The 456,856-nt window shown below is 57.7% G+C and carries 449 protein-coding genes, 5 tRNA genes, 19 pseudogenes and 3 riboswitches (2 of these 476 cut by a window edge); of the genes and pseudogenes, 197 read left to right on the forward strand and 276 right to left on the reverse strand.

All coding sequences use genetic code 11. From position 1 onward, the window contains the following. The 4 genes from DA792_RS13330 to DA792_RS13345 all read right to left on the reverse strand — a co-directional run. Positions 1-601, reverse strand: the 5' portion of a protein-coding gene (locus tag DA792_RS13330) for a prephenate/arogenate dehydrogenase family protein (protein ID WP_107720363.1). 323 nt of this gene lie to the left of the window's left edge; the window shows 601 of its 924 coding nt (coding positions 1-601); it begins with the start codon at positions 599-601; its stop codon lies beyond the left edge, outside the window. After that, the gene (gene hisC, locus DA792_RS13335; protein WP_107720364.1) at positions 598-1,686 is read right to left on the reverse strand and encodes a histidinol-phosphate transaminase; all 1,089 of its coding nucleotides are present in this window, start codon (positions 1,684-1,686) and stop codon (positions 598-600) included. The genes DA792_RS13330 and hisC overlap by 4 nt, the downstream gene beginning before the upstream one ends. Positions 1,687-1,916: 230 nt before the next feature. Further along, complete coding sequence (gene rpsD / locus DA792_RS13340) at positions 1,917-2,537, reverse strand: 30S ribosomal protein S4 (protein ID WP_009572959.1); 621 nt, start codon at positions 2,535-2,537, stop codon at positions 1,917-1,919. A gap of 224 nt (positions 2,538-2,761) precedes the next feature. Beyond that, complete coding sequence (locus tag DA792_RS13345; RefSeq protein ID WP_107720365.1) at positions 2,762-3,823, reverse strand: Hint domain-containing protein; 1,062 nt, start codon at positions 3,821-3,823, stop codon at positions 2,762-2,764. Positions 3,824-4,051: 228 nt separating this feature from the next. Between DA792_RS13345 and DA792_RS13350 the strand changes: the two genes are divergently transcribed. The 5 genes from DA792_RS13350 to DA792_RS13370 all read left to right on the forward strand — a co-directional run bounded on the left by DA792_RS13350 (position 4,052) and on the right by DA792_RS13370 (position 10,519). Continuing rightward, positions 4,052-5,773, forward strand: a complete 1,722-nt coding sequence (locus tag DA792_RS13350; RefSeq protein WP_107720366.1) for a sigma-54-dependent Fis family transcriptional regulator — start codon at positions 4,052-4,054, stop codon at positions 5,771-5,773. A 141-nt stretch (positions 5,774-5,914) separates the two neighbouring features. After that, positions 5,915-7,714 carry an NAD(P)/FAD-dependent oxidoreductase gene (locus DA792_RS13355; RefSeq protein WP_107720367.1) on the forward strand — a complete coding sequence of 600 codons (1,800 nt, stop codon included), beginning with the start codon at positions 5,915-5,917 and terminating at the stop codon, positions 7,712-7,714. A 105-nt stretch (positions 7,715-7,819) separates the two neighbouring features. After that, entirely contained in the window at positions 7,820-8,599 is a 780-nt protein-coding gene (locus DA792_RS13360; RefSeq protein WP_107720368.1) for an acetoin reductase, read from the forward strand. 30 nt (positions 8,600-8,629) lie between these two features. Then, positions 8,630-9,682 (forward strand): 2,3-butanediol dehydrogenase, encoded by a 1,053-nt coding sequence (locus tag DA792_RS13365; RefSeq protein ID WP_107720369.1) that lies wholly within the window; start codon positions 8,630-8,632, stop codon positions 9,680-9,682. A gap of 366 nt (positions 9,683-10,048) precedes the next feature. Next, positions 10,049-10,519: a hypothetical protein gene (locus tag DA792_RS13370; protein ID WP_107720370.1), complete on the forward strand. Its 471-nt coding sequence runs from the start codon at positions 10,049-10,051 to the stop codon at positions 10,517-10,519. A 34-nt stretch (positions 10,520-10,553) separates the two neighbouring features. On the opposite strand, the pseudogene DA792_RS13375 reads toward DA792_RS13370, so the two are convergent. The 5 genes and pseudogenes from DA792_RS13375 to trxC form a co-directional block, all read right to left on the reverse strand. Further along, positions 10,554-11,640: pseudogene (locus DA792_RS13375) on the reverse strand (IS3 family transposase). Positions 11,641-12,306: 666 nt separating this feature from the next. Next, a complete protein-coding gene (locus DA792_RS22265; protein WP_159075269.1) occupies positions 12,307-12,540 on the reverse strand; it encodes a hypothetical protein in 234 nt (77 codons plus the stop codon). 181 nt (positions 12,541-12,721) lie between these two features. After that, complete coding sequence (locus tag DA792_RS13385) at positions 12,722-13,285, reverse strand: recombinase family protein (RefSeq protein WP_107720372.1); 564 nt, start codon at positions 13,283-13,285, stop codon at positions 12,722-12,724. A gap of 155 nt (positions 13,286-13,440) precedes the next feature. Continuing rightward, positions 13,441-13,516, reverse strand: a tRNA-Ala gene (locus tag DA792_RS13390). A gap of 95 nt (positions 13,517-13,611) precedes the next feature. Beyond that, positions 13,612-14,073 (reverse strand): thioredoxin TrxC, encoded by a 462-nt coding sequence (gene trxC, locus DA792_RS13395; protein WP_107720373.1) that lies wholly within the window; start codon positions 14,071-14,073, stop codon positions 13,612-13,614. A gap of 85 nt (positions 14,074-14,158) precedes the next feature. Here trxC and DA792_RS13400 point away from each other — a divergent pair, with 85 nt between their 5' ends. Continuing rightward, the gene (locus tag DA792_RS13400) at positions 14,159-14,338 is read left to right on the forward strand and encodes a hypothetical protein (protein ID WP_107720374.1); all 180 of its coding nucleotides are present in this window, start codon (positions 14,159-14,161) and stop codon (positions 14,336-14,338) included. Here the strand turns inward: DA792_RS13400 and gcvP are convergent, their stop codons facing one another. From gcvP to gltX, 4 genes are all read right to left on the reverse strand, one after another. After that, positions 14,339-17,185, reverse strand: coding sequence for an aminomethyl-transferring glycine dehydrogenase (gene gcvP / locus DA792_RS13405; protein ID WP_107720375.1), 2,847 nt, complete (start codon positions 17,183-17,185; stop codon positions 14,339-14,341). 12 nt (positions 17,186-17,197) lie between these two features. Continuing rightward, positions 17,198-17,569: a glycine cleavage system protein GcvH gene (gene gcvH, locus DA792_RS13410; RefSeq protein WP_107720376.1), complete on the reverse strand. Its 372-nt coding sequence runs from the start codon at positions 17,567-17,569 to the stop codon at positions 17,198-17,200. 23 nt (positions 17,570-17,592) lie between these two features. Next, on the reverse strand, positions 17,593-18,720 hold the full coding sequence (gcvT, locus tag DA792_RS13415; protein ID WP_439099396.1) for a glycine cleavage system aminomethyltransferase GcvT: 1,128 nt from the start codon (positions 18,718-18,720) through the stop codon (positions 17,593-17,595). 109 nt (positions 18,721-18,829) lie between these two features. Then, positions 18,830-18,919, reverse strand: a riboswitch (glycine riboswitch). 7 nt (positions 18,920-18,926) lie between these two features. After that, positions 18,927-19,007, reverse strand: a riboswitch (glycine riboswitch). A 131-nt stretch (positions 19,008-19,138) separates the two neighbouring features. Beyond that, entirely contained in the window at positions 19,139-20,461 is a 1,323-nt protein-coding gene (gene gltX, locus DA792_RS13420; protein WP_107720378.1) for a glutamate--tRNA ligase, read from the reverse strand. 97 nt (positions 20,462-20,558) lie between these two features. On the opposite strand from gltX, the gene DA792_RS13425 reads away from it, so the two are divergent. Together DA792_RS13425 and DA792_RS13430 are read left to right on the forward strand one after the other, a co-directional pair. After that, positions 20,559-20,987 carry a metallopeptidase family protein gene (locus DA792_RS13425; RefSeq protein WP_107720379.1) on the forward strand — a complete coding sequence of 143 codons (429 nt, stop codon included), beginning with the start codon at positions 20,559-20,561 and terminating at the stop codon, positions 20,985-20,987. 109 nt (positions 20,988-21,096) lie between these two features. Next, the gene (locus tag DA792_RS13430; RefSeq protein WP_107720380.1) at positions 21,097-22,026 is read left to right on the forward strand and encodes an MBL fold metallo-hydrolase; all 930 of its coding nucleotides are present in this window, start codon (positions 21,097-21,099) and stop codon (positions 22,024-22,026) included. A gap of 67 nt (positions 22,027-22,093) precedes the next feature. On the opposite strand, the gene DA792_RS13435 is transcribed toward DA792_RS13430, so the two are convergent. Both DA792_RS13435 and DA792_RS13440 read right to left on the reverse strand, forming a co-directional pair. Continuing rightward, positions 22,094-23,092, reverse strand: a complete 999-nt coding sequence (locus tag DA792_RS13435) for a DUF6976 family protein (RefSeq protein WP_107720381.1) — start codon at positions 23,090-23,092, stop codon at positions 22,094-22,096. A gap of 12 nt (positions 23,093-23,104) precedes the next feature. Beyond that, positions 23,105-23,314: a hypothetical protein gene (locus DA792_RS13440; protein ID WP_107720382.1), complete on the reverse strand. Its 210-nt coding sequence runs from the start codon at positions 23,312-23,314 to the stop codon at positions 23,105-23,107. Positions 23,315-23,522: 208 nt separating this feature from the next. Between DA792_RS13440 and DA792_RS13445 the strand changes: the two are divergent. Beyond that, positions 23,523-24,475, forward strand: a pseudogene (locus DA792_RS13445) (1-phosphofructokinase family hexose kinase). Here the strand turns inward: DA792_RS13445 and DA792_RS13450 are convergent. Further along, positions 24,472-25,719: an Hsp70 family protein gene (locus DA792_RS13450; RefSeq protein WP_107720383.1), complete on the reverse strand. Its 1,248-nt coding sequence runs from the start codon at positions 25,717-25,719 to the stop codon at positions 24,472-24,474. The pseudogene DA792_RS13445 and the gene DA792_RS13450 overlap by 4 nt on opposite strands. A 160-nt stretch (positions 25,720-25,879) precedes the next feature. Further along, positions 25,880-27,538, reverse strand: a complete 1,659-nt coding sequence (locus DA792_RS13455) for an NAD+ synthase (protein ID WP_107720384.1) — start codon at positions 27,536-27,538, stop codon at positions 25,880-25,882. 296 nt (positions 27,539-27,834) lie between these two features. On the opposite strand from DA792_RS13455, the gene DA792_RS13460 reads away from it, so the two are divergent. Beyond that, complete coding sequence (locus DA792_RS13460) at positions 27,835-29,283, forward strand: 2-isopropylmalate synthase (RefSeq protein ID WP_199908191.1); 1,449 nt, start codon at positions 27,835-27,837, stop codon at positions 29,281-29,283. 1 nt (position 29,284) lies between these two features. On the opposite strand, the gene DA792_RS13465 is transcribed toward DA792_RS13460, so the two are convergent. Together DA792_RS13465 and DA792_RS13470 are read right to left on the reverse strand one after the other, a co-directional pair. After that, positions 29,285-29,947: an SDR family NAD(P)-dependent oxidoreductase gene (locus tag DA792_RS13465; RefSeq protein ID WP_107720385.1), complete on the reverse strand. Its 663-nt coding sequence runs from the start codon at positions 29,945-29,947 to the stop codon at positions 29,285-29,287. Positions 29,948-30,030: 83 nt separating this feature from the next. After that, positions 30,031-31,302, reverse strand: a complete 1,272-nt coding sequence (locus DA792_RS13470; RefSeq protein WP_107720386.1) for an NAD(P)/FAD-dependent oxidoreductase — start codon at positions 31,300-31,302, stop codon at positions 30,031-30,033. A 561-nt stretch (positions 31,303-31,863) separates the two neighbouring features. On the opposite strand from DA792_RS13470, the gene DA792_RS13475 reads away from it, so the two are divergent. From DA792_RS13475 to DA792_RS13510, 8 genes and pseudogenes are all read left to right on the forward strand, one after another. Beyond that, a complete protein-coding gene (locus tag DA792_RS13475; RefSeq protein ID WP_107722704.1) occupies positions 31,864-33,441 on the forward strand; it encodes a 2-isopropylmalate synthase in 1,578 nt (525 codons plus the stop codon). A gap of 24 nt (positions 33,442-33,465) precedes the next feature. Continuing rightward, a complete protein-coding gene (locus tag DA792_RS13480) occupies positions 33,466-33,891 on the forward strand; it encodes a hypothetical protein (RefSeq protein ID WP_107720387.1) in 426 nt (141 codons plus the stop codon). A gap of 277 nt (positions 33,892-34,168) precedes the next feature. Next, a complete protein-coding gene (locus tag DA792_RS13485) occupies positions 34,169-35,206 on the forward strand; it encodes a rod shape-determining protein (RefSeq protein ID WP_009573877.1) in 1,038 nt (345 codons plus the stop codon). A gap of 62 nt (positions 35,207-35,268) precedes the next feature. Beyond that, positions 35,269-36,177: a rod shape-determining protein MreC gene (mreC, locus tag DA792_RS13490; protein ID WP_107720388.1), complete on the forward strand. Its 909-nt coding sequence runs from the start codon at positions 35,269-35,271 to the stop codon at positions 36,175-36,177. A 52-nt stretch (positions 36,178-36,229) separates the two neighbouring features. Continuing rightward, positions 36,230-36,709, forward strand: a complete 480-nt coding sequence (locus tag DA792_RS13495; RefSeq protein ID WP_254679249.1) for a rod shape-determining protein MreD — start codon at positions 36,230-36,232, stop codon at positions 36,707-36,709. Next, positions 36,706-38,624 (forward strand): annotated as a pseudogene (mrdA, locus tag DA792_RS13500) (penicillin-binding protein 2). The gene DA792_RS13495 and the pseudogene mrdA overlap by 4 nt, the downstream one beginning before the upstream one ends. After that, positions 38,621-39,769, forward strand: a complete 1,149-nt coding sequence (gene rodA / locus DA792_RS13505) for a rod shape-determining protein RodA (protein WP_107720390.1) — start codon at positions 38,621-38,623, stop codon at positions 39,767-39,769. The pseudogene mrdA and the gene rodA overlap by 4 nt, the downstream one beginning before the upstream one ends. Beyond that, the gene (locus DA792_RS13510) at positions 39,766-40,698 is read left to right on the forward strand and encodes a 2-hydroxyacid dehydrogenase (RefSeq protein ID WP_107720391.1); all 933 of its coding nucleotides are present in this window, start codon (positions 39,766-39,768) and stop codon (positions 40,696-40,698) included. The genes rodA and DA792_RS13510 overlap by 4 nt, the downstream gene beginning before the upstream one ends. 39 nt (positions 40,699-40,737) lie before the next feature. Here the strand turns inward: DA792_RS13510 and DA792_RS13515 are convergent, their stop codons facing one another. Beyond that, entirely contained in the window at positions 40,738-41,526 is a 789-nt protein-coding gene (locus DA792_RS13515) for a hypothetical protein (protein WP_107720392.1), read from the reverse strand. Next, entirely contained in the window at positions 41,523-42,122 is a 600-nt protein-coding gene (locus tag DA792_RS13520) for a uracil-DNA glycosylase family protein (RefSeq protein WP_107720393.1), read from the reverse strand. The genes DA792_RS13515 and DA792_RS13520 overlap by 4 nt, the downstream gene beginning before the upstream one ends. 98 nt (positions 42,123-42,220) lie before the next feature. Between DA792_RS13520 and DA792_RS13525 the strand changes: the two genes are divergently transcribed. The 7 genes from DA792_RS13525 (at position 42,221) to DA792_RS13555 (ending at position 48,621) form a co-directional block, all read left to right on the forward strand. After that, complete coding sequence (locus DA792_RS13525) at positions 42,221-42,604, forward strand: ArsR/SmtB family transcription factor (protein ID WP_107720394.1); 384 nt, start codon at positions 42,221-42,223, stop codon at positions 42,602-42,604. Further along, a complete protein-coding gene (locus tag DA792_RS13530; RefSeq protein WP_107720395.1) occupies positions 42,597-43,634 on the forward strand; it encodes a permease in 1,038 nt (345 codons plus the stop codon). Before DA792_RS13525 ends, DA792_RS13530 begins: the two co-directional genes overlap by 8 nt. Before the next feature lie 128 nt (positions 43,635-43,762). Beyond that, positions 43,763-45,043, forward strand: a complete 1,281-nt coding sequence (locus DA792_RS13535; protein ID WP_107720396.1) for a Na+/H+ antiporter NhaA — start codon at positions 43,763-43,765, stop codon at positions 45,041-45,043. 210 nt (positions 45,044-45,253) lie between these two features. Further along, on the forward strand, positions 45,254-45,907 hold the full coding sequence (locus DA792_RS13540) for an ABC transporter ATP-binding protein (RefSeq protein WP_009573890.1): 654 nt from the start codon (positions 45,254-45,256) through the stop codon (positions 45,905-45,907). Next, a complete protein-coding gene (locus tag DA792_RS13545; RefSeq protein WP_107720397.1) occupies positions 45,891-47,705 on the forward strand; it encodes a capsule biosynthesis protein in 1,815 nt (604 codons plus the stop codon). Before DA792_RS13540 ends, DA792_RS13545 begins: the two co-directional genes overlap by 17 nt. 148 nt (positions 47,706-47,853) lie before the next feature. Next, complete coding sequence (locus DA792_RS13550; RefSeq protein WP_254679250.1) at positions 47,854-48,357, forward strand: EF-hand domain-containing protein; 504 nt, start codon at positions 47,854-47,856, stop codon at positions 48,355-48,357. Between the two features lie 189 nt (positions 48,358-48,546). Next, a tRNA-Gln gene (locus tag DA792_RS13555) sits at positions 48,547-48,621 on the forward strand. Between the two features lie 272 nt (positions 48,622-48,893). On the opposite strand, the gene rsgA is transcribed toward DA792_RS13555, so the two are convergent. The 5 genes from rsgA to DA792_RS13580 all read right to left on the reverse strand — a co-directional run bounded on the left by rsgA (position 48,894) and on the right by DA792_RS13580 (position 52,005). Then, positions 48,894-49,199, reverse strand: coding sequence for a GTPase RsgA (gene rsgA / locus DA792_RS23280; RefSeq protein ID WP_368074474.1), 306 nt, complete (start codon positions 49,197-49,199; stop codon positions 48,894-48,896). Between the two features lie 14 nt (positions 49,200-49,213). Then, positions 49,214-49,432 carry a hypothetical protein gene (locus tag DA792_RS23285; RefSeq protein WP_368074475.1) on the reverse strand — a complete coding sequence of 73 codons (219 nt, stop codon included), beginning with the start codon at positions 49,430-49,432 and terminating at the stop codon, positions 49,214-49,216. A 144-nt stretch (positions 49,433-49,576) separates the two neighbouring features. Next, the gene (locus DA792_RS13570) at positions 49,577-50,104 is read right to left on the reverse strand and encodes a GNAT family N-acetyltransferase (protein ID WP_199908192.1); all 528 of its coding nucleotides are present in this window, start codon (positions 50,102-50,104) and stop codon (positions 49,577-49,579) included. Then, on the reverse strand, positions 50,038-50,775 hold the full coding sequence (locus tag DA792_RS13575) for a class I SAM-dependent methyltransferase (RefSeq protein ID WP_107720399.1): 738 nt from the start codon (positions 50,773-50,775) through the stop codon (positions 50,038-50,040). Before DA792_RS13575 ends, DA792_RS13570 begins: the two co-directional genes overlap by 67 nt. Positions 50,776-51,141: 366 nt before the next feature. Then, positions 51,142-52,005 carry an NmrA family NAD(P)-binding protein gene (locus DA792_RS13580; RefSeq protein WP_107720400.1) on the reverse strand — a complete coding sequence of 288 codons (864 nt, stop codon included), beginning with the start codon at positions 52,003-52,005 and terminating at the stop codon, positions 51,142-51,144. A 116-nt stretch (positions 52,006-52,121) separates the two neighbouring features. On the opposite strand from DA792_RS13580, the gene DA792_RS13585 reads away from it, so the two are divergent. Continuing rightward, positions 52,122-53,030: a LysR family transcriptional regulator gene (locus DA792_RS13585; protein ID WP_107720401.1), complete on the forward strand. Its 909-nt coding sequence runs from the start codon at positions 52,122-52,124 to the stop codon at positions 53,028-53,030. A gap of 67 nt (positions 53,031-53,097) precedes the next feature. Here the strand turns inward: DA792_RS13585 and DA792_RS13590 are convergent, their stop codons facing one another. Next, on the reverse strand, positions 53,098-53,520 hold the full coding sequence (locus DA792_RS13590; RefSeq protein WP_159075270.1) for a LysR substrate-binding domain-containing protein: 423 nt from the start codon (positions 53,518-53,520) through the stop codon (positions 53,098-53,100). 133 nt (positions 53,521-53,653) lie between these two features. On the opposite strand from DA792_RS13590, the pseudogene DA792_RS23290 reads away from it, so the two are divergent. Both DA792_RS23290 and DA792_RS22835 read left to right on the forward strand, forming a co-directional pair. Next, positions 53,654-54,039: pseudogene (locus tag DA792_RS23290) on the forward strand (IS5 family transposase). Beyond that, positions 53,973-54,401, forward strand: a pseudogene (locus DA792_RS22835) (IS5 family transposase); the annotation flags it as partial. The pseudogenes DA792_RS23290 and DA792_RS22835, both read left to right, overlap by 67 nt. Positions 54,402-54,439: 38 nt before the next feature. Here DA792_RS22835 and DA792_RS23295 read toward each other — a convergent pair. From DA792_RS23295 to DA792_RS13625, 4 genes and pseudogenes are all read right to left on the reverse strand, one after another. Beyond that, positions 54,440-54,844 (reverse strand): annotated as a pseudogene (locus DA792_RS23295) (TniQ family protein); the annotation flags it as partial. 282 nt (positions 54,845-55,126) lie between these two features. Continuing rightward, the gene (locus DA792_RS13615) at positions 55,127-55,732 is read right to left on the reverse strand and encodes an NAD(P)/FAD-dependent oxidoreductase (RefSeq protein ID WP_107720406.1); all 606 of its coding nucleotides are present in this window, start codon (positions 55,730-55,732) and stop codon (positions 55,127-55,129) included. A 28-nt stretch (positions 55,733-55,760) separates the two neighbouring features. Further along, complete coding sequence (locus DA792_RS13620; RefSeq protein WP_107720407.1) at positions 55,761-56,684, reverse strand: dihydrodipicolinate synthase family protein; 924 nt, start codon at positions 56,682-56,684, stop codon at positions 55,761-55,763. A gap of 112 nt (positions 56,685-56,796) precedes the next feature. Continuing rightward, positions 56,797-57,654, reverse strand: a complete 858-nt coding sequence (locus DA792_RS13625) for a LysR family transcriptional regulator (protein WP_107720408.1) — start codon at positions 57,652-57,654, stop codon at positions 56,797-56,799. 42 nt (positions 57,655-57,696) lie between these two features. On the opposite strand from DA792_RS13625, the gene DA792_RS13630 reads away from it, so the two are divergent. Genes DA792_RS13630 through DA792_RS13640 form a run of 3 tightly spaced genes read left to right on the forward strand, consistent with a single transcriptional unit; the run spans position 57,697 to position 59,284 of the window. Further along, a complete protein-coding gene (locus tag DA792_RS13630; RefSeq protein ID WP_159075271.1) occupies positions 57,697-58,218 on the forward strand; it encodes a TRAP transporter small permease in 522 nt (173 codons plus the stop codon). A 22-nt stretch (positions 58,219-58,240) separates the two neighbouring features. Continuing rightward, positions 58,241-58,978, forward strand: a complete 738-nt coding sequence (dctP, locus tag DA792_RS13635; protein ID WP_107720410.1) for a TRAP transporter substrate-binding protein DctP — start codon at positions 58,241-58,243, stop codon at positions 58,976-58,978. 54 nt (positions 58,979-59,032) lie between these two features. Then, positions 59,033-59,284 (forward strand): hypothetical protein, encoded by a 252-nt coding sequence (locus tag DA792_RS13640; RefSeq protein ID WP_107720411.1) that lies wholly within the window; start codon positions 59,033-59,035, stop codon positions 59,282-59,284. Positions 59,285-59,334: 50 nt separating this feature from the next. Here DA792_RS13640 and DA792_RS23300 read toward each other — a convergent pair. Then, positions 59,335-60,056: pseudogene (locus DA792_RS23300) on the reverse strand (IS5 family transposase); the annotation flags it as partial. Between the two features lie 126 nt (positions 60,057-60,182). Between DA792_RS23300 and DA792_RS13655 the strand changes: the two are divergent. Together DA792_RS13655 and DA792_RS13660 are read left to right on the forward strand one after the other, a co-directional pair. Beyond that, positions 60,183-60,578, forward strand: a complete 396-nt coding sequence (locus DA792_RS13655) for a RidA family protein (RefSeq protein WP_107720412.1) — start codon at positions 60,183-60,185, stop codon at positions 60,576-60,578. Between the two features lie 4 nt (positions 60,579-60,582). Beyond that, positions 60,583-61,047: a VOC family protein gene (locus tag DA792_RS13660; protein WP_107720413.1), complete on the forward strand. Its 465-nt coding sequence runs from the start codon at positions 60,583-60,585 to the stop codon at positions 61,045-61,047. Positions 61,048-61,302: 255 nt separating this feature from the next. On the opposite strand, the gene DA792_RS13665 is transcribed toward DA792_RS13660, so the two are convergent. After that, the gene (locus DA792_RS13665) at positions 61,303-64,686 is read right to left on the reverse strand and encodes a molybdopterin-dependent oxidoreductase (RefSeq protein WP_159075272.1); all 3,384 of its coding nucleotides are present in this window, start codon (positions 64,684-64,686) and stop codon (positions 61,303-61,305) included. A 22-nt stretch (positions 64,687-64,708) separates the two neighbouring features. Continuing rightward, positions 64,709-65,047: a hypothetical protein gene (locus DA792_RS22270; RefSeq protein WP_159075273.1), complete on the reverse strand. Its 339-nt coding sequence runs from the start codon at positions 65,045-65,047 to the stop codon at positions 64,709-64,711. 537 nt (positions 65,048-65,584) lie between these two features. Here DA792_RS22270 and DA792_RS13670 point away from each other — a divergent pair. Then, on the forward strand, positions 65,585-66,769 hold the full coding sequence (locus DA792_RS13670) for an IS91 family transposase (RefSeq protein WP_107720415.1): 1,185 nt from the start codon (positions 65,585-65,587) through the stop codon (positions 66,767-66,769). A 483-nt stretch (positions 66,770-67,252) separates the two neighbouring features. Here the strand turns inward: DA792_RS13670 and DA792_RS13680 are convergent, their stop codons facing one another. The 7 genes from DA792_RS13680 to DA792_RS13710 form a co-directional block, all read right to left on the reverse strand. After that, positions 67,253-68,677, reverse strand: a complete 1,425-nt coding sequence (locus tag DA792_RS13680; RefSeq protein WP_107720417.1) for an NAD(P)/FAD-dependent oxidoreductase — start codon at positions 68,675-68,677, stop codon at positions 67,253-67,255. After that, positions 68,677-68,961: a (2Fe-2S)-binding protein gene (locus tag DA792_RS13685; protein ID WP_107719782.1), complete on the reverse strand. Its 285-nt coding sequence runs from the start codon at positions 68,959-68,961 to the stop codon at positions 68,677-68,679. Before DA792_RS13685 ends, DA792_RS13680 begins: the two co-directional genes overlap by 1 nt. Before the next feature lie 3 nt (positions 68,962-68,964). Beyond that, positions 68,965-70,143: an NAD(P)/FAD-dependent oxidoreductase gene (locus DA792_RS13690; RefSeq protein WP_107722706.1), complete on the reverse strand. Its 1,179-nt coding sequence runs from the start codon at positions 70,141-70,143 to the stop codon at positions 68,965-68,967. A gap of 7 nt (positions 70,144-70,150) precedes the next feature. Then, positions 70,151-71,083: a dihydrodipicolinate synthase family protein gene (locus DA792_RS13695; protein WP_107720418.1), complete on the reverse strand. Its 933-nt coding sequence runs from the start codon at positions 71,081-71,083 to the stop codon at positions 70,151-70,153. A 138-nt stretch (positions 71,084-71,221) separates the two neighbouring features. Then, positions 71,222-72,541, reverse strand: coding sequence for a Na+/H+ antiporter NhaC family protein (locus DA792_RS13700; RefSeq protein WP_199908063.1), 1,320 nt, complete (start codon positions 72,539-72,541; stop codon positions 71,222-71,224). An 84-nt stretch (positions 72,542-72,625) separates the two neighbouring features. Next, positions 72,626-73,102, reverse strand: a complete 477-nt coding sequence (locus DA792_RS13705) for a VOC family protein (RefSeq protein WP_107720419.1) — start codon at positions 73,100-73,102, stop codon at positions 72,626-72,628. A gap of 12 nt (positions 73,103-73,114) precedes the next feature. Then, positions 73,115-73,510 (reverse strand): RidA family protein, encoded by a 396-nt coding sequence (locus tag DA792_RS13710; RefSeq protein WP_107720420.1) that lies wholly within the window; start codon positions 73,508-73,510, stop codon positions 73,115-73,117. A 229-nt stretch (positions 73,511-73,739) separates the two neighbouring features. Between DA792_RS13710 and DA792_RS13715 the strand changes: the two genes are divergently transcribed. Both DA792_RS13715 and DA792_RS23305 read left to right on the forward strand, forming a co-directional pair. Next, entirely contained in the window at positions 73,740-74,660 is a 921-nt protein-coding gene (locus tag DA792_RS13715; RefSeq protein ID WP_107720421.1) for a LysR family transcriptional regulator, read from the forward strand. Positions 74,661-74,859: 199 nt separating this feature from the next. Beyond that, on the forward strand, positions 74,860-75,225 hold the full coding sequence (locus tag DA792_RS23305) for a toll/interleukin-1 receptor domain-containing protein (protein WP_107722707.1): 366 nt from the start codon (positions 74,860-74,862) through the stop codon (positions 75,223-75,225). Positions 75,226-75,342: 117 nt separating this feature from the next. Here DA792_RS23305 and DA792_RS23310 read toward each other — a convergent pair. Both DA792_RS23310 and DA792_RS13730 read right to left on the reverse strand, forming a co-directional pair. Then, a pseudogene (locus DA792_RS23310) lies at positions 75,343-75,945 on the reverse strand (AAA family ATPase); the annotation flags it as partial. Between the two features lie 322 nt (positions 75,946-76,267). Beyond that, a complete protein-coding gene (locus DA792_RS13730; protein ID WP_107720422.1) occupies positions 76,268-78,535 on the reverse strand; it encodes an adenosylcobalamin-dependent ribonucleoside-diphosphate reductase in 2,268 nt (755 codons plus the stop codon). 148 nt (positions 78,536-78,683) lie between these two features. Between DA792_RS13730 and DA792_RS13735 the strand changes: the two genes are divergently transcribed. Together DA792_RS13735 and lepB (DA792_RS13740) are read left to right on the forward strand one after the other, a co-directional pair. Beyond that, entirely contained in the window at positions 78,684-79,103 is a 420-nt protein-coding gene (locus tag DA792_RS13735) for a DUF1489 family protein (protein ID WP_107720423.1), read from the forward strand. Between the two features lie 108 nt (positions 79,104-79,211). Then, complete coding sequence (gene lepB / locus DA792_RS13740) at positions 79,212-79,745, forward strand: signal peptidase I (protein ID WP_159075274.1); 534 nt, start codon at positions 79,212-79,214, stop codon at positions 79,743-79,745. A 3-nt stretch (positions 79,746-79,748) separates the two neighbouring features. On the opposite strand, the gene hisG is transcribed toward lepB (DA792_RS13740), so the two are convergent. Genes hisG through hisS form a run of 3 tightly spaced genes read right to left on the reverse strand, consistent with a single transcriptional unit; the run spans position 79,749 to position 83,043 of the window. Next, positions 79,749-80,447, reverse strand: coding sequence for an ATP phosphoribosyltransferase (hisG, locus tag DA792_RS13745; RefSeq protein WP_107720425.1), 699 nt, complete (start codon positions 80,445-80,447; stop codon positions 79,749-79,751). After that, on the reverse strand, positions 80,447-81,544 hold the full coding sequence (locus DA792_RS13750; RefSeq protein ID WP_107720426.1) for an ATP phosphoribosyltransferase regulatory subunit: 1,098 nt from the start codon (positions 81,542-81,544) through the stop codon (positions 80,447-80,449). Before DA792_RS13750 ends, hisG begins: the two co-directional genes overlap by 1 nt. Further along, positions 81,544-83,043 (reverse strand): histidine--tRNA ligase, encoded by a 1,500-nt coding sequence (gene hisS, locus DA792_RS13755; RefSeq protein WP_107720427.1) that lies wholly within the window; start codon positions 83,041-83,043, stop codon positions 81,544-81,546. Before hisS ends, DA792_RS13750 begins: the two co-directional genes overlap by 1 nt. A gap of 159 nt (positions 83,044-83,202) precedes the next feature. Here hisS and DA792_RS13760 point away from each other — a divergent pair, with 159 nt between their 5' ends. Next, positions 83,203-83,415 (forward strand): SlyX family protein, encoded by a 213-nt coding sequence (locus DA792_RS13760; RefSeq protein WP_107720428.1) that lies wholly within the window; start codon positions 83,203-83,205, stop codon positions 83,413-83,415. A 44-nt stretch (positions 83,416-83,459) separates the two neighbouring features. On the opposite strand, the gene DA792_RS13765 is transcribed toward DA792_RS13760, so the two are convergent. Genes DA792_RS13765 through dnaE form a run of 3 tightly spaced genes read right to left on the reverse strand, consistent with a single transcriptional unit; the run spans position 83,460 to position 88,092 of the window. After that, entirely contained in the window at positions 83,460-84,074 is a 615-nt protein-coding gene (locus tag DA792_RS13765; RefSeq protein ID WP_159075275.1) for a hypothetical protein, read from the reverse strand. After that, entirely contained in the window at positions 83,972-84,577 is a 606-nt protein-coding gene (locus DA792_RS13770) for a hypothetical protein (protein WP_159075276.1), read from the reverse strand. The genes DA792_RS13765 and DA792_RS13770 overlap by 103 nt, the downstream gene beginning before the upstream one ends. Next, the gene (dnaE, locus tag DA792_RS13775; protein ID WP_107720431.1) at positions 84,577-88,092 is read right to left on the reverse strand and encodes a DNA polymerase III subunit alpha; all 3,516 of its coding nucleotides are present in this window, start codon (positions 88,090-88,092) and stop codon (positions 84,577-84,579) included. The genes DA792_RS13770 and dnaE overlap by 1 nt, the downstream gene beginning before the upstream one ends. 240 nt (positions 88,093-88,332) lie before the next feature. Here dnaE and xdhA point away from each other — a divergent pair, with 240 nt between their 5' ends. The 8 genes from xdhA to DA792_RS13815 all read left to right on the forward strand — a co-directional run bounded on the left by xdhA (position 88,333) and on the right by DA792_RS13815 (position 98,196). Beyond that, entirely contained in the window at positions 88,333-89,694 is a 1,362-nt protein-coding gene (xdhA, locus tag DA792_RS13780) for a xanthine dehydrogenase small subunit (RefSeq protein WP_107720432.1), read from the forward strand. Then, the gene (gene xdhB, locus DA792_RS13785) at positions 89,694-92,096 is read left to right on the forward strand and encodes a xanthine dehydrogenase molybdopterin binding subunit (RefSeq protein ID WP_107720433.1); all 2,403 of its coding nucleotides are present in this window, start codon (positions 89,694-89,696) and stop codon (positions 92,094-92,096) included. The genes xdhA and xdhB overlap by 1 nt, the downstream gene beginning before the upstream one ends. Beyond that, on the forward strand, positions 92,093-93,016 hold the full coding sequence (xdhC, locus tag DA792_RS13790; RefSeq protein WP_107720434.1) for a xanthine dehydrogenase accessory protein XdhC: 924 nt from the start codon (positions 92,093-92,095) through the stop codon (positions 93,014-93,016). Before xdhB ends, xdhC begins: the two co-directional genes overlap by 4 nt. Further along, complete coding sequence (locus tag DA792_RS13795; RefSeq protein ID WP_107720435.1) at positions 93,013-94,524, forward strand: ABC transporter ATP-binding protein; 1,512 nt, start codon at positions 93,013-93,015, stop codon at positions 94,522-94,524. Before xdhC ends, DA792_RS13795 begins: the two co-directional genes overlap by 4 nt. Beyond that, positions 94,521-95,606 carry an ABC transporter permease gene (locus DA792_RS13800; RefSeq protein WP_107720436.1) on the forward strand — a complete coding sequence of 362 codons (1,086 nt, stop codon included), beginning with the start codon at positions 94,521-94,523 and terminating at the stop codon, positions 95,604-95,606. Before DA792_RS13795 ends, DA792_RS13800 begins: the two co-directional genes overlap by 4 nt. Beyond that, positions 95,606-96,535 (forward strand): ABC transporter permease, encoded by a 930-nt coding sequence (locus tag DA792_RS13805; protein ID WP_107720437.1) that lies wholly within the window; start codon positions 95,606-95,608, stop codon positions 96,533-96,535. The genes DA792_RS13800 and DA792_RS13805 overlap by 1 nt, the downstream gene beginning before the upstream one ends. 55 nt (positions 96,536-96,590) lie before the next feature. Further along, on the forward strand, positions 96,591-97,673 hold the full coding sequence (locus DA792_RS13810) for a BMP family ABC transporter substrate-binding protein (RefSeq protein WP_107720438.1): 1,083 nt from the start codon (positions 96,591-96,593) through the stop codon (positions 97,671-97,673). 184 nt (positions 97,674-97,857) lie between these two features. Then, complete coding sequence (locus tag DA792_RS13815) at positions 97,858-98,196, forward strand: carboxymuconolactone decarboxylase family protein (RefSeq protein WP_107720439.1); 339 nt, start codon at positions 97,858-97,860, stop codon at positions 98,194-98,196. Positions 98,197-98,277: 81 nt separating this feature from the next. Here DA792_RS13815 and DA792_RS13820 read toward each other — a convergent pair whose 3' ends face one another. Next, positions 98,278-98,766 (reverse strand): hypothetical protein, encoded by a 489-nt coding sequence (locus DA792_RS13820; protein ID WP_107720440.1) that lies wholly within the window; start codon positions 98,764-98,766, stop codon positions 98,278-98,280. A gap of 196 nt (positions 98,767-98,962) precedes the next feature. Between DA792_RS13820 and panC the strand changes: the two genes are divergently transcribed. The 3 genes from panC to DA792_RS13835 all read left to right on the forward strand — a co-directional run bounded on the left by panC (position 98,963) and on the right by DA792_RS13835 (position 101,952). Next, positions 98,963-99,811 carry a pantoate--beta-alanine ligase gene (panC, locus tag DA792_RS13825; protein WP_107720441.1) on the forward strand — a complete coding sequence of 283 codons (849 nt, stop codon included), beginning with the start codon at positions 98,963-98,965 and terminating at the stop codon, positions 99,809-99,811. 34 nt (positions 99,812-99,845) lie between these two features. Further along, positions 99,846-100,670: a 3-methyl-2-oxobutanoate hydroxymethyltransferase gene (gene panB, locus DA792_RS13830; protein ID WP_107720442.1), complete on the forward strand. Its 825-nt coding sequence runs from the start codon at positions 99,846-99,848 to the stop codon at positions 100,668-100,670. 370 nt (positions 100,671-101,040) lie between these two features. Continuing rightward, complete coding sequence (locus tag DA792_RS13835; RefSeq protein ID WP_107720443.1) at positions 101,041-101,952, forward strand: pirin family protein; 912 nt, start codon at positions 101,041-101,043, stop codon at positions 101,950-101,952. A 102-nt stretch (positions 101,953-102,054) separates the two neighbouring features. Here DA792_RS13835 and DA792_RS13840 read toward each other — a convergent pair whose 3' ends face one another. The 3 genes from DA792_RS13840 to DA792_RS13850 all read right to left on the reverse strand — a co-directional run bounded on the left by DA792_RS13840 (position 102,055) and on the right by DA792_RS13850 (position 103,857). Further along, positions 102,055-102,567: a pyridoxamine 5'-phosphate oxidase family protein gene (locus tag DA792_RS13840; RefSeq protein WP_107720444.1), complete on the reverse strand. Its 513-nt coding sequence runs from the start codon at positions 102,565-102,567 to the stop codon at positions 102,055-102,057. 2 nt (positions 102,568-102,569) lie between these two features. Further along, complete coding sequence (locus DA792_RS13845) at positions 102,570-102,767, reverse strand: CsbD family protein (RefSeq protein ID WP_107720445.1); 198 nt, start codon at positions 102,765-102,767, stop codon at positions 102,570-102,572. A gap of 103 nt (positions 102,768-102,870) precedes the next feature. After that, positions 102,871-103,857: a 2-hydroxyacid dehydrogenase gene (locus DA792_RS13850; RefSeq protein ID WP_107720446.1), complete on the reverse strand. Its 987-nt coding sequence runs from the start codon at positions 103,855-103,857 to the stop codon at positions 102,871-102,873. A 136-nt stretch (positions 103,858-103,993) separates the two neighbouring features. On the opposite strand from DA792_RS13850, the gene DA792_RS13855 reads away from it, so the two are divergent. Genes DA792_RS13855 through DA792_RS13865 form a run of 3 tightly spaced genes read left to right on the forward strand, consistent with a single transcriptional unit; the run spans position 103,994 to position 106,493 of the window. Then, positions 103,994-104,593, forward strand: coding sequence for an SH3 domain-containing protein (locus DA792_RS13855; protein ID WP_107720447.1), 600 nt, complete (start codon positions 103,994-103,996; stop codon positions 104,591-104,593). A gap of 6 nt (positions 104,594-104,599) precedes the next feature. After that, the gene (locus DA792_RS13860) at positions 104,600-105,589 is read left to right on the forward strand and encodes a capsular polysaccharide export protein, LipB/KpsS family (protein WP_107720448.1); all 990 of its coding nucleotides are present in this window, start codon (positions 104,600-104,602) and stop codon (positions 105,587-105,589) included. Positions 105,590-105,614: 25 nt separating this feature from the next. Next, on the forward strand, positions 105,615-106,493 hold the full coding sequence (locus tag DA792_RS13865; protein ID WP_107720449.1) for a cation diffusion facilitator family transporter: 879 nt from the start codon (positions 105,615-105,617) through the stop codon (positions 106,491-106,493). A 5-nt stretch (positions 106,494-106,498) separates the two neighbouring features. Here the strand turns inward: DA792_RS13865 and DA792_RS13870 are convergent, their stop codons facing one another. From DA792_RS13870 to DA792_RS13890, 5 genes and pseudogenes are all read right to left on the reverse strand, one after another. Next, positions 106,499-108,520, reverse strand: coding sequence for a M3 family metallopeptidase (locus DA792_RS13870; protein WP_107720450.1), 2,022 nt, complete (start codon positions 108,518-108,520; stop codon positions 106,499-106,501). A 52-nt stretch (positions 108,521-108,572) separates the two neighbouring features. After that, positions 108,573-109,613: a HesA/MoeB/ThiF family protein gene (locus DA792_RS13875; RefSeq protein WP_107720451.1), complete on the reverse strand. Its 1,041-nt coding sequence runs from the start codon at positions 109,611-109,613 to the stop codon at positions 108,573-108,575. Next, positions 109,613-110,080 carry a dUTP diphosphatase gene (dut, locus tag DA792_RS13880; protein ID WP_107722708.1) on the reverse strand — a complete coding sequence of 156 codons (468 nt, stop codon included), beginning with the start codon at positions 110,078-110,080 and terminating at the stop codon, positions 109,613-109,615. The genes DA792_RS13875 and dut overlap by 1 nt, the downstream gene beginning before the upstream one ends. A 22-nt stretch (positions 110,081-110,102) precedes the next feature. Continuing rightward, positions 110,103-111,313, reverse strand: a pseudogene (gene coaBC / locus DA792_RS13885) (bifunctional phosphopantothenoylcysteine decarboxylase/phosphopantothenate--cysteine ligase CoaBC). A gap of 121 nt (positions 111,314-111,434) precedes the next feature. Then, the gene (locus DA792_RS13890) at positions 111,435-112,316 is read right to left on the reverse strand and encodes an RNA polymerase factor sigma-32 (RefSeq protein WP_107720452.1); all 882 of its coding nucleotides are present in this window, start codon (positions 112,314-112,316) and stop codon (positions 111,435-111,437) included. 103 nt (positions 112,317-112,419) lie between these two features. On the opposite strand from DA792_RS13890, the gene cobU reads away from it, so the two are divergent. From cobU to DA792_RS13910, 4 genes and pseudogenes are all read left to right on the forward strand, one after another. Further along, positions 112,420-112,974: a bifunctional adenosylcobinamide kinase/adenosylcobinamide-phosphate guanylyltransferase gene (gene cobU, locus DA792_RS13895; protein WP_439099365.1), complete on the forward strand. Its 555-nt coding sequence runs from the start codon at positions 112,420-112,422 to the stop codon at positions 112,972-112,974. Then, on the forward strand, positions 112,971-113,540 hold the full coding sequence (locus DA792_RS13900) for a histidine phosphatase family protein (protein WP_107720454.1): 570 nt from the start codon (positions 112,971-112,973) through the stop codon (positions 113,538-113,540). Before cobU ends, DA792_RS13900 begins: the two co-directional genes overlap by 4 nt. 79 nt (positions 113,541-113,619) lie before the next feature. Continuing rightward, on the forward strand, positions 113,620-114,306 hold the full coding sequence (locus DA792_RS13905; protein ID WP_107720455.1) for a glutathione S-transferase: 687 nt from the start codon (positions 113,620-113,622) through the stop codon (positions 114,304-114,306). A gap of 97 nt (positions 114,307-114,403) precedes the next feature. After that, positions 114,404-115,914, forward strand: a pseudogene (locus DA792_RS13910) (YifB family Mg chelatase-like AAA ATPase). Here the strand turns inward: DA792_RS13910 and DA792_RS13915 are convergent. The 4 genes and pseudogenes from DA792_RS13915 to rsmI all read right to left on the reverse strand — a co-directional run bounded on the left by DA792_RS13915 (position 115,907) and on the right by rsmI (position 119,125). After that, a pseudogene (locus DA792_RS13915) lies at positions 115,907-116,808 on the reverse strand (alpha/beta hydrolase). The pseudogenes DA792_RS13910 and DA792_RS13915 sit on opposite strands and share 8 nt — an antisense overlap. Continuing rightward, complete coding sequence (gene gshB / locus DA792_RS13925; protein WP_302665533.1) at positions 116,805-117,758, reverse strand: glutathione synthase; 954 nt, start codon at positions 117,756-117,758, stop codon at positions 116,805-116,807. The pseudogene DA792_RS13915 and the gene gshB overlap by 4 nt, the downstream one beginning before the upstream one ends. Before the next feature lie 92 nt (positions 117,759-117,850). Further along, positions 117,851-118,246 carry a YraN family protein gene (locus DA792_RS13930; protein WP_199908065.1) on the reverse strand — a complete coding sequence of 132 codons (396 nt, stop codon included), beginning with the start codon at positions 118,244-118,246 and terminating at the stop codon, positions 117,851-117,853. A gap of 9 nt (positions 118,247-118,255) precedes the next feature. Then, a complete protein-coding gene (gene rsmI, locus DA792_RS13935; RefSeq protein WP_107720459.1) occupies positions 118,256-119,125 on the reverse strand; it encodes a 16S rRNA (cytidine(1402)-2'-O)-methyltransferase in 870 nt (289 codons plus the stop codon). Between the two features lie 112 nt (positions 119,126-119,237). Between rsmI and DA792_RS13940 the strand changes: the two genes are divergently transcribed. The 3 genes from DA792_RS13940 to murJ are packed head-to-tail and all read left to right on the forward strand — an operon-like array spanning position 119,238 to position 124,748. Next, a complete protein-coding gene (locus DA792_RS13940) occupies positions 119,238-120,416 on the forward strand; it encodes a penicillin-binding protein activator (RefSeq protein WP_107720460.1) in 1,179 nt (392 codons plus the stop codon). Continuing rightward, entirely contained in the window at positions 120,376-123,198 is a 2,823-nt protein-coding gene (locus tag DA792_RS13945; protein ID WP_199908066.1) for a [protein-PII] uridylyltransferase, read from the forward strand. Before DA792_RS13940 ends, DA792_RS13945 begins: the two co-directional genes overlap by 41 nt. Beyond that, positions 123,195-124,748, forward strand: a complete 1,554-nt coding sequence (murJ, locus tag DA792_RS13950) for a murein biosynthesis integral membrane protein MurJ (protein WP_107720461.1) — start codon at positions 123,195-123,197, stop codon at positions 124,746-124,748. The genes DA792_RS13945 and murJ overlap by 4 nt, the downstream gene beginning before the upstream one ends. Before the next feature lie 14 nt (positions 124,749-124,762). On the opposite strand, the gene DA792_RS13955 is transcribed toward murJ, so the two are convergent. Then, positions 124,763-125,461, reverse strand: coding sequence for a rhomboid family intramembrane serine protease (locus DA792_RS13955; protein ID WP_107720462.1), 699 nt, complete (start codon positions 125,459-125,461; stop codon positions 124,763-124,765). A 78-nt stretch (positions 125,462-125,539) separates the two neighbouring features. On the opposite strand from DA792_RS13955, the gene trpS reads away from it, so the two are divergent. After that, entirely contained in the window at positions 125,540-126,556 is a 1,017-nt protein-coding gene (trpS, locus tag DA792_RS13960) for a tryptophan--tRNA ligase (protein ID WP_107720463.1), read from the forward strand. Positions 126,557-126,628: 72 nt separating this feature from the next. Here the strand turns inward: trpS and DA792_RS13965 are convergent, their stop codons facing one another. Next, positions 126,629-127,213 (reverse strand): L,D-transpeptidase, encoded by a 585-nt coding sequence (locus DA792_RS13965; protein WP_107720464.1) that lies wholly within the window; start codon positions 127,211-127,213, stop codon positions 126,629-126,631. Between the two features lie 386 nt (positions 127,214-127,599). Here DA792_RS13965 and DA792_RS13970 point away from each other — a divergent pair, with 386 nt between their 5' ends. The 10 genes from DA792_RS13970 to DA792_RS14015 all read left to right on the forward strand — a co-directional run bounded on the left by DA792_RS13970 (position 127,600) and on the right by DA792_RS14015 (position 136,268). Continuing rightward, positions 127,600-128,055 (forward strand): universal stress protein, encoded by a 456-nt coding sequence (locus tag DA792_RS13970; protein WP_107720465.1) that lies wholly within the window; start codon positions 127,600-127,602, stop codon positions 128,053-128,055. A gap of 1 nt (position 128,056) precedes the next feature. Beyond that, on the forward strand, positions 128,057-128,521 hold the full coding sequence (locus DA792_RS13975) for a DUF2267 domain-containing protein (protein WP_107720466.1): 465 nt from the start codon (positions 128,057-128,059) through the stop codon (positions 128,519-128,521). A gap of 95 nt (positions 128,522-128,616) precedes the next feature. Next, positions 128,617-129,180, forward strand: a complete 564-nt coding sequence (locus DA792_RS13980; protein ID WP_107720467.1) for a NifU family protein — start codon at positions 128,617-128,619, stop codon at positions 129,178-129,180. 9 nt (positions 129,181-129,189) lie between these two features. Continuing rightward, entirely contained in the window at positions 129,190-129,612 is a 423-nt protein-coding gene (locus tag DA792_RS13985; protein WP_107720468.1) for a GNAT family N-acetyltransferase, read from the forward strand. 204 nt (positions 129,613-129,816) lie between these two features. Then, positions 129,817-130,806, forward strand: coding sequence for a BMP family lipoprotein (locus DA792_RS13990; RefSeq protein WP_107720469.1), 990 nt, complete (start codon positions 129,817-129,819; stop codon positions 130,804-130,806). Between the two features lie 13 nt (positions 130,807-130,819). Continuing rightward, positions 130,820-132,430: an ABC transporter ATP-binding protein gene (locus tag DA792_RS13995; RefSeq protein ID WP_199908067.1), complete on the forward strand. Its 1,611-nt coding sequence runs from the start codon at positions 130,820-130,822 to the stop codon at positions 132,428-132,430. After that, on the forward strand, positions 132,427-133,524 hold the full coding sequence (locus DA792_RS14000) for an ABC transporter permease (RefSeq protein ID WP_107720470.1): 1,098 nt from the start codon (positions 132,427-132,429) through the stop codon (positions 133,522-133,524). The genes DA792_RS13995 and DA792_RS14000 overlap by 4 nt, the downstream gene beginning before the upstream one ends. 2 nt (positions 133,525-133,526) lie before the next feature. After that, entirely contained in the window at positions 133,527-134,489 is a 963-nt protein-coding gene (locus DA792_RS14005; protein ID WP_107720471.1) for an ABC transporter permease, read from the forward strand. 124 nt (positions 134,490-134,613) lie between these two features. Beyond that, a complete protein-coding gene (locus DA792_RS14010) occupies positions 134,614-135,522 on the forward strand; it encodes a sulfite exporter TauE/SafE family protein (protein WP_107720472.1) in 909 nt (302 codons plus the stop codon). Beyond that, a complete protein-coding gene (locus tag DA792_RS14015) occupies positions 135,519-136,268 on the forward strand; it encodes a TIGR02186 family protein (RefSeq protein WP_107720473.1) in 750 nt (249 codons plus the stop codon). Before DA792_RS14010 ends, DA792_RS14015 begins: the two co-directional genes overlap by 4 nt. Here the strand turns inward: DA792_RS14015 and DA792_RS14020 are convergent, their stop codons facing one another. The 4 genes from DA792_RS14020 to ccrA form a co-directional block, all read right to left on the reverse strand. Beyond that, complete coding sequence (locus DA792_RS14020; protein ID WP_107720474.1) at positions 136,269-137,822, reverse strand: ATP-dependent DNA helicase; 1,554 nt, start codon at positions 137,820-137,822, stop codon at positions 136,269-136,271. Positions 137,823-137,981: 159 nt separating this feature from the next. Further along, positions 137,982-138,620, reverse strand: coding sequence for an acyl-homoserine-lactone synthase (locus DA792_RS14025; protein ID WP_107720475.1), 639 nt, complete (start codon positions 138,618-138,620; stop codon positions 137,982-137,984). Positions 138,621-138,781: 161 nt separating this feature from the next. Beyond that, positions 138,782-139,495 carry a helix-turn-helix transcriptional regulator gene (locus tag DA792_RS14030; protein ID WP_107720476.1) on the reverse strand — a complete coding sequence of 238 codons (714 nt, stop codon included), beginning with the start codon at positions 139,493-139,495 and terminating at the stop codon, positions 138,782-138,784. 670 nt (positions 139,496-140,165) lie between these two features. Beyond that, positions 140,166-141,446: a crotonyl-CoA carboxylase/reductase gene (gene ccrA, locus DA792_RS14045; RefSeq protein ID WP_107720479.1), complete on the reverse strand. Its 1,281-nt coding sequence runs from the start codon at positions 141,444-141,446 to the stop codon at positions 140,166-140,168. Positions 141,447-141,865: 419 nt separating this feature from the next. On the opposite strand from ccrA, the gene DA792_RS14050 reads away from it, so the two are divergent. The 3 genes from DA792_RS14050 to DA792_RS14060 all read left to right on the forward strand — a co-directional run bounded on the left by DA792_RS14050 (position 141,866) and on the right by DA792_RS14060 (position 145,698). Then, positions 141,866-143,833, forward strand: coding sequence for a methylmalonyl-CoA mutase family protein (locus DA792_RS14050; RefSeq protein WP_107720480.1), 1,968 nt, complete (start codon positions 141,866-141,868; stop codon positions 143,831-143,833). A 60-nt stretch (positions 143,834-143,893) separates the two neighbouring features. Continuing rightward, on the forward strand, positions 143,894-144,601 hold the full coding sequence (gene deoD, locus DA792_RS14055; protein WP_107720481.1) for a purine-nucleoside phosphorylase: 708 nt from the start codon (positions 143,894-143,896) through the stop codon (positions 144,599-144,601). Between the two features lie 107 nt (positions 144,602-144,708). Beyond that, a complete protein-coding gene (locus tag DA792_RS14060; protein ID WP_199908068.1) occupies positions 144,709-145,698 on the forward strand; it encodes an aldo/keto reductase in 990 nt (329 codons plus the stop codon). A 140-nt stretch (positions 145,699-145,838) separates the two neighbouring features. Here the strand turns inward: DA792_RS14060 and DA792_RS22275 are convergent, their stop codons facing one another. The 12 genes from DA792_RS22275 to DA792_RS14120 all read right to left on the reverse strand — a co-directional run bounded on the left by DA792_RS22275 (position 145,839) and on the right by DA792_RS14120 (position 155,951). Further along, positions 145,839-146,012 (reverse strand): hypothetical protein, encoded by a 174-nt coding sequence (locus DA792_RS22275; protein WP_159075278.1) that lies wholly within the window; start codon positions 146,010-146,012, stop codon positions 145,839-145,841. 430 nt (positions 146,013-146,442) lie between these two features. Next, positions 146,443-147,885, reverse strand: a complete 1,443-nt coding sequence (gene creD, locus DA792_RS14070) for a cell envelope integrity protein CreD (RefSeq protein WP_107720483.1) — start codon at positions 147,883-147,885, stop codon at positions 146,443-146,445. Between the two features lie 62 nt (positions 147,886-147,947). Beyond that, positions 147,948-148,712: an FkbM family methyltransferase gene (locus DA792_RS14075; RefSeq protein ID WP_159075279.1), complete on the reverse strand. Its 765-nt coding sequence runs from the start codon at positions 148,710-148,712 to the stop codon at positions 147,948-147,950. Positions 148,713-148,898: 186 nt separating this feature from the next. After that, positions 148,899-149,678 carry a succinate dehydrogenase iron-sulfur subunit gene (locus DA792_RS14080; RefSeq protein ID WP_009573375.1) on the reverse strand — a complete coding sequence of 260 codons (780 nt, stop codon included), beginning with the start codon at positions 149,676-149,678 and terminating at the stop codon, positions 148,899-148,901. Positions 149,679-149,766: 88 nt separating this feature from the next. Continuing rightward, on the reverse strand, positions 149,767-150,390 hold the full coding sequence (locus DA792_RS14085) for a sulfotransferase (RefSeq protein WP_107720485.1): 624 nt from the start codon (positions 150,388-150,390) through the stop codon (positions 149,767-149,769). A 17-nt stretch (positions 150,391-150,407) separates the two neighbouring features. Further along, the gene (gene sdhA, locus DA792_RS14090) at positions 150,408-152,216 is read right to left on the reverse strand and encodes a succinate dehydrogenase flavoprotein subunit (protein ID WP_107720486.1); all 1,809 of its coding nucleotides are present in this window, start codon (positions 152,214-152,216) and stop codon (positions 150,408-150,410) included. 11 nt (positions 152,217-152,227) lie between these two features. After that, positions 152,228-152,599: a succinate dehydrogenase, hydrophobic membrane anchor protein gene (locus tag DA792_RS14095; protein ID WP_009573377.1), complete on the reverse strand. Its 372-nt coding sequence runs from the start codon at positions 152,597-152,599 to the stop codon at positions 152,228-152,230. A 10-nt stretch (positions 152,600-152,609) separates the two neighbouring features. After that, a complete protein-coding gene (gene sdhC, locus DA792_RS14100; protein WP_009573378.1) occupies positions 152,610-152,999 on the reverse strand; it encodes a succinate dehydrogenase, cytochrome b556 subunit in 390 nt (129 codons plus the stop codon). A gap of 304 nt (positions 153,000-153,303) precedes the next feature. Further along, the gene (locus DA792_RS14105) at positions 153,304-154,335 is read right to left on the reverse strand and encodes a MaoC family dehydratase (RefSeq protein ID WP_107720487.1); all 1,032 of its coding nucleotides are present in this window, start codon (positions 154,333-154,335) and stop codon (positions 153,304-153,306) included. 1 nt (position 154,336) lies between these two features. Then, positions 154,337-154,540, reverse strand: a complete 204-nt coding sequence (locus DA792_RS14110) for a DUF1737 domain-containing protein (protein ID WP_009573380.1) — start codon at positions 154,538-154,540, stop codon at positions 154,337-154,339. Further along, positions 154,537-155,094 (reverse strand): NnrU family protein, encoded by a 558-nt coding sequence (locus DA792_RS14115; protein WP_107720488.1) that lies wholly within the window; start codon positions 155,092-155,094, stop codon positions 154,537-154,539. The genes DA792_RS14110 and DA792_RS14115 overlap by 4 nt, the downstream gene beginning before the upstream one ends. A gap of 2 nt (positions 155,095-155,096) precedes the next feature. Then, positions 155,097-155,951, reverse strand: a complete 855-nt coding sequence (locus tag DA792_RS14120) for an HpcH/HpaI aldolase/citrate lyase family protein (protein WP_107720489.1) — start codon at positions 155,949-155,951, stop codon at positions 155,097-155,099. Positions 155,952-156,183: 232 nt separating this feature from the next. On the opposite strand from DA792_RS14120, the gene DA792_RS14125 reads away from it, so the two are divergent. Continuing rightward, positions 156,184-156,495, forward strand: coding sequence for a hypothetical protein (locus tag DA792_RS14125; protein ID WP_107720490.1), 312 nt, complete (start codon positions 156,184-156,186; stop codon positions 156,493-156,495). A 5-nt stretch (positions 156,496-156,500) separates the two neighbouring features. Here DA792_RS14125 and DA792_RS14130 read toward each other — a convergent pair whose 3' ends face one another. Continuing rightward, positions 156,501-157,253 (reverse strand): sulfite exporter TauE/SafE family protein, encoded by a 753-nt coding sequence (locus DA792_RS14130; protein ID WP_107720491.1) that lies wholly within the window; start codon positions 157,251-157,253, stop codon positions 156,501-156,503. 163 nt (positions 157,254-157,416) lie between these two features. On the opposite strand from DA792_RS14130, the gene mdh reads away from it, so the two are divergent. Both mdh and DA792_RS14140 read left to right on the forward strand, forming a co-directional pair. Next, entirely contained in the window at positions 157,417-158,379 is a 963-nt protein-coding gene (mdh, locus tag DA792_RS14135) for a malate dehydrogenase (protein ID WP_009573385.1), read from the forward strand. Between the two features lie 73 nt (positions 158,380-158,452). After that, positions 158,453-159,442, forward strand: a complete 990-nt coding sequence (locus DA792_RS14140) for a glycosyltransferase family 2 protein (RefSeq protein WP_107720492.1) — start codon at positions 158,453-158,455, stop codon at positions 159,440-159,442. Positions 159,443-159,500: 58 nt separating this feature from the next. On the opposite strand, the gene DA792_RS14145 is transcribed toward DA792_RS14140, so the two are convergent. Further along, positions 159,501-160,166: an outer membrane protein gene (locus DA792_RS14145; protein WP_107720493.1), complete on the reverse strand. Its 666-nt coding sequence runs from the start codon at positions 160,164-160,166 to the stop codon at positions 159,501-159,503. 132 nt (positions 160,167-160,298) lie between these two features. Then, complete coding sequence (locus tag DA792_RS14150; protein WP_107720494.1) at positions 160,299-161,330, reverse strand: glycosyltransferase family 2 protein; 1,032 nt, start codon at positions 161,328-161,330, stop codon at positions 160,299-160,301. Between the two features lie 278 nt (positions 161,331-161,608). On the opposite strand from DA792_RS14150, the gene sucC reads away from it, so the two are divergent. The 7 genes from sucC to lpdA all read left to right on the forward strand — a co-directional run bounded on the left by sucC (position 161,609) and on the right by lpdA (position 170,491). Further along, complete coding sequence (gene sucC / locus DA792_RS14155; protein ID WP_107720495.1) at positions 161,609-162,802, forward strand: ADP-forming succinate--CoA ligase subunit beta; 1,194 nt, start codon at positions 161,609-161,611, stop codon at positions 162,800-162,802. A gap of 5 nt (positions 162,803-162,807) precedes the next feature. After that, on the forward strand, positions 162,808-163,695 hold the full coding sequence (sucD, locus tag DA792_RS14160; RefSeq protein WP_107720496.1) for a succinate--CoA ligase subunit alpha: 888 nt from the start codon (positions 162,808-162,810) through the stop codon (positions 163,693-163,695). A 110-nt stretch (positions 163,696-163,805) separates the two neighbouring features. Further along, positions 163,806-166,766, forward strand: coding sequence for a 2-oxoglutarate dehydrogenase E1 component (locus tag DA792_RS14165; protein WP_107720497.1), 2,961 nt, complete (start codon positions 163,806-163,808; stop codon positions 166,764-166,766). 4 nt (positions 166,767-166,770) lie between these two features. After that, positions 166,771-168,261, forward strand: coding sequence for a 2-oxoglutarate dehydrogenase complex dihydrolipoyllysine-residue succinyltransferase (odhB, locus tag DA792_RS14170; RefSeq protein WP_107720498.1), 1,491 nt, complete (start codon positions 166,771-166,773; stop codon positions 168,259-168,261). A 58-nt stretch (positions 168,262-168,319) separates the two neighbouring features. Continuing rightward, entirely contained in the window at positions 168,320-168,667 is a 348-nt protein-coding gene (locus DA792_RS14175; protein ID WP_107720499.1) for a hypothetical protein, read from the forward strand. Beyond that, positions 168,664-169,059, forward strand: coding sequence for an MAPEG family protein (locus DA792_RS14180; RefSeq protein WP_107720500.1), 396 nt, complete (start codon positions 168,664-168,666; stop codon positions 169,057-169,059). The genes DA792_RS14175 and DA792_RS14180 overlap by 4 nt, the downstream gene beginning before the upstream one ends. 37 nt (positions 169,060-169,096) lie before the next feature. Then, complete coding sequence (gene lpdA / locus DA792_RS14185) at positions 169,097-170,491, forward strand: dihydrolipoyl dehydrogenase (protein ID WP_107720501.1); 1,395 nt, start codon at positions 169,097-169,099, stop codon at positions 170,489-170,491. A 93-nt stretch (positions 170,492-170,584) separates the two neighbouring features. Here the strand turns inward: lpdA and DA792_RS14190 are convergent, their stop codons facing one another. From DA792_RS14190 to DA792_RS14200, 3 genes are all read right to left on the reverse strand, one after another. Continuing rightward, entirely contained in the window at positions 170,585-171,070 is a 486-nt protein-coding gene (locus tag DA792_RS14190; RefSeq protein ID WP_107722713.1) for an acyl-CoA thioesterase, read from the reverse strand. A 290-nt stretch (positions 171,071-171,360) separates the two neighbouring features. Then, a complete protein-coding gene (locus DA792_RS14195; RefSeq protein WP_040402851.1) occupies positions 171,361-172,014 on the reverse strand; it encodes a GntR family transcriptional regulator in 654 nt (217 codons plus the stop codon). 31 nt (positions 172,015-172,045) lie between these two features. Further along, the gene (locus DA792_RS14200; RefSeq protein ID WP_107720502.1) at positions 172,046-172,741 is read right to left on the reverse strand and encodes a M48 family metallopeptidase; all 696 of its coding nucleotides are present in this window, start codon (positions 172,739-172,741) and stop codon (positions 172,046-172,048) included. 163 nt (positions 172,742-172,904) lie between these two features. Between DA792_RS14200 and DA792_RS14205 the strand changes: the two genes are divergently transcribed. The 6 genes from DA792_RS14205 to DA792_RS14230 all read left to right on the forward strand — a co-directional run bounded on the left by DA792_RS14205 (position 172,905) and on the right by DA792_RS14230 (position 177,129). Further along, a complete protein-coding gene (locus tag DA792_RS14205; protein ID WP_107720503.1) occupies positions 172,905-173,210 on the forward strand; it encodes a TIGR02300 family protein in 306 nt (101 codons plus the stop codon). A 141-nt stretch (positions 173,211-173,351) separates the two neighbouring features. Further along, positions 173,352-173,427: transfer RNA gene (locus DA792_RS14210), tRNA-Ala, on the forward strand. Positions 173,428-173,596: 169 nt separating this feature from the next. Beyond that, positions 173,597-174,136, forward strand: coding sequence for an AAA family ATPase (locus DA792_RS14215; RefSeq protein ID WP_107720504.1), 540 nt, complete (start codon positions 173,597-173,599; stop codon positions 174,134-174,136). An 81-nt stretch (positions 174,137-174,217) separates the two neighbouring features. Continuing rightward, positions 174,218-174,919 (forward strand): helix-turn-helix domain-containing protein, encoded by a 702-nt coding sequence (locus DA792_RS14220; protein WP_107720505.1) that lies wholly within the window; start codon positions 174,218-174,220, stop codon positions 174,917-174,919. Further along, on the forward strand, positions 174,919-176,190 hold the full coding sequence (locus DA792_RS14225; protein ID WP_107720506.1) for an FAD-dependent oxidoreductase: 1,272 nt from the start codon (positions 174,919-174,921) through the stop codon (positions 176,188-176,190). The genes DA792_RS14220 and DA792_RS14225 overlap by 1 nt, the downstream gene beginning before the upstream one ends. A 9-nt stretch (positions 176,191-176,199) precedes the next feature. Further along, positions 176,200-177,129, forward strand: a complete 930-nt coding sequence (locus tag DA792_RS14230) for an ornithine cyclodeaminase family protein (protein WP_107720507.1) — start codon at positions 176,200-176,202, stop codon at positions 177,127-177,129. Between the two features lie 45 nt (positions 177,130-177,174). On the opposite strand, the gene DA792_RS14235 is transcribed toward DA792_RS14230, so the two are convergent. Both DA792_RS14235 and DA792_RS14240 read right to left on the reverse strand, forming a co-directional pair. Next, complete coding sequence (locus DA792_RS14235; RefSeq protein ID WP_107720508.1) at positions 177,175-178,536, reverse strand: ATP-binding protein; 1,362 nt, start codon at positions 178,534-178,536, stop codon at positions 177,175-177,177. Next, positions 178,533-179,192, reverse strand: a complete 660-nt coding sequence (locus DA792_RS14240) for a response regulator transcription factor (RefSeq protein ID WP_107720509.1) — start codon at positions 179,190-179,192, stop codon at positions 178,533-178,535. Before DA792_RS14240 ends, DA792_RS14235 begins: the two co-directional genes overlap by 4 nt. Positions 179,193-179,336: 144 nt before the next feature. Here DA792_RS14240 and DA792_RS14245 point away from each other — a divergent pair, with 144 nt between their 5' ends. The 15 genes from DA792_RS14245 (at position 179,337) to DA792_RS14315 (ending at position 194,418) form a co-directional block, all read left to right on the forward strand. Next, positions 179,337-179,660, forward strand: a complete 324-nt coding sequence (locus DA792_RS14245; RefSeq protein WP_107720510.1) for a PepSY domain-containing protein — start codon at positions 179,337-179,339, stop codon at positions 179,658-179,660. A gap of 229 nt (positions 179,661-179,889) precedes the next feature. After that, a complete protein-coding gene (locus DA792_RS14250) occupies positions 179,890-180,276 on the forward strand; it encodes a hypothetical protein (protein ID WP_107720511.1) in 387 nt (128 codons plus the stop codon). Positions 180,277-180,344: 68 nt separating this feature from the next. Next, a complete protein-coding gene (locus tag DA792_RS14255; protein ID WP_107720512.1) occupies positions 180,345-180,815 on the forward strand; it encodes a DUF2271 domain-containing protein in 471 nt (156 codons plus the stop codon). A gap of 13 nt (positions 180,816-180,828) precedes the next feature. Then, positions 180,829-183,036 carry a PepSY domain-containing protein gene (locus tag DA792_RS14260; RefSeq protein ID WP_107720513.1) on the forward strand — a complete coding sequence of 736 codons (2,208 nt, stop codon included), beginning with the start codon at positions 180,829-180,831 and terminating at the stop codon, positions 183,034-183,036. Beyond that, a complete protein-coding gene (locus DA792_RS14265; RefSeq protein WP_107720514.1) occupies positions 183,017-184,006 on the forward strand; it encodes an FAD:protein FMN transferase in 990 nt (329 codons plus the stop codon). The genes DA792_RS14260 and DA792_RS14265 overlap by 20 nt, the downstream gene beginning before the upstream one ends. Continuing rightward, on the forward strand, positions 184,006-185,859 hold the full coding sequence (locus DA792_RS14270) for a heavy metal translocating P-type ATPase (RefSeq protein WP_107720515.1): 1,854 nt from the start codon (positions 184,006-184,008) through the stop codon (positions 185,857-185,859). Before DA792_RS14265 ends, DA792_RS14270 begins: the two co-directional genes overlap by 1 nt. 21 nt (positions 185,860-185,880) lie before the next feature. Then, positions 185,881-186,582: a VIT1/CCC1 transporter family protein gene (locus DA792_RS14275; RefSeq protein WP_107720516.1), complete on the forward strand. Its 702-nt coding sequence runs from the start codon at positions 185,881-185,883 to the stop codon at positions 186,580-186,582. A 78-nt stretch (positions 186,583-186,660) separates the two neighbouring features. Beyond that, a complete protein-coding gene (locus DA792_RS14280) occupies positions 186,661-187,005 on the forward strand; it encodes a winged helix-turn-helix domain-containing protein (protein WP_254679255.1) in 345 nt (114 codons plus the stop codon). A gap of 68 nt (positions 187,006-187,073) precedes the next feature. Beyond that, positions 187,074-187,823 carry a molybdate ABC transporter substrate-binding protein gene (modA, locus tag DA792_RS14285; RefSeq protein ID WP_107722715.1) on the forward strand — a complete coding sequence of 250 codons (750 nt, stop codon included), beginning with the start codon at positions 187,074-187,076 and terminating at the stop codon, positions 187,821-187,823. Positions 187,824-187,971: 148 nt separating this feature from the next. Further along, positions 187,972-188,874: a LysR family transcriptional regulator gene (locus tag DA792_RS14290; protein WP_107720517.1), complete on the forward strand. Its 903-nt coding sequence runs from the start codon at positions 187,972-187,974 to the stop codon at positions 188,872-188,874. Positions 188,875-188,995: 121 nt separating this feature from the next. Continuing rightward, positions 188,996-190,159, forward strand: a complete 1,164-nt coding sequence (locus tag DA792_RS14295; RefSeq protein WP_107720518.1) for an ABC transporter substrate-binding protein — start codon at positions 188,996-188,998, stop codon at positions 190,157-190,159. A gap of 79 nt (positions 190,160-190,238) precedes the next feature. Then, a complete protein-coding gene (locus tag DA792_RS14300) occupies positions 190,239-191,222 on the forward strand; it encodes an ABC transporter ATP-binding protein (RefSeq protein WP_107720519.1) in 984 nt (327 codons plus the stop codon). Further along, positions 191,219-192,175: an ABC transporter permease gene (locus DA792_RS14305; protein WP_107720520.1), complete on the forward strand. Its 957-nt coding sequence runs from the start codon at positions 191,219-191,221 to the stop codon at positions 192,173-192,175. Before DA792_RS14300 ends, DA792_RS14305 begins: the two co-directional genes overlap by 4 nt. After that, positions 192,165-192,974 (forward strand): ABC transporter permease, encoded by an 810-nt coding sequence (locus DA792_RS14310; protein ID WP_107720521.1) that lies wholly within the window; start codon positions 192,165-192,167, stop codon positions 192,972-192,974. Before DA792_RS14305 ends, DA792_RS14310 begins: the two co-directional genes overlap by 11 nt. Before the next feature lie 19 nt (positions 192,975-192,993). After that, positions 192,994-194,418 carry a gamma-aminobutyraldehyde dehydrogenase gene (locus DA792_RS14315; RefSeq protein WP_107720522.1) on the forward strand — a complete coding sequence of 475 codons (1,425 nt, stop codon included), beginning with the start codon at positions 192,994-192,996 and terminating at the stop codon, positions 194,416-194,418. A gap of 72 nt (positions 194,419-194,490) precedes the next feature. Here DA792_RS14315 and DA792_RS14320 read toward each other — a convergent pair whose 3' ends face one another. The 9 genes from DA792_RS14320 to DA792_RS14360 all read right to left on the reverse strand — a co-directional run bounded on the left by DA792_RS14320 (position 194,491) and on the right by DA792_RS14360 (position 203,060). After that, complete coding sequence (locus DA792_RS14320) at positions 194,491-195,861, reverse strand: aspartate aminotransferase family protein (RefSeq protein ID WP_107720523.1); 1,371 nt, start codon at positions 195,859-195,861, stop codon at positions 194,491-194,493. 45 nt (positions 195,862-195,906) lie between these two features. Continuing rightward, positions 195,907-197,382, reverse strand: coding sequence for an NAD-dependent succinate-semialdehyde dehydrogenase (locus DA792_RS14325; RefSeq protein WP_107720524.1), 1,476 nt, complete (start codon positions 197,380-197,382; stop codon positions 195,907-195,909). A gap of 99 nt (positions 197,383-197,481) precedes the next feature. Continuing rightward, complete coding sequence (locus DA792_RS14330; protein ID WP_107722716.1) at positions 197,482-197,964, reverse strand: Lrp/AsnC family transcriptional regulator; 483 nt, start codon at positions 197,962-197,964, stop codon at positions 197,482-197,484. After that, complete coding sequence (locus tag DA792_RS14335) at positions 197,964-198,983, reverse strand: cyclodeaminase (RefSeq protein ID WP_107720525.1); 1,020 nt, start codon at positions 198,981-198,983, stop codon at positions 197,964-197,966. The genes DA792_RS14330 and DA792_RS14335 overlap by 1 nt, the downstream gene beginning before the upstream one ends. Then, positions 198,973-199,971 (reverse strand): hydroxyectoine utilization dehydratase EutB, encoded by a 999-nt coding sequence (gene eutB / locus DA792_RS14340; protein ID WP_107720526.1) that lies wholly within the window; start codon positions 199,969-199,971, stop codon positions 198,973-198,975. The genes DA792_RS14335 and eutB overlap by 11 nt, the downstream gene beginning before the upstream one ends. Further along, positions 199,971-200,786, reverse strand: coding sequence for an ectoine/hydroxyectoine ABC transporter ATP-binding protein EhuA (ehuA, locus tag DA792_RS14345; RefSeq protein WP_107720527.1), 816 nt, complete (start codon positions 200,784-200,786; stop codon positions 199,971-199,973). Before ehuA ends, eutB begins: the two co-directional genes overlap by 1 nt. Beyond that, positions 200,786-201,457: an ectoine/hydroxyectoine ABC transporter permease subunit EhuD gene (ehuD, locus tag DA792_RS14350; protein ID WP_009572021.1), complete on the reverse strand. Its 672-nt coding sequence runs from the start codon at positions 201,455-201,457 to the stop codon at positions 200,786-200,788. Before ehuD ends, ehuA begins: the two co-directional genes overlap by 1 nt. A gap of 3 nt (positions 201,458-201,460) precedes the next feature. Then, complete coding sequence (ehuC, locus tag DA792_RS14355; protein ID WP_107720528.1) at positions 201,461-202,132, reverse strand: ectoine/hydroxyectoine ABC transporter permease subunit EhuC; 672 nt, start codon at positions 202,130-202,132, stop codon at positions 201,461-201,463. 85 nt (positions 202,133-202,217) lie between these two features. After that, positions 202,218-203,060 (reverse strand): transporter substrate-binding domain-containing protein, encoded by an 843-nt coding sequence (locus DA792_RS14360; RefSeq protein ID WP_107720529.1) that lies wholly within the window; start codon positions 203,058-203,060, stop codon positions 202,218-202,220. A 181-nt stretch (positions 203,061-203,241) separates the two neighbouring features. Here DA792_RS14360 and DA792_RS14365 point away from each other — a divergent pair, with 181 nt between their 5' ends. From DA792_RS14365 to DA792_RS14375, 3 genes are read left to right on the forward strand one after another with little or no spacing between them, the layout of a single operon-like run. Then, entirely contained in the window at positions 203,242-204,426 is a 1,185-nt protein-coding gene (locus DA792_RS14365) for a M24 family metallopeptidase (protein WP_107720530.1), read from the forward strand. 2 nt (positions 204,427-204,428) lie between these two features. Further along, complete coding sequence (gene argE / locus DA792_RS14370; RefSeq protein ID WP_107720531.1) at positions 204,429-205,601, forward strand: acetylornithine deacetylase; 1,173 nt, start codon at positions 204,429-204,431, stop codon at positions 205,599-205,601. Further along, positions 205,579-206,271, forward strand: a complete 693-nt coding sequence (locus tag DA792_RS14375) for a GntR family transcriptional regulator (RefSeq protein WP_254679256.1) — start codon at positions 205,579-205,581, stop codon at positions 206,269-206,271. The genes argE and DA792_RS14375 overlap by 23 nt, the downstream gene beginning before the upstream one ends. A 34-nt stretch (positions 206,272-206,305) precedes the next feature. Here DA792_RS14375 and DA792_RS22840 read toward each other — a convergent pair whose 3' ends face one another. Beyond that, complete coding sequence (locus tag DA792_RS22840; RefSeq protein ID WP_254679257.1) at positions 206,306-207,160, reverse strand: PLP-dependent aminotransferase family protein; 855 nt, start codon at positions 207,158-207,160, stop codon at positions 206,306-206,308. Continuing rightward, complete coding sequence (locus DA792_RS22845) at positions 207,157-207,648, reverse strand: GntR family transcriptional regulator (RefSeq protein ID WP_254679258.1); 492 nt, start codon at positions 207,646-207,648, stop codon at positions 207,157-207,159. The genes DA792_RS22840 and DA792_RS22845 overlap by 4 nt, the downstream gene beginning before the upstream one ends. Positions 207,649-207,736: 88 nt before the next feature. Here DA792_RS22845 and DA792_RS14385 point away from each other — a divergent pair, with 88 nt between their 5' ends. Next, a complete protein-coding gene (locus DA792_RS14385) occupies positions 207,737-208,888 on the forward strand; it encodes an MFS transporter (protein WP_107720532.1) in 1,152 nt (383 codons plus the stop codon). A gap of 100 nt (positions 208,889-208,988) precedes the next feature. On the opposite strand, the gene DA792_RS14390 is transcribed toward DA792_RS14385, so the two are convergent. The 10 genes from DA792_RS14390 to DA792_RS14435 all read right to left on the reverse strand — a co-directional run bounded on the left by DA792_RS14390 (position 208,989) and on the right by DA792_RS14435 (position 222,358). Continuing rightward, positions 208,989-210,761 carry a thiamine pyrophosphate-binding protein gene (locus tag DA792_RS14390; protein ID WP_107720533.1) on the reverse strand — a complete coding sequence of 591 codons (1,773 nt, stop codon included), beginning with the start codon at positions 210,759-210,761 and terminating at the stop codon, positions 208,989-208,991. Between the two features lie 84 nt (positions 210,762-210,845). Continuing rightward, positions 210,846-212,408 carry an FGGY-family carbohydrate kinase gene (locus DA792_RS14395; RefSeq protein WP_159075281.1) on the reverse strand — a complete coding sequence of 521 codons (1,563 nt, stop codon included), beginning with the start codon at positions 212,406-212,408 and terminating at the stop codon, positions 210,846-210,848. 1 nt (position 212,409) lies between these two features. Next, positions 212,410-213,417, reverse strand: coding sequence for an ABC transporter permease (locus DA792_RS14400; RefSeq protein ID WP_107720535.1), 1,008 nt, complete (start codon positions 213,415-213,417; stop codon positions 212,410-212,412). Continuing rightward, positions 213,414-214,430, reverse strand: a complete 1,017-nt coding sequence (locus DA792_RS14405) for an ABC transporter permease (RefSeq protein WP_107720536.1) — start codon at positions 214,428-214,430, stop codon at positions 213,414-213,416. Before DA792_RS14405 ends, DA792_RS14400 begins: the two co-directional genes overlap by 4 nt. Beyond that, the gene (locus tag DA792_RS14410; RefSeq protein ID WP_107720537.1) at positions 214,427-215,944 is read right to left on the reverse strand and encodes a sugar ABC transporter ATP-binding protein; all 1,518 of its coding nucleotides are present in this window, start codon (positions 215,942-215,944) and stop codon (positions 214,427-214,429) included. Before DA792_RS14410 ends, DA792_RS14405 begins: the two co-directional genes overlap by 4 nt. Positions 215,945-216,020: 76 nt before the next feature. Next, positions 216,021-216,707 carry a sugar ABC transporter substrate-binding protein gene (locus tag DA792_RS22850; RefSeq protein WP_368074514.1) on the reverse strand — a complete coding sequence of 229 codons (687 nt, stop codon included), beginning with the start codon at positions 216,705-216,707 and terminating at the stop codon, positions 216,021-216,023. A 409-nt stretch (positions 216,708-217,116) separates the two neighbouring features. Further along, positions 217,117-218,562, reverse strand: a complete 1,446-nt coding sequence (gene xylB / locus DA792_RS14420) for a xylulokinase (RefSeq protein ID WP_107720538.1) — start codon at positions 218,560-218,562, stop codon at positions 217,117-217,119. 91 nt (positions 218,563-218,653) lie between these two features. After that, on the reverse strand, positions 218,654-220,201 hold the full coding sequence (glpD, locus tag DA792_RS14425; RefSeq protein ID WP_107720539.1) for a glycerol-3-phosphate dehydrogenase: 1,548 nt from the start codon (positions 220,199-220,201) through the stop codon (positions 218,654-218,656). Then, positions 220,194-221,018, reverse strand: a complete 825-nt coding sequence (locus DA792_RS14430; protein WP_107720540.1) for an HAD-IIB family hydrolase — start codon at positions 221,016-221,018, stop codon at positions 220,194-220,196. Before DA792_RS14430 ends, glpD begins: the two co-directional genes overlap by 8 nt. Continuing rightward, a complete protein-coding gene (locus tag DA792_RS14435; RefSeq protein WP_107720541.1) occupies positions 221,018-222,358 on the reverse strand; it encodes a sn-glycerol-1-phosphate dehydrogenase in 1,341 nt (446 codons plus the stop codon). Before DA792_RS14435 ends, DA792_RS14430 begins: the two co-directional genes overlap by 1 nt. A 247-nt stretch (positions 222,359-222,605) precedes the next feature. Between DA792_RS14435 and DA792_RS14440 the strand changes: the two are divergent. After that, a pseudogene (locus DA792_RS14440) lies at positions 222,606-223,534 on the forward strand (sugar-binding transcriptional regulator). Positions 223,535-223,809: 275 nt separating this feature from the next. On the opposite strand, the gene lsrF reads toward DA792_RS14440, so the two are convergent. The 12 genes from lsrF to DA792_RS14500 form a co-directional block, all read right to left on the reverse strand. Continuing rightward, a complete protein-coding gene (gene lsrF / locus DA792_RS14445) occupies positions 223,810-224,700 on the reverse strand; it encodes a 3-hydroxy-5-phosphonooxypentane-2,4-dione thiolase (RefSeq protein ID WP_107720543.1) in 891 nt (296 codons plus the stop codon). A 51-nt stretch (positions 224,701-224,751) separates the two neighbouring features. Beyond that, positions 224,752-226,239 (reverse strand): FGGY-family carbohydrate kinase, encoded by a 1,488-nt coding sequence (locus DA792_RS14450; protein ID WP_107720544.1) that lies wholly within the window; start codon positions 226,237-226,239, stop codon positions 224,752-224,754. Further along, entirely contained in the window at positions 226,236-227,987 is a 1,752-nt protein-coding gene (locus tag DA792_RS14455; protein ID WP_254679260.1) for a glycerol-3-phosphate dehydrogenase/oxidase, read from the reverse strand. The genes DA792_RS14450 and DA792_RS14455 overlap by 4 nt, the downstream gene beginning before the upstream one ends. Continuing rightward, positions 227,984-228,952 carry a sugar-binding transcriptional regulator gene (locus tag DA792_RS14460; protein ID WP_199908069.1) on the reverse strand — a complete coding sequence of 323 codons (969 nt, stop codon included), beginning with the start codon at positions 228,950-228,952 and terminating at the stop codon, positions 227,984-227,986. Before DA792_RS14460 ends, DA792_RS14455 begins: the two co-directional genes overlap by 4 nt. A 10-nt stretch (positions 228,953-228,962) precedes the next feature. Continuing rightward, positions 228,963-229,970, reverse strand: coding sequence for an ABC transporter permease (locus tag DA792_RS14465; protein ID WP_107720546.1), 1,008 nt, complete (start codon positions 229,968-229,970; stop codon positions 228,963-228,965). Then, a complete protein-coding gene (locus tag DA792_RS14470; RefSeq protein ID WP_107720547.1) occupies positions 229,967-231,496 on the reverse strand; it encodes a sugar ABC transporter ATP-binding protein in 1,530 nt (509 codons plus the stop codon). The genes DA792_RS14465 and DA792_RS14470 overlap by 4 nt, the downstream gene beginning before the upstream one ends. Before the next feature lie 120 nt (positions 231,497-231,616). Beyond that, on the reverse strand, positions 231,617-232,663 hold the full coding sequence (locus tag DA792_RS14475) for a substrate-binding domain-containing protein (RefSeq protein WP_107720548.1): 1,047 nt from the start codon (positions 232,661-232,663) through the stop codon (positions 231,617-231,619). 288 nt (positions 232,664-232,951) lie between these two features. Beyond that, positions 232,952-233,869 carry a LysR family transcriptional regulator gene (locus tag DA792_RS14480; protein WP_107720549.1) on the reverse strand — a complete coding sequence of 306 codons (918 nt, stop codon included), beginning with the start codon at positions 233,867-233,869 and terminating at the stop codon, positions 232,952-232,954. Positions 233,870-233,897: 28 nt separating this feature from the next. Continuing rightward, entirely contained in the window at positions 233,898-234,989 is a 1,092-nt protein-coding gene (locus DA792_RS14485; RefSeq protein ID WP_107720550.1) for a saccharopine dehydrogenase family protein, read from the reverse strand. An 11-nt stretch (positions 234,990-235,000) separates the two neighbouring features. After that, entirely contained in the window at positions 235,001-235,759 is a 759-nt protein-coding gene (locus DA792_RS14490; RefSeq protein WP_107720551.1) for an amino acid ABC transporter ATP-binding protein, read from the reverse strand. Between the two features lie 19 nt (positions 235,760-235,778). After that, on the reverse strand, positions 235,779-236,441 hold the full coding sequence (locus tag DA792_RS14495) for an amino acid ABC transporter permease (RefSeq protein ID WP_107720552.1): 663 nt from the start codon (positions 236,439-236,441) through the stop codon (positions 235,779-235,781). A gap of 69 nt (positions 236,442-236,510) precedes the next feature. Further along, positions 236,511-237,344, reverse strand: coding sequence for a transporter substrate-binding domain-containing protein (locus DA792_RS14500; RefSeq protein WP_107720553.1), 834 nt, complete (start codon positions 237,342-237,344; stop codon positions 236,511-236,513). 273 nt (positions 237,345-237,617) lie between these two features. Here DA792_RS14500 and DA792_RS14505 point away from each other — a divergent pair, with 273 nt between their 5' ends. From DA792_RS14505 to DA792_RS14535, 7 genes are all read left to right on the forward strand, one after another. After that, positions 237,618-238,778 carry an NAD(P)/FAD-dependent oxidoreductase gene (locus DA792_RS14505; RefSeq protein WP_159075282.1) on the forward strand — a complete coding sequence of 387 codons (1,161 nt, stop codon included), beginning with the start codon at positions 237,618-237,620 and terminating at the stop codon, positions 238,776-238,778. Next, the gene (locus DA792_RS14510; protein ID WP_107720555.1) at positions 238,775-239,035 is read left to right on the forward strand and encodes a 2Fe-2S iron-sulfur cluster-binding protein; all 261 of its coding nucleotides are present in this window, start codon (positions 238,775-238,777) and stop codon (positions 239,033-239,035) included. The genes DA792_RS14505 and DA792_RS14510 overlap by 4 nt, the downstream gene beginning before the upstream one ends. After that, a complete protein-coding gene (locus DA792_RS14515) occupies positions 239,028-240,317 on the forward strand; it encodes an FAD-dependent oxidoreductase (protein ID WP_107720556.1) in 1,290 nt (429 codons plus the stop codon). The genes DA792_RS14510 and DA792_RS14515 overlap by 8 nt, the downstream gene beginning before the upstream one ends. A gap of 18 nt (positions 240,318-240,335) precedes the next feature. Continuing rightward, on the forward strand, positions 240,336-241,733 hold the full coding sequence (locus DA792_RS14520; RefSeq protein WP_254679261.1) for an aldehyde dehydrogenase family protein: 1,398 nt from the start codon (positions 240,336-240,338) through the stop codon (positions 241,731-241,733). Between the two features lie 5 nt (positions 241,734-241,738). Beyond that, on the forward strand, positions 241,739-242,428 hold the full coding sequence (locus DA792_RS14525; protein ID WP_107720561.1) for a dihydrodipicolinate reductase C-terminal domain-containing protein: 690 nt from the start codon (positions 241,739-241,741) through the stop codon (positions 242,426-242,428). 12 nt (positions 242,429-242,440) lie between these two features. Further along, positions 242,441-243,352, forward strand: coding sequence for a 4-hydroxy-tetrahydrodipicolinate synthase (gene dapA / locus DA792_RS14530; RefSeq protein WP_107720562.1), 912 nt, complete (start codon positions 242,441-242,443; stop codon positions 243,350-243,352). A gap of 187 nt (positions 243,353-243,539) precedes the next feature. Continuing rightward, positions 243,540-243,863 carry a hypothetical protein gene (locus DA792_RS14535; protein ID WP_159075284.1) on the forward strand — a complete coding sequence of 108 codons (324 nt, stop codon included), beginning with the start codon at positions 243,540-243,542 and terminating at the stop codon, positions 243,861-243,863. 261 nt (positions 243,864-244,124) lie between these two features. On the opposite strand, the gene DA792_RS14540 is transcribed toward DA792_RS14535, so the two are convergent. The 8 genes from DA792_RS14540 to DA792_RS14575 all read right to left on the reverse strand — a co-directional run bounded on the left by DA792_RS14540 (position 244,125) and on the right by DA792_RS14575 (position 250,708). Continuing rightward, positions 244,125-244,865, reverse strand: a complete 741-nt coding sequence (locus DA792_RS14540) for an HpcH/HpaI aldolase family protein (protein WP_107720566.1) — start codon at positions 244,863-244,865, stop codon at positions 244,125-244,127. Next, the gene (locus DA792_RS14545) at positions 244,865-245,785 is read right to left on the reverse strand and encodes a 3-keto-5-aminohexanoate cleavage protein (protein WP_107720568.1); all 921 of its coding nucleotides are present in this window, start codon (positions 245,783-245,785) and stop codon (positions 244,865-244,867) included. The genes DA792_RS14540 and DA792_RS14545 overlap by 1 nt, the downstream gene beginning before the upstream one ends. A 54-nt stretch (positions 245,786-245,839) precedes the next feature. Further along, positions 245,840-246,706 (reverse strand): transporter, encoded by an 867-nt coding sequence (locus tag DA792_RS14550; RefSeq protein ID WP_107720570.1) that lies wholly within the window; start codon positions 246,704-246,706, stop codon positions 245,840-245,842. A gap of 50 nt (positions 246,707-246,756) precedes the next feature. Beyond that, positions 246,757-247,278 (reverse strand): flavin reductase family protein, encoded by a 522-nt coding sequence (locus DA792_RS14555; protein ID WP_107720572.1) that lies wholly within the window; start codon positions 247,276-247,278, stop codon positions 246,757-246,759. 89 nt (positions 247,279-247,367) lie between these two features. Beyond that, on the reverse strand, positions 247,368-248,540 hold the full coding sequence (locus DA792_RS14560) for a p-hydroxyphenylacetate 3-hydroxylase oxygenase component (RefSeq protein WP_107720574.1): 1,173 nt from the start codon (positions 248,538-248,540) through the stop codon (positions 247,368-247,370). Between the two features lie 38 nt (positions 248,541-248,578). Continuing rightward, the gene (locus tag DA792_RS14565; RefSeq protein ID WP_107720576.1) at positions 248,579-249,256 is read right to left on the reverse strand and encodes an alpha/beta fold hydrolase; all 678 of its coding nucleotides are present in this window, start codon (positions 249,254-249,256) and stop codon (positions 248,579-248,581) included. Continuing rightward, positions 249,253-249,738 (reverse strand): nuclear transport factor 2 family protein, encoded by a 486-nt coding sequence (locus DA792_RS14570; RefSeq protein ID WP_107720578.1) that lies wholly within the window; start codon positions 249,736-249,738, stop codon positions 249,253-249,255. Before DA792_RS14570 ends, DA792_RS14565 begins: the two co-directional genes overlap by 4 nt. Positions 249,739-249,793: 55 nt before the next feature. Next, positions 249,794-250,708 (reverse strand): VOC family protein, encoded by a 915-nt coding sequence (locus DA792_RS14575; protein ID WP_107722719.1) that lies wholly within the window; start codon positions 250,706-250,708, stop codon positions 249,794-249,796. A gap of 708 nt (positions 250,709-251,416) precedes the next feature. Between DA792_RS14575 and DA792_RS14585 the strand changes: the two genes are divergently transcribed. After that, positions 251,417-252,181: a TetR/AcrR family transcriptional regulator gene (locus DA792_RS14585; protein WP_107720581.1), complete on the forward strand. Its 765-nt coding sequence runs from the start codon at positions 251,417-251,419 to the stop codon at positions 252,179-252,181. 63 nt (positions 252,182-252,244) lie between these two features. Here DA792_RS14585 and DA792_RS14590 read toward each other — a convergent pair whose 3' ends face one another. After that, positions 252,245-253,123, reverse strand: a complete 879-nt coding sequence (locus tag DA792_RS14590; RefSeq protein ID WP_254679262.1) for a hypothetical protein — start codon at positions 253,121-253,123, stop codon at positions 252,245-252,247. Positions 253,124-253,287: 164 nt separating this feature from the next. Between DA792_RS14590 and DA792_RS14595 the strand changes: the two genes are divergently transcribed. Further along, positions 253,288-253,875: an NAD(P)H-dependent oxidoreductase gene (locus DA792_RS14595; protein WP_107720583.1), complete on the forward strand. Its 588-nt coding sequence runs from the start codon at positions 253,288-253,290 to the stop codon at positions 253,873-253,875. Here DA792_RS14595 and DA792_RS14600 read toward each other — a convergent pair. After that, positions 253,860-254,630 (reverse strand): DNA-binding transcriptional regulator, encoded by a 771-nt coding sequence (locus tag DA792_RS14600; RefSeq protein WP_199908070.1) that lies wholly within the window; start codon positions 254,628-254,630, stop codon positions 253,860-253,862. The two genes, DA792_RS14595 and DA792_RS14600, sit on opposite strands and share 16 nt — an antisense overlap. Positions 254,631-254,965: 335 nt before the next feature. Between DA792_RS14600 and DA792_RS22455 the strand changes: the two genes are divergently transcribed. The 7 genes from DA792_RS22455 to DA792_RS14630 all read left to right on the forward strand — a co-directional run bounded on the left by DA792_RS22455 (position 254,966) and on the right by DA792_RS14630 (position 261,498). Next, positions 254,966-255,202 (forward strand): hypothetical protein, encoded by a 237-nt coding sequence (locus DA792_RS22455; protein WP_199908071.1) that lies wholly within the window; start codon positions 254,966-254,968, stop codon positions 255,200-255,202. A gap of 14 nt (positions 255,203-255,216) precedes the next feature. Next, positions 255,217-256,989, forward strand: a complete 1,773-nt coding sequence (locus tag DA792_RS14605) for an oleate hydratase (RefSeq protein WP_199908072.1) — start codon at positions 255,217-255,219, stop codon at positions 256,987-256,989. Positions 256,990-257,030: 41 nt separating this feature from the next. Beyond that, positions 257,031-257,648 (forward strand): TetR/AcrR family transcriptional regulator, encoded by a 618-nt coding sequence (locus DA792_RS14610; RefSeq protein ID WP_107720587.1) that lies wholly within the window; start codon positions 257,031-257,033, stop codon positions 257,646-257,648. Positions 257,649-258,494: 846 nt separating this feature from the next. Beyond that, positions 258,495-259,103, forward strand: a complete 609-nt coding sequence (locus DA792_RS14615) for a hypothetical protein (protein WP_107720589.1) — start codon at positions 258,495-258,497, stop codon at positions 259,101-259,103. A 402-nt stretch (positions 259,104-259,505) separates the two neighbouring features. Next, entirely contained in the window at positions 259,506-260,297 is a 792-nt protein-coding gene (locus DA792_RS14620; RefSeq protein ID WP_159075285.1) for a hypothetical protein, read from the forward strand. 371 nt (positions 260,298-260,668) lie between these two features. After that, positions 260,669-261,277: a hypothetical protein gene (locus DA792_RS14625; protein ID WP_107720592.1), complete on the forward strand. Its 609-nt coding sequence runs from the start codon at positions 260,669-260,671 to the stop codon at positions 261,275-261,277. Next, positions 261,277-261,498, forward strand: a complete 222-nt coding sequence (locus DA792_RS14630) for a hypothetical protein (RefSeq protein WP_107720594.1) — start codon at positions 261,277-261,279, stop codon at positions 261,496-261,498. Before DA792_RS14625 ends, DA792_RS14630 begins: the two co-directional genes overlap by 1 nt. A gap of 927 nt (positions 261,499-262,425) precedes the next feature. Here DA792_RS14630 and DA792_RS14640 read toward each other — a convergent pair. From DA792_RS14640 to DA792_RS14660, 5 genes are all read right to left on the reverse strand, one after another. Further along, a complete protein-coding gene (locus DA792_RS14640) occupies positions 262,426-263,985 on the reverse strand; it encodes a TniQ family protein (protein ID WP_254679263.1) in 1,560 nt (519 codons plus the stop codon). 156 nt (positions 263,986-264,141) lie between these two features. Continuing rightward, positions 264,142-264,218: transfer RNA gene (locus tag DA792_RS14645), tRNA-Arg, on the reverse strand. A gap of 75 nt (positions 264,219-264,293) precedes the next feature. Then, positions 264,294-265,742, reverse strand: coding sequence for a sensor histidine kinase (locus DA792_RS14650; RefSeq protein ID WP_107720598.1), 1,449 nt, complete (start codon positions 265,740-265,742; stop codon positions 264,294-264,296). A gap of 20 nt (positions 265,743-265,762) precedes the next feature. Next, a complete protein-coding gene (locus DA792_RS14655; protein WP_107720600.1) occupies positions 265,763-267,136 on the reverse strand; it encodes a dihydrolipoyl dehydrogenase family protein in 1,374 nt (457 codons plus the stop codon). After that, on the reverse strand, positions 267,133-267,855 hold the full coding sequence (locus tag DA792_RS14660) for a TVP38/TMEM64 family protein (protein ID WP_107720602.1): 723 nt from the start codon (positions 267,853-267,855) through the stop codon (positions 267,133-267,135). The genes DA792_RS14655 and DA792_RS14660 overlap by 4 nt, the downstream gene beginning before the upstream one ends. 270 nt (positions 267,856-268,125) lie before the next feature. Here DA792_RS14660 and rpmH point away from each other — a divergent pair, with 270 nt between their 5' ends. The 9 genes from rpmH (at position 268,126) to DA792_RS14705 (ending at position 275,659) form a co-directional block, all read left to right on the forward strand. Then, positions 268,126-268,260, forward strand: a complete 135-nt coding sequence (gene rpmH / locus DA792_RS14665; protein ID WP_009574071.1) for a 50S ribosomal protein L34 — start codon at positions 268,126-268,128, stop codon at positions 268,258-268,260. A gap of 52 nt (positions 268,261-268,312) precedes the next feature. Continuing rightward, positions 268,313-268,756: a ribonuclease P protein component gene (rnpA, locus tag DA792_RS14670; RefSeq protein ID WP_107720604.1), complete on the forward strand. Its 444-nt coding sequence runs from the start codon at positions 268,313-268,315 to the stop codon at positions 268,754-268,756. Next, the gene (gene yidD / locus DA792_RS14675) at positions 268,753-269,073 is read left to right on the forward strand and encodes a membrane protein insertion efficiency factor YidD (RefSeq protein WP_107720606.1); all 321 of its coding nucleotides are present in this window, start codon (positions 268,753-268,755) and stop codon (positions 269,071-269,073) included. Before rnpA ends, yidD begins: the two co-directional genes overlap by 4 nt. Positions 269,074-269,079: 6 nt before the next feature. Beyond that, on the forward strand, positions 269,080-269,961 hold the full coding sequence (ttcA, locus tag DA792_RS14680; protein WP_107720608.1) for a tRNA 2-thiocytidine(32) synthetase TtcA: 882 nt from the start codon (positions 269,080-269,082) through the stop codon (positions 269,959-269,961). Between the two features lie 75 nt (positions 269,962-270,036). Next, positions 270,037-271,584: a putative bifunctional diguanylate cyclase/phosphodiesterase gene (locus tag DA792_RS14685; protein ID WP_368074476.1), complete on the forward strand. Its 1,548-nt coding sequence runs from the start codon at positions 270,037-270,039 to the stop codon at positions 271,582-271,584. A 105-nt stretch (positions 271,585-271,689) separates the two neighbouring features. Further along, complete coding sequence (gene yidC / locus DA792_RS14690) at positions 271,690-273,528, forward strand: membrane protein insertase YidC (RefSeq protein WP_107722722.1); 1,839 nt, start codon at positions 271,690-271,692, stop codon at positions 273,526-273,528. Between the two features lie 19 nt (positions 273,529-273,547). Further along, positions 273,548-274,195, forward strand: a complete 648-nt coding sequence (gene yihA / locus DA792_RS14695; RefSeq protein ID WP_107720610.1) for a ribosome biogenesis GTP-binding protein YihA/YsxC — start codon at positions 273,548-273,550, stop codon at positions 274,193-274,195. 67 nt (positions 274,196-274,262) lie between these two features. Further along, a complete protein-coding gene (argB, locus tag DA792_RS14700) occupies positions 274,263-275,153 on the forward strand; it encodes an acetylglutamate kinase (protein ID WP_107720612.1) in 891 nt (296 codons plus the stop codon). Beyond that, positions 275,153-275,659: a SixA phosphatase family protein gene (locus tag DA792_RS14705; RefSeq protein ID WP_107720614.1), complete on the forward strand. Its 507-nt coding sequence runs from the start codon at positions 275,153-275,155 to the stop codon at positions 275,657-275,659. Before argB ends, DA792_RS14705 begins: the two co-directional genes overlap by 1 nt. On the opposite strand, the gene DA792_RS14710 is transcribed toward DA792_RS14705, so the two are convergent. From DA792_RS14710 to DA792_RS14865, 34 genes are all read right to left on the reverse strand, one after another. Continuing rightward, positions 275,649-276,497: a hypothetical protein gene (locus DA792_RS14710; RefSeq protein ID WP_107720616.1), complete on the reverse strand. Its 849-nt coding sequence runs from the start codon at positions 276,495-276,497 to the stop codon at positions 275,649-275,651. The two genes, DA792_RS14705 and DA792_RS14710, sit on opposite strands and share 11 nt — an antisense overlap. A gap of 97 nt (positions 276,498-276,594) precedes the next feature. Further along, complete coding sequence (locus DA792_RS14715; RefSeq protein WP_107720618.1) at positions 276,595-277,383, reverse strand: amino acid ABC transporter ATP-binding protein; 789 nt, start codon at positions 277,381-277,383, stop codon at positions 276,595-276,597. Between the two features lie 15 nt (positions 277,384-277,398). Continuing rightward, positions 277,399-278,715 (reverse strand): amino acid ABC transporter permease, encoded by a 1,317-nt coding sequence (locus DA792_RS14720; RefSeq protein ID WP_107720620.1) that lies wholly within the window; start codon positions 278,713-278,715, stop codon positions 277,399-277,401. 1 nt (position 278,716) lies between these two features. Next, positions 278,717-279,937, reverse strand: a complete 1,221-nt coding sequence (locus DA792_RS14725; RefSeq protein WP_107720623.1) for an amino acid ABC transporter permease — start codon at positions 279,935-279,937, stop codon at positions 278,717-278,719. 144 nt (positions 279,938-280,081) lie between these two features. Continuing rightward, entirely contained in the window at positions 280,082-281,107 is a 1,026-nt protein-coding gene (locus DA792_RS14730; RefSeq protein ID WP_107720625.1) for an amino acid ABC transporter substrate-binding protein, read from the reverse strand. A 226-nt stretch (positions 281,108-281,333) separates the two neighbouring features. Next, positions 281,334-282,041 carry an ATP12 family chaperone protein gene (locus DA792_RS14735; protein WP_107720626.1) on the reverse strand — a complete coding sequence of 236 codons (708 nt, stop codon included), beginning with the start codon at positions 282,039-282,041 and terminating at the stop codon, positions 281,334-281,336. 4 nt (positions 282,042-282,045) lie between these two features. Next, entirely contained in the window at positions 282,046-282,717 is a 672-nt protein-coding gene (locus DA792_RS14740; protein WP_107720627.1) for an HAD-IA family hydrolase, read from the reverse strand. Next, on the reverse strand, positions 282,714-283,760 hold the full coding sequence (locus DA792_RS14745; RefSeq protein WP_107720628.1) for an RluA family pseudouridine synthase: 1,047 nt from the start codon (positions 283,758-283,760) through the stop codon (positions 282,714-282,716). The genes DA792_RS14740 and DA792_RS14745 overlap by 4 nt, the downstream gene beginning before the upstream one ends. Next, the gene (gene crcB / locus DA792_RS14750) at positions 283,757-284,131 is read right to left on the reverse strand and encodes a fluoride efflux transporter CrcB (RefSeq protein ID WP_107720629.1); all 375 of its coding nucleotides are present in this window, start codon (positions 284,129-284,131) and stop codon (positions 283,757-283,759) included. The genes DA792_RS14745 and crcB overlap by 4 nt, the downstream gene beginning before the upstream one ends. Positions 284,132-284,220: 89 nt before the next feature. Further along, positions 284,221-285,534 carry a replication-associated recombination protein A gene (locus DA792_RS14755; RefSeq protein WP_107720630.1) on the reverse strand — a complete coding sequence of 438 codons (1,314 nt, stop codon included), beginning with the start codon at positions 285,532-285,534 and terminating at the stop codon, positions 284,221-284,223. Between the two features lie 86 nt (positions 285,535-285,620). After that, positions 285,621-286,208 (reverse strand): acyl-homoserine-lactone synthase, encoded by a 588-nt coding sequence (locus tag DA792_RS14760; RefSeq protein ID WP_107720631.1) that lies wholly within the window; start codon positions 286,206-286,208, stop codon positions 285,621-285,623. 54 nt (positions 286,209-286,262) lie between these two features. Then, complete coding sequence (locus DA792_RS14765; RefSeq protein ID WP_107720633.1) at positions 286,263-286,874, reverse strand: autoinducer binding domain-containing protein; 612 nt, start codon at positions 286,872-286,874, stop codon at positions 286,263-286,265. A 337-nt stretch (positions 286,875-287,211) separates the two neighbouring features. Then, positions 287,212-287,640, reverse strand: coding sequence for a 50S ribosomal protein L17 (gene rplQ / locus DA792_RS14770; RefSeq protein ID WP_107720635.1), 429 nt, complete (start codon positions 287,638-287,640; stop codon positions 287,212-287,214). Positions 287,641-287,774: 134 nt separating this feature from the next. Then, positions 287,775-288,791, reverse strand: a complete 1,017-nt coding sequence (locus DA792_RS14775) for a DNA-directed RNA polymerase subunit alpha (RefSeq protein WP_009574034.1) — start codon at positions 288,789-288,791, stop codon at positions 287,775-287,777. A gap of 123 nt (positions 288,792-288,914) precedes the next feature. Next, positions 288,915-289,307, reverse strand: a complete 393-nt coding sequence (gene rpsK, locus DA792_RS14780; RefSeq protein WP_009574033.1) for a 30S ribosomal protein S11 — start codon at positions 289,305-289,307, stop codon at positions 288,915-288,917. Positions 289,308-289,322: 15 nt separating this feature from the next. After that, positions 289,323-289,691 (reverse strand): 30S ribosomal protein S13, encoded by a 369-nt coding sequence (rpsM, locus tag DA792_RS14785; protein WP_107720637.1) that lies wholly within the window; start codon positions 289,689-289,691, stop codon positions 289,323-289,325. A gap of 224 nt (positions 289,692-289,915) precedes the next feature. Further along, positions 289,916-290,557 (reverse strand): adenylate kinase, encoded by a 642-nt coding sequence (locus tag DA792_RS14790; RefSeq protein WP_107720639.1) that lies wholly within the window; start codon positions 290,555-290,557, stop codon positions 289,916-289,918. Further along, positions 290,554-291,912 carry a preprotein translocase subunit SecY gene (gene secY, locus DA792_RS14795; protein WP_107720641.1) on the reverse strand — a complete coding sequence of 453 codons (1,359 nt, stop codon included), beginning with the start codon at positions 291,910-291,912 and terminating at the stop codon, positions 290,554-290,556. Before secY ends, DA792_RS14790 begins: the two co-directional genes overlap by 4 nt. Positions 291,913-292,016: 104 nt before the next feature. Then, positions 292,017-292,493, reverse strand: a complete 477-nt coding sequence (gene rplO, locus DA792_RS14800) for a 50S ribosomal protein L15 (RefSeq protein WP_107720643.1) — start codon at positions 292,491-292,493, stop codon at positions 292,017-292,019. A gap of 296 nt (positions 292,494-292,789) precedes the next feature. Next, a complete protein-coding gene (locus tag DA792_RS23095) occupies positions 292,790-292,912 on the reverse strand; it encodes a hypothetical protein (RefSeq protein WP_302665631.1) in 123 nt (40 codons plus the stop codon). Positions 292,913-292,950: 38 nt separating this feature from the next. Further along, on the reverse strand, positions 292,951-293,169 hold the full coding sequence (locus DA792_RS14805; RefSeq protein WP_107720645.1) for a DUF1127 domain-containing protein: 219 nt from the start codon (positions 293,167-293,169) through the stop codon (positions 292,951-292,953). Positions 293,170-293,321: 152 nt separating this feature from the next. Continuing rightward, entirely contained in the window at positions 293,322-293,495 is a 174-nt protein-coding gene (locus tag DA792_RS22280) for a hypothetical protein (protein WP_159075286.1), read from the reverse strand. Positions 293,496-293,761: 266 nt separating this feature from the next. Beyond that, positions 293,762-293,953, reverse strand: a complete 192-nt coding sequence (gene rpmD, locus DA792_RS14810) for a 50S ribosomal protein L30 (RefSeq protein WP_009574024.1) — start codon at positions 293,951-293,953, stop codon at positions 293,762-293,764. Positions 293,954-293,964: 11 nt separating this feature from the next. Continuing rightward, entirely contained in the window at positions 293,965-294,540 is a 576-nt protein-coding gene (gene rpsE, locus DA792_RS14815) for a 30S ribosomal protein S5 (RefSeq protein ID WP_107720647.1), read from the reverse strand. 173 nt (positions 294,541-294,713) lie between these two features. After that, on the reverse strand, positions 294,714-295,073 hold the full coding sequence (rplR, locus tag DA792_RS14820) for a 50S ribosomal protein L18 (RefSeq protein WP_009574022.1): 360 nt from the start codon (positions 295,071-295,073) through the stop codon (positions 294,714-294,716). 11 nt (positions 295,074-295,084) lie between these two features. Next, on the reverse strand, positions 295,085-295,618 hold the full coding sequence (gene rplF, locus DA792_RS14825) for a 50S ribosomal protein L6 (RefSeq protein WP_009574021.1): 534 nt from the start codon (positions 295,616-295,618) through the stop codon (positions 295,085-295,087). 12 nt (positions 295,619-295,630) lie between these two features. Further along, entirely contained in the window at positions 295,631-296,023 is a 393-nt protein-coding gene (rpsH, locus tag DA792_RS14830) for a 30S ribosomal protein S8 (protein WP_009574020.1), read from the reverse strand. A 15-nt stretch (positions 296,024-296,038) separates the two neighbouring features. After that, positions 296,039-296,344 carry a 30S ribosomal protein S14 gene (gene rpsN, locus DA792_RS14835; protein ID WP_009574019.1) on the reverse strand — a complete coding sequence of 102 codons (306 nt, stop codon included), beginning with the start codon at positions 296,342-296,344 and terminating at the stop codon, positions 296,039-296,041. A 21-nt stretch (positions 296,345-296,365) separates the two neighbouring features. Continuing rightward, entirely contained in the window at positions 296,366-296,929 is a 564-nt protein-coding gene (rplE, locus tag DA792_RS14840) for a 50S ribosomal protein L5 (RefSeq protein ID WP_107720649.1), read from the reverse strand. Beyond that, on the reverse strand, positions 296,929-297,234 hold the full coding sequence (rplX, locus tag DA792_RS14845; RefSeq protein WP_107720651.1) for a 50S ribosomal protein L24: 306 nt from the start codon (positions 297,232-297,234) through the stop codon (positions 296,929-296,931). The genes rplE and rplX overlap by 1 nt, the downstream gene beginning before the upstream one ends. Then, positions 297,234-297,602, reverse strand: a complete 369-nt coding sequence (rplN, locus tag DA792_RS14850; protein ID WP_090269417.1) for a 50S ribosomal protein L14 — start codon at positions 297,600-297,602, stop codon at positions 297,234-297,236. The genes rplX and rplN overlap by 1 nt, the downstream gene beginning before the upstream one ends. A gap of 63 nt (positions 297,603-297,665) precedes the next feature. Next, a complete protein-coding gene (gene rpsQ / locus DA792_RS14855) occupies positions 297,666-297,911 on the reverse strand; it encodes a 30S ribosomal protein S17 (protein WP_107720653.1) in 246 nt (81 codons plus the stop codon). A 14-nt stretch (positions 297,912-297,925) separates the two neighbouring features. Next, positions 297,926-298,123, reverse strand: coding sequence for a 50S ribosomal protein L29 (rpmC, locus tag DA792_RS14860; RefSeq protein WP_009574014.1), 198 nt, complete (start codon positions 298,121-298,123; stop codon positions 297,926-297,928). 225 nt (positions 298,124-298,348) lie between these two features. Next, the gene (locus tag DA792_RS14865; protein WP_107720655.1) at positions 298,349-298,609 is read right to left on the reverse strand and encodes a hypothetical protein; all 261 of its coding nucleotides are present in this window, start codon (positions 298,607-298,609) and stop codon (positions 298,349-298,351) included. 289 nt (positions 298,610-298,898) lie between these two features. Between DA792_RS14865 and DA792_RS14870 the strand changes: the two genes are divergently transcribed. Further along, positions 298,899-299,519: a 2OG-Fe(II) oxygenase family protein gene (locus DA792_RS14870; RefSeq protein ID WP_107720657.1), complete on the forward strand. Its 621-nt coding sequence runs from the start codon at positions 298,899-298,901 to the stop codon at positions 299,517-299,519. Here DA792_RS14870 and DA792_RS14875 read toward each other — a convergent pair. The 17 genes from DA792_RS14875 to DA792_RS14960 form a co-directional block, all read right to left on the reverse strand. Further along, entirely contained in the window at positions 299,500-300,270 is a 771-nt protein-coding gene (locus DA792_RS14875; protein WP_107720659.1) for an ion transporter, read from the reverse strand. The genes DA792_RS14870 and DA792_RS14875 overlap by 20 nt on opposite strands. Before the next feature lie 161 nt (positions 300,271-300,431). Next, entirely contained in the window at positions 300,432-300,845 is a 414-nt protein-coding gene (gene rplP, locus DA792_RS14880; protein WP_107720661.1) for a 50S ribosomal protein L16, read from the reverse strand. Between the two features lie 13 nt (positions 300,846-300,858). Then, positions 300,859-301,566, reverse strand: coding sequence for a 30S ribosomal protein S3 (gene rpsC / locus DA792_RS14885; RefSeq protein ID WP_009574010.1), 708 nt, complete (start codon positions 301,564-301,566; stop codon positions 300,859-300,861). Further along, complete coding sequence (gene rplV, locus DA792_RS14890) at positions 301,566-301,946, reverse strand: 50S ribosomal protein L22 (protein WP_009574009.1); 381 nt, start codon at positions 301,944-301,946, stop codon at positions 301,566-301,568. Before rplV ends, rpsC begins: the two co-directional genes overlap by 1 nt. A 3-nt stretch (positions 301,947-301,949) precedes the next feature. After that, positions 301,950-302,228 carry a 30S ribosomal protein S19 gene (rpsS, locus tag DA792_RS14895; RefSeq protein WP_107720663.1) on the reverse strand — a complete coding sequence of 93 codons (279 nt, stop codon included), beginning with the start codon at positions 302,226-302,228 and terminating at the stop codon, positions 301,950-301,952. A 3-nt stretch (positions 302,229-302,231) separates the two neighbouring features. Next, on the reverse strand, positions 302,232-303,074 hold the full coding sequence (gene rplB, locus DA792_RS14900) for a 50S ribosomal protein L2 (protein WP_009574007.1): 843 nt from the start codon (positions 303,072-303,074) through the stop codon (positions 302,232-302,234). A 266-nt stretch (positions 303,075-303,340) separates the two neighbouring features. Then, positions 303,341-303,757 carry a hypothetical protein gene (locus DA792_RS14905; protein WP_107720665.1) on the reverse strand — a complete coding sequence of 139 codons (417 nt, stop codon included), beginning with the start codon at positions 303,755-303,757 and terminating at the stop codon, positions 303,341-303,343. Between the two features lie 268 nt (positions 303,758-304,025). Continuing rightward, on the reverse strand, positions 304,026-304,220 hold the full coding sequence (locus DA792_RS23315; protein ID WP_107720669.1) for a Panacea domain-containing protein: 195 nt from the start codon (positions 304,218-304,220) through the stop codon (positions 304,026-304,028). 145 nt (positions 304,221-304,365) lie between these two features. Next, on the reverse strand, positions 304,366-304,662 hold the full coding sequence (locus DA792_RS14920) for a 50S ribosomal protein L23 (RefSeq protein WP_009574006.1): 297 nt from the start codon (positions 304,660-304,662) through the stop codon (positions 304,366-304,368). Then, entirely contained in the window at positions 304,659-305,279 is a 621-nt protein-coding gene (gene rplD, locus DA792_RS14925) for a 50S ribosomal protein L4 (RefSeq protein ID WP_107720671.1), read from the reverse strand. The genes DA792_RS14920 and rplD overlap by 4 nt, the downstream gene beginning before the upstream one ends. Beyond that, the gene (gene rplC / locus DA792_RS14930) at positions 305,276-306,013 is read right to left on the reverse strand and encodes a 50S ribosomal protein L3 (RefSeq protein ID WP_107720674.1); all 738 of its coding nucleotides are present in this window, start codon (positions 306,011-306,013) and stop codon (positions 305,276-305,278) included. The genes rplD and rplC overlap by 4 nt, the downstream gene beginning before the upstream one ends. 15 nt (positions 306,014-306,028) lie before the next feature. Then, positions 306,029-306,337: a 30S ribosomal protein S10 gene (rpsJ, locus tag DA792_RS14935; RefSeq protein ID WP_009574003.1), complete on the reverse strand. Its 309-nt coding sequence runs from the start codon at positions 306,335-306,337 to the stop codon at positions 306,029-306,031. A gap of 367 nt (positions 306,338-306,704) precedes the next feature. Continuing rightward, entirely contained in the window at positions 306,705-307,880 is a 1,176-nt protein-coding gene (gene tuf, locus DA792_RS14940; RefSeq protein WP_107720676.1) for an elongation factor Tu, read from the reverse strand. A 68-nt stretch (positions 307,881-307,948) separates the two neighbouring features. After that, positions 307,949-310,075: an elongation factor G gene (fusA, locus tag DA792_RS14945; RefSeq protein ID WP_107720678.1), complete on the reverse strand. Its 2,127-nt coding sequence runs from the start codon at positions 310,073-310,075 to the stop codon at positions 307,949-307,951. A gap of 26 nt (positions 310,076-310,101) precedes the next feature. Next, positions 310,102-310,572 (reverse strand): 30S ribosomal protein S7, encoded by a 471-nt coding sequence (rpsG, locus tag DA792_RS14950; RefSeq protein WP_107720680.1) that lies wholly within the window; start codon positions 310,570-310,572, stop codon positions 310,102-310,104. A 12-nt stretch (positions 310,573-310,584) separates the two neighbouring features. Further along, complete coding sequence (gene rpsL, locus DA792_RS14955; RefSeq protein ID WP_005621086.1) at positions 310,585-310,956, reverse strand: 30S ribosomal protein S12; 372 nt, start codon at positions 310,954-310,956, stop codon at positions 310,585-310,587. A gap of 292 nt (positions 310,957-311,248) precedes the next feature. Continuing rightward, positions 311,249-312,211: a DMT family transporter gene (locus tag DA792_RS14960; RefSeq protein WP_254679264.1), complete on the reverse strand. Its 963-nt coding sequence runs from the start codon at positions 312,209-312,211 to the stop codon at positions 311,249-311,251. Positions 312,212-312,348: 137 nt separating this feature from the next. Between DA792_RS14960 and DA792_RS14965 the strand changes: the two genes are divergently transcribed. Next, positions 312,349-313,344 (forward strand): glycosyltransferase family 2 protein, encoded by a 996-nt coding sequence (locus tag DA792_RS14965; protein WP_107720681.1) that lies wholly within the window; start codon positions 312,349-312,351, stop codon positions 313,342-313,344. Between the two features lie 100 nt (positions 313,345-313,444). Here DA792_RS14965 and rpoC read toward each other — a convergent pair whose 3' ends face one another. The 14 genes and pseudogenes from rpoC to DA792_RS15035 form a co-directional block, all read right to left on the reverse strand. Continuing rightward, positions 313,445-317,683 carry a DNA-directed RNA polymerase subunit beta' gene (rpoC, locus tag DA792_RS14970; RefSeq protein WP_107720683.1) on the reverse strand — a complete coding sequence of 1,413 codons (4,239 nt, stop codon included), beginning with the start codon at positions 317,681-317,683 and terminating at the stop codon, positions 313,445-313,447. A 55-nt stretch (positions 317,684-317,738) separates the two neighbouring features. Beyond that, positions 317,739-321,874, reverse strand: a pseudogene (gene rpoB, locus DA792_RS14975) (DNA-directed RNA polymerase subunit beta). A gap of 255 nt (positions 321,875-322,129) precedes the next feature. Next, a complete protein-coding gene (gene rplL / locus DA792_RS14980) occupies positions 322,130-322,504 on the reverse strand; it encodes a 50S ribosomal protein L7/L12 (RefSeq protein WP_107720685.1) in 375 nt (124 codons plus the stop codon). Positions 322,505-322,573: 69 nt separating this feature from the next. Further along, complete coding sequence (rplJ, locus tag DA792_RS14985; RefSeq protein ID WP_074647489.1) at positions 322,574-323,089, reverse strand: 50S ribosomal protein L10; 516 nt, start codon at positions 323,087-323,089, stop codon at positions 322,574-322,576. A 419-nt stretch (positions 323,090-323,508) separates the two neighbouring features. Next, on the reverse strand, positions 323,509-324,207 hold the full coding sequence (rplA, locus tag DA792_RS14990; RefSeq protein ID WP_107720687.1) for a 50S ribosomal protein L1: 699 nt from the start codon (positions 324,205-324,207) through the stop codon (positions 323,509-323,511). Beyond that, the gene (gene rplK / locus DA792_RS14995) at positions 324,207-324,632 is read right to left on the reverse strand and encodes a 50S ribosomal protein L11 (protein WP_107720689.1); all 426 of its coding nucleotides are present in this window, start codon (positions 324,630-324,632) and stop codon (positions 324,207-324,209) included. Before rplK ends, rplA begins: the two co-directional genes overlap by 1 nt. Before the next feature lie 126 nt (positions 324,633-324,758). After that, complete coding sequence (nusG, locus tag DA792_RS15000) at positions 324,759-325,292, reverse strand: transcription termination/antitermination protein NusG (RefSeq protein WP_107720691.1); 534 nt, start codon at positions 325,290-325,292, stop codon at positions 324,759-324,761. A 238-nt stretch (positions 325,293-325,530) separates the two neighbouring features. Further along, complete coding sequence (secE, locus tag DA792_RS15005; protein ID WP_107720692.1) at positions 325,531-325,731, reverse strand: preprotein translocase subunit SecE; 201 nt, start codon at positions 325,729-325,731, stop codon at positions 325,531-325,533. A 156-nt stretch (positions 325,732-325,887) separates the two neighbouring features. After that, positions 325,888-325,963, reverse strand: a tRNA-Trp gene (locus DA792_RS15010). A 434-nt stretch (positions 325,964-326,397) separates the two neighbouring features. Continuing rightward, the gene (gene tuf, locus DA792_RS15015; RefSeq protein ID WP_107720676.1) at positions 326,398-327,573 is read right to left on the reverse strand and encodes an elongation factor Tu; all 1,176 of its coding nucleotides are present in this window, start codon (positions 327,571-327,573) and stop codon (positions 326,398-326,400) included. 89 nt (positions 327,574-327,662) lie between these two features. Then, positions 327,663-328,313, reverse strand: a complete 651-nt coding sequence (locus DA792_RS15020) for a hypothetical protein (RefSeq protein ID WP_107720694.1) — start codon at positions 328,311-328,313, stop codon at positions 327,663-327,665. A gap of 68 nt (positions 328,314-328,381) precedes the next feature. Continuing rightward, positions 328,382-329,548 carry a M48 family metallopeptidase gene (locus DA792_RS15025; protein ID WP_107720696.1) on the reverse strand — a complete coding sequence of 389 codons (1,167 nt, stop codon included), beginning with the start codon at positions 329,546-329,548 and terminating at the stop codon, positions 328,382-328,384. Continuing rightward, positions 329,545-330,792 (reverse strand): DUF898 family protein, encoded by a 1,248-nt coding sequence (locus DA792_RS15030; protein WP_107720698.1) that lies wholly within the window; start codon positions 330,790-330,792, stop codon positions 329,545-329,547. The genes DA792_RS15025 and DA792_RS15030 overlap by 4 nt, the downstream gene beginning before the upstream one ends. Before the next feature lie 34 nt (positions 330,793-330,826). Next, positions 330,827-333,184, reverse strand: coding sequence for a DNA topoisomerase IV subunit A (locus tag DA792_RS15035; protein WP_107722724.1), 2,358 nt, complete (start codon positions 333,182-333,184; stop codon positions 330,827-330,829). Positions 333,185-333,346: 162 nt separating this feature from the next. Between DA792_RS15035 and DA792_RS15040 the strand changes: the two genes are divergently transcribed. From DA792_RS15040 to DA792_RS15065, 6 genes are all read left to right on the forward strand, one after another. Next, positions 333,347-333,952: an SH3 domain-containing protein gene (locus DA792_RS15040; RefSeq protein ID WP_107720700.1), complete on the forward strand. Its 606-nt coding sequence runs from the start codon at positions 333,347-333,349 to the stop codon at positions 333,950-333,952. Positions 333,953-334,032: 80 nt separating this feature from the next. Next, positions 334,033-334,881, forward strand: coding sequence for an SDR family NAD(P)-dependent oxidoreductase (locus tag DA792_RS15045; RefSeq protein WP_107720702.1), 849 nt, complete (start codon positions 334,033-334,035; stop codon positions 334,879-334,881). Between the two features lie 82 nt (positions 334,882-334,963). Then, the gene (locus tag DA792_RS15050; RefSeq protein ID WP_107720703.1) at positions 334,964-335,170 is read left to right on the forward strand and encodes a twin transmembrane helix small protein; all 207 of its coding nucleotides are present in this window, start codon (positions 334,964-334,966) and stop codon (positions 335,168-335,170) included. A 1-nt stretch (position 335,171) separates the two neighbouring features. Next, positions 335,172-335,744 (forward strand): cob(I)yrinic acid a,c-diamide adenosyltransferase, encoded by a 573-nt coding sequence (locus DA792_RS15055; protein WP_107720705.1) that lies wholly within the window; start codon positions 335,172-335,174, stop codon positions 335,742-335,744. 171 nt (positions 335,745-335,915) lie between these two features. Beyond that, positions 335,916-336,668, forward strand: coding sequence for an electron transfer flavoprotein subunit beta/FixA family protein (locus DA792_RS15060; protein ID WP_107720707.1), 753 nt, complete (start codon positions 335,916-335,918; stop codon positions 336,666-336,668). Next, positions 336,668-337,588, forward strand: coding sequence for an electron transfer flavoprotein subunit alpha/FixB family protein (locus DA792_RS15065; RefSeq protein WP_107720709.1), 921 nt, complete (start codon positions 336,668-336,670; stop codon positions 337,586-337,588). The genes DA792_RS15060 and DA792_RS15065 overlap by 1 nt, the downstream gene beginning before the upstream one ends. A 75-nt stretch (positions 337,589-337,663) precedes the next feature. On the opposite strand, the gene DA792_RS15070 is transcribed toward DA792_RS15065, so the two are convergent. Further along, complete coding sequence (locus DA792_RS15070; protein ID WP_107720711.1) at positions 337,664-338,491, reverse strand: DUF6473 family protein; 828 nt, start codon at positions 338,489-338,491, stop codon at positions 337,664-337,666. Between the two features lie 188 nt (positions 338,492-338,679). Here DA792_RS15070 and DA792_RS15075 point away from each other — a divergent pair, with 188 nt between their 5' ends. Then, positions 338,680-339,555, forward strand: coding sequence for a 3-hydroxybutyryl-CoA dehydrogenase (locus DA792_RS15075; RefSeq protein ID WP_107720713.1), 876 nt, complete (start codon positions 338,680-338,682; stop codon positions 339,553-339,555). Between the two features lie 66 nt (positions 339,556-339,621). On the opposite strand, the gene DA792_RS15080 is transcribed toward DA792_RS15075, so the two are convergent. The 7 genes from DA792_RS15080 to DA792_RS15110 all read right to left on the reverse strand — a co-directional run bounded on the left by DA792_RS15080 (position 339,622) and on the right by DA792_RS15110 (position 345,064). After that, on the reverse strand, positions 339,622-340,527 hold the full coding sequence (locus DA792_RS15080; RefSeq protein ID WP_254679265.1) for a lysophospholipid acyltransferase family protein: 906 nt from the start codon (positions 340,525-340,527) through the stop codon (positions 339,622-339,624). Continuing rightward, positions 340,528-340,803 (reverse strand): HPr family phosphocarrier protein, encoded by a 276-nt coding sequence (locus DA792_RS15085; RefSeq protein ID WP_107720715.1) that lies wholly within the window; start codon positions 340,801-340,803, stop codon positions 340,528-340,530. A gap of 29 nt (positions 340,804-340,832) precedes the next feature. Then, positions 340,833-341,222 carry a PTS sugar transporter subunit IIA gene (locus DA792_RS15090; protein WP_009569902.1) on the reverse strand — a complete coding sequence of 130 codons (390 nt, stop codon included), beginning with the start codon at positions 341,220-341,222 and terminating at the stop codon, positions 340,833-340,835. Positions 341,223-341,236: 14 nt separating this feature from the next. Continuing rightward, positions 341,237-342,118 carry an RNase adapter RapZ gene (gene rapZ, locus DA792_RS15095; RefSeq protein WP_439099397.1) on the reverse strand — a complete coding sequence of 294 codons (882 nt, stop codon included), beginning with the start codon at positions 342,116-342,118 and terminating at the stop codon, positions 341,237-341,239. Between the two features lie 20 nt (positions 342,119-342,138). Next, a complete protein-coding gene (locus DA792_RS15100) occupies positions 342,139-342,552 on the reverse strand; it encodes an HPr kinase/phosphorylase (RefSeq protein ID WP_368074515.1) in 414 nt (137 codons plus the stop codon). Between the two features lie 80 nt (positions 342,553-342,632). Further along, on the reverse strand, positions 342,633-344,363 hold the full coding sequence (locus DA792_RS15105; protein ID WP_107720721.1) for a sensor histidine kinase: 1,731 nt from the start codon (positions 344,361-344,363) through the stop codon (positions 342,633-342,635). Continuing rightward, positions 344,363-345,064, reverse strand: a complete 702-nt coding sequence (locus DA792_RS15110) for a response regulator transcription factor (protein ID WP_107720723.1) — start codon at positions 345,062-345,064, stop codon at positions 344,363-344,365. The genes DA792_RS15105 and DA792_RS15110 overlap by 1 nt, the downstream gene beginning before the upstream one ends. Positions 345,065-345,442: 378 nt before the next feature. On the opposite strand from DA792_RS15110, the gene DA792_RS15115 reads away from it, so the two are divergent. Then, complete coding sequence (locus tag DA792_RS15115; protein WP_107720725.1) at positions 345,443-347,041, forward strand: phosphoenolpyruvate carboxykinase; 1,599 nt, start codon at positions 345,443-345,445, stop codon at positions 347,039-347,041. 107 nt (positions 347,042-347,148) lie between these two features. After that, positions 347,149-347,463, forward strand: coding sequence for a c-type cytochrome (locus DA792_RS15120; protein ID WP_107720727.1), 315 nt, complete (start codon positions 347,149-347,151; stop codon positions 347,461-347,463). A 9-nt stretch (positions 347,464-347,472) separates the two neighbouring features. Here DA792_RS15120 and DA792_RS15125 read toward each other — a convergent pair whose 3' ends face one another. Continuing rightward, complete coding sequence (locus DA792_RS15125) at positions 347,473-348,246, reverse strand: sulfite exporter TauE/SafE family protein (RefSeq protein ID WP_107720729.1); 774 nt, start codon at positions 348,244-348,246, stop codon at positions 347,473-347,475. A 205-nt stretch (positions 348,247-348,451) separates the two neighbouring features. Here DA792_RS15125 and DA792_RS15130 point away from each other — a divergent pair, with 205 nt between their 5' ends. After that, positions 348,452-350,125, forward strand: coding sequence for an acyl-CoA dehydrogenase family protein (locus tag DA792_RS15130; RefSeq protein WP_107720731.1), 1,674 nt, complete (start codon positions 348,452-348,454; stop codon positions 350,123-350,125). Positions 350,126-350,143: 18 nt separating this feature from the next. Here DA792_RS15130 and recO read toward each other — a convergent pair. From recO to folK, 13 genes and pseudogenes are all read right to left on the reverse strand, one after another. Next, a pseudogene (gene recO / locus DA792_RS15135) lies at positions 350,144-350,888 on the reverse strand (DNA repair protein RecO). A 92-nt stretch (positions 350,889-350,980) separates the two neighbouring features. Further along, on the reverse strand, positions 350,981-351,313 hold the full coding sequence (locus DA792_RS15140; protein ID WP_107720733.1) for a DUF1491 family protein: 333 nt from the start codon (positions 351,311-351,313) through the stop codon (positions 350,981-350,983). Further along, positions 351,313-352,236 (reverse strand): GTPase Era, encoded by a 924-nt coding sequence (era, locus tag DA792_RS15145; protein ID WP_009569913.1) that lies wholly within the window; start codon positions 352,234-352,236, stop codon positions 351,313-351,315. The genes DA792_RS15140 and era overlap by 1 nt, the downstream gene beginning before the upstream one ends. A gap of 1 nt (position 352,237) precedes the next feature. After that, positions 352,238-352,921, reverse strand: a complete 684-nt coding sequence (gene rnc / locus DA792_RS15150; protein ID WP_107720735.1) for a ribonuclease III — start codon at positions 352,919-352,921, stop codon at positions 352,238-352,240. Beyond that, positions 352,918-353,694, reverse strand: a complete 777-nt coding sequence (gene lepB, locus DA792_RS15155; RefSeq protein WP_107720738.1) for a signal peptidase I — start codon at positions 353,692-353,694, stop codon at positions 352,918-352,920. Before lepB (DA792_RS15155) ends, rnc begins: the two co-directional genes overlap by 4 nt. Positions 353,695-353,832: 138 nt before the next feature. Continuing rightward, positions 353,833-354,237 carry a holo-ACP synthase gene (acpS, locus tag DA792_RS15160; RefSeq protein WP_107720740.1) on the reverse strand — a complete coding sequence of 135 codons (405 nt, stop codon included), beginning with the start codon at positions 354,235-354,237 and terminating at the stop codon, positions 353,833-353,835. Beyond that, entirely contained in the window at positions 354,234-354,698 is a 465-nt protein-coding gene (locus tag DA792_RS15165; RefSeq protein WP_107720742.1) for a hypothetical protein, read from the reverse strand. The genes acpS and DA792_RS15165 overlap by 4 nt, the downstream gene beginning before the upstream one ends. Before the next feature lies 1 nt (position 354,699). Further along, entirely contained in the window at positions 354,700-355,323 is a 624-nt protein-coding gene (locus DA792_RS15170; protein ID WP_107720744.1) for a LysE family translocator, read from the reverse strand. After that, entirely contained in the window at positions 355,320-356,081 is a 762-nt protein-coding gene (locus tag DA792_RS15175) for a pyridoxine 5'-phosphate synthase (RefSeq protein WP_107720746.1), read from the reverse strand. Before DA792_RS15175 ends, DA792_RS15170 begins: the two co-directional genes overlap by 4 nt. Before the next feature lie 99 nt (positions 356,082-356,180). Further along, positions 356,181-356,837: a DUF2062 domain-containing protein gene (locus DA792_RS15180; protein WP_107720748.1), complete on the reverse strand. Its 657-nt coding sequence runs from the start codon at positions 356,835-356,837 to the stop codon at positions 356,181-356,183. A 23-nt stretch (positions 356,838-356,860) separates the two neighbouring features. Continuing rightward, entirely contained in the window at positions 356,861-358,978 is a 2,118-nt protein-coding gene (locus DA792_RS15185) for a RelA/SpoT family protein (RefSeq protein ID WP_107720750.1), read from the reverse strand. Between the two features lie 39 nt (positions 358,979-359,017). Further along, entirely contained in the window at positions 359,018-359,371 is a 354-nt protein-coding gene (gene rpoZ / locus DA792_RS15190; protein WP_009569925.1) for a DNA-directed RNA polymerase subunit omega, read from the reverse strand. 81 nt (positions 359,372-359,452) lie between these two features. Continuing rightward, positions 359,453-360,064 (reverse strand): 2-amino-4-hydroxy-6-hydroxymethyldihydropteridine diphosphokinase, encoded by a 612-nt coding sequence (gene folK, locus DA792_RS15195; protein WP_254679267.1) that lies wholly within the window; start codon positions 360,062-360,064, stop codon positions 359,453-359,455. A 135-nt stretch (positions 360,065-360,199) separates the two neighbouring features. Here folK and DA792_RS15200 point away from each other — a divergent pair, with 135 nt between their 5' ends. The 4 genes from DA792_RS15200 to DA792_RS15215 all read left to right on the forward strand — a co-directional run bounded on the left by DA792_RS15200 (position 360,200) and on the right by DA792_RS15215 (position 363,002). Continuing rightward, positions 360,200-360,760: a LabA-like NYN domain-containing protein gene (locus DA792_RS15200; RefSeq protein ID WP_107720755.1), complete on the forward strand. Its 561-nt coding sequence runs from the start codon at positions 360,200-360,202 to the stop codon at positions 360,758-360,760. Between the two features lie 142 nt (positions 360,761-360,902). Further along, complete coding sequence (ispH, locus tag DA792_RS15205) at positions 360,903-361,853, forward strand: 4-hydroxy-3-methylbut-2-enyl diphosphate reductase (protein ID WP_107720757.1); 951 nt, start codon at positions 360,903-360,905, stop codon at positions 361,851-361,853. A 67-nt stretch (positions 361,854-361,920) separates the two neighbouring features. Next, positions 361,921-362,382: a ribonuclease HI gene (rnhA, locus tag DA792_RS15210; RefSeq protein WP_107720760.1), complete on the forward strand. Its 462-nt coding sequence runs from the start codon at positions 361,921-361,923 to the stop codon at positions 362,380-362,382. Next, entirely contained in the window at positions 362,379-363,002 is a 624-nt protein-coding gene (locus DA792_RS15215) for a trimeric intracellular cation channel family protein (protein WP_107720762.1), read from the forward strand. The genes rnhA and DA792_RS15215 overlap by 4 nt, the downstream gene beginning before the upstream one ends. On the opposite strand, the gene DA792_RS22285 is transcribed toward DA792_RS15215, so the two are convergent. Genes DA792_RS22285 through def (DA792_RS15240) form a run of 6 tightly spaced genes read right to left on the reverse strand, consistent with a single transcriptional unit; the run spans position 362,999 to position 365,812 of the window. Further along, positions 362,999-363,136 (reverse strand): hypothetical protein, encoded by a 138-nt coding sequence (locus DA792_RS22285; RefSeq protein WP_159075287.1) that lies wholly within the window; start codon positions 363,134-363,136, stop codon positions 362,999-363,001. The two genes, DA792_RS15215 and DA792_RS22285, sit on opposite strands and share 4 nt — an antisense overlap. Before the next feature lie 12 nt (positions 363,137-363,148). Further along, the gene (locus tag DA792_RS15220; RefSeq protein WP_107720764.1) at positions 363,149-363,388 is read right to left on the reverse strand and encodes a hypothetical protein; all 240 of its coding nucleotides are present in this window, start codon (positions 363,386-363,388) and stop codon (positions 363,149-363,151) included. 9 nt (positions 363,389-363,397) lie between these two features. Then, a complete protein-coding gene (fmt, locus tag DA792_RS15225; RefSeq protein ID WP_107720766.1) occupies positions 363,398-364,303 on the reverse strand; it encodes a methionyl-tRNA formyltransferase in 906 nt (301 codons plus the stop codon). Beyond that, positions 364,300-364,803 carry a peptide deformylase gene (gene def, locus DA792_RS15230; protein ID WP_107720768.1) on the reverse strand — a complete coding sequence of 168 codons (504 nt, stop codon included), beginning with the start codon at positions 364,801-364,803 and terminating at the stop codon, positions 364,300-364,302. Before def (DA792_RS15230) ends, fmt begins: the two co-directional genes overlap by 4 nt. Continuing rightward, a complete protein-coding gene (gene def / locus DA792_RS15235; RefSeq protein ID WP_107720770.1) occupies positions 364,800-365,291 on the reverse strand; it encodes a peptide deformylase in 492 nt (163 codons plus the stop codon). The genes def (DA792_RS15230) and def (DA792_RS15235) overlap by 4 nt, the downstream gene beginning before the upstream one ends. Beyond that, positions 365,291-365,812, reverse strand: a complete 522-nt coding sequence (def, locus tag DA792_RS15240; RefSeq protein ID WP_107720772.1) for a peptide deformylase — start codon at positions 365,810-365,812, stop codon at positions 365,291-365,293. Before def (DA792_RS15240) ends, def (DA792_RS15235) begins: the two co-directional genes overlap by 1 nt. A gap of 135 nt (positions 365,813-365,947) precedes the next feature. Here def (DA792_RS15240) and DA792_RS15245 point away from each other — a divergent pair, with 135 nt between their 5' ends. Next, positions 365,948-367,132 (forward strand): MalY/PatB family protein, encoded by a 1,185-nt coding sequence (locus tag DA792_RS15245; protein ID WP_107720774.1) that lies wholly within the window; start codon positions 365,948-365,950, stop codon positions 367,130-367,132. Here DA792_RS15245 and DA792_RS15250 read toward each other — a convergent pair. The 8 genes from DA792_RS15250 to DA792_RS15285 all read right to left on the reverse strand — a co-directional run bounded on the left by DA792_RS15250 (position 367,126) and on the right by DA792_RS15285 (position 374,259). Beyond that, a complete protein-coding gene (locus tag DA792_RS15250) occupies positions 367,126-367,479 on the reverse strand; it encodes a hypothetical protein (protein WP_107722726.1) in 354 nt (117 codons plus the stop codon). The genes DA792_RS15245 and DA792_RS15250 overlap by 7 nt on opposite strands. 125 nt (positions 367,480-367,604) lie before the next feature. Next, a complete protein-coding gene (gene cobM / locus DA792_RS15255; RefSeq protein WP_107720776.1) occupies positions 367,605-368,372 on the reverse strand; it encodes a precorrin-4 C(11)-methyltransferase in 768 nt (255 codons plus the stop codon). Continuing rightward, positions 368,369-370,183: a precorrin-3B C(17)-methyltransferase gene (gene cobJ, locus DA792_RS15260; RefSeq protein ID WP_107720777.1), complete on the reverse strand. Its 1,815-nt coding sequence runs from the start codon at positions 370,181-370,183 to the stop codon at positions 368,369-368,371. The genes cobM and cobJ overlap by 4 nt, the downstream gene beginning before the upstream one ends. Continuing rightward, positions 370,174-370,890 carry a precorrin-2 C(20)-methyltransferase gene (gene cobI, locus DA792_RS15265; RefSeq protein ID WP_107720780.1) on the reverse strand — a complete coding sequence of 239 codons (717 nt, stop codon included), beginning with the start codon at positions 370,888-370,890 and terminating at the stop codon, positions 370,174-370,176. The genes cobJ and cobI overlap by 10 nt, the downstream gene beginning before the upstream one ends. Continuing rightward, entirely contained in the window at positions 370,887-372,101 is a 1,215-nt protein-coding gene (cbiE, locus tag DA792_RS15270) for a precorrin-6y C5,15-methyltransferase (decarboxylating) subunit CbiE (RefSeq protein WP_107720782.1), read from the reverse strand. Before cbiE ends, cobI begins: the two co-directional genes overlap by 4 nt. After that, positions 372,098-372,736 (reverse strand): precorrin-8X methylmutase, encoded by a 639-nt coding sequence (locus DA792_RS15275; protein ID WP_199908073.1) that lies wholly within the window; start codon positions 372,734-372,736, stop codon positions 372,098-372,100. The genes cbiE and DA792_RS15275 overlap by 4 nt, the downstream gene beginning before the upstream one ends. Before the next feature lie 5 nt (positions 372,737-372,741). Continuing rightward, positions 372,742-374,037, reverse strand: coding sequence for a sirohydrochlorin chelatase (locus tag DA792_RS15280; protein WP_107720786.1), 1,296 nt, complete (start codon positions 374,035-374,037; stop codon positions 372,742-372,744). A 6-nt stretch (positions 374,038-374,043) separates the two neighbouring features. After that, positions 374,044-374,259 (reverse strand): DUF6732 family protein, encoded by a 216-nt coding sequence (locus DA792_RS15285; RefSeq protein ID WP_107720788.1) that lies wholly within the window; start codon positions 374,257-374,259, stop codon positions 374,044-374,046. 297 nt (positions 374,260-374,556) lie between these two features. Here DA792_RS15285 and DA792_RS15290 point away from each other — a divergent pair. Next, positions 374,557-375,530: pseudogene (locus DA792_RS15290) on the forward strand (glutathione S-transferase family protein). 20 nt (positions 375,531-375,550) lie between these two features. On the opposite strand, the gene DA792_RS15295 reads toward DA792_RS15290, so the two are convergent. Then, the gene (locus tag DA792_RS15295; RefSeq protein WP_107720790.1) at positions 375,551-375,916 is read right to left on the reverse strand and encodes a response regulator transcription factor; all 366 of its coding nucleotides are present in this window, start codon (positions 375,914-375,916) and stop codon (positions 375,551-375,553) included. A 183-nt stretch (positions 375,917-376,099) separates the two neighbouring features. Here DA792_RS15295 and DA792_RS15300 point away from each other — a divergent pair, with 183 nt between their 5' ends. From DA792_RS15300 to DA792_RS15315, 4 genes and pseudogenes are all read left to right on the forward strand, one after another. Then, entirely contained in the window at positions 376,100-376,495 is a 396-nt protein-coding gene (locus DA792_RS15300) for a DUF1636 family protein (protein WP_107720791.1), read from the forward strand. Next, a complete protein-coding gene (locus tag DA792_RS15305) occupies positions 376,492-377,427 on the forward strand; it encodes a threonine-phosphate decarboxylase (RefSeq protein ID WP_107720793.1) in 936 nt (311 codons plus the stop codon). The genes DA792_RS15300 and DA792_RS15305 overlap by 4 nt, the downstream gene beginning before the upstream one ends. Then, positions 377,424-378,328, forward strand: a pseudogene (cbiB, locus tag DA792_RS15310) (adenosylcobinamide-phosphate synthase CbiB). The gene DA792_RS15305 and the pseudogene cbiB overlap by 4 nt, the downstream one beginning before the upstream one ends. Positions 378,329-378,379: 51 nt before the next feature. Continuing rightward, the gene (locus tag DA792_RS15315) at positions 378,380-379,552 is read left to right on the forward strand and encodes a lytic murein transglycosylase (protein ID WP_107720795.1); all 1,173 of its coding nucleotides are present in this window, start codon (positions 378,380-378,382) and stop codon (positions 379,550-379,552) included. A gap of 41 nt (positions 379,553-379,593) precedes the next feature. On the opposite strand, the gene smc is transcribed toward DA792_RS15315, so the two are convergent. After that, positions 379,594-383,049, reverse strand: a complete 3,456-nt coding sequence (smc, locus tag DA792_RS15320) for a chromosome segregation protein SMC (RefSeq protein ID WP_107720796.1) — start codon at positions 383,047-383,049, stop codon at positions 379,594-379,596. A 199-nt stretch (positions 383,050-383,248) separates the two neighbouring features. Then, positions 383,249-383,471, forward strand: a riboswitch (cobalamin riboswitch). Between the two features lie 35 nt (positions 383,472-383,506). On the opposite strand from smc, the gene DA792_RS15325 reads away from it, so the two are divergent. Beyond that, positions 383,507-384,181 (forward strand): energy-coupling factor ABC transporter permease, encoded by a 675-nt coding sequence (locus DA792_RS15325; RefSeq protein ID WP_107720798.1) that lies wholly within the window; start codon positions 383,507-383,509, stop codon positions 384,179-384,181. 78 nt (positions 384,182-384,259) lie between these two features. Next, the gene (gene cobW, locus DA792_RS15330; RefSeq protein ID WP_107720800.1) at positions 384,260-385,324 is read left to right on the forward strand and encodes a cobalamin biosynthesis protein CobW; all 1,065 of its coding nucleotides are present in this window, start codon (positions 384,260-384,262) and stop codon (positions 385,322-385,324) included. 19 nt (positions 385,325-385,343) lie between these two features. Here the strand turns inward: cobW and DA792_RS22460 are convergent, their stop codons facing one another. Next, entirely contained in the window at positions 385,344-385,511 is a 168-nt protein-coding gene (locus DA792_RS22460; protein WP_199908074.1) for a hypothetical protein, read from the reverse strand. A gap of 69 nt (positions 385,512-385,580) precedes the next feature. On the opposite strand from DA792_RS22460, the pseudogene cobN reads away from it, so the two are divergent. Continuing rightward, positions 385,581-389,257 (forward strand): annotated as a pseudogene (cobN, locus tag DA792_RS15335) (cobaltochelatase subunit CobN). Next, on the forward strand, positions 389,254-389,733 hold the full coding sequence (locus tag DA792_RS15340) for a GNAT family N-acetyltransferase (protein ID WP_107722727.1): 480 nt from the start codon (positions 389,254-389,256) through the stop codon (positions 389,731-389,733). The pseudogene cobN and the gene DA792_RS15340 overlap by 4 nt, the downstream one beginning before the upstream one ends. Here DA792_RS15340 and DA792_RS15345 read toward each other — a convergent pair. Further along, the gene (locus DA792_RS15345; RefSeq protein WP_107720802.1) at positions 389,711-390,106 is read right to left on the reverse strand and encodes a hypothetical protein; all 396 of its coding nucleotides are present in this window, start codon (positions 390,104-390,106) and stop codon (positions 389,711-389,713) included. The genes DA792_RS15340 and DA792_RS15345 overlap by 23 nt on opposite strands. 54 nt (positions 390,107-390,160) lie before the next feature. Beyond that, a complete protein-coding gene (locus DA792_RS15350; protein WP_107720804.1) occupies positions 390,161-391,009 on the reverse strand; it encodes an MOSC domain-containing protein in 849 nt (282 codons plus the stop codon). Between the two features lie 284 nt (positions 391,010-391,293). Here DA792_RS15350 and DA792_RS15355 point away from each other — a divergent pair, with 284 nt between their 5' ends. The 4 genes from DA792_RS15355 to DA792_RS15370 are packed head-to-tail and all read left to right on the forward strand — an operon-like array spanning position 391,294 to position 393,537. Continuing rightward, on the forward strand, positions 391,294-391,656 hold the full coding sequence (locus DA792_RS15355) for a CidA/LrgA family protein (RefSeq protein ID WP_107722728.1): 363 nt from the start codon (positions 391,294-391,296) through the stop codon (positions 391,654-391,656). Then, on the forward strand, positions 391,653-392,369 hold the full coding sequence (locus tag DA792_RS15360) for an LrgB family protein (protein ID WP_107720806.1): 717 nt from the start codon (positions 391,653-391,655) through the stop codon (positions 392,367-392,369). Before DA792_RS15355 ends, DA792_RS15360 begins: the two co-directional genes overlap by 4 nt. A 12-nt stretch (positions 392,370-392,381) precedes the next feature. Further along, complete coding sequence (gene cobO / locus DA792_RS15365; RefSeq protein ID WP_107720809.1) at positions 392,382-392,996, forward strand: cob(I)yrinic acid a,c-diamide adenosyltransferase; 615 nt, start codon at positions 392,382-392,384, stop codon at positions 392,994-392,996. Positions 392,997-393,000: 4 nt separating this feature from the next. Beyond that, the gene (locus DA792_RS15370; protein ID WP_107720812.1) at positions 393,001-393,537 is read left to right on the forward strand and encodes an NADPH-dependent FMN reductase; all 537 of its coding nucleotides are present in this window, start codon (positions 393,001-393,003) and stop codon (positions 393,535-393,537) included. Here the strand turns inward: DA792_RS15370 and DA792_RS15375 are convergent. Beyond that, on the reverse strand, positions 393,529-394,569 hold the full coding sequence (locus DA792_RS15375; protein WP_199908075.1) for an NAD(P)/FAD-dependent oxidoreductase: 1,041 nt from the start codon (positions 394,567-394,569) through the stop codon (positions 393,529-393,531). The two genes, DA792_RS15370 and DA792_RS15375, sit on opposite strands and share 9 nt — an antisense overlap. Before the next feature lie 76 nt (positions 394,570-394,645). Here DA792_RS15375 and mnmD point away from each other — a divergent pair, with 76 nt between their 5' ends. Continuing rightward, complete coding sequence (mnmD, locus tag DA792_RS15380) at positions 394,646-395,311, forward strand: tRNA (5-methylaminomethyl-2-thiouridine)(34)-methyltransferase MnmD (protein ID WP_107720816.1); 666 nt, start codon at positions 394,646-394,648, stop codon at positions 395,309-395,311. Beyond that, a complete protein-coding gene (locus tag DA792_RS15385; RefSeq protein WP_107720818.1) occupies positions 395,308-396,198 on the forward strand; it encodes a DMT family transporter in 891 nt (296 codons plus the stop codon). The genes mnmD and DA792_RS15385 overlap by 4 nt, the downstream gene beginning before the upstream one ends. 6 nt (positions 396,199-396,204) lie before the next feature. Here DA792_RS15385 and DA792_RS15390 read toward each other — a convergent pair whose 3' ends face one another. Next, a complete protein-coding gene (locus DA792_RS15390) occupies positions 396,205-398,145 on the reverse strand; it encodes a lytic transglycosylase domain-containing protein (protein WP_159075288.1) in 1,941 nt (646 codons plus the stop codon). A gap of 169 nt (positions 398,146-398,314) precedes the next feature. Here DA792_RS15390 and dapA (DA792_RS15395) point away from each other — a divergent pair, with 169 nt between their 5' ends. Next, positions 398,315-399,187 carry a 4-hydroxy-tetrahydrodipicolinate synthase gene (dapA, locus tag DA792_RS15395; protein ID WP_107720822.1) on the forward strand — a complete coding sequence of 291 codons (873 nt, stop codon included), beginning with the start codon at positions 398,315-398,317 and terminating at the stop codon, positions 399,185-399,187. Between the two features lie 70 nt (positions 399,188-399,257). Here the strand turns inward: dapA (DA792_RS15395) and DA792_RS15400 are convergent, their stop codons facing one another. Next, positions 399,258-399,698, reverse strand: coding sequence for an ion channel (locus DA792_RS15400; protein ID WP_107720824.1), 441 nt, complete (start codon positions 399,696-399,698; stop codon positions 399,258-399,260). A gap of 105 nt (positions 399,699-399,803) precedes the next feature. Here DA792_RS15400 and smpB point away from each other — a divergent pair, with 105 nt between their 5' ends. From smpB to DA792_RS15420, 4 genes are all read left to right on the forward strand, one after another. After that, positions 399,804-400,286: an SsrA-binding protein SmpB gene (gene smpB / locus DA792_RS15405; RefSeq protein WP_107720826.1), complete on the forward strand. Its 483-nt coding sequence runs from the start codon at positions 399,804-399,806 to the stop codon at positions 400,284-400,286. A 156-nt stretch (positions 400,287-400,442) separates the two neighbouring features. After that, positions 400,443-401,297, forward strand: coding sequence for a 3-mercaptopyruvate sulfurtransferase (sseA, locus tag DA792_RS15410; RefSeq protein ID WP_107720828.1), 855 nt, complete (start codon positions 400,443-400,445; stop codon positions 401,295-401,297). Continuing rightward, positions 401,297-402,481, forward strand: coding sequence for an amino acid aminotransferase (locus DA792_RS15415; protein ID WP_107720830.1), 1,185 nt, complete (start codon positions 401,297-401,299; stop codon positions 402,479-402,481). Before sseA ends, DA792_RS15415 begins: the two co-directional genes overlap by 1 nt. Before the next feature lie 176 nt (positions 402,482-402,657). Further along, the gene (locus tag DA792_RS15420; RefSeq protein WP_107720833.1) at positions 402,658-403,038 is read left to right on the forward strand and encodes a rhodanese-like domain-containing protein; all 381 of its coding nucleotides are present in this window, start codon (positions 402,658-402,660) and stop codon (positions 403,036-403,038) included. Between the two features lie 51 nt (positions 403,039-403,089). Here the strand turns inward: DA792_RS15420 and DA792_RS15425 are convergent, their stop codons facing one another. From DA792_RS15425 to DA792_RS15435, 3 genes are all read right to left on the reverse strand, one after another. Then, positions 403,090-403,806 (reverse strand): hypothetical protein, encoded by a 717-nt coding sequence (locus tag DA792_RS15425; protein WP_254679268.1) that lies wholly within the window; start codon positions 403,804-403,806, stop codon positions 403,090-403,092. Positions 403,807-404,007: 201 nt separating this feature from the next. Continuing rightward, the gene (gene amt, locus DA792_RS15430) at positions 404,008-405,336 is read right to left on the reverse strand and encodes an ammonium transporter (protein ID WP_107720837.1); all 1,329 of its coding nucleotides are present in this window, start codon (positions 405,334-405,336) and stop codon (positions 404,008-404,010) included. A 35-nt stretch (positions 405,337-405,371) separates the two neighbouring features. Further along, the gene (locus DA792_RS15435) at positions 405,372-405,710 is read right to left on the reverse strand and encodes a P-II family nitrogen regulator (RefSeq protein ID WP_009569977.1); all 339 of its coding nucleotides are present in this window, start codon (positions 405,708-405,710) and stop codon (positions 405,372-405,374) included. Positions 405,711-405,982: 272 nt separating this feature from the next. Between DA792_RS15435 and DA792_RS15440 the strand changes: the two genes are divergently transcribed. Then, the gene (locus tag DA792_RS15440) at positions 405,983-408,178 is read left to right on the forward strand and encodes a transglycosylase domain-containing protein (RefSeq protein WP_107720839.1); all 2,196 of its coding nucleotides are present in this window, start codon (positions 405,983-405,985) and stop codon (positions 408,176-408,178) included. Positions 408,179-408,208: 30 nt separating this feature from the next. Continuing rightward, positions 408,209-409,423, forward strand: a complete 1,215-nt coding sequence (locus DA792_RS15445) for an MFS transporter (protein WP_107720841.1) — start codon at positions 408,209-408,211, stop codon at positions 409,421-409,423. Between the two features lie 60 nt (positions 409,424-409,483). On the opposite strand, the gene DA792_RS15450 is transcribed toward DA792_RS15445, so the two are convergent. Next, positions 409,484-410,080: an MlaC/ttg2D family ABC transporter substrate-binding protein gene (locus DA792_RS15450; protein WP_107720843.1), complete on the reverse strand. Its 597-nt coding sequence runs from the start codon at positions 410,078-410,080 to the stop codon at positions 409,484-409,486. Then, positions 410,073-410,834 (reverse strand): MlaA family lipoprotein, encoded by a 762-nt coding sequence (locus DA792_RS15455; protein ID WP_107720845.1) that lies wholly within the window; start codon positions 410,832-410,834, stop codon positions 410,073-410,075. The genes DA792_RS15450 and DA792_RS15455 overlap by 8 nt, the downstream gene beginning before the upstream one ends. 189 nt (positions 410,835-411,023) lie before the next feature. Here DA792_RS15455 and DA792_RS15460 point away from each other — a divergent pair, with 189 nt between their 5' ends. From DA792_RS15460 to DA792_RS15490, 7 genes are all read left to right on the forward strand, one after another. Further along, a complete protein-coding gene (locus tag DA792_RS15460) occupies positions 411,024-412,763 on the forward strand; it encodes a type I secretion system permease/ATPase (protein ID WP_107720847.1) in 1,740 nt (579 codons plus the stop codon). Continuing rightward, entirely contained in the window at positions 412,760-414,067 is a 1,308-nt protein-coding gene (locus DA792_RS15465) for an HlyD family type I secretion periplasmic adaptor subunit (protein WP_107720848.1), read from the forward strand. Before DA792_RS15460 ends, DA792_RS15465 begins: the two co-directional genes overlap by 4 nt. 100 nt (positions 414,068-414,167) lie before the next feature. Beyond that, positions 414,168-414,632 (forward strand): RidA family protein, encoded by a 465-nt coding sequence (locus DA792_RS15470; RefSeq protein WP_107720850.1) that lies wholly within the window; start codon positions 414,168-414,170, stop codon positions 414,630-414,632. After that, positions 414,632-415,390 (forward strand): glycerophosphodiester phosphodiesterase family protein, encoded by a 759-nt coding sequence (locus DA792_RS15475; protein ID WP_107720852.1) that lies wholly within the window; start codon positions 414,632-414,634, stop codon positions 415,388-415,390. Before DA792_RS15470 ends, DA792_RS15475 begins: the two co-directional genes overlap by 1 nt. Before the next feature lie 48 nt (positions 415,391-415,438). Further along, the gene (locus DA792_RS15480; protein ID WP_107720854.1) at positions 415,439-416,617 is read left to right on the forward strand and encodes a GNAT family N-acetyltransferase; all 1,179 of its coding nucleotides are present in this window, start codon (positions 415,439-415,441) and stop codon (positions 416,615-416,617) included. Then, on the forward strand, positions 416,610-416,912 hold the full coding sequence (locus tag DA792_RS15485) for a 4a-hydroxytetrahydrobiopterin dehydratase (protein WP_107720856.1): 303 nt from the start codon (positions 416,610-416,612) through the stop codon (positions 416,910-416,912). The genes DA792_RS15480 and DA792_RS15485 overlap by 8 nt, the downstream gene beginning before the upstream one ends. Continuing rightward, a complete protein-coding gene (locus DA792_RS15490; protein WP_107720858.1) occupies positions 416,905-417,753 on the forward strand; it encodes a mechanosensitive ion channel family protein in 849 nt (282 codons plus the stop codon). Before DA792_RS15485 ends, DA792_RS15490 begins: the two co-directional genes overlap by 8 nt. 39 nt (positions 417,754-417,792) lie before the next feature. On the opposite strand, the pseudogene DA792_RS15495 reads toward DA792_RS15490, so the two are convergent. Beyond that, positions 417,793-418,280: pseudogene (locus DA792_RS15495) on the reverse strand (peroxiredoxin). An 89-nt stretch (positions 418,281-418,369) separates the two neighbouring features. Here DA792_RS15495 and DA792_RS15500 point away from each other — a divergent pair. From DA792_RS15500 to DA792_RS15510, 3 genes are read left to right on the forward strand one after another with little or no spacing between them, the layout of a single operon-like run. Next, a complete protein-coding gene (locus DA792_RS15500; RefSeq protein WP_107720860.1) occupies positions 418,370-419,575 on the forward strand; it encodes an NAD(P)/FAD-dependent oxidoreductase in 1,206 nt (401 codons plus the stop codon). Next, positions 419,575-420,135, forward strand: coding sequence for a 16S rRNA (guanine(966)-N(2))-methyltransferase RsmD (gene rsmD / locus DA792_RS15505; RefSeq protein WP_107720862.1), 561 nt, complete (start codon positions 419,575-419,577; stop codon positions 420,133-420,135). The genes DA792_RS15500 and rsmD overlap by 1 nt, the downstream gene beginning before the upstream one ends. Beyond that, positions 420,132-420,779 (forward strand): HAD family hydrolase, encoded by a 648-nt coding sequence (locus DA792_RS15510; protein ID WP_107720864.1) that lies wholly within the window; start codon positions 420,132-420,134, stop codon positions 420,777-420,779. The genes rsmD and DA792_RS15510 overlap by 4 nt, the downstream gene beginning before the upstream one ends. Positions 420,780-420,840: 61 nt before the next feature. Here the strand turns inward: DA792_RS15510 and DA792_RS15515 are convergent, their stop codons facing one another. The 3 genes from DA792_RS15515 to sfsA all read right to left on the reverse strand — a co-directional run bounded on the left by DA792_RS15515 (position 420,841) and on the right by sfsA (position 423,705). Beyond that, a complete protein-coding gene (locus tag DA792_RS15515) occupies positions 420,841-421,926 on the reverse strand; it encodes a TRAP transporter substrate-binding protein (RefSeq protein ID WP_107720866.1) in 1,086 nt (361 codons plus the stop codon). A gap of 178 nt (positions 421,927-422,104) precedes the next feature. Beyond that, a complete protein-coding gene (map, locus tag DA792_RS15520; RefSeq protein ID WP_107720869.1) occupies positions 422,105-422,944 on the reverse strand; it encodes a type I methionyl aminopeptidase in 840 nt (279 codons plus the stop codon). A 74-nt stretch (positions 422,945-423,018) separates the two neighbouring features. Further along, entirely contained in the window at positions 423,019-423,705 is a 687-nt protein-coding gene (sfsA, locus tag DA792_RS15525; RefSeq protein ID WP_107720871.1) for a DNA/RNA nuclease SfsA, read from the reverse strand. A 46-nt stretch (positions 423,706-423,751) separates the two neighbouring features. Between sfsA and DA792_RS15530 the strand changes: the two genes are divergently transcribed. The 3 genes from DA792_RS15530 to DA792_RS15540 are packed head-to-tail and all read left to right on the forward strand — an operon-like array spanning position 423,752 to position 426,166. Next, the gene (locus DA792_RS15530; protein WP_107720873.1) at positions 423,752-424,486 is read left to right on the forward strand and encodes a competence/damage-inducible protein A; all 735 of its coding nucleotides are present in this window, start codon (positions 423,752-423,754) and stop codon (positions 424,484-424,486) included. Continuing rightward, on the forward strand, positions 424,479-425,213 hold the full coding sequence (locus DA792_RS15535; protein WP_107720875.1) for a GNAT family N-acetyltransferase: 735 nt from the start codon (positions 424,479-424,481) through the stop codon (positions 425,211-425,213). The genes DA792_RS15530 and DA792_RS15535 overlap by 8 nt, the downstream gene beginning before the upstream one ends. Further along, entirely contained in the window at positions 425,213-426,166 is a 954-nt protein-coding gene (locus tag DA792_RS15540) for an OmpA family protein (RefSeq protein ID WP_107720877.1), read from the forward strand. The genes DA792_RS15535 and DA792_RS15540 overlap by 1 nt, the downstream gene beginning before the upstream one ends. Positions 426,167-426,209: 43 nt before the next feature. On the opposite strand, the gene DA792_RS15545 is transcribed toward DA792_RS15540, so the two are convergent. From DA792_RS15545 to DA792_RS15565, 5 genes are all read right to left on the reverse strand, one after another. Further along, positions 426,210-427,115: a LysR family transcriptional regulator gene (locus tag DA792_RS15545; RefSeq protein WP_107720880.1), complete on the reverse strand. Its 906-nt coding sequence runs from the start codon at positions 427,113-427,115 to the stop codon at positions 426,210-426,212. Positions 427,116-427,317: 202 nt separating this feature from the next. Continuing rightward, on the reverse strand, positions 427,318-429,342 hold the full coding sequence (locus DA792_RS15550; RefSeq protein ID WP_107720882.1) for an NADPH-dependent 2,4-dienoyl-CoA reductase: 2,025 nt from the start codon (positions 429,340-429,342) through the stop codon (positions 427,318-427,320). Positions 429,343-429,430: 88 nt separating this feature from the next. After that, positions 429,431-429,817: a hypothetical protein gene (locus DA792_RS15555; protein WP_107720884.1), complete on the reverse strand. Its 387-nt coding sequence runs from the start codon at positions 429,815-429,817 to the stop codon at positions 429,431-429,433. 11 nt (positions 429,818-429,828) lie between these two features. Next, positions 429,829-430,602, reverse strand: a complete 774-nt coding sequence (locus tag DA792_RS15560) for a DUF6478 family protein (protein ID WP_107720886.1) — start codon at positions 430,600-430,602, stop codon at positions 429,829-429,831. Between the two features lie 151 nt (positions 430,603-430,753). Then, positions 430,754-431,395 (reverse strand): hypothetical protein, encoded by a 642-nt coding sequence (locus tag DA792_RS15565; protein WP_107720888.1) that lies wholly within the window; start codon positions 431,393-431,395, stop codon positions 430,754-430,756. A 198-nt stretch (positions 431,396-431,593) separates the two neighbouring features. On the opposite strand from DA792_RS15565, the gene DA792_RS15570 reads away from it, so the two are divergent. The 4 genes from DA792_RS15570 to DA792_RS15585 all read left to right on the forward strand — a co-directional run bounded on the left by DA792_RS15570 (position 431,594) and on the right by DA792_RS15585 (position 435,892). Next, complete coding sequence (locus DA792_RS15570; protein WP_159075289.1) at positions 431,594-432,496, forward strand: CPBP family intramembrane glutamic endopeptidase; 903 nt, start codon at positions 431,594-431,596, stop codon at positions 432,494-432,496. A 63-nt stretch (positions 432,497-432,559) separates the two neighbouring features. Next, a complete protein-coding gene (gene accD, locus DA792_RS15575) occupies positions 432,560-433,507 on the forward strand; it encodes an acetyl-CoA carboxylase, carboxyltransferase subunit beta (RefSeq protein ID WP_107720893.1) in 948 nt (315 codons plus the stop codon). After that, on the forward strand, positions 433,504-434,778 hold the full coding sequence (locus tag DA792_RS15580; RefSeq protein ID WP_199908076.1) for a bifunctional folylpolyglutamate synthase/dihydrofolate synthase: 1,275 nt from the start codon (positions 433,504-433,506) through the stop codon (positions 434,776-434,778). Before accD ends, DA792_RS15580 begins: the two co-directional genes overlap by 4 nt. Positions 434,779-434,860: 82 nt before the next feature. Further along, entirely contained in the window at positions 434,861-435,892 is a 1,032-nt protein-coding gene (locus tag DA792_RS15585) for an LLM class flavin-dependent oxidoreductase (protein WP_107720896.1), read from the forward strand. Between the two features lies 1 nt (position 435,893). On the opposite strand, the gene zapE is transcribed toward DA792_RS15585, so the two are convergent. Further along, positions 435,894-436,985: a cell division protein ZapE gene (gene zapE / locus DA792_RS15590; RefSeq protein WP_199908077.1), complete on the reverse strand. Its 1,092-nt coding sequence runs from the start codon at positions 436,983-436,985 to the stop codon at positions 435,894-435,896. Positions 436,986-437,097: 112 nt separating this feature from the next. Here zapE and DA792_RS15595 point away from each other — a divergent pair. Then, positions 437,098-438,350 (forward strand): annotated as a pseudogene (locus DA792_RS15595) (MFS transporter). Here the strand turns inward: DA792_RS15595 and DA792_RS15600 are convergent. From DA792_RS15600 to mbfA, 3 genes are read right to left on the reverse strand one after another with little or no spacing between them, the layout of a single operon-like run. Then, positions 438,347-438,979, reverse strand: coding sequence for an HAD family hydrolase (locus DA792_RS15600; RefSeq protein WP_107720898.1), 633 nt, complete (start codon positions 438,977-438,979; stop codon positions 438,347-438,349). The pseudogene DA792_RS15595 and the gene DA792_RS15600 sit on opposite strands and share 4 nt — an antisense overlap. Then, on the reverse strand, positions 438,976-439,434 hold the full coding sequence (locus DA792_RS15605) for a YaiI/YqxD family protein (protein WP_107720900.1): 459 nt from the start codon (positions 439,432-439,434) through the stop codon (positions 438,976-438,978). The genes DA792_RS15600 and DA792_RS15605 overlap by 4 nt, the downstream gene beginning before the upstream one ends. A 39-nt stretch (positions 439,435-439,473) precedes the next feature. Further along, positions 439,474-440,451 carry an iron exporter MbfA gene (mbfA, locus tag DA792_RS15610; RefSeq protein ID WP_107720902.1) on the reverse strand — a complete coding sequence of 326 codons (978 nt, stop codon included), beginning with the start codon at positions 440,449-440,451 and terminating at the stop codon, positions 439,474-439,476. Positions 440,452-440,757: 306 nt separating this feature from the next. Between mbfA and DA792_RS15615 the strand changes: the two genes are divergently transcribed. From DA792_RS15615 to DA792_RS15625, 3 genes are all read left to right on the forward strand, one after another. Next, positions 440,758-441,381, forward strand: coding sequence for a TetR/AcrR family transcriptional regulator (locus DA792_RS15615; protein ID WP_107720904.1), 624 nt, complete (start codon positions 440,758-440,760; stop codon positions 441,379-441,381). After that, a complete protein-coding gene (locus DA792_RS15620) occupies positions 441,378-441,671 on the forward strand; it encodes an I78 family peptidase inhibitor (RefSeq protein ID WP_199908078.1) in 294 nt (97 codons plus the stop codon). The genes DA792_RS15615 and DA792_RS15620 overlap by 4 nt, the downstream gene beginning before the upstream one ends. Positions 441,672-441,980: 309 nt before the next feature. Continuing rightward, a complete protein-coding gene (locus DA792_RS15625; protein ID WP_107720906.1) occupies positions 441,981-442,322 on the forward strand; it encodes a DUF2794 domain-containing protein in 342 nt (113 codons plus the stop codon). A gap of 8 nt (positions 442,323-442,330) precedes the next feature. Here DA792_RS15625 and DA792_RS15630 read toward each other — a convergent pair whose 3' ends face one another. From DA792_RS15630 to DA792_RS15640, 3 genes are all read right to left on the reverse strand, one after another. Beyond that, positions 442,331-443,143 carry a C40 family peptidase gene (locus DA792_RS15630; RefSeq protein ID WP_107720908.1) on the reverse strand — a complete coding sequence of 271 codons (813 nt, stop codon included), beginning with the start codon at positions 443,141-443,143 and terminating at the stop codon, positions 442,331-442,333. Further along, entirely contained in the window at positions 443,140-444,522 is a 1,383-nt protein-coding gene (locus DA792_RS15635) for a leucyl aminopeptidase family protein (protein ID WP_107720910.1), read from the reverse strand. The genes DA792_RS15630 and DA792_RS15635 overlap by 4 nt, the downstream gene beginning before the upstream one ends. Before the next feature lie 249 nt (positions 444,523-444,771). Then, positions 444,772-445,164 (reverse strand): hypothetical protein, encoded by a 393-nt coding sequence (locus tag DA792_RS15640; RefSeq protein WP_107720912.1) that lies wholly within the window; start codon positions 445,162-445,164, stop codon positions 444,772-444,774. 152 nt (positions 445,165-445,316) lie between these two features. Here DA792_RS15640 and DA792_RS15645 point away from each other — a divergent pair, with 152 nt between their 5' ends. Then, complete coding sequence (locus DA792_RS15645; protein ID WP_107720914.1) at positions 445,317-445,964, forward strand: carbonic anhydrase; 648 nt, start codon at positions 445,317-445,319, stop codon at positions 445,962-445,964. 6 nt (positions 445,965-445,970) lie between these two features. Here DA792_RS15645 and DA792_RS15650 read toward each other — a convergent pair whose 3' ends face one another. The 7 genes from DA792_RS15650 to DA792_RS15680 form a co-directional block, all read right to left on the reverse strand. Further along, positions 445,971-446,273 carry a hypothetical protein gene (locus tag DA792_RS15650; protein ID WP_107720917.1) on the reverse strand — a complete coding sequence of 101 codons (303 nt, stop codon included), beginning with the start codon at positions 446,271-446,273 and terminating at the stop codon, positions 445,971-445,973. A 34-nt stretch (positions 446,274-446,307) separates the two neighbouring features. Next, positions 446,308-446,517: a hypothetical protein gene (locus DA792_RS15655; RefSeq protein ID WP_159075290.1), complete on the reverse strand. Its 210-nt coding sequence runs from the start codon at positions 446,515-446,517 to the stop codon at positions 446,308-446,310. 388 nt (positions 446,518-446,905) lie between these two features. Then, a complete protein-coding gene (locus DA792_RS15660) occupies positions 446,906-448,624 on the reverse strand; it encodes a DUF4139 domain-containing protein (RefSeq protein ID WP_159075291.1) in 1,719 nt (572 codons plus the stop codon). Positions 448,625-448,691: 67 nt separating this feature from the next. Then, on the reverse strand, positions 448,692-448,889 hold the full coding sequence (locus DA792_RS15665; RefSeq protein ID WP_107720923.1) for a hypothetical protein: 198 nt from the start codon (positions 448,887-448,889) through the stop codon (positions 448,692-448,694). A gap of 408 nt (positions 448,890-449,297) precedes the next feature. Next, positions 449,298-450,320: an aspartate-semialdehyde dehydrogenase gene (locus DA792_RS15670; protein ID WP_107720925.1), complete on the reverse strand. Its 1,023-nt coding sequence runs from the start codon at positions 450,318-450,320 to the stop codon at positions 449,298-449,300. Positions 450,321-450,457: 137 nt separating this feature from the next. Then, positions 450,458-451,594: a capsular polysaccharide export protein, LipB/KpsS family gene (locus DA792_RS15675; RefSeq protein ID WP_107720926.1), complete on the reverse strand. Its 1,137-nt coding sequence runs from the start codon at positions 451,592-451,594 to the stop codon at positions 450,458-450,460. Positions 451,595-451,675: 81 nt separating this feature from the next. Further along, positions 451,676-452,866 carry an MFS transporter gene (locus tag DA792_RS15680; RefSeq protein ID WP_107722732.1) on the reverse strand — a complete coding sequence of 397 codons (1,191 nt, stop codon included), beginning with the start codon at positions 452,864-452,866 and terminating at the stop codon, positions 451,676-451,678. Between the two features lie 250 nt (positions 452,867-453,116). Between DA792_RS15680 and DA792_RS15685 the strand changes: the two genes are divergently transcribed. After that, positions 453,117-453,314, forward strand: coding sequence for a hypothetical protein (locus DA792_RS15685; protein ID WP_107720928.1), 198 nt, complete (start codon positions 453,117-453,119; stop codon positions 453,312-453,314). A 110-nt stretch (positions 453,315-453,424) separates the two neighbouring features. On the opposite strand, the gene DA792_RS15690 is transcribed toward DA792_RS15685, so the two are convergent. From DA792_RS15690 to DA792_RS22865, 3 genes are all read right to left on the reverse strand, one after another. Beyond that, positions 453,425-454,132 (reverse strand): YjbF family lipoprotein, encoded by a 708-nt coding sequence (locus DA792_RS15690; RefSeq protein WP_107720930.1) that lies wholly within the window; start codon positions 454,130-454,132, stop codon positions 453,425-453,427. Further along, positions 454,129-456,279, reverse strand: coding sequence for a YjbH domain-containing protein (locus DA792_RS15695; protein WP_159075292.1), 2,151 nt, complete (start codon positions 456,277-456,279; stop codon positions 454,129-454,131). Before DA792_RS15695 ends, DA792_RS15690 begins: the two co-directional genes overlap by 4 nt. A 120-nt stretch (positions 456,280-456,399) precedes the next feature. Continuing rightward, on the reverse strand, positions 456,400-456,856 hold the 3' portion of the coding sequence (locus DA792_RS22865; RefSeq protein WP_254679269.1) for a polysaccharide biosynthesis protein. The gene runs 518 nt beyond the window's last position; the window shows 457 of its 975 coding nt (coding positions 519-975); its start codon lies off the right edge, out of view; it ends in the stop codon at positions 456,400-456,402.

A 456,856-nucleotide genomic window follows, 5' to 3' on the forward strand; every position in this document is an offset into this window, starting at 1 on the left:
CCATCGTGTAGGCGATCAGGTGCGGCACATGGCTGACCACGGCACAGACGATGTCGTGGTGTTCCGGGTCCATCCGCTCGACGTTGGAGCCAAGCGCGCGCCAAAAGCGTTCAAGCTTTTCGACCTCCGCCTCATCCGCGCCCTCAGGCGGCACGATCAGGCACCAACGATTGTCGAACAGTTCCGCAAAGCCAGAACGGGGCCCCGAATGTTCGGTCCCAGCCATCGGGTGCGTGCCGATGAAATGCACGCCTTCGGGTATGTGCGGCAACACGGCTTCAAGCACGGATTTTTTGACCGAGCCCACATCGGTGACAACCGCGCCAGGTTTCAGCACATGTTCGATCTCGGCCATCACCGCGCCCATCGCGCCCACCGGCACGGCCAGCACGATCAAATCGGCGTCTTTCACGGCCTCAAACGCACTGTCACAGACCCGATCAACAAGGTTGATCTCGGCGGCGATGTTGCGCGTGGCTTGCGAGCGGGCAAAGCCGGTGATCTCACCCGCCACACCGGCGCGGCGCATCGCCAAGGACATCGAGCCCGCAATCAGTCCCAACCCGATCAGGGCGACCCGGTTATAAAGCACCGTGCTCACTTTTTCTGTTCCCGAAACTGGCCGATCACATGCGCGACCCGGCGACAAGACGCCTCATCTCCCACGGTGATGCGCAAACAATTTGGCAAGCCATAGCCCGCCACCCGGCGCACGATGATGCCGTTTTGTTTGAGAAAATCATCACAGGCTTCGGCCTCGGCCTGATCCAAGAACCGCGCGAGGATGAAGTTGGCGCAGGACGTGTCAGAGGGCACCCCCAGTTCCATCAACGCCTCGGCCAACCACGCTCGCAAACGGGTGTTGTCCTCGCGGCATTTTTCGACCCAGTCGCGGTCTTTCACGGCGGCTTCGGCGGCGGCCAATTGCGGCTCTGACAGGTTAAACGGACCGCGCACCCGGTTCAGCACGTCGATGATGTCTTTCGGGCCATAGCCCCAACCAATGCGCACGCCACCAAGACCGTAAATCTTGGAGAATGTCCGCGTCATCACAACATTGTCGCGCGCCTCAACAAGGGCGGCACCGCCATCAAAGCCTTCGACAAATTCGGCATAGGCCCCATCCAGCACCAAAATTGCTTGGCTTGGAAGATTGGCGGCAAGACGAGAAATGTCACGTTGGCCGATCATCGTGCCGGTCGGGTTCGCCGGATTGGCGATGAACACCAATTTGGTGGTCTCATTGCAGGCCGCCAGAATGGCATCAACATCGACCACACGTTCGCGTTCGGCCACACAAACCGGGGTCGCCCCCGCTGCCAGCGCCGAGATTTTATACATCGAGAACCCGTGTTCGGTATAAATCACCTCGTCCCCCACGCCCGCATAGGCTTGGCATAAAAAGGTGATGATCTCATCCGAACCGACGCCGCAAATGATGCGCTCGGGATCAAGCCCGTGCACATCGCCAATCGCTTTGCGCAAGGGGAAGTGATCGGTATTGGGATAGCGATGCAACGTGTGCGCAGCCTTGGCAAAAGCTGCTTTTGCACTTTCTGGCGCGCCGAACGGGTTTTCGTTCGACGACAGCTTGATCACATTCTCTACGCCGGCCACATGGCTTGTCCCGCTCTGATAGAGCGTGATGTCAAGGATGCCGGGCTGCGGTTCGATCAAACGGGTCATAGGTCCACTCGCGTTGAATTACCTGCCTCTCTTAGCGCCGCTTTTCACCTAAGGCCAGACAGATGAACACCCAAGCCCGTGCTGTTGCTCACACGCGTCGGTTTTTCGCACCCAACGCACAGGCCCCCCGTCGCATGTCAGGTGGGCCTGGGTCTAATTTTTGACACCCGCATATGCAAAAGACCGCCCCAAAGGGCGGCCTTTCAAAATTTTCAAACTGTCGGCTCAGATTAGTTCTGAGCGTAGAATTCGATGACGAGGTTCGGTTCCATTTGAACAGCGAACGGCACATCGGACAGGCCCGGACGACGCACGAAGGTCGCGGACATTTTGTGGTGGTCTGCCTCGATGTAGTCAGGCACGTCACGCTCAGCCAATTGGGTGGCTTCGAGGACAACTGCGAGCTGTTTGGAGCGATCACGCACTTCGATCACGTCACCCTCTTTCACGCGGTAGGAGGGGATGTTCACGCGCTGGCCGTTCACGGTCACGTGGCCGTGGTTCACGAACTGACGGGCTGCGAACACGGTTGCGACGAATTTCGCACGGTACACAACAGCGTCAAGGCGGGATTCGAGCAAACCAATGAGGTTTTCGCCAGTATCGCCTTTCATCCGCTCAGCGTCAGCAAAGATGCGACGGAATTGTTTTTCGGTCAAATCACCGTAGTGGCCTTTGAGTTTTTGCTTGGCGCGCAACTGCAGACCGAAGTCGGACAATTTGCCCTTACGACGCTGACCGTGCTGGCCGGGGCCATACTCACGACGGTTGACCGGGGACTTCGGACGACCCCAGATGTTTTCGCCCATACGGCGATCGAGTTTGTACTTGGCAGACGTGCGTTTGGTCACGATCTGGATCCTTTCAGGTTATAATGAAAGGTGCTGTCCTTTGCGTCCACGAACTGTCCGCATTGGGCGGAGTTATCGTTTCGGCCGACAGGCATCCCCTTGCGAGGGCCGCCAACACCAAATAGAGCACCGGCGCACATCTCTGCACACCGGATGGCGGGCTTATACAGGCGGGACTTGCGGAGTCAAGCGCCGAGCGTGTGAAATCCCGTCGATCTTAGAGATCACGCCACATTATGCATCATGATCGCCGCTTCCGCCGCCGACAAGGTGCGCCGCGCCGCGGGTCCATAGGTTTCGGCTTGCTCGGCAAGATGCGGAAACCGCTCCAACAACCGCTCACGCTGATCTTCGGCAATCTCACGCAATCCGGCAAAGCCCGGGTGGAAACTCTCGGTCTCCAAACCATTGGCGATGATCACCTGATGGGCGTCAAACAGAAGGTGGATATACTGCACCTCGCGCAGCGCCCTTTCGATCACAATGGAGCGGTCATTGACCAAATCCTTGGCCGCGACCAAAACCTCATCAGCATTGAACAACTCCCGCGCTGCTGCCCCACGCACCACCATCCGGTGGTGCGGTGACACGATCAAATCCTCGTCCGGCTGCCCCATGCCCAAAGCATCGGCTTTCAACCGGATCGGACGCAAATGCGGCATCGCATAGAGCCGCGCGCCCGAAATCCGCCGCCCGCCGATCCAACGCAGGGCCTGCGCGCCATTGTCTTTGGTCTGTACAAAATCGCCTTCACGTAGAGTTTCAACCGCACGTGGGCCATCCGGCGTCAAAATATGGGTGCCCTGAGCAAAACAAATCACCGCGCCCGGCAGATGTTCCTCAGCCTCGCGCGCGGCGGCAACATGAGAGGACACCACCCAAAGATCGGTGTCCTTCTGCGGCATCTCCCCCAAGAACATCAAAAGCGGCGCACCCAGCTCGGCACTGTCGATCAGGGTGATCTCATAGCGCTTGATGCCATCAGTGACGTCAAACCCGCCATCGAAAAGCCGCTCTCGCACATCGGTGTCATGATAAATGGGAGCCCCCGCTAACGCGGACCCGATCAAACGGCGCACTGATTGCGCCGCACGTTGATGTAATTCGGCGCGCCCGATTGCGCCGTCTAGGACGTAGACATCGCGTGCGCCATCGACGCACACCGCCTCCCCCGACCAGCGCCATGAGGCCCCGACCCTGAGTGCGGAAAGAGGCGCATTGGTGAGGCCATCGACCTCCCCTTGCGCCCACGCGATGACAAACGTGCCGGAAAAGCCCGCTCTCATTGCCTGTATGCCTGCCAAGTTTTTTATTTTATTGGCCTCACGCTAACACAGGTGATTCGCGCTGTTAACCTTTTTTCTCCTTTACACGTCGCATTTTGAAAACATGTCGCACCCCGAAAACCGGCTCAAAACGAGAGAAACACCGCAAAGGCCACGGCTGAAGCCTACAAAAGTCCCATCCACAAATACGGGACACGCGTGCTACTCTTCCGCGCGGGAGGAGAGATCATGACAGAGCGGCGTCATATCGAAGAGATCGAAAGAGTGCTTGAGGGCACCCCAACCGGGCGCGACAGTTTCGTGTCTGCGTCATGGCGGCGCTGTGTCGAACTCTATGGCATGGACCCTTTGCGCACCGAACCGGCCCATATCGTCACCGAAACTGAATTGCGCGCCCACAGAAAACAAGCCGAATGGATGATTTCCGCCGCGCGGTCCGGCCTACAAAGCCTGTTTCGTCAAGTGGCCGGGCAAAACTATGTGCTGCTGCTCACCGATGCGCAGGGGGTCTGCGTCGATTTTTTTGGTGATGATCTTTTCGTTGATGATTTGCGCGGCGCTGGCCTGCTTTTGGGGTCGAACTGGGCAGAAGATCTTGCGGGCACCTGCGGCGTCGGGGCCTGCATCGTCACCCAAGAACCCGTGACCGTCCATCAAGACGACCATTTCGGCAATGCCCACACCACGCTGTCCTGCACTGCTGCGCCGATTTTTGACAGCCTCGGGCAATTGACCGCCGTCCTGGATATTTCGCTTTTGCGCTCGCCCAATGCCAAAAGCAGCCAGAACCTTGCGATGAGCCTTGTGACCAATGCGGCGCGGCGGGTGGAAATGGCCAACCTTATGGCCGAAAGCCGTCGTGATTGGGTGTTGCGCCTGTCCTCAAGCCCCGAGTTCCTCGATGTTGACCCAGAGGTGGCGGTGCGACTGGACGGGTCAGGCCGTGTGATCGGCTACACGCGCGCCGCACGACGCTTGTTTCCTGAGGGAGCGCCCATTCTGGGTCAGCGTATTGACGAAGTGCTTGGGCTGTCCGTGGATGATCTGCCGGGGCTGATGCGGGATCGGCCAACCGAGGAACGGGTGGTGGAAATGCGTGACGGCGGTGCCCTGTTCGGCCATGCCATCGCACCGCAAGCGCCCAGAAAGGCAGACAGTGGAGTGCGCCGGGGTGGTGTCCTACCGGGGTTGTCTGGCGGCGACCCGAGCATGGCACAGGTGTTGGCGCAGGCTGAGAAACTGGCCCGCACCACCGTACCATTGCTGATCACCGGGGAAACCGGCACAGGCAAATCTCGGCTGGCCCGCGCCATACATATGGTCGGAACGGCGAGCGGATTTTTGACCATAGACTGCGCAGGTCTGACACCGGAGACATTGCGCGACGCGTGCCAAGACACAACAGGCCCGACGACATTATTGTTGCGGCGGATCGAAGATTTACCTGCGGCCACCGCAGGCGCTCTCACGGCCCTGTTGGATCAAAAAACAGAATTGCGCCCCCTGTCGACGACCTGCGTTGCGCCAGCCGATCTGACTTTGCCCCGCACATTGTTTCATCGACTGACCGGCAAGACGCTAGACCTCCCGCCGCTGCGGCAACGGCAAGATCTTGGGTGGTTGATTGATCGCATGCTGAGACGGCGCGCCCCTGATGACATACGGCTATCGCCGTCGGCACGCGCGGCTTTGATGGGACGATCTTGGCCCGGAAACCTGCGCGAGCTTGAACAAGTGCTCGATGTGGCCGTCGCCCTCAGCGAAGGGCCCGTGATTGACCTACCCGATTTGCCCGCCCCGGTTGAAGAGACCGCAAAGGCCGAAGAGACTTTGGAGCATATTCTGGAGGCCTGCGGGTGGAATATGTCACGCGTGGCGCGTCGCCTTGGGGTCAACAGATCGACGGTTTTGCGCCGCATGCGCAAGGCCGGGTTGCACCTGCCTGAATGATCTGTTGCACAGCGTTGCGTCCGCAACATGCCGCAACGCAGCGCCTCTTTTCTGGTCTACTCTGAGACGATTGACGGTAGCTCATTTCTAAATCTCGCTGAGATACTCCTCCTACAAGAAACGCACTTAGGAGGAGATGTGATGCTTGATTCAACCGTGACGACCCGCACGCAGGACGTGCTGGACCGATTGAATGCCGCTTTGGAGGAAGGCGACATCAAAGGGGCCACGGCCCTTTTTACCACCGACAGCTATTGGCGCGATTTGGTCGCCGTGACCTGGAACCTTAAGACGGTCGAAGGTCAGGACGCTGTGGGGGAAATGTTGCTTCACCAATTGGATAAAACCCAGCCCAACACGTTCCGCCTACAAGACGGCGAACTCCCGGTCGAGGAGGACGGGGTGACGACAGCTTGGGTGACATTTGAAACCAAGGTCGGACGCGGCTGGGGCTTGATGCGGTTGAAAGACGACCGGATCTGGACCCTGCTGACCGCCTTGCAAGAACTCAAAGGCTTTGAGGAAAGCCGTGGCAAACGCCGCCCGATGGGCGCAGAACATGGCGCGCAGAAAAACCGCCTGAGTTGGAAAGAACGGCGCGAGGCGGAGGAGGCCTCGCTTGGCTATGACACCCAGCCCTACACGGTGATCATTGGCGGTGGACAGGGTGGCATTGCCTTGGGCGCGCGGTTGCGTCAGCTTGGTGTGCCGACCATCGTTTTGGACAAACACGACCGCCCCGGCGATCAATGGCGCTCGCGCTACAAATCGCTCTGCCTGCATGATCCGATCTGGTACGACCATCTGCCTTACATCAAATTCCCCGACAACTGGCCGGTGTTCACACCGAAAGACAAGGTCGGTGATTGGCTTGAGATGTACACGAAAGTCATGGAGATCAACTATTGGACCCGCTCCGAAGTGGTCAAAGCCGCCTATGATGAGAGCGCCAGAACATGGACGATTGAGGTCAATCGCGATGGCGAGACCGTCCTTCTGAAACCGACCCAGCTTGTTCTGGCGACGGGCATGTCGGGCAAGCCGAATGTGCCTCATTTTCCCGGCATGGAGAACTTTAAAGGCGAAATTCAGCATTCGTCCCAACACAAAGGCCCAGATGACTGGACCGGCAAAAAGGTCGTCGTGGTTGGGTCCAACAACTCCGCCCATGATATCTGTGCCGCGCTTTGGGAGGCCGAGGCCGATGTGACCATGGTGCAGCGTTCCTCGACCCATATCGTCAAATCCGACAGCCTGATGGAGATCGGCCTTGGCGGTCTTTATTCCGAGGAGGCTCTGGCCAACGGCGTCACCACCGAGAAGGCGGATATGATTTTCGCCTCCCTGCCCTACAAAATCATGCATGAATTCCAAATCCCGCTCTATGACCAGATGCGCGAGCGCGATGCCGAGTTTTACGCCGGGCTGGAGAAGGCAGGATTTCAACTGGATTGGGGCGATGACGGCTCTGGTCTGTTCCTGAAATATCTGCGGCGTGGGTCGGGCTATTATATTGACGTGGGTGCCAGCCAGCTCATCATCGACGGCGAGGTCAAGCTCGTCCAGGGACAGGTCGATCACTTCGAAGAAAACGCTGTGGTGCTGAGCGATGGCACCCGGCTTGAGGCCGATCTTGTGGTCATGGCCACAGGCTTTGGCTCGATGAATGGCTGGGCCGCCGATCTGATCAGCCAAGAGGTGGCCGATAAGGTGGGCAAGGTCTGGGGCCTTGGCTCCGACACCACCAAAGATCCCGGTCCGTGGGAAGGTGAACAGCGCAACATGTGGAAACCGACGCAACAGGACAACCTGTGGTTCCACGGCGGCAACCTGCACCAGTCGCGGCACTATTCACTTTATCTCGCGCTGCAACTGAAAGCGCGGATGGAGGGGATCGAGACCCCGGTCTATGGGCTTCAATCTGTGCATCACCTGTCCTGATGGCGGCCCTTTGATTTGCATCCCTCCCATGATGCAAACCGCGCGCACCCGCTCCCTCCCCCGTAACGGGTGCGCGCCCAAGCCTTCAAACACATGAGGTGCACTATGACTCTCAAAGGTAAAACCGCACTCATCACAGGCGGAGCGCGCGGCATCGGCTTTGGCATCGCGCAACGGCTCGCCGCCGATGGGGCTGCGATCGCATTGGTCGATCTGAACGCCGACGATCTCTCTGAGGCCGAAAGCCAGCTCTCCAAGAGCGGCGCAAAGGTCATCGCCATCACCGCCGATGTCACCAACCGCCAACAGGTCATTGACGCCATCGACAGCACCGTCGATCAACTCGGCGGCTTTGACATCATGATCAACAACGCCGGCATCGCACAGGTCCAACCCATCTCCGAGATCACCGAAGCCGAGATGGACAAGATCCATGCCGTTAACGTCAAGGGCGTGCTCTGGGGCATTCAGGCCGCCGCCGCCCGGTTCAAAAAAGACGGCACAAAAGGCAAGATCATCTCCGCCTCCTCCATCGCCGGGCACGACGGCTTTCCGATGCTCGGGGCCTATTGTTCGACCAAATTCGCGGTGCGGGCCCTGACGCAGGTCGCGGCGAAAGAATTCGCCTCCGACGGCATCACGGTCAACGCCTACTGCCCCGGTGTCGTGGGCACAGATATGTGGACCGAAATCGACGCGCGGTTCTCCGATCTTACCGGCGCGAAAAAGGGCGCGACGTTTGACAAATTTGTCGACTCCATCGCGCTTGGCCGCGCGCAAACCGCCGACGACGTGGCCAGCCTCGTCTCGTATCTCGCGGGTCCAGACAGCGACTATATGACTGGTCAGGCGATCCTCATCGACGGTGGCATGGTCTATCGCTGACCCCACCCTCTTCAAAGAAAAGGACATATTATGAAAGTAGCACGTTGGCATGGCGTGAAAGACATCCGGGTCGAAGAGGTGGCAGAGCCAACCCCCGGCCCCGGCGATGTTAAGGTCAAGGTCGCCTGGACCGGCATCTGCGGCAGTGATCTACATGAATATCTCGCCGGACCGATCTTTGTCCCCGTCGGCGAAGATCACCCGCTGAGCCACGATCAGGCCCCGATCACGATGGGGCATGAATACAGTGGTGTGGTGACCGAGGTCGGTGAAACCGTCACCAATGTGAGCGTTGGCGACCGCGTGGCCATCGAACCGATCTTTGCCTGTGGCAACTGCCCCGCCTGTTTGGAAGGCAAATACAATCTCTGCGACAGCTTGGGCTTTGTTGGCCTGTCGGGCGGTCACGGTGGGTTTGCCGCCTATTCCGTGGTGCCTGCGCGGATGATTCACAAAATGCCCGACACTCTGTCGATGGAACAAGGCGCGTTGGTTGAACCGGCTGCCGTGGCGCTGCATGCCGTGCGTATGTCTAAAATCAAAGCCGGGGATACGGCGGCGGTGTTTGGCGCGGGGCCCATCGGGCTTTTGGTGGTCGAAGCGCTGCGTGTCGCAGGGGCGTCCCAAATCCATGTGGTTGAACCCTCAGACGTGCGTCGCCAAAAGGCGCTGGAACTCGGCGCAACCTCAGCCATTGATCCGGCATCGACGGATGCCGTTGCGGCCATCCGCGCGGCAACGGGCGGGGTTCATGTTGCGTTTGAGGTCACCGGCGTGCCGCAGGTTTTACCGCAATGCATCGACGCCACGCGCCACGAAGGACAGACCCTGATCGTTTCGATTTGGGAAAAAGAGGCGGCGTTCCACCCCAACACCGTGGTGCTCAAAGAGCGGCAGCTGCTTGGCACCATTGCGTACCGCAATGTCTATCCGGCGGTGATGGAATTGATGACGCAAGGCTATTTCAACGCCGAGAAACTTGTCACCAAACGCATCGCGATTGAGGACATCGTGACCGAAGGATTTGAGAGCCTCGTGGCCGAAAAATCCCACGTCAAAATCCTTGTCGAAGCGCCCGAGTGAGCCTGAGGGGCCAAACAATCACGCGTGACAGCGCGAATATGTATTCCAGGGACAATCGCGGCTGACTGCTAAGGATCCAAATCGTTGCCAAACCCCAAACCACCGGCACCCTGCGTTGCCGGTGGTCATTTTATGTCAACTGGAGTGTGAAGCAGAACGAAACCTGGCGAGGGAATTGCGGCCCACGCATATTCTTCGACGACAGGTAACTGCCTGCTCTCTTTTCAGAACTGCCCTCCCCATCGGAGCCTTCTACCTGACGGAAATTCTTATTGGGCTGACTGATCTCACGGTTGTGTTGTAGGGGCACTTGGCACAACCGAACTCGCAGCACTTGGTCTGGGCAAGACGATCTTGCTCTTAATCATGGTGAGAGGTTTCGCAGTTCTGGCCATCGTCGGCGCACATGCATCCGGCTTGATGCTTAGCAATAGCGGGGATGAACCCGAGCTTGTCCTCGCCTTTAATGACTATGCAGGTATCCTTGCATGGGCCATTGCTGCGTTATTTTTGTTCGCAGTGTGCAAGGATGTACTGAATGCCGTAGAGAAACCTGGCGCAATCATCTGGCTTTCTACCGGGATCGTTCTTGGAAACCTCGCAGCGAGCTTCGCGCTGATCAATGGCGTCGGGCCTTGGCAGGGTCTGAGTGTGGCAGGCGCGGCTTGGGTGACGCTCGGGGTGAATGCGGTTGCGGCTGTTGCCTTGCAATCGGTCGTCCTGCAATCAGGCCATGTGAACCTCCGGGGTTTCGACGCCATGTTGCTCTTCGCTTCATCGCCGACATTATCCGGCCTTGGATGGGCATCCTGCGCACCACGTTCTATCGCCCGGTAATCCCCCCATTTTTAACGGGGTGCGGTCGTAGAACTTATGCGGCCATTTTCAGTTTCATGGCGGGTGTTATGCCGCCGATGCCCATGTTGGGGCGGTCGTTGTTGTAAGTCCATAACCATTGAGTGGCGTGATCTTGGGCCTCCTCGATGCTTTCGATGATGGATTGGTCGAGCCGCTCATGCCTGACGGTGCGGTTGTAGCGCTCGATGTAAGCGTTTTGCTGAGGCTGGCCGGGTTGGATATGCTGGATGGTGACCCCATGTTTCTCGGCCCATTTCATCAGCTTTTCACTGATGTATTCGGGGCCATTGTCGACCCGAATGGTCCCGGGTTTTCCGCGCCACTCGATGATCCGCTCAAGGCTTCGGATCACACGCTCGGCGGGCAAGGAAAAGTCGACCTCGATGCCGAGGCCCTCACGGTTAAAATCATCCAAGACGTTCAGCAGCCGAAAGGCACGACCATCGCCGAGCCGGTCGGCCATAAAATCCATCGACCAGGTGACATTCGGTGCTTCTGGCACCGCCAGCGCATCGGGCTTGTCCCTCTTCAGCCGTTTACGCGGCTTGATCCGAAGGTTCAGTTCAAGCTCGCAGTAGATCCGGTAAACCCGTTTGTGGTTCCATGGATGCCCCTTCACGTTGCGCAAATGCAGAAAACATAGCCCGAAACCCCAAGTCTTGCGGGCATCCGTCAGACCGGTCAGCAAATCAGCGATCTGCTCGTTCTCATCCCTCAGAAGTGGCTGTAGCGATAGCAGGTCTCGCTGACACCAAAAGCCCGGCAGGCCAGCGCAACGCTGACCCCGCGCCGCTCCACCGCTGTTGCGGCCATCTCTCGTCGCTGAGATGGCCCAACTACTTTTTTCCGAGGGCTTCCTTCAACAAATCGGCCTGCATGCTCAGGTCCGCATACATTCGCTTCAGCCTGCGGTTCTCTTCCTCAATGGCCTTCATCTGGCTGACCATAAACGCATCCATGCCGCCATACTTCGCCCGCCATTTGTAAAACGACGCGCTGCTCATGCCATGCTCACGGCACAACTCGGCCACCGCCACACCGCCTTCGGCCTGTCGCAGGATCGCAAGAATCTGCGCCTCAGTGTCTCTGCGGGTCTTCATTCGGAAACGCCTCGTTCATCTTGCCGAGAAAATTCTACTTCCGCAGCCCCTTACTTTCGGGGGGATTACCCAAGGAGAAGCATTCATTTGAGAGCGGTTATCTAAAGTTTATTTCCCCGCGAAATGAAGTGTATTAACGTTGATAGCATAATTAGTATCAAGCTTGGGATTAGAGTGGGCTGAAGCAGAACATCGCCAACGATGCCAAGCAACGCATCATTCTTGAACCCGAGCCAGCGTCCATAGGCAAAATAGGTTATAGTTCCAACGAGTGAAATTTGCACAGAAACCGCTGCCACACTCTGTTTGGGCTTTAGGGTAAGAGTACCGGCAATCATAATCCAAAGCACCGCGTATGTCGTCGACACCGTGCTTGCACCTGCGAAAGCCTTTGGGTCTGACATTCTCGGTCCACCAATTAACAAAAAAAAATACGAAATGTGAAACTACAACCAGAAACACAGCAAAGAGGTTTGGGAATTTAATCTTGTTCATCATCGCCTTTATCTTCTCTAGGCTTGTTTTTTTCATACAATTCATCCGCAAGGCGACCAATTGCTTCTGAAACAAGTGGCTCTCCTGCTTCTTGGGCAGACTTGGTAATAGTCAACCGCAAAGGTGGGATGACGGAACCAACCGCTGGAGCTACCTCCTTCGTGTTTCCACCTAAATTGACTCGAGCACCCGCTGCCCCGGCGACAACTCCCCCAGCGATGTCGGTAAACGTTTCAGAGATGTCAATCTTCCATCTGTAAGTAACTGATCTGTTACCGACGCTGCACCTCCTGCCGCGCCACCACCTAATGTACCGGCACCGGCACCGGCACCGACTTTTGCAAGTTTTTCTACTTGCTTTGTCTTTTTAATAGTTTCCTGAAGAACAATGGATTCATGTACCATTTCGCCAACCTTCGCACCGGTTGCGCCTCCATGGGAACCTCCTGTCATCAGATTGAGAAACCCCAATCGTCAAACAGGTCAGCCAGATCTCAAAATGCTCACCGACACGGTTATCTCAGAACACCAGCAACAAGCGCCATTGCCGCGCGAGCGACTTCGTCCTCCCGCCCTTCGTGTTTGATCAACTCCTCTCAGCCAACCATGCTTTCTGCCAGAGGTAATAGGCCGACTGGCTGATCGGCGGTTCTTCAAGAACCGCGAGGGTTTTCCATATTTTGGTCCCTTTGTACCCGGCCTCGATCATCTGGATGGCGATGGCTTTTCGCAGGTCTGTCATGCTCGGCTTGCGCCCCAGACGTTGGCCGCGGGCTTTGGCCTCTTGCAGCGCGATCTTGGTGCGGTCGGAGAAGCCTTTGCGGTCGAGGAGGTTGAGGCCTGTCAGCAGAGTGCCGATTTGGGATTGCCAATCGTTTCGGCTGTCGAATGCATCATCAAGGCAGCGGATATGAATGCCGAACTCTCGCGCTGCCTCGACCGTGGCGGCAATGCCTTGTGTTGAAAGATTTAGGTCGTTCAGAGACGGAGCGATCAGTTCCGCGTCTGCACTCAGAACGTTAAGCCAAACCGGCGTTGCATTTGGCTCTTCGGAGTCGGTCGTGAAAATCCGCTCTGCCGGAATGCCTTCAGCTTCAAGCCGTGCAACGGCAAGCTGCCGATCCTCTGCCCTTCGCAGTCCAAAGATCACGCCATAGCGATTTTCGGGCAGCGGAGACCTTTCGGGAGTTCTGGAGACGGAGCGAGTTGTCCTAAAAAAGGAAAACAGCTACTATATCTTGTGTCTCAGCATTTTCTTGACACTGAGATGCACTCTTATGGTCCAATGACACAACAATAGGATTTTGGTGGAGTTGATCGGGATCGAACCGACGACCTCGTCATTGCGAACGACGCGCTCTCCCAACTGAGCTACAACCCCATATGGCGCGATTTTTGTCCCTCTCCGACGCCAAAGTCAAGACGGGCATGGGAGAGGGGTCTGCGCCAGACTGTCACGCCCCATCGCGCCGGATATCACGCCGGAAGCTTGCCGTTTTCCACCACAAAGGCCACGATATCACGCGCCGGACGGGCACCAGCGATGCGCGCCACCTCTTTGCCGCCTTGGTACAGGATCAGCGCCGGAATGCCGCGAATGCCATTTTGCATCGACACTTTCGGGTGCTCTTCGGTGTTGATCTTGGCAAAGCGCGCCCGGCCTTTCAACTCCTGCGCCGCCTTGGCAAATTCAGGTGCCATCATCCGGCACGGGCCACACCACGGTGCCCAGAAATCCACCAAGACCGGCAGATCATCCTTTTTCGACAGCGCCGCCAGACCCTTTGGGTCCAACTCCGCCACTTTGCCGGACATCAACGGATCGCCACAAGTGCCGCATTTCGGCCCGGCGCTGAGTTTGTCCGTTGGCACACGGTTGACCTGACCACAGGTGGCACAGGCGAGTTTTACGGCATCTTTTTGCAAGGTCGCGGCCATGTTGGCATCCCTTTCATATTCGGGCCATTCATATTCCAGTTAAAGAATATATGTATCCTGCCCCTACCCTGTTCAAGAGGCCAAAATGACACCGTTCAAAACCCTGCCACCCGAAACTCAGACCAAGTTGCTCGAGGCCTACGCCAAAGACATGGAAACGCAGGTAAAGACCTGTTCATTGGACGACAAAATCACCCGCTTTAACGCTTGGCTTGCGCCGCAGGGGGTGTCCTTTGATCTGAACGACCTCCCGCGGCGCAAATAATCACTCTGCCGCTTCGATATAATGCTCCGGCGGCGGGCAGAGGCAAATCAGATTGCGGTCGCCATAGGCGTTATCAACCCGACCCACAGGCGGCCAATATTTGTCGACCCGGAACGATCCCGGCGGAAAACAGCCCTGTTCGCGCGAATAGGGGCGATCCCATTCCGCCACCAGATCATTGACCGTATGCGGCGCGTGTTTGAGCGGGTTGTTGTCCTGCGGCAGCGCGCCAGTCTCAATCTGGGCAATCTCGGATCGGATCGACAGCATCGCTTCGCAAAACCGATCCAGCTCGGCTTTGGTCTCTGACTCAGTTGGTTCAATCATCAGCGTGCCGGGCACCGGAAACGACATGGTCGGCGCGTGGAACCCGCTGTCGACCAAGCGTTTGGCAATGTCGTCGACTGTGACGCCCGTAGGCGCTTCGAACCCGCGCGGATCGACGATGCATTCATGCGCGACGCGCCCCTGTTTGCCCTTGTAGAGGACCGGAAAGGCGGCATCCAAACGCGCGGCGATGTAGTTGGCATTTAAAATCGCCACCTTGGTCGCCTGCGTCAGGCCCGCCCCGCCCATCAACATACAATAGGCCCAAGAAATCGGCAGGATCGAGGCCGAGCCATAAGGTGCGGCCGACACCGGACCCGTTTCGCCACCCGTTTCGGGATGCCCCGGCAAGAACCGTTCCAAATGCGCCTTCACGCCGATCGGCCCCATGCCCGGACCACCGCCGCCATGCGGGATACAGAAGGTTTTGTGCAGGTTGAGATGGCTCACATCCGAACCAATGTCGCCCGGTTTGGCCAAGCCCACCAGCGCATTGAGGTTCGCGCCATCAAGATAGACCTGTCCGCCGTGATCATGAGTGATCTGGCAGACCTCTTTCACCGTCTCCTCAAACACACCATGGGTCGAGGGATAGGTGATCATGCAGGCGGCCAATGTGTCGCCCGCAGCCTCCGCCTTGGCGCGGAAATCCTCAAGATCAATGTCGCCATTGGCCGCCGTTTTCACCACCACCACTTTGAGTCCCACCATCTGAGCTGAGGCCGGGTTGGTGCCATGTGCGGACATTGGAATGAGGCAAATATTACGCCCGCCTTGGCCGTTTGCACGGTGATAGGCCATGATGGTCAACAGCCCGGCATATTCGCCCTGAGCACCGGAATTCGGTTGCATCGACATCGCGTCATAGCCGGTGATGTCACAGAGTTTATCCGCCAAGTCTTTGATCATAAAGGCATAGCCTTCCGATTGATCTTCGGGCGCAAACGGGTGAATCGCGTTGAATTCCGGCCAAGTGATCGGCATCATTTCCACGGCGGCATTGAGTTTCATTGTACAAGAGCCCAGCGGGATCATCGCGCGATCCAGCGCCAAATCCCGGTCCGCCAAACGCCGCATATAGCGCATCATTTCGCCCTCGGCGCGGTTCATCCCGAAAATCGGATGGGTCAGATATCCGCTTTTGCGCAGCATCTTTTCCGGGAAGGACAGCCCGGGGAAGCCCTCCGGCACCTCCGCCTCATACCCGAAGGCGCGCCAGACTTGGGCGATGATTTCGGGCGTGGTCAGTTCATCAACCGAAATGCCGATTTTATCGGTGCCAACTTTGCGCAGGTTGATGCCTTCGGCCATGGCTGAGCGCAGGATCACGCCCTGCATCGCGCCGACCTCCACCGTAAACGTGTCGTAAAATGCCGCTGGCGCAATTTTGAAGCCCGCGAATTTGAGGCCGTCGGCCAGTCGCACCGCGTTGAAATGGATCATCTCGCCAATCGCGCGTAGACCGGCAGGGCCATGAAACACCGCATAAAATGACGCCATAACCGCCAACAAGGCTTGCGCGGTACAGACGTTGGAGGTCGCTTTTTCACGCCGAATATGTTGTTCGCGGGTTTGCAGCGACAGACGATAGGCGCGATTGCCGCTTGCATCCACCGAGACGCCAACAATCCGCCCCGGCATGGCGCGTTTCATCTCATCTTTGCAGGACATAAAGGCCGCATGTGGACCACCAAACCCCATCGGCACACCAAAGCGTTGCGCCGAGCCGACAGCAATATCGGCGTCCATCGCGCCGGGATCTTTGAGCAACGTCAGCGCCATCAAGTCGGTCGCCATGATCGCCACGGCTTTGACCTCATGCAGGGCTGCGATCTGTGCTGTAAAATCCGTGACCCCGCCATAAGTGCCCGGATATTGGAAAATCGCACCAAAGACTTTGGCCGGGTCCATATCGCGCGGGTCACCCAAAATAATCTCGATGCCCAGTGGCGCGGCGCGGGTCTGCATCACGGCGATGTTTTGCGGGTGGCAATTTTCATCAACAAAGAACCGCGGCATCTTCGATTTCGACACACGCTGCGCCATGGTCATCGCCTCGGCACAGGCGGTGGCTTCGTCCAACAAGGACGCGTTGGCCACCGGCAATCCGGTCATGTCGGACACCATGGTTTGGAAATTCAACAGCGCCTCAAGACGCCCCTGCGCGATTTCGGGCTGATAGGGCGTATAGGCCGTATACCACGCCGGATTTTCCAAAATATTACGCTGAATGGCGGGCGGCGTGACCGTCCCATAAAACCCCTGACCGATGAGCGAGGTCATCACCACGTTCTGTTTCGCCACTTTGCGCATATGGCCCAGAACCTCATGTTCGGTCATCGGAGCCCAGTTCAAAGGCTCCATCTGCCGAATGCCCATGGGCACGGTTTCGTCAATCAACGCATCCAAAGAGGGCGCGCCGATCACTGCCAACATCGCATCCATCTCTTCGGGAGACGGGCCGATGTGACGGCGGTTGGCAAAGTCATAGGGATTGTACGTCGATGGGGTATAGGCCACGCCTGATGCTCCTCAGCCGATATAGGTTTTGTATTCAGCTTCGGACATGTAGTCGTCGAGCTCGGACAGGTCTTCGATCTTCATCTTGAAAAACCATGCATCGCCCAACGGGTCTTCGTTGACCTTACCCGGATCATTGGCCAGTGCCTCGTTGACCTCGACGATCTCACCGTCCAAAGGCGCAAGAATGTCGGAGGCCGCTTTAACGGACTCGATCACCACCACTTCGTCGTCTTTCGAGACCACGGTGCCCTCATCCGGCAGTTCGATGAACACGACATCGCCCAATTGCGTGGCCGCATGTTCGGTGATGCCGACAACGACCAAATCGTCCTCGATGCGCATCCATTCGTGTTCTTCGGTGAATTTGGTTTCAAGTGCCATGTGGGAGTGTCCCTTTGATCAATTTAGCGTTTGTAAGTGGAAGGCCGGAACGGCATATCCGCGACCGTAACGGGCAGCCGTTTGCCGCGCAATTCCGCATAGATTTCGGTGCCGATTTTTGTGAGCTCTGCGGGCAGATATCCCATCGCGACAGGGCGTTCCACCGAGGGGCCAAAGCCACCGGAGGTGATCACGCCGATCTGATCCGCGCTCTCGCTGGTGGCAAACAACGGCGTGCCTTCGCGCATCGGCGCACGGCCTTGCGGCAAAAGGCCGACGCGCTTGCGCTCCGCGCCGTTGTGCAGCTCAGACAGGATACGATCCGCACCGGGAAAGCCACCTTCGCGCACACCACCAGAACGGCGCGCCTTTTGCATCGCCCACGCGATATTGCCCTCAACGGGTGAGGTGGTGACGTCAATGTCATGTCCATAGAGGCACAGCCCGGCCTCAAGCCGCAGGCTGTCGCGCGCGCCCAGACCGATGAGTGCGACCTCCTCCATTGCGACCAGTGTCTTTGCCAAAGCGACCGCCTCATCCGCAGGCACGGACATCTCAAACCCGTCTTCGCCGGTGTAGCCCGAACGTGAAATCCACCACTCGGAGCCGCCCACAGCAATGCGCAGCGAGTCCATAAACCGCATATCGACCACCTGTGGCACGATCTGTGCAAGAACAGCCTCTGCTTTTGGGCCTTGGAGCGCCAATAGCGCACGATCTGTGATTTCCGTCACGGTGACGTGGTCAGGCAAATGCGCAATCAGATGGGCGATGTCCTCCTGTTTACATGCGGCGTTGACCACCAAAAACAGCGCATCACCGGTATTGGAAATCATCAGATCATCCAGGATGCCGCCCGTGTCATTGGTAAATATGCCATAGCGTTGCCGCCCCGGCTTCACCGCCAAAACATCGACCGGCACAAGCGTCTCAAGTGCCAAACCCAGCGCCTCGATGCCCTCAGGCGAGGTCAGCATCACCTGCCCCATATGCGACACATCGAAAAGCCCCGCTTCAGCCCGCGTGTGCAAATGCTCTTTCATCACGCCCAGCGGATATTGCACCGGCATGTCATAGCCCGCGAAGGGCACCATTTTGCCGCCTTGCTCGACATGAAAATCATACAGCGGTGTGCGTTTGAGCCCCGTCATCTCACTCATCTGTTCCGTCTCCTTGCGCCATTGCGCCTAAGGGTCTGCGCCTAAGATAAAGCCGAGGGGGTCGATGACGCCCGGCACCTTGACGGGCCTACGCCCGCCCGATGCCCCCTCTGTCTTGTGCGCCTGAGATCGTTATCCCTTCGGCGGATGCCCTCTTAGCAAACAGGCACCTCTCTCCAGAGTTTTGCGCGCACGAAGGTCCGTTTACCTGAGAGTTTACCGGGGCGGTTGCTCCTTCGGTACGGGTTTGACCTGCGGGTCTCCCGTTCTCCCAACATACGATTGGACGCGACGATATGCGAGCCGTGGATTCGGCGCAAGAGGGGAAGTTTCCGATCGGAAACATGACATGAAAAAACCGCCGCGCGGTTCTCCCGGCGGCGGTTTTGTCTTTGGCCCAAAGCAGCATTTAAAGCGCTGGTTTTTTCTGCATCAACGGCATGACATGGGACATATCCGGGCCGCGCTCCATGCCCGTTACGGCCTTGCGCAGTGGCATGAACAGGCCCTTGCCCTTCCGTCCCGTTGCCTCTTTGACGGCGCTCGTCCACTCTTTCCACGTCTCGCTTGTATAGGGCGGTTCGGGCAAAAGCGCGTAAGCGGCAGGGATGAAGTCTGTGTCCTCGTCAGAGATCAGCGGCGTCGCGCCATCACGGAACAGATCCCACCACCCCTTCATGTCGGCTTTGACGGTGATATTTTCGCGCACCACGGTCCAGAACGGTTCGGCAATTTCGGCAGGCACGCCAAGAGCGGCCACCTCATCGGCCACTTCCGAGAACGGGCGGGCGTGGTTGACCTGGGCGGTCAGGGCGAACAGGTCCTGCACGTCGAATTTCGTCGGCGCAGAGCCAAAGGTCGACAGGTCAAACCCCTCAATCAGCTCGTCCATAGAGCTGCGCACCTCAACCGGCTGGCTCGACCCAATCCGCGCCATCAGCGACAAAAGCGCCATCGGTTCAACACCTTGTGCACGCAGATCACGCAGGCTCAGCGTGCCAAGACGTTTTGAGAGCGCCTCGCCTTGCGGACCCGTCAAAAGCGAATGGTGGGCAAAGCTCGGCACAGTGCCGCCCAAGGCCTCGATGATCTGAATTTGCGTTGCGGTGTTGGTGACGTGATCGGAGCCGCGCACAATATGGGTGACGCCAAAATCAACGTCATCACAGACGGAGGCCAACGTGTAGAGAAACTGCCCATCGCCGCGGATCAGCACCGGATCGGAGACCGAGCCCGCATCAATCGAAATATCGCCAAGGATGCCGTCGGCCCAGTTGATCCGCTCTTGGATCAACTTAAACCGCCAATGGCCATTGCCGCGCTCGGCGCGCAGCTTGGCTTTTTCCTCATCGGACAGGGTCAGCGCAGTGCGATCATAGACCGGCGGCTTGCCCATATTGAGCAATTTCTTGCGCTTCAGATCCAGTTCGGTCGGCGTTTCAAACGCCTCATAAAACCGCCCCTTGTCGCGCAATTCCTGCGCCGCCTCTTCATAGCGTTCAATGCGCTCAGATTGCTTTTCAAACCGATCCCATGTGAAGCCCAGCCATTCGAGATCCTCTTGAATCCCATCGGCATATTCCTGTTTCGACCGTTCCTGATCCGTGTCGTCGAGGCGCAGGATAAACTGCCCCCCGGCTTTGCGCGTGATGAGGTAGTTGAACAACGCTGTGCGCAGGTTGCCGACATGGATGAAACCCGTGGGAGACGGGGCGAAACGTGTGACGATCATTTTCGAACTCCTGTTGCGCTTCCTCTTTCATATCGCGGGCAAAGAGTCCATATCGCAACCAGTGTTCAGATGTGAGAAAGCCGCAAAGGAAAGCCCCATGACAGACGCGCCCTCCCTGCCCCCGCTTGCGGCCATTGCCCCCGACCTTGATCAGATCGAAGACATCGCCCGCGCCACCATGGCCGCCCTGCCGCCCGCATTCAAAGTGCTGGCAACACAACTGGGCCTTTCGGTGATGGATTTCGCGCCCGAGGATCTGCTGGCAGAAATTGGCATCGAGGACCCGTTCGAGTTGACCGGGCTTTATACCGGCATCCCGATGACGGAAAAATCGACCATGGATCAGGCAACCGCGCCGGACACGATTTGGCTGTTTCGACGGCCTATTTTGGACGAATGGGCCGCACGCGGCAATGTGACATTGCAGCAAATGGTGGCCCATGTGACCGTGCATGAATTGGCGCATCATTTTGGCTGGTCAGACGAGGACATCGCCACAATTGACACCTGGTGGGAGTGGGACTGACGCCCGCTCACGACCGCGTGATCTGATGTTTGGCTTTGACCAAACCGTGCTATCTTTGCCTTCACGAAACCCGTTTCCAACACGAGAAACCTGTTCCGGGAGGACGCACATGACGACCACACCTTACCTGTCTCGCCGCCATCTGCTTTTGGCCGCTGCGGCCACACCTTTGGCCTCTGCCCTGCCCTTTTCTGCCCGCGCCGACGCGCCGATGATGGGCGCAAGCCTTGCCCCTTATCGCCGCTTTAAACTGGGCGCATTTGAAGTCACCACCTTGTTGGCCGGCACCCGCACCGTGCCCGAACCTCATAAAATCTTTGGTCTCAACGCCAGCGACGAAGACTTCGCCGCCGCCTCGGAGGCCAATTTCATCCCGGCCGATGCCGCACAGTTCTTTTTCACGCCCACATTGATCAACACTGGCTCAGAGGTGATCTTGTTTGACACCGGCCTGTCACCCGCAGGCACCGTCGCCGCGATTGAGGCGGCGGGGTACACCGCCGATCAAATCGACCGCGTGGTGATCACCCACATGCATGGCGACCATATTGGCGGCATCTATGAGGACGCGCCGACCTTTGCCAATGCCACCTATGCCACAGGTGAGGTCGAAATGGATCATTGGGATATGTCCGGCAATGACGGGTTCGAGGCAAAAATCCGTCCGATCCAAGATCAATTCGACCTGATGAAAGAGGGGTCGACTGTCGCCTCTGGCATCACCGCGATGGAGGCCTTTGGCCATACGCTGGGTCATCTGGCCTTTCACGTCGAAAGTGACGGGGAACGCCTGATTTTGGGAGCCGATTTTGCCAACCACTATGTCTATTCTCTGGCCCATCCGGATTGGGAGGTGCTCTATGACGCGGATAAATCCATGGCCGCACAAACCCGACGCAAAATGTTGGACATGATGGCCACGGATCGCGTGCCCTTCATCGGCTACCACATGCCGTTCCCGGCGCTGGGCTATGTCGACACGCGTGACGGCGGGTTTACCTATGTGCCCGCGTCCTATCAGACCATGATCGAGGGCTGACCTTTTCTGGATTTCAGACGAAACAATGGCCGCAAAGACGATTCTGCGGCCATTGTTAGACTTAACTTCAGGCTACGGCGCTTTGTGCCACAGGCTGAACGCCCACGCGCACCATCGTTTGATTGAGCAGGATATAGGCGATCTCACCAAAGGTCGCAGGCCCGGTAAACGTGCCCGTGGTTTTGCCCTCAAGCTCGCCATATAGATAGTTTAGGATGCAGTTACAGGACAATTCATCGGCCCCATCGCCCTCAACCTGCGCAGCAAAGTTTGCGACATAGTCGCCCGTCGGCTTGGCAATGTGATATTCCGCCCCGGCGACAACCGGCGCGTAGAAGGCCACGCCTTTTTCGGCATCCACCGTTTGGAACGATACGTTCACCATAGCGCCCGCGTAATTGGCCACCAAAGGCAGTTTGGTGTTGATGCCGTTTTCAGTCAAATAGGCGGCAAAATCCACGACCTCTCCATTCACGGATGCGGTCTTTGCGCCGAAACCGTTCTCGGAGAAGGTGATCAGATCCGCCTCGGTGTCAGGCTGGAACAGGTTCAAAATGCCAATATCGGCGACGTAACCCGCAGGCATCTCAACATGAAGCACCGCAGCGCCTTCTTCAAAGGAGGCGCCGGTTGCTCCATCAAAAATTTTGGGGGTCTTGGAGCCAAGATCATCCAAATGCACACCGGTGATCCAGCCCAAAAGCGGCTGATCGAAAATCCCCGGAAACTCCGCGCCTTTGATGGCAAATTCGGAATGCGCCTGAGAAAAGGCCGGGATCAAAATCATCGACAAGCCATTGTCAAAGCGGTTCATCGACAGGTTGGCCAGATCGTCCCCGGCGTAGATCACGGCGCGCGCATCGGTGGCATGATCGAGTTCGGTCACGAAGACATTTTCGCGATCCACTTTGCCGCCCTCTTCGGTCACGAAATAGACCGAAGTGCCGCCAATCCATTTGCCTTTAGGCAACTGGGACAAAGCCTCTTCCGACCCTGCCAAAAGCAGCACCGCACCCTCATTGATTTTGCGCGTGGCTTCCGCCACAGACATCATGGTGTTCTTCATGTTGTTATCCTCTCAAAATGCCGCAAAATCGGCTTGGGCAAAGGCGTTTTTCTCAAAATAGGCACGCAGTTCGCCAATTTTTTCCTGAATGGCGGCGGGCGCATTGCGCACCTCGCGCCGCAGGCGGGTGATCAGAATTTTTGTGGCGAGGCTAGCGCTTGCAAGATCGCCCTCCGTGGTCAAAACGCGCTGCCAGCGCGGATCAGTTGCAGCAGGAACCATTTTGCGTCTCCCTAAAGATTAAAAAATACGACATGCATCGCACGCCTTGCCGCTTTCTGACGCCCACAGATTACTTTCCGCTTAATTGTTGCCCGCAGCTTGTAGAAAAATTGAAGAAAAATCGCTGTTCGTGACCTGCATCAAAGATGTTAACGCTACCACATGTAGAGTGGCGTAAAATGTGACTCGCTTGGTATTGGAGACGCAAATGGCACAGATCCTGACGATCACACTCAACCCAACTGTGGACCTGTCCTCCAGTGCGGCCTCTGTAACCCCCGGCCCGAAATTGCGCTGCACCCCCCCGAGGCGGACCCCGGCGGCGGCGGCATCAATGTGTCACGCGCGATCCGGTTTTTGGGCGGAGAAAGCACGGCCTTCACAGCCGTAGGTGGCGAAACAGGGGCGCTTTTGTTGCGACTTTTGGCCGAGGAAGGCGTCCGGTTTACCGCGTTTTCGGTCTCCGGCGGCGCGACTCGGCAATCTATGGCGATCACCGACCAAGCCTCCGGCGAACAGTACCGCTTTGTCATGCCCGGGCCCTCATGGAACCACGACATGGTGGACGAATCGCTCAATGCCATCGCCGCCGCGGCCACCGTGGGCGGGATCGTGGTGCTCTCCGGCTCGCAGCCCCCCGGTGTACCGGTTGATTACACCGCGCGCCTCTCCCGTCGCCTCTCGGCCCATGGAATTCAGCTTTTTGTCGATACTTCGGGCGCGCCTTTGCACGAATTGGTGCAACACCCGGCCAATCCCTATGTGTTGCGGATGGATGATGTTGAGGCCGAAGACCTCGCAGGCCGTGCGTTGCCGACCCGCACAGACACCGCAGATTTTGCGCAGACCTTGGTCGAACGCGGCGTGGCCGAGAATGTCATCGTGGCGCGGGGATCGGACGGATCAACCTTGGTCAATGCATCGGGGCGCTGGCACGCCTCGCGCGCGATTGATCCGGCGGATGTTGTCTCTGCCGTGGGTGCGGGCGACAGTTTTGTTGGCGCGTTTTCCATGGCATTGACGCGAGGCGATACGTTCCAACAGGCGCTGTGTTTTGGCACCTCTGCCGCCTCGGCAGCGGTGCTGACGGCGGGCACACAGCTCTGTTCGGCCCAAGATGTGATGCGGCTCTTGCCCGGCTGTGTCTTGGTCGAGGTTTAAGCGCTTTGGCGCACCTCTGCGGATGAGGCCAAGGCCAGCCCGTCGATGACGGCGGTAAAGGCCTCGCCGCGCAAGGCGCGCGCCTGTGGCAGGACCTCTTCGGTCGCGCGCGCCACCACATCCATCAGGCTCGATCCGCCAACGTAAACCACCGCCCCGATCGCCTCGGGCGCCAACCCTGCCAGCGCCAGCGTGTCACGGACCGCCTCCGATAACTCGGCCCGGTTGCCCGCCAAACAGGTCGCCAAATCGGCAGGCGTGAGCGGCGCAGACAGACCTTTTTCTACCAATGACAGATTCACGGCCGCGTCCGCCCCGCCATTGGCACCGATCTTGGCCGCTTCAACGGCAAAGGCGATGTCATGGCCCAGTTCTGCCTCAAGCACCTCGATCAGACGCGCCAATTTTTCCGGTTCAACCGCATGACGAGCCAGATCACGCGCCAAAGACAGGGTGTCGCGGGTGTAGAGAAACGGGATTTTTTGCCAAGTCGCCAGATCGTTAAAGAGGCTTGCAGGCACTGGCAAACGCCCCTCCGCCAAGGCGCGGCGGACTTCGGTCCCGGCACCGAGCAAGGGCATGGCATGGCGCAGGCTGAGCGCGCGGTCAAAATGCGTGCCGCCCAATCGAATCCCATGGGAGGCAAGGACCTCGGCGTGGCCATTTTCTTTGCGAAACAGCGTGAAGTCGGACGTACCGCCGCCGATATCGACCACCAAGCCGATCTCCCCGGCCGCCAAATCGCGGGCGGACAACGCCGCCGCTTCGGGTTCGGGCAAAAAGCGAATGTCGGAAAATCCGGCCATGGTATAAGCCTCGCGCAAATCGCGTTCGGCTTGGGCATCCATCGCGGCGTCGCGGGAATGAAAATGCACCGGGCGGCCCGACACAACACCTGTGACCGGGTTGCGAAGCTGATCTTCGGTGCGCAAACGCAAGTCACGCAGGAACAGCGCAATCACATCCAAAAGGCTTTGCCGTTTACCGCCAATGGGCCGGGTTTCGCGCAGCAAAGGCGTGCCCAGAACGGATTTGAGCGCCCGCATATAGCGCCCCTCGTCGCCGTCAATCAGGGCGCGATTGGCGGCAGAACCAAGACGCATCCCACCACGCGGATCAAAGAACACCGCCGTCGGAAGCGTCTTTTCACCGGGTTCAAGTTCGACCAGCCACGGCTGCCCGTTCACCGCCACGCCGACGGCGGAGTTGGACGTGCCGAAATCGAGACCAACGGTGAGATCCATGACGCGCTCCTTCATCAGAAAGTCGCGGTCATAGGCGTTGAGGCGGTGGGCGTAAAGCCTTAATCCTCTCTAAAGCGGCGGGGCGATCACACTGCGCGCACTATTGATATGTGGCACGACGTTTTCACTCAAACCAGTCTCCGATTTTCGGCGATACCGTTTAGCTTGGATCACGCCAGCCATTGGCAATCGGGTAGCGGCGATCAAGCCAAAATGCCTTGAGCGTCAGGCGCGGACCGGGGGCGGATTGAAAGCGTTTATACTCGGAAATATAGAGCAGGTGTTCGACCCGTTTCACCGTGGCGCGATCAAAGCCCTTTGCCACCAGATCGGCCACCGATTCCTCATGATCCACCAGACCTTCGAGGATCGCGTCCAAGACCTCATAGGGCGGCAGGCTGTCGTCATCGCGCTGATCGGGACGCAGCTCGGCTGAGGGCGGTTTATCAATAGTCGCCACCGGAATGACCTCGCCTTCAGGGCCTTTCATCCAAGGCCGGTGAGTGGCATTGCGCCAACGGCATTGCTCAAACACACGGGTTTTGTAGAGATCTTTGATCGGGTTATAGCCGCCGTTCATGTCGCCATAGATCGTGCAATAGCCCACCGCGACTTCGGATTTATTGCCTGTCGTCAACAACATAGAGCCGAATTTGTTGGACATCGCCATCAGCAACAGCCCCCGCAGACGCGATTGAATGTTCTCTTCGGTGGTGTCAAACGGCAGATCGCCAAAGATCGGCGCAAGCGTATCGGTGATCGCGTCCCGCCCCGCCTTGATCGGCACAAAATCATAGCGACAGCCCAAACGGGTGGCGATGTCTTTGGCATCATCCAGCGAGCCTTGCGAGGTGTATTCGGACGGCAGCATCACGCAATGGACGTTTTCGGCCCCAATGGCATCCGTGGCGATGGTGGCCACAATCGCGCTATCAATCCCGCCAGACAGCCCCAATACCACCTTGTTAAACCCGGTCTTGCCAAGATAGTCGCGCAAGCCCTCGACCATGACCCGGTAATCTTGTTCCCACGCGTCAGGATGATGGACAATCTCGCCCTCTTCGGCGGTCCATTGCCCCTCTGTGAGGGTGAAATCGACATGGCGGATGCATTCATCAAACACTGGCAGGATATGGGCCGGGCGACCGTGGCGATTGAGCACGAAAGAGCCGCCATCAAACACCTGATCATCCTGCCCGCCGACCATGTTGAGATAGACCAGAGGCACATCATTTTCGGTGACGCGGGACACCATATGGGTCAGGCGCACATCGAATTTGTTGCGAAAATAGGGCGACCCGTTGGGCACCAACAGGATTTGCGCCCCGCTTTCCACCTGCGCCTCGGCAACGTCTTCGTGCCAGGCGTCTTCGCAAATCGGCGAACCAATCCGCAAAAGGTTGATCGCGTAAGGCCCCTCAATCGGACCTTCGGCGAACAAGCGCTTTTCGTCAAACACGTTGAAATTCGGCAGGTGATGTTTGCGCAAAACCTGTTTGACACGCCCCTCCGCCAAAATCCAATAGCCGTTATACAGCGCATCCCCATAGGCATAAGGCGCGCCCAGGCCAATGGCCGGGCCATCCAGCGTCAGCGCGGCGAGTTCTTCCATCATCGCCATAGCGGTGTTCACAAGGATTGGCTTCATCACCAAATCCTGTGGCTGATAGCCGATCAGGAACAGTTCGGGAAAGGCGATCATATCCGCCTTGGCGGCTTTCGCCACGCCGTAGGCTGTGCGCACTTTCTCGGCATTGGCGGCGATCGCGCCCACGGTCGGGTTGAGTTGCGCCATGCTCAGGCGGAATGTCTCGGTCATACTCACGGGTCCTGTCTCTGCGTGCCGTTGGGCCATGCCTTTGGGCCGGACCCGTTGGCCTTGCCTTTGGGTTTAGCAGAAAGACCGGCAAGGGAAAGCCGATTGGGGCAAAAACATTTGAAGAGGCCTGCGCTTATCCTTAGGCTGCGCGTGACCGCGCGGCGTGAGTTGGGATAAATCAACTTGGCGCGCAGGGCTGTGCGGCGATCGGCCCATGGACCACCACCCATATGACGGACCAGCATGACTGGGATGAGGACAACACAGTGACACGCAAGCGTTTCGCGCCCCCCCTGATGGGCCTGACGAGTCTGATGGCTTTGGCGGCATGGATGCCGATGACAGCTCTGGCTCAGGACAATGGCAAAGTGGTCACCCACCAATTTGAAGAGGGCGGCATCTACGAAGGCACCTTTACCGATGGCCAACAAGACGGCGTTGGCACCTACCGTCTGCCCAATGGCTATGAATACACCGGCGAATGGGTGAAGGGCGAAATCAAAGGCCAAGGCCTCGCGCGGTTCACCGATGGATCGGTCTATGAGGGGGCGTTCGAGAAAGGCAAACCACATGGGTTTGGCAAAATCACCTATGCCGATGGCGGCACTTATGAAGGCGATTGGGTCAATGGTGAGGCCACAGGGTCCGGCGTCGCGGTCTATGCCAATGGCGTGAAATACGAGGGCGGCTTTTTGGCCGCCAAGCTGCATGGTCAGGGCCGGATGGAAAGCCCCTCCGGCTATGTCTATGAGGGCGGTTGGGTCAATGGCGCCAAAGAGGGCCGGGGCAAAATCACCTATCCCGAAGGCGCAACCTATGAGGGCGAAATGTCGCGCGACACCCGCCATGGCAAAGGTGTTTTGACCACTCAGGACGGGCTGATCCTCGATTGTGACTGGGTCGACAATCAATGCAACGGCACGGGCACGATCACCCAGCCAAATGGCGATATTTATGTGGGCGATCTGGTCGGCGGCAAACGTCAGGGCAAAGGCCGCGTGACCTATGCCAATGGCGATGTCTACGAGGGCGACTTTGATGATGACAAACGCCACGGCCAAGGTGTGTTCACCGGCTCGGACGGCTATCTATACACCGGCCAATGGATCGACGGGCGCATTGAAGGCAAGGGTCAGGTGACCTACCCGGATGGCTCCGTTTACGTGGGCGATTTCTTGGATGACCTGTCGCATGGCATCGGCAAGATCACCTATCCCAATGGCACCACCTATGAGGGTCAGTGGCAATATGGCGTGATCGACGGCGAAGGTGTGGTGCGCTATGCCAATGGGCTTGTCTATGAAGGGGCGTTCAAGAACTTGAAAAACCACGGCAAAGGCAAAATGACCTATGTCGATGGCTTTGTGTATGAGGGCGATTGGGTCGAAGGCCAACGCCAGGGCAAAGGCCGCGCCACCTATGCCGATGGTACGGTCTATGAGGGCGATTACGTTGCCGGCAAACGCGAAGGCATGGGCACGACCACCTTGCCCTCAGGGTTCACCTATACTGGCGAATGGGTAGGGGGCGAAATTCAGGGGCGTGGTGTGGCAACCTATGCCAATGGCGATGTCTATGAAGGGCTGTTTGTGGCTGGAAAATCCAACGGGCGCGGCACGATCACCTATGCCGATGGCCGCAAATCCTCGGGCGATTGGGTCGATGGCGTTTTGGTGTCTGAGGACACGCCCGCCACGACGCCTGACACCGCGGACACCCCGGCTGAAACACCTGCCTCCGAGTAACTCACCAAGGCACTTCGTCGCCCTTCCAGTCATAAAACCGACCCGTTTGAGCCGCGCTCAGGCGGGACATCAGGTCAAGGCACTGCGCCGCCGCACCCTCGGGCGATAGCTTGTCGCGGGCGTAGTCTTTGGTGAACTCAGAGGCCACCGTGCCAGGGTGATAGGCGATCAAACAGGCCTGTTTGTGACTGCGGGCCATTTCGATCGCCGCGGTGCGGATCACTTGGTTCGCCGCCGCTTTCGCCGCACGGTAGCTGTACCAACCACCCAGATGATTGTCAGAAATCGACCCGACCCGTGCGGTCAAGACGGCCACTGTCGAGGGCGCGTCCTTTGGCAAAAGCCGCGGCAGTTCGCGCAGCACCAATGCCGGACCGATGGCATTGGTGGCGAATTGATCCGCCATGGCCTCGGCACTGAGCACTTTCAGAGATTTCTCCGGCGGCAGCCCTGCCCCATCGAGTTTTCCTGTTGCTAGGATGATCAGATCAAACGGGCCTTTGAAAGCCCCAAGATGATGCGCGACCGAGGCCGGATCGGTGACATCAAACCCGTCGCGGCTGCGCGAGAGGGCGGTGACAGGGGTGTCCTGTGCGGTGAGCAGGGCGGCCAACGCGCCGCCAATCCCGCCAGAAGCCCCAAGGATGAGTGCATGTTTAAACATGCGTTAAAGATGGCGCGGTTTGGTCAAAAGAAAACCCCTTCCGACGCAGGTCGAAAGGGGCAGGTCAAAACAGGGCGCAGGTCTCAGTTCTTGAGCTTATTCACTTTCAGCATTTTCATCACCATCCGCTCATAGAACGGCTCGGAAACGCCCTTGCGGACTTTGCGCATGAAGTACCATTCAAAGCCCAGCTTGGCCCAATGCACCCACTTGCCAGATGCCGCCCAGTTGACGTTTCGCGGTGGGTTTTGCGGCATGGCCAAAAACGCCGCCCCGCCATCGCCAAAATCGGCCAGACACAGCGCATTCCATGTCGCGAGTTTCTGCGGCTCTTTGCCCGCCATCACCAGAGGGATATTATGCGCGGTGGCGGTGACCATGGATTCGATCATGAAGCCGGTTTTTGGCACGCCTGTTGGCACAACGGTTGGCTCTTTCGGTGCGATCGCGATGCACACGCCGATGCCGAAAATGTTCGGGAAGGTCGGGTTGCGTTGGAAATCGTCGACAATGACAAAGCCGCGCGGATTGACCAATCCCTCGACCCCCATCAGCGCCGGGATGCCGCGGAAAGCCGGCAAAAGCATCGAATAGCTAAACGGCAATTCATGCTCTTTCTTCGGTTTGCCGTCCTCGTCATGCTCTGTCACGAACACTTTGCCCTCCTCAAACCGGTTCACCTTGGCGTTGGTGATCCAGCGGATCGAACGTTCGCGCATGATGGATTCGAGCATCCCCTTAGTGTCGCCCACCCCGCCAAGGCCAAGGTGGCCGATATAGGGTTCAGGCGTGACAAAGGTCATCGGCACCTGATCACGCACTTTGCGGCGGCGCAGGTCGGTGTCTATCGTCATGGCATATTCATAGGCCGGGCCAAAACAGGACGCGCCCTGAACGGCACCCACGACAATCGGACCGGGATTGGCACAAAACGCATCCCAACCGTCGCCCGACACTTCGGCATGTTCGACGTGACAGACGGAATGGGTGAAGCCTTCGGGGCCGAAGCCTTCGATCTCGTCAAAGGCCAGATCGGGGCCCGTGGCCAAGACAAGATAGTCGTAAGTGACCTCTTTGCCGCTGTCCAAAATGATCTTATTTTCCTGCGGGATCAGCTTTTTAGCCCCATCGCAGATAAAATCAATCCCGCGTTTTTTCATCACCGGCTCAAGCTCGATGATCAGGTCTTTCTTTTTGCGCCAGCCCACACCCGCCCAGGGGTTTGACGGCGTAAATTGGAAATAGCTTTTGTTGGAAATCACCGTGATCTTATCGTCTTTTCCCACGGTTTCTTTCAATTCATAGGCCTGAATGGTCCCCCCAAGGCCTGCTCCGAGCACAACAATATGCGCCATAATCGTCTCCCCTTTATGTTCTCCCGCAGCGCTTTGATCCGGGCGCGGGTCCGGCCTTTGCTCCAGTGTACACCGGATTGACAAGATCCGACTTGATCTGAGTCTTTGCTTTATCGGGTGTTGTATGCACTGGTATTCAAAAAATTGAATACATCAAAAAGCCAAATCCGCCAAGAGGGGTCGTGCATGATCCTCGCCTGTTGCGGGCACCTTTGCCAAAATACCGATTTTTGGGGTTTTCAACGCCGCAGCGGCGCGTATAGTCAGCCCCATGACGAACCAGGCACATATCCTTTCAGCGATCGCTGCCCAGCCCCTGCGCCTTTGCGCGGGTTTTCGTCGCGGCCTCCTTCTTCTTAGCTGCCTCTGAGCGTGCCTTCGGCGCGAGGCTCAGAGGTGACCAAATGCGCCGGATCACGCAGCTAAAGCCTTTTGCCATTCATTTGAGACACGGATTATGTGTAAAAGGCCTGCAACATTGCAATGTTGAACGGCGTTTTCCAAAAATCTGTGAGCCAGGTTTTCGCAAAACGCGTTGAGGACTATGAGAAAGATTTCAAAATGACCCAGACTTCCAAACAGGATCACGTCCTGATTTTCGACACGACCCTGCGCGACGGCGAACAAAGCCCCGGAGCCACAATGAGCCACAATGAGAAGGTCGAGATTGCTGGCCTGCTTGATGAAATGGGCGTCGACATCATCGAAGCCGGGTTCCCGATTGCCTCTGAGGGCGACTTTGAAGCGGTGCGCGACATTGCGCTGAACGCGAAAAATTCGGTGATCTGTGGTTTGGCCCGCGCCAGCACGAATGACATTGATCGTTGCTGGGACGCGGTGAAACACGCGCCGCGTGGCCGCATTCACACCTTTATCGGCACCTCGCCGTTGCACCGCGACATCACTGGGCTGTCGATGGACGAGATGGCCAATAAAATCCACGACACAGTGACCCATGCCCGCAATCTGACCAACGATGTGCAATGGTCACCGATGGATGCGATCCGCACCGAGCATGATTATCTCTGCCGCGTCGTGGAAATCGCGATCAAGGCGGGGGCAACCACGATCAACATCCCCGACACTGTCGGCTACACCATTCCGCGCGAAAGCTCGGACATCATTCGCATGTTGCTTGAACGTGTGCCGGGCGCGGATGAAATCATCTTTGCCACCCATTGCCACAACGATCTGGGTATGGCGACCGCCAACGCCTTGGCCGCTGTTGAAGCGGGGGCGCGCCAGATCGAATGCACGATCAACGGTCTGGGCGAACGGGCCGGCAACACCGCACTTGAAGAGGTCGTCATGGCACTCAAGGTGCGCAACGATGTGATGCCCTATCAAACCCGCATCGACACCACCAAGATCATGAACATCTCGCGCCGCGTGTCGCAGGTGTCGGGTTTCCCGGTGCAATACAACAAGGCCATCGTCGGCAAAAACGCCTTTGCCCATGAGAGCGGCATCCACCAGGACGGGATGCTGAAAAACAAAGAAACCTTTGAGATCATGCGTCCACAGGACGTCGGTCTGGCGGGCACGTCGCTGCCTTTGGGCAAACATTCGGGCCGCGCGGCACTGCGCGCGAAACTCGACGAGATGGGGTTTGCGCTGGCGGACAACCAACTCAAAGACGTGTTTGTGCGGTTCAAAGATCTCGCCGATCGCAAGAAAGAAGTGTTTGACGACGACCTGATCGCGCTCTTGCGTGACTCTGGTGCGGCCGAACAAAACGAACGGATCAAGGTGAAATTCCTGCGCGTGATCTGTGGCACGCAAGCCCCGCAATCCGCCGATCTGATTTTGGAGATCGACGGCGTCGAGCATCAAAAAACCTGCGAAGGCGACGGGCCGGTCGATGCCACGTTCAAGGCGATCAAAGAGCTGTTTCCAACCACCGCGCGGCTGCAACTCTATCAAGTGCACGCCGTGACCGAGGGCACGGACGCGCAGGCGACCGTGTCTGTACGCTTGGAAGAGGCCGGTAAAATCGTCACCGGCCAATCGGCGGATACGGATACGGTGGTGGCCTCGGCCAAAGCCTATGTCAACGCGCTCAATCGCCTGTTGGTGCGCCGCGAAAAATCCGCACCCGATGCGGACGTCAAAACGGTGAAATACACCGACGCCGGATGACGCCTTTGCGCATCAGTTGAGATTTTGGGGTGCGCTTCGGCGCGCCCCTTTTTCGTCGCCACCAAGCGTTCGCGCACATGGTCTCTGATCACCTGCGCACGCGCGGCCATCGACTCCGTTGGCGGCGATCTGGCCGAAGACCTCACCGCCTTGCTCGGATGGGAGGGGCTTTTGGTCACCTTCGGCACCGCAACAGGCGCACCACTCAAACTGTCCTCTGGGACGCTGATCACCAAACACATCACGATCAAGGGATTTTGGGGCGCAAAAGTCACCGAAATGATGGACCCAGAAAAGCGCCGCAGCCTCATTGTTGAACTGGTGTCATTGGCCGTGCAGGGCAAATTGACCCTCGACACAGAGGCGGTTTTCCCGCTCAGCGAAATCCAAAATGCGCTCAAAGCCGCTTTGGTTCCCGGTCGCAAAGGCAAAGTGTTGCTGCGCCCGTAACGAAGATTGCTGTGCACGCCCAAAAATATCGCACGCCACCAACATGCACATATCGGGCACAGATACCCCGAATGATGCTTCAAAAGTAAATGGACGCAAACAAACCCAACATTTCGGCCTGCCACGTGTGAGACGTGGCGCCCCCCCTATGTCGGCTGTGGCGAGACTTTGCCACCGCCTGACAACCACGCCCTTTTACAAAGCCTATGACGGTTCTATAAGTCCTCCGACATGGGGATTCTCCCCTTTAGAACGACGACGGGGCATCAGGGACACTATGGCGGGATTTGGCGGAATTTTCTCCTCAGATATGGCAATCGATTTGGGGACAGCGAACACGCTGGTCTATGTGAAGGGCAAGGGGATCATTTTGAATGAACCCTCCGTGGTCGCCTATCACGTCAAAGATGGTCGCAAACAGGTTTTGGCCGTGGGCGAAGACGCCAAGCACATGCTCGGGAAAACCCCCGGCTCCATCGAAGCCATTCGTCCGATGCGGGACGGGGTGATCGCCGATTTTGACACCGCCGAAGAAATGATCAAACATTTCATCCGCAAAGTTCACAAACGCACCACCTTTTCCAAGCCGAAAATCATTGTCTGTGTGCCGCATGGCGCAACCCCGGTTGAAAAACGCGCGATCCGTCAATCCGTTTTATCCGCAGGTGCCCGCCGCGCCGGTCTGATTGCCGAACCGATTGCTGCCGCCATTGGCGCAGGCATGCCGATCACCGATCCGACCGGCAACATGGTTGTCGACATCGGCGGCGGCACCACCGAGGTGGCCGTGTTGTCCCTTGGTGACATCGTTTATGCACGCTCTGTGCGCGTCGGCGGCGACCGGATGGATGACGCCATCATCGCCTATCTGCGCCGTCAACAGAACCTTTTGATCGGCGAAGGCACCGCCGAGCGGATCAAAACATCCATCGGCACCGCGCGGATGCCTGACGATGGACGTGGTTCGGTTTTGGTCATCCGCGGGCGTGATTTGCTCAACGGTGTGCCGAAAGAGATCGAAATCAACCAAGCAATGGTGGCCGAAGCTTTGGCCGAGCCGGTGCAACAGATTTGCGAGGCCGTGATGGCCGCGCTTGAGACCACCCCACCCGATCTTGCCGCCGACATTGTCGACCGTGGCGTGATGCTGACAGGTGGCGGGGCGTTGCTCGGAGATTTGGATCTGGCGCTGCGCGAGCAGACCGGTTTGGCGATCTCGGTCGCGGACGAACCACTAAATTGTGTAGCGCTGGGGACTGGCAAAGCGCTGGAATTTGAGAAACAACTCCGGCACGTTATTGATTACGACAGCTAAGCCCTGCGAGCGCGCAGAGCCTTTTTACGGCTGAGCCGTGACGAAGACGTCGGGAGCGAACCGTGGCCAAAGACAGAGGCAATTCAGAGGACTATGTCCGCCCGATCCGGCGTTTGCTGGTCGGGATTCTTTTGCTGTGCCTTGTTGGGCTGTTCATCCTATGGCGGATCGACAGCCCACGCGTCGAACGTCTGCGCGCTCAACTCATTGATAAATTTGTGCCTTCTTTCGAATGGGCTTTGGTTCCCGTGACCAAAACCGTTGGCATGGTTGAGAATTTCCAAAGCTACCAACGCATCTATGACCAGAACCAAGAACTGCGGCGGGAGCTGCGTCAAATGCAGGCTTGGAAAGAAGCCGCGCTACAGTTGGAACAGAAAAACGCCAAGCTTTTGGACCTGAACAATGTTCGGATCGACCCGAAATACACCTATGTCACCGGCGTGGTGACGGCAGATTCGGGCTCGCCCTTTCGCCAATCCGTGCTGTTGAACGTCGGGTCTCGTGATGGCATTCGCGATGGCTGGGCGACGATGGACGGGATCGGGCTGGTGGGGCGGATTTCGGGCGTTGGCACCAACACCTCGCGCGTGATCCTGCTGACCGACAGCAACTCGCGCCTGCCCGCTACGATCCAACCTTCGGGCCAACGCGCCATTCTATCGGGCGACAACACCAGCCGCCCGCCTTTGGACTTTATCGAGAGCCCCGAACTCGTGCGCCCTGGCGACCGTGTGGTGTCTTCGGGCGATGGCGGCGTGTTCCCAACCGATTTGCTGATCGGTCAGGTCGCGATGGGCCCCGATCGGCGCTTGCGGGTGATTTTGGCGGCAGATTACGAGCGCCTGGATTACCTGCGGGTGCTACGCACCCATGAAAGCGAACAGATCAGCGATCCGGGCGGGTTGATCCTACCAGATACGCCGTTGACGGCCTTGCCACTGGACGCGGAGGCCAATCCCGATGGTTGATCCGCGCACCACACGACGTTGGAGTTACAGAGCCGTATTTCTGGCCCTCTGCATGATGACGTTTTTCTTTTATCTTCTGCCTCTTAAAGTCGGCTACGGCCATTGGCCGGGGCCGGATCTTTTGCTGGCGCTGTCCTTCGCTTGGGTGCTCAGACGCCCGGAATATGTGCCGGTCTTTTTGTTTGCCGCGCTCCTGCTGGTGGCGGATTTCCTGTTTATGCGCCCGCCCGGACTATGGACCGCGCTGGCGGTGATTGGCCTCGAATTCCTGCGCCGCCGCGAACCGACATCGCGCGATATGCCCTTTGTTGTCGAATGGGCGATGGTGGCGGGGGTGATGTTGGCCATGGCGCTTTTGTACCGCTTTGTCTTGGCGATTTTCATGGTTGATCAAGCGCCTCTCATGCTGACAATTTTAGGTCAGATTTCAACATTGATCGCCTATCCGATTGTGGTTTTGATATCCGTTACATTGATGAATGTGACCAAGATCACCCCGTCTGAGGCCGATGAAATGAGGTATGTGCGATGAGACGGTCCCCTGCGGATACCGCGCAATCTGCCCGCAAAATCTCGCGTCGGGCGTTGTTTTTGGGCGGCAGCCAATTGGCGTTTATGGGCATCCTTGGCCTGAGAATGCGCTACATGCAGGTCGATCAAGCCGATGAATTCCGGCTTTTGGCCGAGGAAAACCGCGTCAAATTCCGACTTTTGCCCCCGGCGCGCGGGTTGATCTATGACCGCAACGGCGCGGTGATTGCCGAAAACGAACAGACCTTTCGCATTGTGATCCGCAAAGAAGACGCCAGCGAATTGGATCAGGTTTTGGTCGAATTGGAGCGCTTGATCGGCCTGCCGATTGAGGAACAGGACCGCGTGCGGGCCGAGTTGAAAAAAGCCGGCCCTCCGCCCCCGTGACCATCGCCGACCGTTTGAGTTGGGAGGCGTTTTCGTCCGTCTCCGCCAACGGTCCGGCTTTGCCGGGTGTGACGCCAGAGGTGGGCCTATCGCGCCATTATCCGTTGCTCGAAGATTTCGCCCATGTCGTCGGCTATGTCGGCCCGGTGTCCGATTACGACCTGTCGAAAATGGACAATATCGACCCGCTCTACCGAATTCCGAAATTCCAGATCGGCAAATCGGGCGCGGAAAGCCGACTTGAGGATGTGTTGCGTGGTAAGGCCGGGTCGCTGCGCGTGGAACAAAACGCCTATGGCCGGATCATCCGCGAATTGGACCGCCACGAAGGCGAACCGGGGGTCAATCTTCAACTCACCCTTGACCACAACATGCAGAATTTCGTGCAGGCCCGACTGGCGGGCGAAAGCGCCTCTGCGGTAATCATGGATGTGGAAACGGGCGACATTTTGGCCGCCGGATCGACCCCGGCCTTTGATCCAAACCTGTTCGTGCGGGGGATTTCTTCGGCCGCTTATAATGCGCTGTTGGAAAACGATCACCGCCCATTACCGTCCAAATCGGTACAGGGTGCCTACCCGCCCGGATCGACCTTTAAAATGGTCACGGCCATGGCCGCCCTTGAGGCCGGCGTTGTCACCCCCGAAGACACGGTCCGCTGTTTGGGCCACACCGAAGTTGGCGGACGTCGGTTTCACTGTTGGAAACGCGCGGGGCATGGCAATGTCAATTTGGTCGGCTCCCTGCGCCATTCCTGTGACGTCTATTATTACGAGATGGCCCAACGCGCAGGCATTGAAAACATCGCTGAGATGGGTCGCAAACTTGGGTTGGGCTTGCGGTATGATCTGCCGCTTCCGGGGATCAATTCCGGTTTGATGCCTGACAAGAAATGGAAACTTGAAAACCGCGGCGCCGAATGGGTGGTGGGTGATAGTTTGAACGCCTCCATTGGCCAAGGGTTTGTTCTGGCCACCCCCATGCAGCTTGCGGTGATGACTTCGCGCTTGGCGACAAACCGCGAGATTTTGCCCCGGATGATCAAATCCATCGACGGGGTCGAGCAACACATCCTCGGCGGCGCGCCTTTGGGGCTCAATGAGAATATGTTGCGTTCGGTGCGTCAGGGTATGTTTGAAGTGCTCAATTCAAATCGCGGCACCGCGTTTTCGGCGCGCATCGAGGATGACACCACGAAAATGGCGGGAAAAACCGGTACGTCACAGGTGCGCTCCGCCGTGGTGAACAACCATAACGTGCCTTGGGTGGAACGCGACCATGCGCTGTTCGTGGCCTTCGCTCCCTATAATGCACCGCGTTATGCGGTCTCTGTTGTGGTCGAACATGGCGGCGGCGGCTCCTCTGTCGCGGCCCCGATTGCGCGTGATTTGATGCTCTACGCCCTACACGGCGCGGTGCCGCCTTTGGCCGCCTACCCAAGCTCGCAACGCAACACCATTCGCGAGCGGTTCAAAGCCATGCCCCTGCGTGATCAGGACGGCGACGAAACCACAAGGGGCCGCGCATGAGCTATCTTGAGAGCACCCTCAAAACCGTCCCGACCGGCCTATCCAAAGTGCTGTACGTCAACTGGGCGCTGGTGCTGTTGCTCTCCGCCGTCGCCTCGGTTGGGTTTTTGATGCTCTATTCCAATGCGGGCGGGTCGTTCCAACCCTGGGCCGAACCGCAAATGAAACGCTTTGGCCTTGGCATGGTGGCGATGTTGATGATCGGCATGGTGCCCATTTGGTTTTGGCGCAATATTGCCGGACTGGCCTATATCGCTTCCTTTATGCTGTTGATTTTCGTTGAGTTTTTCGGCCATGTCGGCATGGGCGCACAGCGTTGGATTGACCTCGGCCCGATCAAACTTCAGCCCTCTGAGTTGATGAAAATCTCATTGGTGATGTTACTGGCGGCCTATTACGACTGGCTCGACATCGACAAGGTCTCCAAACCTTTGTGGGTTTTGATCCCGGTCATTTTGATCCTCCTGCCCACGGCTTTGGTGCTCAAACAGCCCGATCTTGGCACCTCGATCCTGTTGATCGCGGGCGGGGCCATCGTGATGTTCGCCGCCGGGGTCAGTTGGTGGTATTTCGCGGCGGTCGCGGGCATGGCAATTGGTCTTGTCAGCGCCGTTTTCGCCTCGCGCGGCACCTCTTGGCAGCTTTTGAAAGACTATCAATTCGCCCGCATAGACACGTTTCTTGATCCCTCCATGGACCCTCTGGGCGCAGGCTATCACATCACCCAATCGAAAATTGCGTTGGGATCAGGAGGGTGGACCGGGCGCGGGTTTATGCAGGGCACGCAAAGCCGATTGAATTTCCTGCCCGAAAAACACACTGACTTTATCTTTACCACCCTGGCCGAAGAGTTCGGCTTTATCGGCGGCATCTCCCTTTTGGCGCTCTATGCGGGCGTGATCCTGTTTTGCCTCGTTTCCGCGATGAACAACAAAGACCGTTTTGGCTCGCTTGTCACCATCGGTATCGCCGCAACGTTTTTCCTGTTTTTTGCGGTCAATATGTCGATGGTGATGGGGCTTGCGCCCGTGGTCGGTGTGCCCTTGCCGCTCGTGTCCTATGGTGGCTCCGCGATGTTGGTGCTTTTGGCCGCGTTTGGCATCGTCCAATCGGCGCATATCCATCGCCCAAGGGGGAAAAATTGACCCTCACCCTGCTGTTTTCCGCCCCGGACCGGGCATGGCCCAGCTACGAAACGGCTCTGCCGCAAGCGCTCAAAGCGGCGGGGATTGAGGCCCATGTGACACGCGAGGCCGCCCCAGAAGCGGTCGATTATATCATCTACGCGCCGAACGACATGCTCACGGATTTCACTCCCTACACCCGCACCAAAGCGGTTCTAAGCCTCTGGGCAGGCGTCGAAAAAATCGCTCCCAATCCCACGCTCACCCAGCCGCTCTGCCGGATGGTCGATCCGGGTTTGGCCGAGGGGATGCGCGATTATGTGGTCGGCCATGTGATGCGCTATCACCTTGGGATGGATCGTCATATTCATGGCCTCAATGGCGCGTGGGATCACATCACCCCGCCTTTGGCGCGGGACCGCTCTGTCGCGGTGCTGGGTTTGGGCGAACTGGGTCAGACATGCGCGCGGACGCTGGCCGCGCTGGGCTTTCTGGTCACCGGCTGGTCGCGGCGGCCAAAAGAGATTGCGGGCCTGACCTGTGTCAGCGGGTCTGAGGGCCTCGAAACGGTCTTGCGCAGGGGCGAAATCGTGGTGCTGTTGTTGCCCAACACGCCCGAGACCGAGAACACGCTCAACGCCGAAACACTCGCACTTTTGCCCAAAGGCGCGCGGATCGTGAATCCGGGACGCGGCAGCCTGATCGACGATGATGCCCTGCTTGCCGCTTTGGAGACAGGCCAGATCGGTCACGCCACTTTGGACGTGTTCCGCACCGAACCCCTGCCGCAAGACCACCCCTATTGGGCGCATCCCAACGTCACCGTCACGCCACACATTGCCGCCGAAACCCGCGCGCAAACCGCCGCTGAGGTGATTGCTGAAAACATCCGTCGCGGTGAGGCGGGCGAAATCTTGTTGCATCTGGTGGATCGCGCGGCGGGGTACTGAGCCACACCCACGCGGATTACCGAGGCCTAAAGCCGTACATCAGCGCAGTTTCGGTGGGGCACTCGGGTCCATGCCGGGCGCAGACGGGCCAGTTTGCAACGGTTCGGGCTCTGGCAAATCGAACCGAAGTCCAAACCGCGCAAAGGCGGCACAGAGCGGATCGGACGATTTGAAAAACGCCACATCCAGCGCCCCGGCCTCGACGCCCGAAAAAATCAACGCCTCGGAGACAAGCCGCGCCAAGACCTCTTCGGAACCCGGGATTTGATCGACAAAGGCCAAGAGATGCGAGCGCACGCCGTCCTCGTATTTCACGCCTGACAGGTAGACCAGCCGCGCCAATCCGCCGGCAATCGCCAGTTTGGCGTCCAGCGCCGTGACCAAAATCTCGGGCAGGCCGTGCGGTGGAAAAATCTCTTGGGCCTTGCCGTGGGTCTCAGCCGGGGCATTGCCCAGCGTGGCGTGCAACCAATCGACCGCCGCCCCCGGCAGAAGCATTTCGGAAGGGGCCACCGAGAGGTTCAGCCCCAAGCCAAAGCCAGAGCCCGCCAGCATTTCGGCCAACACCCGCCCGGACATCGCCGCATAGGGGGCGCCACCGGCGAATTCGGCCAAACGCTGTTCGCGGTCAAAGGCCAGAACGAATTGATCTTCTTCGACCGGAAACACTTTGGGCGTGATCGGGCCTTCACCGTCATGTTCTTCGTCCAAAAGCAAAAACCATTCGCCATCTGCGACCCGTTCAAAAAACCGCAACCGGGCGTTGTCATCCTCCGGGGCGGCTTGCATCGCGGCATGGGCGAGATCAATAGGCGTATGTTCGGTCATGGCAGGTCCTCAAGGCTGGCCCGTAGGCGGACGCGCAGTTCGGGCAAAAGTTCGGCCTCAAACCACGGGTTTTTCTTTAGCCAACCCGTATTGCGCCAAGACGGATGAGGCAAGGGAAAGACGCGCGGCGCATGATCGCGCCAGTTGCGCCAATTGCGCACCGTCTCTGTCAGCGATGTTTTGACACCAAGGTGATAGCGGATTGCATGCACCCCCACGGGCAGGATCAAATCCACCTCGCCCAGCGCATTCATCACCTGATCATGCCATGTGTCGCGGCACAGTTTGGGCGGCGCAATATCCGCACCTTTGGCGTCATAGCCCGGAAAACAAAACCCCATCGGCACGATGGCGATACGGTCGCGGTCATAAAACGTTTCCTCATCCAGCCCAAGCCATGCGCGCAACCGGTCCCCCGAGGCATCGGTAAAGGGCCGCCCGCTGTCATGGACCCGCGCGCCGGGGGCCTGTCCCGCGATCAAAATACGCGCAGTGGGGCGAAACCACACCACAGGGCGCGGCCTGTGGGCTGTTGCCGTGGCGGCAAACCGATCGGCACAGAGGCGACAGGCGCGTATCTCTTGGGTCAGGCTCATAGATCTGTTTTAGCGCGGTGATTTGGATTTGGCCACTTGACTCATTTTTATATTTTTAGAATTATAGAAATGAATCGCATCATTCAAAGGAAACCGCCATGAGTGCCCCCCATGTCGACGACATCTCAATCGCGCAAGCCGCCAGCACCTTTGCAGCGCTTGGCTCGGAACAAAGGCTCACCGTGTTGCGATCTTTGGTACGAGCGGGGCCAAAGGGATTGACCATCGGGGCACTGGGCGAACGCACCGGGATCACCGGGGCCACACTCACGCACCACATGAAAATCCTCGCGGCCACAAAGCTTGTGAAACAAGAACGGCATGGACGGTCCATTGTGTGCATCGCCGCCGATTACGAGGAATTGGAGGGGCTTTTGTCGGCCCTTCTGTCCGAATGCTGCGCCGATTGCGACGCCGAGACCTGTACCCCAGAGGCGCATTGCCACGAGGGACCAAGCCACGAAGGACCGCGCCATGACTGATCTCACTCAAACCCCACCGAAACTCCCGATGCTCTGGAAACGAACCGACAAAGCGCTTTTGCTTGCCGCAGTGGTGCTTTTGGCCGTAGCCCTGTTCGACACGCCCGCCCTTTGGGACACGGTCGTCTTTACCGCAAAGGCGCTTTGGACGGCGGCACCATTTTTGCTGTTTGCCATTCTCGCCACCGCCTATGTCAAAGCCTCCGGGGCCGAGACATTGCTGTCCAAGGCCTTCGAAGGCCGCGAGCTGCGCATGATCGCGGTGGCCGCAATTGTTGGCGGCGTGTCGCCGTTTTGCTCCTGTCAGGTCATTCCCTTTATCGCTGGGGCCTTGGCGGTTGGGGTGCCACTCTCTGCGGTTATGGCCTTTTGGTTGGCCTCGCCTTTGATGGACCCGGCAATGTTCATCGTGACGGCCAATGGCTTGGGTCTGGACTTTGCCATCGCCAAAACCCTCGCGGCTGTCATTATCGGCCTCATGGGCGGCTTAGGGGTCAAACTCTTGGGGGGCAGCGCGCTTTTTGCCGATCCACTCAAGCCGCGTGCGGCGCCCTCTTGTGGAGCGACGGCGGCGCTCAAGGGCAAACCCAATTGGAAAGTCTGGACCGAGTCCAAACGCATCGAGAGTTTCCGCCGTAATTTTCGAGAAAACCTGTTGTTTCTCGGCAAATGGATGTTGGTTGCCTATGTGCTTGAGGCCGTGATGATCCGCTATGTGCCTGCCGATATGATCGCCTCTGTGATGGGCGGTACAGGTCTGCGCCCGATCCTGATCGGAGCCGCCATCGGTGCCCCCGCCTATCTCAATGGCTACGCCGCAGTGCCGCTGATGTCCGGGCTTTTATCCCAAGGCATGTCTGGTGGCGCGGCCATGGCCTTTATGGTGGCAGGGGGCATTTCCTGTATTCCGGCGGCGGTGGCGGTCTGGGCATTGGTCAAACCTCGCGTCTTTGCCACCTATATCGGCTTTGCCCTGATCGGGGCAGTGCTGGCCGGAATAATCTGGACCGTATTCACGCATATTTTCTGATCAACTCTTAGAAATCACCATGAAAACGACGCCAAGTTGGGCGGCAACAGGGGTTTGCACGCTTGCCCTGAACCTTTGCTTGGATTATTCCCCAAACACACTTGGGGCATAGGGATCGGAGGGCACATATGTATAAAGTCTGGAATTTTGTTACGAATTATTCGCTTTTGCTCATCATCGGCGCGGTTCTTGCGCTGGTCTGGGCAAATGTGGATGCACAGTCCTATCACGCCTTCGTCGAGTACCCTCTGGCGGAAAATTTCTTTATCGGCCATCCGCACATGGATGACGCCGGACATATACACCGCACTCTCACCCTGCACTATCTGTTCAACGACGTGCTCATGGCCTTCTTCTTTGCCATTGCCGCAAAAGAGGTCTGGGAGGCTGTGATCCTCAAAAACGGCTCGCTGCGCGGTAAAAAGGCGGCCACACCCCTGATTGCCACCTTGGGGGGGATGTTGGGGCCGATTGTGGTCTATCTTGGTCTGGCGATGGTCTTGGGGTCGGACACCTATGATGCGGTCAAAAACGGCTGGGCCGTGCCCACCGCCACGGACATCGCGTTTTCCTATCTTGTGGGCCGGATCGTCTTTGGTGCGGGCCACCCTGCCGTGCGTTTCCTGTTGCTGTTGGCCATCGCCGATGATGCGGCGGGCCTTGTGATTTTGGCAATCTTCTATCCGACCGGTGAATTGGCTGTTCAGTGGTTGTTGCTCTCTGTCGCCGCGGCTGTGCTGGTGTTTGTTCTGGCCAACTGGTTGCCGCGCAAATTGGATGCGGGCAAAGAAGTCCGCCCGACCTCGACTTGGGTGCGCCAATCCCTGTCCTATTGGCCCTATCTGATTGCCGCCTGTATCTCTTGGTACGGCTTCATGCGCGCCGGTATTCACCCGGCTTTGGGCCTGTTGCCGATTGTGCCGACCATCCCCCATGCCGACCGCGCCTTTGGCCTGTTTGCCGATGCCGAACAGCACCTGTCCGATCTGTTGAACGACATCGAACACAAACTGAAAACCCCGGTTGAAATCATCCTGTTTTTCTTCGGTCTGCTCAATGCGGGTGTGGAATTCAACGCCATTGGCGATCCGACATGGCTGGTCTTGGGCGGGCTGTTGATCGGCAAACCTGTGGGCATTTTGATCATGGGGGCGCTGGCCGCACATGTGTTGCGTCTGGGCCTTCCGGCTGGGATGCGCACGATTGATCTTTTGGTGATCGGCTGTGTCGCCGCCATTGGTTTTACCGTGTCGCTCTTTATCGCCTCGGTCGCCTTTGACGCCGATACAATGCTCGGCTCGACCCCGGTTCAGGCCGCCGCCAAAATGGGAGCACTGTTCTCCTTCGCTGCTGCGATCATCTCGATTGTCGTCGGTAAACTGTGCCGCGTTCAGAAACAATCGACGTAAAACACGCCGAAATCGCGAAATCGTTTCTAAAACAGGGCCAAACCACAGGGGCTATACCGTGGTTTGGCCTCATTTTTGCCACATTAGAGCAGTCTGAGATGGATTTATCGCGGGCGTCTCGGCATAATTTCAACAAAATGGCCAATTAAGACGCTCCATTAACAAAAACCCGTTAAGGGTGGTGTGCAGGCAGTATCAGGGCGCGTATCGATGCTCGAGTTCGACAATGTGAGTAAGTCCTTTTGGACTGGAACGCAGCGCAAGGTGATCCTTGATCGCGCGTCCTTTCGCGTGGAACTTGGCAACAGCCTTGGCATTCTTGCGCCGAACGGCACCGGCAAGACCACGATCATCAACATGATGAGCGGTTTGGAAAAGCCCGACGAAGGCGAAATACGGCGCGGCTGTCGCGTGTCCTTCCCACTTGGGTTCATGGGCGGGTTGATCGGCAAACATACAGCACGCGAAAACGTGCGTTTTATTGCCGAGCTTTATGATCTCGATCCCGATTATGTCGAGGCCTTCTGCCGTTGGCTCTGTGAGCTCAAAGAATATTTTGATATGCCGGTGGCAACCTATTCGGCGGGGATGAGATCCCGCCTGTCTTTTGCGCTTTTGCTGGCGCTTGATTTTGACATCTACCTGATCGACGAAGGCATGCCTTCGACGGCGGATGTGAATTTCAACCGCAAAGCAGGGAGCATTTTGCGCGAGCGGCTTGAACATGCCACCATCATCGTGGTGTCGCATCAGGCCGCAACGCTTGAGAAATTCTGTCGTTCGGCGGCTGTTTTGAGAAACGGCAAGCTCTACATGTTCGACACATTGGAAGAGGCCAAGGCACTCTATGACTACGAAGGTTAAAGCTCAAAAATTCCGGGTGCGCCGCGCGCCGCGTGCCGCAACGGCCACCACGCAAGGGGTGGACCCGACCGCCGATTCCGCAGGCCAGGTGCCTTCAAAAGAGGCGGCGATCAAAGCCTTTAACGACGACAAACTGTTCGACAATGACGCCAGTGCCGATGGCTTTGGGGATGCGCCTTTTGCCGGGTCCGCCGCCGCACAAAAGGCCAAAACAGATGATGCCGCCTCCCCGCGCCCCGAAACCGGGCGCACCGCTCGGGTCAAAGGAGGCGTCGCCCGCGCTCTCGGTCAAAGCGACGACAGCGGCGGCACCCCCAATCTCACGGGCGATGTCACCCCCGCTGATGAGGCCTCAATTGACGCCGAAATTGACACCATTCGCCGCGAAGGCCTGACCGGGCGCCAATTGCGGATGGCGCGGCGCGTGGCACAAAAACACGGCATTGCGGCCACTTCTGATTTTGACGCGGTGCGTCAGTTGCGCAAGCAGGGGATTGATCCGTTTCAACGCGCCGCGATGTTGGATCTGGTCACGACCGAGGGCAAACCACCCTCACGGGAGTTGACCACCACCGAGGGTCCAAAACTTCCGAAAACCGTCGACAACGCCCCGAAACTGCCGTCCAAAGACATATTGGAACGGCTGACCCGCGAAGATGAAATTTCCACCATTCAACGCGACATCGCCCGGCGGCGTCGGCGTAAAATGGTGCTTTTGATCGCGCGCTTGGCCGTGTTTGTTGGCATTCCAACGATCCTGGCCGGGATTTATTTCTATACAATCGCAACGCCCATGTATGCCACGCAATCGGCGTTTTTGATCCAACAGGCGGAATCAGCGGGCGGCGGCGGCGGTCTTGGCGGTCTAATGGGCGCGTCCGGCCTTGGTGGCGCTCAGGATTCAATCGCGGTTCAGGAGTTTCTTGAAAGCCGCGATGCGATGTTGCGATTGGATGCAGACGCCGGGTTTAAGGCGCATTTTTCCTCTGACGCCATCGACCCGATCCAACGTCTGCCGCAAAATCCGACCAATGAACAGGCCTACAAAGTTTATCAGGATCGCGTCAGCATCGGCTATGATCCGACCGAAGGGCTTTTGAAAATGGAGGTGATCGCGGCCACGCCTGAAACCTCGCAATTGTTCAGCGACAAATTGGTCGAATACGCTGAGGAAAGCGTCGATCATTTGACCCAGCGGATGCGCGAAGACCAAATGAAAGGCGCGCGCGAAAGTCTTGATGATGCTGAAAACAAAATGAAGGCGGCGCAGGAGAAAGTTGTCCTGCTGCAAGAACAACTTGGCATTATCTCGCCCGATGCCGAAACGGCAGCGATCATGGGTCAGGTCTCTGGCTTTGAAACCCAGCTTCAGGAAAAGAAGCTGCAACTGCAACAGCTTTTGGACAACCCGCGTCCGAACCAAGCCCGCGTCGATGGCACCCGTGGCGACATTGGCCGCCTTGAAACACTGATTGCCGAGCTGCGATCGCAATTGACGCAGGCCACCGGCGGATCGGGATCTTTGGCACGCGTATCGGCGGAATTGCGGATGGCGGAGGTCGATCTTGCCACCCGTCAGGCAATGGCCCAACAGGCCATTCAATCGCTTGAAATGGCCCGGATCGAAGCCAATCGTCAGGTGCGCTACCTGTCCTTGTCCTCGCGCCCGATTGCCCCGGACGAACCGACATATCCGCGTAAATTTGAAAGCACGCTTTTGTCCATGCTGTTGTTTTCGGGCATTTATCTGATGGCGTCCTTGACCGCGGCTGTGTTGCGCGAACAAGTCTCCGCCTAAACCCCAATCCGATGATGGGCCCGCACTCCTAAACGGCGTGCGGGCCCTTTTAGGCGATCTTTTCCACTGCGACAGTTTGGCACGACGGAGATGTATCGGCGCGGCGTATCAAAAGCATTCAGCACGCGGAATGTGAAAGGATCACACCATGAAACGCCTCCCTCTCTCGCTCGCCTTTCTGGCCGCCCTCCCCCTTGCCGCCCTACCCGGCCTCACATGGGCGCAGGGGTTTGGCGCAGAGTTCATGACCAACTGGGATTTGGATGAAGATGGTCAAGTGACACTGGCCGAGGTGCAAGAGCGCCGTGGCGATTTGTTTTACATGTTTGATGCCAACGAGGACGACATATTGAACGACGACGAATATGCCATGTTTGACGAAACCCGCGCCGCAGACCGCGACATGCATCTTGAGGCCTACGGGGGTGTTGCGGGGCAAGGCGGTCAACCAGACAAAGGCATGGGCCAAGGTGCCTTGGGCGCAGCGGCTGGTATTGATGCCGTCCAAAACGCCATGACCCGGCGCTATAATGATATAGATAGCGACGGTGTGGTCACGCGCGATGAATTCATCGGCAATGGTGCGCGCTGGTTTGCCCGTATGGACCGCTCAGGAGACGGCGTGGTGACGCTTGCGGACTTTGGCCAATAGAGGGGCGAAACAAACCACCCACCCCCTCTAGGGCCCCGCATATCCTCTGTGCGCACCGCCACGTTCCGGGGAGAGGTCTCATCACAAACCGCATTCATGGCCTGTAGAAAATTCTTTCATTCCAAGCGAAAGAATTTCACGAAAAGGGCTTGCACACTTCTCAGCAAGCGACTAATTAGCCCCCCACGTTGGGATGTAGCCAAGTGGTAAGGCAACTGTTTTTGGTACAGTGTACCGTAGGTTCGAATCCTACCATCCCAGCCAATTTATCCATGACCATAAGACTATAGCAGCCGAACGAAGGGCTCGGGTCGACTGCCTCCAGTTTCTGCCCCAGTTGTGGCGGGTGGTGCTGAAGTGATCCCGGAGAGGCCATGGAAACAGCCCCCCAGAGTAGGTCATGGTCCACCCATTCGCAGCAAACTCTCGCTCATCCATGAAGTTCTCACCCCGCGTCCCGATTTCAAGATGTGCAGGATTGATGCAGCGACGGTTATTGCAGCGGTGACGCACCACGTCATCGTAGCTCGCCGCAATCATAGATGATCCAGAAGGCCGAGGTGATCCGATATCGCCTGCGCCGCTTTGACGTAGGGCGCGGGATCCTCCTCGAGATCTGCCTTTGTCAAAATGATCACCGGGTCGATGTCCGCTTCAAAGGCGAGCGCGACGTAGCGCTCCAGCCGGGCGATGTTGAAATCAATGTTACAGGAGGTGACCACAATACCTGTGTCGATGTTGGCCGCGATCAACTGCACCTCGCGACCGGTGCCCGGTGCGCGGCGCTTGATCAGGCTTTTGCGTTCCAGCACCTGGCTCGACCGGGGGCGTGCGCGATCCATCAGTAGCCAGTCACTCACTGTGGCCTCCAGTCCCGGTGGAATCGTTTCCTCGATGCCGCCACCTGCAGGCCGCTGCGATGCACAGCGACCACACGGACTGGAGGCGTCGCGGTCAGCGCGTCGGCGTCGATCTGTCGGGCGAAGATCGGACTCCAGCCCAACCCCTCCAAGACGGTGGGCGTGCGCAGCGTCGGCTTCGCGCCAAGCAAGAAGGCCGAGTAGTCGCGGACCATGTATCTACCACAACGCCGGGTCGTTGAAGGCAGCGACACAGAGGACCGGACCGCTCACGAGCGTCAACGGCTCGGTTGTCAGTGATTGGGCAATCCAGCCTTCAGGTTGCTGGAGCGTGTGGGGTGCCGGAAGGTCGGCCTCGGCTACAGGTGCGAACCCGACGCCGCCGTAGAAGGCCGGACGCCATAGGTGACGGCGATGTCCACGCCCTCCTGCCGGAGCACGTCGAGGCCGTGCGCGATCAGCCGCTGCCCGATGCCCTTTCCCTGGTGCGCCGTCGCCACCGCCACGGGCGCCACCATGAAGACTGTGCGCTTGTCGCCCGCATAGGTGAGGCGGGTAAAGAAGATGCCGCCGATGAGCATGCCGTTATCCCAGGCAGTGAGGACGCACAGATCCTCGGCGGGTGTGTCTGACATCAGGCGGCGCGCAAGCTCGCCGATCAGCGCGCCTTCTTCTGCGCCCTCCGACGCGGTGAAGGTCGCCGTGAAGAGGTCCGCGATCCTCTCGACGTGGGTCTCATAATCCTTTGAAAATCCATTGTCTTGTCTCCGTTGGGAGGGATAGCCCCGCCGTTTTGTAAAAAGTCGAACCGCCCCGCCTGTCAGGACTTTTGCAACACAAACATCTCGAAGCTCACGAGGCCGTCGCAGGCGTGATAGGCGGCCAATTCGGCGCGCAGATCCTCAAGCACCCGGCTGCCCGAGAGACGCGCCAGCATAGCTGTGATCTGTGCCTCAAGAGGTTGATAGTAAGTGTCCATTGCCTTCCGCCCCATGTCGAAATGGCCGAGCACGCGGTAGCTGGCGCGCTTGGCTTGGGCGAGCCGCTGTGGGACATGCGTCATGGCAGGGTATTCCGACGCCCAGTAGGCGCGCAATTCGTCCGATGGCGTCTCCGTACGCCACATCATCTCGGAAAACACCAGCACGCCGCCGGGGCGCAGAAAGTGCCGCCAGTCCTGCATCGTCCGCTCAACACCGATGATGTAGGCGCTGCCCTCGGCCCAGATGACGTCCCAAGGTTGATCCAGCCGAGAGAGCTGCGCCATATCCAGATTGCGCGCCGTGACCCGGTCGCCCAGATCCCGCGCCGCGACCCGGTCCCGCAGCCGATCCAGCGCGCCGTCGTCCGTGTCGGTCGCCTTGATCCGAGCGCTCGTGGCTTCGGCCAATGTCATCGTCGCCATGCCGGGACCGCACCCGATCTCGAGGATCGTCTCTGGCGCGAAAGGCACCATGGCAAGCGCGCGGCGCGTGGCCTCAGGTGTCGCCGGTCCCCACCAATCGAGCTCTGAGAACACCTCCATGAAACCCGCCATGTAGTCGTCGTGTGCGTTCATGTCCTTCGATAGGTGTGTAATCGAAAGTGCCTGCCATATCCGAATGGCGACCTCCGGAAACACAACGCATCGGCGGAGCAGTTATTTACTTGGTGGCGGATAAAGCAAGCGAACAACTCATGACCTCAAACGATACGATTTCAGAGGCCGCCGAGCGCATCGGGTATCAGTCTGAGAGTGCTTCAATGCCGCCTTTAAACGTGTCGTGGCAAGCCCACCAAGACAGTTTGTCAACCAGTTTAAATGACCGTCTCCGGCAACCGTATCAGAGCGTTGCCCTGATACGGTTGCCGGGTTGAGATGATAATGCGATCACTGTGGCTGGGCCCCGGGTGATTGCCTTTCCAAGACATCCGCCGTTCATCATTATCCCAGATGTCGTTTCACAACATTCTGCATCGGGCGTGGTTTTTGACCCAGCAGGCGCTCAAGTGTCGGATCTACCATTGCGAATTCCCCTGCCTGCGCGGCGCGGTAGTAACCCAAAATAACGCTTTTGACCGCTTCCGGTAGGTTGGCTCGCTCCAAGTTTTCAATCATATCTTCTTCGCTGACGATCTGGCGCTTGATTGTCCTTCCTGTCGCCCCGCTTGCCATCTGCGCGAGGTCAGCAAGGTCAAGCCCCTCGCTGCCGGTGAGGGGTGGCGTCACGCCTTCGAATGTCTCTTTTCCAGCCAGCAAAAGCGCATCGGCTTGTGCCAAGTCTTCATGGGTCGTCCAAGCCACCTTGCCATCCGCCGGACCTACCAAATTGCCATTCGCAAATCCCTGCGCATTCATATGCATGGCGCTCTCCGCATAGAACCCGTGCCGCATGGACGTCCACGCCAGACCTGAACCAGCCAACATTGTTTCCGTTGCAGCATGATGGCGCCCAGGCGGGAAAAGCGACTGCTCATTGGCCGACACCTGGCTGGTGTAGAATAGCCGTTCGACACCCAGTTCCTTGGCCACAGAAATCGCCGTTTCGTGATGTAGCAGCGGGTCACCCCCACTGGCGGCTGCATTTGAGGACACCAGCAGTACTCGGCTCGCTCCTTCCCATGCGTGGCGCAGGCTGTCAGTGTCTTCATAGTCCCCACGCCTAACGCGCACACCACCAGCAGCGAGATCGGCCAGTTTTTCCGGGTCACGTACGCTGACTCCGATTTGGTCGGCTGTCACGAGGCGCTGCAGAGCCTCAACCACAAGTCCGCCTAGTTTTCCCGAGGCTCCTGTAATGATGAGCATTGTTCAATCTCCATTGTCTGAAACGCGCCAGTTGGCGCAATACGTGTTGATGATCGACAAGATGGCTGTTCTGAAATTATAGGATAAGGTATGAAAATTAGATTGGACTGTTCTCAATGAAGAACAATATTTCTGCTGACGATCTCGCCGTTCTTCTGGCGGTTGTCCGTGAAGGCGGCTTTCGCGCAGCTTCCCAGCGGCTCGGCATAGCAGCCTCAAAAGTTAGCACCACGATCTCGCGGATAGAAACGCAACTTGGCACCCCCGTGCTGCGCCGCACAACGCGCAGCCAGCACCTAACGGAAGCGGGGCAACTTTTGGTGGATCGTGTGGGTCCATTGTTATCCGCAGTGAATGCTGCCTGCCATGACGTTGCAACGTTTGGAGGGCAGATACAGGGGCAGTTGACCCTCAACGTGCCGGGGGCGGTCATGCCGGATATATTGCCGCCGCTGCTCGCAGCATATCGGACGCAGCATCCAGATGTGGAGGTTGAGATCACGGTAGACAGCGGTCTCGTCGACATTGTTGCGGCAGGCTGTGATGCGGGCATTCGCTACGGCAGTGTGCTCGAGCAGGATATGATCTCGATACCGATCGGGCCGCGCAGGCAACAAATGGCGATGGCCGCGTCGCCAGCTTATCTTGATGCGTACGGGGTGCCGCAAGTTCCCAAAGACCTCACCGCCCACGTCGCGATCCGATACCGGCTGGACGCGGGCCCTTTGCTTCCATGGACGCTGCAATGCAAAGGACAGTCCGTGAAAGTGGAACCCCAAAACGCGCTTATCCTTAGCGTAGGCGCACTCAACACTGGCCTCCGATATGCGCAGGAGGGAGTGGGAATCATCTATACCTTCCGCAACTGGCTGGACGATGATTTCGAAAGTGGAAAGCTGTTGCCCGTGCTGCCGGGTTGGTGGCCCTACATTGAGGGGCCACACCTCTACTATCCGAGCCGCTTTGCTCCAAAACCCCTGCGGGCCTTTATCGAGCTATGTCAGGCTACACCCGCTGAAGCGTAAGATTCCCTCGCCAGCACGTTATCCGCTTATAGAAACTGCCGAGTTTCGATATGCGGATCTCCCGTGGTCATTGATGCGAAAACGCTTTTACGGCCCAGTCAATGAACACGCGCACGCGCGGCGACAGGTATCGGTCGCGTGGGTAAAAGATCGATACAGGGGACGGGGCCGGTGGTGTGTCGCTGAGGAGTTCGATCAAGCGCCCTGCGGCAAGATCTTCGGCAGCAGAATAGCGTGGCTTTTGGATAATGCCAAGGCCGAGACGGGCGCAATGTGCCAATGTGTCTGCGCCGCTTACAGTGATTGGCGTCGGGAGTGAGACAGTGCGCAGGATACCATTCTGAACAAATTCGAGCGGCAAGATAGACCCTGTCGCGGTAGAGCGGAACCAGATCATCTGGTGGCCTTTGAGCGCGTCAATGTTTTGCGGTGTGCCGAACCGTTCAAGGCAGGTCGGGGCCGCACAGGTCACCTCTTCAAGGTCCGTCAATTGTAAGCGGTGTCTGGCCCCCACGTTCCTGACGTTGGCATGATTTGAGACTCTAGGCATTAGGGTGTGAACCCAATTCCTTGTCTTGCTGAAATGGGCTCTTCATGATTCATCTGCGGAAAACAGGTGCATGATGGCGAGATTTGATCTGAGCGACGAAGAATGGGCTGCAATCCGGCCTCATTTACCCAAACAAGGGCGCGGTCCGCAGCGCAAGGATGACAGAACAGTCTTGAATGGCATTTTCTATGTTCTGCGCACGGGGCGCCGTGGCGCGATCTGCCGGACCGGTATGGCCCGCGCACGACTGTTTACAACCGCTATGTCCGCTGGGGTGAGCGCGGGATTTGGCAAGGGATATTTGATGTGCTGGCGACGGAATGTGAGGACGCGCTGATCTTCATTGATAGTTCAATCGTCAAGGCACACCGGGCGGCAGCAGGCTCAAAAGGGGGGAGTTGGCGCAAGGTATTGGACGCTCACGCGGCGGTCGCGGCAGCAAGGTTCACGTCGCCGTAGACCATCGCGGCCTGCCTCTACGGTTCGCGATTACAGGCGCACAAAGGCATGATAGCAAGGTATTTGGTTCATTTGTCGGCTGGCAAAAACAGCCGACAGCTATCGTCGCAGACAAAGCCTATGGCTCAAAAGCCATCCGCCAAACCATCGCTGACGAAGGCGCATTGGCAGTGATCCCATCCAAGTCAAACGCCCGCATCCACATCCCACATGACCCCGACATCTACGCCCAGCGAAACCTTGTAGAGCGGTTCTTCTGCCGCATGAAAGACATGCGAAGGCTAACAACGAGATACGAAAAGTTGAAACGCAACTTCCTGTCGATGGTCCATATCTTTGCAATCAGATGTTGGCTGAATTGAGTCCACACCCTAATGGACCGCCTCTTCAGAACCAGATTGTGCCGATGACAAACTTGGGTTGCCTTGATTTGCCATACGATGCGCCCGACTGGCATTCCGTCGGAGGGGCCACCTGAAGCCAAATCCTCAAGAAGGCATCTCGGGCAAAACCGACGGGCACCCGTATCAACGAATTCGGCCTGAACAAGTTGGCCACCAATACTGCGCCTCCGCTGCCCGTTGTGCAGAAAGGTCATACGCTCCAGCCGCCAGAGTTGCGCCCCTGTCAGGCGGGACACTCGCTCAATGGTCTTGAGCCCCGGCGCAAGGATTTCGTGCCGGGGCAGCTCGATCATGTCGAGAAACTTGGTCAAGGGCACATTGCCGTGAAACCGCGCCACACGGTTCAGGTACGAGGTCATGCTTTCCCCGGGGAGAGCTTCGAGCTTGGGCAACAAAGGCATGATCAGGCCGCCTTCTTCCGGTTGACCTTCTTGTGGACTGTGGGGCTCTGACTGACTTCCTCGCCTTCATCCTCCAGTTCGATGGCCATCCAGTCAGCCGCGGCGAAGACGTTGGCCTCGATCGCGCATCCCTCACGAACGCCTCAGGCGTCCTCGAAATGATGCACCTCCAGAGTCGAGGCGCCGTCGTAGAGCGCGCACTCAATGGCTTCGATGATACAGACGACACTGCGCCCGAACCGATACCGGCTGCCATGGATAAGCCGGTTGATGGTATCGTCATCAATCGCAACATCCAGCCCGGCCTTCGCGGCGTACGCTCCGACCATCGGTCTGCCAGCGCCCGTCCCTGCGGCGCATCGCGGTCACGGCGGTGCCGCTGCGGATCTCCACCCCCTGCGCCAGCGCGCTACGCGCCAGGGCCGAGGTGATCAGCCGCGGATTGCCATGCCCTTCGACCGGACAGAAGGAGGCGGCGAGAACCGTATCTGCCAGGTAAGGCGCTATCGCCCGCACTTCCACCTGGTCCAGCATCCGCGTCGGCAGGCCCCATTTTTCCTCGTGCGCGCGTTTGCGTTCGAGCTTGGCAACCTGTTGTTCGGGCGTTTCGGCCAGCATCAGTCCGCCATGCATCACCACGTCAAGGTCGTCTTCGCCCAGATCGTCGGTAATTCCGCCCCAGCGGCCAATGGCGTCGAGGGAGAGCGGCAGCATCGAAGCCGCCAGGGCGGTCATCGCTTCGCCATGTTCGACGAGGCGGTGTTCCATCTGGAAATGCAGGCTGCTGGCGTTCTGGCCGGAAGCACCGCGCTTCAGGTCGCCCTTTTCGATCAGGCAGACCCGGGCGCCACCACGCGCAAGGAAATGGGCGAGGCGACCCCGACCAATCCCCCGCCTAGGATGACAACATCAAGGTTCACACCAGTTTCCTGCCCAGACGGGTCAGCGTATCACGCACGATGTCGGTCTGTTCCTCGTTCAGCGGCAGCAGCGGAGCGCGGACATGGCCGCCCGGCAGCCCCTGCAGGTTCAGGGCGGTCTTGAAGATCGCCTGCGCGGCGCCGAATTTGCCGCCGTAGTCCGCCGCGAACCATTCGCGCATCAGGATCATGTCCTTGTCTCCGAGTTCGCGGGCCTTTTCCATGTTCCCGTCCCAGATCGCGTTGAAGAAATCCGGCTGGTCCGACCCCAGCACGGCCCCCGCGCCCATCAGCCCGTCGCCGCCTTCGTTCTTCACCATCGAGGTGCCGATCAGGTCCATGCCGAAGCCGAAGATACGTAAACGGTCGCGCATTGCGAAGAAGGTTTTCAGGAAATTGCGCAGCGACGGGGTGGAGTTTTTCAGCGCCACCACCTTTTCCAGCTCGGCCAGCCGTTCAATCAGCGGCAGCGACAGGTCGACATTGGTGCCGCGCGTCCAGTTGTAGATGCAGATCGGCAGCGGGCTGTTGTCGCTGATTTCCTTGTAGAAGGCGAAGGTTTCGTCCTCGGTCGGCACGACATAGGGCGGCGGGCAGACCAGGATGCCGTCGAACCCTGCTTCGGCCGCGACCTCGGCATAGCTCAGAGATTCCCGCGCGGTATAGGCGTTGCAGCCGCACAGCAGGGTCATCTTGCCGCTGAGTTGCGCGCCGGTCAGGCGGATCTGCGCCTCGCGCTCGGCCCGGGTCATGGAAAACCATTCGCCGGTGGTCCCGGCCACGACAAGCCCGTGCAGGCGTTGGCCATGCAGCCATTCCAGCAATTCGGCCTGGGCTTCCAGATCATAGGCACCGGAGGCATCAAACGGTGTGGTAGTCGCGGGAATATACCCTTTCCAGTCGACGTCGTGGCGATCCATACTGTCCTCTAACGTTATTGGCTCCGGGGATCGGGGCGGTCCGGCCAGTATCGGGACAGAGCTAACTGCGCTCAATGAAGCCCATTCAAGAATTTCGTTGCGTTCAGCGCAATCAATCTTCCATCTGGGCCACGGCGCCAAGCCGTTTGCGCAGGCTGTTCATCAGAAGCTGCGTCGACTTGGAAAAGCTGCGCCCCGCGCGGGTGATCAGATGGACATAAAGCGATTGCAGCACGGTTTCGGACAGGGGCACCGCCACCATCGACCCCGTGCCGATATCGTTGCGCACCGAAAATTGCGGCAGGATGGTCAGCGCCCGGCCCGAGCGCACCCATTCGATCAACAGCGCGATGGAATTGGTTTCCAGCGCGCTGTTCATATGCGCCCCGCTTTCGATTGCGGCCAGATCGATCAACTGGCGCATCCGGAACCGGTCATCGAGCAGCGCCAAGGCCTCACCGTTGAGCTGCGCCAGCGTCAGCTGTTCATGCCGCGCCAAAGGGTGATCGGCGGTCATGATCACGCAAAGCGGCACCCGCGCGCTGAACCGCGACGCGATGCGCGGTTCGTTGGTCGGGTGGAACGCCATGCCGAAATGCAGATCGTCGTCGCCGATCATCCGCAGCATCTCGACCGTATCGGTGATCCGCACCGACATGGCGATGCCCGGGAAGGCCTCGCCCAGATCATCGAAGCTGCGAAACAGCGCCTCGCCCAGGAAACCCTCGCCAATGCCGATCCGCACATGGCCCGTGACGTTGCCCGCCAGATCGTTGAGGTCGTCGTGCAACCGTTCGCGGATCGATTCGATCTCGCGGTAATATTTAATGACACGCTCTCCGGCCTCGGTCAGGCGGATGTCGCGGCGGCCGTGTTCAATCAATTCCGCGCCCAATTCGCTTTCCAGCGCCGAAATCTGCCGGCTGACCGAGGACGGTGCCACGTCAAGTTCATCGGCCGCTGCCCGCATTGAGCCGCAACGTCATGAGATGTAAAGGAAACGGGTGCGGTTGTGGTTGATCTGCATCGGCTGACTTTCAGAAGAGACCCTGTGTTCGGGCGAAACGATTTTGGCCCAGCGTTGCGCAAAACGCAACGCATTTGCGTTTTCGTTATCATTGATGCCGACATGCCCGCGCTGAATAGTCCTTCAAACGCCAAAACACCGGTATCCAAAACTACGGGGAAACGCCACATGATACGTTCAGTCGCCATACGTTCAGCCGCCGCAAATCTGCGCACAGCTCTCTGGCTGCTGACCTCAGCTTTCATCCTTCTGATCATGTTCGTGTCCTTCGGCGACGTGACCATGCGGACTTTCGCCAAGCCGATCCCCGGCGCCTATGAGGTGACCGAGATCGCAGTGGGCGCCATGGTCTTCGCCGCGCTGCCGATCGTAACGCTGAAGAACGAACATGTGTCGGTGACGCTGCTATCGGCGCTGACCGCCCGGATCGCCTGGCTGCGCTGGTCGCCGGGCTGGTGCTCTGGCTTCCCGGGCTCATGTGATCCCGTTCCATCCAACAACCAATAAGACCAACCAACAGGAGAACCCTATGTCCCTTTCTTTGCGCATGAAAAGCCTTGTGGCGGGCGCGGCGCTGATTGCGTCCTGCGGCCAGGCATTCGCCGAAAACATCACCCTGCGCTTTTCCAACTGGGTGCCGCCGACCCACACGCTGACCGTCGACATGTTCCAGCCCTGGGCCAAGGATGTCGAATCCGCCACAGAAGGCCGTGTCAAGATTCAGTTCCTGCCCGCCCTCGGGGCGCCGACCGCACATTTCGACCTGGTTCGCAACGGTGTCGCCGACATCGCCTTCGCGGTGCATTCCTATTCCCCGGAGCGGTTCACTCTGACCGAATTCGCGGAACTTCCCTTCACCGCCGAAAACGCGGTAGTGAACTCGGTCGCCTACTGGCGCACCTATGAAAAGTTCATGGCCCAAGCAAACGAACACAAGGGCACGCATTTGCTGGGCCTGTGGGTGCCCGGGTCCTATCAACTGTTTACCAAGGCCGGGCCGGAAACCCTGAAAGACCTGGACGGGATGCGCATCCGCATTCCCGGCACACTGGTAGAAAAGATTTCCACCAAGCTCGGCATGGTGTCGATTTCCTCGCCGATCACCGAGGCCTATGACCAGATTTCGCGCGGCATCATCGACGGCATGTTCCAGGATTACAGCACGGTGATCGACTTCAACATGATCGACCACATGCCCAACTTCTTCTCCGCGCCGGGCGGGTTCTCGGCCTCGAGCCAATTCCTCGTCATCTCCGACCGCGCCTAGAACAAAATCAGCGACGCAGACAAGGCCGCCATCGACGCGCTGAGCGGCGAAGCCATGGTCAAGCGCTTTGCCCAGGTCTGGGCCGACCGCAACACCGCGAGCCTTGAGAAACTGCACGAGGCCGGGCTGACCCAGCACATGATCGAGGGCGAAAGTCTGGCGCAGCTACATGCGAAGCTGGAACCGCTGGCGCAGGAATGGGTCGCAAAGGCCGGTACCAAGGGCGTCGATGGCCAGGCTGCGCTGGACTTCTACCGCGCGGAACTGGACGCGGTGGCCGAAGAATTTGGCCTGTCGCGCAACTGACCCAGACAGAAAGGCGGCCCCGGTGGCCGCCTCTTTTCTAGGGTGTGGACTCAATTCAGCCAACATCTGATTGCAAAGATATGGACCATCGACAGGAAGTTGCGTTTCAACTTTTCGTATCTCGTTGTTAGCCTTCGCATGTCTTTCATGCGGCAGAAGAACCGCTCTACAAGGTTTCGCTGGGCGTAGATGTCGGGGTCATGTGGGATGTGGATGCGGGCGTTTGACTTGGATGGGATCACTGCCAATGCGCCTTCGTCAGCGATGGTTTGGCGGATGGCTTTTGAGCCATAGGCTTTGTCTGCGACGATAGCTGTCGGCTGTTTTTGCCAGCCGACAAATGAACCAAATACCTTGCTATCATGCCTTTGTGCGCCTGTAATCGCGAACCGTAGAGGCAGGCCGCGATGGTCTACGGCGACGTGAACCTTGCTGCCGCGACCGCCGCGTGAGCGTCCAATACCTTGCGCCAACTCCCCCCTTTTGAGCCTGCTGCCGCCCGGTGTGCCTTGACGATTGAACTATCAATGAAGATCAGCGCGTCCTCACATTCCGTCGCCAGCACATCAAATATCCCTTGCCAAATCCCGCGCTCACCCCAGCGGACATAGCGGTTGTAAACAGTCGTGCGCGGGCCATACCGGTCCGGCAGATCGCGCCACGGCGCCCCCGTGCGCAGAACATAGAAAATGCCATTCAAGACTGTTCTGTCATCCTTGCGCTGCGGACCGCGCCCTTGTTTGGGTAAATGAGGCCGGATTGCAGCCCATTCTTCGTCGCTCAGATCAAATCTCGCCATCATGCACCTGTTTTCCGCAGATGAATCATGAAGAGCCCATTTCAGCAAGACAAGGAATTGGGTTCACACCCTAGCCCCCTCTCACAGAAAGCAGACCAAATGACCACGAACGCAATCAATCCCTGGAACTGGCAATACGATTTCGGCTTTTCCCACGGTGTCGAAGTGACCGCCCCGAAACGCATCATCGAAGTGTCCGGCCAATGCGCCACCGGCCCCGATGGTGTGCCGCAGGCACCCGGCGACATGGGCGCCCAGATCACCCAGGCGATCGACAATATCGAAGCGGTGCTGAAAAAGGCCGGTATGGACCTGTCGAACATCGTGCGCATCCGCGTCTTTGCCACCGACGTGAACGCTGCGCTGGTCAATTGGGGTGAAGTGCTCGGCCGTATCAACGCCGCCGATTGCCGCCCTTCCTCCACCCTGGTAGGCACCACCGGGTTGTTCCACCCCGACCTGATGGTCGAAATCGAAGCCACCGCGGCGGAGTGACGGCATGATCAACGGTATCCATCACCCCTCTCTGGTGACCGGCGACATGGACCGGGCGCTTGGCTTCTACCGCGACCTGCTGGGCCTTGAAACGGTGTCGGAAATGGGCTGGGAAGCAGGGTCGGAAATGTCCGACTTCGCCTCGGGCATCACCGGCATCAAGGGATCGACCGCGCGCGCCATGACGCTGAAGGCGGGCAATGCTTTTCTGGAAATCTTCGAATATTCCAAGCCGGAACCGAAACGCGACGACACCCCCACCCTGGCCGACAAGGGCATCGCCCATATCTGTTTCGACGTCGCCGATGTGCAAGGCGCCTATGACACGCTGTCGGCCGCCGGTGTTCCATTCGTCGGCACCCCGCTCGACGCGGGCCCGACCCGCGTGGTGTTCTGCCAGGATCCCGACGGAAATTTCGTCGAACTGCAGCAGGTCACTAATCCGGCTTCAGGTCTGAAGCTGGGCTGACGCTCCCTGCCCCGAAGCGATTGCAGCCCGCGCGGTAATCTTCACCGCGCGGGCTGTTTCTTTTTGACATCCGGCGTTTATGCCGGACCGAAGGATCAATCGAACTAGGCGTCGTCGAGCTCCGACAGCGGGATCGCACCCAACAACGACTTGGTGATGTCGGAACTCGGTTCATGAGATCCGGATCGTATGGAAAGAACCTTCCCCGAGCAATCGCCCGTCCGGGGTGGAGACCACACCGGTATTTCAATGCGGTTAAAGGTCCAGCGTCAGATCCCCTAGGGGTACCGACTGGCAGGTGAGACACTGATCGGTGCCAAGCTCGGACTCTGTCGCGCAATGGAAACGCCCGCTCACCACGCGCACGGCGCAGCTTTCGCACTGACCAACTTGGCAACCACTAGGCAGTGATATCCCCGCTGCGGAGGCCGCGGCCAGGATTGAGCCATCACTTGCTTCCCATTGGAAACTCTGGCCACTGCGCTCCAGTGTCACCGTGGCCGGACCGATGTCATCGGGCAGCGCAACCTCGCTCTTGAAGGCTTCGCTCAGGATGTCGGCCGCCGGCACGCCACGGGCCACAAGCACCTTGCGCATCGCCTCCATCATGCCAGCTGGCCCGCAGAGGTAGAACAGCGGTCGGCGATCCAGAAGTTCCTGATCTATTGCGGTGGAAATCGGTTCAACGCCCGAACCATGGTGCGCCCAGGGGGCCTCGGGCAGCGCGCCATCCTTCAGCCAAAGATCGAAAGACATCCTCCCCTGCCCTGCGGCCAGCGCGGCCAGTTCCTCGTGGAAAACCGCCGCTTCGACGTTGCGTGCCAGGTAGTGAAGGTGGATCGGACCTCCGCCCTCGCCGCGCCCTGCGGCCCGGAAAGCCGACAGGAACGGCGTAATGCCGATGCCCCCGGCGACGCAGACCACCGGTCGGGTGCTACTGGCCGGCACGCAAAAGCTCCCCGCTGGCGCGGTCAGCATCAGTCGGTCACCCTGCCGCAGATGGTCATGCAGGTGGCAGGAAATTGACATGCCCGCATCGGCATTCCCGCGTCGGATCGCCAGCTCCCACCGAACGGCCACAGCGCCATCGGTATTGAGCGAATAGAACCGCCGCCCCTCGACCCCAGGCACCGCGATGCCGATATGCTGACCCGGGTGGAAACACGGCAGCGCACCTCCATCCTCGGGACGCAATCCCAGACGCAGGATGTCGCCACCGACAATCTCGTGCTGGACCACAACGAAGGCACGAGATCCCTGCCAATTGCCCAGAGAGGCCGCCTCGTCCCTTTCTATCGCGCAGAAAAACTGCCGCAATGGAGGGGCACCGCTGATTGGATCGCGCATGACGTCAGAGATCACAGCATTGATATTGGAACTGTTCACCCCTGTGACCGGCAATTGCTCCGAGGCCATCGCCTCGCAGCCCTGCCACCAGCCATATTCCGCGATCGCGACCCCATCTGCCAGCAACGGATCGATCCTCACTCGCAGCCGTACGCTGCCCAGTTGCGTGCTAAGGATCACCCAATCCCCCACCATCAGCCCGTGTCGTTCGGCCAACTCCGGCCCCAGATCCACCGACGGATCAGGTGCCCGGCGGCGCAGCGACACCAGATTGCGTAGCGAGCTATGGGTGAAATAGCCGGATTTCGCCGTGGTGACCTGCACCGGATTACGCGGATCGGGCGCAGCGGGTCGCTCTGCCCGCGCGATCGACGGATATCCATGAGCATGCATCTGGGTCGAATGAAACTCGACCCGCCCGGTGGGGGTCGCAAAGCCGTGCCGACGCCCTTCGGCGTCGGATTGGGCATAGCCGCGGGACACATGTTGCAGCGGCAGCGTGATCCCTTCCGGCGTCGCGCGAAGTTTCGCGACACTCAGGTTCGAAGGCGCGAGCACACGATCCAGCGCTTCGTCCAGCGGCAAGGACCACAGCTCGCCCTCAAGTTCCAACCGCCTGGCCAGCGCGCGGGCGATCTGGTGATCGGCACGGGCGCTCCCAGGTGGAGAAAGCAGCGCCGGGCGGAACTGCACATGGCCCGCGGCACGTTCGGTAATCTCGAACCCGAGGCGGATTGTGTCATGCTCCAACGGCGCGGCCACAGGCAAAACGATGTCGGCCATCTCGGCGGTCGGGGTCATGAACTGATCGCAATGCACCTGGAATTCCAGTTGGCTAAGGGCGCGGCGGGTACGCTGCGCATCGGGCTGGCTGGTCAGAAGGTTTGACCCGAAATTGAACAGCATCCGCACACGGTTAGGTGCCTCGCCCTCAATCGACTGGCAAACGTCGCGCAGCGTGGCAAAGCCGTGACGCGGCGGCCCCAGTGGCAGCCGGTCCAGCGCCAGCGCACGGGAGCGCTGATTGGCGCTTAGAAGGGCGGGCTCCGCGATACGCATCAAGTCGAGCGTCGGCAGCCAGCGGTTACCGCCCTCGGCATCCACATCGTCGCGCAGCGCGAAAAGCGAACTGACCGCCCGGGTCGTCAGAGTGGCGTTCCCGGCCTGGGCAAACCCGGTCCAGTGGTAATAGCTCAGCCGCCCCGGTCCAGCCAGCAGATCAAAGAATGCGGAGAGTGCCGCAGGCTCGATCCCCGTGGTTGCGGCCACTTGCGGCAGATTCCAGAATTCAGCCTCTTTGCGCAGCAGTGCAAGCGCGCTGGCCACCTGCCGAGACCGGCCTGCCTTGTCGACCACGGTGCCGTCGAAGAACAAATCCGTATCCCCAGGCATCTCCGCCTCCGCCCGCGGATCAACTGCCACGACACCGTCAACCTGGCTGTATATAACAAAGCCATCGCCCTCTGGACCGGCGATCTCTGCGGCGGTCAGACGGTCGCCGCTGTCGCGATCAATCAGGAAGGCCGCATCCGTCCACTCACGCACGAAGCCGGTGGCAAAACGATCGGTCATCAGCAGGTGCCGGATCGCCCCCATGGCCAGCGCCGCATCGGTGCCGGGACGAATGCGCAGCCACAGATCCGCCTGCTCGCCGCTGCCGGCACGCTTGGGGTCGATCACGACCAGCTTGGCACCACGCCGCCGCGCCTCGGCAATCCTCTGCGCCTGGGCAAGCCAGGTGCGCGTAGGGTTCTGCCCCCAGAGAACAATGATATCGGCCTGATCGTAATCGGGCATCCCCAAGGCCTTGCCGAAGGTCAGTTCCTGTCCGTAATCCTTCTGAAAATTACAGACTTCGACTGCAGCGATCAGATTGGGCGAACCGAATTGCCAGATCAGCCGAAGAATCCAGTCCAGACTGTCGGACAGTGCCGAGCCACTTGGCGTCGTGCAGGCAAAGGCCACCGCCTCGGCGCCGTGGGCATCTCGGATGGCCGCCATGCGGCTGGTGATCTCGTCCAGTGCCTCATCCCAGCCGATCTCGACCCAACCGGGGTCGGTGCTGCCCTTCGGAGTCGTCCGGCGCAGCGGTGTCCGAAGCCGGTCAGGGTGGTGCAGAAGTTCGGGTAAGGCACGTCCCTTGGCGCACATCGCTCCGCCCGTGGGATGGTCAGGATCGGGCGCGACACCAGTCAGACGGTCGCCCTGCACCGTGTAGATGGCACCACAGCGTGACTTGCAAAGGCTGCAATAACCGCGAAGCGTGACAGATTGCGAAAGATCGGATGTCATGACATTTCTCCGGCTGTCTGGATCAGTGGGAAAGAACAAAATCGATGGGCCGGGCGGCATACGCGCCCGCCAGCGTGATACCAGCTTGCGCCGACCGGGGCCTGCAGCGGAAGATCTGCGGCATCTTTCCTGGAAGCGACGTGCCTGTTGCACCCAACAACCGCAGGCAATCATTGAACGACGGTTTGTTCCATTTGTATGTGGTCTGGGCCCGTACCAAGCCATCGACACCTAGGGAACGCGACCATTCAGCTGGCCGCCCAAGACCTGAAAGACTGAACATAGGGTCAAGTATGAAAGGGTCGGCAATCGCCAGCAGATACTTCCGCCAATTGACCCAAGAACGCTGGCGCTGTTCCATTACGTCTCCTTTTTGGCGCTCGAGCGGTTTCTTGCCGCCCGGCTGCCCTGATGTTCTGACCAACTTCACACGTCGAAGGAGTTTCCTTCAAGGCCAGCGAGAGAAGGTACATGTTGCGCCCGACGCAACATTGTAAACTATGTCGAACCTTGGCAAACCTATCTTGTCATCGACAAACGATCAGGTGAGATCCACGTTTCAAAGGATATGGAACGCTTCACAAGGCTCGAGTCTGAGGAACGGGTCACCGGTGTTGTTGGGGTGTTACCTGAACCGACTTCGGTCTTGGTCACAGGAGAGGATCAACTCTATGCGGTTAAGCAAGACTGTGCCCCCTAATCGACTGTCTCACGGGTTTGCATCGAGAGCCGTTCGGCAAACTTAAAAGCAGTCATTGGCACAAATGCAGCGAAAGCCCGCTTCGTCCCGCTCAGCAGACCTTCATCCTCAGAAAATGCTGCGCCATAGACGAATGGCTGGTCTGGTGAAGCTGCGGTGTGGCATCGGCGTGGTGAGTGAGAGGCGCCTCGGCCAAAGCTGGAGATCGCTGACATCTTTCGTGCCTATGGTCCCGCGTGGCGGCGGGCCAATGCGGGGCATGTCAGCCTGAGCCAGCTCAAAGTAATGTCGGCGATTGAAGCCTGCCGGACCGAGGCGCTCGGCGGGCATGTGGTGGGTTGCGCCAAATGCGGCCACCATCACATTGCCTACAACAGCTGCAAGAACCGGCACTGTCCCAAGTGTCAGGGATCTGCGGCGCGCGACTGGATGGAGGCGCGCGCCGAGGATCTGCTGCCCGTGGAATATTTCCACGTGGTCTTCACCCTGCCAGCCGAGATCGCGCAGATCGCCTATTGGAACAAGAAGGCGGTCTACGGACTGCTGTTCAAGGCATCCGCCGAAACGGTGTCGACCATTGCGGCCGATCCGAAGCGCATGGGTGCCCGGGTGGGCATGACCAGCGTGCTCCACACTTGGGGATCAGCGCTGACGCATCATCCCCACATCCACATGATTGTCCCGGGCGGCGGCCTGTCACCCGATGGCGCAAGGTGGACCGCCTGCCGCCCTGGGTTCTTCCTGCATGTGAGGGTGCTGTCGCGACTGTTTCGACGCCTGTTTCTGGACGGGCTGAGGGATCTGCATCGCGACGGGAAACTGGTCTTCTTTGGTGCTCTCGAACGGCTGGCGCAGGCTGATGCCTTCGCGCAGTGGCTCGCCCCGTTCCACAAATCCGAATGGGTGGTCTACGCCAAGCCGCCCTTCGGGGGACCCGAGGCCGTGCTGGCCTATCTCAGCCGCTATACCCACCGGGTGGCGATCTCGAACACCCGCCTGGTCAGCGCCGATGCCGATACCGTGGCGTTCCGCTGGAAGGATTACCGTATCAAATCCGGCGATCACCAAAAGGTCATGCGGCTGGCAACGCCGGAGTTCATTCGTCGCTTCCTGATCCATGTCCTGCCTGACGGGTTCCACCGCATCAGGTACTACGGCCTGCTGGCCAGTTCGACCCGCAAGGCAAACATCACGAAGATCCGCGCATTGCTCTGCGTCCAGCGCCCCGAACAGACCCCCGCGTCAGAACCCGACGCCGAGATCGTCTCACTCACCCTGCGCGAACCATGCCCCTGTTGCGGCGGCCCCATGCGCATCATCGAGATCTTTCGCCGCGGGCAAAAGCCGATGTCGCGCGCGCCACCACGGGAGCAGGCCACATGACACACCACCTGTCAGATGCCACAGACCACCACCGGCTGCCCACCGCAGACCCGGTCACGACAGGCTGCGCCCATCCTCCTTCGCGCGAAACACAATAGCTCTCACGCCAAATCGCTCAGCGTTTCCGGGCTCGTCAAGCGCGTTTGCTCCCGTCTCAGGCACTATGCGCTCCTTCAGCAGCACCCCTGACGCAGTCGTCGCCCCGACCGTCCTCGCACTTTCCCCATAGCCTGATCCAAGACCCCCGCGGCTTCCTCCTTCCGAGGTTTGTCAACGTGGGACCCCAGCTCTTGGCCGCCAATGTCGTGCCGCGGCCCACATCGAAAAACCTTCAGGATTGCGGAAGTTCGCTGCGCCCACACTAACGGCAGCAATTGCGCAGGAAGCGCTCTTTGCATCGTGATGCTATCGGTCTGCTCAAAACGGACGTCTGAGGCGGTTAGTATAGGTCGCTCCGCGTCTTCCAGTCCTAAAACTTGAATCTTATTCTTCTCCAATATCGCGATAATCCTGAAGTGGAACGGGCTTCACCGGCAAATGCGCATTGAAATATCCCGAAGCCTCGATCGACGCCTTTCGCACCTCGGCAACACGCGCAGCAACCGTTGCCTCGCAATAGCGCCCCTGACAGGGCCCCATGCCGCTGCGGCATTCCAGTTTCACGGCGCTTGCCGATTGAATGAAAGGGTTGTTTTGCAGTGTTTTTTCGATTTTCCCGTTGCGGATGGTCTCGCACCGGCAGATCACAGTCTCCTCCTGTCGAGACAATTCGGCCAACGCAGCGCGGCGCGGCGCGAACATCGCTTGCATCACGCCCGCGAAGCGCGCGGAGCCGGTGAGACGTCGTCTGGCCTGTGCAAGCGCAACAGGGGGGATGGTCGCACCAAGCGACGCCGCAATCGCCAGCCCCGCCATATGGCCCTCAGCCCAGGCCCGCTCGGCTCCGGCCACGCCTGTCGGCTCCCCCGCTACGAAGACGTCAGGCGCGGAACTTTGGAAGCCCGTATCATGCGAAACAGTCCAGCCGCCCCCCACCGAATTCCAGATGAGATCACAGCCAACTTGTCGGGCAAGTTCTGTTGAAGGCGTGAAACCATAGCCGAGGACCAAGACATCGGCCTCGACCGTGTGATTTATACCCGTTTTCTTCCAATCTCTATCGACCTGAGAAAGGCGCACGTCCAACATGTTGTCCTTGCTCACCGCTTCGCTCACCACCGTGCGGCGCGAGATGGGAACGCGATGACGCGCGATTTTCGCGAGAGCTCGCAATCCCTCGGAGAAGATGGAGACATGGCCCGGAATCGCCGGCAGACTCCGAACCATCTCGACCAACCCGGGCATGTCGCGCGCCAATGCGATTTCCACGATCTCTGCCCCCGCATCAAGGAGCTGCCCGGCGAGAATGAGCTGGATCGGATGGGACCCGACGAGAACGATCCGCTTTCCCGCCAAAACCTTCTGGCTTTTCAACAGCGACTGTACCGCGCCTGCGGTCATCACACCGGGCAGTGTCCAGCCGGGAAACGCGACCGGCATGTCATAGGCCCCTGTGGCCAACAACAGACGCCGCGATGTGATCCTTTGCCCGCCGACAGGGGTACTGACGGCAACATCAAAAACTGCATGCTCCGATCTGTCTCGGTCGCGCAACACACCAAAGACGGTCGATCTGAAATGGGTCTTGATCCCCGGATGATCTTCGAAACGCTCAATCAGATCACGCGCCCAAGTGTACGGACGGTAGGTGCCGTGCCGCTCCCCCCACGCCTCAGGAGGGCGGCGGAATATCTGACCTCCGGCACGCGCTTGTTCATCCACCACCACGACAGAAAATCCGGCCTCCGCCACCGCGAGAGCCGCAGCCATGCCGGCTGGACCTGCGCCCACTATCGCCAAGTCGTGCATCACTTGCCCTCCTGCCGGTTTACCTGCATTCCCTCGCGCACATCGGTTAGGCAAGCGCGCACGAGGAACCGACCATCGACGCAAACGGCACAGTCGAAACAGGTGCCCATGTTGCAAAACGGCAGTCGCGGCTCGCCCGTCCTCGTCAGAGAGAACGCGGCAACACCGGCGGCCAACAGGGCCGTTGCCAGCGTCTCGCCCTCAAAGGCCGTCACGGTTTCACCTTCGAATGTAAACTTTAGTTCACGCCCGCGCTTTGTCTCAAGTCGCTGTGCTTTGGACATACCTTACTTCCTCCCGTAGCGCGCCGGATCGAAGGCCTTCAAATCGGTGTCAGGTTGCTGGCCCGAGATCAGAGCGGCAAGCACTTGCGCAAAGCTCGGCCCCAAGGTGAACGCCGAACCACCCGTTGCCACGAAGGCACCAGGCTGGCCTGGCACCGGCCCGACAAGCGGTAGTTGGTCCGGCGTCACCGTCGTGGTGCCGACCCAACTGCGGATCGCAGGGATCGCCGCCAGATCGGGAAGGACACGGATCGCCATTTCGGCGTTGCCGGACAAGGATCTCGCCAACAGCTCTGGCTTGGCCTCAAAATTCGGCTCTCCATCTTGATTTCTGATCAGGCGCGCAGGCCAGCCGCCACCAATCAGAATATTGCCGTCCAGCGCCTGTTTGAGGGACAGGCGACCACCGGCATGTTGCACCAGATGCGGGATCAGTTTCGGCACGCGCTGCGTCACGGTCATCATAAGTGCCAAAGGGATTGTCGGCAGATGCGCGCCCATCATCTGCCCTATGCGTGTCGTCCAGACGCCCGCAGCAATCACGACGCTTTCGGCGGAAACCGTCGTTGCGCCCGCAGCCGATGTCACGGCCACATGCCAGCGTCCAGCTTGACGGGAGAGCCCGGTCACTTCGGTTCGGGTCTCAATCTCGGCCCCAGCCTGCAACGCGGCGCGCGCCAAGGCCGGACCCGCGGTGCGCGCATCAGCCTTGCCTTCGGTCGGGCAATAGGCCGCCGCGGCCACACGATCCGACAGATAGGGGGCAAGCCGGTCGATCTCCGCGCGGTCGATCATCTGGTTATCGAGCCCCCAACTGCGCTCGATTTCGGTTTTCTTCTCCAGCAGTTCGACTTGATGTGCATCTTCTGCAATCATCAGACCGCCGGTCTGCTTGACCTCGATCTCCTGCCCACACAGGCCCGGCAAGTCGGACCAGAGTCTGGCAGCGTCCAGATGCAAAGGCATCGCTTCTGCCGCTGTACGAGCGGCTTCGATGCCGCGTTCGATCATACGATATTCAAGTTGGAAATGAAGGCTCCCGGCATTGCTGCCGGAAGCGTGTTGATTGATCTGGTCGCGTTCGACCAGCAGGACCTGTCCCCCGTCACGCGCAATCATCCAAGCGGTGGCGCAACCCAGTAGACCGCCGCCAATGACAATTGTATCGTAGCTACGGGTCATGGCCTGATCAGCCCAGAGGCTGGGTTTCAATTCCCAGCTTGTGAAGCGTTGCTTCGACCCGCGCGACCTCGTCAGCGGAAAGTTCCATGAGGGGATCGCGCACGAAGCCCGCCGGAACACCACGCAGACGCAGGGCCGTTTTCATGATCGCCTGTTGGTTTCCAAATTGGACGCCATAATCAGGCCGGAACCAGTCCGTCATAACAACCCTGTCCCTTTCGCCCAACTCGATCGCGCGCGCGCGATCTCCATCTGCAATGGCGCGCCAAAAATCCGGATGATCCGCACCCAACACACCGCCAGACCCCATCAGGCCGTCTCCGTGCCCGAGAAGCGCCAGATCAGCGCCAAGTTCGCTGGTGGGCAGGCCGAAATAGCGCACTCGGCCTTCCAAGCGATACAGACCAGATAGGAACTCAGCAAAGTTGCCCGTCGAATTCTTGATCGCAACAACATTGTCGATATCCGCCAGTTCGTCCAGCAGATCCGCATCCATGTCGACAATGCACCCCCTGGGCCAGTTGTACACGGTCATCGCAATATTGGACGCATCTGAAACGGTGCGGTAAAAATTCACGATCTCACGTCGGTTCGGCACAACGTAAGGTGGCGGCGTGAGCAGGATACCGTCAAGCCCGGCCTCTTCCGCCGCATGCGCGTGCGTGATCGCCTCAGCGGCGGTGTAGGCATTGCAGGCACCGATCACCCAAAGCCCCGCCTTGCGGTAGCGCACCCCGGCCTGAAAGAGCAGCGCGCGTTCCAAAGCGCTCATACTGAACCATTCGCCACTCGTGCCTGCAAGGATGACACCATGCATGCGCTCAGAGGTCAGCCATTCCATCTGCCCATCGAAGGCGTCAAGATCGAGACGTCCTTTGCGGTCAAACGGGGTGGTGATGGCCGGGATATAGCCGGTCCAATCGACGGAATTACGGTCCATGGGAAATCCTTTCGGTGCCTGCGTTTTCAGGTCATTATTGAGTCGTGTTGGCCGAACCGTCGGCCCCCTCAAAGCGGCGGCCCCAGCCGGTGAGAACGGCCATGATCATTACCACGGTCAAGACCAGTGGGTAAATCGTCATCGGGAAAAGCGCGAAGGTTGATTGCGCGGGGCATTGTCATAACCCGAGGTCAGAAGCGCGCCGATGAACAGGTATGCGCTCAGGACGGGGACGACCGACGCAAGCCCGAGGGCGAAGCAATCCATAACGTTGGCCCGCCGGTACGGATGCAGACCGACGCGCGCGCCCAGTTCGTCTGCGATCGGACCAAAGGTTAGCATTGAAGCGGAGTTTACCCCTCCGAACAACAGCGTGGTTGCGGAAACTCCGATGCCGATGGCAATTTCAACACCGCGTGGCGTCGATGCAAGACTGCCAGTGGTCAGTTTTGTTACGATCATTTCCATGATCCCGGCACCACGCAGCACGCCCATGATCCCAAAGACGGAGATCACCAGAGCAACTGTGCCCAGCATCCCGGACACACCGGAATACAGAAAACCGGAAGGCGCGCCGTCCGAAACACCAACAATATCGCTCACATGCAGGAGACCGGACGCAAGCCCCGTCAGAGAGCCGAGAACCAGACCGACCGTGACGGCGAGGAAAATATCGCGGGAGATCATCGCAACGATCAGCATGATCGCAACCGGGATCAGCATCAGCAGCGGCAGCGGCGAGGCGGCTGCGGAGAATTCGGCAATCCCAGTGTCTTGCGCCGTCGACATGCCCACCACCAGGAAGAAAACAGCGGAGATCACGGCTGCAAGCAGCGCATAACGTGCCCGGTGTTCGACGACACCACCCACGTCGGCCACCTCATCTCTCGAACGGAAACGCTGGCTCGAAGACGAGATGATGGTCGTGTCCGAAATCGGGGCAAGGTTGTCGCCGAGAATGGCTGCGGACAGGATCGCGCCAGCTAGCGGGCCCGGTGCCGCACCAATGTCGATGCCCGCCGCGTAGAAGATGGGGAAGGCAGTGAACATCGTGCCGATCGACGACCCGGTAGCCATCGAGATCAGACTCACCGCGATGAAAACGAACATGGTGTAGTAGCCGGTATCGAGACCGACTTCCTGCGCCAGCCAGACGAAGCCGGAGGCGACGCCCGTTGCCTTGATCAGGGCCGAAATCATGCCGACCATGAAGAGGATAACGACGATGGCAACCGCGCTTTCGCCGCTGATGCCTTTCATGGCCTGCGCCCAGTATTCCTTGTAGGTCTTCGCGAAAACTGCGCCGATCAACAGGGACACGAAGCCCCCCATTGCCAGTGCAGTCATATCGAAGGCCTTGAAGACGACGAAATAGAGGAAACAGGAAATGAGGAACAAAACGGGTGGCAGAAACGCCATGCCCAGTCCACCTCGGAACTGAAGAGTGGGTTGGTTCATAACGAACCTCCTTGTTGGTTATGTCTTTTTACGCCGGTCTTTGTTTTTGTGCAGTGCCTTCCGGCGAAAGGCGAAAGATGTTGTTCAGGCTTCGTATCCCGGGAGGCACAAGCCGCTTTGCGGATCTGTGATCTGTTGCAATTCGACAAAATTCCCATCGGGGTCCTGACAGTAGCAAACGCGCATTGGGCCGACGTCGAAAGGTTCCGAGTTGAAGGTGACCCCGGAGGCGCTGAGCCGAGCGTGATCGGCCTTCACGTCGTCACTGTCGAAACAGATATGGGCGATGCCTTTGTTCGACAGGGCGGGCGTGTCGCTGCGCGCCGATAGAGGCAGCGTGTATTCGAAGATTTCCAGATAGGCGTTGCCGGCTTTCAACAGCGCCGAGCGCGCGGTGGAGCCAGTCACGCCGGTGATGTTGCCTGCCAGTTCGGACAGGTCGCTTCCTGTTTCCCAGCCGAATGACGAGATAACCTCAAACCCCAGCAAGTCACTATAGAAGGGCAATAAAGCGTCGAGGTCGTCGGTGGTCAGGCTCGGGTGATGGATTCCACGGATCATATCAGGTCCTCCTCAAGCACAGGCGGTGGCTTCGATCTCGACCATAAGATCGGGCGAGAACAGACGAGTTGTACCGACCAGCGTGCTGGCCGGGCGATGTCCCACGGCCACGAACGGGCCGATCAGCGATCCCCAATTCTCCAGTGTGGCGTCCATGTCGGTTGTGAAAATGCGGATCCCCTGCACGTTGGCATAGGTCATTCCGGCTTGTTTCAGCACTTCGCCCAGATTGGCGACGGCAAGGGACAATTGCGCAGCCATATCGCCGGGATGCTGAGGAGCGCCGGAAGCATTCGTGGCGCATTGGCCGGACAACGTTAGAATACGGCTTGCCTCGGTCACTTCGCGGCCATGGGCAAATCCGAAGCCATCTTGCCAGTTCCAAGGGTTGATTTCGCGGGTTTCCATTAGGTGTCCTCTCTGTGGTTTTGTATGTGGTATGTCTGCCGGTCTGACGCCGGCTTGCCGCACTGTTCGCCCCGATTTTTCAGGAACGACGCGACGATAATAACCATTACATCCGAGAGAGATGTTGCAATCAATGACGGAACTTTGTGATAATAGTTGCGTTATTAGCAACGTATTTATAATTACTTCAGCATACTAATATAAGCCACCTCTCGACCGACCGGATGAAATGAAAGTCAACGATCACCGAATCCATTTCCTATACGAAGCCTGGCGCAGCGGTTCGATGCGTGCAGCAGCGGATTTGCTGGAGATTGCTCCCTCTTCGGTCAGTCGACAAATCGCCCAGCTCGAAACGGAAATCGGAACCCCTTTGATCGAACATGGCCGTCGCGAGATCAGCCTGACCGACGCGGGCCACGCAGTCATTGACTACTACCGTGCCCGTCAAACTGGCTTGGAACTGTTGGAGGGGCAGCTTCTCGAAATTTCGACGGCGCGAACAGGTCATGTCGAGATCGCCATTGGCGAAGGGTTCCTCGGGCCTGCGCTTTACGACACGCTGGATGACTTCATGGACGACTATTCCGGGATCAGTCTGACAGTCAGTGTCACAGACACCACAAAAATGATGCGCCTTCTACTTGAGGATGAGGTGCATTTCGGCGTCGGCTTTCATCCCGTCTCGCATCCGCAGATCGTCTCGCGCTATCGCGCAACTGTTCCGTTGATGGCAATCATGAACACGGAGCACAGCTTGTCGCAGCGCCGTAGCATGACAATGGAAGAGCTTTGCGCCGAACCGCTCGCGCTGATGGGGCCGAATTTCCGTATACGCCAGATGATTGACGAGGCAGCGATCAACAACGGCCTCATGATCTCACCGGTCGTCACGAGCAATTCGATCGCTCTGCTCGCACGCATGGCACTTGCAGATCGCGCGATCACTGTCTTGCCAGCTTTCAGCGTCAGCGCGGAACTTGCCAGCGGGCAACTCTCTGCAGTTTCTATTCAGACGCCTCAACTCCAATCCGTATACGTCCACCTCCTTGCTCGCCGTAACAGGCGCTTCCCAGCGCATCTCAGCGAACTGGCCGACCAAATTCGCAAACGTTTGCTTCCTTCAGCGCTGTCGTCTTCCAACGAATGACTTGCACGATCAATTCACGGGCACGGTCACAACGAAAGGCGTTGAGGTTAAGGTCAGTGCCACAATCTCTGGAAGATTGACCGGTATCGGGCTGCCTCAAGGCTTTCGCTGCGGCTGGTGCGAATGTCGCGTATCCGTTGCAGACACATGAGATGCAGCAAGTATGGTGGGGCGGTAGATGGTAAACCAATCGACAATCATGAATTACAGGGCGGAACCATCGTTCCAAGACCGAAGCCGTGTGATCAACGAAGCCCTGGAAAAGAACCGCCAAACCGCCTTTCTGTCACACAGCCACAAGGACTATGAACTCGTCAGGTGGGTTCAGGCATTTTTGCGAGATAATGGCTGGAATGTGTACGTCGACTGGCAGGATGAAAGCATGCCTACGAGCACCAACCGCGAGACTGCAAGGAAGATTAAGGATAAGATTCGGAGATTGGATTGGTTCCTTTTTCTGGCCACCCAGAACTCGATGGTAAGCAGATGGTGCCCTTGGGAGATCGGGTATGCAGACGGCGTAAAGCCAATATCCAGCATCATCGTGACCAGTGGCGCGCGGTAGACCTTTCGAGCAGCGGCAGCAGCCCCTCATCCAGAGAATAGCGTTGACCGCCAGTCGACTGGACACCCCAGCCTTCTCGATCTCGTCGATCACGATCACAGGATTGGCAATTTGAGACGCCATGATCCCTTCCAGAACCTTACCCGGGCTCGCCGATCCCCAGCCTCGTTGAGACCCCGTCACAGCAAATGGCGCAGGCTCCCCTGTGGCTTCGATGATTGTCGTTGGAACGGAGAGCAGATCCCCCAGCAGGCGGGCAAAGTGGCTTTTCCCGATCCCTGGCGGACCAACGAGGAGCATCGGCCTCAGACGGGGCGCAGGATCGCCATTGCGGACCGAAGCCCGCATATCCTGCCAGAGCCGGTCGGTGGCAGGTGCCATCCACGGCATGGCGGTATGAATGGCGCTGGCGATCTCGTCGGCGCGATGCTCGGTCTCGACCGGCATAAGCATTGCACCCTTCCGGAAGACCTCGAGCCGCGCACGGTCTTTTCTGTCGAGGTGCGCCAACCCGGAATGGTTCGCGACCGTGCGGAGATATTTTTGCGTCCGGCGCTCTATCTTTGCGCGGTCCTCTTCCGACAAGCCCAACTCATCGGGAGGATTCTCCATGTTCTCCCTGTACCGCCGCAGGAAACGTTTCAGGCGCGTGTTGAGCTCGAATTCAGTCGGCAGGTCTTCGGGAAGGAACCTGACATCGGCAAACGGTATTCGGGGCATTGGATGTCCTCTCTGAGCCGGCGCGCCATTCGATTGGCGACCAACATTTGGCAGCGCGGGGCTGCCAGGGGTTTCAGTCAGAGGATCCGGATCCTTGAGAACGTTATGAGAACATGGCGCCGGCCGGGTCAACCTGGGCGCCAAGGAGACCGCCCGGAACGCAAGAATGCCGGACCTCTCGGACCGGCATTCTTCAGATCAAGCATTATCAAAGACTTAGCTTCCAGTGGTCATTTTATACCCAGCAAGAGTCCGTTTTTTTAGCCGGAATGTCCCTCAATTGCCCGCCGAAACAGGTCTCACAAAAAGGCATCAATTCCCCTCAGCCGCATTTGGAATAGCCGCAGGAGCCGCAGGTCATGCAGCCTTCGACCATGCGCATGTCGTATTGGCCGCAGGACGAACAGGCTTTGCCACGCGGCTTTTGACCGATGACGGCGACTTCGGCTTGCGGGTCGGCCTTCAAGCCCATGCCTTCGCCTTCGATGAACCCGGTCTCCACCAGATGCGTTTCGATCACGCCGCCAATCGCCGCCAAGATTGAGGGGATGTATTTGCCCTTCATCCATGCACCACCGCGCGGATCAAACACGGCTTTGAGTTCTTCGACCACGAAAGACACATCGCCACCGCGCCGGAACACCGCCGAAATCATCCGCGTCAGCGCCACGGTCCAGGCGAAATGTTCCATGTTCTTGGAGTTGATGAAAATCTCAAACGGGCGGCGATGACCGCCATGGACGATGTCATTGATGGTGACATAAATCGCATGCTCAGAATCCGGCCATTTCAGTTTATATGTATTGCCTTCAAGCTGTTGCGGACGATCAAGCGGCTCGGACAGATAGACGACTTCGGCACCTTCATCCGACTCCGGCGTCGCTTCCGAGGTCTCGGACACGCTCAAAACCGAGCCTGTCACATCATTCGGGCGATAGGTGGTGCAGCCCTTACAGCCGCTGTCCCACGCCGCCATATAGACCTCTTTGAAATCGTCAAAAGAGATGTCTTCCGGGCAGTTGATGGTTTTGGAGATTGAGCTGTCGACCCATTTCTGGGCCGCAGCTTGCATCCGCACGTGATCGAGCGGCGCGAGCGTTTGAGCGTTGACGAAATATTCGGGCAACTCCGCATCCGCGCCGAATGTGTCGCGGTACATTTTGACGGCGTAATCGACCACTTCTTCTTCGGTGCGCGACCCATCTTTTTGCAAGACTTTGCGGGTGTAGGCATAGGCGAACACCGGCTCGATCCCCGACGAGACGTTGCCCGCATAGAGCGAAATCGTCCCGGTCGGCGCGATCGAGGTCAGCAACGCATTGCGAATGCCGTTCTCACGGATCGCGTCTTTGACGTCCTGATCCATATCCTTAAGCGACCCGGAGGCGAGGTACTTATCCGCATCAAACAGCGGGAACGCCCCTTTTTCCTTGGCCAAGCCAGCCGAAGCCAGATAGGCGGCGCGGGCAATCATCTTGAGCCATTTCTCACAGGTCGCGGCGGCCTCTTCGGAACCATAGCGTTGACCGATCATCAACAAAGCGTCGGCAAGCCCGGTGACACCAAGGCCGATCCGGCGTTTGGCGGCGGCTTCCTGGGCTTGTTGTTCAAGCGGGAAGCGCGAGGCATCGACCACGTTGTCCATCATCCGCACGGCGGTGGCGACCAGATCAGACAGCTTTGCCTCATCCATCTCCGCGCCCGGCGCAAACGGGTTTGCGACCAAAGTGGCCAAGTTGATCGAGCCCAAAAGGCAGGCGCCATAAGGCGGCAAAGGTTGCTCGCCACAGGGGTTGGTCGCGGCGATGGTCTCGACGTAATTCAGGTTGTTGAGCTTGTTGATCCGGTCGATGAAAATCACACCCGGCTCGGCATAGTCATAGGTGCCCTTCATGATCTTGTTCCAAAGATCCCGCGCCTCAACCGTGTGATAGACCTTGCCACCGAATTTCAGATCCCAGGAGCCATCGGCCTTAACCGCTTCCATGAAATCATCGGTGATCAAAACCGAAAGGTTGAACATGCGCAACCGCGCGGCATCTTGTTTGGCCTCGATGAAATTCTCGATATCGGGGTGATCGCAGCGCATCGTCGCCATCATCGCGCCACGACGCGAGCCGGCCGACATGATCGTGCGGCACATCGCATCCCACACATCCATAAAGGACAACGGACCAGACGCATCCGCCGCCACGCCCATCACATCCGCGCCTTTGGGGCGAATGGTGGAGAAATCATAGCCGATGCCGCCGCCTTGCTGCATGGTCAAAGCCGCCTCTTTGAGCATGTCGAAAATGCCGCCCATGCTGTCGGGAATCGTCCCCATGACGAAACAGTTGAACAGGGTCACGGTGCGGCCCGTGCCAGCCCCTGCCAAAATCCGGCCTGCGGGCAGGAATTTGAAATCCTCAAGCGCGCTGTAGAACTTTTCTTCCCACGCCGCGCTGTCTTTTTCGACAGAGGCCAGCGATCGTGCAACGCGACGCCAACTGTCTTCGACGGTCAGATCAACCGCTTTTCCGCCCGCCTCTTTCAGGCGATATTTCATATCCCAAATTTGTTCGGCGATGGGGGCGGCAAAACGTGTCATGTGCAAGGGTCCGATTTTGTTCGAGTCAGCGGTTTAGACGGCGGGATGTATCGTGCTATAGGTCCAAGATCAACGCGCAAGGCGCGAAAATGTCGCTTGAATATTTGCTGTGCAGATCTAGTTTGGACACCACACATAGGGGTAGATGATGTCCAACCACATAAATCTAGTAAAACTTTGCGTGGGTGTCGACAGTTTTGATCAGCTCCAGGCCTATATTGACGCCGCCCCCGGTGAGGCCCGCGGCCATGTCACGCGGATGTGGCCGAAACAAGAGGACGCCCTTTTGAATGGCGGGTCTCTGTATTGGGTCATTAAGGGCGTGATTCAGGCCCGTCAGCGCATCACAGCCCTTGAGGAAGTGATCGGCGCAGATGGCGTGCGGCGCTGTCGCATCGTCTTGGCCAAGCCTTTGATCCGAACCCAAAATGCCACCCGCCGCCCGTTCCAAGGCTGGCGCTACCTCAAACCCGAAGACGCCCCCGCAGACCTGCCCAAGGGCCGCGAAAGCGAACAGGAATTGCCGCCAGAACTGGCGCAAACCTTGGCCGAGATTGGATTGATTTGACACATGTCTTTACGGCGTCTGCTCATTTTAGCGTCCCTTTTTATCACCACATCCACCGCCGCTCAGGCCAGCTGTCTCTGTTTGAAATGTGCCTTTGGCGGTCACGAAATGTTTCGTATTTCCTCCTCTGCGATGCTCCCGACCTTGCCCATAGGCGCCTGTCCCATCGCAACCCATTATGGCACCACCCTGATGCCAGAGCGTGGGCAAATGATTGTTTTCAAGAACACGCGCAGCCAATCGGCATTTGTGTTTCGCCTCATCGGCCTTGCGGGCGACAGGATTGCGCTAGAGGACGGCGTGGTCATCCTGAATGGCGCGCCTCTGCCGCAGGAAGCGGATGAAATCTTCCTAATTTCAGAGGAAAATGCGGCACACTACGCCCGCAGTGTCTGTGGCGGCCAAGCCAGTTGTGAGGTGCCGCTGTTGCGCGAGACCCTCCCGGATGGCACCAGCTACCAGATTTTGGAGACGGGCGAGAGCCGTTTTGACACCATGGCTGAGGTCACGGTCCCGAAAGGACATGTGTTTGTATTGGGCGATTCGCGGAACAACGCAGCAGACAGCCGCCTGCCCCAAGACATAGGCGGTCGCGGATTTGTCCCGGTAGAGAATTTGATCGGCGTGTTTGAGGCCAATTGAACCTCAGTCGCCCATCCCCAACATTTCTTTGAGTGACACCATGGTTGCCCGCGTGTCATCAGACCACGCGGCTGTGCGGCTTTTGAACAGCGTCGCTTGGGATTTATGCACCGGCTCGCAATTGAGAATTTTAAGGTGGTTGGCGCGCAGGGTCTCGCCCGTTGACGTGATGTCTGCAATCGCCTCTGCGGTCAGGTTTTTCACCGTGCCTTCGGTCGCGCCTTGCGAATCAACCAGTTGATAATCAGCCACGCCATTGGTTTTCAAAAACTCGCGCACCAGATGGTGATATTTGGTAGCGATGCGCAGGCGAAACCCGTGGCGCACGCGAAAGGCGGCGGCGGCGGCATCGAGATCATCCAGCGTATCGACATCGACCCAGGCTTTCGGCACCGCGATGATCAGATCGGCATGGCCAAACCCCATCGGCGCGATTTCCATCACCTTGCTGTCCCAAGCGGCCAGTTTGTCACGCACCAGATCAGACCCTGTGACGCCCAAATGGATACGCCCAGCCGCCAATTCGCGGGGAATCTCAGAGGCCGACAACAGGACCAATTCAAGCCCGTCAATGCCTTCGACCACACCTGAATATTCGCGCTCAGCGCCCGCGCGCGATAGGGTGATGCCCGCTTGCGCGAACCATTCAAAGGTCTTTTCCATCAACCGGCCCTTGGAGGGCACGCCGAGTTTGACAACCATCACGCGTCTCCTTTCAGAGCCAACATCAAACCGGGCCGCATCACGCCGCCAACGGCTGGGATAGACCGCCCCTGCCCCAACACGGAGGTAAGCGCATCATAGCGCCCGCCGGTGGCCACGGGCGGCAAATCCGGGCGGCCTTCGGCGTAAAAGCCAAAGACAAACCCATCGTAATATTCCATCGAGGTCCGGCCATAGGAGGCCTCGAATTCGAGATGCTCGACATCAACCCCACGCGCCGCCATCGCATCAGCGCGGCGGCTCAACCGGGTGACCGCCTCAGAGATCGCAGGCATATCCACCGTGATGTCGCGCAGCGCGGAGAGCACATGCGGCACGGTTTCTTTCAGCGAAAGAATGTCATCAAGCAGCTCAATTTCGGCTTCTGCGATGGGCGGCTCATTGGCATCTTCTTTCAGCGCCAAAATGCGCGCGTCAATCTCGGATTGGGTGCGCAGGCCAATAAAGGGGGCCTCTGGCTCTGCCAAATTGGCGGTCACGCGTTCGAGGTTTTGCTGACGCAGGTCTGTCCCGCCCTCGGAAAACCGGGTCATCAGCGCGCGAAACCGACGGGGCCGCCAGATGTGACGCAACAAGGCGCTCCGGCGGCGTTCTGTGGTTTTCAGCCCGCGCACAGCGGCCACCAAAATGCCAATATCGCCTGTCGCAGCACGCAGATCATAGCCCGCAAGCGCATCAGAAAACGCGGCAAAGACTTCGGCATCGGCATCGGCGGGATTGGTCCCGTCAAACACCTCATAGCCGACCTGAATATACTCATTGGCGCGCTCGGGCATCACCTCTTGTTTGCGAAACACTTCGCCCGCATAGGTGTAACGCGCCGGTTCGGCACCGTCCGACATATGGGCCTGAACCACGGGCACGGTAAAATCCGGGCGCAGCATCATTTCGCCGCGATCCGGGTCCGTACTCATATAAGCGCGGGCGCGGATGTCTTCGCCGTAGAGGTCCAAAAGCACCTCGGCAGGCAGCAGAATATCCATCTCCACCGGATGCGCACCCTTGGCCTCGAAACTCGATTTCAGGCGTGCGGCCTCGGCGCGCACGGCGGCTTTTGGAATGTCAGTGCGGGGCATCAGGCATAGCTTTCAATGATCTCGCGCACCTTGGCGACCATGTCACCACGGGGCACTTCGAATTGGTTCGGGCGGTCTTTCCATTCCTCAAGCGAGGCGTTTTCCGCCAGTTTGGTGCCAAGGATCAGGTCCTTGATCTGCACCACGCCTTTGGCCTCTTCATCGCCGCCTTGAATGATCGCCACCGGGCTCATCCGCTTGTCAGCGTATTTGAGTTGATTGCCAAAATTCTTGGGATTGCCAAGGTAGACCTCGGCGCGAATGCCCGCTTGGCGCAACTCGGTGACCATCGCCATGTAATCATTCATTCGGTCGCGATCCATCACCGTGACCACAACCGGGCCTTGCGCGGTTGCGCCCATCCGGCCCTTGGCGGTCAGCGCGGCCAAAAGCCGATCGACACCGATGGACATGCCGGTGGCCGGGACCTCTTGGCCGGTGAAGCGTTTGACCAGATCGTCATAGCGACCGCCGCCCGCAACCGAGCCAAAATCGCGCACCCGGCCTTTTTCATCTTCGATCTGAAAGGTCAGCTCGGCCTCATAAACAGGCCCGGTATAATAGCCCAAGCCCCGCACAACCGCCGGGTCAATCACGATGCGATCCGGGCCGTAGCCCTGCCCGGCCAGAAGATCGGCGATCTGGCGCAGCTCATCAACGCCATCAATGCCGGTTTGTGCCCCTTCGACCAGCGTGCCAAGACGCGCAATTGTGGACGCATTGTCCTCTTGGCGGCCATTCACAAAGCCCAAAATCAAATCAACCTGCGTGGTCGCAAGACCCGCGCCTTTGGTGAAATCACCGCTTTCGTCTTTGCGGCCTTCGGTCAAAAGCGCCATAACGCCCTCGTCCCCAAATTTGTCGTGCTTATCAATCGTGCGCAAGACGATGCCACGCACATCGGCGAACTCTTCGGTGTCGGGCAGCCCCGCCGCCTCCAACACCCCGTCCAAAACCTTGCGGTTGTTGACGCGGATGATGTAATCGCCGCGCGGGATGCCAACGGCCTCAAGCGTATCGGACAGCATCGCGCAAATCTCGGCGTCTGCGGCCACGGACGGCGCGCCGACAGTGTCCGCATCGCATTGATAAAACTGGCGAAAGCGTCCGGGTCCGGGCTTTTCATTGCGCCACACTGGGCCCATCGCGTAACGGCGATAGGGGGCGGGCAACTCATTGCGATACTGTGCAGCAACACGGGCCAAAGGCGCGGTCATATCATAACGCAGCGCCAACCAATCACCGGGTTTTTCCGCCTCGGGTTCCTCTTGCCAGGCAAAGACCCCCACATTTGGACGATCCACATCGGGCAGAAATTTGCCAAGCGCCTCCACCGTCTCCACCGCCGAAGTTTCGAGCGCCTCAAAGCCGTAGAGATGATAGACCGCCGCAATCTGATCGAGCATGGCTTTGCGTTCGGTCACCTCGGTGCCAAAATAGTCGCGAAAGCCTTTGGGCGTGATCGCCTTGGGGCGTGGAGTTTTCTTGGGCTTGGCCATGGCCTGTCCTTTACGTCTGTCACCGGATGCGGCATAGCCCACGAGGGCCAAAGGGGCAAGCCGGGGACCGCATCCGACGGGTGAAAACCGGGACAAACTGCCGTATCCTTGGACCACAAGGTCAGTCACGTCACAGATTACGTTAACGGGAGAGCCAGAATGAGTACCGAAGATCGCACCCTTGCACTTGAGGAACAGGTCGCGCATTTGAGCAAAACGGTGGATGAGCTGTCCGATATTGTGGCCCGGCAAGAGCGCGAGATCGAAGTGATCGGTCGGCGTCTTGGCATGTTGATGCAGGCGGAAGCGGTACGTCAATCCGATGGCGAGGGCACTGTGGCCTTGGCCGATCAACGTCCGCCGCATTGGTAAACGTCATATGATCCGTTGGAAAATGTGGCCGAAACTCATACGCCTCAGCGGATTTCCTCGGACATGACATCGCCATTGTGGAGCAACAATTCCAACCACCCTTTCGGCGCGCCAAAGGTCGGATAGACTGACACAAAGGCCAGTTGTTTCTCCAAAAGCCCCACCTTATCCGCCGGACAGCGTTGTTTGCGCTTCACACCACAGGTTGAGGATTTGATCGCTTCATAGCTTTTGTCGGCTTGTGACCAATCGGCCTCATTGCTGTCAGAGTAGCGCAGCACCTCATGTAGGCCCGCCTCCCCAAACATCACCAAGGACGCCGTCACCTGACGCGCACAGCCATCGGCAAAGCCTGTGATAAACTGCGTGCGCGGGCCAGTGTTGGCCGGATCGGTATCAAAAAGCCGCCAAACCGTTGTGCCCTCGCGCGGGAACTGATCGACCTCACGCCCCATGCTGCGTTTGTTGGCTTCGCAGGCGATACCGACCTCACCAAAAGGCAGGACCTCGCCGGGTTGAACCGTGGACTTCGGGGCGCCATGGGTGGTCTTGGACTTCAAAAACCCAAACAGCGGCTTGTTCGGCGCAGCAGAGGCTTTGGGCGCTTGGGTCTCAGGCGGCTCGGCGGCATCTGGGGCCTCGTCTGGTGCCGGAAGCACAGCGGGGACACCAAGTGTTTCTGGCCGCGCAGCAAAAGGTTCGGTTTCCGCCGGCGCAGAGGGGGCTTCGGCTTCAAAAACGCAAAGAGCCCGCCCGTTTTCACCTCGTCAACCGGATCGCCCTGTGCCTCATCCACGGCCAAATCAGCCACCTCAGGCATCGCAATCAACGTCGCGCTCTGTTCAGGAGATGTGCCCGCCACCACCTCAATCTCGGTGCCGCTCAAAGGCGAGACCTCGGGCGGTACGGGCTTTAAAAAGGCGAAAAGCCCCTTTGATTGACCCGATGATTGACCCGATTTTTCCGCCACCTCTGTGGCGTCTTCGCTTTCCGCGGCCTCTGCGGCAGCGGCAAAGGCGCGGGACAATTGCGCCTGAGAATAGCCTGCGGCAGGGACGTCGGTGTTGGAAATTGGCGGGTCCACAGGGGTCTGAAGCTGACAGGCGGACAAGGCCACACTGGCCACAAGCATATGGGCCAAAAGCGGACGCCTCGTCCTCATCACAGATCCTCCACCGTCACAACCCCGTCGAGCGATTTGATCGCCCCTTTGATTTCAGGCGTTATAACAAAGGATTGCGGAATGTCGATGTCCACTTCGTTGGGATAGTCCGGCGCCATGATACAAAAGGCCACAGCCCCGCGCGCCGGTTGTTTGGCCTCGCGCGTGGTGCGGGTCAACAGATCACCGACCTGCGCAATCGCCACCACATCGTCGCAGAAAATCCGCAAACCCGCCCCGCCTGCGTCAGCCACGGCGGCCTCCATCGGGCCGACCGAACGAATGGTCGGATCAAATTGGCCATCGTTGAACCGCCCCTCAAGCGTGACCACGACCTTATCCGTGGTCTCAAACACCTGCCGCGAGATGTCGAAATCATCTTTGCGCGGGAACATGGCGATGCCGGACAATTGCCCGGTGCTGTCGGAAATATTCATGCGGAAATAGCGGGTGCCTTTGCCCGATTTCATCTCGCGAAAACCCGACACCATGACGCCAACTTTGACGATGGCGGAACCTTCAGCCTCGGCCTTGGCCTGAGCATCCGCAATGGTACCGATTTTCTTGCGTCTCAACGCACTGGCGTAGTCATCCAGCGGGTGACCCGACAGGAAAAAACCGATGGCTTTTTGCTCTTCCATCAACCGTTCGGAGGCGACCCAATCGTTCACCGGAGACAGCCGTGGTTCGGGCAAATCTTCGCCCGCATCGCCAAACAGCGACACTTGGTTTGACGCCTTTTGTTCGTGAATCGCGGCGGAATATTGCACCAAAGGATCGAGGCTTTCGAACACCCGGCGACGGTTGGGGTCCAAAAGATCAAACGCGCCCGCCCGTGCCAACATTTCCAAAGGCCGTTTGCCGACGCGTTTCAAATCGACCCGGCGGGCAAAATCAAACAGGGTGACGAAAGGTTTGCCCGCGTCCCGCGCGCGCACGATCAATTGCATCGCCTCGCCGCCGACGTTTTTGAGCGCGCCCAGCGCGTAGACCAGCTTTTGATCGACCACATCGAACGTCGCCAAAGAGCGGTTCACACAGGGCGGAATGATTTCGATCTCAAGACCGCGACGCACCTCTTCGGCATAGATCGCCAATTTATCGGTGAGGTGAATATCGCAATTCATGACCCCGGCCATGAATTCAACCGGATGGTTCGCCTTCAACCAGCCGGTTTGATAGGACACCACCGCATAGGCCGCCGCGTGGGATTTGTTGAAGCCGTAGTTGGCGAATTTCTCCAACAGATCAAAGACCTCAGAGGCCTTTTTCTTATCAACACCGTTTTCACCTGCGCCGCGCTCGAATTTCGGGCGTTCGGCGTCCATCGCCTCTTTGATCTTTTTCCCCATGGCGCGACGCAGCAAATCCGCACCGCCAAGCGAATAGCCCGCCATGACCTGAGCGATCTGCATCACCTGTTCCTGGTACACGATGATGCCTTGGGTCTCGGCCAGAATGTGATCAATCGTCGGGTGCACCGATTCCAATTTTTTGCGCCCGTGTTTCACGTCGCAATAGGTCGGAATGTTCTCCATCGGACCGGGACGATAAAGCGCCACAAGCGCCACAATATCCTCGATACAGGTCGGTTTCATCTGGCGCAGCGCGGTCATCATGCCCGAGCTCTCCACCTGAAACACCGCGACCGTTTTGGCGTCTGAATAGAGCTTATAGGTCTTGTCATCATCCAGCGGGATGAGGTTGATCTCGTTTTCCGCACCGTCGGGCGGCTCGTAAAGCGTGGTGCCATCCGCCGCGACATGCAAAGGCCGACCCGATTTGAAAATCAGGTTCATCGCCGATTGGATCACGGTCAGGGTTTTAAGACCCAAAAAGTCGAATTTGACCAAACCCGCAGGTTCGACCCATTTCATGTTGAATTGGGTCGCAGGCATGTCAGAGCGCGGATCTTGGTAGAGCGGCACCAATTCGTCAATCGGACGGTCCCCGATCACCACCCCGGCGGCGTGGGTGGAGGCGTTGCGCAACAGCCCCTCAACCTGTTGGCCGTAGGTCAAAAGCCGATCGACAACCTCTTCGTTTTTGGCCTCTTCGCGCAGACGCGGCTCGTCAATCAGGGCTTGGTGAATGGACACGGGTTTGACGCCCTCCACCGGGATCAATTTTGACAGACGATCAACCTGACCATAGGGCATTTGCAACACACGACCGATGTCACGCACGGCGGCTTTGGACAAAAGCGCGCCAAAGGTGATGATCTGACCGACCTTGTCGCGGCCATATTTTTGCTGAACGTATTTGATCACCTCTTCACGGCGATCCATGCAAAAGTCGATGTCGAAATCGGGCATCGACACACGTTCGGGGTTCAGGAACCGTTCGAACAGCAAAGAATAGCGCAGCGGATCAAGGTCGGTGACGGTCAACACATAGGCGACCAGAGAGCCCGCCCCGGACCCCCGGCCCGGCCCAACCGGAATGCCATTGTCTTTGGCCCATTTGATAAAATCGGCCACGATCAAAAAGTAGCCGGGAAACCCCATCTGTTCGATGATGCCAAGCTCGAATTTCAGTCGCGCATCGTATTCTTCACGCGGGGCGGCGGGTTCGATCACCGCCAAACGGGCCTCAAGCCCCTCCCACGCCTGTTTGCGCAGTTCCTCGACCTCGTCATCGGCGAATTTCGGCAAAATCGGGTCGCGCTTATACGCCTTGAACGCACAGCGCCTGGCGATTTCTACCGTATTTTCAATCGCTTCCGGCAGGTCTGCAAAGAGTGCGGCCATTTCCGCAGGAGATTTGAAATAATGCTGGTCGGTCAGACGCCGACGCGGCTCGGATTGGTCGACATAGGCCCCTTCCGCAATACAAATCAGCGCATCATGGGCCTCATACATCTCCGCTTTCGGGAAATAGACATCATTGGTCGCCACCAAGGGCAGACCCAAATCATAGGCCCATTCCACGAAAGGCCGCTCGCACAGCCGCTCCGCCTCGGTGTGTTGGCCGTCATCGCCCGGATGGCGTTGGAGTTCGACGTAAAGCCGGTTTGGATAGATCTCTTTGAGCCGCTGCAACAGCGCGCGCGCCTGTGGTTTGTGATGCTCGGTGATCATCCGCCCAATCGGGCCCAGCGCGCCGCCGGTGAGACAAATCAGACCCGCAGAATAGCGCTCCAACTCCTCTACCGTGACCTGCGGCAGGGCACCGTGCTTGTCGATGTAGAGGCAGGAATTGAGCTTCATCAGATGCTCATAGCCCTGCTCATTTTGCGCCAACAACACGATCGGTGCAGGCGGCTTGGCTTTTTCGCCCGGCTCGCCTCCTGCAAATGCCACATCCACCTGACAGCCAATGATCGGCTGAACCCCGGCGCCTTTGGCGTATTCGGAAAACTCCAGCGCGCAAAACAGATTGTTGGTGTCGGTGACGGCGACCGCGGGCATGCCCATATCGGAGACCATGCCGCTTAATTTCTTAAGCCGCATTGCGCCTTCGAGAAGCGAATATTCGGTATGGACCCGAAGATGGATAAAGGAGGGACTGCTCATTTGAGCCGTAAGCTAACGCATGGCGGCGACCGCCGCCAAGTGCAAAACGCCTCTTGTCCACAGCTCTTTAATCTGAGCCAAAGCGCTTAGTTTTTCACCAAACGTTCAAACTCTATGCAGGGGGGGCGTCGGAATCCCTTGCAAAATGCCGCCTATCCCGGTTTCCTTGCCCAGAAGGGCACGCGTTTTCCACCGCATCGGACGCGTCTGTCATAAAGAGAAAGCGGTAGGTCTGACACGATGGAGATCACTTTTCGGCTCAACGGCGAGATTGTTCGCACCCGCGAGCCCGCAACCCGCACCTTACTGGACTACCTGCGTGACGGGCGCGGCCTATGCGGCACCAAAGAGGGCTGCAACGAAGGCGATTGCGGGGCCTGCACCATCATGGTCGAGGATGAGAGCGGCAAAAAGCCCCTCAACGCCTGTATTTTGTTCCTGCCGCAGCTTCACGGAAAATCCGTCACCACGGTCGAAGGCCTGTCCAAAGGCGACACGCTGCACCCGGTGCAAAGCGCGATGATCGAGGAACACGGCAGCCAATGTGGCTTTTGCACCCCCGGATTTATCATGTCGATGGCCACGGCGCACGCGCGTGGCGAGATCAACCACGAAGACATCCTTGCGGGCAATCTGTGTCGCTGTACCGGCTATGCGCCGATCCTGCGCGCCGCCCAAAAAGCCGAAACCTCACCTGTGCCCGAGGGCTTTGAACATATCCCCTTTGCCGCCCCCGCCGTGGTGCAGCGCCCCGAAACGGTGGACGAATTGGCAGCACTTTACGGCCTTCGGCCCTCTGCGACCTTGATCGCCGGGGCCACCGATGTCGGGCTTTGGGTCACCAAACAGATGCGCGATTTGGACGAGGTGATTTTCCTAAACGGCGTCAGTGATCTCAAGGGCATCATAGAGACGGACGATGCGTTCGAGATCAAAGCCATGACCCCCATTGCCGATCTGATCCCCCTGTTCAAACCCTATGCGCCCTCGCTGTCTGAGATGTTCCGCCGCTTCGCCTCGACCCAAGTCCGCGCCGCCGCCACCTTGGGCGGCAATATCGCCAACGGCTCACCGATTGGCGACAGCCCGCCACCGTTGATTGCGGCAGGCGCATCCGTGACCCTGCGCAAAGGCGAGGATCAGCGCACCATCCCGCTCGAAGCCTTCTTTATCACCTATGGCAAACAGGACCGTCAGCCGTCTGAATTTGTCGAAAGCATCACCGTGCCAAAAGCCGGGCTGATCAATCTCGCCGTCTACAAACTCTCGAAACGCTTCGACCAAGACATTTCCGCCGTCTGCGGTGCATTCAATATCGCGGTTGAAGCCGGGGTCGTTCGCAGCGCGGTGATCGCCTTTGGCGGCATGGCCGGGACACCCGCGCGGGCCAAAACCGTTGAGGCGGCTTTGATCGGCCAGCCCTGGAATGAGGCGACAATTATGGCCGCCCTGCCCGCCTTTGCCAAAGATTACACCCCAATGAGCGACATGCGCGCCTCAGCCGACTACCGCCTGAGTGCAGCGCAAAACATGCTGCGCCGCCTTTATGCCGAACGGTCCGGCCTCGCCACCTCGGTCCTCTCGATCAAGGAGGGCGCGTGATGTCTGTTGGGTCTTCGCATCCCCATGACGCCGCCCGTCTGCATGTCACGGGTCAGGCCCGCTATATTGATGACATCCCGCTGCCCGTCGGCGCGCTGCATCTGGCCTTTGGCCTCTCAACGGTCGCGCATGGCGAGATCACCTCGATGGACCTCGCGCCCGTGCGCGCTGCGCCCGGCGTGGTTCGGGTGTACACGGCGGAGGATTTCGGCGATCACATCCCCGATTGTTCGCCCTCGCTGGGCGACGAGCCCCTGCTCACCTCAACGACAGTGAGTTTTGTCGGCCAGCCGGTGTTTTTGGTGGTCGCAACCTCGCATCACGCCGCGCGCAAAGCCGCCACGCTGGGCAAGATCGCCTATGACGAAAAACCCGCGCTGTTTGGGTATGACGAAGCAATGGCCGCAGAAAGCCGGTTTGAAGATGGGCCACGCATTTATGGCTGTGGCGATGCCGCCGAGGCGATCAAAGCCGCAACGCATGTGATCAAGGGCACGCTGCACATGGGCGGCCAAGAGCATTTCTACCTCGAAAGCCAAGCCGCCGCCGCCTTGCCACAAGAAGGTGGCGATATGGTGGTCTATTCCTCGACCCAACACCCCTCAGAGATTCAACACAAGGTCGCCCACGCCCTGCATGTCCAGATGCATGCGGTGCGGGTTGAAACCCGGCGGATGGGCGGCGGGTTTGGCGGCAAGGAATCACAGGGCAACTGGTTGGCCATCGCCTGCGCCATTGCTGCGCGCGACACGGGCAAGCCCTGTAAAATGCGCTATGACCGCGATGACGACATGATCATCACCGGCAAACGCCATGATTTTCGCATTTCCTATACATGTGGGTTTGACGAACATGGCCGGATTGAAGGCATCGAATTTGTTCAATTGACGCGGGCCGGATGGTCGATGGACCTGACCCTGCCCGTGGCCGATCGCGCCATGTTACATGCGGACAACGCCTATTTCCTGCCCAATGCGCGGATTGAAAGCCATCGGTTGAAAACCAATTCGCAATCCAACACCGCCTATCGCGGCTTTGGCGGGCCGCAAGGCGTGTTGGGAATTGAGCGCGTGGTGGATCACATTGCGCACACGCTGGGCCGCGATCCAGCCGAGGTGCGTCGGCTGAATTATTACGATGACATGGTGGTGCCGACGGCGGGCGAAGGCCTACCCGAAGACCATGTGCTCTCGCTGGATGGCGATCCTCTGAGCCGTGGTGGTGCGGAGACGGACACCGGGCACGGTGCCCATGCCGGCGGACAACTGACCCCGCGCGGCAAGCTGACGCCTTATGGTCAGGAGGTCGAGGATTTCATCCTTCACGCCATGACCGAAAAGCTGTTGCAAGATGCCGATTACGCCGCGCGCAAAAAGGCAGTGGCAAAATGGAACGCCGAGAACCCGATCATCAAAAAGGGTCTCGGAATTTCGCCGGTGAAATTCGGCATCTCTTTCACCCTCACCCACCTCAATCAGGCGGGCGCACTGGTCCATGTCTATAATGACGGTTCGATCCATATGAACCATGGCGGCACGGAAATGGGCCAGGGCTTGTTTCTAAAAGTCGCGCAAGTCGCGGCTCAGGTGTTTGGCGTGCCTATTGAAACCGTTAAAATCACCGCTACAGACACCGGAAAAGTCCCCAACACCTCCGCCACCGCCGCCTCTTCGGGTACGGATTTGAACGGCATGGCGGTCAAAAACGCCTGTGATGCGATCCGCACCCGGCTTGAGGTCTTTATCCTTGAACGCTTTGGCGAAAGCGAGGTCACCTGGGCCGAGGGACGTGTGCGCTTTGGCGTGCATGACATGGGGTTCGCTGAACTCGTCAGCCTCGCCTATATGAACCGTGTCAGCCTGTCCTCGACCGGATTTTACAAAACGCCAAAGATCGAATGGGACCGCATCAAAGGCAAGGGTCGGCCATTTTTCTACTTTGCCCATGGCATTGCGATCACCGAAGTGGCGCTCGACACGCTCACCGGCGAAAACCGCATTTTGCGCGCCGATATTTTGCATGATGCGGGAACCTCGCTCAATCCGGCGATTGACAAAGGCCAGATCGAAGGCGGCTATGTCCAGGGCGCGGGTTGGTTAACCACCGAGGAATTGTGGTGGGATGCCAAGGGTTTGCTGAAAACCCATGCGCCCTCAACCTATAAAATTCCGGCCTGCTCTGACGCACCGGATGTGTTCAACGTCGCGCTCTGGGACGGGCGCAACCGCGAGGATACGATTTATCGCTCCAAAGCGGTGGGGGAGCCGCCGTTTATGTTGGGGATTTCGGCATTTTTGGCGCTCTCGGATGCCTGCGCCGCCTGTGGGCCGACCTATCCGGCGCTCAACGCCCCCGCCACACCCGAAGAATTGCTCAACGCCATCACGCGAGCCCGCGGATGAGCCTTGATCGCGACGCTTTGGCCCAAGCCCTTGCCCAACACGGGCGGGTGGCGCGGGTGGTCGTGGCCGAGGTCCAAGGCTCCGCCCCGCGTGAAGTGGGTGCGGCAATGTTGGTCTGGGCCACGCCAGAGGGGTTTGGGCAATCGGGCACAATTGGCGGCGGGACATTGGAATTTGAGGCCGCAAAATCTGCGTTTTGCGCGCCGCGCTTGAACCGTCTGCCACTTGGTCCCGCGATGGGGCAATGCTGCGGCGGGGCGGTGACGCTTTTGACCGAAGTCTTTGACTCAGTTGAAGATATTCCGCAGGACATTTATGCGCGTGGCCTCGGAGACATGCCGTTTGCGGTCAAAAAAGCCCTCACTCTGGCACGGGCACAAGGGGTTTTGAAACCCGCGCTTTATGGGGATTGGATGATCGAACCGGTCCGGCGCGCCACCCGCCCGGTTTGGGTCTGGGGTGCCGGGCATGTCGGCCGCGCCATCGTAAATACCCTCGCCCCGCTGCCCGATTTTGCCATAACATGGATCGACACCGGGGCTGATCGGTTCCCCGAACACCTGCCCGATGGCGTCGATCCGCTGATCGCGTCCCATCCCGAAGACGTGGTGCACTACGCGCCTGTCAGGGCCGAACATCTGATTTTGACCTACTCCCACGCGCTCGATTTAGAGCTATGTCATCGGCTTTTGACCCATGGGTTTGGCTTTGCCGGGCTGATCGGATCGCGCACCAAATGGGCCCGGTTTCGCGGGCGTTTGCGCGACTTGGGGCATTTGGACGCCCAAATTGACCGCATTTGCTGTCCAATTGGGCAACCGTCGCTAGGGAAACATCCACAAGCCATTGCGATTGGGGTGGCCGCAAGCCTAATCTCATCCACAGAGATCGCAGACTCTTACGGGGAACAAACAGCGTGACAGAGCTATTAAACCTCTCGGGGCTAACGCGCCAATATCCCGGTGTGCGCGCCAATGACGACGTGTCCTTTTCCATCGGTGCCGGCAAGGTTCATGCCCTCTTGGGCGAAAACGGCGCGGGCAAATCCACACTGGTGAAAATGATTTACGGGCTGGAAAAACCCGATGCGGGTTCCATGCAACTGCACGGCGCGCCTTATGCGCCCGGCAATCCGCAGGCCGCGCGGGCCTCAGGCGTCGCGATGGTGTTTCAACATTTTTCGCTGTTTGAGGCGCTGAACGTCGCCGAAAACGTCGCGCTTGGGATGGAAAACCCGCCAAAAATGAACGCCTTGGCGCAGTCCATTCGCGAAGTGTCCGACGCTTACGGCCTGCCACTCGACCCGGACCGGATTGTTGGTGATTTGTCAGCAGGCGAACGGCAAAGGGTGGAAATCATCCGCTGTCTTTTACAGGACCCGAAACTGTTGATCATGGATGAACCCACCTCGGTTTTAACGCCGCAGGAGGTTGAAATCCTGTTTAAAACCCTGCGCAAATTGCAATCTGAAGGCACCTCGATCCTCTATATCTCGCACAAGCTCGAAGAAATTCGCGCGCTCTGTGATGGGGCGACGATCCTAAGGCTGGGCAAGGTGGTCGGCGAATGCGACCCCAAGGTCACAACCGCACGCGACATGGCGGAGATGATGGTGGGGCAAACTTTGCATGTGCCGTCGCGCGAAGGCGGCGAAACGGGCGAGGTTCTGCTGGATGTGCAGGGGCTTGATTTTGCTCCGGCCAACCCGTTTGGCACCCGGTTGAAAAACGTGTCTCTGCGACTGCGCGCGGGTGAGGTGCTTGGCATCGGCGGCGTGGCGGGCAATGGCCAAGATGAACTTTTGTCGGTGCTTTCGGGCGAGGCGAAAACCGGCAAAGGCGCGATCACCTATTGCGGCCAAGACATCAGTGGCCTTGGACCAAACGCGCGGCGTAAAATTGGCCTTTTGGCGGCGCCTGAAGAACGGCTGGGCCATGCTGCCGCGCCCAATATGAGCCTGACGGAAAACGCGGTTTTGACCGCGAACATCCGAAAAAAATTAAGCAAAAACAATTTCGTCAACTGGAAGAAGACCGAAGCGTTTGCCCGCGAGATCATCGCGAAATTCGACGTGCGCACCCCTGGCCCCGGCTCGGCGGCGCGCTCATTATCAGGCGGCAATTTGCAGAAATTCGTGATTGGCCGCGAAGTACTCCAAGACCCGACCGTGTTGGTGGTGAACCAGCCGACATGGGGTGTCGACGCCTCGGCCGCCGCCGCCATTCGCCAATCGCTTTTGGACCTTGCGGCCAAAGGCGCAGGGGTGATCGTGATCTCACAGGACCTCGATGAATTGATGGAAATTTCGGACCATTTCGCCGCCCTCAACGAAGGCAAATTGACCGCGCCTCGTGTCGCCAAAGGCCTGACCGTCGATGAGATCGGGATGATGATGGGCGGCGCACATGATTTGGAGGCCGCAGAATGATCAAATTCGTCAAACGCCCCGAGCCGTCAAAAGCCTGGACCATCGCGACGCCGATTCTGGCGGTGATCCTGACGATGATCTTAGGTGGGATTTTGTTTGCGCTGATGGGCAAAGACCCGTTTGCTGCCATCCGCACCATCTTTTGGGACCCGTTGTTCAACGACCAATTCGCCGCCTATTCGCGACCACAGCTTTTGGTCAAGGCCGCACCGCTGATCCTGATTGCGATCGGGCTGAGCCTTGGGTTCAAAGCCGGAATTTGGAACATCGGAGCCGAAGGGCAATATATCATGGGCGCGCTTGCGGGTGCGGCTGTAGGGCTTGCGTTTTACCCAACGGACGCGTGGTGGATCTTCCCGTTGATGGTGATCGCGGGGGCGATTGGCGGTTTCTTATGGGCGATGATCCCGGCGATTTTGAAGACGCGGTTCAACACCAATGAGATCCTTGTGTCCTTGATGCTGGTCTATATCGCCGAACAGCTTTTGGCCTCGGCAGCGCTGAGTTGGCTGCGAAATCCGCAGGGCAACGGCTTTCCCGGATCGCGCAACTTGAGCCAAATCCCGGCGATGTCAAATCCAGAATTGATTTCAGGCACAGGGGCGCATTGGGGCGTTGTTGCGGCTTTTGCCGCCGTGGTTGCGGCCTATGTTTTGATCAACAAACATATGTTGGGGTTTCAAATTCGTCTGACCGGCGAAAGCCCACGCGCGGCGCGGTTTGCCGGGGTCAAAGACAAACTTTTGGTGCTGTTTTGCCTCGGAACGGCCGGCGCGTTGTCGGGTTTGGCCGGGCTGTTTGAAGTCACCGGCCCCGCAGGACAAATCTCCATCGACTTTGGCGCAGGCTACGGCTTCACCGCCATCATCGTCACTTTCTTGGGGCGGTTGCACCCGGTCGGCATCCTGCTCGCCGGGCTGCTACTGGCGCTGACATTTATCGGCGGTGAATTGGCACAATTTATGTTGGGCCTGCCCTCGGCCTCGATCCAAGTGTTCCAAGGCATGTTGTTGATGACACTTTTGGGCATGGATATTTTCGTCAACTACCGCTTGATGATCGTCAAAAAGGAGATCGTGTGATGGATTTCGGCTCAATCAATCCGGTCGTCCTATTGGCCTCTCTCATGGTCGCCTCAACCCCGATCCTTTTGGCCGCTTTGGGCGAAATGGTGGTGGAAAAATCTGGGGTGCTCAACCTTGGCGTCGAGGGCATGATGATCACCGGCGCGGTCTGCGGATTTATCGCCGCAGTCGAGACCGGGTCGCCGACGGTGGGCTTTATCGCCGCGGCCCTTGGCGGCATGGCGCTTTCGATGGTGTTTGCGCTTTTGACCCAAGTGTTTTTGACCACACAGGTGCCCGCGGGGCTTGCACTGACCTTGATGGGCGTGGGTTTGGCTTCGCTTTTGGGGCAGAATTATCAGGGCCTCAAACCCCCGCCCGTGTCCGATCTGAACATCCCCGGATTGGAACAGATCCCGGTCATCGGACCGATGCTGTTTCAGCATGACATGATGGTCTATTTTAGCCTTTTGTCGATTGCCGGGGTCTGGGCCTTTTTGAAATTTACCCGAGGTGGCTTGATCTTACGCGCTGTGGGCGAGAACCATTCGGCGGCCCATGCGCTTGGCTATCCGGTGCGGATGGTGCGGGTCATGGCGATTGGATTTGGCGGTGCAATGGCCGGGCTTGGCGGTGCCTACATCAGCCTTATTCGAGTACCGCAATGGACCGATGGGATCACCGCAGGCTACGGCTGGATTGCTTTGGCGATTGTGGTGTTTGCCAGTTGGAAAGCTTGGCGCATTTTGATCGGCGCGTATCTTTTTGGTGGGATCACGGTGCTGCAATTGAACCTGCAAGCGGCGGGAGCAAAGGTTCCGGTTGAGCTTTTGTCAATGTCGCCCTTCCTTGCGACGATTGTGGTTCTTGTTGTTATTTCCGCGCGCAGGCATGGTGCGAGCAACGCGCCCGCCATGCTGGGGCGGATTTTTCACGCCTCGAACTGAGGCAAAAGTTTCGCCTCCACGTGAGGTGATTTTTAAACGAACAGGGAGTTCAAAGATGAAACGTAGAACCTTGCTGACCGCAGCCACAGCGTCCGTGTTGGCGCTCGGTCTTGCCGTGCCATCCTTTGCCGCAGACAAAGTCAAAGTCGGCTTTATCTATGTCGGTCCAAAAAACGACGGTGGCTGGTCACAGCACCACCACGAAGCGGCAGTGGAAATGGCAGCGCATTTTGGCGATGCTGTTGAGATCGTCGAACAAGATTCCGTACCTGAAGGTGCCGATTCCGAACGCGTTTTGACACAAATGGCACTGTCTGGGGCCGATCTGATTTTCACCACCTCTTTTGGCTATATGGACCCGACCGTCAATGTCGCGGCGAAATTCCCGAATGTGAAATTTGAACACGCCACCGGATATAAAACTGCGCCAAACCTTGGTGTCTACTCGGCACGTTTCTATGAAGGCCGCGCTGTGCAAGGGTATTTGGCAGGGAAAATGACCAAGTCGAACAAAGTCGGCTATATCGCCTCCTTCCCGATCCCTGAGGTTATTCGTGGCATCAACTCCGCCTATGTCCACGCCAAAAAGGTGAACCCGGATGTCGAGTTCAACGTGGTTTGGGCCTACACATGGTTCGATCCGGCGAAAGAATCCGATGCCGCACAGGCCCTGATCGACCAAGGCGCTGATGTGATTTTGCAGCACACAGATTCCACCGCCCCGCAAGCCGCAGCCCAAAAGGCCGGCAATGTCTACACCTTCGGTCAGGCCGCAGATATGGCCGAATATGGGCCGATGCCACGCATCTCGTCGATCATTGACGTCTGGGCCCCCTACTACATCGAGCGCGTTCAGGCGGTGATGGATGGCACATGGGAATCGGACAACACATGGGACGGCATCGGTGCCGGCATGGTTGGCATTGGCGAGATTTCCTCTGCTGTGCCCGCCGACATCAAAGCCGAAGCCGAAGCCCTGCGCGACAGCATTGCGGCAGGCGAGTATCACCCGTTCACCGGGCCGCTCAACAAACAAGACGGCTCCGTCTGGTTGGCTGATGGCGAAGTGGCCGATGACGGCACGCTCGCAGGCATGAACTTTTACGTCGAAGGCCTGAGCGGCGACATCCCGCAATAAGCCGTCACGCGATCAATACATTGAGGCCCGCTCCGAGACATCGGGGCGGGCCTTTTCTATGCGTGAAACGATGCGAAAATCCCATGCAACCTCTCGAATTTGTTTGATGCGGATCAAGGTCGCATCGTCCATCTCATGCCAGAGATAGCGCCAACAGAAGATCACGCGAACAAAGGAGAGTCCCATGTCTTGGGCTGAAAAAAACGAATCTATGCGCGAGGCTTTGCGCGCCCTCAACAAAGCCAACCGTAACATCCCGGCTGGATTTGGCGCGATGTCAAAAGCCGCGATGGAGGGGGATGCGCTTGATGCCAAAACCAAGGAATTGGTGGCGTTGGCCATTGCCATTGGTGTGCGCTGCGAACCCTGTGTTGGCTTTCACGTTGAGGCGCTGATGAAACATGGCGGCACACGTGAAGAGCTGTCCGAAATGTTGGCGATGGGCGTTCAGATGGGAGGCGGTCCCGTGTTGATGTACGCGGCCAAAGCTTTGGAATGTTGGGACGAATTGTCTAACACCTGAACTGGCTTCAAACAAATCGGCCACATAAAAACGGCGCTAGGAGGCTCTTCGCGCCGCTTTATATTCCGCCCGTCATCGGCCTTAGCCGCGCGACACGTTACAGACCTTGCCGCCCCCTTGCTTGGCTTTGCAATCCATTTTCAACGAGTCTTCGCGCTCGCCAAACAACCAAATGCTGGCCACTTCAAAATAATAGCTGACCAATTCGCCAAAACTTGCGTCCTCTGGCGGACCAAGCGCTTCTGGCTCAGCCGCAGCAACATCTTCGCCAAACGCCCCGGTGCCATCATCATAGACAATCGTCCCGGTTTCCGCAGACGCATCGACATGCTCAATCTCAAATGTTTTCGCCGCAGAGCCGCCTTTGGGCGCGGCCACCCGCATCGTGGACAAGCTCGGCGCATCATCTTCGTCGCTGCCGTCCCAATACGACTCGGTCATCGACATATTGTTCGACACGGCTTTCATCATCCCGCTTTGCGCTTTGGAATATTGCAAGTAGACGAGGATTGAAATCGTGATCCCGATCAAAAAACTGATCAGGCTCAGTGTTTTACCAAAGGTTCCCATTGGACAATTCTACCGTTTTAACCACTATCGTTACCAATATCGCAACAAAACATGGCGAGAATTGGGAAGGCTTAGGGACATTTGGTGAAACACGGTTAAAATCCTGACAAGAGAGGGGTACGGGCAGCGGCTTGCCGCAGTGCCGCAAGGTTTGTAAAGTCTGCGCCAAGCAAGCTGTGGGCGGGGAGGACATCCATTGAAAATTTGCCGAAACAAACGCGACATTCGCGAGGCCGTCGACGCCTTTCACGGCGCGGGTGAGACGGTCGGATTGGTGCCAACCATGGGCTATTTGCATGACGGGCATCTGACATTGGTACGCGCAGCACAGGCCACCTCTGATCGGGTGATAGTTTCGATTTTCGTCAACCCGACCCAGTTTGGCGACCCCTCCGATCTTGACGCCTACCCGCGCGACGAGGCCCGCGATTTCGCGCTTTTGGAAGCGGCGGGCGTGGATGCGGTGTTCTGCCCTTCCGCTGACGAAATGTATCACCCCGAAAAACAGACCACCGTGGTCACCGAGCAATTGGAACATCTGTTGATGGGCGCACTTCGACCCGGCCATTACAAAGGCGTCTGCACTGTGGTGACGAAGCTCTTTAACATCACCGGTGCAGATCGCGCGTTTTTCGGCGAAAAAGATTACCAACAGCTTTTGGTGATCAAAACCATGGTACGCGACCTTGATATGCCGATTGAGATTCATGGCGTACCAACAGTGCGCGAGGTCGATGGCCTGGCCATGTCATCGCGCAATGTGCGCCTGACGCCGGAAGATCGCCAAGCGGCGCTGATCCTCGACAAAGCGCTGGCTTATGGTGCCTATGAGGCCTCGGACGGGCGCACGGCAGATCAGCTTGAGACCGACATCCGCACCTTTATCTCTCGCGAACCGCGCGCCACCATCGAAAGCGTCGATGTGCGAGATGCCGCCACGTTGGCAAAGATCGAGGGGCTGATTGAACGTCCCGCTGTGATCTTGCTCGCCGCGCGCTTTGGCGATGTGCTATTGATCGACCAAAGGGTCGCAGACCCGACATAAGTTCGGCCCAGACCCCCGAACTCAGGAGGAACCCATGTCCACACAGACCGAAACCATCCGCCGCGTGACCGTGCCGCAAATACGAGACCGCAAAGGCGGCGAGCCCATCGTCTCGCTCACCTCTTATCACGCGCACACTGCCGCAATTGCCGAAAAACATTGCGATTTTCTACTGGTCGGCGACAGCCTCGGCATGGTGATGCATGGGATGGAAAGCACCGTTGGCGTGTCTTTGGAATTGATGATCATGCATGGCAAAGCCGTTGTGCGCGGCACCAAACGCGCGCTGATCGTGGTCGATATGCCCTTTGGCTCCTATGAGGAAAGCCCGTCGCAGGCATTTCGCAACGCCGCCACGATCATGAAAGAAACCCAATGTCAGGCCGTCAAACTGGAAGGCGGCGCGCGTATGGCGGAAACGGTAAAATTCCTGACCGAGCGTGGCATTCCAGTGATGGGGCACATCGGCCTGACACCGCAATCCACCAACGTTATGGGCGGGTTCAAAACCCAAGGCCGCGACGAAGACACTTGGCAAATCCACATTGATGACGCGGTTGCCGTGGCCGAAGCCGGGGCTTTTGCCATTGTGGTCGAGGGGGTCGTGGAGCCATTGGCCGACAAGATCACCAAGGCCATCGAAGTGCCGACCATTGGGATCGGCGCATCAAAAACCTGTGACGGTCAGATCCTTGTCATGGAGGATATGTTGGGCCTCAACGAATGGGTGCCGAAATTTGTCAAAAAATATGGCGCTATGGGCGACGCGATCAATGAGGCCGTCGCGGAATATGCCGCCGAGGTCAAATCACGGGCCTTTCCGGGAACGGCTAACGTCTACGGCTCCAACAAGAAATAAGACCCAGAAGAATAAGATAGAGCGCCCTTCGGGGCGCTTTTGTTGAGTATTTGGCTGCAATGAAGCCGGAGTTAGGCGCGTATTAAGGTTAACGTGCCACATTCAGGGAGCGGTACAGGCTGGAGAGCCGATGGCCGCCTGCGATGAAGACGTCCCGGCCCGTGCGGCCCAAACCCCTTCTGGTGACGCCACAGCGCCATGAACCAGCGGCCGGGACGCAGTTTCGTTTTATTGGCGCTGTTTTCATTGCAGCGTAAATACTCCGCCCGGCCTAATTCGCGCGCTCACGCACAGACCCCGTTCGCGCGCAGATATTTACGCACAGACAAAAATCACCACATGATGAGCCAACAGAACAAGGAGACTCATCATGACGTTTCGTCCCGTAAAATCGACCTCCGTTGGCCAACCGACCCTAGAGGGCGCTGGCGTTCACTTGTACCGTGCATTCGGATTTCACAAGCCACGCGAGTTTGACCCGTTTTTGTTGTTCGATGACTTTCGCAACGACGACCCGGCACAGTTTGAAAAGGGCTTTCCCTGGCATCCACACCGCGGCATCGAGACCATCACCTATGTTTTGGATGGAGAGGTTGAACATGGCGACAGTCTTGGAAACAAAGGCGTTTTGGGCGCAGGCTCGGTGCAATGGATGACGGCTGGCTCCGGCATCATGCACCAGGAAATGCCGCGCGGGAATGCCCGTGGTCAGATGCATGGGTTCCAACTTTGGGCCAACCTGCCCTCCAGTTTGAAAATGACCGCGCCGCGCTATCAGGACATTCAGGCCCACGATATTCCTGAGATCATTGACGATGACGGCACCAAAGTGAAAATCGTCACCGGCTCATTTTGGGGCAAACGCGGACCTGTGGATGGGGTGGCAGCGGACCCGCTGTACCTCGATATTTCCGTGCCGCCCAATACGCGCAAAGTGTTGCCGGTCGATACCTATGCCAACACCTTTGCCTATGTGTTCGCCGGGGCGGGATCGTTTCGCGATGCCTCTAATCCCTACGGTGTGCGGGTGGAGAAAGAGGTGAACGGCGAGGAAATCAACATCCGCGACATGTCGGGCAACCGCACCTTGGTGAATTTCGACACTGGCAGTGAGATCGTGGTCAATGCCGGACCTGAGGGGGTGCGGTTTCTCTTGATCTCAGGTCAGCCGATTGAGGAACCTGTGGCCTGGCACGGGCCGATCGTGATGAACACGCGCGAAGAGTTGATGCAGGCGATGCAGGAGCTCAACAACGGCACATTTATCAAAGATCAGCGGTAAAACCCTGCGCTCTTTTGGCCCACAAAAGGAAACGCGCTCCACAAGGGAGCGCGTTTTGTCGTTTGCTCGCGTCGCTCAGTGTGATGAGACGCGCAGGGGACGTCACGCCGCCTTGGCGAAGGTCACAACCCTGTGCTCGCCCACATCTGGCGTTTTGTCTTTGTTCAAATTGGCCTTTGCGATCTCAAGACCAAAGATCAACGGGTTGCCCGTCGAGGCCCACAAAGCGGCTTCGCCCAAAGAAAACTCCAACAATGTGATATGCTTGTCCTCTTTGCCATCGGGGAACCATGCGGCGACCACTTTGGACCAAAGCTCATCCAATTTGGCTTTGTCTGTGATCGGCTTTAACACCCCGCTCAGACAGGCATAGAAGTCTTGGTTGGTGGAGGCGACACAATAGTGCGCCGTCGCCGTCACACCCGCCTGTTTGGCCAGATCGGTTTGATCTGACGTGATGAAATACAGCTTAGAGGCCGCGCGATCCACGAAATGCGTCATCGGTTGCATGTGATCGCCAGAGCCTACGAGGCCAAGCATGCCTGCGCGCACGCCATCAAGTTCTTCCCAAAGCGTATGCTGCGGGTCCTTTCGGAAATCATTGATATTGGTCATGGTCAAATCCGATCCAGAAAGTCATTGACCGCGGCGCGGGCCTCTTCCTTGGTTTTGCCATAGCGCTGTTGAATCTGACCTTCGAGTTGATCGCGATCCCCTTCTGCAGCGGCCAGATCATCCTCGGTTAACTCGCCCCATTCTTCTTTAATGCGGCCATTCATTTCTTTCCACTTGCCTTGAATTTGGTCCCAATTCATTGAGTGCCTCCTTTCAATTGCTACCTTTTCACCTAATCCGCCTCGCCCCTGTTTCAATGCAAAAGGCCCTAAAAGGCTGAGAGTTCAAAAGGATGTGACCACGTCACAGCATGGAAGGCAGCACCATATCAGGGGGGCGATGACCGTCGGCAAAGGTGTGAATGTTCAGAAGAACCTTTTCCCCCATTTCGATCCGCCCTTCGACCGTGGCCGAGCCCATATGCGGCAGAAGGACCACATTGGGAAGCTCCCGCAGACGCGGGTTGATCTGGTGACCATGCTCAAACACATCCAACCCCGCGCCACCAATATCGCCAGAGCGCAAGCCCCGCGTCAGAGCATTTTCGTCGATCACTTCGCCCCGCGAGGTGTTCACAATCACCGCTGTCGGCTTCATCAACTTCAGCCGCCTTGCGTTGATTTGATGAAAGGTAGACGGCGTGTGCGGACAGTTGATCGACAGAATATCGACGCGGCTCAGCATCTGATCGAGACTGTCCCAATAGGTCGCCTCAAAGCGGGCTTCGACGTCAGGGTGAAGTCTGCGCCGGTTGTGATAATGCACCGAGAGCCCGAAGGCTTGCGCGCGCCGCGCCACCGCTTGTCCAACCCGGCCCATGCCCAAAATTCCAAGCCGCTTGCCGGTTAACCGTTGCCCCATAAACGCGGTGGGGGCCCAGCCATTCCAATTCCCCGCCTGCATCACCGCCTGCCCTTCAGGAATGCGCCGTGTCACCGCAAGAATCAGCGCCATCACCATATCGGCGGTGTCTTCCGTCACCACACCGGGCGTGTTGGTCACCATGATGCCGCGATTATGGGCGGTGATCGTGTCGATATGATCAACACCCGCGCCGTAATTGGCGATCAGTTTCAACCGTTCACCCGCCTGCCCCAACATGTCGGCATCCAACCGATCCGTAACACAGGGCACCAAAACATCGGCCCGCTGCATCGCCGCGATCAATGCCTCACGCGACAGTTTGACGTCGTCGTGATTGAGTTCCACATCGAAGAGCTCCATCATCCGCGTCTCGACCACCTCGGGCAACGCGCGTGTGACCACGACCTTTAGCCGACCCTGCACCATAACCGCACCTCTTCCTTTCTTTTTCACCGCTATACTGGCAAACTCGATTGCATCCCGGCAAGGCGTAAAGGATAAGTTCCGTGACACGCTGGCGCGCAAGGCACGCCTTCTTTTTATGAGCAGGTCAGATTTCACAATGGTAACCAGTGGTTCCCCTTATGGGTTTCATCGACTCACCCCGCTTCTGCGCGGGGCCTGTGTTGTGGCATTTACATGTTGTCTCGGTTTAACACCGGGTTTTGCCACCGAAGACACAGCTCAAAATCCAACCGCCGCACCTGTCGAACAGATGCCACAAACCGGCCCGACGCGCGGGTCGGCCACGAACCTGCCACTGCCGCGATTCGTCTCGCTTAAGGCCAACGAGGCCAATGTGCGTCGCGGGCCATCCCTGTCGCATCGGATTGATTGGGTTTTCACCAAACGCAACTACCCGCTTGAAGTGATTGCCGAATATGGTCATTGGCGGCGCGTGCGTGACATGGAGGGGGCGACCGGATGGCTGCATTACTCCTTGATCTCCGGGGTGCGGACGGCCCTTGTCACGGATGACACGGTGGACCTGTTTTCGCGACCTGACACCGGATCGCGTTTGGCGGCACAGGCAGAAAAAGGCGTGATTTTACGTCTGTTGGAATGCAATATCTCATGGTGCAAAGTCTCAGCCTCGGGCTACAAGGGCTGGGTCTTGAAATCGGGCCTCTGGGGCGTGCGTTCAGACGAAATATTGGAGTGAGCCGGTATGGAACAGCTCAAATCCCCCCTCGCCGCCCGCAACATTCCAAAGGGCGTTAAATCCTGTGTCGTGCATGGGTACGGCAGTTGGTTTGACGCGATTGGCCAAGGTCGCCACGATTTTTTCACCAAACTGATGCCAAAGCTGATCCATGAGGGCATGACCCCCTATTTGGTGGAGGGCAACAGCCGCACCTCTCGCGCCCTTTTACAGGAAAGCCACCTCCACATCATCGTCGGTGGCCCGGCAATGTTTGGGCCGACGATTCTTCATGCCTCCCCCTCTTATCTTTGGGGGTTTTGGTATTTTGACGAGTTGGGTCATGGCGCCAATAGCTCGCTGCGGTTTTCGCGCTTTCCCGAGCATGAGGTGGACCGGGAGCAGGCGGATTATTTTTTTAACGGCGTGACTGGGTTTATGTTGCGTGAGAATGTCTCCAAACTCGGTCAGGAACCGCGTATGGACGCACCTTTGCGTCCAGCGACCGCGACGATCCTGTGTCAGACCATCGAAAATGAAAGCCCGCGCACGCATTATCTGACCACCAAAGAGATGATCGTGACCGCCGCCAAATTGGACCCAGATGCTGTGGTCTATGTGAAGCCGCATCCGCAGCAGGGCAAATTGGGACGGAGGCAAATCCTTGAGGTTTGCGCCGATCATCCGAATGTCAAAGTGACCGATGCGTCGATCCATGATCTGATCGAGGCAGCGCGGGTCGTGATCACGCAAAACTCCTCTGCAGGGTTTGAGGCCTTGATGCAGCGAAAGCCAGTGGTCACCTGTGGCAAAAGCGATTATTGGCACGCCACACTTACTCCAAGAAACATGTCTGAATTGCGGGATGCGATAGAGTTTGGCCCTGAAACCATGTCGTCTTTTGATTATGCAGGGTATTTTAACTGGTTTTTGGAAAAACAGTGCCTTGAACCAGCCAAGGACACGTTTGTCCCCCGCGCTTGGGCGCGCGTGCGTGACAAGTTGATGCTCGACTAAGCCTTCGGGGCGAAAGGACGATCCTATGCGCGACACGCGTTTGAATATTTCGGCGGGTCTGGCCTCCGTCACTGTCGCGACGATTCTGATCATCGCCAAACTCTGGGCTTTGGGGCAAACGGGATCGCTTTCGATTGCGGCCTCCTTGGCCGACAGCGGCATGGATTTGATGATCGCCTTGGGCGGTTTGATGGCGATTTATTACGCTTCGCGCCCGCCAGACCAAGACCACGCCTTTGGCCACACCTCCGCCGAAGACCTCGCTGCGCTGGCCCAATCCGTTTTCATTTTGGTCTCCGCCGCGATCATCGCCGTGACTTCAACGCGCCGCCTGCTCTCGAACACCCCGGTCGAAGTTCAGGCCGAAGGTGCGGGCATTGCGGTCATGGTCTTGTCGATCATTTTAACCATCGCGCTTGTGCTGTGGCAAAGGCGCGTGGCGCGCCTGACAAAGTCCAAAGTCGTCAGTGCCGATAGCCTTCATTACGTCGGAGATTTGGTGCCCAACATCGGGGCAATTGTGGCGCTTTTTGCCGCCAAAGCCTTTGGCATGCATCAGATCGACTCTGTCGTCGCTTTGGCAGCTGCGGCGATTTTGGTTGTCGGCGCTTTGCGCATCGGGAAATCGGCCTGGGATGCTTTGATGGATCGCTCTGCTCCGGCGGAAATGATTCAAGGCATTGAAAACATGGCAAAGTCCTACCCGGAAATTCATGCGTTCCACGATCTAAAAACCCGCATGGCCGGGTCTAAGCCCTTTGTGAACATCCATATTGAGTTGAACGGTGACCAGACGCTGCGTGAGGCCCACGCGATTTCAGCGAGCCTCAAACACCACATCGTCACCGCCTACCCCAACGCCGACGTCATCATCCACAAAGACGTTTGGGGCGAGGCGGATTAACGCATTTAGGCGGTGAGCAATCCCCGCCCTTTCAACAGCGCCTCAACTCCGGGCATCCGGCCTCGGAACGCGGTGTAAAGCGCCTCTGCGTCTTGAGAGCCACCTTTGGACAGGATGTGTTCCTCCAAAAGCCGCGCCGTTGCTGAGTCAAACGCGCCCTTTTCCTCAAAGGCTTCGAACGCATCGGCGTCCATGACCTCTGACCACATGTAGCTGTAATATCCGGCGCTATAGCCGTCACCAGAAAAGATATGGGCGAAATGCGGCGTGGCATGGCGCATCGTTACCGCATGGGGCAAACCGATCCGCGCCAAAGTTTCGGTCTGAGCGGCCATCGGGTCCGCTGGCGCATCGCCATCGTGAAAATCAAGGTCAACCAAGGCCGAGGCAATGTATTCCACCGTGGCAAAGCCTTGATCATAGGTCTGTGCGGCCAACAACCGATCCAACATATCACGCGGCATCGGCGCACCGGTTTTGGCATGGGTCGCGAACTCTTCGAGAACCTCAGGCACTTCCAACCAATGTTCAAAAAGTTGGCTGGGAAGCTCAACAAAATCGCGCGCCACCGAGGTGCCCGAGATCGAGCCATAAGTCACATCTGACAGCATCTGGTGCAGAGCGTGACCGAATTCATGGAACAAGGTGCGGGCATCATCATAGGATAGCAATGCCGCCTCACCTTTCGATGGTTTGGCAAAATTGCACACATTGAGCACGATCGGCCGAATGTCACCTTCGAGCTTTTGCTGGCTGCGCATCGCGGTACACCACGCGCCTGATCGTTTCGACCCACGGGCGAAATAATCACCGATAAAGACCGCGATATGTTTGCCGTCGCGGGTCACATTCCACGCCCGTGCATCCGGGTGATAGGTGGCCACGTCCAGCGGTTCAAAGTCGAGACCAAACAGCCGATGCGCACAGGCAAAAGCCGCCTCGATCATCCGGTCCAATTGCAAATAGGGCTTCAATTCCGCTTCATCGAGATCATGTTCGGCCTTGCGCCGGATCGCCGAATAATAGCGCCAATCCCACGGCTCCAACGGACCATTGATGCCGTCCTTTGCCATCATTTCGGCCAAAATCGCGCCATCCCGTTCGGCCGCCTCTTTGGCCGGGGCCCAGACGCGCATCAACAGATCGCGTACAGCCTCCGGCGTCTTGGCCATTTCGGTCTCTAATTTATAGGCCGCAAAGCTCGGGTAGCCGAGCAATTTGGCGCGCTCTTCGCGCAGGCGCAAAATTTCTGCCGCATTTTCACGGTTGTCATTGGCATTGCCATTTTCACCCCGTGCGGACCAGGCTTTGAATGCCGCTTCACGCAAATCACGGCGCGGCGAAAACTGCATAAACGGGACGATCAGCGATCGTGACAGAGTGACGACCGGGCCGTCCGCACCTTTTTCCTCGCCCGCCGCACGCGCCGAGTCGATCACAAATTGCGGTAAACCCTCAAGATCGGTCTCCGCCAGCGGCATGACCCAATCGCGCTCATCCGCCAAAAGATTTTGCCCAAAACCCGTGCCCAGCGTGGCAAGTCGAGATTTGATTTCTGCCATCCTCGCCTTTTGCGGGCCTTCCAGCTTTGCTCCGGACCGCACAAACGAGCGATAGGTCAACATCAAAACCCGCGCCTGCTCTGGCGTCAAATCCAACGTGTCGCGCGTCTCCCAAAGCGTCTCAATTCGTGCGAACAATGCAGAATTCGACGTGATTTCAGAGGAGTACGCCGAAAGCATCGGGGAAAAGTCCCGCATCAATGCATCGCGCACATCGTTGGCATCCGCCCCCGCCGAACCGTAGAACACGCCCAAAACCTTGGACAACGTGCTATCCGAACGTTCCAAGGCCTCGATTGTATTGGTGAATGTCGGGGCCTCGGGGTCGCTTGCAATGGCCTGAACCGCCGCACGCCCTTCGGCCAATGCGGCCTCGGCCGCGGGTTTGACATGGGCGTCCTCAATCGCCTCAAACGGCGGCAAATTGAACGGGGTATTCCAGTCGGACAACAGCGGATTGGTCATGAAGATCTCCTTTGGGAGTGAAGCTATGCCGCGCTCCGCCAAAGGAAAAGGGCTATCCGGGACTATTTATCCCGCAAATCGGACAGTCCGCGCGCTTTTTGACCGTGATCACCCGCGTCTCTGTGTAAAGCGCATCATAGATCAAAAGCCGCCCGATCAGGCCCTGCCCGGCACCCGTGATGTCTTTGAGCGCTTCCATCGCCATCATCGTGCCCAAAATGCCCGGCAAAGGAGCGGCCACGCCCGCCTCGGCACAGGTTGGAACCATGCCTTCTGCCGGACGCTCAGGAAACACACATTGATAACAAGGGCCATTTTTTGCGGTATTATACGTGCTAATTTGACCTTCCCATTGGGTGATCGCCGCCGCAATCAGCGGCGTTTTCTCCGCCACGCAAAGCGCATTCACAAGGTATCGCGTGTCGAAATTGTCCGAGCCATCAAGCACCAAATCATACTCGCGGATCAGCGCCACACAGCTTTCGTCAAAGCGGCGATTGTAGGGGCGCACCTCGACAAACGGGTTTTGCGCGCGCATTGCCTCGGCGGCGGAAAATACTTTTGGCACACCAAGGTTCGCATCCGTATGAATCACCTGCCGTTGCAGATTTGAGGCCTCGACCACATCATCGTCGACCACGCCAATGGTGCCCACTCCCGAGGCCGCAAGATATTGCAAAATCGGCGCGCCAAGCCCGCCTGCCCCGACAACCAAGACTTTGGCGTGTTTGAGTTTTTTCTGACCCGGCCCACCGATTTCCCGCAACAGAATATGGCGCATATAGCGGTCCAATTCAGCAGGTCGAAACGAACCGTCCGTTTCGCTGTCCATCACGGGCGCAACCCGCGACCGAAGGGCGCGCAGGCCAAACCGATAGACCATGATCACACCTGCAAAACCGCCCAAAAGCAGCCATTCACCAAGACTTCCGCCGAGTGTCTGTCGCATCGGATGCGCCTCTGGCAGCACAGTCAGCGCCAAAATCACCGCCAGATATAGAATGCCGATCATCGCCCAGCGCGCACGTCTGGGGGCATGAGTTGCCGCCCCAACGCCCCAAAGCACCACAGCCATGATCAGAAACGGGATCATTATTTACGACCCGTCGAGCCAAATCCACCCGTACCACGCACGGTATCGCCCAAGGTCTCAACCACTGCATAGGCCCCCTGCACCACAGGCGCGACGACCATTTGGCCGATACGCTCGCCATGTTGGATGTGGAACGGTTCCGTGCCGTGATTGATCAACAAAATGCCAATGGGGCCACGATAATCGGCGTCGATGGTGCCCGGCGTGTTGACCATGGAAATCCCATGTTTGAGCGCAAGACCCGAACGGGGACGGACCTGCACCTCAAATCCAGGCGGAATTTCCATCGCAAATCCGGTCGGGATCAAGGCGCGCGCGCCCGGCACCAAGACCAAACCAACATCACGCGTCTCCGGCGGAAAATTCGCCCGCACGTCGGCACCGGCGGCATGTTCCGTTTCGTAAGACGGCAGCTTGATCTCGCGGTCCGCGCCCTCAAGCCATTGAATTTTAATATCAACTGTCATGTTTTCATCGCTGTCCAAATACTCATTCAACGGCAAAGGCCGCACTCAAACGGTCGGCGATCTTATGGGCCAACTGGCGTGCCACCTCCGCCTTGCTCATTCGGGCCATGCATCTGAACCCGCGTCCGAAATCAGCACAACCGCATTCTCTGTGCCGCCCATAATGCCGGTGGCGGGGGAGACGTCATTGGCCACAATCCAGTCGCAGCCTTTGCGCAGTCGTTTGGCCGTGGCGTGGGCCACAACGTCGTCGGTCTCGGCGGCAAAGCCGACCACAAGCCGGGGACGTCCCGTACTCATCTGGCTGACTGAGGCAAGAATGTCGGGGTTTTCCGCGAAACTCAGACTTGGCAATGCGCCTTTTTCTTTTTTAATCTTAGATCCGCTTTCCGAACTCACACGCCAATCCGCCACAGCGGCGGCAAAGACGGCGGCATCGGCGGGCAAAGCGGCCTCGACAGCGGCTTTCATCTCGCGGGCTGTTTCGACGCGGATCACTGTGACGCCCTGCGGCGGCGGCACATCGGCGGGGCCGGTGACGAAACTCACCCGAGCGCCAAGATCACGCAGCGCGCTCGCGATGGCCGTGCCCTGTGCGCCAGACGAACGGTTGGCGATATACCGCACCGGGTCAATCGGTTCATGGGTCGGGCCAGAGGTGACAAGGATATGCTTGCCCAACAGGGGGCCTTCGGTGAGTGCCGCGCGGATCGCGCCGATGATGTCCGGAGTTTCCGACAGTCGTCCGGGGCCAAATTCGCCACAGGCCATCGTCCCCTCCTCAGGACCAACAAACAGCACGCCATCGGATTGGAGCGTTGCCACATTGCGTTGGGTCGCGGGGTGGTCCCACATTCGCACATTCATGGCAGGTGCGACCAGCACGCGCTTGTCCGTCGCCATCAACAGCGTCGAGGCCAGATCATTGGCCAAGCCATTGGCCATCTTGCCCAAAAGATCGGCCGTGGCAGGTGACACCACAACCAAATCGGCGGCGCGGGACAGTTCGATATGGCCCATTTCGGCCTCATCGGTCAGGTCAAACAGGTCGCGATATACTTTTTCGGCGGCAAGGGCCGAGACGGAGAGTGGCGTCACGAATTCTTCGGCCGCTTTGGTCAGAACCGGCACGACACGCACACCCTCTTCGCGCAGGCGACGGATCAGATCGAGCGATTTAAACGCCGCAATCCCGCCGCCGATGATCAAAAGAATGGTCTTTCCGCTTAGCATCACATGCCCCTTTGCCCCGGTCCGTCATGAGCCACCTTGGTTTTGAGGCGGCGTCTCACAGCGTTCCAATGGGCAAAGGTGTAGGGTGCGCGTTTGACAAACTCAAGCCAAACTCAAGCCCTTAGTTCAGCAGCAGCGAGAGCGCTTCACCATGACGTTCCAAGGATTTGCGCATTTTGACCAAAGCGCCTGCCTCCAGTTGGCGGACACGTTCTTTTGACAAAGACAACTCTTCTCCAAGGCTTTCAAGCGTGCGTGGCTCATCTGAGAGCTTGCGCGCGCGCAAAATGAATTGCTCGCGGTCGCTCAGTTCGCCAATGGACTCTTTGAGCCATGTTTGAAGCTGCTTTTGATCATGTTCTTCCCCCACCAGTTCGGCGGCGGTGTCGCCCTCATCGGCCAAAAGGTCGATCCATTCGCGACCGTCCTCGTCACCCGATTGCTGCGCGTTGAGCGAGAAATCAGAACCGGACAAGCGCCCATCCATCATCTCCACATCGCGCAGCGGCACGCCCAAATCCATCGCGATCATCTGCAACAATTGTGCATGATCGAGTTGCGTGCCTTGGGTCGAGGCTTCGCGTTCCAACCGCGCCTGAACACGGCGCATATTGAAAAACAACGACTTTTGCGAGGACGTCGACCCGGTACGCACCAAGGACCAATTGCGCATCACATAATCCTGAACCGAGGCCTTGATCCACCACGCGGCATAGGTCGAAAACCGCACGCCGCGGTCGGGATCAAATTTCTCCGCCGCTTTCATCAGGCCCAATCCGGCCTCTTGGATAAGATCGTTCATCGGCGCGCCATAACGTTTGAATTTGGCCGCCATCGAAATCGCTAAACGCATATAGGCGGTGATCAAACGGTGCAGAGCCGCCTCATCGCCATGATCGCGCCAAGCGCGTGCCAATGCCTGTTCTGTTTCAAGATCAAGCATTTCCGCTTTCATTGCCCGACGTGGCAATGCGTTGTCTGATACAGTCATATCGAGTGCCATAAGACCCTCCCGAGGTTTGGCCGCTCGGTCCCTTTGTGCGTTATGTGCGTTGGGCATTTGCGAGCGGTGGCTTCTCCTGTTACGACCACACTACCCCAATTGGATGACTTTGAGTTTCACGAACATGTGCATTTCCTTTACACTGGTGCTCGGCGGCGCCTCGTCTGGCAAGTCTGAAATTTCTGAAAAACTGTGTTTTCACAGTCAGTTAGATCGGGTTTACCTGGCCTCATCACAGGTCTATGACGATGAAATGCGCACAAAGGTTGAGCAGCACCGCACAAATAGGGGCCCGGATTGGCGCACAATCGAGGAACCTTTTCGCGCCGATCAGGTGATTTTAGAGGCAAAGGCACATCAAATACTCTTGTTTGATTGCGCCACGCTTTGGCTCACCAACCATCTTTTGGCTGATCACGATATTGCCCAAGAGACAGATATGCTCTTGGCCGCGCTCAAATCCTGTCCGGCGCAGGTGGTGATTGTCAGCAACGAGGTGGGTCAGGGCATCGTCCCCGAAAACGCCCTTGCCCGTCGGTTTCGGATCGAACAAGGGCAGCTCAATCGGCGTTTGGCCGCAGAGGCCGGGACTGTTGTGGGCGTGATGGCGGGGCTACCTTTCATGCTCAAAGGCGACAGGCCGGAGGCGTTAAAATGAGCAAATTATGGCTGATCCGCCACGGCCCGACCCATGCCAAAAGCTTTGTTGGCTGGACCGATCTGCCCGCCGATCTGTCTGACACTGCCGCGATTACGCGGCTTGAAGCGGCACTGCCAGATGTGCCGCTGATCTCCTCTGATCTCAGCCGCGCGATCAACACGGGCAGCGCGATTCAGGGCCCGCGCCCGCGCCTACCCCATGATCCGCGCCTGCGCGAAACCCATTTTGGCGATTGGGAAAATCTGTCTTGGGCTCAGATTGAACAGCGCGACACAGATCTCGCCCGCCAAGTGTTTGAAACCCCCGGCGACATCGCCCCACCCGGTGGCGAAAGTTGGAATGGGTTTTCTGCCCGCGTTCATGCGGGTGTCGCGGCCTTGCCCGGCGAAACCATTGTCGTCGCGCATATGGGGGTCATTTTGGCGCTGTTGCAAAAGGCGCTTGGATGCACGGCCTATGAGGCGCTGGGGCATAAAATTGACCCGCTGTCCTGCACCGTTATTGACTGTCCTGACGGGCTGGCAGGGGCATGGAACTGCACGCGCATAAATCACAAATATTGATATAAACTATGATAAAATATCTCTTTTTGTGATAGGTGAAGTTTATCTAAGATAGGCCCTGACACGCAAGGAGTTTCATATGTCTTACGATTTGTTCATTGGTGACAAAGGGTTCTCAAGCTGGTCGCTGCGCGGCTGGCTTTTGTTTGAAAAATTCGACATCCCGTTTCGCGAACACATGACTGGCCTCTACACGGGCACGATGCAACAAGACCTTGCGACTCTCGCCCCTGCCCGCTTTGTTCCAACCGCACGCACGCCCGAGGGCTGGGTCATCGGCGAAAGTATTGCTTTGGCCGAAACCTTGGCGGAGCGACATCCCGACGCGGGGATTTGGCCCACCAATCCTGAGGCGCGCGTGTTTGCCCGTTGGCTTGTGGCCGAAATGCACGCCGGGTTTGCCGCCTTACGCTCCGCCTGTCCGATGCAGCTTTTCCATCAATATCAAGGCTTTGCTGTCACTGACGCGGTTCAGGCCGATCTGGAGCGCCTTGAAACCATGCTGGGCCATGCGTTGACGCATTTCTCCGGCGAAGGCCCTTGGTTGTTTGGTACATACTCAGCCGCTGATGCGTTTTACGCCCCGGTTGCAGCGCGAATTGCCGGATATGACCTGCCCGTGTCCAAGCGCCTCACAGCCTATGTTGCGGCGCATCTGAATGACCCGGCATTCAAAGCCTGGCGCGCGGAAGGCATCAAACTCAGCTATGATCCGATGCCCTATGCGCTTGATCTCCCCAAAACCGATTGGCCGGTTTCGGCATAATTCTCGCGGAATGCCGCGTGCATTAACCATTTGCTAACCATGCGCATCGTAGCACTGGTTAAGATTGGTTAATGCGTTTCGCGCGGGAGAAGACATCATGGTCGCACGGACCTTTAGCGTCGCATTCGAAGGCGTCGAGGCCCGCCGGGTCGAGGTTCAATGTGCCATCGCGCCCGGTCTGCCCAGCTTCACCATCGTCGGCCTACCGGACAAAGCCGTCACAGAGGCCCGCGAACGCGTGCGCGCAGCTTTGGCGTCGATGCAAATTGCGCTCCCCTCGAAAAGACTGGTCATCAACCTCTCCCCGCCGATCTGCCGAAAGCAGGCTCGCATTTTGACCTACCCATAGCTCTGGCCATTCTCGCCGCAACCGGGTTGATCCCCGAAGAACAGGCCGAGAAAACCCTCTCACTGGGTGAATTGGCGCTTGATGGCTCGCTGGTCGCGGTCAATGGCGCGCTGCCCGCAGCGTTGAAAGCCGCCGAATTGGACTGCGTTTTGGCCTGTCCCGAAGCATGCAGCGCCGAGGCCGCCTGGGTTGGCGCAACGGCGGTTTATGGGGCCAAGACGTTGGCGCATTTACTGCGACATTTCACCGGCGACCGCCCGCTTCATGCTGCCGAGCCGGGCGAAGTGTCCCTGCCCGAGCATCGCAAAGACATGCGCGACGTGAAGGGGCAGGAAAAGGCAAAGCGCGCGATGGAAATCGCCGCCGCAGGCGCGCATCATTTGTTTTTGGTCGGCACGCCAGGGTCAGGCAAGTCGATGTTGGCGGCGCGCTTGCCGTCGATTTTACCGCCGTTGTCGGCGCAAGAGGCGCTTGAAACCTCGATCATTCATTCGCTCGCGGGGCTTTTATCAGAAGGCGGAATTTCCCGCGCCCGACCGTTTCGCGAACCGCATCACACGGCCTCCATGGCCGCCATCGTCGGCGGCGGGCGCGGGGCGCAGCCGGGCGAGATTTCCTTGGCGCATAACGGAGTTTTGTTTTTGGACGAATTGCCCGAATTTCCGCGTCCCGTCTTGGAAACCCTGCGCCAGCCGGTCGAGAGCGGCGAGGTCATGGTGGCGCGCGCCAATGCTCATATGCGTTACCCAGCGCGCTTCATGTTGGTGGCGGCAGCGAACCCGTGCAAATGCGGCTACCTGCCTGATCCGGCCCGCGCCTGCGCAAAGGTGCCTTTGTGTGGCGAGGATTATTTGGGGCGCATTTCCGGGCCTTTGATGGACCGGTTCGATCTGCGGCTCGAAGTGCCCCCCGTTCAGTTTATGGACCTCGATTTGCCGCCGTCGGGCGACACTTCCGCTGTGATCGCCGCCCGCGTGGCCGAGGCACGCAGACGCCAAACCGAGCGTTTTGACGGGACAGGCCTGCGCACCAATGCGGAAATCGAAGGGAAAATGTTGGAGGAAACGGCCACGCCCGACGCGGAGGGGCGGACCCTTTTGACCATGGCGGCGGAAAAACTGGGCCTGACCGCGCGCGGCTATCATCGGGTGATGCGGGTGGCGCGTACCATTGCCGATTTGGCGGACGAGCCGGATGTGCGCCGCCCGCATGTGGCCGAGGCCCTGAGTTATCGGGTGGTGTCAAACACGCTCAACTGAGCGGCGGATCATGGGCGACGATGAACGCGGCCGTCTCCGATATGGCTTGTCGCGCCTCCGGGAAAAACCCGTCGAACATGTGCCACACATGCGGCGCTCCAAGGGTCAGGCTGAGGGTCGCCTCAACACCTTCTCGGTTCAAATGATCCGACATTCGCACCGCATCATCACGCAAAACTTCACATTCAGACGCCTGTATCAACACCGGCGGACCCTCAGGAAAGCTGGCAAAAAGCGGCGAAACCTGTGGCTGTTTTGGGTCTGCATCGCCCAAAATCATTTGGGTGAGGTCACGCGCCCGTTCAACCGGAAAAAAATGGTCGCGCTTGGCATTTGACACAAAAGACGGGCTTGAAAGGGTCAGGTCGGTGAAGGGCGACCATGCGAAAGCAGACGCTGGCGGGGTGCCGCGTTCGCACAGCTCAGACAAAAGCGAGAGCGCCAAACCGCCCCCCGCGCTGTCCCCGCCGAGACTGATGTCTTGGGGCGCAAAGCCCGAAGCCAAAAGCGCCTCCCAAACCAGACAGGCATCCTCAAACGCCGCAGGCAAAGGGTGCTCGGGGCCAAGCGGTAGGCCGGAAGAAACACTGGACGGCGCGCCAATTGCGCCAATCGCGACGCTAAGCGTTTATGGGTCTGCGGGCTCCCCGCGACATAACCGCCGCCGTGGAAAAACAGGATCACGCGGTCATCACCTACGTCGGGCGGATGAATCCACAGCCCCGGAAACCCCAACGCATCATGACGCACTTCGGTGGACAAGGTGACCGGCACGGACAGCCGTGCGGCCAGATCCATGCCGTCGCGCAGAGGCACTGGGTTTTGCGCATAGGTAAACGCGGCACGCACGATGGGGCTCAATGCACTGGCAAGAACCCGCATCCGGTAGCTCATGCGCGCTTGGCCTCAATCGCCTGCCAAATCAACTCTGCTGTGTTGGTGCCGTCAAAACGCTCAAGCTCCTGAATGCCCGTGGGCGAGGTGACGTTGATCTCGGTGAGGTAATCGCCAATCACGTCAATGCCGACAAAAACCTGACCCTTTTCTTTCAAAAGCGGGCCGATTTTGGCACAAATCTCACGATCACGATCGGTCAAGCCGACCTTTTCGGGACGTCCGCCGACGTGCATGTTGGAGCGGGTTTCGCCCTTTTGCGGCACACGGTTGATCGCGCCAACGGCTTCGCCATCGACAAGGATAACGCGTTTATCTCCGTTTGAGACATCGGGCAGAAATTTCTGAACGATCATCGGCTCGCGCGACATGCCGGTGAAAAGCTCGTGCAGGGATGACAGGTTGCGATCATTTGGGTCCAGACGAAACACGCCCGCGCCGCCATTGCCATAAAGTGGCTTCAAAATAATATCGCCGTGCTTTTCTTTAAACGCACGGATCGTGGCGAGATCGCGCGCGATGGCGGTCGGCGGGGTCAAGTCCGGGAAATTCAGCACAAGCAGCTTTTCCGGGTAATTGCGCACCCAAAACGGATCGTTGACCACCAACGTGCCGGGCATGATCATGTCGAGCAAATGGGTTGTCGTGATATAGCCCATATCAAATGGCGGATCTTGGCGCAGCCAAACAACGTCATAGTCAGAGAGATCCACCTCCGCCATCTCGCCCAACGTGTAGTGATCGCCCTCAACCCGGCGGACCTCAATCGGCCAACCACGGGCAGTGATCCGGCCCTCTTGGAACGCGAGATGGTCCGGCGTGTAGTAAAACAACGTATGCCCGCGCTTTTGCGCCTCTTCCATGATGCGGAACGTGCTGTCGGCGTTGATATTGACCGGACCGATCGGGTCCATCTGAATTGCAACTTTTAACGATTTCGGTGTGGGCAAGGCTCGTCTCCCGAGAATGGTTTTCTCTTAGATGGACCAGCCCCGTCCTGCATTCAATGGGAATGTCCTGTGCGGGAATTCACATCAGCCTTTTACATCAGAGCGTTTTCGAGAATTTCGACATGGCCTTGCCCATCCACCAGTGCCACATCTATGCGCATGTCGGTGAGCAGACCCTTGGGCTGTTGGCCAATGTAATCCTCAGCACTGGCACAGATACGAGCGATTTGTTTGGGGCCCAGATGTGCGGCGGCCGCGCTCAGGGTTTTGGAGGCTTTGACCTCGACAAAAATAAACCCGTCACCATCGTGAAAAATCAAATCAATTTCCCCGCCTCTGCCGCGCCACCGCGCCTGTGCCAAGTCATAGCCTTGGGCCGCATAGTGGCGTGCAACGCAAGCTTCGGCGGAGTGACCAAACTCATAGGCCATGCGCCCGCGCGTCTGGCGGGCAGAAATCGGGTCGTATCCGACAAAATCAAGAGGCACGCTTTTCTCCTACTGCGGCGAATTTTGATCCGTGATCGCGAGTGCCATTTGATAGGCATCGCGTTTTTTCAATCCGTGTTTTTCGGCCACCTCCGCTGCGGCGTCTTTGACCGACATCGTTTCCAGAGCAAGCCTCAAATCCGCCTCAAGATCGGCCTCGGAAATGTCTTCATGCTCTGCCCGCCCGACCAAAAGCACAATTTCACCTTTCACCGGACTGTCGCGCAGGCTGTCCTCAAGTTCCGCCAAACTGCCCTTTCGCACTTCTTCAAACCGCTTGGTCAGCTCACGACACAGGGCCGCCGGTCGGTTTCCCCCCAAAGTCTCACACAATTCCCCTAACGTTTTATGAACCCGCTTTGGGCTTTCATAAAACCCAAGCGTGGCTTGGACGGGGGCGAAGGAGGCAAAGAATTTCAACCGAGCCCCGCGAGAGGACGGGGGAAATCCGGCAAAAAGGAACCGATCCGAAGGCAAGCCCGAAATGGTCAGAGCCGCAATCATCGCGGAGGGACCGGGCGCAGACGTCACAGCAATGCCCTGCGCGAGTGCTTCGCGGCATAGCACAAAGCCGGGATCGGCCACCAAAGGTGTGCCCGCCTCAGATGCATAGGCCACGGATTTGCCCTCTTGCATCAAAGCAATCAACCGAGGCCGCGCCTGAGCACCGTTGTGATCGTGATAGGCGTAGATGTGGCGGCCATTGAGGGGAACGCCGTGGATTTCCATCAATTTGCGAAGGGTGCGCGTGTCTTCGGCGGCCAAAACATCCGCAGAGGCGAGAATATCGAGCGCACGCAGGGTGATATCGCGCGCATTCCCGATGGGAGTGGCGAGGAAATGGAGGCCAGCGGGAAGATGCTTGACTTGATAAATCACATGAGTTCCGGGTCTTTGCGGCGTTTACTCTTTGGGGCGTGTCGCATAGTCTGCGAAGGTGTCCAAAAGACCCAAGTTGCCAAGAGTTCGCCGTCAGGAGTGAGGTTCCCCTATGTTCGCTGTTCTAAGCGCCGCCCGCAAGTCCATCAAAAAACTTGCGTTGGCCTTGTCTTTCACTGCCCTTGCCGCCTGTGATCCGGGCGCGCTTCAGGTTGGCGGCGGTCCGACCATCAACACGGACAAACCCGTGCCCGTTGCGCTGTTGGTGCCTTACGAATCGCAACAGGGGGGTGACGTTGCCTTGGCGCAGTCTTTGGAGAACGCGGCCCGTTTGGCGATGGCCGATCTACAAGGCGTGACAATTGATTTGCGGGTCTATGCCACGGGCGGCCAAGCCGAACGTGCCTCAGCCGCAGCCTCGCAAGCGGTCCAAGACGGGGCCAAGATCATCCTTGGTCCGGTGTACGGCGGCTCGGCCAAATTGGCGGGCATCCCGGCGGCCAACGCAGGCATCAATGTGCTGTCCTTCTCCAACAACCCGGACATCGCGGGCGGCAACGTCTTTATCCTCGGCGATACCTTTAGCAATACGGCCAACCGACTTGTCTCCTATGCCAAGACCAATGGCAAAAACCGGATCATGGTTGTGAACGGCCAAAGCCCGGCGGAAAATTCCGGCGCGAGCGCAATCAAAACCGCCATCTCTCGTAAAGGTGCGACATTTGCAGGAGAACAGAGCTTTGAGTTGAGCCAACAGGGCGTGGTGCAATCCATTCGCCCCATCGCCGCCGCCGCCCGCAGCTCCGGTGCGGATGCGATTTTCTTTACCTCGGGCAATGACGGTGCCATGCCGCTTTTGGCCCAGATGTTGCCGGAAAACGGCATCAAATCGCCGCAACCACAATTCATCGGTCTGCAACGGTGGAATTTCCCGGCCTCCGCACTGAGCTTGCCGGGCCTGCAAGACAGCTGGTTTGCCATCCCCGACCAACGCCTCGTCAACAGCTTTTCCAACCGCTACTCCGCCCAATATGGCGCAGCACCGCACGCTTTGGCGGGGCTGGCCTATGACGGGATCGCGGCGATTGGGGCCTTGGTTCAGTCCGGCAACCAAAACGCCCTCACCACTCAAGGCCTGACCCGCAACTCCGGCTTTGTCGGCGTTAACGGGATTTTCCGGCTTTTGTCCGATGGTACGAATGAACGCGGCCTCTCCGTGGCGACCATCCAAAACAATCAGGTAATCGAGATTGACCCTGCACCAAGATCCTTCGCGGGCGCTGGCTTCTAACGGCCCCGCCCTTTCCGACTTTGTTCCCGCCCCTGCCGGGAGCCTGATTTGCGCTGAAACGGCAATTTTCGATGTCTCCGCCGTGGCGGAGGCGTTGGACGTTGCTTGGGTTGACGCAAAAGATGCGGCGGCCCTGCGCAAAGCCACCGTAGCCGTGCTCAACGCAGCCCAAGACAAAGGCCGCGCCACCATCGCCGCCGCCATAGCTGAGGCTCCACGCAATGCCCGCCCGGCGGTGCGATCCTATGCGTGGCTCACCGATTGCATTGTCACCTCGGTCCTGTTCACGGCACAAACCAAACTGCACCCGAACCCCAACCCGACCGAAGGCGAGCGCATCGCGATTTTGGCTGTGGGGGGCTATGGCCGGGCCGAAATGTCGCCGCAATCCGATGTCGATCTGTTGTTCTTGGCCCCCCATAAAATCAGCGGCTGGATCGAAAGTCTGGTCGAGAGCATGCTCTATATGTTCTGGGATTTGCACCTTAAAGTCGGTCATTCCACCCGCACGATCCGCGATTGTATCCGTCTGGGACGCGAAGATTTCACCATTCGCACCGCGATGTTGGAGTTGCGTTATTTGGCCGGAAACCGGGATTTGGCGACCGAACTCCATGTAAAATTGCGCGACGAATTGTTTCGCACCACGGCGCGCGAATTCATCGAAGCCAAACTGCAAGAACGCGCCGAACGCCACCGCAAACAAGGCGGCCAACGCTATGTGGTCGAGCCCAATATCAAAGAGGGCAAAGGTGGCTTGCGCGATCTGCACACGCTGTTTTGGATCGCCAAATACGTCCACGGTGTGCGCAACACCGCCGATTTGGTCAAGGCGGGTGTGTTCACCGCCGAGGAATATCGCCAGTTCGAAGAGGCGGAGACCTTTCTTTACGCCGCACGCAATGCGCTTCATCTGATCGCCGGACGGCCGATGGACCAACTGACCTTTGACATGCAGGTCGAGGTGGCGGATCGCTTGGGCTATATCGACCATTCTGGTCGTCGCGCGGTCGAACATTTTATGCAGGATTTCTTTCGCCACGCGACCCGCGTTGGCGAATTGACCCGGATTTTCCTGACCTCGCTTGAGGCGCAACACGTCAAACAAGAACCGGCGCTGCAACGGCTGTTCAAACGGCGGCGCAAGATCGACAATCAATATGAGCTGGTCCACAACCGCCTCAATGTGCTCGATCGCAAGGCGTTTTTGGCGGACAAACTCAACCTGCTGCGCGTGTTCGAAGAAGGGCTGCGCACCGGGTATCTGTTGCACCCGGATGTAATGCGGCTGATCTCGGCCAATCTCGACAAAATCGACACTGAGATGCGCAACACGCCTGAGGCTCAGCGGATTTTCGTGGATCTGTTGCTCAAACACGGCAACCCCGAACGCGCGCTGCGCCGGATGAATGAACTGGGCGTTTTGGGGGCGTTTATCCCGGAGTTTCAGTACATTGTCGCGATGATGCAATTCAACATGTATCACAGCTACACGGTGGATGAGCACACGATTCAGGTGATCTCCAACCTGGCGCAAATCGAGCGTGGCGAGTTGACCGACCCACTGCCTTTGGCAACAAGCATCCTAAAGACCGGCATCAACCGCAAAGTGCTTTATGTCGCAATGTTGCTGCATGACATTGGCAAAGGCCGCCCCGAGGACCATTCGATCATCGGCGCACAAATCGCGCGCAAAGTGGCACCGCGTCTTGGCCTGAAACCGGCGGAATGCGAGACGGTGGAATGGCTGGTCCGTTACCACCTCTTGATGTCGGATATGGCGCAAAAACGCGACATTTCCGATCCGCGCACGGTGCGTGACTTTGCCAAGGCGGTGAAGACCCGCGAGCGGCTTGATCTTTTGACGGTGCTGACGGTCTGTGACATTCGCGGCGTTGGCCCGAATGTCTGGAACAATTGGAAAGCGGTGTTGTTGCGCAACCTGCATGCACAGACGGCCTATGCACTTGAGCACGGACTGGAAGAAGTCAACCGCGATGCGCGCCAGGGCGAAGCGAAAAAAGTCCTGCGCGAAAAGCTGTCTGGCTGGGACACAAGCGAGCGACGCAAAGAAATTCAGCGCCATTATGGCCCCTATTGGCAAGGACTGCCGCTGTCTGCCCATCTGGTCTTTGCCGAGCTTTTAAAGGGCATCAAGGACGACGAAATCCGCACAGATTTGCATCCCGATGAGGACCGCGATGCCACCCGCGCCTGTTTTGCGCTGGCTGACCATCACGGCATTTTCTCGCGTCTTGCAGGTGCTTTGGCTTTGGTCGGCGCCAATGTCGTGGACGCGCGCACCTACACCTCCAAAGATGGCTATGCGACCGCTGTGTTTTGGATTCAGGACAACGATGGCAATCCGTTTGAACAGGCCCGCCTGCCGCGTCTGCGTCAGATGATCGACAAGATTTTGCGCGGGGAAATGGGCGCACGTCAGGCGCTCGACTCCCGCGACAAAATCAAGAAACGCGAAAGCAAATTCCGGGTGCCGACCTCCATCAGTTTCGACAATGAGGGCTCGGAAATTTTCACCATCATCGAAGTGGACACCCGTGATCGCCCCGGTCTGTTGTACGATCTGACCCGCGTTTTGGCCGCCAACAACGTCTCCATCGCCACCGCCCAGATCGCCACATATGGCGCACAGGTCGTGGACGTCTTTTATGTCAAGGACATGTTCGGAATGAAATTCCACAGTGAATCCAAACGCCGCACGTTAGAAAAGAAGCTGCGCGAAGCGATTGATCAGGGCGCGGAACGGGCGCGCAGCGCATGAAGCCCATCCGTCTTGTGCGCGGCTTCGTGACCGTGGGCGGCTGGACATTAATGAGCCGGGTGCTTGGGTTTGTGCGCGACGCGTTGATCGCGGCCTATTTGGGCGCGGGACCGGCGGCAGAGGCCTTTGTCGTGGCCTTTTCCTTGCCCAATATGTTCCGCCGTTTTTTCGCCGAAGGCACGTTGAACGTGGCCTTTGTGCCGCTGTTCTCAAAGAAACTTGAAACCACGGAGGGTGCCGAAGCGGACGCCAAACGCTTTGCCGAGGATACGCTCTCGGTCCTTGCCACGGCGCTGATCGTTTTGACACTTTTGGCAACGGTTTTCATGCCCGCTTTGGTCGCGGCCATGGCTGCGGGGTTCATCGGCGACGCACGGTTTGACTTGGCGGTGGATTTCGGACGGATCGCCTTTCCTTACGTGGTCTTTATCTCTTTGGGCGCGCTGTTTTCCGGGGTCTTGAACGCCACCGGGCGCTTCGCCGTCGCCGCCGCCGCTCCGGTTTTGCTCAACGTCGTGCTCTCGGTCGCGATGATCTCGGCGGCCAAATTAGGCTGGCCCGTGGATCACGCCTTGATCTGGGCGGTGCCTGTGGCCGGTCTGGCACAATTGCTCGTGGTCTGGCGCGCTGCGGCCAAGGCGGGGTTCGGCTTGCGCCCACGCCTGCCGCGCCTGACGCCTGAACTCAAACATTTGTTTCTTTTGGCCGGTCCCGCCGCTTTGGCGGGTGGCGTGGTTCAGATCAACCTGTTGATCGGTCGGCAGGTCGCGTCATTCTCTGAAACCGGCGCGTTGCAGTATCTCAACTTGGCAGATCGGCTGTATCAATTGCCCTTGGGTGTGGTCGCCATTGCCATTGGCGTTGTTCTTTTGCCGGATCTGTCGCGGCGCTTGCAGGCCGGAGACGGTCAGGGCGCGCGCGATGCCTATAACCGCGCGTTTGAATTTGCGCTCCTGCTGACCGTGCCAGCAGCGATTGCGCTGATCGTTATCCCTGAGCCGTTGATTTCCTTTTTGTTTCAACGCGGAGCCTTCACCCCCGCGGACGCTCAGAAAACCGCCTATGCGGTGGCGATTTATGGTCTCGGGCTACCGGCCTTTGTGATGCAAAAGGTGTTGCAACCGCTGTATTTTGCCCGTGAAGACACTAAAACTCCGTTCCGCTTTGCGCTCTATTCGATGGTGATCAACGCGATTGTGGCCATCGGCCTGTCTTTTGTCATTGGCTATCTGGCGGCAGCGGTCGCGACCACTTTTGCCGCTTGGGGCATGGTCGCACTGTTGTGGTTTGGCAAATCCGACATGGGCGACGAGGTTCATGCAGACCCGCGCTTGATCCGGCGCGCACCGCGTATTTTGATCGCCTCTGTGATGATGGGCGCGCTGCTTTATGGTGCCAATATTGCGCTCGCTCCGGTGTTCGATCTGTCACGCGGGCTTGGCACGCTGATCTTGGTCAGCCTCGGTATCATCGGTTATTTCGCCTTTGCCCAAGCGATTGGCGCGGTGCGATTTATCGAACTTAAAGGCGCGGTAAGGCGTCAGAAATAACGGGATGGCGGCGGTTAACGCCGCCGCAACCGTGCGATGATCCGCCCCAAAGCCCCCGGCACCAAAAGCGCCGCTGTGGCAAAGCCTGCGACGAAACCTGCGAGTTTTGCGACCCAATCGGGAGAGCCGCCGTACAACAGGCCGAAGACCAATTGCAGCCCCATCAACAACCCGATCAGGGTAAAGGCCCGCATCCGGTTCTCCTGCATTCGGCCAAGGCCAAGCCAAAGGATAAACGTATACGCCCCGATAAAGCCGTAAGCCGCAGGATAAGCGCCCAAAAGCGGCTGAGCTGTATTCAAAATCAAGCCATAGATCAGCGCGCCGAACAGGGTTGAAACGAAGAAGATCACGAAGACCGCGACATTGCCAAAGGTCTCGCCGACCATTTTGCCCAGAGCCAAAATAAAGACGATCGCCATCAGAGCATGAGTCAAAGAGTAATGCACAAAAGCGTAGCTCAAAAACCGGATCACATGCTCAAGCGGCCAAGTGCCCTGCGTGCGCATCGCCTCAAAAACGGTGTCAAAGAACCCGTAATCCTCCATTGCGGCAATCCGCCAACCGACCGCATCGGGACCACCGATGATGCCGTAAGACCCGATTTGAAACAGCGCCTCGATGCCACCCAGCACCAAAGCCAGCGCCACCACCGCAGGCGGCAGAGAGTTAAACGGCAATTCGGGACGATGCTCGGAGGGGGTATCATTCATTTTCGGGGGCTTTCCTTGACGCGTTCGTCCTGCATAGGTAAGCGATGATCACCTAACAATCCAGTGACGGAGTTCCAGATGGAGAAGCTCGCCTTCACCCCCCGTGTTTTTTCGGGGATCAAGCCTTCGGGCGGGCTCACACTCGGCAACTACTTGGGCGCGATCAAGCGTTTCGTAGATATGCAGGGCGGTGAGTTCGAAACCATCTATTGCGTGGTGGACATGCACGCGATCACTGTTTGGCAAGACCCCGAGGATCTGCGCCATGCGACCCGTGAAGTGGCCGCAGGCTACCTTGCGGCGGGCATCGACCCGGAGAAATCGGTCTTGTTCAATCAGTCTCGTGTGTCGGCCCACGCGGAGCTCGGTTGGCTGTTCAACTGTGTCGCGCGCGTCGGGTGGATGAACCGGATGACGCAGTTCAAAGACAAGGCGGGTAAAAACGCCGAAAACGTGTCGCTTGGGCTCTACGCCTACCCATCTTTGATGGCGGCCGATATTTTGCTTTATCACGCCACGCATGTGCCGGTGGGCGAAGATCAAAAGCAACACGTCGAATTGACCCGCGACATCGCCAATAAGTTCAACCATGATTACAAGGTCGATTTCTTCCCGGAAACGATCCCGGTGATCGAAGGTCCGGCGATGCGCGTGATGAACCTGCGCGATGGCACCAAGAAAATGTCCAAATCGGGTGAGTCGGACATGGAACGCGTCAACATGACCGACGACGCCGACACGATCGCAAAAAAGTTCAAAAAGGCCAAATCGGACGCGGATGTGTTGCCCGAAGAAATGGAAGGACTCGCAAACCGCCCGGATGCGCGCAACCTAGTGAACATCTACGCAGGTTTGTCCAATATGACGGGCGAAGAGGTTTTGGCGGTCTATGGCGGCCAAGGCTGGGGCAAGTTCAAACCCGATCTGGCCGAGCTTGCGGTCGAAAAACTCGCGCCGATCTCAAACGAGATGAAACGCCTGATGAATGACCCGGCGGAGATTGACCGGATCATGGCGAAAGGCGCGGACAAGGCCAATGAGATCGCCCAGCCGATCCTCAATAAGACCTTTGAGATCATGGGTTTCGTGCGCTAGAAAGCGCGCGTCATTCCAATCAAAAGGGCGCCCGATGAGGCGCCCTTTTCGTTTTCATTGCAGTCCAAAACCTCAAACCAGCTTCACCTGTGTGCCCACCGCCACGCGGGGGTAGAGATCGGCAATCATCTCATTATAAAGGCCGATACAGCCATCTGACGAGCGCCGCCCGATCTTGCGTGTGTCATGGGTGCCATGGATACGGTAATATTGCCACGACAGGTACAAAGCATGAGTGCCAAGCGGGTTTTCCGGCCCGGCGGGCACCGTGACCGGCAGGCTCGGGTCGCGTTCGCGCATCGACGGCGTTGGTGTCCAGGTCGGCCCCTCCACCTTTTTGATCACCTCGGTATAACCCCGTTTGGTCAATTCCTCGGAAATCGGAACTGAGGTTGGATAAAGTTTATATTCCCCATCCGCAGCCCAAAAATGCAAAGCACGGCTCACCGTATCGGCGACAATCGCGCCTTTTCCCAAACTGTCGAAATGCTCATGCCAATCAATTCGGCGAAAGCTTGAAATATTGCGGCGTGCATTTTGTGGCGCTTGCAATTCATCCGGCAAGGTCAGCCCGATCTCTTGGGCAAACGCCGCTTTGCCGAGAAAGGGTGCAGCCAAGGTCAGCGCCAAAAACTTACGTCTTTTCAAATCGCTCATGTGAATATCCTCGTCGTTTGTGCGTTGCCGGCACCAAACAGACCCCTGCGACAAACCTCAAATCACGATGGGGTTAACTGGCCAACACGCCGCACAAACGCAGCGTGAATGTCACAGAAGGGATTCAAACCTGTCCTAAATTAAACCTGCGCCGCATCAGAATCATGGCCCGTCCCCGCCAAAGCGCATGCCCTTGCGCGTGATGTGCGCGGCTTGATCCGTTTCCCCGACAGATCAGCTTCCATTGACCCTCGGTTCCTCGGAACCGGGGGCTTTCGGTTTTGTGCCGCCCCCCCCTCTCTCGCGTTGGGGCTGTTGCGTCCGGCGCGCGCCTCGGTCATCATCGGGCAAAGCCCATTGATCGGGCATCATTCAAAGAGGCCGATATGCGTAAGTTTCTCGTCATCCTTGATGACAGTCGCGAATGTCTCAATGCCATGCGGTTTGCGGCCATGCGCGCTGCGAAATCGAACGGTGGTGTGACAATCCTGTCGATCATTCCGCCCGAAGAGTTCAACCATTGGATTGGCGTGGCTGATTTGATGCGAGAAGAGACCCGCGACCGCATCATTGCCCATTACGAAGTCTTCGCCAAATGGATGCGCGACCGACAGGGCATTGATCCTGAATTGGTGATCCGCGAAGGTGAAGCGGTGCATGAAATCCTCACTCAAATCAAAGAAGACCCGAAAATTGGCGTTTTGGTTTTGGGCGCAGGCACGGAAAAATCCGGCCCCGGCCCACTCATAGCGGCGATGATGAAACAGGCGGGTTTTTTGCCCATCCCGATGACACTTGTTCCCGGCGAGATGTCAAAAGAACGCCTTGAGGCGGTGACCTGATATGCCGATGCCATGGAGCTACAAACATTCTGAGAAAGAGTTTAAATCCTTTCTCAAGGATGCAAGGGACCGCATGGGGCAGGTTCTTGAAAGCGACAATATGGCCTATACTGCGGTCGATGGCGTGCTGCATGTGTTTCGCCGTCGCCTGACCCCGCCGCAGGTGATTGCCTTTGGCGATGTCTTGCCCTCAACCCTGCGCGCGATGTTGGTCTATGGCTGGAAAGTGGACGCAGTGCCTTTGCCCTTTGGCTCTCGCTCAGAGATGATCCGCGAGGCACAGGAGTTACGCCAGAACCACAATATCACGCCGCTCAATGTGATCGAAGCCACCGGCTACGCCATATGGCGCCATGTGAACCACCAAGATTTGGCACGCGTTTTGGCCCAGATTGGCCCTGAGGCCGTGACGTTTTGGCATGTGCCGGGCGTGTCGGCGAAAGAGTTACAGCAACAGATCATTTAGTCTGGCTGACGCGTATCGCGATTAGAATCATTCTAAAACTTGACTTTTGCGCCCCAAACGCGCATATCCGACAATGATCCTAAGGAATATCCGAAATGTTCATTCAGACCGAATCCACACCGAACCCCGCAACCTTGAAATTCTTGCCCGGTCAGACCGTGCTTGAAGCCGGAACGGCAGACTTTCCCACAGCAGACTCTGCGGCTGCTTCGCCGTTGGCACAGCGCGTGTTTGCGGTCGGCAATGTCACCGGCGTGTTTTTGGGCTCCGATTTCGTCACCGTGACCAAAGAGGACGCCACCGATTGGGACCATATCAAACCCGCCATTCTTGGCGCGATCATGGAGCATTTCCAATCCGGCGCACAGGTCATGGACACCCATGCCAGTGCCGCTGGCGGGCATGCGGACCATGATGGACCCGACAGCGAAATCGTCAAACAAATCAAAGAATTGCTCGACACCCGCGTGCGCCCCGCCGTGGCCCAAGACGGGGGCGACATCACGTTCCACGGCTTTGATCGCGGCATTGTTTACCTGCATATGCAGGGCGCATGCGCGGGCTGCCCCTCTTCGACCCTGACGCTGAAAATGGGCATCGAAAACCTGTTGCGCCATTATATCCCCGAGGTGCTCGAAGTGCGCCCCGTTGCGGCCTAAGTGTCTGAAATGACACCAGAGGAGCTTGCCGCGCTCCATTTTGCGAGTTTTCAAACGCCCCGCCCATGGTCTGCCAAAGACTTTGCGGGGCTTTTGTCTATGCGCGAGAATTTTATCATCACCGGCGATGGACCGTCCTTCATCATGGGCCGCACTGCCGCCCATGAAGCCGAACTTTTGACCCTCGCCGTCCATCCCGAAGCCCGCGGTCACGGCCTGGGCCGGGAAATGTTGCGCGCCTATGAGGAAGAGGCCAAATCGCGCCTCGCTTTGATGTCATTCCTAGAAGTGGCCGAGACGAACACCGTCGCCATTTCGCTCTATCTTTCCGAAGGCTACAGCGAATCTGGTCGGCGTCCGCGCTATTACACCACGCCCGCGAATGAGAAAATCGACGCATTGGTTCTGTCCAAGCCTCTAAAACATACGTGACCCTGCGTCACAAAGCGCCGGAATGCCCAATCTCCCTTCATTGCGCGACCAAACGGTCAAAAATGGTAAAATGTGTATTGACCCTCCCTCTGTGACGCGCCCTAATCTCGTCATACTGCGAGACTGTTTTCTCGCTCACATGGGCTTTGACTTGTTTTCAAATAAGGGACTGCCCCAATAGTAAGTATCCAACGGGAGATACCCATGACCCTGACCAAAACACTCCTCGGCGCTGCCGCCACATTGGCCCTGACCTCTGGCGCAGCTTTGGCCGATCCGGCGATCATTTTTGACCTTGGCGGCAAATTTGATAAATCATTTAACGAAGCCGCGTTTAACGGTGCGGAGCGTTGGGCCAAGGAAACGGGCGGGAGCTACCGCGATGTCGAGCTTCAATCCGACGCGCAGCGCGAACAGTATCTGCGCAACTTCGCCGAAAAAGGCTTTAACCCGATCGTAATGGCAGGCTTCTCCTTCGCCACCGCGCTTGAAACCGTGGCCGCTGATTTCCCGGACACCAAATTCGCCATCATCGACATGGTCGTGGATGCGCCGAACGTGCGCTCCGTGGTGTTCAACGAACAAGAAGGCTCCTACCTCGCTGGGATCGCCGCAGCGTATGCGGCCAAGGGCGACACCGTGTCCTTTGTCGGCGGCATGGACATCCCGCTGATCTCCAAATTCGCCTGTGGCTATGCTGAAGGCTTCAAATCCGTGAAACCCGAAGGCAAGGTCATCGTCAACATGACCGGCACCACGCCTGCGGCTTGGAACGATCCGGTGAAGGGCGGCGAATTGACCCGCGCGCAAAAATCTGCGGGCTCTGAAGTTGTGTTCGCGGCGGCTGGCGGCACCGGTCTTGGTGTTCTGCAAACCGCAGCTGATGAGGGCATGCTCTCCATCGGCGTCGACAGCAACCAAAACTATCTCCAGCCCGGCTCGGTTTTGACCTCCATGGTCAAACGCGTCGACAACGCTGTCTTCGATGCCTTTACGCAAGGCGAAAACCTTGAAACCGGCATCAACGTGATGGGCCTGTCCAACGACGGTGTTGCGGTTGCCATGGATGAATACAACGCCGCTTTGATCACACCTGAAATGAAAGCGGCCATCGACGACGCCACCGCGAAAATCATCTCCGGCGAAGTTGTGGTGCACGACTACATGTCCGACGAATCCTGCCCGGCGTTTTAAGGGCAGCTGTCGCATGAGCGTCCAGTCTGAAGCGGGGCGGCAGGCAACTGCCGCCCCCACCGCTTCCTCCGCCCCCATTGACGCGCCAGCGATTGAACTGCGCGGGATTTCCAAAGCCTTTGGCCCGGTTCAAGCCAATAAGGACATCTCGATCACGGTCAAAAAAGGCACGGTCCACGGTATCATCGGCGAAAACGGCGCGGGGAAATCCACGCTGATGTCGATCCTCTATGGCTTTTACAAAGCCGATGCGGGGACCATCCACATCAAGGGCCAAGAGGTCCAGATTGCCGACAGCCAAGCCGCGATTTCGGCGGGCATCGGCATGGTGTTCCAGCACTTTAAACTGGTCGAAAATTTCACCGTGCTCGAAAATGTCGTTCTGGGGGCGGAAGACGGGGGATTGCTCAAACCCTCGCTGGCGAAAGCCCGCAAACTTTTAAAGCAACTCTCTGATGAATATCAACTTTCAGTCGATCCAGATGCTTTGATCGAAGATCTCTCTGTGGGCCACCAGCAACGGGTTGAGATCCTCAAAGCGCTCTATCGTCAAGCCGACATCCTGATTTTGGACGAACCCACTGGGGTGTTGACCCCAGCCGAGGCGAACCATTTGTTCCGCATTCTCGAAGGGCTCAAAGAGCAGGGCAAAACCATCATCTTGATCACCCATAAGCTGCGCGAAATCATGGAGATCACCGACACGGTGTCCGTGATGCGCCGAGGCGAGATGACCGCAACGGTACAAACGGCCGAGACCACCCCCGAAGATCTGGCTGAGCTGATGGTCGGTCGCAAAGTCTTGCTTCATGTTGAGAAAAAGCCCGCCGCACCGGGCGCGCAGATTTTGGAAATTGAAAACCTGCATGTTATTGATGAGCAGGGTGTGGAACGGGTCAAAGGCATTGATTTGCATGTCCGTGCTGGTGAAATTCTTGGGATTTGTGGTGTGGCTGGCAATGGCCAAACCGAGCTTTTGGAAGTCCTTGGCGGCTATCAAAACGGCACCGGCACGATCCGTTTGAATGGCGAAGAAATCGACCTCACCGGCAAAAACTCAGACGGCCAGTCCCGCCGCGCCCGTGGGATTTCGCATGTGCCAGAGGACCGGCATGACGAAGGCCTGATCCTTGAATTTGCAGCTTGGGAAAACATGGTGTTTGGCTACCACCACGCCCCTGAATACCAGAAAAATCGCTTTTTGATGGACAACGCCGGGATCAAGGCGATGACCCAAGAGAGTATGACCAAATTCGACGTGCGCCCGCCGAACCCCAAGCTGGAGGCCAAAAGTTTTTCTGGCGGCAACCAGCAAAAAATCGTGTTGGCGCGCGAAATCGAGCGCAACCCCGACCTGTTGTTGATCGGTCAGCCGACGCGCGGCGTCGATATTGGTGCCATCGAATTCATTCACCAACAGATCGTACATCTGCGCGATGCGGGCAAAGCCATCCTTTTGGTCTCGGTCGAATTGGATGAAATCCTCTCGCTGAGTGACCGAATTGCGGTGATGTTTGATGGCAAAATCATGGGCGAACGCCTGCCTTCTGAGACCAATGAAGGCGAGCTTGGCCTGATGATGGCCGGGATTGCCGAAGAAAAATCGGGGGAGGCAGGTCAATGAATAAAATGCCCAAATGGGCGGATGCCGTCCTCATTCCGCTGATTTCAATCCTCTTGGCCTTCTTGCTTTCGGGGCTGGTGATCATGGCCATCGGCAAAGACCCGGTGGTGGCACTCAAAACCATGGTGCAAGGCGCTTTTGGTAGCTCAAACGGCATCGGCTACACGCTTTATTACACCACCAATTTCATCTTCACCGGCCTCTCGGTCGCCGTCGCCTATCACGCCCGTTTGTTCAACATCGGCTCTGAAGGCCAGGCCGCGTTGGGCGGTTTGGGCGTGGCGCTTGTGTGCCTTTATGTGCCCTGGCCGCATTGGGCCATTGCCCTGCCTGCGGCGATGATCGGCGGCGCTGTGTTTGGTGCAGCTTGGGCGTTTATCCCCGCCTATCTTCAGGCCAAGCGCGGCAGCCATATCGTCATCACCACCATCATGTTCAACTTTATCGGCTCCGCATTGATTGGCTATATCCTGTTGAATTACCTCAAAGTTCCGGGGTCTATGTCAACTGAAAGCGCGCGATTTGGGGCTGGGGCGCATTTGCCGACTTTCCATGAAATGTTGGCGCCCTTTGGCATCGAGTTTAACAAAAACGCCCCCGTCAACGTGTCCTTCCTGATCGCACTTTTGGCCGCTGTGGGGTTTTATTTCCTGATCTGGCGCACCCGGCTCGGCTATGAAATCCGCGCCTATGGCCAATCGCAAACGGCCGCGAAATATGCGGGCATCAACCCGGTGCGCATCGTCGTCATCGCCATGCTGATCTCGGGTGCCTTGTCCGGCCTGATGGCGATCAACAACGTGATGGGCGAGGCCGAACGGTTGATCGACAACGCCGTCGAGGGCGCGGGTTTTATCGGCATTGCCGTGGCCTTGATGGGCCGCAACCACCCGATCGGGATCGTGTTGGCGGCGCTGCTCTTTGGCTTTTTGTACCAAGGCGGCGGCGAGTTATCATTCTGGGAATCGATCCCGCGCGAATTGGTCGTGGTCATTCAGGCCTTGGTGATCATGTTCACCGGCGCGCTCGACAATATGGTGCGCGCGCCACTTGAAAAACTGTTCATCGCCCTCAACAAGAAAAAGGAGGCGTGAGCATGGACTATCTCACGATCATCCAAATCCTCGACAGCACCGTGCGCCTTGCCACGCCTTTGCTTTTGACCTGTCTGGCCGGGCTGTTTTCCGAACGCGCTGGTGTCGTTGACATCGGGCTTGAGGGTAAGTTGTTAGCGGCGGCGTTTTTGGCCGGGGCTGCGGCCTCGGTCACCGGGTCGATTTGGATCGGGCTTTTGGCAGGTGTCGCCGGGTCTTTGGCGTTTTCCATGATCCACGGATTGGCCTCGATCACTTTCAAAGGCGATCAACTGATCTCCGGCGTGGCGCTGAACTTTCTGGCCGCCGGTCTGACCGTTGTCGTGGGCCAAAGTTGGTTTAAACTTGGCGGGCGCACGCCCTCGCTGCCCACGGATGCGCGATTTGGCGAATGGAACCTGCCGTTTTCCGATGCTTTGGCCGATGTGCCCTTCATTGGCCCGCTCTACAACGAGTTGATTTCGGGCCACACTGCGCTGACCTATATGGCGCTGCTTGCCGTGCCACTGTCGTGGTGGGTGCTCTATCGCACCCGCTTTGGTCTACGTCTGCGCGCTGTGGGGGAAAACCCCTCCGCCGTCGATACGGCCGGCGTGTCGGTGGTGAGACTGCGCTTTGCGGCGCTGGTCATCGCAGGCGTGTTGTGCGGCATGGCCGGGACCTATCTTGCCTCTCTCGCGGCGGGTTTCGTCAAAGACATGTCGGCGGGACGCGGCTACATCGCCTTGGCGGCCTTGATTTTTGCCAAATGGCGACCGTGGTATGCACTCTCCGCCACGATGTTGTTTGGTCTCTTGGAGGCCATCGGCAATCGCTACCAATCCATCACCATGGGCGATTTCACCATCCCCGTGCAGTTCATGCAGGCCCTGCCCTACATCCTGACGGTGATCATTTTGGCGGGCTTTGTGGGCAAAGCCATTCCGCCACGCGCGGGCGGCACGCCCTATGTCAAAGAGCGATAAGCCACCTAGAAAATGATGCGAAGCGGGCCCTCGGGTCCGCTTTTGTGTCTCAAACGCAGCGGATCATTTGACGCGCGCGCCAAATCACTGCATTGCTGAAGAAAGACGTCGCGAAAGTCCCCCCATGCAAATATTTCTCCCCATCGCAGAAGTTTCGGTGAATGCCTTCACCCTACTCGGCATCGGCGGGATCGTGGGCGTGTTGTCGGGCATGTTTGGTGTGGGCGGCGGCTTTTTGATCACGCCACTGTTGTTCTTTGTCGGCATCCCACCCGCCGTGGCTGTCGCCACCTCCGCCAATCAAATTGTCGCCTCATCGGTCTCCGGTGTGCTTGCCCATTTCAAACGCAAGACGGTAGATTTGAAGATGGGGTTTGTGCTGTTGGGCGGCGGCCTTGTTGGCTCCGCCATCGGCATTCAGATCTTCAATATGCTCAAAGCCATGGGGCAGGTCGATTTGCTTGTGACCCTCTGTTACGTGGTGTTTTTGGGCATCATTGGCTTTTTGATGCTGATCGAATCCATTCGCGCCATCAAACGGGCCAGAGGTCGCCCCGGCGGACGACCGGAACGCAAAAAACACCTCTGGGTTCACAACCTTCCGCTAAAGATGAAATTCCGCGCCTCCGGCCTTTATATCTCTGCCATCCCGCCAATTGCAGTGGGTGTCATGGTGGGTATGTTGGGGGCCGTTATGGGCGTCGGCGGCGGGTTCATCATGGTGCCTGCGATGATCTATCTGCTTGGAATGCCGACCAAAGTTGTGATCGGCACCTCGCTGTTTCAGATCATTTTCACCGCAGGCTTCACCACCTTACTACACGCCTATACCAACCATACGGTGGACGTGCTTTTGGCGTTTTTGTTGCTTGTTGGGGGCGTCATTGGGGCCCAGATCGGCACACAAATCGGGCTAAAAATGAAAGCCGAACAATTGCGGATTTTGCTCGCGCTTTTGGTGCTGGCCGTCTGTCTCAAACTGGGTTTCGATCTATTATTGCCGCCCAAAGAACTCTACTCGCTGGGGACATGATGACGCGTGTTTTTGCCCTGCTGTTTGGACTGTTGATCCTGCCTGGTCTGGGCCAGGCGGAACAAGTCGTCGCCGCGCTCAGCCAAAGCCGGATTTCCATCACGGCCAATTTTGACGGATCTGAAATTCTGATTTTTGGCGCGGTCAAACGCGACCAACCGACACCGCAAGATGACCCGCTTGATGTCATCATCACCGTCGCAGGGCCTGAAAAGGTCGAAACCATCCGCCGTAAAGATCGCCGTTTTGGCATTTGGATCAATGTCGAGGCGCAGGTGATTGGCCATACGCCGACCTTTTACACGGTTACCTCGACACGGGAGTTGGCCGATATTTTGCCGCCTCTGACCGACAGTCTTTGGAAAATCACCGCCGACAAACGGATTTTGCCCGGGATGCGTGGGCTTCCTGCCCGCGAGGCCTTGATCCGGCTGCGCAAGGCGGATGATCTGTACCGCACCCGCGAAGGCGCGGTCACTCTGAGCGAAGACACGTTGTTTCAAACCTCGATCACCCTGCCCTCCAATATCGTGGAAGGCGGCTACACCACGCGGATTTTTTTGCTGCGCGGTGGAGAGGTGATCGACAGTTATAGCACAACGATCAATGTGCAAAAAGTTGGGATTGAGCGCTGGCTTTATAGCCTCGCCTATCAACATGCGTTGATCTATGGCGTGATGGCTTTGGCGATTGCTGGGCTGTTTGGGTGGGGTGCCTCAGCCGCGTTTCGCATCCTTCGGCGTTGATCACAACATCCCGTCGGCCTGTGCCTCAAGCGTCAAAGGCGCCGCCTCTTTGGCGGTCAAATCCGCAACAGACAACGGCGCTGTCGGCTTTGCCAATCGCGCCATCGTCACCCACAACAATCGCGTTTCGGCGCGGGTGATGGCAACATAGGTCAGCCGTTTCCAAAGCGGTATCCCCGCCTCCATCCGACCCGCCCGCGCAGCCGCCATGATGTCGGGGGCAAAGACCTGAACGCTGTCCCATTGCGAGCCCTGCGCCTTGTGAATCGTGACTGCGGCCCCATGCAAAAATGCGGCCCCCATGCGGGCGGCAAAAGGGATAAACGGTTCTTCTTCATCGGGAATTTCGATTTTAACGATGGAGGCCGCTGAAATATTCGGGTCCTCCGCACCAATCACATGCAATCGTGAAAAGCCTGGTTTGCGCCCCGGGCCGAGGTAGACAACCTGCGCGCCTTTGATCAGGCCACGCGCCTCAAGATCGAGCCGCTTTTTACGGTGTTTCGCTGGCAATTCGATCCCATCACAGATCAAAGGTTCGCCGGGCAACAAGGCGTCAACGGGTGCGCCATGGACATTGCGGAACGCTTGGATCAGCCGGATGCGAGTGGCATTGCGCCAGACTAGCACGGGCGAGCGCGCCATCAGGTCGCTTTCCACCCGACTGGCATAGACCACACGCTCGTCGCGGGCTGCGGCCTCTTGGATCATACGATCAAACTGGTCAAATCCAAGCTGCGGATCGGCCAAAGCATGGGCCAGATCGAGGATTGGGTTGTCTTGGGTTTGACGGTGGATGCGGTGCAACACATGGGTGTTTTCCTCGCCCAGCGTTTCAAACACCATCTCACCGGCTTGATTGACCGGCGCCAACTGCGCCGGGTCACCGAACAGCACAAGCGTTGGGAAAATCTCTTTGAGATCATCAAGTTGGCGTTTATCCAACATTGAGCTTTCATCGACGAAACCGATGTCGAGCGGATCTTCGCGGCGTTTCCATCCGGTGATAAAATCAGAGCCGCGCAATCCCGCCGCCGCCAAAGCGCCGGGGATGGATTTGTGAGTTTGGTAAAAGGCATAGGCCCGATCCAGGGCCTCATCTGTCAGCCCCTCAACCGAGAGAGCCTCGACATCCGGGCGCTCACCATTGCCCGCCAGCCATTCGGCGATTTTCTCATATTCCGGATCATAGACAGGGGTGTAGAGAATGCGGTGGATGGTGGTCGCGGGCACGCCACGGGTGCGCAACACCGACGCCGCTTTGTTGGTCGGCGCCAAGATCGCCAAGGTGCGGCGGTCCTTTTTCTTGCGACCTTCCCAATCGCCGGACACGATATCAACCCCCGCCTCATCCAGCGCCTTGTACAGCTCCGCAAGCAGGAGGGTTTTGCCCGATCCCGCCTTGCCGATCACCGCGCGGATTTGCGTGTCCGTTGAGGCCATGGGCACAATCACCCCATCCTCAAGATCAACCCCCACCTGTTTCAGCACGGCGCTGATGGCGTCATAGGCCTCGGCCTGATCGTCGGAGAATGTAAGCGCGGTTCCAGTCATGGCGGCGACCCTAAAGCGTTTCGAGACAAAGCTGAATCAAAGATTAAGATTGAAACGCGCAAAAGATCGAAATGGCCCATGCGTATCTCCTCTCACCTGTCTCAGGCGTGAGGAGATACGCTTTAAAGACCCGCCGTCGAGGACACCAGAGGGAAAGCTTTAGGCGATGGCACGCATGTCATCCCAGTGCCGGTGATCAAAGGCGTCGTGGAACCAACGTTTTGAAATCGCTCGATCAATCCCGGCGCGCGCCAATGTGGGTGCAAAAACTTCTTCGCGCATCTCCCACAAACCAACACCAATGGTGTCACGCCCTTCGCCGACACGGCCCAGCACATCCGGGACGAGACCCATGAGGGAATAAATCCGCTCCATCCGTGGGTCAAAGACACCGACGAAATGTTTGAGTTGGAATTCCTCCATGATCTCGCCCGCCGCCAAGGTCAGTGCGGCGGTCACCCGGCGATCCGCACCGGGGGCGAGACAAAACCGGGTACATTCCCAAATGAACGGGCTTTCAATGCGCACATCGTCCGTGAGGTGAGAAAAATGGTCGTTGACCATCGTGTCGCCCGTGGTCGGCAAAAATCGCATCGACCCACCGTGGGAGCCGTCCGCTTTTTGCCAAATCACGTAGAGGGGATTGATGTCATCGTATTCGTCGCGTTCTTCGCCAGCCTCGTTCACATGCACGTCCCAACCGAGACGATTTTTGAATTGATCGGCGCGATCACGAAACATCGTATCGCGCAAACGCGGAAAATGGTGAAGGTCATCGCCGTAAATATAGCGCAACATAGGGTGGGTGCTCCTGTCTCCGTCAACTGGAGAGGACGCTACGGTCCAAGTGTTAACCATAACCTATCCAAAGCGTACGCAGGGTGCGACATATGTTCACCTTGTGTTCTATGCTTGCTTTTTGTGCACTTTACCGCTCAAACCATCCTTGATTGAGCCAGTTAGACGATGATCACACCCATCGAAAGGGCCCGCGCAACCGCGTGAGTCGTATTCAACGCGCCGAGTTTGTGGCGTGCCGATTCGATATAGACCCGTAGCGTATGCTCAGAAATTCCAAGTTCCGCCGCCGCCTGCGCCCGGCTCAGCCCTTTGGCGATATGGGTGATCGCGGACAATTCCCGAGGCGAGAGCGCAGGGGTTGACTGGCTTTCATCTACGGCCTCAAAGGCCAAAGCTTTTTTATTGAACTCATGAGCCACAACAACGAGATCTCTTTGGGTGCGGAAAATAAGATGATCCCAGTCCTCATCCGTGGCCGAGTGGTTTAAGGTGAACAGAGCAAATTGACCATTTGGGCCGCGGATCGGAATGGTGTAGCCTTGGTTCCCGACCCCGTAATCAAGTGCATCGCGAAAAAAGGCCTTAGCGGCTTTTGAGGACCAATCCAGTTTCTTCCAGTTGACAGGAGTGAACCGTTGGAAACATCCGAAAATCACCGGGTCCATGCGCAGGTAGTCTTTTTCAAGGTAGCGGTCGACCCATTCGGAGGAATATGTGCCAGCACCAAACCTTTCCCCAACGCTATTGACCCAATGGTAAACCACATGGGAAATCGCTAGGAGGTCGCGCAAATTCTCCGTTGCACTTTGAAAGTCTTCGAACGTTTCAACTTGCTGGATATCCTCCAGAAAGTCTTGCAAATCCGCCGTCATGCACCCCCACCTGTTCCGACTCCGGGCTCACGTTAGAGAGCTCCGCCGCGACGACGAGGCAAGCATCGCCCAACTGCTCAGCACTTGCTGTCAGGCCATTCTGCTCCGCAAACGTCCGCAGGTCTGTAAGTACATCAAGTATCCAATCGTTGCGCATGTAAACCCTCTTTCGGTTATCAAAGTGGTTGCAGTTTCAACCCTAGACAGTGTTTTTGCATTTTGAAATTCGCGAAAATCGCCTCCCCATAAATAGGGAGGCGGCTTGCTATAACGTATTGAATTATAATATTTCGTTTATTTTCCATAACTTGTAAGTTGCAAAACTCGATGCGAGACTCCAACACACGGGGATTCGCAGGGCCAGTGGGGAATATCAATCTAGGGTTGAATTCTTCCGAATAAAAAATCGAAAAAATCCACTCAAAATGGGAGCACTTCCAAATTTGGCGGCAGCCCCCCAGATCCACAATCATCTCTGTCATTTCGTCAGAACAGGAGCGGACGCGCCGCTTACATGCGTGACGTTAGGAGGGGGGATCATCGGATCATAGGTCTGCGGACGTCGGCCTCATTTGGGTCGTTGCGATCGGCCGGAACGACGCTCCCAAATAAAATCCCGCCCCTCGAAAGAAGGGCGGGACATTGAACCATTCAGGTCCGCGCAAAGGTCTTATTTGCCCGCGTCGATCACGTCTTGCAACGTGTGAAGGCCGGTTGTTGGCGCTTGCACCAGCACAGACATGTTACCCGGCTTATGTTCGTTGCGCAGCATTTTCATGTGTGCTGCGGGGATCTCGTCCCAAGTGAACGTTTCAGAGAGGAACGGATGAATCCGCTTTTCGATCATCATCAGGTTGGCGGCAGCCGCTTGTTTGAGATGGGCGAAATGCGAGCCCTGCAAACGCTTTTGGTGCATCCAGATATAACGCACGTCAAAGGTCAGGTTGTAGCCGGTGGTCCCGGCACAGATCACAACCATCCCGCCTTTTTTACAGACGAAACTGGAGACCGGGAAGGTGCTCTCGCCGGGGTGTTCAAACACGATATCGACGTTTTTGCCTTTGCCGGTGATGTCCCAGATCGCTTTGCCGAATTTCCGCGCCTCATTGAACCAGGTGTTATACTCAGGCGTGTTCACTGTCGGGAGTTGCCCCCAGCAGTTGAAATCTTTGCGGTTGATCACGCCTTTTGCGCCCAGCCCCATAACGAAATCGCGTTTGCTTTCGTCCGAGATCACGCCGATGGCATTCGCGCCCGCAGCCGTGATCAATTGGATCGCATAGGTGCCCAGACCGCCAGACGCACCCCAAACCAAAACGTTCATGCCCGGTTTCAACTCATGCGGCGGGTGGCCAAAGAGCATCCGATACGCGGTGGCCAGTGTCAGCGTGTAGCAGGCGCTTTCTTCCCACGTCAGGTGGGTCGGACGCGGCAAAAGCTGTTGCGCTTGAACGCGGGTGAATTGCGCGAAGGAGCCGTCCGGGGTTTCATAGCCCCAAATCCGCTGGGACGGGGAATACATTGGATCGCCGCCATTGCACTCTTCGTCGTCGCCGTCGTCTTGGTTGCAATGGATCACAACCTCATCGCCGACTTTCCAATTTTTCACCGCAGAGCCAACCGCCCAAACGATGCCGGACGCGTCGGAACCCGCGATGTGGTAGTCTGCGCCGTGGCCGTCGAACGGCGAGATCGGCACGCCGAGCCCCGCCCAAACGCCATTGTAGTTCACGCCAGCCGCCATCACGAGCACAAGCACTTCATGAGGCTCAAGTGCCGGTGTCTCAACGACTTCTTGTTTAAAGGAGGTTTCTGGTTCGCCATGACGTTCGCGGCGGATCGCCCAAGCGTACATTTTCGCTGGAACATAGCCCATGGGAGGCATCTCACCGACCTCATAGAGATCTTTTTCTTCGGCTGTGTAGGTCGTCAGCTTCGTATCAAGCGCCATCTTCAGTCCTCCATATCTTCGGGGCCGGGTTTCCCAAGGCCTCATCTTTATCTGTGTTGTTTGGGGCCCTTTTGACGACACCATCAGGCATCATTGAAAGGGCCCCGCCCTGCGCCGCAATGCAGAATCGCGGGCTCTCTGTCTCCTAGATACGATTTGAAAAGTAATTATGCAATGCTAATGCAGCATTTTTTGAAATTTTATAACCGAGCGAATGCAGCATTTTAAAAAATTTCCTACAAAAACAAGGCAGCCTACGACCAAAAGGCGAGACGATATCCTTACGTCACTAAGAAAACAGCCTCTTTTCGCGTCCTGCCGCATCGCGGCGAATTGACATTGGCACATTATTCCACGCATAAACGCTTCTGAGAAATATTATTGCCCATCGAAAGATGTCAAAGCTGACGAGGCCCGCCATGACTGATACGAAAAAGGATAAACCCTGGCTCTTCCGCACCTATGCGGGCCATTCGACGGCGAAAGCGTCCAACGCGCTCTACCGCACCAACCTGTCCAAAGGTCAGACCGGCCTGTCCGTGGCTTTCGATCTGCCCACTCAGACCGGCTATGACAGCGACCATGAGCTCGCCAAAGGTGAAGTCGGCAAAGTCGGCGTGCCAGTGGCGCATTTGGGCGACATGCGGATGTTGTTCAAAGACATCCCGCTGGAGCAGATGAACACTTCGATGACGATCAACGCCACGGCCCCATGGTTGTTGGCGCTGTATATCGCCGCGGCTGAGGAGCAAGGCGCGGATGTGTCGAAACTTCAGGGCACGGTTCAAAACGACATCATCAAAGAATACCTGTCGCGCGGCACATATGTTTGCCCGCCACGCCCATCGCTGCGGATGATCACCGATGTCGCCGCCTATACGCGCGAGTACCTGCCAAAATGGAACCCGATGAACATCTGTTCCTATCACCTGCAAGAGGCAGGTGCGACGCCGGAACAGGAACTGGCTTTTGCGCTCGCCACCGCCATCGCCGTTTTGGACGACCTGAAAGAAAAAGTGCCCGCCGAGGCCTTCCCGGAAATGGTCGGGCGGATTTCGTTCTTTGTGAATGCAGGCATTCGCTTTGTCACCGAACTGTGCAAAATGCGCGCCTTTGTCGAGCTGTGGGACGAGATCACCCGTGAGCGCTACGGCGTTGAAGACCCGAAATTCCGCCGCTTCCGCTATGGGGTTCAGGTCAACTCATTGGGCCTCACCGAGCAGCAGCCAGAAAACAACGTCTACCGCATTCTGATCGAAATGCTTGCCGTGACCCTGTCCAAAAACGCCCGCGCCCGCGCCGTGCAATTGCCGGCATGGAACGAGGCGCTTGGCCTGCCGCGCCCCTTTGATCAGCAATGGTCGCTGCGGATGCAACAAATCTTGGCCTATGAGACCGACCTGTTGGAATATGACGACCTGTTCGACAACAACCCCGCCGTGGACCGTAAGGTGAGCGAGTTGAAAGCGGGCGCACGCGCCGAACTTGACACGCTGGACGGCATGGGCGGCGCGATTGAGGCGATTGAATATATGAAATCGCGTCTGGTCGAAAGCAACGCCGAGCGTATTTCCAAAATCGAAGGCGGCGAGACCGTTGTCGTCGGGGTGAACCGCTGGACCGTGGGCGAACCATCGCCACTGACCACTGGCGATGGTTCGATCATGAAATCCGACCCAGAGGCCGAAGCCGATCAAATCGGGCGTTTACAAGAGTGGCGGCAGTCGCGCAACGAGGTCGCCGTGCAAGCCGCGCTGACCAAATTGCGCGAGGCGGCGAAATCTGGCGTCAATATCATGCCCGCCTCGATTGAGGCCGCGAAAGCCGGGGCAACGACGGGCGAATGGGGGGACATGGTGCGTGCGGCCTTTGGCCAGTACCGTGGCCCGACCGGGGTGTCCGTGAACCCGTCGAACCGCACCGAAGGCCTGGACGAAATCCGCGACGAGGTCGCACGCGTGTCGACCTCTCTGGGCCGTAAACTCAAATTCCTCGTCGGCAAACCCGGTCTTGACGGCCACTCCAACGGCGCCGAACAAATTGCCGCCCGCGCCCGCGATGCGGGAATGGACATCACCTATGAGGGCATCCGCCTGACGCCCTCTGAGATTGTCGAAGCGGCGGGGCGTGATGAGGCGCATGTCGTCGGCCTGTCGATCCTGTCGGGGTCGCATATGCCGTTGATGGCGGACTTGATGGAACGGATGAAAGAGGCTGGTCTCGGGCACATCCCGGTGGTCGTGGGCGGCATTATTCCCGAAGCGGATGAAAAGGCGCTTTTGGCGATGGGCATCGCCCGCGTCTACACCCCGAAAGATTTCGAACTCAACCGTATCATGTTCGACATCGTCGGTTTGGTTGATCCAGCGTCTGAGGCCGCCGAGTAAGGCTGGTCCCCACGAAAATCAAAGCTATAGTCGGGGCAACTCAAACAAAGAGGTGCCTCGATGCCGACCCCCCATATTGCCGCCAAGCCCGGAGAGATTGCCGAAACCGTTTTGATGCCAGGCGATCCGTACCGCGCCAAATGGGCGGCTGAGAATTTTCTAGATGACGCCGTTTTGGTCAACGAAGTGCGCGGCATGTTGGGCTTTACCGGCACCTATAAAGGCAACCGTGTCACCATTCACGGCTCCGGCATGGGCATGCCGTCTCTGTCGATCTACGCCAATGAGTTGATCACTGAATATGGTGCAAAAACCCTGATCCGTATCGGGTCATGTGGCGCGATGCAGCATCATATCAAAGTGCGTGACGTGGTGATCGCGATGACCGCGACCACGCTCTCAACCCCGTCTCGCGGGATTTTCAAAGAACTGAACTTCGCGCCGTGTGCCGATTATGGCTTGCTTGAGGCCGCTGTCGCCGCCGCGCGGACCAAAGACACTGGCGTACATGTCGGCGGGATTTATTCCTCTGATGTGTTTTATGACGAGCGGCCCGACCTGACCGAAATCATGGTGCGTCACGGTATCTTGGGCGTCGAAATGGAGGCCGCAGAGCTGTATAATCTCGCCGCCCGTCATGGCGTGCGCGCGCTTGGTATCATGACCGTTTCGGATCATTTGCTGACCCATGAGGCCCTGCCCTCAAAGGACCGCGAGCGCAGCTTTGGCGACATGGTCGAAATCGCACTTGAGGCGGCGTTTGCCTAGAACTTTAAGGTCTGCGGCTTGTTTTTCTGCACCTGCACCCTACCTGTTCAAGGGCTGCCCAGACGGGTGGCCCTTTCCCATCAGATCAGAAGATAAGGAGGACGTTGATGTCCATCCCTAAACGCCAACTCGGAAAAGATGGTCCGATGGTCAGTGCCATCGGATTTGGCTGTATGAGCTTTGCGGGCTTTTTTGGTCCCGCTGATGATGACACCAGCCTTGAAACTTTGGCCGCAGTCGAGGCCGCTGGCATCGACTTTTGGGACACCGCCAATATCTACGGCATGGGGCGCTCTGAGCGCATTGTCGGGCAGTATTTGAAAGAAACCCAAGCAAAAGTGACACTCGCCACCAAGGTCGGCATCGTGCCCGGACCGCCGCGCGGCTTTTCCAATGAGGCGGATTACATCCGTGCCGAACTTGAAAGCTCGCTTGAGAAACTGAACCGCGACAAGGTTGAGCTTTATTATATCCACCGCCGTGAACAGGAACGCCCCATCGAAGAGGTGGCCGAAACCATGGGCCGGTTGATCGAAGAGGGGTTGATTGACGCCTGGGGCCTCTCTGAGGTCGCGCCTTCAACCATTCAGCGCGCACATCGCGTGGTGCCGGTCCGGGCGGTGCAAAACGAATATTCGCTTTGGTCGCGTCAGCCGGAATTGGGCGTCATTCAGACTTGCGAAGACCTCGGCATCGCCTTTATCCCGTTTTCGCCTTTGGGACGCGGGGTGTTGGGCGATGTAGACCTCGATCCGCCCACTTTCGAAGCCCATGATTTCCGCAAGGTGAACCCGCGCTTTATGGAGCCAAATTGGTCCGCCAATATGGACCATGTCCGCGCCTTCCGCAGCTTTGCTGCCAATAAAGGCGTGACCACATCGGCTTTGGCACTGGCTTGGGTGCTGCATCAGGGCGATCATATGATGCCCATCCCCGGCACCCGCACCGCCGCGCATTTGGCCGAATGGGTCGGTGCCACGTCGATTTCTCTGTCCGAGGACGACCTCTGGGACATTGAAGAGGTTCTGCCCGTGGGCTGGGCCCATGGCGACCGCTACTCAGACGTGCAAATGGTCGGCGTTGAGCGCTATTGCTAAAGCGTTCTGCCATAAACCTGTTTCACGGGTTTATGGCGGAACGCCCGCACCATTGATATGTCTGTCAGCGTCACCAAGTGCCAAACATGAAAAAGCCCCGCATCCTGTGCGGGGCTTTTTGAATTCTGTGGGGGCAGACATCAGTCGGCGTAATAGGCGTACATCTGATCCAAAACAGCAAGTTTGCTTGGAACGATTTGCTCGCTCGATTGCGCAGCCGGTGTGGCCGGAGCGTAATATTCAAGCCACTCCGTGACTTTCATCGCCGAGTCTGCAGTGTCTTTTGCGGTCAGTGCAACATCGTGCAAGGTCATAGTCGATACTCCAATAAGGGTCCGTGCGCAGATGCGCCGGGTGGCCCTCCCTTGCTGTTGAAATATGCCGCAGAGCGGCGCAATACAGCCCCTAAAACACGCATACTCGCCATGCGATTGCTGCAATGCAGAAACTTTTAACGATGTGTAAACCATAATCTAGCGACAAAATCAGAGCTTCGGCACCTGCCCCCCACAGTGCTTTGGTTCCCCCGCAACCGTGCGCGCGCTCGCGCCACAAACCGGACACGCCCAATCCACACCCTCCGCGTCCTTGCTCACTTGCCGCCATTTGCACGCACCGGTTTTCTCCGTGCGCAGGATATACATGGCCACATAGAGACCAATGATCAGGAGGGGAGCGAGGACAAGCATATCTGCCTTTACGTTGGCCCACCGCAAGGAAAACAGCGGCGGGCTCACATATGGGTTACCTGGGGGGCTTTGCCGGGGCCTCGGCCGGGGGCACAGACGGGGGCACAGACGGTGCGGCTTTGGATTTACGCGCCCAAAGCGTCGCTCCCTCCGGGCCATACCAGTCCTCGTTGCGGGTAAAGTACATCGTTGCAGCCAAGGCCGCAAAGGCCAAGGTCGCGCCCGCAAGCAACGCATAATCCGCAGACCGCAGGATCAGGTACAGCACCGCATAGAGCACCAGCAACATCACCCCAAGCACCGATGTGCGCTTGCCAAGGTTAAGCCCGAAAGAGCCAAAAAAGATCAAAAGCCCAATCGTCGCCCCGGCGGAGAGCGCATAGGCCGACGCAAAGCCGATCTGTTCGGCATAGGCCACCATCAGCAAAACAAAAATCGACTGTGCCAGGCCGACAAGAATATATTGAACCGGGTGTGCGGGGCGGTCTGCGCCCTTTTCAACCAACAAAATCGTGAGAAATGTCAGGGCGATAAACAGGATGGCGTAATTGGCCGCGCGGTAAGATTTTTGATAAAAATCATTGGGTTCGATGAATTGCACCCCAAAGGACATGGATTGGCGCAGCGCCGTTGTAAAATCGTCGCGCGTGACCTGCGGGAGGGTACGTGCCAGATGCGGGATGGTCCATTTGGCGGAAAATCCGAGCTCAGAAATCTCTGAGCCATCGGGTAAAAACGCCCCATCAAAACTTGGGTTTGGCCAATCTGAGGTGATTGTGACCGCCGTTTGACGACCCACCGGTGCAATCATCAGAGATTGCGCCCCGTTCAACCCCAGCGTCAAAGCATAAGACCCACGCTCACGCGGATCGCCAATTTGGGCGGTGATCCCGGAACGACCTCGCTCGGAGGCAATCGGTTCAAGTGGCACATCGTTGTTATCAATTGTCAGCGCCGCCTCGCCGCGCAGCGCCGCGTTGTTGGAAATATCAACGGCCAAGCTGGCCTGTTCCCAAAGGATGACCTCATCCTTGTCCACCTCGCCTGCGATGCGCGCCGTCGGAAAATCAAAATCCATCGACACGTTGGCCTGATAGACTGGGACATTGAAAATCCCGCGATGACGCATTTGGGTTTGGGTGCGCATATCGACATCGAACTGGTTTGGATAAAGGTAAATCGGGGCACGATTGAGGGTCACACGCCGGGTGACCTGTTTGAGTATCGCATTGCCATTGCCATCGGTTTTCACCAGCCCAGTTGCCGGGTCAATCACCTCTTCGGATTGAGTTTGATCCACAGTTTCCTGCACGGGAATGATCAAAACCGGACCAGAAATCACCTGGTCCCCGCCCCATTCACGACCGACGTCTTTTAGGGTGTTTTGCGAATAATATTTTCGGCTTTGCACGATATCGGAGACAAAAAACAGTGGGATAAACATCAACAGCGTCAATACCCCGACAATCAAGAACCGTGCCCCGATGGATTTGCGCATTTAACTTTCCTCACACAACACCCGAAACAGCACATCCGGGTAGGGTATTACACGCCCGCAACTCATCCAGCGGGCGCTTGCTCGTGTTGCAATACATAGTGTGCAATCTTTTCAACGATCTTGTCGCGCTCGGACGAAATCCGCTCAACGCGATCAAAAACCACCGTGGGGGTGCGGCCAAAAACCCGCGCCGCATGATATCCGATGGGCGCAAGAAAGGCCTCAATTCGCTCAAACGCCGTCATCGTCCCCGCCTCACAAATCACCATAGGACGGTGGTTTTGGATCAACGCCATCGCTCCGCGCAACACATGCTCTTCGTGCCCTTCAACATCGACTTTCAAAATGCCCAAGCGCCCGGATGGGACGCCCTTTTGAAAATGCCCATCCAAGGTCACGGCCAAAACTGTATGCGATTGATCACCACTGCCAATGGAAAAACTCCCCGGGTTTCCGGCAAATTCCATCCCAAGCGTCACTTGGCCAACCGTGTCGCTGACGGCATAGGGTTCAACCGTGACGGAGTGTGACAAACCATTGAGCGCAACAGCCGCACGCAGAGCGTCAAGGTTGCTTGGAATTGGCTCAAACGCCACAACATGACGTTGTAAAACCCCGGCCATAAAGATGGTGTGATTGCCAATATTGGCACCACAGTCGATCACCCATGTGGCTCCATCCATGCGCGAACACAGAAATTCCAACAGGCGTTTTTCATAAAAATTCCCTGACTTTCGCATGATCGCGCGAATATGGTCCGGCGATGTTTCGGTCGGAAAAATAAAAGCGTCACCGCGAAAATCAATGTCAAAGACCTGCTGCACCATAGGGCCCATCCTCATACACATTCACTCTGGAGCTTTACGAAATCAAAAATGCGCTCCCGCGTTCAATCGGTATCGCAAAAATGCCTGATCTCATAGCCCATCACAAGGACGCAACCACAAGGTGGTGGCAGTAAAAGAAAATCCCGCCAAAAAGGCGGGATTATTCCGTGCTCTATTTTGCAGTGCTCAGTGAGCGCGCTCCAGCATAAGCTTTTTGATATGCGCAATGGCTTTGGCCGGGTTCAACCCTTTCGGACAGGTTTTGGCGCAGTTCATGATGGTGTGGCAGCGATAGAGTTTGAACGGATCTTCCAACTCGTCCAGACGCTCGCCCGTGGCCTCATCGCGAGAGTCGATGATCCAGCGGTACGCGTGAAGCAACGCAGCTGGACCGAGATATTTGTCGCCATTCCACCAATAAGACGGGCAGGATGTGGAGCAAGACGCGCACATCACGCACTCATACAGGCCATCGAGTTTCTTACGATCTTCAATCGACTGACGCCATTCTTTCGCTGGGCGGTTGGTCTTGGTCTCAAGCCACGGCATGATCGACGCGTGTTGGGCGTAGAAATGGGTCAGATCGGGGATAAGGTCTTTGACCACCGACATATGCGGCAGCGGGAAGATGCGAACATCGCCCTTGATCTCGTCCAGACCGTAAATACAGGCCAGCGTGTTGATGCCGTCGATGTTCATCGCACAGGAGCCACAGATGCCCTCGCGGCAAGAGCGGCGGAAGGTCAGGGTCGGGTCGATCTCATTCTTGATCTTGATGAGCGCGTCCAAAACCATCGGGCCACACCGATCCATATCGAGGAAATAGGTGTCAACGCTTGGGTTTTTCTCGTCATCCGGGTTCCAGCGATAGATCTGAAACTTACGGACATTGGTCGCGCCCTCAGGCTTCGGCCAGGTCTTACCTGTGACGATTTTAGAATTCTTGGGAAGGTTAAATTGAACCATTTCAGTCCTCCTTGCGGCGCAGGGCCGGTCTAGCCTAAGTGGGCCCGCGCGCGGGTCTTCCGGTTGTGGTGGCCCCAATGGGCCATATTCAGTTCAAAGTCGGGTGCGAGCCAGTCCGCGATCTTTTGCGGGCTGTCGCAGTCGAGATCAAAGTGCAAAAAGCGTGCCTCGGCCGTGGCAAAGTAGCTTTCGACCTCTGCCGTGTGTTGGTCATACATCTGCGCCCAAAGCGCGGGACGTCGGTCACATCGACGCCGGCCACCTTCGCACAGCGCGCGAGATATGTGCCATTTGCATGGCGCATACGTGAGGACATCCACTCCGCTTTGTCACGGGTGTTGAACAAAAAGTAAGCGTCCGGGTAGGCGGCATGAAGCGCACGAAAGAAGCGTGCGCCATCAATCATGATTTTGCCATCAAGATAGGCCATATCGGAAAACACCCGAATGCCCTCAAACCCGTCCAAAGGCTTGCGCCCCATGGCCATATTGCTGACCATGACCTGCGCAATGTTCCGCCCGTCCGACTCTTTCCAATGCAGCGCGGGAATGCCGTTGGCTTCCATCATGCAATGAAACGTCAACGTCGCGCAGCGGTTAAAACCGATTTGGATGACCAATGGCCCCGTCGTTTCACACGCACCGTTCGCCCCACCGTCACCCTGTTGGGACAACCGTGGGTCAGAACCGTTTATGGGAAAAATCTGGGCCATACCGCTCTACGTCCGCCTTAGAACGTCCGCGCTTTGGGCGCGATTTTTGCAAGGCTGATGCCGCCTTCGGCCTCAGTGGTCAAAGGGGTCTCGATGATCGGACGATAGCTCAGATCAACCTTGTTGCCCTCGACCCGGCTGATCGTGTGAATCCGCCAGTTTTTGTCATCCCGCTCCGGGTAATCTTCGTGGGCATGCGCCCCACGGGATTCTTTGCGGGCTTCAGCGCCATGAATGGTCGCCAAAGCGTTGGGCATCAGGTTGGCCAATTCCAACGTTTCCATCAGATCGGAGTTCCACACCAAGGAGCGATCCGTCACTTTCAGATCGTTCATTTTTGCGGCGACTTCGGTCATCTTCTCGACACCCTCTTTGAGGGTTTTGTCGGTGCGGAACACGGCGGCGTCAGATTGCATCGTGCGCTGCATCTCAAGGCGCAGCTCGGCGGTTGCGATGCTGCCATTGGCGTGGCGCAGACTGTCAAAGCGATCAAACGCCTTGTCGATGGAGGCCTGGTTCAACTCCGGGTTCGGCGTTTTCGGATCAACGATCCCACCGGCGCGGATCGCGGCGGCACGGCCAAAGACCACGAGGTCGATGAGCGAGTTGGACCCCAGACGGTTCGCACCATGCACAGAGGCACAGCCCGCTTCGCCCACGGCCATCAGGCCCGGAACGATCGCGGTCGGATCGTCTTTGGTCGGGTTGAGCACCTCACCGTGATAGTTGGTGGGGATACCGCCCATGTTGTAATGCACCGTCGGCAGAACCGGGATCGGTTCTTTGGTCACATCCACACCGGCAAAGATTTTCGCAGATTCGGAAATGCCCGGCAGACGTTCGGCCAAGGCTTCTGGTGGAAGGTGGCTGAGGTTGAGGAAGATGTGGTCTTTATGTTCGCCCACACCGCGGCCTTCGCGGATTTCCATGGTCATGGAGCGGGACACATAGTCACGCGGCGCAAGGTCTTTGTAGGTTGGCGCGTAGCGTTCCATAAAGCGTTCGCCTTCGGAGTTGGTAAGATACCCCCCCTCGCCGCGCGCGCCTTCGGTGATCAAACAACCCGAACCGTAGATGCCGGTCGGGTGGAACTGAACGAATTCCATATCCTGAAGCGCAAGCCCCGCCCGCGCCACCATGCCGCCGCCGTCACCGGTACAGGTGTGTGCGGAAGTGGCGGAGAAGAACGCGCGGCCATAGCCGCCGGTCGCCAGAACCACCATTTTGGCATTGAAGACGTGGAAGGTACCGTCATCGAGTTTCCAACACAGCACACCCTGACATTGACCGTCTTCGGACATGATCAGGTCGATGGCGAAATATTCGACGTAGAACTCGGCTTTCTCTTTCAGAGACTGGCCATAAAGCGTGTGCAGGATCGCGTGGCCGGTGCGGTCAGCCGCCGCGCAGGTGCGCTGCACGGGCGGGCCTTCGCCAAATTCGGTGGTGTGGCCGCCGAAGGGGCGCTGGTAAATCTTGCCTTCTTCGGTGCGCGAAAACGGCACGCCGTAATGCTCAAGCTCATAGACCGCTTTGGGGGCTTCGCGGGCGAGGTATTCCATCGCATCCGTATCGCCCAACCAGTCAGAGCCTTTGACGGTGTCGAACATGTGCCATTGCCAGTTGTCCGGCCCCATGTTGGACAGAGACGCGGCAATGCCACCCTGTGCCGCAACCGTGTGGGAGCGGGTCGGGAACACTTTGGTCACACAGGCGGTGCGCAGACCTTGTTCGGCCATGCCCAATGTGGCGCGCAGGCCAGAGCCACCCGCACCAACAACAACGACGTCATAGTCGTGGGTTTCGTATTCATATGCAGCGGTCATATCGGTCTTCCTTACAGCGCGAGTTTCACGAGGGAGAACAGGCCTGCTGCGATCAAGGCGTAGCAGAAGAAGTTCATCCCGATCACGAGGAACTTGCGGAAAAATCCGGAGGTGTAGTCCTCGACCATCATTTGCCAGCCGCGCATCATGTGTAGCATCGACACGATGATGGTCAGCCCTGCGACGATGGAGGGGAATGGGCGGCTGTAATAGGCCAGCACCTCTTCATAGGTGCCACCCAGCGCGCAGCCAAAGGTGAAGATGAACAGCGGGATCAGAACCAACAGGCCGATCGAAGAGGTGATCATGAACCAGTGGTGATCTGCGCCGTGTTTTGCAGCGCCAAGGCCGACTGCGAGTTTGCGATCTGTGAGAAATGACATGGGTGCCTCCTTAGACCACAAGAGCGGTGAGAACGGTCAGGATGGTTGCGCCAATGATCATGGCCCACCCCATTTTTTCGGACACGTCGACATCAAGGCAATAGCCCGCATCCCAGATCAGGTGCCGGATGCCACCACCGAGGTGATACCAAAGCGCCCAAACGGACAGGAACATCACGATGTCACCGACCCAAGAGCGGATCAGCCAATCGACGAATTCGAAATACTCAGGGCCAGTTGCGGCGGCGAGAAGCCACCAGACGCACAGAAAAGACGCCGCGATCAGCGCGTTGCCTGTGATCCGAACCATGACCGAGGAAAATGCGGTCATTTGAAGCCGATAATATTTGACGAACATGAAGGGGGACAGCGGGCGATTGCCGCGGTTCACATCAGCCATGGTGACGTCCTTTCACGATGGGTGCAGTTATAGGTTGGCTTTGGTATGATACCTTTCTGGAGTGAAGTCATCAGTTGAGTGCGCTAACATCGCCTAAATTTTGTCATTTCACCCTTAGATTTTTGCATTTGTGATCACTAATTTTATGCTGTGATCACAAAATGGGGCAATTCATTTTTCTTAGGGTTTTACTCAGCATAGCAAATCCTCGAATCCGCTTCACGGTGGCAGCAAGGATAGAAAAAGGGCCGCGCATCTCCTGCACGGCCCTTTTTGCGATCACAAAATTAAGAATTGCGACACATCACAGCGGCACAACCGCCCAGTAATCCAGATCCAACAAAACATCCGGGTGATATTTGCCCGCCTCGTCCTTATAGGCAAACTCCGGCGCGCCGTGTTTGTAGGCCACAAGACGCAGGCGCAACGCGCCCACACCCGGCGCAGAGGTTTCCGCCTTATCAAGCACTTCGGTATAGGCGCGCACGGTATCCCCGGTGAAACACGGATTGGCATGAGCGCCACCATTCAGGCCCACAATCATCTGCGCATTGGCCAGCCCGTTGAACGACAAGGCCCGCGCCATGGAAATCACATGACCACCATAAATCAAGCGCTTGCCATCTTCGCGATTGGTCGCATCGAAATGCACTTTGGCGGTGTTCTGCCACAGGCGCGTCGCCAACATGTGCTCGGCTTCTTCAATCGTCACGCCATCGACGTGATCAATCTTTTCGCCAATCTCATAATCGGCAAAGCGATGCTGCTCCCCCGCCAGCGTGAAATTGTAGCGCAGGAAATCAAGCCCCTCGGGGATTTTCAAATCCTCGGGCGCAACAACTTTCTTCAGCTCCGGGATCACCGTATCGGGCGCAGGCGCGTCCAGATCACGTTTGCGCACCATCACCCAACGGACATATTCCAACACCGGCTCATCAAATTGATTGAGCCCGGTGGTGCGGACATAGACGACACCGGATTTGCCGTTGGAGTTCTGTTTGAGGCCAATCACCTCCGACACAGAGCGTAGCGTGTCGCCGGGATAAACCGGTTTCAACCACCGCCCCTCGGCGTAGCCAAGGTTGGCGACAGCATTCAGTGAAATATCCGGGACAGATTTACCAAACACGACGTGGAAGGCAATCAGATCATCCAGCGGGCTTTTGTCCAACCCACAGTTTTCCGCAAATTCATCCGAGGAATAAAGCGCATGACGCGCCGGGTAGAGCGCGTGATACATCGCCCGCTCGCCACCCGAGATTGTGCGCGGCACAGCGTGCTCGATCACTTGCCCGATCTTATAATCCTCGAAAAAATGTCCCGAATTGGTTTTCACCCTAAAGTCCTCCCAGTTTCACGTCCGGGCTATAGTCCCCGTCCGCCTCTTTCGTCACCGCCTGCGCACAGCGCATTTTTCCGGTGCTCTCGTCATAGGCGTAGGAGGGCGATCCGTAGAGCGCCCAGCCTTTGTTCAATGCCTCTGTCACCTTGTGACAAAAGGCCGATGTGTCGTCCTCGGTCAAAAGGCGATAGGCTTTCATGCGACTGTCCCCACAAACGGGTTGTACCCCAGCGCAATATGGATGCCCGCAATCACGGCAAAGACCACAAGGCTGATGATCACCAAACGGATGTCACCGGCCATGGACCCGCCTGCATAGGGCACAGGTTTCGGCTCCGCCCGGTTGATCAGCGCCATTTCCACCAAGGCCCAAAGAGTCATGCCGCCAAACAGTACGATGGATGCCGCATCAGCATTGACCAAAAGATGCGCCACGCCCCAGACCACAACCGAGGTCAACATCGGGTGACGCATTTTGGCACGCAGACGGCTTTTGGAATGGCCCAGCGCCAACAAAAACACCGCCACAATCATCAGCGTGTTGTTCACATGGCGCAGATAGGACGGCAGCGCATAAAGATCGACCGTCTCGGAGCTTCGAAAGCCCAGCACCATCAGGATCAGCGCGGCAAACAGCGCAATCGCAATAGCCCCCCTGCCCTTGTCGCCAAGCTTGGCGCGTGCATCAGGTGCGAGACGTTTAAAAAGATGGGCGCCGCTCCACAGCAGCAGCCCGAGAATAAGAAGGGTCATGATCACTCCATTGATTTGATCGCATCGGCTTTGGCGAGGGTCGCCCGTGCCGTTACGATATGGAGATTCTCCACGATTTTACCATCCACAACCGCAACACCTTCGCCTGCGGCCTCTGCCGCCTCAAAGGCTTCGATCTGACGTTTCGCCAAATCAATCTCGCCATCCGAGGGTGCAAAGGCGGCATTGGCCACGTCCAATTGCGCCGGATGGATCAAGGTTTTGCCATCAAAGCCCATGTCGCGGCCCTGATCGCATTCAAATTTCAAACCCTCTTCGTCCTTGAACGCATTGTACACGCCATCAAGGACAACAATCCCATAGGCCTTGGCCGCAATGAGGCACAGATGCAGCCCGCCCATCATCGGCAAGCGGTCGGCGCGAAAGCGGGTGTTCAATTCTTTGGCCAAATCATTGGTGCCCATCACAAAGCCAGCCATGCGCGGATGCGCGGCAATCTCTGCGGCATTCAGCATCCCCAAAGGTGTTTCCATCATCGCCCAAAGCGGCACGTCTGGAATGGCCTGCGCCAAGGCTTCGACCATCGCCGCACTTTCGACTTTCGGCAACAGGATGCCGTCGATGTCCATGCCGACGAAAGCCGCCACATCATCACGGCCCCATTGGGTGTCAAAGCCGTTGACCCGGACAATTTTTGCCCGGTTGCCATAACCACCTGCCGCCAACGTGGCTTTGAGCAGGGTACGGGCGTTTTCTTTTTCCTCGGGGGCGACCGCGTCTTCGAGATCAAACAAGATCGCGTCACAGGCCAGGCCTTTGGCCTTTTCCAGCGCCCGTTCTTTCGAGCCAGGGATGTAAAGAGCAGACCGATAAGGGCGATTGGTGACTTGGGACATTGATTCTTTTCCTCCGCAATATTGTTGCGCAAGAGGCCACACAAGCGCACCTTTGTGCAAGGTCAAAATTTCCGCAGTGCAGAAATCTTACCCTCGGAGCCGATCACAAATCACCTCTCAGCCCGGCGTCTTAACCATATTTTCAACGCTCTTGCGGCAGGATTTCCGCATGATTTTCTCTTGATGTCCAATCCTCACCATCGGACGCCGCCAGTAAGAAAAGGATAAGACGATGAAACTGCTCTCTCTTGCCGCTCTGATCGGGGCGTTTGGATGTTTCACCTTTCCCGCCCCGGCCACGGCCCAAAACTCTTGCGGGCAACGCGATCAAGTGCTTGAGCGGCTCGGCACCCAATATGGCGAAAGCCGCCAATCCATCGGACTTGCGCCGAACAACGGTGTCGTGGAACTTTTCGCCTCCACCGAGACCGGCACATGGACGCTTTTGATGACTCATCCCAATGGCGTGAGTTGCCTCATTGCCTCAGGTCAGGCGTTTGAAACAACCGCCGAGGTGGCGCAGGCCAAAGGCGACGACGCGTAAACGCGTTACCCCAAAGCCTCCCAAATCAATTTCAGTCCGGTGACCACCAAGAACACATAGGCCAGAGCGAAGAAGAAGCGATCCGATATTTTATGGTGCAGCCACGCCCCCATCAACACGCCGAGAATGGCAAAGGGAAAGAGCATCAGATCGGCCTTGAGCGTCTCGGGTGTGAAAATCCCAACGACGGAATAGGGCACCACTTTGATCAGGTTGATCGCCCAAAACACCAACACCGAGGTCGCTTGATAGGTGGTTTTGTCCATTCGTTGTGACAACATGTAAACGGCCGCGGGCGGGCCACCGGCATGGGATATGAAACTGGTGAACCCCGTCACAGCCCCCCAGACCGTGCCGCCAAACGGACCAATGGCGCGCTTTGGCGGCTTAATCCACCCTTTCGCCTTTGCCCCCTGATAGGCGACAAAGCCCACAGCCACGAGACCGATCAAAAATTTGAACACCTCAGGCTTGGCGATGCCATAAACCAAGGCCCCAATCACGATCCCCGGCACAGCACCGATGATCAGCCTGCGCGCCACGCCCCCATCCCATTTGCGCCAAAACACCCGGATCGCGGTCACATCCATCACCATCAACAGCGGCAACATCAGGCCAACCGCCTGTCCTGGCGTGAGAATCAGCGCCAAAAACGGGGTCGCTGCAAAGGCCGCCGCTGACCCAAATCCGCCCTTTGACAGACCTGCAAAAATCACCGCAGGCACGGCAAAAAGAAAGAAATGAAGATCAAACGTCATGCGACAGGTCCAGACGGTAAAAGGGTATTTTTCTCGAAATTACAGAGTGGTTATCGCTAACGCTAGCGAAAACCTTAATGCATTGCCGCAGCGCAGCCTTGCGTGAACGCCCGTGAAGGGCTACCCATGCGACCAATCTCACCAAACTGATTGGAGACTTTCCATGGCCAGACCCAAGATTGCCCTCATCGGCGCAGGTCAAATCGGCGGCACGCTCGCCCACCTCGCAGCCATCAAGGAACTCGGCGACGTCGTTTTGTTCGACATCTCCGAAGGGACCCCGCAGGGCAAAGCGCTCGACATCGCTGAATCCGGCCCGTCCGAAAAATTCGATGCCACCATGATCGGCACGAATGATTACGCCGACATCGCTGGCGCAGACGTGTGCATCGTCACCGCCGGTGTGCCGCGTAAGCCGGGCATGTCCCGCGATGACCTTTTGGGCATCAACCTGAAAGTGATGAAATCCGTTGGCGAAGGCATCAAAGAACATGCGCCGAACGCTTTCGTGATCTGCATCACCAACCCGCTCGACGCGATGGTTTGGGCACTTCAGCAGTATTCCGGCCTTCCGGCCAACAAAGTCTGCGGCATGGCCGGCGTTCTCGACTCCGCCCGTTTCCGTCACTTCCTCTCGGTTGAATTCGGTGTGTCGATGAAAGACGTCACCGCGTTCGTTCTGGGCGGTCACGGCGACACCATGGTCCCCTCCACCCGCTACTCCACCGTTGGCGGCATCCCACTGCCGGATCTGGTGGAAATGGGTTGGACCACTCAGGAAAAACTCGACGCAATCATTCAGCGCACCCGTGATGGCGGCGCAGAGATCGTTGGTTTGCTGAAAACCGGCTCTGCCTTCTACGCACCGGCGACCTCCGCGATTGAGATGGCCGAAGCCTACCTGAAAGACCAAAAGCGTTTGCTGCCTTGCGCCGCATATTGTGACGGCGAACTGGGTCTCGACGGCATGTATGTTGGCGTTCCGACCATCATCGGCGCCGGCGGCATCGAAAAAGTCGTCGACATCAAACTGTCCAAAGACGAACAAGTCATGTTCGACAAATCGGTTGAAGCCGTCAAAGGTCTCGTCGATGCGTGCAAAGGCATCGACAGCAACCTTGCTTGATCCTTTGAGAGCTTGTTAAATTGACCCCGCGCCTCCCCCGAGGCGCGGGGTTTTTTGTTGGAGTTTCAAACCGATGACACATGGTGAACCGTCTTGGGCGATTGCCGCGCTGGCCGATGAGCCCGCGCCGCTGATTGCGGCCTTTGCCCGTCACCATCTGGCCATCGGCGCGCGTGAGGTCCATATTTTTCTAGACCGCCCCAACCCCGAAGCCGAGGCCCTGCTCCATGGGCTTGAGGGCTGTATCCTCGCAACCTGCGACCAGACCTATTGGGATAAAGTCAACAACGGCCGTCGCCCAGAGCGCCATACAGGGCGGCAAAAATTCAACGCGACCCGCGTGTATCAAACCACCAAATGCGATTGGCTATTGCATTGCGATGTCGATGAATTCATCGCGGACGGCGCTGCGTTGTCGAGCCTATTGAACCGAAAGGAAAGTGCGCATGGCCTCGTCTTGCGCAACCGCGAACGGGTCCATCTTGAGACGGAGCCGGGAGAGACCATCTTTGAGGGCGCGTTTCGCGACCCAATCGGACTGACAGAGAGCGACGCCAAAGCCCTATATGGCCGGTTTGCCAAATTCCTCGACTTTGGGCTAACGGGCCACCGAACCGGCAAGACCATCGTCCCCACCGGGCGCGATTGGACCATGGGTGTGCATTACCCCATTGGCGCGGATATGGCCAAGATGATCAAATCAGAGACCCGGCTGCTGTTGCATTTTGATGGTCTGACAGAGCTGCATTACGCGTTGAAATTGCTTAAAAAAGCCTTCGAGGACTATTCCGGCCCCAAACGCCAGATCGGGCAGGAACGTGAGGCGCAATACCGCTATATCCGCAACAAAGCCGACAACCCCAAAGAGCTCTTTCGACTGGTGCACGGGGTTCAAAGCCTGAACGAGCGGCAAGCCACAACTCTGGGCGTGCTGGGCGTCCTGCATGACACAGCTTTCATGCCGCAAAACTGCGCCGATCTGGACCTGACGACCACAACATTCAATGCCATGCTGCGCGCACGCGAAGCGGCCCTGATCGCCAAAGCCGGATTAGAGCTTTGAGCGAAAGGAAAAGCCGGACCCTTTCGGACCCGGCTTGAGACATTGATCTGAGGATCACTTAGAAATTATAGGACACACCGAAGTTAAGCGCATTGGTGATGATGTCGGTTTCCAATGTACCGCCACCATTCAGGTCCGCTTTGACTTGGCTATAGGTGCCTTTGTATTCGCCAAAAAGGTCCCATGTGTCATTGAGCGCGTAGCTTGCACCCAGCACAACGGCGACGGTCGGACCCGCAATCTGATATTCGATGGTGTTGGTATTCGCAGTGACCACCTCGACATGTGGGATGACGATCCCGGCGGAGACGCTTGCATAGGGGGTCACATTGTTCCAAAGCCCCGGCCAGCGCCAGATCGGACCAACCGTCAGGTTGTTCAGCCCGTCAGTGAATTCCAGCGTCGAAAACCCGTTCGCCGCCTTATCGCCTTCGTCGGCATAGACTTTGGTGTGGTTGAAATCAGCGATCCAGCCGAAATTATCCCGCACCCACCAGGTGCCACGGATGCCGTAATAGGGCGGCATCTCAAAGCTCTTGCCTTTCCATCCCGTGGTGAAATCAAAGGCGTCCACCCCATCGTTGCCGGTCACGCCGCTATGCGGCGCGGTTTGGTAGCCGGAATAGACGGAAATGGTAAAATCATCGGCCTGAGCGGCGGACAGAGCGGATAGGGTGGCCACGGTTGCGGCCAAAACGGCTTTCATTGCAATGCTGCGCATCATCGTTCCAATTCGTTTCGAAAGTGAGTCTCTTATCCCCTTCATACACGATCTTTGGCATATATCGCGACTCCAAGCTGTGCGAATGCGCGCAAGCGTCGCGCCCAAACCACACGGAACCTGCGCAATCAGGCGTCAAAGCGGACCACCGAATGCCTCATCTGCCCAATCACGCAAGCCAACGTGCTCGAAAAATGCCGCATGATCCGTGCGCAATTGTGCATCAAAGCTGGCAGGGCAAAGGTCCAACCCGTCGCAACCACGGGGGACAAAAGGCGTCTCCTCCAAACACCCCAAACTCCGGTATAAATCGGCCTGCGCCGGGGTGAAATCTTTCAGCGCCCGCGTCAGCGCAAAAATCTCGGCGGGCTCAGCGGCCTTTTCGCGAAAGGCCCTCACGGCGGCCATACGTTTATGGCCCTTGCGCGGGCGCGGGCCGTTTGGCGTCTCATAAGCGCGTTTGAGCATTTTCAGGATAAAATGCAGCCGGGTCAGCCCGTCAAAATGCAAGATCCTCGCAGAGCTAGGTCTGCGCATAGCGGGCTCCCCGGTTGCGCGATCCAAGGCATGATGGACCCCGATCTCAAAATCATGCCCGACAGGCGAGAGGGTTTTGCCCATCGAATGGCCCATCATCCCCTTATTCAAATAGCGCGCGGCGGGACCGAACAACGAGGCCGCCAAATCGTCGAACAGCCACATCGGTGTACGAAATCCACCCTCAAAAATTGACAGCCCCGGATCAACGGGCAACCAAACGCGCTCGCTATTGGACAAATGAAGCGTCTGGTGTGGGGCCTCGATCGTCGTCGCCAAGTCAGCAATCAGGGCCTCGGGCTGAACAACAAATTCGTCTGCATCGCAATGCAAAAGCCAATCGCAATCGGTCTGACCATAGGCTTGAGTGGCATTGTATTTCTGCCGGGCCAAATGATGTGGCGGGCGCTTTTTAAAACGGCTCTTGGCCCAATACGTCGCATCACATTGTGTTAAAACGCACCCCCGGATGCCTGCCACCAAAGGCCCAACCTCAGGGATCACTCGATCCAGGAAAACGTGCACTTCGCAGGCGCCAAGCGCCAAATGATGTCGCACGAAAGCGGCAATCAATACGGCGGGTTCATCCACGGTGGCGACCACTGCCCATGTTGGTAAGGCTTTTTTCATCAACGACTTTCTGTAAAGCACACTGTGGTTCGTTTCGTCCGCACAGCCCCAATCGCAATATCAGCGTGCGATTTTATCCGCAAACACAGGTCTGCGTCGATTCTTTTCCCCACCCTGCATCACCGCGCGCAATGCAATTTGTGATCACACGAATTATTGCTGTGATCACAAATTTCAAAAACATCGGCCATTTACCGCTAACGGTCGAAAAATCCTTTCGTTTGCGCCGGGCGGTGTGTCATGTCAGGGCCAATCGAACCAGGGAGAGGATATCTCTAATGAACATCCACGAGTATCAGGCCAAACGCCTTCTCAAGGAATACGGCGCGCCGGTTTCCGACGGTCGTGTCGTTTTGAATGCGGCCGACGCAAAAACCGCTGCAGGCGAACTTGACGGGCCGCTTTGGGTTGTCAAAGCGCAGATCCACGCAGGTGGTCGCGGCAAAGGCTCCTTTAAAGAAGCTGGCGCTGGCGAAAAAGGCGGCGTGCGTCTTGCGAAATCCGTCGAGGAAGCCGCGAAAGAAGCCAATGCAATGCTCGGCCACACTCTGGTCACGCACCAGACTGGTCCGGCTGGCAAACAAGTCAACCGCATCTACATCGAAGATGGCTCCGACATCGCCCGCGAACTCTACCTCGCGCTGCTCGTGGATCGTCAGTCGTCCCGCGTGTCCATCGTCTGCTCCACCGAGGGCGGCATGGACATCGAAGAGGTGGCTGAAAACACCCCTGACAAAATCCTGTCCTTCTCTGTTGATCCCGCGACCGGCCTTCAGGGCTTCCACGGTCGTCGCGTCGCTTTTGCTCTGGGCCTTGAAGGCAAACAGATCAAACAGTGTTCGCAGCTGATCCAGAACCTGTACCGCCTCTTCGTCGAAAAAGACATGGAGATGCTGGAAATCAACCCGCTGATCGTGACCCCGGCTGGCGACATCAAATGTCTCGACTGTAAAGCTGGTTTCGACGGCAACGCTTTGTACCGCCATGCCGACATCGTTGGCCTGCGCGACGAAACCGAAGAAGACCCGAAAGAACTGGCCGCTTCCCAGCACGACCTGAACTACATCGCACTTGACGGTGAAATCGGCTGCATGGTGAACGGTGCTGGTCTGGCGATGGCCACGATGGACATCATCAAACTCTACGGCGCAGAGCCTGCCAACTTCCTCGACGTAGGCGGCGGCGCGACCAAAGAGAAAGTGACCGAAGCGTTCAAAATCATCACCTCTGACCCGAACGTCAAAGGCATCCTCGTGAACATCTTCGGCGGCATCATGCGCTGTGATGTGATCGCGGAGGGCGTGATTGCCGCCGTGAAAGAAGTCGGACTTCAGGTTCCGCTTGTTGTCCGCTTAGAGGGCACCAACGTGGAACTCGGCAAAGAGATCATCAAAAACTCTGGCTTGAACGTGATTGCCGCCGACAACCTCAAAGACGGCGCGCAGAAAATCGTTAAAGCGGTGAAAGGCTAAGACCCATGGCAATTCTTGTAAACGAAAACACCAAGGTCATCTGTCAGGGCTTCACTGGCTCGCAGGGCACCTTCCACTCTGAACAAGCCATCGCATATGGCACCAAAATGGTCGGCGGCGTGACCCCTGGCAAAGGTGGCTCCAGCCACCTCAACCTGCCGGTGTTCAACTCGGTTCACGAAGCGAAAGCTGTGACCGAAGCCAATGCCACCGTGATCTACGTGCCGCCGCCCTTCGCCGCGGATTCCATCCTTGAGGCGATCGACGCCGAAATGGAATTGATCATCTGCATCACCGAGGGCATTCCTGTGCTCGACATGATGAAAGTGAAACGTGCACTCGTCGACAGCACCTCGCGCCTGATCGGCCCGAACTGCCCCGGCGTGATCACGCCTGATGCGTGCAAAATCGGCATTATGCCGGGTCACATTCACCGTCGCGGCTCCGTCGGCGTGGTGTCCCGCTCCGGCACGCTGACTTACGAAGCTGTGAAACAGACCACCGACCTCGGTTTGGGTCAGTCCACGGCTGTGGGCATCGGCGGCGACCCGATCAAAGGCACGGAGCACCTCGATATCCTCGACATGTTCCTTGATGATCCGGAAACCACCTCCATCATCATGATCGGTGAAATCGGCGGCTCCGCAGAAGAAGAAGCGGCCGAATTCCTCGCCGAGCAAAAGAAAAAAGGCCGCTGGAAACCCACCGCAGGCTTTATCGCAGGCCGCACAGCCCCTCCGGGCCGCCGCATGGGTCACGCTGGTGCCATCGTGGCAGGCGGCAAAGGCGATGCAGAGTCCAAAATCGAAGCGATGAAATCCGCAGGTATCGTGGTCGCTGACAGCCCCGCCACCCTTGGCGAAGCTGTGATGGAAGCGATCAACAAAGGCTAAGCGCCACGGCGATCAGCCTTTAAAACCAGCCTGCGCCCGGTGATCACGTCGGACGCAGGCTTTGCCGCAAAAGCGGCCCCCATTTAGAGCCCCTCAGAAGGTCCGCAAAGATGAACGACCAGAGCCCGAACGACATCCTCCACGCCTCTTCCTTTATGCAGGGGCATAACGCGGAGTACCTTGAACAGGTCTACGCGAAATACACCCAAGACCCCTCCTCTGTGGACGCCTCCTGGGGTGAGTTTTTCAACTCTCTGGGCGATGCCGCATCGGATGTCACCGCCGAGGCTGCGGGGCCGTCCTGGGCGCGCGCCGATTGGCCGCCTGTGCCGCATGACGATCTGACCCAAGCGTTGGATGGACAATGGGCCGAACCGATTGCTGCCGCGAAAAAGATCAAAGAGAAAGCCGTCGAAAAAGGCGTTGAGATCTCTGAGGATCAAATCAAACGCGCTGTGCTCGACTCGATCCGCGCGATCATGATCATCCGCGCCTACCGCATCCGGGGCCATTTGGCCGCCGATCTCGATCCGCTGAAAATGCGCGAAGAGACCCAGCACCCGGAACTTGACCCGCGCTCCTACGGCTTCACCGACGCCGACATGGATCGTCCGATTTTCATCGACAATGTTTTGGGGCTGCAACATGCCTCGATGCGTCAGATCATGGACATCGTCAAACGCACCTATTGCGGCACGTTCGCGCTGCAATACATGCATATTTCCGATCCCGAACAGGCCGGTTGGCTGAAAGAGCGGATCGAAGGCTACGGCAAGGAAATCCAGTTCACCCGCGAAGGCCGCAAAGCCATTCTCAACAAATTGGTTGAGGCTGAGGGCTTTGAAAAATTCCTTCATGTCAAATACATGGGCACCAAACGCTTTGGTTTGGATGGCGGCGAAAGCCTCATCCCAGCGATGGAGCAGATCATCAAACGCGGCGGCAACCTTGGCGTCAAAGAGATCGTCATCGGCATGCCGCACCGCGGTCGCCTGTCGGTCTTGGCCAACGTGATGTCCAAACCCTACCGCGCAATTTTCAACGAATTCCAAGGTGGCTCATTCAAACCCGAAGACGTGGATGGCTCGGGCGATGTGAAATATCACCTCGGGGCCTCCTCGGATCGTGAATTCGATGGCAACAAGGTCCACTTGTCTCTGACCGCGAACCCCTCGCACCTTGAAGCGGTGAACCCGGTCGTTCTGGGCAAGGCCCGCGCCAAAACCGATCAGTATAACGACAAAGACCGCACCTCGGTGATCCCGATCCTGCTGCACGGCGATGCCGCTTTTGCCGGCCAAGGCGTTGTGGCGGAATGTTTTGGTCTCTCCGGTCTGCGCGGTCACCGCACCGGCGGCACGATCCACATCGTGGTGAACAACCAAATCGGGTTCACCACCGCACCGCATTTCTCGCGCTCCTCGCCCTACCCGACCGACAACGCGCTGGTCGTTGAGGCACCGATTTTCCACGTCAACGGCGATGACCCGGAGGCCGTGGTGCACGCCGCGAAAGTCGCCACCGAGTTCCGTCAGAAGTTCCACAAAGACGTGGTTCTCGACATCTTTTGTTATCGCCGCTTTGGTCACAACGAAGGCGACGAGCCGATGTTCACCAACCCGCAGATGTACACCAGCATCAAGCGGCACAAGACCACGTTGCAACTCTACACCGAACGTCTGGTCAAGGATGGTCTTATCCCGGAAGGTGAGATCGAGGACATGAAAGCCGCGTTCCAAGCGCAGCTCAATGACGAGTTCGAAGCGGGCAAGACCTTTAAGCCGAACAAAGCCGATTGGCTTGACGGGCGGTGGTCGCATATCAACCGTGAGGGCGAAGAGTATCAGCGCGGTCAAACCGCGATTTCACAAGACACGATGGCCCAAATTGGCCGGTCGCTGACCTCGCATCCCATTGATTTCAACATCCATAAAACCGTGGCCCGTCAACTCGAAGCCAAGGCACAGATGTTTGAGACCGGCAAAGGGTTTGATTGGGCGACAGGTGAAGCGATTGCCTTTGGCTCTCTGTTGGCAGAAGGCTATCCGGTGCGTCTGGCCGGTCAGGACAGCACACGCGGCACTTTCTCACAGCGTCATTCGGCTCTGATTGATCAAAAATCCGAGGATCGCTACTACCCTCTGAACCACATCCGCGAAGGTCAGGCCCATTACGAGGTCATCGACTCGATGCTCTCCGAATATGCGGTTTTGGGCTTTGAATACGGCTACTCTTTGGCCGAACCCAATGCTCTGACGCTTTGGGAAGCGCAGTTTGGCGATTTCGCCAACGGTGCGCAAATCATGTTCGACCAATTCATCTCCTCGGGTGAAAGCAAATGGTTGCGCATGTCCGGCCTCGTGATGCTCTTGCCACACGGCTATGAGGGCCAAGGCCCGGAACACTCTTCCGCCCGCCTTGAACGATTCTTGCAAATGTGTGGTCAGGACAACTGGATCGTCGCCAACTGTACGACGCCTGCGAACTACTTCCACATCCTGCGCCGCCAGTTGCATCGCTCCTATCGCAAGCCGCTGGTGCTGATGACGCCGAAATCCTTGTTGCGTCACAAATTGGCGACCTCTGTGGCCGCTGATTTCATCGAAGGCTCCTCCTTCCACCGCGTTCTGTGGGATGATGCCGATGCCACCTACGGCACCGCGAAATCGGAGCTGACGCTAAAAGCCGACAAAGACATCAAACGCGTCGTGATCTGTTCGGGCAAGGTCTACTACGACCTGCTTGAGGCGCGCGATACGGCCGGTAAAGACGACACTTACATCCTGCGTCTGGAACAATTCTACCCGTTCCCAGCGCTGTCGATGGTCAAGGAACTTGAGCGCTTTAAAGACGCTGAAGTCGTCTGGTGTCAGGAAGAACCGAAAAACCAAGGCGGCTGGACCTTTGTTGAGCCCAATATCGAATGGGTCCTCACCCGGATCAATGCCACACACACGCGCCCGGTCTATGCTGGTCGTGCCGCCTCCGCGTCGCCAGCCACTGGTCTCGCATCTCAACACAAAGCACAACAATCGGCGCTCGTGAATGATGCGCTCAACATCGAAGGATAATCACATGTCCGTTGAAATCCGCGTCCCCACCCTTGGCGAAAGCGTCACTGAGGCCACCGTCGCAACTTGGTTCAAACAGCCGGGCGACACTGTTGCCGTTGACGAAATGCTCTGCGAATTGGAAACCGACAAAGTGACCGTCGAAGTTCCTTCCCCGGCCGCTGGCACCTTGGGCGACATCATTGCCAAAGAGGGCGACACCGTGGGTGTGGACGCGCTCTTGGCCACGCTGAACGCAGGCGACGGTGCCGCCGCGGCCCCCGCACCGAAAGCCGAAGCCGCTCCCGCAGCCGCTCCGGCCGCGTCTGGGTCTTCTGTCGATGTGATGGTCCCGACCCTTGGCGAATCCGTCACCGAGGCCACCGTGGCCACATGGTTCAAAGCCGTGGGTGACACTGTGGCTCAGGACGAAATGCTCTGCGAGTTGGAAACCGACAAGGTCTCCGTCGAAGTGCCGTCCCCTGCCGCAGGTGTGTTGACTGAAATCGTTGCCGTCGAAGGCACCACCGTGGACGCCTCCGCCAAACTCGCCGTGATCTCGTCGGGTGCGGGTGCCTCTGCGGCTGCTCCGGCCGCCGCTGCTGCTCCTGCCGCTGCGTCCACAGGCAAAGACGTTGAAAACGCGCCTTCCGCCACCAAAATGATGGCCGAACACGGCGTGGATGCCGCCTCTGTGACCGGCACTGGCAAAGATGGCCGCATCATGAAAGACGACGTGCTCAAAGCCATGGCCGCGCCGAAAACTGCGCCGGCTCCCGCTGCCGCTCCGCGTGCACCGTCCGCGCCCTCTGATGCCGCCCGCGAAGAGCGCGTGAAAATGACCAAGCTGCGCCAAACCATCGCGCGCCGCCTCAAAGAGTCGCAAAACACCGCAGCGATGCTCACCACCTATAACGAGGTCGACATGACCGAGGTGATGGCGCTTCGGAACCAATACAAAGACGAGTTTGAGAAAAAGCACGGCGTGCGTTTGGGCTTTATGTCCTTCTTCACCAAAGCCTGCGTGCATGCGCTCAAAGAAGTGCCGGAAGTGAACGCCGAAATTGACGGCACCGATGTGGTTTACAAAAACTACGTCAACATGGGCGTCGCGGCGGGCACCCCGCAGGGCCTCGTGGTCCCGGTCATTCGCGATGCCGATGCGATGTCTTTTGCCGAGATCGAAAAAGCGATCTCCGAGAAAGGCCGTCGTGCCCGTGATGGCAAACTCTCCATGGCGGAAATGCAGGGCGGCACCTTCACCATCTCCAACGGTGGTGTCTATGGCTCCCTGATGTCCTCCCCGATCCTGAACCCGCCGCAATCCGGCATCCTCGGCATGCACAAAATCCAAGACCGCCCGATGGCGATCAACGGCCAAGTTGTGATCCGCCCGATGATGTATCTGGCCCTGTCTTATGACCACCGCATCGTCGACGGCAAAGGCGCTGTGACCTTCCTCGTGCGCGTCAAAGAAGCGCTGGAAGACCCGCGTCGTCTGTTGATGGATCTGTAAACACGTGGTTGTGGGGCCACTTTAGCCCCACACCTTTTCAACTGTCTGGGACAAATCCATGGCGCGACGTTCGAAAGAAGAGGTACTCGACGAGTTTCACAAGCTCTACGATTGCCTCGATGCTTTTCTGTCTTGCCATGATACCCTTCTATCAAAGGCAAATGCTCAATTTCGGCGGAAGCACGTCGTGACACGCGAGCAAATGTTGAACTGGTTCGAGAACGGCACTCATTCCCCATCGCAGATTGTCTCTGGTGTTCTGTCAGGCTTGTCGGACTGCAAAGAGACAGTTGCCGACCTCGCAAAATATGATCCTGACCAAGAGAAGCGTTTTCGTGACGCGTACCTACGCAGACGTGGAAAAAGTTTCGAAGACGACATTGCGTTGGCACGATATTCAAAATGACCCCCCTCCTCACCCTCCTCGCCCTCGCAGGCCTCTTGCACATCGCGCAATTCGTGGTGGCCTCTTATATGGCGAATGTCGATCTGGGGCCGGGCTATACCACCTCGCCCCGCGACCGCGCACCAAGGCGCGAGATGCGCAAGACCACGGCGCGGATGCTGCGGGCCTATGACAACCATGTCCAAATGTTCCCGTTTTTCGCCGCCGCCGTGCTCTTGATCCATGTCACCGATCAATCGAACCTGGTGACCGTCATCGCCGCTTGGGCCTATCTCGCGGCCCGCGCGCTCTACATTCCCGCCTATGCCCTCGGATGGGTGCCGTGGCGGTCCTATATCTGGATGGTGGCGATGCTCTCCATCGCCGTCCTTTTCATTGCCGCTCTGATCTGAGCGGCCCCGCATAGAGTTCAAGACCAAGGAGAAGACCATGGCTTCCTACGACGTAATCATCATCGGTGCTGGCCCCGGCGGCTATGTCTCCGCCATCCGCTGTGCCCAACTGGGCCTGAAAACCGCCGTGGTCGAAGGCCGCGGCACCTTGGGCGGGACCTGCCTCAATGTCGGCTGTATCCCCTCGAAAGCACTGCTGAACGCCACCCACCATCTGCATGAGGCGGAGCATAATTTCGCCAAGATGGGCCTCAAAGGCAAATCCCCATCGGTCGATTGGGATCAGATGAAATCCTACAAAGATGATGTGGTCGGTCAGAACACTGGCGGCATCGAATTCTTGTTCAAAAAGAACAAGATCGACTGGATCAAAGGCTGGGCCACCCTCCCCGCCGTTGGCAAAGTCAAAGTCGGCGACGAGGTCCATGAGGCGAAAAACATCGTGATCGCCACGGGATCTGTGCCCACCTCTCTGCCGGGCGTTGAGGTCAACAATGACGGCGGCGTCGTGGTCGACAGCACGGGCGCGCTAGACTTGCCGAAAGTGCCGAAAAAACTCGCCGTCATCGGCGCGGGTGTCATCGGTCTGGAACTTGGCTCGGTCTACGCCCGCCTTGGCTCCGAAGTGACCGTGGTCGAATACATGGATTTCATCACCCCGGGCATGGACGCAGACGTTCAACGCACGTTTAAAAAGCTGCTTGAGAAACAAGGGCTGAACTTCATCCTTGGCGCGGCTGTGCAGGGTGTGGACGCCTCGAAAACCAAAGCCAAGCTGACCTACAAACTCAAAAAAGACGACTCTGAGCACACGCTTGACGCCGATGTCGTTTTGGTCGCCACGGGCCGCAAACCTTTCACGGATGGTCTTGGACTTACTGAGTTGGGCGTCGAATTCACCCCGCGTGGTCAGGTCAAAACCGACGCCCATTGGGCCACCAACGTCAAAGGCATCTACGCCATCGGTGACGCGATTGTCGGTCCGATGTTGGCGCATAAAGCCGAGGACGAAGGCATGGCCGTGGCAGAGGTGCTTGCGGGCAAACATGGCCACGTCAACTACGCCGTGATCCCCGGTGTGATCTACACGTCGCCCGAGGTCGCCACCGTCGGCCAAACCGAAGCGCAGTTGAAAGAAGAAGGCCGCAAGGTCAAAATCGGCAAATTCTCGTTCATGGGCAACGCCCGCGCCAAGGCCGTGTTCCAAGGCGACGGCTTCGTCAAACTTATCGCGGATGCAGAGACCGACCGTTTGCTTGGCGCCGCGATCATCGGCCCGGCAGCGGGCGACATGATCCACGAGATCTGTGTGGCAATGGAATACGGCGGCTCGGCCCAAGACATTGCACTGACCTGCCACGCCCACCCGACCTATTCGGAAGCCGTGCGTGAGGCGGCATTGGCCTGCGGCGACGGTCCGATCCACGCCTAAAGCGTGACGCCTTTAACCTGAGACAGGGGAAAGGCATCACACTTTAAACGGTCCTAAAATCAAAGGAAAAGGCGCCTTTAAGGGCGCCTTTTCTCATTTCTTATCTTCGCCCGTGGCGGCAATATTGGCCATCCGCGCGGCATGTTCGCGGCGCAACACTTTGCGCAATTCGGCAGAATTCCAACGCTTTTGATCCATCTCCGTCTCCGGCACAAACTGTGGCACAGGAGCGGATTTGCCATCGTCATCCACCGCCACCATGGTGAAGTAGCAGGAATTGGTGTGGCGCACGGTTTGGGTGCGAATATCTTCGGCCTCGACCCGGATACCGATCTCCATCGAGGTGCGGCCCACGTAATTCACCGTCGCCCGAAAATGCACCAATTCGCCCACGGCGATCGGTTCTTTGAACGTCACCTGATCGACGGACAACGTCACCGCATATTTGCCTGAATAGCGCGAGGCACAGGAAAATGCGACCAAATCCAAAAGCTTAAGCAAAGCACCACCGTGCACCTTGCCAGAAAAATTCGCCATATCCGGCGTCATCAGTTCGGTCATTTCCAGATAACGTGCCATGCCAGCCCCTTTCAAAACTCTGCGCTTCAGAAGACGCTGCACAGCAGAAAAGGTCAAGTATTGGCGGCACTGCAGGAAGAGATCATTCATCAAAATGATCCCTTCCTGCCCGACCCAACATCGGGGGGATGATTTCGGGCCGGTTTCTGTAGGCCGCAGATCTGAGCACCGCAAAGATCAGACACGCCTCTTTCAGGAACGCAGCAGCCCACGATTTCCGACGAATTTTTATAAAATTTTTTATTTTCTCGTGGACTGAACAGAAACCGAAACCTGGGCAAAAGCCCGCCTCAGACGGCCAACATCCGTAGCCCTTGCGTCACATCGGAGCGCACGGCAAGCCGCAATCCCGGTTCATCCCCCGCCCGCAAAGCGGCCACAATCAACCGATGGTTTTGTGGCACTTCGGTGCGATTAAGGCGGGCGTACAGGGCACGCATTGTCGGACCAAGTTGCAGCCAAACCGTTTCTGTCAGCGCCAGCATCGCCGGTGCCTGGGCGCGCAAATACAGCGTGCGATGAAATTCCAGATTGGTGCGAATATAGCCAACGTCATCATGTTTCGCGACCATTTCCGCGATCGAGCCGTTGATGGTTTGAAGCCGTTCGATCAGGGCCATATGTGCCCGCGGCAAAGCCCGAGAGGCCAGTTCTGGTTCGATCAAAGCCCGGATCGAGGCCAATTCTTCGATCCGCTCATTGCTCAGCTCCGGCGTGCTCAACCGGCCCGAGGAACTGAGGTTCAGCCCGCCATCGGCCACCAACCGCCGCACCGCTTCGCGCGCGGGCGTCATCGACACATCAAACATTTTGCCAATCCCGCGCAGGGTCAGCGCCTCACCGGGACGAAATTCGCCATGCATGATGCGCGTGCGCAAAGTGCGATACACGCGATCATGGGCAGCACCGAGCGTATCAGAGGGGCGTGGGATGGGTGTGATCATGGGTGCAATGTGATCACAAAACACAGCAAGGTCAATCCGTCTCGAACCGCCACGCATGTAATCCTTCGCCCTCCGAGCGCAGCCATGCCCGATGCCGGGCATGATCCGGGCAAACCTTGGCGACCTGCGCCCAAAACCGATCTGAATGATTCATCTCCAACCGATGTGCCACCTCATGCGCCGCAACATAGTTCAGCACCGCCTCAGGGGCCATCACCAGCCGCCACGAATACATCAGATTGCCCGCGCTGGTACAGGAGCCCCAGCGCGAGCGGGTGTCGCGCAAAGTGATCCGGCCATAGGTGGTTCCAAGCGCCTCGGCATAGTGATCAGAGGCCGCCCTGAGGCGCAGTTGCGCTTGGAGTTTGAGAAAGGCCTGCACCCGAGCTGCCACGCGATCCTCCGCGCCGGGCACATGCAATTGCCCCTCAATCAGACGCGCCGCCCGGCCCCGACCGGGAACGATCTCCACATCTTGCCCCAAAAAGGGAATCGCCTGACCGAAGCCCACGGTCTGGTCGGGCGTGCGTGCCTCAAGGTGCTTTCTGATCCAAAGTTCTTTTTCCCGCAAAAACGCCATGGCTTCGCGTTCGGGCACCCGCTTTGGCATCGACAGGGTCACGCGACCATCCAGCCGCGACACGCGCAGCGAGAGCCTGCGCGCCTGACCAGAGCGGCGCAGGGTGATATGCACAGGCGGCTGGCCCAACAAAATGGTCTCGCTCACGACGTCTCTTTTCTCCGCTTGGGCCAAAGAGTCCGTGCTCTTTGCCCCCCGTCTGTCCCAGTGTTTACTTTAGATTAGGGCGAAAGGCTTTGACACCCCCGTCGCGATATGGCATGGCGCGTCAATCTCCGCACCTGGACCAGTTATGACGAAAGGGATTATCATGCCCAATGAGGAATGGGGCGTAAAGCGCGTATGCCCGACCACCGGCAAACGGTTCTACGACCTGAACAAAAATCCGATCGTGTCGCCCTACACCGGCGAAACCGTCACCTTTGACATGAACAACAAGTCGCGCGTGGCCATTGCCGAAAAAGCTGCCCCGATCGACGACGATGCCGATGATGAAGATCTGTTGATTGATGATGACGCAGATGTCGATATCGAAGACGATCTGCTCGTGGACGACGACGACGACAATGTCTCGCTCGACGAGATCGCAGACGTCGCCGCAGACGACGACGATTGAGAGACGAAAGCGGTCTCGTAAAAAATTTTTACGGGGCCGATTTTTTTCGCTTGCAACCCCAAGCGAGACACCCTACGAAGCGCGAGCGGGCGGCAAACGCCCCTCGCACCCCGCCAGACACAGCGGTAAAATCGGTCAAATGGGGCCTTAGCTCAGCTGGGAGAGCGCCTGCATGGCATGCAGGAGGTCAGCGGTTCGATCCCGCTAGGCTCCACCAAATTCCCTTTTGAAAAGCACCAGATATTTGTGCCTTTTCCGTCAGAGGATTTGCCTCTGTCGCGAAGACAGGTGCTGATTTTCCTACGAAATCTCGTGCTGCTCCGATCCATGCCTATGGCGTGTTGATTGCTGCGCAGTCATTTCCCTGTCAAACCCTAGGATGGCCCATGAGCGACCAGTTCTTCGTCGTGACGGGCGGCCCCGGTGCAGGCAAGACAAGCCTGATCACCGAGCTTGCTCGTCGCGGCTTTCACACAATCCCCGAATCCGGTCGTGCGATCATCCGCGAAGAGATGCAGAGCGGAGGGAATGCCCTGCCTTGGGTAGATCCTGTGGCCTACGCCGAACGAATGCTGGAGCAAGACATGCACTCCTTCAGCGCCGCACAGGCGCTCTCAGGCCCTGTGATTTTCGATCGCGGCATTACCGACATCATGGGCTATCTGACATTCTGTGGGCTCGCTGTTCCATCGCATGTCGCCGCAGCGGTAAAAGCGGCCCGCTACAATCACAGGATTTTCCTGGCGCCCTACTGGGACGAGATCTTCACACAGGACACCGAACGCAAGCAGACCCGCGCCGAGGCCGAGGCGACCTGTGCCGTGATGCGCGAGACCTATGCCGCACTTGGATATGCGATCACGGTGCTTCCGAGGACCGACATACAGCAACGCGCCGACTTTGTAGCGACGCGGGTGATGTCGTGACGCACCGCAAAAGAGCGTAAAAGCACCCCACTCTCGATCCCGCGCGCGTCGCGCCAGTGTGAGCCAAACGGCGAGGCCGAGATGAACATCGACCGCAGTGCCTGCGAGGCGTTGCATATACGCAAAAAATTTGCCATTAGGGAAGGGCCTGCGGGGAAAAGCATGAAGAAAACCGATTTAATACCGATGCAAAGCCAAAGCGCCGACGCACGATCAACCCTGGACGTTGGACGAAACCTGAAAGCGCTGCGCCGCGATCGAGATGTGTCTCTGAGCCGAGCCGCAGCCGCGTGTTCAGTTTCGGCCGCAACACTTTCCAGAATCGAAAACGGGCACCTTTCGCCCACATTCGACGTCATTTCGAAAATTTGCGACGGCTTCGGGGTTGGCCTGCGGGATCTCCTTGGGAACAGCCAGCGCTCCGATCTTGGAGGCTGGTCGGCGCTGACGAAAGCAGGGACTGGCCGGATCATCGAAACACCTCAATATCGCTTCGAACTGTTGTGTGACGATGCCCTTGCCAAGCCATTTCTCGTGTTTCGCGCAGACATTTTGTGCCGCACCATTGAGGAATACGGACCGCTTCAGTCACACTCGGGACAGGAACAGATCGTGGTGCAAACAGGCCGCGTCGAAGTCTGGGTCGAACAGTACAAACCACGCCTGCTTGACGCAGGAGACAGCATCGCCTTTGACAGCCGTTTAGGCCACGCCGTGCTGACAGTTGGCCATGACGGACCGGCCAAAGTGGTGTGGATTTGCGACTCTCAGGAGACAGTTTGATGGCACGAACCCCGCCTTTCGTCATAATCGGCTGCGGCATTGTGGGTGTGCTGACCGCCTACGCCTTGGCCAAGCGCGGGAAATCTGTGTGCGTCGTAGACCGCGCATCACAGCCCGCACAAATGTGCAGCTATGCAAATGCCGGGATTCTTGCGGTCGGTCACGCCAAATCCTGGGCGGGTCCAGGCGCGATTGGCTCTATTGGGAGGGCTATGTTTGGCCATGAACCCGGCGTAAAGGTGACGCGCTTGGCAGACCCGGCATTGCTCCGCTGGGGCGCGAGTTTTCTGGTCCATTGCAGCCACAAAGCCCACCTGTCCAACACGGCAAAGCTACAAAAGCTCAGTCGATATAGCCGGGATTTGACCAAAAGCATCGAAGCGGATTTAGGCCTCACACCCGAGCTGCGCCATGACGGAGGACTCTATCTCTTTCAAGACGAGGCTCAGTTTGCAGCCTATTCAAGCGCGCTGGAACGCTCTGGTGAGGGCGGCTTTCAGGTTCTTGGGCGTCAGGACTTGATCGCAAGGGAACCCAGTCTGGCGGGCCGCGCCGATCAATTCGCAGGCGGGATTTTCAGCCCTTACGACTCGGTTGGCGATTGCCGCTTATTTGCCAGCCGTGTGGCCACGGCTCTGACCGAGAAATTTGATGTGAACTTTCAGTTCGAAACCAACGTGTCCGGGTTCGAACGGCGGGCCAATGGGATTCGGGCGGTGTTGACGGACACAGGGCCCATCCCCGCCGAAGCGGTGATTTTGACAACTGGAGCAGACACCCCGGCCCTGATGCGCCCATTGGGTGTCGCGCCGCACATTTACCCGGTAAAGGGCTATTCGGGGAGCTGGCGCATACTGGACGACGCACGCATCCCGACGTTGCCTTTTGTGGACGAAACCGCGTTGATGGCCGTTGCGGCCTATGGCGGTCAGTTGCGTGTCACCGCGCTCGCAGAGTTCGCTGGATTTGATCGGTCGCTACCGGACGACCGCACGGCATTGCTGCGTGACTATGTTGCCTGCACCTTCGGGGACGCGGTGGACGCCGACAGTGCGGGCTTCTGGTCCGGTTTGCGGCCGAGCACCCCAGCGGGGCCGCCCTATCTTGGGCGCATCCGAAAGTTTGAAAACCTCTGGATCAACGCGGGACACGGTCAACTTGGCTGGACGATGGCGGCTGGCTGCGCAGACCTGATTGCAGAGCGCATCACCGGACAAGATGTTGATGTCGAAGGCGTATCCGCAACGGCACGTTGGCTTGAAGAGATTTAAGGACTGAAAATGACCCCAAGAACCATCTCCTATGACGACGTGGCGTCCCGGTTTTCATGGTGCGACGCAGTCGCTGCCCTGCGCGATGGCCACACGCGGCCACAGGCCCAAATCGGTGACATTTTCCTTGGCCCCGCCGACGGCACATTGCTCAGCCGCGGGGCCTATGTTCCGGGGCTAGGCTACGGCCTGAAATCGGTCACAGTCTTTGACAAGAATGCAAAAGCGGGATTGCCGACAGTCCAAGGGGCGATGTTGGTGTTCGAACCTGAGCATGGTCAGCTTGTCGCCATTATCGACAGCAAACTCGTCACCGAGATCAAAACCGCCGCAGACTCCGTTCTTGGGGCCACCCTGCTGGCCCGGCCAGACAGTCAGACTTTGCTGATTGTGGGGGCGGGTACGGTCGCGCGCAGCCTCATCAAGGCCTACAGCGCTGTCATGCCATCGCTCCGGCAGATCGGGATCTGGTCGCGCCGAAGCGCACAGTCAGAAGCCCTCGCACAAGAATTTGCCTCCGAAGATCTCGACGTCTTCGCTGCACCGGATCTGGCAACAGCCGTTGCCAAAGCGGACATCGTTTCGACCGCAACCATGGCGCGCGACCCGATCCTCAAAGCCGATTGGGTGAAAGAGGGAACGCATGTGGACCTGATTGGCGCTTTCAAAGCAGACATGCGTGAGGCTGATGATCGGCTGATCGCTACCGGCTCTCTCTTTGTAGACAGCCGCGCGACGACGATTGATCATATCGGCGAGCTGAAAATCCCAATTGCAAACGGTGTGATCACGGCAGACGCGGTGAAAGGCGATCTCTACGATCTGGTCAAAGCACCCAATTCGGGGCGCCAGAACGAACAGGAGATAACCCTCTTCAAAAATGGGGGCGGGGCTCACCTCGACATGATGATCGCGACGTTCATTGTGGACCAGATATGAGAGCGCGAAATCAGCCCCCCCTCAAAATCGGCAACGCACAGCGCCTTACGCACCGGTGCCGGAGGCGCGGGGCGTCGCATCTTTGGAGATCAATCTCACGCTGACTTCGAACCCGGACGCAGAGCCCGCGCGCGGGGAGGTCAAGACAAGGGGACTACCGATCCGTTCCGCAATTGCTGCCACAATGGCAAGGCCAAGCCCGCTGCCATCCGCCTCAGTGCCCGCACGTTCAAACCGGGCGGTCAGGCGCGCCAGCGTGTCAGGTGGCACCACAGGGCCTTCATTGGACACGCTCAGATGACCATCGGCTGTCAGCACCACCAAAATCGGCGCGCTTTGTGACCCGTGCCGCAGGGCGTTTTCAACCAGATTACGGCACAGGATACCAAACGCATCCGGGTCCAAATCAGACATCACCGGACGCTCTGGCAGGGTCAAAACAATGCGATCCGGGGCGGTGATACGCGCGAGATCCTCAACAATGATCCGCGCCACCATGCGCAGATCCGAGGCCTGATCCAACCGCAACCGCCCCCCTTCCGCGCGCGCCAATTGCATCAGGCGTTCGGACAGCCGGGTGAGCCGTTTCAGCGTCACTTCAATGTCGGTGGCACGGGCGCGGGCCGCTGGGTCAGTCGTCTCCGATTGCAGCCGCTGCGCCTGAGCGATGGCCCCGGCCAAAGGCGTGCGCAGCTCATGCGCGGCATTGGCGGCAAAGCTGCGCTCGGCCTCAAACGCGCCGTTCAAACGGTGCAACAAATCATTGAGCGTAGCCGCGATCGGCGCGACTTCGGCGGGCATATGATCCGCCGGAATCGGCGACAAATCCCGCGCATTGCGTGTCTCAAGCCGCTCGCGAAAATGGCGTAGAGAGGCAAAACTCGCCCGCACCGCCAAAGCAATCGCCAAAAGCGCCACAGGGATCACCACCAAAAGCGGCAGGCCAAGCCCCATCTGAATTTCGCGCGCCACTTGCGCCCGATGATCCAAAGGCTCGGCGATGGTGATGCGAATGCTGCCTTGCAACACATCGTCATTATAGAGCCGATGCGTGGTGGTTTGGCGAAACCCCGGCCCGTCATAGGTGGGAAATATCGCCAGATCTGCGGCATGCGATTGCAAAAGAACGCGGCCTTCACTGTCGCGGACCACATAGGTGAAAAACTCACTATGCTCGCGGACCTCACCGATCCTTTGGGTCGCGCCGGTGTCATCGCGCCCGACAATATCAATGGCGGCCAGTGGCAAAATCCGTTGAGCGGTTTCTTGCAGCGCGCTGTCAAACACCTCGTCCATTTCCTGGCGCAAAATCACCGCCGTCACAGAGGCCGCCGCAATCCACAATAGCGTCAGCAACACCCCAAGCGACAGCCCCAACCGAGCCTGAAGACTGCGCGGCACTCTCATGCCTTGCCCAAACGGTAGCCCATACCACGCTCGGTTTCGATCACCCCCGCGCCCAGCTTTTTGCGCAGGCGGCTGACATGGACTTCGATGGTGTTGCTTTCGATCTCGGACGAGAAGGCATAGAGTTTTTCTTCGAGCTGGGGTTTCGACAAAAGCTGACCGGGACGCGCAAGAAATGCCTCCAACAACGCCCATTCACGGGCGGTTAAAGCCACTTGTTTGCCCTCGCGATGCACGCTGCGCGCGGCCAGATCAATATCAAGCCCGCCGTGGCTGATGATCGGATTTGGATTGCCCGAATAGCGCCGCGCAACCGATCCGATCCGGGCGGAGAGTTCCGCCAAATCGAACGGTTTGACCAGATAATCATCCGCCCCCGCATTCAGCCCCTCAATCCGGTCCGAAATCTGATCCAAGGCGGTCAAGATGATCACCGGGGTCACATCGCCGCGCGCGCGCAGGGTTTTGAGAAATCCGATCCCGCGCCCATCAGGCAGCATCAAATCCAACAGGATCAAATCAAACGCCGCGCCATGGATCGCATCCGTGGCCGCATCAAGACGGTTGGCCCAATCCACCGAATGGCCATCCGCTGCGATCTGGTCGCGCACGGCGGCACCCAAAACAGTGTCATCCTCGATCAACAGGAGTCGCATGGCTTTCCCTTTTTATCTCTTGATGATCTTCTATCACCTTTCTGGCTGACGCAAAGCTGACGCAGAGATGTGTCCCGCGTCAGGTTCTCGTCAGCTTGGGGATGCAATGTCACCCCAAGATGGCCGCAAAACGGAGTTTGGCCCATGAAGACACCCTTGACAATTCTGAGCTTTCTTCTGGCCTTGCCCGCCGGGATGGCTATGGCCGAGGACGATTGTTTCGTACCGATGGCCGATTGGCAGCCGCGCGAAGCGGTGGCGCAACTGGCGCAAGAAAACGGCTGGACGGTGCGCCGGATCAAGATTGACGATGGCTGTTATGAGATCATCGGCAGCGATGCCGAGGGCCACCCGATTGAAGTGACGGTGCACCCCGCAACGCTTCAAGTGCTTGATTTCGAATATGAAGACGAAGGAGATGACGACGATCATCGCCGCGTTGAGCGTGACGAACGTCATGACGACTGACGGCCCGCACTGCGGTTTCCCGCATCCTAATTGCCCATCCTAATTCACCATCCTAGTTCCCCATGCCGTGTGTCCCCTCGGCCGCCTTGGCCCCGTCCTAACCGGCGGGGCCTTTTTTGGATCTGACTGTAGCACCTGACAGCAAGCTGAAGCAAAAATCTGTTCCGCGTCAGGCGACGCTCAGGTTGGCGCTTCAATGTGTCACAAAATGAACAAAGGACCTGTATCCATGAAAAAGACTTTGCCCCTTCTTGTCGCCTCGACCGCCCTCTGCGCCACGCTCGGCTTGCCCGCATGGAGCGGCCCCTCTGCGCCGTTTTATGGCATGCCACTCGGCACCGTGACCGCAGGTGCCAGCACATCAAACACAGCATCGCTCCTTTTTGTCAGTGATGACGACGATGAAGGGCACGGGTGGTTGCGTTGGCTTGAGAATGACGACGACGATGATGATGACTGCGAAGATGATGACGATGATCGTCGCGAAAGAAAATACGGCGAGGATGATGACGACTGCGGCGAGGTCGCCCCAAATCCCGCCCCCGCAGGCACCGTTGCCCCACCGCCGAATGGACTGTTTAGCACCGATACACCCCCTCAGGTTCAAGTGAATTAAATGTCGCCGCGCTGCGGCGGGAAGCCCCGCCCAGCGCGTATAAATTGTGATAAAAAGGAATGTCTCAGATGAAATCTCTTCTCGCAACACTGGCTCTGACAACGGCGCTGACCCTGCCCGGCCTCGCCATGGCGCGCCCCGTGACCCTCACAACTCAGCTCAAAAACTATAGCGGCGATGGGGCCTATCTGGCGGTCTACGTCACTGACCCGCAAGGGGCCTATGCGGGCAGCCTTTGGATGGCGGGCCGCAAGTCGAAATATTACAAACACCTGACAGATTGGTATCGGTACACCGGCGGCGACACAGCGCAGATCAACGGGATTACCGGTGCCAGTGTGGGCGCAGGGCGATCCTTGAAAATCTCGCTGGATCTGGCGGATGCTCTGTTTGACGCGGGCTACACGCTTCATATCGACGCCGCCGTCGAAGACCGCCGCGACAGCCCGAATGAGATTTCTGTGCCTTTGACCTCCGAGGGGGCCGGAACCGCCGTGGCGGGGCGCAGCTACATCGCCAATTTCACCTACGACATGTAAAAGGGACAGAGCCATGATCCGCAAACTCCACCGTTGGCCGGGTCTTTTGGCTCTGGCTCTTGTCACCCTCTTGGCGCTCAGTGGCGCGGCTTTGTCGATCTTTCCAAGCCTTGAATATCTCTCATCGCCGCAAACCCTCAGCGATCAAACCGTGGCGGATCTCGCCACGCGCATCCAAAGCGCCCTCCCCGGCGTCGAGCAAATCAAGCGTGCGCCGTCGGGGCGGATCACCGCCTATTGGTTCGAAAACGGCACCCCCGGCGCAGGCATCATTGATCCGCTCACTGGCCAAGCGGTCGCCTCTGCCGATCCAAACCCGGTGCTGCGTTGGTTGACCAATCTGCACCGCTCGCTGTTTTTGGGTGATGGCGGACGGATTGCCATGGCGGTTGGGGCTTTGGCGATGCTTGTGCTTTCAATCTCTGGCACGCTTTTGGTGGTGCGGCGCGTTGGCGGCTGGCGGCGGTGGTTTGCGCCACTGCGCGGGCCTTGGGCAGGGCGCATTCACGTTGAACTGGCCCGCGTGGCGGTGCTGGGCCTTGTACTATCCTCTCTCACTGCGCTGTGGATGACCGCTTCGACCTTTGACCTTTTGCCGGATGGCGAAGTGATCCCCGCCTTCCCCACTGAAACCAGTGGCGAAACGGGCGTGGCCTTTGCCGCGATGGACAGCCTCGCGACAACCCCCATCACGGCGCTGCGCGAATTGAGCTTTCCCTACCCCGATGATGCCAGTGACGTGTTCACCCTGACGACCAATCAGGGCACAGGGTTTATCGACCAAGGCACTGGCGAACTGCTGGCATGGGCCAATCTGAGCGCCATGCAAAGCCTGTCTGAGACGATTTACGTGCTGCACACCGGTCAAGGTGCTGCGCTGTTGGGGCTGGTGCTTGGGATGATGGCGCTGGCCATTCCCGCAATGGGGATCACCGGAGTTTTGATCTGGCTGGCGGGTCGCCCTGGCCGTCCGCGTTTGCATCACAACGCCCCGGCCAGCCGCGCCGAGACGATCCTTTTGATCGGCAGCGAAGGCGGCAGCACTTGGGGCTTTGCCGCGACGCTGCACAAGGCGTTAACCGAGGCCGGGCAAACCGTCCATGCCACCGCGCTCTCTGCCTTTGATCCAAGCCGCTATGGCAAAGCCAAGCGCATCCTCATTTTGGCCGCCACCTATGGCGATGGCGATGCGCCGAGCACCGCCAAGGGCTTTCTCGATCAACTCGCCACGGCTGAGGTCTTGCCAAACGTGCCGCTGGCGGTGCTTGGCTTGGGCGATCGCAGCTTTCCGGCCTATTGCGCCTATGCGCAAGCGGTCTCAGAGGCGGCAAGGGCCAAGGGCTGGTCCGAACTTTTGGCCTTTCACACCGTCGATCGGCAATCCGCACAAGAATTCGCCCGCTGGGGCCGCGCGCTTGGCACGGCGATGGGGGCCCCGCTTGAACTGGCCCATCAGCCGGTCCAACCCGCGACGCAAACACTGACCTTGATCAGCCGCCGCGATTATGGTGCCGAGGTTCAGGCCCCCACCGCGATCCTGCGTTTCGCCCTGCCCAAAACTTCGCTGATGCAACGGCTGATGCGGCGCGGGTTTGGGCGGTTCCAAGTCGGTGATTTGATCGGCATCCTGCCCAAAGGCTCCACTGTGCCCCGGCTATACTCGCTGGCCTCTGGCACCCATGATGGCTTTATCGAAATCGTGGTTAAAAAGCACCCCGGCGGGGTGTGTTCCGGCCAACTGATCGACCTCGCTTTGGGCGAGACGGTCACCGGGTTTTTGCGCCGTAACACGGTGTTTCACCCGGACAAGAGCAACACGCCGCTGATCTTGATTGGGGCGGGCACGGGCATCGGTCCGCTGGCCGGGATCATCCGCGGCAACACCCGCAAACGCCCGGTGCATCTGTACTTTGGCATGCGCCACCCGGACAGCGATTTCTTATATGGCTCGGATATGCCGGGCTGGCAAAACGCGGGACAGATGACGCATCTCCGCACCGCCGTGTCACGCACCGCACGGCCACAATATGTCCAAGATGCGTTGCGCTCTGAACAAAGCGACGTGATCCGATTGATCCGCGAGGGCGCGCGTGTGATGGTCTGCGGCGGGCGTGACATGGCGCAAGGCGTGTCCGAGGCCTTGACGGATATATTGGCTCCTGTGGGGCTCACCCCGCTCCTGCTCAAGTCAGAGGGACGCTATGTCGAAGATGTCTACTGATCTCACCCGCCACGCGCTCAACGGCCCGACCATGGGCACGCGTTGGTCGGCACAGTTTCACACCGCCCCGGACGTGGACCCCAACGTGATCCAAATCGCACTTCAGGCGGCTGTTGCCGAGGTCGACACACAAATGTCGACATGGTCGGCCGACAGCGATTTGATGCGCGTCAATGCCGCGCCCGTGGGCGAATGGTGCGATGTGCCCGCCATGCTGATGACCGTGATCGCCCTTGGGCTCGACATAGGGCGAACCTCAAACGGGGCATTCGACATTGGCATGGGGGATGCGGTGACGGCATGGGGTTTCGGCCCCGCCGAGGCCGCACCCGACCGGATCAAGGCCGCGATGAACACCAACCGCGTGAGCGCCTCTGACGCGCTTGACTTGGATGTTGCGGCGGGGCGTCTACGCAAAACCGCCCCCATCGCTTTCGACCTCAACGGCATTGCCAAAGGCTATGGCGTGGACCGTTTGGCCGAGACCCTGCGCGGCTTTGGCATCATGAATGCGCTTGTCGGCATCGACGGCGAAATGCGCACGATGGGCCTGCGCCCCGACGGTGCGCCATGGTCCATCGCGGTCGAAACCCCCGACCCGGAAAGCCGCAGCGCCCATTCGGTGTTGGCCTTGCAAGACGCGGCTGTGGCCACCTCTGGCGATTACCGCCATTGGGTCGAAGTCCAGGGCCGCAACCTGTCGCACACCATGGACCCGCACCGGGGGGCACCCCTGATGAGCTCCCCCGCCTCCGTCACCGTTGTGGCCCAAACCTGTGCCGAAGCCGATGCTTGGGCCACCGTATTGATGGTGCTCGGCGCGGAACAGGGCGCGGCACTGGCCCGCACGCTGGGCTTGGACGCGCTATTCTTACTCCGCATGAGCCAAACGGAGTATCGCAGCCTGGGCGTCGGTCGGCTGTTTGCGGAGGAGGGCACCGTGACACAGGCCCCAAGGAGAGCCGAATAATGGAGTTTGCGCGGATCGACCGGTATAAAACCGGACTTTTGGGGCTGGCGATTGCCGGGCTTGTGATTGGGCTGGCCTTGATGTTCGCAGGAGCCAAAGATCTCGCAAACCTCGTCTGGACGCTCGGCGTGTTGCCGGTGTTGATTGCGCTTTTGATCGAGATTCTACGCAGCTTGCGTGCCGGGGAGGTCGGGCTTGATATTGTCGCCGCCCTGTCAATGTCAGCGGCGCTTGGCTTTGGTGAAACCATGGCGGCAGCCGTTGTTGCCGTGATGTATTCCGGTGGCACCTTTCTTGAAAGCATGGCCGAGGGCCGCGCCCGCCGTGAGATGCATGACCTGTTGTCCCGCGTGCCGCGCACAGCAACCCGACATCGCAATAGCGGGTTAGAAGACGTGCCGCTTGAGGACATCCTGCCCGGCGATCTGTTGCTGATCCGCCAAGGCGATGTGGTGCCCGTCGATGGCGTGATTGCCTCCCAGACCGCTTTTGTTGACACCTCTGCGCTCACCGGCGAGTCTCTTCCGGTGCGTTTGGCGCAGGGGGCCGAGACCATGAGCGGGTCGACCAATGCGGGCGCACCGTTTGATTTGACCGCAACCCACCCGGCCAAAAACAGCACCTATGCCGGGATCGTGCGTCTGGTCGAAGAGGCCCAGCGATCAAAAGCGCCGATGGCGCGATTGGCGGATCGTTGGTCTTTGGGGTTTTTGATCGTCACCGTGCTGATCGCCGGCACCGCTTGGGGATTGACCGGTGATCCGATCCGGGCGGTGGCGGTTTTGGTTGTGGCAACCCCCTGCCCGCTGATCCTCGCCGTGCCCGTCGCTCTGACCGCAGGCCTGTCGCGCGCGGCGCATTTTGGTGTGTTGATCAAAGGTGCCGGTCCGCTTGAAACCATGGCGCGCATTCGCACGCTGATCTTGGACAAAACCGGCACGCTCACCGATGGGCGACCGCAAATCACCCGGATCGACTGTCAAAACACGCACAGCGACACCGACGTTCTGCGCTTCGCCGCAGCCCTAGATCAGGCGTCAAAACACCCGGTCGCGCAGGCCGTTGTCGCCGCTGCGAAAGCCAAAGGATTGCCCCTCCCGCTTCCCACAGATGTGGTTGAAATCCCCGGAGAAGGCGTCAGCGGCAGGGTCGAAGACCACGCCGTCGTTGTCGGTGGCACAGATTTGATTGCCCAACATGTCAGGGACGCTGTGCCTCACCCCGCGCAGTCTGCGGGGTCGGTGATTGTGGCTTTGGCGATCGACGGGCAGATGGCCGGACATCTTGTCATGGCCGATCCGCTGCGCGCAGGCACAGAGGCCATGTTGGCCGGGCTGCGCGTGCAAGGCATCCTGCGGATCGTGCTGGCCACGGGCGACCGCGCAGACGTGGCCGAACGGGTGACCGAGGGGCTTGGCCTGGATGCGCTTCGGGCCGGGTTGTCGCCGGACCAAAAGGTGCTTTTGGTGCTAAGCGAACGCAAACATGGCCCGGTGATGATGGTCGGGGACGGGGTGAATGATGCCCCCGCCCTGGCCGCCGCCGATGTCGGTGTGGCCATGGGCGCGCGCGGCGCTGCCGCCTCGGCAGAAGCTGCCGATGTGGTCTTGTTGGTGGACCAGATCGACCGGCTTGGACCGGGGATCGAGATTGCCCGCGCCGCCCGTCGCATTGCTGTTGAAAGCGTGGTGGCCGGGATCGGTCTGTCGGTCTTAGGCATGATCGCGGCGGCCTTTGGATACCTCACGCCCGTGCAAGGCGCCCTGTTGCAAGAGGTGATTGATGTGGCCGTCATCTTGAATGCGCTGCGGGCCTTGCGCATCACGCCCACGGGCCTCAGGGCCGCCGACTAACCCTTTAAAAGGACATCCCTCATGAGCCGTCTCTCCCATTCAGAAACCCATATGGTGCATCGCATCGGCTGGCTGCGCGCCGCTGTGCTGGGCGCGAATGACGGGCTTGTCTCCACTGCCAGCCTCGTGGTCGGCGTCGCCGCCGCAGGCTCGGATCGGCCTGAGATTTTGATCGCCGGGCTGGCCGGGCTGGTCGCGGGCGCAATGTCGATGGCCGCAGGGGAATATGTGTCCGTGAGTTCGCAAACCGACGCGGAACAGGCCGATTTGGCCCGCGAGGCCAAAGAATTGCTGGAGACGCCCGAGGCGGAATTGGACGAATTGACCGGCATCTATATGTCGCGCGGTCTCGATGAACCTTTGGCGCGTCAAGTGGCGATGCAGTTGACGCAAAAGGATGCACTTGGCGCGCATGCCCGTGACGAACTTGGCATCTCTGAAACGGTCACCGCCCATCCGATCCAGGCCGCGCTTGTTTCGGCGGTGACCTTTGCCGTGGGGGCGGTTGTGCCGCTGATCGTGGCGCTGATGGCTCCGACAAGCCAAATCTCAGGGATCGTCGCGTTCACCACCTTGATCGCACTGTCTGTGCTGGGCGCGCTTGGGGCCTCTGCCGGTGGGGCGGGCCTTTTGAAAGGCGCGCTGCGAGTGACGTTTTGGGGGGCTTTGGCCATGGCGGCCACGGCGGGGGTTGGGATGATCTTTGGGGTGAGCGCCGGGTAGGTTGGCGTTGCGATTGCCCCACAGACGCGGCACACTCATCCTATGAGTTCAGATCAAAACCATAAAACAGAGGTTCGCATGCGCCTGCGGTTGCACTTTGGGGACAGGTTGATGCTTGGCCCCGGCAAGGCCGATTTGCTTGCGGGCATTCGTGACTCCGGGTCAATATCCGCCGCCGGGCGCGCGATGTCGATGAGCTACAAACGGGCTTGGTCTCTGGTCGAAGAGATGAATGCGGCCTTTGGCGCGCCTCTGGTGATCTCGTCGCGGGGCGGGGCGCAGGGTGGCGGCGCCCATCTGTCTCCGATGGGAGATGAGATTCTGGCCCAGTATCGTGCGCTTGAGCAGCGCGCCCTTGCGGCGGGATCTGAGCAGATCGAGGCGATTGCAGCGCGGCTACGCGATATATCCGAAGAGAAATAACGCTTGCCCGATCAGCGCGTGCCTGCGATATGTTTTCACAAACATATTGAACGGAGTTGCTTGTGTCCCTGCCCTTTGCCCGCCTCACCACCGCCCTCCTCCTCACCTGCGCCCCCCTCTCCGTCCATGCCGACGAGGTGATCGTCTTTGCCGCCGCCAGCATGACCAATGCGATGGCCGAGATCGAACAGGGGTTTGAAGCCGACACCGGGCACGACCTCATTGTCTCGCTCGCAGGCTCCTCCGCCCTCGCGCGGCAAATTCAACAGGGTGCGCCTGCGGATGTGTTCATTTCCGCCAATTCCGACTGGATGGATGTTTTGGAAAATGGCGGGCTGCTGACAGAGGGCTCCCGCTTTGATCTCTTGACCAATACCCTCGTGCTGATCGCCCATGGCCAAGACGCCACCCCGATGCAAATTTCGGAACTGCCAAAGGCGCTTGGCAAGGATCGACTGGCGATGGCGCTGGTCGATGCGGTTCCGGCGGGGATTTATGGCAAGTCTGCCCTTGAGGCGCTGGGTTTGTGGGATCAACTCTCGCCTTTGGTGGCCCAAGCCGACAATGTCCGCGCCGCGCTCGCGCTTGTGGCGCTTGGGGAAACACCGTTTGGGATCGTCTATGCCACCGATGCGGTCGCCGAAGATGACGTGCGTGTGGTGGCAACTTTTCCGGTCGACACCCACCCGCCGATCATCTACCCCGCCGCCGCAATTGCCGAACATGGCAATGCAGCGACACAGGCGTTTCTTGACTACCTGCACAGCGACCCGGCCCGCGTGGCGTTCGAACGTCAGGGCTTTGTCGTGATGCCCTAGCAACCCCGCGCCGAGCCCAACCCACGCTTCTGCAACACGCCCCGGCGTCACGTCATCGCTTGACAAGCCGGGCCGCCTGCAACCTACCTGTGACACGGGCGTCGGCAGGCGCGTTCTGTCCAAAAGACGTCCGGCGGAGGGGAAACACATGGCGTTCACACTCAAACAACTGCGCTATTTCATCGCCGTGGCCGAGGTCGGCACCGTGTCCGGCGCAGCGCAGGCCTTGGCGATTTCGCAATCGGCGGTAACCGAGGCCATTCGCGAGTTGGAAACCGACCTTGGCGTGTCCCTGTTTGACCGCCATCCGCGCGGTCTCGACATCACCCACAAAGGCCATCAGTTCCTGCGCCATGCCACCGGCATTTTGGCGGGCGTCTCGGATGCCCGCCTCGCCCTGACACAGGAGGCCGAGACCCTGTCCGGCACTTTGCATGTCGGCGTGACCTCTCTGGTCGCGGGCTATGTGTTGTCCGATATTCTGTCCCGGTTTCGCCGTGCCAATCCCAATGTGGAAGTGACCGCCGTGGAGGACAGCGGCGATTATCTTGAGCATCTCTTGATCGGCGGCGAGTTGGATGTGGCGGTGATGGTGACCACCAATCTACGCGACCGGATGGCACTTCAGACCGAAATCATCGACACCTCGCCCTATCAACTTTGGCTGCCCAACGGTCATGAGTTGAGCACTCGGCCCTCGGTATCAATTGAGGATTTGACCGATGAACCGATGATCATGCTGCGGATTGATGAGATCGAAGAGGCCACGCGCAAATTGCTCTCGGCCTTTGGCGCCCGCCCGCGTGTCGCATTTCGCACCCGCTCTGTGGAGGCGGTGCGCTCTTTGGTGGCCACGGGCGCGGGAATCGCGCTTTTGCCGGAGATGGTGTATCGGCGTTGGTCGCTTGAAGGGGACCGAATTGTGTCCCGCGATGTGTCGGGAAGCCTGCCCGTTGTGCAGGTTGGTACCGTCTGGCGCAAAGGTTCGCCGCTGTCCCGTCCGACGCGAGAATTTGTTTTGGCGGCACAAACCCATAAAAACACAAAGTAATTCATCGGTATCAATTTTCACGATACCCAAAACCTGAGAATTGAATTTGTGAAATCGGACCCGCTCTCCCACCCTGCGGCCCAAGGGGGCTTTGACTCCCGCAGCAACAGGGAAACTGAAGATGAAAAAGATTTTCAAAGGGTGTGCCTCCGGTCTTGCGCTTGCCGCCGCCACTGCCGTGCCGCTTTCTGCCGCCGATATGATGACCGAACTTGGTGCGGGCGAAGGCACCGTCTCCATCGTCGCATGGCCGGGCTATATCGAACGCGGTGAAACCGATGCGGCCTTTGATTGGGTGACCAAATTCGAAGCGGCCACAAGCTGTAAGGTCGAGATCAAAACCGCCAACACCTCGGATGAAATGGTCGCGCTGATGAACGAAGGCGGCTTTGACTTGGTGACCGCATCGGGCGATGCCTCGCTGCGTTTGATCGCGGGCGGTCGGGTTCAGCCGATCAATGTCGATCTGATCCCAAGCTGGTCCCGCGTCGATGACCGTCTGAAAGATGCGCCCTGGCACACAGTCAAAGGCACCCATTATGGCACGCCGTTCATGTGGGGGCCGAACGTGTTGATGTACAACACCGAGGTTTTCCCAGAGGCCCCGACCAGCTGGAATGTGGTGTTCGAAGAAATGACCCTGCCCGATGGCGAAAGCAACACAGGCCGGGTGCAGGCCTATGATGGCCCGATCTATATCGCCGATGCGGCGATGTATTTGATGGCACATCAGCCCGAGCTTGGCATCGAAAGCCCCTATGAGTTGAACGAGGATCAATATGCCGCCGCGCTGAACGTGTTGCGCACCCAGCGCACCTTGGTGTCGCGCTATTGGCATGACGCGTTCATTCAGATCGACGACTTCAAGAACGAAGGCATGGTGGCGTCCTCCTCTTGGCCGTTCATGGTCAACCTGCTGAAAGCCGACGGTGTGCCGGTCTCCTCCACCATCCCGTCCGAGGGCGCGAGTGGCTGGGCCGACACCTTGATGTTGCATGCCGAGTCCGAGCACCCGAATTGCGCCTATCAGTTCATGGAGCATTCGCTGAACTCCAACCTGCAATCGGATTTGTCCGTCTGGTTTGGCGCTGTGCCGTCTGTGCCTGAGGCCTGTACCGATGGCTCTGGCATGCAGACCGCCGCAGGCTGTTCCGAGAACGGCTTGGACGACTTTGACCGGATCAAATTCTGGCAAACCCCGGTCTCAAGCTGTGACAGCCAAGGCACCTGTGTGCCGTATTACCGCTGGGTCTCTGACTACATCGGCGTGATTGGCGGTCGCTGACCCTTCCCCCCCACGGGTCGGCCTTTTCGGGCCGGCCCGACTTACCTTCCCCAAAGCCCGCTCCCCTGAAAGACTGACAATGACTGATGCAGTGACCTTCCGAGGCGTATCGCGCCATTTCGGAACCGTGAAAGCCGTGGATGAGGTCGATCTGGCCATTCGCGATGGTGAATTTTTTGCCATGCTTGGCCCATCCGGCTCCGGCAAAACCACCTGCCTGCGCCTGATTGCGGGATTCGAACAACCAACCGCCGGGCGTATCGAAATCTTTGGTGAGCGCGCCGAGGGTGTGCCACCCTACTTGCGCAATGTGAACACGGTGTTCCAAAACTACGCCTTGTTCCCGCATATGAATGTGCTCGACAACGTGGCCTTTGGCCTGCGTGTCAAAGGCGTGGGTCGGGCCGAGCGCCGCCGCGCCGCCGAAGAGTCGCTTGCGCTCGTCGAGCTGGGCGGCTACGGCGCGCGCCGGGCGGGCGAATTGTCGGGCGGCCAACGCCAACGCGTGGCCTTGGCGCGCGCGTTGATCAACAAACCTCGGGTTGTGCTGTTGGACGAACCGCTGGGCGCGCTTGATCTCAAGCTGCGCGAACAGATGCAAGAAGAGCTGCGCAAATTGCAACGCGCGTTGGGTCTGACCTTTGTGTTCGTGACCCATGATCAGGACGAAGCCCTGTCAATGGCGGATCGCGTGGCGGTGTTTGCGGATGGCAAAATCCAACAAATCGGCAGTTCCGAAGATATTTATCGCCGTCCCGCCTCACGGTTCGTCGCAGATTTCGTTGGCTCGTCGAATGTCGTGCCCGCCGATCTGGCCGGGGTTGGGGGATCTGGCCAATGGGCCTCTTTGCGTCCCGAAGACATCGTGTTGGATGCGGCGGGACGCGAGGCCACGGTGACCGGCAAGTTCTTCCACGGGCGCGTCACCAAACTGTCGCTCGACATCAAAGGTCAAAGCCTGACCGCCCTCATCCCGGCGCATCAAACCACCCCAGAGATTGGCGAGACGACCCGCGTGTTGTGGGACCCCGCCCGCGCGCATCTTATGGAGCGTGAGGCATGAGCGGGTTTGACACCACGCAACCGGCGATTTTCACGCCCAGAAGCGGGCCACTGTCGCGCACAGTCGATTGGGTGATCCGTCACCCGCGTATGTTCGTGTTCCTGATGGTGCTGCCGATCACGCTGTGGCTTGGCATCGTCTATATCGGCGCTCTGATCGCGCTCTTGATCCAAAGCTTTTTCTCCATCGACGAATTCTCCGGCATCGTCGTGCGCGAGTTTACGTTCAAGACCTACGGCGAATTGCTGCGCCCCTATAACCTCGACATCATTTTGCGCACGGTTGCCATGGCCGCCTCGGTGACCATCGCCGCCGCCATTTTAGCCTTTCCCATTGCCTATTTCGCGGCGCGCTATGCCAAGGGCAAATGGAAAGCGCTGTTTTACATCGGGGTGATGTTGCCGCTTTGGTCGAGCTATCTGGTCAAGGTCTATGCCTGGAAACTCGTTCTGGCGAAAGAGGGCATTCTGACGTGGCTCTTTGCCAAACTGCATCTGACATGGCTGTTGGATGGCCTCCTAGGCCTGCCTGTCATCGGCGGCAATTCCCTCTCGGTCAGCTACACCGGCACCTTCCTCGTGTTCCTCTATATTTGGTTACCCTACATGATCATCCCGGTTCAGGCCTCGCTTGAACGTGTGCCGGGGGCCTTGTTGGAAGCCGCGTCCGATCTCGGTGCCACACCGCGCCAAAGTTTCCGCATGGTGCTGTTTCCGCTGGCTCTGCCGGGGATCATTGCCGGGTCGATCTTTACCTTTTCGCTGACCTTGGGCGACTACATCGTGCCGCAGATTGTCGGCAACTCGCGGCTCTTTATTGGCCAAGCTGTCTACACCCAACAAGGCACCGCCGGGAACATCCCGCTGGCCGCCGCGTTCACCGTCGTTCCAATCGTCATCATGGGGATTTACCTCTGGGGCGCACGCAAAATGGGGGCTTTCGATGCACTCTAATTCCCGCGCCCCACTGGGCCTGAAATTTGCTGCCATCGGGGGGCTGATCTTCCTCTTGGCCCCGATTGCCCTGATCTTTGTCTATGCCTTCACCACCGAAGAAAAGAGCTTTCAATGGCCGCCCCCCGGCCTGACCACGAAATGGATCGGCGTCACCTTGGGGCGGGCCGATGTCTGGGAGGCTTTGGCTTTGTCGCTGAAAGTCGCGGCCATTTCGACCACGCTGGCCTTGATCATGGGCACGCTCACCGCCGCCGCCGTGGCCCGCTCGCGCTTTTTTGGCCGGGAAACCATCTCGCTTTTGGTGATCCTGCCCATCGCTTTGCCGGGGATCATCACAGGGATTTCGTTGCGTTCGGCCTTTTCGCTGTTGGACATTCCGTTTTCGACATGGACCATTGTTTTGGGTCACGCCACCTTCTGTATCGTGATCGTCTACAACAATGCGGTGGCGCGGTTTCGCCGAACCTCTGGCGCGCTGGTCGATGCGGCGATGGATCTGGGGGCGGATGGGGTTCAGACCTTTGTACTTGTGATCCTGCCCAATATCGCCACAGCCCTGCTTGCGGGTGGGATGTTGGCCTTTGCGCTCAGTTTCGATGAGGTGATCGTCACCACATTCACCGCCGGCAACCAAACGACCCTGCCGATTTGGATGCTCGAAGAACTCGTCCGCCCCCGTCAACGCCCGGTGACCAATGTGGTTGCCATGGCGGTGGTGATCGTCACCGTGCTGCCAATTTTGGCCGCTTATTACCTTACACGCGACGGCGAACACACCGCCGGGTCCGATAAATAACGAAAACAGGGAGACTCTCATGGACACCCAAATGCTCATCGGCGCCACGCTTGTCCGCGGCACTGAAACCGAAGAAAGCATCTTTAATCCGCGCACAGGTGAGATCATCACCACCCTGCCCGAAGCCTCTTTGACCCAGGTCGAAGCGGCGGTGACGGCGGCGGACAAAGCCTTTGCGCAGTGGTCGCGCACAACGCCATCCGCGCGCTCGGGATATTTGTTGAAACTCGCGGACCGGATCGAAGCCGAAGCCGAAACCCTCGCCGGGCTCGAAGCACTCAACTGTGGCAAACCGGGGCCTTTGGCGCTGAATGATGAATTGCCTGCCATTGTCGATTGCTTTCGCTTTTTCGCCGGTGCCGTGCGTTGCATGACCGGGCCGATTGCGGGCGAATATCTCGAAGGTCACACCTCGATGATCCGCCGCGATCCCATCGGCATCGTCGCCTCCATTGCGCCGTGGAACTACCCGTTGATGATGATGGCGTGGAAAATCGCCCCGGCGATTGCGGCGGGCAACACGGTGGTGTTCAAACCCTCCGAACAGACCCCGCTAACCGCGCTGGCGATGGCCAAAATCTTTGCCGACATCCTGCCTGAAGGTGTGGTGAACATCATCCTTGGCCGTGGCGAAACCGTCGGCTCCGCCCTGATCAACCATCCGAAAGTTGCAATGATTTCGCTCACTGGCGACATCGCCACCGGGCGCAAAATCTTGGACGCGGCCAACAAAACCATCAAGCGCACCCACCTCGAACTCGGCGGCAAAGCCCCGGTCATCGTGATGGAGGACGCCGATATTGAGGCCACGGTCGAGGGCCTGCGCGCCTTTGGGTTTTACAACTCGGGTCAGGATTGCACCGCTGCCTGCCGCATCTATGCGCAAGCCTCGGTCTATGATGATTTCGTCGGCAAACTCACCGACGCCGTCTCGCAGATCGAATATGCCAACCCCGACGACAGTCTCAACGAAATGGGCCCGCTTATCTCATTGCGTCAACGCGACCGGGTGGCCAGTTTCGTGGCGCGTGCGCGCGAAGCCAATCACATTGAGATCACCACAGGCGGCGAAATCCCCGATGGCGACGGCTTCTTTTACAAACCGACCGTCGTCGCAGGCGCTTTGCAAACGGACGAAATTGTCCGGCGCGAAGTCTTTGGTCCGGTGGTCTCCGTCACGCGTTTTTCGGATGCGGAAGAAGCGATCACATGGGCCAATGACAGCGACTATGGCTTGGCCTCCTCGGTCTGGACCAAAGACGTCTCCACCGGCATGAACATCGCATCGCGCCTGCAATATGGTTGCACTTGGGTGAACACCCATTTCATGCTGACCAACGAAATGCCCCATGGCGGGATGAAACAATCCGGCTATGGCAAAGACATGTCGTCTTATGCGCTCGAAGATTATTCCCTCGTGCGCCATGTGATGGTCGCGCACTGATCCTGCGCCCCATATTCTAAAAAGCTGGCCGTATCACACGGCCAGCTTTGCATTTTTAAACAAGGTTGGCCCTTATCCAAGAACCGATTTCACCGCTTTCGTTGTGGCATCGACCACCTTATCGGCCTCCGCTTTCGTCAGGCAAAAGGGCGGGGCAAAGCCAAGGATGTCGCCCTGCGGCATTGCGCGCCCAATCACCCCCTCAGACAACAAAGCCGCAGCAAGCGCGTAGCCCACCTTATCCGCCGGATCAAAAAAGCTGCGCGTGTCACGGTCTTTGACAAACTCAACGGCACAGAGCATCCCTTCGCCGCGAATGTCCCCGACATGCGGGTGATCGCCCAAGGCCGCAGTCATCGTGTCGTTGAGATATTTGCCAACGCTTCCGGCATTCTCAATCAGGTTCAGCTCGTCAATCAGCTTGAGATTGGCCACCCCCGCCGCCGCGCCAATCGGGTGGGCGGAATAGGTCCAACCATGGCCGATCGGACCGTTTTCATCGGTGCCCTGCTCCAGCACTTTCCACATTTTATCCGACACGATGGAACCAGACAGCGGCGCATAGGCAGAGGTCAGCCCCTTGGCGATGGTGATCAAGTCGGGCTTCATGCCGTAGTGGTCTGAGCCAAACATGGACCCCAAACGACCAAAGCCCGTGACCACCTCATCCGCGACCAAAAGGATGTCGTGCTTGTTCAGAACCGCTTGGATCGCGTCCCAATAGCCCGCAGGCGGCGGCACGATCCCACCCGTGCCCAACACCGGCTCGCCGATAAAGGCGGCAATCGTGTCCGCGCCTTCGCGGGCGATCAGCTCTTCGAGCTTGGCGACGCAATCAGCGACAAAGTCTGCCTCACTCATGGCAAGATCGGCACGGCGGAAATAATACGGCGCTTCTGTGTGAACCACACGGTCGAGCGGCAGGTCGAATTTCTGTTGAAACGCCTCAAGCCCGGTCAGCGAACCCGTCATCAAGCCAGAACCGTGATAGCCACGCCAGCGCGAGATGATTTTCTTTTTCTCAGGGCGACCAAGGATGTTGTTGTAATACCAAATCAGCTTGATGTTGGTCTCATTGGCATCGGAGCCGGACTGACCAAAATAGACTTTCGACATGTGATCCGGCGCCCGGTCCAGCACCATTTTCGCCAGAGTGATCGAGGCCTCGGTGCCGTGACCGACATAGGCGTGGTAATAGGCCAATTCGCGGGCCTGATCGGCAATCGCTTCGGCGATTTCCTGACGCCCGTACCCGACATTGACACAGTACAGCCCGGCAAAAGCATCCAATGTTTCTTTGCCATCGCGATCGACGATATGCACACCCTTGGCGGTTTTGATCACCCGTGTCGGGGTTTCGCCGCGTGCATGTTGCGCCAAATGTGTGGACGGGTGAAAGAAGTTTTCGCGGTCCCATTGGCCAAGTTGATCATTTGTCAGCATATCTTTTCCTTTTACGTTCAAGCCTTTGCGCCGATACGCCTGGGGCTAACCCCAATCGCGACAGACGTATTTCAGCTCCATAAACTCCTGCATTCCCATCCGCGCGCCTTCGCGTCCGAGGCCCGATTGCTTGACCCCGCCAAAGGGGATCGGCGCGCCCGTAACCTTGGTGCGATTGACCGCGACCATGCCGTATTGCAGCGCCCGTGAGAGGCGGTAGATGCGTTTCGGGTCTTGCGAATGGACATAGGCGACGAGGCCATATTCGCTATCATTGGCGCGTTTGATGACCTCTTTTTCGGTGTCAAACGGCGTGATCGGGGCAACGGGGCCAAAGCTTTCTTCATGCATGATTTTGGCGCTGTCAGGCACATCGGTGAGCACGGTGGCGGGATAGAACAGCGGACCAAGGTCAGAGACCGCCCCGCCACAGCCCAGCCGCGCACCCTTGGCAAGAGCGTCGTCCACATGCGCCTGTTGTTTCGCCACGGCGCGCGCGTTCATCAATGGGCCAAGATCGGCATCCTCCATGCCGGGCGCAAGGGTGAGCGCCTTGGCCGCCGCCACAAATTTCGCGCAAAATGCATCATAGATCGGACGTTCGACATATATCCGGTTCGCGCCAAGGCAATCCTGACCCGAGGTGGCGAATTTGGCTTTGATCACCTCGTCCACTGCCCGATCCAGATCGGCCCCTTTGAACACGATCACCGGCGCGTGGCCGCCGAGTTCCAATACCAATTTTTTCACCGTCTCCGCCGATTGACGATAGAGCAGTCGGCCCACCTCAGTAGACCCGGTAAAGGACAGCGCCCGCACGCGGGTGTCTTTGGTCCACGGCTCCACCACGGTCGAGGCCTGCCCGGTCACGACGTTGAACACGCCCGCAGGTATCCCTGCGCGCTCGGCCAATTCCGCCAATGCCAACGCCGAATAAGGGGTCTCAGCCGAAGGGTGCGCCACAACCGTACAGCCCGCCGCCAAAGCCGCCGCCGCTTTGCGCGTGAGCATGGCGGAGGGGAAATTCCACGGCGTGATCAGGGCAACAACACCCACAGGTTCCAACCAAAGTTCGACCTCGGCATCGGGCAAATGCGAAGTCACGCCTTCGACATTCGGACGCTTCGCCTCTTCGGCGTAATAGTCGATGAACGCCGCGGCATAGTCGATCTCGCCGCGCGCTTCTGACAACGGCTTGCCCTGTTCCAGCACCATGATCCGCGCGAGGTCTTCTTTGGCCGCGATCATCAGCTCATGCCAACGGCGCAGCACGGCGGCACGGTCCTGTGGCAAACGCTGTGACCATGCGGGAAAACTCGCTTGGGCGGCGTCCACGGCGGCGGTGGATTGCGCGGCACTCAACGCGGCCACATCGCCCAAATGCGACCCCGTGGCCGGATCGGTCACGGCAAAACAGGCGCCAGCCTCGCCAGAGGTCCATTTGCCATTCACATAGGAAAAGCCCCGCAAAAGACGTTTGTCGCCAATGTCAGAACGCGCAGAAATTGCAGTGTCACGCATGTGGTCCTCCTTGTCCCTGTCACTGTGACGGATCACGGCAGAGATGGAGACCAAACTGGGAGCTGTGGCGCGGTATTCGGACTGCGGCGGCGGGCTATGCTAGTCCAAATGGTCTGTGAACAATCCTAGCGGTGGAGCACCGCCGCCTTTGACCTGTTTGGTGACAATATAGGTGAAATACCGCGCGATGCCGATGCGCGCGTCCAACAGCGTGTCGATCAACCGTTGATAGGCATGAATGTCGCGGGTGACGATCTGTAACAGGTAGTCAAACCCGCCACCCAAAGCCCAACAGCCCACAATTTCCTCATGAGATTGTACCGAGGCTTCAAAGGTTTGAAACGAGGCTTGGGTGTGATCGGCGAGTTCGGCGGCGACGAACACCGTCACCGTGGCCCCCAATTTGCGCAGGTTGATCTTGGCGTGATAGCCCTCGATCAGCCCGGCTTTCTCCAACTTTTTCAACCGCTCCCATGCGGGTGTTGGCGATAGGCCAATGGCTTCGGCCAGACGCGCTTTTGACATCCGCCCCTCCCGAGACAGGGCGCGCAGAATGTCGAAATCGCGGGCGTCGAGTTTGATCATAGGTCAGGGGCCGTGGAAATCACGGTGCCCGCATCCCCCAAACGGGTCGCGACATCGCATGCGATGGCGGTGTCTTGCACGCCGGTTCCGGTCAGATCGCAGATCGTGATCTGATGCGGTTCGGTGCGGCCCTGGGCGTCTCCCGTGAGGATCTGGCCCAATTCCGGCGGGGTTTGAGCCATCAGCCCTTGCACACGCGCCGCACGCAATTCACCCAGCGCCTCGCATTGGCTCACCCGGTCACAGACATAAAGATCGGCGGCGGCCAAGGCCTCTGGCGCAATCTCGTTTTTGCCCGCCTGATCCGATCCCATGGCGGTGATGTGCACCCCATCGTGGAGCATCTCGGCGGTGATCAAAGGCGTCGTCGCGGGGGTTGTGGTGACCACAAGCTGGCTTTGCGCCACGAGCGGCGCGACCTCCGTCATCACCTCCACCTCGGCCCCGGTCATCGCGGCAATATCGGCGGCACAGGCGGCGGCTTTTTCCGTGTCGCGGCCCCAAACGAGACAGCGTTTGAACGGGCGCACCAGATGCGCAGCTTGCATTTGCAACCGGGCTTGTGCACCGGTGCCGATCACCCCCGCCGTTTCCACCTCGGGGGCCAAATGGCGCGCAGCGACCGCGCCCGCCGCCGCCGTGCGAAGATCTGTGAGGTAGCCATTGTCCAAAAACACCGCCTGCACCAGCCCGGTTTTGGCCGAAAGCAGGATCATCAAGCCGTTCAGCGAAGGCAGGCCCAATTGGGGATTGTCAAAAAATCCCGGCGAGACTTTCAACGCAAAGCCGTCCAGCCCCGGCACATAGGCGGTTTTCACATCGACCTCACCATGATGGGCGGCAATCGCCATCGACAGCACCGGCGGCATCACGACGCCACCTTCGGCTAAGGCGCGAAAGCCGTTTTCGATCACATCAATGGTCTCGAGATCAAGCGAGACCACCCCGCGCAATTGCGCCTCGGTGACGATGCGAATGTCAGGGCGGGGGGGCTTCGCCTGTGTCTCACGCGTCATAGGGCGTTCCTTTTACAATCACATCCCCCAGCCGCACATCTTGGCCCATCACCACGCGGGTGAATTGCGCCATATCGACATTGCGCCCGGTGATCACAGTACCCATCTGCGGGCTTGGCACGATCTTGCCCGCCATAAGGGCGGCGATGCCGACGACACAGGCCCCTTCGGCGACCAAACGGTCCTCGTAATAGAGCGCTTGCATGGCGGTATAAATGTCGTCTTCCGTGACCAAAACCACCTCATCCAAAAGCCTGCGGCAAAGCGGGAATGTGTGCTGGTTCTGACCCCCGATCCCACCGCCCAGACTGTCGGCCAAAGAGGCGACCTCTTTGACCTCAACCGGGTGCCCCGCTGTGATCGAAGCCGCCATCGCCGCGCCGCGATCCATGCTGACGCCGATCAGGCGGATGTCGGGTTTGATTGCGCGGGCCGCAACTGCCATGCCCGCCGCCAAACCGCCGCCGGAGAGCGGGATCATGAGCGTGTCGAGATCGGGGCGGGCGCGCAGCATTTCCAGCGCAATGGTGCCTTGCCCGGCGATCACATGCGGATCGTCAAAGGGTGGAATGTCGATCAGCCCATCGGCGCGCGCCAAACGCGTGGCATGGGCTTGGGCCTCGTCTTGCGAGCGACCGTCGATGTGGACCTCTGCGCCCAGCCTCCGAATGCCGTCGACCTTGGTCTTTGGCACCAGCTCAGACATACAGATCACGGCACGCAGACCGTTTTGCGCCGCCGCATAGGCCACCGCGCGGCCATGATTGCCGGTGGAGCAACAGGTCACGCCCCTGGCATCCGTGGGCAAATGTGCCATCGCATTGACCGCGCCGCGCAGTTTGAACGCGCCCATCGGCTGGCAGATCTCAAGTTTGAGCCAGAGATCGCCCCCGAGCTTTTGCGACAAGTCCGAGGGCACAAGTGGCGTACCATCCGCCACGCCCCGGATCACGTTTTGGGCGGCAAAAACATCCGCTAAGGCCAGCATCAACCCGCCTCTTTGACCGCGCTGAGAAATTGCTGTGTCCGTTCCCTTTGCGGATTGCCAAACAGCTCCTCGGGCGCGCCTTGTTCTTCAATTGAGCCGTCGAAAAAGAAACAAATGCGATCGGAGATGTCTTTGGCAAAGCCCATTTGGTGGGTGACCATCAACATGGTGAGGTTGTGTTTGTCCACCAGATCGCGGATCACATTGGTCACCTCACCGATCACCTCCGGGTCAAGCGCGGAGGTCACTTCGTCAAACAGCATCACCTTGGGCCGCATCGCCAAAGCGCGGGCAATGGCAACGCGTTGTTGTTGCCCGCCCGAAAGGCGCGAGGGGTGCTGATCCTTCTTTTCGATCATGCCGACAAGTTCCAACAGGTCCTCAGAGCGCTTGCGCGCCTCGGCTTTGGACATGCCCAAAACCTGAACCGGCCCCTCCATGCAATTTTCCAAGGCGGTCATATGCGGGAACAGATTGAAGTGTTGAAAACACATGCCAATCTGACTGCGCATCATCCGCAGATGCTTGGGGGAGGCGGGCACAAGGGCACCGTTTTTCTCCATATGGGTCAAGGGCTTGCCGTCGACATAGATCACACCTTCATTGATGGTCTCAAGCGTCATCAGCATCCGCAAAACGGTGGTTTTGCCCGAGCCAGACGGGCCGATCACGGTCACCATTTCACCCGTCGCCACATCCAAGTTCAGCCGATCCAAAACGGTCAGTTTGCCGTAGCGTTTGGTGACGTTCATGAAACGCACCATCGGGATATCATCGCCGGTCAGTTCCAGCGGGTATTGCGACATATCTTCCATTATTTCAGTCCAAGTTTGCGGCGCACATAGGTTTCAAACACACGGATGAAACCGGCGGCAGGAAGGGAAATGGCGAGGAAAATCACGCCGACGAGGGTGTAGGGTTCGAGGAAGCGATAGCTTTCGGAGCCGATCGCATTGGCGGTGTGCATCAGCTCCGCAACACCGATCACCGAAAGCATCGGCGTGTCCTTGAAAATCCCCACAAGATAGTTGCCCATGCCCGCCAAAGCAGGCGGCACAGCCTGCGGAATGATGATCCGGGTGTAGGCTTGGCGCGTGCTCATGTTGAGCGCGGTGCAGGCCTCCCATTGGCCCTTGCCGACACTGTTTAAACCACCGCGATAAACCTCGGAAAGATAGGCCGAATAATGCAACCCGATGGCGATCATCCCGGAGGTCCAGGGACTCATGCGCACCCCAAATTGCGGGCCGACGTAGAACACGAAAAAGATCTGAAGGATCAGCGGTGTCGAGCGGATGAACTCCACAAATTCGCGCACCACAAAGGTCAGTGCCCGGTAGGGCGTGCGCTGCGCCAGTGCCAAAACCAACCCCAACACGATGGCAATGGCATAGCCCGCCCCGGCTGCGATCAAAGTGTTGAGCGTCGCCTCAAGCAGACGCGGCAGGATTTCCCAAGTGAAATCCCATTTCCAATGAAATCCCATGGCTTAGGCCCTCCCCAACTTACGGCGCATAAAGCCTTCGAGCCAACGCATCGCGGGCGTGACGATGAACCGCGCGAAGACATAATAGACGATCAGCGCAAGACCAAAGGCCTGAGCCGACAGGAAGGTCGACCCGTTGATCTGTTTAGCCACGAACATCAGGTCGGTGACGGAGATCAGCGACACAAGCGCTGTGTTTTTCAGAAGCTCGATCAAAAGATTGCCCCAAGGCGGCAACATATTGACCAGAGCCTGCGGCAAGATGATCCGCCACATCCGCTTGGCCGGGCTCATTGAGAGCGCATAGGCGGCCTCCCATTGCCCTTTTGGCACCGATTGAATGCCGCCGCGCACAAGCTCGGCGCCGTAAGCGCCCAAGTTCATCCCAACGGCGACAAAGCCCGCGGTGAACTTATCCAGTGTCACGCCGAACAACGGCAGCACGAAGAAAATCCAGTACAGTTGCACCAAAAGCGAGGTGCCGCGAAAAATTTCGATATAGGTCACCGACACGCCGCGGATCACGGCATTGCGGGACAGTTTCATCAATCCGGCCACCAATGCGATTCCAATCGCGAGCAGGGTGGCAAGGACAAATTGAGCGGCGGTGACACCGGTTCCTTTTAGGAAGTCGGGCCAATACGTCGCGAAAAATTCCCAGAGGCTCAAGGGCATCTCCCAAGGCTGAACATGACAGGCGGGCCGGAACCGTTGTCCCGGCCCGCTTCAATCACTTGGATGGATCGAAGCGCACGTCAGTTCACTTCATGGTGCAAACATCGGCGGTTTTCATCTCGCCGGGCAGGTTGCCTTTGGAATAGCCATAGGCCGACACCGCTTCCATCATCGCATCAGAGCCAAGGTATTCGGCTTGGGCTGCGTTGAATTTTTCAACGAAATCCGCGTCCTCATCCCGAAAACCGATGCCGACCCAGTTTTGGGTCCAATCGGGGAGTTGGCTCACGTCAGACACTTCGACATCGCCACCCGATTGTTCGGCCAGATTGAGCGCAGTGAAATAGGTCACCCCACCGGCATCGGCACGTCCTGCGCGCACAGCGGCGAGAATTTCGGTCGGGCCGGGGACGGTCATGACCTTGTCGTCATCGACGCCACCGCGTTCTGCCGCTTCGATTTGGTTATAGCCCGCGCCAGTCACGAAAATCGCGTCTTTTTCGGCAAGCTGTTCGTAGTTGTTGAGGTCTTTGGGGTTGCCTGCGGGCACGATAAAAGCATCGCCCACTTTGGCCATTGGTTCGGAGAACGTCATGTTTTCGCAGCGCGAGCCAAGAATATACATCCCGCCCGTCACGATGTCGAAACGACCGGCGTTGAGGCCGGGGATGAGGCCACCCCATTCGGTGACGACCGGTTCAATGTTGTCATAGCCCATCGTTTCAAGCACGCCGATGACATAGGCATTCACAAACCCCTCGGCAGCGCCGTCTTCGCCCGGATAGGCCCAAGGCACTTCGTTGGCAAAGCCGATGCGGATCGGATCACCGTCTGCGATCCGGTCACTCAACGTCCCGGCCATGAGGGCCGTCGCGCTGACGCCCAGCGTGAGGCCCGCAGCAGCAGCGGTTTTAAGGATACGTTTCATAGGTCACTCCCGATTATTTTCATTGACGAGGAAACTGAGCTTCCCTCAACTGATGTATACAACATTAGGCGAATCGCCCAAGTGTCAAGGAAAACAGGCCAAAAACATCCTTATTTTTCGGCTTTACAAGTGAATACGCCCGATAGAATCGCACAAGATGTGCACAATAAGCGAGAATTGCATGCCTATTGAGAACGCTCCCTTCTCCCGCGCCGAATATGATCGGCGCATCCAACTGACCCGCGAAGCGATGAGCGCCGCCGGAATAGACGTCCTGTTTGTGACCAATCCGTCAAACCAGAACTGGCTCACCGGGTATGACGGCTGGTCCTTTTATGTGCATCAAGGCGTGATTTTGAGCCTTGAGGGCGATCCGATTTGGTGGGGCCGAATGCAAGACGCCAATGGCGCCAAGCGTACCGTTTGGATGGAAGACGAGAACATCCTTCACTACGCGGATCGCTATATTCAGGCCACCGACATTCACCCGATGGAAGACCTCGCCTCGCATCTGCGGATCATGGGATATGGCGACAAACGCATTGGGATCGAGATGGAGACCTACTACTTCACCGCCCGCGCCTTTGCCGTTTTGGCGCAGGGATTGCCCGAGGCCGAATTGATCGACGCCTCAACATTGGTGAATTGGAACCGGCTGATCAAATCCAGTGAGGAATTGAATTTCATGCGCCGCGCCGCACGCATTTCCGAGCTGGTGATTGAGCGCGCGATTGAATTGGCCGAACCAGGCATGCGCAAACACGACCTTGTCGGTGAGATGTTCAAAACCTCGGTTCAGGGCGAGGATGACAGTTGGGGCGACTACCCGGCGATCGTGCCGCTTTTGCCCTCGGGCGCGGATGCTTCTGCGCCGCATTTGACATGGAACGGCGAGGCGTTAAAGCGGGGTGAGGCAACGTTTATCGAACAATCCGGCTGTTACCGCCGCTACCACGCACCGCTCTGCCGGACGATCTTTTTTGGCAAACCACCGCGTTTTATGAGCGACGCGGCTCAGGCCCTGACCGAAGGGTTGAACGCCGGGATCGAGGTGGCGCGCCCCGGCAACCGGGCCTGTGACATTGCCCGCGCATTGGATGCGGAACTGATCAAAGTCGGGATCGAACGCCCGAACCGTTGTGGCTATGCCGTTGGCCTGTCCTACCCGCCGGATTGGGGCGAACATACAGTGTCCCTGCGCGCCTCAGATGAGACGGTTTTGGAGCCGGGCATGACCTTTCATTTTATGCCGGGTCTGTGGATGGATGGCTGGGGCATGGAGACGACGGAGACGATCCTGATCCGCGAAGACGGGCCAGCCGAGCCGTTGTGCAACGTGCCGCGCAAGCTGTTTGTGAAGGACTGATCATGTCCGATCTCGACCGCTGCCAAAGCATTTTGGCCGATCTCATCGCCTTTCCCTCGGTGTCCTCGATGACCAACTTGCCCGTGATCCACTATGTCGCGGACAGGTTGGAGCGTGCGGGCGCACGGGTTGAGGTGCTCACTGACACCAGCGGCACCAAGGCCAATCTGTTTGCCACACTCGGGCCGGAACGCGCGGGCGGGCTGGTCCTGTCCGGGCACACCGATGTGGTGCCGGTGGCGGATCAACCGTGGACGACAGACCCATTTGAAATGGTGGAACGCGACGGCAAGCTTTATGGTCGTGGCACCTGCGACATGAAGGGGTTTATTGCCACCTGCCTGACCAAAATAGACGCGCTCAAAACGGCGGCGCACACCCGCCCAATCCATTTCGCTTTTACCCATGACGAAGAGGTCGGATGTTTGGGCGCGCGCGATCTTGTCGAGGGGCTCAAGGCCCGCGACATCCGCCCCGCGATGGCGCTGATTGGTGAGCCGACGCAGATGCGGGTGATTGAAGGGCACAAAGGCTGTTGCGAATATACCGTGACCTTTACAGGGGCGGAGGGGCATGGATCGGCCCCGGAGAAAGGTGTCAACGCGGTCGAATATGCGGCACGTTACATCAACCGTTTGCTGGTGTTGCGACAGGCTTTGATCGAGCGCTGTCCACCGGGATCGCGGTTTGATCCACCTTACACGACGATCAACATCGGCGGCCTTAACGGCGGGCATGCCCATAATGTCATCGCAGGCAAAGCCACGTTAGAATGGGAAATGCGGCCAATCGGATCAGAGGATTTCGATCTGGTTCAGCGCGATCTGGCGCAGTATGTCGGCGACGTGTTGTTGCCGGACATGCGCGCTGTGGCGCCACAGGCCGAGATCACCACCGAGGTGATTGGCGAGGTTGCGGGCCTCACGCCCATGGACGAAAACGCTGCGCGCGATCTTGTGTTTCGCCTCACCGGCGCCAACACCGCCGATGTTGTGCCGTTCGGAACCGAAGCCGGGCTTTTTCAAGAGATCGGCATGAGCGCGGTGATTTGTGGCCCCGGCTCCATTGACCAAGCCCATAAGCCCGACGAATATGTTGAACGCGATCAGCTTTGCCAAGCGATGGAGATGCTGGATCGACTTGGGGAGACCTATGGCAAACACGACAGAAACTGAACCGATGGACATGATGCCCGAGCCGTTGCGTGCCCGCGAACGTGCAGAGCGCATCCATGCGGACATCCGCAGCCGCATTTGCATGCTGGACTATCCGCCGGGCATGAAGCTTTCGGAAACGGCGCTGGCCGCCGAATTGGGCATTTCGCGCACCCCCATTCGTCGCGTTTTGGCGCGTCTTGAGGATGAGGGGCTTGTGACCTCCGTTCATGGCGTCGGCACCATGGTCACCAACGTCGATTACAGCGAAATGTCGCAAGTCTACCGGCTGCGCAAAGAATTGGTGTTGCTGCAAACCTCACTTGATCCGGTCCAACCTGACGCTGCGTTTTTGCAACGGTTCCGGGCCCTGCATGCCCGCGCCGAGGGGCTCAAATCCGCCCCTTCTGCGCGCGACTTTTCGCTGCTGGACCAAGACACGTTTTTGACCTTGTTGGATCTCACATCCAACGCCCCGCTGCGGACGATGGCGGAACGGCTGTATTTCCGCACCGCCCGCATTTGGCTACAACAGGTGACCAGTTCGCATATTGATTTGATGCAGGAAATTGGCATTTACGCCCGAGAACTCCAAGACATTCTGGGCGCACTTGAGCTTGGCGATCTGGATGCGGTCGGCCATATCCGCCGCGGCCATATCTCGATGAGCTTTGCCCGGATGCGGGTGTAACGCGCCCTTGCGTGCAGCAATGGTCACTTTGGATTCAAAAGGCGTGTCCCTTCGATGCGGCACGGATCGCGTCGGCAACGGTGCTCAGAATGGGGCCGAGCTCCGCCTTGGGCACACCGCCGAAGGCCAATCGCAGCGCCTGAGGTGTCGCAATCGTTGTCGCAAAAGAGTCAGCGCCGGACACGGAGAGGCCTTGTTGCTTCAAGCCCGTGACAATGGGCGCAGCCCGGGCACCCTGCGCCAGCGGCACCCATGCGAATCCCGCATTGGGATGTGAGAGGATCGGCAGATCACCAAACGCGTCGCGGCACATCTTTTGGCGCTCACAGCCATCGCGCCGTCGCACGGCCTCGGATCGGCCTAATGTACCGTCCTCAATCCAGCCCGTCACAAGGCTCGAAATCAACGCCGGAGCATTCCATGTCGTGGCTCTGATCGCTTCGATCAACCCGTCGCGGTGCCGATCTGAGGCAATCACATAGCCCAAGCGCAGCCCGGTCGCGAGACTCTTGGAAAAGCCCCCGACATGGACCGTCCGCTCGGGGGCCAGCGTGAGGAAACTCGGCGGGGCATCCCTGTCCAAAAAGGCGTAGGCCGCATCTTCAATGATCATAAGATCATGTCGCCGGGCCACATCACTCAACTGCCGCCGCGTTGTCTCGTCCATCACCGCGCCAAGCGGGTTGTGCACGGTCGGCATGAGATAAACCGCGCGGAGCTTTCGCGTCCGACAGCGCTGGTCTAGCTCGTCAGGGCACATCACAGCCCGCTTGCCCGCGACGGGCACAAGATCAAGCCCCTGCAACGCCGCCACGGATTTGAAACCCGGATATGTCAGCTCATCCACGGCGACCGCGTCACCACGGCTGAGCAGCCCAAACCCGATCATCGCCAATCCATGCTGCCCCCCGATGTCACCAAAAGACGTTCTGGATCAATCACCCCATGGGTTTGAGAGAGGTATGTGGCGATGATTTTACGTTCATGGCGGCGTCCGCCATGGGGCTGGTAGCGCAGCATCGCTTCGAGATCGCCCGCCACCGCCAACCGCCGCAACCCTGCACGCAAAATGTCGGGATCGCCGGCATCTCCCGGCATATTGAACACCAGATCAACCAACCCATCCGGTGCGCTCTGGCGCAGGCCAAGCGTCACAGGCACGCCAAGGTCACGCACAAAGGTCCCACGCCCCGCCTCGCCCACGACCAGGCCTCTGCGTTCCAGTTCACGGTATGTGCGCGTTGCGGTCGCCAAGGCGATACCAAATTTTTCTGCAAAAGCGCGATGCGTCGGCAGTTTGGTGCCGGGTGCCAATCGTCCCTCTTGGATCGACGCGCCAATCACATCAGCAAGGCGTATATATCGGGCTTTGGTCATGGCTGCGCTGTACCTAGTACAATTGAAAAATTGTCATATAAAAAACCTTCTGGCATTCCCCTCTAAAGTCAACCGTCGAGGTGCCCTTATGCCCAGAATCCTGTCCGTTTCCTTGCTTGCACTTGCCCTGTTCACGGTCACCTTTGCCGTCAACCTTCAGGCTCCGCTTTACGATGTCTACGCCTCTAAAAGTGATGTCGGGGCGATGGCAGTGACAGTTGCCTTTGCGGCCTATGTCGGGGGCCTCATGCCGACGTTACTTTTGCTTGGCGGCGTATCAGACCGCATCGGGCGACGGCTGCCGCTTGCTCTGGCTTTGGTGATCGGAACGGTCGCGACGGCGCTGTTGGTCCTGCGTCCGGTCTGGACAAGCCTCGTCATCGCGCGGGCCTTGCTTGGCATTGGGACAGGCCTCGCAACCCCGGCGGGAACGGCCTATATGGCAGAAATTCTGGGGGAAACCCGCACCCGCAGTGCCGCTTTGATCGTCACATCTGCCACGTCGCTCGGGTTTGGCGGCGGGGCTTTGGCGACAGGCGTGAGCCTTGGCCTCCAAGGCCCAACGCTTTTGCCTGCCAGTTTTGTTGTGTTCTTTTTGGCCGCCCCGCTTTTGGCCCTCATCGCCTTTTGCCTGCCCAAGCTGGATCATCCGCAGGCGATCTCGATTGTGCGTTTGCCCGTCTTTCCCGCAGGGACATGGATGTTTGGTGCAGCCATGGCATTGGCATGGTCGACCACCGGCATGACGATCGCAGTCGTGCCATTGGAACTTGCTGCAAATGATTTGGGGGGCTGGACCGGACTTGTGATTTTCTTAGCGATTTTCGTGGGATTTCTGTGTCAGCCTCTCGCCCGGCGCATGTCCAACACCTCAGCACTTGCCCTTGGGTTCATCCTTATCCCGCTGGGCTTCGTCGTGCTTCTGATGGGTGTTTGGCTCAAAATCTTGGTCTTGGTGCTGCTCGGCACCTGTATCACCAGCGCCGCGAGCTATGGTTTCACCTATCTCGCGTCCCTGGCCGAGGTTTCGTTACGCGCGCCAAATGAACGGGCACGGGCAACGGCCGGTTTGTTCGTCTACGCCTATTTGGGCTTCTCGATCCCGGTGATCGCCAGCGGGGGCCTCGCGGACTTGTTGGGTTTGCTGCCTGCTATGATCGCTTTTGGGGCGGGACAGCTTGCCGTCACACTCGGCATCCTGCGCCTCTGGAAACGGCGGTCTGCCTACAAACCGTCATGATTCAGTGCTGTTCGTGAACGGTGGCATTCACAAAATAGACCGGACGCCCAAGCGCATCCGGTCTGTGTCATTGCGAAATGTAGACTCACAAAGCCAGCGCTCAGAGGTCCGGCGAAACCTTCCAGTCGCGCAGGCGGTAGACAGTGCCCGGACGCGGGAACGGCGTATCCGATTTCTCACGCAGGCGGCGTTTGAACGAATGGATCGGCGTTGCCCGATCATCAATGCGCACCTCGACCACCGAAGGCCCGTCATGGGCAAAGGCGCGATCCAATGCCGGACCGATCTCGTCTGGTTTTTCAACATAGATGCCCAAAAGCCCAAGCGCCGCCGCTGCGCCCGCATAGCCGGGAACCGAGCTCTGACTTTCCAGATCAACCGACTGGACGTTGTTGAAATACAGCTCCTGCCAGAGTTGAATCCAACCCAGTTTGCCGTTGTTGATCACCACGTTAACGACCTTTTGATTGTACTGGCACATGGTCGCCAACTCGCCGATCGTGTAGGAAAACGCGCCGTCGCCCGCGACCGTCACGATCCGCGCATTTGGCCGCACGGCTGCGGCGCCAATCGCCCCTGGCACGGCATAGCCCAAGCCCCCCTGCCCGCGCGCAAACAGGAACTGACGCCCCGGTTTTTTCGCCGGAATATAGCCGGAAATCCAACCCGCCGAAAACGAGGCATCGGAGACCACGATGTCATCCTCTTCAAGCCGTTTGGCGATCTCATTCATGATCCGGGGCGGTTGGATCGGCAGCATATCAGAGGCAATTTCGGCGGCTTTGTCGGCATCACAAACCGCTTTGACCTCGGAAATTCGGGCAAGCCACTCTTTGTGCTCAGGAATATCCCCCAAAGCAGTGCCAAGCGCCAAAACGGTCTCACGCACATCGCCCATCAGCGCCACGGTCGGGCGGAAGGTTCGGCCATGTTCGAGCGGGTCGAAGTCGATGGTGATGGTCGCCTGTTCCGGCAGCGGCAACGACCAGTTCATGCCGGTGTTTTGGCTGACTTTCGAACCACACCAAACCACCAAATCGGCCTCTTTGATCAGATCAATGGCCGCTTTCGACCCCAGAGGGTTGAGCACCCCCGCCGCATAATCGCGCGTCTCCGGCACCGAGCCCTTGCCCGAAAGGCTTGTCACCACGAGGCCATTAAACCTGTCGGCAAATGCCGTGACGATCTCGGCAGCATCAGAGCCATGCACACCACCGCCACAGACCAGAGCCGGGCGTTTGGCCCGCTTGATTAACGCAGCGGCAGCGGCAATCTCGCCTGCGGGCGCACAGCTGCGCATATAGGGCATCTGGACCGAACGATCATCGACCTTGATTTTCAACAAATCCTCGTCCCAGTCCGCATCGAAAATATCATGCGGGATGATCAGTGCCACGGGACCGGGGCGCGGCGAGGTGGCAACACGAAACGCGGTGCGGATCAATTCCGGCAAGGCCGCAACGGAGGGCACCAAATAGGCCTCTTTCGAGCAGCTTTTGAAAAAGCTGAGCTGATCAAAGCCTTGGCTGGCGATGCCTTTTTCTTTCAGCGGCAACCAATCCAGCGGCAGCTCGCCGATGATCCCGATCATCGGGATTGAGGCATTGAGCGCCTCCAGGAACCCCGCAGGCAGCAGGTTCGCCCCCGGTCCCACCGTCACATCACAAATGCCGGGCTTGCCGGTCAGACGGGCATAGGCGTCGGCGGCATAGGCAGCATTGCGTTCGTCGCGCATCAGGATATGGCGAATACGATCGGTGCGGCGTGAAATACCATCATGGAGCGCAGTGGTCTGTCCGCCGGGCATCCCGTAGACATATTCGACCCCGTATTGTGCGAGCATTTCAGCAATGAGGTCTCCGATATGAGCCATGATTTTTCCTTTCATTGGCAGTAGGATTCCGGGTCACAGCCGAGAGCTGTAACCGAAAGTCGATAAAAATGAGATGTTTAGGCGTTAATGCGCGGGTGGGCTGGCCCGGCTTCGCGCGGCTTGACGGTGCATCAAGGGACGCAGCGCCGCATGGGTTTCAAGATAGATCTCCATCTGTGAGCTGAGCTGCGCATGGCGCGTGGGATCAGGGTGAATTTCGCAGCGAATGCGCACCATCGCATCGGCGGCCTGTTCCAGCGACGGGTACAGCCCCGCGCCGACCGCCGCCGTGATCGCAGCGCCAAACGCGGTGGCTTCGCCCACCTCGGGAATACGCAGGGTGACGCCGGTGGCATCGGCATGCATTTGCGCCCAAAACGGCGAACGTAGCACCCCCCCGGCCAATGTCATGGTTTTGACCTCCAACCCGCGCGTCTGGAGGCGGCCCAAAATATTCGCCGTACCCAGCGCCACAGATTCCATCAGCGCACGGGTGATGTCAGCCCGTCCATGTTTCAGCGTCAGCCCCCAGATCGCGCCTTGCAGATCATAATCGGTGAAAGGGTTGCGATTGCCTTGCCAAAAATCCAGCACAACCAAACCATTGGCACCGGGCGGAGCGGCTTCGGCTTGGGCCAGCATCTCTTCATAACCGTTATCGCCCTCATGCAGCAAATCATGCCACCACCGCAAAATCCCGCCCGAGGACACTTGCCCGCCCTCCAGGACAAACGTGCCTTGGCTGACGCAATCGGGATGCGGGCCAAACAGACCTTCGATTTCGACATCCTCGGCCACCACCGGCAACACGAGATGCGAGGTACCCGTGATCAGCGCGGTTTCACCCGGACGCAGGGTGTTGAGCCCGACCATGGCGACATAGGCATCGGTGCCCCCGGCCACGACCAATGTTTTGGGAGATAGCCCCATCTGCTCGGCCGCCTGTGCTGTGATCGGACCGATCGGATCGCCCAAGGCAGGCATGTCTTTGGGAAAGCGCTCGGTGATGCCCTCAAGTCCAATGGCGTCGAGAAAATCGACCGGCCAGCCCCCCGTGCGCGGATTGTAAAACCAACGATTGATGGTGTGGTTCTGGCCAAGCGTCAGCCGACCCGACAGGCAAAGCGCCATGTAATCCGTCATTTCGACAAACCAGCGGGTGGCCGTATAGGCCTCTGGCTCATGCTCTTTAAGCCACATGATTTTCGGCAAAGCGGTTTCGGCGGAGACGCCCGCACGCGAGCGACGCAGGGCCGGGTGTCCGGTGTCCTCGATCCGGCGGGCTTGCGGTGAGGCGCGGTTGTCCATCCACAAGATCGCATCGGACACAGGCGTCAAATCGGCATCCAAAGACACCAATGTGCTTGAGGTGCCATCAGCACAGATCGCGGCAATGCGCACGGGATCAATACCCGCCTCAGCGATAGCGCCACGCACCGCCTCGCAGGCTGCGCGCCACCAGTCATGCGGGCTTTGCGTCGCCCAGCCCGCACGGGGGTAACGGGTGGGATAGGGGCTATCGACGATGGCAAGCACATCGCCCGCCACCGTTGAAATCAGCGCCCGCGCCCCGCCGGTGCCACAGTCAAGTCCGAGGATGAGATCTTGGGTCACATGGGTCATATCGGTGGCCATATCAGTGGTCATATCACTGCCCCGCTGTGCGCGTGCCATGATGGCTTGCGGCGATGGTGGCCACGATCAACCCTGTCAAAAGCAAGGCACCTTGGATGATTTGACGTTGGAAATCCGGCAACCCCAGCAAGGTCGCCCCGCTGAACAGCACGCCAATAAAGAGCGTGGCGGTGAGCGTGCCAAGAATATTCGGCTTGCCCACCCGCACCATCATGCCGCCCAACAGAACCACGGTCAGCCCGTTGATCAGGAAAGGGCCGCCAATCATCGGCTGACCCGAAGACAGGCTTGAGGCGAGCAAAATACCCGCAAGGGCAGAGCTCACACCGGAGAGCACAAAGAGGATGATGGTGAGTTTCACCACGGGCACACCAACGGCGCGCACAGCCGCTTCGTTTTGCGCCAAAGCATAGATGTAGCGACCAAAGCTTAACCGTTCTTGCACGAACCATGCCACGGCTGCGATCAAAAGCACCGGCACCACGATCATCGGCACAGCCCCACCCAACGCAGGTTGCAACAGCGGTTCAAGCGGACCCGGATCGGCGATGCGGATCACCGTACCCTTGCCCAGAGCCGCCGCGATCGAGGCACATATGCCAGCGGTGGAAATGGTCACGATCAGCGCGGGCAGCCGCATCGAGGCCACCAACCAACCATTGATCAACCCAACCAAAGCCCCCGCCAAAAGCGCCACAACGATGGCCCCGCCCCAGCTCCACCCCTGCGCCAAAGCATAGGCACAGATCATGTTTGAAAGCGCTGCGACCTGCATGAAACTGACGTCAATCTTGCCCGAGGCGATAACCCACGTCAGCCCCAACACCATCACCACCATGATGGAAAAGGATTTGAGCACGGTGGCGATGTTGACCACATCCAAAAGCTGTGGACGTTGGCTGGCGATCCCCAAAGTAACAACGATCACCGCCACGACCAGCCACAGATCAGTTGTGAGCCGCGCGATCTTGCGCCCACGCGGACGGCTTTGTGCGAATTTTGCTGTTGAGGTCATGGTCATGCGTCGCTCCCTTTTGCGGTGGGTTTTGTGGGTTTTTGCGGCCAGAACAGGAACCGAAGCGCCTCCAATGTGCCACGCGCACCGTCAGAGAAGGCCAACACACCGATCAACAGGATCAAACTGACCACACCGTCGCTGTAGTAGTAGGGCAGCCCCATCAAGGCGAAGCCGTCGAGCAACATGGTGATCAACAAGATCCCGCCGAAGCTTGCGATCACGGAGGTGCCCCCCATGATGGCCGCACCCAAAAACACCCCGGCATAGGCCGGCATCATCAAATTGGCGCCTTTGTTGGTTTCGGCTGTGCCGGATTCGGCAAGGATCAAAAGGACCGCCAGCACGGTACACATGGCGCAAAGCACATAGGCCAAGGCGACAAAGCGGCGCGTGGCGATGCCGGAAAAATGCGCCGCCATCGGGTTTTCACCCGTCGCATAGAACGCAAGCCCGGTGCGGGTGCGGCTCAGCACAAACCACGCCAGCGCGTAAATCGCCACCAACAACCACATCGACACCCCCAGCCCCATGAGCTTGGCGTCATTGAGATCGGTGATGCCGCTGGTGAAGAAATTTTGAAAAATCGAACGCCCGCCGGTGTAGATAAAGGCAAGCCCTGTGCCGATCGAACCCACCGCGATGGTGGTCACAATATCGGGCAGTCCAAAGCGACTGATCGCGATGCCGGAGATACCTCCGATCACAGCGCCCAAAGCCAGCCCGGCAATGATCACGGACCATAGCGGCCATCCGGCGGCGATCAGCGCGCCCATCGACATGGCACAAAAGGCCGCGACACCCGCAATCGACAGGTCAAATTTACGCACGATCACCACAAAGGTCAGCCCAAGAGCGGCCAAGCCATTGGCGGCCATGTGTCGGGCAATGCCATTGAGGCTGACGTAGCTGAGAAAGCGCGGCTCAAGCACACCAAAGATGACGGCCACGATCACGACCAGCGCAACAAATCCCAGCCCGCGCGTCGAATGGCGCATACGGTCTTTCCAAGTTCTCATAGCGATCCCTTCCCCATAATCCCGGCCATCAACAAATCATCGCGCGAAAACACCCCGCTTTCGGGTTCGACGTGTCGGCCCTTGTGCAAAGCAATGGTCCGGTCCGCCACGCCATGCACCTCATCACAATCGCTCGACACCACAATCACCGCCGCACGCTCTGACAATTCGCGCATCAGCCCGTAAATTTTGGCGCGTGCGCCAATGTCGACGCCAACGGTGGGTTCGACGAAAATGTAAATATCCGCCTCGCTATAAAGCCCTTTGGCCAAAACGATCTTTTGCTGATTGCCGCCGGAAAAGCCCGACGCGGGCGTGTTCAGATGCGGCGGATGAAGCGCGACCTGATCGGTCAAACGCTGAATATCACTGCGCAATTGGCGGCTCTTCAGACCCCAACGCCCGCCCGCCGCACGGCGCAGGTTGGCCATCGGCACGTTGAACAGGGAATGCCGGCTCAACGCCAAGCCTTCGGTTCTACGATCCCCGGGCACGAGGAAAATTCCGGCATCCAGCGCCTGACGCGGCTTGCGCAGGCTGACGGGCTTGCCGTGAATGCGGATCTCGCCCTGATCCGGCGGATCGACGCCAAAGATCGACTTGGCCAATTCGTCACAGCCGGACCCGACCAGACCGAAAAGCCCCAAAATCTCGCCGCGGTGGGCGGTGAAAGACACGTTCTCAAAGCCATGCGTCAGGCTGAGATCGCGCACCTCCAAAAAGGCATCGCCACGCGTGTCTGGGTCGGCTTTGGGTGGGAAAATATCGCCCACCGCCTCACCCAGCATCAAATCGGCCAAGGACACGCCAGAGCTACGGGCCTCGTCCACGCTCATCCGCGCGACACAGGCGCCGCCACGAAAGACCGAGAAACTGTCGGCGATGGCAAAGACTTCTTCAAGCTGGTGGGTGATGTAGATGATCGCGATGCCCTGCGCGCGCAACTGGTTCATCAGGGCAAACAGGTCTTCGCGCTCGACGTCTGTGAGCGTCGAGGTCGGTTCGTCCAGAATAAGCACGCGGATGCCATCCACCGCAATCGCTTGCAGGATCGCGACGGCTTCGCGTTCGACGGCGGACATTTGGCCCACCTCTTGGCTCAGATCAATCGGCACGGCAAAACGCGACAAAAGCGCATCGGCACGCGCCTCAAGCGCCTCACGATCAATCCGGCCCAGCAGACCGCGCGAAGCGGTTTCACGACCCAGGAAAATATTATCGAGGCCACTCATATCCGGCACCAGTTCCGGGTGCTGTTGAACGGTGGCAATCCCGGCGCGGATCGCATCTTCGGGGGCACGAAAATGAACATCCTCACCGCCAATGCGGATCGTGCCGCTGTCCTTCTGGAGCGCGCCAGACAGAATTTTGATAAAGGTCGATTTGCCCGCGCCGTTGATGCCCAAAAGCGCGTGCACTTCTCCGGGCTCAAGACAAAAATCAACGTTGCGCAGGGCCTGAACAGGGCCAAAACGCTTACAGACATCCGAGGCGATTAGAACGGGCGCACCCATGATCTCAACTCCTGTGATAGGCGGAAATGTGGGGGGAGGGCCAAACCATCCGCCCTCCCCCCGGCTGAAAATGGTCTTAGAGCGCGCGGCTCCAGCCCATTTTTTCCGCTTCGCCCGGAACATCAAAATTGTCCGGGATGCCGTTTTGCAGCATGTCTTTGGTGACCGCATAGGTCGGGGTTGTGATCAAGCGCGGGGTGCTGCGCCCAGCCAGAAGTTCATGCGCGTAGAACACATCGAGATAGGCCATCTCATAGAAGCTCTGCGCCATCGACAGTTTCAAAGGCGTGTCGGCCGCGATGTAGTTGAACGCCTGAGAGCCGCCATCAATCCCGGTCAGGATCAAATCAGTGCGCCCGGCAGCGCGCGCCGCCAGCGTGCCTTCAACAGCCGCGCCATCCCAAGCACACCAGATCGCATCCACATCCGGGTGAGAGGTCAGAATGTTATCGACGGCCTGACGCGGCGAGACATTGCCCGCCAAAGCAAAGGCCCATTCTGTGACGATTTCGACCTCTGGATAGCGACGCAAGGTCCATTCCATCCCCAAAGTGCGCTGATCCCAGCTCTCGTTTTGCGGCAGCATGACGCGGGCAATTTTGCCTTTGCCGTTCAGAGCCTTACAAATGTATTCGCAGGAATACTGCCCCATGCCGAAATTGTTGGACATGGCGGTTGTGGTGACGATGGCTCCGGGTACGGCGCTGTCGGCACAAAACACCGGAATGCCTGCGGCAATAGCGCGTTCAACCGCGGGGGCGATGGCGACAGCATCGGCGGGGTGATGAACAAAGCCTCAGGCTTTGTCGCCACAAGCGAGTCGATTTGATCGGACTGGACGCGTGCGTCAAAGCCCGCATCAGTCATGGTCAATTCACCGCCAAGTTCAGCCACAGCCGCGTTAAAGCCGTCTTGTAGGTGACGACCAGAATCATATGTGGTCCAGCCAAGAGACGCGGCGAATTTGCGACCAGCCGCCTGAGCCCGCATCTCTTTTGGCCAAAGGGCAACACTGGCCGCAACCGCTGCCGTCCCAGCCATGAACATCCGGCGGTTCAATCCGTCTTGGGTCATTTCCTCAGTCATTGTTCTTTCCTCCACTGTGTGCCGCCCTGTTTGGGTCAGCTTTTGTTGACCCATGCGCCCCCTCCTCAGGGTGCATGGGCAAGATCTCAGCAGCTCGCGACCGCGCCCTTCCAGCGATCAAAAGCCTCTGTGTAACTGTCCAGATATGCGGGCTCTGGTCCGATCGAGCCCTTCAGTTCGGGACGACGCAGCACCGAAGCCGGGGCCGCATTGGTTGCCGCGATCATGCCCAACCGTGCCGCGCCATAGGCCGCGCCAAGCGCGCTACCCCGAGGCACGTCCAGTTCCAGTTCAAGCGTATTGGCCAGCATCGACAGCCACAGCTCCGATTGCGATCCGCCGCCAATGGCCAGCAACCGACGCAGCTCGGTCCCACTGGCACGGAACGCATCGGCGCATTCGCGGATGGCAAAGGCCACGCCCTGCATCACCGCTTGTGTCATTGCAGCGTCATCATGTTGATGCGCCAGTCCAAAGAACCCGCCGCGAATTTTGGCATCCGAGCGCGGCGACCAGCAGCCGTCGAGAAAGGGCACAAAGGTCAGATCCGTGGCCGAGCGTGGCGCATGGCCCAAGGCTTGGACCAACTCCGCCGGGCTGGCTTTGAGCCGCGCCGACAGCCAGGTCAGGCACGAGGTGGCCGAGAGCACCACCGACATTTGATGCCAACGATCGGGCACCGCATGGCACAGCGATTCAATCGCGTGATCTCCGGCCGATCTTGGGCTGTCATTGGCGACAAACAGAACGCCGGATGTGCCCAAGGACACGGTGCCATCGCCGTCTTCGATCACGCCGGTGCCGCAGGCGCCGCAAGCATTGTCACTGCCGCCCCCTGCCACAACCGGACAGCGCACCATGCCCCACCGCGCCGCAAGCTCTGAGCGCAACCGCCCGGACACGGCGGTGCCTTCGACCAATCGCGGCATCTGACGTTGGTCCAAACCGCAGGCCGACAGCATTGTGTCGGACCAATCGCGTCTGTCCAGATCGACCCACATCGTGCCGCTCGCATCGGCCAAATCGCTGACCTTTTCACCCGTGAGCAACAGACGGACATAATCTTTCGGCAACAGCACGGTGCGGATGGCGTGAAAGGTCTCCGGCTCGTGACGACGCAGCCACATCAGTTTGGTCGCGGTCACACCCGGCGTCGGCTTGCGCCCGACATGGTGCATCAAATCGGGCACCGCCTCAGACAACTCCTCACATTCAGGGGTGCTGCGCGTGTCATTCCACAAGATCGCCGGGCGCAGTGGCTTGTCCGCGCCATCCAGAACGGTGGCCCCATACATCTGGCCCGACAGGCCAATGCCTTCGACCGCGGCCATAGCTGTGCCGTGATTGGCGCGCAACGCATCAAGCGCCTCGCCCACAGCGCCCCACCATAAGGCGGGGTCTTGTTCGGACCATCCAGGGTGTGCGCGCGTCACCTCAAGGGGTCGCGAGGACGCCTCGGCAACCAACTGTTGATCCGCATCCATCAGGATACACTTTACCCCGGACGTCCCAAGATCTATGCCCAGAAACATCGGCTTCTCCTCCCTAATTTCACCGCCTCCTCAAGCGGCTGTGCATGCGACCTCTGCACCACGGGTTCCTCTGTCCCCTGTGAGCCTGAGCTCAGGCGCTTTGTCGCGTCGTCTGTGACCCTTCCATGTAGTGTTCAATGGCGTCAATTTGTGACGGGCTTAACCGCAGCCCTAACTTGCTACGATGAAACAGAATATCCTGCGCCGTATGGGCCCACTCGTGGCGGCGCATGTAGTCAATTTCGCGCGCGCTCAGTCCAGCGCCAAAATCCATCCCCAGATCAGACCGCTTTTTGGCCATCCCGAGCATGTTCGGCGCGCGGGTGCCGTAAAAGCGAACCAAACGGCGCGCTTCGCTGATTGAGAGAAAGCCATAGCGAGACTGTAGTTTTCGAACCTCCGCCTCGAATGTCCCGGGATCGAACTCCCCGCCTGGCAATGACATCGTTCCGGTCCAGCCGGACGCAAGTTTTGCGCCACTTTGCGGGGCCTTCAAACAGGTCTCGATCCTTTCCATGGCTGATTCAGCAAGCCGTCTATACGTCGTGATTTTGCCGCCAAAGACCGACAGGATCGGGGCTTTTTCACTCTCATCGACTTCCAAAACATAATCCCGCGTCGCCTTTTGCGCGTCTGAACTGCCATCATCATAGAGCGGGCGCACACCGCTATAGGTCCAGACCACATCGCTGACCGAAACCGGCCGTTTGAAATAGCCGGACACGAGTTTGCACAGATACGAAATCTCTTCCGGCGAGGCGGCCACATCGGCGGGATCACCGGGATAGTCGCGATCGGTGGTGCCGATCAGCGTGAATTTATCCTCATAGGGAATGGTGAACACGATCCGCCCGTCATCATTTTGAAAGATGAAACAGCGGTCGTGATCATAGAGTTTCGGAACCACGATATGCGAGCCTTGGACCTGACGCACCCGGCCTTTCGGTGGCCGCTGTGCAACAGTGCGCGCCACGTCATTGGCCCACGGTCCGGCTGCGTTGATCACCATGCGCGCGCGGATCACCTCATCGCGCCCCGTGTCCAGATCACGGGTGGTCACGATCCAGCCGCCGTCGGGATGGGGTTTGGCGGTTGTGCAGCGGTGGCGGGCGCGGATGGTGGCCCCGCGTTCCTCGGCATCTATCGCATTGAGAATGACCAAACGGTTGTCCTCGACCCAGCAGTCCGAATATTCAAACCCGAGTTTCAAATCCGCCCGCAGACCCGCGCCAATCGGCCCAGTTTTCAAATTGACCCGCGCGGTGCCGGGCAAGAGTTTGCGCCCGCCCAAATGGTCATAAATGAATAGGCCAAGACGCAAGAGCCACGCCGGGCGCATCCCTTTGGAATGCGGCAAGACAAAGCGCAGCGGGCGCACAATATGGGGCGCGATGTTCCACAGGACTTCGCGTTCGATCAGGGCCTCCCGCACCAGTCGGAATTCGTAATGCTCCAAATACCGCAAACCGCCATGCAACAGCTTGGTTGAAGAGGACGAGGTGGCCCCGCCCATATCGCCCTGTTCACACAGATAAGTGGAATAACCCCGCCCGACCGCATCGCGCGCAATGCCGCACCCGTTGATGCCGCCGCCGATGATGGCAAGGTCATAGAGGGGATCAGACGCGGGATCAGACATGAGCCGCCTCCCGCGCCGGGACGGGGCGCGCGCTCAGGATGCGTTCGGCAATCTCGACAAAGCCTGCGCCACCCTCGGACGGGGCCACAAAGGCGGGCGGGGCAAAGCTACCCGGTTCAAAATCGCGCACATTGGCGACACCGCAGGAATTTGGGAAAAACTCAAACATCGGACCGTCATTCGGACTGTCGCCCGCAAAGATAATCCGTGCACGATCCGCATCCAGATCCATCCCAAGGATGTCCTTGGCAAAGAGGCGGCTCATCGACAGTTTGTCGTAATTGCCAAACCAGCCGTTCACATGGATCGAGGACAGTTTGGCGACCGCCCCGGCCTCTTTGAACATATCGAGGATCAATTGCACCTGATCTTCGGGCAGTGCGGGCACATCTTCGCAGAAATCAATCGCCAGATCGGCTTCGCGATAGAGTTGATCCGAGGCGATCCCCGCGCCGGGCACTTTTGCCAAAATGTCCTGACGCAACACGTCGAGACGGAACCGATTTTTACGCCGTTCTTCTGCCGTGGCAAAAAACTTTTGCCGCATCACTTTCTTTTCGCGATCATAGGAAAAATAGAACGCACCGTTTTCACCCACGATTCCGGCCACGGGCCAAAGCCGTGCGATCATATCGCACCACCCGGCGGGACGTCCGGTGATCGGCACCACCGCAAGCCCCGCATCGGCCAGCCGCTCCAAAGCGGCATAGGCCGCGGCGGGCAACTGGCCGTCCGTGGTCAGCGTATCGTCAATATCGGTCAAAACCGCCACACAATTGGCCAGTTGGCCGTCGTCAAGTTCGCTCAGCGGACGCATCAGACCCACTCCTCAATAAAACTGTCCAGAATGCCCATGTCATCGGCGAGATCGAGCATGGAGTAGCGGTCGCGCATCTCGCGGCAATGGCGCAGGGCGTCGATATACAGACCGCGTTCAAGGCCGATTTCGTCATAGGTGGCCCCGCCCCCGGAGGCGCGTAGATGTTTCGCCATCTCGTCAGGTGCCAACATCATTGCGCGCAATGTTGTGCGCAGTTCAGGCCAGATTTCAGCCAATTGACGGTTGAAGGCCTCTGTAGCCTGCGCATCCATCGCTTTGGCGCGCGAGGCCTTGAGGCAATCTTCGACCGCCGCCGCCGGATAGCGCGCGCGGATTGCGGCCTCGTCCGGTTGCCAGCCACGAATGCGCGGCGCTTGCTCCATCGAGAGGATGTGATCTTGCAGCCGCGCCATGGTGATGGAGGCCACGCCGACCTGTTGACCATGAACGGTGCCGGGGTGGCGGTCGCCGGCGAAACTGTCGATCCAATGGGAAATCTGGTGTTCGCCCATCGAGCCAGGATGGCTCATGCCAACCACGGCAATGCCAAGCCCACCAAGGGTCAAAAGCCGTTGCAAATACCCGATGGCGTCATGTTCGCCCTGACCCAAATCGGCGGATCGGCGCAGCACTTCGGCCTCGTCGTTTTCCTGCAAAAGATAGGGCGCGGTCGCATAGCGCGTGCCCAGCATCACATGGGAAAAATACCAATCCACCTGCGCCGTGGGCCGACACAAAGAGTCCCCCAACCCCGCGCCGATCAAATATTGCGGCGCTTTTGAGGACACGTCGATGTCGATGAAAACGCCCTTGGCCGCATGAGCATTTTGCGTGGTTTTCAGACCGGACTCGAGGGTGATCGACGCGGTCGAAGAGGTGTAACCATTCATCGAAGGCGCTGTGCCGAACACACTATAGGCGCGCCCGTCGAGATAGGTCGCGTATTTGCACAGATCGTTGATCGTGCCAGATCCGACCGCAATCAACGCGTCATGATTGCGGGTCAGTTTTTGCAGATCGCGCACCTGTCCTTCGTCGGCATGTGGATGATCTAAAACGAAAATCTCAGCCTTGCCCTGCATGTTGCGCGCAACATCCGCGCCCATCACTTCGGCCGTGTCCGCATCACATACCACCGCATAGCTTTGCGCGGGCATCACCGCATTCACCATGTCATGGGCGGCGTCGGCAAAGCCGTCACCGATGTTGATGTTGTTGAAAGGAACATCAACAGCCAGCCCAGTATCCGGGTCGCGCCAGTTGCCCTGAGTGACCTCGGTGATGAGGGCATTCCAGCCGGGTGTCACGCGGTCTTTGATTGAAAGCGGCATGGTCATTTGCTCCTCCCTCGCAAACTTCTCACTTGAATTGAAAGTTGTCAGATAGTTGTGGCATATGTCAATAACATTATTCAAAGCATACTGACATATGTCAAAGCACTTGATTTCCAAAGGTTTCAGGTTGATTGTCAGACTGAATTTCGTAAAAGCACCATTTTAAGGAGCGCACATGCCGGGCAAACGCGACAAAACCGATGACGACTCACGCCACGCCACACGGCGCACCGTGCCGTCGCGGTTTGGCATGGACGAGGTGCTTTGGGCGGCGTGGCTCTATTACGAAGAGGGTCAAAAACAGGACAAAATCGCCGATCAGCTGGGGATTTCACGCGCCTCTGTGTTCAACCTGCTGCAAAAGGCGCGCGATGAGGGGATCGTGAATATCTCCATCGACCCCTCGCGCATCGCGCGGGCTGATTTGGCGCTTAAACTGTGCGAATTGAGCGGCCTGTCAGAATGCTATGTGCTACCGACGCCACAAGACCCCGCCACATTGGCCAATGAAATCAGCCATCTGGGCGCGCGGGTCTTGGAAGCTCGGCTGCAGGCCGATGATACAATTGGTGTCGCTTGGGGGCGCACGGTTCTGTCGCTGTCAAAGCACCTGACCAGTATGCGTCACCCCAATATCACGGTCGCACAAATCACTGGCAGTGCCGTCGCGACATTTGATTTTTCGCCGGTTCTGTGTACCACAAATATCGCAGATCGCCTCTGTGCACGTTGTGTGAACCTGCATGCGCCGGGGGTTGTGTCCACGGCGCAGGTCAAAGACATTTTGTTGAACGAGCCAGAAATCCGCAATCACTTCACCCTGTTGCAACAGTGCACAAAGACGATCTTTGGCGTCACCCAACTGGACGGTGAAACGCTTTTGGAACAAAGCGGTTTCATGTCCGATGCCGCCTTGCAGATTTATCGCGATCTGGGGCGGTCGGCTTTGCTGCCGGGTATTTCTATAATGCTGAGGGGCAAATTGTGCGCAGTGAATTTGACGAGCGCCATATCACGATGGCGCTGGACGATTTGCTCAACGTGTCGGAACGAATCTGTATTGGTGGTGCTCCGCAAAAGGTCGGCGCGATCTATGGCATGTTGCAGGCACGGATCGCCAATATTTTGGTCACAGACGACGCAACGGCTCAGGGATTGATTGCACGGTACACATCTTGAGGGTAAGGCGCGTTCGATGACCTCGCCTGTTTAAACTGTCCTCAAAGCGGCGCGGCATGATGTCGAACATGGTGTCGAGCATGGTTAAATCCCAGCCACTGCCTTTGACATGACGCACCCGTTAACCGTCGCGGTCGACTTTGAGGCGGGTGTTGACCCGCCCTGCATGCAAAACTCGGGGTTGCCCCCGAGTTTGCGTGACCTGTTCACCCGGTCAACCAACAGACTGCCTGCCGACAGTGTCGGTGTGGACAGGGCTGTGGTCGGCGGGGCCATCAGGCCGCCACGACGCGTTGCGAGAGGTCCTTATACATCTCGAACGCCTGTGCAGGCGGCAGCAACTCATGGACGACAGCAGAGACGGCTTGGATCATCGCCACCGGATCAGCGGCACGGAAGATGTTGCGCCCCATATCGACACCTGCCGCCCCTTGATCGACCGCTTTATAGGCCACCTCCAACGCCTCTTTTTCAGGAATTTTTTTGCCGCCAGCGATCACGATAGGGACCGGGCACCCTGCACAGACGCGTTCAAACCCGTCTTCGACGAAATAGCTCTTAACGTATTGCGCCCCGATTTCGGCGGCGATCCGGGTCGCAAGCCCGAAATAACGCGCGTCGCGGGCCATATCTTTGCCCACCCCTGTCACCGCAAGTGTCGGCATCCCCACACGGTTGCCCGCGTCGATCAAGCGGATCACATTGTTGATTGATTTATGTTCAAATTCCGAGCCGATGTAGACCTGTGCCGCCATCGCGCTGACATTCATCCGCAGCGCATCTTCCATGTCCACGGCCACCGTCTCATTCGACAGCTCGGACATGATCGAATTGCCGCCAGAGGCCCGCATGACAATGGGCTTGCGGGTCGAGGCAGGCACCGATGTGCGCAACATACCGCGGGTACACATCAAAACGTCCGCATAGTCAAACAGCGGAGAGATGTTCACGTCGACGCGCTCAAGCCCGGTGGTTGGCCCTTGGAAATAACCGTGGTCAAACGCCAGCATCACCGTGCGCCCGGTATCCGGTCGGAAAATGCGGGCCAAGCGGTTCTGCATACCCCAGTCATACGCCCCCGCCCCTTTGAGGAAAAAGGCCTCATTCTTTGCGGGCGTGTTCAGGGCAAAGTCCTTGCCGTCGATGATGTCGTCGAGATCAGCCATTGGATGTCCTTTACTGTGTTGTTTTTTCATGGGGCTCGCAACTAGCTCCGCCTATTGCTGGGCCCAAACAGGCCCAAGCGCATCGCCATAGGCGCACCAACGCGCATAGCGACGATCAAGGATCGCACCCGCCTCAGGGTCGGGTACAAGTTCGGTGGTAAACGCGGCCATCTCAGCCGCTGCTGTGTCGTAGTCAGGAAAAATGCCCGCCCCGAGGGCTGCGGCCATGGCCGCGCCCCGCGCGCCGGTCTCTTCGCAATCCGAAAGCCGCAGGCGCATTTGGAGCGTATCGGCAAAAATCTGTGCCCAAAGCGGTGACTTCGCCCCACCTCCAGACAGGGTCGCCTGTGTGATCGTCCGGTCCGGGTCCAAAATCTCGAAATGTGCCCGATGACCAAAGGCCACGCCCTCATAGAGCGCCCGCACCATATCAGCGCGCGTGTGCCATGATCCGATGTTGTTGAACCCGCCCCGCGCGCCGGGGACCGGCCCGGCGTAAAGGTACGGATGAAAACAGGGCAACTCCCCCTGCGGATCGGATTGGGCGGCCAACCTGTTGCATAGGGCAAAGGGGGCCTCACCCGTCGCTTTTGCCTCTTCTGCGAGGTGGTTTTTGACGAACCATTCGAGGTTGGCGGCCGATGTTGGCGAAGCCTCGCAACTCACCCAAACATCGCGGCCAAGGACACTTGCCAAAATGGCGCGGGGATTTTCGGGAAGTGCGGTGGCAAAAACTTGGTTGATCGACCAACTGCCCGCGACGATAGAGGCCTCGCCCGCTTTTGTCGTCCCGGCCCCAAGCGTTGAGGCCAACACATCAAACAACCCGGCCACAACCGGCGTGCCTGCCTTGAGACCGCTGAGCGCTGCGGCGTCCGCCGTCACATGCCCGACGACATCGTGACTTTGTGCAGGCTCAGGCAGCACCCCCCGCAGCGCACGGATGCCATAGAGATCAAGCAACCCATCGTCGTATTCCAATGCGGGCATCGCCAACAGGCCACAGCCAGACAGGTCGGACACATCGGAGCCGACGCGTCCGGTCAACCCATGCACGATCACGTCCTTGCACAGCAAAACGCTGCCTGTCTGAGCCAAAATATCCGGGCGTTCCGCCGCGATCCACGACAGCAAAACCGGGGTCATTGCGGCCCAGGGACGCGATTGCGCCCGCCGGTGAATCTCGTCGCCATGACGTTGCGCCAACTGCGCGGCCAGAAGGACGGCCCGGCTGTCCATCGACTGAATGCCCAACAGACCCCGCCCCTCGCGGTCCATCAGGTATAGCCCATTGCCATGACCGGCGGCGCCCACGGCGCGCACCTGCGCCGCATCAATGCCCGCCTTTGCCAAACAGTCGTGAATCGCCCCCGCCGCAGCCTGCCAAAGATCGTCAGGGCGACGCTCGACACAGCCGGGCGCAGGCTGAAAAGAGACGGAGTCGCGCGAGGCCACCGCGAGTGTGTTGCCCAACAGGTCAAACAACGCCGCCTTGACCACTGTATTTCCGGCATCCACGCCGATCAGATACCCGCTCATTGCGCCGCCTCCGTCCAATGCGCTGTGCCGCGGCTTTCAAGTCGCGCGCGCGTCGCCCCGTGATCCGCCACAAGTTTTTCACGAAACACCTGCACCGCCTCGTCGCGCTGGGTCCGGGTCCATTCTTTCGCCACGCACAGCCGGTCGGCCATCTCTTCGAGTGCTGCACTGTCCAGCCCTCCGCTCAGCGCCACTGTCGTTCGGCGCAGGGCCAAATCGGCCAGTGTTTCGACCTGTTCTGTGGTGATCAGGTAGTCGATCTCTTCCATGCTGTAGTCAGGCAACCCGGCAAGCATCGTCTCCGTGGAAAAGCGTTTTGCCAGCGGCCCGGCCAGTGTGCCATAGCGCTCAACCAAGCGCGCAACCCGGAGTTCCGACAGTCCGCTGTCCGCCCGGATGCGCGAAACCAGTGCCTCCGGGTTTTGTGGAAAGCCACACCCACCGCCAATGGGCAATGCCTTGGTGTCCAACATACGCGGCAGGCCGAGCCGCGTCAGAACATCATCGGCGGCCAGCTCGCCAAACGCCCGAAACGTGGTCCATTTTCCGCCAATCATGCACAGGACCGGAGGATGCGCCTGGCCAGCCTCCGGCTCGATCCATGCGTTAAAATGGCCGCGCGGGATCTGCCCCGTGGTGCCTGCTGTACTGACGGGCAACGGACGCACGCCTGAAAAGATATGCCGAATGTGATCGCGTGAAATGTCGAGGCCGGGGAACACCCAACGCACCCCTTCGAGAATATAATCACGCTCGTCTTCTTCACAGCGCGCGTGGTCAGGGTCCGGCACCTTTATGTCGGTGGAGCCAATCAGAACCATCCCATGCAGACAGAACATGATGCAGATGCGCCCATCTGTGTTCTCGAAATACACCATATCTTCGCCAAGCATGTCCCGAAGCACCGGGTGATCCAATACAAGATGCGACCCTTTGGTGCCCTGAACCATCGGCTCTGGACCCGCTTCAAGGCGACGGTTCGTCATGTCGATCCATGCGCCGGTGGCATTGATGATCACATCGGGCCGCATGGTGATCTTCCGCCCGCCAATGCGATCATTCAGGGTCACTTCGGTCTCGCCGATGTCTGAAACCTCCAGATAGTTGAGTGCAATGGCCTCCTGCCCGGCGCGCGCCACGTCTTCGAACATCTCGGTGACGATCCGTTCGGGGTGGCTGACCTGACCGTCATAATAAGCAGCGGCACAACGGACTTCGCGACGAAAGGGAAAGCGCTCTTTTGCCTTTTTGCCAGAAAGGAAAGCGTGTTTCGGCATCCCGCCCTTGCCACGCGTGTAAAGGTCGTAAAACGACAGGCCCAACTTGACGGGCAACGCCCCGCGCCGCGATGGGGCGCGGGAAAAGCCCATGAATTTCAAAGGCGCGTTCAACGACCCCGAGAACCAGGACTCAATGGGAACCACGGTGCGCAGCGGGCGAACAAGGTGCGGCGCGTTGGCCAAGAGGCGGTTGCGCTCATCCAGCGCCTCGCGCACCAAATCGAATTCGCCGTTTTCCAGATAGCGCAACCCGCCGTGCACCATGCGGCTCAAGGCCGAGGAGGCCCCCGCACAAAAATCGCCCTTTTCCGCCAACATGACTGACACGCCATTGAGCGCCAGTTCACGGTAAGCTGAGGCACCATTGATACCACCTCCGATGATCAGCACCTTTGGCGTGCTGGCGTCCATCCGATCGAGACGGTCGGTGCGACTGATGTCGGGGATGATGGATATTGGATCGCTCATGCGGTATCTGCCTTCAATCGGGCCAGCACATCACGGGCCGTAGCCTCGTCCGTGACCAGCGTGTTGATGTAGCCCCCGCGCACCACGGCGCAGATTGCTTCGGCTTTTTCGAGCCCTGCGGCCACACCGATGCTGACCGGGATCTTTGCCAAGTCATCGGGAGCCATGGCCACGACCAGCCGGTTGCGAGTGTAGTCGGTCACCTTGCCATCGCGATCCAGCACATGGGCCAAAAGTTCGGCCACTGCCCCAGACGCCATCAGCTCGCCTTCTTCGCCCGGAACATCACGGTGCAGGTCGAAATAAGAGGTGGCGCGTTCCCGCAGTCCACCGATGCCAACCACCGCCAAGTCTGCGGCGCGGGCCGCCTCGATCACCCGGCTGACCGTTTTCATACCAGCCACAATTTCGCGCTGTTCCTCGGTTTCCGCAAACATGGGCGACAGCATTTGAACCGCTTCGCCACCGAAAGAGCGCGCCATCGTGGCGGCGACGTGGTTCACGTCGGTATAGTGTTGCCCTTGGACCAATCCGGTCGCAGGCACCATGCGCACGCCTTTGACCTGCGGCACATTGCGTAAGCCTGCAACACAAGCACTGACCCCTTTGCCCCCCGTCACACAGACCGACATGCCGGGCTTGACCTTAGAGACCAGCAATGCGGCGGCGCACAGGCCCACCCGCGCCAACACCGCTTCGGGATTGCCAGAGGCTGTGGCTTCGATCACCACTTCGCGCAGACCCGAAGCATCGGCCAAGTCCCGTTCCAGCGCAAGATGGTCCTGAAAGGGCGATCGGATCGAAATGTCGACCATGCCCATCTCGTGGCCCATTTTGATCATGCGGTTGACGGTTGAATGGCTCTGTCCGGTGCGTTCGGCCACCTCGGCCTGCGTGAGACCATCGAGGTAATGCATCGTCAGCGCGGCGTAGATCCGGCGCACCAAGGCAATATCTGGTGTCATATCCCCCATCTTAGCCGCGCTCCCCGCTTTTGTTCATCAGATGATCAATCGAGACGGCGGCAAGCAGAATGAATCCCTTGATCATGTCTTGCATGTAGACACTGACATCCAACAGGATCAGCGAGGAGGTCACCAACGACAGCAACGCCACGCCAAGGACGGCCCCAAAGATCGACCCTTGTCCGCCCTTCAGGGACGCGCCCCCGATCACCGCAGCAGCGATGACGTTCAGCTCCATCCCGACGCCAAATTGCGGCGTGGCCGAACCGAACCGGGCCATAAAGATCACCCCTGCAAGCCCCGTCAGGGTCGAACAGAGCACGGTCACCCAAAACACCACGCGCTCGGTGCGGATGCCCGAATATTTTGCCGCCTTCTCATTTGACCCGGTGTAGAACACCATGCGAAAGCGCGCAGAGCGGCGCAGCATGACGTCAAAGAACACAGCCAGAACCACGAAAATCATCACCACAAGCGGAACGCCCCAAAGGCTGCCCTGGCCGACGAATTTGAACTCGGGCGGCAAAGTATAAAGCGACAACGGCGTGCCTTGGGTGATGAGCAAACACGCACCTCGCACAATCACCATAGCGGCCAGCGACGCGATAAAATGAGACAGCCCGACCTTGACCACGAACATCCCCATTGCCGCCCCCACGGCCGCCGCTGCGGCCACGCCAGCGGCGGAGGCAAGCCAAGGGTCAACCCCCATCAGGAACAGTTTGCCCGCCACGACCATGGCGAAACAGACGACAGAGCCCACCGACAGATCGAGCCCACCGACGATCAACAACACCGTCATGCCGATAACCACGATGCCCTCAATCGAGAAACTCAGAAAAATCGTACGGAAATTCGACCAGGTGAGAAAATAGGGCGAGGCAAAGCTCATCACGACGCACAGCGCCAAAATGATGCACAAAAGGCCCATTTCTCGCATGCCCAAAAGGCGCTTGAGCAAACCGGGCGCCTCACTGTCGCGTAGGGTCGGGGCGTTTTGCAGATGGGTTTCGGTCATGCGGTGTCTCCTTGCATCGCGGGGGCAGTCGCGGCTCCCAAACCGGAGGCCAGATGGATGATCGCCTCTTCGGTCATGTCGTGTTCGCAGGTGATCTCACCCGAAATCCGGCCCTCGTGCAGGACCATGATCCGATCGGCGAGACCGATGAGTTCGGGAAGTTCGGACGAAATCACCACAACCCCGACGCCGGCATCTGCCAGGTCGCGCAGGATGGCGTGGATCTCTGATTTCGCACCAACGTCGACACCGCGGGTCGGCTCATCGAGAAAGACCACCTTTGGATCGACCGACAGCATCCGTGCCAAAGCCACCTTTTGTTGATTGCCGCCCGATAGCGTGGATGGCGGGTCTTCGGGACGCCCGGCCTTGAGCCGGAGTGTGCGCCCCAGACGCTCGGCCTGTTCGGTCTCGGCACGTCGATCCACAAGCCCCAAGCGCGTCGACACTTGCGACAGTCGCAGCGAGGAGACGTTCTGGGAAATCGGCAGGTCGAGAAACAGCCCCTCGCCCTTGCGATCCTCAGAGACATAGACCACGCCATGCGCCAGCGCCGTGGCGAAATCAGGGATTGCGACCTCTTTGCCCGCAAGTCGGGTGATGCCGGACGTGTGCGGACGCAGGCCACAGATTGCTTTGGCCAATTCTGACCGACCAGCCCCAATCAACCCGCCAATTCCGAGGATTTCGCCCTGACGCACCGTCAGGGAAATATCGGCAAGCAGATGCCCATCCGACAGCCCTTCGACCTCAAGCAAGGGTTTGCCCGGACGCTGGGACGCCTTGGGCGGGTACAGTTGCAACAGGTCGCGCCCCACCATATTGCTCACAACCTCTTGCGGGCAGCTCTGCGCAACCTCAAGACAGGTCACATACTCGCCATCGCGAAACACCGTGACCCGGTCGCAATGATCGAACACCTCAGCCATCCGGTGCGAAATATGGATGATCCCCATCCCCTGCTCTTTCAGGCGATGGACGATCTGAAACAATTTCGATGTTTCTGCCTGGGTCAGCGCCGACGTCGGCTCGTCCAAGATCAGGATGCGCGCATCCAGTGTCAGCGCCTTGGCAATCTCCACCAATTGCTGATTGGAGATCGACAATGTGCCAACCTTCTGGCGCGGATCGACATCGCAGAATTCGGACAGGATTTTCCGCGCCTTCGTTTCAAGCGCAGCGTAGTTCATCCATCCACGACCCTGCGCCGCAATGGCCGACATAAAGATGTTTTCTGCGACACTGATATCGGGGCACAGCGCGATCTCTTGATGCACAAACCCGATTCCCAAAGCCTGCGCATCCAACGGCGAGCGGATGCGAATGGGTGTACCGTCAATTCGGATGTCGCCCCGATCCGGTTGCAAAATGCCATCTACGATTTTCATCGTCGTCGATTTGCCCGCACCGTTCTCACCGGCCAGCGCGTGAATTTCGCCGGCGCGCAGCTCGAAAGACACATCACGCAGCGCGTGCACCGGGCCAAAACTTTTGGCGATATGCGACAATTGCAAAAGGGGGACCATGGATGTCTCCAGTCGTTCAGGACATATCTTGGGGGTGAGACGGCGGACCTAAACTGTGCCCGCCGTCGTGAGGTGCCTGATGCCTTTGGTCTGAGGCGACATCAGGCCATCGTGCCGGTGTTAGCCGTCCACGCCGCGCGTTCCGCGCTTTTTCAGATATTTGTCCCAGTAGAAATTCCCGGCATTCTCCTGTGTGACGACCGAAAAGCCATTGTCGAGCACCGGAATACTCATCGGGTTAAAGCCCGCGCTTTCAAAGTCGTTCATCGGATCAATCAGCTCAGGATGTGCCGCCAGCCACAGCAAAAGAAAGCCATAATACCCCTGTGCGCCTTGGTTTGGGTTGATCGCTGCGAACATCTCGCCCGCTTGGATCATGTCGAGCACACTGGCATTTACGTCAACCGACATGACTTTAAGATCGCCGCCGATTTCCTTTGCCGCCTGTGCCGCGCCCATGGCCGATGAGGCCTCTGGCATAAAGATTGCATCCAAATCAGGATGGGCCTGTGCAAGGCTCAAGGTCGCTTGATAGGCCTTGTTCGGGTCTTGCCCTGTGGAGGCGCGTCCAACCAATTCCATGCCCGGATAGGTCTGGTCCATCTCTGCAATAAAGGCCGCAATCCGTCGGTCATGATTGTCTTGACCGGGGTTTTCCAGAACCGCGTACTGACCTTTGCCCCCCAAGGCTTCGGCGATTTGGCGGGCCGCTTCTGCGCCCTCTCGGAAGTTGTCGGAGGTGATATAGCTGGTGCGGTTTGAATTTGGGCTGTCGGCGGCAAAGGTCACAATTGCGGTGCCTTGTTCGATGGCCTGATTGATCGGGCCGATGAACGGATCTGGCATCATCGGGTGCAACAGAATGCCCGCAGGCTGTTTGGTCAGCGCCTGCTGAAAGCTCGCGATTTGCTTGCTGATGTCATATTCTGGCGTGCCGGTGTAATCCGCTTCGCACCCGAATTGATGGGCGGCCTGTTTGAACATTTCGTAGACTGGGAACCAGTATTCTACGCCGGAAACCATCACATTCATCACGTAAGTTTCGCCCGGCTCACAGCGGAACGGGCTTTCGGCCCAAGGCTCATCTACGCCCTCAGCACTGGCCATTCCGGCGAAACCGGACACAAGAAAAGAGGCGGCTGCCGCCGCATAAAACGTCGCTTTCATCTGGTAGTCCTCCCTTTCGGACCCTTCCCTCTGACTCCTCCGGGGCGGCTGTCCGATTTTTCGTGCCGTCAGCATGGGCGTGCCGACGGTCGCCTGTCAATAAGTCCTACCGCATGAAATATATTGCACGCATAGGCTATCGCAGGCGTTTGAAGCCATGCCGTGGTGATGTGGCCCGCAATGCGGTTGGGACCATCGCCGCCCAATCTGAGGCGTGAGGAGCGTCCAAAACAACATCGCTTGCCCGCATGTGCCGCACTCGCACCAAACTCCGATCACGTCTAAAAATCAGGATTTAAATCCCATCACATTCCGGCAAATTTCACGCGTGTGAACCAAAACAGGCTCTTGTGATAAGAAGGCAGGGCTGGCGAAATACACTTTGACCGTTTGCATGTCGTCCAGCGGCATCCATTTCACCTTATCCTCTGCGGCAGAGGCCACCCATTCGGCCACGATGGCATAGCCCAACCCGGCCTGAACAAGCTCCATAACCGACGTGGACCCTGAAACGGTCGTCAAATTGGCGGGCGGGCCGCCAAGATAATTGGACAGAAAGTCGATGCCACGAGACCGGACGGTTTGTCCCGGCTCATAAGTGATAAAATCACGCTGGTTGAAGGCGGCGATGTCCTCGGGGCTGGACAACGTCACCCCCCATTGTTGCGGGTAAACAAGCGCCAGCCGATATTCCCCCAACAGCACTTGAGAAATACTCGGGTCGCCAAAAAAGCGCTCGCAGACACAGGCATCCAATTCGCCATTCACCATCATCGAGGCCAGAACGGTGTCGCGTTCAAAGAAATTCAACTCCGTGTCTGGATGGCTTTCGCGCACCTGACGCACAATCTCGGGGAAAAAATGGTGAAACAAGGCCTGAGGCACACCAAAGCGCATCACCGAATGCACATCCCGCATCAAAAGCGAGATCCGCGCCAAAATCGTGTCGAGTTCAGGCCCCAAAGAGGCATGAAAAGCCCGCCCCGGTGCCGTCAGGGTGATTTCGCGTGACCCTTTCTCCGCCTTGACGAGCTGCGTGCCATAGAGCTGTTCCAGACGCCGCACATGGTTTGCCGCCGATTGATAGGAGATATTCAACTCCCGCGCCGCAGCCGAAAAAGACCCGGTCTTTGCAACGAGGTGAAAGGTTTGCAGCAAAGAAATGTCGATCTTTGGCGTATGCGGTGTGGGGGATTTAAGGGTCATATGGCTCCGTCATAAAACAATGTTTTCCTCATAGGCAGACAAGGCCTCCCACAAGAGATTTGGCAAAGGTGCTCTTCGCCATGAGATCAAAGGACATGTCCTTTGGATGCAACAGTCCTGTTTGCTGGACCGCCCCCCTCGTCAAAAGATCCAACACCGCACAGGCATGACTGGCCGAGATATGTGCGAGCGCCGAAAGCGACGAGTTCCCCTGACTGTCTCCTCCATCAAACACCTTGGTGAGCGTTTTCTCGCCGTCCTGATGTCGGCAGACGAGATGAACAATCACCTTATCCGCCTCGACCCGTTCCAGCCCTGTCAAAAGCAGGTTGCGCAACATGTAGAGGCGCTTGGACAGACCAAGATCGTCGAGCAGGAAGGAAATGTAGTCGAGGTGCCCCGGATAGCGCAACGTCTTGAAACTCAACCCTTTTAGTCGCCCTGCATATCCCGGTACAAGCGCATCCAACGCGCCTGAGGTCGTGAAAGCCTCAAAGTTTTCGCCCGCAACGGTCAAGGTTTCATACCCCGTGAGCGGAGGCACCGTCACCAAAGCCCCATCAGACAATCCAACACAGGGATTGGTGTATTCGGACAAAAGCGCCTGAATATCCCACATATCGCCATAGCCCAGACGGTTGCGCTTTTGGGCGGGCAACACCCCGACATATGCCGTGATCTCCGCCTCTTTTGGGCTGCGCAAGGCGAGGTCTTCGACCATCAGAGAAATCAACCCTGGTGCCAAACCGCACCCGCTGACAAAGGGGCTTTGCGCGTCTTGCGCAATCCGGGCGACCTCTGACAGGGCTTTGGGATCTTCGCACAGGTCGAGATAGGCACACCCTTCTTGGGCCGCGCCACGGGCAACGATGGGCGCAACCGAAGGCGGGGCCGCACAGATCACGGCCGCAGCGCCTTGCAGATGACGGGCAAGACGGTCCGCCTCCGCCCCGCTCATATGATCCGCAGAAATGCCTTTGGCTTTGAGCGCGCGCACACAGTCATAGTCGATGTCCAAAACGAAGGGCGAGAAGCCCGGATGAGCCTGTAGCAATCGCGCAATGCAGCCCCCCGTGCGCCCACCGCCGACGATCAGGATTTTATGTGTGTCGCCACGCATCTTGCCCTGCCTCACGCATGAAATCTTTTGAGAAACAGTTGCAAACGCTCGGACCCCGGCGCCCGCATCACTTGCTCTGGCGTGCCCTGTTCCGCGATGACGCCTTGATCAATGAAAATCACACGGTCAGCCACCTCGACGGCAAAGGCCATTTCATGGGTAACGAGCACCATCGTCATGCCCCCTTCCGCCAGTTCGCGCAGCACTTCGAGAACCTCGCCAACCAGTTCCGGATCAAGCGCACTGGTCACCTCGTCGAACAACATGACATCCGGGCGCATGGCCAGAGAGCGGGCAATCGCGACGCGCTGTTTCTGACCGCCGGACAGTTGGCTTGGATAGCATTGCGCCTTATCGGCAAGCCCCACCTTGGCAAGCAATTCCATGGCATGCGCTTCAGCGCTCGCGCGGTCTTCGTTCAGAACCACGATCGGTCCCTTGGTGACGTTGTCGAGCACTTTGAGATGCGGGAAAAGGTTGAAATGCTGAAAGCACATGCCGACCTTGCGCCGCAACGTCCCCGCGCCCAAAGCGCCCGGTTTATCTTTGAAATCCGGCGAAACATGTTCCCCTCGGAACCGGAAGGACCCGGAGCTGAGCACCTCCATCATGTTGAGACAGCGGATGAAGGTGGATTTCCCAGAACCAGAGGGGCCAATGATCGCAATCACTTCACCGGGCATGACGTCGAGAGTGATGCCCTTGAGCACCTCCAACTCGCCATAGTTTTTCGTGAGATCTTGGATGGACAGGATAGGTGCGGAAGTCATGTCAGAATCCTTGGGCATATCAGTCGCTCCGGCGCATACGGCGCTCAAAGTAATCGGCGAACTGGGTCAGCGGGAAAAGCATGGCGAAATACATCACGGCGGCAAGCGTATAGCTTTCCAGCGGCCTGTAGGTTTCGCTGTTGACGATATAGGTCATATAGGTGAGCTCAGCGATGGAGATCGCGTATAACAGCGACGTGTTTTTCACCTGGATGACGGACTGGTTGATGAAGGCCGGAAGCATCTTTTTGATCGCCTGCGGCATGATGATGTGGCGCAGGGCCTGAGCCTGCGACATGCCAACAGAAAGCGCCGCCTCGCTTTGACCTTTGTCGATCGCATTGATGCCGCCACGGAAAATCTCGGCGTAGAAAGAGCCGACGTAAAGCGACAGCATCGTCAAACCCGCCGCCCAGTTCGGGATCGAAATCCCAAGGATCATCGGCAAAGCGTAATAGGCCCACATGATCTGTACGAGAAGCGGCGTACAGCGGAAAACCTCTTGGTAGCTGCGTGCAACGATGCGCAGGAGCCGCCATTTCGACAGCCGTGCAAACGCCGTTGCAAGACCAACGATCACACCCATGCTGATGGAGGCGATCGTATAGAGAAAGGTCGTAACCAGACCGTCCCACATCAAATCGAAGGACTGAAAAACCGTGTAAAAGTCCCAATGGTACATGAAGGGCCTCTTTGAGTATGAGCCGGTGCGCCCCAATGAGCGCACCGGCAGGGGAAAGGGGAAAGCGGATCAGTTGCCCAGATTGAAGCCAGCGGGGAGATCGCCCAAGGACACTCCGAAAGGTGCGAGGCTCTCAACAATCCAAGTCTGGTTGTTGCCGATGCGGCGATTGTAATCCGCCCAAGCCGAAATGAAGGATTTCCACACGTCGTCCGTATCGTAATTCAGACCGATAACAGAGGGGGAGGCAAGCGTCGGAGTGGGGACATAGACCTTGCCAATCGCATCGTTTCGCTTCGACATGACCATGCCGTTCAAAACCGTGTTCACCAAAGCGTCTGCTTTGCCAGTGGCCACCGCAATCACCGCTTCATCGCGCGATTTGAACCGCAATATATCCGCATTCGGCAGGAATTGACGGGTGATATTGTCCTGCGCTGACCCAAGATCCACCGCAAAAGTGTATTGCGGATCGTTCAACTCGCTCCAGCTTTTGTTCGCCAACGCCGCGTTCGGCGACACGATGACAAAGCTGTTGTAATATGTCGGCGCCGAGAAATCGATCGACATCGCGCGCTTCGGCATCGCGGTCAGCGCCAGCGCGATATCCACCTTGCCCGATTGCACATCGAGGACCGAATTGCCCCAACTGCTTTCGATCACCTCAAGTTCAACACCAAGCGTTTCCGCAATGTCGCGCGCCATCGAAACAGCAAAACCATGCCATTCGCCCGTGCGTGGATCTTTGGCGAAATAAGGCTCCTCAGCAAGGATGCCCGCCATACGCAGCGTGCCACGTTCACGAATTTCATCAATCTTGCTGTCCTGAGCCTGAGCAGAGGCGACAGTCGCCGCCGTGGCCAGCGTGGCAAGAGCACCACGTATAAGGGTTCTGAGCTTCATTCTCGTCTCCATGTTGGGATTGGCGGACGTACCCCCGCCTGAATTCATTGCCAAGGACATCTACAGCCCTCCGCCTCCAAGTCACCCGTTAATCCCTTTTCACTCAATACAAGATGAAACATCAAAGTTACAAATTTTATTGTAACTTAAGAAACTTCGATCATCCTAATCGCCTTAATTCCAATATTTTTTGTATCTTGGCTGCATAAATTTACATCGCCTTCAGGTCATGGATTGCCGAATGTCGCAGGGAACGACAACGGAGCGATCCCAGTGCAGCCCATTCAAAAATACGATCTTGTCATCGTCGGCGCAGGCATCATCGGGGCCTCGGTGGCATGGCATGCTGCACAACGCGGACTAAAGGTTGCTGTGCTCGACAGCCGTGGCCCTGCGGCCGCCTCCTCCGGGGCCTCCGACGGGGCCGTGTCCGTGGCAACGAAACGTCCGGGGGTGATGGCCGACTTGGCCGGAGAGTCGCTCACGTATACTCATGAACTGGCGCATCAAAACGCGGTGCTGCACGGCGTCTTTCATCCCCGCGCGAGTTTTCTTTTTGCGCGATCAAAGCCCGAAATGGCCGCGCTCGACACGCTCTCGCAGATGCTCGACGCACAGGGCCTGCCCGTCCATATCCGCCAAGACAGCCCGGCGCGCACCTCTCGCATCACGGGCCTTGGCCCCGCTGTCGAACGGGTTATGGAGCTTCAGGGAGAGGGCCATATGCTGGGCTATCTCGCCACCTTCCGCTATCTGCAAGCCTCTGGCTGCGATCGCTACTGGCCCTGCCAAGTCGAAGGTTTTGAAACGACCAACGATGGCGTGACAGTCCAGAGTACCGCAGGCCGTTTCCTGTGTGACCACCTCGTGATCGCAACCGGGCTGGGCACGCGCGCCCTGTTTCCCGACCTGCCGCTGATTGCGCGCTCTGGGCAACTGATCGTCACGGATCGCGGCACAGCGGGCGAAACAGCCCTCCCCGGTCTGTTGACCTCTGCCGCCTATCTTCTTGACAAAAAACCCGGCGGACATGGGACTGCCGGAATCCCGGTTGTGATTGATCCTTTGGCGACGGGACAGATTTTGATCGGCTCCAGCCGCGAGAACAATGGCACTGAATCTCACACGGACATCGCAACCGTGCGGCGCCTACTGCACAGTGCGACGGAGTGCCTCCCTGCCATTGCAGACCGACGCGTTGTGCGGGTCTTCGCGGGTGTGCGCACGGCCACCTCAGATGGCACCCCCATCGTCGGCCGCCTGCCAAACCATCCAAATGTGATCTGTGCCACCGGCTTTGAAGGGGACGGGATTTGCCTGTCCGCGCTGATCGGTCGCGAAATCACCACAGAGGTGACCGGAGGGCGGATGTGTCCGACGCTGGCACCGCTCTCCCTCACGCGCTTTCTCGTCAAAGAGGAGATCCCGGCATGACGACCCAGACCATTCTGTGGCGAGGCCATCCCCTCGCCTTCACGCTGGGTGACACTGTTGCCATGGCTTTGACCCGTGCAGGCATTGACCAATATGGCACGCGTCTGACCGGCCTGGATGCGGCTCTGTTTTGCGGCATCGGCCAATGTCAGAATTGCCTTGTTGCGATCAAAGGTCAGGGTGTCGCCGAAGCCTGCCTGACGCTCTGTGAACCTGACCTTGCCGTGTCCCCCGTGCGGGAGGCCCCTCATGACTGATCGCCGTATTCTTGTTGTCGGCGCAGGCCCTGCCGGGGTGCGCGCCGCGATCACTCTCGCCCAAGCCGGGGACCATCCTGTGCTTGTCGATCACGCGCCGGGCATAGGCGGAGCCGTCTATGCCACGCTACGCCGCAGCGCGCATGGAAACGTCGCCCATGCCAAAGAGGCCCTCAGACTGAAAGCCGATTTTGACCGCTTGCGTCCACAGATCGACCTGCGCTGTGGCACCAGTTTCACCGGACTCGATCCGCAGGGCACCGCGCTTTTGACCGGCAAAGCCGGGCTGATTTTCAAACCGCGCGCCGTCATTCTTGCCACTGGCGCGCGTGAACGTGTGCGTCCGCGTCCGGGCTGGACCCTTTCGGGTGTCAGCACCGCGGGGGCGTTGCAGATCGCTTTGAAAACCGCCGGAAACCTGCCACCGAACCGGGTGATCATCGCCGGAAGCGGCGCTTTGCTCTATGCCATCGGAGCGCAATTGACGCGTGCAGGACGGCCACCGGTCGCGATTCTCGAAACGGGGCGGCCCTTCCACAATGCGTTTCAGGCCCGCACGCTCCCTCGCGTGGTGCTGATCGAGGCCGCCGGGTATATGACACGTCTGATCGCTGCGGGCGTTCCAATCCTGACCGGCACCGATCTGACCCGGATCAGCCGTGAAGGCGATCATCTTTTGGCCCAAACCAGCCGAACAGGCCGATGGGCCACGATCCGGGCCGATCATATCGCCCTGCATGACGGTCTGGCCTCCAATGACTACGGGCTGACGGCCCCCCCACCGGGCCTCCCGGTTGTGCGCGCAGGCGATTGTGCACAGATTCTGGGCCGTCATGCCGCCGAAGACAGCGGTCGGCTTGCGGCGCAACAGGTGCTTGCCGCCTTGCACGATAGCCACACCACCTCCACGCTGTCGCCACAATATGCACAGGCTCAAATCAGCCTTGCGCGGCTTTTTCAACGTGCGCCGCAGCTTCCCGAAACCACCGGACTGCGTGATCTGCCTGACGACACCGTGATGTGTCGCTGTGAAAACCGCACCTTGGGCGATCTACGGCACGCAGTGTTGCACGCCTGCGAACACGGCCCGGCCACGGGGCGCAGCCTGCGCCTTGGGGAACGGGTCGGCATGGGGCCTTGTCAGGGGCGACAATGCCTCGACTGGGTCGCAGAACTCTCCCCACACACCGCAAATTTCGCAGATTTACGCGGGGCCCGTTGGCCCCTCAAACCCGTCCGAATTCGCGACATCCTCGCAGCCACCGACGAAGCTGCAAACTGATTTTTCCCTGGAGATACAATGATGAACGTTCACCGCACCCCCTCCTCTGCCCTTCGTGAAATCGACGTGCGCAATCCCTATGACAACACGCTCGTCGGCAAGATCCGCGCCCATAGCCCCGAAGAGATTCAGGCGGTGGTGATCCGCGCTGCGCGGGCCGCCGAAGAGTTTCGATTTTCCACCCCGCATGAGCGTCGCAGTTTGTTGAACACAATCGCTGATCTGATGGGGCAACACGCCGAGACCCTGGCCCAGACCGTCTCCCAAGAGATGGGCAAGACGATCACCGAAGCCCGCAATGAGATCCGTCGCGCCCAAAACACCCTGCGCCTGTCGGGCGATGCCGCAACCTTTCTTGACGGCGACGTTTTGCACACTGGTATCGTTGCAGGCGGCCCGGATCGTCAGGCGGTGATTTCATATGAGCCGGTGGGTGTCGTCGGTGCGATCACCCCGTTCAACTATCCGGTCAACCTCTTATGCCACAAGCTCGGTCCGGCACTTGCCGCAGGCAACGCCATTGTTGCAAAGCCCTCGCCCAAAGCACCGCTGGCCGCGCAAATGCTGATTGATCTGTGCCAAAAGGCCGGAGCCCCCGAGGGGCTTATCCAGATTGTGCAGGGTGACGCGCAAGCCGCAATCGCACTGGCGCAGTCGCCGATTGATCTTCTGAGCTTCACCGGCGGTCCCTCTGCCGGTCTGGCTCTCAAAAACGCGTCGGGTCTGGTGCGGTGCTTGATGGAGCTTGGCGGCAACGATCCGCTTTTCGTCCTGCCCGACGCCGATCTGGAAGCCGCTGCCAAAACCGCCGTGGCCCAGCGCTATGAGATTGCCGGGCAAAGCTGCGCCGCGGTGAAAAAGCTCTATGTGCATGACGCGATTGAGGCCGAATTCACCGAGTGCCTGCTGGCTGAAGTGGCCAAAGTCGGCTTTGGCGACCCCGCCGACCCCGCAACAGTTATGGGCCCTGTGATTGATGCTGCCTCCGCCATCGAGATTGAGGACCGTATCAAAGCAGCCGTCGAAGGCGGCGCTCATGTGCTCACGGGCGGTCGGCGCCAACATACCCATTTTGACCCGGTGGTGATGACGGGCATCGACCCCAAATCGAAACTGATGCAGGAAGAGACCTTCGGCCCGGTGATTTCGATGCGTGGCTTCACCGATCTTGCCGACGCGATCCGCGAAGTGAATGCCGCTGGTTTCGGACTTCAGGCCGGGATTTACACCAACGATCACACCGCGATCAAACTGGCCTCTCGTCAGCTCAAGGTCGGCGGCGTGATGATCAACGAAGGCCCTGATTTCCGCGTCGAGCATGTGCCCTTTGGTGGCGTGCGCAAATCCGGCCTTGGCCGCGAAGGCGTGCGGATCGCGTTGCGCGAAATGAGCGAAACAAAAGTCGTGATTGATTGAGGCCAATGATGACACGCATTTCCATACTCGGAGCGACGGGCAAAGTCGGACAGGAGCTGCGCGCCCTGATTGAACAGGCCCCGGAGTTGGCACTTGTCGAGGCCATCAGCGGCACGCAGCAGGAGGATACAGTTCCTCTGTCTGAGGCCACATTAAAGGACGCCGACGTTCTCATTGACTTCTCGACCCCCGCGGCGGTGATGGCTTTGCTTGATCGGCTTGAGGGCAATCCCCTTCCTCTGGTGATTGGCACCACCGGGTTTTCACAGGACCAAACGGCGCGGCTTAACGCACAAGCCGCGCAGCGACCGATCCTGATCGGCGCGAATTTCACCAAAGGGTTTGAGGCTTTCGTGGCCACCGCACTCACATTGGCCAAAGCTGTGCCAGACGCGGCCATTACGGTGGCCGAGGTCTATAAAGCCGCCAAAAAGCCCACCCCCTCGGGCACGACCCAACGTCTTGCCCGCGAGTTGAGTGCCGTCACCGGGCACGATGTCGACCTTGATATTCAACGGATTGGCGACACGGCTGGGATCACCACGGTTTCGTTCAATTACAACGTCGCGCAGCTTCGCCTTGACCTCTCGGTCACCACCCGTGCGGCCTATGCCGCAGGGGCACTTGAGGCCGCGCTCTGGCTCATCGGACACGCCGATGGGCTCTACACCCCCAAAGATATGCTTGATCATTAACGGAGAAATCCCATGTCCGACCTGTCCCGTTTCGATGGCGTTTTTACCGCCCTCATCACCCCGTTCACCGCTTCCGGCGAAATCGACTGGAACGCGTTCGATGCCCTCATTGACCGCCAATTGGCCGCAGGCATCACGGGTCTTGTGCCCGTCGGCACCACCGGCGAGGCCGCCACACTGAGCAGCGCCGAAGCCGAAGCGGTCATCGCCCACACCGTCGAACGCGCGAAGGGCAAGGCCTATATTCTCGCAGGCACAGGGTCCAATTCGACAGAAAAAACTGTGGCCGCGACGCGCCGTGCGACAGACCTTGGTGTCGATGGGGTTTTGCTCGTCACCCCCTATTACAACAAGCCATCTCAGCAGGGCTTGATCAATCATTTCTCCGCCGTCGCAGATGCAACCACGGCCGATGTGGTCCTGTACTCCGTACCCGGTCGTGCCGGGGTCGAGATTGCTCCGGCAACGGCAGGCACCTTGGCCCAGCGCCACCTCAATGTTGTTGCGATCAAAGAAGCCGGCGGCGACCCCGCCCGCGTCACCGATCTGCGCACCGCCGCCCCGGGTCTTGCGGTGCATTGTGGCGATGACGGTCTGGCGCTGGCGTTCTACGCACTCGGCGCATGTGGGCTAACCTCTGTGTTCTCAAATTATGACCCGGAAATCTGCGTCGCGCTGTACAATGCCTGGAACGCCGGAGATCGGACGCGGGCCTTGGACATCCATGAAGCCTTGCGTGACATTGCCGATGCGATGTTCATCGAAAACAGCCCCGCCCCGGTCAAATATATCATGTCCAGCCGGGGGTTAAATGGCACCGCCGTGCGGATGCCTCTTGCCGAAGTGTCCGAACCCGCCCGCAACATGCTGGATCAACACATGGTCGAATTCAAAACCCGGCGTGAAGGGCTTGCCTTCGCCTGACCAACTTGGACGGAACATCTGCGCGGCACAGCAACGCAGCTCGGATGACAGCGCGACGGCCATCCCCAGGGTGGCCGTCGCCTCGGCGTTGATGCGACATGGTGCTTTACGGCACCCGGACTGTGCTTGGTATGCGGCCCAGGACGTTGATCTTGCAACGGTTGATTTGACCCCATAGCAGCAGCCCTTGCGTGACAGCCGGATCACTTCGGCCATAGCGATCGCTCCCGAGTATCTGGCGGCCTTCGACCCTGAGACTTCAACGAGAAACGTCCCGGTTCTTTTGATCGCCCTGAGTGGCGATGCTGCGTTGCCGACAGATGCGAGCCCCGACACTTTGGCCTTAAATGTCACACTCTCTGATGCCTTCGCAGTCTGCACAGAGGCGGGGCCTGAAATCCTTCGCGAAGATGGGGGTGATGAAATGCTGTGTGGGCAATCTCAGGCGTCACGACTGGCCGCTCATGGTGCGATGGTCACCGCAATCCGTCGGTTTCTCGGTGATCCGTGATCTTATGCGCGGCTCAACAAATTCTATGCGAGGTTCGACATAGGCTGTCGATCCTCATCGCCCGAACCCTGGCACTCTATACCATGGCACTCTACACCGCGCGCCCCATCAAAACCGTGTTTCAAACCCGATACGCCCCCAAGAGCCTCATAGGACAACGATTCAATCCCACCATAGGTCATCCTGCGAAAAGGTGATCATCACATCAACGGACACAGCGCCCCGTGCAGCGCGCGCTGTCATCCCTCACAGCCGTTCGTCTTAGAAAAGACTGTCACGCGCGTGTTTGGCACCAGCCCGCAGGAACCCTTGATCTGACCCCATCAGAAACGCGGTCGCCCCTAAGTCACGCAGCGTTGCGATTTCCGTGGCGTTTGCTGCAAGCAGTATGAGCGCAAGCCCTTTGGCACGCGCGGCCTCAAACACCCGGTTCACTGCCACATCCAACCCGCCATCCTGTGCGCTCGCCCCCATCGACACAGCCAAATCCGCCCGTCCGATGAACAGAGCATCCAGTCCCTCGACCTGCACGATTTCGTCAATCGCGCCTATGGCGTTGGCATCTTCGATCATGGCGATCACGGCGCAGCGCGCGTCTTGGGTTTGCAGATGCGTGGCCATATCGACCGCACCGAAATCGCCCGCGCGCGTTGTGGGCGAAAACCCACGCACGCCGGCATAACGCGCCTGAGCCACCACATCGCGGGCCACCGACGCGCTGCTGACATGGGGCACCAAAATCCCGTCCGCCCCGCTGTCCAGAACCCGTAGGATGTCTTTGGGCGCACGCACCCGCACCAACCCCGCCATGCCATGAGCGCGACAAGCCAAAAGAATGGCGTCGGTGGTTTCCGGGTTCAGCGGTGCGTGCTCTTCGTCGATCACCACAAAATCGAACCCAAGATGGCCGAGGATTTCGGCCGGTTGGGTCGAAGGGATTTTGAGAAAACTCCCCAGCATCGACTCTTTGGCGTTCAGACGGGAGCGAAAACCGGTCCGCATCAAAACGCCACCTGATCTGCACCCTTGGTGCCCAAAATCGCGCGGGCCTCGTCGGGGGTGGCAATGTCATGACCCAACTCTTCAAGAATGCGTCGCACCTTGGCCACCATTTGCGCGTTGCTGTCCGCCAATTGTCCCTTGGCAATATAAAGATTGTCCTCAAGCCCGACCCGCACATGACCGCCGAGAATAGCCCCCATGGTCACCAGCGGAAACTGCGCCCGGCCCGCACCCAACACGGACAACACATAGTCTTTGCCAAACAGACGGTCAGCCGTGGCCTTCATATGCATCAGGTTCTCGGGGTCGGTGCCCTGCGCGCCGGTGATCCCAAAGATGCTCTGAACAAAGAACGGCGGCTTCACCAGTCCGGCATCGGCAAAATGCGCCAGATTATAAAGATGACCCGTGTCATAACATTCAAATTCAAATCGCGTGCCCGCATCCGACAGGCGTTTGAGCACCTGCTCGATCTGGGTAAAGGTGTTCGACATGATCAGATCCCGCGTGCCACGCAGATAGTCGACTTCCCAAGGCTGCGGATCCTTCAGCGCCTTTTCAGCGGCAGAAATATTAAAGTTGAACGACCCCATATTCAGCGAGGCCAATTCAGGGGCAGCCTGTAATGCGGGGGCGATACGTTCGTCCATCGACATCCCCAAACCGCCCCCCGTGGTGATGTTCACGATGGCATTGGTGGCCGCTTTGATCCGCGGCAGAAAGGCGGCGTAATGGTCCGGGTTCTGACTGGGTGCACCGGTTTCGGGATGACGCGCGTGCAGATGCAAAACAGCCGCACCAGCCTGAGCCGCACCGATGGCCGACTCCGCGATTTGGTCGGCAGTGACGGGCAAATAGGGCGACATGGACGGGGTATGGATCGACCCGGTTATGGCGCAGGAAATGATGGTCTTGGGCACGTTCAGTCCTTTCGTTGGTCTGACCCGAACGTCATCGCTCGGGCCAGTGCGAGATTAGAAAACTTTAACGATCCGCAGCTGCACAACGCTATCGTATTCAAAGCCCCCTTCGACGTCGATGTCCTTGGCATACATGCCCTGAAGCTGCGTTGTCTGGTTGAGCCAATGCGTTCCATAGAGGCGGATTTGATCGCGGTGGGTCTTTACCCCGGTCTCAACCCCGTTCACCTCCTGCGCGCCGCCACGCTGTCCAGAATAGCCAATGGTGATTGAGGACGGACCCCATTGTTTGCGCAGCATGGCTTGTCCCTGCCACGACGGTGTGCGTCCATAGTCGACGCCTGCCTCGGTGTGATCGGCCTGAAAGGCCACATCCAACGCGCCATCAAAGAAAAAGCCATTGCCAAGCCCCTGAATGATCCCAACCTGCGGGGTGAGTGTCCAGGTGCCTTCCCCAATGCCGAGCCGGCTTGGGTCGTAGCTGCCGGTCGGCGCGGTGGCAAAAAGCGACACCCCAAAGGTCGTTCCCGTGTCGGGGTTCGACGGCTGCACCGGCCAGAGCGTCAGGCCGACTGTCGTGTCGCCAAGACCGCTGCTGGTGGCCTGTGACAGCCCACCAAGATCTGCGGTTGAGATGTCGGCAAAGGGCATCACCAGATGCCAGACGGCGGGAAGCCCGGCAATCTCGCTGTACTGCAGCCCCCGCAAAATGGCGACATTGGCGTCAAATTCTGAACCGGGCACCTCGGTGTCCCCAAGCCGGAAGGTCTCTGAGCTGAGGTGCTGGTAATACACCATTCCAACCGTGGTTCCGCTTGGAACAATCGTGTAATCGGCGGGTCCAACGTCGATGGCCCAGACTGGCGTGGCCGCCAGACCGAGTGCTGTGGCTCCGGCAGCAAGGCTAAGGTTGATCTTCATACGGATAGTCCCTCTTTGGTTTTGCGGTGATGGCATAGACGCGGAACAGGTCATTTGGCCGCGACCTGTGGATGCGGGCGAGCCAGGGAATAGGCCCCGCGGTGATACAAAAGCGGCGGATGCTCGGAGGTTTCAAACGCGGTGACGCGCCCGATCAAAATCCAATGATCCCCACCGTCGACGATGCTCTCTTGCGCGCATTGAATCGTAGCGCTGGTGTCGGGCAACAACAGGCACCTGCCCATGCCCTCCTCCACCTCAAGGCCTGCGAATTTGTCGTCGCTGGGGCGTGCGAATTGGTTGGACACCGCGATCTGGTCATGGGCCAGAATGTTGACCGCAAAGTGGCTGGCCGCCTCGAAGGTCGCATAGCTCGACGAGGATTTGGCCAAACTCCACAGGATCAGGGGCGGATCCATGGAAAGCGAATTGAAGCTGTTGGCGGTCACGCCGACACGACAGTCATTGGCCTGTGCGGTGATGACGGTGACGCCAGTGGCAAAGCAGCCGAGCGCAGCGCGAAAGGCACGCGGATCAAACCCCTCCGCGACGGGGAAACCTTGGGGTACCATGAGGAACCTCTGCTGTTGGACAGTTTGGTGTATCAGAGTGAATTGGGGGGCTGTGGCCCACTGCGAGAGGACGAAGTGGGCCGTCCGCCTCAGAACAGGGAGGGGTCCGGGTCCAGCCCCATCAAGGCCCGCCCGAGGATTTGCGCACAGATGTCGTAGTCTGTGTAGGCATGGGCTGCGGTCATATGACTGTCGCGGAACAGCCGCTGCGCCTCGGCCTCATCAAACCATGCCGACCCCCCTGACGCCTCGAACAACCGATCCACGGCGGCGACGAACATTTTGACCGCATAGGCCTGATTGGTGCGCCAAAAGGCCATTTTTTGTGGATCCGGGAACACCCGGCTTTCGGCATGGCTACGCATGTCGTCCCATGTTTTTTCCAGAAAAGCCCGGCCCGCTGCCACCTGATGTGTGCTTTCGGCCAGCCGCATACAGGCCGGGACGCTTTGGCCCACTTTGGCCCCGGTATAGGCACGCACGCGGCCTTGGGTGCGTTCGGTGTAAAGCGCGAGCATACGCTCTGCGATGCCGAGGCTGACTGCCGAGAAACAGCTGGCGAACACGTAGATGAACGGCACATGGTAGGTCTTGCTGTCGGGGTAGAGCGCGCCACCCGCCGAAGTCAACGACATCAGCGCCGGGACGCTTTCGATGCGATGCTCGGGCACAAATACGTCCTTGACCACAATGGTTTTGGAGCCAGAACCGCGCATGCCTTTGGCGTACCAATTGTCGCGGATTTCGTAATCCGAGCGCGGCAGGATCGCAAAGCTATAAACTTTGCCCAACTCCGCGTCGTCACGAAGACAGCCAAGGATCGCCCACTGCGCGTGATCACAACCCGAGGACCAGCCGAATTCCCCGGAAAAGCGCACACCGCCCTCGGTCTCGGTGGTCTTGCCATAGGGGGCGATGGAGGAGGACGCGACCGTGTCGGGGTCATCGCCCCAAATCTCGTCCTGAAGCTGCTTGGAATAGAGCGCAATCTGATGGTTGTGCTCGGCCAAAAGCGAAAAGGCCCATGCCGTCGACCCGCATGCCGTGGCGATCAACGCAATGGCATTTTCGAACTCTGGCAGCGGCATCTCCAACCCGCCGTAGGCCTTGGGTTGAAAGGCACGGTGCAAGCCGGTGCCCTTGAGCAAGGCGATGTTTTCGGCCGGGACCATGCGGTCATCCTCGGCTTTTTGGGCATTGGCGGCGATCTGTGGCAAGATGGCGCGAACGCGGTCTATGATCTGGGTTGTATCGTCAAACATGGGTGTCCTCCCTTGGGTATTGGCTGCGCCTTTTGGCGTCAGGTCTGGTTCAGAAACGCGATGGCTGCGTCCCGAAACCGTGCGTCAGAGGTCAGGCCGACATGGCCTGTCCCGTCGATCAATTGATGCTCTGCGGCGGGCAATGCAGCGCGAAGGCGGGCATCGGGCTGGGCCACGGCATCCTCCGTGCTGTTGAAAATCAGGATCGGGGCCTGTGCCGTGGCCAACCGCGCCTCAGTGAGCACAGGGTTGGCGGGCCGTTCCAGAACAGCGGCCAAACAGGCGGGGTCAGAGCCGCTTTTGCCCGCATAGGCCAGTAGAGCCGCGACCTGTGGCGGATGCTCCGTCAGGTCGCCACGCAGGGCGGCGACAAGGGTCGGCCCCACCTGCTCCGGGGCAAAAAGATTATCCCCGATGCCGCCCAAGACCAGCCGCCCGTTGGCGCCGGGGTTGCGGGCCTCAAGTTCAAGCAACAGTTTCGTACCCAGCGAAAATCCGATGGCACCATAAAGATCGCTTGGCAGTTTCAAGGCGAGATCACTGGCCAGGTCGGCATAGTCCGCAGATAGGTGCGATCCCCCAGCGGCCCCGTGCCCCGCGATGTCCACCCCCACAGGCGTGAACCCTTTGGCGCGGAGCGCCGCGTCCCACCCATCCGCCTGCCATGTGGCACTGTAGGACCCGCCCCAGCCGTGGATCAGAGCGACTTTTTTCATGTGCTCTCTCCTTGCGCGGCGGCCGCGGCCTTTTGGAGATCGGGCGTGTCGGCTCCGGCAAAAATCAGCGCGCCGGAGACGCAGGTGAATTTCCAACCCTGCCCCGTCTCGACACAGTCAAAGGTGAAATCCGCAAGCGAGGACGGCGCGCCCAACGCGATGGGGCGTGGGCCTGTGCCGGAAAACACGGTGATCGTCGCGACCATCCGCACCCCGCCTTCGCGCACCCCGGCTCTGGGCAGTTGGCGCAGGTTGGTACAGAGATGTCGCGTGCTGCGCTGCCGTTCGACAGACAACGTGCGGCGCGCCGTGAAATAGCGTGTCAGTGCCTCCTGCCCTTCGGCCCGGAATGTTTCGATCACCAGCGCCCCCTTCGCCGTGAACAACGCTGCCCCTTCGATCTCTGCGATCTCGTCCACACAGGCCCAAAACCGTAAGATGAGGTCCTGAACCTCGTGAAACTGCTGAACTGTCATGATCATGGGATGCCCTTTCAAATTGGCCACTCCCGCACTTGGGAGAGGCGTCACGGTGCGGTTACGACCCGACCGTCATGAAGGTTTCAGCCATCTCATACCCCCAGCCATTCATCACATCGGCCAGACGCTCAGGCCCAATGTTCACGTCCAAAGGCGTGGCATCATCCGCGAATTTTTCCATCCCCGAAGAGAACTCGTTGCGATTGCCGAAGGGATCAAAGACATAGGCGTAATTGTTGGTGCCAAAGCCTGTGGAAGACCCCAAGCCCGCGTTGTGACGGCCCGGTCCGAATTCCCAGCGGTGTCCGGTTTCCAAGAGGCGGTCGGACAGGCGGAAATAGTGGTTGCCGTCTTCCACGGCAAAGGCCACGTGGTGCAAACGGTGCGCCGGGTTCACCGCCTTCATATAGGCGATGTCGTGGTCATATTCGGAACCACGCAACCAGATGCCTGCCAACTCTCCGTTGATCGAGATGTTCAGAGACGATTTGAAACCAATCATCATCAAGAAATCGCGCATCACCTGAGGCTCCACCTCGCCCAGCAGGTTGATGTGGTCCATGTCGGAGGGCGCAAAGGAGCCCTTGGAGTCGAAATCCGAAATCCCCGCACGGCGTTCGGCGCCACCGGTGGCAAGGCGCAATTCATGGCCCGACGGCAGATGAAATTTCAACGCAGCGCCCTCGCCCGGACGGCTGTCCCCGGCGAAACGCTCATGTGCAACACCTTCTTTCGTCAGGGTCGCGGCAACCCGGTCGAGGTCCTGTTCGTCATCGACGCCAAAGGTGAAATTGTCGAGAGAGCATGTGCCCTTGACCAGTGTCAGGTCGGCCGCTTTGCCACGGCAAGCCAGATGCACCGTGTCGTCGGTACGCGACAGAACGGTCATGTCCAGCACGTCCTCGTACCAGCTCAGCGCCTTACCGAGGTCGCCTACATAGATCGCGGCGTGGTCGATGCGATTGATACCCATATCATGGTCCTTCTCGTGATCAGTCAAAAGTGTTTGGATCGGCAAACGCGCTTTGCGTTGCCGGGTGTCGTAAGGCTCCGCCGGATGCGACCGAGCCTTTTGGGCGGGCAAACCTTCCTCCCCCACGTCACGCGCAGGCAAGTCGGTCAGGCTGGAATATGTGTGTGGTCTGCGCCAAGCTGGCGACCCATGTCAGAGGCCCTCGTGAGCAAAGCCGTCACGAGGCATCAACAAGGTCAGCTTGGTAAAGGTGCGGCGTTCATCGCGATTTCCTCCCTACGGCTCTCCCTAGCCGGTGTGTTCCATACAGCCCTCCAGCTGCATGAATCAGACTACGACAAAATGTCAAAATGACAAATAGTCACTTTTTAAGTTCCACCTGATGGAATTGGAAAGCGCAAGCCCTGTCTTGAAAGCCGCTGCGGCCCTCGACTAAAAATAGGTATATTTTTATATTAAATCAAATAGTTGATCATATAAATCCGCCTCAAAAATTCCGACATTTACGATTGATCCTCAAATGCCCTCTTTCTGAAAAACCATCGCACAGACTGGAATGAGTCGCTTTTCGAACCCGAGAGCACTGGACCTTAGCCATATGTCAGAGCATAGTTGGCACCGACAAAAAGGACCGGGTTGGACTGACATCCAAACAGATCTCAAACGTCTCTGCGCATCGAACAAGACCAATAAAAACGGTACAGGATCATGGCCAATACCAGCGAGAACACCCTCACGGAGCTGGGCTACCGTACGATCAACAATGAACGGCGTGCAGAAATTGGGGCTGCGCGGCGTGCAAAGTCGCGCAACACGATCCTGACAGCGGCCTTTGAGTGCTTTGGCCATGAGGCTGGACTGACCTCACGCATTGAGGACATCTGTAAGACCGCCGGTATCGCACGCGGCACCTTTTACAATCACTTCGACGATCTTCAGGAATTGAAATACCAACTCCAAGAAGAGCTGACCGGCGAATTTGACCGCGCGGTTCATCTCATGTTTGAAGGGCTTGATGGCCCCGCTGAACAGACCGCAGTCGCCATCCGGTACTACCTGCGTGCTGCGGAAGGAAACCCGGCATGGGGCTGGGCCATGATCCATTCCAGCGCACCGGGGCACACCTTTGGGGATACGGTCTGGCACAACTCTTTGGTGACAATCCGACGTGGTCTTGACGCTGGGATTTTCAATATCAGCTCGGCAGAAATTGGGCGCGATATCCTTATGGGATCGGTTGCGGCAGCGATGGTGTCGATCACGCAGGGCTGCACGCCACCAAGCTACGCCGAACAGATTTCGGAACACATCCTACTCGCCTTCGGGATGAGTGCCGCGCAGGCGCATGATTTTTCAAACCGCCCGCTGCCCACCCTGCCGGACATCGCGCTTGAAAAAATTGTCATCGCCAGTATGCCCGCGCTTGGTGACATTGGCGATATTGGCGACGCCGGTCCAAAGCCGAAAGCCTGACACGCCCTCCCTCACACATCCTTTATTCGATATCTGTCTGTGCCATCGGGTAATCAGCCGCGTTCAACACCCAACCATCGCGCCGCGAGAAATCCATGCGGGGGGTGAAAAAATATCAACGATCTGTGACTCGTCCGAAACCCAGAGCGTCGTATGGATCGCGGGCGGTGGCAACACAGTGGCCGACGGGCTGCTACATATGATCCGCATATCCTCCAGCCAATGCGCTTGGTTCGACGTCCACGGCCACCGTAAGAAATGTTCGAAATCACCGTCCAGCGTCAAAGATATCTGCTCAAACGTCGCGTGGTGATGCGGCGAGATTTTTGAGGTGTCGCGCGGTGCCATGAAACGCGGCAGGATATTCACCATCATCGTCGTGCACCGGAAAATACGGCCAAAGCGCCCGACTTGATCCGGCACCTCCAGATCATAGGCCCGCAGACGGAACCCTTGGGGCGGATCGGGCCAAGCCTGAAACGGCGGGATGACCGGGTTGGCATCGGCAGAGGCTTTTGCATTTGGACACTGTGCCACCAAATCCGCCGCCCGCGTGGTATAGAGAAACGTGACGGTGCCTTTGCCACGCACCCTCACCGTGCTGGTCCCCGGAGGAACAATGAACAGGTGGTTGCCAGCATGGTCGTCTACATCGCCAGCCTCGGTTGTGATGGTAAACCGCACCGATGGCTCAAGCGAGAACACCATGTATTCATCCACATGCGCATAGCGTGCGAACGTGGCGCTGCCATCCAACTCAACCACGCGCAGCACCATATTGGTGGCACAGAGCATCCACGCACGCCATCCCTCGCCGGTCTCGACCGGCGGCTCTTGGGTAAAATGGCCGATCTCGGGCGGTGAAAACGGGCCGCACGACCGGCCAGTGCCCGAAGCGGATGCTGTCAGGAGCGCCTTACGCGGGTCGCTGTCGTCAAACATGGGGCTGATCTCCTGTGAGTTTCTCTCTCATCTTGAGGTGTCACAACCCTCCTCGGCCTGCATGGAAAACCTGAACCAGTTTCACAGAGTGGAATTCCTCAAGGCTGGGCTTGAGACGGCGCGTTTGGGGTGGAAAGTCTGCTTAGACACGCCAGGAGGATTGTATGGCTCAGACACTCGTCATCATCGCGCATCCTGATTTGGAGCGCAGCCGGATCAACGCAGCATGGGCCAAGGCGGCACGGGGGCGCGGGTCCGTCACCGTCCACGATCTCTACGCCGACTATCCCGATGGTCAGATCGACGGGGCACGCGAACGCGCTGTGTTGGCGGCGCATGATCGGATCGTGCTGCAATTTCCGTTGACGTGGTATTCCTGCCCGCCCCTGCTGTCACTCTGGAAAATTGCCATTTTGAAACGCGGTTGGGCCTACGGTCCCGGCGGGCGGGCGCTGCGCCAAAAGACCTTTGGCATTGCGTTTTCCACCGGCTCGAACGGGCGCGATTATAGGCCCGAGGGCCGGTATGGTCGCACGTTGGACGAGATCACCACACCCTTCGAGTTGCTCGCCATTCACACCGGCATGCACTACCTGCCCGCGTTCACCCTAACCGGCGTGCGAGAAAAAGAGGACCGTGCCGTCGCGCAGTCGGCCCTCGACTATGTTGAATATCTTTTGACGGCGCCCCCGCGGATCGTGGCCTCAGGCAAGGACGACGAACGCGCAAAAACACCCTACCCCGCAGATTGATCTCTGCCCTCACAGATGGCGACGGCGGCCTTTAATTCAGCCTTAAGCGTGGCCACATCCACTTGTGCGCGGGCGAAATAAGTGATCCCCAGCGTCCCCACCAGTTTGGCCCCCATCCGCAGCGGCATCGCAAGCGAATGAGTTTCCGGCTGTATATTTCCCGTCCGTTCGCCAAAGCCACTGGCACGGGTCAACGTCACAACAGAGGCGGCCCGCTGTGCGATCGCCTGCGCTTCGGCGTCCGTCGTAGCGGCCTGTTGCAGCAAGGCAATCAAATGCCGCCGTTCCGCCGCCGGGCAAAAGGCCAAATAGGCGCGTCCGTGGGCGTAATCCAATAAGGTCATCCGCCGGTTGATCGTGGATTGGTAATGCGACAGCGGGCTCATTGGGATGGTGCTGAACCGGATCACCAAAGCATCGACATCAAGGGTCGCAAGCGCCGTGGGCCAGAGGGTGCGGTTCGTCAGATCCTCCGCCGCATGCCGCGCGACGTCGAAAATCTCCGGCAACCCGTGATGCCCTGCCCCAAGAGCCGCGACTTTCTCGGTCACACAATAGCCAGCCTGCCGTCCAAGTTTACGGACATATCCGGCGACCACCAGCGTTTCGAGCAACCGCACCACCGTCGGCGCGGGCAAACCGGTCTGCTCGGCAAGGTATTGGACCCGAACCACAGGCGCGCGGTTCATCAATTCCAGAATCTGCAGGGTGCGCTCCACAGATCGCACCGTTTTGGTCACCGGGTGTTGTGTCATTGAGTGCCGCATCTGCTCCAATAGGACTGACCTCCGTTCAGGTCATGGTCTTCTGCTGAACGGATAGCATAATCTTGCGCAGTGAGCCTAGAGCGCCTGAGCTGGTCGGGTCTGAATCGCATGGCTGAGCAAAAACAGCGCGAACATCGCTCCATTGGCAAACCGGCTCATGTCACAGACCTCATCACTGCTCCCCCCTGTTTTGACCCTGCCACCTGACCCGCGCGGGTTTGACGCATTCGGATGTCATATGAATTTCAAATATCACATGATATTTTAAATTCAGAACTTAAGCGAGTCGTCACAATCGACCTGCACAGAAAAGGACACAGACTATGGCCACCCCAACCATTCCAGGTTTTGACGTCAAAACAACCGCCCCCGCCGGCTTCGAACATGAGCCGGACGCCACCTCAGGCTATTGGCACAATCGCGCGCTGAACACATTGCCCCCGGCGGATTTCATCGCGCCCTATGCACGGCATCGCCCCTTGCCCACCCCCGGCATTGAAACCCGCAAAGCCTATATCATCGGGGGTGGCATCGGGGGCTTTCCGCGGCGTTTTATCTGATCCGCGACGGCCACATGCCGGCTGAAAACATCACCATCCTCGAAGAAATGTCCGTCGAAGGCGGTTCGATGGATGGCGCGGGCACGCCAAAGGAGGGCTATATCGTGCGCGGCGGTCGGGAGATGAATTGGAACTACGACACGCTGTGGGATATGTTCCAAGACGTGCCTGCGGCGGAACTGCCCGAGGGCTATTCGGTGCTTGATGAATATCGGATGGTCAATGACAATGACCCGAATTATTCCAAATCCCGCTTGATGCGCAACGGCGGTGAGATCATGGATTTCACCGATTTCGGCCTGTCAAAATCCCAACAGTGGGAAATGATCCGACTGATCCTGAAACGCAAAGAAGACTTGGATGACATCACCATCGAAGAGTATTTCAGCGCAGGATTTTTGCAGAGCAATTTCTGGTCACTGTTCCGCAGTATGTTCGCGTTTAAGAACTGTCACAGCCTCTTGGAAACCAAACTCTACATGCACCGCTTTCTCGACTCCATAGATGGGTTTGGTGACATGTCGGTGCTGGTTTTCCCGAAATACAACCAATTTGATACGTTCATCAAACCGCTGGCCAAATTGCTGCGCGACAAAGGCGTCAAGGTCCAACTGGACACCCGTGTCTATGACCTCGACATGACCCTGTCTGGCGACAAAAAAACCGTCACCGGGCTGCGCTGTGTCGTGAATGGCGCAGAACAACAGATTGATGTGGCGCCCGGCGATCTGGTCTTTGCGCTCACCGGGTCGATGACGGAAAACACCGCCTATGGCGATATGGACACGGTGCCTGAATTGACCGTGGATCGCCACACTCCGGGCGAAAACAGCGGCTGGGCCCTCTGGACCAACCTGGCCAAAAAATCCCCTGTCTTCGGTAAGCCCGAGAAATTCTACGGCGACACGGATCAGTCGATGTGGGAATCTGCCACGCTGACCTGCAAGCCCTCGCCGCTGGTGGATAAGCTCACCGAGCTGTCGGTCAACGACCCTTATTCAGGTCGCACTGTAACCGGCGGCATCATCACGTTCACGGATTCCAACTGGTTCATGAGTGTTACCATCAACCGCCAACCGCATTTCCCGGATCAACCTGACGATACGCTGGTGATTTGGGTGTACGGTCTGTTGATGGACAAGGACGGGAATTTCATCAAAAAGCCGATGCCTGAGTGTACCGGCCATGAAATTCTCGCGGAGCTGTGCCATCACCTCGGTCTCAAAGATCATCTGGACGCGATCGCCGCCCAAACCAAAGTCCGCACGGCCTTGATGCCTTATATCACCGCGCAGTTCATGAAACGCGCCGCAGGGGATCGCCCCCGTCCAGTGCCGGACGGATGTACCAACCTTGGTCTGATCGGGCAATTTGTTGAGACCCGCAACGACATCATCTTTACCATGGAGGCGTCCATCCGCACGGCGCGGATCGGGGTTTACACACTCCTCAACATCCCGAAACAAGTGCCAGACATCAGCCCGACGCAATATGACATTCGCAACATGATCAAAGGCGCGCGCGCCCTCAACAGCGGCAAACCCTTTGTGGGAGAACGCCTGTTGCACCGGGTCTTGGACAAAACCTATTTTTCCCATATCCTTCCTCCTCTGCCCGACCCCGAAAACACAAAGCACGACATGGTCGCGCAGGAGATCGGCGAGATCTTGGGCAAAGGCAGCGAGGCTGTTAAGGTGGTTGGAACGTGGATTTCGGCCTTGCGTGCCAGTGTCTCCAACCATGACAGTGCCTCTGAGCGCAACGGTGTTTCCGGCAAGGACAAGTAAGGCCAGCCAAAGCGGCGGCGCGCCTGTTGAAAGGATTTGACATGACCCAAACAGCACGCCGCCTCACCCGGCAGGAGCAACAAGAGCAAACCCGCACCCGCCTCATTGAGGCCGCAGATCACATGTTCGCAGAAGGCGGGGTTGTCGCCGCCTCGCTGCGTACGCTCTGCGAGCGCGCCGGGTTTTCTCAGGGGGCGTTTTATTCCAATTTCGCCAGCAAAGAAGACCTCTTACTCGCTGTTCTACAGCGCCACATCCATCAAGAAGTCGAGATCATGCGCCATCTCGTTTCCACCACGCGCCGCGATGATCTCGACGGCGCACTGGACAGTTTGGCACGCAGATTGGCTGAGCTCGCGCACGACCCACACTGGTCCCTGCTCTCGGTTGAATTACAACTCCACGCCCGGCGCAACCCGGAGTTTGCCCAGCGCAGCGATCAGGTCAAACGCGCAAGTCTTCACGAATTTACCACCGTGTTGGAGGAGTTGATTGCCCATCACGCCCTCACCCCTGCCCTGCCTGCCCCCGATTTGGCCCGCGGCCTCTACGCGCTTTGGTCCGGTCTGGTGTTGCAAGGCACGATCAAAGAGACCGCATCTAGAGATCAGATCTTCCTTGCCTTTCTCTGCAACATGATCGGGGCATCGCGCCGATAGGGTGGTCGCCGTATTGGCCCCTTTGCCGCATTCATCATGATGGACGCGGCGACCTGCATCGGCTTCTAGACCACAAATAGGCGCGACGGCCCAGTGCCTCCAATTCACCTCAAAACGGGTGCCACCATCGCGGGCTCGATCGCGCCGGTGTGGGTGGAAATAAAGTGGGTGGAAACAAAGATGTGACGTCTCCCGACATCAATCCCGACAAAAACACTCTTGAATTCGCCATGGATGGCTTTGGCTGCTTCTTGACTAAAATACTCAACAATAGAGAGTCATTCAATGCCACACAAGGCGATCCTTGCGCTGGGAAGCGCTGCATTGGCGCGCTCCGGCGTGGCGACGGTGCAGACCGCGACCAACTCCCCCCTGACAATCGAGAACTGAGGACAAAGTACCACTTTCGAGCACGCGCCACAAAACGCCGTGGCTCCGATTGTTTCACGCACCACTCAACTCCCAAAACCTTAGGGCGAAAAAGTTGATTGACTGTATTTGCGGCCCAAAGAGAAGCGAGCAGGGATAGATTTATCTCTCCAGCCCAGCGCTCTGCACTTTGGGGGGGACCACAACAGCTCCGCCACGCGTCGACCCCTCATCTATCATCCCATTGGCGCAAACCTCTCACAGTTTGAACCAACTGATCCACTTGATTAAAAAACGATTGACCTGTGGACTTGGCGTTCCTTACCAAGAGATCAACTTACTGTGTTGTTATTAAAGAATGAGCATTGGTGCAGGCATTGTCGGACGACCATCTTTTGATTTCGAGGGTCGTAAAGCGCGAAATGGCAATCGTAGCATTTTGTTTTGTTTATATGATCTGAGATAGAAAGATAGCTCATGCCGTTCATTTCAGAAGATTTCAAAGAACGCCTAAAGAGAGAATCTCCAACGCCACCAGATGAGTCCGAAGAGTTCACACGGGTCACTGGACATATTGTATTGGTGATCATCGTCTTTACAGCCGTCGCAAGCTATGTCGCGACTGGATTTTTCTCTGTGCAACTCGAAGTCATGTCGACGCGTCTTGCGTCCCTGGTTCCGCTCCTTAGGCCGCGCATTACCTTTCTGGCCGCAGTCGATCCAAGCTTTCCGATCCAATATGCTGCCGGGGTTCTCTCGTTCGTTTTGGTTCAACCGATCGGCATTGCACTCTTCGCGCGGGCCTATTGGCGTACTGTTGTTAAAAAACGTCTCTGCAGGCCCGTCGGACCAGTGACGCCGATCACGATGCTCCTCGGCGCAAGCCTTCTTCTGTTCTTCGTATGGTCAACCTTTGGAACCGTGCCCAGCCGATGGGACCCCCGCTACCCAGGCATGGTAAGGATATTTTTCCCTCCCATTTTTCAAATACTTGCGTCTCTCGTCTCAAGCCTATCTGCCTTTTTGAGTTTTGCAATTCTTGTGGGTTTTTTGAAATTTCTCTTTCTTCGTAGAGGTCATAAATGAACAATAGTGATACCGAGCAAAATTATGGGCTTCCTGCTTCAGCATCAATCTCCATCAACACCATCAATTCCACGAAATATTACTTCGTCTCGAAAGGAGGGTTCGAGGGCCTGTCAAAAGCGAGAGGAATAGCAACATCTGTCACGCTTGGGATGGTTGACGTTGTGACCTGAGCCCCAAGTCTCCTCCAGCTTTGCGCAGAGTCCTTGGGGTTAAATCTTTGGCGTTACTGTGTTGTTATTAAAGAATGAGCATTGGTTCAGGCATTGTCGGACGACCATCTTTTGATTTCGAGGGTCGTAAAGCGCGATCAGGATGCCGTACTTTGGCTCGACGTAAAAGGAAGCCTCTCCTACGAACGCCTCGCAACAGAAGAGACTAAAGATTATGTTTAGATGTACTATGGCGAAAGTATCTTTTTGTATTGCACTTACATTTTTATCTTTTACGCCATGGGGCTGGGCAAACGCTGACAGTATTTTCGCTCAAGAAGAGCATCCCGCAGGTCGGTATCGTCGAGAAAACCCTAACAACCCAGCAATAGCGCATTGGGGTGAAAGCCCGGTCGTTCAATTTGTCGGGCTAGAAGATGACGCAACTAAACAGCATGCACTTTCAATGCTTCTGACCTTAGCGAATGCTGCGCGAGAAGATATGCGGATCGTGGGGTTTCCCAATGACATGTTTCCAAAGACTGCCGAAATCTCCGCTCAGACAAACATTTTGCTGATTGAAACTCCGAATTCAATTTCATCAGATATCTATTACATACCTAAAACACACATTTCTGGCGCATCCTCAGTCATAGAGGAAATTGCTGAATTGGGCGTCATAGAGCAGGGGCAAGGGTGTTATGCACGTTGGAGCGCAACGGAGACTAACGAAATACGGGGGGTCATAGCTGTAATAGATAGCTCCATTCCGGAAGAGAAGAAGCGCTTGTGTTTGTCGCTCACAAGCATGTTGGCTTTCGGTATTTCAAGTACAATGACAGGATATGAGTTTACTGTACACCCTGACGGCTCAGCCGCGCCCAAAACGGCTCGGTATGCGGATAACACAGAGATCCTTCTCGCATTATCGGTGGCAGCCATATGTCGACAAGAACTTGCTGATGACGGCAACGAATGTCCGTTCGAATTAATGCAAGCGATTTTCCAGAAACATGCTGAATGGGTTGAACGCGCAAAATAGGATTGCTGCGTTTTTTTATTGCGATGTTGGTTTAAGCAAGAGGCGAAAAAGAATAAATGGGTAATACTGCGACTGACCTGAGCCCCAAGTCTCCTCCAGCTTTGCGCAGAGTCCTTGGGGTTAAATCTTTGGCGTTACTGTGTTGTTATTAGAGAATGAGCATTGGTACAGGCAGTGTCGAACGATCATCTTTTGATTTCGAGGGTCGTAAAACGCGACTAGGACACTGCGCGGGCGTTCGCCAAAGCGGCGCATCAGGAAAGCATCTTCGGGCAAATTCAGTGTGGAAGGCAGATAGTGTCCTACGTTTTTCGATATTGCTCTAGCGTATATGGGAAATCATGTCCCCGAAGAGTAAAGCAGAGTGTTTTATGACCAAAGAAAACCCTGCGCTGGCATTCGCAAATAAGAATTCGCCCTATTATTGCGTATCGCGGGATGAAACGCCGGAGCTGCGCGCGGCATTCGACCGTATGACGCCGATATTCTATCTCGTGTTGGCCCTCTATATCGCCGTGCCCTATTTCATTTGTAAGCTCGGTGGGCCGACGGTCATATCAACGATCAGACACAGTATCTCTTGGGCCCCTATGCCGCTCGAGCTTTTCGATCGGTTCGAAGGCACCCGGCAATATTCCGGATGTCACCTGTTTATCATGACGGCAATGGTGTTTGTCACGGCTCCCGCTCAAGTCTTGCTCTACTACCGGGTTTTCGTTGAGAAGGTGGTGAAGGCGGGCACGACGCTGCCTCTTGGTCCCCTATGGCTGAGCGGGTATTGGAGGCAAGTTCGAGGGACGCTACCGATCTTTATTCTAGTTCTCATTGTCCCCTATGTTCTTTTGTTGAGTGATGAAAGACCACCTGTCATCTTCCTTTGGCCTTGGGTTGCGGCCATGATGTTCGGATCTCACGTCTTTGGTTTCACGCCTATTTATCTTCTTTTGGTCATCTTAAAAAAACGGAAATTGAATCTCTAATGGCTTTATCTAACAATAATAGTCTCTCCGCATCTGATTACGCCAATATTGGCTCAAATACGATTATCGGTTCTGTTTCTGGAACCATCGAGGAATTGGGGCCCAAAGGCGGGATTGCTGGCGCGAAAGCGATCGGAAAATGGGGCGGTGCAGCGACAGGTGCAATCGTGGGCACGGTCGATGTCATAGCCGCTGCAAATAATCATGATTTTAAGTCATAAAACAGACTGCTGGCCTTGTAGTGGGCACAGCCACTGGTGCCCTGTTGGGGTCTACAAGCCTTACAAGTACCATAGTTGGTGTTGCTATTGGCTTCGGTTTGCCTGTCGCGGCAGGAATTGTGGCTGGCGCGGCAGCCGTAGCATTACTAGCTTTCGGTGCTGAGAAGCTCGTCGAAGGCATTGTCGATGAGATTCAGATGCTGGCGAGAATGATACGGCAGTACCTCCTGGTGATAATCTGGTCACTCCCGGCTACAATGGTTATGGGCAGAGGCCACCCGCAGCGATGGCCGAAGATCTGGCAGAGGCAGCAGGAACTTCTGGGCGAGGGAACGAAATCGCGCCAGGAAATGAAGTTCATGGGCTGGATATTGTAGGGTACACGCAAGACCCTAATGGCTACATGAACCGTGGGCCCTCTCGCAATTCCCCAGGTCCAGACCTTTTAGATGAGCTAGACGAAGCTGGCATTTACCCCGATGCGATCCTGCGTGAAGTTGCGCGGAGCGGATCAAAAAGTGTCGAATGCCGCGCAATTCCGACTCTTGGCGGAGTTTTTTTTGAATCTTGTCAGTGGGCCGTGCCAAGCAATTCCGACCCAAATGCCAAGCATTTCCGACCCAACCGGACCTTCGGCACCAAGACACAAGAAGTTCGCTTTCGACCACTCAACTTAAAGTCTGATTGCTGCTTGTGTGGCCCGCACGACCGCCGTTCGCGGCGAAAGAAACTGAAGCCAGGTCTCGCTCGTACAGAACCGTGCCTTTGCCGTCGACAACACAAACCGCGCAGGACCGCAACGATACGTCCAAGCCAGCATAATACTCCATTCGAAATCTCCCTTGTTCACAGATGTCCTGTGATCTTACAGGGAGCTCGACCTCAGTTCAGGGTCAGCCCAATTACGCATGCTCTGGGCCGAAAGGGTCATTTTTCGGTTGTTAGATAGGCATCTACATCCTCACGCCAGTAGATCCGGCTTAGATCATGAGGCATCGCCAACAGGGCCACATTGGCATTTCTAAACTTCATCGAAAGTGCGCCTTGTGGGCGCTGCACGAGCTCTGCGAACTCGCCCAAGGAAATAAAGCTCTCTTGGAAGCGCGCCAAACTGTCAATTGTGACAACAGTCGCCCCTTGGCGGTATTGCTCGGAGGCATCCACGCCGCACAACATTCCATGTTGAATCAAATACCCTACTGTTTTGGCCGTCACTCTTAACTGCCCGGCGGCGTCACCGATGGAAAGGCGGCTTTGTCCCGACGCCCTTGCGTTATCAACACCATACGCGCTCGCTTTAGCTTTTTCATGCGAACTCTGCCCGGCCTGAAAGAACTTCTTCTCACGCTCGTAGGCGTCGAGCATTCCCTGGGTAACAAAACTCATCGGTACGATATCGCCGCTAGCGTCACGCGTTGCGAGACCTCGGCAAATGAGGTCCTCTGCATTGCGCTTGGCGAACCCCTTCAGCGAAACCGACTTCTGTGGGTTCGACGAAGCCATTCCCTCCGATGGCACGCCCAGCACCAGCACCCCTTTTCTGACGGAAAAATTGTCAAAGACGTGTCGCCGCACGACGTCACGCAGGGGCTCGAACTCATCGCCGAGGCTCCGGCTCTTCAGCCACGCCATCCAAGGGCCAAAGAGTCGCCCGAAGAACCTGCCGTCCGCGCCGTCCTCATGAGCCATGGCGGCAAGACAGTCGGTAAGGGCTACAGGACCATCTTTCAGTATGTCGTAGCCCAAGGCACCATAGGTCATCCAATCTCGCTCACTGTGTCCTGCCAGCGCAGCATCTGGCCCCTTTGCTATACGCAGCCCCAGCACTTCACATGCCCGTGACGCCACGTTGAGTTCGAGGCGGTCGATCCATCGGTCGCCCCGCCCGCTCAGGATGCGGTTCGTGAGATATGCCTCGAAAGGACTAGGAGTCGCCTGGAGCACCGGCTGATCCAAAATCCAACCGTGGTGTTTACGCAGCTGCGCCGCGAAGTCTCTGGCGTCCTTGTGAAATTTCTCGGCTGGAAGGCTCATGAGCATGCAGCCGTGTTCCGGGCAGCTCCTAATCGACGAGAATTTCCACTGGAGGCGACGCGACACACGCCACGACTCCGCTGCCGACGGCATCTCGGACCTTATGCACTCCGGGCAGACGCGGATGCGCCTGCGTTGAAAGCTCTGAAGGGAGGCGAATTCTTCCCGCAGTCGGACATGCCCCTTGCCGAGGTGGCGAATAGACACCCGCTCCAATGCGCCCACGTCACACCCTGCAAGCTGGGCCAATTGCTCTATGGCCACCTTCTCACCACGAAAAAGTGGATCAATCGGAAAGGCAATGTCGCCGCAAAACCTCTGCATCGAAATGGCGCCGTTCCTGGCCGCAAGTCGCGACAGCAAGGAAGATGCCGGCTCGCACCCCGCATGAGACACCGTCAGCGGCAACTGCGGGAAATTCGTTCCGGGAGTGGCAGGTAGGCTTTTGACCAAGCGAAGCTTCCGAGATCAGACAAAGGCTGGATTGGCAGGATCTTACGATCACCAACTTATCTGAGCAACGTCGCTATGATTTCAGGAAATTCCGCCGCATGGGTCAGCTACCTGTCACAAAAGTCGGTTTTGCTTGGCATCTGACAAAAAGTAAAATGGTGCACCCGAGAGGATTCGAACCTCTGACCCCCTGATTCGTAGTCAGGTACTCTATCCAGCTGAGCTACGGGTGCACTGTGTGGGCGGATTTAGCGAGTGTTGCGGGGGGACGCAAGAGGCCAATGCGCTTTTTTGAAAACTAATTTGGCTTACTCTGCGGCCTCGACGGTTTCGTCACCAGACGACGCCGCATCCGAAGGCGAAAGCGCGTAGCCTTTGGGGAGGTGGATGGCAAAGGCCGTCCCAGAGGAATCGCTGCGCTCCAGTAAGAGCCGCCCGCCGTGGCCCCGCACCAATTCGGCAGCAATCGCCAGACCAAGCCCAAACCCGCCCTTGCGCGCGCCACCATGGAACGGTTGAAATAGATGTTCACGCGCCTTCATTGGCAGGCCCGGCCCTGTATCTGTGACACTCAACACCCATTCGTCATCGTCCTCAAAGGCGGCCACGGAGATTTCGCCGGGCTTGCCCGTAGCTATGATGGCCTGACGGGCATTGCGTACAAGATTTGAGAGCACCCGGTACATTTGTTCGGTGTCCGCGCGGATGACCATGGTGTTGGGCACGTCTTCGGCAAAGGACAGGTCGAAATCCTCGATGGTCAGCCGTTCGCCTTCGATCACTTCGCCAACCAATTCGGCCAAGCGCACACCAGCAAGCGCTGGGGCGGGTTCTTCGGCCTTGCCAAAGGCCAGGGTGGATTCGCACAGGTTGACCGCACGTTGGATCGAATTCACCAGTTTTGGCGCAGAACGCATCACGCCGGGGTCTTGCGACATTTCAAGACGGTCGGTGAACAGCTGTGCCGTGGTCAAAATATTGCGCAGATCGTGGGACACTTTGGCGACAGCCCCGCCCAATTGCGCCAGACGTTCCTTTTGGCGTAGCGCAGAGGTCAGTTCGGTTTCCATCGCCTTCAACGCCACTTCCGCATCGCGCAGCTCAGAAACTTTGGCCGAGGGTTGAATGATCCGGCGCGCGTCTTCGGGCGCCTGGGTGTAAGAGGTCATCGCCCCGATCACCCGCTTGATTGGTCGCACCAAAAGCGCGCGCACCGCCAAGAACAACAGAAAGGCTGTGAAGAACGAAATCGCAGCGGAGAGGGCAAGAATACGCGCGCCATAGTCGATCATCGCCATACGCAAAGGGGCTGTGGGCAGCGTCACCTCTATCAAAAGCCCGGCTTGTTTCACTGGATCGCCAATCACGCGAATGACCCGCTCTTCGGGATCAAACAGGGTGATCATCGCATCCCGGATCAATTCAAACGCACCCGCATCGCGCAGATCATAGGTGGCGTGGATTTGTTCGGGGATCGGGGAGGACAGCACAAGCTGGCGAATTTCATTGCGGCGCAGCACAACGTTGTAGACGCCTGCATTGGCCAGAAGTTCGTCTTCGAGATCCATATCGAGGCTGTCATTGGCCAAAAGCGCCAGAGACGCAATTTGGGCGCGCTCAAGCCGGGACAACAAGAAATCTTCGCGAAACCGCGCCACCGAAGGCACAAAGATCATGACTTCTGCCGCCATCACAAAGATGAACGTCAGCATCAAGAATCGCCCGGTCAGCGAGTTTAGAAAACGAAAAATGGTCATCATCCCTTATTCGACGCGGGTCACGGCAGGAGCCTCTGAACCAGTTTCACCACTGTTTTGACCTTGGCATTGTCAAACAGCCTGGGGGTAAAATAGGCACTTGCAGCACGTTTGTTAAGCTCTGCCAATGTGGGATAAGGCGCGACCATCCCCGCAATTTTGCTCATCTTGAGCTTTGCAGAGATCACAAGCGACCAAAGCGTGATCAGCTCGCCCGCGTCCGGGCCGACAATGGTGACCCCCACGGGACGGCCCTTGACCACCATCAGCTTGATGAACCCATCCCCTGCCCGCTCGGTCGCAATGGCACGATCATTGCCCGCATAGTCCGCGCGCAGCACCTCAAGCGCCTCGCCATGGACCTTGCGCGCAGCGGCCTCATTCAGGCCAATCTGGGCCAATTCCGGCGACGTATAAGTGGCATAAGGGATGTGATGAGTTGCGGCTTTGGCGGGCAGACCAAAGAGCAGCGAGCGGATCACCACCCCGGCCTGATAGCCCGCCACATGAGTGAATTGCGCCGTGCCCGAAACCACATCGCCAATGGCATAGACCCGTCGATTGGAGGTGCGCAGTTGGTCATTCACTTTGATGCCGCCACGATTGCGATCCACATCGGCATGTTCCAATGACAGAGATTCGGAATTGGCGATACGTCCGGTGGCGACCAAAAGATGGGTGCCGCGGCACACAGCCCCTTTCTGCAAGGTCAAAGCCACTCCACCCGGCTCCTCAGCAACCTTCACCACAGTGGAATACTCAAGGATTTGCACACCCTCAGCGATCAACGCCTCTTTGACCAATTTGGCCGCCTCGGGATCATCGCGGCCCAGCACACGACCGGCCTCCAACACTGTGACCTTTGCGCCGAAACGCCGATGCGCCAGCGCCATTTCCATCCCAATCGGCCCACCGCCAAGGATCACCAAATGCTCCGGCAACGCCGGTTGCGACCACAGCGTCTCATTGGTGAGATAAGGGACATCTTCGATTCCCTCGATCGGCGGCACCATTGGGCGCGAGCCAGTGGCAATAACAAAGCGGCGGGCTTTGATGCGATAGTCGCCCGCCTCCACCGCATTGGGCGCGACAAACCGCGCATGGGCCCGGATCACGGTACAGCCTAAGCCCTCAAAGCGCTCTTGGCTGTCATGCGGCGCGATGGTGTCGATGGTTTTGTGAACATGGGTGAGCGCGTCTGAATACCTCATACCCTTTGATGCAGCATGGAGTAGCGCTTTGGACGGAACACAGCCGTAATTGAGGCAATCCCCACCCATCTCGCCTTTTTCAATCAGCACAACCCGCGCGCCCATCTGAACCGCGCCCGCCGCAACGGACAACCCGCCAGACCCGGCGCCGATCACACAGAGGTCTGTTTTGATCTGTTTCATAGGGTCTCCTTACGTCGTGCTTTGATCAATATAGGCGCGATTGAAAGCAAACACAGGCCCAGAATCGGCAAGAGAATTTTTGGGTCGAACACCACGCTCAGATCAGGCCGCCCGCCTTGATCGAACACTTCGCCCAATCCCGCCCCCACAGAGGTAAAAACCAAGGCACCGGGAATGATGCCCAATGCTGTAGAAATCACAAAGCGATGAAAGGCCACGCCGAACAGGGCTGGCAAAAGATTGGCGACGAAAAACGGCACTACCGGCATAAAGCGCATGAGAAACAGCATCGACCATTGGTTTTTGTCGATGCCTTGTTTGATCTTATGAATGCGGCCTTCGGAGGCATCCAGTTTTGAGGCCAACCATCCACCAAGCCCCCAACGCGCTGCGAGAAACAACAGCGAGGCCCCCAATGTGGCGCCGGTGATGTTGAAGATCACGCCGGGAAACGTGCCAAACAAAAAGCCACCTGTCAGGGTGGCCACCGTAGCGCCCGGCAGGGAAAACCCAACGATCACCGTGTAGGCGACGACGAATCCCAAGACTGTGAGTGCATAATGCGCATCGCGCATCGCGATCAGGCGCATCCGATTCTCCGACAACGCCTCAAAACTCAAAGCATCCCGAAACACATAGGCCAGAGCGAGCGCCAAACAGAGCAGCACCAGCAGTGGCACAACATGTTTGCGCTGCGACGGGGGGGATGTTTCGGCCAAGGCATGATCCTTTTGGCTATGAATTGATGCGATTTCCTGCAAAATGGGCAATCAAACGCGCCGTGACCAGAAGTTTGCGCGACTCTCACGCGGCAGTGATGTTCTGTCCTCAAATTTCCCGACAACCGGGCAGTTTGTTACAGAAATACGTCGCATGTGAATTGACAAGCGCGCGCTGCCCTCCTATTGGCTGGGCTTCGAAACACTTACCGCCTTCGAATCCCCGTTCTTTGGGGGTTTGGGCCCTGATCAACCGATGGAGACGGCGCGATGAAACGCACCTACCAACCGAGCAACCTCGTCCGCAAGCGCCGCCATGGCTTCCGTGCCCGTATGGCGACCAAAGCTGGCCGTAAAATTCTCAACGCCCGCCGTGCGCGTGGCCGTAAGTCCCTCTGCGCATAAGTCTGCGACCGGGACATCCTTGAGAGTTTAGACTTTTAGGGGCGAGACCAAAATGACACCGCCGGACGCACCCAAGGCAGAGGCAAACGCCACAGCCGCAGGTCCGCGACCGGCGGTTTTGTCATGCGCTGATGCCAATGCAAAACCTCAGATGGACACTCTGCGCAAACGCGCCGATTTCCTGAAGGCTGCGCGTGCGCGGCGTCAGGGCACGTCGAGCTTTTTGCTTCAGGGACGCAAACGTGGCGAAGGCGAGACCGCAAGTGGCATTCGCGTCGGCTACACCTGCTCCAAAAAGGTCGGCAACGCGGTGTTTCGCAATCACGCCAAACGGCGTCTGCGCGAAGCTGCACGCGAAGTCATTCCCGAACTGGGGCGCGAGGGCTGGGATTATGTGCTGATCGGCAAAAAGACCGACACAAGCGCGCGGCCCTTTGATCTTTTGCTCAAAGACCTGAAATACGCGATGCGCAAGGTCCATGGAGACACGCGATGACTCCGCTGGCCTATGTGGTGTCCCTGCCCGTGCGCGCTTACCGGCTTATTTTCAGCCCGTGGATTGGCTACAATTGTCGTTATCAACCGACCTGTAGCGCCTATGCGATGGAAGCGTTGGAAAAACACGGTGCGCTCAAAGGCAGCTATTTGACTATGCGTCGCATTGGGCGATGCCATCCGCTGGGCGGGACCGGGTACGACCCTGTGCCCGACCCGAAACAGCCGCACAGCCACTCCAAGCACAGCCACTCCAAGCACAGACAGTGCAACCACGACACCCCCCCTGATAACGCCCCAGACAGCACCGAGGAGTGATCCGCCATGCTCGATGATCTCGACGACATTCACCCGCTTTTTCACGGTGCCCCGTCCACGACGGAGTTCAAAAAACTGCGCAAACGCATCATCCGCAATGTGCGCGAGGCGATTGAGCAATATGGCATGGTGGAGCGTGGCGCGAAATGGTTGGTCTGCCTGTCCGGCGGCAAGGACAGCTACACGATGCTCGCCGCGCTCTATGAGCTGAAATGGCGTGGCATGTTGCCGGTGGAGCTTGTGGCCTGCAATCTGGATCAGGGCCAGCCGGGCTTTCCGGCCACGGTTCTGCCTGAATTTCTTGAGAAAATGCAGGTTCCCCACCGCATTGAATACCAAGACACCTATTCTATCGTCATGGACAAAGTGCCCGCCGGGCGGACCTTTTGTGCGCTCTGTTCGCGTCTGCGCCGTGGCAACCTGTACCGGATCGCCCGCGAAGAGGGCTGCACGGCCGTGGTGCTTGGACATCACCGCGACGACATTCTTGAGACCTTTTTCATGAACCTGTTTCATGGGGGCCGCCTTGCAACCATGCCGCCGAAATTGGTCAACGAAGAGGGCGATCTTTTCCTCTACCGCCCGCTGGCGCATGTGGCCGAGGACGATTGCGAAAAATTCTCCCGTGCGATGAACTACCCGATCATTCCATGCGATCTCTGCGGCTCGCAAGACGGACTTCAGCGCCAACAGGTCAAACAGATTCTCGACGGCTGGGAAAAGAACAGCCCCGGGCGGCGACAGGTTATGTTCAAAGCGCTGACCAATATCCGCCCCTCGCATATGCTGGACCCAAAATTATTCGACTTTCTTGGCCTTTCGTTAAAGGATGGCGAAGACGTTGGAACAAATGCGGAAAATTCTACGGAAATCCCGAAGCTGCGTTAACCGCACGGCCATGTTCTTGGCCCAAGGTCCTGAGTGAGAGCGCCTTTTGGGCCAAACACTAGACCGGGACGACACATGATGCGCGACATCGCCGCCAAGCTTCATCGCCTGCGCGATGCCCTGATGGGGCCTCAAACTCTGGCTTTCCTACCAGCCATTTGCCTCGGCGCATATTGGTTTGGCGGGGAAACCGCTTTAGTAATCTCAGCCCTTTTCATTCCCGCACTTTTTGCGGCAATCGGGGCGCTTCCATCGCTTGCTTTGTCTTTCTCCCCCGACCCAACGAAGGCACGCGATGGCTTGACCGGGTTGCCGATGCGCCCCGCTGTCATTGATGCCTTGGATCAAATTTTAGACAGCCGGGATGTGACTGGCCGAACCACGGCCTGTTTGGCCGTCGACCTTGACGATTATCGCGCTTTGGAAGCCAGTTTAGGAACTGCCGCCGCCGACGACATGCTCAAAACCGCCGCCGATCGCTTGGTCGGCACGCTGCGCGAACATGATGTTGTGGCGCGGCTGGACGGCGCGCGCTTCGCCATTAGCCTCGCCCCAGTACGGCGTGCCGATCTTGAAACCCTGATTCAATTGGCCTCCCGGCTTCAGGCCGCGCTGTCTGAGCCCTACACGCTCAATGCAACCAAGCTCTATGCGACCTGTTCAATTGGATTTTGCATGCCAAACCGTGCCCCAGCCTGTTCGGGGCAGGCGTTTTTGGATGCCGCCGAAGTCGCTCTGTCAGACGCGCGGCACAACGGACCTGGCTCGATTCGCGCCTTCACCCCCTCGCTCAAACCCAAAACACTTGATCGCGGCACCATCATTGCCGATGTCGGTGAAGCTTTGGAAAACGGTCAAATCGTCCCATGGTTTCAGCCCCAAATCTCAACGGACACAGGCGAAGTCTCCGGCATGGAAGCTCTTGCACGTTGGCATCACCCGGAAAAGGGCGTCATCTCCCCCGGCGACTTCATCTCGGCCATTGATGAGCTGGGCCTGAATGAGCGATTGAGCGAGGTTATCCTGTACCACGCCCTCATGTCTCTGAAAACATGGGACAAGGCTGGATTTCACGTGGCCTCTGTTGCGGTTAACTTCTCGCCATCAGATCTCGCGAACCCAAAACTGGTGGACAAGATCCGTTGGGAGCTTGATCGGTTTGACCTTGAGCCGTCCCGGTTGAGCGTTGAAATTTTGGAAAGTGTCATCGCCTCCTCCGACAATGACACCATCACGCGTAATATCTGGGCTCTGAAGGAAATGGGCTGCGGCATTGACCTTGACGATTATGGCACGGGCCATGCCTCCATCGCCAATATCCGGCGCTTTGCCGTCAAACGGATCAAAATTGATCGCTCCTATGTCACGCGCTGCGATCTTGATCGAGATCAGCAAAATATGCTCGCCGCCATTCTGACAATGGCCGAACGCCTTGAATTGGAAACACTTGCAGAGGGGGTTGAGACTGTTGGCGAACATGCCATGCTGGCGCAACTTGGCTGCGGTCATGTGCAGGGTTTCTCCATTTCAAGACCGATGGCTTTTGAAAAAACGCTCGAATGGATGGACGTTCATAAACGCAAATTGGCCGAAACACCCCGGATTGGAAAACGCGCCAGTTGATCACTTTGCTGCATTTTCCAAAAGAAATAGCCAAAACCGCTTGACCTTCCGGCCTTGGACGGGTTGAACCAGCCAAGATTATTTTCCAAAAATCGGGCGGCCTTCATGGACGATCAAAACAAGAACCTGATTCTTGCCGTAGTGTTGAGCGGCGCTGTCTTGCTTGGCTGGCAGATTTTCTTTCCAGCTCCCCAACCTGTTGTAGACCCCAACGCCCCAGCGGTGACGACGGTTGATCAGGCTGGCGCAGGGTCTGTCGCTCTGACGCCGCCAAGCGCAGACGCAAGCGTCGAGATGACAGGTGAGAACAGCGCAACGGCACAGCAAGTTCCAGATGCGCCAAGGATCACTATCGAAACGCCCCGACTGGAAGGGTCCATTTCGCTCGTCGGCGGGCGGATCGACGATCTCTCCCTCAGAGACTACAAAGTCGCGCTCGACAGTGACGAGATTGTCACCTTGCTCCGCCCTGTCGGCAGTGAAAGCCCTTATTACGCTCTGTATGGCTGGGCGCCGGGTGGCGCTTTGGAAACCACGGATGTGCCAGGTGCAAACACCACTTGGTCCGTGGAGAGCGGCAACATTTTGTCTTTGGATGCCCCTGTCACGCTGGCCTGGGACAACGGCAAGGGTCTGGTGTTCCACCGGAACATCGCAATTGACGAGAACTACATGTTCACCGTCACGCAGTCCGTGCAAAACAACAGCGCCACTCCGGCCCGCATGGCAGCCAACAACGAAGTTGTGAAAATTGGCAAGCCCGAAGACCTGACCCGGTTGCTCGTCCATGAAGGCGCAATCCGTCAGTCCGGCAAAGAACTCAAAGAAATCAGCTTTAAAAGCTCGATGCTTAAAACCAAATTCACCGAACTGGATGCGGACCCGCGTTGGGGTCAGCACGCCGAAGTCGTGGATGTCGAAAAAGACGGTTGGGTCGGCTTCACCGATCACTACTGGATGACCGTTTTGATCCCGAATTCCAGCGATCCGTTCACCTCGGTTGTGTCCTATCAGGAAAGCGCCGACGTCTATCGGACGGTTGCGCGCTACCCGACGGTTGAACTCGCGCCGGGCCAATCTGTTGAAATCACCTCGCGACTGTTCTCTGGTGCGAAAGAATGGGAAACCATTCGCAGCTATGAGACCGAAGATGGGGTCTATAAGTTCAGCGACTCGACCGATTGGGGCCTGTTCTTCTTCTTCACCAAGCCGATTTTCCGCATTCTTCATGCGCTGCATGGCCTGATTGGCAACATGGGCTGGTCGATCGTGCTTTTGACGCTGATTCTCAAAGGCATCATGTTCCCGCTGGCCTATAAATCCTACGTCTCCATGGCACGGATGAAAGAGCTTCAGCCGGAGATGGAAAAACTCAAAGCCTCCGCTGGCGACGACAAAGAAAAACTCCAGCACGGCATGATGGAGCTCTACAAAACCAACAAGGTGAACCCGGCCTCTGGCTGTTTGCCGTTGATCTTGCAGATTCCCGTATTTTTCTCACTCTACAAGGTGATCATCGTCACCACCGAATTGCGTCAAGCGCCGTGGATCGGTTGGATCAAAGACCTGTCTGCACCGGACCCAAGCTCGATTCTGAACCTCTTCGGCCTTCTGCCGTTTGCAGCCCCCGAAGCCGGAACCACCTTTGCCATTGTCTCCCTTGGGATTTTGCCGATCATCCTCGGCATCTCGATGTGGCTGCAACAGAAGCTGAACCCAGCTCCCACAGACGCCTCGCAGGCGATGATCATGGCATGGATGCCTTGGGTGTTCATGTTCATGCTCGGCAACTTCGCCTCCGGTCTGGTGCTCTACTGGATTTGCAACAACACCATCACCTTCACGCAGCAGTATCTCATCATGCGCAGCCACGGGCACAAACCCGATGTTCTGGGCAATGTGTTACGCTCGCTGCGGCTTAAGAAAAAGGAGACGACGTCCTGATTTGGGCGTCTCACACCAGATGAACCTAAGTTTCCCCATTGCGGATCCTGACGCGGCGGCCCTCGAGAAGGGCCGCTTGCTGTTTGCGGCACAGACCGAATTTGTCAAAGGCGTTGTCGCCATGGACGGCATGCCGCCCGATGACCGCCTTGAGGTCTGCTTTGCAGGCCGCTCAAACGTGGGCAAATCGTCCCTGATCAACGCATTGACCGGGCATAAGGCACTCGCACGTGCCTCAAACACGCCGGGCCGCACCCAAGAGATTAACTTTTTCACCGCCTCAGACAGTCATTACCTCGTCGATCTTCCGGGCTATGGCTATGCCAAAGCGCCGATCCAAACCGTCGAGAAATGGCAACGCCTGCTCAAAGCCTACCTGTCTGGCCGCGCCACGTTGCGCCGGGCCTTTGTGCTGATCGACAGCCGCCACGGGGTCAAATCCGTCGATGAGGAAATCATGGACCGCCTCGACAAGTCCGCCGTGACCTTTCAGGTGGTGCTGACCAAAGCCGACAAGGTCAAAGAGGTGGAGCGCGCGGCAATCCTCGAGCAGGTGCGTGCGGCGGTGGCAAAACACCCGGCCGCCTACCCGGAATTGATCGTCACGTCCTCGGAAAAGGGCTGGGGCATTGATGTTCTGCGCGCCGTGATCGCGACGCTGGTGTAAGCGCCCCTTGCACCCGCGCCCGGGAACGCGATACTCAGGAGCAACCCCTCCAACGGACTCCTGGGAAATGAAGACGCAAGACATGAACAGAGACTGGATCGCAACCGCCCGCACATTGTCACAGGCCCTGCCCTATCTGCAGCGTTACGAAGGCGCGACAGTGGTGATCAAACTTGGCGGTCACGCCATGGGATCTGACGAGGCGATGGAAAGTTTCGCCCGCGACGTGGTGTTGATGCAGCAGGTTGGCGTCAAACCAGTGATCGTTCATGGCGGCGGTCCGATGATCAACAAACTTTTGGCCGATCTGGACATCAAATCCGAATTCGTCAACGGCAAGCGCGTGACGGATAAGGCCACAGTCGAAGTCGTTGAAATGGTCCTCTCCGGTCTTGTGAACAAACGCATCGTTCAGGCGATCAACAGCCAAGGTGGCCGCGCCGTCGGGATTTCCGGCAAGGACGCGAACCTGATGATCTGCGAACAGACCCACCCGGATTTGGGATTTGTCGGCACACCGATCAAAATGGACCCCTCGATCATCAAGGAACTTGGCGATGAAAATCTCATTCCGGTGATCGCGCCTGTGGGCGCGGGGCGCGATGGTGAGACGTTTAACGTCAATGGCGACACCGCCGCAGGGGCCATCGCAGGGGCGCTCAAGGCCGATCGCCTGTTGCTGTTGACCGATGTGTCCGGCGTCAAAGGCGCGGATGGCAATGTCTTGACCTCGCTCAACTCCGAACAAATCCGCCGCCTCACCGAAGAGGGCACCATCGCTGGTGGCATGATCCCGAAAACCGAAACCGCACTGGACGCGTTGAACGCCGGGGTGCGGGCCGTGGTGATCTTGGACGGGCGCGCGCCCAATGCCTGTTTGTTGGAGCTTTACACCGAACACGGTGCGGGATCGCTTATTCGCGACAGCCAACCCAGCATGAAGCCGCACGGCGCATAATGGGCCTGCGCCTTGTCCTGATGCGACATGCAAAATCGAGCTGGGATGATCCTCTGAGCGACGATTTTGATCGGGTGCTCAATGCCCGCGGCCAAAGCAACGCCGCCGCGATGGGGATTTGGCTGCGGGACAAAGGGTATCTGCCTGATCAGGTGTGGGTCTCCGCCGCTGCACGCACGCGTGAAACCTATGAATGGCTGTCCAACGGTATGGGTCTTTGCGCCAATGTCGTGGTCAAGGACACGCTCTACCTTGCCTCGGACATGCGGATCATGTCCGAATTGAAACAGGCCCAGGGCGACACCGTTTTGGTGATCGCCCACAACCCCGGCATCGGCGAATTTGCCGCACGCTTTGCCAACAGAGCGCCACTGCACAAAGACTTTGCGCGCTACCCGACCTGTGCCACCACTGTGTTTGACGTGGCCGCACCGACATGGTCCGAAATCACATTTGGCACCAACCCGATTGCCGAGTTTGTAACGCCGCGCGATCTTACCGACTGATCAGGCTTGGCCGGTCTAACCCGGCCAAATGATCCGCCACATCCCTGACGGTATATGGATTGCGCGGGTCCAATGTCATCCGCGCGCCCAAAGGGGGCACGTCACAGGAAGCGGTCTTTTGACGTGACATCGCAGCCCTTGAGAGGAGGTCAAACGCCTGCATCAGGTGTGCGCGCCAGCGGTCTTTTTCACCAAAGGGGATCACGAGTTTGACGCCAAAAGGCAAATCAGGATGATCGGCAAAAACCGTGATGTCGGGCCGATGCCCATGCGGATCAAGCGGGGCGAGATCACCAAAATAGAACCAAACCGGACGACCACCCTGCCCCGCCCAAACCCCCGGCGCCCACGGCCCGTAGGTATCGACCGCATCAAAATCCGGCCACATCGGGCGCTCGGGCCTTATGCGAGGCGGCTGACGCGCCGCAGACGATGGAAATGCGCCGCCTGGCAGCACTGAAAGCACCGCGCAAGTCGTGCCCGAGCAGGCCCGACCGTCCGAGAGCGGCAGATCATAGCGCGCCTCCATACTCCAGTTCAAAAAGGGGTAGCCCATATCACCAATATAACGCGGACTGTCTGGCGCGGAACACAATCCGCCGGGAGGCGGGTGGTCCAAATGCAAAAGCGTGCCGCACGTCCAAAAGTAGCGATCAGTTTGCGACGGACAGACCGCGTTCCCCTCTGAGAGCAAGGCCTGAACATCCGGGCGTCTCATGATGGCAGCCAGCTCGGCACGATGAGTGGCGGCGGCGCGTTGATCTTCGGTCAACGTCCAGACCAGCCAAGCCAAAGCAAAAATCAGGACGGCAATTGCCGCACCGCGTTCCAACCGCATACCAAATCCCCTCTGCAACAGCCCTAAAGTGACGCAAGCGGAGCGCAAAAGTAAAGGGCGCCCCGAAGAGCGCCCTGATTTGAAATGCCATCTCGGCTCAGTGGCCGAGGATCTGAGACAGGAACAGTTTGGTGCGATCCGATTTCGGATTGTTGAAGAACTCTTCCGGCTCGTTTTGCTCAACGATCTGACCTTGGTCCATGAAGATCACGCGGTTGGCGACCTGACGGGCAAAGCCCATTTCATGGGTCACGCAGAGCATGGTCATGCCCTCTTCGGCCAGCTCGATCATGGTGTCGAGCACTTCTTTGATCATCTCAGGGTCAAGCGCCGAAGTCGGTTCGTCAAACAACATGATCCGCGGCTTCATGCACAGCGAACGCGCAATGGCCACCCGTTGCTGTTGCCCACCCGAAAGCATGCCGGGGTATTTATTGGCCTGTTCCGGGATTTTCACCTTTTCCAAGAAATGCATCGCAATGTCTTCAGCCTCACGTTTCGGCGTTTTTCGGACCCACATCGGCGCGAGGGTACAGTTTTCCAAAATTGTGAGATGCGGAAACAGGTTGAAATGCTGAAAGCACATGCCGACTTCAGACCGGATTTTGTCGATGTTTTTCAAATCCGACGTGAGTTCAGTCCCATCGACAATGATCTTGCCCTTTTGGTGCTCTTCAAGGCGGTTGATGCACCGGATCATCGTCGATTTACCGGAGCCAGACGGCCCGGCAATGACGATCCGTTCGCCCCGGTTGACGGTCAGGTTGATGTCACGCAAAACGTGAAATTCCCCATACCATTTGTTCATATTGACCATTTGAATGGCCACCTCATCGGAGACGGTCAGCTTGGAACGGTCGATTGTGCGGTCTTCTGCGAGAGACATATCCGGTCTCCTTTCTTAACGGTGATCCGTGCGGAGCTTGCGCTCCAGCCACTGTGAATAACGAGACATAGAGAAACAGCAGACCCAAAAGATAAGGCCGATGAAGATGTAGAGTTCCCAAGTGATGCCGTTCCATGCGGAGTTTGCACGGATCGCCTGAGCGGCGGCGAGCATATCGAAAATACCGATGAAAAAGACCAGAGTGGTGTCTTTGAACAGCCCGATAAAGGTGTTCACAATGCCCGGGATCGAGATTTTCAACGCTTGCGGCATGATGATCAACCGCTGCGCTTTCCAGTAATCCAGACCCAACGCATCGGCGGCCTCGTATTGACCCTTTGGCAAGGCGGCAAGCCCGCCACGGATCACCTCGGCCATATAGGCAGAGGAGAACAAGGTCACCATGACAATCACACGCAGGGTGAGGTCAAACTCGGTATCGGGAGGCAGAAAGTAGTTGAGCAACAGCGAGGCGGTGAACAGCAAGGTGATCAGTGGCACGCCGCGCAGAAACTCGATAAAGCCGACACAGATCATTTTCACCAATGGCAAATCGGATTGACGCCCCAAAGCAAGGATGATGCCCAGCGGCAGCGACAAGGCGATGCCGGAGACGCCAATGATCACGGAGATGACGAAACCACCAAGCTCACGGCTCTGGATCTCGCGCAGGGCCAACAACGGAACAGTGTCGTTGAGCGCGGTGACCACATAGGGGCTGAGGATCATCCACCAGACGAAGGCGGCGATGAGAGAAATCAAAGCGGTCAGGCCAGAGCCAAGAGAGCGCCCCGCAATATTGGCCGCCAACAAAGCCACCCCGAAACCAACTGCCACAGAGAGCGGGCCCCAAAGCGATCCACCCCAGATCAGCCAGACCATGACAAAGGGATAGGCCATGGTAAGCCACATCATCTTGCGCGGAAGCGCATCGAACAGCACCGGCAAGATCGCGAGGATTAAGAGGACAAAGGCAACATGGGTGCGCCAATATTCGCTGGACGGGAAAAATGTCCCATAGACGATTTGATTCCAACGCTCATGGATCACGGCCCAACAGGCATGATGGGTGTTGCCATAGCGTTCGTTGAGGATGGCGCGGCAGTCCTGCAAGGAATCTGCGGTCCAAACCCCGCCAAACGCCCAAGGCACAAGCGCGTGCAACAGATTGTAGACCAGATAGAGCGCAACCAGCGTCAAAACCGTATTGAACCAGCTCGAAAACAGGTTTTCACGGATCCATTTGGCGGCGCCAACCTGTCCACGCGGGGCGGGTTGTTGTTCTAACATTTCGGAGCGCACATAGGCGATGGGTGAGTTTTGTTTGACCATCTTAACGCTCCTTCAACTTCATGGATTTGTTGTAGACGTTCATGCCCGACGAAATGATCAGAGAGACGATGAGATAAATCAGCATCATCAAGAGCATACATTCAAGCTCACGGCCGGTGTTGTTCATCGTCGTGCCACCCAACGTGGCACGCAAATCTTGGTAGCCCACAGCCAAAGCGAGAGAGGAGTTTTTGGTCAGGTTGAGGAACTGTGAAATCAGCGGCGGGATGATAACGCGGAGTGCTTGCGGCAAGATCACAAGGTTCATTGTGCGTGAGGGGCGAATGCCCAAAGCGAATGCCGCTTCAGTCTGGCCCTTGGAAACTGCGAGAATGCCGGACCGGACGATCTCGGCGATAAAGGCGCCGGTGTAGATCGACAGGGCCAACCAAAGCGCAATCATCGAGTTGCTGAGTTGAATGCCACCTTGGAAGTTAAAGCCTTTGAGAACCGGGGAATCGAAGGTGACGGGGCGACCAAGCGCCAAATACACCAAAAGCGTCGGCACAATGAAGATCGCCAATTTGATCCAGACCGTTGGCAAGATTTGCCCGGTCGCCTCAAATCGATGCAACGCCCATTTGCCAAAGGCCCAGATACCCAACAGCGACAACAGGAACGTGCCAATCACAAACACCGAGCCCGCGCCCCAAACCGGAGAGGGAATATATGTCCCTCGGTTGGTCACGGCCAACGTGTCCCAAAGCCACATTGACGCCGTCGGCGTTTCCCCCCGAAAGGCACTTGGTTGCGGCAGGGTTTCGGACAAGACCGCCATGGTGGCGATGATCCAGATCACCACAGGGATGTTGCGGAAGGTTTCGACATAGACCGTCATGACCTTGGCCACGAGCCAGTTTTTCGACAGGCGCAAAACCCCCGCCGTGACCCCCACCAGCGTTGCCAGAATACAGCCCAAGAACGCGACAAGAAGCGTGTTCAGCAAGCCGACCATGGCGGCGCGGAAATTGCTCGATGTCGAGTCGTATTCGATCAAGGTTTGTTGGATGTCATAGTTGGACGGATTGCGTAAAAACGTGAAATCAATTTCCTTGCCAAGATTGGCAAGGTTGATCGTCACGTTGCGGATGAGCACCCAGCCAACCAACATGAACGCTATAAAAACAATGACTTGTATGGTGATCGAGCGATACCGCGTATCGTAGATCAACTGGCTGAGCCGAAAACCTTGGCTTTGCGGCGGATCTGTAAGTGTCGTCATAAGTGACGGTCCCCTGTTTCCCCTGAATAAATCCATACCCCGCGCGATCCCTTGGGTCGCACGCCGAAATGTTTGACTTTCGTTTGGGTAGCGTCAGAACGGAAAAGGGCGCGGTATAAACCGCGCCCTTTCCACATTATGATCTTAACGGAAGGGCGGCGAGTAGATCAGGCCGCCTTCGGTCCAAAGCGCGTTCAAGCCGCGCGCCAGACCCACCGGAGTGTTCTCACCGATGTTTTTCTCAAAGCTTTCGCCGTAGTTGCCAACTTGGGTGATGACGTTGTAGGCCCAAGCATTGTCGAGGCCCAACATCGCGCCCAGTTCGCCTTCGACCCCCAAAAGACGGTTGATCTCAGGATTCTCGGTGCCTTTGGCAAGCTCAGGCGCATTGGCGGAGGTCACATCAAACTCTTCTGCGGTGATCATCGCGTTCAACGTCCAACGCACGATGTCAGCCCAGTTGTCGTCGCCGTGACGCACAAGCGGACCAAGCGGCTCTTTGGAGATGATTTCCGGCAAAACCACATAGGCGTCCGGGGTCTCAAAAGAAGCGCGCGATGCGGCCAAAGCAGAGGCATCCGTAGTGTAAACGTCACATGCACCCGCAAGGAACTGGGTCTGTGCTTCGGTAAAGCTTTCAACCGGAACCGGTTCGTAATCCATGTTGTTCACACGGAAATAGTCGGCAAGGTTGAGCTCGGTGGTGGTGCCGGTTTCAATACAAACGGTCGCACCCGCCAGTTCTTTGGCAGAGGACACGCCGAGGGCTTTCGGGACCATAAAGCCCTGACCATCGTAGTAGTTCACACCCACAAAGGTGTTTTTCAAATCGACATCGCGCGAGAAGGTCCAGGTGGTGTTCCGGGCCAACATGTCGACTTCGCCAGACGCCAGCGCGGTGAAACGCACAGCAGAGGTCAGCGGAGTGTATTCAACTTTTTCAGCATCGCCGAGAACGGCGGCGGCAACAGCGCGACACAGATCAACGTCGAAACCAATGTATTTACCGTTTGCATCCGGCGCAGCAAAACCGGGGGTGCCCGGGTTCACGCCGCATTTGAGCGCGCCGCGCTCTTGGACCGCGGCAAGTGTCGACGAATCTTGGGCCATCGCCGCGCCAGCAGCAAGGCCAGCCATCGTCAGCGCGCCGAGAAATACGGATTTATTCATGTTTACCTCTTCCTGATACTGCGCCGTTTTCGGCGCTATTTTTCCGATCCCTAAGGGTCGGTAGCGTTAGCAAAGTGAGCAAATGCTCTTTCAATGAGCGTAGTTTGGAAGGATTCATTCCAGAACGTCAAGAGTGGGATCACGATTCTGCATGATAACCGTACGTCCGCCCAAACCGCTTGCGGAAATGCGCGTGAATTCAGCATGGCAGATGTGAAAGCGCCGCTTAATTGACCAGGCGGTAAAAGAGTTCTGCGTGAACAAAGCTTTGGCGCTTGATTTCGGCGCTTTCAGCAGCCTCTTCATCCTCGCCCCATTGTTCGATTTGGTACAGATCATCAAGGCGCGACAGCGCCCAGGCCTCATCTGCGGACAGCTTGCCATTTGTCACCGCAAGGCCCAGAATCAGGGAACCGGACAAGCTGACCAGATCGTGAAACGCCGCCAGTTCAAATTCGTTGAATGCATGGCTCTTGTCGCGCAGCACTTGCAAGGCCCCAGCCTCCTGCGGGACATGCATGATGCCTGTTCGCGGATGTAGCCGCACCCCAAGTGCGTCTTCGGCCCAATCGAGAATGGGGTCCCACTGCTGCGCCTGACGCGCCACCAATTCACGCGGATGGGCCGCGCGGTAACAGAGCAGATCACTGTCGCCATAATCGGCCAACAAATTAGCAACTTCGGCGTGCTGAATGGCCACCTTGTCGATGGCGGCATTGGCGCTACGGGTGGCAGGCATGGTGTTTGGGTCGATTTCTCCGTCCTGCGCGTCCCATTCCATCGCGATCACCTCAGCCAAGGCGCGGGTCGGAACGATCAGCGGCGCTTTGGCGGGGGTGCGCACCGGACGGCCATCCAGACGGATTTCAAACCCACCCTCAACGGCCTCAACCGTGGTCTCTTTCCAAAACCGCTTTGCTTTCCACTCCGACACGTCGTCACCCTTTCCACATCTCATCCAAAGCCGCGCTGAGCTGGCCAAAATCATCTAAGACCCCATGTGCGCCCGCCGCCATGAGCGCCTCACGCCCATGATAGCCCCAGCGCACACCGATCCCTTGGACCCGTGCCGCGCGGGCCATTTCCATATCATAGGTTGTATCGCCAATCACCACCGCCTCAGACGCCGCAACATTGCAGTCGGTAAGGCAGCTCAGCACCATCGAAGGATGCGGCTTGGAGGGGTGGTCATCGGCGCAGTGAGTGGTGACAAACAGATCGCCAAACGCCCAATCTGCGAGCAACGCATCCAACCCCCGGCGGCTTTTGCCGGTCGCGATCGCCAACAGCACATCATCGCGCGCGCCCAAAGCCCGGACAGCCTCTTCAGCACCGGGATAAAGCGGTGAGGCGGCGGCCCCCTGTTTCAAACGATGAGTCTGGAACGCGTCTTTATAGCCGTCAACCATCCGAGCAATCGCAGCGTCATCCGCCTCAGGCGCCAGTTCACGCATCGCCACTGGCAAGGACAGACCAACGATGGACAAAATGGTGTCGCGCTCCGGGGCCGCCTGCCCCACGGTGCCAAATGCCGATTCCATCGACATGATGATATGGGCCTGACTGTCGACCAGCGTGCCATCGACGTCAAAAATAACGAGTTTGGTCATCGCAGACTCTCAAAAGGGTCGGCAGCGGCCAGATCATCGGTCCAGCCAAACGTATCCCAACTGTTGCGCATATGTTCGGGCAAAGGAGCGGTCACAGTGATGACCTTATGCGTCACCGGATGTTCAAAGGTCAGGCTGCGCGCGTGCAAGTGGAGCTTTTTCGAAATGATCCCGCCCAATTGCGCGCCCCAACCATCGCCAAGGTTTTCCTGACCTGAACCACCATATTTGCCATCACCAATGATCGGATGGCCGATCTCGGCCATATGCGCGCGCAACTGGTGGGTGCGCCCGGTGATCGGCTCCATCGCCACCCAAGAGGCGCGCGACCCAACGCGGTAGAGCGTGGCGTAGAGCGTATGGGCGCGTTTGGCATCCGGGTTGGCGTTCATATCGCGCGGATGAATGGCGATCATCTTTTCGCCCTCGCCGCGCGCGCCATGACCGCCCGCTTTCATCAAGCCGTATTTGATTTCACCAAGATACGGCACAGGCACGCCCGCCACCAAAGCCCAATAAATCTTACGAGTGTTTTTGTGGCGGAAGGCTTCGGTCAGTTTCGTGGCCATCGCAGGCGTGCGGGCCAAAATCAGAACGCCGGAGGTGTCTTTGTCGAGCCGGTGTACAAGACGCGGCTTTTCCTCAAGCCCAAATTTGAGCGCCTCAGCCAGACCATCAACATGGCGGGTCTGTTTCGATCCACCTTGGGTCGGCAAGCCCGCCGGTTTGTTCAACACGATGACGTAATCATCTTTGTAAATCACGCAGGACTGGATCAGTTTCTCATCGGCCGCAGAAATGGCGTCACCACTGCGATCACGTTTGGGCGCGACCTCATCGGGCAGCGGCGGCACGCGAATTTCCATCCCCGGTCCAACCCGCGTGTTGGATTTCACCCGCCCGCCATCGACGCGAATATCCCCCTTGCGGCACATCTTTTCGATGTTGCCTTGGGTGATCTGCGGAAACATTTTGCGAAACCAACGGTCGAGCCTTTGCTCGGGTTGATCGTCGCCAATAGTGATCATCTGAACCCGGCTCATGCGTAAAAACTCCGTGCGGTGTAAAGGCCCAATACGATGCCGCCCAATGCAAGCACCAGTGTTGCGACAACATAAAGAGCGGCCAAAGTGACCTCGCCGCGCTCATAAATCGTGATCGCATCCAGCGAGAAGGCCGAATAAGTCGTGAATCCGCCCAACATCCCTGTCATCAACAGCGGCGCGTAGCGGTTGCCGTTTTCATGGGCGAGCACCACGACGATGACCCCCATCAAAAATGAGCCCAAGAAATTGACCGTCACGGTGCCCCATGGGAAATCCTTGCCCAAAAGTCGCGCTGTGGCGACGCCGGTCATATAACGCGCCGTGGCGCCGAATGCACCTCCGAGGGCGACTTGGATCAAGGGAGGCATGGAGAGTCCTTTCTCGGTGCCGTTCAATGGACCTTTTGCGGGCCCTTCTGCTTGGCGTTTCCTGTGGTGCGCCGGGGCCAATGTCAACGTCAACTGGTGCGTTTGTCACGCAGCTTATCGAAATAGGCCACTCTCTTGGCCAAATCGCGTTCAAATCCGCGTTCAACCGGTTTGTAAAACTGGGTGCGTGGGAGGGTGTCGGGGAAAAAGTTTTGCCCCGAAAACCCGTCTTCGGCATCGTGATCATAGGCGTAATTCTCGCCATATCCCTGCTCCGCCATCAGTTTTGTTGGGGCGTTGAGGATGTGTTTGGGGGGCGGTTCCGACCCGGTTTTGCGGGCCGCATCCCGCGCCGCTTTGAACGCCGTGTAAACCGCATTCGATTTCGGCGCGAGCGCGAGATAAACCACTGCCTGCGCCAGCGCCAATTCGCCCTCGGGCGAGCCCAAGCGTTCGTAGACCTCCCAGGCATGAAGGCACATCGCCTGCGCCTGTGGGTCGGCCAATTGGATGTCCTCAATCGCCATCCGGGTCAATCGCCGCGCCAAATAGCGCGGGTCCTCACCGCCCTCCAACATCCGCGAAAACCAATAGAGCGCTGCATCGGGATCCGAGCCGCGCACCGATTTGTGCAGAGCCGAAATCAGGTTGTAATGCTCATCGCCGGATTTGTCGTATTTCGCGGCACGGCGCATCAAACGTTTGCCAAGCTGTTCGGGATCGAGAGGCGTCTCAACCTTCCACGCGGCAATCTGTTCGATCAGGTTCAACAATGTGCGCCCGTCACCATCGGCCATTTCAAACAACGTATCACGCGCACGCGCATTCAACGGCAACGGCTTGCCAAACTCACGCTCGGCGCGTTCTGCCAAAAGCGCAAGATCCGCCAAAGACAGCCGCGTCAACACCATCACTTGCGCGCGTGACAGCACAGCCGCGTTCAACTCGAACGAGGGGTTCTCGGTCGTCGCGCCAACCAAAAGAATGGTGCCATCTTCCATGTAGGGCAGAAAACTGTCCTGTTGTGCTTTGTTGAAACGATGAATCTCGTCAACAAACAGCAAGGTCCCCTGCCCGTTTTGTCGCCGGATTTTGGCCGCTTCAAACACTTTGCGCAGATCCGGTACGCCGGTAAAAATCGCAGAAATCTGGACGAAATACAGATCGGTTTCGGCCGCCAAAAGCCGCGCGATGGTGGTTTTGCCCACACCTGGCGGGCCCCAAAAAATGATGGAGGACAGCGAGCCGGACGCCAACATCACACCAAGCGGCGAGTCGGGTCCCAACACCTGTTCTTGGCCAATCACCTCACCCAAGGCTTGCGGACGCAAACGATCAGCCAACGGCCGGGAGCCGGCGGCGTGTGGGGGCGATGGTTCTGTGGATGCAAAGAGGTCAGACATAGGCGGACGTTACGCCGCTTATGTCCGATGGAAAAGAGGTATCGGGGCCGAAATGGCGCGTTTCGGCCCCGGTCCAAAACGCATGGTTAGTGAAGTTTGTTGCTGAGATTGATGCGCATGCACGCATTGTGCGCGCCGCCAATATCCATCACAGGCCCCACAACATCAATGTCGAGACCGACACGACGCCCCCAACGATTGCCGTTTTCAGGGATGAGACACAAAACTGACGTGGCCCCCAAAGCCCGTGCAGAATTGGTCATTTCCCCAATCAGGCTCATCTGAACCCGCATCCGTTGTTTCGCAGGCACACGGGGCGAGACAAAAATCCGGCTCGACTCCCAAACATGCGGCGCAACAGGTGCCTCTTCGAACAACAAATTGCTCGGGATACTGTCCAAAAGCCCGCGCTGAGCATCGCGGATCATATAGGAATAGATGCCACATTTTGTGGTTGTCGGGGTCAAGCGGATACCGGCCAACACATCTCCGAACTCGTGAACCGCGATCCAACGGGATGCGGGCGTGTCGTATTGGTCATATTCCATGCCATCCGCTTGGGGCAAATCCCACTTCGCGTGCTGAATGAAGGTTTCATGTCTAGCGCGAAGCATGTTGGCGAAAAGATCGCCATGGTTGTGCAGATTGGCAAAAGAAAGTGTGGTCGTTTGCATGGTACTTCTCCGGTGTTGGTTGATTTCTTCAACGCAACGCGAGAGCGAGCACCGTCACAACAGCTTGATCTCCTTGGCTTTTTGAATGGCCTCTGAGGTCGTCCGGGCCATAAGACGTTCTCGGGCAGAAACAAGGCGCGCCTTTAGCGCACTTTCTGAAATCCCGAGCTTGGCCGCGGCTGCTGCATGACGATCACCGCCCGCGATGCACCGGAGGGCCTGAATTTGAGCCTGTGTCAGATCTGTTTGAGGTTCTGAGATTTCATGGAGTGTGCGCGAAATAGTGGCGATTTTCGTGATCTCTTGATCGGTGAATTCGCGATCCGAGCGGGCACATCCGATGATGGTTCTCGACTGAACCGGTCCACAGGACACGGCGATACCATAGTTCAGGCCGAATTCAGCGGCCTGCCTCCAAAGATTAAATGGATCGGGGAGTTCTATTTCGCTCCACCTTGTTTGCCCTTCGCAACTCAACCCCCAAGCAATCATCGGATCCCTCAACGCATAGGCGTTTGCTGTGTAGTGTTCGAGCCATTTCGGATCATATGTGGCCTCCGCAACAAGCGGGGACGCGAACCGGATGTGCAATCCTACCGAATAGCCAGCAGGAGACGCGGCTCGTAGCTGAGCAAACAAGCGTGTGAGTTCCGTTGTGTCAGACATTGATAAATTCATTCTTTCACGAAAGGGAGTGACAACCCTAAGGCGACCACCTTAACAAGGACTAAACCAAAGAGCATTGCTTGGGAACCCTCTTTGATTGCGGTTTCTGTCATGTCGGGCCAAATAGCGCCTATTCGCATAAATTTCGGCCAAAAGATTTGGTTTATTTCGGCAAATTTCGCACAACATCAGGCCTAAAATGCCTCTGTACGTCCAGTATTGAGCCAAAAAGAAGATCCGAAAAGACAGGGATGCTTACAAACTGCATCAAATTTACACATTCAAACAAAAAAGCCCCGCACAAGGCGGGGCTTTTCCAGAATCGTTTCAAGAAGGTTTAATCTTCTTCGGCCATTGCGGCGTCTTCGGCCTCAAGGCGCGCACGGTCGGCGGCACCTTTGGCAGCCGGATCGCGGTCAACCAGCTCAATGATCGCCATCGGAGCCATGTCACCATAACGGAAGCCAGCTTTCAAAACGCGGGTGTAACCACCAGCGCGCTCTGCATAGCGCGGGCCGAGGATTTCAAAGAGTTTCGCAACATCTTTGTCCTGTTTCAACTGAGCAGCAGCCTGACGACGGGCGTGAAGATCGCCACGTTTGCCGAGGGTGATCAGCTTGTCCATGATGCGCTTAAGCTCTTTGGCTTTCGGCAAGGTGGTTTTGATTTGTTCGTGCTCAATGAGCGAGCCGGACATGTTGGAGAACATCGCTTTGCGGTGTTCGTGGGTCCGGTTCAGGCGGCGGTAGCCTCTAGCGTGACGCATGTGTCTCTCCTATAGCGTGTTTTGCTTTGTCTGACCGGCGATGCGTGTCACCGGCTCTCCTTGGGGCATTGGCCCACATATTCCCCGGCAATTCCGGGCATTGTCGAGGGAGGCCTAAACCTCCCCCAAATCTCTTAGAACTGGTCTTCGAATTTCTTCGCCAGGTCTTCGATATTCTCAGGCGGCCATTCTTCGACATCCATACCGAGGTGCAAGCCCATGCCGGACAAAACCTCTTTGATCTCGTTGAGCGACTTGCGACCGAAGTTCGGGGTGCGGAGCATCTCGGCTTCGGTTTTCTGGATCAGATCGCCGATGTAAACGATGTTGTCGTTTTTCAGGCAGTTTGCAGACCGGACAGACAGTTCCAGCTCGTCCACTTTCTTCAACAAAAGCGGGTTGAACTCGAGACCATCGTCTTCTTCCTGACGACCAGCCGATTCCGGCTCGTCAAAGTTCACGAAGATGCCCAATTGATCCTGAAGGATACGCGCCGCAAATGCGACTGCATCTTCCGGGGTCAACGAACCGTCGGTTTCGATTTTCATCGTCAGTTTGTCATAGTCGAGCACTTGACCTTCGCGGGTCGGTTGCACGTCGTAGGACACTTTTTTCACCGGCGAAAAGATCGCATCAATCGGGATCAGGCCGATCGGCGCATCTTCGGCCTTGTTTTTCTCGGCGGAGACATAGCCTTTGCCGGTGTTGACGGTCAGCTCCATGAACAAATCAGCGCCGTCATCAAGGTGACAGATCACGTGATCTTTGTTCAAAACTTCGATGCCCGCAGATTCGGAAATATCACCACCCGTGACAACCATCGGCCCTTTGGCGGCGATGGACAGGCGCTTCGGCCCTTCCACATCCATGCGCAAGGAAATGCCTTTGAGGTTGAGGATCACGTCGGTGACATCTTCACGCACGCCCGCAATGGACGAAAACTCGTGCAGAACATTGTCGATCTGAACAGAGGTGATGGCCGCGCCTTGAAGCGACGACATCAGCACGCGACGCAATGCGTTGCCCAGTGTCAAGCCAAAGCCGCGTTCCAGCGGCTCGGCGACAACGGTGGCCTGACGTGCGGGCTCGTTGCCCGGCTTGACGTCAAGCTGTTGCGGTTTGATGAGCTCGGCCCAATTTTTGTGGATCATTGAAGTAGCCTCCATTCCTGTCCTCCCGCCCATGTCCGTAAGCGGAGAACGCCCGAGGGGTCTTTTAAACGCAAAAACGGACCGCGGGCGTGAACACCCGCGATCCAAATAATATAGGCGTGATTACACGCGGCGACGCTTTGGAGGGCGGCAGCCGTTGTGTGCAATCGGCGTCACGTCACGAATAGACGTGATGTTCAAACCAACAGCCGCAAGTGCGCGCAGCGCAGATTCACGACCCGAACCCGGACCCTGAACTTCGACTTCGATGGTTTTCAGACCGTGATCCTGAGCCTTTTTCGCCGCATCTTCCGCAGCCATCTGAGCGGCGTAAGGTGTGGATTTCCGCGAGCCTTTAAAGCCCATGGTGCCAGCAGACGACCAAGCGATCGCATTGCCCTGCACGTCGGAGATCAGGATTTTGGTGTTGTTGAAGGTCGAATTCACGTGAGCAACGCCAGCGGCGATGTTCTTGGAGACCTTTTTCTTAGCGGTACGACGGGTATCGCGTGCCATGTTCTATGCCCTCCCTTATTTCTTCTTGCCGGCGATTGCTTTTGCCGGACCTTTGCGCGTGCGTGCGTTGGTGTGGGTCCGCTGACCACGCACCGGGAGGTTACGGCGGTGACGGAGGCCACGGTAGCAACCGAGGTCCATCAAACGCTTGATGTTCATTTGAGTCTCACGACGCAAGTCACCTTCAACGGTGTAGTTTGCATCGACGTGCTCGCGCAGAGCGAGAACTTCAGAGTCGGAGAGTTCGTTGACGCGACGGGTCAGGTCGATGCCAACGGCTTCGCAGATAGCAACAGCAGAGGTATTACCAATGCCAGTGATGTAAGTGAGGGCGATCGGGACCCGCTTTGCAGTGGGGATGTTTACGCCGGCGATACGTGCCACGTGGTCTGTCCTTTCGTTGCGGTTCCGTAATACCGGAACCTTTTTTCACAACGTTGGCTCGCGGGTTTAAGGCCTCGCGAGCCGCAGCTGAATTCAATCTGATTGCCTCGGACTGGGTCCGACGTCGAATCTTTTCCCATAGGGATGGGTTGCCATAAGAGGGAATCACCGGAGCGTCAAGAGGCCCCGGTGAATTTCCAAATCTTGCCAAGGATGTGGCGCGTTTACGCCAGCGCTTTGGCGATATCCGCAGCCACTTTTTCTGGATCTTGAAGGCCATCGACGGACTTCAGATCACCACGGGCATAGTAATAGCCAATCAGCGGCGAGGTCTTTTTGTAATATTCCATCAGACGGGTTTTGAGGCTATCCTCATTGTCATCCGCGCGACGTTTCAGATCGGTCGACCCGCAGGCATCACACACACCATCGACTTTGGTCGGCTTGGTGGTGTCGTGGTACACCTCACCGCAATTGCCACAGGTGTAGCGGCCGGTGATGCGGTTCACGAGCGCTTGGTCATCGACGGCAATCTCAATCACAGCTTCGAGTTGCGCCCCATTGCGCGACAACAGCTCATTGAGCGCGTCAGCCTGACCCAAGGTGCGTGGAAAGCCATCAAAGATAAACCCTGCGGCATTGCCGTTGCGGATTTTCTCATCAATCAGGCCAATCACGATCTCGTCGGTGACAAGTTGCCCTGCGTCCATGATGGCGGCAACTTTTTTGCCCATTTCGGTCCCGGAGGTCCGTGCATCACGCAGCATATCCCCAGTCGAAAGTTGCACCATGCCGCGCTCCTCAACAAGACGGCGTGCCTGTGTGCCTTTGCCCGCGCCGGGCGGTCCAAGCAAAATAATGTTCATTTCCGTGTCGTCCCTCTTTTGCTGCGCTTCCTCCCACGCAGCTGAGATTTCTCAATCAGACCCTCATACTGGTGTGCCAGCAAGTGAGATTGAATTTGCTGAATCGTGTCCATCGTCACCGATACCACGATCAACACCGAAGTGCCGCCAAAATAGAAGGGAATGGCGAATTGGCTACGCAAAATCTCTGGCAAGAGACAAACTGCCGCAAGATAGGCGGAGCCGATGACGAGAATGCGGGCCACAATGTAGTCCAGATGCTCCTCAGTCTTTTTGCCTGGGCGAATGCCAGGAATAAAGCCGTTTTGGTTCTTCAGATTCTTAGCCACGTCTTCGGTTTTGAAAGCCACGTTCGCGGTATAAAAATAGGCGAAGAACACGATCATGAGAGTGAAGAACAACAGATAGAGCGGTTGCCCCGGACCGAAATAGGCCAAGATGGTGGACATCACCGGACCAACATCACCTTGACCGGAGAAGGTCGCGATGGTGGTCGGCAGAAGCAAGAGGGAGCTTGCAAAAATCGCCGGGATCACGCCCGCCGGGTTGACTTTGATCGGCAGGTGGGAGGACTGCGCGTCATAGATTTTCATGCCTTGCTGGCGGCGGGGATATTGGATGTGCACCTTGCGCAGCGCCCGCTCCATGAAGACCACAAAGGCGATCACACCGACAATCATGGCAATGACGATGAGGATCACCGCCGGGGACACGGCCCCCGTGCGGCCAGATTCAAAGAACTGAGCCAAGGCGCGCGGGATTTCGGCCACGATACCAACGAAGATGATCAAGGAGATGCCGTTGCCGATACCGCGATTGGTGATTTGCTCACCCAGCCACATCAGGAACATGGTGCCACCCACAAGGGTGATCACGACGCCTGCACGGAAGTACCAGCCCGGATCATGGGCCAAATTCCCGCCTTCCAGCGAGGCCGCCAGACCATAGGCCTGAAACAGCGCCAAGGCGACCGTGCCAAAGCGCGTGTATTGGTTGATTTTCTTGCGACCCGCCTCACCCTCTTTTTTGAGGTTTTCGAGCGCGGGGACCATGGAGGTCATCAACTGAACGATGATCGACGCAGAGATGTAAGGCATGATGCCGAGGGCAAAAATACCCATCCGGCCCAACGCACCACCGGTGAACATCGACAGGATGCCGCCGATACCGGACGCGGCCTGATCCATAAAGTTCTTAAGCGCGCCACCGTCGATCCCCGGCACCGGAATATAGGTGCCCAGACGATACACGATCAAAAGACCGAGGGTGAAAAAGATACGCTGACGAAGCTCTTTGGCTTTCCCGAGGGTGCCCCAGTCGAGGTTCGCTGCCATTTGTTCTGCTGCGGATGCCATTAATGGTCTCTCTCTTCACGAACAGCGCCGCCCGACCGGTCTTCCGGGGCGGCGCTTGGAAAACTTAAGGATGACTTAAGGGTCTAAACCCTCTGTCACAAGCCTTATTCGGCTGCCGCGTCGGCCTTTGCAGTCACAGTCAGCGAACCGCCTGCTTTTTCCACAGCTTCGATCGCAGATTTCGATGCGCCAGTCACGGTGATCGACAGTTTCGAGGTGACTTCACCCTTTGCCAAAACGCGGATGCCATCGAGTTTGCGACGGATCAGACCGGAGGACACCAGCGTGTCTTCGTTCACGTTTGCGGCGTCGAGTTTGCCAGCTTCGATGAATTTCTCGATCAGGCCGAGGTTCACAACGGCAAACTCTTTGCGATTCGGCTTGTTAAAGCCGCGCTTCGGCAGACGTTGGTACAAAGGCATCTGACCGCCTTCGTAGCCTTTGATCGCCACACCCGAACGGGATTTTTGACCTTTGATACCACGGCCACCCATTTTACCGGTGCCGGAACCCGGACCACGACCAACGCGTTTACGAGCTTTGGTGGCGCCTGCGTTATCACGCAATTCATGCAATTTCATGTCGCTTCTCCTTGCCGGATGTGCCCTCCAGCGACGGAGTGGGCAACCACGGCTTACAAATGTTGATTCTGATGAACGTATTCGTCCACTGGGCGCGTATAGAGGGGTTGCGCACGTAGATCAAGCCACACCCGCTTATACTTTAGAATGATTGCGCTCAGCAGAGCCAAGCGCCGCACGACCACCTCTTGATCCGATGCCAGCCACGTCCATTTGGGGTGCGCCAATGCGACAAAACCAAAAACACCCCGCAGTGTCCTGCAGGGTGTTCAATCTGTCCAGCCTCGGCTGATGCCTCAGTCGCGCGTTTGGCGCAGGTATTCGGTCCAACTTGGGGCTGCACCTGTGTGCCACACGGCTTTGAGCGCGCGCATCAATGTGCCAAACGGCTGGGCGGGAAAGGGAGCTGCAAGCTGCATGGCTTCGTCCTTCTCAGTAAGGCTTTAAACTGACGCGATTAGACGCGTGCGGCGGTGTCGCGCGCGATGTCGCGGATGTCGCTGCGGCCCAAGCCGATGTCGTTCAACTCATGATCCGACAGGGCGTCGAGTTGATTGAAGGTCTGGGTGTACGCGCGCTGGCGAGCGAAGGACAAACGGATGTTGTCAAAGGTTTCGCCAAGAAAGCGAGCAAAGCCGAAGCCGGTGGAGCGAGTGGTGTGAGCTGTATGTGCCATTGTTCTATTCCTAAAAATGCGGAGCCGTACGCTCCGTGCTGTTTGTGTCTCTTTGGGAGCACGGCTGATGTATGGGGGAACGGGGGATTTGACATCCCCCAGTTTCGGTCTGGCCGCTATGCATAAAATGCATGCAGTTTTAAAACCGTCACTTATTTGTGCATTTTCGACCAAATATCAGGCATTCGCTTGCGCGTTTGCCGCACATGGTCGGTCCAATGCGGTGGAGGACCGGCCTCCCAAGACGATTTCACCCGGTCAATCAACGTGAAAAGCGGAAATTGGGCGCGCAACTCGGCCCCAAGTTTGGACATACTGAAAGGCATGGATCACCTCATTGGCGTTGTTCGGTCTCCTGGCAAGATTTGCCTTGTACCGATTGCCTGCGACATTGCGCCCGCTGCGTTAACAAAGCCGAAAAGGAATCAGGCAAAACTGCGGCGATGAGACCAAATTTGCTTTAAATCATCATCGCCATCATGGCCTGAACTCTCGCCCCATGACGCTGGTTGCATAGCCCAAAGATTAAGACCCATAGAAAAAGCCCCGCAGTTTCCCGCGGGGCTTTCAAAATCAAGCTCGAAAGCGTCGATTAATTGTCGCGCTCTTCGATGATTTCAACGAGGTGCGGGATCGAACGCACCATGCCGCGCACGGAAGGGGTATCTTCCAGCTCACGGGTTTTGTGCATTTTGTTGAGGCCCAAGCCGATCAGCGTTGCGCGCTGAACTTGAGGGCGACGGATCGGGGAGCCGACCTGTTTTACAACGATGGTTTTAGCCATGTGTCTACTCCTTACGCTTCTGCAGCGGTTTCAGTGTCAGCAACCGGTGCATCGTCGCGACGCAGGATTTCTGCAACTTTTTTGCCGCGACGCTGAGCCACGGAGCGCGGGGAAGCCTCAGATTTGAGACCGTCCAGCGTGGCGCGGATCATGTTGTACGGGTTCTGCGAACCGATCGACTTTGCGACCACGTCTTGAATGCCAAGCATTTCGAACACAGCGCGCATCGGACCACCGGCGATGATACCAGTACCTTGCGGTGCGGTGCGCATCACGACTTTACCAGCGCCATGACGACCATTGGTGTCGTGGTGCAGGGTGCGGCCTTCTTTGAGCGGGACGCGGATCATTTGGCGTTTTGCTTGCTCGGTGGCTTTACGAATGGCCTCAGGGACCTCTTTCGCTTTGCCTTTGCCGAAGCCGACGCGGCCTTTTTGGTCACCAACAACCACGAGAGCTGCAAAGCCGAAACGCTTACCACCCTTCACAGTTTTGGAGACACGGTTGATCGCGACGAGACGATCGGCGAATTCCGGGGTTTCATCGCGGTCGCGACGGTTGTCCCGGCGGTTTTCACGTTCTGCCATTGGCATTCCTTTGAACTGGTGGCGCGTTTAACGCCGTTAATTTCAATCGCGGTGAAGGCCCCACTTGCGTGAGGCCGACCCGGATCATCGGGGGACACACTGTCCCCCACAGACTTAGTGTTCGCGCAATTTGGTCCGAAAACTGGTATCCACTTTTCGGATCGCGCTCAGTCTTAGAACTTCAGACCACCTTCACGCGCAGCCTCGGCCAGAGCCTTGACTTTGCCGTGAAACAAGAAGCCGCCACGGTCGAAGTAACACACTTCCACACCGGCTTTCTTGGCGCGCTCTGCGATTGCAGCACCGACTTTGGTGGCTGCTTCGACGTTGTTTTTGCCGATGATCCCCAGATCCTTTTCCAAAGAGGAAGCGGAGGCGAGGGTCACGCCTTTGACATCGTCGATCAGCTGAGCGCTGATGTTCTTGTTCGAACGATGGATGGACAAACGAAGTTTGCCAACATTGTTCTTGCGAAGTTTGTTCCGGACGCGCAGGCGGCGCTTCAAGAACAGGTCTCTTTTGCTGTTTGCCATTTTGAGCGTCCTTACTTCTTCTTACCTTCTTTGCGGAAGATATACTCGTCTTTGTACTTAATACCTTTGCCTTTATAGGGCTCCGGTTTACGCCATTCGCGGATATTGGCTGCGACTTGGCCGACGAGCTGCGGATCAGAGCCTTCCACGGTGATCTCTGTCGGTTTCGCGGATGTGACGGTGACGCCAGCCGGAACCTCAAAGTTCACTTCGTGGGAGTAACCCAAGTTCAGTTTCAGGATGTTGCCCTGAAGCTGAGCACGGTAACCAACACCGTTGATTTCAAGTTCTTTCTTGAAACCGACGGAAACGCCAGTGACCATGTTGCCGATCACAGTGCGGGACATGCCCCACTGTTGACGCGCACGCTTGGATTTGCCCCGGGGGGTCACGGTGATGACGTTGCCTTCAATGGTGAGGGTCACGTCGTCCGTGGCGGTGAAGGAGTGAGAGCCTTTCGGGCCCTTCACTTCGATGGTCTGGCCGGACACAGAGGCAGTGACGCCGCTGGGCATTTCGACCGGTTTTTTACCAATACGAGACATCGAGAGACCTCCTTAGAAGACTGTGCAAAGCACTTCGCCGCCAACATTGTTGGCACGAGCGTTTGCATCAGACATCACACCTTTGGGGGTGGAGACAATCGACACGCCCAGGCCCTGACGGACCGATGGGATGTCTTTGACACCGAGGTACACGCGACGACCAGGTTTCGAAACCCGTTTCAGTTCGCGAATAACAGGCGTGCCTTCGTAATACTTCAGGCTGATTTCGAGGGTCGGGTGACCATTCGCATCAGTGCCTTTCTCATAGCCGCGGATGTAGCCCTCGTCGAGCAGCACGTCCAAGACCCATGCCCGCAGCTTGGAAGCCGGGGTGGAGACAACGGATTTGCCACGCAATTGAGAGTTACGGATACGGGTGAGCATATCGCCGATAGGATCGTTCATATCTTATGCCCTCTCTTACCAGCTGGATTTCACGAGACCGGGGATTTGGCCAAACGAGCCAAGTTCCCGCAGCATGATCCGGGAGACCTTCAGCTTACGGTAGTAAGCGTGGGGACGACCGGTCAACTGACAACGGTTATGAAGACGGGTTGCCGAGCTGTTGCGCGGCAGATCTGCAAGTTTCAGGGACGCGCGGAAACGCTCTTCCATCGGCTTGTCTTGATCGTAAATGACCTCTTTGAGAGCAGCGCGTTTGGAAGCGTATTTTGCCACCAATTTCTCACGCTTGCGCTCACGGGCGATCATGGATTTCTTAGCCATGTTCTCTAACTCCTCGCGCGATCAGCTGTTGAAGGGCATGTTGAACGCTTTCAACAGGCTCTTGGCTTCAGCATCGGTTTTCGCCGTGGTGGCGATGACAATGTCCATACCCCAGACTTCGTCGACTTTGTCGAAGTTGATCTCGGGGAACACGATGTGCTCTTTCATGCCCATGGCATAGTTGCCACGGCCGTCAAAAGATTTGCCGGATACGCCGCGGAAGTCGCGGATACGGGGCATTGCGATCGTGATCAGACGGTCGAGGAATTCGTACATACGGTCGCCACGAAGAGTAACCTTCGCACCAAGCGGCATGTCTTCACGAACGCGGAAACCAGCGATGGATTTCTTAGCTTTCGTGACGAGCGCTTTTTGACCGGCGATGGCAGTGAGATCTTCCTGAGCCGATTTGGCTTTTTTGGAATCACGCACAGCTTCAGCACCGCAACCGATGTTGAGAACGATTTTGTCAAGGCGCGGGATCATCATGTCGTTTTTGTAGCCGAACTCTTCTTTGAGCGTGGCACGAATGCTGTCCTTATAAACCGCCTTCAGACGCGGGGTGTAATTTGCTGTATCAAGCATCAGATCACGTCTCCCGTGGTCTTTGCGAAGCGCACTTTTTTGTCGCCGTCCATTTTGAAACCGACGCGAGTGGCTTTGCCGTTGGCATCCAAAAGCGCCAGGTTGGACAGGTCGACCGGCACTGCGATCGGCTTGCGGCCGCCCTGATCGCCCTGAGAGGCGCGGGTGTGACGGATGGCGATGTTCACGCCTTCCACGATGGCTTTGCCTTTGGACGGCAGCACAGTGGTGATTTCACCCTTTTTGCCTTTGTCCTTGCCAGCCAAAACGATAACTTTATCGCCTTTTTTCAACTTAGCAGCCATTAGAGCACCTCCGGAGCGAGCGAGATGATCTTCATGAAGTTTTTCGCACGAAGCTCGCGAACAACTGGGCCAAAGATACGGGTACCGACCGGCTCGTTGCTGTTGTTGAGGATCACGGCAGCATTGCGATCAAAACGGATCGCGGTGCCATCTTCGCGACGGACTTCTTTGGCGGTGCGAACGACGACGGCCTTACGGACGTCCCCTTTTTTCACACGGCCGCGCGGAATGGCTTCTTTCACCGAAACGACGATGATGTCACCCACGGACGCGTAACGACGGTGCGAACCGCCGAGGACCTTGATGCACTGAACACGGCGAGCGCCGCTGTTGTCAGCTACATCCAGATTGGTCTGCATCTGGATCATATGGTTTCTCCCGACCTATGGGGGAGGTCTGCAGCGACCTATTCCCCCAGGGTTTCGATTAAATTAGGACGCTGCCGCCTCAGTGACGATAACTTCCCAACGCTTGGTCTTCGACTTCGGTGCACATTCCTGAATGCGGACTGTTTCACCAACGTTGAATTGGTTGTTCTCATCGTGAGCCCGGTATTTTTTGGACTTACGAATGGTCTTTTTCAGAACCGGGTGTTTGAAGCGACGCTCCACGGACACGGTCACGGTCTGTTCGTTCTGGTTCGAGGTGACGACACCTGTCAGAATACGTTTGGGCATAGGTCAGTCTCCTCTTACTCAGCCGAAGCTGCTTTTTCGTTCAGAATGGTTTTCACAAGAGCGGCCGAACGGCGCGCTTTGCGAATCTGAGCGGTGTTTTCGAGCTGACCCGTGGCCTGCTGAAAGCGCAGGTTGAAGGATTCTTTTTTAAGATTGGCAAGCTCGGTCTTGAGCTCGTCCGGCGTCTTAGCGCGGAGTTCCTGGGCGTTCATAGCCTTATCCTTTGTCTTACATCAGAGAGCGCCACGTTCGTTATGTGGGTGACCCTAAGCCTGATGGGCGAATGTCAAAACACACGAATCCCGTCAACCGGGCACGTGCGATGGGTTCCTATAGGGGAGACGCGGGAATAGAGCAAGGGAAAGATGGGCTGTTTGGCTGACGCTGTGAGGTATTGCATAGGATGAACATCCTGCGCGCAGCACAATCCGACGGTGTCATGGGTTTGGCGACGCACCTGCCCCATGTTTCGCCCGTGTCAGAAACCGCGTGAGCGCGATCACACGAAGGGCTGCAACGGCAAAGATCAAGATGTCGCAAATATAAACCAGCAATGGCTGTACCAAAGGATAGGCACTCATGACGTTCATCATGCTCACCTCGCGCAACCCCATAAAGTCCGAGTAACGATACAAAAACGCCTCCGCTGTATAGAGGATCGTTATGATCAAACTGTCGCGAAATGTCGCAAACAGCATCACCCATTTCGGGTCAAGCGTGCTGGCCTCTTCCCTTCCCTCCCGTGGCCGTAAAACGAAAAAGCGACAACGACGCGGCCTATGGCTAAAAACAAAGCCCCTACTCCAAGGGCATAAAAGACCTTTTTAAATTCTGGCGACGACATGAGATAAAACAAATTGTCCAAAGCGAAAACCTCCCGCAAATTCGCTCTGACTGTTAGGGATTAGCCGCCCGCGTGCAAGTGCCGCCTCGCCAAACTTTCACCACCGCGCTAAGACGGGACAAACCTTTTAGGGAGCCTGTCACATGCCCACCATCGAATCCCTCTTCGTCACCCGGCTCTACCACGCCGCCTTGTCCGAATTTAAACCCAAGATCGACGCGGATGAATTGGAACAGTCCTGTTATGTCATCGCCGAAGATGACGAGGCCGGTCAGGAGTGGTGCGAGGCGAATGATTATCCGGGCTACACCTCCTATGCCTCCCTCACCGATCTGGCGTGGCGCTTTCCGATCTTTAAATCCCTTGTAAAAGCGCTCGACAAACATGTCGCGGCCTTTGCCAAGGATTTGGAATTCAACCTGGATGAGCGCAAGCTGGTGCTCGAAGATCTCTGGATCAACATCCTGCCCGAAGGCGGCACCCATGGCTCGCACATCCACCCGCACTCGGTGATCTCCGGCACCACCTATGTGGCGATGCCCAAAGGTGCCTCAGCGCTCAAACTCGAGGACCCCCGCCACGCCATGATGATGGCCGCCCCACCGCGCAACAAAGACGCGCGGCGTGAATTGAAGAGTTTTATCTATATGAAGCCCAAGGTGGGGGATGTGTTGCTCTGGGAAAGCTGGCTGCGCCATGAAGTGCCAATGAATGGCTCTGAGTTTGACCGGATTTCGGTGAGCTTTAATTATCGCTGGGAGTGAGAGCTTTCTCAATCCGCTCCAACCGCTGAACAACGTCGTCCCGGTAATCCCCGGTGGCGGCGTTTGTTTCTTCGGCGTGGGCGTCTTGCATCGAATTCACGATCAGACCGACAACGAGGTTCACCACCGCAAAGGTCGTGATCAAGATGAACGGGACAAAGAACAACCACGCCAGTGGATGCACCTCCATCACGGGCCGCACAATCCCCATAGACCAGCTTTCCAGCGTCATGATCTGAAACAGGGTGTAGGCCGAAATGCCGAGATCCCCGAACCAGTGCGGAAACGTCGCCGCAAAGAGTTTCGTCGCCATGACGGACGCGATGTAAAAGATCACCCCCATCAGTAAGAACACCGAGGCCATTCCCGGTAGAGCGGAGATGAACCCCTCCACCACGCGGCGCAGCGTTGGTGCGACCGATATGACGCGCAAGAGCCGCAGAATACGCAACGCCCTGAGCACCGACATTCCGCCACCCGCAGGGGCAAAGGACACCGCAACGATGATGAAATCGAAGATGTTCCAACCGGAGCGGAAAAACCTCCAGCCGCGCGCATAGATTTTGGCGACCAACTCGACGACAAAAATGCCCAAACAAAGGCTGTCAAGAAACGTGATGAGCCCCCCTGCGCGTGCCATAAGGGTTTGAGAGGTCTCAAGCCCCAAAATGACAGCATTCGCCAGAATGACCCCAAGGATCAGGTTTCGGGTCAGGGGGCGGTCCAAAATCTGGGCCAATCTCGCGCGCATTTTTAGCTCTCCTTATGCTTGCCAAGGCATATGTGCACGCGCAGCAGCGGAGACAACCAAGAAGCCCTGACAAAGGCGACGACACGTGAAAACCCCCGCCGATTTCTCGACGGGGCCTCTTTATCTTTCGCGATTTGGCGCGGCCCCGTGGGGCCCCACTTTTACCAGTCTTCGCGCATCACGGTGCGGGTTTTGATCGGGAGTTTCATCGCAGCAAGGCGCAGGGCCTCACGAGCGACTTCTTCCGTCACGCCGTCGATTTCGAACATCACGCGGCCGGGTTTGACCTTGCATGCCCAATAATCAACAGACCCTTTACCTTTACCCATACGGACTTCGGTCGGTTTCGAGGTGACCGGCAGATCCGGGAAGATACGGATCCAAACGCGACCTTGGCGTTTCATGTGGCGGGTCATCGCACGACGAGCTGCCTCAATCTGACGCGCAGTGACGCGCTCGGGCTGAACGGCTTTGAGGCCGAATGTCCCGAAAGTCAGGTCAGAGCCGCCTTTGGCTTGACCATGGATCCGGCCTTTGTGGGCCTTGCGGAATTTTGTACGCTTTGGCTGAAGCATATCTCAGATCTCCTTAGCGACGGCCGCGGTCGCCGCGAGGCGCCGGACCAGCTTGAGCTTCTTCGGCGCGACGGTCATGAGCCTGCGGGTCATGTTCCATAATCTCGCCTTTGAAGATCCAGGTTTTGATGCCGATGATGCCATAAGCCGTGGAGGCTTCGGCATGAGCGTAATCGATGTCAGCACGCAGAGTGTGCAGCGGCACGCGACCTTCGCGGTACCATTCGGTCCGTGCGATCTCGGCACCACCAAGACGGCCAGCGACGTTCACTTTGATGCCCAAAGCGCCCATGCGCATGGCGTTCTGAACCGAACGCTTCATGGCACGACGGAAGGACACACGACGCTCAAGCTGCTGTGCAATCGACTCGGCCACGAGAGCGGCGTCGAGTTCCGGCTTGCGCACTTCAACGATGTTGAGGTGCAGCTCGGATGCGGTCATCGCGGCGATTTTTTTGCGCAGACCTTCGATGTCCGCGCCTTTTTTGCCGATGATAACACCCGGACGGGCGGTGTGGATCGTGACGCGGCACTTGCGGTGCGGACGCTCGATGATCACACGGCTGATGCCGGCTTGTTTGCACTCTTCTTTCACGAACTCACGGATTTTGAGGTCTTCCAAAAGAAGATTCCCATAATCCTTGGTGTCGGCGTACCAGCGGCTGTCCCAGGTGCGATTGACCTGGAGGCGCATACCGATCGGGTTAACCTTATGACCCATTAGTTTTGCTCCTCAACTTGACGCACCTTGATGGTGATTTCCGCAAACGGCTTCATGATCTTGCCGAACCGACCACGCGCGCGCGGACGACCGCGTTTCATGGTGAGGTTTTTGCCAACCCAAGCTTCGGCAACGATGAGTTCATCGACGTCGAGGTTGTGGTTGTTTTCGGCGTTGGCGATCGCGGACTGAAGACATTTCTTCACGTCAGCAGCAATACGCTTGTTGGAGAAAGTGAGGTCCGTGAGGGCCTTGTCCACTTTCTTACCACGGATCATCTGAGCCACGAGGTTCAGTTTCTGCGGCGAAACGCGAAGCATTTTGGTTTTGGCCATTGCTTCGTTGTCAGCCACGCGACGGGGATTTGCTACCTTACCCATGACTTACTTCCGTTTCGCTTTTTTGTCAGCAGCGTGACCGTAATAGGTCCGGGTCGGCGAATACTCACCGAACTTCTGACCAATCATGTCTTCTGAGACGTTGACGGGGATGTGCTTGCGGCCGTTGTACACACCAAAGGTGAGACCAACGAACTGCGGCAGGATGGTGGAACGGCGGGACCAGATCTTGATGACCTCGTTGCGACCGCTCTCGCGAGCTTTTTCGGCCTTTTTGAGGACATAAGCGTCCACAAACGGGCCTTTCCAGACAGAACGTGCCATATCTTAGCGACCCTTCTTCTTAGCGTGACGCGAGCGGATGATGAGCTTGCTGGACGCCTTATTCTTGTTGCGCGTTTTCGCGCCTTTGGTCGGTTTGCCCCATGGCGTCACCGGGTGACGACCACCAGAGGTCCGGCCTTCACCACCACCGTGCGGGTGGTCGATCGGGTTCATAACCACACCACGCACAGACGGGCGGATGCCCTTGTGGCGGTTGCGACCGGCTTTACCGAAGTTCTGGTTGGAGTTGTCAGGGTTCGACACGGCACCGACAGTGCACATGCATTCCTGACGGACCAAACGCAATTCGCCAGAAGACAGGCGGATCTGAGCGTAGCCACCGTCACGACCAACGAACTGAGCGTAAGTCCCAGCAGCACGCGCGATTTGACCGCCCTTGCCAGCTTTGAGCTCAACGTTGTGGACGATTGTCCCGATCGGGAGACCGGAGAACGGCATAGCGTTGCCCGGCTTCACGTCAGCCTTGGCAGAGGCGATGACTTTGTCGCCAACGGCCAGACGCTGCGGAGCCAGGATGTAAGCCTGTTCGCCGTCTTCATATTTGATAAGCGCGATAAACGCGGTGCGGTTCGGGTCATATTCGATCCGTTCCACAGTCGCTGCGACGTCAAACTTGTTCCGTTTGAAGTCGACGATACGATAGAGACGCTTTGCCCCGCCGCCTTTGCGGCGCATCGTGATCCGTCCGGTGTTGTTCCGACCGCCATTCTTGGTCAAACCCTCAGTGAGGGATTTGACCGGGCGGCCTTTCCAAAGCTCCGAACGGTCGATCAGAACCAACCCACGTTGGCCAGGCGTCGTCGGTTTATACGACTTGAGTGCCATAGTTTCTGTCTTCCGTCTAGCTGAGGCGGATCCAGTAACTGGTCCGCCTGATGTTTAGCCCCCCGAAGGTGGCCATGTTGTAGGCCCCTTCAACCGAATGAGAGGTGCCCGAATTCACAATACCAAGAGGCCTCAGAACGAATCCGAGGCCACGCGATGGGTGCGTTTAGCAAGGATGGATGGGGGTGTCTATAGGGGAGTGGGGTTTGCGATGAGGCAGATCAAACTTAAAAGTGGCAAATAACGCTCAAAATGCTTTGAGACATTCATCCACCACGAAACACGTTTGACACCCCAGAGACGCCATATCCAATAGTTTCGAGGTCTTTTTCCTCAAACTTGCGGAATGCGCCAATAAATAGCGCCACGGTTATTGCGGTGATTGAGGTAATCGGGGCGACTATCATAGCTACTGAAAAAGCCGCATTTGCAAAAATGAACGGACCTATAAAAACGTGATGAACCAAGTGGGTTATTAACCCACCCATAGCAACGATAACTAACACATCCGCAATCGATGCAATCCACTTGAGCCAGTATCGCTGTCCAATTTCTCTATGCGCAAGCCTCTTAAGTTTAGATTCCGCCTCCAGAAGCTCAAACTCCAACTCTTCTCTGCGCGCATTTTGTGGTGCACCTTCCGGATTTAGATCAGGATCCAAAGGTGGAATTACATCAGTCATGTGCAGCCTGCCTATTTGCTTCAGCACGCTTCACCTTGTAGTGCTGCTTAATGAGGTCATCGTGTATCAACGCATAATTACCCCCCGTTTTAGTAGCAATATCCCACGGGCCTCCCGGCACGTGCGTCAAGTTAGACAACTGGAATGCCGAAAGGCTTCCATAAATTGTATATACTTGCTCTAAAAGGCTCTCGTCTTCTGGTGTAATCTCCTGCGCCGGTGCGGACACAGGCCCAGACACCTTGATGCCTTGAGTTCTGAAAGCATTCTAAACTTCTGGTATGACTGGTCCATACTGCCAAGCCTCAATCCGATTTGAGAACAATGGTACTTCTTGCATTTCCAGATGCCAGCCATGGGCAATATATGTGAGTTTCAGAAGGGACATTATGGACAAAGTCCTTCCTTCACGCTGAGCGCGTACCACGAACCAGTTCGCAATTTGACGAGCGTCATAAGCCATATATTCGCCTCCTTACTCATCCTATATAGGAAATCTTGCAAGAATTGTGAATCCCTGTAAGTCTCAACGTCATAAAATCAGGGATTTCAAAAAAGCCCCCGGCTCTCACCGAGGGGCTTCTTCATTTCAACCTAGTCCTGAAAAATCAGAGACCGGTGGACACGTCGATCGAGTTGCCTTCTTCGAGTGTCACATAGGCTTTTTTGACGTCTTTGCGTTTGCCAAGCATCCCGCGGAAGCGTTTCGTCTTCCCTTTGGTGACGACGGTGTTGATGGCTTTCACCTTCACACCGAACAGCTCTTCAACGGCTTTTTTGATCTGCGGTTTGTTGGAGTCGATGGCGACTTCAAAAACAACAGCACCGTTTTCAGAAGCCATTGTGGCTTTCTCAGTGATGATCGGTTTACGGATCACGTCGTAAAGTGCAGCTTTCGTGGTCATTTGAGGCGAGCCTCCAGAGCTTCGACAGCCGACCGCGTGAGCACGAGCGTGTCACGTTTCAGGATGTCGTATACGTTTGCGCCCATCGTCGGGAGAATATCAACACCGGAAATGTTCGCAGCCGCAGCTTTGAAGTTGGCGTCAATCTCAGCACCGTCGATGATCAACACGCGCTTCCAGCCTTGCTCTTTGATCGCTTTGGCGAGGAACGCGGTCTTTGCTTCTGCGAGTTTCGCATCTTCAATGATCACGAGGTTGCCAGAGCCAGCCTTTGCAGACAGAGCATGCTTGAGCCCGAGTTTACGGAACTTTTTCGTCAGCTCGTGACCGTGCGAACGCGGTGTCGGGCCTTTGTAAATCCCACCTTTACGGAAGATCGGTGCCTTGCGGGAGCCGTGACGTGCGCCACCGGTGCCTTTTTGGCGATAGATCTTCTTGGTCGAGTAGGACACTTCCGAGCGGGTCTTTACCTTGTGAGTGCCGGCCTGCGCGTTGTTACGCTGCCAACGGACCACACGGTGCAGAATGTCGGCACGCGGCTCGAGACCAAACAGGGCCTCATCGAGATCCAAAGTGCCGGCGGAGCCGCCGTCGAGTTTGATCACATCAAGTTTCATGCTTCACCCCCTTCTACTGGTGCTTCTGCAGCAGGAGCTTCAGCGACCGGAGCTTGTGCGGATTTCAGAGCAGCCGGAAGCGGCGCGTTCTCAGGGAACGGCTTTTTCATGGCGTCTTTGACCGTAACCCAGCCACCTTTGGAGCCCGGAACGGCGCCTTTGACCATGATCAAGCCACGGTCAGCGTCGGTACGAACGACCTGAAGGTTTTGGGTGGTAACGCGGGCAGACCCCATGTGACCGGCCATTTTTTTGCCTTTAAAGACTTTGCCCGGATCCTGACACTGACCCGTGGAGCCGTGCGAACGGTGGGACACGGACACACCGTGCGACGCACGCAGACCGCCAAAGTTGTGGCGTTTCATCGCACCGGCAAAACCTTTACCGATGGATGTCCCGGACACGTCAACGAACTGACCTTCAAAGTAGTGCTCGGCAGAGATTTCTGCGCCGACTTCGATGAGGTTGGCTTCGTCCACGCGGAATTCCGCAACTTTACGCTTCGGCGCAACATTTGCAGCGGCGAAGTGACCGCGCATTGCTTGCGACGTGCGTTTTGCTTTTGCGTTGCCAGCACCGAGTTGAACAGCCGTGTAGCCGTCTTTCTCGTTGGTGCGCTGAGCCACAACTTGCAGGTTTTCGAGTTGAAGAACGGTCACAGGGATCTGCTTGCCGTCTTCCATGAACAAGCGGGTCATGCCCACTTTCTTCGCGATGATACCAGAGCGCAACATATCTAAGTGCCCTCCTTAAACTTTGATCTCGACGTCAACACCAGCGGCGAGGTCGAGCTTCATCAGCGCGTCAACGGTCTGGGGCGTCGGATCAACGATGTCGAGAAGACGCTTGTGCGTCCGGATCTCAAACTGATCGCGGGATTTTTTGTCGATGTGCGGACCACGGAGAACCGTGAACTTTTCGATCTTGTTCGGAAGCGGGATCGGGCCACGGACAGTCGCGCCGGTGCGCTTTGCCGTGTTGACGATTTCTTGGGTGCTGGAATCGAGCACACGGAAATCAAATGCCTTCAGCCGAATGCGAATATTTTGCGACTGCATAATATAGCCTTTCGCGGCTTAAAGTTGAGAGGTGGAAAACGCACCATTGCGCCGCCACGTCGAACTGAAAAGGGCGAGTCACGACTCACCCTCATCTTTCACACAAAGTGAATTGCTGCCCAATACAGGGGGATCAGGCCAGATCAATATCTAATCCCGAAAACCGCATGATTTATTGGGCTTCTTGTATCTTTGTCTTTGGAAAAAGGCCCCGCTTTTGCGAGGCCTTTCTATGCGATCAATCGCTTGCGTGACTTATGCGATCTTACTCAACGATCTTCGACACACCATATTCGTGTGCGTCTCGGGATCATTGCTTACTCAACGATCTTCGACACACCATATTCGTGCGTCTCGGGATCATTGCTTACTCAACGATCTTCGACACAACGCCGGAGCCAACCGTGCGGCCACCCTCACGGATAGCGAAGCGCAGGCCTTCTTCCATGGCGATCGGCGCGATCAGTTCAACGTTGAACTTCAAGTTGTCGCCCGGCATCACCATTTCGGTGCCTTCCGGCAAAACAACAGTCCCGGTCACGTCCGTCGTACGGAAGTAAAACTGCGGACGGTAGTTTGCGAAGAACGGCGTGTGACGGCCACCTTCTTCTTTGGTCAAAATATAGACCTCAGATTCAAACTTCGTGTGCGGTTTCACAGAACCCGGCTTACACAGAACCTGACCACGCTCAACGCCTTCACGATCCACACCACGCAAAAGCGCGCCGATGTTGTCGCCAGCTTCCCCGCGATCGAGCAGTTTGCGGAACATTTCAACGCCGGTACAGGTCGTGGTTTTCGTGTCACGGATCCCAACGATTTCAATGCTGTCGCCAACGTTGATCACGCCGCGTTCGATACGACCGGTCACAACAGTCCCGCGGCCAGAAATCGAGAACACGTCCTCGATCGGCATCAGGAAAGGCTCGTCCACTGCGCGCGGCGGCTGCGGAATGTAGGCATCAACTGCGGCCAGAAGCTCGCGGATTTTGTCTTCGCCGATGTTCGCATCGCGACCTTCGAGAGCGGCCAAAGCAGACCCCGCGATGATCGGAATATCGTCGCCCGGGTAATCGTAAGCCGACAAAAGCTCGCGGATTTCCATTTCGACGAGTTCCAAAAGCTCTTCGTCGTCAACCTGGTCCACTTTGTTCATGAACACGACCATGGCCGGGATACCAACCTGGCGACCCAAAAGGATGTGCTCGCGGGTCTGCGGCATCGGGCCATCAGCAGCGTTCACAACCAAGATCGCGCCATCCATCTGAGCCGCACCCGTGATCATGTTTTTCACATAGTCGGCGTGACCGGGGCAATCCACGTGCGCGTAGTGACGGTTTTCCGTCTCATACTCAACGTGTGCCGTGGAAATCGTGATCCCACGCGCTTTTTCTTCCGGTGCACCATCAATCTGATCGTAGGCTTTGAAGTCACCAAAATATTTGGTGATCGCTGCCGTCAGCGTCGTTTTACCGTGGTCAACGTGGCCAATCGTGCCGATGTTGCAGTGCGGTTTGGAACGCTCAAACTTTTCCTTAGCCATTATGGCCTCCTATTATTCGATATGGGGATCAAGCCACCCTAAAAGGTGAACCCGATCCCCGAAGTGAGTTAGGCGAATTTCGCCTGAATTTCTTCCGAGATGTTCGACGGCACAGCTTCGTAGTGATCGAACTGCATCGAGAACTGTGCGCGGCCCGAAGACATGGAACGCAGCGTGTTGATGTAGCCAAACATGTTGGCCAGCGGCACGAAGGAGTCGATGGCAATCGCGTTACCGCGAGTGTCCTGACCCTGAACCTGACCGCGACGTGAGGTCAGATCGCCGATGATCCCGCCGGTGTATTCTTCCGGGGTGATCACTTCGACTTTCATGATCGGTTCGAGCAATTTCGCACCGGCTTTGCGCATACCTTCGCGCATGCCCATACGAGCAGCGATTTCGAATGCCAGCACGGAGGAGTCAACATCGTGGAACTTACCGTCGATCAACGTCACTTTGAAGTCGATCACCGGGAAGCCTGCCAGAGGACCGGAGTCCATGACAGAACGAATGCCTTTTTCGACGCCGGGGATGTATTCCTTCGGCACCGCACCGCCAACGATCTTGGATTCAAAGGAGAACCCTTCGCCCGGCTGTGTCGGCGTGATGATGAGTTTGACCTCAGCGTACTGACCCGACCCACCAGACTGTTTCTTGTGGGTGTAGGTGTGCTCGACTTCGTGAGAAATCGTTTCACGATAGGCCACCTGCGGCGCACCAATGTTCGCTTCGACTTTGAACTCACGACGCAGACGATCCACGAGGATGTCGAGGTGAAGTTCGCCCATGCCTTTCATGATGGTTTGACCGGACTCGATGTCGGTCTCCACACGGAAGGAGGGATCTTCGGCGGCAAGGCGTGCCAGACCTGCGGACATTTTCTCTTGGTCGCCCTTGGTTTTGGGCTCAACTGCGATCTCGATCACCGGTTCCGGGAAGGTCATGGTTTCGAGAACGACCGGCTCAGAAGCAGAACACAGGGTATCCCCGGTGGTCGTGTCTTTGAGGCCAGCCAAAGCGATGATGTCGCCAGCAAAGGCTTCTTCGATCTCTTCACGGTTGTTCGAGTGCATCATCATCATACGACCGACGCGCTCTTTTTTGCCTTTGGTCGAGTTCAGAATGCCGTCACCTTTGTTCATCTTACCGGAGTAGATGCGGGTAAAGGTGAGCGTGCCCACGAACGGGTCGTTCATGATTTTGAACGCAAGACCGGAGAACGCCATGTTGTCATCGGCACGACGCGGGATGTCACGGGTTTCCGTTTCATCGCCGGGTTTAAAGCCCATGTAATCCACAACGTCGAGCGGGCTCGGCAAGTAGTCGATCACAGCGTTCAACAGCGGCTGAACACCTTTGTTTTTAAACGCGGATCCGCAGAGAACCGGAATAAACTTGATCGCCAGCGTGCCTTTGCGGATCAGGCTGCGAAGCGTGTCCACGTCGGGCTCAGCGCCGTCCATCAAGTAGTTTTCCATGGCATCGTCATCCATCTCGACAGCCGTCTCGATGAGATGCGCACGCCATTCGTCAGCCAGATCTTTCAAGCTGTCGCGGATGTCACGCTGTTCCCAGCTCGCACCAAGGTCTTCACCGGCCCAGACCCATTCTTTCATGGTCACGAGGTCGATCATACCTTCCAACTCGGTTTCAGCCCCAATCGGGATCTGAATCGGAGCCGGGACGGCGCCGGTGCGGTCTTTGATCATCTTCACACAGTTGAAGAAGTCAGCACCGATCTTGTCCATTTTGTTGACGAACACGATGCGCGGAACTTTGTAGCGGTCAGCCTGACGCCACACGGTTTCGGTCTGTGGTTCAACGCCAGCGTTGGCGTCAAGCACAGCAACAGCACCGTCAAGCACAGCCAGCGAACGTTCAACTTCGATGGTGAAGTCAACGTGGCCGGGCGTGTCGATGATGTTCATCCGAAACTTGGTGTCGGAGGTTGCATCAGCTGTCGGCTCTTCCTGACGCTGCCAGAACGTGGTGGTCGCAGCAGAGGTGATCGTGATGCCGCGTTCCTGCTCCTGCTCCATCCAGTCCATGGTGGCGGCACCATCGTGCACCTCACCAATGTTGTGGGATTTGCCGGTGTAGTAAAGGATACGCTCGGAACAGGTGGTTTTACCTGCGTCGATGTGCGCCATGATACCAAAATTGCGGTACCGTTCGAGGGGATATTCGCGTGCCATGATGTCGGTCCTACGGGCCTGAGTGATTACCAGCGATAATGGCTGAACGCTTTGTTCGCGTCGGCCATTTTATGCGTGTCTTCGCGTTTTTTCACGGCAGAACCGCGACCGTTGACTGCATCAAGCAGTTCACCGGCAAGACGCTCTTCCATCGTGTTTTCGTTGCGGGCGCGGGATGCGTTGATCAACCAACGGATCGCCAGAGCTTCGCGGCGCTCAACGCGCACTTCGACGGGCACCTGATAGGTGGCACCACCCACACGACGCGAACGCACCTCAACAGAGGGTTTCACGTTGTCGAGGGCTTCATGGAACACTTCAACCGGAGCTTTTTTGAGTTTGTCCTCAACGCGGGTCAACGCATTGTAAACAATTCTCTCGGCGGCGGATTTTTTGCCGTCGATCATCAGGTTGTTCATGAATTTGGTCAGCACGCGATCGCCATATTTGGCATCGGGCAGTACTTCGCGCTTTTCAGCGGCGTGACGACGGGACATACCAGTCTCTCCTTACTTCGGACGCTTGGCGCCGTATTTCGAACGGCGCTGCTTACGGTCTTTGACGCCTTGGGTATCCAACACACCGCGCAGGATGTGGTAACGGACACCCGGAAGGTCTTTCACACGACCGCCACGGATCAGAACCACAGAGTGTTCCTGAAGGTTGTGGCTTTCACCGGGGATGTAGCTGATCACTTCGAAACCGTTGGTCAGGCGAACCTTGGCCACTTTCCGCATAGCGGAGTTCGGTTTTTTCGGTGTGGTGGTGTAGACGCGCGTACAAACGCCACGCTTCTGGGGACACTGCTCCAGGTGCATGGATTTGGAGCGCTTGACTTTGGGCTGACGCGGTTTGCGGATCAGCTGTTGAATCGTTGGCATAGGGCTCTTTCCCGTTTCCTAACTTATGTGCCGCGACGGTGACCTCAGGCGTGACGCTTGAGCCCGTGCCGGGGCGATTTCGAATTTCTAGCATCACGCGATTGCGTAACACAAAAACCCGCAATCGTTCCCATTCCGAGGTGAACGACGCGGTGAGTTCCCAGAGGATCAGAGCGCCTTAAATTGCTCAGATCTTGGCCACTACGATTTAGAACTCGGCGCAAACGGGGAGACCCCCCTTAGCCGGATGTCGCGCGGTATATGGAGAGTCGCCCGCCTTGTCAACCGGTGGTCAACGATTGGCGTCCCTCTCAGCCTTCCGACGCAGCCGCGCCTCCCGCAGGACGGTGTAAATGCCCGTGGCGGCGATGATCCCTGCCCCTGTGAGTGCCCAGAGGTCCGGCCATTCACCAAAGGCAAAAAAGCCGATCAGCAAGGCCCAGATCAGCGCCGTATAGCGAAACGGCGAGACAAAGGAAATCTCGCCCACGCGCATCACCGTGACGGAAAGGACATAGCCAATGATGACACATGCCGACGTCCCCAGGAGCTGAATATACCCCAGCGTCGAGAGCGGTTGCCATTCCGAACCGACAGACAATCCCCCCGCCACAACTGTGACCGCAGCCACGGCAGCAAAGGTCACGGTTGCGGTTGGCGCATTTTGAGAAATGGCACGGACCGAGAGGTCACGCACAGTGACAAACCCCATGCCCAGAACGGCCCAAAGCCCCTGCGCGCTAAAGCCTTCCCCACCGGGTTTCACAATCAACAAGACGCCACAAAAGCCGATCAGGATCGCCACGAGGCGACGCCAGCCCAATTGATCTTTGAACACAAGCGCGCCGACCACCGTGATGGAAAGCGGTAGAGTTTGCATAATCGCAGTGGCATTGGCCAAGGGGATATGAGTGATGGCCGTGAGAAAAGAGAACGATGCGCCGACCTCAGCCCCAGCTCGCAGCAGCGTAAACATCCAGTCCTTGCGGCTCAGATCAAACCGCACCGGCCCGATAAACACCGGCAAGATCACCAAGATCATCGCGATATTGAGAAGCCCGCGCAGGGTGAGCGCCTGCAACAACGGAATTTCTTCCAAAAGCCCCTTCATGAAACTGTCGTTTGTGGTGAAAGCCGCCATGGACAGAGCCATGAGAAGAGCGCCACGGGTGTTGTCAGAAAGTTTTGTCATAAGCGCGTGGTGTTCTTTGGCTTTGGAATGTTGCGGATCAATCGCTTGATGCTGCGCTATCATTGCTTTCGCGATCCAGAAAGCAAAACTTGTCCTCTGGCAAAATTGTTGGTCGCGCAGTTGTGCCCGCAGTCTCGCTGTGCATTATGACGAGAGGCCAAAAAGTGCCGGGCAACGTGCAGGGCCATGAGTAGAAAAACATGGGTGAAAAACTTGTCCTAACAACGATGCGCAATGAAGGCCCGTTCATTTTGGAATGGGTCGCGTGGTATCGTATGCTTGGCTTTGATCACATCATCGTTTTGTACAATGACTGTACCGATCACTCCCCTGCCCTGCTGAAAGCCCTTGATAAGGCGGGGATGATTACGGCCGTTTCCTACACGCCCGACCCTTCGATGCCGGTCAAACGCACCGCTTTGCCTTTGATGAAAACGCTGCCGCGGGTGCAAGAGGCCGAATGGATCTTCAATTGTGATGTGGATGAGTTTTTGGTGGTCCATGTCGGCAACGGCACGATCCATGATCTGATCTCGCAATTTGACATGGACGAGACCCATGCCATTGCGGTCCATTGGAAATGCTTTGGTGACAGCGGCGGGATCGGTTGGCAAGACGAGTTCGCCCATCGCAGCTTTACCTTCGCGGCCCCGTCCAGACACCGCGTGAACATGTTCTTCAAAACGCTGATCCGCTGGCCGATGGATTTTTGGCAAATTGGCGTGCACTCTCCAAAGGGATGGCGCGGGAAAGGCCAGTGGGGGATTGCGCCCAATTTGATGAAGCGCTGTGACGGGGTCACCTTGCGCAGATATGACCCAAAGACCTCCATTAAATTCACCAACCCGCGCTGGATCACCCATGATTTCGCGCAAATCAATCACTACATCACCCGCACCTTTGAAAGCTTCACGCTCAAGATGGGCAAACCGTCTACGGCGGCCAACCGTGACCGCTATACAATGACGTTTTTCCGCGACAAAAATCGCAACGAAGAGAGGGACGTCAGCGCGCTGAAGTATACGCCGCAGTTTGAGGCCGCCTATGCCGAGGTCAGTTCCGTGCCCGGCGTGATGCGGCTGCATCATCGGTGTTGCATGGATTACGTCGAGGCGCTCTCTGCGCAAAATGATCGCGATCCGAAAGAGGATTTGCGCTGGCGCCACCACCAACGCGAAAAGAACAAGCTGGACTGATGCCCCCCCAACTCGCGACCCTCCCAGGTCGCGAGTTGAACAAACGAAAAGGCCCCCGCATCTCTGCGAGGGGCCTTTTTTAAATCATATGAAGAAAGGCTTATTCTTGGCCTTCAGGGGTCTCGACCATCATGCTTTCGGCCTCGTCACCCATCACATCCATCACCGGAGCGGCGAGTTGTGCGGCAGCTTCGGCTTCTGCGCGGGCCTCCTCAATCACAACATTGTCGCGCTCTTGAGCGATGCGGCGGACGCGCTTGGTCGCGCCACCCGTACCAGCCGGGATCAAGCGGCCCACAATGATGTTCTCTTTGAGACCGACCAGCTTGTCACGTTTGCCCTGAACAGAGGCTTCGGTGAGCACGCGAGTGGTTTCCTGGAACGACGCGGCAGAGATGAACGACCGGGTTTGCAAGGACGCCTTGGTGATCCCCAAGAGGATCGGCTGACCTTTCGCCGGACGACCGCCCTTAAGCTCGGCTTTGGCATTGGCTTCGTCAAATTCAGCCTTGTCCACAGCTTCGCCTTTGAGCAGCGTGGTTTCCCCGGAGTCGAGGATTTCCCATTTCTGCAACATCTGACGCACGATGACTTCGATGTGCTTATCGTTGATCTTCACGCCTTGCAGACGATAGACCTCCTGCACCTCGTCGATCATGTACACCGCCAGAGCCTCGACACCCATAATCGCGAGAATGTCATGCGGCGCTGGGTTGCCGTCCATGATGTAGTCACCCTTCTGGACGAAGTCGCCTTCGGCCACAGGGATGTGCTTGCCTTTCGGCACCATGTACTCGACCGGCTCCATCGTCTCATCCGACGGTTCAATCGAAATGCGGCGTTTGTTTTTGTAGTCCTTGCCAAAGCGCACGTAGCCGTCAATCTCCGCGATGATCGCGTGATCTTTCGGACGACGGGCTTCAAAGAGCTCGGCCACACGCGGCAGACCACCGGTGATGTCCTTGGTCTTTGCACCTTCGCGCGGAATACGCGCCACAACGTCACCCGCCTGAATGTCCTGACCGTCTTCGATCGAAAGAACCGCGTCCACGGACATCAGATAGGTCACCGGGTTGCCCACATCGTTGCGGACCGGTTCGCCGTCTTCGCCAAGGATCAAGATCTCAGGCTTCAGATCGCCACCTTTCGGCACAGAGCGCCAATCGGTCACGATTTTCTGGGTCATGCCGGTGGCATCATCGGTGTCGTCGCGGACCGAGAGGCCCGAGATGAGATCGACGAATTTTGCCTTACCGCCTTTTTCTGCGATGATCGGAAGTGTGTACGGATCCCATTCAAACAGCTTGTCGCCACGGGCAATCATTTTGCCCTCTTCGGCGAACACTTTCGTGCCGTAGCCGAGTTTGTAGGACGCCCGTTCCACGCCTTGATCGTCCACGATCACCAACTGCATGTTACGGCCCATGACGATTTTCTCGCCATGTTTGTTTTCAAGCAGCATGGCATTGCGGAACAGCGCTTTGCCTTCTTGGTTGGCTTCTTGGAACGACTGCTGGCCACCCTGAGCAACACCGCCGATGTGGAAGGTCCGCATCGTCAACTGTGTCCCAGGCTCACCGATCGACTGAGCCGCGATGATGCCGACGGCCTCACCTTGGTTCACCATGGTGCCGCGTGCGAGGTCGCGACCATAGCACATGGCGCACACGCCTTCTTCGGCTTCACAGGTCAGCGGGCTGCGCATCCGCATGGAGGCGATCCCGGCAGCTTCGATCAGATCGGCTTTGCGTTCGTCGATCAGTTCGTTTTTCGACACGAGGACTTCGTCAGTGCCCGGACGCAACACGTCTTCTGCGGACACACGGCCCAACAGACGCTCAGAGAGCGAGGCCACAACTTCACCATCGTTGACAGCCGCTTCGGCGGTGATCGCCAATTCGGTGCCACAGTCGACCTGACGCACGATACAGTCTTGCGCAACATCCACGAGACGGCGGGTCAAATACCCGGAGTTCGCCGTTTTCAACGCCGTATCGGACAGACCCTTACGCGCACCGTGAGTCGAGTTAAAGTACTCGAGCACGGTCAGGCCTTCTTTAAAGTTCGAGATAATCGGCGTTTCGATGATCTCACCCGACGGTTTCGCCATAAGGCCGCGCATCCCGCCCAGCTGTTTCATCTGGGTGACAGACCCACGCGCACCGGAGTGAGCCATCATGTAAACCGAGTTCGGTTCCATTTCGGCGCCATTCTCGTCGCGCTTGTTGGCGGAGATGGTGGACATCATCGCTTCGGTGACTTTGTCGTTACACTTCGACCAGGCATCGACAACTTTGTTGTACTTTTCACCCTGAGTGATCAGGCCGTCCATGTACTGTTGTTCAAAGTCACGCACCTGATCGCGGGTCGCGTCGACCAACGTCCATTTGTTGTCCGGGACAACCATGTCGTCTTTGCCGAAAGAAATCCCGGCTTTGAACGCTTCTTTGAAGCCCAAAGACATGATCTGGTCACAGAAGATGACCGACTCTTTCTGACCGCAATAGCGGTAGACGGTGTCGATGACGGTCTGCACTTCTTTCTTACGCAACAACCGGTTGACCAGGTCAAACGGTGCTTTCGCGTTGAGCGGCAGAAGGCCGCCAAGGCGCAAGCGGCCCGGCGTGGTTTCGAAGCGCTTCCACACTTCTTGGCCATGGTCGTCGATCTGTTTGATCCGGGCGGTGACTTTGGCGTGCAAATGCACGGTGCCAGAGGTCAGAGCGTATTCCACCTCGTCGATGTTGGAGAAAACCATGCCTTCGCCGGGCATGCCTTCGCGCTCCATCGAGATGTAGTAGATGCCCAAAATCATATCCTGCGACGGCACGATGATCGGTGCGCCGTTGGCAGGCGACAGAACGTTGTTCGTGGACATCATCAAGACACGGGCTTCAAGCTGTGCTTCGAGCGACAGCGGCACGTGAACAGCCATCTGGTCCCCGTCGAAGTCGGCGTTAAAGGCCGAACACACGAGCGGGTGAAGCTGAATGGCTTTGCCTTCGATCAATGTGGGTTCGAACGCCTGGATGCCCAAACGGTGCAAGGTCGGCGCACGGTTGAGGAACACCGGGTGTTCGCGGATCACCTCGTCCAGAATGTCCCACACTTCGGGACGCTCTTTTTCCACCAATTTTTTGGCTTGCTTCACAGTGGAAGACAGGCCTTTGGCTTCAAGACGCGAATAGATGAACGGCTTGAACAGTTCGAGCGCCATCTTCTTGGGCAGACCACACTGATGCAACTTCAGTTCCGGCCCGGTCACAATGACCGAACGACCGGAGAAGTCGACGCGTTTGCCCAAAAGGTTCTGACGGAAACGACCCTGTTTGCCTTTCAGCATGTCGGAGAGCGATTTCAACGGACGCTTGTTGGCCCCCGTGATCACGCGGCCACGACGACCGTTGTCGAACAGCGCATCCACAGATTCCTGCAACATCCGTTTTTCGTTACGCACGATGATGTCGGGCGCACGCAGTTCGATCAGACGTTTCAGACGGTTGTTCCGGTTGATCACACGACGATAGAGATCGTTGAGATCGGAGGTCGCGAAACGGCCGCCATCAAGCGGCACCAGCGGGCGGAGTTCTGGCGGGATCACGGGGATCACGGTCAGGATCATCCACTCCGGGCGGTTGCCGGATTCAAGGAAGCTTTCAACGATCTTCAGACGCTTGATGATCTTTTTCGGTTTCAGCTCGCCAGTCGCCTCTTTGAGGTCTTCGCGAAGCTGATCCGCGGTGCTCTCAAGGTCGATGTTGCCAAGCATTTTACGGATCGCTTCGGCACCGATGTCGGCCTCGAACGCGTCCATGCCATAGAGATCCTGGGCGTCCATGAACTCTTCTTCGGTCATCATCTGACCGTAGGTGAGATCGGTGAGACCCGGCTCGATCACAACGTAGTTTTCGAAATACAGCACGCGTTCCAGATCACGCAGCGTCATGTCGAGCATGAGGCCGATGCGCGAAGGCAGCGATTTCAAGAACCAAATGTGAGCGACAGGTGCCGCCAATTCGATGTGGCCCATGCGCTCGCGACGCACTTTTTGCAGCGTGACTTCCACACCACATTTTTCGCAGACAACGCCGCGATATTTCATGCGCTTATATTTGCCGCACAGACATTCGTAGTCTTTGATCGGGCCAAAAATACGCGCACAGAACAGACCGTCACGTTCCGGTTTGAACGTCCGGTAGTTGATGGTCTCGGGCTTTTTGATTTCGCCGTAGGACCACGACAGAATCCGCTCCGGGGAGGCCAAGGACACTTTGATCTCGTCAAAGGTCGTCGGCTGCGCCATCGGATTAAACGGGTTGGCTGTGATTTCCTGGTTCATCTTTTGAATTCCTCAAATTGTCGCGGAAGGGGGGGAAGAATAAGGGCCAAAGCCCTTACTCTTCATCCTCCGAATCCAGGAGTTCCATGTTGAGGCCGAGGCCGCGGACTTCTTTGACGAGCACGTTAAAGCTCTCCGGCACACCGGCTTCAAAGTTGTCTTCGCCCTTGACGATCGACTCATAGACCTTGGCACGGCCGGCCACGTCATCCGACTTGACCGTAAGCATTTCCTGCAGGGTGTAGGCGGCACCGTAAGCTTCGAGCGCCCAGACTTCCATCTCCCCGAAACGCTGACCACCGAACTGCGCCTTACCACCAAGCGGCTGCTGGGTAACGAGCGAGTACGGACCCGTGGAACGGGCGTGGATTTTGTCGTCCACAAGGTGATGCAGTTTCAGCAGGTATTTCATGCCCACCGTGACCTTACGCGCGAATTGCTCACCGGTGCGCCCATCAAACAGGATGGATTGCGCAGAGGTGTCAAAGCCCGCTTTGGCCAAAGCTTCGTTGATGTCGGCCTCTTTCGCCCCGTCGAAAACCGGCGTTGCGATCGGAACGCCACGGGTCACGTTGCCCGCCGCTTCCAAAAGGTCGTCGTCTTCCATCGGCTCAAAGCCTTCGTCATAGACATCTTGGCCATAAACGAATTTCAGAGCGTCACGCACCGGGGTCATGTCGCCGGAGCGACGGTATTCCCGCAGGCCTTCTTCGACCTGTTGGCCCAGACCGCGTGCAGCCCAACCCATGTGAGTTTCAAGAATCTGACCAACGTTCATACGCGACGGCACGCCCAGCGGGTTCAAACAGAAATCGACCGGGGTCCCGTCTTCGAGGAACGGCATGTCCTCCATCGGAACCACGCGCGAAATCACACCTTTGTTGCCGTGACGACCGGCCATTTTATCACCCGGCTGAAGCTTGCGCTTCACGGCAATAAAGACTTTGACCATTTTCATCACGCCCGGGGCAGATCGTCACCACGACGGACTTTTTCGACCTTGTCTTCAAAACGGTGCTCAAGAGCCCGTTTTTGAGCTTCGTATTGGGCGTTCAAAGCCTCAACGATGGTGGCATCGTCTTCGTCTTCGAGAGCGAGCTGCCACCACTGACCTTTGGACAGTTGCGACAACAAATCTTCGTCGATGATCACGCCGGGTTTCACGCCCTTCGGACCTTTGACGGCAACCTTGCCCATGATCATGGTCTTGAGACGCGCGTAGATGTTGCGGTCGAGGATGACCATCTCATCGTCACGGTCACGTGCGAGGCGTTCGATTTCCTCACGCTCGATCTGCACGGAACGTTCGTCTTTTTCCACACCATGGCGGTTAAAGACGCGCACTTCCACGATCGTACCGTAATCCCCCGGTTTCACCCGCAGCGACGTGTCACGCACGTCAGACGCTTTCTCACCAAAGATGGCGCGCAGGAGTTTTTCTTCCGGCGTCATCGGGCTTTCGCCCTTCGGTGTGATTTTACCCACGAGAATGTCACCCGGCTCAACGTGAGCCCCGATGTACACGATACCCGCTTCGTCAAGGTTGCGCAGGGCTTCCTCGCCAACGTTCGGGATGTCGCGCGTGATCTCTTCCGGCCCAAGCTTGGTGTCACGGGCGGCGACTTCGAATTCCTCGATGTGAACCGAGGTAAAGACGTCGTCACGCGAAATGCGCTCGGAGATCAGGATGGAGTCTTCGTAGTTGTAGCCGTTCCACGGCATAAACGCGACCATCACGTTTTTACCCAGAGCCAGCTCACCCATATCCGTGGATGGGCCATCTGCAATGACTTCGCCCTTGCCAACCGTCTGACCCACATTCACCAGCGGACGCTGGTTGATACAGGTGTTTTGGTTCGAGCGCTGGAATTTGCGCAGACGGTAGATGTCCACACCCGGATCGCCCGGTTCCAGATCGGCCGTGGCGCGCACAACGATACGGGTTGCGTCGACTTGGTCGATCACGCCCGCGCGTTTCGCTTGGATCGCAGCGCCGGAGTCGATGGCGACTTTGCCTTCCATCCCGGTGCCGACCAGCGGCGCTTCTGCACGCAAAAGCGGCACAGCCTGACGTTGCATGTTCGAGCCCATGAGAGCGCGGTTGGCGTCGTCGTTTTCAAGGAACGGGATCAACGCGGCCGCCACAGAGACCAGCTGTTTCGGCGACACGTCGATGAGATCGACGTTGGCCGGTGTGTTCAGCGCGTGTTCGCCCGACTGACGGGTGGACACCAGATCGTCGGTGAATTTGCCGCTTGCATCCAAGGCCGCGTTGGCCTGCGCCACGGTGTGACGCATTTCTTCGGTCGCGGACATATACTGCACTTCATCGGTCACCTGACCGTCGGTCACACGACGGTACGGGGTTTCGATAAAGCCGTATTTATTGACGCGGGCAAAGGTGGCCAGCGAGTTGATCAGACCAATGTTCGGACCCTCGGGGGTCTCAATCGGACACATACGACCGTAGTGCGTGATGTGAACGTCGCGCACCTCAAAGCCAGCCCGTTCGCGGGTCAAACCGCCCGGCCCAAGCGCCGAAAGACGACGTTTGTGCGTCACCTCAGACAGCGGGTTGGTTTGGTCCATGAACTGCGACAACTGAGAGGAGCCAAAGAATTCGCGCACCGCAGCAGCAGCCGGTTTGGCGTTGATCAGGTCTTGTGGCATGACCGTGTCGATTTCGACCGAGGACATGCGTTCTTTGATCGCGCGCTCCATGCGGAGCAGACCAACGCGGTACTGGTTTTCCATCAGCTCGCCAACGGAACGCACACGACGGTTGCCCAAGTGGTCAATGTCGTCGATGTCGCCACGACCATCGCGCAGCTCAACCAGCGCTTTGATACAGGACACGATGTCTTCACGACGCAGGGTGCGTTGTGTGTCTTCGGCGTCAAGATCGAGACGCATGTTCATTTTGACGCGACCCACGGCCGAGAGGTCGTAGCGCTCAGAGTCAAAGAACAATGTGTCGAACAGGCCGGAAGCCGCATCGACGGTCGGCGGTTCACCCGGACGCATCACGCGGTAGATGTCCATGAGCGCGGTTTCGCGGTTCATGTTTTTATCTGCCGCCATGGTGTTGCGGATGTACGGACCAACGTTGATCCCGTCGATGTCGAGCACCGGAATCTCGGTGATGCCCGCGTCCAACAGATCTTTCAAAGTGCCGCCAATAACGGAGCCGTCTTTGTCGAACTCATAGGTGATCTCGTCACCCGCTTCGACATAGATCGCACCTGTGGTTTCGTTGATGATGTCCTTGGCCGAATATTTGCCGAGGATGTTATCAAACGGCACCAAAAGATTGGTGATCGTGCCTTCGTCGAGGATTTTCTTGACCGCACGCGGGGTCATTTTATCGCCGGCTTTGCAGATGATTTCGCCGGTATCAGCATCCACCAAATCGTAGGCCGGACGTGTGCCGCGCACACGCTCGGGGAAGAACTTGGTCACCCAACCCTTGTTCTTCTCCAATTTGAAATCGACGGTGTTGTAATAGGCGTCACAAATCGCTTCCTGATCAAGCCCAAGCGCGTAAAGCAGCGTGGTGACCGGGAGTTTACGACGGCGGTCGATCCGGGCAAAGACGATGTCTTTGGCGTCGAATTCGAAGTCCAGCCAGGAACCGCGGTAGGGAATGATGCGGCAAGCGAACAGGAGTTTACCCGAAGAGTGGGTTTTGCCTTTGTCATGGTCAAAGAACACGCCCGGGGAGCGGTGCATCTGGGACACGATCACGCGCTCGGTGCCGTTCACGACAAAGGTGCCGTTCGGGGTCATCAGGGGCATGTCGCCCATGAACACGTCTTGTTCTTTGATGTCTTTGACGGATTTCGCGCCAGTGTCTTCGTCCACATCAAACACGATGAGACGCAGCGTGACCTTGAGCGGAGCCGCATAAGTCATGTCGCGCTGTTGACATTCTTCGACGTCATATTTCGGTTTTTCAAGCTCGTACTTGACGAATTCAAGCACGGCCGTCTCATTGAAATCCTTGATCGGAAACACCGATTGGAAAACACCTTTGATGCCTTCACCGTCCAAGGGAACGGGGCTGTCGCCGGATTTGAGGAAAAGATCGTAAGAAGATTTCTGAACCTCAATGAGGTTCGGCATTTCAAGCACTTCACGAATTTTGCCGTAGTACTTGCGGAGCCGTTTCTGGCCAAGGAAGGTCGAAGCCATTGCGCGTCTTTACCTTTCGAATTTTCGCGAGCCACAGCCTCCGGTGGGCGCCGGTGGAAGTGCCCTGACGAAACAGAGATGTTCGGTCTATTCCTGCCCCCGTCCCAAAGGGGGCTCCCGACCGCTGAACCTCTCCTGAGAAAACGCCCTTTTCTCGCACATCCGCGAAAGGCCCTTTCTAAGACAGGTTAAGCTGGACCCAAGAAATCTCGGGTCCAGCCATTATTTTGTTCGGCCCATAAGGGCCAAAGGCGATTAGGCCAGCTCGACAGTCGCGCCAGCTGCTTCCAGCTTGGCTTTGACTTCGTCTGCTTCGGCTTTGGAAACGCCTTCTTTGATTTTGCCGCCAGCTTCGACGAGATCTTTTGCTTCTTTGAGGCCCAGGCCGGTGATGCCGCGGACTTCTTTGATCACGTTGATTTTGGATGCGCCGGCGTCTTTGAGGACGACGTCGAATTCGGTTTGCTCTTCAGCAGCCGCGCCAGCATCGCCTGCCGGGCCAGCCATCATCACAGCGCCGCCAGCGGCGGGCTCGATGCCATACTCGTCTTTGAGGATGGTTTTCAGTTCTTGTGCTTCGAGAAGGGTGAGACCCACGATCTCTTCTGCAAGTTTCTTCAGATCAGCCATTGTACTGTTTCCGTTCGTTTAAGATGTGTTCCAACGCGTGTGTTTACAACCACGTCGGTCTCTGATTGCTTATGCAGCAGCCTTGTCTTCAATTGTAGACAGGATGCTCGCGATGTTCGAAGCAGGTGCGCCAATCGCGCCAGCGATGTTGGAAGCAGGTGCGCCAATACAGCCAACGATAGAAGCAATAAGCTCCTCGCGGGACGGCATTTTCGCAACGGCTTTAACACCATCGACGTCGAGAGCGGTCTCACCCATTGCACCACCAAGGATCACGAATTTTTCGTTATCTTTGGCATAGGCATCGGCAACCTTGGCCGCAGCCACAGGATCTTCCGAATAGGTGAGAACGGTCATACCCGTCAGGAAATCAGCAAGGCTTGCGCAAGGCTTTCCTTCAAGGGCGATTTTGGCGAGCTTGTTCTTGGCAACGCGAACGGACCCACCAACATCACGCATACGCGCGCGCAGGTCCTGCATCTGAGCAACCGTGAGACCTTCGTAGTGGGCAACCACAACGACGCCAGAGCTGTCAAAGATTTGGCCGAGCTCGTCGACCATTTTTTCTTTTTGTGCTCTATCCACAGTTTTACTCCAAGTATGGGAGAGAAAGCGCCCTCCCGGCTCAATTCTACCGGCATAACCGGCACGAAGTCCGTTACGGGCTGCGCCAAAGTCGCCCGAGGTCAAGCCCTCGGAGAAACTTGTCGTCTTCCCGTCTCAGGCAGGAATTATAGAGGAAAACCCCTCGACCCACCGTCTTGGACGAAACGCAAAACAGCGCACGACGAATCGCACGCTGGGTTGCACGAAGCGGTTTAGATGGAATTAAGAGGGAGAGCAAGGGGGTGAAGTGCCTGAGAGACAACTCTCGGACACACTCACCTCTTGTCGTTAGAATAGCAGAAAATCCGCGTGCCCTCAATATAGCCAAAAGGACATAGTAAAAGGCGCCCCAAACGGAGCGCCTTTCAAATCTCATTCAAGTTCCGGCAGTGCGAAACTCAATTGCCAGTCGCGGAGTCCACAGCAATGGAAACGCCCGGGCCCATCGAAGAGGACACGGAGACTTTCTGCATGTAAGCGCCTTTTGCGCCGGTCGGCTTGGCTTTTTGAACTGCATCCACGAAAGCGCGGATGTTTTCGGCCAGTTGCTCGGCGGAGAAGGAGGCTTTGCCAACGCCTGCGTGCACAACGCCGGCTTTCTCTGCTTTGAACTGAACTTCGCCACCTTTGGCTGCTTCCACGGCTGCTTTCACGTCCATGGTCACGGTGCCAATTTTCGGGTTCGGCATCAGGTTGCGCGGACCAAGGATTTTACCAAGGCGACCCACGATCGGCATCATGTCCGGGGTTGCAATGCAACGGTCGAACTCGATTTTGCCGGACTGAATGGTCTCCATCAGATCCTCTGCGCCAACGATGTCAGCGCCAGCGGCGGTGGCTTCGTCTGCTTTCGGACCACGGGCAAACACGGCCACGCGGACGGTTTTACCAGTGCCGTTCGGCAAGGTCACAACGCCGCGAACCATTTGGTCTGCGTGACGCGGATCAACACCGAGGTTCAGCGCGATTTCGACGGTTTCGTCAAATTTCGCGGTTGCGTTGGATTTGACCAATGCCACGGCGTCTTCGACGGTGATGTTTTCTTTGCCTGCGAATGCTGCACGGGCTGCAACGGTGCGTTTACCAAACTTAGCCATTACTTCACCTCGATGCCCATAGAACGTGCAGAACCGAGGATGATTTTCATCGCCGCTTCGACGTCGTTTGCGTTCAGGTCTTTCATTTTCGCTTCTGCGATCTCACGCACCTGAGCCAAGGTCACGGTGCCGGCAGTGGTGCGACCCGGGGTTTTGGAACCGGAGGTCAGTTTTGCCGCTTTTTTCAGGAAGTAGGACGCCGGGGACGTCTTGATGTCCATGGTGAAGGACTTGTCCTGATAGTAGGTGATCACGGTGGGGCACGGCGCGCCGGGCTCCATGTCCTGTGTCTTGGCGTTGAACGCCTTACAGAATTCCATGATGTTGATGCCGCGCTGACCAAGCGCCGGACCCACGGGCGGGGACGGGTTTGCTTTGCCTGCGGGCACTTGCAGCTTGAGGCTGCCCACGAGTTTTTTAGCCATTGGCTTTTTCCTTTTCCAACCCCCATGAGACGCGTCTCACGAGGAACTTTGTTGTGTGGTCTGACTTGGAACGCGCGCGCCCCGCCTCTCCCACAAGAATGTCACACCCGAGGGATGCAACGTCATTCAGGGCCGTTTATTGACCTGAGTGAATTCCAATTCGACCGGGGTGGCCCGGCCAAAGATCGACACCGACACTTTGAGGCGCTGGCTGGCTTCGTCGACTTCTTCGACCATACCGTCAAAGCCTTCGAACGCACCTTCGCCCACGGACACCTGTTCACCCACTTCGAAGGTGATGGTGTTGCGCGGTGCCTCAGCACCCTCTTCGACGCGACCCAAGATGGCCTCAACCTCAGAATCGCGCATCGGCATCGGCTTGCCAAAGGAGCCCAAGAACCCGGTGACCCGGTTGATCGAGTTGATCAGGTGGTAGCCCTGATCGGTCATTTCCATCCGCACGAGCACATAGCCCGGCATGAAACGCCGCTCGACGGTCACTTTTTTGCCCCGGCGCACTTCGATGACCTCTTCGGTCGGCACCAAAACTTCTTCGATCTGATCCTGAAGGCCCTTTTCTTCCACAGCAATCCGGATCGCTTCGGCGATTTTTTTCTCGAAGTTCGAGAGAACGCTCACCGAGTACCAACGCTTTGCCATGGTGCTTTTGCCTTTTCTTGCTCCAACCCTGCGGGCCAGATGTCGTTAAATGTCATGCACATGCGTGCTCGCCCCGGAACAATAAAGCGGCGCACAACTCGAATCGCTGCACGCCCGTCCAGAAGATTGCGCCCGCTCTATAGCCTCAGGCGCGTAAGTTCAACCCTTTAGGCGTTCAGATCGCCCCACCTCCGCATACAGTCACTGCACACGAAGGATGGCGGAGCGCCCGCGCCTATTAGCCGAAAAGGCCCAAGAAGCCCTGAAGGCCAAAGCGGATGCCGAGATCGACGAGGAAAAAGAACGTCCCCACAAGGGCGGCCATCACGAACACCATCATCGTGGTCAACAAGACCTCGCGGCGGGTCGGCCAGACGATTTTGGTCACCTCAGCGCGAACTTGCTGAATGAACTGAAGCGGATTTGTTTTCGTGGCCATTGTAATGTCCTGAACTCTCTTGGTCTTGGCGCATCTACGCCACAGCGGAACGGATTTCAACCCCGAAGGCACGAAAGACAACGCCCGCCCTGCTCCGGCCCCGCTTGTATGGCAGCGGCGCGCAGGCCGAAGGCGATCATCGTCATATATGGAAAGTGGCAGGGGCACACAGACTCGAACTGTGGGCCTACGGTTTTGGAGACCGTCGCTCTACCAACTGAGCTATACCCCTAAGGCCGAGGTGGGAAATACGAAAGGCGCGCTCGCTTTGCAAGTCGAAAAAGTCGATTGCGGTGAAAAGGCAGTGCTGTTCTTTGACTGCCTCCGTCAAAAAGGCCGAGAGACGCGCGTAAAACAGGCGCTCATACGCCTCAACAGAAGAGGCACGGGCTGGCTTCTGGCGATCTTTCAGAACGCCCCTGAAGCCGACCGTCGAATCTCATGCGCCACTGCAATCGGGACCACCTTTTTATCTGCGGCGGATGTTGTTTATTCCCAAACAAAAAGGCCCCGCTTTTGCGAGGCCTTTCTATGCGATCAATCACTTGCGTGACTTATGCGATCTTACTCAACGATCTTCGACACACCATATTCGTGTGCGTCTCGGGATCATTGCTTACTCAACGATCTTCGACACACCATATTCGTGCGTCTCGGGATCATTGCTTACTCAACGATCTTCGACACAACGCCGGAGCCAACCGTGCGGCCACCCTCACGGATAGCGAAGCGCAGGCCTTCTTCCATGGCGATCGGCGCGATCAGTTCAACGTTGAACTTCAAGTTGTCGCCCGGCATCACCATTTCGGTGCCTTCCGGCAAAACAACAGTCCCGGTCACGTCCGTCGTACGGAAGTAAAACTGCGGACGGTAGTTTGCGAAGAACGGCGTGTGACGGCCACCTTCTTCTTTGGTCAAAATATAGACCTCAGATTCAAACTTCGTGTGCGGTTTCACAGAACCCGGCTTACACAGAACCTGACCACGCTCAACGCCTTCACGATCCACACCACGCAAAAGCGCGCCGATGTTGTCGCCAGCTTCCCCGCGATCGAGCAGTTTGCGGAACATTTCAACGCCGGTACAGGTCGTGGTTTTCGTGTCACGGATCCCAACGATTTCAATGCTGTCGCCAACGTTGATCACGCCGCGTTCGATACGACCGGTCACAACAGTCCCGCGGCCAGAAATCGAGAACACGTCCTCGATCGGCATCAGGAAAGGCTCGTCCACTGCGCGCGGCGGCTGCGGAATGTAGGCATCAACTGCGGCCAGAAGCTCGCGGATTTTGTCTTCGCCGATGTTCGCATCGCGACCTTCGAGAGCGGCCAAAGCAGACCCCGCGATGATCGGAATATCGTCGCCCGGGTAATCGTAAGCCGACAAAAGCTCGCGGATTTCCATTTCGACGAGTTCCAAAAGCTCTTCGTCGTCAACCTGGTCCACTTTGTTCATGAACACGACCATGGCCGGGATACCAACCTGGCGACCCAAAAGGATGTGCTCGCGGGTCTGCGGCATCGGGCCATCAGCAGCGTTCACAACCAAGATCGCGCCATCCATCTGAGCCGCACCCGTGATCATGTTTTTCACATAGTCGGCGTGACCGGGGCAATCCACGTGCGCGTAGTGACGGTTTTCCGTCTCATACTCAACGTGTGCCGTGGAAATCGTGATCCCACGCGCTTTTTCTTCCGGTGCACCATCAATCTGATCGTAGGCTTTGAAGTCACCAAAATATTTGGTGATCGCTGCCGTCAGCGTCGTTTTACCGTGGTCAACGTGGCCAATCGTGCCGATGTTGCAGTGCGGTTTGGAACGCTCAAACTTTTCCTTAGCCATATCGAGGCGCCTCTTGGTTTGACTGGGTCGGTCAAGACCCGAATTAACATCGCGGGCTAGTTATTGGCTCTGGAGAGGAAAATCAAGCGTCAGTTGCTCTTTGTGGCATTTGGTGGCTCAGGAACCGCATCTGGCGCAAGGACCGCAAGGGCAGCCTTGGCCTCGTCAGCGTCCGAGGTTTCGGGAGCGACAGGATCAATGCCAAACCACTCCCCATTTTCCAACAACCACCGCTCAACCTTTAAGGCTGCATTCCGGGTCAGGATATCGAGCTGTTCCTCTTTCGTGCGCGTCAGGCCTGAGCCAATAAGTGTCTCGCCCGACAGGCTTTCAAACACCGTCAAAAGTTTGGGCTTATCGGTGAGTTTTTTGTCCTGCGCGTCATCCCAAATGTTGACCGACAGCACGAGCACGGATTTGGGCGTAAACAGCACCGGAATCCCCGGTGCAGCAAGGCCATAGGCGTCCACTTTGATGCCGATGTGATAGAGCTTGTCGCCGTCATAGCGACCAAACCGCGCCTGCATCGCCGCTTTCAACGCGGTCTCGACCTCATCCTCCGTCGCATTGCGTGAGAACGGCGCCTTTTGCATATCTGTCGCCACCACGACGTTGTGGCCAAAGGCAAAATCCCCGAGATTCACCAGCGGCGTGTCTTCGGTCACCATTTTGGCGTCACTACAGGCGACCAGCGTCAAAAGAGACAGTCCGACAACAGCGCGACGAGCAAGTGAGATCACAGGGTATCCTCCAAATTGGGTCTAGATCACGACTAAAGGCAAACGCCGCCTCACGCAATGTTTGGTCCTTAATCGCAAATTTGGCGCAACCGCTGCCACGCCATGTTCGACATAAACGGCACACCGTCATCGACATAAGATTCGGCCGCCGCCTGCGCCCGCGTCACACGATCGCCAAGCTGCGGATGACTGGCAAGATGCGAGGCAAGACCTTCGCTATCGCCATATTCGGCTTTGAGCCGTTCAAACAATGGCGCAAGCGCGCCGGGCGAAATGCCCGCACGCGGCAGCATCTCATGCGCATAACTATCAGCGGCACTTTCCGCCGCTTGGCTGTACTGTGCATTGACCAATTGATTGGCCCCCATCAACACCATCGTGCCACCGGCGAAATCCCCAAACACCAAAGAGAGCACGCCAAAGGTGCCGACCGAGCGCAAAGCATGACGGGTGGGATCACGGTGATCGACATGGCCCATTTCATGCGCAATGACGGCCGCGACCTCATCGGGTGATTCCGCCGCATCTATCAACCCGCGCATGACCACGATGCGCCCTCCGGGCAAAGCAAAGGCATTGACCATATCGAAATCCAATACGGTCAACTGCACCGCATCCGAAGCAAGTGTGGAGGCCGCGAGCAATTTGGTTTCCATCTGCTCTAACGCCGCGAGTCCCTGTTCGTTCTCGCATTCCCCCAGCGGCACAAACCCTCCCGAAAACGCCTCGCGCACCTGTTGATAGGCCTTCTCGCCCAGCGCCCGTTCACCTTCGATGGGCAAAAGCGTGGCCAATTGATCGGCAATCAACGGGATCAGGAAAAACACGATCAGCGCCACAGAGGCAATGGCCCCCGCAATCAACCCCATCAAACGCCCACGCCCGGTGGCAGGTGCTCGACGCCGCAGCGACGGCGCGCGCGCTTCAATCTCGTGCAACAAAACAGTGTCGCGCACATACAGTCGCGCCGTGGGCGTCATCACATTGGTGAACACACCCAAACGCGCCGGGCCCCAACGTAGCTTGGTCTGCCCTTCAACATAGCGCAGATGCGACAGTGGCCAGGTCCATGTCTGCACTTGCCCCGTGTCATCGGTGTAGGACAAAGACACCCCCGCCTCATTGGAACGGACTTGCACATAGACCTCATGACGATGCGCGCTTTCGCCATCAACGAAATCGCAAAGCACCCCTTCGGGTATTGGCCCCCAGGGGCTGCGCACGGCCCCGGTCATATCGCGGCTCCCAAATCAAACGCTTCGGCCATGCCTTCGGCTTCTCCGGCCTCATCACGGGCACGTTGCGCGATCTCGCAAAGATGTTCGCCCCCGGTCAGGGTCAGCGTTTCGGCATAATGCCGCCACACCGGGAACAGCACAAAGGTTTGGCGAAACACCGAGAAAAACAACAATGTCGACATGTAGATAAAGATCGCAAAGAACACGCCCACTTCGGCTGAGGGCATCCCATCCCCCCCCAACCCCGAGCCATCCGAGACCGCGCCGGTGGCAAACAGGCCAAAGTCGCGCAGGCCGGGAAACACCAGAACCAAAACGCCAGAGGCAACACCCGCCACGGCCAAAGAGGCCAAAGTGGTGAACAGGTTGGTCAGGATATAGCCCGCAAAATTCAGCCAAAGAATGCGTGGAAAAGACGCGGTGGAAATCAGACCCACCCCGCCTGCGGTTTTGTGATTGGCCATGTAGCGCAGGGCAACGACACGGTAGCGGGTGTAGAAAAATAGACCGCCAAAAATCGCGACAATGGATAGAAGCGGCACCAGCCCAACCCAAACAGATAGTGCGGATTCCTCGCCTGCGGCAAACCAGGCCGCTCCGACGATGGCCCCAAGAATGAACCAAAAAGAGATCAAAACCGGCAAAAACGGTTTGATCAACCCGGTCCAACGCCCGCCTTGGTTCAGCCTCTGAGTGCCAAAAAACGTCCGATCCGTGCGGAATTTTTCAAGCTTGAAAGTCATGCGCGGCCACAGAAAGCCCATAGTGATCAGCGTCAAAAACAACTGACCCATGGCATAAAGGGTGTATCTCCCTGCCGCCGGTTCAAGCGCAAAGCGAATGCCGCGCCACCGTGTGCGCGCATAAACATAGCGTTTGGCACGATATGAGGCGAAATACATCAGCGGAATGGCAAGGACAGCGGCAATGACATAGGCCTCATATTCCTCTTGGAACAACGCGAAAGAGGCATAGACCAAGATCAGCGCCACAACCCCGATCAACAGGGCCAAGATCACCAAAGCGATGAGAAATCCGGTAAATTTCTCAATGCCCTTGCCGACATATTCCAACGGCGTGCGATCCGGGCGAATGGCCGACCAAAAATGCCGCCGCAGCCGGGTTTTCATCCAGAACCGATAAAACCCCAGCGTCACCACCGACAGAGCGGCCGTCCAGATCGAGAGCGACAAGAGCGGAACAACGCGGCCCTCGACATCGGTTTTCAAAAGCTGCGCCATACCCCGGCCCTCTCGTTACGCCCCGTTTCGGAGCTTAACCAAACTTATTATCGCGTGGAAAACCATGCGGCGGCTGTTTGCCAATGCCCGCACGTTTGCTCAGCCATTGCGACAGGTCTTTCTCGGTGCGCGTGTTGCCCCCGCCCATGGTCCAACTCAGCCCCTCCTCCCACTTAAACGTGGTCAAATCGGACAGGCCGCCATCAAGTTCCAAAAGCCCCTGCGCGCCGCGGGCTTGGTTGTATTTCTGCAACCGCACACCCTTGCCACGGTTCAGTTCCGGCACTTCGGCAATCGGGAACACAATGAACCGACGGTTTTGCGACATGACGGCGACGTGATCGCCCTGCACCCGACGCACCACGGCGGCCAGTTCGCCATCTTTGACGTTGAGCACCTGTTTGCCAGAGCGGGTCTGGGCCACCACCTCTTTTTCGGGGATGACAAAGCCATTGCCGGCATTGGAGGCGACAATCAATTTGCCCTCAGGATCGTGGACGAAAATATCGACGATCTCCACCTCATTCGGCAGATCCACCATCAGGCGCACAGGTTCACCCATGCCACGCCCGCCCGGAAGACCGGCACCCGAGAGCGTATAGAATCGCCCGTTGGAGCCCATCATCAAAAGCCGATCCGTGGTTTCCGCATGGAAACAGAAGCGCGGCCCATCGCCGTCTTTGAATTTCAACTCGCGCGTCAGGTCAATGTGACCCGACATGGCGCGAATCCAGCCCATTTGCGAACAGACCACCGTGATCGGCTCACGTTCGATCATCGCCTCAAGCGGCACATCCTCGACCTCGGCGGCCTCGGCAAATTGCGACAGGCGCATGCCACGGGCATAGTCTTTACCGAATTTCTTTTTGGTCTCTTTCAATTCCTCTGAAATGCGGTCCCACTGCATGACCTCGCTGTCCAACAGCGCATGAAGCCCGGCCTTTTCCGCCCGCAACGCATCGCGTTCCTTGATCAGCTCGATCTCTTCGAGACGCCGCAACGACCGCAGGCGCATGTTGAGGATCGCCTCGGCCTGCACCTCGGTCAACTCCCCCGCGCCCTCTTTGGCGGGCAACGGCGAGACGTAGTCTTTTTCCGACATGGCGCGGGCGTGATCTACGCCCCAGTTCTCCGCCATCAACGCCGCTTTTGGGTCATCATCATAGCGGATGATGTCAATCACCCGGTCGAGATTGAGGAAAGCGATGATAAAGCCTTCGAGCACCTCAAGACGATGGTCGATCTTTTCCAAACGGTGCTGGGAGCGGCGTTGCAACACCACGCGACGGTGATCAAGCCAAGCGCGCAGCACTTCTTTGAGCGAACAGACTTTCGGCGTGCGCCCGTCGATCAGCACATTCATGTTGAGCGAAAACCGCGTCTCCAGATCGGAATTGCGGAACAGCGTGTTCATCAACACCTCAGGCAGGACGTTTTTGGATTTCGGCTCCAAAATCACCCGGATGTCCTCGGCACTCTCGTCGCGCACATCGCCCAGAATCGGCACTTTTTTGGTCTGGATCAGCTCGGCGAGTTTTTCGATCAGCTTGGATTTTTGAACCTGATAAGGGATTTCGGTGATGACAATCTGCCATTGCCCGCGCCCCAGATCCTCAACCTCCCATTTCGCCCGCACCCGAAACGACCCGCGCCCGGTGGCGTAGGTTTTCATCATGCTTTCGCGCGGCTCGACAATGACGCCGCCGGTGGGGAAATCCGGGCCTTTGACATAGTTCAAAAGCGTCTCGTCGCGCACATCCGGCGTTTTGATCATGTGCAGCGAAGCATCAATCAGCTCGGAAATATTATGCGGCGGAATATTCGTCGCCATACCCACCGCAATACCGCTTGAGCCATTGGCCAAAAGGTTTGGAAAGGCGGCGGGCAACACTTCGGGTTCGCGCAGCGTGCCATCATAGTTGTCGCGAAAATCAACCGCATCCTCGGCCAGACCTTCCAACAAAGCCTCTGCCGCGATGGTCATCCGCGCCTCAGTATACCGCGAGGCCGCCGGGTTATCGCCGTCGATATTGCCAAAGTTCCCCTGACCATCGACCAGCGGATAGCGGACGTTAAAATCCTGCGCCAAACGCGCCATGGCGTCATAAATCGCCATATCGCCATGCGGGTGATAGTTCCCCATCACGTCACCAGAGATTTTCGCCGATTTACGGAAACCGCCGCCGGATGAGAGGCGCAATTCGCGCATCGCGTAGAGAATGCGCCGATGCACCGGCTTCAACCCATCGCGCGCGTCGGGCAGCGCCCGATGCATGATGGTCGAAAGCGCATAGGTCAGGTAGCGATCGCCAATGGCTTGGCGAAGCGATTCTGAAAAATCAGTCGGGGGCGTGCCACCTGCGGGCGGGTCTTGGGTCAAATCACTGCTCATGTGTCGATGAATAGCGCCCACCTCGCCCCCCGGCAAGCGCGTCTCGCGTGCCCCGCGGGCAACGTCGCACATCTTAGGCGGACCAATGGCGCAGTTTTCCCCGTATCACGCCTGCGAATCGCGTAGTATGGGACGGGTAACAAGTGTTTTGGGGGAAACGATATGCTGCGTCTGTTGGCGATAACTTTCGTTGGGCTTTGGGCGGCCCTTATGGTGTTTGGGCGGGATTTGTCCGCCGAAGAACTGGCACAACTTGAGCTGAGGCGCGCCGAAAAGGTCTCTGTCCTTACCAGCCTATCCGAGACTTGGAATGAGGCTTTTGGCGCTGATCGCAAACGTCAGGGTGCCTATGTCCCAACTCTGGCTGAACTGAACGCACAAAAGGCCTTGTTGCCCGCCCGCCTTGCGCCCGAGACAAAAGACGATGCGACCCAAGACGCGATGGTGCAGCTTGCAAGCTTTAGCGACACACCGGCGCATACCGTTGCCACCGCCACAACCCGCGTGAGCAACCCCGAAAAACTGGCCGGTTTGTTGCAGCCCGCCCCCATGGATGCGCCCGAATTGGACCTACGTGAAGTGACCGCCACACGCGTCAACGTCCGCTCCGGCCCCTCCACCAACAACGAGGTTCTGGGACAGGTGCATTTTGCCGAGATCGTTCAGGTGCTCTCTCCGGTTGAGAACGGTTGGGTCGAAATTTCCGTCGAGGGCGATGGCGTATCGGGCTATATGTCGGCCAATTTCCTACGCGACTTGACGCAATAACCCGAACCTGTTTGCAAAAGCGACTTTCCCCTTTTGCCTTTGCGCTCTAAGCCTTTTGCATCCACGCAAAAGGCTTTTTCATGCGCACGATCCTTATCACCGGCTGCTCCACCGGCATCGGCCATCACGCCGCTCATTTTCTAAAATCCAAAGGCTGGCGGGTGTTTGCGACCTGCCGAGCGCAGGACGACGTGGCGCGCCTGACATCTGAGGGATTGGAAAGTTTCCGCCTCGACTACGAAGACCCCGCCTCGATAGAAGCCGGGTTCAACGAAACCCTCGCCCGCACTGGCGGCACATTGGACGCATTGTTCAACAACGGCGCTTATGCCATCCCCGCCGCTGTCGAAGACCTGCCCGTTGCCGCACTGCGCCAAAATTTCGAAGCCAATTTTTTCGGTTGGCACGATCTGACGCGTCGGGTCATTCCGGTGATGCGGGCGCAGGGCACGGATGGCAAAGGGCACGGTCGGATCATACAATGCTCCTCCGTGCTTGGCCTCATGGCGATGCCTTGGCGCGGCAGCTACAATTCCACAAAATTCGCCCTTGAGGGCCTGACCGACACGCTGCGGTTGGAAATGCGCGGCACCGGGATCAAAATCATCACCATAGAACCCGGCCCGATTGGCACCGCCTTTCGCCTCAATGCGCGCAAACAATTCGACAAATGGATTGATTGGCAGGCCTCGCCACGCGCCGATCAATATCAAAGCTCCCTCGTCCCGCGCCTCTACAAAGCCGCCGAGGCCAACACGCCGGACCCGTTTGAATTGGGGCCTGAGGCGGTCAGCGCCAAAGTTTTACGCGCGCTTGAAGCCCCCAACCCGCGCGCGCATTACTATGTCACAACGCCCACCTATATTGCCGCCCTGTCACGGCGCTTCCTGCCACAGCGCCTCATCGACCGGATGATGGCCAAGATCTAAGCAAGCTCTAAGCGCGACCATTCGCGTGTTGGGCCTTGGGCCAAAATGCGCTATCTGCGGTACAAACACGAAGGACATGCACATGAATTCCGACCCGTTTCTCTACATCATTGGCGGCGCTTGCCTCCTCGTTCTCGTCATCCTTGCGCTTGGCATCGGCCAATTTGGACGCGGTGGTGCGGAGGGAGCGAAAAAGTCCAACAAATTGATGCAATACCGCATTCTCGCGCAATTGGGTGCCGTCATCCTCGTCGTGATCTATGTAGCTCTGCGCAAAACGGGGAACTGACATGGTTGTTTTAAACAAAATCTACACACGTACCGGCGACAAAGGCGAAACCGCTCTGGGCGATGGCACGCGGGTGACCAAATACAGCCCCCGTGTCGAAGCTTACGGTACAGTGGACGAATTAAATTCCACCGTGGGGCTGGCGCGTCTGCATGCGGCGGGCGAAATGGATGTGGCCCTGTCGCGCATTCAAAATGACCTGTTTGATCTCGGCGCAGACCTGTGCCGCCCCGGAATGGAACAGGACGCAGAGGCCGAGTATCCCCCGCTGCGCCTGATCGCCTCTCAGGTCGACCGGCTCGAATCGGAAATTGACGCGATGAACGCAGACCTCGCCCCCTTGCGCTCCTTTGTCCTGCCTGGCGGATCGGCCCTGGCGGCGCATTTGCATCTCTGTCGGACCGTCGCACGCCGCGCCGAGCGTCTCTCTGTCGAACTGAGCCAAGTGGAAACCATCAACGAGGTCGGCATCAAATACCTCAACCGCCTCTCTGATTGGTTCTTTGTCGCCTCGCGTGTCGCCAATGACAACGGCGCAAATGACGTCTTGTGGGTGCCGGGCGCGAACCGCTGACCCAGGCCATTCGCCGTGACGCAGCGGCATTTGTTCCGCAAAACGCCACGTCTTTGAACGAAAGTTGCGCGATTAGGGGCTATTTTCTGCGTCCGCAAAGGGCTAATAAAATTGCCGAAGAACTGATTGCCCCTGTTTCGGGCGGCTGAAATCATAAGGGAGACCCCGCCAATGAAGGTACTCGTACCAGTCAAGCGCGTGATCGACTACAACGTGAAGGTCAAAGTAAAGGCCGATGGCACGGGTGTTGATCTTGCGAATGTGAAGATGTCGATGAACCCGTTCGATGAGATCGCGGTTGAAGAGGCCATTCGTCTGAAAGAGGCCGGCGTGGCCAGCGAGATCGTCATTGTGTCGATCGGCGAGAAGAAATCCACCGATACGATCCGCAACGCGCTGGCCATGGGGGCGGATCGCGGCCTTCTTGTGGTTGAGGATCAGGGCGTCGAGATTGAGCCGCTGGCCGTGGCCAAAATTTTGGCCAAGATCGTGGCAGACGAGGCGCCTGAGCTGGTCATTCTCGGCAAACAGGCGATCGACAATGACATGAATGCAACCGGTCAGATGCTGGCCGCCCTTTTGGGATGGGGCCAGGCGACCTTTGCCTCTGAGGTCAAAATCGAAGCGGGCAAAGCGGTTGTGACCCGCGAAGTCGACGGCGGGTTGCAGACCATTTCGGTCGCGCTTCCGGCGATTGTGACCACCGATTTGCGCCTCAATGAGCCGCGCTATGCCTCGCTTCCGAACATCATGAAGGCGAAGAAAAAGCCTTTGGATGAAAAGACATCCGCAGATTACGGCGTCGACACCGCGCCGCGTTTGACCGTTGTGTCGACCGACGAGCCGAAAGGCCGCGACGCTGGCATCAAGGTCGGATCGGTCGATGAACTGGTCGCGAAACTCAAAGAAGGAGGGCTTGTCTGATGGCTGTTTTGTGTCTTGCTGAAGTCGCCTCTGGCGCAGTTGCGATGGATGCCACCGCCAAAGCGGTGAGCGCCTCCGCCCAACTTGGCGATGTGACGGTTTTGGTCTGTGGCCCTGCGACGGCTGCCGATGAGGCCGCGAAAATTGACGGCGTGACCAAGGTTTTGCGCGCCGATGACGCGGCTTATACCAATGGCCTGGCCGAAAATCTGGCCGCTTTGATCGTGTCTTTGGCGGGGGATTACACGCATATCACCGCGCCCGCCACGACCACGGGCAAAAACGTCTTGCCGCGGGTTGCAGCGCTTTTGGATGTGATGATTTTGACCGATGTCACCTCCGTTGTGGATGCCGATACGTTCACGCGCCCGATCTATGCCGGGAACGCAATTCAAACGGTACGTTCGAAAGATGAAAAAAAGGTAATCACCTTCCGCACCTCGACGTTTGAGGCGGCGGGCCTGTCGGGTGCAGCAGCGGTGTCGGACATCTCTGGCGCGGAGGATGCGGGCCTGTCACAGTTTGTCGAGGACAAGGTCGCGGTCAATGATCGCCCGGAATTGACCTCCGCCAAAATCGTCGTTTCCGGCGGGCGTGGCGTCGGCTCCGAAGAAGATTTTGCCATCATTTCGGCGCTCGCGGACAAACTCGGCGCCGCCGTCGGGGCCTCGCGCGCGGCGGTCGACTCGGGCTTTGCCCCGAACGATTGGCAAGTCGGCCAAACCGGAAAAGTCGTCGCCCCCGAGCTCTACATCGCCGTCGGCATCTCCGGCGCGATCCAGCACCTCGCCGGCATGAAAGACTCCAAAGTCATCGTCGCCATCAACAAGGACGAAGAGGCCCCCATCTTCCAGGTCGCCGACTTCGGCCTCGTCGCAGATTTGTTCCAAGCCCTGCCCGAATTGACCGGGAAGCTCTGAGTTCACGCTCTCAAGGACAAAAGGCCCACCAACCGGTGGGCCTTTTTTATTTACAGTGAGCACTTTTGCGATGCTTCAAAGATAGCGCGCAATCGCTTCCTGAACAGCAGTGGCGGCTTTTGAATGAACGATGGGACCCAGCATTTCACGGGCAGCAGGGGCGTCGAGGTCAGAATGGACCATCAGCTCAAAACCCTGCTCGACCTCGTCATGGGTCGCCACCACCTCCACGATATCTTTCACCAGAGGGCGAATGTCCTCAAGCATATCGCGATTGACGAAAAGCGGATCGCCATTGATTTTGGCACAGGCCGCCTCATCATCAGGAGAATGATCCGACAGCCACAAAAGCACCAAATCGCCCTGAAGTTTCTGCGCCATGGTCCGCATCCGGGCCACCCACGCATCGCGCAATTCCTGCCGCACCATTTCAAATTTCTGCTCAGACACCGCTTCAAGAGTCTGAAGCAAATGGCGGGTAAAGTTGAAATCGGTAAAATCAATTTCGCGGTAGATCGTTTTCAATAGGGTCGAGGCGCGCAAAAAGCGATCGTTGCGCCGCGCATGAACCGCGTAAAATCGGTTCGACATATTCTGGGCCCCCGCGATTTGAACCACCGTGGTTTTCGCATGTTTGCACAGGTCCAGAACCGTCTCATCATTCAGAAACACATCCACGCCAGCATTCACGCAGCCAAGATTGAGAGTTTCCACCCCAAGCCCGGATTCAACAAGGTCCGGGAACGGAAACTCAACATATTTGCCATAGGTTTCGGTTCCGCCGAGAAAGGCAACATAAGCCTCATCCAGATCTTTGGACGGGCCGCGGAACAAAAGTTTCGATTTGCCATAGCGGCACGGATAGTAATTGAGGGAGCCTTCGCCCCTATTTTGGTAAGCCATGTAGTCCACCCACTGGTTCGTTATTTCACCCACAGAGCAGAGTCGCAGATACAAGTTGCGAAATCGCTAAACCGCCAATTCAACGCAAATTTTATGGGAAGGCGGCGCCACCTTGCCCCTTGAACCAGCTCGCTGCACATGCGTAAACTTTGGCACACAAACTGGCGACACATCCTAAAGGTAAGAAAATGGACATCCAAAACGTAGGCATCGTCGGTGCGGGACAAATGGGCAACGGCATCGCGCATGTGTTTTCACTTGCGGGCTATAACGTGTTGCTCAACGACATTTCACAGGACGCGTTGGATCAGGCGATTGTCACCATTTCGCGCAACCTAGAGCGGCAAGTGTCGCGTGGAAAAATCGAGCAATCCGAAATGGATGCGGCGCTATCGCGCGTGTCGACAACGCTTAAACTCGAAGAGCTAGGGGCCACTGATTTGGTCATCGAGGCGGCGACCGAGCGCGAGGATGTAAAGAACGCGATTTTCGAACGGCTTCTACCCCATCTCAAACCTGAGACCATCCTGACCTCGAACACCTCCTCGATCTCGATCACGCGGCTTGCCTCGCGCACCGATCGACCGGAAAAATTCATGGGGTTTCACTTTATGAATCCCGTGCCTGTGATGAAACTTGTGGAGCTGATCCGCGGCATCGCGACGGATGAACCCACCTATCATGCGCTGTTGAAAGTGGTCGAATCGCTTGGAAAAACCGCCGCAAGTGCCGAAGATTTCCCCGCCTTTATCGTAAATCGCATTCTGATGCCGATGATCAACGAGGCGGTTTACACCCTGTATGAGGGCGTTGGGTCGGTCAAATCCATTGATGAATCTATGAAACTTGGCGCGAACCACCCGATGGGGCCATTGGAATTGGCTGACTTTATCGGTCTCGACACCTGCCTCGCGATCATGAACGTGCTGCATGATGGCTTGGCCGATACGAAATACCGGCCCTGCCCGCTTTTGACGAAATATGTCGAAGCCGGATGGCTTGGCCGCAAAACCCAGCGCGGGTTCTATGATTATCGTGGCGAGACGCCGGTTCCGACCCGATAATAATCACATCACGACATAGAAAAGGGGCCGCAGAGGCCCCTTTTTCACACCTGCCCCAGACATGACTCAGTCCGTGCGACCGCCAAGCGCCAAGGTATGCGTGCGCATCCATGCCATGAATTCACGGGTCTTTTTCTGCCACTCGCCGAGATCATCCGGGGTCAACGGATCGCCAATAATCGGCGACTGCGGTTTGTTCAGTGCATGCACGATTTCATGGAGCAAAAGCCCCTGCCGGATGGTCGCAGAAATTTTATCGGCAATTTGATATAACCGCGTGTTTCGCCCCGGAAAATAGATCGGCAACACCGTTGCCCCCGATTTCAACACCATCTTGGCGGTGAACGGGTTCCACTCTTTTTCCTTCACCGGGCCAAACCATGTTTCGGACGACGCCACAGCACCCGCCGGAAAGAGGATGATCACACCACCCGCTTTCAACGTTTCCATCGCCTCATTGCGCATGAGGATAGATTTGCGATGGCTGTCCTCTTCATGCGGGAACGGCACCGGCAACATAAACGGATCAATCTCGCGGATGCCGGTCAAAAGCGAGCGCGTGAGGATTTTATAATCCGTGCGCACCTTGCCGATCAGCTCCGCCATCACCAAACCATCAACCAAGCCATGCGGGTGATTTGCCACAACAACAAGCGGACCAGTGGCCGGAATTTTGGCGATTTGATCCTCAGGCGTGGTGACTTTAATCCCCATCACCTCAAGAGCTTGACTGAAAAACGGTTGGCCCATGGGCGTGCCCATACGTTCAAACCGACGTATGCGACGCAACAACGGCAGCTTGCCAGTGATCCATTCAATCGTACGGATAACCACCACCTTTGAGGGGTCCGAATAAGTCCCGGCATAAGACAGACGTCGACCGTCATATTTGATGAAATCCGCGTCGCCGGGCTTTGGCACATGGGGCTCGGTCACTTGGGTCTCGGTCGCCTGGTCTTGCGGGTGAGCCACTTACATATCCTCGCCAAATCGGTCCTTGATCAGGGCCTCCAACGCATCCGCCAAGGCATCTGCGTCCGGCCCGCTCGTTGACACGTCAATAGTGGTTCCTTTGGAGGCTGCCAACATCAAAAGCCCCATGATGCTATCGCCCGAAGTGCTCATCCCGTCCTTGGACACTTCTGCGCTGGCATCAAACTCTTCTACCGTCTCGACAAATTTCGCCGAAGCACGCGCATGAAGACCCTTCACGTTGATGATCTCATGCGTTCTCGTCGTCGATGCCATGCCGTTTCCTGTCGTTTTTCTTATTGTTGTCAGCCAAGAACATCGAAACTGTCGATATACTTTCGGCCCGCCTCTAAGGCATTTTTAACCGCTTCGCTGACCGTTTTGTGACGCGATTTTGCCAGCTTGATCAGCATGGGCAGGTTCGCGCCGTAAATGATCTTACGATTGTCATGATGGCAGGCCATCAACGACAGATTGGACGGGCTACCGCCAAACATATCGGTCACAACCACCACACCATCTCCGGTGTCGACATCATCGGCCGCACCGCAAATTTCCTTTTGCTTGGCCGATCGGTCATGATCCGGCTCAATAGAAATTGCCTCAACGCCCGTTTGTTTGCCCACCACATGTTCGACGGCAGCAAGGTACTCCTTGGCCAATCCTCCATGCGCGACAATAACGATTCCGATCACGCGAGCTTCCCCGATCACAGGCCGCTTTGGCGGCGTTCCAATTCCCGATGCCTAATTGACACCTGCCAATCATGTTCCGCAAGGGCTTTGGACAGAATTTCAGCAAGCGTCACCGATCTGTGCTGTCCCCCGGTACAGCCAAACGCGATCGAGAGGTGTTTTTTGCCCTCTTCGCGATAGGCCGGCAGCAACAGCAAGGTCAGTTCCAACACTTTTCCGAAAAATGCCGCAAAACGCGGATCTCGTTGAACATACTCTTGGACCTTTGGGTCCGTCCCATTTAGCGCCCTCAGCGCAGGCTCCCAATAGGGGTTGGCCAGAAAGCGTACATCAAACACCATATCGACGCCGCGTGGCATCCCGCGTTTGTAGGAAAAGCTCTGTATCGTCAGGGCCATATCGGCCTGTGTCCCTTCGGCGAACCAGCGCTCAATCTCGTCTCGAAGCTGATGCGGCGTCATCCCGGACGTATCAATCAGAATGTCCGCCCGCGCACGGATCGGTGCCAAAAGGTCAATTTCGCGGGCCACGCCATCCTGCACGGTTTCTGCGGGGGCGAGCGGGTGCCGACGGCGGGTCTCGGAATAGCGCCGGATCAGCACCTCAGGCGAACTGTCGAGATAGAGCACCTCCGCGTCATGATCCGGATTGCGGGTCAATTCGTCGATCACCTCGATGAGCGCATTCACCGAAAAGTCGCGATTGCGCACATCCAAGCCAAGCGCCAAAGGCCGCGTCAGCCCATGCGCCTGCAAGAGCCGAGGCAGGATCGACATCGGCAGGTTATCAATGACCTCATACCCCAAGTCCTCAAGCGCGTTGATCGCGGTCGAGCGACCAGCACCCGACGGTCCCGTGATCAAGACCACGCGGCGTTGGGACTTCGACTGCGGCAAAGGGCTGTCTTGGCTGCTCATCACGCGCGTCGGCCTCCTTTGAGCCATTGGAGCAAAGCCGGGGCAAAATGACGGCCTTCGACTTTGAAAAACAGGGGAATCGGGACCCCGATTAAGACCCGTTCTCGCGGTGGGGGCAAGCGCTCCCTTTCGACCTGTGACAGATCGACAAGGCCGCAGATCCGGGCCGCAGGTATCGTTCCTGCCGCAAGCAAACCCATCCCGCGTGCTTCGATCATGCCGCTGATCGGTGCGGGGGCGGTCGCAATCAAGCCCTCTTTGTCCGATTTACTCAAGATTGTGCGATCGTCAGACACAAGAGTGGCACCATAAGCCATGAGCTCTAGGGCCAATGTGGATTTGCCACTGCCGGAAGGGCCGAGGATCAACAGGCCTCTGTCACCAAAAGCCACGCAACTGGCGTGTAGGTTCAGGGGGGAGCCATCCGAGGCCGCGTAAAAAAGGCCGGCGCTGTTCTGCGCCGGCCTTTGATCTTTGTCTGTGTCGTGTCCACTCACACGGGCAAGCCCACAACAAAGCGGGCCCCCAACGGATCGGAGGTGATGTCGGCATCGGTTGGGCGAATGTTCTCAGCCCAGATCACGCCGCCATGGGCCTCAACGATCTGTTTCGAGATGGCAAGACCAAGGCCCGAGTTATTACCGAACTGACCCTCGGGACGTTCGGAGTAAAAGCGTTTGAACACTTTGGACAGGGCTTGGTCGGGAATGCCCGGGCCCGTGTCTTCGACGACAATCAACACGCGGCTGTCACGTTTGCGCACCCAAACCCGGATCGCATCGCCGTCTTCACAGAAGGAAACGGCATTGGTGATCAGATTGACAAACACCTGCGCCAAGCGCGCCTCAAGGCCGGAGATTACAATCGGTTTGTCCGGCATATCGGCAATAAATTCGATGCCTTTTTCCTGTGCCTCTTGCGACAGGTACTCGATCAAATTGGTGAGCATTTTAATGAGGTTGAATTCTTCTTCTTCCTCTTTGACCAATTCGCTATCGAGACGTGAGGCGTTGGAAATATCGGACACAAGGCGATCGAGACGGCGCACGTCATGTTCGATCACATCGAGCAATTTGATCCGGTGCTCTTCCTTTTTGATCATCCGCAAAGAGCCCACGGCAGAGCGCAGACTGGCCAGCGGGTTCTTAATCTCATGCGCCACGTCAGCCGCGAATTGTTCGTTGGCATCAATCCGGTCATAGAGCGCCGACACCATTCCCCGCAGGGCGGAAGACAGGCGACCGATCTCATCAGGACGACCGGAAAGATCGGGAATGCGGACCCGACCCGGCGCCACTTTACGACTGTTTTTGTCACGTCCAATTTCGGCCGCAGCGGCCAAATCGGCCAAGGGGTTGGCAATGGTCGAGGCCAAAACAAGGCTCAGGCCGATCGAAACAAGGATGGCAATGACAAAGACTTGCAAAATCTGTTCGCGCTCGACCCGGACAAGTTCGTCAATTTCGCCCTCCCCTGACGCAAGCCCAATCACGCCAAGCGTGCGCGCCTCGCCGTCAAAATCGACTGTGATCGGGGCTGCGACAACAAAAATGGCCGACCCATTTGCATCGTTACCCGTTTTGACATGGATCTCATTTTTCAAAGCGCCTGGCACAAGCGGCGAGACATGCGAGGCCGCATCCTTTGGATCTCCGGTCTCTTTGGACTTCGTGAGAGTAATCGTCGACCACACCCCGGTCAAAAAGTCCGAAATCATCGTCGAACGCCCATCCCGGCGCAACCCGGCGACATTGGCAGGACGCACACGCGGCATGCCTTCGGTGGAGGCGATCAGAGCGCCTTCAGCGTCATAGATAAAGACATTTTCACGCAACGGGATTTCCAGCACATCCAGCACGGATTGCGCATCAGCGGACCCTTCTGTCGCATCCAACACACCGTCCACACCAGCGGTCACTTCCAACATGTCAGCGATCAGGGCGGCCTCTGTCACCATGGCCATTTCGCGTTGGGTCACAAGACTGTCGCGGAACGGATTAAGGTAGAGAATGCCCGCCACCATCAAAATGATGGCCACGAGATTGAAGGTTATGATCTTTTGCGCCAACGGAGAGCGGTTGATCGCGATAAAGCGACGGCGTTCCCGTTTGGCCCGCAAATCCGCATCCGAAGTGCGTGGCGCAATCCAGTCATCCCCGAGAACGACGTCTGCGTCATCAGACGGGCGCTTTCCCGAGCTGTCCATGCGCGAAGAAAGGGCCATTATTCCTCGTTATACCTGTAACCGATGCCATAAAGCGTTTCGATGGCGGAGAATTCATTGTCTACGGTGCGCATTTTCTTACGCAGGCGCTTGATGTGGCTGTCGATGGTACGGTCATCGACGTAAACCTGATCGTCATAGGCCACATCCATCAATTGATCGCGGGATTTCACAAAACCGGGACGCTGGGCCAGCGCTTGCAACAGAAGGAATTCGGTCACCGTCAGGGTGACATCGCGGCCCTTCCAAGACACGGAATGGCGCAGCGGGTCCATTTCCAATTCACCGCGCACAATCACCTTGGTCTCTTCGGTCTCACCGACTTCACCGCCTTCGATCACTTCCTGACGGCGCAAAAGCGCGCGGATGCGTTCGACCAAAAGGCGCTGAGAAAACGGTTTCTTGACGTAATCGTCCGCGCCCATGCGCAGGCCGAGCACCTCGTCAATCTCATCATCTTTCGACGTGAGGAAAATCACCGGCATATTGGTTTTCTGCCGCACACGCTGCAACAGGTCCATCCCGTCCATGCGCGGCATCTTGATGTCAAAAACTGCCATATCAGGAAGACGTTTGTTAAACGCATCCAAGGCCGACTGTCCGTCGTTATATGTTTCCACCTCAAACCCTTCTGCCTCAAGGGTCATGGAGACGGAGGTGAGGATATTCCGGTCGTCGTCAACCAATGCGATGCGGGACATGTTCCGTTTCCTTCAACTGCTCAACTGGTTCATTTTTTTTAGCATAATCCGCTTTTCATCACGTCAAATCAAGCGAAACCGCGAATCACATGCACGAGCTTTGACAATCCAAAACGAAAAGATTCAAGGAATGGCTAATTTGTCTCACCTTCTTGCGACAACGCCTCAAGTCTGACCGTTTCACATTCTGCGTTTCGGCTTGTTTACGCTAACTCCAACATGGTTGCGCTAACTCTTGATCTGGGTCCTGTTTACGCACGCGACGAGCATGCTATAGCACGGGCGTCGGACAAGAGGGACTGTCCGGCCGCGAATGGCCCTTTCGCGAGAATTTATGTTTCAGAGACGCCGTCAAGGACACGGCAGGGAGTTTGCACTATGACAACCGGACGCGTGAACCCGGCTTTCACACTTGACGACCAAGGCATCACAGGGCTTGGCCATGTCTATTACAACCTTCTTGAGCCTGCGCTCATCGAAGAAGCCCTGAAACGCGAAGAAGGCACGCTTGGCAAAGGCGGCACCTTCCTTGTGACCACAGGCAAACACACTGGCCGGTCCCCAAAAGATAAATTCGTTGTGCGGACCCCCTCCGTGGAAGACACGATCTGGTGGGAAAACAACCAGCCGATGGACCCGGCCAAATTTGATGTTCTTTACGCCGATATGCTTGAGCATATGAAAGGCAAAGATTATTTTGTTGAAGACCTTTATGGCGGCGCCGATGCGGCTCACCGTCTCGACGTGCGCATGGTCACCGAGTTGGCGTGGCACGGTTTGTTTATCCGCACCATGTTGCGCCGTCCTGAGTTGAAAGAACTCGACGATTTCACCGCAGATTTCACCATCATCAACTGCCCGAGCTTCAAAGCCGACCCAGAGCGTCACGGCTGTCGCTCGGAAACCGTTGTTGCCTTGAACTTTGACAAAAAGATCATCCTGATCGGCAACACCGAATATGCGGGCGAGAACAAAAAAGGCGTGTTCACGCTTTTGAACTACATTTTGCCGGGCAAAGGCGTGATGGCGATGCATTGCTCCGCCAACCACGCGCCGAACAATCCGGTCGACACCGCGATTTTCTTTGGCCTGTCGGGCACAGGGAAAACCACGCTCTCCGCTGATCCGTCGCGCGTCCTTATTGGCGATGACGAACATGGCTGGTCCGAGCGCGGCACCTTTAACTTTGAAGGCGGGTGTTACGCAAAAACGATCAACCTGTCGGCCGAGGCCGAGCCCGAGATCTATGCGACCTGCTCGATGTTTGGCACTGTCATCGAAAACATGATCTATGACGAGCACACCAAAGAGCTCGACTTCGAAGACAACAGCCTGACCGACAACATGCGCTGCGCCTACCCGTTGGAATATATCTCCAACGCGTCGCCGTCTTCGCTGGGCGGTCACCCGAAAAACATCATCATGCTGACCTGTGACGCCTACGGTATCTTGCCTCCGATCGCGCGTCTCACCCCGGCACAGGCGATGTATCACTTCCTCTCCGGCTTCACCTCAAAGACACCGGGCACCGAAGTGGGCGTGACCGAGCCGCTGCCGACCTTCTCCACCTGTTTCGGCGCGCCGTTCATGCCACGTCGCCCGGAAGCTTACGGCAACCTGTTGCGTGAAAAAATCGCGAAACATGGCGCAACCTGTTGGCTGGTCAACACCGGCTGGACCGGCGGCGCCTTTGGCACTGGCTCGCGTATGCCGATCAAAGCCACGCGTAACCTGTTGCACTCCGCGCTGGAAGGCACATTGGCTGAGGTCGAATTCCGCAAAGACGAGAACTTTGGCTTTGAAGTTCCGGTCTCGGTTCCGGGCGTGCCGGACGTTCTTTTGGACCCACGCCGCACTTGGGCCGACAAAGACGCCTTTGATGCACAGGCTGAGAAACTGGTCAAAATGTTCTCCGCGAACTTTGAACAGTACCTGCCCTACATTGACGAAGATGTGAAAGCGGCTGCCATCGGCTAAGCCCCTCTTCTGATTTTGTGTGAATGCTCGCCCCAAGCCTTATGGTTTGGGGCGTTTTCTTTGCGCCGCTGTCATTCGGGCTTTACGCAAAGCTGAGATAAGGCGATATGCGCCCTTTCCTCCTCTTTACTCTATGTATGCCCGCTTTGACCCCTTTGCCCTTTTGGGCGGATGGTCCGGGCCAGACGCAATTTGTCGACCATTGCGCCGCCTGTCACGGCCTGCATGCGCTTGGGGGCAATGGACCCGACATTCAGGGATCGACTTTGCGCGATGTGACGGTCGCCACGCGCGGGATGGACCAGATGCCAGAGATTGACTTGAGCGAGGCAGAGCGGCGCGCCATTGCCGTCTATCTGATGTCACTGTCGCCAGAAATCGCCGCACAAAAACTACGATTTGAATCCCAGATTGCCCGTTGAAACAGACGCTTAAAACAACCCGCGCCGCACCAAGTTGGCCCCGGCGACAAGCAACACAAACAAGGTCGCGCGTTTGAATTTCTTTTGATCCAAACGATCCTGAACCTGTTGGCCAATCACCATCCCCAACAGCGCTGGGAACAATAATGCAAACGACAGTGGCAGTGTGTGCGCGTTCAGCACACCGGAACGCAGATGTGCCGCAAATAACATCAACGCCCCTGCACCAAAAATCACGCCGGTGATTTTGATCTGCATCTTTTTCGGCGTATCGACGGCGGTCAGATAAGCCACCGTCAGCGGCCCCCAAATCCCCGCAACCCCGCCTATCACACCCGAAAGCGCACCAAGGCCGAGGTCGTAAAAAGCGCGATGATGGTCCGGGATATGCAGCGCCCGCCCAATCAAAAGGTAGCTTGCCAAGACGATCACGATGATCCCAAGCGTCAAAAACACCACCGATTGCGGCAGGATCACCACAAGCTGCGCCGACAGAAGGATCATCACCAAAAGCGCCGCGATATAGAGTTTATAGACCTTCGCCGCCTGCACCGCTTCGGCCACGCCGCCGCGCAGCGATTGCCAGATGTTCGACACCACAGTCGACAGGATCAGCCCCGCCAGCGCCAATTCCGGCGATAGGAACGACCCAAGGCCCGAAATCATGATCATCGGCATGGCAAAGCCAGTTGCGCCTTTGACGAAACCGGCGAGCAGGGCAATGCCGAGAGAAATCGCCATTTGCGGCAGGGTGAGCAAGGAGAAGAGTGCGTTGAAATCCATGCCCTTGCATAGGGCCTGCGATCCCCGTGTGGCTAGATAATTCGCGCCGCCCCGATGTAGCCAGTCCAAAACTTTCTCAGGGCCACGGAAAACTCACCTTGTCCGCGACACTTTTGATCCTAAACCACATCCAATGCAAAATATTATTGCGCTGCAACTGCGAAGGGATTAGACAGTCCCATGACCCTGAGAAGGAGAGATTCCCATGGCCCTTGATCAACAGGAGATGACCATGTCGAACCCCATATTGCCCGATCTTCTGGCTTTGACCGGCGCTGCAGTGGCCCCCGCTGAGGCCCTTTTGGATCGTGCCCGCGCATCCTTGCGCACCGAATTTTTGGACGGAGATCGCATCTCCGGTGCCAAACTTGAGGCCAACCAAACGGCGGCCCATGGCCTTGCTTGGCTTGCGACCTACGTCGAGGCGCTGCGTCAGATGCAAAAATGGGCCTTGGCCCTGACGGATGACGGTAAATTTGGTGAGATGGAACAGCTGATCCATCAGATCGCCTTTGGCGAATACCTCAACCAAATCTACGGCGGCATTCCGATGAACCAAGGCGAGGTCTGCCGTTTGGCCGATCTGGGTCTTGGCCTTGCACAACCGAGCCACAAAGATGTCGTCAAACTCATGCTGGAGGGCAACACTGTTGCTGCGCGCTCCCGCCTTGTCGCTTTGATGCGCGACAATCATGGCCACGCGACCTTTGGCGCCTCCGGTCTTGATGACGAGTTGGAAATGGTGCGCGAACAGTTCCGCCGCTTTGCCGACGAACGTGTCGTGCCCTTCGCCCATGAATGGCACCTCAAAGACGAATTGATCCCGATCGAGATCATCGAAGAGCTGGCCGAACTTGGCGTCTTTGGCCTGACCATCCCTGAAGAATACGGCGGCTTTGGCTTCCCAAAAGCGGCGATGGTGGTGGTCTCCGAGGAGCTGTCGCGCGGCTATATTGGCGTCGGCTCTTTGGGCACACGCTCTGAAATCGCGGCCGAATTGATCCTCAGCGGCGGCACTGAAGAGCAAAAGCAAAATTGGTTGCCAAAACTCTCCTCCGCCGAAATCTTGCCCACCGCCGTGTTCACCGAACCGAACACCGGATCGGACCTCGGCTCCCTGCGCACCCGCGCGGTGAAAGAAGGCGAGACCTACACAGTCACAGGCAACAAAACTTGGATCACTCACGCCGCGCGCACCCATGTGATGACGCTCTTGGCGCGCACCGATCCGAACACCACGGATTACAAAGGCCTGTCGATGTTCCTGGCGGAAAAAACGCCCGGCACGGATGAGGCCCCGTTCCCGACCCCCGGCATGACCGGCGGCGAGATCGAGGTCTTGGGCTATCGCGGTATGAAGGAATACGAGCTGGCCTTTGACGGGTTCAAAGTGAAGGCCGAAAACCTTTTGGGCGGCGAAGAGGGCAAAGGCTTTAAACAGCTGATGGAAACCTTTGAATCCGCCCGCATCCAAACCGCTGCGCGCGCCATTGGTGTGGCGCAAAACGCGCTCGAAGTTGGGATGCAATACGCCGAGGATCGCAAGCAATTTGGCAAGTCTCTGATCGAATTCCCCCGCGTCTCCGGCAAGTTGGCGATGATGGCGGTCGAGATCATGGTGGCGCGCCAGCTCACCTATTTCTCCGCTTGGGAAAAAGATCACGGCCATCGCTGTGACGTTGAGGCGGGCATGGCGAAACTTTTGGGCGCGCGTGTCGCCTGGGCCGCTGCCGACAATGCCTTGCAAATCCACGGTGGCAACGGCTTTGCGCTTGAGTATCAAATCTCCCGCATCCTCTGTGATGCGCGCATTCTCAACATCTTTGAGGGTGCAGGGGAAATCCAAGCACAAGTGATTGCACGTCGTATTTTGGGCTAAGGCCAGCGCGCAACAGCTTTAAAAAGGCGGTGCCTCCTGCGCCGCCTTTTTTGCGATCCGGTCCAAAAGCCGGTCACGCGCTGCGGGCATCGGTCGATCGGACAACTCCGCCGCAATCCGGCTCAGGAAATGTCCTGTCGTGGTCAGCCCTTGCGAAATTTCCGTGAAATTCAACGAGGATTGCCCGAGCAAACATTGCGGCAACGGCAACATCCGGTCCGCCCACTCCCCGCCCCCAAACGTGACACAGCACGCCCGGATTTCGGGGAGACATAGATGAGATCTTCATGCGATCCCGTCACCGCACAGGCCGAGAGATCAAGGCCAAACCCCAATTCTTCGAGCAGAGACACCTCCCAATGCAGATAGGCCAAAGGCCACATTGGGTCTGTGCCCAGACGATCCAAAAGCCGCATGCTGTCAACGTAGAGATAGCCATGCGCCTCGCGTTCCGGTAGCACAAAAGCCAACATCGCGGTGACCGCATTGAGCGCTGCAAGCGCCAAAGGGTCGTCCATCACAGCGGCGGCGCGCCCCTTAACGGGTTCAAAAGTGAACGCCCCCAGATGATCTTCAAGCCGCGCTTTCCACGTCACGCTGACCTGCCCACCGGGCTGCAGATGCGGCGTCATTTTGCGCGAAATACCCCCCGCACGACACCCGCATGGCGGCCGTGGTTCTCAGTGAACACATCGACGATCACAGAAGTCTCGCCATGCTTACGCACAGCCAAAACCGCCCCTTCATCGCGCCATTCAATCATGCGCGCGCCCCTGCTTCTTTTTGGCAAAAATACTCATGGAACCCTGCCCCGCAACCCCGGCGACGTCAATCAGACAGGGTCATCCTTGAGGCTCAATCGCTCAAACCGGGCTCATCCAAAAGCGTGCGCCCTTGACGGTCCTCGACCTCGATGATCCAAAGGTCGGGGTCAAAACCACGTTGCTTCATCAAAGCAGCGTCGACATCACGCTCGTCGCCCTCAAACAGGACCGCCCAATCGCGGCGATCCTCCATCAGGTTAAATTCGCGCTGAAACGCCTTGGCCTGACCATCAAGCGTGTTGAGTTTGATCATCACGGCCCCCGCAGTCAAGTCGCCCTTTTTCACCACAAACACCGGAATGTCGGCCAAGCGCAGCCGCGTCAAATAGGCCGAAACCCAGACCTCTGCGGTCAGCCGCGCCATCAGTTTCCGTCTTTGAAGTCTAGGCCCATCTCGCCGTAGCGTTCGGCCTCTTCCAACCAATTCGGGCGTACTTTGACTTGCAAAAACAGGTGCACGGGCCGACCCAGAAACTCCGCTAGCTCTTCGCGCGACGCGCGCGAAATCCGTTTGATCGTCTCGCCACGGTGGCCCAAAATGATGCCCTTGTGGCCATCGCGGGACACATAGACGATCTGATCGACACGGGCCGATCCATCTTTGCGCTCTTCCCAGGCTTCGGTCTCGACCGTGAGCTGGTAAGGCAATTCTTGGTGCAGGTTCAGCGTCAGTTTTTCGCGGGTGATTTCCGCCGCGATCATCCGCATCGGCAGATCGGCGATCTGATCCTCGGGATACAGCCACGGGCCGACGGGCAATTCCTTGGCCAACCATTTGCGCAGGTCATCGACCCCACGGCCCTTTTCAGCGGAGATCATAAAGGTCTCCACAAAATTGCGGCGTTCGTTCAAAACTTTGGTCATATCCAATAGTTTTTCGACCGGGACCATGTCGATCTTATTGATCGCCAAAGCGATTTTACGTGGCGGACCTTTGTATTGAGCGTCTTGTTCGTCAAGTGCGGCAAGGATCGCCTCGACGCCCTCGGTTAGGCCACGGTGCGCCTCAACCAACAACACCACGACATCTGCATCGGCAGCGCCACCCCATGCAGCCGTGACCATGGCCCGGTCCAAGCGGCGTTTGGGTTTGAAAATACCCGGCGTGTCGACGAAAACGATTTGTGCATCGCCCTCAATCGCCACACCGCGAATGCGGGCACGGGTGGTTTGCACTTTGTGGGTGACGATGGACACTTTGGCCCCAACCATCCGGTTGAGAAGGGTCGATTTGCCAGCGTTCGGTTCGCCGATCAAGGCCACAAAGCCAGAACGTGTCTCAGCCATGTTATTTGGCCTCCAGTTTGGTCAAAAGCGCCTTGGCGACCGCTTGTTCAGCCTGACGTTTGGACGTTGCCTCGGATTGCGCCGTCTCACCGCTTTCCAGCGTCACCTCAATGGTGAACACCGGCGCATGATCAGGGCCTTTACGAGAAATTTCGGTATATTTGGGCGGCTTCTGACCACGGGCTTGAGCCCATTCCTGAAGTGCGGTTTTGGCATCGCGCGCGTCATCTTCGACCGTGTCGATCCGCGTGCTCCACAGGCCGCGCACAAGCGTCTTGGCGGCGGCAAACCCGCCATCGCGGTAGACGGCGGCAATCACCGCTTCCATCGCATCCGCCAAAAGCGCCTCTTTGCGACGTCCACCAGACATCATCTCTGACCGGCCCAGTTTAAGCACAGCCCCAAGATCAATCTCGCGGGCCACATCGGCACAGGTCTCTTTACGCACCAACGCATTGAACCGCGGTGCAAGTTGCCCTTCAGACGCCTTGCGATCGACTTCAAACAGAGCCTCAGCCATCACCAGCCCAAGCACCCGATCGCCCAAAAATTCAAGCCGTTGATTGTCCGGGCGGGTGACAGAAGAAATCGAACTGTGGGTCACGGCACGCATCAAAAGCTCGGGCTGAGAAAACTCATAGCCCAGCCGCTGTTGAAACGCTTGGAGTTCGGTCGAAATCTTCACTGAAGCTCCTTAAAGAAACGGTCTTTGCGCCACGTCCAGAAATACACAAGGTGTTTGCCAGCGGAAGAAAAGATCACGCGATCCACCCGACCAAGTAGATATTCGGCAGGCACAAACCCCACACCAGACGGCTGCGCAAAGCGGCTGTCGGTGGAATTGTCGCGGTTGTCACCCATGAAGAAATATTGGCCTTCGGGGACGGTGTAAACATTGGTGTTATCGGCGCCGCCATTGCTGACATTCAGGATCGAATGCTGACGTCCGCCAGGCAGGGTTTCGATATATTTTTCTTTCACGCAATCAGCGCCTAAACCCGGAGAAGGATTACTGCATTTCGGCTTGTTCCCCGCCGCGCCTTGGGGTTCAAAGGTTTCGACAAACACACCATCGGGGGTCTGGACAGCCTCTTCGCCATTGATAAAGACCACACCGTTTTTCAGTTGAACTTGGTCGCCCGGCAGGCCAATCAGACGTTTGACATAGGTGACATGTTTGGTGGGGTGTTCAAACACAACGATATCGCCGCGCTCGGGTTCGGTGAACAGGATACGTCCAGACACCGGGCACATAAAGGCCATCGGGCAGGACCACTTCGAATAGCCATAGCTCATCTTATTGACGAACAAAAAATCCCCGATCAGCAACGTGTCTTTCATCGAGCTTGAGGGGATGAAAAACGGCTGAAAAAAGAAGGTCCGAAAAATCCCCGCAATCAAAAGGGCGTAGACGATGGTTTTGATGGTTTCGACCACACTGTCTTTGGTGCTGCTCATCTGAATTCAGGTCCTTTGGGGGCTTTGGCGGGGATTTGGATACCGGTCCCCGGCTACATGGAAGGCGGCGCGATTGGAGTCAAGGCAAAGCCCCATGAAACCCCCGCAATGAGTGGGTTTTCGCAGCTTTAGAGGCGCTCACAGCCCGGTCGGGCGCGCCTCGATCACCACAAAGGCCTGCGCCCAAGGGTGATCATCGGTCAACGTGACATGGATGATTGCCTCATGACCCGACGGGGTCATCGCCTCTAACCGCTCTTTGGCCCACCCTGTGACCTCCATCACCGGCTGCCCAGAGGCAAGGTTTTTGACCGCCATGTCTTTCCATGAAATGCCCATGGCGAGCCCCGTCCCCAAGGCTTTGGAACAGGCTTCTTTGGCGGCCCAGCGTTTGGCATAGGTGCCCGCAACGTCGCGACGACGTTCGGCTTTGTGTTGTTCCGCCTCCGTAAACACGCGGTTTTTAAATCGGTCGCCAAAGCGGGCCAAAGTACCGGAAATCCGGTCAATATTGGCAAGGTCCGTGCCAATCCCGAGGATCATTTCGGAGCCTCAAACACTGTGGCGATCTCGCCCGTGGCTTGGTTCAGCGCAAAACTCAGCCGGCCCATTTTGGCCGGACCGTCCTCGGGGTCATAAAGGCGGGCAGGCATCATGAACAACAGCCCGGTTGACGGCTCATAATCGGCCTCAAGGGCGGCAAAATCTACCGCCTCAAACCCGCTCCCCGCCGCATCGGCAGAAATGACGCGGCATTGCCGCCCACCGACCTCGTCAAACGGCGGCGACAGGACCAAAATGTGAAACGCAGCCGCCGCCGGTTCAATCGTGTCCAAAAGCGCAAGCCGCACCGCACCATTGGCAAAGGTCCGGGCATTTTCACCCCAAGGCTCAACCACAGAGCCAGCCGAGGCGCGCCAGTCACAGGGCGTGACCTCCTGTGCCTGAGCCGTGATCGGCAAGGCCGCGATGAGAAGCGCCAAAATTCCTCGGAGACCCGTCATGTCACACCACTTTCGCTGTCAAAACTTTGAGGGCGGCAAAGCCAAACAAAGCGGCAAATGCGCCTTCAAACACCCGATGAAGCCGCAAATAACCCCGCGCGATCAAGCGGGTCGAAAACGCAAAAGCCATGGCGGACATCACCGTGAACGACACCGCCAGACAAGACGCGCCGACTTGCACAAGCGCGATGGGTTCCGCGCCGTCGGGAATCACGACCGCAAACAACGCGCCCCAAAACAGGATGGCTTTCGGGTTCATGACGTGGATGGTTAGACCCCTGAGAAAGGACACACGCAGCGGCTCATCTACGGCACGCACCTTGGCCTCGCTTTTTGACATCGCGGATCGTGCCGATTTAATGGCGAGGATCAAAAGATACCCGGCCCCAACATAGCGCAGCGCGTCGAGCAGCCACGCATGGGCCATCATCGCCGCACCAAGACCGAAGCCCGCAAGGGTGGCCCAAAACAACGACCCGCACCACACGCCGGTGGACACGGCAAAGCCATTGGCGCGCCCGCCGCCCATAGCGGCCCCGACGATGGCCAAGATCGCTGGCCCCGGAGAGCCGACGGCAATCGCCCAGCCCAGCAAAATCGGCCAGAGGTCAGAAAACGGGATCACGCAGACACCTCAAGACGCGCCGCATCCATCAACCGCCGCATTTCGGCAATCGCCGGTTTGATGCCACGGAAAATCGCCTCGCCAATAAGAAAATGGCCGATGTTCAGTTCGACAATCTGCGGTAAGGCGGCAATCGGAGCAACGGTGTCATAGGTCAAACCGTGGCCCGCATGGACCTCCAGACCCAAATCCGCCGCAAACGCGGCCATTTCGGTGAGACGTTTCAGCTCCTCATCACGCGCAGCAAAATCGCCCTCTGCATGGAGGTCGCAATAGGCCCCGGTGTGCAATTCGACCACGGCGGCCCCAATCCGATGCGCGGCCTCAATTTGGCGTTTGTCCGCCGCGATAAAGATCGACACACGACAGCCCGCGTCCCGCAAAGGTGCAATGAAATGAGCCAATTTGTTTTCTTCGCGCGCGACTTCAAGCCCGCCTTCGGTGGTCCGTTCTTCGCGTTTTTCAGGGACGATACAAACCGCATGAGGTTTGTGGCGCAGCGCAATGGATTGCATCTCATCGGTCGCGGCCATTTCGAAATTCAGCGGCACAGAGAGCGCTGCGACAAGGCGTTCGATGTCATCGTCGGTGATGTGGCGGCGGTCTTCGCGCAGATGCGCCGTGATCCCATCGGCGCCCGCCTCTTCGGCCAGCTTTGCCGCTCGGATCGGGTCCGGATAAGCCGAGCCACGCGCATTGCGCACGGTGGCCACATGGTCAATGTTCATCCCAAGACGCAGCACGCTTGTCGCAGTCATATTCAGTGTCCTTGACGGTTTATTCAGGTTGCGGCTGACAATACCGCGCCTGCGTCGAAAGAAAACCGCGAATTCTTGATCACACCGATCACATCCTGTTCACACCTTATTCGGCGGACCCTTTTTGGCGGCGGCCTTTTTGCGCCGGAGTTCCTCTAGCTTGGCCTTCAAGCGCCCGCGCCGGCTTTTCTGATAGGCGGCAATCATTGGCAAAGTGACGTAATAGGCCGCCAAACCCGCAACGATCCCCGGCAAAATTCCCCCAACCAGATAGGGTAGAAAAATCTCGTGAAAGAACCGGATGAGCGCATCCCAATTGGTGTCACGTTCGGTGAAGAGCGCCAAAAAGTTTTGCCAGAAATCATCAGCGGCATCAAAAAATTTACCGACCAAAGAACGCTCCGCCTCGTGATCAAACCGCGTGCCCAAGATGAAATGTCCCATCTTCATCGAGATCACGCCAATCGGAACATAGGTCAACGGATTGCCGACAAAGGTGGCCAGCAAGGCGGCAATCACATTGCCACGGCTGAGCTTGGCAATCGCGTAGGCGATGAAAAAGTGAAGTCCAAAGAATGGGGTAAACACGGTAAACACCCCCGCGAACACGCCGCGCGCAATTTTATGCGGCGTGTCTGGCAGGCGATGCAGACGATGTTGAAGATAGCGCGCCGCGCGGGACCATCCGCCTTTCGGCCAGATCACCTGCGACAGCCATTTCAATGGCGTCAGTTTTTCCCGGCGCTTGAAGACCACATCATCCCCCGTGGATCTCGTGTTTAGGGCTTTCTGGTCAAATCCCTGTACCGCCGAACGCGCGCAACGTCGCTTTCGGCCTCAAGTGCAAGCATAACAGCATGAAGATGTTCTACGTCTCGCAGATCGACATCTACAATCAAACGGTAAAAGTCCGGTTTGCGATCAAGAAATTGCAAATCCGAGATATTGGCCTTTTGTTCGGCGATTAAGGTGCAAATTTTGCCCAAAACGCCCGTATCATTCGAAATCGTAATGTCGAGTGATACGGTATGTTCCGCGGCATGGGGGCCGGCATGCCATTGCAAATCCACCCAGCGCCCCGTTTCCGTCTCCAGCTCCTCAAGCGCCGGGCAATCAATCGCGTGAATCACCACACCCTTGCCGCGATAGGTGATGCCAACGATGCGCTCACCGGGCACCGGTTGGCAGCATCGCGCACGATTGTAGCTTTCGCCCTCAGAAAGGCCCAAAACCGCACGTTTGGAATCAATCGCGCCGCTGGTGCGCACCAATTCCGGGTAAACCGCGCGAACCACATCGGAGGCCGCCAATTCAGCCGAGCCAAGCCGCGCCAAAAGCTCTTGGGCGCTGACCAACGACATTTGTTTCGCCGCCGTCGCCAGTGCCTTTTCGGAGGATTTTTTGCCAACGTGATCAAAGGCCACGCGCGCCAATTCCCGGCCCAATTTGATGAACCGTTCGCGGTCTTCTTCGCGCAGAGATTTGCGGATCGCGGCCTTGGCACGTCCGGTCACGACAATGTCGATCCACGTGGCTTGCGGGCGCTGCCCTTCGGCGGTGAGAATTTCGACCGACTGACCGTTTTTCAACCGGGTCCAAAGCGGCACACGAATGCCGTCCACCTTGGCACCGACACAGCTGTTCCCAATCCGAGTGTGGATCGCGTAAGCATAGTCAAGCGGCGTCGCGCCTTTCGGTAAGGACACCACCTCGCCTTTGGGCGTGAAGGTAAACACCTTATCCGAATACATTTCGAGTTTGACGTGTTCGAGAAACTCGGAGTGGTCTTCAGCGTTTTCAAACCGCTCGGTGAGCTGCGCCAACCATTTGGCCGGATCGACCGCAAACGGGTTTTTGGCCCGCACACCATCGCGATAGGACCAATGCGCCGCCACGCCAGACTCGGCCACTTCGTGCATTTGCCGGGTGCGAATTTGCACCTCAACCCGTTTGCCATCGCGGCCCGACACGGTGGTGTGGATCGAACGATAGCCGTTGGATTTCGGCTGAGAGATATAGTCTTTGAACCGGGTTGGTACAGCCCGCCAACGTTGGTGGATCACGCCCAAAACGCGGTAACAATCGCCCTCGGAACGGGTGATGACGCGAAAACCGTAAATGTCTGACAAGCGGGAGAAACTTTGTTGTTTCTCCTCCATTTTACGCCAGATCGAATAGGGCTTTTTGGCGCGACCAAACACGTCCGCCTCAATGCCCTCTTTTTCAAGCTCGGCACGGATGTCATTGGTGATTTTATGGATCACATCGCCGGTCTCGCGTTGCAGCGTGATAAAGCGGCGAATGATCGAATTGCGCGCTTCTGGGTTGATCACGCGAAAGCTGAGATCTTCCAATTCTTCGCGCATCCATTGCATACCCATCCGGCCCGCAAGCGGTGCATAGATGTCCATGGTTTCGCGCGCTTTTTGCAGCTGCTTTTCGGGGCGCATGGATTTGATCGTGCGCATGTTGTGCAAGCGATCGGCGAGTTTGACCAAAATGACGCGCAGGTCTTTCGACATCGCCATAAACAGTTTGCGAAAGTTTTCCGCCTGTTTGGTCTCAGAACTGGACAGTTGCAGATTGGTGAGTTTCGTCACCCCATCGACCAACTCGGCCACATCGGTGCCGAATTTGCGCTCGACCTCACTGTAGGTCGATTTGGTGTCCTCAATCGTGTCATGCAACAGGGCGGTAATGATGGTGGCATCATCAAGCGCCTGTTCGGTCAGGATCGCGGCAACAGCAACAGGATGAGTGAAATACGGCTCGCCCGAACGGCGGAACTGCCCCTCATGCATCTCACGCCCGTAGGCGTAAGCCTCCCGGATGAGATCGGCGTTTGTTTTTGGGTTATAGTTACGGACCAGAGCGATCAGGTCTTCGACGTCGATCATTTCGGTCCGCAAACTCCTTTGAGGGGCGCCATAGCGCCCTTAGTTCTGACCCTGTGCTTCCATCAAGGCGCGCAGGAGCTTCTCTTCGGACATGTCGTCTTCGACCGGCTTGTCCTGTTCTTGGCCCATGAGCAGAGCCATTTGATCGTCTTCCGGCTCGTCGACCTCGATCTGGGTCTGTTGGCTTTCGATCATCCGCTCGCGCAGCGCGTCGGCGGACTGAGTTTCCTCAGCGATCTCACGCAGAGCCACAACCGGGTTTTTGTCGTTGTCACGATCCACGGTCAACGCAGAGCCAGCCGCAACCTCACGCGCACGGTGAGCTGCAAGCATCACAAGCTCGAAACGGTTCGGGACTTTGTCGACGCAATCTTCAACTGTGACGCGGGCCATGTGGATCTCCAATCGTTGGACGGATGGGTACAAAGGCCCTATTTAGGCGCAAGGCTTCCCATTGACAAGCGCCCTCTCCCCTTAATTCACGGGGATTTCAAGGCCCGATTGCGCTTTTACCTCGGTTTTTTCCGCATCAGGCAAAGCGTCAATCATCTCGGCTACGGTTTTTCCGCTCAACGGGTGCACCCAATCGGGTGCCAAATCGGCAAAGGGAATCAGCATAAATGCCCGATCTTGGATGCGCGGATGCGGCAGGATCAATGTCTCAGGCGCTTGCGTGGTCTGGGCGCTCATCGGCAAATCAATCCAGCGCTGGACGGTTGTCACATCCGGGCGCACCTTGCCCTCCATTGCCATCAGATCAAGATCAATCGACCGCCCCGCCCACCGCGTTTTGCGCACCCGACCATGCCGGGCCTCAATCTCATGCAACAGGCTCAGGAGCGCTTCTGGCGTCAACACCGTCTCGACTTCAATTGCAAAATTGATGTAAGATGGACCGGCACCGGCAGGAAAGCACGGCGTCTCAAAAACCCGACTCGCCCCCCTGACAGCCACCCCCATGTCGCGCAGGTCCTGCACCGCTGAGAACAGCGTTTCGACCGGCTCGCCCGTTTCCGAGGGCAAATTGGCACCAAATGCAACCCATGCGCGTATTTTCGCGTATTTTTCATCAACATCTCGCGACACGATCACCGCCACCCTATATTTTTAGACAAGTTCATATTTGATGCGTTTCGTACTACTGACAGCACCAGAAAGCCACGAACACTTGGTCGCCCATTCGGGAAGGCCCAACAAAAAACAACCCAAAAGGACCTTTTGATGTTTTACAAAGATGAACGACTTGCCTTGTTCATCGATGGATCGAATCTCTATGCGGCCGCCAAGTCGCTGGGTTTCGATATCGATTACAAACTTCTCCGACAGGAATTCATGCGCCGCGGCAAACTTCTGCGTGCGTTTTATTACACCGCTCTGCTCGAAAACGATGAGTATTCTCCGATCCGGCCGCTGGTCGATTGGTTGAATTACAACGGTTTCACCATGGTGACCAAACCCGCTAAGGAATTCACCGATTCCATGGGGCGTCGCAAAATCAAAGGCAACATGGACATCGAACTGGCAGTCGATGCAATGGAACTTGCCCCCCGAGTGGATCATATTGTGATCTTCTCTGGCGATGGCGATTTCCGTCCCTTGGTCGAAAGCCTGCAACGCCAAGGCGTGCGCGTCTCCGTGGTCTCAACCATTCGTTCGCAACCACCAATGATTGCCGACGAACTGCGCCGTCAGGCCGATAATTTCATCGAACTTGAAGAGCTGCGCAATGTGATCGGCCGTCCGGCGCGCGAACCGCGCGAAGAAGGCAACTTCGACGAATAACCCCCTCATTTCCTCGTTGCACATCATCATGGCCCGGACAGATGTTCGGGCCATTTCTATTCAGGCAATTGCCATCGACGCGCTCCGAAACATTGCACCCGCGCCCATTTCGCCCTACCTCTTGTGACAACAGGAGCGCGCCATGACCAAACCCTCGTTGACCCTTTACCTTGCAGCCCCTCGTGGCTTTTGCGCCGGCGTTGATCGCGCCATTAAAATCGTCGAACTGGCGATAGAAAAATGGGGCGCGCCTGTCTATGTGCGCCACGAGATCGTTCACAACAAATTCGTCGTCGATAGCCTGCGCGACAAAGGGGCGGTCTTTGTCGAAGAGTTGGAAGATTGCCCCGATGACCGCCCGGTGATTTTTTCCGCCCATGGCGTGCCCAAAGCCGTGCCCGCCGAAGCCGCCAAACGCGAGATGGTCTATGTCGACGCCACCTGTCCGCTGGTGTCCAAGGTCCATATCGAAGCCGAACGCCATTTCGAGGCTGGACTTCAAATGGTGATGATTGGCCATGCCGGTCACCCGGAAACCATCGGCACCATGGGGCAATTGCCAGAGGGCGAAGTGCTTTTGGTCGAAACGCCGGGAGATGTGGCCGGGCTGTCTGTGCGTGACGGCGAAAAACTGGCCTTTATCACCCAGACCACATTGTCGGTCGATGACACTGTGGATGTGATCAACGCTCTGCGCGCGCGGTTTCCAAACATCATCGGCCCGCACAAAGAAGACATCTGTTACGCCACCACCAATCGGCAAGCGGCGGTGAAAGCCATTTCATCACATATAGACGCTCTTTTGGTCATTGGTGCGCCCAATAGTTCAAATAGCAAACGTTTGGTCGAGGTCGGATCTGCCAATGGCTGTGCCTATTCTCAGCTTGTCCAACGCGCCACCGACATTGATTGGCGCGCTCTGGCGGGCATCCAATCCGTCGGCATCACCGCTGGTGCCTCCGCGCCTGAGCTTTTGGTCAACGAGGTGATCGACGCCTTCAAAACCCGCTATGACGTCACGGTTGAACTGGTCGAAACCGCACAGGAAAACGTCGAATTCAAAGTCCCGCGCGTGTTGCGAGAGCTTGCATGATCCGCTAATGAGGCGCTCCCGCAATGGCCCTTTGCGCGTCCCCTGAGACCTCACGAAAAGGAACGACATGCCCGAAATTCACGCTTGGACCGATGGTGCCTGCTCTGGAAATCCCGGCCCTGGCGGTTGGGGTGTGGTGATGCGGGCGATGGACGGGGATACGATCGTCAAGGAACGTGAGCTGAAAGGCGGCGAACCCGATACCACGAACAACCGGATGGAGCTTTTGGCCGCGATCAATGCACTCGAAACCCTGACGCGCCCGACCGACATCACCATCACCACGGACAGCGCCTATGTCAAAAATGGCGTAACGGGTTGGATTCATGGTTGGAAACGCAACGGTTGGAAAACCGCCAACAAAAAGCCAGTTAAAAACGTCGATCTGTGGCAACGCATTGATGCGGCGCAACACACACACAACGTGACGTGGAAATGGATCAAAGGCCACGCGGGGCATGCCGAAAACGAACAGGCCGACGAGCTTGCCCGCGCCGGGATGGCCCCATTTAAGAAAGCCGCGAAATGAGCGTTCTTTCCGCCCTCGATTACACCTCAGTCATCGTCTTCGCGATTTCCGGCGCTTTGGCCGCATCGCGAGCCCAGCTCGACATCGTCGGTTTTTCCTTTGTCGCCTGTTTGACGGCGGTCGGCGGCGGCACGATCCGGGATGTATTGCTCAACCGAGACGCGGTGTTTTGGATCGCTGATCCCACGTACATTCTGATCGCCACGCTGATTGCCACCGTGGTGTTTTTCACCGCGCATCTGTTTGAAAGCCGTCTCAAAGCCCTGATGTGGGCTGATGCGATTGCTCTTGGCGTGGCGGTGGCCGCAGGCGCAGGTGTGGCGCTTAAACTGGGTCAGCCACCGGTGATCATTGCCCTGATGGGGGTGGCCACCGGGTGTTTTGGCGGTTTGATGCGCGATGTGGTCTGTAACGAAGTGCCGCTGATTTTGACCCAAGGCGAGCTTTATGCCTCGGCAGCTTTGGCCGGGGCGATCGCGATGATCACCGCATCCTATTTGGATTTTACACCCATTTATTCTTATATTTCATGCGCTGTTTTGACATTCGGCCTACGCGCCGGAAGCCTAATGTTTGGCTGGTCCCTGCCCGTCTATAAATCCCGCCCGCCGCGCGCTTAGGCTTTGATGTACCAGGTTGCCGCAATGCCGATGCAACAGACGACAAACCACCCGCCGGGGCGGAACATCAGCCAAAGACAAAGGCCAAATAACAGCCGAAACACCATCCCGGGAATCGCCAAAAGCCCAAACATGCCACTCTCCTATCACCGCCTGCGCCAATGGGTCGGCACAATGATCAGCGCGCCGAGTGAGGAGACGATGGCATTCACGCCGGGTGGATTTAACCCGATGCCGAACATCAGCTTAAGGAAATAGGCCAAAAACGCTCCGCCAATGCAGATGATGATCGAGGGCAGGTAGCCGTTATTGGTAAATCCCGTTTTTTCAACAGCATATCCAACGATACCCGCGATGAACACTGTGCCGATCAGAACTGGAAACATCGGGTGACCTCACGCAAAATGGCTGCCTTTTGGGACATCCATCCCTTTGAGGATGTCACTCACTGGCATAGCACGTTTCCCTTCGCGCTGCGCGGTGAGAATTGCGACAGCGCCATCACCGCAGGCAATGGTGAACCTGTCTATCACCTCACCGGGACGGCCCGCACCATCGACCAACCGTGAGGCGTGAAATTTGATCCGCTCACCTGCATAGTCCGCCCAAGCCCCCGGAAAGGGGGACAGCCCGCGAATTTGGCGGTCAATCTCGGTGGCGGGACGGGTCCAGTCGATTTTAGCCTCGGATTTGTCGATCTTTTTGGCGTAGGTCACGCCCTCGGCGGGCTGCGACACAGCGCTCAGTTCAGGCAACGTTGACAGCGCCTCAACAATCGCAGCCGCCCCCATGTCCGAAAGCCTATCATGCAGGCTTGCCGTCGTATCCGCCGCCGAAATCAACGTTTCACGACGCAATAGCACTGGGCCGGTGTCGAGCCCCGCCTCCATCTGCATGATGCAAACGCCCGTCGTGGTATCGCCTGCCAAAATCGCCCGATGGATCGGCGCGGCCCCGCGCCACCGCGGCAGGAGCGAGGCGTGAATGTTCAAACAACCCTGTTTCGGCGCGTCTAAAATGCTCTGTGGAAGCAACAGACCATAGGCCACGACCACAGCAATATCGGCGTTGAGCGCGGCGAATTCGGCGACATCTTCGGGGTCTTTGAAATTGACCGGATGACGGACCGGCAAGCCCAAGCCTTCGGCCCGTGCCTGAACCGGCGTCGGACGATCCTTTTTCCCCCGCCCTGCCGGGCGCGGCGGTTGGCAATAGACGCACGCAATCTCATGCCCCGCATCCACCAACGCCTCAAGCACGGGCACCGAAAACTCCGGCGACCCCATAAAGATCACCCTCATTTCATCGCCCCCGCTTTTTTCGCCTTTTTCAAAAACATTTGGCGTTTCACAGGCTTGAGATGGTCGAAATACATTTTGCCATTCAAGTGGTCGATCTGATGTTGCACCGACGTGGCCCAAAGATGCACGAAATCGCGCTCCTCGATCTCCCCAGCCTCATTGAGAAACTGCACCGTCACTGCGCGCGGACGCGTGACAACGGCAGACATGCCCGGCAGGTTGGGCGAGGCTTCTTCGTGGTCACGCGGCTGCACCGAAGCATGAAGCACCTTTGGGTTGGCCATACGCACGGCCTTGCCACGCTCGTCCGAACAATCAACCACGGCAAGTTGCATCATCACCCCGATTTGTGGCCCGGCCAAGCCATAGCCCGGCATCGCATCCATGGTCTCGATCATATCGTCCCAGATCAGGCGGATCTCGTCGGTGATCTCCGCCACCGGCGGCACCACGGTTTTCAGACGGGTGTCGGGATAGGGGATAAACGGGCGCTGGGTCATAGATATGCGGCCTCCAAATGCGCACGGGCTTTGGCATCAAGACGATCGAAATGCACACGGCCATTGAGGTGATCGAATTCGTGTTGGGCGATCCGGGCTTCGGCCCCATCCATTTCACGCAAATATGTCGCGCCGGTCAAATCCGTCCAGCGGATTGTGATCCGCGTGGGTCTTGTCACCGGCGCGTCCACGCCGGGAATGGACAGGCAGGCCTCGTCCATCTCAATGCTCTCATCGGAGTGAGAGAGGATCTCGGGATTGATCATGACGAGGGGAGATTTGATGCCCTCTTTCCACGTCGCATCCATGACGAACAGCCGCAGCATCGCGCCAATTTGGGGGCCAGCCAAGCCACGACCGGGGGCGGCATACATAGTGTCCAACATATCCGCCGCCAGCTTGCGGATGTCATCCGTAATCTGATCGACCGGGGCACAAAGCGTGCTGAGTCGCGCATCCGGCCAAAGCAAAATGTCCAAAACGGCCATCAGGCCCGCGTCCGATCTCGTTTAAGCTTTTGCATTTTGCGGGTGATCATCTGACGTTTGAGTGGCTTGAGATAATCAATGAACAAAATGCCATCTAGGTGGTCGATTTCATGCTGAACACAGGTCGCCCAAAGCGCATCGAATTCCTCTTCATGCGCTTTGCCTTCGACATCAAGCCAACTCACGCGCACGCTTTTCGGCCGTTCCACGTCAGCATATTGACCGGGAATCGACAGGCAGCCCTCTTCGTAGACGTTCTTTTCCTCACTCGACCAAGTCACCGCCGGGTTCACCAAAACCATCGGTTCAGGCGTGCCATTGGCCTCCTTGACGCAATCCATCACCAACATGCGTTTGGTCAAACCAACCTGCGGCGCGGCAAGGCCAATGCCCGGCGCCTCATACATGGTCTGCAACATATCGTCGGCAAACCGGGCCAAGTCGCGGTCGAACTCGGTCACAGGGTCACAGACCTTTTTCAGGCGCGGGTCGGGGTGGATGAGGATCGGTTTCAGGGTCATGAATATGCATTTAGAGAATGCCTGCGCGCCGTGCAACTGTGCGGCGCACGAATGTGCAAGTCTCCTGCGCGATAAAATCGCCTTTACCTCACGCCTGACCCCAGTACGTTGGCATAAATAGCAATGAGGATTGCGATGACGCACTACAGTTTTGACACGATGTACGACCGCGTTGCAACACGATCGAGCAAATGGACCATGACACACGCGGCCCTTGGTATTCCCCCCTCGCCTGATGTACTGCCGATGTGGGTGGCGGATATGGATTTTAAGGCCCCTGACTTCATCACAGAGGCGGTGCATGCCTTGGCGGATGCAGGTGATTTCGGCTATTTCGCCCATATCGACAGTATGTTTGAAGCCGTGCAATGGTGGATAAAGACCCGGCACGCTTGGGACATCGACACCGATTGGATCACAGCCACCGCCAGCCTTGGCAACGCCATCGCCTTTTCCATTCAGACCTGGACCGAGCCGGGTGATGCGGTGGCGATCTTCACCCCTGTCTATCATGAATTCGCGTCAAAAATTGCCCGCAATGGCCGCACGGTCACGGAATTGCCTCTCAGTGTGACCGAAGCCGGGCTTTTGCCGGATTTCGACGCCTTCGATGCGCTTATGACGGGGCGGGAAAAAATCCTACTTCTGTCCTCACCGCACAATCCGGCTGGCCACGTTTGGACCCGCAAAGAGTTGCGCCAGATTGTTGATTTTTGTGCGCGCCATGATCTTTTATTGGTCTCCGACGAGGTCCATCACGACCTGATCCTGACCGGGCACAGCCATACGCCGACGGCTTTGGTGGCACCAGAGTATGCATCCCGCCTGGTCACCATGACATCGGCCTCAAAAACCTTTTCCATTGCGGGAACCCGTTTGGGTTGTGTCACCATTTCAGATCCGGTTTTGCGTCGCGAATTCCGCAACACAGTTCACAAAGCCGACCTTGCGCCCAACCTTTTAGGAACGGTCCTGACACGCGCCTGCTTGTCTGAAAAAGGGGCGAAATGGGTCGATGCACTCACCCTCTACCTCTCCGAGAATGCCAGGATTTTTGCGAACGGCATCGCGGACCTTCCCGGCCTGTCCCACGTCCAACTTGAAGGCACCTACCTTGCATGGGTCGATTTTTCTGGCACCGGAATGGAGGCATCGGAGATTTGGCGTCGCGTGACGGAGGAGGCCAAAATTGCTCCCAGCCCCGGCGCACCCTTCGGCACAGGCGGGGAACTTGGGCTGCGCTTTAACTTAGGGACACAAGCCGCGCGCGTCACGGAGGCCGTATCTCGCCTAAAATCCGCCTTCAGTGATCTTCAATGAAAACTCGGTAAAAGCGCGACCGGGGCGTCATCGGCCCGGTCGTAATCCAAAGGCGGCTTATCAGTTGCAAGTGTCGCGCGTTTGAAATCAAAACTCATCTCGTGACCATCTTCTTGCGCGGCCACAATCAGTGCCTGATAGAGGTGCTTTGAGCCATCATAAACGTCCACAAGCCCCCGCAAATGCGTGGAATTTTCACGGTCAAGCGCAAACCCTGTCTCCCAAGACCGCAGGATCGGATAGGTCGCATCGCCCACACGCACCCGCAAGCGAGAGCGGCGTTTCAGCTTGGCCTTACGTGCCTGTTCAAGTCCCTCAAGGACCTCTTTGGGCAGAAAATCAGACATCTCAAACCTCCCGAGCGTTTCACCGGATGAGTGATAGTCCAATGATGGGCCAAGATTGGTTTCGGTCAAGTTAACCCTAACGGCAGATGACATCCTGTCCCCAAGAGTCACCAGATTGCCGCAGTTTACGGTGCCACCTTAGGCCGCAGCACATGCGGCATTTTAGGATCATAGAGCGCACTGTCTTTGAAATCTGCGACCTCCCCCAAGGCTGGCCCAACAAGGATCAACGCCGTGCGGGTGATTTTCGCCTCACGGGCTTTTTCGCGAATGTCGCTCAACGCGCCACGGATCAACATCTGATCCGGCCAGCCGACGCGATACGCAACAACAACGGGACAGTCCGCGCCGTAATAGGGCACCAATTGCCGCTCAATTTCACGCAGATTGCGAATGCCCAAATGGATCGCCAAAGTCGCGCCGGTTTTGGCGAAATTCTCAAGCGTCTCGCCCGCAGGCATCGAGGTGGATTTCATCGACACACGGGTCAGGATGATGCTCTGCGCGATCTCCGGGATGGTCAACTCCTGCCCTAAAGCGGCGGCGGCGGCAGCATAGGCGGGCACACCGGGAATGATCTCATAGTCAATCCCATCAGCACGCAAACGGCGAATTTGTTCGGCAATCGCACCGTACAAAGAAGGGTCTCCACTGTGCACTCGTGCAACATTTAAGCCTTTTTCATGTGCTATTTTGATTTCGGCATGAGTGTCATCCAACGTCATCGGCGCCGTATCCAAAACCCGCGCGCTCTCCGGGGCGCAGGCCACAACTTCGGCAGGGACCAAAGACCCTGCATAGAGACAAACCTGGCATTCACCGATGATCCGCTCGGCCTTTTTGGTCAATAGCTCCGGGTCGCCCGGCCCCGCACCAATAAAGAAAACAGTCATGCGAGGTCTCCATCAATTTTGCGCGCATAGCCACGCGGCGTGTACATGCGCGGGCCTTCGCCAAGCTGGGCAAGGCGAGAATTGGACGAGCCGATCAACACCACCGTGAGCATATCGACCTCATCCACTTGCAAGTCTTTCAAGCGTCGGTAACGGACATATTCTGTCGGACGCCCAAGGTTCGACGCCAACATCACCGGCGTGTCAGCCGGGCGGTGTTGGAGCAAAATATCCCGCGCTTCTGCCAAAAGCGTGCGCCGCTTTTTCGACACCGGGTTGTAAAAGGCAATGACAAAATCGCCCTCTGCCGCCGCCCTAAGACGGCGGATAATATCCGCGCGTGGGGTTAAAAGATCCGACAAAGAGATGGCACAGAAATCATGCCCCAAAGGGGCGCCCGCACGCGCAGCGGCCCCTTGCAGCGCCGAAACACCCGGCGAACACATCACCTCAACCCTGTGCGCGGCGTCTGATACGCCATGCTCATTCGGCCCGCGATCCAACAGCTCAAACACCAGCGCGCCCATGGCATAAATGCCCGCATCGCCCGAACACACGAGCGCAACGTTTTTGCCCTTGGCGGCCTGTTCCAAGGCATAGCGACACCGATCTTCTTCGCCGCCCAGCGGGAAATCAGAGCGGATTTTTCCCACGGCCAGAGGCCCCAAAAGATCAATATAAAGGCCATAACCGACAAGTTCTTCGGCCTCTGCGACAAGTTTGGATACTTCCGGCGTGCGCCATGCCGCCTGCCCCGGACCAATACCAACCACGGACAAACGCCCACGCGGACGGCCATTGAGCGCGGTGATCACGTCAGTCGAGATCGCCAAGGACGTCGTAGCCATCGCGCTTTTGATCTTTGGTTCGGCCAACGTCACTGACGCGCCGCCACAGGCCAGTGCGGCGTTTTCGGCCACGCCATGGGTGCCGATTTCCGCAAACACCACCTCCGAAGTGGTGGCACATCGCGGCGTCTCGACCTCAAGCTCTGCCGCTGTGAACAGGCGCAGCGGAACGTCAAAGGTTTTCGCCAAGGCCAGGATCGCCGGTTCATCCGCTTTCACATCCACCGTCGCAATCGCGGCCAGTGCCTTGGGCGAGATATCGGCCTTTTGCAACAACGCGCCAACCAGATCGGCAAGCTCTTTGGGCGGGCAATTGCGCGAACACCCGACCCCGAGGACATAGCGTTGCGGATGGTACACAAGCGTTGTGTCATTGGGCGCAGACATCTCCCGAACGGTACAGATCAACTCCGCCCCCTCAGCCAGCGGAACATCTGCCAACCACGCAGCTTTGCCCGCCTCATCGCCCGTTACAGATGCGCCACCATGGGCCAACATCGCGGCCATGGTCGATTTCGCGGCGTCCGGATTGCCCAAACGCCACCCCATCGGCGGCTCGTCCAAAGCGATGCCCAACGACACGTCGCCCGCCGTCGTGATCGCTGCCTGGGACTCCAACGCCTGCGCGATGTCCAGCGCCAGTCGATTGGCCCCACGATGCCCGCCCAAAAGCGGAACGACCACAGAGCCATCGTCAGAGACCGAAATCACCGGCGGCTCCGTCTTTTTGTCCGAGAGCAAAGGGGCAACGGCGCGGATCAGGATGCCAGAGGCGCACACGCCAATCACCGGAATGCCCGCCGCAAACAGCGTGCGAACATGATCTAACGCATTGGGAAAGCTGATCTTTGCCTCTGTGCGTCCCTCGCGCCCATGGAGTTCAAAACCAAAGGCAACGGCAATGCGGGCGGCGGTTTTTTCGCCAGATGCGTTGAGTGCGATGACAACCGGGCTCACAGCCATGGGTCGGCCCCTTTCACGATGAGGATCATAGAAAAATACGGCGCCTTTTCGGGCGCTTTTGAGAGTGGCAGGACCACTTCATGAGGCGTGGAGGCCCGTTCGATATAGACGGCTTTCTCCGTCAGGCCCGCCGCATCAATGGCTGCACGCACACGGGCGAAATGGCGGCCGAGTTTCATCACCACAAGCGTGTCAGCGCTGTGCAACACATCCATGGAGTGTCCACGGTCCAAACGCCCGACAAGTTCCGGCGCAGGCAGGATGGTGACCACCTCATTGCGCGCCGCCATCGGCATTCCGGCGACCGCAGCACAAGTGGTCACAGAGGTCACGCCGGGCACAACCTCAACCGCATAGTCACGTTTGAGGCGGGCGAACAGATACATGAACGAGCCGTAGAAAAACGGATCGCCCTCACACAGGACAACCACATCCTCGCCAGCATCCAAGGCAGATCGGATCGCATCAGCCCCGATGTCATACGCGGCCTGTGCGGGCGCGCGATCCACCGTCATTGGCACATCCATGACAATCTCGCGCGTGCCTTCCGTGATGTAATCCGCCGCAATCGAGCGGGCAAAAGACTCGCCGCCCGCTAAGGTCGGATAGGCGATCACTTTGGCCTCACCAATCAGGCGGGCGGCTTTGAGCGTCATCAGTTCCGGGTCGCCGGGGCCAAGGCCGATGCCATAGACAGTCCCGCTCATAGGGCGCGCCCTCCTTTGGTCAGGCTCCATTGTGTGACGGGCATGAACGGTTTCCAGCCCGAAAGAGTGCCCACAGGTTTGGCACGAGACACCGCCATGCGGGTCAGTTCGCCGCCAAATTCGCTGCGCAGCGCAATCAACATCGCCTCGCCTTCAAGCGTCACTGCATTGGCAACCAACCGTCCAAATGGGGCGAGAGCATTCCATGCGGTCTCAAACACCGCACGCGTCAAACCGCCGCCAATGAACACCGCATCAGGTGACGACAGATCGGCCAGGCCTTTGGGGGCGGTTGCATCAATCAGTTTGAGACCGGGCGCACCAAGGGCCAGCGCATTTTGCACCGCCAAGGCTCGACGATCAGCGCGGCATTCGATCCCGATGGCACGGGCATCCCGCGCCGCGCGCATCCATTCAATTGCAACCGAGCCAGAGCCACAGCCAATGTCCCAAAGCAATGCACCACGCCTTGGCGCGAGTTTGGCCAGAGTGACAACACGGACCTCTTGTTTGGTCATATTACCGTCAGAGACAAAGGCGCTGTCCGGCAAGCCGAAGCGCGGCAAAGGCGTTGCGCCCGCCTCAGCGATGCACTCGACCGCGAGGGTGTGAAAGTCAGGCACATCATGGGACCAGTTTGAGGCCATGCCATCAAAGCGGACCTCGTCCGTGCCTCCCATATGCGCCAAAACACTCAAACGCGAGGGGCCAAATCCACGATCTATCAAAATAGTAGATATTTCTATTGGTGTTTCTTGGCCTTTTGTCAAAATGAGCAATTTTTGACCGGAACCAAGAAAGGGAATGATTTGCTCCGCCGGGCGCCCATGCACAGTCAGTGTTTCCACATCCGCAAGCGACCAGCCCATGCGAGCAGAGGCGAGTTGAAAGGCGGAAAGCTGTGGGTGATACAAGATTTCAGCCGGGTCAATCTCGTGACCGATGCGCGCACCAACCGAATACCAAAGCGGATCGCCTGTTGCGAGCACGACCACGCGACGCCCCCGCAGAGCAATCAACTCGTCAATCAAGGCGTTGAACGGCGAGGGCCACGCCCGGCGTTGGCCGGTAAGAGTAGGGGTCAGCGCATGGTGACGCTCCGCGCCAAAAACCACCTCTGCCTCCTCAATCACACTGCGCGTGGCGGCGCTCAAGCTCTCCAACCCATCGTCACCGATCCCGATGATGTGAAGCCATTTCGGCATGTTCATTCGCCGATCTCCGGCAGGCCTACGGCCAGTGCATTCACCGCCGCCGAGGCGATGGCCGACCCACCGCGACGGCCCCGCAAAGCCACAAAATCGCATCCACGAGGGTTGCCTGCCAGCTCGGCTTTGGATTCCGCGGCACCAACAAATCCCACAGGAAACCCGAGGATCACGGCGGGTTTGGGCGCGCCTTGATCAATCAATTCCAACAGATGAAACAGCGCGGTCGGGGCATTGCCAATGGCAACAACTGCGCCTTTCAGATGCGGTTCCCACAACTCAACAGCAGCAGCGGAGCGGGTGTTGCCGATCTCTTTGGCGCGCTCGGGCGTGCGCGGATCATTGAGGGTGACGATCACCTGATTGTCGGCGGGAAGGTAGCGCCGGATGATGCCCGCGCCGACCATTTCGCAATCGCACAAGATCGGCGCACCCGCCATCAAAGCCGCGTGACCCACCGCATAGGCACCGGGCGAAAAGGCCAAACGATCCGCAACCTCAACCATACCGCAGGCATGGATCAGGCGGATCGCAAGGCGTTCCATTCCGGCATCAAACCGATCCAGCCGCGCCTCTTTACGCACGGTGGCAAAACTTTGGGCATAGATCGACTGCGGATCTTTCTCGTAGGGGCGCACCGGAATCAGACCTTAGACTTGCGCGCGGATTCGGGTCCGTGCGGGTGCTTGGCATGCGGGTATTCCGGGTGGACGTGGTCATGAGAGTGATCATGGTCGTGATCGTCAAAATGATGATCGTGGTCATGGCCGTGAATATGGCTGTGTGCATGATCGTGGCCATGGTCATGACCATGGGTGTGATCATGGTGATGGTGCTCATGCGCGACCTTTTCCAACCGACAAAGCCCCGTGCAAAACGTATCACAAAGCGCACAATCGGCCACGTTTGATCCGGGGGCCGAGGCCCCTTGGCCTTCGACATGGTGATGGTGGCTCTCCTGAACCGCACCGATCTCGGCCTCAAACCCAAGAACCTGCGTGCGGTATTTGCACAGCACACAAGTCGGCGGCGGCACATCGCCAAAAGCCGGGTGACCCTTGCCGTTTTCACGCGCTGCTGCGCGCTCATCGACGGTGATTTGACGGGCCTCTTGACCTTCAATCGCAAGCACTTGGGTACGGTAGGCACAGATACCACAGTTCGGGATCGGCACGTCACCGTCCTGTTCCAACACCCGTTCCGCAAAGGTTTGAAGCACTTTCGGATGATCGTTCAGATAGCCCGCTTTGACAAATTGAATGTCGGGATGCTGGACTGCGACCTGGTCAGTGAAACCGTAAATTCGATCAATCAAGATGCCCGTGAACAGGAAATACGGAAACACGATGACGCGTTTGTAGCCCAGCTTCGAAACATGTTGCAGGCAGGGTTCGACAAGCGGGAAGGTGACGCCGGAATAACCGACCTCGCACCAACCAAAGCCCATGCCCTCCCACAACATCCGTGCGATTTTCGAGACATTGCCATTGGCGTCGGGATCAGACGCGCCCCGCCCGATCACGACCAACGCGGTCTCATGCAGCGGCAAGTCGCCCAGCTCGGCATTGGCCCGGTCCACCGCTTCACGCACCCGCGCACCGGCGGCTGCGATCATCTTGGGATCGACCCCCAATTCGCGACCATAGCTGACAGTGATGCCATGTTTGGCGGCATAGGTGTTGAGCACCGTCGGGATGTCATTTTTCGCATGCATCGCGGCAAACAACATGCCGGGCACCGCCAGAATGCGCTCGCATCCGGCCTCACGCAGGCGGTCCAACCCGTCACGGATCACCGGATTGGCAAATTCAAGATAGCCGTAATCCACCATCCAATCGGCGGGCAAAAGAGCGGGAAGTTTCTCTGCCAAAACGGCAAATTCGTCCACTGCGGCCTGGCTGCGCGAGCCATGACCACAAATCATCACACCAGTTTTCATCTTAAATTATGCCTCCTGCGGCTCAGCCTCATGGTCGGTTTCTGTCGCTTCAGGCTCTTGTTTTTTGCCTTTGAGCGCCCCCCAAATGGCGGTCGCAATCGCGCCGCCAATCAAAACACCCGCAAGCCAATGATTATGGCCTGCGGCCTCAGCGATATGGCCGGGATGGGCCAATGCAGGAGCAGCAAAAAACGTCAGCGTGAGCGTCATAACGCGAAACATGTCATATCCTTGTCGTTATGCCCAAACAGGGCGATCGTGGTTCAAGGAGGCTGGGACACTTGACGATGCTGCGCGCAATCCCCGGTTTGGGTCGATCCGCCACTGCCAACCTCTCTGGCCCCGTATCGGGGCGTCGTCATAGGTCTCATCTATAGGCCGAGGGTCGGGAGCGCGCAAATGCTTTAGCGCCAACGGGGTGGGGCAAATGTGCACAAGCGCACCATTTCTGCGCTCTCACACCTGTTTGCGCGCAAACTCGTCCCGTTTAGGGTGGTCGCGAACAGTGAGGAGCCTTTGATGGGACATTTGAAAGACGGTATCTGGCATGACGAATGGTACGACACGTCAAAATCAGGCGGCAAATTCGAACGCAGCACAGCTGGCTTTCGCAACTGGATCACGCCCGATGGCGTGGCGGGACCGTCCGGCAATGACGGCTTTGCGGCCGAGGCCGGGCGCTATCACCTCTATGTCTCTTATGCCTGTCCGTGGGCCCATCGCACGTTGATCTTTCGGGCCTTGAAAGGCCTTGAGGACGTGATTTCCGTCTCCGTTGTTCACCCCGATATGCTGAGTGAGGGCTGGACCTTTGCTCAGGATTTCCCCGGCGCCACCGGGACACCCTCTTTGGCAAGCCCTTCCTGCGTGACATTTATACCGAAGCTGACCCAAACGTGTCGGGACGCGTGACCGTGCCGATTCTCTGGGACAAAAAACGGCACACGATTGTTTCAAACGAATCCTCGGAAATCATCCGCATGTTCAATTCGGCATTTGATGCGATCACTGGAAACACCCATGATTTCTGGCCCCTCGCCCTGCGTGACGAGATCGAAACGGTGAATGCCCGCATCTATGACACGATCAACAATGGCGTCTATAAGGCCGGGTTTGCCACCACGCAAAAGGCCTATGACGCCGCCATCACGCCGCTGTTCGACAGTCTCGATTGGCTCGAAACCCATCTCTCAGAGAACCGCTATCTCATGGGAGATCAGGTGACCGAAGCCGATTGGCGGTTGTTCACCACGCTCGTTCGCTTTGATAAAGTCTATCACGGTCATTTCAAATGCAACAAACGCATGGTGAAAGACGACCCCGCCGTGTGGGCCTACACGCGCGAGCTCTATCAATGGCCAGGGGTGCGTGAGACGGTGAATTTCGATCATATCGTGCGGCACTATTACTACAGCCACGACACAATCAATCCGCACCGAATTGTACCGATCACACCGGATTTGGATTTTGATGCGCCGCATGGGCGGGGCTGAGCATCGCTCAGAACAGCGTTTTAAGAGGCCGCTTTGCCGTAATGTTCGACCATCGCCGACAGATCCTCTGGGTCCACCTGTTTGGTGACAAAGGCGCAGGCGTTGGCCGAATGTTGAAAGATGGAGCCGTCCGAGAAAAAACTGGCATTGGTGGTGAAAATCACCCGTGCGTCAGGGCAGCGGTAATTGGCGTAATCTGCAACGGCAAAGGCGGCGCCATCGTTCAAGACCAGATCCAAAACGATCAGATCAGGGGTCTCCTGCTGCATATGCTCAATCGCGGCGTCCTGACCCGAAACCAAAGCCACACTCATGCCCTGACGCTCAAGATGACGCATCCAGATCCGCCCCAGATCTGGATTTTTTTCAACGATCAATACCCGCATATTCTTCCTAAATCGTAACCGCCGATTGAACGCATTTGCGCAGGTTGTCCGATCTTAAACCTTGTGTAAGACACCCTTACGAACCCTTAAGATCGGGGTCAATCAAAGCTGCCACAGCAAATCCCTGATAAAAAGCTAAGATTTTAACTTGCACTCTCTTCGAGCTAAGGCAAAACAGGGCCCATGACACATCAAACCCCCACCTGGATCACCATCTGCGAAACCTGTAAACGACCCGATTGGGCTGAGCGCGGGATGGATAAAACCGATGGCGAAATTTTGGCCGAAGCGATCGAACCCCGCGCCGCGGCCGCTGGGATCAAAACCCGCCGTGTGGCCTGCACGATGGGCTGTGAACGTGCCTGCAACATCATTGTTCAAGGCACTGGTAAAATCGGCTACTCCCTTGGAAAATTTGACGGAAATAACGTGGATGCAGACGCTATTGTGAGCTACGCCTCACAACATGCCGCCTCCCCCTCTGGGCAGGTGCCGTTCCGCGACTGGCCGCAGGGCGTCAAAGGTCATTTCGTCTCCCGCCACCTTCCGCCCCCCTCTGATCCCGCCGAGGACGCATGAGTCGGCACCGGGATCATGGCGGCGGTCTTGATGCCGCTGTGGCGCGGTTTGGCGGTGAGAAATCCGACTGGATCGACCTCTCCACGGGCATCAACCCGACCGCCTATTCGATAGGCGAAATGCCGCCAAGCGTCTGGGAAGCCCTACCCGATGCCGCAGCGCAGGATTCGCTGATCCAAGCTGCGCGTGCCTTTTGGAACGTGCCACGAGGGGCCTCCATTTTGGCCGCCCCCGGCGCATCCGCCCTCATCGCCCGCCTGCCTGCGCTCTGGCCCAAAGCCCGCGTAGACATCAGAACCCCAACCTACAACGAACATGCCGCCGCCTTTGAGGCGCATGGCTGGACCGTAGACGGCACTGCCCCTTCCGTTCAGGTCGCTGTACACCCCAACAACCCGGACGGGCGGCTTTGGCGCGCAGATGAGTTGACCGCGCCGATCACGATCATCGACGAAAGTTTTTGCGACGTGATGCCGGAGATGAGCCACATCGGGCGCGTCATGGATGGGCATACGATTGTGCTCAAAAGCTTCGGCAAATTCTGGGGGCTGGCCGGTTTGCGGCTCGGCTTTGCCATTGGCGCGCCGGAATGGATCAATCGGCTTTCAACGCTCACTGGCCCTTGGGCGGTGTCGGGGCCTGCGCTTGCGATTGGCACAAAAGCCCTGAATGACCCGGATTGGGCGATGCAGACACGGATCAATTTGGCACAGTCTTGTGACAAAATGGATGTCCTTATGAAAAATAAAGGCGCGAAACTGATCGGAGGCACCGATCTTTTTCGGCTCTATGACGTCGATAATGCCCGTGCCTTTCAAGATCATTTGGCCAAAGGTCGCGTCTGGTCGCGCATCTTCCCCTATTCCGACAGATGGGTCCGCCTCGGCTTGCCTGCCGCGGATCGTTGGGACCAATTTGAGGCCGCGCTGTGACCACGGCTTTTGCCCTGTCTCTGGCCATGATCCTTGATGCCCTTTTGGGCGAACCAAAATGGCTTTGGGACCGTATGCCCCATCCTGCAGTACTGCTTGGTCGCCTCATTGGCTGGGCGGATCGGCGAATGAACCACGGGGAGAGACGCAAAGCCAAAGGCGTGATTTTGCTTCTTTCTTTGGTCGTGGGCAGTGGTTTTTTGGGTCTCATCCTTGACCAAATTCCCTTTGCGGATATCATCTTGGGCGCAAGTCTCTTGGCTCATAAGTCCTTGATCGAACATGTCAAAGCTGTGGCGCGAGCGCTTGAATCCTCGCTTGGGAGGGGTCGTGTTTCGGTGGCAATGATCGTGGGGCGCGACACCACCGACATGGACGCGTCTGCCGTGTCCCGCGCCGCCATCGAATCCGCTGCAGAAAATTTCTCTGACGGTGTGATCGCCCCGCGTTTTGGTTTTTGCTGCTCGGTCTGCCCGGCATCCTGATGTACAAAGCCGTCAACACCGCCGATAGCATGATCGGCTATCGCACCGATCAGCACCGCGATTTTGGCTGGGCCTCTGCCCGGTTTGACGACCTGTTGAACCTGATCCCGGCGCGGCTCACCGCTGTGTTGCTGTTCCCCTGGGGCAAGCCCTTGTCGCTTTGGCGGAGTATCACCAAAGAGGCGCGCCGCCATCGCTCGCCCAATGCCGGTTGGCCAGAAGCCGCCCTGTCACGTAGTCTGGACGTCGCCCTGTCCGGCCCGCGCGCCTATCATGGCACGTTGCGCGACTATCCATGGGTCAATCCAGACGGGCGACCCAAAGCTATGCCGCGCGACATCGACATGGCCTGCGCGCGTCTTTGGGCCGCTTGGGCCGTCGCTCTGGTCTGTATCATCACTCTGTCATTTGCGTAATTTGCGCCTGATCGCTATCGTGGCGCGCAACTCAATGTAAAAGGTAAACCCATGCGTTTTCTGAGCCTTGCTCTTGCCCTGACCCTCGCCGCCCCTGCTGTCGCTGACGTGCCCTGTGGCGGATCATTTTCCTCATTTGTTGGCAAAATGAAATCCGAAGCCCTGTCTAAAGGCTATGACAAAGCCACGGTGGATCGGTTTTTCGCCTCCGCCCAGCAAACGCAATCGGTGCTCAAAGCCGACCGCGCCCAAGGGTTTTTCCAAAAACCGTTCATCGACTTTTCCCGCGCTGTGATCAGCCAAAACCGCATCGACAATGGCCGCACATATTCGCAAAAATACAATGCCACCTTTGACCGCATTGCCCGCGACTACGGCGTCTCGCGCGGCGTGCTTTTGGCCTTTTGGGCGTTGGAAACCGACTTTGGTCAGGTGCAGGGCGACTTTAACACATTGAATGCGCTGATGACTTTGGGGCACGATTGTCGTCGCCCCGAATTGTTCCAACCACAAATCTTGGCCGCGCTTGAACTTTACAAACATGGCGATTTCGATCCGACCACGACCAAAGGTGCGTGGGCCGGAGAAATTGGCATGGTGCAAATGTTGCCGAAAGACATCCTGCAAAACGGTGTGGATGGCGATGGCGATGGCCATGTCCGGCTTAAAACATCCGCACCTGATGCGTTGATGTCAGGTGCGAAAATGCTCAAACATTTGGGATGGCGCGCGAATGAGCCGTGGCTGCAAGAGATTGTTGTGCCGGCCGATCTCGATTGGTCCAAAACCGGGCTCAATCACAAAATGACCGTTGCGCAATGGGCAAAGCTCGGCGTCAAACCGCGCGCGGGATCGTTCGGGCCCTCCTCGCTTAAGGCCTCCGTGCTGTTGCCAATGGGGCGCAAAGGCCCGGCGTTTCTCGCCTATCCAAATTTCGAGGTCTATTTTGAGTGGAACAAGAGCTTTGTCTATGTGACCACTGCGGCCTATTTCGCCGCCCGCCTCGAAGGCGCACCGGTCTACAATGCCGGATCTCCTGAGACTGGATTGTCCGATGGGCAGATGAAGCAGTTGCAACAAAAGCTGCAAAGCCGGGGGCATGATGTGGGCGGCGTCGATGGCATTTTAGGCGAAAAGACACGAGAGGCCGTGCAAATGGAACAACAGCGTCTTGGGATGCCCGCCGATGCTTGGCCGACACCCGCGCTATTGAGCAAGCTCTAATCATCTAAACATCAGAAAATCGGCTTTGGTCGCGAAAAATATCAAGCGACCAAAGCTTCTGCCTTTTTCAAATCCACCGACACAAGCTGACTGACGCCCTGTTCTTGCATGGTCACACCAAACAGGCGATCCATCCGCGCCATGGTGACGGCGTGGTGAGTGATAACCAAAAACCGCGTATCGGTGCGCTGGGTCATCTCGTCCAACATATCGCAAAACCGCGTGACATTGGCGTCATCCAAAGGCGCGTCGACCTCGTCCAGCACACAAATTGGGGCCGGGTTGGCCATGAACACCGCAAAGATCAGCGCAAGCGCGGTCAGCGTTTGTTCACCACCAGAGAGCAGAGAGAGCGTAGACAATTTTTTGCCCGGCGGCTGGCACATAATCTCAAGACCGGCCTCCAGCGGATCGTCGCTCTCCACCATCATCAACTTGGCCTCGCCGCCGCCAAACAGGTGGGTGAAGAGGGTCGAAAAATTCTCGTTCACCTGTTCAAACGCGGTCAAAAGACGTTCGCGCCCTTCGCGGTTCAGCGAGGCAATCCCCGCACGCAGGGTCTTGATCGCCTCTTCCAAATCTTGTTTTTCACTCACCAAGGTGTCGTGCTCTTCGCGCACTTCCAAGGCGTCTTCTTCGGCCCGCAGGTTCACCGCGCCAAGACTTTCGCGCAGGCGTTTGAGACGGTTCACATCGACCTCAATCGCTTCATGCGGCGGGATCGTGTCGGGATCAACGTCCAGTTCCTCAAGCAGCGCAACCGGCGTGCTGTCCAACTCTTCGCGGATGCGTTCCACTGCGGCGTCCACCATCTCGCGCGCGGCGTCGCGACGCGCCTCGGAGGCCGCGCGGATTTCGCGCGCCTCAGAGGCCACACGTTCCGCATCGCGCTCGGTTGACACCGCCTCGCGCAGCGCGGTTTCACCGGAAGCAAGCGCATCGGAGGCCTGCTGCCGACGGCTCTCAGCCTCGGCAATTTGTTCCAAAAGCGCTTCGCGTTTCTCAGCGATTTCCTCGGGTTGCGCCGATGCCTCAAACAATTCCTCCTCGGAGGTCTCTTTGCGCGCCTGAAGCTCCGCCACCCGTTTACCCGCAGTTTCAAGACGGTGCCGCCAGCCGGACAACTCCTTGGTCACCTCTTGCGAACGCCGCGTGCGCGCCTCGCCTTCGCGACGAATTTCGTCATGTGACGAACGTTTCGTCATCATGGTGATCCGTGCCGCTTCGACCGCGAGTTTGACCTCTTCGATATCTGAGCGCGCCGCACTCAAATCCGGCAGTTCCGACACGGTTTTTTCCGCCTCGCGCAGACGCACCTCGGCACCGCGCGCATCCTCTTCGTGGCGGGACACGGCCAGCCCGAGGTTTTCAACCTTGCCCTCGGCCAAGGTCCGATCATTTTCGGCCCGCGACAGTGCGCGCGCCGCCTCGGACAGGGCGCGGTCTGCGGCCCGGCGGGCTTCGCGGGCGGCGTGATCGGCCTCGCTCAACCGCGTCAATTCCGCCTTCAAATGCTCATGCGCCTGAAGCGCACCTGCTGCTTTGGCCTCAGCCGCCACGAGGTCCTGTTTGAACCCTTCCAACCGATTGAGCTGTTGCAGGCGCAAAGCCGCCGTTGAGGGCGCATCCTCGGCCCCCGCGCGATAACCATCCCAGCGCCACAGGTCGCCCTCGACCGACACCAACCGTTGCCCCGGCTCCAAATCGGCCTGAAGACGCGGACCATCTTCGGCGCGGACAAGTCCGATCTGCGACAAGCGCCGCGACAGAACCGCTGGGGCCGAGACATAGTCGCTGAGCGGCTCCACGCCGTAGGGCAGATCCTGTTCATCCGCATAATCCGGCAAAGTGACCCAACCTGAGGCTTGATAAGCCTCAATCGCGGGTTGGCGCAAATCATCCGACAGTGCGGCACCAAGTGCCTTTTCATACCCCGAAGTCACGCGGATCAGATCCAGCACCTGCGTGCCCGCAATCTGATCACGATCCAGCATCCGCCCCAAAGCCAGGACTTCGGCCTTGAGCGCGCCGACCTCACCCTCCGCCTCAGATCGGGCCGCACGTGCCGAGGATTCGCGGGTCTGCGCTTCGGTCCGCGCCTCATCCGCCTCAATCAACGCCGCCTCGGTGTATTCCGCCCGCTCGCTGGCCTCGCTCTGTGCCTCTTCCGCCATCGCCAGCGCATCCGCCGAGCGAAACAGCGTCGATTTCGCGTCCTCAACGGCCGCCTTGGCCCGGTCGGCATCGCCGCGCGCCCGTTCCAAGGTTTTGCGATTGTCCTCGACCAAACGATTCGCCGATTGGTGACGCGCAGCCAACCGGGCGACATCTTCGGTCATTTCGGTCAGCGTGGTTTCACGATCCGCCAAGATTTGACTGGCCTCGGACGCCTCCGCACTCGATTGTGTCAAGCGTGGCCCGTGGCCCTCCGAGGCTTTGATCAGCTCCTTTTGTTCCCATTCAAGCCGCGCAATCGTCTCAACTGCGTCGCGGTTGAGTTGCTCCTCGCGGGCCATGTCGGCGACCAATTGATCAATCCGTCGAGCCAGAGTTTCGATCATATCGCGGGCGCGCTTTTCCTCGTCGGCCAGTTGATCGCGCGATACGGTGAGACGCTGCAATACCGCGCTGGCGATGGCCTCTTCTTCTCGCAGCGGCGGCAGGGCCGCTTCCTTGGCCTCACGTTGTGTTCCGGCATCACGCGCAAGGCGTTCGGCCTCAGACGCTTGTTTGAGACGGGTGCGCAACACATCCTCGGCCTCAACACGGGCATGGTCGGCATCCCGCCACCGGCGATAGTACAAAAGCCCCTCGGCCTGACGCAATTCAATGCCAATCTCACGATAGCGCGCCGCCTGTCGCGCCTGACGCGCCAGGGAAGCCAATTGCGCCGCAAGCTGTTCGATCACATCATCGACACGGGCCAAATTGGTCTCCGCACCTTTGAGTTTCAACTCCGCTTCATGGCGACGTTGATAGAGGCCGGAAATCCCCGCCGCCTCCTCAAGGATGCGTCGCCGCGAGGTTGGTTTGGCGTTGATCAATTCGGAGATTTGGCCCTGACGCACCAGCGCCGGAGAATGCGCGCCGGTGGAGGCATCGGCGAACAACATCGACACATCGCGCGCCCGCACGTCCTTGGTATTGACCTTATAGGCGGACCCTGCGTCGCGGGTGATCCGGCGGATGATCTCAACCGTGTCGCTGTCATTAAATCCGGAGGGGGCCAACCGATCCGAGTTGTCGATCATCAACATGACTTCGGCAAAATTCCGCGCCGGTCGAGAGGCCGCACCGGCAAAGATCACGTCTTCCATCCCAGCGCCGCGCATTGCCTTGGGACGGGTTTCCCCCATGACCCAGCGCAGCGCCTCAAGCAGGTTGGATTTGCCACAACCGTTCGGTCCGACAACACCCGTCAGCCCATCCGCGATCACAAGATCGGTGGGGTCTACAAAACTTTTAAAGCCATTGAGACGCAGGCGGGTGAAACGCAAATGGGGCCTCGATGTTGATTCCTTTGTGGATAAAACTGTTTGGGACTGCGACGGATGTGTCAACCGGGTGACACCGACATCTGGGCAAAACACCGAAGTTATCCACAAAATATTGCGATTTAGCGCGCACTCTCTTTGAGCAGGGTCATAGAAAGTCGATGCAAAAGATCAAAGCGCTTGACCCTGCACAAGCCAATGCGCCAAATAGGCGCGTTATGGTTCCCCATCACGACGCCAAGCGTTTAGGGGAGAAATGGGAATGTGGTGCGCGAGACCCAAATCGGGGCGCAAAACCACAGCCGCCCCCGCGACTGTAAGCGGTGAGTGCCCGTCGACATGCCACTGGAACACATAGTTCTGGGAAGGTGACGAAGGTGCTTTGACCCGCGAGCCAGGAAACCTGCCGTGACCTCATACCAACCCGCCGTCGGGGATGACGGCCTAGGAGGACTTGTCGATGCATATCGAACCCGGAATCGTGACTGGTGCAAAAATTGCGCTGTCTTATGCCACCGCCGCTGGCGCTGGTCTTTACACTCTCAAACACTCTATCGCTGCTTTGGGCGAAAAAGGCGTGGCCTCTTTTGTGGCCCGTGCAGCCCTGTCGACCGCCGCGGTGTTTACCTTTTTCCAAGTGCTGCCACATCACGCGGTTGGCGTGTCTGAGGTCCATTTGATCCTCGGCTCCACGCTCTTCTTGCTGTTTGGCGCGGCCCCTGCCGCACTCGGTTTGATGCTTGGTCTTTTGGCACAGGGTCTGTTTTTTGCCCCCTTCGATCTGCCGCAATACGGCATGAACGTCACCACCCTGCTTGTACCGCTCTTTGGTATCAAAGCGGTCGCAGATCGCATCATCGCACCGGGCACTGCCTATGCCGATGTCAGTTACAAACAAGCCCTCGCGCTCTCGACCACCTATCAGGCTGGGATTGTGGCCTGGGTTGGTTTCTGGGCGCTCTACGGCCAAGGCGTCTCCGCCGCCACGCTGGCGTCTGTCGGCACCTTTGGCGCCGCCTACATGACCGTCATTTTGATCGAGCCTCTGGTGGATCTGGCCGTTTTGGCAGGAGCGAAAACAATCAAAGGTCTGGGCAACACCGGCCTGGTGTCGCCGCGCACTTTGGCCGCCTGAGACTGCTCATTTCGGTGATTTCACGCCGGGGCTCGGGACATCCTGTGGCTCCGGCGTTTTCATAAAGGACATTATAAAATGGCTGCGAAAATTCCAGCAACGGTTGTGACCGGCTTTCTTGGTGCGGGCAAAACCACCCTCATTCGTCACATGTTGGCCAACGCGGGCGGCAAACGCATCGCGTTGATTATCAACGAGTTTGGTGATCTGGGCGTCGATGGTGACATCCTCAAAGGCTGCGGCGACGAGACCTGTACCGAGGACGACATCATGGAGCTCTCGAACGGCTGCATCTGTTGCACGGTCGCGGAGGATTTCATCCCGACAATGCAAAAACTGTTGGAGCGGGACAATAAACCCGACCATATCGTGATTGAAACGTCGGGCCTCGCGCTGCCGCAACCTTTGGTGCGCGCCTTTAATTGGCCCGAGATTTCGACCAAAGTCACCGTCGATGGTGTAATCACCGTGGTTGATGGCAAGGCTGTCGATGAGGGCCGGTTCGCCCATAATGTCGCCGCCGTCGATGCCCAACGCAAACTGGACGAAAACCTCGACCACGAAACCCCGCTCTCTGAACTGTTCGAGGATCAAATCGCCTGTGCCGATATGATCGTGGTGAACAAAGCCGATCTTTTGGGCGAGAATCATGCCGACGCATTGGTTGCCAAACTCAAAGACGAGGCACGCGGCGGTGTTCAGGTTGTTCGCGCAAGCATGGGCGTGTTGCCGATTGACGTTCTGTTGGGTCAGGGGATTGGATCAGAAGGCGATATGGACGCGCGCGGCGAGGTGCATCACCATCACCACGATGACGACCATGACGACGGGGGGCACGACGATCACCACCATCATGATCACGACGAATTTGAAAGCTTTGTGGTGACACGCGGCGAAATCAAAGACCCAAAGGCCTTTGCCAGCCAAATCGCCGAAGTGATCCGCGCCCACGACATTCTGCGCCTCAAAGGATTCGTGGCGGTCGAGGGCAAACCAATGCGCCTCACCGTTCAGGCCGTTGGCCCTCGCGTCGATCACTATTTCGACCAACCTTTTGGGGCCGCTGCCCGCGACACTCGACTGGTCGTCATTGGCGAAGCGGGCCTTGATCGTCACGCAATCGAGGCCGCGCTGAGCGCCTAAATGAGAAGAGAAAAGCGGTTTACGTGTCGCTTTTCTTTGCCTCAGCCGCCGCTTTCATCCTGGCCAAAAGTTCCGCCTTGGGCGTCTTTGTCCCATAGGGGTTTTTCGATGTCCCCTTGGCGTTATGTTCATCATGCTTCGGTGCGTTCTTGCCACGTTTTGGGGCGCCCATTTTACCATAATCCATTGAGGGGTCTCCTGAGAGTTTCCCCGCTCATGACGCAAGACGCGCGCTAAGACAAGGAAAGAGAAAGCGATGCACCTGCTCGCGGCCACCCCCGGCTCCATTGATGACGGCAAAGATGCCGTCGATCTGGGTCAAACCCCCGCCGATTTGGTGGTGATTTCCGCTGCGGACACGGAGCTTGCTCTGCTCGCTGAGGCGCGCACCATGATGACTGAGCCCCCTGCGATGCGCTTGGCCTCGATGTTGCATCTGCGTCACCCGATGTCGGTCGACATGCATCTGGATGACTGCGCCACCAAATCCAAACTGGTGATCGCGCGCGTGCTCGGCGGATCGGGCTATTGGAAATATGGTGTGGAACAATATGCCGCGCGACTGCATGAGGCGGGCGTGCCTTTCGTGGCCCTGCCCGGAGATGACAAACCCGACGCGGAATTGGCCGCTTTGTCGACCATCCCGACAGAGGATTATCATCAACTTTGGGCCTATCTGACCGAAGGCGGGGCGGATAATGCGGTCGCGTTTTTGTCCTATGCACGCGCGCTGATCGACGGTGGCGACAAGCCCGGCCCAGCCAAACCGCTGTTGCGCGCGGGGCTTTATTGGCCCGGCGACGGGATAGCTGACCTGGATCAGCTAAAATTGCACTGGCAAGAGAGCGCCCCCGTTGTACCGTTGATCTTTTATCGTGCGCTGGTTCAGGGCGCAGGTCTTGCGCCGATCAACCGTTTGGTGAAATCACTGTTGCGTCAGGGACTCAACCCGATGCCGATCTTTGTCGCCTCACTCAAAGATCCGATTTCCGCCGCCACATTAGAAGCCCTGTTTTTGGACGCGCCGCCAGATGTCATCCTCAATTGTACAGCCTTCGCAGTCGGCACTCCCGATGGCGGAGGCCCGGACAATCCCCTCGCCGCCCCCTCGGCCAATCAGGCCCCAGTGTTTCAAGTCGTGCTTGCGGGGGCGTCGCATGAGGCATGGGACGCGGGCACAACCGGACTGTCGGCCCGCGACATCGCGATGAACGTCGCCTTGCCGGAAATCGACGGACGCATCCTGTCTCGTGCCGTCTCATTCAAAGGTGAGGCTTATTTTGACGCCGCCACAGAATGCACCATCGCCACCTATCACGCTGACGGATCGCGCATTGCTTTTGTTGCGGAACTGACCGCCCGCTGGGCCCGCCTGCGCCGGACCGATAAGGCGGAGCGCAAACTGGCGCTGATCCTTGCCAACTATCCAAACAAAGATGGACGCTTGGCCAATGGTGTCGGCCTCGACACACCCGCCGCCACGGTGAACACCCTCAAAGAGCTTGGTGCTGCGGGGTATTGCATCATAGGTGCGCCCGATGACAGCGATGCATTGATGCAAGCGGTCTTGGCCGGACCGACCAATTGGCTGACAGATCGTTCCACACGCGAAGGCGGTGTACGATTGTCGCTCGACGCATATAAAAGTGCATATAATTCTATACCTTACGAGGTTCAAAAAGAGATTGAGGCGCGTTGGGGCCCCCCGAAGACGACCCGTTTGTGGGCCAAGATGGCTTTGCCCTTTCGGTGCTGACCTTTGGCAACGCGGTCGTCGGCATTCAGCCCGCGCGCGGGTATAACATTGATCCAACTGAAACCTATCATGCCCCCGATCTGGTCCCGCCACACAACTATCTGGCCTTTTACTTTTGGCTCCGCTTTGAATTTGGAGCCGATGCACTGGTCCATATGGGCAAACATGGCAACCTCGAATGGCTGCCGGGCAAAGCGCTTGCGCTCTCGGAAACCTGTTATCCCGAGATCATTATGGGGCCGATGCCGCATCTCTATCCGTTTATCGTCAACGATCCGGGCGAGGGCACACAGGCCAAACGACGCACGCAGGCGTTGATTTTGGATCACCTGACCCCACCTTTGACCCGCGCCGAAACCTACGGTCCTCTGCGCGACCTTGAAGCCTTGGTGGACGAGTATTTCGAAGCCGCAGGAGTCGATCCACGTCGCATTGTTAGCCTGCGCAAAGAGATTTTGAGCCTCTCGTCCGTGACCGGGTTGGACCGCGACGTCGGTATGACCGGGCGCGACGAAGATGGAGATCTGGCGAAACTGGACGCCTATTTGTGCGAACTCAAAGAAGCGCAGATTCGCGATGGGTTGCACATTTTTGGCACAGCCCCCAAAGGCCGTTTGGCGCGGGATTTGGGTCTGGCTTTGGTGCGCGTGCCTCGGGGCAATGGTACTGGGCCAGACGCCTCCTTTGTGCGGGCCTTGGCGCTGGATTTGGCTCTCAAATTCGACCCGCTGGACTGTGACTTGGCCGCACCATGGAAGGGGCCGAAGCCGGACTGCCTGACCGAAGTCAGCAATTCAAATTGGCGCAGTCATGGCGACACCGTTGAGCGGTTGGAGCTGTTGTGTGCAACCCTTTTGGATGAGCACGCTGACGCCCCCGGCCCGGCCTCCGCACTGGTATTGGCACATCTGCGCGATACCGTGTTGCCCACGGTGACCGCCTGTGGTCCCGCCGAAATGTCCGCACTTTTGACCGGCCTTGATGGCCGTTTTGTACCGCCCGGCCCTTCTGGGGCACCCACACGCGGGCGCTTGGATGTCCTACCCACCGGGCGCAACTTTTTCTCCGTCGATGCCCGCGCCGTGCCCACCCAAACCGCGTGGCAACTGGGCTGGAAATCCGCCAATCTTTTGATTGAACGGCATTTACAGGACCAAGGCGACTGGCCGCGCGCGATGCTGGTGACCGCTTGGGGCACTGCCAATATGCGCACGGGCGGCGACGACATTGCCCAGGCTTTGGCCCTGATGGGGGTCAAACCCACATGGGATGCGATGTCGCGCCGCGTCACCGGATTTGAAATCCTACCAGCGTCCGTTTTGGGGCGTCCGCGGGTGGATGTGACGCTTAGGGTTTCCGGCTTTTTCCGCGATGCGTTTCCACAACTGATCGCGCTGGTCGATAGCGCTGCGCGCGCGGTTCAGGCTTTGGACGAACCTGAATTGGACAACCCCGCCGCAGCGCGGGCGCGCCGTGGCGAAAGCACGGCACGGGTGTTTGGGTCAAAACCCGGCGCTTATGGTGCGGGGCTTCAGGCGATGATTGATGAGCGGATCTGGGACAACCGATCCGATCTGGCCGATGCCTATTTGGAATGGGGCGGATATGCCTATGGTGCAGGGCAAGAGGGCGTCAAAGACCGCGCCGGATTTGCCGCACGCCTGTCAGAGGTCGAGGCCATCGTGCAAAACCAAGACAACCGCGAACATGACCTGTTGGACAGCGACGATTACTACCAATTTGAGGGCGGTGCAGCGGCGGCAGTGGCGACATTGCAGGGACAAGATCGGCCGATTTATCACAACGACCATTCCCGCCCGGAACGCCCGGTGATCCGTACATTGGACGAAGAAATCGGTCGGGTGATCCGCTCTCGTGTGGTCAATCCAAAATGGATCGACGGGGTCAAACGTCATGGCTACAAAGGCGCGTTTGAGATCGCTGCCACGGTTGATTACCTCTTTGCCTTTTCGGCCACGACCCATGCGGTCAAGGACCACCATTTCGATCTGGTTTACGGCGCTTTCCTTGAGGATGACGAGACCCGCACATTTATTGCGGATCACAATGCACCTGCGCTAAAGGAAATGGCAGAGCGGCTTTTGGAAGCGATAGGACGTGGGCTGTGGCGGCCTCGATCCAATTCGGCGCGCGCACTTTTGGAGGGGCTTACATGATCCCGGAACGAATTTTAGCACATGATTCACGTGTGCCGGAGGTTTTGCGACTGATCCAAGCGGAATTTGCCGATATGGATGGGCGGGTTGATCCGCCCTCCTCGATGCATCGCCTCACTTTGGAGACGCTTGTGAAGGAGGCCGATATTCATGAAATTTGGGCCATGGGCACGCCAATCGGCGCCTGTGTGATCCTGACGCAAATGGCCGGACGACTTTATATCGGCAAGCTTGCGGTAGCAAAAACCCTGCGTGGACAGGGGCTTGCCCGTCAGCTCATTCGTCACGCCGAAGCGCGAGCGTTGGACATGGGGCTTACGGTCTTGGAACTTCAGACCCGGGTGGAATTGGTCGAAAACCACGCCACATTCCACGCTTTAGGCTTTGAAGAGCATGGGCGCACGGCACATGAGGGATATGATCGCCCCACCTCGATCACCTTTCAGAAACGCCTCAACGCCGCCGCCAAGGCTTGATGTTACAGGTCCCCGCAACCCACTCTTTGGCCGCAGTCCCAGTGCTGCAATCCAGCTGACCTTTGGACATAGCTTGATCGCCAACGAATGTTCCCTTTTTGAGGGTGCAACCCGTCACCTGAACCGCAGCTTCTTCCATTTCCAACAGAATTTGCAAACGTGAGGGAGGGGGGAACACCATGTTCACCCGGTGCACTTCGACACAATTGCGGGTCTCTTCAGTGTAGACCCTGTAGGTATTCCCCCCCAACTCGACGGTCGAAAACCCCGCGCGGGAATAGCCCAAGGCAGGGCTGTCGATCGCGCAGGCCGGGAGGATCAAAAACGGCAGAAGGGCGAGGATGTGTTTCATCCCCCCAGATTGGTCGGACATGGTTAACAGAGCGTTAAAATGTCTCTGTCAATCGCACTCACACAGCGTAGTGAGCTAAAATGACTGCGTGTCGCCCCGTTTGGGGTCCAAAAGGTTCGAGGGGCCACTTTCCAGCACTTCAACCTCATCCCCAAGCACAATGCTGCCCGGTTCTTCGACCACAAGATTTTGGCCAAAGATGATTTTGCCAGTTACCGCCCGATGAATGCGCCGCAGGGTTGCCAGCGGCTCGTTGCGATGGGTCTGCTCGCCGGTGCTTGGATCTTGCGTGACCATGACGCAACGCTCACAGGGTTTGACCACACGGAAAATCGTCGACCCGATGCGGATCACTTTCCATGTGTCTTCGGACCAAGGTTCGATATCGCCGCCGACCACCATATTCGGACGGAAACGGCGCATTTCTACGGGGATTTCAAGCTCCGCATTGAGTTCGGCCAACGAGGCTTGCGTGGTCAAAAGCACAGGAAACCCATCCGACAGTGCCGTGAAATGGTCACTCGGCGTATAGGCGCGGTCCACGACACGCTGTGCCGTGTCGGGAAAATAAACCAGCCTCACTTCACGTTCGAGAGCGGAGGACAGGAAATGCGAGGCGTAGTTTCCAGCATCCTCAACCCCCTCGATTTCGGTCGAAAACACTTTGACCTTGCAGGGCGCACCCGACGGAAACGGGATATCGAAACGATCACTTTCAAAAGACAAAGAAATCCCGTGTGGCGTGGTCACCGCACTCAAATGGGCAAGCTTTGGCAACTCCCGACGGGTTGCGACCACGCCGTTCGAATATATAACAGCCCAGCGCCGGTCGCCTTCCACGCCCAAACCATGCACACGCGCCGCGGCCATATCTGTGCCGCTGACGCTTTTGACAGGGTATGTTGTGATGCGTGCAAGTTTCATTGGCTCCTCGGTCGCCGGTGCAAGACAGGCCCACTCATAAGTGATTCGCTTGGGAAAGAGCAGTTGGCTCAAAAGACAGGCGTGCCAATGCCTTTGGGCCTCGACATGCGTCCCCGACTCATCTGCAAATCGTTTCTTAGAACCCTACGCGACTTTGGCAGTGCGCAAAACGTTCCACTCTCAAAAGCCGACACAATCGGCATACTCCCGGCCATCCTTGCTTGCAGCCCTTAGCCCGCGCTGCGATGATGCGCCTTGATGCGAAGGCAAACAAAGGGCGCAATATGATCCTACATTTCGGGCTGTTTTTGGGCTTTCAGCTTGTCGGAGAAGCCATCGCACGGGTTTTTACATTGCGCTTGCCTGGCCCTGTGATTGGCATGATCCTTTTGGCCGTGTTGCTTTTGGCCCGTCCTAAGATCGGCACAGCCATTGAGAAGACAGCGACCGGATTTTTGTCGCATCTGTCCTTGCTATATGTGCCCGCAGGCGTCGGCATTGTGCAATATCTTGATCAAGTGTCTGAAATCGGCCTGCCTTTGGCAGCGGCACTTGTCGGCTCGACCGTGCTGGCCATTGCGTCCGGCGCGTTGACATTCAAATACATCAACCGGCTGCTGGGCGTCGCCGACGAGACACCGCTATGACCGATATTCTCGACATTTGGAGCTATCTGGCCGAAGGGCAATTGCTGTGGCTGACGCTGACACTTGTGGCCTATCTGATTGGTGATGGCTGTTTCCGCCTTGCCGGGCGCAAACCCTTTGTGAACCCGGTGTTGATCGCGATGATCCTTTTGACCGTACTGTTGAAGGTCACCGACACCTCTTATTCGACCTATTTTGAAGGCGCGCAATTCGTCCATTTCATGCTTGGCCCGGCCACCGTCGCCCTCGCCGTGCCACTCTGGTCCAACTGGCAAAAGGTCAAAGACGCGGCTGTGCCGATGTTGGCCGCCCTTCTGGTCGGAGCCTTTGTCGCCATGGGGTCGGCTGTGGCAATCGGTGCCGCCTTTGGGCTACGCGGCGATGTGCTTTTGTCGCTGGTGCCCAAATCCGCCACCTCGCCGGTCGCCATTGGCGTGGCCGAAGCCATCGGCGGCTTGCCGACCCTCACCGTCGCTCTGGTACTGATCACCGGGGTGATCGGCGCAGTGGTGACAACGCCTTTGCTCAATGCCATCGGTGTGCGCGACTACCGCGCCCGTGGTTTTGCCACAGGGGTTGCCGCCCACGGCATCGGCACCGCTCGCGCCTTTCAGGTCCATGGCACAGCAGGGGCGTTTGCCGGAATCGGCATGGTCCTCAACGCAATTCTCACGGCGCTTCTTGCACCGCTTTTTGTCCAACTCTTTATGTAAATGGAGGTCCCTATGGTTGACCAATCCGACAGTGAACGCCACGCCAGCAAAATGGCTAAGAAAAAGGCCGCGCGCGATAAAATCATGGCCACCAAAACAGATCAAAAGGGCCTGATCATCATTCACACCGGCAAGGGCAAAGGCAAATCCTCAGCCGCTTTCGGGATGATTTTCCGCTGTATCGCCCATGATATGAAATCTGCCGTGGTGCAGTTTATCAAAGGCGGCATGGACTGCGGCGAACGCGATCTGATCACCGCAAAATTTGCCGATCTGTGCGAATTTTATACGATGGGCGAGGGCTTTACTTGGGAGACCCAAAACAAAGATCGCGACATAGAAATGGCCCAAGCCGCGTGGGAAAAGGCCAAAGAGTTGATCCGCAATCCCGAGAACAAAATGGTGCTCTTGGATGAAATCAACATCGCGCTGCGCTATGATTATATCGACGTCAACGATGTGGTTGCGTTTCTGAGCACAGAAAAACCGCCGCTCACCCATGTTGTCCTCACCGGCCGCAATGCCAAAGACGAGTTGATCGAAATTGCCGATTTGGTCACCGAAATGGAATTGGTCAAACACCCGTTCCGTTCCGGCATCAAAGCCCAAATTGGCGTGGAGTATTGAGATTATGACCCTCAAACTGCTTGGCATCTCTGGCGCTCTGCGCGCCGCCTCCACCAATACGAAACTTATGCATGAAGCCGCGCGCGTTTTTGGCCCCTGTGACTTTATCGTCGCCGATCTGCGCCTGCCGCTATATGATGGTGATCTGGAGGCTGAGGGCATCCCGGCGGATGTCCTACGTTTGGCCGAACAGATCCGCGATGCCGATGCGGTGGTGATCTCGACGCCTGAGTATAACAAAATGATCCCCGGCGTTTTGAAAAATGCGCTTGATTGGGTCAGCCGCACCGAGCTGTCGCCTTGGACGGCCAAACCCGTCGCCATCATGTCAGCCGCAGCCGGGCGCGCTGGCGGCGAGCGCTCGCAATATTCGCTCCGTTGGGCGATGACGCCGTTCAATGCTCATCTGTTGCAAGCCCCCGAGGTGCTGATTGCCGCAAGTTCTGGGGCCTTTGATGAGGCGGGTCATCTCAAAGATGAGCGCTCGATCAAAGGCTTGGAAAAGCTGATGAGCGACCTGAGATCTGTGGCGTCAAAGTGAGGCTTCGACCTTAAACTCAGCCGGGATCGCATCGCGATCTTCCAACACCAAATCCATCAACACCTTGGCGGCCATGGGTGCCATGCCAAAGCCGATTTTAAAGCCGCCATTGGCGATGAAATGACCGGGGCGCGCGGGCCAAGCGCCCAACATCGGTGCGCGCGATTTGGCGCGGGGCCGGACCCCGGCCCAACGCCGGATTTCACGCCCTTCACGCAAGGCCGGGATCAGCGCCCGCGCCCGCTCTAACACTGCATCGGCCTGTTCATCGGTTTGATCAGGACTGTCAAAAAACCTCTCCGAGGTTGATCCAATCGCTGTGGTGCCGTCTGAATGCGGGATCACATGCAGGCTCTCACCATAGAGCTGCGGCGCATCATTTAGAGCCAAATCCAGCAGAATTGCCTGTCCTTTGACCCCATTGCCGACCTCGCGTCCAAAGGCCGCGTTCAAATCCTGCAATCCCCACCAGCCGCTGGCATGGATCACAGCGCCCTCCACCGCCCCCTCGCGCACGACCTCGCCGCCCAGCGCCGTGATCGCCGCCGCCAGCGCCGCGCAGGCCCGCCACGGATTCAGCCGTGCAGACAGGGTATCGTGGATCAGATAGCCGGTGGGGCTGATCGGAGCCCAATATCCGGTCTCGCCTTGACTGATGACCTGCCATAGGGCCTTGCCCTGCCATAGCGTTTTTGCCTGTTCCGCACGCTCATGAGCGAGGCCCAATTGACGTGCATCTGCAATCGCCTGCACCCGTCCCATCGGACCGTAGCCAGACGACACGCCGCCCATGTCTTCAACCTCAGGCCAATGGGTTCGCGCCATGATCAAGCTTTGAAATTGAAACTCCTTTTTTGAATTCCAACGCTCCGGCGTGTGCGGAGCCAAAGCACCGACAACACCACCAGAGGAGCCAAACCCAACCCCGTTGGGATCAATCACCCGCACCTTCGCGCCACGTTTCGCCGCCTCATAACCACAGGACAGGCCAAAGGCCCCGGCCCCGTAGATGGTGATCTCTGCTGTGCCCATGTGCGCAATTATCCATTGTACTCGCGCGCGTCGATCTTCATGGTCGCGCGTAATCAATCCTTTCATAAGCCATCCCATGACTGACCACCAGACTGCCCAAATCGAATGGCGCGACGGCACCATTCCCGTCTCGACCCGCTTTGATGATCCGTATTTCTCGCTCGCTTCGGGGCTTGAAGAAACGCGACATGTGTTTTTGGCGGGCAATGACTTACCCGCGCGGCTTCGTGAGGGGTTTCATGTGGCAGAGCTGGGATTTGGCACCGGGCTGAACATGCTCGCCTTGGCCTTGATTTGGAATGGGCCCGGCGTGGTGCGGTTTACCTCCTTTGAGGCCTTTCCAATGGACAGCGCCGACATTGCCACGGCACTCAACGCCTTTCCCGAAGCCCGCGCCATTGCCGATCCGTTTTTGGCGGCTTGGGGCACAGGCGCGCGGCAATTTCGGCTGGGCCAAATCGAGGTAGACGTCAAAATCGGCGATGCCCGCGACACGCTGCTTGGTTGGGACGGACAGGCCGATGCGTGGTTTTTGGACGGGTTTTCACCCGCGAAAAATCCCGAACTTTGGGGCGAAGACATCATGACCGACGTCGGTCGTCACACCGCGCCTCACGGCACATTTGCGACCTATACGGCGGCCGGGCATGTACGACAAAAACTCACCGATGCCGGGTTCACCGTGTCACGCATTCCCGGCCATGGCCGCAAACGCCACATGAGCGTAGGGGTCAAATCATGAGCGCGCTCAAATCAGAGGCCAACCCGCGTCTTGGCGTTCTGCTCATGGTCCTCACCATGTTCATTTTCGCCATGCAAGACGGCATTTCCCGTCATCTCGCGGGCGAATACAATGTTTATATGGTTTTGATGATCCGCTACTGGGTCTTCGCGGGCTTTGTTGTGTTGTGGTCGATGCGCGCCCAAGGCGGTTTGCGCCGGGCCATGCGCAGCGCCCAACCCAAATTGCAATTCTTTCGCGGCGCGATCTTGGCCGTTGAGGTCATCGTCATGGTGATCGGCTTTGTCAAACTTGGCCTTGTGGAAAGTCACGCCATGTTTGCCTCTTATCCGTTGATCATCACCGCCCTGTCCGCGCCAATCCTTGGTGAAAAGGTCGGCTGGCGGCGTTGGCTTTTGGTGCTGATCGGTTTTGTCGGCGTGTTGATCATCCTCAATCCCGGCGGCGGCGTCATGTCGCCCGCCGCGATCTTCCCACTTGGCTCTGCGGTCTTGTTTGCGCTCTATGGCCTGCTCAACCGCTATGTTGCGCGCAAAGATCCCGCGTCAGTGACCTTCTTTTACACCGGGATCGCGGGTGCCGTCGTCACCACTTTGATCGGCATGTGGCATTGGGAGGCGATGACCTTGGCCGATTGGGCCTGGATGGGATTGCTCTGTGCGACCTCCACCACGGGACATTATTTATTGATCCGCGCCTATGAGCTGTCCGAGGCCTCCGCGATCCAACCTTTGGCCTATTTCCAACTGGCCTTTGCGTCCATTTTGGGGGTGGTGGTATTTGGCGATGCGGTGCGGGTGAATGTCGCCGTGGGCGCGAGCCTTGTGGTCGCCGCCGGGGTGTTCACGTTTTTGCGCAGCCAAATGAAAAGCCGCAAACGCGCCTGACGCGCCTTACTTCGACGCCAAATCTTTGGACAGGGTGATCTGCCCGGTTTCGCCATGCAAACGCGCGCGGTAAACAGGCAGGCTTTCCGCCACCCGCATCACGTAATTCTGTGTTTCTCGAAAGGGGAGATGTTCGATCCAATCGACCGGATCGACCTTACCCCCACGCGGATCGCCAAACCGCGTGATCCAATCGCGCGCACGTGACGGACCGGCGTTATACCCCACGGCAATAAGCGGAATGTTATGCCCGAATTCCTCTTCGAGCTGCGCCAGATAGGCCGAGCCAAGCTGCGCGTTGAGGATCGGATCATCGAGCTGCGCCTCTTCAAAGCCCTCAATGCCCAATTTCTCCGCCATAGCCGCCCCGGTGCGCGGCATCAATTGCATCAGCCCACGCGCCCCCACGCCAGAGCGTGCTTTCGGGTAAAATTCACTTTCACGCCGGGCAATCGCCATGGCCAACTCCGGCTCCACTGGCAAATCCGCCTGCGCCAACGGATGAAGCGGGTAATAAGCGCGGTTCAACACAATACCCTGATCGGCGGCAAATTTCGCCACCAAAACCGCCAAGTATGGATCAAGGTCCAGCGCCATGTCGCCCAGTTGACCCAATTCCTGCGGCGAAAGGCTTTCGCCCAAATGCCGCAGGAATCGCGCGGCCAAAGGCGCGTCCCCGGCTTCATCCAACAACACGGCGGCTTTGAGCACCGAAGACCCCATGAACGCCGCCTGTTTGTAATCGGCAAAGCGCAACTCTCCGGTCAGGGCAGGATCAAGGCTGCGGCCAATTTTCTCCGCCGACAACAGCCCATAAAATGCAGTCTGAAACTGCGCGCCAAAAGCATAGGCGGCAGCGGCATCATCCGCGGCCCCCATCGCCTCCAAGGCGCGGCCTTCCCAATAGCCCGCCCGACCCAAAGAAATCGGCGTGCTCACAGAAACCCGAAAACGGTTGAAATGATCAAGCGCCAGCGCCGGGTCATCCAGATAGCGCAGAGCAATATAGCCCGACAGCCATTCGAGATCGGCATAATGGTCCTGATCTGCGCTCAGCCCATGGCGAGACGCGGCAGCATAGGCGATTTGCGCCTTGCCATCACGCATCATTTGCCGTGCCAAAGTGCGCCTGCGATTGCCCCAGTCTTCGGGCCTACCCAAACCGTCGCGCCCAGTGGAGCGTTGCAGCAAAAGCGTCATCGCATCCTCATTGCGCCCGCGCCGCACCCGCCATTCAAACCGCGCATGGGCCAAAGCCGGATGCTCAGCCAGCGCACCGGGCACCTCGGCCAGCGCCGCATCGACGCCCGCCTCATCGCGCATCAATTTGCGCGTGGCGGCAATCAATTTGTCCCACCCGGTCGGCAAACGCGGAATCATCCGCGCCGCATCGTCAAACCGCTCGGCCCAAAGCAGCATTTCGGCCCGCGCAACATGGTGCGGCGCTAAAATGGAGGCGTAGCGCGCCGCCAGCCAGTCTTCGGATTTGGCATCCATCGGCAGGGTGTTCCACACCAAAACCGTTTGCGCCTGCGCATCGGCATTCATGCCACGCGCCTCATAGGCCGAAATCATCCGAACAGCGCCTACACCCGTTTGCGGCGGATAGGCGTTGAGATAATCCAAAACCACATTTGGGTCAGCATTGGCCGGGATCGCCGCCTCGCCTTTTTCAGCCAAAAGCGGCAGGCCCGGCCAATCTGGATTGCGCTTCAAAAAGGTTTGATACTCACCAAATGTCCCGCGCCCTGCGCGCAACCGGTTCCATTCAATGATATCGACCCCAACGCCCTGCGCCTCGCTTTTGGCCAGATCCCAATCGCCAGACCACTGTGCCTCATAGGCACGCATCAACGCATCCGATTGCGGTGACGCATCAGAGGGAACGGCAAAAAATAAAGATATTCCAAAGGCATATACTGCCTTTGCCGGGGAAAAACGGTGCATGATATGGTCTAAGTCTTTTGAGGCTGCTCGGGCTTTTGCCCATAGCTTAACAACCGCACGATCCGCAGCAATACTGATTCTTGGCATTGCCCGCGAACACGGCTAGTTTCCGCCGGACAATTCACGGGCGACTCACGCCCAATTTATCTAAGACGAAAAGGAGCGTTCGATGTTCAAAGGATCCATTCCTGCACTGGTGACGCCGTTTAAAGACGGCAAACTGGATGTCGATACACTCAAGACCCTCGTTGAGTGGCATATCGACCAAGGCTCGAACGGGCTTGTTCCGGTCGGCACCACGGGCGAATCTCCGACCCTGAGCCATGACGAACACAAACGCGTGATCGAGATCGTGGTCGAAACGGCTGCGGGCCGTATTCCGGTGATTGCGGGCGCGGGATCAAACAACACGGTCGAGGGCATCGGGTTTATCGAACATGCCGCCAAAGTGGGGGCCGACGCCGCCCTCGTGGTCACGCCTTATTACAACAAACCGACCCAAAGAGGCCTGATCGCGCATTTCACCGCCATGCATGACGCTGCCGAATTGCCGATCGTGATTTACAACATTCCGGGTCGTTCGGTGATCGACATGACGCCTGCGACTATGGGCGAATTGGCGAAATTGCCGCGCATCATCGGTGTCAAAGACGCCACCGGCGATCTGTCGCGTGTGCCGAAGACCCGCTTGGCCTGTGGCACCGATTTTGTTCAGCTCTCCGGCGAAGATGCCACCGCACTTGGCTTTAACGCCCATGGTGGGGTGGGCTGTATCTCTGTGACCGCCAATGTCGCGCCGAAACTTTGCGCTCAGATGCAAGCGGCCACTTTGGCGGGCGATTACGCCACGGCCTTGGAGATCACCGATAAGTTGATGCCGTTGCACATCGCGATTTTCGCCGAACCCGGCGTGGTTGGCGCAAAATATGCACTGTCGCTTTTGGGCCTGTGCTCGGACGAAGTCCGTTTGCCGCTGACCCCGCTTTACGAGGACACAAAAGACTTGATCAAAGAGGCGATGGAACACGCTGGTTTGCTCTAAACCATCTTCATTCCCTCAAACAAAAGGGGCCTTTCGGGGCCCCTTTTTGCATCAAATCTGCCCATCCACATTACATCCGGTGACGGCTTTCCAATTGGTTGCGCCGCACATGGCGCAGCACTTCCATCAACAGCGCCGTCATCATCCCGATGTTCAACAACCCGTTGGTCGCCGCCATCCCAGACAAAAGCCGCCACTCCTCAGGCAGTAAAAGATCGCCAAAGCCCAGCGTGGTAAAGGCCACGAGCGAGAAATACAGCGCCTCTTCAAAATGTGCGAAAAGTCCAATCGCCCGAAAGGCAATCGCCCAAATCCACACACCCGCCGTGATCATCCACAACACCGCAACCACCGCCGCCATCAGCACCAGTGCCAATTTCGGCCCATGCGGTTCACGGATCAGCCAATTGTGCGCCCTTTGCAGCACAAGTTCGAGCAACAAGAACCCCAAGGCGGCAACAAAAACCGACAGGACGATCAGGCCCGTGCCTACGAAAATCTGAAGAAACATCTGTGCTCCAAGCCAAATTCATGTCGAATTTCGGCGAACTTGGCAGAATTGAGCCACGCAGGCCAGTGGACAGATCGCCTCTGAATGCTTATCTGACGCTCTACCATGGCCAATAAAAAACAAACACCCGAAGAAAAGAACTACAAGGTCATCGCCGAAAATCGGCGGGCCCGCTATGACTATGCCATCGAGAATGACATAGAATGCGGCATTGTCTTGTCTGGTTCCGAGGTCAAATCCATGCGGACCGGCCAAACCAACATCGCCGAAAGCTACGCCTCGGTCGATGATGGCGAACTTTGGCTGACCAATTCCTACATCGCGCCCTATCAACAGGCGATGTTCCCACATGAAGAACGCCGCAAGCGCAAACTCTTGGTCACGAAACGCGAGCTGTCCCGCCTTTGGCAGGCCACAGGACGACAAGGCATGACGCTTGTCCCTTTGGTGATGTATTTCAACCATAAGGGTCGGATCAAAATCAAACTCGGCATCGCCAAGGGCAAAAAGAACCACGACAAACGCGCCACCGAGGCGGAGCGCGATTGGGGTCGGCAAAAACAGCGACTGTTGCGTCACGGCGATTGAGATCCCGAGGCTGAGACCGGTCTGTGCCCAGTTTTGCGGATGCGCGCGCATTTTCGTGGCCGCAATCGCCCCGAGAGCCACCGGATCGCTTGCGCGAGCGCGCCGGGACCGCTAAGGCAAATCCGACCGCCCTCCAAGACCGGAAAGGCAAATCATATGCCCTACAGCGACCCGAAAACTTTGGTTTCGACCAAGTGGCTCTCTGAGCATCTCAAATCCCCGGAGCTTCGGCTCATCGACGCAAGCTGGTATATGCCCGCCGACAATCGCGATTGCCGGACCGAGTATGAGGCCGAACATATCCCCGGCGCCCGGTTTGTGGATGTCGACGAAGTGGCCGACCTGCGCTCTGATTTACCGCATATGCTGCCACCCGTTGAAAAATTCATGTCCCGGATGCGCGAGCTTGGCATCGGTGATGGTCATCAGGTTGTGGTTTATGACACGACGGGCGTGTTTTCCGCACCGCGCGTGTGGTGGATGTTCAAATATTTCGGCCAAGACAATGTTGCCGTGCTTGATGGCGGATTGCCGAAATGGAAGGCCGAGGGCCATCCTGTGACCGCCGAGCCGCCGACCGTCCGCGACCGCCATATGATCACCGAGGTGCGCCCCGAACTTCTGCGCGATGTGACGCAGGTCGCGGCGTCCTCGAAGCTGGGCGATTATACGATCATTGATGCACGCTCCGCCGCACGGTTCAAAGGCGAGGCCACTGAGCCCCGGCCCGGTCTGCGCTCTGGTCATATCCCGAACTCCCGCAATGTGCCCTTCCAGGACCTTTTGACCCCGCAAGGCACGTTGAAATCCACTGACGACCTGCGTGCCGTATTTGTGGCCGCGGGGGTCGATCTTTCTAAACCGGCGATCACAACCTGTGGATCGGGGATAACCGCCGCCATTTTGGGCCTCGCGCTCACCCGTCTTGGGGCGACATTCTCGCTCTATGACGGATCTTGGGCAGAATGGGGCATGTACGGCGACCTGCGTGTCGCAACTGGAGAAGCGTAATGCTGAGCACTCTGAAACCGCAACCTGCGGATAAAATCCTTGAACTGATGGCGCTGTATCGCGACGATCCGCGCGACACGAAAATCGACCTTGGCGTTGGCATTTACAAAAACGCTGACGGCGAAACCCCGGTGATGCGGGCGATCAAAGCCGCCGAAAAGCAGCTTTGGGAGGTTGAGACCACCAAGAAATACACCGCCCTGTCTGGTGATCCGGCCTTTGGTGCGGCAATGAAAACGCTGGTTTTGGCGGATAGCGTGGACCACGCCCGCGTTGGCGCGATTGCGACGCCGGGTGGCACTGGTGCGATCCGTCAGGCGTTTGAATTGGCGAAATTGGTGAACCCGGATGTGACCATCTGGACGTCAAACCCGACCTGGCCGAACCATGTGTCGATCATCAAATTCATGGGCCTGACCAACAAATCCTACGCCTATTTCGACGAGGCCAATTGCACCGTCGATTTCGACGCGATGATGGAGAGCCTCAAAGAGGTGAAGGCGGGCGACGTGGTGTTGTTGCATGGCTGCTGTCATAATCCGACCGGCGCCAACCTGACGCTCGAACAATTTGATCTGGTCGCTGATCTGATCCTTGAAAAAGGTGCGACAGCGCTGGTGGATATCGCCTACCAAGGCTTTGGCGATGGTCTTGAAGAAGACGCCGCAGCAACCCGCCTTCTGGCCTCGAAGCTGCCGGAAATGTTGATTGCGTCAAGCTGTTCTAAGAACTTCGGGATTTACCGCGAGCGCACTGGCTGTCTCATGGCAATCTCCGAGAAAGCCGAACAGACCGCCGTGACCCAAGGCACGTTGAACTTCCTCAACCGTCAAAACTATTCCTTCCCGCCCGATCACGGCGCGCGGCTGGTGACGATGATTTTGGATGATGCGGCCTTGCAGGCCGATTGGATGGAAGAACTTGAAGAGGTCCGTTTGGGCATGTTGGGTCTGCGCACGCAACTCGCCGATGAACTGCGTCGTCTGACCAATTCGGATCGGTTCGATTTCATCGCCAAACACCGCGGCATGTTCTCCCGCATTGGGGCCACACCCGAAGAGGTTCTGAAACTGCGCGAAGACTATGGCATCTATATGGTCGGCGACTCGCGGCTGAACATCGCCGGGTTGAACGCCGAAACGGTGCCGATTCTGGCGGCGGCTGTGGCGAAAATCTGTAAATAATCTGCGGACCTGATCACGACACAACATCAAAGGGCGCTCCTGCGGGGGCGCTCTTTTTTCATGGATTGGCCCCACAGCGCCAATTGCGGCCTGTCACACAGGAAACACTTTCAAAGATCATAATCACACCTATCTATATATCAGACTTTCCAATTTTCCCTTCCAAAGGACTCAGCATGAAAACCGAAACTGTAGACGGCGCGGCTTTTGAAACTTGGACCGTAGACGAGGTGCAAAAGGCCTTTGACGCCAATGACATCGTCCTGATCGACGTGCGCACGCCGCAAGAATACATGTTCGAGCATATCGAAGGCGCATTGTTGTTTCCGATGTCATTTTTTGCCGCCGACAAACTCCCAAGCCAGGACGGCAAGCGGATCGTGTTCCATTGCGGCTCCGGCGTGCGCTCGGCGCGCGTGGCCACGGCCTGTGCCAAAGCGGGGATCACCCCCATCGCGCATATGGAAGGTGGCTTTGGCGGCTGGAAAGCGGCGGGCAAGGCCTACATGGGCACCGACATGGCCTCCGGTGCCCCGACAAAAGTCGCGGCGAAGTAATCCGCTGAATGAACCGTCGCCAAGGGCATCCTTTGGGGTGCCCTTTTGTGTTTAGCTGGCAAAAATGCGCGCCATTTCGCGCTCAAACTCGGCCCAGCTCATTGTCGCCTTGTTGCCCGCATAGCCATCGTAATGGGATTTGCCCGTAGAGGTCGGCAGCCCGGCCCAGATTTTGGCCAAGTTGTTCATGAACTCGCGCCGGGGGATTTGCCCTTGGCGCGCTTCATAAAGCCCCGCTTCCATCAACAACATATCTGACAAACGATCCTGAACGGCGGGGGTAAAGATCACCTCTGGCCCCAAATCCAATTCGGTGACGAGACGGGCCAGTGTTTTAGGAATAAATTGATAGCGTCCAATGGCATGGGGTTGCCCCGGCGTGGCCTCAATCCATGCGAAAATCTCCCCCAAAGTCATCTGGGTTGGAGGTTTGCGTGGCAACACCTTGGCCGCATGTTGGATCGCGTCATAGCCATCCCGCCGCGACTCGGCACGGCCAATGACGTTGCGGATCACCGCAAGATACCCCGACTCATCATTGGGCACAAAGATCGACGGCGTGGACGGAAGGCGTGGCGGGGCAGGATCAAACAGGCTGCCGGACACCCGCCCGACAAAGAGGCTCGGCCCGAAGGCCGATTCTTGGCCAAGAGAGACCGGCACAAGCGCTTGCGGGGCCATTCCGATCAGAGGCGCACGATCCGCAAACAGGGATTGAGGGTCCGCATGACCACGCGACACGAAACTCACGAGCATCACCACAGACATCAAAAAACCGGGCGCACACCGCCAAACGCAATTCTTGCGACACATATCATCCTCATCGGCTGGCCTCCTTTAAGAAGGCCCAACAAGGAATAGGAAAAACTGGTTTAGATTCGGTTTAGACGCCCCAAAGCGACCCGCAAAACACGCAAAGGCCCCAACACTTTCGCGCCGGGGCCAATCTATTTGATCTGCTAAAGGCGATTAGCCTTTGTAGAACTCAGGGTAGGCTTCCATGCCAAGCTCAGCTTTGTCGAGACCAGTGATCTCAGCTTCTTCGGAGACGCGGATGCCACCGAAGGCTTTGAGCACGATCCAGAGCACCAAGGAAACCACGAAGGTGAAGGCGCCGATGGACACGATACCGACGAGCTGAGTGCCAAAAGAGGTGTCAGCGTTGGTCAGCGGAACCGCAATGGTGCCCCAGATGCCGCACATCAGGTGAACCGGGATGGCGCCAACAACGTCGTCGATTTTCAGCTTGTCGAGGAACGGCACAGCGAAGACCACGATGATACCGCCGATGCCACCGATGATCAGGGACATAAAGAGCGACGGAGCAAGCGGTTCAGCGGTGATGGACACAAGGCCAGCCAGCGCACCGTTGAGCACCATGGTCAGGTCGATTTTGCCGTAGATGATTTGCGTCAAAACCAAAGCCGCGATGGAACCGGCAGCAGCGGCCATGTTGGTGTTCACGAAGATACGGCCAACGTCGGTGATGTCGCCAACAGTACCAGCAGCAAGCTGCGAACCACCGTTAAAGCCGAACCAACCGAGCCACAGGATGAATGTACCCAAAGTGGCGAGCGCCAAGTTGGACCCCGGGAAAGCCGTGACTTTGCCGTCTTTGTATTTGCCGATACGCGGGCCAAGAACCAACGCGCCAGCCAAAGCAGCCCAACCACCGGCAGAGTGCACCAAGGTGGACCCAGCGAAGTCGGAGAAGCCCATTTCGGAGAGGAAACCGCCGCCCCACTGCCAGGAAGCTTCGATCGGGTAGAAGAAGCCGGTCAGCACGATGACAAAGATGAAGAACGGCCAGATTTTGATACGCTCAGCCAAAGTACCGGACACGATGGACGCGGTGGTCGCACAGAACATCAACTGAAAGAAGAAGTCGGATGCGGTGGAGGCATAATCCAAAGCCGCATCAGCAGCGCCGAGACCAACAGGTTCCATTGTGGCGGTGCCAACAGCACCGAGGAAGCCCGGAATGATCCAAGCATCGCCCGGGTACATCAAGGAGTAGCCGATGAGCCAGTACATGATGGCCGCGATGGAAAACAACACAACGTTTTTCAACAACTGTGTGGTCACGTTTTTGGAGCGTACGAGGCCAGCCTCCAACATCGCAAAGCCCGCAGCCATCCACATGACGAGGAAACCGCCAATGAGGAACAGCAGCGTGGTCATGATATATGGGCCGATTTCGTCAAAGCCCGGCGCAGCCATTTCGGCATCCTGCGCAAAAGCCACAAGCGGAAGCAAAGTCGCCACCGCAGAGGCCGGAATGAGTTTGGTGAGTTTCATGTGTTTCAAGTCCCTTTCGTCTCGGGTAGCGCGACTCAGATCGCGTCGTCGTTGGTTTCGCCGGTACGGACGCGTGTTGCGCCTTCCACGTCGAGAACAAAAATCTTGCCGTCGCCGATCTTGTCGGTTTTGGCAGTGGATGCGATGGTTTCGACAACCTGCTCGGCCATGGCATCACCCACGACGATCTCAAGTTTCACCTTCGGCACAAAGTTCACGGCATATTCTGCGCCGCGATAGATTTCGGTGTGACCAGACTGCGAGCCAAAGCCCTTGATCTCGGTCACCATCATGCCCCGAACGCCGATACCAGTCAGCGCTTCACGGACTTCTTCAAGCTTAAACGGCTTGATTGCAGCAATAATGAGTTTCACGTTTTTCCCCTTCCGTTTGAGCGGGTGACCTCCTCTGCAGGGAGGGCCACGGATGAAGCAAAACGATGTTAAGAGTTCCTTCACAAGGAAAGGCATCGTTGGTACTGCATGTTTTCAGGGCACTTCTGCACAAAAATTATACATTTTGTGCGACGAGATTATTTTTTAGGCAATAAATAAAGCCATCACAGCGACTCGTTTCCCCTCAACATTCCGACAAGCTCTCTGTAAGCTGGTTCATAATTAAAAACGGCAATGATCGAGCAAAGCCCATGACCGAACCCAGACGGGGCAAGAGTAAACTTGTCGCGGAGCGCCGCTATCCTGCGAAAAAGCAGGCTCCAAAGGCACAGACCCAAAAGGCTGCGCCCCAAAAAGCCAAAGCGAAGAAACCCGCAAGATCGCGCAGATCGCCCCGCAAGGCCCCTTCGTCTTTGTTTATGCGCCTGTTTGGCGGGCTGTTCGGGTGGGTGTTCCGTCTGATTTGGATCGTGACATCGCGGGTCGCGTTGGTTGGCGCACTCGTGCTTGGGATTGCGGTGTTTTACATCTACACAACCCTGCCGCAGTTTTCCGACCTCTTGGACGGGCGCGCGCGCGGCTCAGTCACGCTTATGGACCGCAACGGCTCGGTCTTTGCATGGCGCGGCGAACAATTTGGTGGCCAAATCACCGCCGACACCGTGTCGCCCTATCTCAAAGAGGCCATTATCGCCACGGAGGACCGCAGGTTCTACAAACACTTCGGCGTCTCCCCACGCGGGGTTGCCTCTGCAATCAAGATCAACCTGTCCGAAGGCCGCAGTGCGCTCTCCGGTCACGGTGGATCGACGTTGACGCAACAAACGGCCAAGCTGTTGTGCCTCGGCGTGCCTTTTGATCCCAAAACGTGGAAAAATCAGACGGAATACGAAGCCGATTGCCGTCAGGGGTCTCTGACCCGCAAGATCAAAGAGGCTGTCTATGCGCTTGCAATGGAAGCGCGCTATTCCAAGGATGACATCCTTTCTATCTACATGAACCGTGCCTATTTGGGCGCGGGCGCAAACGGCTTTGAAGCCGCCGCACAACGGTATTTTGGTAAATCCGCAGCAGAGGTGAATATTGCAGAATCCGCCATGCTGGCGGGGCTTTTGACGGCACCGTCCCGTTACGCACCCACCAGCAATCTGGAGCGTTCTCAGGAGCGCGCGGGCATCGTGTTGTTGCTGATGAACCAACAGGGCTACATCACCGACGATGAACGCGCCTATGCCAAGGCCCACCCCGCCGAACTGTCCGATACCGCCGAAAAACGCGCGGGCGGGTATTTTGCCGACTGGGTGATGGGGGCAGGCCCGGACTTTTTGACCCGCGACACCACAGAAGATGTGGTGATCGACACGACCTTCGACCAGCGCATTCAAACGGCGGCGGAAGACGCGTTGACATGGGTGTTTGAAAACAAGGTGCGCGAAGGCTCCAAAGCCCAAGCCGCGATCATCGTCATGTCCGCAGACGGCGCCGTGCGCGCCATGGTGGGTGGTCGCAAACTCAAGGTCTCTGGTGCCTTCAACCGCGCGACTCAGGCCAAACGCCAACCCGGCTCCTCATTCAAACCCTTTGTCTATGCCACGGCGCTGGACATGGGTTGGTCCTACGACAGCCCGATTGTCGACGAACCTCTGACCCTTAGCATCCCCGGTTCCGGGCCGTGGTCGCCTCAGAACTATGACCGGAAATTCCACGGCACCGTGACGCTGACCGATGCACTGCGCCACAGCTACAACATCCCGGCGGTGAAACTCGCGATGGATGCGGGGCTGGAAAACGTGCGCACCGTGGCCGAAATGTTTGGCATCGAAAGCGATCTGGCCCAAGGCCCGGCTTTGGCGCTTGGCGCCTCGGAAACCACGCTTTTGGAAATGACCGGCGCTTATGCCGGGATTCTCAATGGCGGCTCTTCTGTGACACCCTATGGTCTCAAATCCCTGCGCCTGAAAGGCGATGACACGCCGTTGATGGGCCAAGATGGCGGGCTTGGCGAGCGGGTGATCACGCCCGAATCCGCGCAAGAGTTGATCTACATGATGTATAACGCGGTCCAATCCGGCACCGGCGAGCGGGCGCAAATTCCGGGTGTCGAAGTGGCGGGTAAAACCGGCACGACGCAGGCCGCGCGCGACGCATGGTTCATGGGCTTCACCGCCGATTATGTTGCGGGCGTCTGGATGGGCTATGATGACAACGCGCCTTTGACCGGGGTCACAGGCGGCGGTCTTCCGGCCGAAATTTGGCAAAAGACGATGGAAAAGGTGCAGGAGGGGCTTGAACCGAAACCCCTGCCAATGATCCGCCCTGCCGCACCGCCCACAGTCAATCCGCAGTTTCCGGGCAACACGGCCTCGTCCAACAGCCGCTCTGGTGACAAGGCCGACAATGTGTTGCTTGATCTGCTTGGGGCGATCTTTGGTGGTGGCAATAACTGATATGTCCAGACCCTAGACACGGACCACAAAATGGCAAAATTCGCCCTGCCCAACCTGAATCGCGGCCATCTGCGGCGTTTGCCGCGCGGGATTTGGGCGTTGGGACTGGTGTCGCTGTGGATGGATATTTCCTCCGAGATGATCCATGCGCTGTTGCCGATCTACCTGGTCAGTGTGATGGGGGCCTCGATGGTCACCGTCGGTGTGATCGAAGGCATGGCCGAGGCCATTGCGGCCATCACCAAACTGTTCTCCGGTGCGCTCAGCGATTGGTTGGGCAAGCGCAAAATCCTTGCTGTGATCGGTTATGGATTGGCCGCCGTGACCAAACCGATCTTTCCGCTGGCCCCAACCATCGGCTGGCTGATTGGCGCACGGTTTATTGACCGGGTGGGCAAGGGCATTCGCGGTGCGCCGCGTGATGCGTTGATCGCCGATCTGGCCCCTGCCGAGTTGCGTGGGGCCAGTTTTGGTCTGCGTCAGACGCTGGACACCATCGGCGCGTTCCTTGGCCCGCTCATCGCCGTTTTGTTGATGTGGCTGACCGCCAACAACATCCCTTTGGTGTTTTGGTTTGCCATTCTTCCGGCCTTTATCGCCGTCACCTTGCTGATCACTTTGGTCCCCGAACCCGAGCGCTCGAAAGACCTGCCCAAGGTCAAATCCCCGCTCAACCTGCGCGATCTACGCCATCTTGGTGCACCGTTTTGGAGTGTCGTCGCGGTGGCCGCAGTATTCACTTTAGCGCGGTTCAGCGAAGCATTTTTGATCCTCAAAGCCCATGCGGAAGGCGCACCCACTGGGTTGATCCCCATCGTCTTGGTGGTGATGAACGTCTTTTACGCACTGGCCGCCTACCCCGCTGGCGTACTGTCAGACGGCACCAGCCGCCTGCGGGTTTTGGCCATTGGCATGGGACTTTTGATCGCGGCGGATCTTACCTTTGCCATGATGCCCGGATTGATCGGCGTTTTTGCCGGACTTGCGCTTTGGGGCGTGCATATGGGATTTTCCCAAGGCGTGTTTTCAAGCCTCGTGGCCGACACGGCCCCCACCCATCTGCGCGGCACCGCCTTTGGCATGCTGAACCTGATCACCGGGGTCGCCATTTTACTGGCCAGTGTGCTCGCCGGTCTTTTATGGGACACAGTGGGGGCGCAAGGTACGTTTCTTGCGGGCGCAGCTTTGGCCTGTGTGGCGCTTGTTGGCCTGATGCCTATGCACCGGATGTTGCATCCCGCGTGACCCTCACAACATAAAAACGCGCCCCTGAGGGCGCGCTTTTCGTGTCAGTTGAACTGCGATTTAAAGCAAAGAGGCCGTCAGCTTGTCGATATTACCACCAACCTTATCAAGTTTTGCGCCGATTTCAGCGCGCTCAGATTTCAACAAAGAAATCCCCTCAATGGTCAGGTCGATAAACTTGCCGGATTTGTCGGCCACGATGAAAGAAATCGCAAAAGGCGGCTCGCCTTTCAAAATCGCAGTACAGCGCACGTCATAGATCGAATTGACCTTTTGCGTGGTGTTGACCTCGATCTTGCCACCGATGAATTCGCGGAAGCGCGAGCCATACTTGCGCGCGATATAGGTTTGAAACGCCTTGGTGAAGGCCGCCATTTGTGCCGAAGAGGCCGACCGCGCTGGCGGGCCAATCACGGAGCGTGAAATATTTGGCATATCGGCGTAACGCACCAAAGTGCGTTCGAAATCAACATACATCGCCGCCTCGGATTTACCCGAATTGATGATGGCGTTGATGTCGCCCACAACCTTGTCGATCAACACCTCTGCCTGACCTGCTGAAAAGGCAAACCCAGCCGTCGGAAAAACGGCAACGGCCGCCATAGAGGTCAAAAGCGCCCGACGGGACAGCCCAAAGTTACGCGAGAAGTTACTCATAGAAATCCTCATAAATATCGTAGGGTGTGGCCTGACCCTCGGCGCTGTCGCTTGCTCCGATCGGAGTCCCAAGCTCATAGTGGCGATTGTCCAGATAGGTCAGACGCATCTGTGCATAGCCATCGGCGCTGTCATACACGAGAGACTCGTAAAGGTCCGAATAACGATAGCGTGTGTCGGCCAATTTCGCAACTTTCAGCCCGGTTTTGTAGCTGCTTTCCGGTTTGCCAAACACATGTCCAATCGGGTCCAGTGCGATATCGACAACCAAGCCCAAAGCATCGCGCTCGGTCGAGGGTCCATAGACCGGAAGGACAACATAGGCCCCCTCGCCCACACCCCAGCGATGCAGAGTTTCGCCAAAATCACTGTCGCGCGGTTCAAGCCCCATGCTGGTCGCCGGATCAAACAGGCCCGCGAGTCCAACGGTCGCGTTGACCAAAAAGCGCGCCGTGTTGTGCACCGCATCGCCCAATTGCACCTGCAACACATCGTTGACCACTGTGCCCGGGATCGACAGCGTATCAGACACATTCGCCAAACCTTTGCGCAACGGGTCCGGCACCACCGTGCCGTAGGCCGTTGAGACCGGTTTGATCACCGCACGGTCCAGCGCCACGTTGGTGTCATGCCAACTGCGGTTGGTTTCTTCGTAGGGGTCATTGATCCCGCCCACACTGTTTGGGCCGGAACAGCCGGCCAACAGGGCAACAATCAAAACGGGCGCTAGGCGAATTACGTTGAATTTTATCATGGATTGATCTGGTGACAGCCCCAAATGAGAACGCTATACCCGCCACATAATGGTGATGTGGCGAAAGCCCAATGTTAACACTGTTTGTGTTATCGAGATGTGACAAAGATTCAACAGGTGGTGACGCCAGAGCGGCGAATAAGCCCTCAAAATCGGCAAATTGACGCAAATTGAGCGAATGACTCCCCTATGACGCAAGACCAAACCCGGCAAGGCCAACATGAACTCGCCTCGGTCCGCCGCCGCTCCCGGGGCCTCTTTTGGGCCACAGGGGTGTTTTCCGTCTGCGTCAATCTGTTGATGCTCACCGGCCCGTTGTTCATGCTCCAAGTCTATGATCGTGTGTTGGGGTCAGGATCCGAGGCCACGTTGGTGGCGCTTTTCGTTATTGTTGCCTTTCTCTATCTGATGATGGGCCTGCTTGATGGCATTCGCGGCCGCGTCTTGTCGCGGATTGCCGCGCGGTTCCAATCTGATCTCGAAACGCGCGTGTTTCATGCCGCCATGTTGCGCGCCGCACGCAAGCCGCGCGACAAAAGCCAGTCGCGCGCCATGGACAATCTCGCGGCCCTGCGCCGGTTTTTCGGCTCGCCTGCGTTTTCCGCCTTCTACGACCTGCCTTTCACGCCGGTATTCCTTTTGGGCATCGGTTTGTTTCATCCCTATCTCGGCATGTTGGCCGTCGGGGGCGGTGCGGTTTTGGTCAGTCTTGCTTTGGTCCACCGCGCCATCGCCAAACCGGCACAGGGCGCAGCGCTTCAGGCCGAAACCGAGGCCGCGCAAATGGCCAGCCGGATGACCACCGCCGCCGAAGCCCTTCAGGCGCTGGGAATGCAAGAGGCCGCCTATCGCCGTTGGATGCGCGCGCGCGGGGCCGCCCTGTCCCGTTCTGTGACCAGCGAAGACACCACCCACGGGTTCACCGCCACCTCCCGCGCGCTGCGGCTGTTTTTACAATCGGCCATGCTGGCGCTTGGCGCGTGGCTGGTGCTGCAAAAAGACGTGTCTTCGGGCGCAATGATCGCCAGTTCAATCTTGTTGGGACGCGCATTGCAGCCGATCGACGTTTTGATCGGCCAATGGAATCTTGTGCAACATGCCCAACGCGCTTGGGTTGATCTCTCTGAACTGTTGGGCGCCTATCCGCCCCTGCCTGTGCGCACCGAATTGCCCCGCCCCAAGGCCGCGTTGACGGTACAAAATCTCACCATCGTTCCGCCGGGCCAAACCCAAGCCTCACTGCGAAGCATCAGCTTTGATCTTTTGCCTGGCGAGGCGCTCGGTGTGATCGGGCCTTCGGGAGCAGGCAAATCGACGCTTGCGCGCGCGTTGACAGGGGTCTGGTCCCCCAACACCGGCTCGCTACGCCTCGATGGCGCCAAACTGTCGCATTTTGCACCCGAAGTTCTCGGCTCCTACATCGGCTATTTGCCGCAACAGGTGCAATTGTTCGACGGGACTATCGCGGAAAACATCGCCAAACTCGCCCTCAGCCCGGATGCGGAAGCGGTGGTGCTTGCCGCCAAAAAAGCCGATGCGCATAATTTGATCCTATCGCTGCCAGAGGGCTATGACACCCAAGTCGCCTCTGCTGGCGGGCTGTTGTCGGGTGGCCAGTTGCAACGCATCGGATTGGCCCGCGCCTTTTACGGCAATCCGGTGATCGTGATTTTGGACGAACCCAACTCGAACCTCGACAATGATGGGTCTTTGGCGCTCAACACTGCGATCCGCCGCCACAAAACCGAAGGCGGGGCCGTGTTGATCATGGCCCACCGCCCGTCAGCCATTCAGGAATGCGAAAAGCTTTTGGTGCTGGACGGCGGATTGCGCCGCGCCTTTGGACCGCGTGACGCTGTGCTCACCGAAATGGTCAAAAACTCCAAAGACATCCTGCGTAAAAGCGCCGGCCAAGGGGGCATTCAATGACACAGCCCGATCCAAAATGGTCTGCCCGTCGCCCCGTCTGGCTTGGCCTGTTTTTTGTCGCCCTGCTGATCTGCGGCTTTGGCGGATGGGCGTTGCTGGCGCGGATTGACGGGGCCGTGGTTGCCTCGGGTCAGGTCCAGGTCGAACAAAACCGCCAAGCTGTGGCGCACCGCGATGGCGGCGAAGTCGCCGCCGTGCATGTCACGGAGGGCGCGCAGGTGGCGGCAGGCGATCTGTTGCTCGAACTGTCTCCCGATGAGTATCTCAACGAAATCGCCGTGCTCGAAACCCAGCTGTTTGAGTTGTTGACCCGCAACGCCCGCCTCGAAGCGGAACGCGACGGGGCCGCCAAGATTATCCTCTCAGAGGCGCTCATCGACCGTATGGGCACCGACCCACAGGTCTCGCGCGCCGTGGAAGGTCAAAAGGATTTGTTCGCTGCGCGCCAACTCACCGCCCGCGCTGAAATCAGTCAGCTTGACAAAAAACGCAGCCAGATCGAGGTTCAAATCAGCGGTTTGGAGGCGCAAAAATTGGCCCTCTCCGAAGAGGCCGCTTTGCTGCAAGAGGATCTCACCGCACAGGCCGATTTGCTGACGCGCGGTCTAACTCAACAAAGCCGGGTGATTGCCCTGCGTCGCGACACCGTGCAATTGGCCGCCGATATCGGCGAATTGGAAACGGCGCAGGCGCAAGCGCAGGTTCAGATCACCGAAATTGATCTACAAATTCTCAAGGCGGGATCAGATCGGCGAGAGGCCGCCATCACCGAGCTGCGCGACATTCAGGCCTCTGTAGGGCGGTTGCGCGAACAGGTCCGGGGCCTGACGTCAAAGCTTGACCGGCTTGACCTGCGCGCGCCCGTCTCAGGCGTGGTCTACGGGCTCAAAGTCTTTGGTCCCGGCGCCGTGGTATCGCCGGCGACCCCGGTGCTTTACATTGTGCCACAAGACCGGCCTCTCATCATCACCGCCAAAATCAGCCCGGTGCATGTGGATCGCGTCTATCCCGGCCAACCCGTGCGCCTGCGGTTTTCAACCTTTGATCGCCGCACCACGCCCGAACTGATCGGCACGGTCACACGGGTGTCACCCGACGCCTTTATCGACGAGGCGACCCGCGCCAGCTACTACAGCGTCGACATCAATATCACTGAGGAGGAGCGCGCCCGACTGCCCAAAGGTTCGGTGCTTATTCCCGGCATGCCGGTGGAGGCCTATATGTCCACTGGCGAACGGTCGCCTTTGGCCTATCTGACCAAACCACTGGCCGATTATTTCATCCGTGCGTTCCGCGAAGATTGAGCGTACCAAGACCAAAATGCGACCTCCCCAATTCGACCTACCCAAGTCGACCCAAACACGCCGCCGCTAAAACGCGGCACTGACACAAAGGAAGCCTTCTATGTCCATCGACCTTATGGCCAAACTTGCCGACCTCGGCCTGACTCTGCCTGATGCCCCGGCCCCTGCGGCCAACTACGTGCCCTATGTGCAAAGTGGTGCGCAGTTGTTTGTCTCCGGCCAGATTTCCAATGGGCCGGACGGGTTGATCCTTGGCAAATTGGGCGCGGACATGACCACCGCAGAGGGCGCGGCTGCGGCTCAGACCTGTGCTTTGGCGCTTTTGGCCCAAGCCAATGCCGCCGTGGGTGGGGATTTTTCCAAAATCAACCGGCTGGTGAAACTCGTGGGGTTCGTCAATTCGACGCCTGAGTTCACCGAACAGCCCAAAGTCGTCAACGGGGCCTCCGATCTTATGGTCGCTGTCTTGGGCGACGCGGGTCGTCATGCGCGGTCCGCCGTCTCCGCCGCCAGCCTGCCGTTGGGCGTCGCGGTAGAGATCGAGGCCATTTTTGAGCTGAAGTGATGCCAGACCTGCCAGCCGCCTTTCTTGGCGCTCCGATCGCTCACCGCGCCCTGCATGATGACAACATCACCCGCGCCGAAAACAACTTTGCCGCGATTGACGCTGCCATAGCAGGTGGGTTTGCCATTGAGATTGACCTGCAACTGTCCGCCGACGGGGTGGCCATGGTGTTTCACGACTATGCCTTGGGTCGGTTGACGACGTCCGCAGGGGCTTTTGCGTTGCGCAAGGCGGATGAACTGGCCGATGTGCGGTTTAAGACCGGGGAAATTGGCGTACCAACTTTGGAACGGGTTTTGGATCATGTCGCCGGGCGTGTGCCGCTTTTGATTGAGGTAAAGGATCAGGACGGAGCGATGGGGCCAAACGTGGGGGCGCTCGAACGCGCCGCCGCCGCCGCCTTGTCGTCCTATGACGGCCCCGTCGCCTTGATGTCTTTCAATCCGCATTCCGTGGCCGCCTTGGCCGAGGTCTGCCCACAGCTGCCACGCGGCATCACCACCTGTGACTGGACCAATGGCGAGGCGGGGTTGATCCCGTCGGCTTTGCGCCCCCCTTTGCGCGGCATTGTCGATTTTGACCGGGTGGGCGCGTCTTTCATTTCCCACCAATGGTCGGATCTGACCGCCCCACGGGTGGCTGAATTGAAAGCCGCAGGCGCACATATCCTGTGCTGGACCATCAAATCAGCCGAGGAAGAGGCGCAAGCCCGACAGATCGCTGACAATATCACATTTGAAGGCTATGTTCCGACTTGACGCATCGCACCTGAGCCCCAGTTCTATAGCGATGTTGGAGAGCCGGGCGTGACAGAACAGATCGAGATCAGCGTGAGCACGACGATCACTGAGATCGCGCGTGAAGATTGGGACGCCTGTGCCGCTCCAATGGAGGGGCGGCCCGATGATCCGTTTGTCACTCATCGCTTTCTCTTGGCCTTGGAGCGCTCCGGCTCCGTTGGTCCGGGCACGGGATGGTTTCCGCGTTATCTGATGGCCAAAGCAGCGGGGGACATCATCGCCGTCGCGCCACTGTATGCCAAGACCCACAGCCAAGGCGAATATGTGTTTGATCACGCCTGGGCGCAGGCCTATGAGCGCGCCGGTGGCGATTATTATCCGAAACTGCAAATCGCGGTGCCCTTTACCCCGGTCACGGGCCGACGACTTTTGACCCGTCCGGGATTTGAGGAGGTTGGTCAAGCGGCTCTGGTCCAAGGGGCTGTCGAAGTCGCAGCGCAAAACCAACTCTCCTCCTTGCACATCACCTTTTGTTCTGACGCCGAGGTTGACGCGGGCAAGGCCATGGGCCTGATGCATCGCACTGGGCAACAGTTTCATTGGGACAATGCCGGATACGCCAATTTTGACGACTTTCTGGACGCGTTGTCCTCGCGCAAACGCAAGAACATCCGCAAAGAAAGGGCGCAAGCGCAGAGATTTGGCGGCGAGATTGTGCAACTGAGCGGGGTCCAGATTGAGCCACACCATTGGGACGCGTTTTGGACCTTTTATCAGGACACGGGCGCACGAAAATGGGGTACGCCTTATCTCACCCGTGCCTTTTTTGACCATATCCACGAAACCATGCGCGACGATGTTTTGATGGTTTTGGCGCTGGACCAAGGGCGCCCCATCGCAGGTGCCCTGAATTTCATCGGCCAAAATCGCCTCTATGGTCGCTACTGGGGATGCACCGAACATCACCCCTGCCTGCATTTCGAGATCTGCTATTATCAGGCCATCGACTATGCCATCGCCCATGGCCTGTCGCGGGTTGAGGCGGGCGCGCAAGGCGAGCATAAGCTGGCGCGTGGATACCTCCCCAATACCACCCATTCGCTGCATTGGATCGCTGATCCGGGCTTTGCCCGCGCCGTGGACGATTACCTTGTGGCCGAACGTGCCGCTGTGGATGAGGAAACTGAATTTCTCACCTCCTACGGCCCTTTTAAACGCACAGACAGAGAGGACGATCATGACTGAACTGCTCTCAAACGCAGCCCGCACCGAGGCCCTTGCGCCGCTTTTGGCCACAGGATGGGCCGAGACAGAAGGCGGCACTGCGATTTCAAAACGCTTCCTCTTCGCAAATTTCATTGAGGCATTCGGCTTTATGACCCGTGTCGCGATGATTGCGGAGAAAATGGATCACCACCCGGAATGGACCAATGTCTATCGCTCGGTCGAGGTGATCCTATCCACCCATGACGCGGGCGGATTGACCGAGAAAGACATCAAACTCGCAAGAAAAATGGACAAGGTGGCCGCCGATGATTGAACAGATTTTGAACTATCCGATTTATAATGGACAGACGGTCGGGGACTATCTTTCGCTTGAATTTCTGCTGGGAGTTGGTGGCTCGATTTTGGGGGCGGTGTGTCTTGTGGTCCTCGGCATGCTTATTGCCGGATGGGTCGCACGGCGTATTCGTGGCATTGGCTCGAAATATGAGAAGCTCGACAACACGCTATTCAATTTCCTCGGCAACATTGCCCGCTACGTCATTCTGGCTTTCACCGCGCTGATCGTTCTCAACACCTTTGGCATTCAAACCACCTCAATCGTCGCCGTTATCGGTGCCGCAGGTCTTGCCATTGGTTTGGCGTTGCAAGGCACCCTGTCCAATGTCGCCGCTGGCGTAATGATCATCCTGTTTCGCCCATTCAAAATCGGTGATTTCGTCGATGTTGCGGGCAAAATGGGCACGGTCAAAGACATTTCCCTGAACTTCACCGAATTGGCCGATCTGTCCAATGTTCAGGTCATCGTCCCCAACTCTCAGGTCTGGGGCAACATCATCACCAATTTTTCGACCAACCAAACCCGGCGCGCCGAATGGACATTTGGGGTGGGTTACGGCGCCAATTTGAAAACTGCCGAAGAGGTCATTCGCACGGTGATCATGTCCGACCCGCGTTCGCTCTCTGAGCCAGAACCGTTCATACAGGTCAACAATCTGGGCGATTTCTCGGTGGATTTCTTGGTCCGTGTTTGGGTCAAATCCAGTGATTTCTTTCAATATCAGGCCGACATGAAACGGCAGGTGAAAGAGGCCTTGGATGAGGCGGGTGTGGATATCCCCTTCCCGACTCGCACATTGTTGAATGCCGCCGAATAAGCGAAACGCCCGGGGAACCATATCCCCGGGCGTCTTTTGTCAGATCGCTTCCAAAAGCGATTCACCGGCCGAAATCGTGCAATTGCCCGGGCTCTCCTCGACTTGTAGCACCTTCACAACACCGTCTTCGGCATAAAGCGCAAAGCGTTTCGAGCGCCCAAACAGGCCCGCGGGAGCGGCGGTGAAGTCAAGCCCCAGCGCCTTGATAAACGCGCCTTCTGCATCGCCCAACATCGACAGCCCGGCCACATCCGCGCCGGTGTCTTTGGCCCATGCCCCATCACAAACGGGTCATTCACAGACACACAGATCACATCATCCACACCTTTCGCCTCGAACGCCTCTTTGGTGCGAATGAAACTTGGGACATGGGCCGTGGTGCACACGCCCGTATAGGCACCCGGCAGGCCAAAAATCACCACTTTGCGGCCTTTGAACTTGGCTGCCAGATCGACGGAGGCCGGTCCTTCTGCTCCCAACTCAAACAAGGTTCCGTCCGGAAGCGTGTCTCCAACAGAAATTGTCATTCTTGATCCTCTTCGCGTTGTCATTTTAACTCATCACGATATAGGGTCAGGGCGTTTTCAGACCAGTCGAAAACGCAGGAGGAGCAGATATGAGCCATTTTATCGTCATTGGTGCCGGGCAGGCCGGGCAAAGCATCGTCACGACTCTACGCGGTCAGGGGTTTGACGGAAAAATCACGTTGATCGGCGACGAACCCGTCCCGCCTTATCAGCGCCCGCCGCTGTCAAAGGCCTATCTCTTGGGCGATGTGGATTTGGATCGGCTGTATCTACGGCCTCTGAGTTACTATGACGATGAGACCATTGATTTGCGCATGGGGGCCTCTGTCACGGCCCTTGATCCGATTGCAAAAACCATCACGGTCGATGGCGCCCCCCTCTCCTATGACAAGCTCGCATTGGCCACCGGCTCAGCGCCCCGGCTTTTGCCCGCCTCCATCGGCGGCACCTTGCAGGGCGTCTACACCATGCGCACGCTGGCCGATGCCGATGCGATTGAACCCGAGTTCAAAGAGGGCGCGTCGGTGTTGATCGTGGGCGGTGGGTACATCGGGCTTGAGGCGGCGGCCGTTGCAGCGAAAAAGGGGCTGAAAGTCACGTTGGTCGAAATGTCCGACCGGATTTTGCAACGCGTTGCCTCGAAAGAGACCTCCGATTATTTTCGCGCTCTGCATCAAAGCCACGGCGTTGATCTGCGCGAAGGGGTGGGCCTTGAAACCCTTGTGGGCGAGACCCGCGTGAGCGCCGCCAAACTCACCGATGGCACTACACTGGACGTGGACTTTGTCATCGTCGGCGTCGGCATCACCCCCAATACGCAATTGGCGGAACTGGCGGGGCTGGTATTGGACAACGGCATCATGACGGACCGCCATAGCTGCACCTCCAACCCGGATATTTTTGCGGCGGGCGATTGCGCCTCCTTCCCGCATATGGGGCATCAAATGCGGCTTGAAAGCGTGGGCAACGCGATTGATCAAGGTGCAGTTGTGGCCAAAAACATGTTGGGCCAAGAGGTGGAATACACGCCGAAACCGTGGTTCTGGTCGGATCAATTCGACGTCAAACTGCAAATTGCCGGTCTGTCCACCGGCCATGATCAGGTGGTGATCCGCGAAACAGAAACCACGCGCTCGCATTGGTACTACAAAGAGGGCACGTTGATTGCGATTGATGCGATCAACGATCCGCGCGGCTATATGGTGGCCAAGCGTTTGATCGAGGCGGGCAAGTCCGCAGACCCCGCGATGGTGGCCGACCCTGCAACCGATCTCAAAGCGCTGATGCGCAGCTGATGCGGATCATTGCCGGAGCGTTTCGTGGGCTGGCATTGGCCGCCGTTGGCAAAGGCGACCTGGGCGCGCATTTGCGGCCCACGACGGACCGTGTCCGCGAAAGTCTTTTTAACGTGCTGATGGGTGGGAAATACGATGATCCCATCATTGAAGCACGGGTGCTTGATCTGTTTGCGGGCACCGGGGCGCTGGGGCTTGAGGCGCTGTCACGCGGGGCGGAGCATGTGACATTTGTCGATGACGGGCGCAAGGCGCAGAGCCTTGTGACGCAAAACATCGCCCTGTGCAAAGCCACAGATTGCACCACCTTGATGCGGATGGACGCCACACGTTTGCCCGCAAATCCAGACGCACCCTATGATTTGATCTTCCTCGATCCGCCCTATGGTAAGGCTCTGGGTGAAACCGCCATGGCCGCCGCACTCACTGGAGGCTGGCTCACCCCGCGCGCCTTGATCGTCTGGGAAGACAGTGCCGACATCATCGTCCCCGAGGCGCTGAACCTTTTGGACACGCGCAGATATGGCGAGACCAAAATCAATATTCTGGAGCCCAAATGACCCCCAATCTCGTGATTTTCGACTGTGACGGTGTGATCGTTGACAGCGAACCCCCGCTTTTGGACTTTCTTCTGACGGAGTTTGCCACATATGGCCTTGAGCTTTCATTGCATGAGCTTGAAACCAAATATGTCGGCGGCACGATCTATTCCACGGCACAGCGTGCCCGCGAGGCCGGGGCCAGCTTGCCAGAAACGTGGGAAGCCGAAGCCTACCCACGGATTTTTGAGGTTTTGCGCGCGGGCGTGCCCCTTATCCCCGGCATCGAAGCCGCATTTGATGCCTTGGACGCGGCTGGCATCCCCTATTGCGTTGGTTCCAATGGTCCGATGGAAAAAATGGATGTCACCTTGGGCGCGCATCCGGCGGTGTTTACCCGTCTCAAGGGGCGCATTCATTCGGCTCACACCCATGGCGTGGCCAAACCCGACCCAGGCCTGTTTTTGATCGCCGCTGAGACCATGGGCGTTGCGCCGGAGGCCTGTGTCGTTGTCGACGATAGCCCCTCGGGTTGCATTGCCGCGCGCCGCGCCGGAATGCGCTGTTTTGGCTTTGATCCGCACGGCGATGGTGCCCGACTGATCTCTGAGGGGGCCGAACACCTTGCCGATATGCACGATCTACCGCGCCGCATCGGCATATAATCACAAACAAAAGGGCCACCCAAAGAGGCGGCCCTTTCTATATCCGAACCTCTCGGTCAGATCATTTTTCAATGACGTGATAAGAGGCGCCATATGTGTCGATCCAGGGATGCTGGTTCAATGCCGCAGCCATATCTGAACGCGCATCCGCAACCAATTTCGCCCCGTCATAGCCTTTGCCATCCATTTCGATGATCCAATCGGCAATCACCTCGTCGCCCAAGGCTTTGATCTTATCGGTCTCATCTTTGCTTATCACCGTAATCGGATTCCCCGATGCGACCATGACTTTGACGCCATCTTCGTCGCCCTGATCATAGGCAGCACCGGCCCATTCAGAGGCCATCAGACCCGAATTGTTGTCAATCACCGCCTTCAGATCATCGGGCAAGCTGTCATATTTCGCCTTATTCATCGCCCAGATGAAATAGAGGTTATAAAAGGACTGATGCCCTTCGACGTCGGTGTGGCTGTCGGTCAATTCGTCCAGTTTCAGTGAGGGCGCCATTTCGTAGGTGATCACGCCACCGTCCAAAACGCCTTTGGCCAAGGCTTCGGGAAAGGCCGGAACCGGCATCCCCACAGGGGTTGCGCCCAGTTTTTCCAGCAAAAGCGTCGAGGTCCGTGTCGGCGCGCGCAGTTTAAGGCCTTTGAAATCCTCAACCGTTTCAACCGGCGTGCCCTTTTTATGAACAAGTCCTTCGCCATGCATATGTGCCGCGAGGACATGCACGTCTTTGAAGTCATCCATCAGGTGTTGTTGGGTGAAATTCCACGCCGCAATAGAGGCCAGTTCGCCGGATTTCTCCGTGACAAACGGCAATTCCAACGCCTCCGCTTCGGGGAAACGCCCCGGTTGATAGCCCGGGATCACCCATCCGCCGTCAATCGCACCGTCACGGATCAGGTCATATTGATCCGGTGCTTTACCACCCAATTGCATCAGCGGATAGATTTCGATCTTGATGCGGCCCTCGGATTCTTCTTCGATTTTCTTGGCCCAAGGTTCCATGAAATACATCGGAGAACCGGAGTTAGGCGACACGAAATGTTGAAAGCGAAGCGTCACCTCCTGCGCCAAGGCAGATGTGGTGCTTGTGGCTGCGACAAGTGCCGCCACAGAAGCGGTTTTAAACAGGTGGTTCACGGGCAGTCCTCCTTATGGGCTGTCTCATGCGGGCCGACTGTGGCCCGCGCCCAATTGACCTAGGGGTTTGCGAGTCTAGCTGCAAGTCACTCGCAACAGGAGGTCGTGAAGATTTCTCTGACCCTTTGGTCAGGTCATTGAAATAAAACACTGTTTCTAAAATAGCCGCGTTGCCGTCTTAGCCCGGATAAAACAAACCCGCCGGGGAAAGCGTGAAAATCTCACACCCGGTCGCCGTCACCCCAATGGAGTGTTCAAACTGCGCGGAGAGTTTTTTATCCTTGGTGATGGCTGTCCAATCATCCGCGAGGACTTTGGTTTCTGGGCGACCAAGGTTGATCATCGGCTCAATGGTAAAGAACATACCTTCTTCGAGCACCGGAGCACTGTCGCCCGGACGCCGCATCGGCACATAGTGAAGCACATTTGGCGGCGCATGAAACACCCGGCCCAGACCATGGCCGCAAAAATCGCGCACCACCGACATGCGGTTCTTATGTGCGTGCTCCTGAATCGCGCCTGCAATGTCATCAAACGTGTTGCCCGGCTTCACTTGTTCGATCCCAAACATCAAACAGTCATGGGTGACCTGCACCAAACGCTCGGCAAATTTCTTGGGCTGGCCGGCAAAATACATCCGGCTTGAATCCCCAAACCAGCCGTCTTTGATCACCGTCACATCAATATTGACGATGTCGCCATCGACGAGCTTGTCGTCTTTATGGCCCGGAATTTTCGCGCCCGGAATCCCGTGGCAGACCACATAGTTTACCGAAATACAGGAAGCGTGTTTGTAGCCTTTATAGTCGATGGTCGCGGACACGGTGCCAAGCTCGACCACCCGGCGGGTGATAAACGCGTCGATCTCCTCAGTGGTTGCACCGGGCACGACAAGCGGACCGACCTCATCAAGGATCTGCGCGGCAATTTCACCTGCCGCGTGCATGCCTGCAAAATCGGCATCCTCGTAAATCCGAATTCCGTCTTTGGTGATGCGGCCGCGATGCGTCTCGTCCAAGGGTCTACTCCATCTCTTTGCGGCATTGATATAAGGGGTTCGGTCGCGAAGGGCCAGTGCCTCAAGCGGAGTTCTTATGCAAAGCTGCCCGCGTCAAAACGCACCTGTTCGGGCGTGATGACGACAGAATAGACACGAATATCGACACCCGCTTGGCGCGCCTCCGCTTCGGCTTGGGCATATGTGGGGTCAATGTCGCCTGCCGGAGCGAAGCGATTGCAATCGTCACGCGACACCAGATAGAGCATCACTGCGCGGTCGCCCTCCGCCACACGCGCCGCCAATTCGCCAAGGTGCTTCGCCCCGCGTGCAGTTTTCGCATCCGGGAATTCGGCTAAGCCGGTCTCGCGCGACAAGGTCACGGATTTAACTTCGACCCAAATCTTGCTCTTATTTTGCAAAATCATGAAATCGGCCCGTGAATTAACGCCATATTTGACCTCGGCGTGAACCTCACCGATCAAATCCGGGATCAAACCCGCCCGCAACGCCTCACCCACCACCTTATTGGCAACACCCGTGTCGACCACCACCATCGCCCCCGCAAGCTCGACAAGCCGCAGGCCGTATTTGAGTTTTTTCTTCGGATCGTCATTGGGTTCGACCCAGACCCGCATGCCCGGTTCCGCGAGGCCCATCATCGAGCCTGGATTGGGGCAATGCGCCGTCACCTCGCGCCCGTCGGGCAACCGGACATCCGCCAAAAAGCGTTTATATCGACGTAAAAGTGTCGCGGAGATCAGTTCGGTTTGAAAGCGCATGAGCACAGGACTATACCCTAAGCAACAGCCGCTCAAGGAGGTCCTGATGCCCAACCCAACCGCCGCGATTCTGATCATCGGGGATGAAATCCTTTCGGGACGCACCCGTGATGCCAATATGTATCTGCTTGCGGGCGAATTGACCCGCATTGGGATTGATTTAAAGGAAGTCCGGGTGATTTCCGATGATCGCGAGGCGATTGTCACGACGGTGCGCGCGCTCTCGGATGCCTATGATCACGTCTTTACCTCCGGCGGCATCGGGCCAACCCATGATGACATCACTGCCGATTGTGTCGCCGAGGCCTTTGGCCGTCCGATCGGTGTGCGCGACGATGCCCGCGCTCTATTAGGGGCGCATTACAAAGCCCGTGGCGTTGAATTCAACGAAGCGCGGATGCGGATGGCGCGGATTCCGGAGGGGGCGACTTTGATCGAAAACCCGGTCTCGATTGCGCCGGGGTTCAGCCTTGAGAACACCCATGTCATGGCCGGTGTGCCCAATGTGTTCGCCGCTATGGTCGCCTCGATCCTGCCGACGCTCACGGGTGGCAAGCCTTTGCTGTCGCAAACCTATCGCATCAATCGCGCAGAAAGCACCGTGGCCGAACCTTTGGGCATGTTGGCACAGAAATATCCCGACCTGTCGATGGGCTCTTATCCGTTTACCAACAATGGCGCATTTGGCACCAATATCGTCATTCGCGGCCAAGACGGGGCAAAGGTTGATGCCGCCATTCTGGAACTGGCGGCCCTGTTTCCTGCGCATGAAAATGGCTGACCCCCTCGGCTGCCTCGACGACTATATCACGGCGTTCGAGGCAACATGGCCCGCACGCAGTCGCGCCCCCGTCGGTCCTTTTATCTATCGCGACGGTGCGGGGGGCGGCAGCCGCACCTCGGCGGCCACGCTTGCCGGGGATGTGTCCTCGGACGCGCTGGATCAGATCGAAGCGCGGTTTGCTGCGGATGCCCGCCCCGCTTTGTTTCAAATCCGCACAGGGGAGGCCACCTTTGACGCGCTGCTCGCGGAGCGCGGCTACACGATGTTTGATCCAACCCTCTGTCTTGCCGCGCCGATTGAGGCCTTTGCGCCCTCTGACCCCAAATGCAGCTATGTGTCTTGGCCGCCTGTCTCAATCCAACGCGAGATGTGGGCCGAGGGTGGCATTGGCCCGGCGCGACTTGCGGTCATGGATCGGGCCTGCACGCCGAAAACCTCCCTGCTGGGCCGCATCAAGGATCGCCCTGCCGGGGTTGGCTTTGTCGCACTATCTGGGTCCATCGCCGTACTGCACGCCCTTGAAACCACCCCATCAGAGCGCCGCCAAGGCATGGCCCAAATCTTAGTACGGCTGGCCGCCGACTGGGCCCGCGCCCAGGGTGCCACCGCGCTTGCGCTTCAGGTCACACGCGCCAACACTGCCGCCTTTGCGCTCTATTCTTCGCTTGGACTGCATGAAATCGGCCAGTACCACTATAGAACCAAACCGATGACCGAGGCCTGATGATCTTACCTTTCCCTCGCCTGTTTTTGCTGACTCTGAGCCTTGTTTTGTCTGTCGGGGCCAAGGGCGCACGCGCGTTTGAGCTTGATCTGCCGGGCGCCTCGGTGGAAACCGCTTCACGCGACGATTCCCTGTCGGCTCAGCCGTTTCCATCCAGCGCCTATCAAGGTGAGGCCACGCAAATGGTCATGGCTGAAGGCGCAGTCCTCCACCGCGCCTACCGCCTGCCCAGCACAAGCCTGACGCCGTTTCAATTGATCGCACCGCTGCGTAAGCAATTGGAAACCGCCGGATTTCACATCTCTTTTGCCTGCGCCGATAGCCTGTGCGGTGGCTTTGATTTTCGCTACCTGCTGGATCTTTTGCCGGAACCCGCCATGCATGTGGACCTTGGCAATTTTCAATATCTCTTGGCCCAGCACCCGGACGGGCGCACCATCGCCATTGTCACCAGCCGCGCGACCAGCGCCGGGTTTGTTCATATCAGCACGGTGACCCCCAGCGATGCCCCTGAGGTCGAATTGATTGCCCCCTCGCCTGGGCCAGAGACCCCTGCTGGCACCCTGCCGCCCAACCGCAATGTGATTGCCACGCTTGAAACACGCGGGCGGGTGGTTTTGGATGATCTGTCGTTTGAAACTGGGGCCGCCGGGCTTGGAGCCGGGCCTTTTGCCTCTCTCACACAGATCGCGGCCTATTTGACCGCCCATCCTTTGACGAAAATCGTTTTGGTCGGTCACACTGACACCGTTGGCGGACTGACCAACAACACCGCCCTGTCGCGCAAACGCGCCGAGGCGGTGCGGGCGCGGCTGATTTCGGCCCATGGCGTATCCCCCGATCAGGTCAGTGCCGAGGGCATTGGCTATCTCGCGCCCCGCGTGTCAAACGCAACGCCAGAGGGTCGCGAAACAAACAGAAGGGTCGAAGCGGTGATCGCCTCGACCCAGTAATGGCTTTCGCCTTCTCTCCACGAGAATTCGTTTGGGTGTCACATCACCACTTGTCAGGCCCTTTATCGGCAAAGGAATGCACAAGAAAATCAATGAATGCGCGCACTTTCGGCTGGGTAAAGCGCCCCGGCGGATAGACGGCATAAATGCCTTGGGTCTCTGACGGCAGTTCCGGGATCGCCTCTTCGATCAGGCCCGCATCCATCGCATCCGCATAGAGGAAAGAAGGCAGATAGGCGATGCCAAGGCCCGAAATACAAGCGTTGAGCAAGGACTGACCATCATTCACGGTCAACCAGCCAGCGGTGCGGATTTGCCGCTTTTCGCCGGAGGGCGCAGTCAGTTTCCACACGGCACCGTTGGATTGGTTGGAATAATGCAAAAGCTTGTGATCATTCAGATCGTCGATCTTTTCGGGCCGACCATATTTTTCAAAATAGGCGGGAGAGCCGACCATCCGTTTGGTGGTCTCGGTCAATTTACGGGCGCGCAGGGTGCTGTCTTCCAGCTCGCCAATGCGCACGGCCATATCAAAGCCTTCGGAAATCAACTCCACATAGCGGTTGTTGAGCACCATATTTACGGTGATGTCGGGGAATTCGGACAAGAACTCGCCCAAGACCGGCGACAAATGATTGACGCCAAAATCGGTCGCCACCGAAATGCGCAACAACCCAGAAGGCGCGCTTTGCATTGAGGTGACCAGCGCATCCGCCTCGCCCGCATCGTTCAAAACCCGACGCGCACGGTCGTAATAGGCCAATCCGATCTCCGTTGGGCTGACCCGGCGGGTCGTGCGGTTGAGCAACCGTGCGCCCAAACGCGCCTCAAGGGCAGATACATGTTTGGAAACGGCAGATTTGGAAATCCCCATTTTCTTTGCTGCATCCGTGAAACCGCCTTGGTCCACAACGGTGGCAAAGGCTTCCATTTCCGTCAGTCGATCCATGTCTATCTTACCTACAATCTTGACCCTACAAGCCACATCAATGACGGCCAATTCGGGCAAGAATGGGGAAGATGGGAGACAATAGCGTGGTGTTTCGAGGATCGTTCCACGTCAGGAAACGCGGAAACAATCCTCAAATGGTCCTTTTACCCCACCGAAAGCGTGCCTTCGGCGAGAGTATTTTGACCAAAAAGACGCCCCGTCAGAGCGTAGCCGCAAGCCGTGCCCCCTGATCAATCGCGCGTTTGGCATCGAGTTCCGCGGCCACATCTGCACCGCCGATGACATGGCAGGCCACGCCCTGCGCCATCAGCGCATCCGCCAAGCTACGCTCGGACAATTGCCCAGCACACAAAACAATTGTGTCTGCCTCAATCAACTGACGTTCATCGACCTTGGTGACCCAAAGCCCTTCAGACGTGATCTCATCATAGGACACCCCGCCGATCATCTTCACGCCCTTCATGGCAAGCGTCGCGCGGTGAATCCAACCTGTGGTTTTGCCCAGCCGCTTGCCGGGTTTCTCGGCCTTGCGTTGCAACAACGTGACCTGTCGCAGCGGAGCGTCAGGTTTTGGGCCATCGGACGAAAGGCCGCCACGATCACGCGTTGGATCGGTGATGCCCCATTCCTCTTTCCACTCTTTGAGGTTCAAGGTCGGGCTATCGCCTGTGGTCAGGAATTCGGCGACATCAAAGCCAATGCCCCCGGCCCCAATCACAGCCACGCGCGGGCCGACCGGAACCTTGCCACGCAAGACATCTATATATGAGACAACCGTGTTGTGATCATTCTGGCCCGCAATCTCGGGGTCGCGCGGGCGCACGCCTGTGGCGATGATGACCTCATCAAAGCCCGCGAGCGCCTCAGGCGTTGCCTCCGTATTGAGACGAGCAGTGATGGTGGAGCGGGCGACCATGGTTTTGAACCAATCGACCAGCCCGTGAAATTCCTCTTTGCCTGGTACCTGACGCGCCATGTTGAGCTGACCACCCAATGTATCGGCTTTGTCAAACAGCGTGACCGTATGACCGCGATCAGAGGCGACCAAAGCGGCCATCAGACCAGCAGGTCCCGCACCTACGACGGCCACGGTTTTGGACGTTGCAGCGGGGGAATAAGTCAGTTCGGTCTCATGACAGGCGCGCGGGTTGACCAAACAGGAGGTCAGTTTCCCAGCGAATGTGTGATCCAAACAGGCTTGGTTACAGGCGATGCAGGGCGCGATCTCATCCGCTTTGCCCATCGCGGCTTTGTTGACGAACTCAGGGTCGGCTAAAAACGGTCGGGCCATCGACACCATATCGGCGCATCCCTCGGCCAACACATCCTCGGCCACCTGTGGATGGTTGATCCGGTTGGAGGTGATCACCGGGATCGAGACCTCGCCCATCATCCGTTTCGTCACAGAGGCAAAGGCCGCGCGCGGCACAGAGGTCGCAATCGTCGGCACGCGCGCCTCGTGCCAACCGATGCCCGTGTTGAGAATCGTCGCCCCCGCGGCCTCGACCGCTTTCGCCAACAGAACGACCTCGTCCCATGTCGATCCGTTTGGCACCAGATCAATCATCGAAATACGGTAGATCACGATGAACTCCGGCCCAACAGCGGCGCGCACGCGTTTCACCACCTCAATGGCAAAGCGCATCCGGTTTTCATAGGAACCGCCCCACGCGTCGTCGCGTTTGTTGGTATGGGTCACCAAAAATTGGTTGATCAGGTAGCCTTCGGACCCCATCACTTCGACGCCATCATAGCCAGCGTCTTTGGCGCGCAGAGCGGCGGTGGCATAATCCGCAATTTGTTTTTCGATGCCGGCCGCATCCAATTCGGTCGGTTTGAACGGCGAAATCGGAGATTTGATCGCGGAGGGGGCGACGCAATTTGGCCCGTAGGCATAGCGCCCGGCGTTCAAAATCTGCATCGCGATCTTGCCGCCCTCGGAATGGACGCGGTCCGTGACGCGGCGGTGATTGGCAATATCTTGATCGGTGAACAATCCTGCCGCACCGGGGAACACCCCACCTTCGACATTCGGTGCCATGCCGCCAGTGACAATGATCCCAGCCCCGCCCTTGGCGCGCGCCGCGTAAAATTCGGCCACAGCCGCCCAATCGCCGCGCTCTTCCAACCCGGTGTGCATCGACCCCATCAGGGTCCGATTGCGCAGGCTGGTAAAGCCAAGATCAAGCGGTTCAAGCAGATGTGGATACAGTTCATGCGTCATGTGAGGGCCTCCCTTGCCCGCGCTAAAATGCGCTGAGCCGGAGGAGATGTCACTCGAAACGCGGCGTCAGCGCGACGGACCCGCGTCCTCAGTTTGCACCGACCTCAAGACAATGCCGCCGAAACGCCCGTTTGAGCATATCCAATTCCTGACGCAGCAAATCCATTTCGGCGCGAATATCATCGGCCAAGCCATCCCCCGCGATCAAGGCAAAAGACCCAAGCACCTGCCCGCTGTCCCGATCCGTGAAAACAAAGGTCTGCACACCGTCACTGATCACTTCTGTGGGTACGGCAAAGCGGAAAAACCAAACTCCGGCGCGGTCCGGGTCCTCAGAGAGCGTGTGCCCCGGCAACGGCTGATCGAGATAGCTCACCTCGATCTCCGGCAACCGTTCAATCGCCTCGGGCACATGCAATTCGCCTTCCCAAATCCCCGCCTGAAGCCGCGTTTTGACCAATGTCACCTTGTCCATCTTGCTCTCCGTCAAAGTTCCGCGCGCGGACGGCGCGACAGGGTCAGGTCCCGCAGGACAATTTGGTTCATTTCGGGGCCTTCAAAGATCAAATCGACCCAAAGTTTTTCAACCCGCTTTTCATTCAGCTTGGTGTAGGCCAAATCAAAATCGACAAAGCCTTCGTCAGAGTGCAAAGGCAATTCCCGCACCAATTGTTCAAGGTTTGGCCCGTGTTTCACATTCAACCGTGCAAAAATTTCGATCGGCTTTTCAAGGTCCACCGAAAAATCCAAGCGTACCAAATGACGCAAACTCAACCCGTGGCAGACCTCATCGGGCATATTGACCGACAGCGACAAAAATGAGCCGTCGAAACGAAACACATCCAAGCGCAATCCAAACGGTGCAAGATCCGACTCCGAACTGTTGCGCATTTGCCGGTAGGTCAATTCCGAAATTTGGCAATCGTGAAACAGCGTCGCCTCAGAACCGATCGACGTTTTCGTCGGCACCGCGGAGACCCCTTGTTGCGCAATCGGACCGCGCCACAATTCAGGTCGATGTGACCAATCGGTATAAAGCGGCAATTGCATCGCATTCGATCCAATCAGCGGCAATGCCAATCGGCCTTCGGCGACAAAAAGGAATTGATCCAATTCCCACCGCAGGCTGCGAGCCTGAGCACGCAGCCACCGCAATGTCGCCACATCAAGTGTCTCCGCAGAACGTGCGCGACGCGCCCAACGCGAAATGGATAGTTTGTTGAAACGCTTTTCAAACAGCTTACCGACCCGACTGCTCATAACCTTAAGAAACCTTTCTGTGGTGCCAGCCTTTGACCATGCCCATAGCTTTGCCAGTGGCTTTGCCCAATTATGGCCGACAAAGGTTTCATCTCAACAAACGCTCGATAAATCCAGCGTTTGGTTCCATTTTGGCAACAATTTCTACCCATTACGTCGGGTTTTTACGCGCCAAAACACCTGCGAACTGTTTCAAGGCGATTTTCAACCCCTCTGAGGACATCGGTGCCTGAGAGAACGGCGTGGCCGTCGCTGTCATCAACCGCCCCCCTGAGACAAAGAAGGCGCGCCAATATTCATCGTCAAGCCCATTGATCATAGGGGCGGAGGTGTCGCGGGCATGCACAAAGACGGTGCCCCCTTCGATCGCACTGCCCAAAAGCGTGACCGTTGCCATGTTCCCAGACCGCGACAGGACGGTGCGGCCTGCGTCGGAGACAAAAAAGGCCTGAACGCCCGCCGCATCAAAAGGCGTGGCATCTGTCAAAGGGCCAGAAACCGACAGGGTCAAAACCGCCGTGCTGGCTTTGCGGCCCAGATTGGAGCCGCCGCTCAGGCCGGTGCAACTGCCCAAAAGGACGAAACTTCCGCCTTGCTCGTCTTTCACCGAACCGGGGTCGATGCAAAATCCCGTCGGCCCGGCCACAGCCAAGCCACTACTGGACAATCGGATTTCTCTTGGCGCGGCTTTTGTTGCGGTCGCAGGTGTCGGCACCGCCATTTGACAGGCCGACAGGGCCAAAGCCAGGCCGAGCACAAAACCGCCCCAAAGCCCCATTTTGAGTCTGTCCATGTGCTGCCTCACCTTTACCAAAACCCCGAAAGCCTCTTCGCGATCGCGCCATAACCGAGCTTGGCATACATGGGATGCCGCCCCGCCTGCAAGCCATCCTTGCCGGGTGTGGCGGCACACTGCCGACTTGCTTTCGGACCACCGCAGGCCGTGCTATCGGTTTGGCCAAGACAACCCGCCGCACATAGAAAGAACGCCATGATCCCGCCCCGCCCTCATCCCTATGATGCGATCCTGCGGTCTGCGGCGCGGTGCCCCGAGCTTTGGCGTATAGCAGTTCAGATCTTGGCTGCTTTGGCGCTTGGGGCTTTGGTCACACCTTTGCTCTATGCGCTGATCGGGCGCATGGCCCCCGCGTTGATGCCGATTAGCTTTGGCCCGAACGGGGTTGTCATCGGGGCCACGCCCGGTGGGATGTTTGTGTTGCTCTCGGGCTATGGCGTGCTTTTGGTCGGCAGTGTGATTTTGGCACGTCGGTTGCACAGGCGCAGCCTGCGCGAGATCACCGGACCGGCGAACGTGATGCGCAGGCAATTTTTCGCAACCCTCAAATGGATCGCACTCCTGAGCTTTGTCACCATGTTGCTGCCATGGGACAATCCTGAGTCTGAGCTGTCTGAAAATCTAGGCCTTGGCCTGTGGTTGTTTTGGATGCCCTTCGCGCTTTTGGGTCTGATGATCCAAATCACCGCCGAAGAGGTGTTTTTTCGTGGCTATTTGCAAAGCCAACTGATCGCCTCGACCAAATCCTATACGCTGGGTGTGCTGGCCTCCTCCGTCTTGTTCGGACTGGGCCATCTCAGCGGTGCGGCCGAGGGCGCGGCGGCGATCTTCCCCGTTGTCTGGGCGATACTGTTCGGGCTTGTCGCGGGCGATCTGACCGCGCGCTCGGGCACAATCGGTCCGGCCTGTGCGCTTCACCTGATGAACAACGCCACCGCCATGTTGATTGCACCGCAACAAGATATGATGTCTGGCTTTGGTCGCATGGTCCAAACGCTTAATCTCACCGACGCCTATAGCGACCCAAAAGTGATCGTCTTTCAAACGCTGCTTTTGTTGGCAACTTGGCTGACCGCAAGGCTTGCGATCAGGCGCTGATTGCAATTCTTCTCTCATGGCCTTATCTGAGGGCCAGTAACGTTACGTCCAAAGGCTCCCCGTATGAACTGGATTTCCAACTACGTCCGTCCAAAGATCAATTCGCTGTTTTCCAAACACGATACCCCGGACAACCTTTGGACCAAATGTCCTGAATGCAACACCATGCTGTTCCATCGCGAATTGGCAGACAATCTCAATGTCTGCACCAATTGCGATCACCACATGCATATCACGCCGCGCGCGCGCTTTTCGGCGCTGTTTGATGGCGGGGTGTTTTCTGAGATCAAGGTTCCCGAACCGATTGAAGACCCTTTGAAATTCCGCGACCAAAAACGCTATCCCGAGCGGATGAAAGCGGCACAGCGTTCCACTGGCGAAAAAGAAGCCATGTTGGTGGCTGAGGGCGAGATGGGCCGCACGCCGATCGTGGCCGCGGCACAGGATTTCTCGTTCATGGCTGGCTCCATGGGCATGTATGTCGGCAATGCGTTCATCGCCGGTGTTGAGCGCGCCATCGCACTCAAACGCCCGTTTGTGATGTTCTCCGCCGCAGGCGGTGCCCGGATGCAGGAGGGGATTCTCTCCCTCATGCAAATGCCGCGCACCACCGTGGCCGTCGAGATGCTCAAAGAGGCGGGTCTGCCCTATATTGTTGTGCTCACCCATCCGACCACCGGCGGTGTCACCGCCTCCTACGCCATGCTGGGTGACGTGCAAATCGCTGAACCCAATGCGCTGATCTGTTTCGCGGGTCCGCGCGTGATCGAACAAACGATTCGTGAAAAACTACCCGAGGGCTTCCAGCGCGCCGAATATCTTTTGGATCACGGGATGTTGGATCGGGTGACCCACCGAGGTCAGATGAAATCCGAATTGGTCACGATCCTACGCATGTTGGGACAAATGACCCCGGCCGTTGCGGGGGATCTTCCGGCACCGGCTCCCGAGGTCAAACCTCTTGAGGCCGCAAAGCCCCAAACGCCCCCCGCCAAGGACGCGCAAAAGTGACATCCCCCTCGTCGGACATCATCCTTGATCGGTTGATGTCACTTCACCCCAAGATCATTGATCTTGTTCTGGATCGTGTCTGGCGTTTGCTGGACGCTTTGGATCACCCCGAACGCGATCTGCCCCCGGTGATCCACATTGCCGGCACCAACGGCAAAGGATCAACCCAAGCGATGATCCGCGCCGGGCTTGAGGCCGCTGGAAAATCGGTGCACGCCTATACCTCGCCACATCTGGCGCGGTTTCACGAACGCATTCGTTTGGCGGGCACGTTTATTTCCGAACCCGCGCTGATGCAGGTGTTGGAAGAATGTGAAATCGCCAATGGCGGCGCGCCGATCACCTATTTCGAAATCACCACCGTTGCGGGCATCCTCGCCATGGCGCGCACGCCTGCCGATTATACCTTGCTTGAGGTCGGCCTTGGCGGGCGGCTGGATGCGACCAATGTGGTCGAGTCCCCGACCCTAAGCATCATCACCCCGATCTCGATTGATCACACCCAATATCTGGGCGAAACTCTGGCCGAAATTGCGGCGGAAAAAGCCGGGATTATCAAACGCGGTGTGCCCTGTATCGTCGGCCCGCAACCCGACGAGGCGATGGAGGTCATCGAGGCCCGCGCCGCCCGTATGGGCGCACCGCTTATGGCCTATGGTCAACACTGGCATGTATGGGAAGAACGCGGTCGCTTGATTTATCAGGACGAACACGGGCTGCGCGACCTGCCGTTGCCGCGTCTGATCGGCCATCACCAAATCATCAACGCAGGCGCGGCCATTGCCGCCCTGCGTCAACTTGGCGTTGACGATACCGCCCTTGAGGCTGCTTTGACCGACGCCTATTGGCCCGCCCGTATGCAACGCCTTGCTACCGGGCCCTTGACCGATGCTGCCCCGAAGGCCGAGCTTTGGCTCGACGGCGGGCACAACCCCGCCGCGGGGATCGCCTTGGCCGAGGCTCTGGACCGTTTGCCAAGACGTCCAACGTATATGGTCTGCGGCATGCTGAACACCAAAGACGTGGGCGGATACCTCAAACCGCTCGCGCGCCATGCCGAGCGGCTTTATGCCGTGTCGATCCCCGACGCCCAAGCCACCCTGCCCGCCTCGGCCACCGCCGAAACCGCCCGCGAGGATGGCATGGACGCCGTTGAATCCGAGAGTGTTTTGACCGCAGTGCAAGAGATCGTCAGCGCCGCCCCCGAGGCACGTATTCTGATCTGTGGCTCGCTCTATCTCGCTGGGCACATCCTGCAAGACAACGCGTGATCTGAACAGTCTCTGTGCGCTCGCGCATGTAGGCGCACAGGTGATTTGGCTGTATCTGTGCGTCAAGCACAGGAGATGCATCATGTCTTTGGAATTCGGAATCGACACGTTTGGCGATGTCACTTGGGACGCTCAGGGCCGCGATCTGTCGCATGGCCAGGTGATCCGCAACGTCATTGAAGAGGCAAAACTGGCCGATGCGGTTGGCCTCGACATTTTCGGTCTGGGCGAACATCACCGCGACGATTTTGCGGTCTCCGCCCCGGACACGATTTTGGCCGCCATCGCCGCTGTGACCTCAAAGATCAAACTGACCTCTGCGGTCACCGTGTTGTCCTCTGACGATCCGATCCGGGTGTTTCAGCGATTTTCCACGATCCAAGCCATCTCAAATGGTCGCGCCGAAGTCACGCTTGGGCGCGGATCATTTACCGAATCTTTCCCGCTCTTTGGTTTTGATCTCTCAGATTATGAGATGTTGTTTGAGGAAAAATTTGAGATTTTTTCCAAACTGACCAGCGCGGAGAAAATCAGTTGGTCGGGACGCCATCGCACCCCGTTGAAATCTCAAGCGGTTTATCCGCGCCCTGAAAAACCAATCCCGGTTTGGGTCGGCGTCGGCGGAACGCCCGAATCCGTGGTGCGCGCCGCCACCAATAACATGTCGATGTCTTTGGCCATCATCGGCGGTCCGCCCGCCCGTTTTGCGCCTTATGCCGGCTTGTACCGAGACGTGCGCGAAAAAATGGATGCGGCAACCTTGCCCATTGGCTGTCATTCGCCGGGCCATATTGCCGCCACGGACCAAGAGGCGCGGGATCGGTTTTTTGACGGCTACCGCGTGATGCACCAACGCATTGGGCGCACACGCGGCTGGCCGCCGCTGACCCGGGACGCATTTGAGCACGAGGTCGAAAATGGCGCGCTTTACGTTGGCTCGCCCGACACGGTGGCGCGCAAAATCGCCGCCACGGTTCAGGCGCTCGATGTGCAGCGGTTTGATTTGAAATATTCCGCTGGGCCGGTCAGCCATGAGGTGCTGATGGACAACATTCGGCTTTATGGCGAAGAGGTTGTGCCACGGGTGCGCGCGATTTTGGGCCTCACAACCTAAGTCACGCGCCCTCTTCGGCCTCGCCCCAGCTCGCGTCCTGCATCTCGCGCAGGCGCGATGCGGTGCGTTCAAATTCGAATGCCCCAGCCCCTTCGACATAAAGGCTCTCTGGCTCGTCCACAGCACTACACACCAGCCGCACCTTGGCCTCATAGAGCGCATCAATCAGGGTCACAAACCGTTTGGCCTCGTTGAAGTTGCTCCGGGTGAGGCGTGGAATATCTTCCAATATCAGAAGCTTAACAGCTCCCGCGATGACAAGGTAATCGCCGGGACCAAACATTTGGCCGCAGAGATCCCAAAAACTCGCACGTGCAATGCCGTTGTGAAACCTGGGCAAAACGACATCGCGTCCCTTGACCTTGAGTGTCAGAGACTCGGTCGCACCGCCGGTCAAATCCGTCCAAATATCCTCAATCGCCGCCCGCGCCTCTGCGTTCACCGGCTGAAAATACACCGGCGTGCCGGTCAAACGGCCTTGGCGATAATCGACCGGAGAATGCAGATGATGCACCTCCAACCGCTCTTTCAGAACCGCGATGAAGGGCAAAAACAGCTGACGATTAAGCCCGTCTTTGTACAAGTCATCGGGCACCCGGTTCGATGTGGTCACGACGGTGACGCCCTTGGCAAACAGCCCCTCAAACAAACGCCCCACGATCATCGCGTCGGCGATATCGGTGATTTGCATCTCATCAAAACACAAGAGTTTGATTTCACTGGCGATCTCTTCGACCACGGGCGCGATCGCATCCGGCGTTCCGGCCCTGCGCGCGGTGTTGATGCCGTCTTGGACCTCTTGCATGAAGGCATGAAAATGCACGCGGCGCGCGGGCACCGGGGCGTGGTCATAAAACAGATCCATCAACATGGATTTGCCGCGGCCCACACCGCCCCAAAGGTAGAGCCCGGTGATCGGTTCGGGTTTCTTGCGCCCGCCAATCAGGGACATAAGCCCCTTTTTCCCGGCGGGCTGGCTGGCCAGTTGCGCCCGCACCCGCTCCAGCATCGGCAGCACAGAGTCTTGCGCCGCATCCGCGCGCAGCGTGCCCTCGGCCACGCGGGCCGCATAAATATCCATAAGCGTATCCATGCCCTCCCCATACTGCGTCCCGGATCATAAGAAAAGATGATGTGTTTCATGCCAATCATTCAATTGACGCGCGTGCAGGTTTTGCCGAAAGCTGAGACAAAGGAGACCAAAGATGTCCACCGCACGCACACCGCTTCTCACCCCCGTCCTTTTGGCCGGGTGCATCGTCATCATCGTCAGCTTCGCGATCCGCGCCTCCTTTGGTGTGTTTCAGATCCCAATTGCCACCGAGTTCAATTGGCCCCGGTCGGAATTTTCATTGGCCATTGCGTTACAAAACCTGTTTTGGGGCATCGGCCAGCCAATTTTTGGTGCTTTGGCCGAGAGGATTGGCGACCGAAAAGCCATTATCATCGGCGCTTTGATCTATGCGGCGGGGCTTGTGCTTTCGTCATTCGCAGTGACACCTGAGGCGCATCAGCTCTATGAGGTGCTGGTCGGATTTGGCATCGCAGGCACGGGATTTGGTGTGATCTTGGCAGTCGTAGGACGGGCCTCCTCAGATGAAAACCGGTCAATGTCCTTGGCCATTGCCACAGCGGCGGGATCCGCCGGACAGGTGTTTGGCGCGCCTTTGGCGGAATGGCTTTTGGGTATGATGGCATGGCAAAACGTGTTCATTCTCTTCGCTGCCGCCATTTTGTTGACGCTCTTGGCGCTGCCGCTGATGCGCTCGCCACAAATGGCCAGCAAAGCCGAATTAGAGGAAAGCCTTGGCGCGATCCTTGGCAAAGCCTTTCGCGACCCAAGCTACACGTTGATTTTCCTGGGCTTCTTCTCCTGCGGCTATCAGCTTGCCTTTATCACCGCGCATTTTCCCGCGCTGGTGACCGAGATGTGCGGTGCGATTGACCCCTCGGGCACGCTCGCATCGCTCGGTGTGACCTCGACCTCGGCTTTGGGCGCGGTGTCGATCTCGCTGATCGGCTTGGCCAATATTTGCGGCACTCTGTTCGCCGGATACCTCGGCAAACGCTATTCCAAAAAGTATTTGCTGACCGGGATTTACATTGGACGGACCTTGGCCGCTGCGGCCTTTATTGCCTTCCCGATCACCCCCACATCTGTGCTGGTGTTCTCGGTCGTTATGGGCGCGTTGTGGTTGGCCACGGTGCCACTGACCTCCGGCCTCGTGGCCCATATTTACGGGCTGCGTTACATGGGGACGCTCTACGGGATCGTATTCTTTTCTCACCAACTGGGCGCGTTTCTGGGCGTGTGGTTGGGGGGCGGCTCTATGATGTCTACGGCAATTACACCGCCGTTTGGTGGGTTGGCGTCGGCATTGGGGCGTTTTCCGCCATCGTTCATTTGCCGATCAAGGAGGTCCCTCTGGGCAAACGTGTGGCAAACGCCTTGGCTTAAAATCCTGCGGCTTTGAGGTCTTCTGCCGTCAAAAGCCCCTCAGACACAAGCCGATCGGCCCAGCCTTTCGGCCCGTCAAACAGATGCGTCTGCCAGCCACGGCTGGCAGCAATATCAAGGTTTTCAGGGCGGTCATCGGCGAACAAAAGCGCCTTTGGCGCGATGTGACAGTCCGCTTCGACCATCTCAAAGATCAAAGAATGCGGTTTGACACACCCCATGCGCCCGGAGACATAACGGCGGTCAAACTCCATCAAAAACGGGTACTGCGTTTCGGCAAATTCGAAACTCTCAATCCCGAAATTGGTCAATGCAAACACCGGAATGCCCTTAGCCCGCAAAGCCCGTAAAAGCGCGACAGAGCCGGGAATGGCGGGGGCGGCCATTTTGATCCAATCGAAATACCACATCAGGATTTCGTCTTTGAATTCAGGGTAGTGATCCGCCGTTGCCGTAATGGTTTCGCGAAAATTTGCCCCCTGATCGACAAGATCGTTCATCGCGTGCAAGTCAACGGTTTCAAACATCGCGCGCCGGCGCGCCTCGCCGATCACCGCATCGTAATGGCGCTCCGGCTGCCATTCGATCAACACATTGCCAATGTCAAAAATCACCGCCTCGATGGTCATAGAGCATCCCTTTTTGCGCCTTGCACGGCGCGTTCCAAAGCGTCCAAAAACCGCGAACGATCCGCCTTTGAAAACGGCTTTCCACCACCTTGGCGAAACGGGTCCGCCGCGCGTAAATCATACATCAAATCGCGGGTCGCCAATGCATTGCCGATGTTCGAAGGCGTAAAGGCCTCGCCGTCATGTTTGATCACGCGCGCGCCCGCTTCGACCGCTTTGGCAGCCAACGGAATGTCACCTGTGACCACCACATCCCCGACGCCCGCGCGCTCCGCAATCCACATGTCGGCCACATCTGGGCCATCGGGCACGATAATCAACTCGACATAGGGATTGGGCGAAGGCCTCAGCCCGCCGTTACACACAAAGAGACAGGGGATTTGGTGCCGGGTGGCAACTTTTTCAGCCTCGGCTTTGACCGGACAGGCATCGGCATCAATGTAGATTTTGGTCACAGATGCCTCCGAGGCGCTGGCTTATAGGTCAAATCCGCATCAACCGCCGCCGATCAATGCCCCCGCAGCGAACACCAGCGCGCCGCCAAGCACAACCTGAAAAGCCGCCCGCAAGAAGGGGGTTTCCATGAATTTGTTTTGAATCCACGCAATGGCCCAAAGCTCGATAAAGACCACGATGAAGGCGATGATTGTTGCGGTCCAGAAATCGGTGATCAAATAGGGCAGCGCGTGCCCCAAACCGCCAACCATTGTCATGATGCCCGAGGCAAAGCCGCGTTTGATCGGAGACCCGCGCCCTGAAATCACGCCATCATCATGCGCGGCCTCGGTGAAGCCCATGGAAATCCCCGCGCCGACAGAAGCGGCAAGGCCGACAAGAAAGGTGGTGTGGGTGTTTTGGGTGGCAAAGGCGGTGGCAAAAATTGGCGCAAGGGTCGAGACTGAGCCATCCATGAGGCCCGCAAGTCCGGGTTGCACCCAAGTCAGCACAAATTGGCGATGCGCGGCTTTGTCTTCCGCCTCACGTTCGTCCCCATCGAGGAACTCTTTCTCCAATTCCCCGGCTTTTTTGTCATGCCCGGCCTCTGCTGCGGCCAAATGGCCCAAAAGCGCGCGGGTGTCGGCGTCGGTGGTGCGCGCGGCGGCTTTGAGGTAAAACTCTTCGGCGCCACGTTCCATCGCCTGCGCTTCCGCACGCATCCGCTCAAGCCCGAGATTTTCGATCAACCACACCGGATTGCGCGCATAATAGCCCGACACATGTTCGCGCCGGATCAACGGAATCACAGTGCCGAACCGTTTTTTATGCAATTCAATCAAAGAGGTGCGGTGGCCGTCTTCCTCTTTTGCCATAGCTTCGAACACGGCTGCGCTGCTGGGAAACTCTTCGCGCAGGCGTTCAGCATACATGCGGTAAATCTGCGCATCATCCTCCTCAGATGAGATGGCAAGAGCAAGAATTTCCTGTTCTGACAGATCAGAAAAGCGGCGGCGATTGGCAAAACCAGGGATCATATGGGCCTCTATTTTAGAATGGTTCTAAATTATAAAACTTGCTGATGGTTCGCAACCATCAATTGCGCCTAAAACTAAACCGTTGCGTTTAGAAAGACTTGCTCATCTGTACCGATCAGTTTAGTTTTCAAACGGACCGTGTGTTGTACGGCTTTCTATCGACATCCCTGTCGAGCACTGGGCGGGCCTACGGGCCTGCCTTTTTTTCTTTATCATCCAAGGGCGTAAAAGGCACATCTGTTTTCTTATTTCGCCATTCAGAAAACCCAAAAAGCGCACTATTATACCCAGACACGGAGGGGACCCATGGGCGACACACACCCGATGATCAAAAAGGGGCGCAAATTCGATCAGGTTGTCGAAGGGGCGCGCACTGTGTTTCTACGCGACGGGTTTGAGGGCGCATCAGTCGATGACATCGCCCGCGAGGCTGGCGTGTCCAAAGCCACGCTCTATAGCTATTTCCCCGACAAACGCGTGTTGTTTTTGGAAATCGCGGCACAGGAAACCAAACGGCAAGCCGACGCGTTTGAAGAGCGGATGGACGAGAACCTTTCGCCTGAGGCGCTTTTGCCAAATGTCGGGCGCAAGATCCTTGATTTCATTCTCTCGGATTTTGGTCAGGCTGTGTTTCGCATTGCCGTGTCCGAAAGCGATCGCTTCCCCGAACTGGGCCGCAAATACTATGAAAGCGGCCCGGCCTTGGTGACCCATCGCTTGTCGCAATATCTCGCCAGTTGCACCGCACGCGGCGAATTGGCGATTGACGACATCGAGCTGGCCGCCGATCAATTTGCCGAATTGTGCAAAGTCCGCGTCCAATCCATGCGCCTGTTTCAAACCTGTTGCGACATCGACGAGTCCGACAAACAAAAGGTCATCGACGGCGCAGTGACCATGTTTTTACGATGCTATGGAGTACGGAAATGATCCGCCCAACCGCTCTCACTCTCATCCTCGGGGCATTTGCCCTGAGCGGATGCAAAGAAGACACCCATGTTTCCGACAAAGGTCCGGCCCCCATGTCTGCAACTGAATGCGCTTTAGAAATCCTCACCCCACTGATCGGTCAGGACAAATCCGCGCTTGATGCGTTTGATCTTCCTGCAGGCACCCGCATCATTCCTCCTGGGCGCATGGTGACAAAGGACTTCCGGCCTGAGCGCACGAATATTGATCTGGATGCGACGGGTCGGATCATCCGTGTTTGGTGCGGCTAACCGCAGCACATCCCCCAACGCAACGCCCCATAAAGGAAAAGCCGAGACAGCGTGCTGCCTCGGCCTTACAAGTTGGTTTTGAGCGAGATCCCCGGGGTCACGAACTGGGTGGGGGCTGTTAAACCGTGACACCGGGGCAAAGCGTTCTCGCTCTGCCTAACGTTTTGCACCAACACCTTGGCCGAAAAAGGGATGAAACAAGAAAAGTCACGGACCATTTCATGGCCTCATTAAGGCAACCCGATCACTGACGTGAGAACTGCGCCGAGTTTTCTTGATTTTCGACAGTTTTGTGACCAAGCTGAGAGCATGAATGCACCTACTCCCTTTCCCGGCCCCGCGCCTCAACAAGACAGGGTTGCCTTTGATCGCCAAGAGCTTGGCACGATCTTGGGGCTTTATGGCCGAATGGTAGCCGCAGGCGAATGGCGCGACTATGGCATGTCGTTCCTCAAAGAGGTTGCCGTGTTTTCCGTGTTTCGACGCACCGCAGAACATCCGATTTATCGGATCGAAAAACGGCCAAAACTGCGCGGGAAACAGGGGATGTATTCGGTCATCGCCATGGACGGGCAAATCCTCAAACGCGGCGGCGATTTGCGCGCGGTGCTGCGGGTTCTCGACCGCAAACTGATCCGCGCGGTCGAATAGCCTCCTCCCTACATCCGCCGATGCGCTGTGACCGGACCATCGCCCTGTGCGTCAATTCGCGCAATCGCTCGCAAGATCGGCTCATAGGCCACGGCCATGTGATGAGCATTGGCGTGAATCAGAACCTCATCATCAACGCAAAGCGCCACATGGCCCTTCCAAAACAAAAGATCGCCACGCCTGTAGGGCGCTGAGGCGGTTGCGCCCATACCCATTTGCATATCGCTGTCACCCGGACAGTCGATGCCACAGGCCAAAAACGCCGCCTGGACGAGGCCCGAACAATCAATGCCAAAGGTGGAATTGCCACCCCAAAGGTAAGGCGTGCCAAAGAACAGTTGCGCAACTGTGACCGGATCGGAAAAGGGCCGCTCGATCGGGCGGATATGCGGTTTCGGAACGAAAAGCCCGCCCTCAATCTCCATGAATTTGCGCCGCTCATCCACGACGCGCATGCGCGCGCCGAAAGACAGGCTGCTCACCGCTTCGGATTTGAAATCATCGGTGGGATAAAGATGCGTGGCGCGCACGGAAATCAGGTGGGTTGGGATCGAAACGGGACCGAGTTCGGCCTGCGCCACATACCCCACGTAACCATCGCGCCGCGCAACACCAAAGGCCCATCCGTCCCGCCGCTCCAGCACATCAAACCCCTCGCCCCACAGCAATTGTCGTTCCCGCGCACCGTCCGGCCCGGCCCGCAAATCGGCAACGGGGACGCAGACCGTGGTGGTTTCAGGGCACACTTCGCTCTGGCCCTGAGAGGCAAACCCCGCAAGGGCCACACGAGTATTGGCAGGAGTCAGGCGGCGATCTGTCATAGCGACAAAAGCTCAGGCAACGCGGCCAAAAGCGCGCGCGCCCCTTGGCCAACGCCGCCTTTGGGTCGGGCAGGTGCGGCGGTCGGGTTCCACCCATAGATGTCAAAATGCATATAGCGCGGGGTTTCCGTCACGAAGCGCCGCAAAAACAGCGCGGCAGTGATTGACCCGGCCATTCCGCCCGACGGCGCATTGTCGAGATCGGCGATTCCCGGCTCAATCATGTTCTCGTAGGGCTCCCAATAGGGCAGTTGCCAGACCGGGTCGGCCACCTTCGTCGCCGCTTTTGACAGCGCCAAAGCGTCCGTCGAATCAGTGGCAAAAAACGGCGCGAGATCCGGCCCAACCGCCACGCGCGCCGCCCCTGTGAGGGTCGCCATCGAGATCAACAAATCCGGCGGGGTTTCATCCGCCAGCGCCAGAGCATCGGCCAACACCAAACGCCCCTCGGCGTCCGTATTGTTGATTTCAACAGTCAATCCTTTGCGCGAGGTCAACACATCTTGTGGCCGGAACGCATTGCCCGACACCGCGTTTTCCACCGCCGGGATCAACACCCGCAACCGTAACGGCACCTCCAGCGCCATGATCATTTTCGCCAGCCCCAAAACCGTGGCTGCCCCGCCCATGTCCTTTTTCATCAAGCCCATGGAAGACCCCGGTTTGAGGTTCAGCCCGCCGGTGTCAAAGCACACGCCTTTGCCCACCAACGTCAGCGTCGGCCCCGCCTCGCCCCAGCGCATGTCGATCAGGGCAGGAGCGCGCGGGGACGCGCGACCCACAGCGTGAATCATCGGGAAGTTTTGCGTTAACAAAGCCTCGCCCACTGTCACTGAAATCTCTGCTCCATGCGCCTGTGCCAGATCGCGTGCGGCCTGTTCCAACTCAGCCGGGCCCATGTCATTTGAGGGCGTATTGATCAAATCACGGGTCAGTGCCTCACCCGCTGCAATGGCCTCAAGCCGGGCAACATCTACGCCCTCAGGCGCAATAAGATGCACGGCGGGTTGTGATTTTTTTACATATTTATCAAAAACGTAACCGGACAAAAGCCACGCCAAAAGCTGCTCATCCAAAGCCTCACCCGTCAACGTTGTGTGCAAGGCATAGGTGCCGTCCGATAATTTCGCACGCACCGCACCAAAGACAAATCGACCCCGAGCCCGCGTTTTTTTGGTGCCAAACCCCGCGACAACAGCGGCAATTTTCCCCTCTCCTGGAATCACACAGACCGATCCCAAAGCGGCGGAAAACCCATTGGTTTTGAGCCAGAGCTGATCGTCGTCGGACCGGCTTGCGAGAAAAGCGTCAAGATCGTCAGCGTCGATCAAGAACAAGGGAACAGCGGACTCTGTGGGTGAGGCAAAAGAAAGTGGCATCGGACGGGCCTTTCATTGGCGTTGCGCCAAGACTAAAGCGTTTCGATATGACGTTAAGATGCGATTCAACTTCGAAACGCGCGCAACATCAATACGTTATCCGCATGTCACGCCAAACTTGTGTGACAAGCCTGTCGTGAAACGCTTTCGCCAATCCGATACCACCTGCAAGCTGGTTCGCGGGACGGCTGTCCGGCGAACCAATCTCTTTGCTGTCACATCTTTTACGGGCGCGACTACCGGAACAGGTTAGAGCGATGCGCCCTGAAGATCCCATACCGCCAAAAGGGAATTTTCCCCGATCCGCATCAACCGCTCGACACAAGCGGCCAAGGCCGTTCCGTCATCGGACAGCGCCAATTCATTCACGTCACTTGCAACGCGCGCGAAACTGACCATCCCGATTTGTTCGGAAATCGCGACCATCGAGCGTGCTGCTCGCTGTAAATCTTCGAACTGGCCCTTTCTATAGCTGCTCTCGACTTTGGCCAATCTGACCGCCAGCTCTTCCATGGCGCGCGACACGACACCATCGGCCCCTGACGCGCCAAGTTGACCATAAAGTTGATCCAAACGATCTCGATCAACCTGCACAGCCCCATCGGGCCGCAGCTTTACCACCACCATTTTAGTACCCCACATATTTGAGCGCCCCCACGCGCTGTGGTCTGACTTTGCCTCAAGACCCTCAAGAAAAGGTTTAGTCCCAAGCTGATTTTCCCTCGAATTCCTCGAAAACTCTCATTACATTCGCCCAAACTGGCTAACGGCATCCTCAAGAGAGTTTCTCCGCGATGAAATATGCAAAACCCCTCCCAAGCTATATGGTTCAACGCTATCAAGGATGGAAAGCGACCACGTTTTCCGAGAACAAATCTTGGTATCGGCGTCTGGCAGAAGAAGGTCAGCGTCCTCGCGCGTTCATCATTTCCTGCTGTGATTCGCGGGTTCATGTGACATCCATTTTTGGCGCGGATCAGGGCGAATTTTTCATCCACCGCAACATCGCCAACCTCATCCCGCCCTTTACGGACGATGGGGACCACCACGGCACCTCGGCGGCGGTTGAATATGCCGTCACCGCACTGAAAGTGGCGCATATCGTGGTTTTGGGTCATTCCAATTGCGGCGGTGTTCAGGGCTGTTACGACATGTGTTCGGGCAATGCGCCTGAACTTGAGGAAAAATCCTCTTTTGTCGGTCGCTGGATGGACATCTTGCGCCCCGGATATGAGCGCGTCCTCGACAAGCCGGAAGGCGAACGCAAGCGGGCGTTGGAAAAGGAATCCATTCTGGTGTCGCTTGAAAACCTGATGACCTTCCCCTTTGTCCAAGCCGCCGTTGAAGCGGGTGATTTGACGCTTCACGGGCTTTGGACCGACATTGGCGAAGGCGATTTGCATCAGTACGACCCCGAGAGCAACAGCTTTTCTCCGATCTGAGCGGCTTTAGGCCACGAGCCGGAAAACAGTTTCAATCGTGTCATCTTCGACCGCGAGAGCATTGGTCAAAAGATAGGGCGCATCGGCGCTGTTTTCGGCCCGCGGTGTGCCAATCATCGCTCCGGTTTCAACAGAACTGGAGCGCACGAACATCGGTTTGCTCATCTGCGTGATCGCCTGACGAATGGCCGGGCGGTCACTCAGTTCCATTGCCTCGATCTCTTCGGGAAAGAACATCACAGCACCGTTTTGATGCAGGTTCAGAGCGATGGTGCGACCTTGGCGGGCTTTGTCGAAATAACAGGTCATGGCGTTTCCTTTTTCGTGTGGCTGTCGATTGGGATCAGGCGGCAAGCGCGATGCGCGCGCCTTGGTCCGGGCGAAAATCGGGGGTCTCGTGACATCCGCCCAAAAGCACAACATTGGAGCGGCGTGCATCGCGGGTCAAATTGTGGTTCGCCGGGCGGCATGCCGCCTCAAACGTCTGCACATCCCAGTTGAAAGAAATCGCGCCGTTTGCGGTGCCTGATTGGCCGGTTGTTTTCATCAGCATGATCATCGTTCCATCCTTTCGGTCCGTGCCCCCGGACCCCTTGAGATAAAGGGACCACAGAGCGTGGTTTGGCGGTAGGAAAGCATGGAAACAATTTGAGGTATTTGCCGGTTTTCGGCGGAGCAGAAAAACAATAGCTGTGTGAAATCAGACACCTAAACTAGGGTTAAAGGTCTGTTTGTGAAAGTTAAAATTTGGTGCAACCCTCAGGAAATGGTTAATTTCCGCAAAGGTTAGTGACGCGGGCCGGGCGAGGGTCGGGCAAGCCTGCGGCGGCTTTGTGGCGACTTTGTGATGCCCCTGTTTGACCGCGATATGGGCCGAATCGCGGACGATAGCGCGGGTGGCGCGCAACAGGGCACCACCCGCTTAGACTGTGTTATTTGGCTTACTCCAACATCATCCCTTCAGGCCAGCGCAGGCTTTCCTTCACGCTGATGTCCTGTGTTTCGCCCGCATCCAGATCGAAATGCCACGCCATCACACCGCGCTTGTCGTCCAAATCGGTCACATCGGGCATCCGCGTGGCCGACCAATCGAGTTTGAGGTCGTCTTGCTCCGACACAGACACCCGGTCGATCACCTCAATCGGCCAGGTCTTGGCCGTAAGGTTTTCAACGGAAATCCGCACCTCAGACGACATCTCATTCGATTTCGAAATCACCCCCCGATCGCCTTCATTTTTCGCCAACAAAGTCCGGGTCACGCGAATGCCATCAACCACGCCAAAGGCCAGATCGACCTCGGCCCCGTTCACAACCGTGTTCAAACGGGACTGACCAAGGCTCACCCCATCGCGGATCAACCGCACAGTACCGGGCACCAACATTTCGCCCGTGTCATTGGTGAAGCTCGCCATAAGATACCCTGTGTCCTCAAAAAGCGGCACAGCCCGCACCACAAGGTCCGGCGACAGGGCCACTTCGGAGAGGGCAAATTCGCTCATCCCCGCACCGGAATAGAGCGTCGTGGATGTGGGGTAGCTATAGGTCAGGCTGAGGCCGGTGAGGTTGGCTGTGGCCATCTTTTGCTCCATGCTGCCCATCGCTTCTATCACCGGTGCGGCATACCCGGCCATCTCTGCATCCGCGCTGCGCATCAATTCCTGGGCTGGCCGTGGCTCATAAATTCGACGCACCCAAGGGTAGACCTCATTTGGATCGCTTCGCCGGGCCGGATTGTCGGTGGCAAAACGCAGCATCACGTTTTGCCAATTCTCACCCGTCTCCTGTGATGCCTGCACCGCACGGGTCAGATCCAGCGCCCCGGTTTCGGTGTCCAACCGCGCCGTGTAGACCGGCTGCCAATAGGCATCATCAACGCTATAGCTAAAATCAACCGTCACATCGCCCGCCTGAGCCACATCCAGCGCGAGCGTGATCGACAGACGGTCACCCTTCGACGGGGCCAGACGGTGCAGAGCGTTTTCAGCGCGGCTGATCTCATCTTTGAGAGCCTCAAGATCGCGATCAGCCGCATCTGCGCGCGCGGTCGCATCGGCCATGGCAAGGCGTGCGGCCAGTGATTGTTCGCGGATCATCTCAGCCGTGGCAGCCATGGTGTCAACTGACGCCTCCGCTGCGGACAGCCGGCCCAAATAAGCCAATGTATCCTCAGCGGCGGCGACCTCAAGACGCACCGCATCAGCTTTGCGGGTCTCATCGCGCAACTGTGCCTCAAGCGCCTCCAGCGTGGCTTTCGCGGCCTTGGCCTCTGGCGATCTGTACAGCTCTGCATCGCCAATAGTGGGCGTGCTCGTGTACGAGACCGGACCCAGTGTCGCCCCCGTCACCTTACTTTGCAGGCTGGCGATGATCCGGTCGACAGAGTGGTCCACCGGAATGTCGGTGAATGTCACCTCATGTTGGCCAGTGGGAAGGTTGATCTGACCCTTTCGGGTCACTGTGGCGCTTTCTGGGTAAAGCGTCACGTCAGTGACGTCTGACTGGGCGGTAAAACTATCGGCCAGGCTCATGCCGGGCACTGTCATCGCGCAGAGCACAAGCGCGGATGTGGTCCAAATGGATTGTTTCGCAATGGGGTTTGAAAACATCGTTTCCTCCTGTTCGATCGGAGGAAAGGTCCAATGGGCACGGGCGAGACGCAAGTCATATTCCCGCGACGAGGGACCAAGACGGCGCACGCGGCAAAAGCCCGCCGATCAACGCGCCCAATCAGGCTACGGTTTTATATCCCTTGCCCGCACTGCCACCGAATTTATCCCCAAAGGTGCGGCACAGTTCCTCGCGCGTCAGGCGCGGCTGGGTATTTGCCATATCCTCGGCCCAATCTCCCATCCGATCTATCGCCTCCGCTTTCGGCTCGGAATGATCGTGACGAATGGCGCTGAGATTGATCTTCACCCGAAACATAAATCACCCTCCTCTTTCTTTGTGTGGCGGTGTCGTAAGTCGACCTGAACATAACAGCGCCACAATTTCTTCGCGCCAATAAATAAACTTTAAAGTTAACGCGCCATTCGAGGGGGATTTAAAAAATTATCATTTAATTTCAATATTATAAATAGATAAAAACTGCATTTTTTGATCCGCATAGGTTCCATCATTTCGCTCTCATTTGGCGCAAAAATGGCAAAACTGGACCCAAAATCCATTTAAAAGACGGCGGCGCTGACCGCCAGGAGGCGAATCGGCACCAAAAAGGGCGCCCGCAAGCGCCCTTTCTTTAAAGCGTTCCGCCTTTCCCCTGTCTCAGGTTAAAGGCGTGACGATTTAAGACTTTAATAACCAAAGATCAGAGGCTCTTTGGGCCTCCCTCCCTTAGCCTTTTTTCAAAACCCGACGGCCCAGAAGCTCGGCAATTTGAACCGCGTTCAGAGCCGCGCCTTTGCGCAGGTTGTCAGAGACACACCACAGGTTGAGACCATTCTCGATGCTCACGTCCTGACGGATGCGCGAGATGAATGTGGCGTAATCGCCAACGCATTCAACCGGAGTGACATAGCCACCATCTTCGCGCTTATCGACCACCAAAATCCCCGGCGCAACGCGCAGGATTTCGCGGGCTTCATCTTCGTCCAAGAACTCTTCGGTCTCGATGTTGATCGATTCAGAATGGCCCACAAACACCGGCACACGCACACAGGTCGCGGTGACTTTGATCGACGTGTCCAAAATCTTTTTGGTCTCGGCAATCATTTTCCATTCTTCTTTGGTGTCGCCAGAATCCATGAACACATCAATGTGCGGGATCACGTTAAAGGCAATCTGCTTGGTGAATTTCGCCGCAGGACGTTCCTGGCCCGGCACATACATGCCCTTGGTTTGATCCCAAAGTTCGTCAATCCCGGCTTTGCCCGCACCAGACACCGATTGATAGGTAGACACAACAACGCGTTTGATTTTGGCGCGATCATGCAACGGCTTCAACGCCACAACCATCTGCGCGGTCGAGCAGTTCGGGTTGGCGATGATGTTTTTCTTGGCATAGCCCATCACCGCGTCCGGGTTCACTTCCGGCACGATCAACGGCACATCGGCGTCGTAGCGATAGAGCGACGAGTTGTCGATCACCACACAGCCCGCTTTTGCGGCTTTCGGCGCGTAGATTTTGGTCGCATCCGACCCAACGGCAAACAACGCCATGTCCCAGCCGGTGAAATCAAAGGTGTCGAGATCTTGGGTCTTGAGGGTCTTGTCGCCAAAGCTCACTTCGGTGCCGAGAGATTTACGCGATGCAAGAACCGCGATCTCATCCACAGGAAACTCGCGCTCGGCGAGGATGTTCAGCATTTCGCGGCCCACGTTGCCCGTGGCACCTGCGACGACGACTTTATAGCCCATTTGGGTCTCCTCATCAGTCTAAAGCGTTTCAGCCTTCGGAGCGTTTCGACCAAAACCCGTGACTCCGGTTTTCTCGAAACGCTATAGGATGACTGGCGCGGAGCCTTACGCGAAAGGGCGTTTGGAGGAAAGAGGCTTTAGTGCTCTACGGCAGCCTTTGCCGCTATTATCCGCGTCATTGCGGCGTTTTGATCAATCTCGATGGTGCCACCGGGGCTTTCCGATACATGCGGGAAATGCACCTGATCAAGATAATTCATAAATGTGGCCCGCAAAGCCGGATCAAAGGCGAGCGATTCCGCCTCCGCCATCGCCCGACGCAGCGCCATTTGATCCCCGGCCACGCGCACCAAACCGGACAGCGCAAAAAAGGCTTCGCCCAACACGATCACTGGCTTGTCGTAGAAAAACGATTGTAGCCCAACCGAGGAGTTGATGGTGATCACACCGCGGCTGGCGCGCACCTGTGCAAATGTGTCGGTTTGGTTGTCGACACGCAGCAGACCATGAGAGGCCGCCTCGGCACGGGCCAGCAGTTCGGCCAGAGAGGTCTTGGCTGAGGGGTGTTCTTTGATCCGAATGTGCCAGCCCTCTGGCAGGGCCTCAGAGGCCTCGGCCAACGCTGCAATCATCCCGTCAACGGACCCAACCCAACCGCCAAACATGGTGATTTGACTGTCATTGGGCACTTGCAGCGGGACAAAAAGAAACGGCTCGTCTGACAGATCAGCCTCCGCCTGTCCCACATCGGTGCGCCGCGACAGCCGCGCGGTGAGGTTGGCCCCCATCGCCCGCCAGTCATCACCCTGACGATCCGTGCGCCCCGCCGCCCATGCGGTGAAAAACCCCGGATCGCGCGGCACAGAGCCCAGCGCATTGACCCCTTTGGGATCAAGCTGCATCCGACCGGGAAAGGGCGCGAGTTCGCCATAAAGCCGTGGCACCCCCGCATCGCGCGCGCCCTCCATGAACACCCGGCGAGAGCCGGTGATGCCATTCCAACACATCGCGATCCTGTCTGGGTGGCGGGTGAAATAACGTCGCGCGCCATTGTATTGCGCCCAGATCAGGCGAAATTTCAACATCCGCACCAGCCCGCTTTTGGGCCGACGTTTGGCCACGGCCATCGCCGCCTTGGCGCGCGCGTCACTTTCGGGAAAGCCCTGAAACGACAGCGGGATCAATGGCAAAGCCATGCCACCCCCCGCCGCCTTGGCGACAGATGCAAAGAAGCTGTCCTTTTTGGTCGACCAACCTTTGAGATATGCGATCATCGCGGGGATGCCTCCAGATCAAGCCTCGGTGCCACAGGGGCACCACTGTCTTAGGACAGCCGCCCCACCGTCACAAGGCGGCTATCGGGGATCGCGCGCGCCAAAGACATAGACCGCAAGGCCCATCACCAGCGTAACGGCGAAGAACCCAAAGACAATGCTATAGGACGTCGTCATAGCGCCCTCATCCCCCATCTGCGCGGCAAACAGCCGGGCCGAAGCGATCTGTGACAGGCCAACCCCGCCAATCGAGAACAGGTTGATCAATGTCACCCCGCGCCCGACCAGTTCCGGTGGCAACAGCGTGCGACCATGATTCATGATTTGCGGATAATTGGAGGAGAAAAACCCGACAAGCGCGAACAAGACAATGGCCACTGTCACCGTGGCATCACCAAAGCCCCACCACAGCATCACCAAGGGCACAAGCGTCAGCGCGGCGCTGCCGCCGACGATCCATTTGTGGCTTTTGATCAGCCGATCCATCGGGCCAAAAGCAAGGCTGCCAATGATCATCGCGAGCGCCATGACGAGCGTCCCCGTGCCAACCTGTGCCGGGCTCAACCCATGCACATCGGACAAATAGCCGCCAATCCAACTGCCACGTAACCCGCCGCCGGGAGCGTAGGCGACCATCGCAATCAACAAGATCGGGTAAAGCGCGCGCAATTTCAACAAATCGCGCATTCCTTTGCGCGGGCCCTCACTGGTGTGCTCAAGGCGAGGCGGATCTTGGACAAAGCGATAAAGTGCGCCAGCAATCAGTAGCGTCAAAGCGGCCAAAGCCAGCAACGTCCCGCGCCACCCCAGCTGCTCCATCGACCATGTCAAAGGCGTTGCCGCCGCAACATTCCCCAAAGAGCCGATTCCAAGCACGAGTCCCGCCAAGGTCCCAAAGCGCGCAGGCGGCGCAGTACGAGCAATGATGTAGAGCGAAGTCATCAACACAGGCGAACACCCGACACCGATCAACATCATCGCCACGCTGACCCCCAACGGCCCCTGTGCCATCGCAAACACAATCGCCCCCAAGCCGCCGCCAAACGCCAAAAGCGTCATCGCCGTGGCTTTGGGGGAGCGATGGTCCAACAACCACCCCACGGGAATTTGCATTGCCGCAAAAGTGAGAAACCACAGGCCCAAAGCCGTCGACGTGTCATCCGCACCCAATCCAATTTCGAGCTTTAAGACGGGCCCAAACACCGCAAGACAAGCCCGATAAAATTGACTGAGCCCGTAGGCCAACACGAGCCAAAAAATGCCTTTGACCATCATCCCCTCCCAAAAGATTCTTACGCCAATCCAACGGGATTCGGCTTAGCCAGCCCATGAAAGGGATCTGTATGTCCTAGAATTTTTTTCCGCCCCAACAAGTGAGCTGAAATCAACACGATCTTAGCCTTTTTGTTGCGAAACCTATCCTATCTCAAGATTTAGGGTTTCCCGAACCAAGAGACTATGCGAAATTTAAACTGAACTTGGCTAAGAATCCGAGTAATATATCGTAACGGAGATACGTATTATGAAAAATGTTGTCCTCGCCTCTGCGCTCGTGATCGCAACCGCATCTGCTTCTGTAGCTGGTGGTTACGAACAGCCTGAAATGACCCCTACCGTGGTTGTTGACCAAGGCTCCAGCTCTTCCGCTGGTTCCATGGGTGGTAGCGCCCTTTTGCTTCTGCTCGGTGCTGCTGCGCTCGCAGTTGCTCTCGACTCCTAAGTCCATAAAATTTTTGAATTTTGAAACGGCGGCCAACTGGCCGCCGTTTTGCTTTTAAATTCAACTGTGAGCGACCTATTCTGAGCGGGACATGAGCGGCGATGGCGCGCTCATCTCAGGCGACGAAACACCAACTGGCCGATCTCGACACTGGCCCATTGCACCGATTGCACCATGCGGCCGCCTGCATCAATCCAATAGGTGTTGGCAAAAGAAAATCCGCCCGTCGCGGTCTGACACGTCTCGCGCACAACGCGAGCAGAGGTCGAAATCTCGCCCGACGTCACGGATTGGGTTTCCCCCGGAATGATCGCGCATGTCATTGTCAAACGCGTCGTGCGCTCCAACCCGTCCAGAAAGCGGTAAGTTTTTGTTACGGTCCCGGCCTGTTTCGTACGGATCAGCCGCACAGCCCCGCCGTCCTCCACAGACATCAAATCATTGCCAAATCCACGGGTGGCCGTCAGCATGCCGCGGTCAAGGCTCGTGGTTTTGCGATCCGCCCCAACCCAAGTGACCACAGAGCCGTTTTGCCCGTAGATCGAAGTCACCGCATAGGCGCTGGTTTTTTCTTGCATCACAAATTGCAGCGGAACCCCTGGGATTTCCTTCATGGTGGTCTCAATCGACACGCGCGGATCGACCGGGGGCGCAGCTTTACCCTTGCCGCCCAGCTTCCCCACAGCCATGGACGAGAGATCTTTGATCGTTGCGCTGGCCCGTTTGGCAGACTGGTCATTGCCACAGCCCATCAGAGCAAACGACACCCCGAGCGCGGCCAATGCCGCCGTGAGACGTATCCTCTTGCGCTGTGTCATCTCCAGTACCGCCCCCAACGGTCTTCGATCTCTGGCTGTTGGGTGCCGCGGATACGATCATAGAGCCGCCCCTGCACATTCAGGCGCGCGCCGCCATCGCGGGTGAGCGATTGCAACAGGAAATCATTGTGTTCGGTGGTTGGTGTCCCGAGAAACCAATCAGAGGGCATAGAAATCCGAATGCCCTTGTCAAAAGAGCCTTCGCCAAAGTCATCAAAGGGCACATCAGTCAAAGTCGCATAGGCCCCAACCCGCCAGCCATTGTTGAATTCTCGATCAAGGGAAAAAGTCGCCCCCCAATCGCCAGCCAGATAACGGCCCATATCCACCTGACCGTGGAAGCCATTGCCGATGTCGTAATACCCGGACACGTGACCCGTCACGATGTCGTAGTCGCCAAAGCCAAACAGGTCATCGAAGTCGCGTTTGAGCGCATAGTTGATCTCGGCACCCAGAGCCAATCGACTGGCGGATTTTTTCCAAAGCACCTCACCGGACACACCACCATACATGCGCTCAAGATAGCCGACAGAGGCGCGGGTAAAGATGTTTTCAACCGGGTGACCATACCAATTGGCTGTCAGATTTTCGAGCTGCACCTGATTGGAGTAATACGGTGCCTCAGAGCGCACTGGCGGCAAAGTGGTGTCATCAACACTAACATCTTCATCGGCGATATTGCCGCTCAACCGCACCGAGGTTGAAGCCCGCAAAGACAGCCCCGGCATCAGCTCATAATTGACCTTGCCACGCAGACCGATGTCAGCACGCAATGGGCTTTCGGGATCAAAAACGGAGGCCGTCACATAGGGTGACACAGACCACTGCAGGCGGGGATAAACATCCTCAAGCCGCACCAGAGGATCGGAAGGCAAAGCACGGGGATCGGCAAATTGTGTCACGGCCAGCATCTCGCCAGCCGGTTCAAATTCAAGCCGCTCGACACCCGTGCGCGGGACGATGGTCGATTGTGTGGGCACGCCCTCGACCACTTCGGTCATCACAAAGGTTTCGACCGACGGCGGAAAGGCCCGCGACATCAGGCGCGACAGGCGGCCAAGCGCCTCGGCGCGAGCGGCAAAACGCGTGTTGTTAAATCGAACCTCGGCGCGCGTTGCGCTCAAAGACATAGCTTCAAGCTCAAGCCCCTCATTGGCCATCGCCTCCGCCAACGCTTTGCGGATCGCAGGGGCGTCTTTACCATCCTCGATCCATGCCCCCGACCACCCAAGCGCATCGGCCGAGCGGCTCGGACGTTGCATCACCGGGATCGGCGCACTTTCAAGCCCGCCTTTCACCCCTGGGGATTTCGGGTTGAGAAACCCGGTGATCCCAAACCCGAACATGTCGCCATAGAGATAAGAGGCGGTGGCAGTGATTTTGGGGGTGATGTGGTAGCTCAGACCAACGTTGAAAGGCGAACGATGCGTAACGATGCCGCGATCCGTTTCGGCCAGATAGGCGTCGGAAGAATATTCCGCCAAAACGGTCATCTTGTCACTGAGATCATAGCTCAACCCGCCAAACACTCCAACAGGACCACGAAACCATTGATCAAAATTAGGTGTGCCGCCCGTGTCCAGGAGGTCACCATCGCGCGTGCCGATAGAGAAACCAAGGTCATTTTGCGTCGCCAAACGGCCCCAACCAAGCCCCCCGGTCACGCGCAAGCGCTCGCCCACGGATTTGGTGGCCACAATATACTCGCTGCCCAAAAGACTTGTGCCCATCAGATCGCGTAGACCGATGGCCACGGCGGGGCGATAGGTGCCCTCGTCAAAAAACTGATAGCTGAGATCAAAGGTGCGATCCCAATAGACGTCGAATTCATCGCTCAGATTGTCTGTGCCGCTGTAGCTGAGGCTGCCAGACAGGCGCGGCAAAATTTGAAAGGCCAAGGTGGTGCGGCGGACGGGACCAAACCGGGTGTGCGACAGGCTCAGTTGCCCATCTGGCGCCGTCTCTGCCGTGGGCATGTCCAAAAGGCCTGCGGAGCCATAAAGGCCAAAGCGAGAGGTGTGCAGATCCTCAGCCACCGTCGGCATGCCCAAAGTAAGCGTCACAATGCCACCGAGTGTCGCCCAACGCGCGCCCTTAGCCATCAGGCTTTTGGCCGTCTCCCGTCCCTGCATGCTCCTGATACTCACCTTATGCCCCGTTTTTTACACACCATATCAGAATTAAACCGATGGCCTAGCCCGTATGCGATCCGCATGATCTGATGGAACACGGTCACACGCGGGTGATTGCCATGACCACAAGCAGGATCACGCTTTGAGCGGCATTTGCGTTGACGTATAGCCGTCTACACGTTCCATCGCCACTTTGCGCAGTTTTTCGGGGTCCGCCCCCTCGATTGCGGCCTGAACCTCGCGCAACATCCCCGCAATCTGAATTTCGCTCAAATGCGCTTCCTCGGCACGCAAAATTTTCGGATGCGGTGTTTTACAAAGGCTATCTGCATCCACAAATAGCTCCTCATAAAGTTTTTCTCCCGGACGAAGGCCCGTGATTTTAATCTCGATATCCCCCTCTCCGGTGACCGGGTCTTTGACACGGCGACCTGAAAGGTGGATCAATTTGCGTGCGAGAGCGATGATCTTTTGCGGCTTTCCCATATCCAAAACAAAGACGTCGCCGCCCTCGGCATAGGCTCCGGCCAAAAGCACAAGACGCGCCGCCTCAGACACCGCCATAAAATAGCGGCTCATCTCTGGATGCGTC

This window comes from Celeribacter baekdonensis, assembly GCF_003047105.1.
Taxonomy (GTDB): Bacteria; Pseudomonadota; Alphaproteobacteria; order Rhodobacterales; family Rhodobacteraceae; genus Celeribacter; species Celeribacter baekdonensis_B.

Bases quoted from the DNA above. Each gene is read 5' to 3' on its own strand.
- DA792_RS13860 (WP_107720448.1), top strand. From the start codon at position 104,600: ATGGAACAGCTCAAATCCCCCCTCGCCGCCCGCAACATTCCAAAGGGC.
- DA792_RS14600 (WP_199908070.1), bottom strand. From the start codon at position 254,630: ATGACACAACACCCGGTGACCAAAACGGTGCGATCTGTGGAGCGCACC.
- DA792_RS14500 (WP_107720553.1), bottom strand. From the start codon at position 237,344: ATGAAGCTCAGAACCCTTATACGTGGTGCTCTTGCCACGCTGGCCACG.
- mbfA (WP_107720902.1), bottom strand. From the start codon at position 440,451: ATGATCCCTGGTTTTGCCAATCGCCGCCGCTTTTCTGATCTGTCAGAA.
- DA792_RS15050 (WP_107720703.1), top strand. From the start codon at position 334,964: ATGAATTCCGACCCGTTTCTCTACATCATTGGCGGCGCTTGCCTCCTC.
- DA792_RS15550 (WP_107720882.1), bottom strand. From the start codon at position 429,342: ATGACGCATGAACTGTATCCACATCTGCTTGAACCGCTTGATCTTGGC.
- rpoC (WP_107720683.1), bottom strand. From the start codon at position 317,683: ATGAACCAGGAAATCACAGCCAACCCGTTTAATCCGATGGCGCAGCCG.
- DA792_RS23315 (WP_107720669.1), bottom strand. From the start codon at position 304,220: ATGGCTTATGACGCTCGTCAAATTGCGAACTGGTTCGTGGTACGCGCT.
- DA792_RS15130 (WP_107720731.1), top strand. From the start codon at position 348,452: ATGGCCCTTGATCAACAGGAGATGACCATGTCGAACCCCATATTGCCC.
- DA792_RS15450 (WP_107720843.1), bottom strand. From the start codon at position 410,080: ATGAGTAACTTCTCGCGTAACTTTGGGCTGTCCCGTCGGGCGCTTTTG.
- DA792_RS13450 (WP_107720383.1), bottom strand. From the start codon at position 25,719: ATGGATCTCACCGTTGGTCTCGATTTCGGCACGTCCAACTCCGCCGTC.
- DA792_RS15200 (WP_107720755.1), top strand. From the start codon at position 360,200: ATGTTTTACAAAGATGAACGACTTGCCTTGTTCATCGATGGATCGAAT.
- DA792_RS15305 (WP_107720793.1), top strand. From the start codon at position 376,492: ATGAGTCGGCACCGGGATCATGGCGGCGGTCTTGATGCCGCTGTGGCG.
- gcvH (WP_107720376.1), bottom strand. From the start codon at position 17,569: ATGGCACTTGAAACCAAATTCACCGAAGAACACGAATGGATGCGCATC.
- DA792_RS14130 (WP_107720491.1), bottom strand. From the start codon at position 157,253: ATGACGTTTGATCTTCATTTCTTTCTTTTTGCCGTGCCTGCGGTGATT.
- DA792_RS15640 (WP_107720912.1), bottom strand. From the start codon at position 445,164: ATGTGGGGTACTAAAATGGTGGTGGTAAAGCTGCGGCCCGATGGGGCT.
- trpS (WP_107720463.1), top strand. From the start codon at position 125,540: ATGGAGAAGCTCGCCTTCACCCCCCGTGTTTTTTCGGGGATCAAGCCT.
- secE (WP_107720692.1), bottom strand. From the start codon at position 325,731: ATGGCCACGAAAACAAATCCGCTTCAGTTCATTCAGCAAGTTCGCGCT.
- eutB (WP_107720526.1), bottom strand. From the start codon at position 199,971: ATGCTGGCCTTAGCGGATGTTTTTGCCGCCCAAAACGTGATCCGGGGC.
- trxC (WP_107720373.1), bottom strand. From the start codon at position 14,073: ATGGCCGCGACCTTGCAAAAAGATGCCGTAAAACTCGCCTGTGCCACC.
- DA792_RS14755 (WP_107720630.1), bottom strand. From the start codon at position 285,534: ATGTCTGACCTCTTTGCATCCACAGAACCATCGCCCCCACACGCCGCC.
- DA792_RS14410 (WP_107720537.1), bottom strand. From the start codon at position 215,944: ATGGGTGCGCCCGTTCTAATCGCCTCGGATGTCTGTAAGCGTTTTGGC.
- rplR (WP_009574022.1), bottom strand. From the start codon at position 295,073: ATGGCAAACAGCAAAAGAGACCTGTTCTTGAAGCGCCGCCTGCGCGTC.
- DA792_RS15635 (WP_107720910.1), bottom strand. From the start codon at position 444,522: ATGCCACTTTCTTTTGCCTCACCCACAGAGTCCGCTGTTCCCTTGTTC.
- DA792_RS15655 (WP_159075290.1), bottom strand. From the start codon at position 446,517: ATGCTGATGAAAACAACCGGCCAATCAGGCACCGCAAACGGCGCGATT.
- DA792_RS13970 (WP_107720465.1), top strand. From the start codon at position 127,600: ATGCGTAAGTTTCTCGTCATCCTTGATGACAGTCGCGAATGTCTCAAT.
- DA792_RS14520 (WP_254679261.1), top strand. From the start codon at position 240,336: ATGATGAACGTTCACCGCACCCCCTCCTCTGCCCTTCGTGAAATCGAC.
- DA792_RS14705 (WP_107720614.1), top strand. From the start codon at position 275,153: ATGGGCCTGCGCCTTGTCCTGATGCGACATGCAAAATCGAGCTGGGAT.
- DA792_RS13990 (WP_107720469.1), top strand. From the start codon at position 129,817: ATGACCCTGACCAAAACACTCCTCGGCGCTGCCGCCACATTGGCCCTG.
- DA792_RS15115 (WP_107720725.1), top strand. From the start codon at position 345,443: ATGACAACCGGACGCGTGAACCCGGCTTTCACACTTGACGACCAAGGC.
- DA792_RS14710 (WP_107720616.1), bottom strand. From the start codon at position 276,497: ATGCGGTTGGAACGCGGTGCGGCAATTGCCGTCCTGATTTTTGCTTTG.
- DA792_RS14215 (WP_107720504.1), top strand. From the start codon at position 173,597: ATGAGCGACCAGTTCTTCGTCGTGACGGGCGGCCCCGGTGCAGGCAAG.
- DA792_RS13735 (WP_107720423.1), top strand. From the start codon at position 78,684: ATGTCCAACCACATAAATCTAGTAAAACTTTGCGTGGGTGTCGACAGT.
- DA792_RS22460 (WP_199908074.1), bottom strand. From the start codon at position 385,511: ATGGATTATGGTAAAATGGGCGCCCCAAAACGTGGCAAGAACGCACCG.
- DA792_RS15485 (WP_107720856.1), top strand. From the start codon at position 416,610: ATGACTGAACTGCTCTCAAACGCAGCCCGCACCGAGGCCCTTGCGCCG.
- ttcA (WP_107720608.1), top strand. From the start codon at position 269,080: ATGCTCGATGATCTCGACGACATTCACCCGCTTTTTCACGGTGCCCCG.
- DA792_RS14715 (WP_107720618.1), bottom strand. From the start codon at position 277,383: ATGTCTCTCGCAGAAGACCGCACAATCGACCGTTCCAAGCTGACCGTC.
- DA792_RS15185 (WP_107720750.1), bottom strand. From the start codon at position 358,978: ATGATCGACGTCGAAGACCTGATCGCTCTGGTCCGTAACTATAACCCA.
- DA792_RS14620 (WP_159075285.1), top strand. From the start codon at position 259,506: ATGGCGAAAGTATCTTTTTGTATTGCACTTACATTTTTATCTTTTACG.
- DA792_RS13905 (WP_107720455.1), top strand. From the start codon at position 113,620: ATGTCTTACGATTTGTTCATTGGTGACAAAGGGTTCTCAAGCTGGTCG.
- rpsQ (WP_107720653.1), bottom strand. From the start codon at position 297,911: ATGCCCAAACGTATTCTGACAGGTGTCGTCACCTCGAACCAGAACGAA.
- DA792_RS15285 (WP_107720788.1), bottom strand. From the start codon at position 374,259: ATGTTTCGCGTTATGACGCTCACGCTGACGTTTTTTGCTGCTCCTGCA.
- DA792_RS15630 (WP_107720908.1), bottom strand. From the start codon at position 443,143: ATGACAGATCGCCGCCTGACTCCTGCCAATACTCGTGTGGCCCTTGCG.
- xylB (WP_107720538.1), bottom strand. From the start codon at position 218,562: ATGTTTCTGGGCATAGATCTTGGGACGTCCGGGGTAAAGTGTATCCTG.
- argE (WP_107720531.1), top strand. From the start codon at position 204,429: ATGTCCGATCTCGACCGCTGCCAAAGCATTTTGGCCGATCTCATCGCC.
- DA792_RS15650 (WP_107720917.1), bottom strand. From the start codon at position 446,273: ATGACCTGTTATTTCGACAAAGCCCGCCAAGGTCGCACCATCGCTCTG.
- DA792_RS15455 (WP_107720845.1), bottom strand. From the start codon at position 410,834: ATGATAAAATTCAACGTAATTCGCCTAGCGCCCGTTTTGATTGTTGCC.
- DA792_RS14150 (WP_107720494.1), bottom strand. From the start codon at position 161,330: ATGAAAAAAGCCTTACCAACATGGGCAGTGGTCGCCACCGTGGATGAA.
- glpD (WP_107720539.1), bottom strand. From the start codon at position 220,201: ATGTCTGATCCCGCGTCTGATCCCCTCTATGACCTTGCCATCATCGGC.
- DA792_RS15040 (WP_107720700.1), top strand. From the start codon at position 333,347: ATGCTGCGTCTGTTGGCGATAACTTTCGTTGGGCTTTGGGCGGCCCTT.
- rpsN (WP_009574019.1), bottom strand. From the start codon at position 296,344: ATGGCTAAGAAATCCATGATCGCCCGTGAGCGCAAGCGTGAGAAATTG.
- smpB (WP_107720826.1), top strand. From the start codon at position 399,804: ATGGCCAATAAAAAACAAACACCCGAAGAAAAGAACTACAAGGTCATC.
- DA792_RS13890 (WP_107720452.1), bottom strand. From the start codon at position 112,316: ATGGCACTCGATATGACTGTATCAGACAACGCATTGCCACGTCGGGCA.
- rpmH (WP_009574071.1), top strand. From the start codon at position 268,126: ATGAAACGCACCTACCAACCGAGCAACCTCGTCCGCAAGCGCCGCCAT.
- DA792_RS14275 (WP_107720516.1), top strand. From the start codon at position 185,881: ATGAGCCGTCTCTCCCATTCAGAAACCCATATGGTGCATCGCATCGGC.
- DA792_RS13355 (WP_107720367.1), top strand. From the start codon at position 5,915: ATGCTTGATTCAACCGTGACGACCCGCACGCAGGACGTGCTGGACCGA.
- rplK (WP_107720689.1), bottom strand. From the start codon at position 324,632: ATGGCTAAAAAACTCGTGGGCAGCCTCAAGCTGCAAGTGCCCGCAGGC.
- DA792_RS15690 (WP_107720930.1), bottom strand. From the start codon at position 454,132: ATGACACAGCGCAAGAGGATACGTCTCACGGCGGCATTGGCCGCGCTC.
- DA792_RS15460 (WP_107720847.1), top strand. From the start codon at position 411,024: ATGACGCAAGACCAAACCCGGCAAGGCCAACATGAACTCGCCTCGGTC.
- DA792_RS15120 (WP_107720727.1), top strand. From the start codon at position 347,149: ATGCGCCCTTTCCTCCTCTTTACTCTATGTATGCCCGCTTTGACCCCT.
- DA792_RS14295 (WP_107720518.1), top strand. From the start codon at position 188,996: ATGAAAAAGATTTTCAAAGGGTGTGCCTCCGGTCTTGCGCTTGCCGCC.
- DA792_RS14095 (WP_009573377.1), bottom strand. From the start codon at position 152,599: ATGTCATTTCTCACAGATCGCAAACTCGCAGTCGGCCTTGGCGCTGCA.
- rpsS (WP_107720663.1), bottom strand. From the start codon at position 302,228: ATGGCACGTTCTGTCTGGAAAGGCCCGTTTGTGGACGCTTATGTCCTC.
- DA792_RS14010 (WP_107720472.1), top strand. From the start codon at position 134,614: ATGCAAATATTTCTCCCCATCGCAGAAGTTTCGGTGAATGCCTTCACC.
- DA792_RS13760 (WP_107720428.1), top strand. From the start codon at position 83,203: ATGAGTACCGAAGATCGCACCCTTGCACTTGAGGAACAGGTCGCGCAT.
- DA792_RS14605 (WP_199908072.1), top strand. From the start codon at position 255,217: ATGCCGGCTGAAAACATCACCATCCTCGAAGAAATGTCCGTCGAAGGC.
- DA792_RS13770 (WP_159075276.1), bottom strand. From the start codon at position 84,577: ATGAGGACGAGGCGTCCGCTTTTGGCCCATATGCTTGTGGCCAGTGTG.
- DA792_RS13625 (WP_107720408.1), bottom strand. From the start codon at position 57,654: ATGCGGGCAGCGGCCGATGAACTTGACGTGGCACCGTCCTCGGTCAGC.
- DA792_RS14730 (WP_107720625.1), bottom strand. From the start codon at position 281,107: ATGAATAAATCCGTATTTCTCGGCGCGCTGACGATGGCTGGCCTTGCT.
- DA792_RS23095 (WP_302665631.1), bottom strand. From the start codon at position 292,912: ATGCAGCTTGCAGCTCCCTTTCCCGCCCAGCCGTTTGGCACATTGATG.
- DA792_RS14165 (WP_107720497.1), top strand. From the start codon at position 163,806: ATGAACGACCAGAGCCCGAACGACATCCTCCACGCCTCTTCCTTTATG.
- sdhA (WP_107720486.1), bottom strand. From the start codon at position 152,216: ATGACCGCTGCATATGAATACGAAACCCACGACTATGACGTCGTTGTT.
- acpS (WP_107720740.1), bottom strand. From the start codon at position 354,237: ATGATCCTCGGGATTGGCACGGACCTTGCCAATATTGACCGGATTTCC.
- lepB (WP_107720738.1), bottom strand. From the start codon at position 353,694: ATGAGCAGCACCAAAGACAGTGTGGTCGAAACCATCAAAACCATCGTC.
- DA792_RS23285 (WP_368074475.1), bottom strand. From the start codon at position 49,432: ATGGTCCGCGACTACTCGGCCTTCTTGCTTGGCGCGAAGCCGACGCTG.
- DA792_RS15540 (WP_107720877.1), top strand. From the start codon at position 425,213: ATGATCTTACCTTTCCCTCGCCTGTTTTTGCTGACTCTGAGCCTTGTT.
- DA792_RS15105 (WP_107720721.1), bottom strand. From the start codon at position 344,363: ATGGCCCTTTCTTCGCGCATGGACAGCTCGGGAAAGCGCCCGTCTGAT.
- rsgA (WP_368074474.1), bottom strand. From the start codon at position 49,199: ATGGATCGCGCACGCCCCCGGTCGAGCCAGGTGCTGGAACGCAAAAGC.
- DA792_RS14325 (WP_107720524.1), bottom strand. From the start codon at position 197,382: ATGCGTGACACTGCAATTTCTGCGCGTTCTGACATTGGCGACAAACGT.
- DA792_RS13815 (WP_107720439.1), top strand. From the start codon at position 97,858: ATGTCTTGGGCTGAAAAAAACGAATCTATGCGCGAGGCTTTGCGCGCC.
- DA792_RS15375 (WP_199908075.1), bottom strand. From the start codon at position 394,569: ATGGGCACAGCAGAGATCACCATCTACGGGGCCGGGGCCTTTGGCCTG.
- DA792_RS15470 (WP_107720850.1), top strand. From the start codon at position 414,168: ATGTCCATCGACCTTATGGCCAAACTTGCCGACCTCGGCCTGACTCTG.
- DA792_RS14905 (WP_107720665.1), bottom strand. From the start codon at position 303,757: ATGACTGATGTAATTCCACCTTTGGATCCTGATCTAAATCCGGAAGGT.
- rodA (WP_107720390.1), top strand. From the start codon at position 38,621: ATGAGCTATCTTGAGAGCACCCTCAAAACCGTCCCGACCGGCCTATCC.
- DA792_RS14720 (WP_107720620.1), bottom strand. From the start codon at position 278,715: ATGGTCAAACAAAACTCACCCATCGCCTATGTGCGCTCCGAAATGTTA.
- DA792_RS14300 (WP_107720519.1), top strand. From the start codon at position 190,239: ATGACTGATGCAGTGACCTTCCGAGGCGTATCGCGCCATTTCGGAACC.
- DA792_RS14250 (WP_107720511.1), top strand. From the start codon at position 179,890: ATGAAAAAGACTTTGCCCCTTCTTGTCGCCTCGACCGCCCTCTGCGCC.
- DA792_RS14595 (WP_107720583.1), top strand. From the start codon at position 253,288: ATGGCTCAGACACTCGTCATCATCGCGCATCCTGATTTGGAGCGCAGC.
- DA792_RS14360 (WP_107720529.1), bottom strand. From the start codon at position 203,060: ATGAAACGTATCCTTAAAACCGCTGCTGCTGCGGGCCTCACGCTGGGC.
- rpsH (WP_009574020.1), bottom strand. From the start codon at position 296,023: ATGAACGATCCTATCGGCGATATGCTCACCCGTATCCGTAACTCTCAA.
- dapA (WP_107720562.1), top strand. From the start codon at position 242,441: ATGTCCGACCTGTCCCGTTTCGATGGCGTTTTTACCGCCCTCATCACC.
- DA792_RS15475 (WP_107720852.1), top strand. From the start codon at position 414,632: ATGCCAGACCTGCCAGCCGCCTTTCTTGGCGCTCCGATCGCTCACCGC.
- rplV (WP_009574009.1), bottom strand. From the start codon at position 301,946: ATGGGTAAGGTAGCAAATCCCCGTCGCGTGGCTGACAACGAAGCAATG.
- DA792_RS23305 (WP_107722707.1), top strand. From the start codon at position 74,860: ATGAATTACAGGGCGGAACCATCGTTCCAAGACCGAAGCCGTGTGATC.
- hisG (WP_107720425.1), bottom strand. From the start codon at position 80,447: ATGGTTGTCAAACTCGGCGTGCCCTCCAAGGGCCGGTTGATGGAAAAG.
- yidC (WP_107722722.1), top strand. From the start codon at position 271,690: ATGGACGATCAAAACAAGAACCTGATTCTTGCCGTAGTGTTGAGCGGC.
- rpsC (WP_009574010.1), bottom strand. From the start codon at position 301,566: ATGGGTCATAAGGTTAACCCGATCGGTATGCGCCTCCAGGTCAATCGC.
- sseA (WP_107720828.1), top strand. From the start codon at position 400,443: ATGCCCTACAGCGACCCGAAAACTTTGGTTTCGACCAAGTGGCTCTCT.
- DA792_RS13585 (WP_107720401.1), top strand. From the start codon at position 52,122: ATGAAGAACAATATTTCTGCTGACGATCTCGCCGTTCTTCTGGCGGTT.
- DA792_RS15510 (WP_107720864.1), top strand. From the start codon at position 420,132: ATGACCCCCAATCTCGTGATTTTCGACTGTGACGGTGTGATCGTTGAC.
- DA792_RS14495 (WP_107720552.1), bottom strand. From the start codon at position 236,441: ATGTACCATTGGGACTTTTACACGGTTTTTCAGTCCTTCGATTTGATG.
- DA792_RS15085 (WP_107720715.1), bottom strand. From the start codon at position 340,803: ATGGCATCGACGACGAGAACGCATGAGATCATCAACGTGAAGGGTCTT.
- rpmD (WP_009574024.1), bottom strand. From the start codon at position 293,953: ATGGCTAAAACCATCGTTGTAAAACAGGTCGGCTCCCCGATCCGTCGC.
- DA792_RS13455 (WP_107720384.1), bottom strand. From the start codon at position 27,538: ATGACCGAGACATTCCGCCTGAGCATGGCGCAACTCAACCCGACCGTG.
- DA792_RS14085 (WP_107720485.1), bottom strand. From the start codon at position 150,390: ATGGCCCAGATTTTTCCCATAAACGGTTCTGACCCACGGTTGTCCCAA.
- odhB (WP_107720498.1), top strand. From the start codon at position 166,771: ATGTCCGTTGAAATCCGCGTCCCCACCCTTGGCGAAAGCGTCACTGAG.
- DA792_RS14590 (WP_254679262.1), bottom strand. From the start codon at position 253,123: ATGTTTGACGACAGCGACCCGCGTAAGGCGCTCCTGACAGCATCCGCT.
- rplF (WP_009574021.1), bottom strand. From the start codon at position 295,618: ATGTCTCGTATTGGTAAAAAACCGGTCGAAATGCCCAGCGGCGTCACT.
- hisS (WP_107720427.1), bottom strand. From the start codon at position 83,043: ATGGCCAAGCCCAAGAAAACTCCACGCCCCAAGGCGATCACGCCCAAA.
- DA792_RS14030 (WP_107720476.1), bottom strand. From the start codon at position 139,495: ATGACGGCGGATTTGCAAGACTTTCTGGAGGATATCCAGCAAGTTGAA.
- DA792_RS14060 (WP_199908068.1), top strand. From the start codon at position 144,709: ATGTCCATCCCTAAACGCCAACTCGGAAAAGATGGTCCGATGGTCAGT.
- DA792_RS13575 (WP_107720399.1), bottom strand. From the start codon at position 50,775: ATGAACGCACACGACGACTACATGGCGGGTTTCATGGAGGTGTTCTCA.
- DA792_RS14775 (WP_009574034.1), bottom strand. From the start codon at position 288,791: ATGATCCACAAAAATTGGGCCGAGCTCATCAAACCGCAACAGCTTGAC.
- DA792_RS13845 (WP_107720445.1), bottom strand. From the start codon at position 102,767: ATGAATTGGGACCAAATTCAAGGCAAGTGGAAAGAAATGAATGGCCGC.
- DA792_RS15620 (WP_199908078.1), top strand. From the start codon at position 441,378: ATGATCCGCCCAACCGCTCTCACTCTCATCCTCGGGGCATTTGCCCTG.
- DA792_RS13515 (WP_107720392.1), bottom strand. From the start codon at position 41,526: ATGACCGAACATACGCCTATTGATCTCGCCCATGCCGCGATGCAAGCC.
- ehuD (WP_009572021.1), bottom strand. From the start codon at position 201,457: ATGGGATTTCATTGGAAATGGGATTTCACTTGGGAAATCCTGCCGCGT.
- DA792_RS15245 (WP_107720774.1), top strand. From the start codon at position 365,948: ATGACGCACTACAGTTTTGACACGATGTACGACCGCGTTGCAACACGA.
- DA792_RS13580 (WP_107720400.1), bottom strand. From the start codon at position 52,005: ATGCTCATCATTACAGGAGCCTCGGGAAAACTAGGCGGACTTGTGGTT.
- DA792_RS13705 (WP_107720419.1), bottom strand. From the start codon at position 73,102: ATGATCCGTGGAATCCATCACCCGAGCCTGACCACCGACGACCTCGAC.
- DA792_RS15025 (WP_107720696.1), bottom strand. From the start codon at position 329,548: ATGACCGGGGCCGTGCGCAGCCCCTGGGGGCCAATACCCGAAGGGGTG.
- DA792_RS15175 (WP_107720746.1), bottom strand. From the start codon at position 356,081: ATGACTGCGACAAGCGTGCTGCGTCTTGGGATGAACATTGACCATGTG.
- DA792_RS14145 (WP_107720493.1), bottom strand. From the start codon at position 160,166: ATGATGCGCAGCATTGCAATGAAAGCCGTTTTGGCCGCAACCGTGGCC.
- DA792_RS14805 (WP_107720645.1), bottom strand. From the start codon at position 293,169: ATGGCACATACAGCTCACACCACTCGCTCCACCGGCTTCGGCTTTGCT.
- DA792_RS14140 (WP_107720492.1), top strand. From the start codon at position 158,453: ATGACACATGGTGAACCGTCTTGGGCGATTGCCGCGCTGGCCGATGAG.
- DA792_RS15370 (WP_107720812.1), top strand. From the start codon at position 393,001: ATGACCCTCAAACTGCTTGGCATCTCTGGCGCTCTGCGCGCCGCCTCC.
- DA792_RS13365 (WP_107720369.1), top strand. From the start codon at position 8,630: ATGAAAGTAGCACGTTGGCATGGCGTGAAAGACATCCGGGTCGAAGAG.
- rnhA (WP_107720760.1), top strand. From the start codon at position 361,921: ATGCCCGAAATTCACGCTTGGACCGATGGTGCCTGCTCTGGAAATCCC.
- DA792_RS14385 (WP_107720532.1), top strand. From the start codon at position 207,737: ATGCCCAGAATCCTGTCCGTTTCCTTGCTTGCACTTGCCCTGTTCACG.
- DA792_RS15140 (WP_107720733.1), bottom strand. From the start codon at position 351,313: ATGGCGCGGCTGACCGCAGAGGTCTGGGTTTCGGCCTATTTGACGCGG.
- cobJ (WP_107720777.1), bottom strand. From the start codon at position 370,183: ATGGCTGTGAGCCCGGTTGTCATCGCACTCAACGCATCTGGCGAAAAA.
- DA792_RS15075 (WP_107720713.1), top strand. From the start codon at position 338,680: ATGGACATCCAAAACGTAGGCATCGTCGGTGCGGGACAAATGGGCAAC.
- DA792_RS14335 (WP_107720525.1), bottom strand. From the start codon at position 198,983: ATGACGCGTGAGACACAGGCGAAGCCCCCCCGCCCTGACATTCGCATC.
- cobW (WP_107720800.1), top strand. From the start codon at position 384,260: ATGGCTGCGAAAATTCCAGCAACGGTTGTGACCGGCTTTCTTGGTGCG.
- DA792_RS13350 (WP_107720366.1), top strand. From the start codon at position 4,052: ATGACAGAGCGGCGTCATATCGAAGAGATCGAAAGAGTGCTTGAGGGC.
- DA792_RS13690 (WP_107722706.1), bottom strand. From the start codon at position 70,143: ATGACCCGTAGCTACGATACAATTGTCATTGGCGGCGGTCTACTGGGT.
- DA792_RS14115 (WP_107720488.1), bottom strand. From the start codon at position 155,094: ATGACCCTTCTTATTCTCGGGCTGCTGCTGTGGAGCGGCGCCCATCTT.
- DA792_RS14540 (WP_107720566.1), bottom strand. From the start codon at position 244,865: ATGCGGACCGGTTTTCGCTCCCGTCTGAACGCCAAAGAGTCGATGCTG.
- fusA (WP_107720678.1), bottom strand. From the start codon at position 310,075: ATGGCACGCGAATATCCCCTCGAACGGTACCGCAATTTTGGTATCATG.
- DA792_RS15685 (WP_107720928.1), top strand. From the start codon at position 453,117: ATGAAAAATGTTGTCCTCGCCTCTGCGCTCGTGATCGCAACCGCATCT.
- rplO (WP_107720643.1), bottom strand. From the start codon at position 292,493: ATGAAATTGCATGAATTGCGTGATAACGCAGGCGCCACCAAAGCTCGT.
- DA792_RS15110 (WP_107720723.1), bottom strand. From the start codon at position 345,064: ATGTCCCGCATCGCATTGGTTGACGACGACCGGAATATCCTCACCTCC.
- DA792_RS14280 (WP_254679255.1), top strand. From the start codon at position 186,661: ATGCGCCTGCGGTTGCACTTTGGGGACAGGTTGATGCTTGGCCCCGGC.
- DA792_RS15035 (WP_107722724.1), bottom strand. From the start codon at position 333,184: ATGAGCAGTGATTTGACCCAAGACCCGCCCGCAGGTGGCACGCCCCCG.
- DA792_RS14610 (WP_107720587.1), top strand. From the start codon at position 257,031: ATGACCCAAACAGCACGCCGCCTCACCCGGCAGGAGCAACAAGAGCAA.
- DA792_RS13685 (WP_107719782.1), bottom strand. From the start codon at position 68,961: ATGTCCAAAGCACAGCGACTTGAGACAAAGCGCGGGCGTGAACTAAAG.
- DA792_RS13520 (WP_107720393.1), bottom strand. From the start codon at position 42,122: ATGAGCCTGACCCAAGAGATACGCGCCTGTCGCCTCTGTGCCGATCGG.
- DA792_RS14315 (WP_107720522.1), top strand. From the start codon at position 192,994: ATGGACACCCAAATGCTCATCGGCGCCACGCTTGTCCGCGGCACTGAA.
- DA792_RS14655 (WP_107720600.1), bottom strand. From the start codon at position 267,136: ATGAAACAGATCAAAACAGACCTCTGTGTGATCGGCGCCGGGTCTGGC.
- DA792_RS15250 (WP_107722726.1), bottom strand. From the start codon at position 367,479: ATGTCTGATTTTCTGCCCAAAGAGGTCCTTGAGGGACTTGAACAGGCA.
- cobM (WP_107720776.1), bottom strand. From the start codon at position 368,372: ATGACTGTTTTCTTTATTGGTGCGGGGCCGGGCGACCCGGAGCTATTG.
- DA792_RS15675 (WP_107720926.1), bottom strand. From the start codon at position 451,594: ATGATCGCATATCTCAAAGGTTGGTCGACCAAAAAGGACAGCTTCTTT.
- DA792_RS14745 (WP_107720628.1), bottom strand. From the start codon at position 283,760: ATGAGCCGGGTTCAGATGATCACTATTGGCGACGATCAACCCGAGCAA.
- xdhC (WP_107720434.1), top strand. From the start codon at position 92,093: ATGAGCCTTGATCGCGACGCTTTGGCCCAAGCCCTTGCCCAACACGGG.
- DA792_RS14460 (WP_199908069.1), bottom strand. From the start codon at position 228,952: ATGACACCAGATATTGCCTTGGTGCGCCGGATCTACGCCGCGCTGACG.
- rnpA (WP_107720604.1), top strand. From the start codon at position 268,313: ATGACACCGCCGGACGCACCCAAGGCAGAGGCAAACGCCACAGCCGCA.
- DA792_RS15215 (WP_107720762.1), top strand. From the start codon at position 362,379: ATGAGCGTTCTTTCCGCCCTCGATTACACCTCAGTCATCGTCTTCGCG.
- accD (WP_107720893.1), top strand. From the start codon at position 432,560: ATGAACTGGATTTCCAACTACGTCCGTCCAAAGATCAATTCGCTGTTT.
- DA792_RS15060 (WP_107720707.1), top strand. From the start codon at position 335,916: ATGAAGGTACTCGTACCAGTCAAGCGCGTGATCGACTACAACGTGAAG.
- cobO (WP_107720809.1), top strand. From the start codon at position 392,382: ATGGTTGACCAATCCGACAGTGAACGCCACGCCAGCAAAATGGCTAAG.
- secY (WP_107720641.1), bottom strand. From the start codon at position 291,912: ATGGCATCCGCAGCAGAACAAATGGCAGCGAACCTCGACTGGGGCACC.
- xdhA (WP_107720432.1), top strand. From the start codon at position 88,333: ATGGAGATCACTTTTCGGCTCAACGGCGAGATTGTTCGCACCCGCGAG.
- DA792_RS14025 (WP_107720475.1), bottom strand. From the start codon at position 138,620: ATGTTGCGCTATATTTACGGCGATGACCTTCACCATTTTCCGCGTTTG.
- sucD (WP_107720496.1), top strand. From the start codon at position 162,808: ATGGCAATTCTTGTAAACGAAAACACCAAGGTCATCTGTCAGGGCTTC.
- rplD (WP_107720671.1), bottom strand. From the start codon at position 305,279: ATGAAACTTGATGTGATCAAACTCGACGGCGGCTCCGCCGGCACTTTG.
- DA792_RS13800 (WP_107720436.1), top strand. From the start codon at position 94,521: ATGATCAAATTCGTCAAACGCCCCGAGCCGTCAAAAGCCTGGACCATC.
- DA792_RS14965 (WP_107720681.1), top strand. From the start codon at position 312,349: ATGGGTGAAAAACTTGTCCTAACAACGATGCGCAATGAAGGCCCGTTC.
- def (WP_107720768.1), bottom strand. From the start codon at position 364,803: ATGACCCAGCGCCCGTTTATCCCCTATCCCGACACCCGTCTGAAAACC.
- DA792_RS15600 (WP_107720898.1), bottom strand. From the start codon at position 438,979: ATGACCATCGAGGCGGTGATTTTTGACATTGGCAATGTGTTGATCGAA.
- DA792_RS14375 (WP_254679256.1), top strand. From the start codon at position 205,579: ATGGCAAACACGACAGAAACTGAACCGATGGACATGATGCCCGAGCCG.
- DA792_RS14125 (WP_107720490.1), top strand. From the start codon at position 156,184: ATGAAACTGCTCTCTCTTGCCGCTCTGATCGGGGCGTTTGGATGTTTC.
- DA792_RS15645 (WP_107720914.1), top strand. From the start codon at position 445,317: ATGAAATATGCAAAACCCCTCCCAAGCTATATGGTTCAACGCTATCAA.
- DA792_RS22265 (WP_159075269.1), bottom strand. From the start codon at position 12,540: ATGGTACATGAATCCATTGTTCTTCAGGAAACTATTAAAAAGACAAAG.
- DA792_RS15390 (WP_159075288.1), bottom strand. From the start codon at position 398,145: ATGCACCGTTTTTCCCCGGCAAAGGCAGTATATGCCTTTGGAATATCT.
- gltX (WP_107720378.1), bottom strand. From the start codon at position 20,461: ATGATCGTCACACGTTTCGCCCCGTCTCCCACGGGTTTCATCCATGTC.
- DA792_RS14435 (WP_107720541.1), bottom strand. From the start codon at position 222,358: ATGACCATGCCGCTTTCAATCAAAGACCGCGTGACACCCGGCTGGAAT.
- rplQ (WP_107720635.1), bottom strand. From the start codon at position 287,640: ATGCGTCACGCTAGAGGCTACCGCCGCCTGAACCGGACCCACGAACAC.
- DA792_RS14240 (WP_107720509.1), bottom strand. From the start codon at position 179,192: ATGCGACTCCTGTTGATCGAGGATGACACTGTTTTGGGTGCCGCCGTG.
- DA792_RS14075 (WP_159075279.1), bottom strand. From the start codon at position 148,712: ATGGTGCAGCAGGTCTTTGACATTGATTTTCGCGGTGACGCTTTTATT.
- DA792_RS13940 (WP_107720460.1), top strand. From the start codon at position 119,238: ATGTTCGCTGTTCTAAGCGCCGCCCGCAAGTCCATCAAAAAACTTGCG.
- DA792_RS22285 (WP_159075287.1), bottom strand. From the start codon at position 363,136: ATGTTTGGGCTTTTGGCGATTCCCGGGATGGTGTTTCGGCTGTTATTT.
- DA792_RS13370 (WP_107720370.1), top strand. From the start codon at position 10,049: ATGGTGAGAGGTTTCGCAGTTCTGGCCATCGTCGGCGCACATGCATCC.
- DA792_RS14650 (WP_107720598.1), bottom strand. From the start codon at position 265,742: ATGACCATTTTTCGTTTTCTAAACTCGCTGACCGGGCGATTCTTGATG.
- era (WP_009569913.1), bottom strand. From the start codon at position 352,236: ATGGCTGAGACACGTTCTGGCTTTGTGGCCTTGATCGGCGAACCGAAC.
- rpmC (WP_009574014.1), bottom strand. From the start codon at position 298,123: ATGAACGCCCAGGAACTCCGCGCTAAGACGCCGGACGAGCTCAAGACC.
- DA792_RS13700 (WP_199908063.1), bottom strand. From the start codon at position 72,541: ATGAACCAACCCACTCTTCAGTTCCGAGGTGGACTGGGCATGGCGTTT.
- crcB (WP_107720629.1), bottom strand. From the start codon at position 284,131: ATGCCTCCCTTGATCCAAGTCGCCCTCGGAGGTGCATTCGGCGCCACG.
- DA792_RS15680 (WP_107722732.1), bottom strand. From the start codon at position 452,866: ATGGTCAAAGGCATTTTTTGGCTCGTGTTGGCCTACGGGCTCAGTCAA.
- rpsK (WP_009574033.1), bottom strand. From the start codon at position 289,307: ATGGCACGCGATACCCGTCGTACCGCTAAGAAAAAGGTCTCCAAGAAC.
- yidD (WP_107720606.1), top strand. From the start codon at position 268,753: ATGACTCCGCTGGCCTATGTGGTGTCCCTGCCCGTGCGCGCTTACCGG.
- lpdA (WP_107720501.1), top strand. From the start codon at position 169,097: ATGGCTTCCTACGACGTAATCATCATCGGTGCTGGCCCCGGCGGCTAT.
- DA792_RS13835 (WP_107720443.1), top strand. From the start codon at position 101,041: ATGACGTTTCGTCCCGTAAAATCGACCTCCGTTGGCCAACCGACCCTA.
- DA792_RS14455 (WP_254679260.1), bottom strand. From the start codon at position 227,987: ATGAGCGATCCAATATCCATCATCCCCGACATCAGTCGCACCGACCGT.
- panB (WP_107720442.1), top strand. From the start codon at position 99,846: ATGTCCACACAGACCGAAACCATCCGCCGCGTGACCGTGCCGCAAATA.
- amt (WP_107720837.1), bottom strand. From the start codon at position 405,336: ATGAAACTCACCAAACTCATTCCGGCCTCTGCGGTGGCGACTTTGCTT.
- DA792_RS13870 (WP_107720450.1), bottom strand. From the start codon at position 108,520: ATGACCAATCCGCTGTTGTCCGACTGGAATACCCCGTTCAATTTGCCG.
- DA792_RS13965 (WP_107720464.1), bottom strand. From the start codon at position 127,213: ATGAGCGATTTGAAAAGACGTAAGTTTTTGGCGCTGACCTTGGCTGCA.
- DA792_RS14560 (WP_107720574.1), bottom strand. From the start codon at position 248,540: ATGTTTGACGATACAACCCAGATCATAGACCGCGTTCGCGCCATCTTG.
- DA792_RS13345 (WP_107720365.1), bottom strand. From the start codon at position 3,823: ATGAGAGCGGGCTTTTCCGGCACGTTTGTCATCGCGTGGGCGCAAGGG.
- DA792_RS15535 (WP_107720875.1), top strand. From the start codon at position 424,479: ATGGCTGACCCCCTCGGCTGCCTCGACGACTATATCACGGCGTTCGAG.
- DA792_RS14760 (WP_107720631.1), bottom strand. From the start codon at position 286,208: ATGCAAACGACCACACTTTCTTTTGCCAATCTGCACAACCATGGCGAT.
- DA792_RS13485 (WP_009573877.1), top strand. From the start codon at position 34,169: ATGGCGGGATTTGGCGGAATTTTCTCCTCAGATATGGCAATCGATTTG.
- DA792_RS14400 (WP_107720535.1), bottom strand. From the start codon at position 213,417: ATGACCATGACCTCAACAGCAAAATTCGCACAAAGCCGTCCGCGTGGG.
- DA792_RS13525 (WP_107720394.1), top strand. From the start codon at position 42,221: ATGAGTGCCCCCCATGTCGACGACATCTCAATCGCGCAAGCCGCCAGC.
- DA792_RS15440 (WP_107720839.1), top strand. From the start codon at position 405,983: ATGACCGAACCCAGACGGGGCAAGAGTAAACTTGTCGCGGAGCGCCGC.
- DA792_RS13530 (WP_107720395.1), top strand. From the start codon at position 42,597: ATGACTGATCTCACTCAAACCCCACCGAAACTCCCGATGCTCTGGAAA.
- DA792_RS13465 (WP_107720385.1), bottom strand. From the start codon at position 29,947: ATGTTTAAACATGCACTCATCCTTGGGGCTTCTGGCGGGATTGGCGGC.
- DA792_RS13850 (WP_107720446.1), bottom strand. From the start codon at position 103,857: ATGGTGCAGGGTCGGCTAAAGGTCGTGGTCACACGCGCGTTGCCCGAG.
- dnaE (WP_107720431.1), bottom strand. From the start codon at position 88,092: ATGAGCAGTCCCTCCTTTATCCATCTTCGGGTCCATACCGAATATTCG.
- DA792_RS15560 (WP_107720886.1), bottom strand. From the start codon at position 430,602: ATGAGCAGTCGGGTCGGTAAGCTGTTTGAAAAGCGTTTCAACAAACTA.
- DA792_RS14490 (WP_107720551.1), bottom strand. From the start codon at position 235,759: ATGACTTCCGCACCTATCCTGTCCATCCAAGATCTCACGAAAAACTAT.
- DA792_RS13750 (WP_107720426.1), bottom strand. From the start codon at position 81,544: ATGCCCCGCACTGACATTCCAAAAGCCGCCGTGCGCGCCGAGGCCGCA.
- DA792_RS13475 (WP_107722704.1), top strand. From the start codon at position 31,864: ATGACCCAGACTTCCAAACAGGATCACGTCCTGATTTTCGACACGACC.
- def (WP_107720770.1), bottom strand. From the start codon at position 365,291: ATGGCCGTTTTGGACATTTTGCTTTGGCCGGATGCGCGACTCAGCACG.
- DA792_RS15300 (WP_107720791.1), top strand. From the start codon at position 376,100: ATGACACATCAAACCCCCACCTGGATCACCATCTGCGAAACCTGTAAA.
- DA792_RS13550 (WP_254679250.1), top strand. From the start codon at position 47,854: ATGAAACGCCTCCCTCTCTCGCTCGCCTTTCTGGCCGCCCTCCCCCTT.
- DA792_RS13430 (WP_107720380.1), top strand. From the start codon at position 21,097: ATGACGACCACACCTTACCTGTCTCGCCGCCATCTGCTTTTGGCCGCT.
- DA792_RS13975 (WP_107720466.1), top strand. From the start codon at position 128,057: ATGCCGATGCCATGGAGCTACAAACATTCTGAGAAAGAGTTTAAATCC.
- cobI (WP_107720780.1), bottom strand. From the start codon at position 370,890: ATGAGCGGGACTGTCTATGGCATCGGCCTTGGCCCCGGCGACCCGGAA.
- sfsA (WP_107720871.1), bottom strand. From the start codon at position 423,705: ATGCGCTTTCAAACCGAACTGATCTCCGCGACACTTTTACGTCGATAT.
- DA792_RS13665 (WP_159075272.1), bottom strand. From the start codon at position 64,686: ATGACATCCGATCTTTCGCAATCTGTCACGCTTCGCGGTTATTGCAGC.
- DA792_RS14290 (WP_107720517.1), top strand. From the start codon at position 187,972: ATGGCGTTCACACTCAAACAACTGCGCTATTTCATCGCCGTGGCCGAG.
- DA792_RS15570 (WP_159075289.1), top strand. From the start codon at position 431,594: ATGATCCCGCCCCGCCCTCATCCCTATGATGCGATCCTGCGGTCTGCG.
- DA792_RS14255 (WP_107720512.1), top strand. From the start codon at position 180,345: ATGAAATCTCTTCTCGCAACACTGGCTCTGACAACGGCGCTGACCCTG.
- yihA (WP_107720610.1), top strand. From the start codon at position 273,548: ATGAACCTAAGTTTCCCCATTGCGGATCCTGACGCGGCGGCCCTCGAG.
- dctP (WP_107720410.1), top strand. From the start codon at position 58,241: ATGTCCCTTTCTTTGCGCATGAAAAGCCTTGTGGCGGGCGCGGCGCTG.
- DA792_RS13360 (WP_107720368.1), top strand. From the start codon at position 7,820: ATGACTCTCAAAGGTAAAACCGCACTCATCACAGGCGGAGCGCGCGGC.
- DA792_RS13545 (WP_107720397.1), top strand. From the start codon at position 45,891: ATGACTACGAAGGTTAAAGCTCAAAAATTCCGGGTGCGCCGCGCGCCG.
- DA792_RS13875 (WP_107720451.1), bottom strand. From the start codon at position 109,613: ATGATCCCGTTTCTGATCATGGCTGTGGTGCTTTGGGGCGTTGGGGCG.
- DA792_RS13900 (WP_107720454.1), top strand. From the start codon at position 112,971: ATGAGCAAATTATGGCTGATCCGCCACGGCCCGACCCATGCCAAAAGC.
- DA792_RS14225 (WP_107720506.1), top strand. From the start codon at position 174,919: ATGGCACGAACCCCGCCTTTCGTCATAATCGGCTGCGGCATTGTGGGT.
- murJ (WP_107720461.1), top strand. From the start codon at position 123,195: ATGAAGCCCATCCGTCTTGTGCGCGGCTTCGTGACCGTGGGCGGCTGG.
- DA792_RS14320 (WP_107720523.1), bottom strand. From the start codon at position 195,861: ATGCTGACAAATGATCAACTTGGCCAATGGGACCGCGAAAACTTCTTT.
- DA792_RS14005 (WP_107720471.1), top strand. From the start codon at position 133,527: ATGGACTATCTCACGATCATCCAAATCCTCGACAGCACCGTGCGCCTT.
- DA792_RS13400 (WP_107720374.1), top strand. From the start codon at position 14,159: ATGACACCGTTCAAAACCCTGCCACCCGAAACTCAGACCAAGTTGCTC.
- DA792_RS14305 (WP_107720520.1), top strand. From the start codon at position 191,219: ATGAGCGGGTTTGACACCACGCAACCGGCGATTTTCACGCCCAGAAGC.
- DA792_RS15400 (WP_107720824.1), bottom strand. From the start codon at position 399,698: ATGTTTCTTCAGATTTTCGTAGGCACGGGCCTGATCGTCCTGTCGGTT.
- cbiE (WP_107720782.1), bottom strand. From the start codon at position 372,101: ATGAACATGCCGAAATGGCTTCACATCATCGGGATCGGTGACGATGGG.
- DA792_RS13495 (WP_254679249.1), top strand. From the start codon at position 36,230: ATGATGACGTTTTTCTTTTATCTTCTGCCTCTTAAAGTCGGCTACGGC.
- DA792_RS15500 (WP_107720860.1), top strand. From the start codon at position 418,370: ATGAGCCATTTTATCGTCATTGGTGCCGGGCAGGCCGGGCAAAGCATC.
- DA792_RS14575 (WP_107722719.1), bottom strand. From the start codon at position 250,708: ATGGGTATCAATCGCATCGACCACGCCGCGATCTATGTAGGCGACCTC.
- DA792_RS14260 (WP_107720513.1), top strand. From the start codon at position 180,829: ATGATCCGCAAACTCCACCGTTGGCCGGGTCTTTTGGCTCTGGCTCTT.
- DA792_RS15295 (WP_107720790.1), bottom strand. From the start codon at position 375,916: ATGCGGGTATTGATCGTTGAAAAAAATCCAGATCTGGGGCGGATCTGG.
- ccrA (WP_107720479.1), bottom strand. From the start codon at position 141,446: ATGGCGCTTGATACGAAGCTGACGACCTACACAGCCGAAGAAAAAGAT.
- rplX (WP_107720651.1), bottom strand. From the start codon at position 297,234: ATGGCTGCTAAGTTGAAAAAAGGCGATAAAGTTATCGTTTTGGCTGGC.
- DA792_RS15445 (WP_107720841.1), top strand. From the start codon at position 408,209: ATGGCAAAATTCGCCCTGCCCAACCTGAATCGCGGCCATCTGCGGCGT.
- sdhC (WP_009573378.1), bottom strand. From the start codon at position 152,999: ATGGCTGATGTGAACCGCGGCAATCGCCCGCTGTCCCCCTTCATGTTC.
- DA792_RS14555 (WP_107720572.1), bottom strand. From the start codon at position 247,278: ATGGTACCCCAAGGTTTCCCCGTCGCGGAGGGGTTTGATCCGCGTGCC.
- rpsE (WP_107720647.1), bottom strand. From the start codon at position 294,540: ATGGCAGAACGTGAAAACCGCCGGGACAACCGTCGCGACCGCGATGAA.
- DA792_RS15030 (WP_107720698.1), bottom strand. From the start codon at position 330,792: ATGGCGCAGCTTTTGAAAACCGATGTCGAGGGCCGCGTTGTTCCGCTC.
- DA792_RS14480 (WP_107720549.1), bottom strand. From the start codon at position 233,869: ATGACCCTTAAATCCCCCACACCGCATACGCCAAAGATCGACATTTCT.
- rplC (WP_107720674.1), bottom strand. From the start codon at position 306,013: ATGTTGCGCTCTGGTATCATCGCGAAGAAAGTGGGCATGACCCGCTTG.
- ehuA (WP_107720527.1), bottom strand. From the start codon at position 200,786: ATGGAAGATATGTCGCAATACCCGCTGGAACTGACCGGCGATGATATC.
- DA792_RS13535 (WP_107720396.1), top strand. From the start codon at position 43,763: ATGTATAAAGTCTGGAATTTTGTTACGAATTATTCGCTTTTGCTCATC.
- def (WP_107720772.1), bottom strand. From the start codon at position 365,812: ATGACCCTGAAACCGATCCTCATCCACCCCGACCCGCGCCTGAAAAAG.
- DA792_RS13840 (WP_107720444.1), bottom strand. From the start codon at position 102,567: ATGACCAATATCAATGATTTCCGAAAGGACCCGCAGCATACGCTTTGG.
- DA792_RS13680 (WP_107720417.1), bottom strand. From the start codon at position 68,677: ATGCACGACTTGGCGATAGTGGGCGCAGGTCCAGCCGGCATGGCTGCG.
- DA792_RS14875 (WP_107720659.1), bottom strand. From the start codon at position 300,270: ATGCGCGCGAGATTGGCCCAGATTTTGGACCGCCCCCTGACCCGAAAC.
- DA792_RS14960 (WP_254679264.1), bottom strand. From the start codon at position 312,211: ATGATAGCGCAGCATCAAGCGATTGATCCGCAACATTCCAAAGCCAAA.
- DA792_RS22275 (WP_159075278.1), bottom strand. From the start codon at position 146,012: ATGACCTTGCACGATGTTGCACTGACCGCAAAAGACACTGCAGACTCG.
- DA792_RS14510 (WP_107720555.1), top strand. From the start codon at position 238,775: ATGACGACCCAGACCATTCTGTGGCGAGGCCATCCCCTCGCCTTCACG.
- DA792_RS15385 (WP_107720818.1), top strand. From the start codon at position 395,308: ATGAGCGCGCTCAAATCAGAGGCCAACCCGCGTCTTGGCGTTCTGCTC.
- DA792_RS15125 (WP_107720729.1), bottom strand. From the start codon at position 348,246: ATGGATTTCAACGCACTCTTCTCCTTGCTCACCCTGCCGCAAATGGCG.
- DA792_RS13695 (WP_107720418.1), bottom strand. From the start codon at position 71,083: ATGGACCGTAATTCCGTCGATTGGACCGGCTATATCCCGGCCATCACC.
- DA792_RS15065 (WP_107720709.1), top strand. From the start codon at position 336,668: ATGGCTGTTTTGTGTCTTGCTGAAGTCGCCTCTGGCGCAGTTGCGATG.
- mdh (WP_009573385.1), top strand. From the start codon at position 157,417: ATGGCCAGACCCAAGATTGCCCTCATCGGCGCAGGTCAAATCGGCGGC.
- rpoZ (WP_009569925.1), bottom strand. From the start codon at position 359,371: ATGGCCCGCGTCACAGTTGAAGATTGCGTCGACAAAGTCCCGAACCGT.
- DA792_RS14430 (WP_107720540.1), bottom strand. From the start codon at position 221,018: ATGCGTCCGCTGAGCGAACTTGACGACGGCCAACTGGCCAATTGTGTG.
- DA792_RS14515 (WP_107720556.1), top strand. From the start codon at position 239,028: ATGACTGATCGCCGTATTCTTGTTGTCGGCGCAGGCCCTGCCGGGGTG.
- DA792_RS13955 (WP_107720462.1), bottom strand. From the start codon at position 125,461: ATGAATGATACCCCCTCCGAGCATCGTCCCGAATTGCCGTTTAACTCT.
- DA792_RS15530 (WP_107720873.1), top strand. From the start codon at position 423,752: ATGCCCAACCCAACCGCCGCGATTCTGATCATCGGGGATGAAATCCTT.
- DA792_RS13710 (WP_107720420.1), bottom strand. From the start codon at position 73,510: ATGGAAACCCGCGAAATCAACCCTTGGAACTGGCAAGATGGCTTCGGA.
- dapA (WP_107720822.1), top strand. From the start codon at position 398,315: ATGTTCAAAGGATCCATTCCTGCACTGGTGACGCCGTTTAAAGACGGC.
- DA792_RS13985 (WP_107720468.1), top strand. From the start codon at position 129,190: ATGACACCAGAGGAGCTTGCCGCGCTCCATTTTGCGAGTTTTCAAACG.
- tuf (WP_107720676.1), bottom strand. From the start codon at position 327,573: ATGGCTAAGGAAAAGTTTGAGCGTTCCAAACCGCACTGCAACATCGGC.
- DA792_RS14000 (WP_107720470.1), top strand. From the start codon at position 132,427: ATGAATAAAATGCCCAAATGGGCGGATGCCGTCCTCATTCCGCTGATT.
- DA792_RS13435 (WP_107720381.1), bottom strand. From the start codon at position 23,092: ATGAAGAACACCATGATGTCTGTGGCGGAAGCCACGCGCAAAATCAAT.
- DA792_RS13620 (WP_107720407.1), bottom strand. From the start codon at position 56,684: ATGGATCGCCACGACGTCGACTGGAAAGGGTATATTCCCGCGACTACC.
- rplN (WP_090269417.1), bottom strand. From the start codon at position 297,602: ATGATCCAGATGCAGACCAATCTGGATGTAGCTGACAACAGCGGCGCT.
- DA792_RS15615 (WP_107720904.1), top strand. From the start codon at position 440,758: ATGGGCGACACACACCCGATGATCAAAAAGGGGCGCAAATTCGATCAG.
- DA792_RS14245 (WP_107720510.1), top strand. From the start codon at position 179,337: ATGAAGACACCCTTGACAATTCTGAGCTTTCTTCTGGCCTTGCCCGCC.
- ehuC (WP_107720528.1), bottom strand. From the start codon at position 202,132: ATGCCCTTGAGCCTCTGGGAATTTTTCGCGACGTATTGGCCCGACTTC.
- DA792_RS14485 (WP_107720550.1), bottom strand. From the start codon at position 234,989: ATGCGTGGCGACACACATAAAATCCTGATCGTCGGCGGTGGGCGCACG.
- DA792_RS14220 (WP_107720505.1), top strand. From the start codon at position 174,218: ATGAACATCGACCGCAGTGCCTGCGAGGCGTTGCATATACGCAAAAAA.
- DA792_RS15425 (WP_254679268.1), bottom strand. From the start codon at position 403,806: ATGTCTGTGGTGATGCTCGTGAGTTTCGTGTCGCGTGGTCATGCGGAC.
- DA792_RS14630 (WP_107720594.1), top strand. From the start codon at position 261,277: ATGGCTTTATCTAACAATAATAGTCTCTCCGCATCTGATTACGCCAAT.
- DA792_RS14080 (WP_009573375.1), bottom strand. From the start codon at position 149,678: ATGGTTCAATTTAACCTTCCCAAGAATTCTAAAATCGTCACAGGTAAG.
- DA792_RS15220 (WP_107720764.1), bottom strand. From the start codon at position 363,388: ATGTTTCCAGTTCTGATCGGCACAGTGTTCATCGCGGGTATCGTTGGA.
- gcvT (WP_439099396.1), bottom strand. From the start codon at position 18,720: ATGACGGGGCTCAAACGCACACCGCTGTATGATTTTCATGTCGAGCAA.
- rplL (WP_107720685.1), bottom strand. From the start codon at position 322,504: ATGGCTGATCTGAAGAAACTTGCAGAAGAGATCGTGGGTCTCACCCTT.
- DA792_RS22280 (WP_159075286.1), bottom strand. From the start codon at position 293,495: ATGCCTTTCAGTATGTCCAAACTTGGGGCCGAGTTGCGCGCCCAATTT.
- zapE (WP_199908077.1), bottom strand. From the start codon at position 436,985: ATGGATACGCTTATGGATATTTATGCGGCCCGCGTGGCCGAGGGCACG.
- DA792_RS14120 (WP_107720489.1), bottom strand. From the start codon at position 155,951: ATGTCCCAAGTCACCAATCGCCCTTATCGGTCTGCTCTTTACATCCCT.
- DA792_RS13470 (WP_107720386.1), bottom strand. From the start codon at position 31,302: ATGGCGCATATTGTTGTGCTCGGAGCAGGCCTTGGGGGGACCATTCAG.
- DA792_RS15670 (WP_107720925.1), bottom strand. From the start codon at position 450,320: ATGGGCTATAAAGTCGTCGTCGCAGGTGCCACGGGCAACGTGGGCCGC.
- DA792_RS14175 (WP_107720499.1), top strand. From the start codon at position 168,320: ATGGCGCGACGTTCGAAAGAAGAGGTACTCGACGAGTTTCACAAGCTC.
- DA792_RS15325 (WP_107720798.1), top strand. From the start codon at position 383,507: ATGCATATCGAACCCGGAATCGTGACTGGTGCAAAAATTGCGCTGTCT.
- DA792_RS15420 (WP_107720833.1), top strand. From the start codon at position 402,658: ATGAAAACCGAAACTGTAGACGGCGCGGCTTTTGAAACTTGGACCGTA.
- tuf (WP_107720676.1), bottom strand. From the start codon at position 307,880: ATGGCTAAGGAAAAGTTTGAGCGTTCCAAACCGCACTGCAACATCGGC.
- hisC (WP_107720364.1), bottom strand. From the start codon at position 1,686: ATGACCCGTTTGATCGAACCGCAGCCCGGCATCCTTGACATCACGCTC.
- DA792_RS15280 (WP_107720786.1), bottom strand. From the start codon at position 374,037: ATGAAAACTGGTGTGATGATTTGTGGTCATGGCTCGCGCAGCCAGGCC.
- DA792_RS15165 (WP_107720742.1), bottom strand. From the start codon at position 354,698: ATGACGGGTCTCCGAGGAATTTTGGCGCTTCTCATCGCGGCCTTGCCG.
- DA792_RS13730 (WP_107720422.1), bottom strand. From the start codon at position 78,535: ATGACACGTTTTGCCGCCCCCATCGCCGAACAAATTTGGGATATGAAA.
- deoD (WP_107720481.1), top strand. From the start codon at position 143,894: ATGCCGACCCCCCATATTGCCGCCAAGCCCGGAGAGATTGCCGAAACC.
- DA792_RS14920 (WP_009574006.1), bottom strand. From the start codon at position 304,662: ATGACCACGAAAGCTGCACTTTACGACGTGATCCGTAAACCGATCATC.
- DA792_RS14450 (WP_107720544.1), bottom strand. From the start codon at position 226,239: ATGAGCGGGTATCTGATCGGCGTGGATGCCGGAAATACAGTGGTCAAG.
- DA792_RS15070 (WP_107720711.1), bottom strand. From the start codon at position 338,491: ATGGCTTACCAAAATAGGGGCGAAGGCTCCCTCAATTACTATCCGTGC.
- DA792_RS13820 (WP_107720440.1), bottom strand. From the start codon at position 98,766: ATGGGAACCTTTGGTAAAACACTGAGCCTGATCAGTTTTTTGATCGGG.
- rplP (WP_107720661.1), bottom strand. From the start codon at position 300,845: ATGCTTCAGCCAAAGCGTACAAAATTCCGCAAGGCCCACAAAGGCCGG.
- sucC (WP_107720495.1), top strand. From the start codon at position 161,609: ATGAACATCCACGAGTATCAGGCCAAACGCCTTCTCAAGGAATACGGC.
- rplB (WP_009574007.1), bottom strand. From the start codon at position 303,074: ATGGCACTCAAGTCGTATAAACCGACGACGCCTGGCCAACGTGGGTTG.
- DA792_RS22845 (WP_254679258.1), bottom strand. From the start codon at position 207,648: ATGACCAAAGCCCGATATATACGCCTTGCTGATGTGATTGGCGCGTCG.
- DA792_RS14265 (WP_107720514.1), top strand. From the start codon at position 183,017: ATGTCGAAGATGTCTACTGATCTCACCCGCCACGCGCTCAACGGCCCG.
- DA792_RS15045 (WP_107720702.1), top strand. From the start codon at position 334,033: ATGCGCACGATCCTTATCACCGGCTGCTCCACCGGCATCGGCCATCAC.
- DA792_RS14570 (WP_107720578.1), bottom strand. From the start codon at position 249,738: ATGATCATGACAGTTCAGCAGTTTCACGAGGTTCAGGACCTCATCTTA.
- xdhB (WP_107720433.1), top strand. From the start codon at position 89,694: ATGTCTGTTGGGTCTTCGCATCCCCATGACGCCGCCCGTCTGCATGTC.
- DA792_RS15360 (WP_107720806.1), top strand. From the start codon at position 391,653: ATGACCGATATTCTCGACATTTGGAGCTATCTGGCCGAAGGGCAATTG.
- DA792_RS14525 (WP_107720561.1), top strand. From the start codon at position 241,739: ATGATGACACGCATTTCCATACTCGGAGCGACGGGCAAAGTCGGACAG.
- DA792_RS15490 (WP_107720858.1), top strand. From the start codon at position 416,905: ATGATTGAACAGATTTTGAACTATCCGATTTATAATGGACAGACGGTC.
- DA792_RS13805 (WP_107720437.1), top strand. From the start codon at position 95,606: ATGGATTTCGGCTCAATCAATCCGGTCGTCCTATTGGCCTCTCTCATG.
- DA792_RS14475 (WP_107720548.1), bottom strand. From the start codon at position 232,663: ATGAAAGCGACGTTTTATGCGGCGGCAGCCGCCTCTTTTCTTGTGTCC.
- DA792_RS13660 (WP_107720413.1), top strand. From the start codon at position 60,583: ATGATCAACGGTATCCATCACCCCTCTCTGGTGACCGGCGACATGGAC.
- DA792_RS14395 (WP_159075281.1), bottom strand. From the start codon at position 212,408: ATGACCACTGATATGGCCACCGATATGACCCATGTGACCCAAGATCTC.
- DA792_RS13440 (WP_107720382.1), bottom strand. From the start codon at position 23,314: ATGGTTCCTGCTGCAACTGATCCGCGCTGGCAGCGCGTTTTGACCACG.
- DA792_RS14365 (WP_107720530.1), top strand. From the start codon at position 203,242: ATGCCTATTGAGAACGCTCCCTTCTCCCGCGCCGAATATGATCGGCGC.
- DA792_RS13425 (WP_107720379.1), top strand. From the start codon at position 20,559: ATGACAGACGCGCCCTCCCTGCCCCCGCTTGCGGCCATTGCCCCCGAC.
- DA792_RS14020 (WP_107720474.1), bottom strand. From the start codon at position 137,822: ATGACTGGAACCGCGCTTACATTCTCCGACGATCAGGCCGAGGCCTAT.
- mnmD (WP_107720816.1), top strand. From the start codon at position 394,646: ATGACTGACCACCAGACTGCCCAAATCGAATGGCGCGACGGCACCATT.
- DA792_RS14310 (WP_107720521.1), top strand. From the start codon at position 192,165: ATGCACTCTAATTCCCGCGCCCCACTGGGCCTGAAATTTGCTGCCATC.
- DA792_RS14725 (WP_107720623.1), bottom strand. From the start codon at position 279,937: ATGACGACACTTACAGATCCGCCGCAAAGCCAAGGTTTTCGGCTCAGC.
- DA792_RS14550 (WP_107720570.1), bottom strand. From the start codon at position 246,706: ATGAAGATCAACCTTAGCCTTGCTGCCGGAGCCACAGCACTCGGTCTG.
- DA792_RS13855 (WP_107720447.1), top strand. From the start codon at position 103,994: ATGGTAACCAGTGGTTCCCCTTATGGGTTTCATCGACTCACCCCGCTT.
- DA792_RS13865 (WP_107720449.1), top strand. From the start codon at position 105,615: ATGCGCGACACGCGTTTGAATATTTCGGCGGGTCTGGCCTCCGTCACT.
- nusG (WP_107720691.1), bottom strand. From the start codon at position 325,292: ATGGCAAAGCGTTGGTACTCGGTGAGCGTTCTCTCGAACTTCGAGAAA.
- DA792_RS14015 (WP_107720473.1), top strand. From the start codon at position 135,519: ATGATGACGCGTGTTTTTGCCCTGCTGTTTGGACTGTTGATCCTGCCT.
- DA792_RS13980 (WP_107720467.1), top strand. From the start codon at position 128,617: ATGTTCATTCAGACCGAATCCACACCGAACCCCGCAACCTTGAAATTC.
- DA792_RS14740 (WP_107720627.1), bottom strand. From the start codon at position 282,717: ATGACCAAACTCGTTATTTTTGACGTCGATGGCACGCTGGTCGACAGT.
- DA792_RS14195 (WP_040402851.1), bottom strand. From the start codon at position 172,014: ATGATCACACCCATCCCACGCCCCTCTGATACGCTCGGTGCTGCCCAT.
- DA792_RS13715 (WP_107720421.1), top strand. From the start codon at position 73,740: ATGAAAGTCAACGATCACCGAATCCATTTCCTATACGAAGCCTGGCGC.
- DA792_RS14390 (WP_107720533.1), bottom strand. From the start codon at position 210,761: ATGGCTCATATCGGAGACCTCATTGCTGAAATGCTCGCACAATACGGG.
- argB (WP_107720612.1), top strand. From the start codon at position 274,263: ATGAAGACGCAAGACATGAACAGAGACTGGATCGCAACCGCCCGCACA.
- DA792_RS22840 (WP_254679257.1), bottom strand. From the start codon at position 207,160: ATGATCGGGTTTGGGCTGCTCAGCCGTGGTGACGCGGTCGCCGTGGAT.
- DA792_RS14790 (WP_107720639.1), bottom strand. From the start codon at position 290,557: ATGAACATTATTTTGCTTGGACCGCCCGGCGCGGGCAAAGGCACACAG.
- DA792_RS14865 (WP_107720655.1), bottom strand. From the start codon at position 298,609: ATGCTGTTTGCGACATTTCGCGACAGTTTGATCATAACGATCCTCTAT.
- DA792_RS14765 (WP_107720633.1), bottom strand. From the start codon at position 286,874: ATGTCTGACACAACGGAACTCACACGCTTGTTTGCTCAGCTACGAGCC.
- dut (WP_107722708.1), bottom strand. From the start codon at position 110,080: ATGACAGTTGATATTAAAATTCAATGGCTTGAGGGCGCGGACCGCGAG.
- DA792_RS13640 (WP_107720411.1), top strand. From the start codon at position 59,033: ATGGTCAAGCGCTTTGCCCAGGTCTGGGCCGACCGCAACACCGCGAGC.
- DA792_RS15340 (WP_107722727.1), top strand. From the start codon at position 389,254: ATGATCCCGGAACGAATTTTAGCACATGATTCACGTGTGCCGGAGGTT.
- DA792_RS15415 (WP_107720830.1), top strand. From the start codon at position 401,297: ATGCTGAGCACTCTGAAACCGCAACCTGCGGATAAAATCCTTGAACTG.
- DA792_RS14465 (WP_107720546.1), bottom strand. From the start codon at position 229,970: ATGACCGAAACCCATCTGCAAAACGCCCCGACCCTACGCGACAGTGAG.
- DA792_RS13995 (WP_199908067.1), top strand. From the start codon at position 130,820: ATGAGCGTCCAGTCTGAAGCGGGGCGGCAGGCAACTGCCGCCCCCACC.
- DA792_RS15555 (WP_107720884.1), bottom strand. From the start codon at position 429,817: ATGGACAAGGTGACATTGGTCAAAACGCGGCTTCAGGCGGGGATTTGG.
- rpsJ (WP_009574003.1), bottom strand. From the start codon at position 306,337: ATGCAGTCGCAAAATATTCGCATTCGGCTGAAGGCATTTGATTTCCGT.
- ispH (WP_107720757.1), top strand. From the start codon at position 360,903: ATGACCAAACCCTCGTTGACCCTTTACCTTGCAGCCCCTCGTGGCTTT.
- DA792_RS14585 (WP_107720581.1), top strand. From the start codon at position 251,417: ATGGCCAATACCAGCGAGAACACCCTCACGGAGCTGGGCTACCGTACG.
- DA792_RS13460 (WP_199908191.1), top strand. From the start codon at position 27,835: ATGGGCCTGACGAGTCTGATGGCTTTGGCGGCATGGATGCCGATGACA.
- DA792_RS15625 (WP_107720906.1), top strand. From the start codon at position 441,981: ATGAATGCACCTACTCCCTTTCCCGGCCCCGCGCCTCAACAAGACAGG.
- creD (WP_107720483.1), bottom strand. From the start codon at position 147,885: ATGCGCAAATCCATCGGGGCACGGTTCTTGATTGTCGGGGTATTGACG.
- rsmD (WP_107720862.1), top strand. From the start codon at position 419,575: ATGCGGATCATTGCCGGAGCGTTTCGTGGGCTGGCATTGGCCGCCGTT.
- lepB (WP_159075274.1), top strand. From the start codon at position 79,212: ATGTTTCGTATTTCCTCCTCTGCGATGCTCCCGACCTTGCCCATAGGC.
- DA792_RS14205 (WP_107720503.1), top strand. From the start codon at position 172,905: ATGCCCAATGAGGAATGGGGCGTAAAGCGCGTATGCCCGACCACCGGC.
- DA792_RS14050 (WP_107720480.1), top strand. From the start codon at position 141,866: ATGACTGATACGAAAAAGGATAAACCCTGGCTCTTCCGCACCTATGCG.
- DA792_RS15055 (WP_107720705.1), top strand. From the start codon at position 335,172: ATGGTTGTTTTAAACAAAATCTACACACGTACCGGCGACAAAGGCGAA.
- DA792_RS14625 (WP_107720592.1), top strand. From the start codon at position 260,669: ATGACCAAAGAAAACCCTGCGCTGGCATTCGCAAATAAGAATTCGCCC.
- DA792_RS14405 (WP_107720536.1), bottom strand. From the start codon at position 214,430: ATGAGAACTTGGAAAGACCGTATGCGCCATTCGACGCGCGGGCTGGGA.
- DA792_RS14615 (WP_107720589.1), top strand. From the start codon at position 258,495: ATGCCGTTCATTTCAGAAGATTTCAAAGAACGCCTAAAGAGAGAATCT.
- DA792_RS14180 (WP_107720500.1), top strand. From the start codon at position 168,664: ATGACCCCCCTCCTCACCCTCCTCGCCCTCGCAGGCCTCTTGCACATC.
- DA792_RS15345 (WP_107720802.1), bottom strand. From the start codon at position 390,106: ATGTCCGACCAATCTGGGGGGATGAAACACATCCTCGCCCTTCTGCCG.
- DA792_RS13655 (WP_107720412.1), top strand. From the start codon at position 60,183: ATGACCACGAACGCAATCAATCCCTGGAACTGGCAATACGATTTCGGC.
- DA792_RS15565 (WP_107720888.1), bottom strand. From the start codon at position 431,395: ATGGACAGACTCAAAATGGGGCTTTGGGGCGGTTTTGTGCTCGGCCTG.
- DA792_RS14230 (WP_107720507.1), top strand. From the start codon at position 176,200: ATGACCCCAAGAACCATCTCCTATGACGACGTGGCGTCCCGGTTTTCA.
- DA792_RS22455 (WP_199908071.1), top strand. From the start codon at position 254,966: ATGGCCACCCCAACCATTCCAGGTTTTGACGTCAAAACAACCGCCCCC.
- DA792_RS15665 (WP_107720923.1), bottom strand. From the start codon at position 448,889: ATGTTTCGGGTGAAGATCAATCTCAGCGCCATTCGTCACGATCATTCC.
- fmt (WP_107720766.1), bottom strand. From the start codon at position 364,303: ATGAGGGTGATCTTTATGGGGTCGCCGGAGTTTTCGGTGCCCGTGCTT.
- DA792_RS22270 (WP_159075273.1), bottom strand. From the start codon at position 65,047: ATGGAACAGCGCCAGCGTTCTTGGGTCAATTGGCGGAAGTATCTGCTG.
- DA792_RS14470 (WP_107720547.1), bottom strand. From the start codon at position 231,496: ATGGTCCCCCTTTTGCAATTGTCGCATATCGCCAAAAGTTTTGGCCCG.
- DA792_RS14270 (WP_107720515.1), top strand. From the start codon at position 184,006: ATGGAGTTTGCGCGGATCGACCGGTATAAAACCGGACTTTTGGGGCTG.
- DA792_RS14110 (WP_009573380.1), bottom strand. From the start codon at position 154,540: ATGAAAGCCTATCGCCTTTTGACCGAGGACGACACATCGGCCTTTTGT.
- DA792_RS15545 (WP_107720880.1), bottom strand. From the start codon at position 427,115: ATGGATCGACTGACGGAAATGGAAGCCTTTGCCACCGTTGTGGACCAA.
- rplA (WP_107720687.1), bottom strand. From the start codon at position 324,207: ATGGCTAAGTTTGGTAAACGCACCGTTGCAGCCCGTGCAGCATTCGCA.
- rplE (WP_107720649.1), bottom strand. From the start codon at position 296,929: ATGCTTGATACAGCAAATTACACCCCGCGTCTGAAGGCGGTTTATAAG.
- DA792_RS14565 (WP_107720576.1), bottom strand. From the start codon at position 249,256: ATGAAAAAAGTCGCTCTGATCCACGGCTGGGGCGGGTCCTACAGTGCC.
- DA792_RS15465 (WP_107720848.1), top strand. From the start codon at position 412,760: ATGACACAGCCCGATCCAAAATGGTCTGCCCGTCGCCCCGTCTGGCTT.
- DA792_RS15585 (WP_107720896.1), top strand. From the start codon at position 434,861: ATGTCTTTGGAATTCGGAATCGACACGTTTGGCGATGTCACTTGGGAC.
- DA792_RS13540 (WP_009573890.1), top strand. From the start codon at position 45,254: ATGCTCGAGTTCGACAATGTGAGTAAGTCCTTTTGGACTGGAACGCAG.
- DA792_RS15315 (WP_107720795.1), top strand. From the start codon at position 378,380: ATGCGTTTTCTGAGCCTTGCTCTTGCCCTGACCCTCGCCGCCCCTGCT.
- DA792_RS15350 (WP_107720804.1), bottom strand. From the start codon at position 391,009: ATGAAACTTGCACGCATCACAACATACCCTGTCAAAAGCGTCAGCGGC.
- lsrF (WP_107720543.1), bottom strand. From the start codon at position 224,700: ATGGCTGATCTCGACGACATCATCGACGGCAAGGACTTTGCCCTGAAC.
- DA792_RS14235 (WP_107720508.1), bottom strand. From the start codon at position 178,536: ATGAGAGTGCCGCGCAGTCTTCAGGCTCGGTTGGGGCTGTCGCTTGGG.
- rpsL (WP_005621086.1), bottom strand. From the start codon at position 310,956: ATGCCAACGATTCAACAGCTGATCCGCAAACCGCGTCAGCCCAAAGTC.
- DA792_RS14190 (WP_107722713.1), bottom strand. From the start codon at position 171,070: ATGGCACGTTATCTGGAAATGACCGAACTGATGACGCCGGATATGGCG.
- rpsG (WP_107720680.1), bottom strand. From the start codon at position 310,572: ATGTCCCGTCGTCACGCCGCTGAAAAGCGCGAAGTACTGCCCGATGCC.
- DA792_RS14870 (WP_107720657.1), top strand. From the start codon at position 298,899: ATGCCCACCATCGAATCCCTCTTCGTCACCCGGCTCTACCACGCCGCC.
- DA792_RS14685 (WP_368074476.1), top strand. From the start codon at position 270,037: ATGATGCGCGACATCGCCGCCAAGCTTCATCGCCTGCGCGATGCCCTG.
- cobU (WP_439099365.1), top strand. From the start codon at position 112,420: ATGACTTTGAGTTTCACGAACATGTGCATTTCCTTTACACTGGTGCTC.
- DA792_RS13810 (WP_107720438.1), top strand. From the start codon at position 96,591: ATGAAACGTAGAACCTTGCTGACCGCAGCCACAGCGTCCGTGTTGGCG.
- DA792_RS15355 (WP_107722728.1), top strand. From the start codon at position 391,294: ATGATCCTACATTTCGGGCTGTTTTTGGGCTTTCAGCTTGTCGGAGAA.